Raw genomic sequence first — 457282 nt, 5'->3', positions numbered from 1 at the left:
TCCCGTGAGCTTCACCGGCTGGTCGTTCGACGACGACAGCGCCGACCCGGGCACGGTTCCGCTCGACAGCCTCGGCACGCTCGCGGTCGGCGAGTCGGCGATCATCACCGAGTCGACGGATGCCGCGTTCCGCGCCGAGTGGGCGCTGGATGCCTCGGTGAAGATCCTCGCCGGCAACACGGTGAACCTCGGCCGCGCCGACGAGATCAACATCTTCGACGGACCCGACGAGGTCGCGAACCTCGTCGACCGGCTCACCTACGACGACGACGGCACCGGTGCGGTCAAGGGCCCCCGCACGGTCGGCGTCTCGGGCGTGCCGAACGACGCGGCGGCGCTCGGCGCGAACAACGCGTCGCAGTGGAAGTTCTCGGCCGTCGGCGACGCCGAGGGCTCGTGGACGTCGACCGTCGGCGCGATCGGCTCGCCCGGCACGAGCCGGTTCGCGGGCGAGGGCACCGACCCGACCGACCCCACAGACCCGACCGACCCGGGCTCCGCCTGGCAGCACGTCAAGATCAACGAGATCTCGTCCGACAACCCGAACAACCCCGTCGGCGACGCCGTCGAGCTCGTCAACACGGGCGACGCCGACGTCGACCTGACGGGCTGGCTGCAGACCGACAGCGGCGCGGCGGCGAGTGCGACGGCGTTCGCGGCGAAGCTCGCGGGCGGCGCGGCGACGACCGTGATCCCCGCGCACGGCTACGTCTACTTCTCGTCCACGAAGGGGCTCGGCAGCGGCGGCGACGCCGTCAAGGTGTACCTTCCCGACGGCGCGAACGGCGCAGCCGGCACGCTCGTCGACTCGGTCGAGTACACGGGCGGCGAAGCCGGCACCGACGAGACCAACGGGTTCGGCGCGGGCGCCTTCGCCCGTTGCCCCGACGGCACGGGCGGGTTCGTGTCGGTCGCAGGCAAGAGCTTCGGGGCATCCAATGCCGAAGCCTGCGAGACGATCCTCGAGAACCCGGCCGACAACCCGGTGCCGACGCTGCCGTGCGAGCCCGAGGGTCCCTCGGGCTCCGGCACCCTGCCGGCCGGAGCGCTCGCGCCCGTCGCCTGGCCCGGCAGCGCGACCGTCGCCGTCGCCGACGCGCAGTGCGCGTGGACGACCGCGACCGGCCCCGAGGGCCGCGATGTCAGCGGCCTCGTCTTCGACCCGTCGAACCCGAACGTCCTCTACTCGGTCAAGAACAAGAGCTGGATCTACCGCCTCGTGAACCAGGGCGGCCTGTGGGTGCCCGACACGGCGAACGGCTGGGGCGCCGGCAAGCAGATCTTCTTCCCCGGCAGCACGGACACGCAGTCGAACCAGCCCGACACCGAGGGCCTCACGATCGGCGCCGACGGTGCGCTGTACGTCACGACCGAGCGCAACAACGCCGCGAACGACATCCCGCTCAACTCGATCCTGCGGTTCGACCCGACCCGGTCGGACACGCAGCTCGTCGCGACCGACGAGTGGAACCTCACGGCCGAGTTCCCCGAGCTCCACGCCGGGAACAGGACCGAGGCGAACCTCGGCTTCGAGGGCGTCACGTTCGTGCCCGACACCTACCTCGTCGCGAACGGCTTCGTCGACCAGTCGACCGGCAAGGCCTACCGCCCCTACGAGTACCCGCTGCACGGCACGGGCCTCTACTTCGCGGCGCTCGAGAACGACGGCAAGCTCTACGCCTACGCGCTCAACAGCGACCGCACGTTCCACCGCGTGGCCGTCGTCGACACGAAGATGGGGCACGTCATGGACGTGCAGTTCGACGCCGACACCCAGCGCATCTGGGCGCTCTGCGACAACACGTGCGGGGTGACGACGACGCTCCTGAAGGTCGGCGCGTCGGGCGCGATCGTTCCGGATGTCGCGTACGAGAAGCCCGCCGGCCTCCTGAACAACAACATCGAGGGCTTCGCGCTCGCGCCGGCCTCGACGTGCGTCGCGGGCACCCGCGCCGCGGTCTGGTCGGACGACGGCATCTACGGCGCAGGGCCGGGCAGCGCGACCGAGGGCCACGCGCTCTTCACGGGCGGCATCTCGTGCGACCTCGGCCTCGGCGGCCAGGGCGTGCCGAAGCCCGCCGCGTGGTCGAAGACGACCGTCTACAACACGGGCGACCGTGCGAGCGTCGACGGCAAGGTCTTCGAGGCGCTCTGGTACACGAAGGGCGAGAAGCCCGGTTCGAACACGTCCGGCGCGTGGGCCGAGATCGCGATCGCCGCCGACGGCCACGACCTCTGGACCGCGACGCGCATCTTCGACACCGGCGACGTCGTCGTCTTCCAGGGCCGCACCTTCAAGGCCCTCTGGTGGACGCGCGGCCAGACCCCCGGCGGGTCGGGCGGCCCGTGGAGCGAGGTCGTCGCGCCCACGACCCCCGGCGGCGTCCCCGCGTGGAGCGCCGCGACCGTCTACGTCGGCGGCGAGAAGGTCGTCTACCAGGGCGTCACCTACCAGGCGCAGTGGTGGGTGACGGGCACCGCCCCGTCGCCGACCCAGAAGTACGGCCCCTGGAAGGTCATCGGCTGAGCGGACGCCCCTGAACAGACGCCCCTGGGGGCGCGAACGACACGGAGGATGCCTCGCGCGGTGGGCGCGAGGCATCCTTCGTCGTTTCAGGATGCCTCGGGGCTCGCGCTACACCGCGAGGAGCGCGATCCCCGCGACGACGACGCCCGACGCGACGAGCCGCGCGCCCGGCCGCCCCTCGCGCAGCACGAGCGCGCCGAAGAGGCTCACGAGAACGACGCTCACCTCGCGCATCGGCGCGACGAGCGCGACCGGGGCGATCGTGACGGCGACGAGCACGAGGATGTACGAGAGCGGCGACAGGAACCCGAACACGAGCAGCCGGCGCCACTCCCGCCGCGCGAAGGGCACGACCTGCGGAAGCCTGCGCCCGAGCAGCGCGGTGAACAGCGGCACCTCGAGGGCCGTGCACCCGACCATGTAGGCGACCGGCGAGATGCTCCAGGTGCGGAGCGCGTGCGCGTCCCACAGCGTGTAGGCCGCGATCGCGACGCCCGTGAGGAGCCCGAAGACGATCGCCGGATCGACCCCGCGACGGCCGCCGATGCGCGGCGCGCGGTCGACGAACCCGATCGCGACGACTCCGGCGATGATCGCCGCCACCCCGACGAGTGCCGCCGGCGAGGGCCGCTCCCCGAGCGCGAGCACCGCGACCACCACGGTCAGCAGCGGCCCGGAGCCGCGCGCCGTCGCGTAGACGGTCGACAGGCTGCCGACGGCGTAGCCGCGCTGCAGCACGAGCATGTACCCGAGGTGCAGCACCGCCGAGACCCCGACGCCCATGAGGAACCCGCGGATGTCCCCGGCGCCGATGCCGCCCGTCAGCGGCACGAGCGGGAGCCACAGCAGGGTGCTCACGACCGAGCCGCACCAGAGGAACGGCAGCCCCGCGCGGCTGACGCCGTGGGCGACGATGTTCCACGCCGAGTGCGCGACGGCCGCGCCGAGGACGAGGAGGACGGCGGTGACGGACATCCGGGACCCTTCCGCTCGCCGCGGGCGCGACGAACCGGGTCCTCCGGGCTTTTGTCCTGTCAGATGACGACCCCGCGCGGGCGGAGGCCGTGGCGCCGCTCGGACCAGGCGAGTCGAGACTCCGGAACCCTAGGCGCTATCGAGAGTCAGGGTAGCACCAACGAAGGACGGGCCGTTTTCCAACGATGACCGCGCGGTTGCGCGCTGCGTGCCTGCGAGTGTGCCGCGATCCTGGAGAGCACCGATCTCGCGGAGGAAGCCAAGTGGATCAGATCCAGACCCTGATACTCACTTTCGTGCTGACGACGGTCATCGGCGGGTTCCTCGGCGCGTGGTTTCAACGCTGGGCGTGGAAACGCCAGGTTCGGCTTGATCAAGCGGGGCAGTCGTATGCCGACCTCAACGCGATCTTCGAGGAGCTGACCGTTCTCGTGGATTCTCGGTACTTCGCGTTGTTCAAATGGAATCAGGCGCTCGCAGAGGAGTGTCTGAGCATGAGCTCCAGGAACGAATCGACGCGCATGCCGTGATCGTCGCGAATTGGAACAACCGTATCGGACTGTTCCACAACAGACTTCGAATCCACCTTGGCGAAGACCGCTCTCGCCTTCCTGGACTACGCAGACGACTTCGATGTCGACGGAGCCAGTTCGCTTCACTACCGCTTCGTCCGGTCGACGCGCTTGATTCGGCGCGCGACCGCCGATCCGTCCGTGCTCCCTCAAGCGACCGACGAAATGCACAAGCTCAATTGGGCGCTCGCGGCGTTCGCCAACGAGTTCACCGACGAGCTTGTCGCGAGAGCCTCACAGCTCAGGCGCCTGAAGTTCGCCACGTCGTCGAGCACGGTCCAAGGCTTGCTCGTCGCTGGCCCCGAACGCCCTGCCAGGCTCGCGCCAGAGCATCCCGGCATGCGACGCGTGGCTTCGGGACAACCCGACACGTCTCACGACGGGTCGACTCGAGGGCTGCCGACGACGACACACGACGCCCATTCCTGAAGGTCTTGCCTAACTTCTGTTCCGCTCGGGTTGCTCGCCTGGCCGGATAGATGGTCAAGTCTGGTCTGGTCTGGTGCCCCTGGAATGACTCGAACACGTTTTGAGCATTCTGCATAGCAACGTCGAGCGGCAACTTCCGCGTAATTCCGCGGGTTGTCAGGACCACGACGACATCGAACGACGTCCGGAAACAGCTAGCGGCGAACAAAATGCGCCAAAATGCAGGCAAGACTTGCCAGTGCGCACCAGCGATGACCTGCGCACCCGCCGTGGCAAAGCCACCGTACCAACCGTGTCGATCGGGCACTCCTCCGGCGGCGAACTTGCTCGAAGGTCTGTCGTCACAACGACGGCGCACACCCTTTAGCGAGCCCCCGTGCACCGGAAACATTCAGGTCAGCTTAGGCTCCGCCGATCGTGCAGCACCGGCGCCCTTTATCGTTTGGGGATTGAGGCCAAGCCCTGGCCTGTATAGGTCGGCGATGCGGTATAGGTTGCGACCAGTGAGTTTGAGGAAACCGCAATACTGGAGCGCCCGAAGCTTTGAATCGATCTCCGAACTGGGCACTCCAGACTGATTCAGATGGCTCCTAAGAAAATTCCCACCGAAACCTTGTGGACCGTTGCGGAATGACTCGATGATTTCTCGCAGGCTGTTGTTTTCAGCGTAAAGCGTGTCAACTAGACGCTTGCTACTCAACTGCTGCCAAGCCCTGACGAATGACTCTTGCTTGATCGGAGGTTGAGCATTCCCGTTGAGTTCGGGATCCCTCACTTGGCATGCAGCAAGCTCAATCGTTCTGGCCGATCGAATCATCGAGATGACGTTGCGCGGATTGATCTCCAATGTCGCGTCGGAACTCTTACTGATGAGGTAAGTGAGCGGGTCAATGAGCTCCGAACTTCGGTTTCCGCGGCTCTTCCTGCCGGAACTCTCGTTAACGGTTGGCAATATTGCTCGAAGAACGCCGGCCTGATTCTTCACACCTCTGTGGTGAAGGTGCTTCAGCGCGAGGTCGCTGATGATGATTCTCTTGACGAGCATGTCCAGAAGTTGATTACGAGTCCACGAGATGCGCATCGACCGCAGGTGCGTCAGATTCACGAAGCCAGCGTCGTTCGTCACACGATCGAGGACGTCGTCTCGGAGGAACAGCTTGGTACGGAATTCTTTGCCATACGACGAGATGTTGGAGTGCGCACGCATCAGGGCACGCAGCGCCAGTCGCTCAAACTCTGGGTCGTCCTCAAAGGCTTCGTCCAGTCGGTCAAATATAATCCAGCATCTCCGTCCTGTCGAACGAAGAGCATCGATCATCGCCAGTACGACGGCATTCACGTCCAGGCTTGCGAAGGCGCTATCCTTTTGCGGCGTTGGCGTCGGGGACTCCTCTTGGTACTCCAGCCGGCCCTCAACATTAGGCATCCCGGTCCCCATACCGAGCTTCGCCTCGACGCCAATTGGTTTGGTCAATCGCGCGAAGCGATCGACCAACGCCTTCCAAATGCTCTGTGGTTTTTGCCCCGACTGGGGCAGTCCCGCAAGTTCCAGCACCTCCTTTAACTTCTCGACTGCAGGGGTGTTGTACATCTCGACGATGTGCCAGCCCGCGAATGTCAGGATGTATGCCGTCCAGACGGTCCGCAGTTGCTCTTCCGTCGGCATCCCGATCTCGCGCCGAAGATGCTGGAACATGATGTCGCCCTGAGTGTTGAAGGCCGGCAGGATGTCTACATCGTCGAGGCTGGCTATCGCAAAGTCGTCATCAGCCATCATTCGAAATATGGCCGTCTTTCCGCTGCCCTTGGGGCCCAGAATCAGGTCGGCCTCGTCATACACCATCTCGTGGAACGCGGCGATCGGCACGAATAGGTCTTGCAACTCGTCGTCACTCTCAGCGACTTCGCTGCCCAGTCTTAGCGAGGTCAACAACTCCGAAGTCTTCACGCGGCCCCCGATGATCGATCATCAACATTCGCCAGCATAGAGTAGACCGCGGGGCGGCCCCCGTTCGCATATCGCTGCTTCACTCGGCGAGGCGTTTGCCGGGTCTAGTTCTAGACCGCCCGCCATTCCGGCGCCCGCAGTGAGTTCGAATACGTCCTCGCCGCCCTGAACATCCGGCAGCAGAACGGCGCACCGAACCACCCGCAGATCCAAGGGAGGGACAGCCCCGGAAGATCGAGAGATTCCACCAAACCCTCAAACGCTGGCTCGGCGCCCGACCTCGCGCCCTTACGATCAGCGAACTGCAAGCCCAACTCGCCACGTTCCGGAGCACTACAACACCCGCCGCCCACACCGCGCCCACGGAACCACACCAGCCATCGCCTACGCCACAGCCCCGCACGCACTTCCCGCCGGGCACGCAGCCCGCACCCACTACCGAATTCGCAACGACCACGTCGGCGCCAACGGGAAGATGAGCCTGCGCCGCGCCGGCCGCATGCACCAACTCAGCATCGGCTACCAGCACCGCGGCAAACGCGTCCTCGCCCTCATCGACGAAACCACCGTCACCGTCATCCATATCGACACCGGCGAGATCCTCAGCGAGCACACCATCGACCCCGACCACAGCTACTGGCGAAACCAACTCACCACACCCGGACGATGGCCCCAGAAATGACAAATGTCCCGCGACATATGAGACACATGTCGCGGGACATCACAATGGTGCCCCTGGAGGTGTCTGAGTTCGCGACATAGGTCACAGGTGATGTGTCGCTCATGAGTCGCGTCATAGGTCACAGTCGGCGGCATGTCGAAGCACCGGGTGATCGTGTTGAAGATCGTCGCGAAGCAACTCACCGTCACCGAGGCGGCGGAGCAGTACGGACTCTCTCGGCGGCATCTGCACCGGCTCCTCGCCCGTTACCGGGAGGAGGGACTGGATGGCCTGGAGTCTCGTTCCCGAGCCCCTCGAACCTCACCGCAGAAGACGACAGACCGGGTGCGGGACCGCATCGTCGAACTGCGCCGCGCTCTGACCGACGCCGGAAGCGATGCCGGGCCGGTCACGATCGCCTGGTATCTGCGCACGGAAGGGCTGCGACCGCCGTCGACGTCCACGATCCGACGGGTCCTGCACGCCGCCGGCCTGATCATTCCCGAGCCGAGGAAGCGTCCGAGATCCTCCTACGTGCGGTTCGAAGCATCCCAGCCCAACGAGACCTGGCAATCCGACTTCACCCACTGGCGCCTTGCCGACGGCACCGATGTCGAGATCCTGAACTGGCTCGATGACCACTCCCGCCTGCTGCTGTCCTGCACCGTCCACCACCCGGTCACCGGCCAGGACGTCGTGGACACGTTTCTCGCCTGCGTCGACGACTACGGCCCGCCGGCGTCCACGCTGACCGACAACGGCCGCGTCTACACCGCCCGACATGGCGGAGGACGCAACGCGTTCGAATACGTCCTGGCCGTACTGAACATCGTGCAGAAGAACGGCGCCCCGAACCACCCGCAGACTCAGGGGAAGATCGAACGCTTCCACCAGACCCTCAAACGCTGGCTGACCGCCCGACCCCGCGCGACCACGATCCCCGAGCTGCAACATCAGCTCAATCAATTCCGGGAGCACTACAACCAGCACCGCCCGCACCGCGCTCGAGAAACGACTCCCGCGATCGCCTACGCAGCCTCACCGAAAGCCGCGCCCGCCAGCAGCCGCCCCGACACCATCCACTACCGCGTCCGCCACGACCACGTCGGCAGCAACGGCAAGATCAGCTTCCGCCGTGCCGCCCGCATGCACCACCTCGGAATCGGCGCGAACCACCGCGGCACACCCGTCATCCTCATCGCCGACGAACACACCGTCACCGTCATCGCACTCCGCACCGGCGAAATCATCGCGACCAACACCATCGACCCCAACAAGGCCTACTGGCGCAACACGATGAGAGCCCCAGGCCGATGGCCCGGGGCTCTCAAAACGTGACCTATGTCGCGACTCAGGTGAGACCTATGTCGCGACTCATCACATGGTGCCCCTGGAGGGACTCGAACCCCCAACCCTTTCCTTAGGACGGAACTGCTCTTCCATTGAGCTACAGAGGCCAGGCTTCCGATTCTAACGAGTGCGCGGGGTGCGTCGGTGCGGGGCGGGTGGCGCACAGGTGGCATCAGGGCGCGTAAACGTTATCATCGACCAGGATGCCTCGCGCCCGCGCTCGTTCGCACAGGCGGCCCGTGCGGGAGAGGCACCACCGCCCCCGACGGGTAGTCTGCTGCGGGGCGCGTCGACCCGACACGCGGAGACGCGAGCGGGATGCGTGAGCAGCAGACATGAGCCGAAGAAAGGCAGGTCCGTGGAGGTTCTGACCCTCGGCGAGGCACTCGTGTGCTTCTCCCGACCGACCGACCCCGAAGAGGCCGCCCGCGGCCGGTACGTGCGCTCGATGGGCGGCGCCGAAGCGAACACCGCGATGGGGCTCGCCCGCCTCGGCCACGACGTCGTCTGGGCGTCGATGCTCGGCGACGATCCGCTGGGCGAGTACGTGCTCGACACGCTCGCGGGCGAGGGCGTCCGCACCGACCACGTCGGCCGCAGCGCGACCCGCCCGACGGCCCTCATGCTCAAGGAGCGCCGTGGCGCCCACGACACCGCCGTCACCTACTACCGTCGCGACTCGGCGGGCACCGAGCTCGCGCCGGGCCACCTCGACGAAGCGGTCGTGGCGAGCGCGAGACGCGTGCACCTCACGGGCGTCGCGATCGCCATCGGCGAGGGCCCTCGGGCGCTCGTGCACGAGACCGCCGAGCGCGCGGCGGCAGCCGGCGTCACGGTGAGCTTCGATCCGAACTTCCGTCCGGCGATCATCTCCGAGGCCGACGCCTCGAACGAGTACCGCCGTGTGCTCGCCTCGACCGACGAACTGCTCTGCAACGAGACCGAGGCGCGCCTCATCACGGGCGAGGCCGACCTCGACGCGGCGCTCGACGCGCTCGCAGCGCTCGGCCCGTCGACCGTCATCGTGAAGCGCGGCGCCGACGGCGCGCTCGTGCTCCACCACGGCGAGCGCCGCGTCGTTCCGGCCCATCCGGCCCCGAACCCCGTCGACCCGGTCGGCGCGGGCGACGCGTTCAACGCCGGCTGGATCCACGCCCGCCTCGCGGGCCTCGGCCTCGACGACTCGCTCGCCCTCGCGGCGTTCGTCGCGGCCCAGGTCGTGCAGCACCCCGGCGACTACGAGGGCTTCCCCGACGCCGACGCCGTGGCCGCATTCGTCGCAGCACGAGACATCCAGCAGCCCCGAGACATCCGCACCCCCTCCCTGACCCCTTCGGAGACCGCATGACCGCCGCGACCGTCCTCTCCCCCGCCGAGCTGCGCACGTTCCTCGCGCGCAGCCGCGTCGTCCCCGTGCTGCGCACGTCGACGGCCGACGAACTGCGCGCGCTCGTCGAAGCGAGCCGCGTCGCGGGCTTCGGCGTCGTCGAACTGACGGCGACGGTGCCGGGCTGGCAGGGGGTCCTGCAAGACGTCGTGGATGACTCGCGCTACGCCGACCTCGCGATCGGCGTCGGCACCGTGGTCTCACCCGAGATCGCGCGCGAGGCCGCCGCGCTCGGCGCGCACTTCCTCGTGTCGCCGTTCCCCGTGCCCGAGGCCGTGCTCGAGGACGCTCCGCCGCTCGTGCAGGGCGGACTCACGCCGGGCGAGCTGCGCGCCGCGGGCGCGGCGACGGGCGTCGCGAAGCTCTTCCCGGCCGCGAGCGTCGGCACGGGGCACCTGAAGGCCGTGCGCGACGTGCTGCCCCAGCTCGAGATCATGCCGACGGGCGGCATCACGCCCGCGACGGCGCGCGACTGGCTCGACGCGGGCGCGATCGCCGTCGGCATGGGCACGGCGCTCTTCAAGCTCGACGACGCCGAGCTCGCCGCGTTCGTCGCGAGCGTCGGGATCGTCGGGTGAGCGGCTGGGGCCTGCTCGGACGCTGGGGTCGCGAGGACGAGGTTCCGATGCCGGATGCCTCGGACGAGCCGTTCCCCGAAGGGTACGCCGAACGCTTCTGGATCGGAGCCTCGACCGCGGGCGTGCTCGGCTCGGCGGCAGCAGGCATCCGGCCGTTCGAGATCGCCTACAACGGCGACCATTGGATCGGCGACCCGGTCGACGTGGGCGAGAACCCCATGTTCCTCGCGCATCGCGGCGACGGACTCGTCGCGATCGTGCACGAACTCGCCGACGGCGAGCTGACGCTGCACCGCATCGACGGCGAGACCGTGACCGCGGTCGGCGAACCGGTCGCGATCGGCGCCGACCCGTGCCACGTCGACTTCACGGCCGACGGCCGGGCCGCCCTCGCGGCCAACTACTCGGGCGGCAGCCTCGCAGTGCGCACGGTCCGCGATGGCGGTTTCGGCGACGCCGATGTCCACACGGTCGTGTTCGCCGGCCGCGGCCCGCGCGACGACCGCCAGCTCTCCCCGCACGCCCACCAGGTCGTCGTCGACGCCGACCGCGACCGCGTGCTCGTCGTCGACCTCGGCGCCGACCGCGTGCGCGTCGTGCACCTCGACGCCGACGGCGTGCCGACGCACTCCGACGACGACGACGAGATCGTCATCCACGCCGGCGCGGGCCCTCGCCACCTCGCGATCTCGGGCGAGTACGCCGTCGTCGCGAACGAACTCGACCGCACGCTGAGCGTCATCGACCTCGAACTCGACGAAGAGATCGACGTCGTTCCGCTCGGCGAGGGCGTCGAACCGCGGGGGTTCGGCGCGTCGGCGATCCGCATCACGAGCGGCGGCATCGTGCTGACGGGCGACCGCGACCTCGACGGCGTGCAGGCGCACCGGCTCGATCCCGAGACGGGCACGCTCGAGCACGTCGGGCTCGTCGTCACGGGCGGGGTGCACCCACGCGACCTCGAGCTCACGACCGACGAGCTGCATCTGCTCGTCGCCGACCAGGGCTCCGACTCGATCGCGATCGTCTCGCTCGACGCCGAGGGTGCACCCGTGAGCGTCGTCGCGACCGTGTCGACGCCCGCGCCCGCGTGCATCATGCGGTTCTGAGCGGGTCTCGATACGCGCTTCGCGCTACTCGACCACCGGAAGAGCCCGCTCAGGTGGGCGGGTACAGGTAGAGCGCCGACCCGGCGTCGATCGTGCGCACGTGGTACGAGTGGTCGCTCTGCTGGTTGTACTCCTCGATCGTGACCGTGCCGTCGCCGTTGACCGACTGCACGTACGCGACGTGGTTGTACGGGAACCAGGCGACCGCGCCCACGACGGGCTCGCTGCTCGTCTGACGGCCGCGCGAGACCCACTCGTCGGCCCATGCCCAGGCGCTGCCCGAGGCGAGGTTCGACCAGTCCCAGCGCCACGGCGCGCTCGTAACGCCCGCGTCGCGGTTCATACGCCACGCGACGAAGTCGACGCACTCGCGGTAGTAGTACCGCAGCGGCGAGAGGCCCCCACCGTAGTCGTCGGGGGTCTCGTTCCACCAGGGGTAGTCGTCGCCGGCAGCCTGCTGCGCGGGCGTGTAGTACGCGCCGGGGTTGTTCGCGATGCTCGCGGCCCACGCGGACCGCTCGTTGGCCGCGGCCTCGGCTGCCGCTTTGTCGATGTCGGCTTTCGTGGTGACGTCGTACTGGTCGCTCGCGACTGCGGCCGCGCTCGCGAGCCCCGAGACCTCGACGTCTTGGGCCTGCGAACGGGAGAGGCTGAATTTGTCGGATGTCGCGAAGCCCGCGCCGCCCGGAACGAGCGCGTAGGCCGGCAGCCCGACGGTGCCGACGATCGCGGGCACGACGAGGATCGTCGCGAAGACGCGCGCGTGCCGGCGCGTGGCGCCGCCCGCGTCGGAGACCCGCTTGGTGGCGCTCGCGGCGCCGGAAGCGGCGCGAGCCGCGGCGTTCGCGAACGTCGTCGCAACGGACGACGCCGAACCGGCCGCCGGCACGCGCCCCGAGGCATCCGCCCGACGAGGCGCCCGCGGAATGCTCGGAACGGGCGGCAGTTGCGCCTTGGAAGCCTTGGTGCGACTACGACGCGATGCTTCGGCCTGCTCGGCCGCGCGGCGTGCTGCCCTGCTCGTCGGCTGCTCGCCGCTCGTCACGTCACCGCTCACTGATTGGACCTCCGGTTCCGCGCGCACCGGTGGTGACGGCGTGCAGCGGGGGACGACTGCTTCGTCTGCGTTCGCCCCGGACCGCGCGGGTCGCGCTCCGGGCTTCACCCACCCTAAAGCACACCCGCCGCAAAGTCACGGCGACATCACGACGCGTGACGCAGCGGGCGGCGCGCGGGCGAGGCATCCGCCGGGTCACGCGGCCTGGAGGAACTCGCTCCACTGGGGCAGCGGGCGCTCGAATCCGCGCACGACCCAGTCGCGATCGACGGGCATGCGCGGCGTGAACCGCAGCTCCCAGCCCATCTCGGCGGGCGTGTGGTCGCTCTTCGCGTTGTTGCAGCGCAGGCAGCACGCGACGAGGTTCTCCCACGTGTCGCGTCCGCCGCGCGAGCGCGGCAGCACGTGGTCGATCGTCGCCGCCGACTTCCCGCAGTACGCGCAGCGGTGCTCGTCGCGACGGAGGACTCCGCGGCGGCTCACGGGCACGTGGTGCATGCGCGGCGGGCGCACGTAGCGCGTGAGGACGATGACGCTCGGCCGCTCCCACGCGCCGCTCGTGCCTCTGACCGGATTCAGCTCGTCTCTCACGATGACGGTGGCTTTGTCGTGCATGACGAGCAGCAGGGCCCGCTTGAACGAGACGATGGCGAGGGGTTCATATCCGGCGTTGAGCACGAGCGTTCGCATGGAGTGCCTTTCGATCGGTGCTGGATGGCTTCCAGCCGCGTGAACAGGTCGACGAACCGTGCGGATGCCTCGTGGCGGGCGCGCTTGGCGCACGCGAGTCGGGGCCCGGAAACGCGGAACGGGCCCTGTCCGATGGACAGTGCCCGTTCTGATGCGGTGTCTGGTGCACGAGATGCGCGTGCTGATGTGCGCGCAGTTGCACGTGCGCCAGACTGCTGCGGCGCTGGTCGAAGAGCGCGCGCGCATCCGTGGAATGGATGCCCCGCCGCTCGACCATGTGCCCGCTCCGTTTCCGGCCGTGAAGGATCGTCAATTCCTCAGGGTACGCGACGAACGGCGCGCCTGGACCCCCGGGCGCGCCGTTCGCAGATCGCGTCACGCGATGTTCACACGTCAGATACCGATGCGCACGATCGAGTACGAGCTCGTCCAGATCGGCTGCACGCGCACCGAGGCGCCCTCGTACGGCGCGTGCAGGATGTTGCCGTTGCCGGCGTAGAAGCCGTCGTGACCCGACATGATGACGAGGTCGCCGGGCACCGCGTCGGCCTGCGAGATCGGGGTGCCCATGGCGCCCTGACCCGACGAGGAGTGCGGCATGCCGACGCCGAACTGCGCGTACACGTACATGACGAAGCCCGAGCAGTCGAAGCCCGCGGGCGTCGCGCCGCCGTAGACGTACGGCACGCCGATGTACTGCGTCGCGACGCTGTAGACGCTCGCGAGGTCGAAGTTCGGGTACGGCGGGTTCGCGAGGAAGTCGCCGACGCTCGGGCCCGAGTAGCCGGCCGCGTACGACGTCATGGCCCGCTCGGCCGCGACGCGCGCGGCTTCGGCTGCGGCAGCCGCCTCGGCCGCCTGGCGGATAGACTCGCCCGTGGTGACGCTCAACTGGTCGGTGCCGACGGCTGCGGCGATGACGTCATCGCCGACGTCGACCGACTGCGCCTGCGCCTTCGTGAGCTTCGTCTGGGCCGTCTCGGAGAACTGCGGCTCGTTCGAGCCGGGAGCGATCGCGTAGGCGGGGATCGCGAGCGTGCCGACGATGCCGACTGCCATCGTCATGACGGCGACATTCGCGACGCCGCCGCGGCGCAGACGACTCGTCGACGCCAGCGTCGTCGTGGCCGAAGGCGATGCTGCGACGGGAGCGACCTCGGAACCGGGCTGCTGGGCTGCGTTCAGGGAAGCGGCGGCGGCGACGTTGCGCTTGCCGATGCGGTTCGAGAGAGACTGGGACGTTCTGGGGGATGCGCCGCTCACGCGACGCCGGGGGAAAAGAGCCAAACCGGGTTACCTCCGCGCCTGCGGTCTTCGACCACCCCACCTGGACGCGCTCGGGGGCGCTTCGCGGATTCCGGATCGAGCGGTGGGCCCCGGGGGAGACGTCCCGATCTTCGTTCCATCGACCGGCTTCTGCCGATGGACTCGACCGAGGATACGCCAGGGCTCCTGGAATGTCACATCAAGATAACGACGAGCCGGATTCGGCCTCGGATCAGGACGTGAGTTCCGCGTGAATCCGGGTGAAACCCGGGGTATCCCCCAGTTCGGGGACGCGTTCGGCGCGTCGCGTGGTCAGGCCACAGCGCCGGCGCACGCCTCAGTCGCCGATGAAGAGGTGGCCTGCGACCTCGGTCGGAAGCTCGAGCGCACCCTCGACGCCGTCGATCTCGACCAGCACGTAGGCGCCGCGAGAGGTGAAGGTCGCGGATGCCCCGGGCACGATGCCGGCCTGCTTGAACTGGCCGAGCAGCTCGGGGTCGAACTGCGCGGGCTCGGCGAGACGACGGATGACGCCCGTGACCGGGCCGCCCGTCTCGTCGAGCGCCACGACGACGTTTCGGACGCCCGCGAGGAAGGGCTTCGCCGCAGGGACGCCGAGTTCGTCGAGGCCCGGGATGGGGTTGCCGTACGGAGACTCGGTGGGCTGGCCGAGGATCTCGATGAGCCGGCGCTCGACCTGCTCGCTCATGACGTGCTCCCACCGGCAGGCCTCGTCGTGGACGTACTCCCACTCGAGGCCGATGACGTCGGCGAGGAGCCGCTCGGCGAGACGGTGCTTGCGCATGACGTGCACGGCCTTGCTGCGGCCCGACGTCGTGAGCTCGAGGTGACGGTCGCCCGACACGACGACGAGCCCGTCGCGCTCCATGCGCGCGACCGTCTGCGACACCGTCGGCCCCGAGTGCCCGAGACGCTCGGAGATCCGCGCGCGCAGGGGCACGATGCCCTCCTCCTCGAGATCGAGGATCGTGCGCAGGTACATCTCGGTCGTATCGATCAGATCGGTCACTCGGGCGCCCTCCACTCACTGCCGCGTCAAGCCTACCGGCACCTCCCGACTAGAATCCTGCGTATGCCGACGCTCGAAATCCCCAGCGCTCTCCTGCCCGCCGACGGACGTTTCGGCTGCGGCCCCTCGAAGGTCCGTCCCGAGCAGCTCGCCCACCTGCAGGCGCACGCGTCGATCCTCGGCACCTCGCACCGCCAGGCGCCCGTCAAGCAGCTCGTCGGCCGCGTGCGATCGGGGCTCTCCGACCTGTTCAGCCTGCCCGACGGCTATGAAGTCGTACTCGGCAACGGCGGCTCGACCGCCTTCTGGGACGCCGCGTCGTTCGGCCTCATCGACCGCCGCGCGCAGCTGTGCTCGTTCGGCGAGTTCGGCGCGAAGTTCGCCAAGGCCGCGGGCGCCCCCTGGCTCGAAGCCCCCGACGTGCGCACGGCCGACGCCGGCAGCCGCATCGCCCCCGAGGCCGTCGCGGGCGTCGACGTCTACGGATGGCCGCAGAACGAGACCTCGACGGGCGTCGCCGCCCCCGTGCGCCGCGTCGCGGGCGACGCGGGCGCGCTCACCGTCCTCGACGCGACGAGCGCCGCGGGCGGCATCCTCGTCGACGCGAACGAGTTCGACGTCTACTACTTCGCCCCGCAGAAGAACTTCGCCGCCGACGGCGGCCTGTGGTTCGCGCTCCTCTCCCCTGCTGCGGTCGAGCGCATCGAGCGCATCGCGGCCTCTGACCGGTACATCCCCGACTTCCTCTCGCTCAAGCAGGCGCTCGACAACTCGCGCCTCGAGCAGACGCTCAACACGCCCGCGCTGTCGACCCTCCTGCTCATGGAGAACCAGGTCGACTGGCTCAACGAGTCGGGCGGCCTCGCATGGGCCGACGCCCGCACGCGCGAGTCGTCGCAGACCCTCTACGAGTGGGCCGAGGCATCCGCCGTCGCGACGCCCTTCGTCGCCGACCCCGACCACCGTTCGCAGGTCGTCGTGACGATCGACTTCGACGACACCGTCGACGCCTCACAGGTCGCGAAGGTGCTCCGCGAGAACGGCGTCGTCGACACCGAGCCGTACCGCAAGCTCGGTCGCAACCAGCTCCGCGTCGCGACCTTCGCCGCGATCGAGCCCGCCGATGTCAAGGCCCTCACCGCGTCGATCGACTACGTGCTCGAGCGTCTCGGCTAGATTCGTCGCCATGCGCTTCTGGCTGAGCGAGGAGGAACGGCGCCCCGACCCGGCGCCGGCCCGCGCCGATGCCAGAAAAGCCCTGTTCGCGGGCACGATCCTGTGGATCGTCGCGCTCGCGGTGTTCTGGTGGTTCCGCGAACCGCTGGGCGTCGCGGGCTTCGGATGGTTCGTGCCCGCGTCGATCGTCGGCGTCGCGCTCGGCGTGGCCGGCCTCGTCGTCGTGCAGGTGCGGCGACGGGGCGCAGCCTCGGAAGCCGAGCCGGACGCCGCCGACGCGCAGGCGCGCGACGGTTACCCGTCGGACTCGGTGTGATCCTCGTCGTCGTCTGATCCGTCGTCGGACTCGTCGTCGCCCACCTCGTCGAGCGCGTCGATGTCGATCCCGTCGAACGCGTCGACGCCCACGGCGTCGTACGCGCCGTCGCCGAACTCGTCGACCTCGCCCGTGTCGAATCCGGGCTCGCCGGGCGCCGCGTCGAACGCGTCGTGGTCTTCGAACCCGTCGTCTTCGTCGTCGTCGTCGCTCTCGACGTCGTCGCCCTCGGTCTCGGCGTCGTCGTCCTCGTCGTCGAACTCGGCGTCGTCGTCGGCATCGTCGTCGGCTTCGTCTGCGAGCGCCTCGTCGTCGAGCGCGTCCTCCCCGAACTCCTCGCCCGCCGCGGCGGCCGCGGCGGCCGCGGCCTGCTGCGCGGCACGGTACTCGGCGAGGCGCTCCGACCACGGCACCCACTCGGGCGCGAGGAGCGCCTCGTCGCCGGGCATGAGCTCGGTCTCGAGCACGGTGGGCTCGGCGTCTTCGACGCGCGCGATCGTGACGCTCCAATGCCAGCCGCGGTAGCCCGCGAGATCGGCCGCGAAGAGGAGCGTGAGCACGTGCTCGCCCTCGGCGATGTGGCCGATGACGGAACCGACGGTCTCGGGCGGGGTCACCTCGAGCAGCGCGCGCTGCGCGAGCGCGGCCGACGCGAGGAGCACCTCGTCTGCGACGAACGGCTCGGCGGGCGTCTCGGCTTCGACCTCGGTCACGTCTTCGAGATCGACGGATGTCTCGGACTCGACGCCTTCGAGTTCGGGTGCGACGCCCTCGATCTCAGGCATCCAGGTCGTCCGCGACGCGTCGGAGCACGGCCGCGACCGTGCGCGTCTTGGCCTTGTCGGGATAGCGTCCGCGGCGCAGGTCGGCACCGACGCCGTCGAGCACCTTCACGAGGTCTTCGACGATGATCGCCATGTCGTCGGCGGGCTTGCGGTGCATCTTCACGAGGCTCGGCGGGGCGTCGAGCACGCGGACCGAGAGGGCCTGCGCGCCGCGCTTGCCGTCGGCGATGCCGAACTCGAGGCGCGTGCCGGCGCGGACCGTGGCGCCCGCGGGCAGGGCGGACGCGTGCAGGAAGACCTCTTGGCCGTCGTCGGCGGCGATGAAGCCGAATCCCTTGTCGTCGTCGTAGAACTTGACCTTGCCGGTGGGCATCGATGAACCTCGCTCGTGTCGTGCCGGCGCGCCGATCCGCGGCGCCCGTCCACCCCCAGTCTAGGTCGCAGGCACACGTCGGCGCGCTGTCCTAAGCTGGTCTGGTGAGCACCGATCGTCCCGCCGCCGAGTCCCGCGTCATCCGCGTGCTCGCCTACATGGTCGCGGGCATCGTCCTCGCCGCCGTCGCCGCATTCATCGCCGTCATCATCGGCACGTTCGCCAACGCGGGCACCGAGCATTGGGCCGAGCAGGGCGTCTGGCCCATCGTGCTCGTGTTCCCCCTGATCGCGCTCCCGATCGGCATCCTCCTGATCATCGCGATCATGATCCTCAGCGCCGTGCGGCGCTCCCGGCAAGCCCGCGAGAAGTCGAGCTGAGCACCGCCCATGCTCGAGCTCGCCGCGAGGCTCCGCGCGATGTCGCGCGACGAGCTCGCGAGCGCGCTCGCGACGCGTGAGTTCGACCCGGCGGGTCTGAAAGACCTCTTCGACCTCGCCGAGGCGCTCCTCACGAACGACTCGCTCGACCACGTGCTGAGCAGGCTCGATCGCCCGCATCTCGGGGTGCTCGCCGTCGCTGCGACGCTCGCCGAGAGCGAGCCCGACGTCGGCGACGACCTCCTCGACCGAGAACTCAAGCGGCTCGAGGCATCCGACCGCATCCTCGCCGATCGCGCGACGCTCGTCGCCGACCTCGAATCGAAGCTGCTCGTCGTCGGGGGCGAACGCCGCGAGGTGCCGCACGCCGTGCGGGCGCGCCTGCTGCCCCGGCTCGGCGACGACCTGCCGACGGCGGCCGAACTCGTCGCCCCGGCGCCTGCCGCGCTCGCGCCCGTCGACGAAGTCGACCGCACGATCCTCGCCCGGCTCGGCTCCGAGGCGGCGTATGCGACGGTCGCGGCGGCGACCGAGCTCGTCGCGGCGCTCGGACTGCAGCCCGCGCGCGAGCTCGCGAAGGGCGGCCTGTCGCTGCCCGACTCGAAGCGGCTCGCCGAAGCGACGGGCGTCGAACTCGACGAGGTGCCCAAGCTGTTCCGCCGCGCGCTCGAGACGGGGCTCGTCGTGCGCGACGGCGCGTATTGGCTCGAATCCGACCTGGGCGGGGCGTGGGCGCTCACGTCGGCGGCCGAGCGCTGGCGGCGGCTCGCCGAGGCCTGGCGCGACCGCGTGCCCGTCGCCCTCCGCGAACTCGTCGCGCGGCGCACCGAGACGCTCTCGGCGACGGCGTTCCGCGACGACGTGCGCTGGCTCTACCCGGCGGGCGGGCGCTGGCTCGACGAGGGCCTCGAGCGGCTCCGCGACGAAGCCGCCGCCCTCGGACTGTCGGTGGGCGGCGAGCCCGTCGAGGCCGGTCGACTCGTGCTCGCGGGCGAACTCGACCGCGCCGCCGAAGACGTCGCGTCGCGGTTCCCGACCCAGGTCGACCGCGTGTACCTCCAGCACGACCTCTCGGTCGTCTCTCCGGGGCCGCTCGAACCCGCGATCGACGCACGACTGCGGTCGTTCGCCGACCTCGAGGCGCGCGACCTCGCCTCCACCTATCGCGTCAGCGCGGCATCCGTCAATCGCGGCTTGGCCGCGGGTGAATCGGCCGAGTCGATCCGCTCGTTCCTCTCGTCGATCTCGCTCACGGGCGTGCCGCAACCGCTCGACTACCTCATCGGCGAGGCCGCGAGGCGCTTCGGCAGTGTGCGCGTCGCGCAGGCGCCCGAGTCCGAGCTGCCCGCGCGCACGACGATCCGGTCCGACGACCCGCAGCTCGTCGGCACGCTCGAGGTCGATCAGGCCCTGTCCTCGCTCGCCCTCCGCCGCGCCGACGAGCACCGGCTGCTCTCGCGCTTCGCGCCCGACGTCGTGTTCTGGGCGCTCTCCGACGCGCGCTACCCGGTCGCGGCAGAAGACGCCGACGGACGCATCGTGCGGCTCCGCCGACACCGGCTCGCAAGCGCTCCCCCGCCGCCGCCCAAGGCCGACCCGATCGTCGAGCTCCTCGACCGACTGCTCGCCGTCGCGTCGGGCCCGGCGACCGAGCAGGCCTGGCTCGCCCGCCAGCTCGAAGCCGCCGCGCGCGCGAAAGAGACGCTCACGGTCACCGTGCTCATGCCCGGCGGGCAGACCGCCGACTACCTCCTCGCGCCCGCGAGCGTCGCCAACGGCAGACTCCGCGCACGCGACCGCAAGGCCGACATCGAGCGCACGCTGCCGCTCTCGGCGATCGCAGCCGTCGGGCCCGCGCCGGCAGACCTCGGCTGAGACATCCGCCCGCTCTCCACACCACCCGGCCCCCTGGGCCGACCCTCACGGAACGGGCGTAGACTCGACGGTTATGTCAGACGGCCCCCTGATCGTGCAGAGCGACCGCACCGTGCTGCTCGAGGTCGCGAATCCCCTTGCCGAGGATGCGCGCCACGACCTCGCGGTGTTCGCCGAGCTCGAGCGCGCACCCGAACACGTCCACACGTACCGCATCACGCGCCTCGGGCTGTGGAACGCCCGCGCCGCCGGCCACACCGCAGAAGACATGCTCGGCACGCTCGAGAAGTACGCGAAGTTCCCCGTGCCGCAGACGGTGTCGGTCGACATGCGCGAGACCGTCGCTCGCTACGGGCGGCTCGTCGTCGATCGCACCGACGACGGCGCGCTGCGCCTCCGCAGCGACGACATCGCCGTGCTCACCGAGGTCGCGAACGCCAAGCGCATCGCGCCGTTCCTCGCCGAGCGCATCGACGACGAAAGCTTCCTCGTGGCGCCGTGGGCGCGCGGCGCGTTGAAGCAGGAACTCGTGAAGCTCGGCTGGCCGGCCGAGGACCTCGCGGGCTACACGCCCGGCACGCCCCACGACATCGACCTCGATCAGAGCGGCTGGCAGCTGCGCGGCTACCAGCAGCAGGCGGTCGACAACTTCTTCGACGGCGGCTCGGGCGTCGTCGTGCTGCCGTGCGGCGCGGGCAAGACCCTCGTCGGCGCGGGCGCGATGGCGACCGCGAAGACGACGACCCTCATCCTCGTGACGAATACCGTGTCGGCCCGCCAGTGGCGCGACGAGCTGCTGAAGCGCACGAGCCTCACGCCCGAGGAGATCGGCGAGTACTCGGGCCAGGTGAAAGAGATCAAGCCCGTCACGATCGCGACGTACCAGATCCTCACGGCGAAGCGGAAGGGCGAGTACGCCCACCTGTCGCTCCTCGACGCCCTCGACTGGGGCCTCATCGTCTACGACGAGGTGCACCTGCTGCCCGCGCCCGTGTTCAAGCTCACGGCCGAGCTGCAGGCGCGCCGCCGCCTCGGCCTCACGGCGACGCTCGTGCGCGAAGACGGACGCGAGGGCGACGTGTTCTCCCTCATCGGCCCCAAGCGCTTCGACGCGCCGTGGAAGGAGATCGAGGCCCAGGGCTTCATCTCCCCGGCGGCCTGCTACGAGGTGCGCATCGACCTTCCGCAGTCCGAGCGGCTGCAGTACGCGGCATCCGCCGACGACGAGCGCTACCGCCTCGCGGCGACCGCGCCCGCGAAGCTCGGCGTCGTGAAGCAGCTCGTCGAGCGGCACGCGGGCGAGCGCATCCTCGTCATCGGACAGTACCTCGACCAGATCGACGAGCTCGCCGAAGCCCTCGATGCTCCGCAGCTCACGGGCGCGACGCCCGTCGACGAGCGCGAGCGGCTCTTCCAGGAGTTCCGCGACGGCCGCACGCCCGTGCTCGTCGTCTCGAAGGTCGCGAACTTCTCGGTCGACCTCCCCGAGGCGACGGTCGCGATCCAGGTGTCGGGCTCGTTCGGCTCGCGCCAAGAAGAGGCCCAGCGTCTCGGTCGCCTGCTGCGGCCGAAGGAGTCGGGTCTCTCGGCGAACTTCTACACCCTCGTCTCGCGCGACACCGTCGACCAGGACTTCGCGCAGAACCGGCAGCGGTTCCTCGCCGAGCAGGGGTACTCGTACACGATCCTCGACGCGCACGCGCTCGAGCCGGTGGCGTAGCCGCGCCCACGCCCGCGCCCGCGCCCGCGGCGTTTGTCGGACATCAGCGCGTTTGTCGGACGTGGGCACGCTCTCATGTCCGACAAACGCGCTGATGTCCGACAAACCGCGCGGGGGCAGGTCAGGCGCGCGAGTGCATCAGGCGCGCGTAGCGCAGGAGCAGCAGGTCGCCCGCGGGGATCGCGTGGACGAGCCGCATGGCTCTGGATGCCTCGGACGCGCCCTGCACGATGCGCCCCGCCGCACCGCCCACGAGGAGCGGGCTGAGGCTCAGGCACAGTTCATCGACGAGGTCGGCCTCGAGGAGCGCGCCGAACAGGTGCGGTCCGCCCTCGCACAGCACTTGGCGCAGGCCCTGATCGGCGAGCGCGTCGAGGGCCGCCGAGAGGTCGACGAGCTGCTCGCCCGCAACGAGCACGTCGGCGACCGCTTCGAGCGAAGCGAGGCGTCCAGCGCGAGCACCGGAATCCCCCGCGTCGCCCGCGCACGTCACGAGAATCGGCCGCGTCACGGCCTCGGCGAAGAACGGATGCGCCGGATCGAGGTCGAGGTCTCGCGACACGACCGCGATGCGGGGCTGCGGCTCGAGCCCGTGCGTGACGCGCCACGCCGAGGCATCCGCCCCGACTTCCACGCCGCCGTACCCTTCGGCGCGCACCGTGCCCGCCCCGACGAGCACGACGTCGGCGAGGGTGCGGATGACGCAGAGCGCGAGCCGGTCGGCGGCGTCGCCGAGTCCGCCGCTTCGGCCGTCGATCGTGACGGCGCCATCGAGGGACGACACGAAGTTCATGCGCACGCACGGGGTCGCTCGGTCGTCGAACGCGTACGCCGCGAGCAGCGAATCCCGTGTGACGGGCGACGCGGCGGCATCGGCGGGGGTGTTCACGGGTTCACGTCCCCCTGGTTGTGCTCCAAGAACACGGGCTCGCGCCATCCCTCGATCGCTTCGACCATGCGCACGGCGTCGACCGTCTCGCGCACGTTGTGCACGCGTACGATGCGCGCGCCGCGCTGGATGCACGCGACGGCCGCGGCGAGCGAGCCTTCGACGCGTTTCGTGCGTTCGCGCTGCCCGAGGCTCTCGCCGATGAAGTCCTTGTTCGAGAGGGCGACGAGGGTCGGGTAGCCGAGCGACGTGATTTCGGCGAGGCGGCGCGTGAGCTCGAGCGAGTGCCGGGTGTTCTTGTTGAGGTCGTGGCCGGGATCGACGACGAGGCGGTCGGATGCCACGCCCGCGCCCTCGGCGAGCGCCACGCGCTCGCGGAGGTACGCGGCGACCTCGGCGACGACGTCGTCGTAGTGCGGGCGCGGGTAGACGGTCCGCGGCCGCGCGAGGCTGTGGGTGACGACGACGGTCGCGCCGGTCTCGGCGACGACGCCGGCCATGGCAGGGTCGGAGAACCCCGTCGTGTCGTTCACGACGTGGGCGCCTGCGGCGATCGCGGCGCGGGCGACCTCTCCATGGAACGTGTCGACCGAGATGACGGCGCCTGCGCTCGCGAGCCCTTCGACGACGGGCACGACGCGGGCGATCTCCTCGTCGACCGGGACCGGCGGGCCGGGCGCGAACTTCGCGCCGCCGACGTCTACCCAGTCGGCGCCCTCGGCGATCGCTCGCAGGCCGGCCTCGACGGCGAGCGCGGTCGAGTCGGTGCGGCCCCGGTCATAGAACGAGTCGGGGGTGCGGTTGACGATCGCCATGACGGCGACCTGTCGGGCGAAGTCGAAGGTGCGCGGGCCGATGCGCCGGACGAAGTCGGTGCGTGCCGCGACGCCGCCGTCGAACGGGAGCGAGCCCGTGGCATCCGTCGCTCTGTCGAGGCGCGCCACCGCCTCGCCCGTCACTCGCCCGCTCCCGCGAGCGCGGCGAGCGGGATGTCGAGGTCGGCGAGCTTCTGCGGCGGCACGACGGCGCCCGAGCGGATGAGCCGCTGCACGTCGTCGTTGACGTCCCACACGTTGACGTTCATGCCCGCGACGACGGCGCCGTCGGCGACCCAGAACGCGACGAATTCGCGCTTGGCGAGGTCGCCGCGCACGACGACGTCGACGCCGTCGGCGGCCGCGAGTTCGCCGTAGCCCGAGTACTCCATGCCGAGGTCGTACTGGTCGGTGTAGAAGTAGGGGATCTCGTCGTAGTGCACCGACTCGCCGGCGAGCGCGCGCCCGGCGGCGCGCCCGCCCGCGTCGGCGTTCGCCCAGTGGTCGACGCGCAGATGGTGCCCCAGCCGGTCGTTCCAGACCGCGGCGACGTCGCCCGCCGCGTAGACGCCGTCGGCGCTCGTCGCGAAGCCCGCGTCGGTCGCGATGCCGCCTTCCGCGAGTTCGAGACCCGCGGATGCCGCGAGCCCGACGTTCGGCGTCGCGCCGATGCCGAACAGCACGAGGTCGGCGGGCAGTTCGTCGGCGGGCTCGTTTCGGGTATCGAGGACGACGGATGCCACGCGCCCGCCCCGTCCGCGCACGGCGGTGACGCTCGCGCCCGTGACGAACCGCACCCCGTGCTCCTTGTGCATCTCGAGGAACACGCGCCCGATCTTCTCGCCGATCGCACCCGCGAGCGGCACCTGCCCGCGGATGACGACGGTCACGTCGTTGCCGTACTCGCGTGCCGCGGCGGCGACCTCGAGCCCGATCCAGCCGCCGCCCGCGACGACGACGCGGCTGCCGCCGCCGCCGAGCTCGCGCTTCAACGCGGTCGCGTCGGGAAGTCTCCGCAGGTGCCGCACACCACGGAGCCCCGCGCCCGGGCCGCCGAACCGGCGCGGCGAGGCGCCCGTCGCGATCAGGAGCCGGTCGTAGCCGAGCGGCTCGCCGCCCGCGAGGAGCGTGCGCTTCGAGACATCCAGCGCCTCGGCCGTCGTGCTCCGCCGCACCTCGACGTCGTTCGTGCGATACCAGGCGGCGTCGAGCGGATACGCCGACGACGACGGATCCTTCCCGAGCAGATACCCCTTGGAGAGCGGCGGCCGCTCGTAGGGCAGACGCGGCTCGTCGGTCACGACGACGAGCGCGCCGTCGTACCCCGAGGCCCTGGCCGACTCGACCGCGCGGGCGGCCGCGAGGCCCCCGCCGACGACGATGATCCGTTCACGGGACGACATGGCAAGAGTCTTCCACGGCACGGCCGCGGCGCGCCCGGGTTCAGCAGACCCCCAGTCGGCACCCAGTCTCGCGTCGAAGGCCTGCCCGGAGACATCCGCGACACTCGAAGAATATTCAGTGAAGTTCCAGACGATCCGCAGCAGAATGGCAACATGAGTGACGGACCTCGCATTCTCATCGTCGACGACGAACCGAACATCCGCGACCTGCTCACCACGAGCCTCAGATTCGCGGGCTTCGCCGTCCGGGCCGTCGGCAACGGCGCGCAGACCATCTCGGCCGTGCTCGAAGAAGAGCCCGACCTCATCATCCTCGACGTCATGCTCCCCGACATGAACGGGTTCAGCGTGACCAAGCGGCTCCGCACGGCCGGCTACACGGCGCCCATCCTCTTCCTCACGGCCAAAGACGACACCGAAGACAAGATCACGGGCCTCACCGTCGGCGGCGACGACTACGTCACGAAGCCGTTCAGCCTCGACGAGATCGTCGCGCGCATCAAGGCGATCCTGCGCCGCACGATGCACGCCGAGGAAGACGCCGTCATCCGCACGGGCGAGCTTACGATGGACCAGGACACGCACGAGGTGTTCGTCGGCGACGTCGCCGTCGAGCTCTCCCCGACCGAGTTCAAGCTGCTCCGCTACCTCATGCTGAACCCCAACCGGGTGCTCTCGAAGGCGCAGATCCTCGACCACGTGTGGGAGTACGACTTCAACGGCGACGCGGGCATCGTCGAGAGCTACATCTCGTACCTCCGCCGCAAGCTCGACCAGCATTCGGCCGAACCGCTCATCCAGACCAAGCGCGGCTTCGGGTACATGCTGAAGTCCTCGAAGCCCTGACCGGATGTCTCGGCGCGCGCGCCTGCGGCTCGGAGAAGCGTCCCGATTCGGGGCACAGCCTCGGCCCAGGGAGCATTCGTAGACTCGCCCAGCCATGAATCAGTCCTTGTTCGAGCGGTGGAACCGCATCTCGCTCCGCACGAAGATCACCGGCGTGACCGTGCTCATGCTGACGCTGGGCCTGCTCGTGTCGGGCATCGGCACGGCCGCGATGCTGCGCGGGTTCGCTGAAGACCAGGTCGAGTCGAAGCTCCTGGCGCTCGCGACCTCCGAGAAGCTCGGCGAGTACTGGGACTCCTCGCGCGACGTGTTCATCGCCGTGTACTCGCCCGACGGGCAGTACCAGTCCGACAACTGGTCCGACCGGCCGGCCGGCGACCGCCCGCGCATCCCGCGGACGCTCACCCAGGTCGAGGTGCTCGCGCAGAACGAGGCCGGCTACGTCGTCCAGACCCTCGACGACATCGACGGGCACGCCGTGTTCCGCGCCGTCATGACGCTGCAGTCGATCGACGACCACGGCACGAACGCGGCCGTCCTCATCGCGATCTCGACGCGCGACAACGAGCAGCTGCTCGCGGCATACCTCACGATCTTCCTCGGCTTCGGGCTCGGCGTCATCCTCGTCGGGGCGCTCCTCACGCGCATGCTCGTGACGTCGACGTTCACGCCGCTCCGCGAGGTCGAGGCGACCGCAGCGGCGATCGCCGACGGCGACTTCAGCCAGCGCCTCACGGCCGCGACGCCCAATACCGAGGTCGGCAGGCTCACGAGGTCGCTCAACACGATGCTCAACCGCATCGACCGGGCGTTCCGCGACCGCGCGCGCACGATCGACCAGATGCGCCGGTTCGTGGGCGACGCGTCGCACGAGCTCCGCACGCCGCTCGTGTCGGTGCGCGGCTACGCCGAGCTCTACCGCATGGGTGCCTTGCAGACCCCGCAAGAGGTCGCGCAGGCGATGGACCGCATCGAGAAGGAGGCGATCCGCATGGGCGGGCTCGTCGAAGACCTTCTCGCGCTCGCCCGCCTCGACGAGGCCAAGCCCCTCGAACTCGCCGAGGTCGACCTCGTCCCGCTCGCGCGCGACGCGGCCCTCGACCAGATGGCCGCGCAGCCGCTCCGCAAGATCACGGTCATCGCGCCCGAAGATCGGCCGGCGGATGCCTCGGGCACGGCGCCCGTCCTCCACGTCGAGCTCGAACCGTCCGCGGCGAAGGGCGTCCGCGGGTCGACGATCGCGTTCGCCGGCGCCACGCTCGCGCGGCTCCGCGGACGACGCGTGCGCGGCCGTACGGGCGACCCCATCCTCGCGACGCAGCCGATCGCGAAGGTCGAGCTCGACGCGGCCGGCCTCGCCGTCGGGCCGTCGGCGCCTTCGTCGGCTCCCGCGGCGAGCGCCGCCGCCGCCGGTGCCGTCGCGGCGAGCGCCGCCGCGAAGCCCGAGCCGACGAAGGTGCCCACCCGCACCGTGCGCCGCGCCGTCGTGCTCGCCGAAGAGAACAAGATCCGCCAGGTCATCACGAACCTCATGGGCAACGCCGTGCGGTTCACGGCCGACGACAGCCCCCTCGAGATCCAGGTGTCGGTCGACGACGAGGCCGAGCAGGCGACGATCGCGGTCGTCGACCACGGCGAGGGCATCCCGCCCCAGATCCGCGAGAAGATCTTCCAGCGGTTCTGGCGCGCCGACACCTCCCGCGCCCGCGAGACGGGCGGTTCGGGCCTCGGGCTCGCGATCGTGTCGTCGATCGTCGCAGCGCACAACGGCTCCGTCGACGTCGTCGAGACGCCCGGCGGCGGCGCGACGTTCCGGGTGACGCTCCCGCTCGCGGGGTCGGCGGCTGCGCCGCAGTCCGTCACGGCGGGCTGAGCGCTCCTCCACAGACGGTCCGACGGCCGGATGATTCGAGCCCGACGCCGTTCACGGCCGACGGCGCCGTCGCGCTGCCTACCTTGGGGGCTCTCAGCCCACTCGTGAAGGAGTCACACCATGTCCGCCTACAACGTCGACGCCGAACAGGTCCACGCCGCCACCCTGTCCACCCAGCACACGATCACACGGATCCAGACCGACGTGCAGACGCTGCTCTCCCAGCTCACGGGCCTGCAGTCGACGTGGTCGGGTCAGGCGTCGCTCGCGTTCCAGTCGGCCGTGACCGACTGGCGCGCCACGCAGCTCCAGGTCGAGCAGAGCCTCGCGGGCCTGAACCGCGCGCTGTCGACCGCCGGCACCCAGTACGCCGAGACCGAGGCTGCGAACGCGCGGCTGTTCCTCCGCTGAGCTGCACCGCGCCGCACACGACGAAGGGCGCCTCCCCTCTCGGGGAGACGCCCTTCGTGCGTTTCGCTGTCGCGGCGCGAGCCGCGGCGGTGCGGTCGGGACTTAGAAGTCCATGCCGCCCGTCGGGTCGCCGACCGGAGCCGCCACCTTCTCGGGCTTGTCGGCGACGACGGCCTCGGTCGTGAGGAAGAGGCCCGCGATCGACGCGGCGTTGAGCAGCGCCGAACGGGTGACCTTCACCGGGTCGTTGATGCCCGCGGCGAGCATGTCGACGTACTCGCCGGTCGCGGCGTTGAGGCCCTGGCCGACGGGGAGGTTGCGCACGCGGTCGGCCACGACGCCCGGCTCGAGGCCGGCGTTGAGGGCGATCTGCTTGAGCGGGGCGTCGATGGCGACCTTGACGATGTTGGCGCCGGTCTGCTCGTCGCCAGTGAGCTCGAGCTTCTCGAACGCCGTCTTGCCGGCCTGGATGAGCGCGACGCCGCCACCGGCGACGATGCCCTCTTCGACGGCGGCCTTCGCGTTGCGGACGGCGTCTTCGATGCGGTGCTTGCGCTCCTTGAGCTCGACCTCGGTGGCCGCGCCCGCCTTGATGACGGCGACGCCGCCGGCGAGCTTGGCGAGGCGCTCCTGGAGCTTCTCGCGGTCGTAGTCCGAGTCGGTGTTCTCGATCTCGGCGCGGATCTGCGCGACGCGGCCAGCGATCGCGGTCTCGTCGCCGGCACCCTCGACGATGGTCGTCTCGTCCTTGGTGATGATGACCTTGCGGGCCTGGCCGAGCAGGTCGAGGGTCACGTTCTCGAGCTTGAGGCCGACCTCTTCCGAGATGACCTGGCCGCCGGTGAGGATCGCGATGTCCTGGAGCTGCGCCTTGCGGCGGTCGCCGAAGCCGGGGCCTTGACGGCGACCGACTTGAAGATGCCGCGGATCTTGTTGACGATGAGCGTCGCGAGGGCCTCGCCGTCGACGTCCTCGGCGATGATGAGGAGCTGCTTGCCCGTCTGGATCACCTTGTCGACGATGGGGAGCAGGTCCTTGATGTTCGAGACCTTGCTGTTGACGATGAGGATGTACGGGTCTTCGAAGACCGCTTCCTGGCGCTCGGGGTCGGTGACGAAGTACGCCGACAGGTAGCCCTTGTCGAAGCGCATGCCCTCGGTGAGCTCGAGCTCGGTGCCGAACGTGTTCGACTCCTCGACCGTGACGACGCCTTCCTTGCCGACCTTGTCGATGGCCTCGGCGATGAGCGCGCCGATCTGCTCGTCGGCGGCCGAGATCGAAGCCGTGGCGGCGATCTCCTCCTTGGTCTCGACCTCCTTGGCGTTCGCGATGAGTTCGGCCTCGACGGCCGCGACGGCCTTCTCGATGCCGCGCTTGAGCGAGATGGGGTCGGCGCCTGCGGCGACGTTGCGGAGGCCCTCGCGGACGAGCGCCTGGGCGAGGACGACCGAGGTCGTGGTGCCGTCGCCGGCGACGTCGTCGGTCTTCTTGGCGACCTCCTTGACGAGCTCGGCGCCGATCTTCTCGTACGGGTCGTCGAGCTCGATCTCCTTGGCGATGGACACGCCGTCGTTCGTGATCGTGGGCGCACCCCACTTCTTCTCGAGCACGACGTTGCGGCCGCGCGGGCCGAGGGTCACCTTGACCGCGTCGGCGAGCGTGTTGAGGCCACGCTCGAGACCACGGCGGGCCTCCTCGTTGAAAGCGATGATCTTTGCCATGTGTGTCTCTCGTCCCTTCCGGACGTACTGGAGATTCTGGGGTTAGCACTCAGATCAGATGAGTGCTAACAGAGATTCTGGCACTCTCGACCCACGAGTGCAAGACGAGCGGATGCCTCGAAGTCACGCCGAACGAGGCATCCGGCGCCGTTCCCGACCCCTGTTCGCTCAGGGCGCGAACGCGACCGATCCGTCCTCAAGGGGCACGAGCTCGAACCACGTCGTTCCGGGCGCGAGCGGCAGCGGCGAACCGTCGTCGGCGGTCAGCGCGAGCATCGACTCGCGCCCGGCCTTCGACCACGCGCCGTGCGCCGTTCGCCCGCCGACCGACACCCACGCCTCGCCTCCGCCGTCGAGGACGGTGCGGGGAACCTCGCCGTAGCTCCAGTCGATCGAGAGGCGGATGGTCACGACGTTCGTCGCGCGCACCCGGTCGCCCGACGCCTCGAAGTCGGGATCGCCCTCTTGAGAGCGGAGCCAGACGCCGTTCGCCCCGTCCCACTCCCACGACGGGAAGCGGGCGTCGGAGAAGACCGCGTCGATGCGCGACGTCGGCTGTGCGGCGAAGCGGGGCGCCGCGAGCGGATCGGCGGCGCCGTAGGCGCCGAGCACGGGCGGAGGCGGCAGTTCGGGGTAGCGGGCGACCGCCTCGGCCGCCTTGAGGATGACGTCGTGCGGCCCCGGCCGCTCGTCGGCCCGGTAGAAGAGTCCGGTGTCGTCGTAGTCGAAGACGAGGTTCGGCAGCGGAGTCGACATCATCATGTCGACGAACTGCTCCTGCCCGCCCGAATAGGCGATGAGCCCGCCGAACGGCGTGATGATGTCGGGGTCCATCGGCCGGATCGACCGAACGGGGCCGATCTCGTCGGGGACATCCGACTGCCAGATCGAGAGGTACCTCGTGATGCCGCCCTCGACCAGTTCTTCGAAGACGACATCGGCACGGTTGAGGGCGACCTGCGGGCGCGCGTCGACGTGGTTGTCGATCTTGACGCCGAGCGAGGGATGCGCCGCGGCCCCCGGCTCGACGAGCGTGCCCCGGATGGGCGCGAAGGCGATCGGAGCGGGCGCGGCGACCGCTGCCGGCACGGCACGCGTGGGCTCGGTGGGTTCGGGCGTCTCGGTCGGCCTCGGCGGCCCGTCCGTTGTGCACCCCGCGAGCAGGAGCGCCGTGATCCCGAGCACGGCGAAGGCCGCAGTCCGCCCGACGGCCCGAGCCGCATGCCCCGCCATGGCGGCATGCTAGCGAGCGGGGCGGGCCGTCGGGCGGCGGCACGCGGGCGGACACGCCGCACGATTCGAGACATCCGGAACTGCGAGACATCCACCGATTCGAGACATCCGCCGATTCGAGACATCCGCCGATTCGAGACATCCGCCGATTCGAGACATCCGCCGATTCGAGACACCCGGATGTCGCGACGCGCGCCCCGCACGCACGGAACGCGCCGCCCGGCGAACCGGACGGCGCGTTCGCGTCTGAGATCAGGCGGGGCGGACCGATTCGGCCTGCGGCCCCTTCGAGCCGGTGCCGACCTCGAAGACGACCTGCTGGCCCTCTTCGAGCACCTTGTAGCCGGCCATGTCGATCGCGGAGTAGTGGACGAACACGTCCTGACCCCCGCCGTCGACGGTGATGAACCCGTAACCCTTTTCAGCGTTGAACCACTTGACGGTTCCGTTCGCCATTCTTGCTCCAATGCGTTGTTGCAGTGTGTCGTCAGCACGTGCCTGTTGCCTGTACCGGGCCTCCGTTCGTGCTGACGTTGCGGCGTTCCACACGGGTTCGAGCGACCGTTTCCAGATTGGAGGGCGCCGGGCAGGGTGCACAAGAGTCTGCAGCGCGCGAATTGTCGCAGAATGGCAACGATTCGGGCGAATCCGCCCGCTTTCTTGCGGGATGGGCCCATCCGAGCGGGAATCCGAGGCATTTCGCCCCGAGTCGCCCGATGACGCTCCGTTCAGCCCGCGGCGCCCACCGCGGTCGCGAAGTCGGAGGCGACGACGAGGACGAGCGGCGTGCCGATCTCGGCGAACTTCGGGTCGAGTCGCACTTCGGCCTCGGGGATGAACTGGGCGACTCCGCGGGCGGCGCCCTCGAGCTCGGGCGTCGCGTAGTAGACGTAGGTCTCGGTGAGGTCGCTCTCGCTCGCGTTCGCCGTGGTGCCGATCGGCACCCCGTTCGCCGTGAGCAGTTCCGCGGCCTGGCCGGCGAGCCCCGTGACCTCGGTGCCGTTCAGCACCGTGACCGGCTGGTTCGGGTCGACGACGGGCTCGGCCGTCTGGGTCGGCTCGGGCGTCTGGGTCTGGACGGGCTGCTGCGCGTCGCCGAAGTCGAGGCGGTCGTTGAAGAGCGAGATCGCGACGATGCCGCCCACGACGAGCACGACGGTCGCGAGGGCGGCCCACCCGAACGCGACCCAGCCCGCACCGCGGCGCCTCGGGGCACGGTGGGCGCCGATGCGGTCGATGCCGGCGGGGATTCGGTCGAACCGGTCGCTGGGGAACTTCTGAGCCATGGAGTCCAGTCGGGTCGGGGTCGTCGGGGTCAGTCGAGACGACCGACAGACAGGATACGACGGCGCGCTCGGGCTTCAGCCCTCGCGTCGCGCATCCGCTGCAGTCGCTTGACGAGCATGGGGTCGTGGCGGAGGGCCGCCGGCGAGTCGATGAGTTCGGCGAGGATCCGGTGGTAGCGCGCGCTCGAGAGGTCGAACGCGGCCCTGATCGCCTCGGCCTTCGCCGCCGGATTGGCGTCGGCGGTCGCCTCGAACTCGAGGATGCGCCGTGCGCGCTCGTCGAGTGAGGAACCGGGGGACGGTTCGGGTGAGCGCTCCGACGCCGGTTCGCCCATCTCCGCCTCCTCCGCGCACTTCCGCGCTCTTCCGCGCTCTCACGCGCGGCAGCATCCGCGCACGTCCACATCCTAGGCAGGCCTTCCCTGTGAGGCGGCCGCCGCGCTCGGCGCGCCCCGTGCCGCGGGCCTCGTGGGAACACATCGTCACGCACGCCGGTTGCCCATGATGCGCGGCTAGGCTGTCAGCGCTCAGCGAGGCGCCGGACCGAAACCGGCAGAGGGAGAATCATGGGGTACCGCGTCCAGAAGTCCGACGACGAGTGGCGCGCCGAGCTCGGCGCCGACCAGTACGCCGTGCTCCGCGAAGCCGCGACCGAGCGCGCCTGGACGGGCGAGCTCCTCGACGAGCACCGCGCGGGCGTCTACACCTGTGCGGCGTGCAACGCCGAACTCTTCAAGAGCGGCACGAAGTTCGACTCGGGCTGCGGATGGCCGAGCTTCTACGAGTCGGTGCGCCCCGAGGCGGTCGAGCTCATCGAGGACGACTCGCTCGGCATGGTCCGCACCGAAGTGCGCTGCGCCGCGTGCGGCTCGCACCTCGGCCACGTCTTCCCCGACGGGTTCGGCACGCCGACGGGCGACCGCTACTGCATGAACTCGATCGCGCTCGGCTTCACGCCCGAGGCGTGAGCGAGCGGGCATGAACGAGAAGGCGGCCGGCGGCGCGCCGGTCCGCGAGGCTGCGCTCGCGAGACGTTCGGCGCCCAAGGTGACGGATGTCTCGCCCGACGACGCCGAACTGCGCTCGCTCATCGCCGCCGCGGGGCGGGTCGCCGATCACGCGTCGCTCGAGCCGTGGCGGCTCGTCGCGCTCCGCGGCGACGCGCGGGCGCGCCTCGGGGACGCCCTCGTCGAGGCAGCCGGGCTCGAGGGCCCCGACGCCGAGAAGCTCCGCGGGAAGCCCCTCAGGGCACCCCTGCTCGTCGCCGTCGTCGCACGCACGCAGGAGGGACATCCGAAAGTCCCCGTGTGGGAGCAGGACGCGATGGCCGCGGGCGTCGCCCACCTCTTGAGCCTCCTCCTCGACGAAGCCGGCTGGGGCGTCATGTGGCGCACCGGGCCGCACGTGCGCCATGACGCCGTCGCCGCCGTGCACGGGCTCGCGCCCGGCGAGCACCTGCTCGGCTGGCTCTACGTCGGCGGCGTCCCCGCCGACGCGAGCCGCGACCGGCACCGGCCGGTCGACGCGTCGCGGTTCCTCACGACGCTCGACTGAGCCTCGCTCACTGCTCGCCGCGCGCTCGCCTCGCGAGTCGAGCGAGCGGGGCGAGCCGTCCGCTCGCGACCGCGACGGCGACGAACGCGAGCACGGTGCCGCCGATCGTCGCTGCGTCGGCGTGCCGACCCGCCGCGGGCAGCAGCAGGTCGAGCGCGAGCGCCGCCGAGAGCTGGCCCGCGATCGTCGCGAGGCTGAGGAGCAGCACGCCAGTGCGCCGGACGATGATCGCCGTGCCCGCGATGAAGACGCACCCGATCGCGCCGCCCAGGTAGAGCCACGCCTCGGTCGGAAGCGGCTCGGGCAGCCCGACCGCGGCGAGGTGCACGCCCCACGCGATGACGAGCACGGCCGTGCCGACGAGGAAGTTCAGGAACGTCGAGGTCAGCGCGCTATCGGCCGCGACGCGCACACGGCCGTTGACGGCCTGCTGCCAGCCGATGCCGAGGCCCGCCGCGAGCGGCATGACGACGAGCCAGATCGAGGACCCGCCCGCGAGCTGCGACGACACCGACCACGCGACCGCGACGAGGGCGAGGACGGCACCCGTCACGCGGGCGGCGGTGAGCGGATGCTTCCCGCCGGGCCCGAGGCCGATGACGTCGATCACGAGGCTCGACGTCGTCTGCCCGGCGACGATCGCGACCGTGAAGAGCGCGACGCCGAGGATCGCGGCCGTGAGGCCCTGGCTCAGCACGAGGAACGCGCCTGCGGCGCCGCCCACGAGCATCCACCACTTGAGCGCCCCGCCTCGCAGCGCCGCCCGGATGCCCGCGAACCCCGCCCGACCGCGCTTCGAGAACGCGAGCGCGACCGCGAGGATCACGAGGCCCGACCCGAACGAGATGACGGCCGCCGAGAACCCGTCGTCGAGGCGGCGGCCGAGCTCGCCGTTGATGCGGGACTGCACCGACATGAGCGCGCCGCACACGACGGCTGCGACGAGCGCGACCCACATGGGGAACTGCCGAGGCGGGCGCGAGACATCCGGATGATTCGACGGATTCGTCACTGGGCGGCCTCCTGGCTCTGGATCGGCCGCATCGCCGTCGGGATTGTCGGAAGAGAGCCGGCTGCGGGACTCGAACCCGCAACCACCGCTTTACAAGAGCGGTGCGCTACCAATTGCGCCAAGCCGGCAAGACACCCCATGCTACCCGGAGACGGGGGGCGTGCAGAGGGCCGGGGCGTACTCGCCCCGGCCCTCCGGTCTCATCGCACGCGACCGCTACGGGGTCGGCGTGGGGGTCGGGGTGGGCGTCGCCTCGGCGTCGGTGTCGAGCGAGGACTCGCTCGCCGCCTGCGTCACGAACGCCTGGAACTCCTCGGGGTCTTCGAGGGAGCCGCCGTACGACTTGCCGTTCACGAGGACGGTGGGGGTGCCCTGCACGTTCGGGATGTCCGAGTTCGGGATGGGGCCGCCGAGCGCGCGCGCCGTCGAGGCCTGCACCCACGCCTTGAACTGCTTCGAGCCGATGCAGCGCTCGACCTCCGACAGGTTCGAGACGCCCGCCTGCCCGGCGAGCGACTTGAGCTCGTCGTCGGTGAGGCCCGTCGAACCCTCTTCGGGCTGGTTCGCGAAGAGGATCTGGTTGAAGTCGAAGAACGAGTTCGGGGAGTTGTCGGCGACGCAGGCCGCGGCGTTCGCCGCACGCAGCGAGTACTGGGTGCCCGCCGATCGGTTCGTCAGGATCGCGATGGGGTGCACCTCGAGGGTCGCCGCGCCCGACTCGACGAGGGTGCGGATGTTCTCGCCGTTCGTGGTCTCGAACTGGCCGCAGAACGGGCACAGGTAGTCGACGTACATGACGATGTTGGCGACGTCGCCCGAGTCGTCTTGCACAGTGGGAATGGGGTCGTCGTCGGGCTGGAGCGCCTTCGTCTCGGCGGCGGTGATCGTGCCGTCGACGCCCGAGAGCACGATGCCGTCGCTCGCCATGTTGCGGGGGCCGGGGCCGGCGGGCTGCGTGTTCTGGATCACGATGCCCACGATGAGCGCGGCGACCGCGATCACGGCGACGACGACGCCGCCCTGGATGAGGAGCTTCTTGCGGCGGTCGCGCTTCTTCTGCTCTTCACGGAGGATCCGGGCCTTCTCCCTGGCCGCGTCCCTCCGCTCGTTACGGGTCGGGCGTGGCTGGTTGGATCCGCCGATGCTCATCGATGATCACTCCGGGTCTGCTGTGGGGGCACGCGCGCGTCGGTGCTCGCGAACGCAACCACGATAGTAGGAACGGAGCCTGGGAATCGGCCAAACCCGTCCAACGACGGGTCATCCGGGGCTCGGGTTGCACGTGCCCGCGCGCATGCGATACTGAGTGGGCGTCGCTGACGACGCACTCATCCATTCACTACGGATCGTCCGGCACGTACCTGCCGGTGAAGGAGAAGAACAACCATGGCATCCGTCACGTTCGACAAGGCCACGCGCCTCTACCCGGGCGGCACCCGCCCCGCCGTCGACAAGCTCGACCTCGAGATCGCCGACGGCGAGTTCCTGGTCCTCGTCGGCCCCTCGGGCTGCGGCAAGTCGACCTCGCTCCGCATGCTCGCCGGCCTCGAAGAGGTCAACGACGGCAACATCTTCATCGGCGACCGCAACGTCACCGACGTGCCGCCGAAGGACCGCGACATCGCGATGGTCTTCCAGAACTACGCGCTCTACCCGCACATGACCGTCGCCGAGAACATGGGCTTCGCGCTCAAGATCGCGGGCGTCGGCAAGGAGGAGCGCGCCGCGCGCGTCCTCGAGGCGGCCAAGCTCCTCGACCTCGAGCCCTACCTCAACCGCAAGCCCAAGGCCCTCTCGGGCGGTCAGCGTCAGCGCGTCGCCATGGGCCGCGCGATCGTGCGCCAGCCCCAGGTGTTCCTCATGGACGAGCCGCTGTCGAACCTCGACGCGAAGCTCCGCGTGCAGACCCGCACCCAGATCGCGTCGCTCCAGCGCCGCCTCGGCGTCACCACGGTCTACGTCACGCACGACCAGACCGAGGCGCTCACGATGGGCGACCGCATCGCCGTGCTGAAGGACGGCCTGCTCCAGCAGGTCGGCTCCCCGCGCGACCTCTACGAGAAGCCGCAGAACGTGTTCGTCGCCGGCTTCATCGGCTCCCCCGCGATGAACCTGTTCACGACCGACATCGCCGACGGCGGCGTCAAGTTCGGCTCCTCGGTCATCCCCGTCGAGCGCGACACCCTCGCGGCCGCGAGCGGCACGCAGGTCACGGTCGGCGTCCGCCCTGAAGACATCGTCGTGTCGACGACCGAGGGCGAAGGCCTCAAGGTCGCCGTCGACCTCGTCGAGGAGCTCGGCGCCGACGGCTACCTCTACGGCCACTCCGACATCGAGGGCAAGCGCACCGACATCGTCGCGCGCGTCGACGGCCGTTCGCACCCGTTCGCGGGCGACACGGTCTACCTGACGGCGACGCCGGGCCACGTGCACACGTTCGACGCCGAGTCGGGCGAGCGCCTCGGCGGCCGCGTCATCGCCGGCTGAGCGACCCCGTTTACGCAGAACGCCGGTCGGGCTTCGGCCCGGCCGGCGTTCTGCATGTCCGGGCGCGCTGCGGAATCGAACGGGCACGAGACATCCGGATGCCTCCGACGCCGCCCATCTGCGAGGATCGACCCATGAGCGGCTCCCTCTCGATCACCTCGGCGTTCCCCGACCCGGCGCTCCTCGACCTGCCGTGGGACCTCCCCCTCGAGTCGTGGCCCACCGACACGATCGCCGCGCTCCCGAAGGGCATCTCACGCCACCTCGTGCGCTTCGCGCACCTCGGCGGGTTCGTCGTCGCCATCAAGGAGACGACCGACGAAATGGCGAGCGGCGAATACGACCTGCTGCGCGCGCTGCAGCGGCTCGAGATCCCGTGCGTCGACCCCGTCGCCGTCATCTCGAATCGCAGCGACGACGAGGGCAACCCGCTGAAGCCCGTCCTCGTGACGCGGCATCTGCGGTTCTCGCTCCCCTATCGGGCGCTGTTCTCCCAGACGCTGCGGCCCGACACGGCGACCCGGCTCGTCGACGCCCTCGCCGTGCTCCTCGTGCGCCTGCACATCGTGGGGTTCTTCTGGGGCGACGTGTCGCTTTCGAACACCCTCTTCCGGCGCGACGCCGGCGCGTTCGCGGCCTACCTCGTCGACGCCGAGACGGGCAAGCTCTACGACGGCGGCCTCTCGAACGGGCAGCGCGAGAACGACCTCGAGATCGCTCGCGTCAACATCGCGGGCGAGCTCCTCGACCTCGAGGCGGGCGGGCGGGTCTCCGACGGTCTCGACCCCATCGGCATCTCGAACGGCATCGTCGACGCGTATCGCAACCTGTGGCAAGAGCTCACAGGCTCCGAGTCGTTCTCCACGACCGAGCGGTGGCGCATCAACGAGCGCGTCAATCGGCTCAACGATCTCGGCTTCGACATCGAGGAGCTCGCGATCAAGACCGACGAGTCGGGCACGACGGTACGCATCCAGCCGAAGGTCGTCGACGCCGGACACCACCAGCGGCGGCTCCTCCGGCTCACGGGCCTCGACACGGGCGAGAACCAAGCGCGGCGGCTCCTGAACGACCTCGACTCGTACCGCGCGGCCTACGACAAGGCCGACCTCGACGAAGAAATGGTCGCCCACGAGTGGCTCATGCGCGTGTTCGAGCCCGTCGTCAGGGCGATCCCGGTCGACCTGCGCGGCAAGCTCGAACCGGCCGAGGTGTTCCACCAGTTGCTCGAGCACCGGTGGTTCATGGCGCAGCAGGCGGGACACGACGTGCCGCTCGCCGAGGCCGTCGCGAGCTACGTCGCCAACGTGTTGCGCCACCGCCGCGACGAGGCGACGATGATCGACCCGCCCACGGGTGCGATCACAGCGGCGATGCCCGTCATCGAGACGTCGGCGATCGCCGTCGTCGATCCCGACGACGAGGGCGACTGGCGGCTCAAGGTCTGAGCGCGTGAAGCGCTACTCGGCGAGCGCCGCCCGACTGCGCGCGATCTCGTAGAGCGTGACCGACGCGGCGATGCCGGCGTTCAGCGACTCGGTGGCAGCCGAGATCGGGATCGACACGATCGCGTCGCACGTCTCGGTGACGAGCCGCGAGAGGCCCTTGCCCTCGCTGCCGACGACGATCGCGACGGGACGGTCGGCGAAGTCGAGGTCGGGCAGCGACACGTCGCCGTCGCCGTCGAGTCCGAGGACGAAGACGCCGCGCTCCTTCAGGCTCTTGAGGGTCTGCGTGAGGTTCGGTGCCATCGCGACGGGGATGCGCGCGGCGGCGCCCGCCGACGTCTTCCACGCCGCTGCCGTGACGCCGACCGAGCGGCGCTGGGGCACGATGACGCCGTGTCCGCCGAAGGCGGCCGTCGAGCGGATGATCGCACCGAGGTTGCGAGGGTCGGTGATGCCGTCGAGCGCGACGAAGAGCGGGGTCTCGTCGCCCGAGAGCACCTCGTCGAGGAGCTCGATGGGGTGGGCGTACTCGTAGGGCGGCACCTTGAGCCCGAGGCCCTGGTGCACGCCGCCGTCGCCCGCGAGCCGGTCGAGCTCGGGCCGCGTGACCTCGAGGATCGGGATGCCGCGGTTGGTCGCGACCTTCATGGCCTCGCGCACGCGGTCGTCCATCTCGACGCGCTGGGCGACGTACAGGGTCGTCGCGGGGATGCGCGTGCGGAGCGCCTCGACGACCGAGTTGCGGCCCGTCACGATCTCGGACTCGTCGCCCGACTTCGAGCGACGCTGGGCTCCGGATGCCCCGCGGGGCGCGCCGGGGCGCTGTGCGCGTTGCCCGGGCACGCCCTTGCCGCCTGCGGCGGCGTACCGCTCGCGTGCGGCCTTGGCTTTGCCGGCGGGGTGCCAGGCGCGATCTTCGGCCTTGGGCGTCGGGCCCTTGCCCTCGAGCGACTTGCGCCCGTGGCCGCCCGTGCCGACCTGCTTGCCGTGTCCGCCCTTGCGGACGGCGCCGCTGCGCGGCTTTCCGCTGCTGCCCTTCATGAGGTCAAGCTCCAATGCGTTCCGGAAGACGAATCTTCGATGGTGATGCCCGCGTCCGCCAGTTCCGCTCTGAGGCGGTCGGCTGCGGCGTAGTCTTTGTCGGCGCGCGCGATGCGCCGGTCTTCGATGAGGCGTTCGACGAGGGCGCCGAGCGCGCGGGTCGCAGGACCCGAGTCCGCGTGCGCCCAGTGCGGGTCGCGCGGGTCGATGCCGAGCACGCCGACCATCGCGACGACCTGCCCGTGGGCGACGGCGGCTTCGTCGAGCTCCTCCGCGTCGAGCGCCTGGTTGCCGGCCCGCACGGTGTCGTGCAGCACGGCGAGCGCCTGCGGCACCCCGAGGTCGTCGTCCATGGCGTCGGCGAATGCGTCGGGCACGACGGGAGCGCCCGTCCCCGCGAAGCGGGTGCCCGCGAGTCGGCGCTCGACGCGCACGAGGAAGGTGCGGATGCGGTCGACGGCGGCCTCGGCGTCGGCGAGCGAGCCCGGAGTGTAGTCGAGCGTCGACCGGTAGTGCGCCTGCCCCAGGAGGTATCTGACGGCGAGTGGAGACGCGAGCCCCAACAGTTCGGACGCGTAGACCGAGTTGCCGAGCGACTTCGACATCTTCTGGCCGCCGACGTTCACGAGCCCGTTGTGCACCCAGTAGCGCGCGAAGGCGTCGCCCGCCGCGGTCGACTGGGCGAGCTCGTTCTCGTGGTGCGGGAAGCGCAGGTCGAGCCCGCCGCCGTGGATGTCGAACTCGGGACCGAGGTACCGGGCCGACATCGCCGAGCACTCGATGTGCCAGCCGGGCCGGCCTGCGCCCCACGGGGACTCCCAGCTGGCGGAGGCGGGCTCGCCGGGCTTGGAGCCCTTCCACAGTGCGAAATCGCGCGGGTCGCGCTTGCCGCGCGGGTCGGCGTCGGGCGCCGCCTCCATATTGTCGCGGGTCTGGCGCGTGAGCTCGCCGTAGGCGGGCCAGCTCGCGGTGTCGAAGTAGACGTCGCCCGAGCCATCCGGAGCGGGGTACGCGTGCCCCGCCTCGATGAGCCGCGCGATGAGCTCTTGCATCTGCATGACGCTCGCGGTCGCGCGCGGCTCGTACGTCGGCGGCAGGATGCCGAGCGCCCGGTAGCCCGCCGTGAACTCGAGCTCGACTCGGTAGGCGAGCGCCCACCACTCCTCGCCCGTGACGGCCTCGAGGATCTTGTCGTCGATGTCGGTGACGTTGCGCACGAACGTGACGTCGTTGCCGCGGTACGCGAACCAGCGGCGCAGGATGTCGTAGACGAGCGCGCTCCGCAGGTGCCCGATGTGCGGGCTCGACTGCACGGTCGGGCCGCAGACGTACATGCCGACATGCCCCTCGCGGAGAGGCGTGAAGTCGCGCAGCGCCTGGGCCTTGGTGTCGTAGAGACGGATCGTCACGTCCTCAAGCGTACCGGCGCGCCCTCGACGGGCGCTGACGGCGACGGCCAGGATGTCTCGGGCCGGTCAGACCGGGAAGACGACCGCCGTCGCGATCGCCGCGACGCCCTCACCGCGGCCCGTGAGTCCGAGTCCGTCGGTCGTCGTCGCCGACACGCTGACGGGCGCGCCGAGTGCGGCCGCGAGGGTCGCCTCGGCCTCGGCTCTGCGGGGTGCGAGCTTCGGCCGGTTGCCGACGAGCTGCACGCTCACGTTGCCGATTCGGAAGCCCGCCTGCTCGACGCGCGCTCGCGCCTCGGCGAGGAACACTGTGCCGTGCGCGCCTGCGAAGCGCGGGTCGGCGGTGCCGAACATGCCGCCGATGTCGCCGAGCCCCGCCGCAGCGAGGAGCGCGTCGACGATCGCGTGGCTCGCGACGTCGCCGTCGCTGTGGCCCGAGAGCCCGCGCTCGCCGGGCCACTCGAGGCCCGCGATCCAGAGCGGCACGTTCGGGTCTTCGTCGAAGGCATGGACGTCGATGCCCGTGCCGATTCGCGGCGCGGGGAAGCGGGCACCGGGTGCCTCGGGCGCAGCGGATGTCGCGAGCGCACCGGATGTCGCGGGCGCAGCGCCGCTTTCGACGATGCGCTCCGCCCGCGCGAGGTCGGCCGGCACGGTGATCTTGAACGCGCGCGCGTCGCCGGGGACGACGTCGACGGGGAGCCCGGCCGCCGCCGCGAGCGCGGCGTCGTCGGTGAACTCCTCGCTCGCCGCCGCGTAGGCGTCGTCGAGCGCGTCTCGCGGGAAGCCCTGCGGCGTCTGGACGGCCGCGAGTTCCGAACGGTCGACGGTCTCGATGGCGCGCCGGTCGGCGTCGATGCGCTTGATGGTGTCGACGACGGGCAGCGCGGGCACGATGCCGTGGCCGCGGGCGCGCACCGCTTCGACCACCTCGTCGAAGACGAGCGCGGGCGTGAGCGCGCGGGCGGCGTCGTGGACGAGCACGGTGTCGACGAGATGGCCGAGCACCGAAAGACCCGCGGCGACCGACCCTTGGCGGGTCGAACCGCCCGCGACGACGTCGAACGAGGCGCCCTTCGAGGCGAGCACCTCTGCGAACTCGCTGTGAACCTGCTGGACGCGAGAGGCCGGAACGACGAGCACGACGTGCGGCTTCTCGCGCATTCCGAGCACTCCGTCGAGTGCCACGGCGAGCATGGCGCGGCCGCCGACGGGCACGAACGCCTTCGGTTCGGCGTGCCCGAGCCGGGTGCCGCTGCCCGCGGCGACGACGATGACGGCAACGGTCGATTCGCTCACGTCACGAGCGTATCCCCCGGTGCTGAGCGCGCAGGGCGCGTTCTGACGGCGTGCGGCGCTCTCCGCGGGCACAGCAACGGCGCCCGCCGCACTCGAGGTGCAGCGGGCGCCGGCTGCGTGCGCTTAGGAAGCGAGGACCTCGTCGAGGACGACCGAAGCCTGCTCCTCGTCGGTCTTCTCGGCGAGCGCGAGCTCGGAGATGAGGATCTGGCGCGCCTTGGCCAGCATCCGCTTCTCGCCCGCGGACAGGCCTCGGTCTTGATCGCGGCGCCACAGGTCGCGCACGACTTCGGAGACCTTGATCACGTCGCCCGAGGCGAGCTTCTCGAGGTTCGCCTTGTAGCGGCGCGACCAGTTGGTCGGTTCTTCGGTGAAGGGAGCGCGCAGCACCTCGAAGACCTTGTCGAGGCCTTCCTTGCCGATGACGTCTCGCACGCCGACGAGGTCGACGTTCTCGGCGGGAACCTCGATGACGAGGTCGCCCTGCGTGACGTTCAGCTTGAGGTACAGCTTCTCTTCGCCCTTGATGATGCGTTTCTTGACTTCGACGATCGTTGCGGCGCCGTGGTGCGGGTAAACGACGGTCTCGCCAACCTCAAAAAGCATGAATCGGTGTCCTTTCGGCAACTTTCAGGATATCACACCAAGGTGGTGCTAAGGTTTGCGCGGCCAGGCCTGGACAGCCCCGTAGAGTATGCTCGACACGATCGAAGCGCACGGCCCGGCGGCCGCATGCGCACCCGCACTTGGAGGTTCTGTGAAGGCGCGTCTCGTGGCATCCGCCGCTCTGGCACTCGGCATCGTCATCGGCGGCAGCGGCTGCGCGTTGATCACGTACCAGGCGACGACCGAGCACTACGACGCGAGCGACGGCGTCTCGGCGAACGTCGGCGACCTCGACCTGCGCAACATCCTCATCATCGCCGAAGAGGGCGCCGACGACGCGAGCCTCGTCTTCACCGTCTCGAACGGCGGCGACTCCGACGCAGAGCTCACGATCGAACCCGTGACGGGCGGCTCGCCGGTCGAACTCGAGGTCGAGGCCGGCCAGCAGATCGTCCTCGGCGGCGCCGACGAAGACCCGCTCCTCCTCGAGGGCCTCGGCGCGGCCCCCGGCTCGAACGTCGAGCTCGCCTTCAAGACGCCGGGCGCTGAGATCGTCGAGATCTCCGTCCCCGTGCTCGACGGCCGACTGCCCGAGTACGGCGCGCTGCTTCCCTGAATCCCGCCTCGAAGCTGAGTTCCGCCTCGAAGCCGAGCTACGCCTCGAAGCGATACCCGAGGCCGCGCACGGTGACGAGCTGCACCGGATCCGACGGCACGCGCTCGATCTTCGAGCGGATGCGCTTGATGTGCACGTCGAGCGTCTTCGTGTCGCCGAAGTAGTCGGAGCCCCACACGCGGTCGATGAGCTGGCCTCGGGTGAGCACGCGGCCGGGGTTCCGCATGAGCAGTTCGAGCAGCTCGAATTCCTTGAGCGGCATCTGCACGCTCGAGCCGTCGACCTCGACCGTGTGCCGGTCGACGTCCATCTTCACGCGCCCGCCCTCGAGCACCGACTCGTCGTAGTCGAGCGCCTCGACGCGACGCCGCAGCACGGCGCGGATGCGCGCGAGCAGTTCGCGCGTGGAATACGGCTTCGTCACGTAGTCGTCGGCGCCGAGCTCGAGGCCCACGACGATGTCGATCTCGGAATCCTTCGCCGTCAGCATGATGATCGGCACGGTCGAGCGCGTGCGCAGCTCACGGCACACCTCGGTGCCGGGGATGCCCGGGAGCATGAGATCGAGGAGTACGAGATCGGCGTTCTCCCGATCGAACGCCGCGATGGCGTCGCGGCCGTCGGCGGCGACCTCGACGTCGTACCCCTCGCGCTCCAGCAGGAACGCGAGCGGCTCGCTCAGCGCGGCCTCGTCTTCGACGAGCAGGATGCGGGTCACTCGGTGGCTCCTTCGGTGGCCGCGGCGGCGGTCGCCGCGGGGCGGGGGGTCTTTCGGGGGGACGGGTGGGCATGGGATCGGGCGGATGCCCCGCGGCCGGCGTCTGCGGTCGCGGCATAGGTCTTCGCGGCGTCCGCCTTCGCGGCGTCGGTCTTCGGCGAACCGCTCTTGGACGAGCTGCTCTTGGACGAGCTGCTCTTGGACGAACTGCTCTTGGACGAGCTGCTCTTGGACGAACTGCGCTCGGGCACCGCTTCGGCGCGCGGCAGCCGGATCGTGAAGGTCGACCCCTTGCCGGGCTGCGACCACACGCGCACCTCGCCGCCGAGGTTCTGCACGGTGTGCTTCACGATCGAGAGGCCGAGGCCCGAGCCGCCCGTGTTGCGGCTGCGCGCCTGGTCGACGCGATAGAACCGCTCGAACACGCGGTCGAGCTCGTCTTTGCCGATGCCGATGCCCTGATCCGTCACCGAGATCTCGACGATGTCGCCGTCGACCCGCGTGCCGACGCCCACGCGTCCGCCGGAGTTCGAATATGCGATCGCGTTCGAGACGAGGTTGTGCACCGCGACCACCATGAGGGCCGCGTCGCCCCACACCTTCGCCCCGCTCTTGGCCCGCACCGCGACATCCACGCCCTTCGCGACCGCGACGACGCGAGTCTGATCGATCGCCGCCCGGCACGCCTCGTCGACGTCGACGAGTTCGTCGGGCTCGAGGGCGTCGTCGGCCTGCAGCCGCGAGAGCTCGATGACCTCGGTCGTGATGTGCGCGAGCCTCGTCGACTCGACGCTCAGCCGGTTCGCGAACCGGCGCACGCGCTCGGGCTCGTCGGCGGCCGTGTCGATCGCCTCGGCGAGCAGGCTCACCGACGCGATCGGCGTCTTGAGCTCGTGGCTGATGTTGGCGACGAAGTCGCGGCGCACCTCGTCGAGGCGGTGGGCCTCGGTGCGGTCGTCGGCGAGGAGGAGCACGAACCGGGTGCCGAGCCGCGCCGCCCGCAGGTGCAGATGGAACTGCGAGCCGCCGAACGGACCGCGCGGCAGCGTGAGCTCTGCCTCGACGGGCTCGCCCGTGCGGCGCACCGCCGCGACGAGCTCGACGACCTCGGCGTGCACGAGCGCCTGCCCTCGCACGAGCCCCAGTGAGAGCGCGCCTGGCGAGGCCCGGAGGACGTTGTTCGACGGATCGACGACGACGCCCGCGGACTCGAGGACCTCGAGCACCTGATCGACGCCGTCGGGGACGGTCGGCGCCACGACCTTCGCCGCCGCGTTGCCGCGCCGCTCGGCCATGCTGAAGAGGATCATGAACCCCGCTCCGATGAACGCACCGAACGCGAGGGCGGCGAGCACGACCCAGGTGGACTGCTCCATGTGCACCACGATAACGAGCCGTGAAGGTTCGGGACGCCCATCGGCCGGCAGACGGCGCTAGGTTGGCAAGTGTTCAGTTGCCCGGAACCTCTTGTTCACTTTCGGTCGGGAGGATTGCCGAGGTCCGGAAAGGCCCATCCCGTCCGCGCGCCGCGCGCGGAGCTACGAGCAGATGTGAGGGAAGTCGCGCATGCGTGAGGTGTTCCAGCAGGAGATGCGTGAGGTCCAGGAGCGTCTGGTCGAGATCGCCGGCCTCGTCGCCGACTCCATCGAGAAGGCGACGAAGGCGTTCAACGAGTCCGATGTGACGCTCGCCGAAGAGGTCATCGCCGAAGATCCGAAGATCGACGCCGCGACGGTCGAGCTCGACGAGCTCGCGATCACGATCCTCGCCCGCCAGCAGCCCGTCGCGCGCGACCTGCGCATCGTCGTGAGCGCATTGCGCATCAGCGCCTCGCTCGAGCGCATGGGCGACCTCGCGACGCACATCGCCCAGCTCGCGCGCTACCGCTTCCCCGACAAGGTCGTGCCGAAGGCGCTTCGCCCGACGTTCGCCGAGATGGGCCGCCTCGATGTCGAGATCGCGCGCAAGCTCGCCGACCTCCTCCAGGACACCTCGAACGTGAAGCTCGCCGAAGAGATCCACGACGAAGACGACAAGGTCGACGCCCTGCACCTCGAGGTCTTCGACAAGGTCCTCGGCGAGACGTGGAAGGGCGAGACCGTCGACACCGTCGACGCGACCCTCGCGAGCCGCTACCACGAGCGCTTCGCCGACCACGCGGTCCTCATCGCGAAGAAGGTGCTCTACCTCGCGACGGGCGACTGGGTGCCCGAGAGCGTCTGAGTTCCCACGAGCGCCTGAGCTCCCGCGCAGCGGGAGTCATGCGAAAGGCCGGCGGATGAGTCATCCGCCGGCCTTTCGCATCGGCCACCTCGCTCGAGGCGACCTGGTGCTTACTTCTTGCCCTGCGCTGCGACGGCCGCGGCACCCGCGGCGGCAGCCTCAGGGTCGAGGTACTCGGCGGGCTTCGTCGGACGGAACTCGTCGTCGAGCTCGTAGACGAGCGGGATGCCCGTCGGGATGTTGAGGTCGGCGATGTCGTCGTCGCTGATGCCGTCGAGGTGCTTCACGAGCGCACGCAGCGAGTTGCCGTGCGCGGTCACGAGCACGGTCTTACCGGCCTTGAGGTCGGGGATGATGTCGGACTCCCAGTACGGCAGCATGCGCGCGATGACGTCTTTCAGGCACTCGGTGCGCGGCATCTGGTCGTCGTAGAGGTTCGCGTAGCGGTCGTCGCCGACCTGCGACCACTCGGCGTCGTCGTCGAGCGGCGGCGGCGGCACGTCGAACGAACGACGCCAGAGCTGGAACTGCTCGGGGCCGTACTTCTCGAGCGTCTCGGCCTTGTCGAGGCCCTGCAGGGCACCGTAGTGACGCTCGTTGAGGCGCCACGAACGCCGCACGTCGATCCACGCGCGGTCGGCGACGTCGAGGGCGATGTTCGCGGTCTGGATGGCGCGCGTGAGCACCGATGTGTGCAGCACGTCGGGGAGCACCCCCGACTCGAGCAGCAGTTGCCCGGCGCGCGCGGCCTCGGAGGTGCCGAGCTCGCTGAGCCGCACATCGACCCATCCGGTGAAGAGGTTCTTCTGATTCCATTCGCTGTTGCCGTGGCGCAGCAGCACGAGCGTGTGAGGCATGGTGCCAGCCTAGCGAAGGCGCATCGTCTCGGACGTGTCGGATGTCTCGCATGCACGCCTGCGAGACTTGGAGCATGCCCGTCGGCTCCATCACCCGCGGCACGACCAACACGAACCGGTTGCGCCGCGTCGACCGTTGGATCGCGGAGCACCCGGCGCTCCGCCGGGCGGCGCCCGATCCGCTCGTCGTCGACCTCGGATTCGGGGCGAGCGGCGTCACGGCGTTCGAGCTCGCGACCCGCCTGCGTCGGGCTCGCCCCGATGTCGTCGTGCTCGGACTCGAGATCGACCCCGCACGCGTGGCGACGGCGAACGGGCAGCTCGAGGCCGTTCGCCGCGGCGCGACGACGTTCGCGCCCGACCTCGCGGTGTCGTTCGCGCTCGGCGGGTTCGAGGTGCCGTCGACCCGCCCGCCCGCGATCATCCGCGCGTTCAATGTGCTGCGGCAGTACGACGAGGCCGACGTCGCGGCGGCGTGGGGGCGCATGCAGGCCCGGCTCGCCCCCGGCGGCCTCCTCGTCGAGGGGACGTGCGACGAGCTCGGCCGCATCTCGAGCTGGGTCGGCCTCTCCCCCGCAGGCCCCGAGAGCTTCTCGGTGAGCCTCCGGCTCGCCGATCTCGACGTGCCGTCGATCGTCGCCGAGCGGCTGCCGAAGGCGCTCATCCACCGGAACGTCCCGGGCGAGCGCGTGCACGAGTTCCTCACGGCGCTCGATCGCGCCTGGCGTGTGCACGCGCCGCTCTCGGTCTACGGGCCGAGTCAGCGGTTCATCCGCGTCGCCGAGACGCTGAAGGGCGAAGGATGGCCCGTGCGCGGCGGCGTGCGGCGGTGGCGGCTCGGCGAACTGACCGTCGACTGGGCGTCGGTCGCGCCGGGGACCGCAGGCGCCACGCCGATCGGGTAACGACGAAACCCTGCGCCGCCGAAGCACCGCGGCACGCCGCTGCGGATGGTCCTTCTGTGAGCCCGCGCACCTCTCACTCTCCCCCGGAAGAAGGCCCTCCCGCCGAGCCGCCGGTGCCGAAGTGCCGGGGATGCGAAGGAACTGCGAGAACATCACGCTCGCGTGGCAGCTCCTGAGGCATCCGGTGCCGAAGTGCCGCCGCGCGCGCGTCGCACCAACGCCCCGAAGGAGGCTCCGCTGGTCGAGGAGTGCGAGAGGGGGAGTACGAGGAACTCCTCGACCACCGAGAGGCTAGTGCCGCACGCCGAGGCGCGGCAGCCGCGGCACCTCGATCGCAGCTGCCGCGTCGGCGGGCACGATCTCGACCTGTGCCGCGGCGACGTCGATGCCGTGGCTCTCGACGATGAGCGGCAGATCGCCCGGCACCGCGCGCTTGACGACCGCGAGGGCGATGGGACCCATCTCGTAGTGCATGGCGCTCGAGGTGATCTGCCCGACGACCTTGCGCTCGGGCGCTTCGCCCGGCGCGGGCTCGGGGCGGGCCTTCTCGCCGACGACCTCTTCGCCGGGCGCGGGCAGCACGGTGTCGCTGCCGTCGAGGTGCAGCAGCACGAGCCGGCGCGGCGGACGGCCGAGGTTCAGCACCTTCGCCACCGTCTCTTGCCCCTTGTAGCAGCCCTTGCCGAGGTCGACCGCGCTCCGCAGCCAGTCGAACTCGTGCGGGATCGCCTTCTCGTCGACCTCGGTCGCGAAACGCGGACGCCACGCGGCGATGCGGAGCGCCTCGGCCGCAAGCGCGCCCGCCGCTTCGACGCGGCCCGCCTCGACGGCCGCCGCCGCGTCTGCGAGCGCGTCGCGCGGCACGACGCGCTCGATGAAGCGCCAGAGCGCCGCCGGGTGGTCGGTCTCGTGCGAGTACTGGTACCCGGATGCCTCGCGCCACGGGTCGACCCAGTCGAGGCCGACGCCGTTCGGGGCCGCCGCGGGCACGGCGGCGTCGAGCGCGTCGGTCGACATCGCGCCGACGACGGCGTACTCGCCCGTGACATCCTCGACCTCGACGCGCAGCATGAACCGCATGCGGTCGAGATAGGCGCGCAGCGGCTCGGCCTCGGACGCCTCGACCACGAGCCACGTCGTCTCGCCGTCGTCGAGGACGTGCGCGACGTGCTCGATGCGGCCGCTCGCGTCGAGGAAGAGCGCCTCGGCGCTGCCTCCGGCGGGCAGCCGGTCGAGCGACTGGCTCGCCATCGAGTGCAGCCAGGTGAGGCGGTCGGGACCCGTCACGGTCAGGATGCCTCGGCCCGACAGGTCGACGATCGCGCGGCCCTGCTCGAGCCGGCGCTGCTCGACGACGGGGTTGCCGTAGTGGGCGGGAACGCCCTCATCGACCCCCTCGGAGGCGACGGCACGGGGCAGGGAGAGGAACGGAGAGGTCATTCAGTCGACTTTCGCGAGGCGCGCCGACGCATGGGTGCGCAGGTCTTGGCCGAGGGCGGCGATGTCCCACGCCCACAGCAGGTGCGCATCGACGAGCCCGTAGAGGCGGGTCGCCGCGGCGTAGTCCTTCGCGCCGCTCGCGCGCATGACGGCGTCGGTCGCGAGGTCGATGCGAGGGCCCTTGACCTGGCCCAGGTACAGCTCTTGGACGCCGTCGGGGTGGACGAGCGCGACCTGCAGGTCGAATCCGCCGTCGTCGTTGCGCAGCGCCTCGACGGAGTCGGCGTCGGGGAAGCGGTCGTCGCCCTCGGCGGGCAGCAGCGCGGGGCCCGGGTCTCCTTCGCCGAACGGCCGCGCGAGGCGCCAGTAGCCCGTCTCGTTCGCGAGCGGGATGGGCTCGCCGCCTTCGTCGTCGGGCAGCAGCCACGTCGACGACGTGTAGTTGAGGTAGGGCAGGCCGTCGTGGCTGAAGCTCACGCGCTGACCGAACTCGCGGCTCACGCGATCTTCGCCGATCGCGTAGTCGACGACCCCCGAGCCCTCCCAGATGCCGATGAGCCAGGAGAGCGGCACGAGCTCGGCGGGCAGGCCGACGGGGAGCTCGATCATGAGGTCAGCGCTGACCCTTGAAGAGCTTGTAGACGACCACGCCGCTGACGAACGCGATCGCGAGGCTCGCGAGGCCGAGCAGGCCGATGAAGAGGAACTCGAGCGCGAGCAGTTCAGACATGCTCCGAGTCTACCCGGCCGTCAGCCGAGCAGGGCGACGACGCCCGCGGCGAGCGCGACGACGACCGCGGCGCCGCCCACCGATGCGCTCGCGCGCCCGACGAAGCCTTCGGGTCGCCGGGTCGCGAGCTGCACGAGCAGGGCGCCGAGCACGGATGCCGCGAACACGACGCCGAGGGCGGCGAAGCCCGCGAGGGGGACATCCGACCACCGTGCGCCCGTCGCGATCGCGACGATCACGATGACCGATCCCGCGACCGCGATCGCCCACGCGATCGCGATGCCCGCGAACCCGCGATCCGTCTGGGATTCCGTGCCGGATTCCATCGTTCCCCGTTCTGCCGCCGGTGAATGCCGGGCGTCCCGTAGTATTGACCGCACCTTACTACTGGAGGGTGTGCGTGGCGCAGCTGCTGATCCTGTCGCCGGCGGCTGACGATGACGTCCTCCCGGCTCTCGCTCTATTGACGCATCGCGTTCGGGTGATCCCCGCGACGCCCGATCAGCTCGTGCGCGCCCCCGAGTCCGACGCCGTCTTCCTCGACGCCCGCACGAACCTCGCGGGCGCGAAGGCGCTCAGCCAGATCCTCCGAACCACGGGCCTCTCCTCGCCGCTCCTCCTCATCGTGACCGAGGGCGGCCTTGCGGCGGTCACGCCCGACTGGGGCGTCGACGACGTCGTGCTCGACGGTGCCGGCCCCGCCGAGCTCGACGCGCGCATCCGCCTCGCGATCGGCCGCGCGCAGTCGAACCGCCCGTCCGAGCGGATCCAGACGTCGGGCGTCGTCATCGACGAGGCGAGCTATTCGGCCAAGGTGCACGGCAAGCCGCTCGACCTCACCTATAAGGAGTTCGAGCTCCTGCGCTTCCTCGCCGCGCACCCGTCGCGCGTGTTCACCCGCGAGCAGCTCCTGAGCGAAGTGTGGGGCTACGACTACTTCGGCGGCACGCGCACGGTCGACGTGCACGTGCGGCGCCTGCGCGCGAAACTCGGCGATCTCGACGGGCTCATCGGCACCGTCCGCAACGTCGGCTACCGCTTCAACGTCCACGAAGAAGACGCGGGCGAGGCATCCGTCACGTCCCGTTGACCCGTTCGTCATGTTCCGGCCACGTGCCCGGTGACATGATGGGTGAATGACCGACACCCTCGACGACGACCGGACGGCGAGCGACTTCGACGACGACTTCGAACCGTTCGACCTCGAGGGCGCGCCCGAATTGCCCGCCGAGCGGTACCTCGACCGCGAGCTCAGCTGGCTGGCGTTCAATCAGAGGGTGCTCGAACTCGCCGAGGACGAGCGGTTGCCGGTGCTCGAGCGGGCGAACTTCCTCGCGATCTTCGCGTCGAACCTCGACGAGTTCTTCATGGTGCGAGTCGCGGGCCTGAAGCGCCGCATCGTCACCGGGCTCGCGGTGCCGACGAACGTCGGCCGCGCCCCGATGGACGTCCTCGAAGACATCTCGCGGGCCGCGCACGACCTGCAGGAGCGGCACGCGCGCGTGTATCAAGAGCTCGTGAAACCCGCCCTCGCCGAAGCGGGCATCCGCATCGTGAAGTGGGACGACCTCGGCGCCGCCGAACGCGATCACCTCCGCGAGTACTTCTCGCTGCAGATGTTCCCCGTGCTCATGCCGCTCGCGGTCGACCCGGCGCATCCGTTCCCCTACATCTCGGGCCTCTCGCTCAACCTCTCGGTGCGCGTGCGCAACAGCCGCACGGGCCGACAGGAGTTCGCGCGCGTCAAGGTGCCGCAGATGCTCCCGCGCTTCGTGCGCGTCGACCCGACCGAGTCGATCGAAGACGCGCGCTACGTGACCCTCGAGGACCTCATCGCCAACCACCTCGGCGACCTCTTCCCCGGCATGGAGATCATGGCGCACCACGTCTTCCGGGTGACGCGCAACGAAGACGTCGAGATCGAGGAAGACGAGACCGAGAACCTCATCAAGGCGCTCGAGAAAGAGCTGCTGCGCCGCCGGTTCGGCCCGCCCATCCGCCTCGAGGTCACCGACGACATGGACGACGTGACCCTCGGCCTCCTCGTGCGAGAGCTCGACATCTCCGAGCGCGAGGTCTATCGCCTGCCCGCGCCGCTCGACCTCGGCGGACTCTTCGACCTCTCCAAGCTCGACCGGCCCGAGCTGCACTACTCGACGAACGTGCCCGCGACGAACTGGCAGCTCCAGCCGAGCGAGCCCAACCGTCCGGCCGACATCTTCGAGGCCGTGTCGCGCAAGGACGTGCTGCTCCACCACCCGTACGAGTCGTTCGCGACGAGCGTGCAGGCGTTCCTCGAGCAGGCCGCCGCCGACCCGCACGTGCTCGCCATCAAGCAGACGCTGTACCGCACGTCGGGCGACAGCCCCATCGTCGAGGCGCTCATCGACGCGGCCGAGGCCGGCAAGCAGGTGCTCGCGCTCGTCGAGATCAAGGCCCGCTTCGACGAGCAGGCGAACATCTCGTGGGCGCGGAAGCTCGAGAAGGCGGGCGTGCACGTCGTGTACGGGCTCGTGGGCCTGAAGACCCACTGCAAGCTCGCCCTCGTGATCCGCGAAGAGCAGGGCGTGCTCCGCCACTACAGTCACATCGGCACGGGCAACTACAACCCGAAGACGAGCCGCATCTACGAAGACCTCGGCCTCCTCACGGCCGACGACCAGGTCGGCAAAGACCTGACGAGGCTCTTCAACGAGTTGTCAGGGTACGCGATCGAGAAGAAGTTCAAGCGCCTCCTCGTCGCGCCGCTGCACCTCCGCAAGGGTCTGCTCAAGCTCATCGCGAACGAGGCGCGCAACGCCGAGGCGGGCAAGCCGAGCGGCATCCGCATCAAGGTCAACTCGATGGTCGACGAGGCGATCATCGACGCGCTGTACCGGGCGTCGAACGCGGGCGTGCCCGTCGAGGTGTGGGTGCGGGGCATCTGCAGCCTGCGGCCGGGCATCGAGGGCCTCAGCGAGAACATCGAGGTGCGTTCGATCCTCGGCAGGTACCTCGAGCACTCGCGCGTCTTCTCTTTCGAGAACGACGGCGACCGCCAGATCTACATCGGCTCGGCCGACATGATGCACCGCAACCTCGACCGTCGCGTCGAGGCGCTGGTGCGTCTCGTCGACCCCGACCACATCGCAGAGATCACCGAGATCTTCGACACCGCGATGGATCCGCGCACGAGCTCGTGGCACCTCGGCGGCGACGGGACGTGGACGAGGCGTTCGGCCGACGACGCCGGACATCCGCTCGTCGACCTGCAGAAGCTGCTCGCGCAGCAGACCGCCCAGCGTACGCGAGCGGGGAAGCGCCGGTGACGCGCGCGGTCGAGACGGCGGTGTACGCCGCCGGCGCGGTGTGCTGGCGCATCCTCGACGGCCGCATGCACGTGCTCGTCGTGCACCGCACCGCCTACGGCGACGTCACGATCCCGAAGGGCAAGGTCGACCCGGGCGAGTCGCTCCCCGAGACGGCCGTCCGCGAGATCCAAGAAGAGACGGGTCTCGCGATCGCCCTCGGCGTTCCGCTCGGCGAGTCGCGCTACGCGATGCCGAGCGGTCGCGAGAAGGTCGTGCACTACTGGGCGGCCGAGGTGAGCGAGCAGGCCGTGCAGCGTTCGACGTTCCGCCCGAACGCCGAGATCGCGGCGCTCGAGTGGGTGACGATCAAACGCGCCCGCAGCTACCTCAGCTACGAGCCCGACGTGCGCATCCTCGACGCGTTCGCGACGCTGTGCGAGCAGGGTGTGACCTCGACGTTCCCCCTCCTCGTCGTCCGCCACGGCAAGGCCGTCGACCGCTCCGACTGGAAAGGCGAGGACGCCGCGCGCCCGCTCGCCGCGCGCGGCGTGCGGCAGGCCGCGGCGCTCGCGAGCGTGCTCGCCGCGTGGTCGCCGCAGAAGATCGTGTCGAGCCCCGCGGTGCGGTGCGTGACGACCGTCACGCCCCTCGCCGCCGCCCACGGCATCAGCGTCAAGCGAGACGACGGCATCAGCCAAGACGCGTGGGAGGCGGGCAAGGGCGACGTCCGACGCGTCGTCGGCAAGCGCGTGCGCGTCGGCAAGCCCGCGGTCATCTGCAGCCACGGCCCCGTGCTGCCCGAGATCATGCGCGAGATCTCCCTCGCGACGGCCACCCCGTTCGGCACGTACGTCGACGAGTCGGCGGCGCTCGACACGGGCGGCTTCAGCGTCGTCCACCTCTCGGCCACGAACCCGGCCTCCGGCATCGTCGCCGTCGAGACCCATCCTCCGCGCGCTTAGGCGAGCCGCCGGGTCGCGCAGGGCGCGGCACGAGCGCGATCACGACACGAGACGGATGTCTCCACGAGGCATCCGTCTCGCGGTCTCCCCCACCCTGTGCGTTGCCGCACGTTCACCTTCCGTTCACCGCCGCAACGGATGCTCGTCATCACGGCCGCTTAGCGTCACGAGCAACGGATCGGGCACCGGTCCGCAATCCTGCAATCGAATCCCCTGGAAGGGAACACCCCAGTGAACTTCTCACGTCTCGGCCGCGCCGCGGTCGTTGCGGCCATCGCCGCCGTCGCGCTCAGCTCGTGCGCTGCGAACGAGGGCGGCACGTCCGCCCCGACCGAATCCGACGCCCCGAGCCTCTCCGGCACGATCAACGCCGCCGGCGCTTCGTCGCAGGGCTCGGCGCAGGAAGCCTGGATCGCGTCGTTCCAGACCGCGAACCCCGACGTCACCATCAACTACGACCCGTCGGGCTCGGGTGCAGGCCGCGAGACCTTCATCGCGGGCGGCTCCGACTTCGCCGGCTCCGACTCGTTCCTGAGCGACGAGGAGCTCGCGGGCGAGTTCGGTTCGTGCGCTCCCGACACGAAGGCGATCGACCTCCCGGTCTACATCTCGCCGATCGCCGTCATCTTCAACATCGACGGCGTCGACGAGCTCAACCTCGACGCCACGACCCTCGCCAAGATCTTCAAGGGCGACATCACCACGTGGAACGACCCGGCGATCGCCGCGCTCAACTCCGGCGTGACGCTCCCCGCCGCGAACATCACCGCGGTGCACCGCTCCGACGACTCGGGCACGACGAAGAACTTCGCCGACTACCTGTTCCAGAACGCCCCCGACGTGTGGGACCAGAAGCCGGCCGACCCGTTCCCCTACCAGACCGGTGAGGGCGCGCAGGGCACGTCGGGCGTCGTCGACGCCGTGACCAACGGCACCAACACGATCGGCTACGCCGACGCGTCGAAGGCGGGCGACCTCGGTGTCGCCAACATCAAGGTCGGCGACGAGTTCGTCGGCTTCACGCCCGAGGCCGCTGCCGCAGTCGTCGCCGAGTCGCCGCTCGTCGAGGGCCGCGACGCGAACGACCTCGCGATCCAGATCAACCGCACGACGACCGACCCGACGCACTACCCGCTCGTGCTGGTCTCGTACGCGATCGTCTGCCAGGAGTACGCCGACGCCGCGCAGGGCGAGCTCGTGAAGAGCTACGTCGGCTACATGGCGAGCGAGGAAGGCCAGGCGGTCGCCGCCGAGCAGGCCGGCTCCGCGCCGCTCAACGCCGACCTGTCGGCCAAGGTCGCCGCGGCGATCGAGACCATCAAGTAATCCCCTTCTGCCCGGCCCGGGAACCCGTTGCGACGGGTGCCCGGGTCGGGCAGGCTGGGCACGGGGGCCACTGTCCCCTTGCCCGAGTCCGCATCCGTTTCCTTCAGGAAGACCCCGGTCATGACGACAGCCCCCGCGGAATCGAAGATCGCCTCCACGATCACCGCCAAGCAGCGCCCAGGCGACCGGGTGTTCTCGACCGCCACGGTGGTCTCCGGCAGCCTCATCCTCGCCACCCTCGCGGCCGTCGCGATCTTCCTCGTCGTCCAGTCGCTGCCGGCCTTCACGGCCGAGCCGGGCGAGTTCAAGGGCGACGCGACGAACTTCTGGCAGTACGTCGGCCCCCTCGTCTTCGGCACGATCTGGGCTGCGGCGCTCGCGCTCATCATGGCCGTGCCCGTCGCGATCGGCATCGCGCTCTTCATCTCGCACTTCGCGCCCCGCAAGCTCGCACAAGGCCTCGGCTACGTCGTCGACCTCCTCGCCGCGGTGCCGTCGGTGGTCTTCGGCCTCTGGGGCATCTCGGTGCTCGCCCCCGCGGTGCAGCCGTTCTACTCCCAGCTCACCGAGTGGTTCAGCTGGTTCCCGCTCTTCGCGGGCCCGGTCTCGGGCACGGGCCGCACGATCCTCACCGTCGCCGTCGTGCTCGCCGTCATGGTGCTGCCGATCATCACGGCCATCAGCCGCGAGGTATTCCTCCAGACGCCCGTCCTCCACGAAGAGGCCGCGCTCGCCCTCGGTGCGACCCGCTGGGAGATGATCAAGCTCGCGGTGCTGCCGTTCGGCCGCCCCGGCATCGTCTCGGCCTCGATGCTCGGCCTCGGCCGCGCCCTCGGCGAGACGATGGTCGTGGCGATGGTGCTCTCGCCCGCGCCGGGCCTCATCACCTTCGCGCTCCTGCAGTCGCAGAACTCGAACACGATCGCCGCGAACATCGCCCTCAACTTCCCCGAGGCGCACGACGTCGGGGTCAACATCCTCATCGCGACCGGCCTGATCCTCTTCGTGATCACCCTCGCGGTCAACATGCTCGCGCGGTACATCGTCGACCGCCGCAAGGAATTCTCGGGAGCGAACTGATGAGCCTCACGACCACTCCCCCGAAGCCCGCGACCGGGCACCAGAACGCCCTCGCGATCGAGAACTCGCTCACCGCCGGCCAGCTCCCTCGGTTCGCCCCGCTCTTCATCCTCCTCGGATCGTTCGCCGTCACGAGCGCGCTGTTCGCGATCATCGCCGCGGCCGGCGAGACGCCGTTCAACATCGCGGGCGCCGTGTTCTTCGGCATCGTGCTCTACGGCGTGCTGATCTGGGTGATCTCACGCATCGTCGAAGGGACCCGCAAGGCGAAGGACCGCCTGGTCACGGCGCTCGTCGCGACGGCGTTCACGATCGCCCTCCTGCCGCTCATCTCGGTCGCGTTCACGACCCTCGTGAACGGTCTGCCCCGCTTCGACATCCAGTTCCTCTCCGAGTCGATGCGCAACGTCGTCGGCCCCGGCGGCGGCGCGCTGCACGCCATCGTGGGCACGCTCCTCATCACCGGCGCCGCCACGGTCATCTCGGTGCCGGTCGGCCTCCTCACGGCGATCTACCTCGTCGAGTACGGGCAGGGTCGCCTCAAGCGCGGCATCACCTTCTTCGTCGACGTCATGACCGGCATCCCGTCGATCGTCGCGGGCCTCTTCGCGTTCGCGTTCTTCTCGCTCGTCACGGGCGATCCGGGCATCCGCTTCGGCATCGGCGGCGCCGTCGCCCTGTCGGTGCTCATGATCCCCGTGGTCGTGCGGTCGAGCGAAGAGATGCTCCGGCTCGTGCCGAACGAGCTCCGCGAGGCGTCGTACGCACTCGGCGTGCCGAAGTGGCTGACGATCCTGAAGGTCGTGCTGCCGACCTCGATCGCCGGCATCGTCACGGGCATCATGCTCGCGATCGCCCGCGTCATCGGCGAGACCGCGCCGCTCCTCATCATCGCCGGCTTCACGACGAGCATGAACTACGACCTCTTCTCCGAGCGCATGATGACGCTGCCGGTGTTCGTGTACACGCAGTATGCGAACCAGGGCACCGATACGCAGGCCTACATCGACCGCGCCTGGGCCGGAGCGCTCACGCTCATCCTCATCGTCGCCCTCCTCAACATCATCGCCCGCGTCATCGCCAAGGTCTTCTCGCCGAAGACCGGACGCTGAGCCCACCGACCACCGCACCCTGGAGAACCGAAGACACCGTGTCCAAGCGCATCGAAGTCAACGACCTCAACGTCTACTACTCGAAGTTCCTCGCGGTCGAGGGCATCACGCTCGAGATCGAGCCCCGCACGGTGACGGCCTTCATCGGCCCGTCGGGCTGCGGCAAGTCGACCTTCCTCCGTACCCTCAACCGCATGCACGAGGTCATCCCGGGCGCGCGCGTCGAGGGCCAGGTGCTCGTCGACGGCAATGACCTCTACGGTCCCGGCGTCGACCCCGTGCTCGTGCGCCGTCAGGTGGGCATGGTCTTCCAGCGGCCGAACCCGTTCCCCACGATGTCGATCAAAGAGAACGTGCTCGCGGGCGTGCGGCTGAACAACCAGCGGATGTCGAAGTCCGACGCCGACGCCCTCGTCGAGAAGTCGCTCCAGGGCGCGAACCTCTGGAACGAGGTCAAGGACCGCCTCGACCGCCCGGGCTCCGGCCTCTCGGGCGGCCAGCAGCAGCGCCTGTGCATCGCGCGCGCGATCGCGGTCGAGCCCGAGGTGATTCTCATGGACGAGCCGTGCTCGGCCCTCGACCCCATCTCGACGCTCGCGATCGAGGACCTCATCGAAGAGCTCAAGCAGGAGTACACGATCGTGATCGTGACCCACAACATGCAGCAGGCGTCGCGCGTGTCCGACAAGACGGCGTTCTTCAACATCGCCGGCACGGGCAAGCCCGGCCACCTCATCGAGTACGACGACACCATGACGATCTTCTCGAACCCGTCGGTGCAGGCCACGGAAGACTACGTCTCGGGCCGCTTCGGATGATCGGCGCGCGCTCGGCGTGAGCGCGAGGACAGCATGACGGATGCCCCGGGGTCGCCCCGGGGCATCCGTCGTCTGTGCAGGCGCCCTGCGAGACATCCGCGAGACATCGCACTCATGCCGAGACCGGACCTCGGAGACGCGAAGATGCCCCGGGGTCTGAACTGCCCCCGGGAGTTGGACTGAGGAATTCAGTTTGACTCCTGGGGGTTGTTCGTTTGGATCCGAGAAGTTCGCTGACTGAGGCGCAGCGGTTGTGGGCGGTAGCGTCGTTCGAGGAGGGCCTCGCTGATACGGCGGTGTCGACGTTGCTGGGCGTGCCGCGTGGCCCGGTCAGGCATCTCTATCAGCGTTGGCGGATTCGCGGTCGAGGAGCGTTGGTGTCGAGAACTGGGAGGCCGTCGTACTCGTTCGAGTTCAAGCTCGCCCTCGTGAAGCGGTTCCTGGCGGGTGAGGAAGCGGTCGCGTTGGCTGAGGAAGCGGGCCTCTCTTCGCCGGTGCTGCTGAAGACGTGGGCGCGGAAGTATCGCAACGAGGGCGAGGAAGCGTTGCGTCCGAAACCGAAGGGCCGACCACCGGGGTCGACCTCGTCGAAGCTGGTCGAGGAGTCCGAGCTGGAGCGGTTACGACGTGAGAACGAGTATCTGCGGGCGCAAAACGCGTACCTGGGAAAATTGCGGGCCTTGATGGATCAGAAACGACGGACAAGGTGAACGCCGTCGTTGCTCTCAAGGCCGAACACCCCCTCACCGCTCTGCTGTGGGCCGCTGGGCTTGCCCGGTCGACGTTCTTCTACCACCAGGCCCGCCTCGATCATCCGGACGAGCACGCGGCGTTGAAGGACGCGATTCGCCGGATCTTCGACCGCTTCAACGCCGCTACGGGCACCGTCGCGTTCAGCGCGAGCTTCGCGCAGCGGGCTGGGTGGTGTCGAAGAAGACCGTGCTCAAGCTCATGCGCCGACTCGGGCTGCGCTGCCAGATCCGCCGCCGCAAACGGTACAACTCGTACAAGGGCCAGTCCGGCAAGGTTGCCCCGAACCTCCTGCAACGCGACTTCACGACGACGGGGCCGAACCAGAAGTGGGTCACCGACGTAACCGAGTTCCACGTCGCCGACCGGAAGGTCTACCTGTCGACAGTGATGGACCTGTTCGACCGACAGATCATCGGCCACACGGTCGGGCTGTCGCCGAACCTCGAGCTGGCCAACAGTTCGCTGCGGCAGGCGATGACCAGGCGGCAACGTGGCCAGAAGCCGATCGTCCACTCGGACCAGGGGTTCCAGTACCAGCACTCGTCCTGGCGCAAGCTCCTCAAGAACCGCGCGGTCCAGTCAATGTCCCGCAAGGGCAACTGCCTCGACAACGCGGTCATGGAGAGCTTCTTCGGACACCTCAAAGACGAGCTCTACTGCAACACCACGTTCCTCACCATTGACGCGCTGACCACGGCGATCGACGCCTACATCGCCTGGTACAACACCGACCGAACCCACTCCACGCTCAAGGGCCTGAGCCCGGTGCAATACCGGACCCAGGCCCTTGCCGCTTAGCCCCTAAGCTCTCACTTGGCCAGTCCAACAAACGGGGACCAGTTCAAACCCCGGGGCATCCTTCGATCGGTCAGATCAGCAGGCGTCTAGTTCAGGCGCACGTGCCGGTCTGCTCCCACGGACCCCACTGCTCGGTGCCCGGGATGTTGTTCAGCGTCCACCACTTGGCCTTGTATGTCTTGCCGTTGTAGGTGATCGTCTCACCGCCGACGTAGACCGTCTTCGACGACCAGGCTGCGGGGCAGTTGTTGGTCGGCGGGGTGGTCGTGGTCGGGGGCGTCGTGGTGACCGGCGGCGTCGTCACGGGCGGCTTCGTCGTGGGAGGCGTCGTCGTGGTGGGCGGGGTCGTGGTCGTGGGAGGCGTCGTGGTCGTGGGAGGCGTCGTGGTGCCGCCGCACGGGCCGACGAGGCTCCAAGGACCGCCGGCGGTGGGCACGTTGTTCTGCGTCCACCAAGCCGCCTTGTACTCGTTGCCCTGGTACTCGACGGTCGCGCCGCCGAGGTAGATTGCGGTCTTCGACCACGGGATGTCGCAGCCCTTGGGCGCCGGAGGCGTCGTGATGGGGTAGCCGGTGCCCTGGGGTCGGTGGCCGGGCCCTTCTTCGCAGCCTTGAGCTTCGTCGAGAGCGCGCCGATCAGCTCACCGCTGCGGTCGCCGTCGAGGCTCCACCACATGCCGCCGCCGAGGCCCTTGTCGACGATGTACTGCGACTTCTGCTCGATGGTCTGCTTGTTGTCGAGGCTCCACCAGTTGGTGCCGTCGTAGCGCCACGCGGCGCCGATGGTCGCGTCGTAGTACTCGGTGCCCTGCGTCTTCAGGACGTAGTAGTCCTCGATGCCGGTCTCGTACTTGCCCTTGGCGCCCGCGGTCGCGGAGCTCCACGGGGTCGACGACTTCACGCCGGTCCAGCCGCGGCCGTAGGCCGCGAGACCGATGCCGAGCTGCTTGGGGGCGATGCCCGTCTTCAGGTACTCCTTGACGGCCTTGTCGACGCTGAACTGACGAGCGGCTGCGCGCGTGTCCTTCGGGTCGTCGTACAGGTTCGCCTGGTGGCCCGTGAGCGTCGGGTCCCACGCGCCGTGGAGGTCGTAGCCCTGGATGTTGCCGAAGTCGAGGTACTTGAAGTTCTCGGGGTTGTTCCAGCCGCCGGACGCGATGTCGGCGGGGTTGGCCGGGAGGAAGGCCGAGAGCTGGTACTTCTTGCCGGTCGTGACCGTCAGCGCGTCGAGCTGCGTGCGGAACTCCTTGAGCAGCGCCGTGAGGTTCTTCGCGTCGTTCGCGGTGTCGACGTAGTTGCCCACCTCGCCGTTCAGCGAACCCGGCCACTCCCAGTCGATGTCGATGCCGTCGAAGATGCCGGCCGCGACGCCCTGGCCGCCGCGGTTGTCGGCGACGGGCAGGTTGCCCTTGATGTAGATGTCGAGGCAGCTCTCGACGAACGCCTTGCGGGTCGCGTCGGTCGCAGCGGCCTTCGAGAAGTTCTTCGACCAGGTCCAGCCGCCGATCGACAGCATGACCTTGAGCTTCGGGTACTTCTCCTTCAGCTGCTTGAGCTGGTTGAACGAGCCCGCGAGCGGCTGCTCCCACAGGTCGGCCTTGCCCGAGACCGACTTGTCGGCGCCGTATCCCGCCTGGTAGTCGGCCCACGAGTCACCGGCGCCGTCGGAGCCGTTGGGGCCCGTGCCCTGCGCCTTGTTCGCCTCGAAGCACTTGAGGGTGACGTTGTTGATGTTGCCGAACGAGTAGTTGATGTGGGTCAGGCTGGCGGCGGCACCCGAGGTGTCGATCTGCTTGACCTGGTAGCCGCGGTCGTAGACGCCCCACTGGGCGAAGTAGCCGACGTTCCGGTAGCCGTTGAGGGCGCTCGACTCGATGGTCGATTCGGCCGCCTGCGCGCTCGTCGCGCCGAAGCCGGCGAGACCGGCGACGAGCGCTCCGGTCGCGACAGCCGCGAGCGCCGAGCGGAGGCGCCGCTTCGGACTCTTGTTCTCCATGCACATGCCTTCGTTGGTATGGGGGTGGTGCGGATGCACCGGTGGACGAGAACAAAACTATGAACTCTCTTTCCGGTTCGGCGTCCGCGTGATCCACATGATCGAACACGTACCCCCCGGAGTGAGTACGGGGAAATACGTACGGGCGGGAGCTTCTCTCGAAGCCCCCGCCCGTCGTGTCGGTGCGGATGAGTGCGGTTCAGGCGCGCATCACGCGCCGTTCAGGTGCCGATCAGCAGGCGACGGCATCGCCCCAGACCTGCGCCGCACCCGGCGTCTCGCCCGTGGTCCACCACTTGGCGGTGAAGTGCGCACCGTTGTAGGTGACCTTGTCGCCGCCCACGTAGATCTTCGACGCGCTGTACGCCGGAGCCGTGCACGCGCCCGGGTTCGTGGGGTTGGTGGGGTTCGTGGGGTTGGTGGTCGGGTTCGTCGTGCCGGCCGTCGGTTCGACGAGCGTCACGTTCCGCGGGTAGTCGTACAGCGTCGCGTACGTCTCGGTGCCGATCTTGACCCGGAGGTTCGAGATCTGCGCCATCGGCAGCCTCCACGACAGCTTCGTGTAGGCGGTTCCGCCGGCCGGGATGCCGCCCGACGGAACCTTGATCTGGTAGGTGTGGAAGTCGCCCTTGAGTCCGCCGACGTTCGACCCGGTGTGGTCGCTCGAGAGCTTCACACCGCCCCAGCCGTTCTGCTCGCTCAGCGCACCCGTGTCGCTCGTCGCGGTGTCGAACGTGATCGTCGCACCCGCGGGGATCGCCGTCTTCGAGTTGTTCTTGAACGTCACCTTGGGGTTGATCGGGTAGTTGTTGTCACCGAGCGCGAACTCCGAGAACGTGACCTGCAGGTCGATCGCCTTCGTCGGCATCGCGACGTCGGCCTTCGTCGCCCCGTACGGCGTCGACGCGGCCAGACGGTCGTGGATCTTCGTGATGAGCGTGTCGCCCATCTCGTACTGACCCTTCGCCTGGTTGTAGTCGTAGTCGCCCGAGAGCTCCCAGATCATGATGCCGCCGAGGCCCTTCTGCGCGACGTAGTCGGCCTTGGCCGCGATGGCCTGGTCGCTGTCCCCCGACAGGTAGGTCTTCGTCGTCGCGTTCCACCACCACTCGTTCTTGGTGACCGAGTCGAAGTTGTGGACGTAGGCGCCCGTGATCGTCGTCGGGGAGCCGTAGCTCGCCGTGTAGTCGCCGACCTTGCCCTTCTCGAGGTTCAGCACGTGCCAGATCGGGTTGACGCCCGACGGCACCTCGGAACCCTGCGGGTCGGAGTCGTGCCACAGGTTGTCGATGCCGACCGCGCCGTTGCCGCACTTGTTGGTCGAGCCGATCGTCGGGCCGGTGCCGGGCGGACACTTGGTCTGGTCGGCGAGCTGCGCGCTGCCGCCGTTGCCGTTCGTGCCGCCCGTGACGTTCGTCCACCCGCGGGTGTAGAACGGCACGCCGAGGTTGATGCGGCCGGCGGGGAGCGCACCGCGGAAGTAGTGGTACGCCCAGTCGCCGTTCAGGTACCCGATGCCGCTGTAGGCGGAGTACACGCCGCCCGCCGACAGCTCGGGGTCGCGGCCGTCGTCGTAGAGCGGCGCGTTGCCGCCGACGAAGTTGTTCCACGCGCCGTGCAGGTCGTAGCTCATCATGTTGACGTAGTCGAGGTACTGCACGACCTGGTGCACTTCCTGGCCGCGGAGGAGCCAGCCCGAGGCGGGAGCGGCGACGGTGAGCATGTAGTACTTGCCGTCGGCCGCGCTCGCCTTGTCGAGCTTCTCGCGGAGCGTCTTCATGAGCGCCGTGTAGTTCTTCCACAGCGTCCCTCGACGCGAGTCGGAGAACTGGAAGTCGTCGGGGTTGCCGGCCTTCGAGTTACTCGTGGCGTACTCGTAGTCGATGTCGACGCCGTCGAAGCCGTACTGGCGGATGAACGCCACGGCCGAGTCGGCGAACGTGTCGATCTTGGCCTGCGTCTCCGTGAGCGTGTAGAAGCCGCCCGAGGCGACGCGCGAACCGTCGGCGTCGAAGAAGCCGCCGGTCTCGGCCCAGCCGCCGACCGAGATGAGGGTCTTCACGCCCGGGTTCTGCTTCTTGTACTTCGTCAGCAGGTTGAAGTGGCCCTTGTAGGCGAGCGACGAGTCCATCTCGGCGCCGGCGACGCCGGGCCAGGTGAGCTCGGTCGCCGCGTCGCCCGCGGCCTCCGCGCCCACCGAAACCTTGCCCTGGCCGTCGATGTGGCCGAAGGCGTAGTTGATGTGGCTGAGCTGCTTCCAGGGGATGTCGCTCGCGAGATAGCGCGGTTGGCCGTTCTGGCCGGTGCGCCAGCTCGTGAAGTAGCCGATGACGCGGTTCTCGAGGCCGTTGGGGAGCTTCTCGCGGCCCGCGGTGTCGTAGACCTTGCAGTACGGCACGTCGACGCCGGGGGTCTGGTAGAGACCGTCGGGGCGGCACTTCTCGTCGGGGTTCGAAGTCCAGACGTTGCCGACGGGCGGAGTCGTGACGGGCGGAGTCGTGACGGGCGGGGTCGTCACCGGAGGGGTCGTGACCGGAGGCGTGGTCACGGGCGGCGTCGTGACGGGCGGGGTCGTCACCGGGGGCGTCGTGGCCGGAGGCGTCGTCGTGGGCGTGCCGCCATCGCACGCACCCTTGTCCTCCCACGGACCCCACTGCTCGGTGCCGGGGATGTTGTTCAGCGTCCACCACTTGGCGGTGTAGTTCTTGCCGTTGTACGAGGCGCTGTCGCCGCCCACGTAGGTCGTCTTCGAGCTCCACGCGGTGGTGCACGCGGTCGCCGCCGTAGCGGGAGCGAGCGGGGCCATCGCGGTCGCGAGGAGGCCGATGCCCACGGCGACGGCGCCGACGCGAAGTCGGTGTCGCAGGCTGCCTATCGGTCGCATGTCGTTCCTGTCGTCGTTTCCGTGCGCGCGCGATCGCGCGCGGCAGGATGACGGTATTGGCGACGGGGCGTCGTGCGCGTCCGCACATCCACGCATACGGAGGACTACGTAGCAGGGCGGATGCGGATGTCTCGGCGAGACGGATGCCCCGGAGCGGCGGATGCCTCCCCCGCGACCGTGCGGCGCGGAAACGCTCAGCGCCCCCCGGCGCGCGTCAGCGGGCGACCGAGGTCGCGGTGCGCGAGCACGGCGAGTTCGACCCTCGAGTGCACCCCGAGCTTCGTGAACACGCGGCCGACGTGCACCTCGACCGTGCGAACGGAGACGTACAGCTCTCCGGCGACGTCGCGGTTGGACGCCCCGCGGGCGACGAGCATGGCGACCTCGAGCTCGCGGTCGGTGAGCACTTCGGCCCAGCGCTCGCGGCACGCGGCGAGCGGGTCGTCGCCGAGCACTCGGTCACCCCTGATCACCCGCATCTCGCCGGTGGTCGGCACGGCGTCATCGAACACTGGGGCGCCCTGGGCGCCGGGGAACTCGACCTCGGCGAGCACGGGGCTCTGCCGTTCGGAGGGCAGCGCCGCCACCTGCCGCTCGGCGACCTGGCGCCACGCGCCGGCTCCCGCCTCGCGGAAGAGCGTCTCGGACGTCACGAAGTGCTGCCGGGCCTCGGCGAGCGCACCCTGCGTCGCCCGTGCTCGCCCGAGCAGGAGTTCGGCCTGTCCGCGCTCGTAGATCGAGTCGATCGTGTTCGAGCGTTCGGCGGCCGCGGCGATCGCGCCGGGGTCTTCGCTTCGGATGAGCTGGCGCACCTGGCGCGCGACCGCCGCGCCCCGAGGCATCCGCTCGGACGCCGCGACGACGCTCTCGTCGGCCGAGAGCGCGTCGATGCCGGGAACGTGCAGGAAGACGCATCCGGTGCCGCGTCGACGATCGCTCGAGAGCGAGATGAGCGTGCGCGCCTCGATCGGGCGCCCGCCGACGTAGGCCGAGACGGCGCGGTCGACGAGTTCGCCGACGCGCACGGGGGCCGACCCCGAGATGGGGTGCGCCGCTTCGATCGCCTGCGCGACGACGCCGATCTCGCCGTGCTCGAGTACCGCGATGCGGCGAGCGACGACGACGCCGAGGCCTGCGAACGGCAGCGCCAGCGGCAGGTCGGCGGCTGCGCCCTCGAACGCGCGCCGCGCGCGTTCGACGTCGCCGGCCCACAGGTGCATGAGCGACGAGACGAGCGCCCGGCAGGTGCGTGCGAGCGGTGAGCGCTCGTCGCCGTCGGCGTCGTCGGTGCGCGGTTCGCGGAGCCGGCGGAGGGCGGCGTCGGTGTCGCCCGCGAGGCCGAGCTCGACGGCCGCGGCGAGCGCCCGCACCTCGGCCAACTCGGAGCCGCCGTCGGCCGTCGGCCCGAGGTCGTGGTCGGGAGACGGGAGCACGCCGAACACGGCGCACCACGCGCGGGCCGCGGCCCACGCCCCTGCCGGGGTGCCGTGCAAGCGGACGACCCGGGCGGCATCGTCGAGGCGGTGCCTGGCCGACTCGGCGTTGCCCGCCTCGACGTGGAGGCAGGCGGCGATCGAAAGCGCGCGCACGAGCCCGTGAGCGGCGGCGTCGCGTGCCCGGAAGTCGCCCAGGGTCGCCTCGGCGAGACGCTCGTCGAGGGCGGCGTCGGGCACGAGACCGGTCGCGAGGGCGGACGCGTGGACGAACACCGAGAGCGCCTGCGTCGAGATCTCGGCGCTCGGGCTCTCGACCGCGGGGCCGAGCCAGTCGACGGCGTCTTCGACGAATCCGCCGTGGAGCGCCGCACGGCCTGCGACGAGGGCGGCCTCGTCGCGCGCGACGCCGCGCGCGTGGCTCGCGGCTTCTCGGGCGACGGCGTGCGCCCATTCGGCGTCGCCTGCCGAGTCGGCGCGCCGTGCGATCTGGAGCAGCGGCGGCACGAGGGTCGAGTCGCCTTCGAGGGTCGAGAGCGCCCGGTGCCAGATGGCGAGGGCGTCGTCGCCGAAGTCGTGGTGGGCGACGACGAGCGAGACGTGCACGTCGGTGCGTTCGGCGATCGTCGCGTTGCCGTGGACCCAGACGCGCATGCGCGGGTCGGCGAAGGTGAAGTGCCCGGCGACGAGGAGGAGGTGGCGGCTGACACGGCCGTCGAGGAGGTCGGCCATGGAGCAGTCGGATGCTTCGAGCAGCACGTCGATGCGGTCGCCGACGCACACCGCGGCGGTCAGGAGCACCCGGCGCTCCCAGTCCTCGAGTTCGGCGCCGACCTCGTCGAACGCCGCGGAGACGGCGGGGACGAGCGGGAGCGGGTCGGGTAGCGACGCGTGGCCGAGTCGCTGCGCGCGGCGCAACGCGCGAGCGACCTCGAGGATGGCGTCGGCGTCTCCGGCGAGCACGAGACCGAGTCGGGCGGCCACGTGCGGGGCGACGGCGAGGTCGTGCGACGCGAGGAGTTCGAGGACCTCGAGGGTCGACTCGAACAGCTCGGGATCGTCGGAACGGCGCGGTGGGCGACTGGAGGTGGAACGTGTTTCTGAGGTGCCCATACGGCCTCCGCTCGCCTCGTCGCCATCGCGTGCGGTTATGTTAGCAACATTTACAAAGTCGTTGCGACCCATGTGCATAAAGATGACGCAACACCCCGTTCGGGGGAGATGTCATGTGACGTCACCGCGTCCCGCGCGGTGTGATGTGACACATTACCGACAGAACCGAACGACACCCGGTTTTGGGGGTGCGAGTTGTGGAAACGTCGCCGCGCGCGCAGAGGCCGGGGGTTGCCCCGGCTGACGCGGCCTTCAGTCGCGCGGCGTCAGCAGATACGCGTTGAATGCCGCCGTCTCGTCGGCGTCGAACGGGAACGGAACGCCGTCGATCGCCGTGATCCCGGCGGCGAGACGCACGCTCGACACGAGCCACGCGGCATCCGCCGAACGAAGTTCGTCGATCGGGACATCCCGATACTCCACCCGCTCACCGCGCGCCTCGAGGTACTCGAAGAGGCTCAACTGCGTCGTCCCGTGCAGGATCGCACCCGTCGGCGCGGGCGTCGAATAGACGCCGTCGCGACGCAGGATGACGCTCGACGTCGGACCCTCCATGACGTACCCGTCGCTCGAGACGAACACCGTGTCGTCGGCGCCGCGGCGCTTCGCCTCGCGGATCGCCGCCATGTTGACCGCGTACGACAGCGTCTTCGCCCCGAGGAGCAGCCACGGCGCACGCTCGGCCGCGCCGCGGTCGTACCCGCGATCGAGGGTGACGACCCGAACGCCGTGCTCGCGCGCGGCACGCTGGTCGGCGGCGGGGTTCGCCGTGAGCCACGCCGTCGGCGTCGGCCCATGCTCGATGCCGCGGCTGAGGACGAGCTTGATGCCGTACTCCCCCGTCGTCGGCAGCGCCGCCGACGCCCTCGCGATCGCGGCCTCCCACTGCGCGAGATTCGGCTCGGGCAGCTCGCAGATGCGCGCCGAATTGCGCAGCCGTTCGAGGTGCGGACGCACCTCTTGCGCGTGCCCGTCGACGAACCCGATGGTCTCGAAGATGCCGTCGCCGCGCTGCGTCGAGAGCTCCCCGACCCGCAAGGCCGGCTCCGAGGCATCCACCTCTCGGAACGTCGCCTCGAGGTCGACGACCTCCTCGTCGGCGGCGATGGGCGTGATGAGGAGCGTGACGTTCTCGGGCATGCAACGATGCTACGCGCGGATGTCGGCGGGCTCGGCTAGCGTCGTCGCATGCGCGCGCTCGGGACCGGTGAGATGAGCCGTGCGTCCGGGCTCTCGCAGAAGGCACTTCGGCTCTACGCCGCCAACGGCCTGCTCGTGCCAGCCGAGGTCGATCCCGCGACCGGCTACCGGCGCTACTCGCCCGCGCAGATCGCCCGCGGGAGGGCGATCGGGCTCCTCCGCCGACTCGACATGCCGCTCGCGACCGTCGCCGAAGTGCTCGACGGGCCGCCCGAGACGGTTCGCGAGCGGTTGCTCGCATGGTGGGCGGGCGAGCACGCGCGATTCCGCGCGAAGACCGAATCGGTCGAGCGCGTCTGGGCAGGTCTCGAGAACGGCGGCAGCGCGGTTCCGGATGCCTCGTCCGCGCCGTCTGCGACCCCGCCGTCTGCGGTGGCCGCACGGGTGCGCATCGAGCACCGCGAAGCGCAGACGGTCGCGACGATCACGCGTGTCGTCGACCAGGCATCGCTCGTGCCGACCTTCATCGCCGACGTGCTCGAACTGCGCGCCAGGATCGCCGACTCCGGCGCCGAGCCGCTTCCCGGGCACACCGTGATCTACCACGGCCACGTGGGCCGCGACCTCGCCGGTCGCATCGAGACGTGCGTCGCGTTCACCGGCCCGGCACTGCCGTCCGGGCCGATGGTGCTGCGTGTCGAACCCGCGGCTGAGTTCGCCGTCGTCGACGTCACGGCACGCGAGGTCGTGTTCCCCGACCTGCTCGACTTCTTCGTCGCCGTCGAACGCGCGGCGGGGTCGGGCCCGCTCGCGTCGTCGCGCGAGTGGTACCCCGGGCCGTGGCCCGACGACCCCGACGCCGTCGCGATGCTCGTCGCGACGCCGTTCGCGCGACCGACGCCGGCCGGTGTTGACCCCGCCCCAGGGGCAGGGCCGAGGGTGAGCGCATGATCGACTCGCACGCCCCCACCGGCTCCGCCGCACCCGCTGCCGCCGCCTTCGCCGCCCAGTCGCCCTACTCCGACCCGGGCCGGCACGCCGCACTCGTGGCAGCCGTCGCGCCCGAGCCCCGCGACATCCATCGCGCCGTCACCGCGACGATCGCCCACTACCGCGGCGACCCGGTTCCGCCGACCCCCGATCAGCTCGCCGACATCGACCGCCGCTGGGTCGCCGCGATCCTCGATGCGGCCGCCTCGCGCTGCGACGGCCCGCTCGACCGGCCACGCGCGTCAGCCGAACGCGTCGGCGGATGCTGCCGCGACCACAGCCTCCTCGCCGTGTCGATCCTGCGCGCTCACGGCGTGCCCGCCCGCACCAGGCTCGGCTTCGCCGACTACTTCTCCCCGGATTCCGGCACGACCACGTCGTCGTCGAATACGTCGAGCGGGGCGGTGAGGGCAACGGCAGGTGGCGCTGGCGCCGGTTCGACCCCGAGCTCGCGGCCGACTTCACGTCCGAGTTCGGCGACCCGTTCGACCCGCACGACCTCGCCTCCGGCGAGGGGGCGCCGTTCGAAACCGCCGCCGAGGGGTGGCTCGCCCACCGCGCCGGGCGCACCGACCTCTCGGGATACGGGGTTCACCCGGGATCGCCGTACGCCGGGCCCTGGTTCGTGCACGGCTACGTGCTCGGCGACCTCGCCCACCGCATGCGCACCGAACTGCTGCTGTGGGACGGCTGGGGGGCGATGGCGGAGCCGAACGAACCGATCCCCGAGGCATCCGTCGCCCTCGCCGACCGCATCGCGCAGCTCACGGTCGACGCCGATCGCGGCGACGCCGACGCCGATGCGGCGCTCGCCGCGCTCTGGGCGACCGACGACCGTGTGCGGCCCGGACGGATGATCGCCACGCACTCGCCGAGCGGACGAGAAGGCATCACCGACCTCGCGACGCACACGACAGCGTGGGCCGCGGCCGAGGCGTAGGCGGAAACAGCCGCCCGGGCAAGAGAATACCGGGCCGCAGAAACGCCTCTCGGCGCGAGGCCGCTCGCAGCGGCGAATATTGGAGCCCGGGGTTACTGCGGCCCGGCTAGAAGATTCTAACGGAGCCGAGCGGTCGCGTATTCCGCGGGCGCCGAACGTTCACGCATCCGAAACAGGGTGCGCCGCCCCGTTCGCGTCGCCGCACCGCGGCCGGCCGATGCACCGCTCAGTCGAGCGAATCGTGCCGCCAGAGACGCGCGCACGCCGTGAACTCGTCCGCGAGCTCGGTGAGGCGGAGCGCCCGCCGGGTGTACTCGGTCGGCCGGTCGGGGTGCACGGCGTCCGAGACATCCGCGTCGTCCGCGAGGTCGGCGAAGCCGGCCGACGTCACCCGGCAGAACGCCGACGCGCGCTCGAGCGCGACGGCGAAGTCGCCCGCGAACACGCCGTGCAGGATCGTGTCGGCGAGCTCGCGCACCTCGTCGGGGCCGGTCGGGATCGCCGCTCCCGCGACGACCTGGTCGATCGTGTGCGAAACCTCGCTGCCCCGCTGGAACGCGAGGGCGATGCCGCGCGGATCCTGCCGGATGAGCGTGCGCAGAAGGTAGAGCCGCCAGAGCGCTCCCGGCAGGCTCTTGGGCGACGCCTGCGCCCACAACTCGGCGATCGTGTCGATGCCGTGGCTATCGGTGTACGACACGAGCCGCTCGACGATCTCGGGGTCGGGGTTCTCACGGACGCGCGCGAGGAGCGCCGCGGCGGTGTCGTGCGCGACCCGGCTCACCTGGGCCGGATCGGCCGCGCCCTGATACGCCTCGAACATGCCGGGCGGGAACCTCGTAGGGCGGTGGTAGTCGGCGGCCATTCGCGACAGACTACTCCGGCCGGATGGATGGCGGTCGGGTGCGAGGCTCGACGCACATTGAACTCAGCGTGGGACAAGAGCCGCTGACATCCTGAACAGCGCTTCATCGCAGATAAGTTACGCTTACCATGCGACATTGCACCCCTGTAGCTCAGTTGGCAGAGCAGCGTCCTTTTAAGTCGCGGGTCGTGGGTTCGAGCCCCACCGGGGGTACTTCATCGGGTTCGGGTTTCCATGCCGTCCCAGGGCGACATCGTCGTCGGTGATAAACGCCCGAGCATCGGGCACCGCCCGACGGGAGCGCGAGCCGCTGTGGTCCGGCGGGTCACCCCGCCGCCGGTCACACGGTCGGCTCGATCGCTCCCGTCACGGCGGCTCCTCCCCAGGATTCCCCTTCCGCACAACCGCGTGCGGTGAATACAAGGTAGCCCTCCGGGCACGGTCGCACCAGACCCTTTTTCGAGTCTTTTCTGAGAGAATCCTGATTCTCTCTCATGAATCGACAATGGGACGAACGGCCCGGAGAGGCAGCCACTGCGGGACGAACGGCACGAAACGCGAGCCTCAGCCCGCGATCTGCTTCAGCCCTCCGAGGAGCGCCACGCGCTCGGCCGATGTCCGACCGAGCGGCGTGACCGTGAGGGTCGTGACGCCCGCCTGCTTGAACGCCGCGACGCGCTCGGCGACGTACGAGACCGGGCCGATGAGGTTGATCGCGCGCACGAGGTCGTCAGGCACCGCCGCGATCGCCTCGGCCTTGCGACCCTCGAGATAGAGGTCCTGAATGACCCGGGCCTCGTCCGCGAAGCCGTAGCTCGACACGAGGTCGTTGTAGAAGTTCTTGCCGCGGGCACCCATGCCGCCGATGTACAGCGCGAGGTTGGGCTTCACCGCGGCGAGCGCGGCTTCGATGAGCGCGGGATCCTCGGTGATCGCGAGCGCGGGGCTCGCGAACACGTCGAGCGGGGCGAGGTCGGGCGAACGGCGCGCAGCGCCCGCGGCGAGCGCATCGCCCCACACGGCGGCCGCGCGCTCGGGGTGGAAGAACATGGGCAGCCAGCCGTCGGCGATCTCGGCGGTCTGCTCGACCGACTTCGCCCGAGCGCGGCGATCGTGATCGGGATGCGGTCGCGCACGGGATGGTTGATGAGCTTGAGCGGTTTGCCGAGGCCCGTACCCCGGTCGGCGGGCAGCGGGATCGAGTAGTTCTTGCCCTCGTGCACGACGGGCTCGCGCCGCCACACCTGGCGGCAGATGTCGACGAGTTCGCGCGTGCGGCCGAGGGGCGCGTCGTAGCGCACGCCGTGGAAGCCCTCGATGACCTGCGGCCCCGAGGCCCCGATGCCGAGCTCGAAACGCCCGCCCGACACGTAGTCGAGACCGGCGGCGGTCATGGCGGTGAGGGTGGGCGTGCGCGTGTAGAGCTGCAGGATGCCGCTCATGAGCGTCATCCGTTCGGTGCGCGCCGCGAGGAATCCGAGCTGGCTCACGGCGTCGAAGGAGTACGCCTCGGGGACGGCGACGAGATCGACACCGGATGCCTCGAGCTCGGCCACTTCGTCGGCCGCTTCGCGGAACCCGCCCGCATAGTTCAGGAACATCCCGACGCGCATCCGTCACTCCTCGTCGTGCAACGACCGCGCCTGGCGCGCGGGCACCTCACCCTAACCGAACGGCCCCGACCGGCGGCGGCTCGTTGTCGGACTCCCACAAGTGCGCCTCGCTTCGCACGTGCGCGCCTTCGGCGACATCACAGGCGAGACCGACAGGCTGGGGGCATGTCCGGTTGGAGCGTCCTGCTCGACGTCGGCCTCGTGGTCGTCCTGGTCGGCGCGCTCGCCTACGGCTGGCATTCGGGACTGCTCCGTACAGCCGCGGGACTCGCGGGCCTCGCCGCGGGCGGCGTCGCCGCGTTCTTCGCGATGCCGTGGGTCGGCGGAATCGTCGATCGTCCGATGTGGCGCGCGGCTGCCGTCGTGCTCACCGCGGCGCTCCTGCTCTCGGTCGGAGCGGTCGTCGGCACTGCGCTCGGGCGGCTTCTGAACCGGGGCGCTCGGGCGATCAGGCTCGGATGGCTCGACCGCACGCTCGGCGCGATCGGCAACCTCGTCGCCGCGGCCTTCGCGATCGCGCTCGTGGCGTCGGGCGTCGCGTCCATGGGCGTCCCCGCCCTCACACCCGTCGTCGCGGGATCCTGGGTCGTGCGCGGCATCGACGCCGTGACGCCGACGCCCGCGCGCGCGGCGCTCGCCGAGATCCGTGCGGCGACGTTCGGCGGGGCGATCCCCTGGCTCGGCGAGGTCATCGGCGGGCCGACCGAGGCCCCTGCCCCGCCCACAGGCGAACTCGACGATGCCGACCTCGTCGCGGCCGGGGCATCCGTCGTCCGCATCAGCGGACTGGCGTTCCGCTGCGGAGTGAGCATGTCGGGCTCGGGCTTCGTCATCGCGCCCGACCGTGTCGTGACGAACGCGCACGTCGTCGCGGGCGTGCCCGAGCCCGTCGTCGAGGCGCCCGGGCGCATCCCGCTGCCGGGCCGCGTGGTCGCGATCGACCGCGACGCCGACCTCGCGCTCATCGCCGTCGACGGGTTGGGGGTCGAACCGCTCGACCTCGCCGCGAACCCGCCGACCGGCACCGACGCGGCGATCGGCGGCTACCCGTTCGGCGGACCCTACGAACTGCGCGCCGCACGCTTCCTCGAAACCGGGCCGCTCGCGATCGACGAGGACGGCGTGCGGTCGACGCGCGACGTCACGACGCTCGCCGCGAAGGTCGACCACGGCAACTCGGGCGGCCCTGTGCTGACACTCGACGGTGACGTGGGCGCGATCGTGTTCGCGAAGAGCGAGACCGTCCCGGACGTCGGGTACGCGATCCCGGCTTCGACGTTGGCGCCGCTCGCGGCGCGGGCATCCGCCCTCGTCGACGCCGTCGACGTCGGGTCGTGCGTGCGCTGACGCACGCGCCGGCAGGCGTGCCTCGACGAACTCAGCGCGCGGTCACTCGGCGGCCGTGAATCCGCGGAAGCGGATGCCCCACGTGAGACGCAACTGCTCGCCCGGGTCGAGCCAACGCAGTCCGCGACCCGAGTTGAACGCCTCGGCGGGCGCCGTCATCGGCTCGATCGCGATCGCGACGTCGCCGCCCTCTCCGGGGAACTCGCGCGTCGTGAACACCTGCACGTAGTCGAACTCCTCCTCGGCCCAGACCGCGACCTGGCGGCCGTCGGGTGCGGTGAGGGTGTGCTCGACGAACCCGTCGACCGCGGCGACCTCGCCGAACGCGTCGTCGAGCGACACGTCTCCGACGCGGCGGCCCTCGCGGAAGTCCCACTCGGTGCCGTCGACGGGGACTTCGCCCGTCGGAAGCAGCCGCTCGTCGACCTCGATGTGGCTGCCCGCGTCGAGACGGAGCACGAGGTCTTCGGTCGGCACGCCGCTGATCTTGAGGAACGGGTGCGTGCCGACGGCGACGGGCGCGGGCTCCCCGCCGAGGTTCTCGATGTAGTGCGTGACCTTGAGCCCGTCTGCCACGAGCTCGTAGTGCACGCCCGTCTCGAGGAGAAACGGGTAGCCGAGCTGGGGGTAGATCGTCGCGCCGAGGGTCACCGAGTCGCGTTCGCGTGCGACCTCGCGGTACTCGGTGTAGCGGAGGAGGCCGTGGATGGCGTTGTCGAGCTTGGGCTCGGTGATCGCGAGTCGGTGCTCGACGCCGTCGTGGGTCCACTTGCCGTCGCGGATGCGGTTCGGCCACGGCACGAGCACGATGCCGGCTGCCGACGGCGGCGTCTGGTCTTCGCCGTAGGGCGGCACGAGGTCGACGCCGTCGATGCTGAGCGTGCGGAGGGAAGCCGCGACCCCGGTGATGGTCGCACGGAGTTCGCCGCTCGAGGTGGAGGTCTCGAGCACGTACTGTTCACCGGTGGGCAAGGTCATGCGACCCACTCTACGGCGTTGCGCTCCTGCCCCGACGTCGAGCGGAATCGCGGTGCAGGTCGCGACCCGCGCGGTGCTCGTACCACGCACGTCGGAGCGGAATGTCGTGCTGGACGCGCTGCAGCGCGAACCACGGGATGTCGGGGAAGTATCGCACGTCGAGGTGCGCGGGGAACCTCCGCCCGCCGCGGTCGCGCACCTCGGGGTCGCCGTCGAGCTCCACAGGCCGGTCCTCGGAATCCACGACCGCGAGGCGCATCCCCGCGATCGCCAGCACCCGCTCGAGCTCCTCGATCGTGAGACGACGTCGCCCGGCCTCCACTCGCGCCACCTGCGAGCGGTCGAGGCCAAGCCTCGCCGCGAGCTCGCGCTGACTCAGATCGGCTCGACGCCGCACGGATCGGAGGAGGAAAGCGGGATCGGCCAGCCATCCGCAGCCGCGGCCCGGCGCGTCGTCGTTCGGCTTCATAGTGAGAGCAAGTCTCGCGGCGCCCACCGACATCGGCGCGCGAGACGGGGCCGACTCACCCGCAGGGGCGCCTCCCCTCCCGGACGCTTGCAAATTGCTGCTGTTTCGTCAGCAATTTGCAAGCGTCCGGGCCCGATACGCGAAGACCCACACCCCGTCACTCGAAGCGAGCCGCGAACCGGCTCCCTCCGTCAGGCGGCGGGCTCGACCGCGTGCGGCGTGCCGCCCGTGATGCGGACGAGCTCGTCGAACGTCGTGGGGAACACGGTCTTCGCGTGCCCGGCCGCGGCCCACACCTCGGGGTAGGTCGAGAGGTGGGTGTCGACGATCGTGCGAACCGGTGCGGGGTGCCCGACCGGGGCGACGCCGCCGATGACCTGACCGGTCGCAGTCTTCACGTCGTCTTTCGACGCCCGGCGGATGTCTCCCCCGAGCTGTGCGCCGAGCCACTCCGTGTCGACGCGGTGGGCGCCGCTCGTGAGCACGAGGATGGGCTCGTCGTCGATGAGGAACACGAGCGAGTTCGCGATCTGGCCGACCTCGACGCCGAGCGCGTCGGCGGCGAGCTGGGCGGTCGTCACGGCGTCCTCGAACCAGGTGATGCGCGGCTCGACGCCCTGCGCTGCGAGGGCCTCGGAGACTCGGTCGACGGCGGGATGGGTGGGGGCGGTCATCCTTCGATCGTAGGCGTCCGCGATCGTCCGCGTCCGCGTCACCCGGGTGCCGTAGGGTTCGCTGCGTGAGCGACCCTTCACCGGCCTCCGGGCCCGCCCTCGACCGTCGCCTGCACCTCGGCGGCGCGGTCGCGATCGGCCTCGCGTCGATGATCGGCGCGGGCGTGTTCGCCGTGTGGGCGCCGGCCGCGGCAGCGGCGGGCGGGCTGCTCCTCGTCGGGCTTCTCGTCGCGGCGTTCGTCGCGTTCGCCAACGCGGGCTCGACCGCGCAGCTCGCGGCCCGATACCCCGAGTCGGGCGGCGCCTACCGGTACGGCCGCGAGCGGCTCGGCGCCTGGTCCGGGTTCTTCGCCGGCTGGGGGTTCGTCGTGGGCAAGACCGCGAGCTGCGCGGCCATGGCGATGACGGCTGCGGCGTACCTCGCCCCCGCCGAGTGGATGCGACCGGTCGCGGTCGCGGCGGTCGTCGCGGTCGCCGCGATCGACCTCGCGGGCGTCACGCGCACGGCGCGAGCCGCAACGGCCATCGTCGCGATCGTGCTCGCGGTGCTCGCGATCGTCTTCGCGGCCGGGGTCGTCGCGTCGGTCGTCTCGCCGGTCGCGATTCCGGATGCCCCGGCGCCCGGCCCCGAGGCATCCGGCGCGTTCTTCTCCCGGCCCGGAACGCTCGGCGCCTACGGCGTCCTGCAGTCGGCGGGTCTGCTGTTCTTCGCGTTCGCGGGGTACGCGCGCGTCGCGACGCTCGGCGAAGAGGTCGTCGAGCCCGCGCGCACGATCCCGCGGGCGATCGCGATCTCGTTCGGCATCGCCCTCGCGGTGTACGCCGCGCTCGCGGTCGTCCTCCTCGCAGGGCTCGGCGCGGAGCGCCTCGCGGCATCCGACGCCCCGCTCGCCGACCTCGTCGCGACCGCGGGATGGGGCTGGGCCGCACCCGTCGTGCAGGTCGCCGCGGGGCTCGCGTCGCTCGGCGCGCTCCTCGCCCTCCTCGCAGGCATCGGCCGCACGTCGCTCGCCATGGGCCGCGACCGCGAGCTGCCCGCCGCGCTCGCGCGCATCTCGTCGCGCACGCATGTGCCGCACGTCGCCGTGATCGTCGTGTCGGTCGCGGTCGTCGCGCTCGTCGTCGTCGCCGACCTCCGGGGCGCGATCGGCTTCTCGAGCTTCGGCGTGCTCGTCTACTATTTCGTCGCGAACTCCGCCGCCCTGACCCAGCCGCGTGCGGAACGGCGCATCCCGCGCTGGCTCTCGGCGGTCGGGGCGATCGGATGCCTCGTGCTCGTCGCCGCGCTCCCGTGGCCGTCGGTCGTGGCGGGGCTCGCGGTCTTCGCCGTCGGGGCGCTCGTGCGCGCGGTCGCGCTCGCCCGCCGCCGTAGGCTTTCGGCATGACGATCGACGCCGCCGCCCGAATCATCCCGCTCGCCGGAATCCCGGCCCCGCAGGTCGACGAGACCGCCTTCGTCGCGGCGGGCGCGATCGTCGTCGGCAACGTGACCCTCGAGGCCGGATCGAGCGTCTGGTACAACGCGGTGCTCCGCGCCGAAGCCGAGCCCATCGTGCTCGGTGAGCATGCGAACCTCCAAGACACCGTCGTGTGCCACGTCGACGCGGGCTACCCGCTCACGGTCGGCGCGGGCGTCTCCGTCGGGCACGGCGCCGTGCTCCACGGCTGCACCATCGAGCGCGACTCGCTCATCGGCATGTCGGCGACCGTGCTGAACGGCGCCGTCATCGGCGAAGGCTCGCTCGTCGCGGCCGGCGCCGTCGTGCTCGAGGGCACGATCGTGCCCCCCGGATCACTCGTCGCGGGCGTGCCCGCGAAGGTGCGCCGCGAGCTCACTGCTTCCGAACGCGCGGCCCTGCAGCACAATGCGCAGGCCTACCTCGCGCACGTCGTCGAGCACACGACACCCGTCGAGTAGCCGCGGCGAACGCGATGCGCACTCAGGCGGCGATCGCGGAAGCCTCACCCCGCAACCGCCTGCGCGCCTTGCGCGCCGCGCGGAGCGCCGCCCGAGACGGCACGGCGACGAGCACCGACACCGTGCCGAGGAGCGACCGGTCGTGCGCGCCGAGCATGCGGCGCCGCTCGAACGCGCGGCGCAGCGCTCCGCCCGCGAGGTTGTGGTGGCGCGGCAGCGCCGGCAGCGGAGTCGCATCGCGTGAAGCGACGAGCGCTTCGAGCCCGGCGAGCCAGTCGTCGGCGCCCCGCTCGTGGAAGTAGTTGTCGGCGAGCCAGTCGGCGTCGGGCACGCGCCAGTCCCCTGCCGCGAGCGCCTCGGCGTCGCCGAAGAGCCCAGACCCCTCGAACACGAGGTTCAACTGCGGCGCACCGACGCCGAACTCGTCGAGGAGCAGCGCCGGAACCCCCGCAGCGATCGCCTCGAGCACGGCCGTCGAGCTCACCGTGACGAGCGCCTCGGCCTGTGCGAGGTGCTCGGCCATGGGCCCGTCGGCGACGACGAGGTTCGCGGGCATCGTCGCGCCGAGCTCACGCGTCACCGCGGGATCGGCGATGAGGTCGGCGAGGTCGAACTGCTCGTCGTGGGTCTGCGCCTCGCCCTTGCGGGCTCGCACCTTGACGACGAAACGCTTCCGCGGCTGCCGACGGGCGGCGGCGGCGAGCATGCCGACGAGCGCTACGCGCTCCTCGCGCGTCGCGGGCACCTTCGCCTGCACGGCGAAGACGACGTCGGATGCCTCGGGGTCGCGCGCTTCCCCGCCCGCGCCGTCGACGACCGCGCTCCCAGCCGCCCGCGCCGCGAGGAACGGCAACGTCGCGAGCCCGAACGCAGGCGCCGCCGGAAGGTCTTCGGCGAGCGCCGCGAACTCGCGCACCTCGCGACGGCTGTGGAGCACCACGAGGTCGGTCTGCTCGCGGTACACGACGGCCTTCGGCACCGCCGGGATCGTGAGGCCCGGGAACCCCGACACGAGCACGGGCCGGTCCGGCAGCACCTGCAGCATGGGCGCGATGACGCGCACGAGCGGCCCGCGGAGCGCGAGCAGCACGGCGTCGGGGCGCAGGTCGCCGACGAGCGGCGCGAGCTCGTCGAGGTGCGCGCTGCGCGGGACATCCGTCTGCCACCTCGTTCCCGCGAGCGCGACCCGCAACTGCCGATCGCTCGGCAGCACGGTCGAGCCGACGACGACGAGGTCGGCCTCCCACGACGGCGGGAGGGTCGACGCGAGCGCCGCGCCCCACTTCGTGTACGAGTCGGAGTCGGAGACGACGAGGAGCCTGCGCTGCACGCTCACTGCACGAGCACCCGCCGCAGCTTCGCCTTGGGGGCGAGCTCGCCCGGGAAGACGCGCTTGACGCCGTCGCCCATCGCCTGCTCGAGGATGCGGATGTCGCGCACGAGGTGCTCGAGCCCCTGAGGCTCGAGCGAGGCCGAATGGTCGCTGCCCCACATCGTGCGGTCGAGCGTGATGTGGCGCTCGACGGCGACGGCGCCGAGGGCGACGGCCGCGATCGAGATCTGGAGCCCCCGCTCGTGCCCCGAGTAGCCGATCGGCACGCCCTCGTAACGCCCCCGGAGGGTGTCGATCGTGCGGAGGTTCGCCTCTTCGGGCGGCATGGGGTAGCTCGACGTGGCGTGCATGATGACGAGGTCGCCCGCCCCCGCGCGGCGGAGCGTCACGACGGCTTCGTCGATCTCGGCGAGCGTCGACATGCCCGTCGAGAGGATGACCGGGCGCCCCGTCGCCGCGATGCGGCGGAGGAGCGGCAGGTCGGTCACCGATGCCGACGCGACCTTGTACGCGACGACGTCGAGCTCGTCGAGGAAGTCGACCGACGGCTCGTCCCAGGGCGACGCGAACCAGTCGAGCCCGGCGAGGTCGGCGTGGCGAGCGACCTCGAGGTACTCGTCGCGGCCGAACTCGACGCGATGCCGGTATTCGAGGTAGCTCATCGTGCCCCACGGCGTCTCGCGCGGGACATCCTTCATGTGCTCGGGCGTCGCGAGCTCGGGCGTGCGCTTCTGAAACTTGACCGCCTGCGCGCCCGCCGCGGCCGCGACGTCGATGAGCCGCTTCGCGAGCTCGACGTCGCCGTTGTGGTTGAGGCCGATCTCGGCGATGACGTACACGGGCAGGCCGTCGCCGATCTCGTGGCGTCCGATGCGAACGGGCATGGTCAGGCTCCTTCAGCGGTGGGGGTCGAGGGGTGACGGCCGGGCGCGGCGTCTCGGGCTGCGCTCGCACGTGCGCCTTCACGCATTCCCTCGCGTGCCGCGAGCACGGCGTCGGCGAGTTCGCGCACGGCGCCCGCGCCGCCGCGGCGGTCGAGGACGACGCGAGCGACGCGACGCACCTCGGGGATCGCGTCGGCGACCGCGACGGGCCAGCCGACGAGCGCGAGGGCGGGCAGGTCGCCGAGGTCGTTGCCGAGGTAGGCGACGCGGTCGAGCGGGATGCCCCGTGCCGCGGCCCATTCGGCGAGCGCGGCGCCCTTGTCGCCGACGCCCTGGAGCACCTCGACGCCGAGCTTCGCGGCCCGCGCGGACACGACGGGGTGCTGCTCGGCCGACAGGATGAGCACAGGGATGCCGGCGCCCCGGAGGCGTGCGACGCCGTGCCCGTCGGCGCGGCTGACGCGCACGAACTCGACGCCGGCTTCGCCGACGATCGCGGTGTCGTCGGTGTGGACGCCGTCGAAGTCGGTCACGACGGCGTCGACGTCGATCGTGTGCGCGGGCGCGTCGACGAGGTTCGCGAGGGCCTGCGCGACGACGAGGTCCGCGGCCGTGTCGATCTCGATGCCGTGCAGTTCGGGCACGGGCTGCATCGCCACCCGGCCGAAGAAGCGGTGGCCGGCCGTGCGGAAGCCCGCCGTGCGCATCGCGTAGAACGCGCCCGTCTCGCGGAACTCGGGCACCCGGTCCTGCCGGCGCGGGCGGGTCGAGGCGTCGTGGTTGACGCCTGCGGCGCTGGCGCCGAACCCGTGCTCGTCGCTGCCCGCCGTCGCCCGCCACAGGAATGCGTGGCTCGGCACCGCCGAGAAGACGCTGTCGGCGGCGCCTGTCGCGACTTGCGCGACCGCGCGGTCGAGGTCGGACGGGTCGATGAACGGCGACGTCGCCTGGATGAAGAGCACGACGGATGCCTCGGGCGCACCCTCTGCGCGAAGTGCGTCGAGTGCGTGCAGCAGCGCCGACTCGCTCGACGCCTCGTCGCCCGCGAGTTCCGCGGGCCGCTCGACCACGTGCGCGCCCGCTGCGCGGGCGACCCGCGCGATCTCGTCGTCGTCGGTCGTGACGACGACCGCACCGACGGTGGCGGCGGCTTTCGCCGCCGCGACCGCTCTCCCCACGAGCGGCACCCCGCCGATGCGCATGACGTTCTTGCCGGGCAGCCCCTTCGACCCTCCACGGGCGGGGATGATCGCCACGGCGACCCCTCGCACCTCCGGCTCGACACTCGTCATGCGCTGGACGCTACGACCCGGCACTGAATCCCGTGTGAAGTGGAGGTGAACTCGGGACGTTCGGCACATGGCGGGGTGGGCGCGTCTCGAGCGCGGATGTCCCGTGCGAACCACGTTCGCACGGGACATCCGTCCGCTTCGACGCGCGAGCCGCTCAGCTCGCGAGCGCGCCGACCGAGACGTCGCCGCGGAAGCGGCCCTCGGGGTCGATCGCCGCGCGGATCCGCTCGACGCGCGCCCGCACCTCGGCGGGGTAGTTGCGCTGCGGGCGGTCGCGGTCGGCCGCGAAGGTCGGAACGGTGTACTCCGTGACCCACTCGGCGAAGGCGGCACGGGCTGCGGTGAACGCGACCGCGGCGTCCTCTGCGGAGCGCTTCTTGCCGAGCACGACCCCGCCGAACCACGCGAAGTCGGCGTCGAAGTGTCCGACCGCGCCGGCATCCGCGGGCCGCTGCCCGAGCGCCCCGCCGAGCTGTCGCAGCTCGGCCATGAGGAACGGCGCTGTGTCGGCCGTGACGACGTCGAGGAACGCGTCGACGATCGCCCGGCTGCGAGCCGCGCCGCGACCCTCGGCCGCTCCGAGGAGTGCCGTGTCGGTGCGGTGGGCGAGGCCGCCGAAGTCGGGGTCCATGTGGGTGATGGCGACCTCGGCGATGTCGGTCGCACGCCACGAGTCGAAGACGGGCTCGGCGACGCGGCGGAGCGTCGCGAGGAGAGTCTTCGCCGACTGCGTCGCCGTGCGGCCGTCGCGGTCGATCGCGGTGCCGTCGATGACGAGGAGCGGGCGGCGCGTGACCTTGAACGGGAAGCCCGGGATGGGCGGGAGGGTCATGACGCGGAGCGACGTCGTGATGTTGCCCGGGGCGTCCGCCGTCCATTCGGCCCACGCCGCGGCGACCTCGCGCGCGTCGGACATCTCCCACATCGCGGTGCCCGTGACGACCTCCCCGGGTCGAACGCGCGGACGGTCACGGCCGTGATGACGCCGAACCCGCCGCCTCCGCCGCGGACCGCGTAGAACAGGTCGGGCTCGACCTCGCGACTCGCGGTCACGACCTGCCCGTCGGCGGTCACGAGCTCGACCGACTCGAGATGGTTCGCGGCGACGCCCGTCGTGCGGCCGTAGGCCGAGAGTCCGCCGCGCGAGATGTAGCCGACGACGCCGACGTGGCCCGACGAGCCGTGCGGCACGGCGAGCCCGTGCGGGGCGGCCGCGGCGACGACGTCGCGCCACTGCGTGCCCGCGGGGATGCGGACGAGCTTGCGCTCGACGTCGACCGTGACGCCGCCGTCGAGGCGGACCTTCACGAGGAGTTCCTGCGACATGTCCGACGAGCTCGCCGACGCGTGCCCCGTCGTGTGCATGCGCACCCCGATGCCCAGCGCGTCCGCCTCGCGGACCGCCGCGGCGACCTCGTCGGCGGTCGTCGCGACGACGGCGCGGGCGGGGCGGAGCTTCTCGGTCGGGTCGAAGGCACGAGTGGCGGCTTTGTGCGCGCGGGTGCCGGGCCGGGCGAGGACGACGCGAGCCGACGTGGCCGCGCCCGCGGCCGCTCGACGACGCGACACCTCGGCACCTGCCTGCACCGCCACGGCGACCACGGCGAACGCGACGCCGACGGCGACGACACCGGCGCCGACCGCGGCGGGCGCGAGCGGCAGGAATGCGAACGGGGCGACGACCGCGACGAGGGCGATGACTGCGACCGACGCGCCGCGACCGCGCAGGTCGGGCTTCGCGGGGAACCCCCATGTCGGCGTCTGCGGCCCCGGGACGGTCTCGGGGGCGACGACCGCGAACAGCGCGGCCGCGAGCACGAGCACGACGACCGAAGGCCACGGTGCGAAGACGCCCGCGGCGGCGCCCGCCGCCACGGAGACGAGCGACAGTGCCGACACGGCGGAACGGGGCATCCGGATGTCTCGAAGCCACGCCGGCGCCGCCATGGCCACCGCGACGACGCCGACGCCCGCGAGGAGTCCGCCGACGGCGACGAATCCGACGAGGCTCGAGACGAGCACTGCTGCGGCGATGAACCCGAGGCCGAGCGCGGTGCCGCGGCGGCGTCCGCTGCGGTCGGAGGAGCGTGTGCCCACGACGAGCGCGACTGCGATGCCGACCCCGAAGAGGCCGAGCGCGACGGCGGGTGCGGCTCCTGCGCCGACCACGCCGGCCGAGGTCGGCGAGACGCCTGCGGCGACGTCGAAGGCGGCTCCGCCGCCGACGGCGACGGCGCCGGCTGCGGCGGCCGCGGTCGCGACGGGAGCGGCGAGTCCGACGGCGACCGAGCGGACGCCCGCGACGACCGGGGTCGCGACGAGTCGGTCGCGCGCAGCGGGGCGGGCGGTTCGGACGGGCCGGGCGTGTCCGGCGGCCGGGGTGAAGCTGGTCATGGCAGTTCGTTCGCTTTCAGATCCGGGAGCCTCGCACGTTGCGAGGATGACTCACGGAAGACGAGCCTCCCGCCGACGAACACCCGAGACACCCGGGTGCTCACCGGATCGCGGTCGGGGACGTCCCCGGATCACGATCGGGGTCAGCCCTGAGCGTTCGTCCACGACGAGTGTCCGCTCCATGCGCCCCGCACACGGGCATCCCCGCGTGTTGTGGACGTTGGCCGTGCGCGCCGCGACACGGCCACCTTGACGATGCGCACCCTTGATCCCGCGGTCATCTCCAGTTCATCCCCCGAACTGGGGACACGTTGGCGCTGGATATCCAACTATCCGGCTGAGCGCTCCCCGATGAGGTCGCCACATCCCCGAACTGCAAGAGGAGCAACGGTGCACTTTTCCGATTCCCTGAACGCGCTCTCTCAGAAGGTTCGCAATCAGCGCGATGCGATCCAGACTGAAGAAGCCACGAAGAACGCGTTCGTCATGCCATTCATCTCAAGCGTCCTCGGTTATGACGTCTTCGATCCGCTCGAAGTCGTCCCCGAGTACACCGCTGATGTCGGCATCAAGCGTGGTGAGAAGATCGACTACGCGATCGTTCGTGACGGTGAAGTCCAGATGCTGATCGAATGCAAGAGCGACACGAACGCGCTGCGCATCGAACACGCTTCGCAGCTGTACCGATACTTCGCCGTTACCAACGCGCGTGTCGCCGTACTGACGAACGGCCAGGTCTACCACTTCTTCACGGATCTCGACGCCCCGAACCGCATGGATGAGAAGCCCTTCCTCGTCCTCGACCTTCTCGACATCGACGAGTCGCTGATCGGCGAACTCAAGAAGCTGACGAAGGAGGCATTCGATCTCGATTCGGTTATCAACGCCGCTGGGGAACTCAAGTACATCGGCCAGATCAAGCGCGCGATTGCGGAAGAGTTCAAGTCACCATCCGATGACTGGACGCGGTTCTTCATCGGTCGGGTCTATGACGGGGCGATCACCCAAAAGGTGCGAGAGCAGTTCTCGCCGTTGATCCGAAAGGCTTCGGCGCAATACCTCAACGACCAGGTGAACGATCGACTCAAGACTGCACTGCGGGGTTCCGGCGAAGGTGAGACGAGCGACGACACTGTCACGAGCCCAGAAGCATCCGACACAGATCTTGACCGGGACACGGAAATCGAGACGACGCTCGAGGAACTCGAGGCGTACCAAATCGTGAAGGCCATCGCATGCAGCGAAGTGAAGCCCTCCCGTGTCTCGCAGCGAGACTCGAAGTCGTACTTGCGATCTTGCTCGACGACAACAACCGCAAACCTATCGCCCGGCTGCACTTCAACTCGCGGAAGCAGAAGTACCTGGGAATCCTCGACGAGTCAAAGGCTGAAACACGGCACCCGATCGATGGGCTGGACGACATCTACAAGTACGCCGACGAGATCAGAGCGTCGGTGGTCCGCTACAAGTAGCCCCGACGACGGATGCCCCGTGCGAATCGCGTTCGCACGGGGCATCCGGTGATCTGAACGAGCGCTCAGCGCAGCTGCAGCTCCGCCGCCTTGACGACGTTCGCGAGCAGCATGGCGCGCGTCATGGGGCCGACGCCGCCGGGGTTCGGCGACAGGAAGCCCGCGACCTCGGCGACTCCGGGGTCGACATCGCCCGTCAGCTTCCCGCGACCGGTCGCCTCGTCGTCGACGCGCGTGATGCCGACGTCGAGCACGGCCGCGCCGGGCTTCACCCAGTCGGCCTTCACGAGGTGCGGTACGCCGACGGCGGCGACGACGATGTCGGCGCGGCGGACTTCGGCGGCGAGGTCGACCGTGCGCGAGTGCGTGAGCGTCACGGTCGCGTCGAGCCCCTTGCGCGTGAACAGCAACCCGAGCGGGCGGCCCACGGTGAGGCCGCGGCCGATGACGGTCACGTGCTTGCCCCGGATCGGCACGTCGTAGCGCTGCAGCATCTCGACGATGCCCGCGGGCGTGCACGGCAGCGGCGACTGCAGTTCGCCCTCGATGCCGAGGACGAGCCGGCCGAGGTTCGTCGGGTGGAGGCCGTCGGCGTCTTTCGACGGGTCGATGGCCTCGAGCGCGGCGTGCTCGTCGAGGCCCTTCGGCAGCGGCAGCTGCACGATGTAGCCGGTCACTTCGGGCGCCGCGTTCAGATCGGCGATCGCCGCCAGCACATCGGCCTGCGACGCGGTCGCGGGCAGGTCGATGCGGATCGACTCGATGCCGACCTCGGCGCAGTCGCGGTGCTTGCCCGCGACGTACGAGCGCGAGCCCGGGTCGTCGCCGACGAGGAGCGTGCCGAGGCCCGGCACGACGCCCTGCGCGCGCAGGCCCTCGATGCGGGAGGCGAGTTCGGACTTGACGGCCGACGCCGTGGCGACGCCGTCGAGCTTCACTGCGGTCATGCGGGCGCCCTTACTGCTGCAGGCCCGGGTACAGCGGGAACGCCGCCGTGAGGGCTTCGACGCGGGCACGGAGGGCCGGGACATCCGCCCCGCCCTTCAACACCTCGGCGATGACGTCCGCGACCTCGGTGAACTCGGCGTCTCCGAAGCCGCGCGTCGCGAGCGCGGGCGTGCCGATCCGCAGGCCCGACGTGACCATCGGCGGACGCGGGTCGAACGGCACCGAGTTGCGGTTGACCGTGATGAGCGCGTCGTGGAGGAGGTCTTCGGCCTGCTGGCCGTCGATCTGCGAGTTGCGGAGGTCGGCGAGCACGAGGTGCACGTCGGTGCCGCCCGTGAGCACGTCGACACCGGCTGCGCGGGTGTCGTCGGCCGTGAGACGCTCGGCGAGGATGCGGGCGCCGGCGAGGGTGCGGACCTGGCGGTCCTTGAACTCCTCGGACGCCGCGATCTTGAACGCCGTGGCCTTCGCCGCGATGACGTGCATGAGCGGGCCGCCCTGCTGGCCCGGGAAAACGTTCGAGTTGAGCTTCTTCGCGAGCTCGAGGTCGCGCGAGAGGATGAAGCCCGAGCGCGGGCCGCCGATCGTCTTGTGCACGGTCGACGACACGACGTCGGCGTAGGGCACGGGCGACGGGTGCAGGCCCGCCGCGACGAGACCGGCGAAGTGCGCCATGTCGACCCACAGCTTCGCGCCGACCTCGTCGGCGATCGCCCGGAACGCCGCGAAGTCGAGGTGGCGGGGGTACGCCGACCAGCCCGCGATGATGACCTGCGGCTTGTGCTCGAGGGCCTTGTCGCGCACGACGTCCATGTCGACGAGGAACGTCTCGGGGTCGACGCCGTACGAGACGGCGTTGTAGAGCTTGCCCGAGAAGTTGAGCTTCATGCCGTGCGTGAGGTGGCCGCCGTGCGCGAGCTCGAGGCCGAGGATCGTGTCGCCCGGGGTCGCGATCGCCGACAGGACGGCCGCGTTCGCGGTCGCGCCCGAGTGCGGCTGGACGTTCGCGTACTCGGCGCCGAAGAGCGACTTCGCGCGCTCGATCGCGAGGTTCTCGGCGATGTCGACGAACTCGCAGCCGCCGTAGTACCGGCGACCCGGGTAGCCCTCGGCGTACTTGTTCGTGAGCACCGAGCCCTGCGACTGCAGCACCGAGACGGGGACGAAGTTCTCGCTCGCGATCATCTCGAGATAGTCGCGCTGACGCCCGAGCTCGAGCTCGAGGACTTCGGCAATCTCGGGATCGACGACGGACAGCGGCTGGTTGAAGACGGATTCGGCCAAGACTGGCTCCTTCAGAAGGGGTTGGACGGACCAAAGAGGTTGCTGCCTCGGCGACTCGCGCAAAGAGGCCCGCGTACCGGCCCAGGCGTGCGGTCGGTCCGTACCAGTCGCTCCCCGATGGTGCCCATCTCAACGCCAGTCGCGACGGTCACGAGCATAGCGGATGCCTCGTGCCGAACCCTGATCGAACGCCCGGGCCGATCCGCCCGCGCGACCCCCGTGCGGGGGTCGCGCGCGCGGGTGTACCGTTCGTAAAGATTCCTCCCTCAGCCCGCGCGCCTGAACCGCGCCGACCAACTGGATGGCCCATGCGACGACGCATCCGCACCGCGACGAGCGCCCTCGTCCTCACGACCGTCCTCGCGACCCTGCTCGCGGGCTGCGCGCCCGGCGACGTCGCGAACGCGGACTCCGTGCCGGGGATCATCCCGCTTCCGGACTCGTACGAACCGCACACCGGTGACGAGCCGTTCAGGCTCACCGAATCGACTCGGATCGTCGTCGAGGGCGACGCCGGGTCGCCCGCGGTCGCAGATGTCGCCGAACTCCTCGCCGCACGGCTCCGCATCGCCACGGGGTACGAGATCCCCGTCTTGCAGGGCGAGCCCGAAACATCCCTTCGACAGGCTCAGGGCACCGCCGACATCGCCCTCGCCCTCGGCGACGGCGGCGACCCTTCGAGCGAGGCGTACGCGCTCGAGGTCGGCGACGACGGCGTGCGGATCACGGCGGATGCCCCGGCCGGGCTCTTCTGGGGCGTGCAATCGCTTCGGCAACTGCTTCCGGCCGAGATCGACGGCGCCGGAGCCGCCCAGCCCGACGGCGGTTGGGTCGCGCCCGCCGTCTCGATCGAGGACTCACCGCGCTTCTCGTATCGCGCCGCCTCGCTCGACGTCGCCCGCCACTTCTTCCCGGTCGACGACGTGAAGCGCTACATCGACGAGATCGCCGCGCTCAAACTCAACGTGCTGCAGCTGCACCTCACCGACGACCAAGGCTGGCGCATCCGGATCGACTCCTGGCCGAAGCTCACCGAGGTCGGCGGGCAGACCTCGGTCGAGCTGAACGGGTCGCGACCCGGGTTCTACACGAAGGACGACTACCGCGAGATCGTCGAGTACGCGGCGGCGCGGTTCGTCACGATCGTGCCCGAGATCGACCTGCCCGGCCACACGAACGCGGCGCTGCACGCCTACCCCGAGCTCACGTGCGACGGGGTCGACCCAGGGTCGTACGCAGGCATTGACGTCGGGTTCTCGTCGCTCTGCGCTGCGCCCGAACGCGCCGAGGTCACCGACCGATTCCTCGCCGACGTGCTCGGCGAACTCGCCGCGATGACCCCCGGGCCGTGGATCCACGTCGGCGGCGACGAAGCGCACAACACCCCGAAGGCCGACTACGTCGACCTCGTGAACCGGATCACCTCGATCGCCGCGGCGACCGGCAAGACCGTCGTCGGCTGGCACGAGATGGGTGCCTCGACGTCGCTGCCCGACGGCATGATCGGCGGCTACTGGGGCTTCACACGGCCCGAGGGCGACTCGGCCGACCTCGCGAAATCGTTCGTCGACCAGGGCGGCAAGCTCCTCATGATGCCCGCCGACGTCGCCTACATGGACATGGTCTACCCCGACCGCCCGCAGAACGCACTCGGCCACAGCCTCGGCCTCGAGTGGGCCCAGGGCGCGACGACGATCGAAGAGGCCTACGGCTGGGAGCCGACCGCGATCGTCCCCGGCGTCGACGAGGACGACATCCTGGGCGTCGTCGCGGCGCTCTGGACCGAGACGATCACCTCGATCGACGACGCCGAGTTCATGGTCTTCCCGCGCGCCGCGGGCATCGCCGAGATCGGCTGGTCGCCCAAGCCCCCGGAGCCGGATCAGACGGCGGTACCGGCGTCGCCGCCGGCCTCAAGGCCGCGTCGGGCGGCGACCGCGACGTGCCCGGCTACCTCGAGCGGCTCGTCAACCTCGGCACGCATTGGGACGCCGCAGACGTCGACTTCTTCCGGGTGCGCGGAGTGGACTGGCGCGAGTAGCGCGTCGCACACCGCACCGACCCGCTCGAACCCGACAGGATAGGCATGCATCGACGCATTCGAAGCGCCACGACCGCCCTCGTCGCGGCCGCCGTCGCCGCGACCCTGCTCGCGGGATGCGCGGCGCGCGACGCCGAGAACGGAGCCCCGCCTGTGCCCGGGATCATCCCCCTTCCCGCCTCCTTCGAGTTGCACGAGGACGATGCGCCCTTCACGATCACGCCCGAGACCCGTGTCGTGACCCTGGGTGAGGAGGCCACGGCAGACTCCGCGGTCGCGGGCGTCGCATCCCTCCTCGCAGATCGGCTGCGCACCGCCACGGGCTACGACATCCCCGTCGAAGCCGGCGTGTCCGAGGCATCCGTTCGACCGGCCGAGAGCACCGCCGACATCACGCTCGCGCTGCGCGACGGCGGCGACCCCGCGAGCGAGGCGTACACGCTCGCGATCGCCGAGAACGGCGTGCAGATCACGGCGGATGCCCCGGCCGGCCTTTTCTGGGGCGTGCAATCACTTCGGCAACTGCTGCCGGCCGCGATCGACGGGGTCGGCGTCGGGGCGGGCGCGAGCGCACCCCCGGGCGGATGGATCGCCCCGGCGATCACCGTCGCGGACGCTCCGCGATTCGCGTTCCGGGGCGCATCGCTCGACGTCGCCCGTCATTTCTTCTCGGTCGACGAGGTCGAGCGATTCATCGACGACATCGCCGCCCTCAAGTTCAACGTGCTCCAGCTCCACCTCACCGACGATCAGGGCTGGCGTATCCGGATCGACTCGTGGCCGAACCTCACCGAACTCGGCGGCCGGACTTCGGCGTACGGCGAAAGCGGCGGCTACTACTCGAAGGACGACTATCGCGAGATCGTCGAATACGCGGCCGCGCGGTTCGTCACGATCGTGCCCGAGATCGACCTGCCGGGTCACACGAATGCGGCGCTCAACGCCTACCCCGAACTGAACTGCGACGGCGTCGCGCCCGAGCCGTATCAGGGCATCGAGGTCGGCTTCTCGTCGCTGTGCGCGTCGCCCGAGCGGGCCGAGGTCACGAACCGATTCCTCGCAGACGTGCTCGGCGAGGTCGCCGCGATGACCCCGGGCCCCTGGATCCACGTCGGCGGCGACGAATCGCTCTCGACGCCCGAAGCCGACTACCTCGACCTCGTGAACCGCATCACCGCGGCTGCCGCCGCGACCGGAAAGACCGTCATCGGCTGGCACGAGATCGGCGTCTCGAAAACCCTTCCTGCCGGGACGATCGGCGGGTACTGGGGTTTCACGAAGCCCGAGGGCGACTCGGCCGCCCTTGCCAAGTCCTTCGTCGACCAGGGCGGCAAGGTTCTCCTGATGCCCGCCGACGCGGCCTACATGGACATGGTCTACACCGACGAGCCTCAGAGTCCCACCGGCCGCGGCATCGGCGCCGATTGGGCGAAGGGTCCGACGAACTCGCAGGAGGCGCTGCGGTGGGAGCCGACGGCGATCCTGCCGGGCGTCGGCGAGTCCGACATCCTCGGCGTCGTCGCACCGCTCTGGACCGAGACGATCCGGACGATCGGCGACATCGAGTTCATGTTCTTCCCGCGCGCCGCGGGCATCGCCGAGATCGGCTGGTCGCCGTCCGCCGGCGCCGAGTCGGGGTCGCGAGACTTCACCGAGTACACCGGGCGGCTCGTCCAGCTCGCGACGCACTGGGATGCCGCGGGCGTCGGGTTCTACCGCGAGCGCGACATCCCGTGGCTGTAGCCCCCGTCGCCGCATCCGTCGCCGTCCGAACCATCCGCCCAATACTGTTTCAGGAGATCGCGCGCTATTCAGGAGCAGATCGACGAAACGGTCCTGAACAGCGCGCGATCACCTGAAACCCGAAGCGAGGCGGCAGCCGCGCAGCCGCGCAGCCTGCTACTTGACGCTGCCCGCCGTGAGCCCGCCGACGAGGCGCTTCTCGATGAGCATGAAGAGCACGACGACGGGCACGATCGCGACGATCGAGACGCCGAACACGTACTGCCAGCTCGTCTCGTACTGGCCGACGAACTTCGTGAGCGCGACCGACAGCGGCTGGTTGCCCGCCGTCGAGAGGATGACGAGCGACGCGGCGAACTCGTTCCAGCACGCGACGAACGTGAACACGATGGCGGTCACGATGCCGGGCCAGACGAGCGGCAGGTTGATGCGGAAGAGCACCGTGAGGCGACCTGCGCCGTCGATCTGGGCGGCCTCGTCGATCTCCTTCGGGATGCCCGCGAAGAACGAGTGCATGATCCATACCGCGAACGAGAGGTTGAACGCGGCGTTGATGAAGATCATCGCGGCCCACGTGTCCATGAGGCCGAGCGCGAGGAACTGGCGGAAGAGGCCCGACGTGAGCACGGCGGGCTGGAGCATTTGCGTCACGATGACGAGGAAGAGGAACACGAGCCGCCCCGGGAACCGGAACCGCGCGGTGTAGTACGCGGCCGGCAGCGACACGGCGAGCACGAGCAGCGTCGCGAACACCGAGATGACGATCGTCGAGACGAGGTTCTGCACGAGCGGCGTCTCGGGCGTCGACCACATCGTGAGGTAGTTCTCCCAGTGCCACTCCGTCGGGAAGTAGGTTGGGTCGACCGAGCGGATCTGCGCCTTCGTCTTCACCGAGCCGAAGAACATGATGAGATACGGCAGCATGAAGACGACGAGCACGATGAGCCCGGCGAGCATGCGGAGGAGCACGCGCGGCAGGGTCACCTGGTCTTCGGTGTAGCGCCTGCGGCGTCCGGATGCCCCGGAGCCGGCGCTCTTCGACGCTGCGTCGCCCTGGGTGGTGAGGGTTCGGGTGGCGGTGACGGTCATCGCTCAGACCTCCTGCATGGGCTTGACGACCTTCACGTACGCCGCGACGATCACGATGACGATGAGGAACGCGACGACCGAGAGCGCGCTCGCGACGTCGATCTTGTGCTGGTTCTGGATGTATTTGAAGATCATCGTCATGATCGTGTCGGCGTCGTAGCCGGGGATCGATCCGGTCATGACCTTCAGGATCGGCAGCGAGTTGAACACGTTGATGATGTTGATGAGGACGGCCACGCTGAGCGCCCCGCGGAGCTGGGGCAACACGACCGAGAAGTAGGTGCGGGCGGGGCCGGCGCCGTCCATCTTGGCGGCTTCGACGACGTCGCCGGGGACGGTCGCGAGGCCCGCGAGGATCGTGTACGTCGTGAACGGGAGCGACACGAAGACCGCGACGACGATCGACCACGCGAACGCCGTGCCGGGGTTTCTCGTCCAGCCGTAGCCCTCGGGGGTGTCGATGAGGCCGACGTCGACCAAGAACGTGTTGATGATGCCGAAGTACGGCTCGAGGCCGTAGAAGACGACCATCGTCGTCATGACGACCGAGGCGGCCCACGGGATGATGACCGCGAGGCGCACGATCTTCCGGCCGGGGAAGGCCTTGTCGAGGATCTGCGCGAGGCCGAGCGAGAGCAGCACGGTCACGCCCACGACGACCACGACCCACACGATCGTGCGGAAGAAGATCGGCCAGAAGTAGGGGAACGCGAACACCTCGGCGAAGTTGTCGAAGCCCGCTGAGCCCTTGTCGAGGCCCGAGAGCGAGATGTCCCGCGTGGAGTTGAAGAACATGACGCCGGCGGGGTAGACCACGACGCCGAAGATGAGGAGGAGCGCGGGGGCGATCCAGGGGAGCGCGCGCAGCAGGTCGCGTGCCGACCCGCCGGGGCGGGGGCGGCCCGAAGAGGCCGCCCCCGCGATGATCGATGAGGTCTCGGTCGAGGTGCTCATTGGTCGAGAGTCACCGATCCTTCCGTTCGTGCGTGCGAGGTGGGTTCGGGGATCAGCCCGCGTCGACCTGCGCCTGGATCTCCGTGAGGACATCCTGTGCGGGCTTCGTCTGGATCTGGCCGAAGAGCGACTTGAACGCGCCGTCGGCGGCGGCCCACTGCGTGTTGGTGCTCGGGTAGAACTGCGCGCCAGGGAGCACGTCGAGGAAGGGCTTGAGGGCCTCTTCGCCCGAGAGCGCCTCGGCGCCCGACTTCGTGACGGGGAGGAAGCCTTCGGTCTGCACCCACGGCACGTACACGTCGGCCGAGTAGTAGTAGTCGAAGAACTTCGTGATGGCGTCCTGCTTGTCCTCGTCGTTCTTGAATGCCATGAGCTGGTCCATGACGCCGAGGGTGAAGGCCGAGCCGTCCTTCGTGGGGATCGGGACGATCGAGTAGTCGAGGTCGGGGTTGCCCTCGGCGATCTGGCCGACCGTCGGCGGGAGGCCGACCTGCATGCCGATCTTGCCCTGGATGAAGATGTCCATGAGCGGCGAGCGGTCGGTCGAGCCCGGGTCGGCCTGCGTGGCGCCCGCGTCGATCATCTTCTTGATCTGCTCGGCACCGGGGAGGTTCGACGGGTCGTCGATCGTGATCGCGTCCGCGTCGCCGAACGTGCCGCCGCCGCCCCAGAGCCACACGGCCGCTTCGGCCTGCGCCTCTTCGGAGCCGAGCGGCATGCCGTAGCCGGCGATGCCGTTGCCGAGCGCCGAGACCTTCGTCGCAGCGTCGAGGAGTTCGTCCCACGTGGTGGGCGCTTCGGCGACGCCTGCCTGCTCGAGGAGGGCGTTGTTGACGAAGAGCGCGCGCGCCGAGGCGATGAGGGGCAGCGCGTAGGCGGTGCCGTCGACCTCGGCGTTGGCGAGGAACGAGTCCTGGAAGTCGCTCAGCGTGTCGGGCGAGACGACGTCGGCGGCCGGGTAGAGGAGGTCGTCGGCGACGTAGCCGGCGAAGGGGCCGCCGTTGAAGATGTCGGGGGCTTCGCCGCCCGAGATCTTGGTCGTGATGACGGAGTCGAGGTTGTCCCACGACTGCACCTCGAGGTTGACGGTGATGTCGGGGTTCGCGGCTTCGAACCCGTCGATGACGTCTTCCCAGAGGCCCTGGGTGTTGTCGGAGTAGCTCGGCACGAGCAGGTCGAGCGTGGTCTTGCCGCTCGCCGCGTCGTCGCCGCCGGCGTCGCCGCCGAAACCGCAGGACGCGAGCGTGAGCGTCGCGGTGGCCGCGAGCGCGATCGCCGCGGAGAACCGCAGTGACTTCTTCATCGATGTCTTCCTCACTCTGGTGGGTGGTCGCGCGGCACGTGTGGAGTCCGTGTCGACGCCGGGATCAGGTCTTCGCACGTGCTGTGTGATGTTTCCTGAACGTTTCGCGCCCGAATCAATCAACTTCGAGCACCGTGAGGGCGAATCTATGACGCAATGCGTCGGTCGTCAACACTATTGCCAATTTCGTTATCGGAACTTTCCTGCGGCGATTCCCATCCGCGCATGGCAGACTTTCAATCGTTGCGATGATCGTTCACTCTATGATTCGATCAGATGCAATCATGGATTCGTCACGCTTTCGACCGGAGGAGACCCCTGTGACCGACCCCACCGCCGCCCACGCCTCGCACATGGCGACGGAGCTCGCGAGCCAGCCCGACCTGTGGGCCCGGGCCGCCGGTCTCACCGACCTCCAGGCGCTCCTTCCCGCTCGCGGCGAGCGCATCGCCGTCGTCGGCTGCGGCACCTCGTGGTTCATGGCACAGTCCTACGCGATCCTCCGCGAGCGGGCCGGCCACGGCGAGACCGACGCGTTCGCGGCATCCGAAGCCCCCGACGCCCGCGACTACGACGCGATCGTCGCCCTCACGCGCTCGGGCACGACGACCGAGGTCCTGCAGTACGTCGAGCGGGCGCGCGGGCGCGTCAAGACGATCGGCGTCATCGGCGACGCATCCTCGCCGCTCGTCCCCCTCGTCGACGAGGCCGTCACGCTGCCCTTCGCCGACGAGGAGTCGGTCGTGCAGACGCGCTTCGCGACGACCGCGCTCGCGCTCTTCCGCGCGAGCCTCGGCGAAGACCTCGAGCAGGCCGTCGCCGACGCGCGCACGGCCGTCGCAGAAGACCTGCCGCCCGTCCTCATCGACGCCGACCAGTACTCCTTCCTCGGCCTCGGCTGGTCGTACGGGCTCGCGCAAGAGGCCGCGCTCAAGATGCGCGAGGCGTCGCAGTCGTGGACCGAGGCCTACCCGTCGATGGAGTACCGCCACGGCCCGCTCGCGATCGCGGCCCCGGGCCGCGTGACGTGGCAGTTCGGCGACGCCCCCGAAGGACTCGCGGGCGAGGTCGCCGCGACCGGCGCGCACTTCGAACAGGGTCGCCTCGACCCGCTCGCCGAGCTCGTCCGCGCGCAGCGCGTCGCGCTCGCGCGCGCGGTCGATCGCGGCCTCGACCCCGACCGCCCCCGCAACCTCACCCGGTCGGTCATCCTTGACGCATGATGTCTGACACCCCCGCCGCGGCCCCCGCTTCCGACGACCCGCGCGACCCGCTCCTCGGGACCGGCGCGGCGGTGCTCGCGTTCGACGTCGGCGGCACCGACACGAAGTCGGCGATCGTCGACGAGTCGGGCCGCGTGCTCGGCGTGCGCCGAACGCCGACGCCGCACGACGAGGCCGACCCGGCGGGCGCGATCGTCGCTCACATCACATCGCTCGCGGCCGAGTACCGCGAGGACTTCCCGGATGTCTCGCCCGTCGCCGCTGGCCTCAGCGTGCCGGGGCTCGTCGACGAAGCACGCGGCATCGGCCTGTTCGCATCGAACCTGGGCTGGCACGACGCGCCCTTGCGCGATCTCGCCGAGCACGCGCTGGGGCTCCCCGTGGCCTTCGGGCACGACGTGCGCTCGGCGGGCGACGCCGAGCATCGGCTGGGCGCGGCGCGCGGGGCCGACGACGTCGTCGTCCTCGCGATCGGCACGGGCATCGCGAGCGCGATCATCGCGGGCGGCAGGCCGATCACGGCGGGCGGGTACGCCGGCGAGCTCGGCCACGCGCTCATCTGGCCCGAGGGCGAGCTCTGCGCGTGCGGAGCGGTGGGATGTCTCGAGACGATCGCGTCGGCAGGGGCGATCGCGCGCCGATACTCCGAGCGCTCGGGGCGCAAGACGCCCGGCGCGCGCGAGGTGCTCGACGCGTCGAAGGCCGGAGACATCGTCGCCGAGCGGGTGTGGGACGACGCCGTCGAGGCGCTCGCCCGCGCGCTCGCGCCGCTCGTCGCGATCCTCGGTCCCGAGCTCGTCGTCATCGGCGGCGGGCTCGCCGAAGCCGGGCGCGACCTCTTCGAGCCCGTGCAGCACCGGCTCGACGCGCTCCTTTCCTTCCACCGCCGCCCGCGGCTCGTGAAGGCCGCCCTCGGCGACGACGCGGGCGTGCTCGGCACGGCACTCCGAGCGCGCGACCTCGCGGCGGGCAGGCTCGACCGCGCGCACGGCGCCGACGTCCACGCTGTCGAGAGCGACCCCGCCTCATGATCCTCACCGTCACCCCGAATCCCGCCCTCGATCTCACGTGGCATGTCGACCGGCTCGCCCCCGGCGAGACCCATCGCGTCGACACCGGGCACGGGCGCGCCGGCGGCAAGGGACTCAACGTCGCACGCGTCCTCCACGCCGAGGGCCGCGAGGTGACCGCACTCGCGACGGTCGGCGGCGCGTCGGGCCATGAGTTCGCGGCCGAGGCGGCGGCGAGCGGCATCCCGACCCGGCTCCTGCCCGTCGCGGGGTCGACCAGGCGGAGCATCGCGATCGTCGACCGTCGCTCGGGCGAGGCGACCGTGCTCAACGAGCGCGGCGCCGCACTCGCGGCCCACGAGGCATCCGCCCTGCTCGCCGAAGCGGCGACGCTCGGCGGCCGCGCACGGGCCGTCGCGATCTCGGGCAGCCTGCCGCCGGGTCTCCACGCCGACGCGATCGGCGAGCTCGTCGCGACGCTCACGGCGCACGGCGTGCCGGTCGTGGCGGATGTCCCGGGCGCGGCGCTCCTCGCGGCGGCGCGCGCCGGGGCGGCCGCCGTGAAGCCCAATCGCGACGAACTGGTCGAGGCGACGGGCGAGCACGACCCGCTCGCGGGCGCCCGCCGTCTGCAGGCGCTCGGGGCCCGCATCGTCGTCGCGTCGCTCGGCGCCGACGGCATGCTCGTGCTCGACCCCGAAGGGCGCGCCCTCCGGGCGCGGCTCGGCCGCACCCTCCACGGCAACGCGACAGGTGCGGGCGATGCCGCCGTCGCGGCGATCGCGCTCGCGCTCGCGGAAGCCTCGGACGCGTCCGAAGCCCCCGACCTCGAAAGCCTCGCCCGCCGTGCCGCGGCCTGGTCGGCCTCAGCGGTGCTCATGCCGCTCGCGGGCGAACTGCACCCCGACCACGCCGCGCTCGCGCGCGAGATCGCCATCGATGACGACATCGACACCGACGCCACGGAGCCCGAATGACCCTGACCCCGACCCGCACCCTGCTCGACGACGCCGCCGCGCGCGGCTCGGGGGTCGGTGCGTTCAACGTGCTGCACATCGAGACGGCAGAGGCCCTCGTCGCCGCCGCCGAGTCGACGGGACTGCCCGTCATCCTGCAGCTCTCCGAGAACTGCGTCGGCTATCACGGCGCGCTCGACCCGATCGCGCTCGCGACCCTCGCGATCGCCGACGCGTCGACCGCCGACGTCGCCGTCCACCTCGACCACGCCGAAGACGCCGCCCTCGCGCTCCGCGCGATCGACCTCGGGTTCGGGTCGGTCATGTTCGACGGGTCGAAGCTGCCGTTCGCCGAGAACGTCGCGGTCACGCGGCAGGTCGTCGCAGCGGCGCACGCCGCGGGCGTCGCGGTCGAGGCCGAACTGGGCGAGATCGGCGGGAAGGACGGCGCGCACGCGCCCGGCGTCCGCACCGATCCCGCCGAGGCATCCCGCTTCGTGGCTGACACGGGCGTCGACGCCCTCGCCGTCGCCGTCGGGTCGTCGCACGCCATGACCGAGCGGACGGCCGCCCTCGACCTCGACCTCGTCGCGCGCCTGCGCGACGGGGTGCCCGTGCCGCTCGTGCTGCACGGCTCGTCGGGCGTCGCCGACGACGTCATCGCGGCCGGCATCCGCGCCGGGCTCGTGAAGATCAACGTCTCGACGCACCTGAACGTGCAGTTCACGAACGCGATCCGCGAGTACCTCGCGGAGCATCCGACGACGGTCGACTCGCGCAAGTACCTCGCAGTGGGGCGTTCCGCGGTCGCCGCCGAAGCCGCCAGACTGCTCGTGTTGTTCGCCGGAGAACGGAGCGTGGTCGTATGAATCGTGCAGAACGCCTGTCGGCCGTGCTCGACCTCCTCGCCGAGGACGGTCAGGTCGAGGTCGACCAGGTCGTCGAGCGGCTCGGCGTCTCCCCCGCGACCGCGCGTCGCGACCTCGACGCGCTCGCCCAGCAGCAGCTGCTCACCCGCACGCGCGGCGGCGCGGTCGCGCACTCGGTCGCCTACGACCTGCCGATCCGGTACAAGCATCAGCAGAATCCCGACGCGAAGGCCGCGATCGCGCGTGCCGCGAGCGACCTCGTTCCGCGCGGCGGCATCATCGGCCTGTGCGGCGGGACGACGGCGACCGCCATCGCCGACGCCCTGATGTCGCGTGCCGACATCATGGAGCCCGCGCCCGACCCCGGTCTCACCGTCGTCACCAACGCGATCAACATCGCCATGCAGCTCGCGATGCGCCCGCAGATCAAGACCGTCGTGACGGGCGGCATCGTGCACGCACGCTCGTACGAGCTCGTGGGCTCCTACACCGACGGCGTGCTCGGCAACATCAGCCTCGATCTCGCGTTCATCGGCGTGAACGGGCTCGACGCGGTCGTGGGGCCGACGTCGCACGACGAGCGCGAGGCCGCCGTCAACGCGCTCATGGCCTCGCGCGCCGCGCGCGCGGTCATCGTGGCGGATGCGTCGAAGCTCGACCGGCGCGCGTTCGCGGCGATCGGCGCACCGCTCTTCGACACGCTCATCACCGACGGCGGGGCGACGGAGGACCAGCGCGTGCGCTTCCGTGAGGCGGGCTACGAGGTCATCGTCGCCTCGTGAGCGTTATCGTTCTCGAGTGAGCGCTTCGACCGTCATCCACTCCGCCCGCCTCGTCACCGGCGGTGACACGATCACCGACGCGTGGGTGCGCTTCGAGGGCGACCGGGTCGCGGCGCGCGGCATCGGCGACGAGTGGCGTGAGCAGGTCGCAGCAGGCGCTCAGGATGTCTCCGTCGACGTCGTCGACGCGGCGGGCCGCTGGCTCGTGCCGGGCTTCATCGACCTCCACACGCACGGCGCCGGCGGGGCGTCGGTCGAAGACGGCGAGACGGGCATCGAGACCCTGCTCGACGTGCACACGGCGCACGGCACGACGCGGGCGGTGTGCTCGCTCGTCTCGGCGCCCGTCGAGGTGCTCGCCGAACGCCTCCGCGCGATCGCCGCGGTCGCCGCGCGCGACCCGCGCGTGCTCGGCGCGCACCTCGAGGGCCCCTTCCTCGACCACGACTTCCGGGGCGCGCACGACCCCGAGGTGCTCCGCACGGCCGACGCCGACGCGGTCGACCTGCTCCTGGCCGCAGCGGACGGCACGCTCGTGCAGATCACGATGGCGCCCGAGCACGAGGGTGCGCTCGACGCGATCCGCCGGTTCGCCGATGCGGGCGTCCGCGTCGCGGTCGGGCACACGGGCGCCGACTACGAGACCTCGCTCGCCGCGTTCGGCGCGGGCGCGACGATCCTGACCCATGCCTTCAACGGCATGCGCGGCATCCACCACCGGGCGCCGGGCCCGGTCGTGGCGGCGATGCACGCCGACCACGTCACGCTCGAGATCGTGAACGACGGCGTGCACGTGCACCCCGACGTCGTGAAGCTCGCCTTCCAGGGCGCGCCCGGCCGGGTCGCGATGATCACCGACGCGATGGCCGCCACGGGTGCCGCCGACGGCGACTACATCCTCGGCTCGCTCGCCGTGGTCGTGAACGACGGCGTCGCCCGCCTCCGCGACACGGGGTCGATCGCAGGTTCGACGCTCACGCTCGACGTCGCGCTCCGCAACGCCGTCGTCGAGAGCGGCATCCCGTTCGTCGAGGCCGTCGGCGCGCTCACGGTGACGCCCGCCGCAGCCATCGGCCGCGCGCACGATCTCGGCCGGCTCGACGCGGGCTACGCGGCCGACGCCGTACTCCTCTCCGACGAGCTGGCGGTCGAGGCCGTGTGGGGCGCCGGGGCGCGTCTCGTCTGAGGGCTCCGCGCGCTCGCCCGACACCCCACACGGGTTCGTGAGGCCGACGGCGCGGCCGAGGCATCCGGTCTTCGCGATCCGAACGCCCAGCGAGGCGGTCGGGCCTCGCTCGCGTGTTCCCCCATCGCGATCGAGACCCGACCGTCCTCGGGCCGCGCCTGCTGCGTGCGCGACCCGAGCGTCGGTGTGCCACCGACGCCCCGTTCCGATTCGGGTGCGGGTCCGGAACGGAGGTCCTCACCTGGAGAGATGGGCCGTACCCGGTTCTATGACGCGGGTTCGGAAGAATCTCGCCGAACGCCGGCGGACGCGACCGCGACCGCGACCGCGACGCCGGCTTCCGGCATCCGCTCGCCGTTTCCCAGCCTGATCTGATGGAATAGGGAAGACCCGAACCACAGACCCGAATGCCGGCCACACCCAGGCCGCGCCCTCGGATCCGACGCGTCATGATCCCCGTCTGCGCGCGTCTCTTCATCGGATCGCGCGATCGAGAGGAGCTGCCGCGTGCCCGACACCACCGCCTCCCCCGATACCGCGCTCGTCGCGCTCACGCGCGGCGGCGACGACCGCGCCTACGCCGAGCTGTGGCGTCGGCATTCGGCGGCCGGCCGCACGGTCGCCCGGTCGTTCTCGACCCTCGACCCCGATGACCTGGTCGCAGAGTCGTTCACGAAGATCTACGAGACGATCAAGAAGGGCGGCGGTCCGACGGGCGCGTTCCGTCCGTATCTCTTCACGACGATCCGCAACACCGCTGCGGGCTGGGGGCGCAAGTCGCACGAGACGACGCTCGACACCCTCGAGGCGTTCGAAGACCCCGACACGAACGAGCAGGCGACGCTCGACGCCCTCGATCGCAGCCTGACCGCGCAGGCGTTCCGGTCGCTGCCGACCCGCTGGCAAGAGGTGCTCTGGTACAGCGAGGTCGAGCAGATGACCCCGCAGCAGATCGCCCCGCTCGTCGGCATGAGCGCGAACAGCACGGCTGCGCTCGCGTACCGCGCCCGCGAGGGGCTCCGGCAGGCGTGGATCAGCGCGCACTTGAAGGGCGCCGAAGACCCCGAGTGCCGGTGGACGATCGACCGGCTCGGCACGTACACGCGCGGCAAGCTCGGCGCGCGCGACACGGGCAAGCTCGAGGCGCACCTCGACGAGTGCGCGAAGTGCACGATCGTCGCCGCCGAGGCGCGCGAGGTCGGCTCGCGCATCGCGCTCGTGCTCCTGCCGCTCGCGGCGGGCATCGCGGGCGCGGCCGGGTACACGGCGTGGCTGCAGCAGGGCGCGCCCGTGACGAACCTCGCGATGGGCGCCGCCGGTGCGGCGATGCCCGCGACGATCACGGGCGGTGCGGGCGCAGGCGGTTCGGGCGCGGCTGTCGGCGCCGGTGCCGGGAGCGCCGGGTCGTCCGGCGCGAGCGCAGGCGCGGGCGCCGGCGGAACAGCCGGTAGCGCCGGCGCTGCGGCCGGTGTCGGCGCGAGCGTCGGCACGATCGCCGCCGTGAGCGGCATCGGTGTGCTCGTCGCCGCGGCCGCGATCGCCGCCGCGGTCGTGCTCCCGTCGGTACTGTCGCCGGCGCCCGAAGAGCAGGCGTCGGCCGCGGAGGTCGTCGAAGCTCCGGATGTCTCGGCCGACGCCGACGATCCGATCGCGCTGCCCGAGTCACCTGTTGCTCCTGGCGACGTCCCGACCTTCGACGGCCCGACGCCCGACCCGGCCGAGCCCGGCGTCCCGCCTGCCGCGGATGCGCCGGTGCGACCCGACCCCGCGCCCGCTCCGAATCCGAGCCCGTCGCCCGAGCCTGCCCCAACGCCGACGCCCGAACCCGAACCCGAGCCCGAACCCGAGCCCGAACCCGAAGACACGGCCGCCGACGCACCCGTCTTCGCCGCCGACTCGGCGGGCGGCCTCGTCGACCCGCTCGTGACGGGCACGGCCGAGCCCGAGGCATCCGTCGTCGTCTCGGCCGCGGGCCGCACCTGGTCCGCGACCGCCGACGCGGCGGGCGCGTGGTCGGTCGTCCTCGACGGGCTTCCCGCGGGCACGACGAACGTGCAGGCGACGCAGACCGATGCGGCCGGCAACACGTCGCCCGCGAGCGAACCGGTCGCGGTGACGCTCACGCCGCCGACGGCGATCCTGCATCTGCTCCCGGGCCGGCTCGAACTCGAGGGCGCCGCCGGCGCGACCGTGCAGGTGCTCCGCAACGGCACTGCCGAGGTCGAGTTCACGATCGGCCCCGACGGAACGTTGCTCACGTACGGATTCGACTTCGCCGACTGGTTCGTCGACGATCTCGAGGTTCGGTATGTCGTCGACGGACGCACCGGTCCGTCGTCCGCCGTCGCCGCCGCGTTCTTCTGACGGGCCTCGTCCGGCCCGCTACCGTCCGCGCACGCCTGCAGCCCGCCCGCGCGCCGCGAGCACCGCGAGCGCGACCGTCGCAACAGCCGCGAACGCGACGAACGCCCACGGCAGCCCCGCGACGCCCGCGCTCCCGTACACGACCGCGCCGACGAGCGCGCCGCCGCCGATGCCGACGTTGAAGCCCGACGTGTAGAGGGCGCTCGCGGCGTCTCGGTGCGAGGGCGGCGCGGCGTGCAGCAGCCGCAATTGCAGGAGCGGCGGGATCGCCCCGAACGCGAGCCCCCACACGACGAACGCGGCGACGGCGAGCGCCGTGCCGGGCGCGAGGGCGAGTGCGACGAGCGCGGCGATCGTCAGCGCGAGCGAGGTGAGGAGCGCCGCGTCGGCATGACGTGCGAGCGGCGATCCCGCGACGACGAGCCCGACGGCACCCGCCGCGCCGTAGACGAACAGGAGGGGGCCGACGGCCGCGGCGGGCACGCCGACGAGGCCCGTGAGCACGGGCGCGACGTACGTGAACACGGCGTACTGCCCGAGCATGACGACCGCCGTGACGGCGCAGACGACGAGCACGGCGCCGTAGCCCGCGTCGCCGCGGCGGAACCGCGAGGCCGTCGGCGCGTCGGTCGGCGAGGCCGCCGGCAGCGCGAACCGCACGACGACCGCGCCGACGAGCGCGACCGCCGCGACGAGGCCGAACGCGAGCTGCCACCCGAACGCCTGCCCGAGCGAGGTCGCGAGCGGCACGCCGAGCACGAGCGCGAGGGTGCCTCCGCCCAGCACGATCGCGATCGCGCGGCCGATGAGCCGGTCGGGCACGAGGCGAGCGGCGGCGGCCGCGACGATCGCCCAGAACACGCCGTGCGCGAGCCCGCCGACGACACGGGCGACGACGAGCACCCAGTAGGCGGGCGCGAGCGCCGACGCCGCCGTCGAGAGCGCGAGCACGACGAGGACGCCCACGAGGAGTCCGCGCCGCGGCAGCCGGCTCGTGGCCGCGACGAGCGGCGCCGACGTCAGCACGACGACGAACGCGAACACCGACACGGTGAGGCCGATGAGCGGCTCGGGCACGCCGAGCCCCGCGCTCATCTCGGGGAGGAGCCCGGTCGGCAGCATCTCGATGGTGATCGAGAGGAAGACCGACGCGGCGAGCGCGAGGAGGGCGGGCCACGGCAGCTTCGCGCGCGGAACGGCCGACGGTGGAAGAGCGGAAGCGGATGATTCGGAAGCAGGATCGGCAAAGGACATTGAGGATGTCTCTCCGACGGCGTTCCCCGCCCGCGGGAACGCTCACCGCGGCGGGTCGACTACGCGCTCGTGTGCGCGCCCAGGGCCGTGCGGGATCCGCCGACCGTCCCCGAGTCTACCGCCCGAGACATCCGCCCGTCCCCGGCTGCCGCCCCTGCGCCGGTACGCTAGCCGAATGACCACCCCGCACCGCGACGGCCCGCTCAACCACTGGGTCTTCACGCTCAGCTGCGTCGACTCGCCGGGCATCGTGCACGCCGTGAGCGGCGCGATCGTCGAGTCGCGCGGCAACATCACCGAGAGCCAGCAGTTCCAGAGCGCCGACACGGGCCGGTTCTTCATGCGCGTGCAGGTCGAGTCGCCCGCGGGGCGCGAGGAGTTCGAGTCGGCGCTTCGGCCCGTCGTCGAGCGGTGGGACATGACGTGGCACCTCGACGCGGTGGGCCGCCCGCTCCGCACGCTCGTGCTCGCGTCGACGGCGGGGCACTGCGTCAACGATCTCCTGTTCCGCCAGCGCGCCGGCCAGCTGCCCGTCGAGATCCCGCTCGTGCTGTCGAACCACGGGGGCCTGCGCGACCTCGTCGATTTCTACGGCGTGCCGTTCGAGGCATCCGCCGTCACGAACGCCGACGAGAAGGCGGCCTTCGAGCAGCGCGTCCTCGACGCCGTCGACGAGCACGACATCGAGCTCGTCGTCCTCGCGCGCTACATGCAGATCCTCTCCCCCGAGCTGTGCGACGCCCTCGCGGGCCGCTGCATCAACATCCACCACTCGTTCCTGCCCGGGTTCAAGGGCGCGAACCCCTACCGTCAGGCGCACGCGCGCGGCGTCAAGCTCATCGGCGCGACGGCGCACTTCGTGACGAGCGATCTCGACGAGGGCCCGATCATCGAGCAGAACGTCGTGCGCGTCGACCACTCGCGCTCGGTCGCCGAGCTCGTCGCGATCGGCCAAGACGAGGAGAGCCGAACGCTCACCCAGGCCGTGAAATGGTTCGCCGAGCGGCGTGTGCTCCTCGACGGGGCCCGGACGATCATCTTCCGGTGATGCCATGACCGCGGAACCCGCCTTCCGGAGCCTCGCGCTCGAGGGGATTCCGCGGCCCGACTACGTCGACGTCCGGGCCGTCGCGGTGCCCGAGCGGATCGCGGTCGACCCCGAGATGTGGGCGCGCGAGCTCTTCACCCTCCGGTCGATGCCGGGGTGGGTGCGCGCCGCGATGGGCGTCCGCGCGGCGCTCGTGCCGCTCATCGGGGTCGACCCGTCGCAGCGGGGCGTGTTCGACGTGCGCGAGGTGCGCGGTGAGGAGGCGCTCGTCGCCTACGACGACCGCCACCTGTACTTCCGCTGCGGCATCGGCGTCGGCCGCGATCCGGGTCTCGTCCGGGTCACGACGGTCGTGAAGCTCCACGGGCGGCGCGGGCGCCTCTACTTCGCGTTCATCCGGATCGGGCACCCGTTCGTCGTCGAGGCGATGCTCGCGAAGACGGCGCGCAGGTTGGCACGCGCATAGGCGGTTAGGCTTGAACCCCGTGAACGACCGCACTCCCGAATCCCTGCCGAAGATCGGCGTGAACGACGTCCTCCGGTTCCTCCTCGAGCTCTTCGCGTTCGTGACGCTCGCCGTGTGGGGCTTCGTCGCGTTCCCGCTGCCGTGGCCGGGCATCGCGATCGGCATCGGCGCGCCGCTTGTCGCGATCGTCCTGTGGGCGCTGTTCGTGTCGCCCAGGGCCGTGTTCACGGTCGACGCGTTCGGCAAGGCCCTCGTCGAGATCGCCGTGTTCACGGCGACCGCGATCGCCTGGTGGACGATGGGTCAGCCGATCGTCGCGGTCATCACGGCCGTCGTCGCCGCGGTGAGCGGCATCTTGAACGGCCGCAAGGAGCTCGCGGACTGACGCGCGGCGCGCGGTCGAGGCATCCGGATGTCTCGCGCCCGCCCTCTTCTCGCAAACGCACCCCCTCCTTCCCTCCCTGCCTTCCCTCCCCGGCCTCCCCGGTTTGTCGGACATTCGCGTGTTTGTCGGACGTGAGCACGCGCTCACGTCCGACAAACCGACCGATGTCCGACAACCGCGTCAGGCGCGTGCCGCCGCGAGCTCGGGCTCGGGGTCGTCCTCGTGCGCGGCGACCGCGTCGGGCTCGGCGCCGCCGGCGGTGCGGAAGTGGCCGACGCCCGAGAGCAGGATGCCTGCCGCCGTCCACACCGCGAGGACGAGCCACGGGAACAGTGCGTCGGCCTGCGGGAAGTAGTTCACGTCGCGGAGGAGCGTGCTCGCAGCACCCGGCGGGAACCACTGGCCGATCGCACCCCAGCCGCCCGGCAGGAACTCGCGCGGGAACGCCGCCGCCGAGATCGGGTTCGCGACGAGCATCATCGTGATCGCGCCGACGGCGATGCCCGCCCGACCGATGAGGGCGACGAAGCCCGTGATGGGCGCGGCGATCGCTGAGAGGGCGAGGGCGATGACACCCGCGTTCGTCCAGTAGTCGCCCGGGAGCGCGCCGAGCCACGGGCCGAGCACGCCCGCGAGCGCGAGTCCGCCGACGACGGAGTAGACGACGACCGCGCCGACGCGGCGCATGGCGCCGATGATCGCGAACGAGATCGCGATGCCGCCGACCATGCCGCCGAGCACGAGCGGGAACATCGCCGCGGTGAGCGCCTGGCCGCGCGGGTCGGTGTCGGCGAGCGGCACGACGTCGGTGACCTCGACCGCGATGTGCGGCGGAGCCGCGGGTGCGCCCGCCGCTGCCGCGGCCGCCGCCGCCTGCGCGTTGACGCCCGCCTCGAGCTGCGCGGCGACGCCCGTGAGGAGTTGGTGCACGACGAGACTCGCCGCCGACGAGGTCAGCACCTCGGGCTGCTCGCCGAGGACGATCGCACCGTAGACCTCACGGCTCTCGATGGCCTCGACGGCTGCTGCGCGGTCGTCGAGCGCCGTGAAGGCGATCGCGCCCGGCTGGGCCTCGTCGACCACGGCTTCTGCGGCGGCGACGGCCTGGTCGGGGCCCGTGATGCCGATGGGCAGGTCGTGGGGGTCGCTCGTGACCGCGGGCCACGCGAACGCGAGCACGATGATCGAGACGACGGCGGCGAGCGCGAGGCCGACTGCGACGACGCGGCCGATCGGCGTGCGGGGCGATGCGCCTTGCTGGCGAGACATCCGTACCTCCGAAAATAAAAAACGAATACTCGTTCTTTATAATGAACCTCGGACGTAAGCTTGTCAATGCGCGCCCCTCGCGCGCGGAAGGAGCCCCGATGCCGAAGGTCAGCGACGCCCACCGCGCCGCCCGCCGCGCCGAGATCGTCGACGCCGCCGTTCGCTGCTTCGCCGAACGCGGCGGCTACGCGCGCACCTCGATCGCCGACCTCATCCAGAGCTCCGGGCTGTCCGCCGGTGCCATCTACGGCCACTTCCCCGGCGGCAAGAAAGAACTGTTCGCGGCCGCCGCGACCCGTGTGCTCGACGCCCGCGCCATCGAACTCGACGCCCGCCGCGGCGACGCCGGCCCCCTCGACCCCGGCCGTATCGTCGCGACCCTCGTCGACGGCATCCGCCGCGAACCCTTCAGCGGCGTCATCGTGCAACTCTGGGCCGAGGCCGCCACCGACGACGAGATCCGCGGCCTCGTCCGAGCCGTCTTCAGCCGTCTCCGCGACACCGTCGAAGCCCATCTCGCCGAATGGGGCACGCTCCACCCCGACCGCATCGACGGCGACGTGCGCACGTGGGCGGCGCGCATCGCACCCGTCGTGCTCGGCGCCGCCCCGGGTTCCTCATCCAGCGCACCGTCCTCGACGACTTCGACGAACAGGCCTACCTCGACGCGCTCCCCCTCGCGTTCGTGCACTGATTCTCGTTCGCGCACCGAACGCGGGCGTGTCGGCGCGCTCGCAGGCTCGCACGAAACGCATCGAGCGGATGTCCCGTGGGACACCCGCTCGATGGAGGCGGCCCGCGCCGAGCCGCCGGGATCAACCGGTCGGGCTCAGATACCCTGCCACACGGGCTTGTTCGCCCACGCGTACCGGTAGTAGTCGATGTTCTGCAGCTTCGACGCCGCCGCCTCGTCGACGAGGACCGTCGTGTGCGGGTGCAGCTGGATCGCCGAGCCCGGCTGGTTCGCCGACACCGGGCCCTCGACCGCGGCCGCGATGGCGTCGGCCTTCGCCTCGCCGAACGCGAGGAGCGTCAGGTGACGGGCCCGCAGGATCGTGCCGATGCCCTGCGTCATGCAGTGCATGGGAACCTGGTCGATCGAGTCGAAGAATCGCGCGTTGTCGATGCGCGTCGGCTCGGTGAGGGTCTTCACGCGCGTGAGCGACGCGAGCGACGAGCCCGGCTCGTTGAAGCCGATGTGGCCCGTGCGGCCGATTCCGAGGATCTGGATGTCGACGCCGCCCGCAGCCGTGATCGCCGCCTCGTAGTCGGCGCCCGCGTGCTCGATGCCGTCGGGATCGCCGTTCGGCACCCGGATGAGCTCGGGCGTGAGCCCCAGCGGCTCGACGACCTCGCGCGTGATGACCGCGCGGTAGCTCTCGGGGTGGCCCGCCGGGAGGCCGACGTACTCGTCGAGCGCGAACCCTCGCACGCCCCGCACGTCGACGCCGTCGGCCGCGATGCGATTCGCAAGCGCCCGATACGTCGCGAGCGGCGTCGAGCCGGTCGCGAGACCGAGCACGGCGTCGGGCTTGCGCGTGATCAGATCGACGATGGCGCCGGCGACGAGCGCCCCCGCCTCTTCCTGGTCGCGGACGATGACGACTTCGGCCATTAGAGCTCTCCTACCAGGGCGGCGCCGACGGCGGCCGCCGGGAAACCGACGGGGATGACCTTGACGCGCTGCGCCAGATCGATGGATGCGAGGAAGGCCGACTCTGCGGCCCAACTCTCGAGGATACGGCGCGTGCCTTCCAGAAGCTCGTCACCGAGCGCGGAGAGCCCGCCGCCGATTACGACGATGTCCACGTCGACCGTGAGGACGAGCAACCGCACCGCCGTCGCGACGCCCGTCAGGAAGCGCTCGCGCACCTCGACCGCATGGGGTTCGCCTGCGGCCGCTCGATCGAACAGGTCGCGGGCGGGCAGCGGATGCTCCGTCGGCCAAGTGCGAGCGATGGCGAGTCCCGACGCGAACGTCTCGAGACATCCGCGTTGCCCGCACCCGCACACGATTCCGGCAGGGTCGACCGGGATGTGCCCGATCTCGCCCGCGACGCCGTAGGCACCGCGCAGGAGCTCGCCGTGCTGCACGATGCCCGCGGCGAGACCGGTGCCGAAGTTCACGTAGGCCATGCTGTCCGCGCGCACGCCGTCGGCGACGCCGAGCAGGTGGTGCGCGCCGAGCGCGGCGGCCTTCACGTCGTTCTCCACCCGCACCGAGACGCCGAGCCGGTCCTCGAGCCGAGGACCGAGATCGAGCCCCTTGAGTCCGAGGTTCACCGCGTGCGCGACCCGACCGGTCGACGCGTCGACCGCCCCGGGGATCCCGATCCCGATCGAGACGAACTCGCTCGCTTCGACTCCGGCGATCTCGCTCATCCGCTCGACCGTCCGGAACGCCGTCGCGAGCACCTCGTCGGCGCCGAAGCCCGTGGGCATCTTGACCTGATCGCTCAGTTCGCCGTCGGCGCCGATCGCGACCGCCGCCGTCTTCGTTCCTCCGATGTCGATCCCGAGCTTCACGCCACGACCACCTGGTCGGCGGCAAGCGCGTCGGCCACGAGGTCGATGACGGACTCGCCGACGAGGCGTGAGGCGCCGAACGTCGCGATGTCGGCGTACGCGCGATCGTCGCTCGGCCAGCCGAGGTCGATCGTCGCGACATCGCTGCGGGCCGCGCGGAGCGCGTCGATCGCCGAGACGGCGAACGGATGGCGGTGCAGATCTTTGCCGATCACGAGTACCGGACCCGCGAGGGCGGCCGGATCGCCGAGCGATCCGTCTTCAGCGAGCCCGACGATGGTGGCCCGGGACAGCCAGCTCGGCGTGGCCGAGACGGTCTCGGCCGCGAACGGCCCCCAGGGCGCGACGCCGATCGCGATGTTCGCGACGGTGTCGATGCGGATGACGGTGCCGACGGACGCGGCGCCCTCCAAGGCGGCGAGCGTCCCGTCGCGCACCTCGAAGGCGCGTGCGATGTCGGCGCTGGAAAGCACCGGTGCGGCTTCGAAGCCGTCGGGGGAAGCGTCGCCCTGGACCTCGGCGCGCAGCGCCGGAGCCGTGGCGGCGAGCGCGCGCACGTGTGCGGCAGCCTCTGCGACGCGCGCCTCGTCGAGGCGGCCCGAGGCGACTGCTGCCTCGACCGCGAGCACGATCGCCTCGACGGTCGATTCGGCGACGTCTGCGCCGATGCACAGCAGGTCGCAGCCGGCGGCGAGGGCGAGCACGGCAGCCTCGGGGATGCCGCGCCCGCCGCTCGCCCCCTGCATGTCGAGGGCGTCGGTCACGATGACGCCCTCGAACCCCAACTCCCCGCGGAGCAGGCCGTGCAGAATATGCGGGGAGAGGGTGGCCGGGAGCTCCCGATCGAGGTGCGGGAGCAGGATGTGGCTCGTCATGATCGTGCGCGTGCCGGCCGCGACCGCGGCACGGAACGGCACGAGCTCGCGCGAACGGAGCGTGGCGAGCGGAACGTCGACGACCGGGAGCGCGAGGTGCGAGTCGGTGTTGGTGTCGCCGTGTCCGGGGAAGTGCTTGGCACTCGCGCCGACGCCCGTCGACTGCACGCCGCGCACCCACGCCGCCGTGTGGCGCGCGACGAGTTCGGGGTCGGCGCCGAAGCTGCGGACGCCGATCACGGGGTTGTCGGCGTTGCTGTTGGCGTCGGCGTCGGGCGCGAATGTGAGCGTCACACCCGCATCCGCCAGCGCCTCGCCGACCGTGCGCGCGACTCGCTCGGTGACGTCGACGTCGTCGATCCGACCGAGCACCGCGTTGCCGGGATACGGTGCGCCACGGTCGTAGTAGAGCCGCGTGACGTCGCCGCCCTCCTCGTCGATCGCGACGACCGACTCGGGGCCCGCCTCGCGAAGCGAAGCCGTGAGCGCGCGGAGCTGGGCCGCATCGACGACGTTCGAGCCGAAGAGGCACACGCCGCCGAGCCCTTGGCCCAAGAGGCGCAGGACCCACTCGGGCGCGACCGGGCCGTCGAAGGCCGGAAGCAAGGTCGTCAGGATGTCCCGCCGCAGACCGGTGTCCGCGGCGGCCGATGTCTCGTCGCTCATCCCTTGACGGCTCCGCTGACGAGGCCGCTCGTCATCCGTCCCTGCACGATGAGGAAGAAGATGATGACGGGGATCGCCATCAGTGTCGAGCCCGCCATGACACCGCCCCAGTTGGTCGTCCCGTTCGCGACGAGGAAGGTGCGCAGCCACACCGGCAGCGTCATCATCTCGGGGCGGGCGTTGAGCACGAGCGCCATGAGGAACTCGTTCCACGCCTGGATGAACCCGAACACACCCGTCGCGACGAGGCCCGGGGCGAGCAGCGGGAACGTGACCCGCCAGAAGGCGCCCGCCCTGGAGCATCCGTCGATCATGGCGGCCTCTTCGAGGTCGACCGGAACGCCGTTGACGAACCCGCGGAGCGTCCAGATCGTGAAGGGCAGCACACCGGCGACGTAGACGATCGTGAGGCCGATGATCGTGTTGAGGAGGTGCCAGCCGTCGATGACGCGGAAGACCGAGACGATCGTCGCCTCGCCGGGGATCATCTGGATCACGAGGATCGTGATGATGAACCAGCGTCGGCTCTTGAACCGGAACCGGGTGACCGCGACGGCTGCGAGGAAGGAGAAGAGGAGGGCGATGGCGACCGTCAGCAGCGTCACCATGAGCGAGTTGCCGAGTGCCGGGAAGAACGGCGTACGACCGGGTTCGAACAACACGCGCTGGTAGTTGCGGAGCGTGAAGTTGTCGGGCCAGAAGTGCGGGTTCGAGCTGATGATGTCGCCCGTGGGCTGGAAGGAGGTGTTGATCATCCAGTAGACGGGGAAGACGAAGATGACGAAGAGGATCACGGCGACGATCGAGAGGACGACCGACACGATGCGCCGACGGTGGCTGGCGCCGCCGCGCGCGGCACGCGGAGCACCGCCGGTGAACGCGCGGGTCTCGTCTCCGACGGGGGCGGGTACGTTCTGGCCGGGTGCGATGGTGGCGCTCACAGCTCTTCCTCCTTCACGACCTGGCGGACGTAGTAGAGCGAGATGGTCATGAGGATGAGGGTGAAGATCACCGCGATGGCGCCGCCCACCCCGAAGTTTCCGCCGGCGATCGAGACCTGGTAGATGTACACGCCGAGCGTGTTGGTCTTCTCGCGGACGCCGCCGATGTCTTGCAGGGCGAAGATCTGGGTGAAGACCTTCATGTCCCAGATCACCTGGAGGATCGTCGTGATGAGGAAGATCGGCTTGAGGTACGGGAAGACGATGAGCCGGAACCGGGCGAAGCTGCCCGCGCCATCGAGCTGCGCGGCCTCGAGCACTTCGTCGGGGACCTGCGTGAGCCCGGCGTAGATCGTGAAGGCCACGAACGGCACGGCGCCCCAGACGATGATGATGCCCGCGACGAAGAAGAAGCTCAGGGGGTCGATGAGCCACTGATGGCGCGCGAAGTCGAGGCCGAACACGTTGGTGAGGACGGCGTTGACGACGCCGTAGCTCGTGTCGAACATCCAGCCCCACACGATGGTCGCCGTGAGGGCGGGCATGGCCCACGCGAGGAGGAGACCGATCGAGAGGAACAGGCGGAAGAACTTGTTGAGTCGGTTCATCATCAGGGCGACGAGGGTGCCGAGCACCATCGTGATGACGACGCAGAATGCCGCGAAGACGACGGTACGAAGGAGCACCGCGTAGAACGCGGGGTCGGTGAGGACGCCGACGTAGTTGTCGAACCAGACCCAGGCCGGAGGCTTGCCGAAGACCTGCTCGCGACCGAATTGCTGGAACGAGGTGATGATGAGCTGGAGGAGCGGCCAGCCGACGATGACGAGCAGCAGTGCGCTTGCCGGGATGAGCAGCGCGTAGGGGGTGAACCCGCCGGCTCGGCGGGAGAACTTGGGGCGCTTGGGTGTGCGCGGCTCGGGAGCGACGAGGCGCTCACCGTCGAAGGCACTGGGAGCAGTCTCCCTGCCGCTGTCGACCGTGGTCATGGTGGTGCGTCTCCTGGGGTGGAAGTCGAGGGGTGCGGGCGGGCGTCGTGTGTGGTCGACGCCCGCCCGGCTAGTGGTGCGGTGCGGCGGCGGTAGGGGGGTGCCGCCGCACCGCCAGTCGGATCACTGATCCGACTGTGGCATCAGCCGTTGAGGATGTCCTCGATCTTCTCGTCGGCCGCCTCGGCGAGCGCCTGGACGTCGCCGCCCTGAGCGATCTGCACGAAGAGGTCCTGGAGAACACCGGCCGCCTCGACGTCGGCCCACTTGGGCGAAGCCGGGGTGAGCTTGGCGTTGCCGGCAGCGGCGGCGATGGCCTTGGCCACGTCGTCCTCACCGAGGGTCGAGCCGAGCGAGACACGGGCCGGGACGAGGCCGCCCTTGCCGTAGATCGTCTGGAACTCGTCACCGAGGATGATCTTCAGCGCGTCGACGGCGAGGTCGGGGTGAGCCGACTTGGCCGAGACGCCGATGTTCGAGCCGCCGGCGAAGACCTGCGCCGCGCCACCCGACTTGCCGGGGAGGGCGTAGACGCCGAGGTTCTCTTCCTGGTCGGGGCAGCCGGGAGCCTCGGCGTCGGCCGGAGCGAGGATCGACCACTTGACCCAGCTCGGAGCCGAGAGCTGCAGCGTCGTGCCGTCGCAGAAGCCGACCTGCGGGTTGCTCTCGTTCGCGTCCTTCGGCGCGAGCGAGGCCTTGGTCATGACTTCCTGGACCTGCTTGAGGCCGGCGACCGAGTCGGCCGAGCTCAGCTGAGCGTCCCACTTGCCGTCCTTGGGAACCGCGACCTCGCCGCCGTTCTCCCAGATGAAGGGGAGCGCGTTGTACCAGTCCTGGCCGGGCCACCAGATGCCCGACTTGCCGGGGTTGGCCGTCGCGAGCGCCTCGCCGTTGGCGATGTACTCGTCGAGCGTGGTGGGGACCGAGAGGCCGGCGCCCGCGAGGGCGTCCTTCTTGTAGAACACGAGGCGAGCGCCCGAGTAGAGCGGAGCCGCGTAGAACTTGCCGTCGTACGAACCCGCCTCGACGAAGCCGGGGAGCAGGTCGTCGCCGTGGAGCTCGTCGAACTTGTCGGTGAGGTCGAGGAACGCGCCGGCCGACGTGAACGCCGAAGCCTGCGTGTTGCCGACCTCGACGACGTCGGGGCTGTCCGAGCCGGAGAGGCTCGTGGTCAGCTTGTCGACGAGGCCGTCCCACGACTGCTCCTCGATGACCAGCTTCGAGCCCGGGTGCTCTTCTTCGAACGTCGAGACGAGCAGCTCGCGCGCCTCGTCGGGCGTGTCGGTGCCGACGAGCCAGACGCGGATCGTCGCGTTCTCGTCGGCGGCAGGGGCGTCGGTGCCGCCCGTCGCACAACCAGCGAGGGAAAGAGCAGCGACGGCGCCGAGCGCAACGATGCCGAGTTTCCGCATTTCGTTGTTTCCTTTCATGGGGTTGAAGTGGCAGCGGGGGCTGTCACCCTTGGTGCGTTTTGGGAGCTCTACGAGACCCCGAGTTGTCCAGACAGGACCATGACGGCCGCGCCGCGCAAGACGATGTCCTGCCCATGCGTGGTCATCCGCAGCCGGAGATCGCGGTGCTGTTCCACCATCGTCCGGCCACGGAGCGTTTCGACGACTGCGCTGTGGAACGCGCCGTCGAGCAGTTCGGCGGGGCCGCTGAGCACGACCTCCGCCAGGTTGAGGGCGCCCACGACGGGCGCGAGCACGATGCCGAGACGACGCCCGGCCTCGCGCAGGATCGCTTCACGGGCGGATGCCTCGTCGCCCTCGGACGCCGCAGCCTCGAGCCGGGCGACGAGACGGGGGACGGCGAGCCAGACCTCGAGGCAGCCGTGCTTGCCGCACGCGCAACGCGGGCCGCCGTCGGTGCCGACGACGACGTGACCGATCTCGCCCGCCGCGAAGTCGCTGCCGATGACGGGACGGTCGCCGATGATGAGGCCGGCGCCGACGCCGTGCCCGATCTTGACGAGGAGGAGGTCTTGGCCTTCGGATGCGCCGTGCTCGGCGAGCACCGCGACGTTGGCGTCGTTCGCGACGTGCACGGGGACGCCGAGAGCGGATGCGGCGCGAGAGCGGAGCGGCTCGTCGACCCAGCCGAGGTTCGGCGCGGAGCGCACGACGCCCGAGGGGTCGACGACGCCGGGGGTGCCGATGCCGACGCCGAGAAGGGGCGCGGTCGAGAGGTCGGCGAGCCGACGGGCGAGGTCGATGACGAGCTCGGTCGCGCTGTCGCCGAGGGCGCCGTCGAGGGCGACCTCGGCCCGGGCGACGATCGCGCCGTCGAGGCCGATGACGGCGCCGCGCAGGAGGTCGTGCTCGGAGAGGTCGAGCCCGAGGATCTGGTACGCCGCACGGTCGACGTCGATGAGCGTCGCGGGCTTGCCGGGCCGGGCGTCTTCGCGTTGGCCGAGCTCGATGACGAGTCCTTCGCCGATGAGCTCGGCGACGAGGTCGGAGACGGTGACGCGCGTGAGGCCTGTTTCGCGGGCGAGGTCGGCGCGGCTGCGTGCGCCCGCGCTGTAGAGCGTCTGCAGCACGACCGAACGGTTGTGGCTGCGGGCGTGCTCGGGCAGGACTTTGCCCGTCGGGCGAAGCGTGCGGCCATGGGCCGGAATGCCGCCGTACGGCGGCGTGAGCAGCTCGGACACGGCGCCGGGGGTCGGCGTCGAGTTCGTCGGGGACACGAGGCCTGAGGCCGTCACCCGAGTTGCTTCCGTAGCAGTCACGTTTGTTAGTAAAGCTTACGAACAAACACCTGGCAAGCTTTCGCCAGAAGTTTTTTCGCACGTTACCGAGTCGTGACCGAATGGACGGATGAGCGGCGCGGAGACGCCGAAGGGCCGGACACCACGAGGCATCCGGCCCTTCGACCTGGTGAGCGCGCGATTACGCGAGACGCGCCTTGAGGTTCGCGTCGATCGCGTCGAGGAACTCCTCAGTGGTGAGGTAGGACTGCTCGGGACCGACGAGGAGCGCGAGGTCCTTCGTCATCGCGCCGCCCTCGACCGTCTTGATGACGACGTCTTCGAGGGTGTCGGCGAAGTCGATGAGCTCCTGGTTGCCGTCGAGCTTGCCGCGGTGCGCGAGGCCGCGCGTCCACGCGTAGATCGACGCGATCGGGTTCGTCGAGGTGGGCTTGCCCTGCTGCCACTGGCGGTAGTGGCGCGTGACCGTGCCGTGCGCCGCCTCGGCCTCGACGACCTTGCCGTCGGGCGTCGCGAGGACGCTCGTCATGAGGCCGAGCGAGCCGAAGCCCTGCGCGACGGTGTCGGACTGGACGTCGCCGTCGTAGTTCTTGCACGCCCACACGTAGCCGCCCTCCCACTTGAGCGAGGAGGCGACCATGTCGTCGATGAGGCGGTGCTCGTAGGTGAGGCCGGCGGCGTCGAACTGCGCCTTGAACTCGGTGTCGAAGACCTCCTGGAAGAGGTCCTTGAAGCGGCCGTCGTAGGCCTTCAGGATCGTGTTCTTCGTCGAGAGGTAGACGGGGTAGTTGCGGTTGAGGCCGTAGTTGAGCGAAGCGCGCGCGAAGTCGCGGATCGACTCGTCGAGGTTGTACATGCCCATCGCGACGCCGGCGCCCGGGGCCTGGAAGACCTCGAACGACTGCGGCTCCGAGCCGTCCTTCGGGGTGAAGGTCATCGTGAGCGTGCCCTCGCCCTCGAAGCGGAAGTCGGTCGCGCGGTACTGGTCGCCGAACGCGTGACGGCCGACGACGATCGGCTTGTTCCAGCCGGGGACGAGCCGCGGGATGTTCGAAATGATGATGGGCTCGCGGAAGATGACGCCGCCGAGGATGTTGCGGATCGTGCCGTTCGGCGACTTCCACATCTTCTTCAGGCCGAACTCCTCGACGCGCGCCTCGTCGGGCGTGATCGTCGCGCACTTGACGCCGACGCCGTGCTTCTTGATGGCGTTGGCGGCGTCGATCGTGATCTGGTCGTCGGTCTCGTCGCGCTTCTGGATCGAGAGGTCGTAGTACTCGAGGTTGACGTCGAGGTACGGGTGGATGAGCTGATCCTTGATGGCCTGCCAGATGATGCGCGTCATCTCGTCGCCGTCGAGCTCGACGACCGTGCCTTCGACCTTGATCTTGGACAAGGAGATTCTCCTTCGGAATTGCGAACGGGGAGTGTGAGGAAGTCTCGTGAGGTGCCGTTTCGCACCGTCTTCCAGCTTAGCGCGTCACGCTGATATCTCGACATCGAGAGATTCGCTGCGGACTGGGGATGGCCGGATGTCCCCCGGTCGGGTTAGCCTGACGTGCATGGCTGACCTCCGACTCGAAGACCTGTCCGCGTCCACGATCGTCGCTGCCAACCAGTTGTCGCTCAAGCCCGGCCAAGAGGCGTTCATCGCCCCGGTGACCTATTCGGCCGAGTCGTCGGTCGTGAACCCCATCACCGCGTGGCAGCGCGTCGCCCTGCTCGACGACCGCGTCGTCGGCTTCATCCACGGCAATTTCGACCCCGAGAACGAGCACGACTTCTTCCGCGCGTGCATCTGGCGCATCAATGTCGACGCGGAGATCCAGGGCCAGGGCGTCGGCCGCTTCCTCGCGACCGCCCTCGCCGAAGAGGCCAAGCGCCGCGGCTTCGACCGCATCACGGTGCTGTGGGAGCCGGGCGACGAAGGCCCCGGCGAGTTCTTCCATCGCATCGGCTTCAAAGATGTCGGCGAGACCGCCTACGGCGACGTCATCGGCGCACTCGAACTCTGAGAACGGGCGGATGACTCCCGCCGACGCCGAACGCAGCGCCGACCGCGGCCGCGGCGATGAGTTCGTCGGCGGTTTCGTCGAGGCCGTGCTCGCGGTCGTCGCCGACATCCCGCCGGGTCGGGTTGCGACCTACGGCGACGTCGCGACGCTCCTCGGGTCGCGCGGAGCGCGCGCGGTCGGGCAGACGATGGCGCGGTACGGGGCGGATGTCCCGTGGTGGCGTGTCGTCCGCGCGGGCGGCCGGCCGCCTGCGGGCCACGCCGAGCGCGCACGCGCGCACTACGAGCGCGAGGGCACTCCCCTGCTCGCGGCCGACAACGACGACGGATACCGCATCGATCTCGCGGCGTGCCGCTGGCGTCCCTGACCGCGCCGCCCCCTCCGCCGCACCGGGGTCGGGCAAACGCGGGTTCGTCGGACATACGCGGGTTTGTCGGACATACGCGGGTTTGTCGGACATACGCGGGTTTGTCGGACAAGTTTCGACAGCCACGTCCGACAAAGCGCCCAATGTCCGACAAACCCGGGGTGGCTGGTGGGCGGGGTTCACTGGTGGGCGGGGTGGCTGGTGGGAGAGGTGCGCTCGTGAGCAGGGGGCGGGGTGCAGGATGGCGCGGAGCTCACACGTGCTGCTGCTCGCGCTCGGACGCCGTGATCGGCACCCGAACGACCACGGTCGTGCCCGCGCCCGGCGGACTCTCGAGCTCGATCGTGCCGTCGACGGCGTCGACGCGGTCGACGAGGCCGACCATGCCCGACCCGCCCTCGAGCGACACCCCGCCCGACCCGTTGTCGCGCACGCTGAACTCGAACCGCCCGTCGTCGACGTGCGCGCGCACCCACGCCCGCGTCGCGCCCGAGTGCTTGGCGATGTTCGCGAGGAGTTCGGCGATCACGAAGTACGACGTCGACTCGACGATCTCGGGCAGGCGCCCTTCGGCCTGCACGTCGACCTCGACCGGCACGGGGCAGCGACCCGCGAGCTCGGGGACGGCGAGCGCGAGCCCGCCCTGCGAGAGCAGGCTCGGGTGGATGCCGTGGGCGAGCTCGCGGAGCTCTTTGAGGCCCGCCGAGAGTTGCACGATCGCGCCCTCGAGCTCGGCCGCGAGGTCGGCGTCGCCGAGGGCGGCGGCCCGGTCGGCGGCGAGCCGCAGATGCATCCCGAGCGCGACGAACCGCTGCTGCGCGCCGTCGTGGAGGTTCCGCTCGATGCGGCGGCGCGCCTCGATGCCCGCCTCGAGGATGCGCTGGCGCGACTGGCGGACGTGCTCGAGCGTCCGTTCGACCTCTGAGCGGAGCCGCCCGTTGTCCACCGAGAGCCGGAGGGCGCTCGAGACGCCGTCGAGGAGGCGCATGTTGTCGGTCAGCACGCGGTCGTGGCGGATGAGTGCGATGGGCGCCCCCGACGGCGCTGTGACGGGCAGCATGCTGTGGCTGCCGCGCGGGTCTGCGTGGCCCGCGTCGACGGGCTCGCCCGCCGCGTCGTAGTACCGGCCGCGCTCGTCGTCCCACCAGTAGACGCTCACGGAGTCGTCGCGGAGGGTCTCGGCGAGCGAGGCCGCCCACACCGCCCGGTCGGCGCCCTCACGCGTGATCTTCATGAGGTCGGCGACGCGGGCGCGGAGCGCGCGGGTGTGCGAGATGCCCGCGACGAAGCTGACGGGGATCGATGCGATGCCGAGGAGGGAGACCGTGCGGATGACGAGGTCGCTCGTCGTGTCGGCCGCGTAGCTCAGGGTCTCGGCGGCGGCGGCGAGCGCCCACGCGAGGATCGCCACGGGCATCGTGAACGCGACGGCACGGGCGGGCACGCTCCCCCGCACCCACCGCACGAGCAGCCGGACCGCGAAGATCAGGAGCAGGGTCACGCCCACGAACCGGTAGAGATTGTCGATGAGGTCGAACAGCCACGGCAGGTCGGCGATCCGGTAGGGGTTCGCGACGCAGTCGCACGTGTTCTCTCCGGGTCCGGCGAGGAGCAGCACGGCGACGAGGTTCACGAACGTCGCGACGTAGGCGATCCGGACGAAGATGCGGTCGGCCCGGTCGGCGAGCCACCCGCGCGGGTAGACGAGCACGAGGATGCCTGCGGCGACTGCCCACCAGAGGTCGATGCCGCGCACGATGGGCCAGAGCCATCCGATATCGCCGATGACGGCGTAGATCGGCTGCGGGATCCACAGCACGACGATCGCGGCCATGAGCCGCGCCGGCAGCGGCGTCGGCCCGATCGCCCACGCGACGGCCGCGCACACGGCGAACACGATGGGCACGATCGCGTGGATCGTCGTGTACGACACCTCTTCGCGCTCGGCGGCGGGCGTCGCGATGAACCCCGAGATCTCCATCGTGAGGCTGATCGCGACCAGGACGGCGAGGATGATCGCGCGCCGTGCGATCCGGCCGGTCCGGCCGGGCGTGGCGATCGCGGAGTCGGTCACCGCTCGCCGAGGAGCATGAGCACCGCGAGCACCCGGCGGTGGTGTTCGGGCGACTCCTCGAGGTCGAGTTTCTGCAGGATGCTCCGCACGTGCGTCTCGACGGTCTTGAGGCCGAGGAAGAGGGTCTGGGCGATGCCGCCGTTCGAGTAGCCCTGGGCCATGAGTTCGAGCACGGAGCGCTCGCGGTCGGTGAGGCGGGCGAGCGGGTCGTCGGCGCGCGTTCGGTGGACGAGTTGCTCGACGACCTCGGGGTCGACGACCGAGCCGCCCGATGCGACCGTCTGCACGGCGCGCACGAGGGTCTGCGGTTCGGAGACGCGTTCTTTCAGGAGGTAGCCCGTGCCGCTGCCGGCCCCCATGACGCGCACGGCGTACTCGGGCGTCGCGTACATCGAGAGGAGGAGGATGCCGATCGTCGAGCCCGACGCGCGCAGCTGTTCGAGCGCGACGACGCCTTCGTCGGTGTGGCTCGGGGGCATCCGGATGTCGAGGACCGCCGCGTCGAGCCCGCCCTGCTTGACGACCTCGATGAGTTCGACGCCCGTGCCGACGGCCGCGACGACCTCGATGCCGCCGCCTTCGAGCACCTTCTGGATGCCTTCGCGGAGCAGGAGCGCGTCGTCGGCGACCGCGACCCGGAGCGGGGCCTCGCCGGTCTCCTGCATCGCCCCTCCGTCTCCGCGCCTGGCGGCGCGCGTGGGCTTTCGAGACGGAAGCCCGCCTCACGGTGAACGTACCGCCGCCGGTCGCGCGCCCGTCGTCCCCAATTCGGGGGACAAACCCGCAATCTGCGACCGTTCGCCGGGTGGGGGCGTTCGGCGGCGCGTTCAGTGACTCCCCCGACTCCGTCGGGGTGGCGGCACCGACGCGGGCGAACCCCGCCCCCACGAGGATCGTGGCCATGTCGACGATCGTGCGGGCGAAGATGCTGGGCTGGGCGGCGCGCTACCTGCCGCTCGAGGTGCTCGGCACGGTCGCGGCCGTCACGGCCGCATGGGTCGCGTACGAGGCATCCGGATCGCTCGCCGTCGCGGCGATCGCGGGAGCGCTCGGCGAGAGCGTCGGCTACTACTCGGTCGTCGTCGCGCGGGCGGCGCGCGGCCACGCGACATCCGCCCGCGTCCGCGCGATCATCGGGCGTGACGGGCGCGACGGGCACGGCGCCCGCGCCCGGCGCGCGTGGGCGACGACGTGGCTCACGGCGCGCTCGGTCGCCGCCGAGTTCGGCGCCGCCGAGATCGTCGACACCGTCGTCGTACGGCCCCTCGCGCTGTGGGGCGCGTCGATGCTGTGGGGCCCGACGCCGCTCGCGTGGATCGCCGGCAAACTCGCCGCCGACGCCGTGTTCTACACCGTCGCGATCGTGTCGCTCGAGATCGGACGTCGCGTCATCCTGCCCGACGGTAGGGCGGATGTCCCGGCCCGCGACATCGCCGCCGGGAGCACCGCCGAGCGCGTCCGGAAGCCGCACTTCAGGGAGAGGGCAGTCCGATGAGCACCACGATCGCCGAACGGGCGCGCCGAGTCATCCATCGCGCAGCCCCGCGACCGAACGCCGCCTCCCGCTTCGACCCCGACGCAGCGGTCGACCGGATGCATCGCGAGGAGGTGCGCCGCGACCTCGCCGAGTACGCCGCGCGCATCCGCCTCGCGCGCCTCGTGCGCGAGCACGGCAGCCCGCTCCTCGTGCTCGACGTCGACCGCGTCACGACGCAACTCCTCGCGCTCCGGCGCGAGTTGCCGGGCGCGCAGATCCACTTCGCGACGAAGTCGCTCCCCCACCCCGCCGTCATCCGCGCGGTCGACGCCTTCGGCGCGAGCTTCGAGGTCGCCTCGCGCGGCGAGATCGACCTCCTCGAACGCGAGGGCGTCGCGATCGAGCGGTGCATCCACACCCACCCCGTGAAGACCGTCGCCGAGATCACGGGCGCGTACCTGCGCGGCATCCGCACATTCGTCGTCGACAGCCACAGCGAGATCGACAAGTTCCGCGGGCTTGCGGCGGACGTCTCGGTGCTCGTGCGGCTGTCGTTCCCGAACCCGGATGTCACGGTCGACCTGTCGTCGAAGTTCGGCGTCTCCCCGGAGACCGCGGGCGACCTCGTCGGGCACTGCGTGCGCGTCGGCCTCCGCGTCGCGGGGTTCAGCTTCCACGTCGGCAGCCAGACCGTCTCGGCCGACCCGTTCGCGCGCGCGATCCGCCGCACCCTCTCGCTCATGCGCCGGCTCGAGCGCGAGCACGGGATCCGCTTCGACACGCTCGACCTCGGCGGCGGGTTCCCCGTCGCGTACGACGAACGCGTCCCGGCGTTCGAGGATCTCGCCCGAGGCATCCGCGACGCCCTCGATGGCGCGCCAGCCCGCTACCGCATCCTTCTCGAGCCCGGCCGGTTCGTCGCCGCCCCTTCGATGCTCGCCGTCACGCGCGTCGTCGGCACGACGGAGCGCGCCGACGGGCCGTGGGCGTATCTCGACGACGGCGTCTACGGGTCGTACTCGAACATCCCGAGCGAGCAGACGCATCCGCTCGTCTTCGCCCTCGCCGAACTCGACGCGCAGCCCGCACCCGAGCCCGAACGGGCGCGGGTCGAGCGGCGGCTGCGGGCGCGGCTCCGCCGCCCGGTGACGCTCGCGGGGCCGACGTGCGACAGCCTCGACGTCGTCGCCCGCGGCGTCGTGCTGCCCGAGCTCCGCATCGGCGACGTGCTCGTGAGCCCGATGATGGGCGCGTACACGTGGGCGACGGCGACGGGGTTCAACGGGATCGCGCCGACGCCGGTGGTCGTCGTGCCGGGCTGAGCTGTCGCTAGGTTTCCGCTTCCCCCGTCTCTGCGCCAGGTACGCAGCGCTGCGCCCGGTGAACGGGCGCAGTCCTGCGGAAGCGGCGCAAGGGCGTGGGGCAGGCGAGAACAGGCGGGCGTGCGCTCGCGCGCTCGCTACACGAGCGAATCGCGCCACGCCGCGTGGAGCGACGCGAAGCGGCCCGTGCCCGCGATGAGCGAGGCGGGCGAGCCGTCTTCGACGACGCGGCCGTGCTCCATGACGAGCACGCGGTCGGCGATCGCGACCGTCGAGAGGCGGTGCGCGATGATGACGGCCGTGCGGCCCGCGAGGAGCGACTGCAGCCCCTCTTGCACGGCGCGCTCGCTCGGGATGTCGAGCGACGACGTGGCTTCGTCGAGGATCAGCACCGCGGGGTTCGCGAGGAACGCGCGCGCGAACGAGATCAACTGCCGTTGCCCCGCGCTCACGCGCCCGCCGCGCTTGTTCACGTCGGTGTCGTACCCGTTCGGGAGCCCCTCGATGAACTCGTGCGCGCCGACCGCCTTCGCGGCCCGCACGATCTCGTCCATCGGCGCGTCGGGCCGGCCGAGCGCGATGTTGTCGGCGACCGACCCCGAGAAGAGGTACGCCTCCTGCGTGACCATGACGATCGCGCGCCGAAGGTCTTTCGGGTGCAGGTCTCGCAGGTCGACGCCGTCGAGCGTCACGCGCCCGCCTGTCGGGTCGTAGAAGCGCGCGATGAGCTTCGCGAGGGTCGATTTGCCGGCGCCCGTCGAGCCCACGAGCGCGACCGTCTGCCCCGCGGGCAGGTCGAGGTCGAAGTGCGGCAGGATCGGCCGGTCGGCCGTGTACGAGAACTCGACGCCCTCGAACCGCACGTTCCCGTCGGCCGTCCACAGGTCGACGGGGCGCTTCGGGTCGGGCACGCTCGGCTCCTCCTCGAGCACGCCCGAGATCTTCTCGAGCGCGCTCGCGGCCGACTGGTACGAGTTGTAGAACATCGCGAGCTCTTCCATGGGGTCGAAGAACCGCTTCGTGTACAGCACGGCCGCGAGCAGCACGCCGACCTCGAGGCCGCCGTCGACGACCCGGAACCCGCCGATGAGCAGCACGACCGCGACGGCCGTGTTGCCGATGAGCGCGAGCGCGGGGTTGTAGACCGCGAAGAGGCCGAGCACGCGCGCGTTGACGTCGCGGTAGTCCTCGACGAGGTCGCCGAACTCGCGCTCGTTGCGCCGCTCCTTGCGGAACGCCTGCACCGCACGGATGCCCGTCATCGTCTCGACGAAGTGCACGATGAGCTTCGCGCTCGCGACCCTCGACCGGCGGAACAGCTGCTGCGAACGCACCTGGAACCAGCGCGTGAGGAGCGCGAGCGGCACGAGCGTCGCGACGAGCACGAGCCCCGACACCCAGTCGAGCCACACGAGCGCGGCCGCCGTGAACACCATGTAGAGCACGCCCCGGACGAGCTGGTTGATGCCCTCGTCGAGGAGTTCGCGGATCGAGTCGAGGTCGCTCGTCTGGCGCGAGATGATACGGCCCGACGTGTACGACTCATGGAACTCGAGCGAGAGCTTCTGCGTGTGGAGGAACACGCGCGTGCGGAGGTCGATGAGCACGGCCTGGCTGATGCGCGCCGCGAGACGGATGTACCCCGCGACGAGGAACGCGCCCGCGAGTCCCGTGACGAGGTACGCGAGCCCCGCGAACGCGACCGGGAACCAGTTCTGGTCGAGGAGCGCGGGCAGGCCCTGGTCGATGCCGTACGCGATGAGCGCCGGGCCCGCGACCTGCGCCGCGGTCGAGATGACGATGATCGCGAGCGTCGTCCAGAGCAGGCGCCGCACGGGAGTGAGCAGCGACCCCAGCAGGCGCAGGCTCCGCGCGCGGAGCGCACGCGACTCGGCCTTCGAGTAGTCATGGCGTTCTTCGCCCTGCACACCGGTGACGGTCGTCATCGCAGCGCCTCCTTCCGGTCGTCGAACTGCGGTCTGTCGATGGATGCCTCGGAATCGATGGATGCCTCGGGGTCGATGGATGCCTCGGCCCCGCCTGCCTGCGCTCTTCGTCTTCGAGGCTCGAGATGACGAACCGGTAGTGCTCCGATTCGTGGAGGAGCTCGGAGTGCGTGCCGACGGCCGTGATGCGTCCGTCTTCGAGCAGCGCGACCCGGTCGGCGAGCGTGACGGTCGAGGGTCGGTGCGCGACGATGAGAGCGGTCGTGTCGGCGAGCACCGTGCGGAGCTCGGCCTCGACGCGCGCCTCGGTGTCGACGTCGAGCGCCGACAGCGGGTCGTCGAGCACGAGCACGGCGGGCTTGGCCGCGACGGCGCGCGCGAGCGCGAGCCGCTGGCGTTGCCCGCCCGAAAGGCTCATGCCCTCTTCACCGACCTTCGTGTCGACGCCGTCGGGGAGGTCGTGCACGAACCCGGCCTGCGCGATGCGGAGCGCCTCGTCGAGCACACGCTCGGCCTCGGCCGCGACGGCGGGGTCGGCGTCGGCGAACTCGCGCCCGAGCTCGGGGCGTCCGAGCAGCACGTTCTCGCGCACCGACGCCGAGAACAGCGTCGCGTCTTCGAACGCCATGGCGATGTGCCGCCGCAGCTCTTCGCGCGTGAGCGCGCGGACATCCACCCCGTCGAGCGTCACGGCACCGGCCGTGACGTCGTAGAGCCGCGTCGCGAGCGCGGTCATGGTCGTCTTGCCGCTGCCCGTGAGACCGACGAGCGCCATCGACTCCCCTGGACGCACGACGAGGTCGACGCCGTCGAGGAGGTCGCCGAAGCGGTCGGGCGAGTCTTGATACCGGAAGTGCACGCCCGTGAACGCGAGCTCGCCCGTCGGACGGTCGAGTTCGCGGGGGCGCCCGGGTCGGTGACGGCGTTCTCCTCGTCGAGGATGTCGAAGAAGCGGTCGGTCGCGTTGCGCGCGTCGAGCGAGAACGCGAGCAAGAACCCGATCGACTCGACCGGCCACGCGAGCACCGTCGCCGTCGCGAAGAACGCGACGAGCTGCCCGACGCTCAACTGCCCCTGCGAGGCGAGCCACACGCCCAGCACGAGGCAGATCGCGAGCGCGACGGCGGGCACGACGAGGATCCACACCCAGATGTTCGCGTCGAGGCGTGCCTTCTCGATCTCGGTCGAGCGCAGCGACTCGGCCTGCGCGCGGAACGTGCCGAGCGCGTGCTTGCCGCGCCCGAACGCCTTCAGCACGCGGATGCCGTGCACCGACTCCTCGACCGCCGTCGCGAGGTCGCCCGACTGGTCCTGGCTGCGGCGCGACACCTCGGAGTAGCGCCCCTCGAAGCGGTAGCCCACGATCCACAGCGGGATCGCGCACGCGAGGTAGACGAGCCCGAGCTGCCAGCTCATCGAGATGAGGATGACTGCGCCGATGACGATGACGACGAGGTTCACGACGAGCAGCACGAACCCGAACGCGAGCCACCGGCGGATGAGGCCGAGATCGCTCACGGCGCGCGAGAGCAGCTGGCCGCTCGGCCAGCGGTCGTGGAAGCTCACGGGCAGGTCTTGCAGCTTCGCGTAGAGCGCGTTGCGCATGCGCGCCTCGACGCGGGTCGTCGGCCCGAAGACGAGCGAGCGGCGCACCGCGAACATCGCCGCCTCGGCCGCGCCGAGCCCGAACACGAGGAGCGCGAGCGGCACGATCGCCTCGCGGTCGCCGTGCGCGAGCGGCCCGTCGACGATCGACTGCAGCACCTGCGGGATCGTGAGCGAGATGAGCTGCGCGACGAGCGCCGCGACCATGCTCGCGACGATGAGCGGCAGCGCGCGGCCGACGTACGGCTTCAAACGCCAGAGCGTGCGCACGGCGCCGAGGCGTTCGGATGTCTCGGTGTCGAGGGCTGCTGCGGGCACGGCGGATGCCTCGGTGCCGGTCGCATGCGGCGGGTGCTGGTGGTCTGGGGTGGCGGCGGTCACGCCTGGTCCTTCCGGAAGGGTCGTCCGCGGGCGCACGTCGGAGTGCGTCGATCGGACGGGAGCTGAAGAAGCGGTCCGCGCGGAAGCGCGGCGCGCGATCGGTCGGTCGGGATCTCGATCGCGGAGCGTCGCCGGGACGGAGCCGGCGTCGGGAACGGACGGTGCGGGCAGGCCCCGCGCTACTCGGGCTTCGTCGGGTGAACGACGAACGCGGGCACGGAGCGAGCAGTGCCGACCAGCACAGTGCCGAGCACCGCCGAGGGGCGGGTGTCGATATCGGCTGTCTGCATGGTGTCCTCCTGCGTCTTCGTCAGTTCGACCGCAAGCGGATCGCGCCGCGGCCAGCCTTCAAACTTACTGATCCGCGGCAACCGGGCGCAAGTGCCGATTTCCGGGTTAGTCTGGCCGAACCCCTCGCCGCCACTCCCTTCGCTTCGGCGGCCCGAACGCGAGGAGCCTCCCCTGTGAGCACCCTTCGGTCGACCCTGGCACGCTCGCGTGTGCGCGCCGGAGTGCTCGCGGGGCTCGCCGCGACGGCCGCGCTCGCCGCCGCACTCACGGGCGGCCTCGTCGACGTCGGGGTCGCGAGCCCGCCCGAAGCACTCGCCCATCGGATCGGCGAACTGCGCGGGCAGGCGGGTGCGATGCGGTGGGAGACGCGGATCGCGACCGACGCCGCGGCGCAGTCGCAAGCAGCCGATCACACGCTCGCACGGTTCCTCTCGCCCGTCGGCGCCGGATGGGCGCGGTCGGTCGTGTCGGAGCCGGTCCCCGTCTCCGTCGGCGCATCCGGGGCATCCGGAACATCCGGAACATCCGGGGCATCCGGGACCTCCGAGGCATCCGACGCCGTCGTCCTCGTCGCCGATCCGGGCCTGCCCGCGCGATCGTCGCTCGTCGAGGGCGCGTGGCCCGACGACCCGGCCGCCGCAGCCGACGCCCGAGCCGCGGGCGCGACGGCGGGCGCCGTGCAAGCCGCCGCCGCGGCTCGGCTCGGCATCGCCGTGGGAGACGTCGTCCGCGTCGGCGACGATCGCGTGGCGGTGCTCGTGACGGGAACCTGGCGTGCCGACCGGCCGACCGACCCCGCCTGGTTCGGCGACCCGCTCGTCGCCGCAGGCGCCGACGGCGAGGCATCCGGGCCGATCCTCGTCGACGAAGCCCTCGTCGCGACCCTCCCCGCAGCCGTCTCGGTGCGGTGGACCACGACGGCGCCGCGCGGCCCGATCGCTGCGGAACGGCTCGCGGACTACCGGACGGCGCTCGGCAAAGTGCTCCCCGCGCTCCGGAGCACCGACGACCTGGGCGACACGGGCGTCGAGGCCGCGGGGGCCCTCGCGCCCTCGCTCGACCGCCTGCTCGCCGCCGAGAGCGCGGGGCGCGCCGTCACACCCCTCGCGCTCGTGCTCGTCGTCGTCACGGCGCTCGCGACCGTCCTGCGGTTGTCGAGCCTGCTCGCCGAGACCCGCCGACGCGAGACGCTCCTGCTTCGGGCCCGAGGCGCGTCGGCAGGCCGACTCGCGGCGCGCACGGCGGTCGAGGTGTTCGTCGTCGCCGCACCCGCGGCCGCGCTCGGCGTCGCCCTCGCCGAACTCGCCCTCACGGCGCTCCGCCCCGGCGAGACCCGCGCCGCCGGACTCGCGTGGATCGCGACATCCGCCGTCGTCGTCGCGACCGCCTTCGTCGCCGCCGCAGTCGCTTGGCGCGCCGTGACGCGGCCCATCGTGCGCGGCGCCGGCGAAGCCGACGGGCGGCGCACCGCGGCCGTCGCGAGTGGAAGCATCCTCGTCATCGCCGTCGCCGCGGTCGCGGTGTGGCAGTTCGTGTCGCACGGGTCCCCGCTCGTCGCCGACGGCGACGGCACCGTGCGCGTGGATCCCGTCGCGCAGTTCGCGCCCGTCGCCGTCGTGGTCGCGCTCGGCCTGCTCGCCGTCGCCGCCATCACGGCCCTCCTCGGCGTCGCCGAACGCGTCGCCTCGCGCGCCGTCGGCCTCCTGCCGGCGCTCCCCTCCGCCGTCTCTCCCGCCGTGCGGCGCTCTCCTCCTCGACCGCCCTCCTCGTCGTGCTCGCGACCGCCGCGATCACGTTCGCCGCGGGATTCGGCGGCACCTGGCAGGCGACCGACCGCGCCGCGACGGCGGCCCGAACGGGCGGCGACGTCGATGTGCACCTGGCCGGGCGCGGACTCGTCGAGGGAAGCGACCCGCTCGCCCTCGCCGCGCCGTTCGCCGAACGGGAGGGCGTCGACTTGGACGTTCCGGCGTTCGTCGGCGAGGTGCGCGTGGGCTCCGACCCGCGCACGCTCGTCGGGCTCGGGCTCGGGCTCGGGCTCACGGCGGCGGCGCGCGACCTCCTCGCGGACGGGCCGACGGGTCTCCCCCTTCCCGACGGCGCCGAGCGGCTCACCGCGGACCTCGCGATCGACGCGCCCCCGGGATCGCCCGGAAGCGTCTCGGCACGGATCTGGCTGCTCGGCCCGCAGGGCGCTGCGACGGCGATCGATGCGGGGTCGTGGCCGGTCGATGCGGCCTCCTCGACAGCCGGCCCCGGCGGCGCATCCGGATCGCCTCGCACGCTCGATGTCTCACTGCCGTCCGTCCGAGATCTCCGCCTCCTCGGCATCGACTTCCGGCTGACGGGTGCGCAGGGCGCCGCCGAGCCCGCCGTCGCGCTGGCCGCGGCCGCGGTCGACGGCGCCCCCGTCGACCTCGCCGGCGAAGCGAGGCTGACCTCGAAGAAGCCCTCGGTCCGCCTCGCCGTCGCCGGGGCGTCCGGCCGGGTGCCCGTCGCCGTGAGCGCGGCGTTCGGCCGGAGCATCCGCGCCGAACCGGGCGACGAGTTCACGTTCCGCGTCATAGACGGCGGCGCCGAGATCGGGGCGACCGTCGGCGCCGTGCTCGATCACGTGCCGGGCGGCGGAGACCTCCTCGCCGACCTCGGCGCACTGGGCGCCGCCGCGTTCGCCGACGACGCCGGAGTCCCGCAGCACGCGGAACGCCGACTCGCCGTGGCCGACGGCGTCGACCCCGAGACGGTCGCCGCCTCGCTCGAGACCGATCAACCGCTGCCGTTGTCGGCGACGACCCGTGCGCGCCAATCCGACGCCGCCGTCGTGGCGACCGCGGGCGCCGCCCTCTGGTTCGGCGCCGCGGGAGCCGCCGCGTTCGCCCTCGTCGCGCTGGGTGCGCTCGCCGCCGCGCTCGCGCGCTCCGGCGCCGCCGAGACGGGGGTGCTGCGCGCACTCGGCATGACCGCGTCGGACCAGGGTCGTGCGCGGTTCGCCGAGTTCGCGACGCTCGTCGTCGGTGCCGTCGTCGCAGGCACCGCGGTCGGACTCGTCGCGGTCGCCGTCACGGCCCCGGGGCTCGCTCGGGCCGCCGTGCCGGGCGCCTCCGGAGCCGCGGGGTTCGCGGTCGACTGGGGGCGTGGCTCCTCGCGGTCGCCGTCACGGTGCTCGCCGCGCTCGCCGTCGCGGCGATCGCCGCCTCTCGCGTGACCCGCCGCGGACGGCACGCCATCGTCGAGGAGGACGCCGGATGACCCGCCCCGCCCCAGCCGGGCTCTCGTCCTTCGCGCTCCGCACGCGCGCGTTCGCCGACGCGCCCGTCGCCTCGCTCCTCGTCGCCCTGCTCGTGGCGGTCGCGGCGTTCCTCGCGGTCGTCGCACCCCGCGTCGTCGAAGCGCTCCACACCGAGGCCCTGCGAACGCGCCTCGACACCACGAGCCCCATCGAGACCGACCTCGTCGCGACCTCGGGCGGTCAGCCCCAGCTCGGCCCGCCCGTGACGACGACGACCCTCGACCCTCGCATCGACGCGGTCTTCGGCGCCCAGGAAGAGCACCTCCGGGCGATCCGCGACGCGCTCCCCGAGCCGCTTCGCCGGGCGACGGACGACCCGCTCGCGATCGTCCGGGCCGACCCGCTCGTCGCCGACGTGCCCGACTCGCCGCCGTCCTCGCCCATCTACCGGGTGCAGCTGACGGCCGACCCTCGGCAGGGCGAGCACTTCACGCTGCGCGACGGCGCGTGGCCGGTGCCGCTGCCGGCGCCCCCGATGCCCGAAGCGCCCGACCCGAACGACCCGTCGACCTGGTCGGGGTTCCAGCAGGCCGAGCCGATCGCGGCGCCGCTCGAGATCGCGCTCGCCGCCGACGTCGCCGACGCGATGGACTGGTCGATCGGCGAGTCCCGGCTCGTCTCGCTCACCAACGGGACGCTCGAGGTGCGCCTGACGGGCACCCTCGACGCCGTCGATGCCGCCGACCGCATGTGGAAGCACCAGCCGACCGCGCTCCAGGCGTCCGTCCTCGACGACGGGCTCGGCCCCATCCGGTACTGGGGTCAGGCGTTCGTCGATCCGGGGTCGTGGGCGGCGCTCGCGCCGCAGCCCATCCCCATCGAGTTGCGCGCATGGCTGCCGATCGACGTCGACGCAGTCCGCGCCGCCGACTCCGCGGCGCTCGTCGAGCAGATCGGCGAGGTCGAGAGCACCTTCTACCCGCTCGACGACAGCGAGTCGGGCTACGGCACGAGCTTTGGGCGCTGGATGACCGTCGGCTCGGTGTCGTTCTCGAGCGGGCTCGCGACGATCCTGGACGAGCAGGCCGCCGAGTCCGCGGCGGTCGACGCCGTGCTGGCGACCGTGGCGTCCGGCCCCATCGGCGTCATGGTCGCGGTGCTCGTGCTCGGATCCCGCGTCGTCTTCGAGCGTCGCCGCGGCGGCCTCGAGCTCGCCGAGGCGCGCGGGGCGGGCGGCGGATGGCTCACCTCGTCGCTCCTCGGCGAGGGGCTCGCGATCGGTCTGCCCGCGGGTCTCGCGGGCGGTGCGGTCGCGGTCGCCCTCACGGCGGACGAGCAGACATCGGGCGGATGGCTCGTCGCCGCGGTGTTCGCGCTGACCCCCGCCGTCCTCCTCACGGCGAGCGTGTCGCGCCTCTCTCCCCTCCGTCGGAGCCGCACAGATCTCGGCGCGAACGCGGGGCGGTTCCGGTGGGTGTGGGAGTCGCTCGTCGTCATCGTCGCCGCGGCGAGCGTCGCGCTCCTCGTCGGGCGCGGACCGACGGCCGCGGCGGGCGTCGACGTGCTGCTCGCCGCGGTGCCGCTCCTCCTCGCGCTCGTGGGCTGCATCGTGGTGCTCCGCGTCTACCCCCTGCCGTTGCGCGCGCTCACCCGTGCGGCCGAGCGGGGGCGTGGGCTCGTCGCGTTCCTCGGGGCGGCGCGGGCGCTCCGCGATCCGTCGGCGGGCCTCCTGCCCGTGCTCGCCGTGGTCGTGGGCGTGACGGTCGCCGTCTTCTCGTCGGTCGCGCTCGCCACCGTGCACGACGGCGCCATCGCCGCCGCCGAGACCGAGATCGGCGCAGACGCGAGCCTGGCGAGCGCGCCGCTCACGCGCGATCAGCTCGCCGGCCTCGCGTCCGTGCCGGGAGTCGAGGCGATCGGCCCCGTGTACTCGACCGCGCCGACGACGGTCGAGATCGACGGTCAGCGGCGCACCGCGACCCTCATCGTCGTCGACGTCGCCGAGATGCGCGAAGTGCAGGCGGGGCGAACGGGCGTCCCCGACCTGCCCGACGTCCTCGCGCGCGAGGCGTCCGAGGGCGCGCCCGTGCCCGTGGTCGTCTCCGACTCGGTCGCCGAGAGCATCGCGGGCGGCGGCGAGGTCGCGATGAACGGGTCGCCGATCGACGTCGTCGGCACGTTCCCCGGCGCATCGCCGTTCGCCCCGCGCACGAACTGGATCCTGATCGACCTCGCGAACGCCCGCCCGTTCGCCGACGTCCTCGTCCCGCGACAGGCGCTCGTGCGCTTCACGCCCGGCGCCGACACCGGGGCTGCGGCCGCCGAGCTCTTGAGGATCGCCCGCGGCTCGTTCGGGGTGTGGAAGTCGGTCGTCCCCGAACTCCGCACACCCGCGGACGCGGCATCCGAGTTGCTCGACCGGCCGAATGCACGCGGACTCGCCGCGGGCCTCATGATCGCGATCTCCCTCACGACCGGGCTCGCGACGCTCGCGCTCGTCCTCGCGCTCGTCGTCGGCAGGCCCGCGCGCGCCCGTCTGCTGCCGCTCCTCGCGGTGCTCGGACTCGGGCGGCGCGGGGAGCGAGCGCTCGTCGCGTGGGAGCTCGCGCCGATCGTCGCCGTCGCCGTCGCCGTCGGCGTCGGGCTCGGCGTCCTGATGCCGTACGCCGTGCTCCCGGGCATCGATCTGACGGGATTCACGGGCGGGGCCGTGCAACCGGCGATCGTCGTCGACTGGCCGTTCGTCGCGGCGGTCGCCGTCGGCGCGATCCTCGTCGCGGGCGCCGCCGTCGCGCTCGCCTCGACCGGACGACGCTCGTCCGCCGCACGCGGCGGCCGAGCAGAGGAGGAAGGATGACCGCAATGACCCTCATGACCGGTGACACCGCCCCCCACATCGAGTGCGTCGACCTCGTGCGCATCTTCAGCGCCGACGGGGTCGAGGTGCAGGCGCTGCAGGGCCTCAACCTGCGCGTCGACCCCGGAGAGCTCGTCGCCGTCGTCGGCGCATCGGGCTCGGGCAAGTCGACGCTCCTGACGATCCTGTCGGGTCTCGACACCGCCACCGCGGGCGTGGCGCGCGTCGCTTCGCACGACCTCCTCGCGATGGGCGCGCGCGAGCGCACCCGGTTCCGCCGCCACACGGTCGGCTTCATCTGGCAGCAGACCGCTCGGAACGTCCTCCCCTACCTCACGGCCGCCGAGAACGTCGCCCTCGCGATCGACGTCGCCCGCACCGCGCGCGGACGCGAACGGGCCGCCCGCGTCGACGAGATGCTCGACCTGCTCGGCGTCGGCGCCCTCGCCGACCGACGACCGGCCGAGCTCTCGGGCGGTCAGCAGCAGCGCGTCGCCCTCGCCGTCGCCCTCGCGAACCGGCCGCTCGTGCTCCTCGCCGACGAGCCCACGGGCGAGCTCGACGAGTCGACGAGCGCCGAGGTCCTCGACGCCATGCGGAGCGTCAACGAAGAGCTCGGCGTCACGACCCTCATCGTCACCCACGACCCCACGGTGTCCGACCATGTGCGCCGCACCGTCCAGATCCGCGACGGGCGCACCTCGACCGAGGTGCTCCGCTCGACGCGCCTCGACGAGCACGGGCAGACCCACACGACCGCCGAGGAGTTCGCCGTCCTCGACCGCGTGGGCCGGCTCCAGCTTCCGCACGACTTCGTCGAGTCACTGCGCCTCCGCGACCGCGTGCGGCTCACGCTCGAGGACGACCACGTCGAGGTGTTCCAGGGGCACGGGGAGCGCCCCGAGTCATCCGCTCGCCCTGCCCGTCCTGAGGAGGACCCCAGATGACGACCCTCCGCGCCGACTCCCTCACGCGAGTCTTCTCCGGGCGCGCGGGCGACGTGCGCGCCGTCGAAGACGTGAGCCTCGAGGTCGCGCCGGGCGAACTGCTCGTCGTGACCGGGCCCTCGGGAGCCGGCAAGACGACCCTCTTGAACCTCCTCGGCGGGCTCGACCGGCCGACGTCGGGGCGGATCGTCCTCGGCGACGATGAACTCTCCGCACTCTCCGAGGACGACCTCGCGACGGTGCGGCGCGACCGCCTCGGCATCGTGTTCCAGTCGTTCGGGCTCATCCCCGTGCTGTCGGCCACCGAGAACGTCGAGGTGCCGCTGCGCCTGCAGCGCGTCGCCCCCGCCGAACGCGACGCGCGCGTCGCCGAGGCGCTCGCGAGCGTCGGGCTCGAGGGGCACGCCGAGCAGCGCCCGTACGAGCTCTCGGGCGGGCAGCAGCAGCGGGTCGGCATCGCGCGGGCACTCGTCGCCCGGCCGTCGCTCCTCCTCGCCGACGAACCGACCGGTCAGCTCGACAGCGGCACGGCCGCGACCGTCATGGACCTCATCGTCGACCTCGTGCACGCGCACGGCGTCGCCGCCGTCGTCACGACCCACGACCCCGCGTTCGTCGGACGTGCCGACCGCGTGCTGCACCTGCACGACGGGCGGGTCGTCGAGCCCGAGCTCAGCGCACGCGCACCGACAGGCACGTGACGCAGCCCTCGAGCTTCTCGAACTCCGAGATGTCGACCGTCACGACCCGGTAGCCGAAGCCCGCGAGCATCTCGGCCGTGCGCGGCGCCGACGCCGACATGAGGAGCGTGTCGGGCCCGAGTTCGACGACGGCGACGCCCTCGTGCTCGAGCACGGGCAGGAACCGCGGGAAGAGCGCGGGGTCGTCGACGAGGTCGGGATGCCCGATGACCGTGCCGTCGGGGAGCGCCGTCACGGCGCTCTTCAAGTGCAGGGCCTTCGTCATCGGCACGGCGACGACCTGGAACCCGTGCGGCGTGAGGAGCGCCCGCAACTGCCGGATGCCCTCGGCGTTCGTGCGGCTCGACGCACCGACGTAGACCGTCGAGCCGACCTTCAGCACGTCGCCTCCGTCGAGCGTGCCCGGCAGTGAGATGCGGTCGACCGTGATGCCGGGGATCGAGCGCACGGCGCGCTCGACGGCCTCGATCTCGCCGCGGCGCGACTCGGCGCCGGGGCTCGTGATGACCGCGAGGTCGCCGAACATGACGACGGCGTCCTCGACGAACACCGAGTCGGCCATCTCGGGCGCCGCGTCGACCTCGACGGTCTCCCACCCTTCGGCGACGAGCGCCGCGCAGTAGTTGTCCCACTGCTCGTCGGCCTTCGCCTGGTCGACGGGCACCCGCTCGAGGTGCGTGAGCTCTCCGTCGGCGAGGTTCGACGCGGGGATGCGCACGAGCGCGTACCGGCGCGGCGCGCGGCGCGGCACGAAGTCGCGGATGCCCCTGAGCACGCGCCGGGCGAGGAACACCTGTGCGAGCACGGCCGCGAGGATGAAGACGAGGTTGAGGCTCACGAGCGAGCCGAGGACGAACACGAAGAGCTCGGGGCGCACGCTCGACGTGCTCGCGAGCACCGTCCACGTCGTCGCGAGGAGCGCGGCGAGCACGGCCGACGCGAGCCCCGCGAGGAGCGCGAGGAACCAGCGCCGCGTCGCCCCCGCCGCATCGGCGACCGCGAGCAGCGCCGTGAGCGTGACGCCCGCGAGCGCGAAGTGCGGCGCGAACCGGGCGAAGACCTCGGGCGACTGCCCGTTCGCGATGAAGAGCGCGAGGAGCGCGGCGGCGAACGCGATGAACCCGACCGTCGCCGCCGCGCCGAAGACTGCGAGGGAGCGCCGGCCTGGCGTCGCCGCGGGCACGAAGCGGGCGGATGGTCGGGCTGGAGCGGGAGCGAGAGCGGGCGCGGGCTTCGCGCGGGGCGCCTCGGGCGCGGGGGGCGTCGTCACGGTGCCAGCCTATCGACGGCGCGGAGGCGCCGACGCCGAACGACGAAGAGCGGATGCCCCGGGGCATCCGCTCTTCCGCCTCTCCCCCAATTCAGGAGGAACCCGCGCTGTCGCAGCGTGTCGCGGCGCGCCACGCCGGGGTCGTGCGGATTCTTCCTGAATTGCGGTGACGAGTCAGGACGGGGACGTCGTCGAGGTGCCGCGCAGTGGAGGAAGTGGGCTCAGTGGAAGAAGTGCCGCTCTCCCGTGAAGTACATCGTGACGCCCGCCGCGGCGGCGGCCGCGATCACCTCGTCGTCGCGGATCGATCCGCCGGGCTGCACGATCGCCTTGACGCCCGCGTCGAGCAGGATCTGCGGGCCGTCGGCGAAGGGGAAGAACGCGTCTGAGGCCGCGACCGACCCCGCCGCGCGCTCGCCCGCGCGCTCGACCGCGAGCTTGCACGAGTCGACGCGGTTGACCTGGCCCATGCCGACGCCGACCGACGCCCCGCCCGAGGCGAGGAGGATCGCGTTCGACTTGACCGCGCGGCACGCCGTCCACGCGAACGCGAGGTCGGCGAGGGTCTCGGCGTCGGCGGGCTCGCCCGCGGCGAGGGTCCACGTCGACGGGTCGGCGAAGTGGCGGTCGGCCTGCTGCAGGAGCATGCCCCCCGAGACCTGCTTGAGCTCGACCGCGGTCGGTGCGAAGCCCTCGGGGAGGGTCAGCAGGCGGATGTTCTTCTTCTGCGTGAGGATCTCGACCGCCTCGGCCTCGAACGCGGGCGCGACGAGCACCTCGGTGAAGATGTCGGCGACGGTCTCGGCCATGGCCTTCGTGACCGTGCGGTTCGCGGCAATGACGCCGCCGAACGCCGACACGGGGTCGCACTCGTGGGCGCGGCGGTGGGCGTCGGCGATGGGGTCCTCGGCGTCGGCCGCGGCGACGGCGATGCCGCACGGGTTCGCGTGCTTGATGATCGCGACGGCGGGCTCGGCGAAGTCGAACGCGGCGCGCACCGCCGCATCGGCGTCGACGTAGTTGTTGTACGACATCTCTTTGCCGTGCAGCTGCACTGCCTGCGCGATGCCCGGGCGCCCGCCCGTCGACTGGTAGATCGCGGCCTGCTGGTGCGAGTTCTCGCCGTACCGCAGGTCGTTCTGCTTCGTCCACGTGCCGCCGACCCACGCGGGGAACGGCGAGACATCCGCCGGCTGGTCGGGCGCGACGACGCTCCCGATCCACGACGCGACCGCGACGTCGTACGACGCCGTGTGGCGGAACGCCTCACGCGCGAGCACGCGGCGCTCGTCGAGCGTCGTGCCGCCCGCGCGGACCGACTCGATGAGCGACTCGTAGCGGTCGGGCGACACGACGACCGCGACGTTCGCGTGGTTCTTCGCCGACGCGCGCACCATGGCGGGGCCGCCGATGTCGATCTGCTCGACGACGGCGTCGGGCGCGGCGCCCGAGGCGACGGTCTCGACGAACGGGTAGAGGTTCACGACGACGAGCTCGTACGGCGCGATCGCGAGCTCGGCCAGCTCGCGCTCGTGCGACTCGAGCCGGAGGTCTGCGAGGAGGCCCGAGTGCACGGCCGGGTGGAGGGTGCGCACGCGCCCGTCGAGGTGCTCGGGGTAGCCCGTGACCTCGGCGATCTGCGTGACCGGGATGCCCGCGTCGGCGATGGCCTTCGAGGTGCCGCCCGTCGAGATGATCTCGACGCCCGCGTCGACGAGCGCCTGCGCGAGCTCGACGAGCCCCCGCTTGTCGCTCACGGCGATGAGGGCGCGCTTGACCGGAACGCGGTCGCGCTCACGGTAGAGGGCCGGGTCGATCGATGCTCCGCTCATCGGGCGGTCAACTCCTTCAGGTCGAGGTGGGAGGTCGCGATGTCGTGCACGGCCTCGATGAGGAGGCGGCGTTCGACGGGCTTGATGCGGTCGTGGAGGGATGCCTCGGTGTCGCCCGGCAGCACCGGCACGCGCTCTTGCGCGACGATCGGGCCGCCGTCGACCGACGTGTCGACGACGATGAGGCTCGCACCCGTCTGCGTCGCGCCCGCGGCGAGCGCGTCGCGCACCCCGTGGGCGCCCGGGAACTCGGGCAGGTAGGCGGGGTGGGTGTTGAGCAGGAACGGCGAGAACGCCTCGACGACGGCGGGCGGTACGAGCCGCATGAGGCCCGAGAGGATGACGAGGTCGGGCTCCCAACGGCGCACCTCGTCGATGAGGGCGTCGCCCCATGCCTCGCGCGACTCGTACGCCGTGTACGGCACTGAGAACGCGGGGATGCCGAACTCCTCGCCGAGCACGAGCCCGTCGGCGTCGCGGTCGGCGCCGATCGCGACGACCCTCGCGGGATACTCGGGGTCTTCAGCGGCTTCGAGGAGGGCGCGGAGGTTCGAACCGCCGCCCGAGATCAGCACGACGAGCTTGAGCACCTGTCAAGGGTATCCGAGGGGATGTCCCGCCGAAGACACGGCGGTCGAGGCATCCGGATGTCTCGTGGCGCGCCCGTGCGCAGCTCTCGCGCGCGGCTCGCCGCACCCGGTAGATTGTCTCCGATTCGCTTCCCGCTCCATCCGCGCACCGCCGCACCCCGGAGACGACCATGACGGATGCCCCGCAATCGAAGCCCGCGCGTTCGCGCCCCCGCGGTGTGCACCCGGCCGCCGTCCTGACGGCCGCCGTCGCGATCGTCGCCGCCGCCCTCGCCTCGTTCGTCTTCTTCCCTCCGCAGCCGGCGGAGCGCGCCGAGGCCGTCGCGCCCGTGTTCTCGGCTCACGAGCCCGGCGCCACAGCCCTCGCGGGGGCCCACCGCGGTGCGCTCGCGGCATCGGCGGGACTGCGGGCGGCGACGGTCGACCTCGCCGGCTTCGCCGACCAGGCGATCCTCGACGACACCGCGACGGTGCTCGCCGCGCTCGACGAGGCCGCGACGAGCGGCGACCCGACCGCACTCCTCGAGGCGACCGCCCTGTTCGAGTCGATCGCGCCCGCGCTCGTCGAACGGTTCGCGGCCGACGCCGAAGGGCGCCTGACGGGCTATCCCCTTGCCGACGGGGCGACGGCGCAAGCCGTGCGCGACGCGGCTGCGGCACTGCGTTCGGCCGAGGCATCCGACCTCGCCGGGCGCTTCGCGCCCCTCCGCGCCGCCGTCGAGGCCGCCGCCGCGAACCACGCGCAGGCCGAGGCCGCTGCGGCCGAAGCGGCCGCGCGCGCGTCGGGCGGGTCGGGCTCCGGCGGCAGCGGCCGAACGGGCGGCGGAGCCGGGGGCTCGCCGGACGCGTCATCGACCCCGAACTGCGCGCTCTTCCCGCGCTTCACGACGTGCGGGCCGCCGCCCGTCGTCACGGCGCTCGGGAGCTATGTCGCGAGCTGCCCGCCTCAGACCCTCGCCCACGTGTTCCAGGGCCGATCCGAGACGGGTCCGGTCACCCTCGACTTCTCGTTCACGTACACCTACCGGATCGACGGCCACTTCGTCGCCGTCATGCATTGCGACCCCGAGCCGAGCAGCAACGAACCGCACGGTCCCGGCCCGCTCCCGGAGCCGTACTCCTACTGAGCCCCTCGGAGTCGACCATGACGGAATCACCGAACTCGAAGCCGACGCCTTCCCGCGCTCGCGGCGTCCACCCGGCGGCGGTGCTGACGGCCGCCGTCGCGATCGTCGCCGCAGCCGTCGCCGCGTTCGTCTTCTTCCCTCCGCAGGAGCCCGAGCGCGCCGAGGCCGTGACGCCCGTGTTCTCGGCGCACGATCCCGGCGCCACAGCCCTCGCGGGGGCCCACCGCGGTGCGCTCGCGGCATCGGCGGGACTGCGGGCGGCGACGGTCGACCTCGCCGGCTTCACCGACCCGGCGATCCTCGACGATGCCGCCGTCGTGCTCGCGTCGCTCGACCGGGCCTCGGGCAACGACGACGCGGCGGCGCTCATCGACGCGACGGCGCTCTTCGCATCGGTGGCGCCCGCACTCGTCGAACGACTCGTCGTCGACGGCGAGGCACGCATCGCGAACTCGCCTCGCGCCGACGCCGCCCTGCTGCAAGCGGCCTCCGACGCCGCCGCCGCGACGAGAGGCGCGGCCGCATCTCCGAACGAGCTGACCGGGCTCTTCGTCGCGTTCCGCGCGAGCGTCGAGGCGGCCGAGGCCGGGCACGCTCAGGCCGTCGCGGCCGAGGAGGCCGCAGCCCGGAGCGGGTACTCCGGCGGCGGATCGTCGAGCGGCGGGTCGTCGAACGGATTCATCGGCATCGCGCAGCCCGATGCGGACGGCTGCGATCCGCGGTTGTACTCGCCGCGCTGCAACCCTCCGAGAATCACGGCACTCGGGCAGCACGTCGAGCATTGCCCCGAGGGGTCGGACCCCCACTCTCGCCCCGGCCCCTCGGGGATGTGGGGCGCCGCCGTGACGCTCGACTACCCCGTCCCGTACTACTACCGCGTCGACGGGCCGTTCATCACGGTCTACCTCTGCGAGCCGAGCACCGACCCCGGCCCGACCCCGACTCCCTACCCGTACTGATTCGAGACCCGTACTGATTCGAGACCCGTACTGATTCGAGCAGCCCGCGGCCGAGGCATCCGGATGTCGCGAACCGCGCTGGTGCAGAGCGCACCCGCGATGCGCGCCCCTCACACCCCGCCGTCGACCGACCGGATGATCACCTGCTCGTCTTCGGGCACGAGCACCTCGGTGTCGCGGTTGAGCGATTCGCCGCGGAAGAACGGCTTCGAGCGCGGGAAGAACGAGTACACCACCATGAGCACGGCGCCGAGGACGAGCGATCCGACGCCGACGACGAACACGCCGCCGACGCCGAAGAGGACCGTGTAGCCGTATTCGGGGTCGAGCATGTCGATCGCCGAGTACACGAACGCGAACGTGAGGAGCACGGCGCCGACGAGCGGGAACACGAGCCGGTTCCAGAAGTTCGCCCAGGACTGGAAGAGGGTCTTGCGGAAGTACCAGACGCACGCGAACCCCGTGATGGCGTAGTAGAACGCGATCGCGAGGCCGAGCGAGAGCACGGTGTCTTGGAGGATGTTGTCGCTGATGAGCGTCATGCCGACGTAGAAGACGATCGCGACGAACCCCATGAGCAGGGTCGAGAACGACGGGGTGTGGTAGCGCGGGTGCACGGTCGCGAACTTCTTCGGGAGCGCCTTGTAGACCGCCATCGCGAGCGTGCCGCGCGCGGTCGGGAGGATCGTCGTCTGCGTCGACGAGACGGCCGAGATCATGACGGCGACGACGAGGAGCCACGCCCACGGCCCGAAGAGCGCGTCTTTCAAGGCGAAGAACACGTCGTCGGCGTTTCCCTCGTTGCCGAGCCCCATGCCGGTGTCGCCGAGGCCCGCGTACGACATCGCGGCGACCGTCACGCCGACGTAGGTGATGAGCAGGATGAGCGTCGTGAGCACCGCCGCCCGGCCGGGGATGCGCTTGGGGTCCTTCGTCTCCTCGTTGAGCGCGAGGCACGTGTCCCACCCCCAGTAGATGAAGAGCGCGAGGAGCACGGCCTCGACGAACCCGTCGAACGACTCGAATCCGAGCGGATTGAACCAGCTCCAGTCGGGCGTCGTCGACCCCTCGGGCGCGGTGCCCGTGAAGACGGCGATGCTCGCGAAGATCACGAAGAGCGCGAGCGCGAGGTACTGCACGCCGAGCAGGATGTTCTGCAGACGCTCGCCGACCTCGAGGCCGCGGTAGCTGATCCAGCTCATGAGGGCGATGAAGATGACGCCCGTGAGGGTCACGACGAAGACGTTCTCGGCGAGGTCGGGCGCGACGAGCAGCCAGAAGTAGATGCCGCCGATCTGGGCGAGGTTCGCGAGCACGATCGTGCCGGCGACCGCGACGCCCCAGCCGCCGAGCCAGCCCACCCACGGGCCGAACGCCTTCGTCGCCCACGTGAACGTCGTGCCGCAGTCGGGCACGTCGCGGTTGAGCTCGCGGTAGGCGAACGCGATGAGCAGCATCGGCACGAACGCGATGACGAACGCGATGGGCGCTTGCGCGCCGACCGTGATGACGACGAACCCGAGCGTCGCGGCGAGCGAATAGACGGGCGCGGTCGAGGCGAGCCCGATGACCGTCGACCCCCAGAGGCCGAGCGTTCCCGTCGCGAGGCCCTTGCCCTCGCCCGTACCCTGTGTCTGCGTCGACATCGTCCCCCCTCGGGTCGGGATGAGCGCAGATTAGCACTCGGCGAATAGCCGGGTGAAGAGCGACGGATGTCTCGTGCGCGCCGGGTGCGCACCGGTCAGAAGTGAATGGATGCCTCGGGGTAGGGCTCTTCGGAATGCTCGACTCGACCGTCGCCGCGCACGCCGCCGTCCGCGCCTCTCGGCATCGCGCGAGCGGTGAACGCGCCGGCGATCGCGCCGAAGCCCACGGTCGCCGCGGCGATCGCGCCGACGGCGATGGGGTCGGGGCCGACGACGGCGAGCCGACCGGGGCCGACGGCACCGCCCGACCACCACGCGAGGAGGCCGAGCACGACGCCCGCGACGACGCCTGCGCCGAGCGCCTGGACGACGGGCGTGTACCACGCGTGCGCGCGGGAACCCGTCTGCGCCTCGAACCGCGGCCAGGCGAACGTCGCTCCCACGAACCCGAACACGATCGGCACGATGAGCCACACGATGCCGAGTGCGGCGCCTCCCGTCGGCAGGATGCCGAGGAGCGGGAGTCCGGGAACCGGGCCCGCGAGGGTGCCCATGGGCGAGAAGGTCGTGCCGTCGCCGATCGCGAAGCCCGGCCCGAGGATCCACGACGCCGCCCACACGATCGCGTTGGGCACGAGGGCGAGCTCTGCGAGGGTGATCGCGAGCCCGCCGTCGGCGCCCGCGCCGAGGCTCTGCGAGAGACCCACGATCGTCGCGTAGTCGGCCGCGAGGAGCCCGGCGAGGAGGACGGCCGCGACGGCGATCACGCCGAACGCGGCGCCCGCGCCGACCCGGATCGAGGCGAGCGCGCCGGCGAGGGGCGGGACGGGAAGTTCGCGCCAGCGCGCGAGGAGCGGACCGGGCGCGTCGTCGCCGCCGTCGGCCTCGGAGGCGAGGGTCTCGTAGATCGCCCCGATCACCGCCCCGAGCGCCGCGACGAGCGCGGGAAGGAGGGCGGCCTGCCAGTGCGAGGTGGTCGCCGCCGGCACGCTCGCGACGAAGGAGAGCGCGAGACCGATGCCGCCCGTCACGGCGGCGGCGGAGAGGCATCCGGTGATCGCGAACCCGGCCGCCTGCGAACGCCGGCCGATGCGACGCGCGAAGAGCACCGTCACGAGCGCGAATCCGAGGAACGCGATCGTGATCGGGAACGGGTCGCCTGCGCCCGCGACGCCCGTGCGTGCGGCCGTCACGGGGTCGAGCTGGGCGACGAGGTCGACCCCGTGCCCGACGAGCCACACGTCGGCGCCCGCGCGCAGGAAGACCGCGAGGTCGATCTCGAGCCCGAAGTGCACCGACCACAGCAGGATGAGCGGCACGAGCGCGATGCCGAGTCCGACGAGTGCCGCCACGACCGCTTCGAGCGCGGCGAGCAGGGCGGTGATCAGACGAGACATGGCTCGCAGAGCCTATCCCGCGGGGACCTCTTCCCGACGGGACGGCCCCGGCGTGCCCGCCGGTCGGCGGAGCAGTTGCACGACGAGGAGCGCGAGAAGCACCCAGAACACGGTCCACCCGACGAGCGAGCCCGTGAGCGGGCGGACGAAGAGCAGCACGGATGCCGCGACCACGGCGATCACGGCGTAGACGCCCGCGATCCATCGCTCGAGCGCGTCGCCGAACGCGCCCGTCGTGACCCCATGACGCGCCGCCGCGGCGCGCACCGCCGCGAACCCCGATTCGGCGAATCCCCGCAGCGCGACCGCGGGCCGCCACGGACCCGAAAGCCACGCGAAGAGGGCGACGAACACGCCGACGAGGGCGAGTGCGGCGCTCACGGCCCGCATGATCTCGCTCAGGCCGTCGAAGAGCACGCCCGCCGCGTCGGCCGGGATGATCGACGGGCTCACGGCGCCGAGGAAGTACAGCCGCCCGACCCCGAGCCCGGCCGCGAGCAGCAGCATCGACGCCGCGAACGCGCCGCCCGCCCACACGAGGGCCTTCCGCCGGTCGCGCGCGACGAGCACGCCTCCGGCGAAGAGCGCGAGCACGACCCACGGCAGCCAGATGCCGACGCCCACGGCGAGCGCGTACACCGTCTGCACGAGCACGAGCGAGTCGGCCTGCGCGACGACGATGCCGAGCTGCACCTCGGGGATGAGCGATGCGAACCCGACGCCCTGCTCACCGAGCACGCGCTTGACCTCGTCGAGCACGGGACCGAGCTGCACCGTGAGCTCGCCCTGCCCCGAGATCTCGAGCGCCGATCCGGCCCGGCCCTGCACGGCCGCGACGAACTGGCGGTGCGTGAACCGGAGGGCCGTCGCCCACGTGTCGGCGAACGCGTCGGATTGCACGACGCGCGTCACGGTCTGCGTGATGAGGGCCTCGAGGCCTTGGGCGGCCGGGGCCTCGAGGAGCCCGAGCGCGTTCTCGGCGCGCGGCGGGAGGTCGAGGCCCCGGATGCCGTCGAAGAGGTCGGCGGTGAGCTGCGGCAGATCGGCCTGCTCGATGATCGCGTCGCTCACCTCGGCGGCGACGAAGTCCTGCACGGCGGGGTCCTCGGCGAGCGGTGCGAAGGTCTGCACGAACCGGTCGGTGTCGACGAGTTCGATGCGCGCCCACGCCGAGATCACGGCGACCGGGGCGAGGAGCGCGCCGAGCGTGATGAGCACGATCGCGAGGGCCGCGCGGCCGCGGCCGCGGCCCTTCCGCGTGCCGCCCGCGTCGCCGTTCCCCGCCTCGCCGCCGCGCGCCGCGCGCAACTCCGCGTTCTCCGCCTCGAGCGCGGCGATGCGCGCCTCGAGCTCCTCTGCTGACGTCGCCATCTCGTCCCCCTGCGGGCAACACTAGCGAGCGGCATCCGTCGCACTTCGGAACGCTCACCCGAGATGGATGATTCGCGGCGCGGCGCGGCGCGGCCTGGCGGGGCGCGGCGCGGCGTGCGCCGACGTCAGCGCCAGCGCCGGAGCCGCCAGCCCTGCCGGGTCACGAGGTTCGGGGTCGAGGAGAACGCCTGGAGCGGGTCGGCGCCGGGCGGCACGAGACGCTCGTCGCGATAGCGCGACGTGCGCGAGAGGAGCTTCGGGCCCACGACGCCGACGACGCGGAACAGCCGCTCCCACGTCTCGGGTGCGAGCGGTCGGAAGTGCCCCTCGCCGAAGAGGAACACCCACTCGTCGACGACCTCGACGTTCCACCCCGGCACCTCGCGCATGAGGAGCTCCATGAGGTCGGGCGTGAAGACGTAGAGGGCGTCGCGTTCGTACCCCTCGGGGCAGTACAGGGTGAACACGCGATCGAAGTCGCCCTCGAGGGAGAGCACCTGGTTCTTCCCGAATCCGGCCGGAAGGTTCGAGCCGATCAGGTCGTCGGCCTTCGCGTCGAGCACGAAGTGCGGCATCCGGCGATCGAGCCGCAGCGCCAGGTAGTGCCACGGGTGCGCGACCGACTGTTTGCCGTTCGAGGTGACGAAGGTGTAGTTGCCGATGTCGAAGAACCGGCCGTCGAGCGCGAAGACCCGGTCGCCGACCGTGCGGCCGCTCCCGACGTCGAACAGCAGCCCGGGGTAGGAGGGGCCCGGCACGAGCGGCTGCGACCCGAGCCCGTTCGCGCGAGCGAACCGGTCGAGCGCCGCCCGAGGCCGCCACCTCGCGAGGCCCCTGCGCAGGATGGCCACGACGATCACCGCGACGACCGCCGCGACGAGAAGCACGATGACGATCGACGCCCCCGGAAACTGCGGGAATGCGAACCCGGCCAGCACGAACAGGGGCACCACGGCGAACGGCACGAGCAGGCCGAACATGATCCACCGCTTCGCGGACTCGTCCCGCACCGCTTCGGCGGGCCCGAACGCCCCGCTCAGCCACGCACGACGGAACGCGGATGCCTCGGAGTCGGCCACGGGCGCGAGCAGCGGGCGGTAGTCGGCCTGCCTCGGAGCATTCGTCACCCGCACGAGTGTACGGTCGCCCGGCCCTCCGACCCGCCACGAGGCATCCGTCAGTGGATGAACCGTCAGTGGATGAACGCCTTCGCGAGGATCATGAACACGCCGAACGACGCCGTCACGAGCGAGCCCAGCACCCGCCCCCACCACGGCGCTCCGCGCCGCGTGAACGCGATCCAGCCGAGCACCGCGAGCTCGGCGACGCCCACCCACAGCGCCGCCCAGATCGCGTACTTGTCGTCGATCGCGCGGAGCGCGCCCGCGAGCAGGATGAGCGACGGGATGAGCGACGACGCGAGCAACCCCCATGACCGCCGAACGGCATGCCGGAACGACTCGCCGAGCCCCACCAGCCGATCGTCGTCGAGCCCGTAACCCGCGACCGTGCCCGCGTAGACGTGCGCCGCCCAGAACACGACGACCGTGACGAACACCGTCCAGAACACGCTCAGCGACCCGCCGCCGTGCAACCCCGCGACGACGATCATGCCCGAGACGAGCAGCACCCCGTAGACGGCCTGCTCGGTCGCGAAGCTCGCGTGCACGATGCGCCGCACGCTCTCGGCGGCGTCCGTCGGCGGCGGTCCCGCCGGTTCCTGCGAACGCTGCGTCGTCTGCTCCCCCACGCCACCAGGGTACGACGACGGCCCCGCAGGCGAACCTGCGGGGCCGTCGTGAAATGCGAAGCGAATGCCTCGAGCGGAACTTACTCGCCCAGCGCGGCGTAGACCTCGCGCAGCAGGCGCGCCGTCTCGCTCGGGGTCTTGCCGACCTTGACGCCGGCGGCCTCGAGGGCCTCCTTCTTGGCCTGCGCGGTGCCCGCCGAGCCCGACACGATCGCGCCGGCGTGACCCATCGTCTTGCCCTCGGGAGCCGTGAAGCCCGCGACGTAGCCGACGACCGGCTTCGTCACGTTGGCCTTGATGAAGTCGGCCGCGCGCTCTTCGGCGTCGCCGCCGATCTCGCCGATCATGACGATCGCCTTCGTCTCGGGATCGGCCTCGAACGCCGCGAGGGCGTCGATGTGCGTCGTGCCGATGATGGGGTCGCCGCCGATGCCGATCGCGGTCGAGAAGCCGAGGTCGCGGAGCTCGTACATCATCTGGTAGGTCAGCGTGCCCGACTTCGACACGAGACCGATCGGGCCCTTGCCCGTGATGTTCGCAGGCGTGATGCCGACGAGCGACTCACCGGGGCTGATGATGCCGGGGCAGTTCGGGCCGATGATGCGGGTCTTGCCGCCCTGCTCCTTGGCGTACGCCCAGAACTCGGCGGAGTCTTGCACGGGCACGCCCTCGGTGATGATGACGAGGAGGGGGATCTCGGCGTCGATGGCCTCGATCACGGCGTCCTTCGTGAAGGCCGGGGGAACGAACGCGATGGAGACATCCGCCCCGGTCGCCTCGATCGCCTCGGTGACCGACGCGAACACGGGCAGCTCGACGTCGGAGCCGTCGGCCGCCTTGTGGAGCACCGTCGTGCCGGCCTTGCGCGCGTTGACGCCGCCGACCACCTGGGTGCCGGCCGCGAGCATGCGCGCCGTGTGCTTCGAGCCCTCGCCGCCGGTGATGCCCTGGACGATGACCTTGGAGTCCTTGTTCAGGAAGATCGTCATTTCTGTCTGTCCTCTTCTTACGCGGCGTTCGCCAGCTCGGCGGCCTTGTCGGCGCCCTGGTCCATGTTCTCGGCGAGGGTCACGAGCGGGTGCGCGGCCTCGGCGAGGATCGCGCGACCCTCGACGACGTTGTTGCCGTCGAGACGCACGACGATCGGCTTGTTCGCCGACGAGCCGAGCTCGGCGAGCGCGCCGACGATGCCCTTCGCGACCTGGTCGCACGCCGTGATGCCGCCGAAGACGTTCACGAACACGGCCTTGACCTGCGGGTCGCCGAGGATGATGCCGAGGCCGTTGGCCATGACCTCGGCCGACGCGCCGCCGCCGATGTCGAGGAAGTTCGCGGGCTTCACGCCGCCGTGGTTCTCGCCCGCGTAGGCGACGACGTCGAGCGTCGACATGACGAGGCCCGCGCCGTTGCCGATGATGCCGACCTCGCCGTCGAGCTTGACGTAGTTGAGGTCGAGCTCCTTGGCGGCCGCCTCGAGCGGGTCGGCCGCGGCCTTGTCTTCGAGGAGCGCGTGGCCCGCGTGACGGAACTCGGCGTTCTCGTCGAGCGAGACCTTGCCGTCGAGGGCGATGACCTCGCCGTCCTCCGACAGGATGAGCGGGTTGACCTCGACGAGGGTCGCGTCTTCGCCCGTGTAGACGTCGTAGAGCTTCACGAAGACGTCGGCGACCTTGTCGACGAGCTCGGCCGGGAAGTTCGCGGCGACGGCGATCTCGCGGGCCTTCGTGGGCGTGATGCCCGTGCCGGGGTCGACCTCGACGCGCGCGAGCGCCTCGGGCTTCTCGACGGCGAGCTGCTCGATCTCCATGCCGCCCTCGACGCTCGTGAGCGAGAGGTAGGAGCGGTTGGCGCGGTCGAGGAGCACCGAGAAGTAGAACTCCTGGGCGATGCGGGCGCCGCCCGCGACCATGACGCGCTTGACGATGTGGCCCTTGATGTCGAGGCCGAGGATGGCCTTGGCCGCCTCGTACGCCTCGTCGGCGTTCTTCGCGACCTTGACGCCGCCGGCCTTGCCGCGGCCTCCCGTCTTCACCTGGGCCTTGACGACGACGACGCCGCCGAGCTTCTCGGCTGCGGCGCGCACTTCTTCGGGGGTGTCGGCGACGATGCCCGGGAGCACCGGGACTCCGTACTTCTCGAAGAGGTCTCTGGCCTGGTACTCGTAAAGATCCACGCTCTGCTTCCTATCGGTCCGCGCTCATGGCGCGCAGGGGTTGTGGTGTGATCGGCCACGCAGAGAAAGTGTCTCGACATCGAGATACCGCACGGGCCGTGACCATGCTACTCCGGTTGTCGGAAGCGGCAGAATCGAGGGCTCGGATGTCTCGTGCGATGTCGGATGCCGCAGCCGCAGGCGGGCCCCTTCGGCCGCACGCCGACCGTCAGCGGGCCGCGGCGCGCGAGCGCGGCTTCGGGTTCGGCAACGCGCGCGCGACGAGGACGACGAGGATCGCGGCGAGGCATCCGATCGCCGTCTCGACGAAACGGTCGACCAGCAGGCCCTCGACGGGCACGGGGCTCGCGAGATGCGCGACGACGAGCGCGAGCGGCGTGATGAAGACGAGGGCGGTCGCGTAGTGGCGGCCGACGAAGATCTCGGCACCGAACTGGGCCAGGGCGATGACGGCGACGAGCAGCCACGCGGGAGGCTCGGGCCACAGCACGAGCCCCGTGACGACGACGCCCGCCGCGGTGCCGACGACGCGGTGGAGGGCGCGCGAGATCGACCGCGCGGCGCCCGCGGGCGGGATCGCCGCCGCCGCGCCGACGACGGCCCAATACGGGTGACCGAGCCCGAGCCCGAGTGCCGCCAAGCCCGCGAGCAGCGTCGCGACGACGTATTGGCCGATCGTCCACCAGATGACGGGCGAGCGGAGCACGCCCCACCGGACGGGCCCGTTCTCGCGGAGCGGCTTGAGCGGGATCACCGGTTTCTGCGGGCCCCGCCGGACGAGCCAGCCCGAGAGGCTCAACGCCCATGCGAACGCCGCGGACGCGACCCCGACGCCGAGCCGCACCCACCCCTCGCCCGCCGGAATCGGGATCGCCCCGCACACGAGCACCGCGAACACGAAGAACAGCGGCGTCGGCGGATGCGCGCGGACGAGGTTGACGGCGAGCACACCGCCGACGAGCACGACGACGAGCGCCGTGGCCGTCCACCAGAGCACCCCGCCCGCCGCCGCTCCGACGATCGACACGGCCATGCCGAGCCCGATGCTCGCGACGAGCCCGACGGCCGCGACCGACACCGTGCGGATGCGCGTGCGGTACGCCTCGCTGCGGCCGAAGATCGCCGTCATTCCGCCGAACGCGGCGTACGGAGCCCACTCGATGCGTCCCGTCGCGAGCAGGAGCACGAGCGGCACGGCCGCAGCGATCGCCGCTCGGAAGGCCACTTCGACGTCGAGCGAGTGCACGTCGCGCCACCACGGAAGGCGCGGGCGCGAGGCATCCGTCATCTCGGGCGCACTCCCCTACGCAATCCGACCGAGCGCGGCCGCCGCGTAGAACAGCGCCGCGACCGTCTCACCGTCGGAGATCTCGCCCGACACCGCCATGCGCAGCGTCTCGGCCCACGGCACCGCGCGCACGGCGCCGATGCCTTCTTCGACCTGCGAGCCGGTCGCGTCGTGCGCGGCACGGCGCAGTCCCGTCGCGAGGAAGACCGTCTCGTCGGCGCGGCAGATGCCGTTGAGCGCCTGCATGCGACCGATCTCGCGCCACTCGGCCGCCTCGTACCCGGTCTCCTCGAGGAGCTCGCGCTCGGCGGCGACGCGCAGGTCTTCGCCGTCACTGCCACCGGCCGGCACCTCGATCGACGATCCGACCGTGTGGCGGTCGATCGTCACGAGGAGCACCTCGTCGGCGTCGGTCACGGCGACGACGAAGACCGCGGGGTTCCGCACCTCGACGACGCCGTAGACGCCCGTCTCACCGTCGGGTCGCACGACCTCGTCTTCGACGACTCTGATCCAGCGGTTCTCGTAGGCGACGCGACTCGCGCGCACGGGCCAGCTCACGCGTGCCTCACAGTTTCTCGATGGGGGCGATCTTGATGAGGAGCTTCTTCGCCCCCGCGGTGTCGAAGTTCACGTGCGCGATCTTCTTCGTGCCTTCGCCCGTGACCTGGGTGACGCGGCCCTCGCCGAAGTCGGTGTGACGGATCCGGTCGCCCGCTTCGAGCGCGAGGTCGCCGTTGTCGCGCACGGCACCCGTGACGCGGTTGGCCCACTCGGTCTTCGCGCCCGCGTTCTTCGTGACGCTGAACCGCTCGAGATCGCGGCCGCGCGTGCCCCACACGCCGCCGTCGGAGCCTCTCGCGCCGCCGTACCCGGCCCCGCGCCCGTTGAGCGCGCGCCCCTGCGTGCCGCCGCGGCTCGTCGCCATGCCGGGCGACTGCTTCCAGTCGATGAGCCCGTCGGGGATCTCTTGCAGGTACCGCGACGGCAGCGCGACCGACACCTCGCCGAACTGGGCGCGGCTCATCGCGAGCGACAGGTAGAGGCGCTTGCGAGCGCGTGTGATGCCGACGTAGAACAGCCGCCGCTCTTCGGCGGGCCCGCCCGGCTCGGACGCCGACATCTGGTGCGGCAGGAGCCCCTCTTCGAGCCCTGTGAGGAACACCGCGTGGTACTCGAGGCCCTTGGCCGTGTGGAGGGTCATGAGCGAAACGGTGCCCGACGCGTCGTCGAGGTCGTCGGCCGCCGCGACGAGCGACACCTGCGTCAAGAAGTCGACGAGGGATGCCCCGGGGTTCTCGCGATCGAAGTCGCGCGTCTGCGCGACGAGCTCTTCGACGTTCTCGGCGCGCGTCTCGTCTTGCGGGTCGCGGCTGTTGCGGAGCGTGGTGAGCAGCCCCGACTTCTCGACGAGGGCGAGCAGCACGTCGGAGACCTTCGCAGCGCCCTCGTTCGTGCCTGCGTCGAGCCCGGCCTGAGAGGGCACGAGCATGAGGGCCGCCTCGTCGAGGAGGTCGGCGAGCGCCGTGATCGCACCCGTGACCTTCGGCCCGAGCCCGAGCTCGCCCGCCGAGCGCATGGCCTGGCGGAACGAGATGTCGTTCTGCTCGGCGAACTGGGCGATCGCCGTCTCGGTCGCGGGGCCGATGCCGCGCTTGGGCGTGTTGAGGATGCGCCGCAGGGCGAGCTCGTCGAGCGGGTTCGCGACCGCGATGAGGTACGCCATGGCGTCTTTGATCTCGGCGCGCTCGTAGAACTTCGTGCCGCCGACGACCCGGTAGGGCACCGCCGATCGCACGAAGATCTCTTCGAGCGCACGCGTCTGCGCGTTGGTGCGGTAGAAGACCGCCATCTCGCGGTAGTCGACGCCGGCCCGACGCAGCGCCTCGATCTCGTCGACGACGAACTGCGCCTCGTCGTGCGCCGTGTACCCCGTGTAGCCCGTGATCTGCTCGCCGTCGCCGTCGGCCGTCCACAGCTTCTTGTCTTTGCGGTCGAAGTTGTTCGAGATGACGGCGTTCGCCGCCGAGAGGATGTTCTGCGTCGAGCGGTAGTTCTGCTCGAGGAGGACGACCTTCGCGCCCGGGAAGTCGCGCTCGAACTCGGAGATGTTGCGGATGTCGGCGCCGCGGAACGCGTAGATCGACTGGTCGCTGTCGCCGACGACGGTGAGCGACGCCCCGGGGATCTGCCCCGACGCATCGGTCAACCCCCGGACGAGCACGCCGTGCTCGTCGAGTTCGTCGACGATCTCGCGCGCGACCGGCAGCGTGAGCTCGCGGATGAGCGAGTACTGGGCGTGGTTCGTGTCTTGGTACTCGTCGACGAGGAGGTGGCGGAACCGGCGCTGGTAGAGGGCCGCGACCTTCGGGAACGCGCGGAAGAGGTAGACCGTCTCGCCGATCAGGTCGTCGAAGTCGAGCGCGCTCGCGGCCCGCAGCCGACGCGTGTACTCGCGGAAGATCGCGAGGAACATGACCTCTTGCGGGTCGTTCGTGTTCGCGTTGCGCGCGTACGCCTCGACGTCGGTCAGCTCGTTCTTGAGCTTGGAGATCTTGGCCTGCGCGCTCGCGGGCGTGAACCCCATCGTGTCGGCGTCGAGCTCTTTGATGATGCGCTTCAGCACCGTGCGCGTGTCGGCCGAGTCGTAGATCGTGAACGTCGACGAAAGCCCGAGCGACTCGGCCTCGCGGCGCAGGATGCGCACGCAGGCCGAGTGGAACGTCGAGATCCACATGCCCGACGCGCTGTCGCCCAGGAGCGCCTGCACGCGCTCGCGCATCTCGGCCGCGGCCTTGTTGGTGAAGGTGATCGCGAGGATCTGGCTCGGCCACGCCTCGCGCGTCTCGATGAGGTGCGCGATGCGGTGCGTGAGCACGCGCGTCTTGCCCGAGCCGGCGCCCGCGACGATGAGGAGCGCGGGGCCGCGGTACTCGACGGCCTCTTTCTGCTGCGGGTTGAGGCCCGCGACGAGGTGCGAATCGGATGACTCGTGGCCGCCGCCTGCGGCGGTGCGTGCAGGTGCGTCGGCCTCGCGCCAGCCGGCCGGGTCGTCGGGGTCGAGGATCAGCGTCATATCGCCTTCAAGTGTAGGCGGGGCATCCGACATCGCAGTCGGCGCGAACGCCGACGCGAGCCGTCCGCCGCTCCGAAACCGTGCGCGCTACCTGACCGCGCGCCGGATCAGGATCGACGCCGTCTCGACGACGACCACGAGCGCGATGATGACGAACACGAACGCGATGACCTGGTCGAAGTGCCGCCCTTGCAACGCGTTCAGGAGCAGGAAGCCGATGCCGCCCGCGCCCACGATGCCGAGGAGGGTCGCCGAGCGCACGTTCTGCTCGAGCAGGTACATGAGGTGGCCGACGAGGGCCGGGATCGAGAACGGCACCGTCGACGAGAAGAACACCTGTGACCGGCTGCCGCCCGCCGCCGCGACCGCCCGCTCGGGGCCGTTCGGCACCTCCTCCATCGAGTCGCCGATGAGCTTCGCGAGGAGGCCCACGCCGCCGATGCCGAGCGCGAGCGCGCCCGCCTGCGGACCGAAGCCCGTCGCGATGATGAAGAGGATCGCGACGACGAGATCGGGGATCGCGCGGAGGAACAGCGCGATGCCGCGGAAGGTGTTGCGGACGACGCCGTTCGCCGCGACGTTCCTCGCCGAGAGCGGGCCGACGACGGCCGAGATGATCGCCGCCATGAGCGTCGCCGCGAACGCGACCTGCACGGTCGTGAGGACCGCCGCGAGCACGTCGGCCCAGTCGCGGCTCCCGAAGTTCGGCGGCCACACGGCCCGGTCGAGGTCGGGGTTCGAGACCTGGTCCCAGCGCCAGCCCTCGGGCGTGAAGAGGCGCAGGATGTCGGGCTGCGCGTAGACGAACGCCGCGACGACGACCGCGATGCCGAGCCAGATCCAGGTGGTCGTCGCGACCCGGTCGCGATCCCACGGCCTGTGCAGGGCAGCCTCGATGCGCGCGTTGCGGTCGCGGGTCGCCTGCTGCGCGGGCGTCTGCGCCGCAGTCTTGGGGCCGGATGCCCCGGACCGGCGCGTCATCGCCCGGACGACCGTGTCGCCGATGCCCTTGCCCGTCGGCCGCACGTCGAGCAGGCGCGCGCGGATCGACGACGAGATGATCTCGAACACGACGCACAGGGCGATGATGATGAGGACGATGGGGATGACGCGGCGCATGCCCGCCGGGCCTGCGTGCAGCGCGTCGTCGAGGTCGTAGCCGAGGCCCGCGACGCCCACGACGCCGAGGATGACGGTGCCTCGGAGGTTGATGTCGGCGCGGTGGAGCGCGATGGCGATCCACGCCGGGAGCGCCTGCGGCACGACGCCCGACCAGAACTCCTGCGCCTTCGAGCCGCCCGCCGCGCGGATCGCGAGCCGCGGCCCCTCGTCGATCTGCTCGACGGCGTCGGCGAACATCTTGGAGATCATGCCGATCGAGTGCAGGCCGATCGCGACGATCGCGGGCAGCGTGCCCGAGTTGAACCACAGGAACGCGAGGAAGACGACGAAGACGACGTCGGGGATCGCGCGCATGACGACGCCGATGCCGCGCGAGATCGCGAGGACCGCGCCGTTCGGCGTCGTGTTGCGCGCGGCGCCGTACGCGACGGGGATCGAGAGGAGTGCCGCGAGGGCTGTTCCCGCGATGACGAGCGCGAGCGTGATCGCGACGCTCTGCAGGGTCTCGAAGACGGGCTCCCACCCGACCCATTCGGTCGTGAACGTCGTGCCCGCCGCCGTGCGCGTGCCGGTGACCTCCCAGCCGGGCCACTGCATGGGCGTCGCGAGGCCGATGAACCGGGAGATATTGCCCGAGGTCGTCTCGAGGCTCTTGAAGCTGTAGTCGAGGCCGATGAACGACCAGACCCCGAGCACGATGATCGCGAGGATGACCCCGCCCGAGACGACGCTCGCGAGCCGCGGGCGCGGACGCTTGACGGACAGCAGCCGCGATTCGGCCGCGATCGCGGTCACGCGGGCTCCTCGTCGGCGAAGTTCCGGTCGAGGTCGTCGCGCGCGTTCTTGCGGAGCTCCTCGGTGAGGAGCTGCTCGCGCACCTCGGCGAGCTCGGTCTCGATCGCCGCGAGCTCGCCCGTCGACGTCGCGACGCGGCCGTAGATCTCCATGACCTGCTCGCGCGAGAGCCCGTCGGTGGACGTGTCGAGGACGACCTCGCCCGCGCGGAGGCCGACGATGCGGTCGCCCCACCCGAGGGCGAGGTCGACCTGGTGGAGGCTGCAGACGACCGTGAGGCCGCGCTCGGCGGCGATCTCGCGGATGAGCGCCATCACCTGGCTGGACGACTCGGGGTCGAGCGAGGCGACAGGCTCGTCGGCGAGGAGGATCTCGGGGTCCTGCATGAGGGCGCGTGCGATCGCGACGCGCTGCTGCTGACCGCCCGAGAGGGTGTCGGCGCGCTGGTAGGCCCGCTCGAGGAGCCCGACGCGGTCGAGGTGCTCGAGCGCCCGCAGGCGCTTCGCCTTCGGGTAGGTCCAGATGCCCACCCGCGGGCCGCCGAGGGTCGAGAGCGTGCCGGTGAGGACGTTCTCGAGCACCGTCAGCGGCCCGACGAGTTCGAACTGCTGGAAGATGAAGCCGATGTCGCCGCGGAGGTCCCGCAGCGCCCGGCCCTTCAGTTCGGGGACGTTCTGCCCGAGCGCGACGACGGTGCCCGACGTCGGCGTCTCGAGGCCGTTGATGTGGCGGAGGAGGGTCGACTTGCCCGAGCCCGAGAGGCCGAGCAGGACGACGATCTCGCCACGGGCGACGTCCAGCGACACCCCCGACAGGGCCGGTCCGGGCTGGCCGGGGTAGGTCTTGTCGAGTGCCTCGATGTGCACCGCGGGGGTGTCGCCGGTCGTCATGGTGTGGATGCTCCGGTGGCTTAGGCCGCGCAGGCCTCGACGATGTCGGCGACCTCGTCGCAGACCGTGCGGATGTTGTCGTAGTACGAGTCGTCGACCTTGCCGAAGCCGAACCAGTTCTCGGTGAGGAACTCGTTGAGCTCGACGCCGGCGTCGGTGAGCGAGGACTGCGTGCTGTCCGCGATCGCCTCGATGAGCTGGTCCTGGAGGGCCTGCGGGAGGCCGGCCTGCATGACGATCGGCGCGGCCGGGACGAGGTAGCGGTCGATCTCCTCGAGCGCGCCCGACTCGATGAGCGGGTCGGCGTCGACGTCCTGGGCGAAGCCGACCTGGCAGTCGACGCCCTCGGCGATCTTGGCGGCCGTGAGGTCGTGCTCCTCGCCGAAGACCGTGTTCTCTTCGGAGACCGTGACGCCGGCCGACTTGAGCTGACCCGCGGGGATCGCGCGGCCCGACGTCGAGGTCGGGTTGACGAAGCAGACGGGGCGGTCGGCGAAGTCGGCGAGCGAGGTGACGTCGGTCGCGGCCGGGTTCTTGAGCGCGACCGAGTAGTAGCCGGGCTCGGCGCCTTCGGACGTGATCTGCGCACCGATCGGGACGATGTCGGCGCCCGCGTTCTGCGCCTGGTAGTAGGTGAACGCCGAGATCTGCGCGATGTCGATCTGGCCGGCGGCGAGGCCCTGGACGACGGCCGTGTAGTCGGTCGCCTCGAAGAACTCGACATCCTTGCCCGTGATCGCGGCGATCCAGTCGGCGATGGGCTGGGCGTCCTGGTCGGCGCCCTCGTGGTCGGGGAGCGTCGCGAAGACGAGGGTGTTCTCGTCGCCCGAGGCGAACGTGCCCGCGGCGGTGTCGTCGCTCGCGGTGTCCTCGGCGCTGGACGGGGTCGAACATGCCGCGAGGCCGAAGGCGAGCGTGAGGCCGGCGAGTGCCGCCGCGCCGCGCACGATGGAGGAGTGCATCAGAAGAGACCTTCCGGGTCTAGGGGAATGTGATGTCAGGCAGGCGGCACCGGGGTGCAGTCGGCGCCGACGACGCCACGCTAGGAACCCGTGGTTGCGCGCGGGGGGTGCATGAGTGGCCGCACCGTGAACGGCCACGGAACGGGAGCCGTCCCTCCGCCTGATGCGCACGGCGGGCACGCAGGATCAGACGGCGCGCGAAGGCCCCAGCACGAGTTCGCGGTAGCCGGGGATGAGCACGCCGCGTGCGACGCGGCGGCGTTCGACGACGAGCGGAGCGGCGGATGCCTCGAACGCGCCCCTGCTCGCGGCCGCGTCGAGCACCGCGCCGACCGTGCCCCTGATCTGCGCCATCGCGAGCGGCGCCCCGAGGCAGAAGTGCGAGCCCGCCCCGAACCACAGTTGCCGGAGGTTCGCCGCGGGGTTGCCGACGGGGTCGAATCCGGGCGCGACGCGGTTCGCGAGGAACGTCGCGAGCACGACCCGGTCGCCGGGCCGGACGCCGACGCCGCCGCCGTCGTCGCTGCCGATGCGGCCCGCCGCCACGGTGCTCCGCAGCATGACGGGCGAGGGCGTCGTGACCCGGAGCCCCTCGGCGACCGCCGCATCGAGGTGGGTGCGATCCGCGGCGAGGCGGCCGAGCCATCCGGTGTCGTGAAGCAGCGCGACGAGCCGAGGCAGATACGCGACGAGCGTCTCGGTGCCGGTCAGCACGAAGGCGCCGACGGCGCCGAGCGACTCCTCCTCGCCGAGCCCGAGCTCGCGCATGCGCCCCGGGACGGTCGCGGGGTCGCCCGCCCGCCACGCGGCGCGCGCGTGCCCTGTGAGGTCGGCCATGACGGCCTTCGCGTGTGCGATCTGGGCGTCGGTCATGCGCGGCCGCGAGAGCCGCACGGCCCCCGTGACCGACGCGATCCGGCGGAACAGCCGATCGTCGACGACGTCTTCGTCGAGCCCCACGAGGGCCCCGATCGCCGCGCTCGCCCCGCGCCGCGCCTCGGCGACGAGGTCGACCGACTCGCCCGCCGCGAGACGATCGCGAAGCCGCGTGTACGACGGCCCGAGCATGCGGTCGACGAGTTCGCCGACGGCCGCGGGCGTGAAGAGCGGCGCGAGCCGCCGCCGCAGTTCGAGATGCTCGGCGCCCTCCATGTTGAGGAGCACGCGATCGCCGAGGACGGGCGTCCACAGGTCGCTCGGGGCCCCCGGGCCGTGCTTCGAGAAGGTCTGCGTGTCCATGAGGACGGCGCGCAGCAGCGAGGCATCCGTCACGACGACGCCCAGGCCGGGCACGCGCACGACCGGACGGCGCACGCTCGCGAGCAGCGGGTAGGCGACGGGGTGGGCGGCGCGCATGACGCGCTCCTCCCACGCGAGGGCGACGGATGACTCGCGGCGCACGGGTGCCGCGGGTGATCGCCGCGCGACCGGGCCGGTGCTCACCATCGCACGACCGTCGTCCCGAGGCTGATGCCGCCCGCGAGCCCGACGAGCGCGACGAGGCTGCCCGGCCGGATCGCGCCGCGGTCGACGCCCGCCGCGAGCTGCACGGGCAGCGACACGCTCGCGAGGTTGCCGTGCCCGTCGATGAGCCGGTGGGTGCGTGCGGGGTCGACGCCGAGGAGCTCGACGATGCGCTCGTGCATCGACAGGGCGACCTGGTGCACGGCGACGAAGTCGACGTCGGCCGCCGTGTAGCCCGCCTCGGCGAGCGTTGCGTGGAAGATGCCGAGCCCGACCTCGGCGAACGCGCGCTCGAGCGCCCGCCCGTCCATGTCGAAGTAGCTGCCGCCCACGGCGTGCGGGTTCACCGAACCGCCCGTCGGCAGGGTCCCCACGCTCCAGAACCGCGAGTGCGCCTCGAACCGGCTCGCGAGGATCCCCGCACCCGACCCGTCGGCCCGTTCGAGCACGACCGCCGCGCCGCCGTCGCTCATCGTGTACCCCGCGAACGACCGCAGGAACTGCGCCGACGAGTCGAGCCGCCAACGCACGGCGTGCGACGGCATCTCACCGCTCACGACGAGCGCGCGCCGCGCCTGCCCCGTCGCGATGAGCGCCTCGGCGACCTGCAGCCCGTTGACGAGCGAGTTGCACGCGTTCTTGACATCCATGACGGCGGGCGCGATGCCGAGCTTCGCGGCGACGATGTGCGAGGTCGCCGGCTCGATGAGGTCCTGGCTCGCCGACGCGAACACGAGCAGGTCGATCTCGCCGGGCGACTGCGCGAGCGCGTCGCGCGCGGCCGCGACCGCGAGGTCGGAGGTCTGCCACCCGGCGGGACGCACGTGCACGCCCGTGACGCCCGTCAGTCGCTCGATGAGCCCGCGCGGGAAGCGCAGGCGCGGGTTCTCGGCGACGAGCCGCGCCTCGGTCTCCTCGGTCGTCCGTCGTTCGGCGGGGAGGTGCACGGCGACGGCCGAGAGACGCGCGGCGACCGTGCGGCGGCGCGGCTCGAGGGTCACGCGCGACGGGGCTTCGGCGGGTCGTTCGTCGAGAAGGGTCATGCGGGGCTCCGAGGGGTGGGGCGGATGTCGCGTGGAACTGGGACGGGGTCTACAGGATGCCTGCGGCGGGCCGCCCGACGGCTTCGCGCCACGCCGCCTCGATGAGGTCGGCCGACGCGGCAGCGCCGTCGCGGCGTGCGATCGGAGCGAAACGGGCGAGGGCGGCGACGCGCTCGGGCGACGGATCGGCTTCGGCGCGGATCGTGCACGCGAGCACCTCACCCGCGTCGGGGCGGCGGAGGAGCTTCGGGTCGACCCTTCGGCCGAGCCCGTGGTGCACGAGCCGCGCGGCGACGTCGGGCTGGTCGTAGTCGCGGGGCACGACGATCGACGGCTTCCCGGCGGCGACCGCGGCGAGCGCGATGCCCGTGCCGCCGTGGTGGACGATGACGTCGTAGTCGTCGAGTGTTCCGTAGTCGACGTAGTCGTGCACCCGGATGCCGCGCGGCAGCGGGTCGGGTCGCGCACTGCCGCCGAGGGTCACGTGGAGGTCGAGCTCGGGCGCGATGCGCGCCGCGGCGGCGGCCGCCTCGACGAGTTCGGCGGTCTCGGCTCCGAGGTGCGTGCCGCATGACACGAGCACGCGCACCGTGCGGGCGCCGGTGCGGGCAGCGGGCGCGCCCGAGACATCCGTCGAGCCCGAGACATCCTCCTCTTCGACCGCGTCGCTCCCCCACCGGCCGGGCCTTCCGGGCGGCGCGTAGCGCACGCCGCCCGTGAACCGGAACGCCGCAGGCCACGTGCGCGGCAGCTCGAGCTCTTCGGGCGCGAGGACGAGCACCGTGTCGGGCGAGTACACCTGCTCGCTGCCGTCGGGCCGGAACGCGCCGGTGAACCCGAGACGCCGGAGGGTCTTCGCCTCGAGCGCGAACACAAGGCGCTTGAACCCGCGGACCGCGGCCCGGGCGACGGCGTCGCGCACCCGGTCGAGCGGACCCCTCGGCGGCAGCAGTCCCCGCAGTAGCCGGGTGTGCCGTCGTTCGCGCCGACCGCCGCGGGCGACGGGTGCGTCGTGAACCACCGCGCTCCGCGCTCGCGCGCGGCGAGCCCCGCAACGGGCAGCGTGAAGTCGGCCACGACGATCGCGGGCGCGCCGGCGGCGTAGCGCGCGTCGAGTTCGGCGCGGAGGTCGGCGAGGATCCCGAGCGTGCCGCGGAACTGGGCGAGGAGCTTCCGCGGGTCGATCCCGACGCGTTCGGGCGGGTCGGCGACGGCGGCGATGCGCGCGTCGTCGGCCGCGTCGACGACCGCGGCGTCGAGTCCCGCGGCCTCGATCGCCGCTCGCGCGCCGGCGCTGCTCACGACGCGCACGGGCACGCCGCGGCGCCGCAGCTCGACGGCGATGCCGAGGATCGGGTGCAGGTGGCCCGCGAACGGCGGGGAGACGAACTCGACGGTCATGCGAGGCGCTCCGCCGGGGAAGGGACCGGCGCGGATGCTTCGGACGACGCCGCCTCCGCCCGCAGCCGCCCGATCGCCGCGACGACGATCTCGCGGAACACGGGCGACGCGAGGTAGTCGAGATGCCCGGCCGCGATGCGGTGGTCGGGCTCGCCGAGCCGGCGGCGCGAGGCGATGCCGTCGCGATCGCCCACGACGGTCTCGAGCGACACGGGCGGGCGGCGGCGCGCGACCGGGCCGTAGGCGACGACGTGCACGCGCGCGAGCGTCTCGTCGTCGAGCCGCAGCCCGCCGAGGAGCTCGAGCCCGCAGCTTCCCGCGAGCACGAGCTGGCGGTCGGCGCCCGCGAGGGCGGCGCGCACGTCGGCGGTGTGGCGGGTCGCGAAGGCGCGGCGCCGTGCGCCGAGGTAGTCGCGGGCGTTCCGGACGGATGCCACGGGGAGCGGCACCTTCCGCCACGGCCCTGCCGCCGGGGCGTACGGGAAGTTCACGCGCACGCGCTCGGCCTCGTCGAGCGGCAGCGCGTCGAGGAACGCGTGCTGCGCGGGCGAGAGCGCCGTCGTCGAACGGTCGCTGCGCCCGGTCAGGAAGCGCACCTGCAGGGTCGATTCGGGTGTCGGCGTCGTCATCGCACCTCCCGGTAGCGGTCGTTGGCATCGACGAGGTACCGGCGCTTGCGCCACACGATGCGGCGGTCGACGACCGCCCACGCGAACTGGGCGGGCATGAGCGCCTCGGCGACGAGGGAGAGCGCCGGACGGTGGGCGGATGCCCCGCCGAGCCTCCGATGCGCCGCGCTGACGATCGCCGCCCGCACGGCGAGGAATCCCGCGAGCACGCTGAGCCGCCGCGCGTCGCGCCGCGCGAGCAGCGCGACCGCCCCCGTGAGGAGGAGCCCCGGAAGCGCCCCCGCCACGGCGATGGCCGCCCGCCAGGCGGGCGGCTCCTCGCGGAGCACGAGCACGGCGAACCGCATCCACCGGTGCATGATGCGCCGGTACGGCCCGAACCCCTCGACCGTCGTCGACACGGTCTGCACGACGTCGGTCTGGTCGATGCGGCCGCCCGCGGCCTTGAGCCTCGTCGCGACCGCGAGATCGTCGGCGATGCGGTCGGCGAGCGGCGCGAACCCGCCGAGGCCGCGGAGCGTCGCCGTGCGCATCGCCCATGTCATGCCGTTGACCGTGCGCGCGGGAGCGAGCGCCGCGGCCGGCAGGTAGGTGAAGGCGGACTGGTCGTTGACGAACTGGGCGACGAGCTCCGACCACACGCCCGGTGCCGCCGCGTACCGCGGGAGGCCGGTGCTCGCCTCGGCGATCTCGAGCCCTTCGGCGAGCGCCCGGAGCCCCTCCTCGCTCACGCGCGTGTCGTCGTCGACGATCGCGAACGCCTCGGTGCGGAGCTCCGCCTCGGCGAGCGCGAGCTTGAACGTCTTGGGGCTCGCATGCTCGGGAGCGGGCGGGCAGTCGACGATCCGCACGTCGGCGTGCGGCACGAGCGCGGCGGCCTCCTCGGCGGCGGCGCGGCCCGCGGGGTCGTCGACGTCGACGAGCCACACGACGGTCGAGCGCGGCGCGACGCGCAGGGTGTGGGCGAGGGTGTCTGCCAGTCGCGGGTCGCCGCCGAGCACGGGCTGCACGATCGTGAACGCCTCGGGCGGCAGCGGCGGGCGAGCGGATGCCTCGATGCGGGCGCGCCTGCGGCGGACGGCGACGGCCGAGAGGACGGCCTTCGCGACGAGCACGGCGAGGTACACGACCGCGAACGCGGCGCCCGTGCGGCCGCCTCGGCCGAGCGCGCGCGGGACGCGCCCGCGGTCGGAACGCCCGCCCCGGGTCATCCGGCGCCCTCGATCGCGAACTCAGCACGGAATGCCGAGACCGTCCGCGAGATGCCCTCGTCGATCGACACCGCGGGCGCGCCGACGAGGCGTCGCGAGTGCGCGTCGTCGAATGTCTTCGACGACGTGAGCAGGTGCACCGCGTAGCGCGTGAGCGGCGGCTCGTCGCGTCGGCGGGCGAGGCGCCACGCCGTCTCGGCTGCGAGCGCGAGCGCGAGCGCGGCGCCGCGCGGCAGGTGCCGGGTCGGCACGGGCACGTCGAGGGCGGCGAGAATGCGCGCGATCGTCGGCATGAGGGGAACGGCCTCGCCGTTCGTGAGGTTGACGGTCTCGCGCGAGAGCCCCGGCCGCAGGGCGAGCCGCGCGAGCTGGTCGACGAGGGTGTCGATGTAGACGAGATCGCCCATCGCGGGGCGCGCGGGGTCGCCGAGGAACGGCAGGCGACCCGCGCGCGCGGCCTCGACGATGCGGGGCAGGAGGGTCGTGTCGCCGGGCCCGAACACGGCGCGGGGCCGCGCAATCACCCACTCGCCGGGGTGCTCGCGCACGACGAGCTCGCCCGCGTGCTTCGTGCGCGCGTACTCGTTCAGGAACCTCGGGCCCGCCGGGCTCTCCTCGGTGAGCCCGAACTGGTCGGCAGGGGTGTAGAGCACCGACGTCGACGAGACGTAGACGATGCGCGGCATCCGGCCGCTTCGCTGCGCGCTGCGCACCGCGAAGTCGAGCACGTTCCGCGTCGCCGTCACGTTCTGCGCCTCGAACTCGGCACGCGTGCCCCACTGGCTCGCGCGCGCGGCGGCGTGCACGATGACGTCGGGCGCGAAGTCGTCGGGCCCGAAGTCCAGGCCGAGCGGCCGCGTCAGGTCGCGGCTCACGGTGTCGGGCGTCTCGCGACGGCCGAGCCCGACGACTTCGAGCCCGTCGCGCGCGCGGAGCGCGCGGAAGAGCGCGCCGCCGACGAACCCCGTGGCGCCGGTCACGAGGACGCGGGTCGGGCGAGTGGCGCGCGGCTCAGACATCCGCCCGCTCCTTCCGCCTGATGCGCACCGTCTTCGCGCCCGCCTCGGGCGCCCGCCATGCAGCCGCGACGATCTCGGGGACCGGCAACCGCAACGTCTCGAACAGCCGCTCGAGCGCCCACTCGGCCGCCGTGCGCGTCTCGCGGCGGTCGTCGCGGAGCGCGAGCTCGAGCGCCCCGTCGCCCCAGCGGATCGACCAATCGGAGGCCCCGGCGACCGCGAGCGCCCGACGCACGGCGTCAGGGAACACGGATGCCTCGCCCCCGCGCCCGTCGGCGACGACGATCGTCTCGTCGGCCCGCCCCTCGACGGCCTCGAGCACGAGCGACGGGTCGCCGCACGGGCATTCGACGGGCTCTGCGGGCACCCGCAGCACGTCGTCGAGCCGGTAGCGTACGACGAGCTGCGTGGTGCGGGTCAGGTCGGTCACGATGGGCGAGAACCGGCGCTCGTCGAGGTCGAGCCACTCGGGCTCGACGTGCACGTGCCGTTCGTTGAGGTGCAGATTGCCGTGCGCACAGTCGAGCGCGAGGAGCCCCTCGGTCGCCTGGTACACGCGGCGCGGGCGCACGCCCCACGCGCGCAGCACGAGCGCCGCAGTGTCGTCGTCGAGCACCTCGGCCACCGCGATCACGAGCCGCGGGGTGATGTGGAGCGCGCCTGGCTCGGCCGTCTCGAGCGCCGCCTTCGCAAGCGCGCCGAGCACGGTCGACGGCGCGACGAGCACGTCGGGATCGACGCGCTGCACGGCCGCCCGCACCTCGTCGAACGGCGCAACGAGGTCGACGAACCCGAACCGCAGGCGCCGGCTCGTGACCGCCTCGTAGAGCGTGCTGTTGGCACGCAGCGCGAACGCGATGCGCACGGGCCGCGCCCACGGCGTCACGAGCTGCCGCACGCTCACCGAATCGAGGAGCCGCCCGAGCACCGTGCCCGCCCACAGCATGCGCTCCCGCTCCGAGACGAGGAACACGCCCGGCCGTCCCGACGTGCCGCTCGAGAGGCCGACCGTGATGCCGCCGGGCAGCTCGTCTCGGAAATCGCGCCGCTCCTCGGCGTCGGTCGCGTGCGCGAGCGCCTGCTCGAGCGTCACACGCGGCACGTTGAAGTCGACGAAGCGCTCGCGCACGGTCGCCTTGTCGACGATCGGCAGCGCGTCGAGCGTGCGTGCGCGGCCGTCGTAGAACGCGACGGTCGCGAGGCGCGTGTCGAGCAGTCGGCGGATGCCTCGACGCGTGCGCCGTTCGAGACCACGCGCTCCCCCGAGCCGAACCCCCACCGCGCACCCGCGAAGGCTCCGAGCGCGATGAGCGGCGCCGGGACGCGTCGAGAGTGCATCGCTGCAGGATAGCGGCGGCCGAGCGGCACGCCCGCGAGCTGTCCACACGGCACGCCGAAAGCGGTGCCGACCGGGACATCCGGCACTCGGTCAGTCGTGTCCCGCGAACTCCCGCGCCGCGACCCCGAGGTCGGGCTGGTCGACGAAGATGCCGTCGACGCCCGTGCCGATGACCTCGCCGAACTCGCCCGCCCAGTCGCCGACGCCCGCGCGCGCGGTGCCGTGCCGGTACGGCGCCGTGAGGAAGCGGTTCTCGGCGCGGAGCGTCCACGTGTAGACCGCGAGCCCCGCCGAGTGTGCGGCATCCACCAGCTCGGCGCCGCGCAGGATCGTGGCATCCGCCTTCTGCGCGGCCGTCGGCTCGCCGACGAGGCGCGCCTTGTCGACGCTCACCCCGTCGAACCGGCCCGCGAGGCCGAGGAGGCCCGCCTCGGTCGCGTAGTCGTCGTATCGCACCGCCGCACGCCCGTTCGCGAGCACCTGGTCGTAGGGCGCCCCGACGGCCTCGATGAGGAAGACGCGCTTGCCGGCGATGCCGCGCGCCCCGAGCCGGTCGAGCAGGGTCGGCTCGAACGACTCCATGACGAGACGGTCGTCTCCGCGCCCCCACCCGGCCGCCTCGAGCTCGGCGATGAACAGCTCGTCGAGCGGGAGCCCGAGCGAATCGAAGTGGCTCGCGTGCTTGAACTCGGCGACCATGCGGAGCATCCGCCCCTGCTCGTCGGCCGCGCGATCGACGATCTGGAACAGATCGCGCAACCGGATGACGGGGTAGCGCCCGTCGAAGCTGCGCGACAGCGGCCGCGTCTCGGGGATGCGCTCGCGCGAGCGCAGCGTCGACAACTCGGCCCACGTGAAGTCCTCGGTGAACCAGCCGTCGAGCGGCTTGCCGTCGATCTCGCGCACCGTGCGACGGCTCGCGAACTCGGAGCGCTCGGCGACGTCGGTCGTGCCGCCGATCTCGTTCTCGTGCCGCAGCACGAGCACGCCGTCGCGCGTCGCGACGAGGTCGGGCTCGACGGCGTCGGCGCCGAGCGCGAACGCGAGCTCGTACCCCTCGGCGGTGTGCTCGGGACGGTACCCGGGTGCGCCGCGGTGTCCGATGACGATCGGATGTCCCGCGCGGTCTGCCAGCATGCGTGAAAGCGTAACCCGGGGCCCGCGCCGACAAGCGCATGCCGACGCCGGAATGCGGTCTGCAAGTCGTCCGGATTCACGGCCGAGTCACGGACAACTCCCGGTAGATTGGGTGCACGCGGAACCCCGCGCACGATTCCCCTCCACCCGACAACGATCGCCGAACGCAGAGGAACCACACAGCAATGGCTCTCAACAACCCCGCCTTCTCGCAGAACAAGGCGTTCTCCTCCGAGGGAGCGGGTGCCGTCGCCGCCGCGCAAGACGCATCCGCCCAAGACCTGAAAGAGATGTTCGACCGCCCGTCGACGCTCCCCGACCGCGAGGTCATGACCTACGACGACGCCGTCCTGAAGTCGGCGATCTCGTTCGGCGTGCTCCTCGTCGGCGCGGCGATCGGCTGGTTCACGGCCGCACCCATGCCGTTCCTCTGGATCGGCGCGGCCATCGTCGGCTTCGTGCTCGCCCTCGTCAACGTGTTCAAGAAGGAGCCGTCCCCGCCCTCATCCTCGCGTACGCGGGCGCGCAGGGCATCTTCCTCGGCGCCATCTCTGCGTTCTACGAGTCGCAGTGGGACGGCATCGTCGGCCAGGCCGTCATCGCGACCCTCGTCGTCGTGGGCGTCACCCTGGCGCTCTTCGCCTCGGGCAAGGTGCGCGCGTCGAAGCGCGCGACGAAGATCTTCCTCGTCGCGATGGTCGGCTACCTCGTCTTCTCGCTCGTGAACGTCGGCCTCATGCTCTTCGGCGTGAACGACGACCCGTGGGGCCTCCGCGGCTCGGTCGAGATCGCGGGCATCCCGCTCGGACTCATCATCGGCGTCTTCGTCGTCCTCCTCGGCGCGTACTCGCTCGTGCTCGACTTCGACTTCATCCAGCAGGGCGTGCGCAACCGAGCCCCCAAGAAGTACTCGTGGACGGGCGCGTTCGGCATCATGGTCACGGTCATCTGGCTGTACCTCGAGATCCTGCGGATGATCGCGATCTCGCGCGACTAGCGCTCGCCGCCACCTGAACGGCGGAACGGTGGGTTCTGCCGCCGGCGGTGACGCCGAAGCCACCGCTGAGTGAAGCAGACACCGTTCGGCACCCTTCGGAGGCGGCCCGCACCTCAGCGGCGCGCGGCGGCCTTCGCGAGGAGCACGGCGCGCTCGCGCGCGTTCTGCGCGAGTGCGGCCGCGCGCTCGAACTCGGCGCGGGCCTCGGCGTCGCGGCCGAGCCGTGCGAGGAGCTCTCCTCGCGCGCTCGGCACGAGGTGCGAGAGGGCGAGCCGCTTGTCTCCGGCGAGCGCGTCGACGAGGTCGAGGGCGGCCTCGGGGCCGAACCCTTCACCGCTCGCCATCGACACGGCGACGGCCCGGTTGAGCTCCACGACGGGCGACGGCGCGAGCGCGGCGAGGGCGTCATAGGTCGCGACGATCGCGCGCCAGTCGGTCTCCTCGACGGATGCCGCGACCGCGTGCTGCTCGGCGATCGCCGCCTGCAGGGCGTAGGACCCGACTCCGCGGCCGGCCCCAGTCGCGAGCGCCCGAGCCCGCCCGAGCGCCGCGCGTCCGCGCGCGATCGCGGAGCGATCCCACCGGCACCGGTCTTGATCCGCGAGGAGGACGGGCGACCCCGAGGAATCCACTCGCGCCGGGAACCTTGCCGCCGTGAGCTCCATGAGCGCGACGAGCCCGTGCGCCTCTGCCTCGCGCGGCACGAGCGCGACGAGCACGCGCGCGAGCCGGAGCGCCTCGAGCGAGAGTTCGGGGCGCATCCAGTCCTCGCCCGTCGTCGCCGTATGCCCCTCGGTGAAGATCAGGTACAGCACGCCGAGCACGGTGCCGAGCCGGTCGCCGAACTCGTCGCGCGCGGGCACCTCGAACGGCACGCCCGCGTCGCCGAGCGCCTGCTTCGCGCGCACGATCCGCTGCTGCACGGTCGGCACGGGCACGAGGAAGAGCCGCGCGATCTCCTCGGTGGTCAGCCCCCCGACGACCCGCAGCGTCAGCGCGACACGCGCTTCACGCGAGAGCACCGGATGGCACGCGACGAACACGAGCCGGAGCACCTCGTCGTCGATCCGATCGGGGTCCCACGGGTCGGCTGCGGAGGCATCCGGAGTCTGCTGCGAGAGGTCGTGCGCGATCTCCGCGAGCCGTTCGTCGTACCGCTCGCGCCGCCGCCACCCGTCGATCGCCTTCCGCTTCGCGACCGCCGTGAGCCACGCGCCCGGGTTCTTCGGCACGCCGGCCTGCGGCCACTGCGCGAGCGCGTCGGCGAGGGCGTCCTGCGCGAGATCCTCGGCGAGCGCGAAATCGCCCACCGCGCGCGTCAGGGTCGCGACGATGCGCGCGGACTCGATGCGCCACACGGCCTCGACGGCGCGGCGGGCGGATGCCTCGGCGCGCGCGGATGCCTCGGGCTCGCCCCCGTCGACCCGCTCAGGGGCAGGCGGCGACCCCGAGGCATCCGTCATGTCAGTCGTGCGCCGCGCTCAGCCCTGCGCCGCGCGCTGCTCCTGCTCCTCGCGCCAGCCGGCCTGCTTCTGGATCCACTCGTTGTCCTGCGGGAAGTCCTCGACGCCGTTCACGCGCCGCACCTCGATGAAGTTGCCCGTCGTGAGCGGGGCGCGCTTGGCCCACTCGATCGCCTCTTCCTTCGTGGCGGTCTCGATCATCCAGAACCCGTTGAAGAGTTCGCGGAGCTCGCCGTAGGGGCCGTCGGTCACGAGCGGGGTCTCGCCCTCGAAGTCGACGACGGCGCCCTCGCTCGCGTCGGAGAGCCCGTCGCCCGTGAGGAGCACCCCCGCGTTCATCATCGATTCGTTGTAGCGGCCCATCGCGGCGATGACCTCTTCGAACGGCATGGTCGCGTAGGCGGCCGCGGCGCGCTCGTCGGCGCGCATGATGAGCATGTACTTGGTCATGGGAGTCTCCTCGTCCGGGGTCGCGTCTCGACCCTCTCACTCAGAACGTCGAACGGGAAGCCGCGGGATCGACACGGCGCGCGGATTTCTTCGAAGCAATCCGGATGTCTCTGCCGCGCGCCCGCCGTCGGCCTCGGCCGACCGGCGCGCGACGGACTCAGATGCCGACCGAGTCGGCGACCTCGCGGATCGCGGCGCCCGACGCCTGCAGCAGCCCGAGCTCCTCGTCGGAGAACGGCGTCTCGGGGAGCGCGACCGCGCCGTCGGCGCCGACGATGCTCGGAACCGAGAGGGCGACGTCGTTGAGGCCGTACATGCCCGAGAACACCGTGCTGACCGGCAGCACCGCACGCTCGTCGTTGACGACCGCCTCGACGATGCGCGCCGCCGAGATGCCGATCGCGTAGTTCGTGGCGCCCTTGCCCTCGATGACCTTGTACGCGGCCGTGCGCACCTCGTGCGCGATGTCGTCGAACTCGTCGTGGCTGAAGACGTCGCCGCCGCCCCACTCCTCGATCGGGATCGCGCCGATGCGCGCGTTCGACCACAGGGGGAACTCGGTGTCGCCGTGCTCGCCCACAATGTCGGCGTGCACGCTCGACGTCGAGACCCCCGCACGCTTGGCGAGGAGCCACCGGAACCGCGACGTGTCGAGCACGGTGCCCGACCCGAACACGCGGTTCGTCGGCAGACCCGTGATCTTCTGCGCCGCGAGCGTGAGCACGTCGACGGGGTTCGAGACGAGGATGATCGTCGCGTCGGGCGCCCGCTCGAGGAGCACGGGCAGCATGCCCTCGAGGATCTTGACGTTCGTGCCGACGAGGTCCATGCGCGTCTGGCCGGGTTGCTGCTTCGCACCCGCCGTGATGACGATGATGTTCGACCCCTCGATGACCGCCGGATCGTCTCCTCCGATGATCGACGACTGGGTGAACTGCGTGCCGTGCGCGAGGTCGAGCACTTCGGCCTCGACCTTCGCCTTCGCGATGTCGTAGAGCGCGACTTCGTTCGCCGATCCGCGGATGAGTGCCGCGAAGGCGAGGCTGGTGCCGACGCCCCGGCGCCGACGACGGTCAGTTTCGAATTCTGAACAGCCACCATGTCGCCATCCTGCCAGGTGGGGGGCGCGAGCGGCAGGGGGAATTCGAGCGCTCGGCGGCCGGCCTCCGCGAACGCCGAAGGGCGCGGACCTTGCGGCCCGCGCCCTTCGTCACGTGAGCGACGCGCTCACTCCCACTCGATCGTCCCCGGCGGCTTCGAGGTGACGTCGAGCACGACGCGGTTGACCTCGCGCACCTCGTTCGTGATCCGGTTCGAGATCTTCGCGAGGACGTCGTAGGGCAGGCGCGTCCAGTCGGCCGTCATGGCGTCCTCCGACGAAACGGGACGCAGCACGATGGGGTGGCCGTAGGTGCGGCCGTCGCCCTGCACGCCCACCGAGCGCACGTCGGCGAGGAGCACGACGGGGCACTGCCAGATGTCGTCGTCGAGGCCCGCCGCGGTCAGCTCTTCGCGCGCGATGGCATCGGCTTCGCGGAGCAGATCGAGACGATCACGGGTGACCTCGCCCACGATGCGGATGCCGAGGCCCGGCCCCGGAAACGGCTGGCGCCCGACGATCTCGTGCGGGAGGCCGAGCTCGCGGCCGATCGCGCGCACCTCGTCTTTGAAGAGGGTGCGGAGCGGCTCGACGAGCTCGAACTGCAGGTCTTCGGGAAGGCCGCCGACGTTGTGGTGGCTCTTGATGTTGGCCGTGCCCGTGCCGCCGCCCGACTCGACGACGTCGGGGTACAGCGTGCCCTGCACGAGGAACTTGATCGGCTCGCCGTCGGCCGCGGCCTCGGCGATGAGGTCGCGCTCGGCCTGCTCGAACGCGCGGATGAACTCGCGGCCGATGATCTTGCGCTTCGTCTCGGGGTCGCTGACCCCGGCGAGCGCGTCGAGGAACGTGTCGGCCGCGTCGACCGTGACGAGCCGGATGCCGGTCGCCGCGACGTAGTCGGTCTCGACCTGCTCGCGCTCGCCCTTGCGGAGGAGGCCGTGGTCGACGAACACGCACACGAGCTGGTCGCCGACCGCCTTGTGCACGAGCGCCGCCGCGACGGCCGAGTCGACGCCGCCCGAGAGCCCCGCGATGACCCGCGCGGAGCCGACCTGCGCGCGGATGCGCTCGACCTGCTCGGCGATGACGTTGCCCGGGTTCCAGTCGGCGGGGATGCCCGCGGCCCGGTGCAGGAAGTTCTCGAGCACGCTCTGGCCGTACTCGGAGTGCTTCACCTCGGGGTGCCACTGCACGCCGTAGAACTTCTTCTCGTCGTTGCCGAACGCCGCGACGGGCGTGCCCTCGGTCGAGGCGAGCACCTCGAAGCCCTCGGGCGCACGCGACACCGAGTCGCCGTGGCTCATCCACACCGTCTGCGCGGCGGGCTGGTCGGCGAGAAGGGGGTTGCCCGAGACATCCACGACCTTCGCATCGGTCGCGCCGTACTCGCGCGCGCCCGTGTGCGCGACCTCGCCGCCGAGCTGCTGCGCCATGACCTGGAAGCCGTAGCAGATGCCGAGCGTCGGCACGCCGAGCTCGAGGATGCCCGGGTCGAGCGACGGGGCGCCCTCTTCGTAGACCGAGCTCGGGCCGCCCGACAGCACGATGCCGATCGGGTCGAGCGCACGCACCTCGTCGGCCGTGATCGTGTGCGGCACGATCTCGGAGTAGACGGATGCCTCGCGCACGCGCCGCGCGATGAGCTGCGCGTACTGTGCGCCGAAGTCGACGACGAGGACGGGACGGTGCTCGGTCTGGCTGGTCGCGGTCTCGGCGTTCACGGGCTCTGCACTCACTGGGCGGCCTCCACGGTGGGCTGGTCGGGGTGGTCTGGTCGGGGCCGGTCGACACCGAGGCATCCACCTCGCGCTTCGCGAGGTACGCGCGCACCTCGCGGCCGATGCGCGCCTCGAGGAAGAACGACAGGAACGGCACGACGCCGCCCGCGGCGAGGAGCAGCAGTCGGAGCGCCTGCCAGCGCATGAGGCTCCACAGGCGGAAGCAGCTGAAGAGGTAGAGCACGTAGAACCAGCCGTGGGCGATGAGGATGCCCGTCGACAGGTTGACGCCGACGCCCGAGGACTCGAGCCCCTCGGGGCCCTGGACGACCGGGGCGAAGGTCAGGAAGCCCGCCGGCCCGAAGCCGAAGAGCTCGTACCCGAGGCCGTACTTGACGATCATCTCGGCGCACAGGAGCAGCAGCATGACGCCCGTGATGGTCGAGCAGACGACATAGAACTTGAGCGCCCCGCGGATGCGCGGCAGATCGGCGAGTTTCGGCTCGAGGGGCATGGGTACGAGTCTACCGGGCCGTTGCTGAGCGCTCGGATGCCTCGAGCTCGGCCTCTTCGCGCTCGCGCTCGACGGCGTCCTTCACGAGCCGCCACCACAGGAAGATCGCGAAGCCCGCGAACACGACCCACTCGATCGCGTAGAACACGTTGAGCCAGTTCAGCTCGGTCTGCTGCTCGGGCGGCGGCGACGAGATCGCGTCGAGGCCGTCGACCAGCGGCTGCTGGCTCGTGACGTATCCGAAGTACGCGGGGCGGTCGTCGAAGTCGGCCCACAGGTTGACGAGCTGGGCCACCGCGACGGTCTGCATCGCGTACGGGTCGCCGCCCTCGTCGGGAAGGATCGGCGCCTCGCTCGGAAGGAAGCGGCCCGTGACCGTCACCTCGGCGGCGTCCGCATCGGCAGCCGCGGCGACCTCCGCGTCGAACGCGTCGCGCGCCCGCTCGGCGTCGGCGCGGTCCGCCGCCCACCCGAGCGCGACCGGCAGACCCCCGGGCGAGGCATCCGTGACATCCAGGTGCGCGACCACCCACGTGCCCGCGACGCCGTCGTTCAGCCGACCGTCGACGAGCACCGTGTCGCCCGCGACGAACCGCCCGCGCACCTCGACCATCTGACCGGTCGCATCCTGCTCCGTGGGCGCGTCGGGCTCGGCCACGACATCGGCGAAGGGGCGGACCTCCTCGGTCGGCCGGTCGTCGACGACGGCCTGCTCGACCGCGCGGTCGACCTGCCACTGGCTGAGCAGCGCGAACCCGCCGGCCACGGCGAGCGCGGCGATGAGCGCGAGCACCCAGCGCGGGCGCAGCATCATGCGGAGCATGGGTCCTCAGGGGGTCGGCAGACGGAGCGCGTCCAGCCTATCCGGCCGTTCCTGAGTGCCGGATGCCCCTCAGTCGACCTTCACGATGTCGGGTGCCTCGAGGCGAACGCGGTCGGCCGACTCGTCGTCGGGTTGCAGCTGCGACGCGCGCTCCGCCTCGACGCGCTGGAGGTAGCGTTCGACCTCGAGCTGCTCGCGCGAGGCGTCCCACCCGAGCACGCGGCCCATGAGCTTCGCGGCGACGGGCGCCGCCGAGACGCCTCTGTCCCACGCCTCGATCGAGATGCGCGTGCGCCGGGCGAGCACGTCGTCGAGGTGCAGTGCCCCCTCGTGCGAGGCCGCGTACACGACCTCGGCGCCGAGGTAGTCGTCGGCGCCGGGCAGCGGTTCGCCGAGCGACGGATCGTTGCGGATGAGGTCGAGGAGGTCGTCGGTGAGCGTGCCGAACCGGTTGAGCAGGTGTTCGATGCGCACCTTGTGCACGTCGAACGCGCGCGCGATCTTCGCCCGCTTGTTCCACGCGGCGAGGTAGCCCTCGGCGCCGAGGAGCGGGATGTTCTCGGTCACCGACGCCGGCACGCGACCGTCGAGCGCGTCGGCGGCGGCGTCGATCGCGTCTTTCGCCATCACCCGATAGGTCGTGAACTTGCCGCCCGCGACGACGACGAGCCCCGGCACCGTGTGGGCGACGAGGTGCTCACGAGAGAGCTTCGACGTCTGGTCGCTCTCGCCCGCGAGGAGCGGGCGGAGGCCCGCGTACACGCCCTCGACGTCTTCGCGCGTGAGCGGCACGGCGAGCACCTGGTTGACGTGCTCGAGGATGTAGTCGATGTCGGCGGCCGTCGCGGCGGGGTGCGCCTTGTCGAGGTTCCAGTCGGTGTCGGTCGTGCCGATGAGCCAGTGGCGGCCCCACGGGATGACGAACAGCACGCTCTTCTCGGTGCGGAGGAGAAGCCCGAGTTCGACTGGAAGCGGTCGCGCGGCACCACGAGGTGCACGCCCTTCGACGCGCGCACCTTGAAGGTGCCGCGTTCGCCGACCATGCGCTGCGTGTCGTCGGTCCACACACCGGTCGCGTTGACGACCTGCTTGGCCCTCACCTCGAACCGCTCGCCCGTCTCGAGGTCGTGCGCGCGCACGCCCACGACCCGCTCGCCGACCTTGATGAATCCCTCGACGTTGACGCGGCTCGCGACGTGCGCGCCGTACGACGACGCCGTGCGTGCGAGGGTCGAGACGTAGCGCGCGTCGTCCATCTGCGCGTCGTAGTAGGTGAGGCCGCCGACGAGGAAGTTCGACGAGATCGACGGCGACGCCCGCAGCACCTGCCGCTTCGAGAGATGCCGGTGGTGCGGCACGCCCGGACGCAGCGGACCCGTGTAGCTGAAGATGTCGTAGAGCATCATGCCCGCGCCGACGTAGAACCGCTCGGTCACGCGCTTCTTCAGCGGGTAGAGGAACCGCACGGGCTTCACGAGGTGCGGCGCGATGCGCTGCAGCAGGAGGCCGCGTTCGATGAGGGCCTCGCGCACGAGGTGGAAGTCGAGCTGTTCGAGATAGCGGATGCCGCCGTGGATGAGCTTCGACGACCGGCTCGACGTGCCCGACGCGAAGTCGCGCGCTTCGAGCAGCCCCGTCGAGAGTCCGCGGGTCACGGCGTCGAGGGCCGCGCCGGCGCCGACGATGCCGGCTCCGACGACGAGGATGTCGAGCTCTTTCTCTTTGAGCCTCGAAATCGCCGCCGCCCGCTCTTCGGGCCCGAGCTTCGTGGAACGCGCGACCGACTTCTGCCGGGCCTTCGCGGCGGCATTCGGTTCGGCATTCGCCGCCGCCTTCGGCGTGCGCTTCGGTGCGGTGTTCTGCGTGGCCATCTCGCCCCCGTCCCCCGACGTCGCACGGGCTGCGGCGCCTCCTCCAACGCTACCGGAGGCAGCGCGGGTTGTGCCCGGAATACGACGGTCGAGTCGGCGTTCGCGGCGCGGCGGATGCCTCGCCTACACCCCTTGGTACGGCGCGACGACGACCTCGACGCGCTGGAACTCCTTGAGGTCGGAGTACCCCGTCGTCGCCATCGACTTGCGGAGCGCGCCCACGAGGTTCGCGGTGCCGTCGGCGCCGGGCGCCGGCCCGTAGAGGATCTCTTCGAGGGGCGCGACCTGCCCGACCTGCACGCGTTGGCCGCGCGGCAGCTTGGGGTGGTGCGCTTCGGCGCCCCAGTGCCAGCCGCCGCCGGGCGCGTCGGTCGCGCGCGCGAGCGCGGCGCCGAGCATGACGGCGTCGGCACCGCAGGCGATCGCCTTGACGATGTCTCCGGATGCCCCGAGCCCGCCGTCTGCGATGACGTGCACGTAGCGGCCGCCCGACTCGTCGAGGTAGTCGCGGCGTGCGCCGGCGACATCGGCAACTGCCGTGGCCATGGGCGCGTGGATGCCGAGAGCGGCGCGCGTCGTCGAGGCGGCGCCGCCGCCGAAGCCGACGAGGACGCCGGCCGCGCCCGTGCGCATGAGGTGGAGGGCGGCCGTGTAGGTCGCGGCCCCGCCGACGATGACGGGCACGTCGAGTTCGTAGATGAACTTCTTGAGGTTGAGCGGCTCGTGCTGCTTCGAGACGTGCTCGGCCGACACGGTCGTGCCGCGGATGACGAAGAGGTCGACGCCCGCGGCGACGACGGTCTCGTAGAGCTCTTGCGTGCGCTGCGGCGAGAGGGCGCCGGCCACGGTGACGCCCGCGGCGCGGATCTCGGCGAGGCGCTGCGTGACGAGCTCGGGCTTGATGGGCTCGCTGTAGAGCTCTTGCATGCGCGCGGTCGCGTTCTCGGGCCAGAGCTCGCGGATCTCGGCGAGGACGGGCTCGGGGTCTTCGTACCGCGTCCAGAGGCCTTCGAGGTCGAGCACGCCGAGGCCGCCGAGCTGGCCGATCATGATCGCCGTCTGCGGCGAGACGACGGAGTCCATGGGGGCGGCGAGGAACGGGATGTCGAACTGGTACGCGTCGATCGACCAGCTCACCGACACGTCCTCGGGGTCGCGCGTGCGCCTGCTCGGAACGATGGCGATGTCGTCGAACGCGTAAACGCGACGGCCCCGCTTGGAGCGGCCGATCTCGATCTCCATACTCACGATGCCAGCCTACCCGGCCGGGTCGACGGCGAGCGGATGCCTCGGCCGCGCGCTCGTCCGGAGACGCGCGGCACGAGGCATCCGCCCCGCTATCTGGCGCGCACGACGCGCGATTCGTCCCACACCGGGGCATCCGTCTCGACGACCTCGCCGTCGGAGCGGAACACGAGGAACCGGTCGAACCCCCGCGCGAACCACCGGTCGTGCGTGACGGCGAAGACCGTGCCGTCGAAGCGCGAGAGCGCGTCTTCGAGCGCTTCGGCCGAGACGAGGTCGAGGTTGTCGGTCGGCTCGTCGAGGAGGAGCGCCGTCGCGCCGGACAGTTCGAGGAGGAGGATCTGGAACCTCGCCTGCTGACCGCCTGAGAGGGTGTCGAACACCTGCTGGGCGGCGCCCGCGAGCCCGTACCGGTCGAGCGCCGAGCTCGCCTGCTCGCGCGGCAGGCCGTCTCGGCCCGAGTCGCCCCGGTGCAGGATGTCGAGAAGCATCCTCCCCGCAGTTCGGGCAGCTCGTGGCCCTGCGCGAACCACCCCGGCACGACGCGCGCGCCGAGCCGTACGACGCCCGTGTGGGCCGTGGGCGCTTCGCGCGCGAGCCGCGCGCCCTGATCGGTGACGTGCCCCTGCATGGGGTCGGGGTCGGTGCCGCCCGCGGCGAGCAGCCGGAGGAAGTGCGACTTGCCCGACCCGTTCGAGCCGAGCACGGCGACGCGGTCGCCGTACCAGACCTCGAGGTCGAAGGGCTTCATGAGGCCGGTCAGTTCGAGGCCCGAAGCGACGACCGAGCGCTTGCCCGTGCGCGCTCCGCGGAGCCGCATCGACACCGCCTGAGCCGGTGGCCTCGCCTCGGGCGGCCCCGCCTCCTCGAACTTCCGCAGCCGCGTCTGAGCGGCCTGGTATCGCGAGGCCATGCCGTCGTTGTACGTCGCCTTCTGCTTGAGCGTCGCGACGAGGGTCTTCAACTGCTGGTGCTGCTCATCCCAGCGCCGGCGCAGCTCGTCGAGCCGTTCGAAGCGCGCGTCGCGCGCGGCGTGGTAGCCCGCGAAGCTCCCGCCGTGCACCCACGCCGTCGAACCCGCGGACGACGCCTCGAGCGTCACGATGCGGTCGGCGGCGCGCGCGAGCAGCTCGCGGTCGTGCGAGACGAGCAGGACGGTCTTGTTCGTCTCGCGCAAGCGGTCTTCGAGCCAGCGCTTGCCGGGCACGTCGAGCGAGTTGTCGGGCTCGTCGAGGAGGAGCACCTGCTCAGGTCCGCGCAGGAGCGCCTCGAGCGCGAGCCGCTTCTGCTCGCCGCCCGAGAGCTTCGCGAGGTCGCGCAGCTTCGCGCGCTCCCACGGGATGCCGAGCGCGGCCGTCGTGCAGTGATCCCACACGACCTCCTGGTCGTACCCGCCCGCTTCGGCGTACTCGGCGAGGGCCGAGGCATAGCGCAGTTGCGTGTCGGTGTCGTCGCGTTCGATGAGAGCGTTCTCGGATGCCTCGAGCTCGATCGCCGCGGCACGCACGCGCGCCGGCGCGACCGTCACGAGCAGCCCGCCGACGGTCGGCTCGGTGCCCTCCGCCGTGCGGCCGCTGCCGACGAACTGGTCCATGACGGCGAGCCCGCCGTCGACCTGCACACTGCCCTCGTCGGCGCGGAGGTCGCCGCGGACGATGCGCAGCAGGGTCGTCTTGCCGGCGCCGTTCGCGCCGATGAGCGCCGTCGTCCTGCCCTCGGTCGCGCGGAACGCGACATCCGAGAGCAGGGGCCTGCCGTCGGGCAGCGAATAGGAGACGCCGTTGACGTCGAGGAATCCCATGGGAGCATCCGTTCACGAGGCGGTCGCGCGATCGCGCGCCGCGCCGCCACGCGGGCAGCCGATCAGACTATCGGGGTCGGATGCCTCCCGCCAGCGCCGCTCGAATCGGTGACAGGATGAACCCATGCAGCGCGTTCCGGCGGACCCCATCGACCTGCTTCGCACCCGCACGAGCGCGAAGTGGCGCGGCTACCCCGAGGACGTGCTGCCGCTCCCCGTCGCCGAGATGGACTACCCGCTCGCAGAGCCCATCGCGGATGCGCTGCACCGTGCGATCGACCGCTCCGACACGGGGTACGCCTTCGGCTCGACGGGCATCGCCGAAGCGTTCGCGCCCTTCGCGGCCGCTCGGCTCGGCTGGGAGGTCGACCCCGCACGCGTCACCGCGACGGGCGACGTCAGCATGGGCATCGTCGAGATCCTGCGGGTCGCGGTCTCCCCCGGCGACGGCGTCATCGTCACGCCGCCCATCTACCCGCCGTTCTTCGACCTCGTGACCGAGGCGGGCGCGGCCGTCGTCGAGGTGCCCATGCTCGGCGGCATCGACGAGGGCTGGTCGCTCGACCTCGACGGCATCGACGCCGCGTTCGCGGCGGGCGCCCGAGGCATCCTGCTCTGCAATCCGCACAACCCGCTCGGGCACGTGCCGTCCCGCGAGACCCTCTCGGCGCTCGCCGAGATCGCCGAGCGTCACGGCGCGATCGTCGTCGCCGACGAGGTGCACGGCGCGCTCGTGCAGCCCGGCGTCGCATACACGCCCTTCCTCACCGTCTCGGATGCCGCACGTGAGGCCGGGGTCGCCGTGACCGCCGCGAGCAAGGCCTTCAATCTCGCGGGACTCAAGGCCGCCCTCATCGTGACGGGCTCCGACCGCGGCGACGCGCTCCGCGCGAAACTGCCCTACGAGGTGTCGTATCGGATGAGCCAGTTCGGCGCGATCGCGTCGATCGCCGCGTTCGAGCACGGCGCGCAGTGGCTCGACGGCGTGCTCGCGAGCCTCGACGACTCGCGGCGCCTCCTCGCCGACCTGATCGCCGACGAACTCCCGGGCGTCCGCTATCGCCTGCCCGATGCGACCTACCTCGCCTGGCTCGACCTCGCCGCCCTCGGCTGGGGCGACGACCCCGCGGCCGTCGCGCTCGAGCGCGCACGCGTCGCACTCGGCCACGGCGTGCAGTTCGGGGCATCCGTCGGGCGCGGCCACGCGCGCCTCAACTTCGCGTGCTCTCCCGAAGTGCTGAGCGAAGCGATCACACGGCTGTCGGACGCCGCCGCCCTCACCGATCGCTGAGGCTCGACCCCGAGGCATCCGCCGCCGCATTCGCGGCCTTCGCCGCCGATCGCGCCTCGATGCGCTTGCGCGTCCCAGCGCCCACCCCGCCTTCACGAGCGCGTCGGCGATGACGACGCCGAGCCACGCACCGAGCAGGCCGCTCACGGTCGGCACGAGGATCGTGACGGGCAGCGTCCACGGCTGGAGCGACGCGACGTCGAGTGCAAGCGCGACCGTGACGCCCCAGATCGCCCCGCCGGCGGCGCCCGCGACGAGGAACAGCCACAGCGCGCGGATGCGATACAGCGTCACCGCGAAGAAGACCTCGAAGAAGAACGCGTACCAGAGGTTGACGTAGATCGCCCGGAACCCGTCGGGCTGGAACGGCGCCATGACGACGCCCGCGAAGAGCGCCACGAGGAGCGTCGTGCCCGGGAGCGGCAGCAGCCTCAACGCGAGCGCGAACGGCAGGATCCAGAGCCCGAGCGTCACGCCGTTGAGCCACGGCACCGCCGCCGTCGCGTACGCGATCCAGTTGCCGGCGACGAGCAGGATCGCCGTCGCCGCGGCGATCGCCGCGACGGTCAGCAAATACGACGTCGAGTACGGGTTGGGCGTGCGTGCGGGCGCGGGGGCGTCGGTGGTCACCGGGCCATCATGCCGGATGCCGCGTGGCTCGAGTCATCCGTCACCGGAATCTGTCGGGTACGCGACATTCGTACCGTCACCGAGTGTAATTCGGGGCTTCCACCACGATCTGCACGTCGTGCGGGTGCGACTCCTTGAGCCCGGCCGGCGTGATGCGGACGAACTTGCCCTTCGCCTTGAGCTCGTCGACCGTGCGCGCGCCGACGTAGAACATCGACTGACGGAGGCCCCCGATGAGCTGGTACGCGACCGCCGAGAGCGGGCCGCGGTAGGGCACCTGCCCCTCGATGCCCTCGGGGATGAGCTTGTCGTCGGAGGGGACGTCGGCCTGGAAGTACCGGTCCTTCGAGTACGAGGTCTTCTTGCCGCGCGTCTGCAGCGCGCCGAGCGAGCCCATACCGCGGTAGGTCTTGAACTGCTTGCCGTTCTGGAAGACGAGCTCGCCGGGGCTCTCGGCCGTGCCCGCGAGGAGCGAACCGAGCATGACGGTGTCTGCGCCCGCGACGAGCGCCTTCGCGATGTCGCCCGAGTACTGCAGGCCGCCGTCGGCGATGAGCGGAACGCCCGCCGGGCGGGTGGCCTTGGATGCCTCGTACACGGCCGTGATCTGGGGCACGCCGACGCCCGCGACGACACGCGTCGTGCAGATCGAGCCCGGGCCGACACCCACCTTGACGGCGTCGGCGCCCGCGTCGACGAGCGCCTTCGCGCCCTCGTACGTCGCGACGTTGCCGCCGATGACGTCGATGTGCGCGAACGTCGGGTCGGCCTTCAGCCGGCGGATGATGTCGAGCACGCCCGCCGACTCGCCGTTGGCGGTGTCGACGACGAGCACGTCGACACCCGCGTCGCGAAGCGCCTCGGCGCGCTCCCACGCGTCGCCGAAGAAGCCCATCGCGGCGCCGACGCGGAGACGGCCCTCGCTGTCTTTCGTGGCGTTCGGGTACTGCTCGCTCTTGTCGAAGTCCTTGACGGTGATGAGGCCCGTGAGCTTGCCCGCGTCGTCGACGAGGGGCAGCTTCTCGACCTTGTGCTTCGCGAAGATCGCGAGCGCCTCGTCGGGGTTCATGCCGACGTGGCCCGTGATGAGCGGCATCTTCGTCATGACGTCTTCGACCTTGGTCGTCGCCTTCTCGAAGTCGGCGACGAAGCGCATGTCACGGTTCGAGATGATGCCGACGAGCACGCCCTCGTCGTCGACGACGGGGAGGCCGCTCACACGGTACGTCGCGCACAGCGCGTCGACGTCGGCGACGGATGCGTCGGGCGTCGTCGTGACCGGATTGGTGACCATGCCCGACTCCGAGCGCTTCACCCGGTCGACCATGTCGGCCTGCTCGGCGATCGAGAGGTTGCGGTGCAGGATGCCGATGCCGCCCTGGCGGGCCATGGCGATCGCCATGCGCGCCTCGGTGACGGTGTCCATCGCGGCGGACAGCAGCGGCGTCGCGACCTGGATGCGGCGGGTCAGGCGCGAGCTCGTATCGGCCTCGCTCGGGATCACGTCGGTGTGTCCCGGCAGCAGCAGGACGTCGTCGTAGGTGAGCCCCGTGAAACCGAACGGGTCGTGCTGGTCCATTTCGCCTCTTCTCCGCGGTGGCGCGCCCGAGGGTGGGGCGGCCGAAAAGTCGTCCCCGTCGGGCGGTCGGCCGTTCGGGGGATGTACCGAGTCTAATCGGCGAGACTGGGCGTTTTATTCCCGCGTGCGCGGCGCCCGAGCGGCGCCCGCGCGGGCGACGCGCGCCCCCGCACGCGCGCCCGATAGCACATGGCGCATTCGCAGCATCCGTCACGATTCGGCTGCGGATCGCAGAAGCACCGCCTACGAAACACGGCCGACACACTACGCTCATAGCGTCTCCTTCACGGTCGACGGGACACTCCGTCGTGCCGTGGTGTCCCGACTGGAGGTTCCGTGAGATCCCCATCCCCTGTCGTCGCTGCCCCACCTGGCGGCCTGACCAGAATCGTCGCCCTCGTGCTCGCCACGATGGCCGCGGTCGCAGCCCTCATCGGGCTCACCGCCGGCCCGGCGTCCGCCGCCGAGGGCGACCCGTACCGCATCAGCGGCAACGTCCAACTCGACGGTGAGCCGCTGCAGGGCGTCCGCCTCGTGATCGACGGGCCCGGCGGTTCGCAAGAGGTCGAAACCGACGAGAACGGCCAATGGCACGTCAGCGTTCCCGAACGGAACGCCGACTACACCGTCACGCTCGACGAAGAGACGCTGCCCGAGGGCATCGCCGTCGTCGACCCCGAAGACGACAGCCCCAACGAGAAGGAGGTCACGGTCGGCCCCGGCGGCCGCGTGACGGCGAACTTCTTCATCGGCGAGGGCGAGCGCAACACGACGAGCGTGTGGGATCAGTTCATCCAACGCCTCGTGCAGGGCCTCAACTTCGGGCTCATGCTGGGGCTCGCAGCGGTCGGCCTCTCGCTCGTGTTCGGCACGACGGGCATCTCCAACTTCGCCCACGGCGAGATGGTGACCTTCGGCGCGGTCGCGGCATCCTTCCTCGTCAACGCGGGCGCGCTCGCGCTGCCGCTCTGGATCGGCCTGCCGATCGCGGTGGTGCTGAGCGCCGTGCTCGGGCTCCTCCTCGACGTGATCCTCTGGAGACCGCTCCGGCGCAAGCGCGTCGGCGTCGTCCAGCTCATGATCGTGTCGATCGGCCTCTCGCTCGCGATGCGATACATCTTCCAGTTCTTCATCGGCGGCGGCACGACGCAGCTCCCGCTCGCGGCCGAACCGAAGATGACGTTCGGGCCCGTCCAGCTCAGCTGGATCGACATCGTCTCGATCATCATCTCGATCGTCGTCATCGTCGGGTTCGCGCTCTGGCTCACCCGGTCGCGGCTCGGCAAGGCGACGCGCGCGATCAGCGACAACCCGTCGCTCGCCGCCGCCTCGGGCATCGACGTCGACCACGTCGTGCGCATCGTGTGGATCGTCGCGGGCGGCCTCGCCGGCCTCGCCGGCATCCTGTACGCGTACTACCGACCGGGCATCAAGTGGGACATGGGCGCGGGCATCCTGCTCCTCATGTTCGCCGCGGTGACCCTCGGCGGTCTCGGCACCGCGTACGGCGCCCTCATCGGTTCGCTCATCGTGGGCGTCCTCGTCGAGGTGTCGGGCCTGTGGATCCCCGACGACCTCAAGTACGCGGGCGCACTCGTCATCCTCATCGTCATCCTGCTGTTCCGGCCGCAGGGCATCCTCGGACGTCGCGAGAGAATCGGGTAGGCGCGCACCATGGACTGGCTTCAGATTCTCAACAACTCGGCGTCCTCGATCCTGAGCCCGGCGACGATCGGCTACGCCCTCGCGGCCCTCGGCCTCGCGGTGCACTTCGGCTACGCCGGCCTGCTCAACATGGGCATAGCGGGCTTCATGGCGATCGGCGCCTACGGCTACGCGATCTCGACCCTCACGTTCGGATTCCCGTGGTGGCTCGCCGCCCTCACGGGCCTCGTGGCCGCGGCGATCTTCGCGCTCATCCTCGGTGTGCCGACACTGCGCCTGCGCGGCGACTACCTCGCGATCGTCACGATCGCGGCCGCCGAAGTCGTGCGGCTCCTGTTCCTGACGACCGCGTTCGAGGATGTCACCGGCTCCGCCGACGGCCTCTCGGGCTACCAGCGGGACTTCCGCGACGCGAACCCGATCCCGGCCGGCCGGTTCGGCTTCGGACCGTGGATCTACAACGAGAACGAGTGGTGGACGCGCATCCTCGGCCTCGTGACCCTCGCGATCGCCGTCCTCGTCGTCTGGATGCTCATGCGCAGCCCCTGGGGCCGCGTGCTCAAGGGCATCCGCGAAGACGAAGACGCCGTGCGCGCCCTCGGCAAGAACGCCTTCTCGTACAAGCTGCAGGCGCTCGTGCTGGGCGGTGTGCTCGCCGCGTCGGGCGGCATCGTCTACGCCCTCGACCGGGCGGCCAGCCCCGGCGTGTACGTGACCTCGCTCACGTTCTTCGTCTGGACGGCGCTCCTCCTCGGCGGCGCCGCGACCGTGTTCGGCCCGCTCCTCGGCTCGCTCATCTTCTGGGTGCTGCAGACGTTCCTCTCGAACTTCCTGCCGGCGCTCGTGCAGGCGGGCTTCCTCCCCTTCATGACGCAGATCCAGGCGGGCACGCTCCGGTTCATCCTCGTGGGTGTCGCCCTCATGCTGCTCGTGATCTTCATGCCGCAGGGCATCCTCGGCAACAAGAAGGAGCTGACCTTTGTCAAGTGAGTTCCCGGCTCCCGAAGAGCCCACGACGACGGGTCTCGTCGCCCGTCCCAAGTCGACCGGCCTCCACAAGGGCGACGCGAAGCCCGGTGTCGAAAAGGTCGACCCGATCATCGTCGTCGACGGCGTGCGCCGCACGTTCGGCGGCCTCACGGCCGTCGACGTCGACCACCTCGAGATCCCGCGCAACGCGATCACGGCCCTCATCGGCCCGAACGGCGCCGGCAAGACGACGCTGTTCAACCTGCTGACCGGCTTCGACAAGCCCAACGAGGGCACGTGGACGTTCGACGGCAAGTCCCTCTCGGGCGTGCCGGCATACCAGGTCGCCCGCATGGGCCAGGTGCGCACGTTCCAGCTCACGAAGGCGCTCGGCCTGCTCACCGTGCTCGACAACATGAAGCTCGGTGCGAAGGGCCAGCGCGGCGAGCGCTTCTGGTCGAGCCTGATCCCGGCCGCCTGGCGCGGACAGGATGCGGCGATCGAGACGCGCGCCCGCGATCTGCTCACGAAGTTCAAGCTCGACGCGAAGGCGAACGACTTCGCGGCGAGCCTGTCGGGCGGTCAGCGGAAGCTCCTCGAGATGGCGCGAGCCCTCATGAGCGAGCCCAAGCTCGTCATGCTCGACGAGCCCATGGCCGGCGTGAACCCCGCGCTCACCGAGTCGCTCCTCGATCACATCCTCGACCTGAAGGACCAGGGCATGACCGTGCTGTTCGTCGAGCACGACATGCACATGGTGCGCCACATCGCCGACTGGGTCGTCGTCATGGCCGAGGGCCGCGTCGTCGCCGAAGGCGACCCGCACTCGGTCATGCAGGATCCCGCCGTCATCGACGCCTACCTGGGCGCTCACCAAGAGCTCGATCTCGGCGTCGTCACCGGCCGGTTCACGGCAGACGAGGCCGACCCCACGACGGATGCCGAGGCATCCACCGAGGTCGAAGCCGAGTCGCTCGCCGACGAAGGCCTCGCAGAACTCGAGGAGGAGGACAAGTGACCCAGACCGCCACCGCCACCCCCGTCGTCTTCGTCGACGACGTGCACGCCGGCTACCTGCCGGGCGTGAACATCCTGAACGGATGCTCCCTCGTCGCCCACCAGGGCGAGCTCATCGGAATCATCGGCCCGAACGGCGCCGGCAAGTCGACGCTCCTGAAGGCGATCTTCGGCCAGGTGAACATCCGCGAGGGCAAGGTCACGCTCGAAGGCGAAGACATCACTGGGCTGAAGGCGAACAAGCTCGTCTCCCGCGGCGTCGGGTTCATCCCGCAGACGAACAACGTGTTCCCCTCGCTCACGATCGAGGAGAACCTGCAGATGGGGCTCTTCCAGCGCCCTGCCGTCTACAAGGAGCGCCTCGAGTTCGTCACGGGCATCTTCGCCGAACTCGGCAAGCGCCTGAAGCAGCGCGCAGGGTCGCTCTCGGGCGGTGAGCGCCAGATGGTCGCCATGAGCCGCGCGCTCATGATGGACCCCAAGGTGCTGCTGCTCGACGAGCCGTCGGCGGGCCTCTCGCCGGTCCGGCAGGACGAGGCGTTCATCCGCGTCTCCGAGATCAACAAGGCCGGCGTCACGTGCATCATGGTCGAGCAGAACGCCAGGCGCTGTCTGCAGATCTGCGACCGCGGGTACGTGCTCGACCAGGGCCGCGACGCCTACACGGGCTCGGGCCGTGAGCTGCTCAACGACCCCAAGGTCACCGAGCTCTACCTCGGGTCGCTCGGCAAGTAGCGCGCGTCACGCGTCACGCGTCTTCCGCGCCGGACGGGGCGGGCTCCTTCGGGAGCCCGCCCCGTTCGGCGTTCCGGGGCGGTGTCGCACGTCGCGCTTCGCGCGCACTCGGCGCGGCCCGCACACCCGCACACCCGCCACGCCCGCGACACTCGGCCCCTCATGCAATTCAGGAAGAACTGAGCAACACGCCGGTGCGGAGCCTCCGCCACGCCGCCTGGCGGCGGATCGTTCCTGAGTTGCTGTGAGGATGGCCGAAACGGTGGCGCCGTCGAGCAGAGCCACAGGACATCCGGATGCCTCGACCATGCCCCGCGCGCGGGCACGTCCTTGCTGCGCGGTCTCCCGACTCGGCGAGTGTCCACACTCTGCGCCATGCCGACGGGGGCCGCCGCGTGTCGTGGACACTCGATGCCCGGGGAGGGCGGGGACGGGCAGGTCGGGCAGGTCGGGCGACCCCACACCCCCATCGCGCACACCCGGGCACGCGAAGGGGCCCCGGTCGAAGACCGGGGCCCCTTGCTGTTCGGGTCGAACCGACTCAGCCTTCGTAGGCCTTGTAGTTGTTGTCCTCGCCGTACTGGTAGATGCCGATCGACGCCTCGGTCGGGTCGCCGACCTCGTCGAACGTGATCGGGCCGGAGATGCCGTCGTAGTCGGCAACGCCGCCGCCGAGGATGATGTCGGCGCACTCTTCGTACGTCGAGCACTTCTCGCCGTCGCCCGAGCCGCCCGAGACCTCGATGAGCTTCGCAGCGATGTCGGCCGGGTCGGTCGAGTTCGCGGCGAGCGAAGCGAGGGCGAGCAGGACGGTCGCGTCGAAGGACTCAGCCGCGTAGCTGTAGTCCTCGAGCGCCGGGGTGCCCTCGGACTCGAGGAACGCGTCGAGCTCGCCCGTGAAGGCCGAGATCGAGTCGATCGTGAGACCGGGGAGCGTGCCCTTGGCGTTCGTGAGCGAACCGGCCGGGAAGGCGTCGCCGAAGTTCTTCAGGTTGCCGTCGACGAAGTAGAGCTTGTCGGCGGGGAACTGCCCGAAAAGGCTGGGGAGGATGGTCGAGACCTCATCGAACGTGATCAGCGCGATCGCGTCGGGAGCGGCCGCGAGGACCTCGCCGATCTGCGAGTCGAACGTCGTGTCACCCGTGTTGTAGGTGGACTCCGCGACGACCTCGCCGCCGGCGGCCTCGAAGGCCTCCGAGACGTACTTCGCGAGACCGGTGCCGTACGAGTCGTTCAGCACGATGAGGCCGAGCGTCTGGTTGCCGTCTTCGGCGATCAGGTTGCCGAGGACCTCGCCCTGGAGCACGTCGGACGGAGCGGTACGGAAGTACAGGCCGTTGTCGTCGTACGTCGTGAACGCGTCGGACGTGTTGGCCGGCGAGAACTGGATGACGCCTGCGCCGGTCACCTGGTCGATGAACTGGAGCGAGGTGCCCGAAGACGCAGCGCCGATGATGGCCGAGACGTCTTCGCCGAGGAGGCGGGGGATCTCGGTCTCGTAGGCCTTGTTGTCGGTGTCGCCGGAGTCGCCGTAGACGACGTCGAGCGTGAGGCCGGTCTTGTCGGACACGGCGTTGATCTGCGAGGTCGCGTAGGCGACACCCGCCTCTTCGGGCGGGCCGAGGAAGGCGAGGTTGCCGGTCTGCGGAAGGGCCGTGCCGATCGTGAGCGCCAGCTCGTCGCGGGGGCCCGCGCCTTCCTGGGACTCGGTCTCGCCGCTCGCACAAGCGGAGAGGAGGAGGGCGCTCGTCGCGGCGACCGCGACTCCCGTCCAGACCTTGCCGCGCGAACGAGCAGGCACGGACTTGCCGAAAACGCTCATGTTGCTCCTTGGGACTGAAGGATGTTTCGTTGGGAGCGGGCCTTGGGGGCACGCCGGTTCTGTCACAGTAGTTGGGGCATTGTCACGGAACCAACAAATCCCGATTACAACCCGGTAACACCGGCGAAGCGTTATGCATCCGTCACCTTCGACGGCGGAGAGCGCGATCCCTCGTAGGATTCCGTCGCGCGACGCAACGATCATGCGCGTTCTGAGACGCGGGATGACGCGAGCGCTCAGGTGAGCTCGGCGACGTCGTCGACGACCCGGCGCGAAGCGCGTGCGCTGCGCACGGCGTCGAACGTGAGGACGACGAGCGCGACCCAGACGAGCGCGAACCCGATCCAGCGCTCGAACGGCATGGGCTCGTGGAGCACGAAGACGCCGACGAGGAACTGAATGAACGGCGCGAAGTACTGGATGAACCCCATTTGGATGAGGGGCAGCCGGCGCGACGCCGCCGCGAAGAGGAGGAGCGGGATGGCCGTGATCGCGCCGGCGAGAAGAAGCAGGGTCGTGTGGCCGGCGCCCGCCGTGCCCATCGTCAGCCCGCTCGTCATCGCGACGAACACGAGTTGGGCGCCCGCGAGCGGCGCGAGCCAGACGGTTTCGAGCGTGAGCCCCGAAACGGCGTCGACGCGCGGCCCGACGCGCTTCTTGATGAGCCCGTAGAAGCCGAACGAGAAGGCGAGGACGAGCGCGATCCACGGCAGCTGCCCGTACCCGAAGGCGAGCACGACGACGGCGAGGATCGAGATGCCGACCGCCGTCCACTGCACGGCGTTGAGCCGCTCGCGCAGCACGATGACGCCGAGGAACACCGTGACGATGGGGTTGATGAAGTACCCGAGCGCGGCCTCGACGACCTGGTCGGTCACGGTCGCGTAGACGTAGGTCTGCCAGTTGATGAAGATGAGCACGCCCGCGAGGCCCATCGTGAGCACGACGCGACGGTCGCGCAGCAGCGCGATGAACGGTCGCCACGTACGCGTCACCGAGAGGAGGAGCGCGCAGAAGACGAGCGAGAGCAGGATGCGCCACGCGACGATCTCGATCGGCCCCGACGGCGCGAGCGCGATGAAGTAGACGGGGAGGAAGCCCCACAGCACATAGGCGCCCACCGCGTAGGCGAGGCCCGCGCGGTTCACCCCCGAAGCAGGTGTCGCGGTCGACTGGAGCGGGGCTTCGGGGCTGGGCACCGGTTCAGCCTACGCCCGGCCTCGGACATGGAAGGACGAGCGGATGCCTCGCCCGCGCGCCGCACGGAACGCGGGGCCCCGACCCGGGCCCCGAGACATCCGCCCGAATCATCCGCAGACGCGACGAAGCCCGGCCGCCTCGAAAGGCGACCGGGCTTCGGAGCGTGGGTGCGTCGACTCAGCGGACGACGACCGCGAGCACGTCGCGGGCCGACAGGACGAGGAAGTCCTCGCCGCCGAACTTGACCTCGGTGCCGCCGTACTTCGAGTAGATGACCTTGTCGCCGACGGCGACGTCGAGGGGCACGCGGTTGCCGTTGTCGTCGATGCGGCCAGGGCCGACAGCGATGACTTCGCCCTCCTGCGGCTTCTCCTTCGCGGTGTCGGGGATCACGAGACCCGACGCCGTGGTCTGCTCGGCCTCGACCTGCTTGATGACGATGCGATCTTCGAGCGGCTTGATGGAAACCGACACGGTTGACCCCTTTTCTCGGTGGTGGGTGCTGTCTTGCACGAAGACTGTGGTTAGCAGCCTCGGACTGAGAGTGCTAACAGGGAGTCTATGCGGGTTCTGGCACTCGTGCAACGTGAGTGCCAGCGTTGTGACGGATGTCTCGCGGCCGCCCTTCGCCCGCCTGCTACCGTGACGGGGTGGACCGCGCCGAGCTCGTCGAACTGCTTTCGCCCGAGGGCCTGCGGCTCCTCGACTCGCTCCCCCCGTGGGACACGAAGGCCGACGTCGTGCGCACCGTCGCCGACCTCCGCAAGCAGGGCCACTCCCCCGCACTCGTCGCCGCCGTGCTCAGTCAGGCGAAGCTGCGCGACAAGGCGCGCGCCAAGTTCGGCGAGTTCGCGAGCCGCATGCTCTTCACCGAGGCCGGCCTCGAGCAGGCGACCCGACTGCGCGTCGCCGCCCTCCATGCCGGCCGCTTCTCGCGCGCGGGCATCCGTCACGTCGCCGACCTCGGCTGCGGCATCGGCGGCGACGCCCTCGCCCTCGCCGCAGTCGACCTCGAGGTCACCGCGGCCGACGCCGACGAGGTCACGGCCGCGATCGCAGCGTTCAACCTCAGCCCGTTCCCGCACGCGCGCGTGCTGCACTCGCGCGCCGAGGACGTCGCGCTCGGCGGCATCGGCGGCGCATGGCTCGACCCCGCTCGGCGCACGACCGCGGGCGGTCGCACGACGAGAATCGCGGATGCCTCGCAGTACACGCCGTCCCTCGACTTCGCGTTCGGCCTCGCCGACGTCGTCACGGCGGGGGCCGTCGGCGTGAAGCTCGGCCCCGGCACCGACCGCGACCTCGTGCCGGCCGGCGCCGAGGCGCAGTGGGTGTCGGTCGACGGCGACGTCGTCGAACTGGGCGTGTGGTTCGGGCCGCTCGCCCGGCCCGGCGTCGGCCGTGCGGCGCTCGTCGTCCGCGGCGACCAGGCGTCGGAGCTCACGGCACCCGCCGACAGCGAGGACGCGCCGGTCGGCCCCCTCGGCGACTACGTGTACGAGCCCGACGGGTCGGTCATCCGCGCGCGGCTCATCGGCGACCTCGCACGCGCGAACGGCGGGTGGATGCTGTCCGACGGCATCGCCTACATCACGGCCGACCGGGCGTTCGAGTCGCCGTTCGCGCGCGGGTTCCGCGTCGTCGAGCGGCTGCCGAACGACGAGCGGCAGTTGCGCCAGGCGCTCGCGGCACGCGGAATCGGCACGCTCGAGATCAAGAAGCGCGGCGTCGACATCGACCCCGCCGCGCTGCGCACCCGACTGAAGCTCAAGGGCGACGCGTCGGCGACGATCGTCGTCACGCGCGAGGAGGGACGTCGCGTGACGCTCCTCGTCGAACGGCTCGACGGCTGACGACCGACCGGCCCCGTGCCGATCCACACCGCGCGTCAACTCGGGAGGGCTCCGTAGACGATGAGGTAGTAGCCGATCCACACCGCGGAGAACACGAGGCCCGTGATGCCCGTGCCGATGGCGACGAATGCGAGCGAGCGCCCGTGTTCTTCGCGGCGGAGGCCGAGGACGCCGAACACGATGGCCGCGACGGCGAGCGGAAGCATCCAGCCGACGAAGAGCGAGGCGACGGCGCCGATGGAACCGAGGACAGCGCCGACCCAGCTGTAGACGCGCCGTTGCACGTCGACGTCTTCGGCCGCATCTCCGGCCGAGGGCGGAACGCCGGGGCGGTGGACGATGAGCAGTTGCCCGGTCGGCAGCTGATGGAGCACCCCGGTGTCGAACGTCTCGTCGAACTCGCGGATCGGCGGGATGGCCTGGTGGGTGGTGCCGCCCGGGTGGTACTCGGCGAGCGGGTCGATCGCCGGGGCATCCGGGTCGCTGTCATGTGCTGCGGGCCGGCGCGTCGTTTCGCCGAGGGGCGGAGCCTCGGTTCGGGGAAACGGATCGGGGGTCCCGCTGATCGGCGGGACCCCCTCACGCTCGCTCATGCAGCAGAGCCTAGTAGGTCGAGTACGAGGCCGCCGAGATGATGAAGATGAGCAGGAACAGCCCGAATACGAGCGAGATCGCGATCCCGACGAATCCGGTGATGAGACCGGTGAGCCAGAACCCCTTCGCCGCCGGCTCCTTCTTGCGTCCGAGGAAGCCGAGCACGACTGCGGCCGCGGAGAAGATGAATCCGAAGCCCACCCCGAAGACGCTCACGAGGATGCCGAAGATGCCGGCGATCATCGAGATGATGCTGAGCACCTGGGCCTTCTGCTGCACGGGCGCGTACGCCGGTGAACCGTAGGCGGGAGCCGGGACACCGTAGGCGGGCTGCGCGGGCGCACCGTACGCGGGCTGCGCCGGAGCGCCGTACGCGGGCGGGACCGGAGCGCCGTAGGCAGGCGGCTCGGGTGCGGCCGGAGCACCGTACGCGGGCGGGACCGGAGCGCCGTAGGCAGGCGGCTCGGGTGCGGCCGGAGCGCCGTAGGCGGGCGGAACCGGAGCGCCGTAGACCGGCGGCTCAGGCGCCGCGGGCGCCCCGTACGCGGGCGCGGCCGGAGCCGCAGGCGCGCTCGAGGGCACCTCGGTCGGCGTCCAGTACCCGGGCGGGGCCGGCGGAGCCGGCGGCTCGGGCACCGACGGCACCTCGGGCACGGACGGCGCTTCAGGCGCCGCGGGCGGCTCGGGAGCGGCCGGGGGTTCGGGCGTGCTCGCGGCGCCGGTCACCACGGCTGCCTGGTCGGCGCCGGGGAGCGACTCGCGGAGCACGGTCTCTTCGGCGACCTCTTCGGCTGCCGAGGCGCCCTCGGCGGGCGCGGCCCACGCCGAGTCGGGCGCGGCCGGGGCCCCGCCGAAGTCGACGGCGGGTACTGCGTCGTCGGGGGTGTTGTCTTTCGGATCGGTCATCGTGCGGTCTCCTCCTCGAGAGGGATCAGTACGTCGAGTAGGTGACGCCGCCGCTCGCGAGCGCGATGACCACGATGATGATCCAGATGAGCCCGAATGCGAGGCCGAGGTAGCCGAGCACGAGGCCGGCGATCGCGAGACCGCGGCCGCTCTCACCCGTCTTCTTGATCTGGTTGAGGGCGATGTGGCCCGTGATGACGGCGGCGAGCGAGACGAAGAACGCCGTCACGAGCGACACGATCGCGAGCACGTTGGTCTTCTGCGCGGCGGGCGCGGGGGCGCCGTAGGCGGGCGCTCCGTAGGCGGGAGCGGCCGGTGCGCCGTAGGCGGGAGCGGCCGGTGCGCCGTAGGCGGGAGCCGCGGGCGCCGCAGGGGGCGCGCCGTACGCGGGCGCCGCAGGCGGCGTCACGGGCGGAACGCCGGCGGGCTGCTCGGGAAGGTTCGGATCGGTCACTGTGTCGGTCCCCTCGGGTGCGTGGATGCCGGTCGTCGCATCGCGGTGATCCGCGACGCGGGCCGGAATGGCGCGCGGCATCGCTCGATTCGGTTCACCCTAGCGCGCGGCGCGCGCGACGGCGAGGGGTTGTGGACTGAGTGTCGGAACGCGACGCGGAGCGGCGCCGAGGCGCTCAGACGCGGATGTCGGTGACGGGGAGCGTCGAGTCGGCGCCGAAGCCGAGATCCGACGGCGGATGTCCCGCCGCGATCAATCGCGCACCGAGGGCGGCGATCATCGCGCCGTTGTCGGTGCAGAGCGACAGCGGCGGAATCCGCAGAGCGACGCCCGAGGCATCCGCCCGCTCTTGCGCGACCTGACGGAGCCGCGCGTTCGCGACGACGCCGCCGCCGAGCAGGAGCCGCGGCACGCCGAGGTCGGCGCACGCGGCGAGCGCCTTGCCGACGAGGACGTCGACGACGGCCTCGCGGAAGCTCGCGGCGACATCCGCCATGGGCACCGGCTCGTCGAGCGCCTCGCGCTGCTCGACCCACCGCGCGACCGCGGTCTTCAACCCCGAGAAGCTGAAATCGTAGCGGTGGCGTTCGAGGTCTTTCGGCTTCGTGAGTCCGCGCGGGAACCGGATGGCGGTCGGATCGCCGCCGATCGCGGCACGGTCGATCTCGGGGCCGCCGGGGTAGGGCAGTCCCAGCAGGCGCGCGACCTTGTCGAAGGCCTCGCCGGCGGCGTCGTCGATCGTCTCGCCGAGCAGTTCGACGTCGCTCACGAGGTCGCGGACGAGGAGGAGCGACGTGTGCCCGCCCGAGACGAGGAGGGCGACGGTCGGCGTCTCGAGAGGCTCGACGTCGCCGAGGAGGTCGGCGCCCACGTGGCCGACGAGGTGGTTGACGGCGTAGATCGGCTTGCCGATGGCGAGCGAGAGCGCCTTGGCCGCGCCGACGCCGACCATGAGCGCGCCCGCGAGGCCGGGTCCGCTCGTGACGGCGACGGCGTCGATCTCGCCGAGCGAGACGGATGCCTCGTCGAGCGCCGCACGGATCGTGGGGCCGAGCGCCTCGAGGTGTGCGCGTGCCGCGACCTCGGGCACGACGCCGCCGTACCGGGCGTGCTCCTCCATCGAGGAGGCGATCGTGTTGGCGAGGAGCTCGGTGCCGCGCACGATGCCGACGCCCGTCTCGTCACAGCTCGTCTCGATGCCGAGGACGAGGGGGGCTTCGCGGGTCATCCGTTCTCCTCCTGCTCGGGGGACCCGACCTCGATGGGCGACATGTCGAGCGGCGCCGGCGCCGCCTGAGCGGCGGGCACGTCGAGGCGCATGAGCACGGCGTCGACGCCGTCGCGGTAGTACCCCGGCCGCACGCCGATCTCGGCGAAGCCGAGCGACGTGTAGAGGCCGCGGGCGACGGGGTTGTCGGCGCGCACCTCGAGGAAGAGGCGCTCGGCGCCGCGGGCGCGGGCCTCGGCGATGAGCGCGTTCATGAGCGCGCGGCCGACGCCGCCGCCCCGCTGCGCGGGTTCGACGGCGATCGTCTGGATGTCCCCTTCGCCCGAGCCGCGGCCCGCGAGGAGACCCGCGTACCCGAGCACGGTGTCGGGTGCGGCATCGTCGACGACGACGAGGTAGTGGCTGTGCTCGCCCTCGAGCTCGGCGCGCATGGCGTGCTCGGGCCACGCGTCGCCCTCGAAGACGGCGCGTTCGAGCGCCATGATCCCGTCGAGGTCGGTCGTCTTCGCCCGGCGCAGCATGAGGCTCATCGCGTCACCCGCTTGATGCCCGCCGAGGGCGTCACATCGGGTGCGCGCAGGTAGAGGGGCTCGTCGGCCGTGAGCGGCAGGCGGCCGGCCGCGTAGGCGGTCTCGGCGATCAGTCCGAGCGCGCCGGCCGGGACGACGGATGCCTCGAGCCGGATGCCTCGGGGTGCGGGCACCTCGTCACGCGGGAACAGCGCGGGGCCCGCGCCTCGCACGGGTAGGCCGTCATCGTCGAGCCCGTCGTAGTCGGACACCGCCGACTCGCGCCGACGCGCGTCGGTCACGACCTGCAGCGGACCCGACCCGCCGTCGCGGTACCACGCGAAGGCGACCGCATCGTGGCTCACGACCGGCACGAACGGCCTGCCGATGCCGAGCGCGAACGCGTGCGCGGCGGCGATCCCGACCCGCAGCCCCGTGAACGGCCCGGGACCCATGCCGCCCGCGACGCCCGAGAGCTCACGGGGCAAGACGCCCGCCGCGGCGAGCGCGTCGCGGATGAAGTCGCCGACGACCTCGGCGTGCCGCATGGGGTCGTCGGTGCCGACCTCGGCGAGCACGCCGCCGTCGCGGTCGACGACGGCGACGGAGGTGCCGGTCGACGTGTCGATGGCGAGGAGCATGCCTCCAGCCTATGCGCCCCGGCTGACGCCGGAGCCGGCCGCGGCACCTCCCCCGGCTCTTCGGTGTCGGACAAACCCGGGTTTGTCGGACAACACCGGGTTTGACGGACAACGCCGGGTTTGTCGGACAACGCCGGGCTTGTCGGACAACACCGGGTTTGACGGACAACGCCGGGTTTGTCGGACAACACCGGGTTTGTCGGACGGAATCTCCCCGATGTGTCCGACATTCGGCCGATTGTCCGACAAACCCGGTGGGGCGGGGTGGGGTGGGGCGGGGTGGCGGGTGGGGCGAGGTGGGTGGTCAGGCCGAGTAGCGCGTACCGGCCCAGCGCGGGCCGTGAGCGGTGACCGTCACGGTGCGCGGTTCGTCGGCGTCGAGATCGAGGTCGGCGGATGCCTCGGGGGCGCCGCCGTCCGAGGCATCCGGCTCGCTCGCCGCATCAGCCCCGCCGACGCGCCGCTCGATCACGATCTCGAGCCACGACTCGCTCACGTCGTCGAGGAGCCCGGCGCCCCACTCGGCGACGACGACCGACCGGTCGAAGTCGAGGTCGAGATCGTCGAGCTCGGCGGCCGTGCCGAGCCGGTATGCGTCGACGTGCACGAGCGGCGCGCCGCCCGTGAGGCTCGGGTGCGTGCGCGCGAGCACGAACGTGGGCGACTGCACGGGTCCGCGCACGCCGAGCCCCTCGCCGATGCCGCGCGTGAGCGTCGTCTTGCCCGCGCCGAGCGGGCCCGTCAGCACGACGAGATCGCCGGCGCGGAGTTCCGCGCCGAGTGCACGGCCGAACTCCTCCATGGCGTCGGCGTCGGCGATCGCGAGGCGGAGGCTCACTCCTCCTCCTCATCGACGTCGCCGTAGCCCTCGGCGTCGGGCCAGGGCGTCGCCTTCGGCCCGCCGACATGCACGCGCGCGACGCGCGGGCCGATGCGGGTCACGATCTCGTACCCGATGGTGCCGGATGCCTCGGCGAGCTCGTCGGCCGTCGGGGCACCGGTCGCGGGGGCGCCGAACACGACGACCTCATCGCCCTCGCGGATGTCGTCGTCGCCGACGTCGACCACGAACTGGTCCATCGCGATCCGCCCGACGATCGGGCGGCGCTTGCCGCCGAGGAGCACTTCCGCCCCGCCGCCCGTCGCATGCCGCGGAATGCCGTCGGCGTAGCCGAGCGGCACGAGCGCGAGCGTCGTCGGGTGCTCGGCACGCCACAGGTGCCCGTACGAGACGCCGGCACCCGCCTGGGCGCGGTGCGTGCCTGCGACGCGCGTCACGAGGGTCATCGCGGGCGTGAGCCCGAGGTCGGCCGAGGTCGTGCCGTCGCCGAACGGCGTGAGCCCGTACATCCCGATGCCGACGCGCACGGCGTCGTAGCGCGCGTGCGGGTCGCGGAGCGCGGCCTCGGAGGAGGCGATATGGCGGATGCCGGGGCGGAGCCCCGCGTCGGATGCCACGGCGAGCGCCCGTTCGAAGGCGGCGAGCTGCGAGGCATCCGCTTCGCGTGACGTGTTCGCGAGGTGGCTGAAGACGCCCGCGACCGTGATCTGCTCGAGCCGTTCGAGTTCGGCGGCGCGCGCGACGACCGCCGCCCACTCGGTTTCGGGGACGCCGTTGCGGTTGAGTCCGGTGTCGATCTTCAGGTGGACGCGGGCCGCTTCGGAGGTGAGCGTCGCCGCCGCGACGCGTTCGAGCTGCGCGAGGCTCGAGACGCCGAGCTCGATGCGCAGCCCGATCGCCCGCCGGAAGTCGGCGAACGGGTCGTGCAGCCACGCCACGACGGGCCCGTGGATGCCGCCGGCGCGGAGTTCGTACGCCTCGTCGAGATCGGCGACGCCGAGGAGCGCCGCCCCTCCGGCGAGCGCAGCCCGCGCGACCGGAACGGCGCCGTGGCCGTAGGCGTTTGCCTTGACGACGGCGACGATCTTCGCGGGAGCGACGCGCGCGGCGAGCGTCTCGACGTTGCGTGCGACGGCGTCGAGGTCGATGACCGCCGCACGGAGGGGGCGTCGCCCAGGCGTGCCGCTCGAGACATCCGTCATGCGATCCGCCCGCCGTCCGCCGCCCGCTCGACGATCACGAACGCGCTCGCGATGCCCGCGTCGTGGCTCATCGAGAGGTGCACCCGGTCGATGCCGAGGGCGCGCACGTGTTCGGCGAGCGCGCCCTCGAGCACGAAATCGGGGTTTCCTTCGGTGTCTTGCACGACGCGCATGTCGTGCCAGCGTATGACGGCATGGCCGCCGAGCGCCTTGATGAGGGCCTCTTTCGCGGCGAATCGGGCCGCGAGCGAGCGGGCCGGGTGATCGCGTTCGCTCTCAGCGAACAGCCGTTCGACGAGCCGCGGGGTCCGAACGAGCGACCGCTCGAACCGCGCGATGTCGACGACGTCGATCCCGATGCCCGCGATCACCCGCTACTCCACCGTCACCGACTTCGCGAGGTTCCGCGGCTGGTCGACGTCGAGGCCCTTCGCCTCGGCGAGCTCCATCGCGAAGACCTGCAGCGGCACGACCGCGAGGAGCGGCTCGAACAAGGGAGCTGCGAGCGGAATGCGCACGACCTCGTCGGCGAACGGCAGCACCGCCGCGTCGCCCTCCTCGGCGATCGCGATGACGCGCGCACCGCGCGCCCGGATCTCCTGGATGTTCGAGACGACCTTCGGGTGCAGGTTCTGCGACCCGCGCGGGCTCGGCACGACGACGAACACCGGCTGACCCGGCTCGATGAGCGCGATCGGCCCGTGCTTGAGCTCGCCCGCGGCGAAGCCCTCGGCGTGGATGTACGCGAGCTCCTTGAGCTTGAGCGCGCCCTCGAGCGCGATGGGGTAGCCCACGTGCCGGCCGAGGAAGAGCACCGAACGCGTGTCGGCCATCCAGTGCGCGAGCTGCGCGACGCCGTCGGACTCGCCGAGCACCGCCTCGAGCTTCTCGGGGATCGCCTGCAGCTCGGCGAGGTTCTCCGCGAGCGCCGCGTCGTCGAGCGTGCCGCGCACGCGCGCGAGGTGCAGGCCGAACAGGTAGAGCGCCGTGATCTGCGCGACGAACGCCTTGGTCGACGCGACCGCGACCTCGGGGCCTGCGTGCGTGTAGACGACGGCGTCGGACTCGCGCGGGATCGTCGCGCCCTGCGTGTTGCAGATCGAGATCGCCTTGGCGCCCTGCTCGCGCGCGTACTTGACGGCCATGAGGGTGTCCATCGTCTCGCCCGACTGGCTGATCGACACGACGAGCGTGTGCTCGTCGAGCACGGGCTCGCGGTAGCGGAACTCGTGGCTGAGCTCGACCTCGACGGGAATGCGCGCCCACTGCTCGATCGCGTACTTCGCGACGAGGCCCGCGTACGACGCGGTGCCGCACGCGACGACGGTGATGCGATGGATGTCTCGGAGCCGGTCGTCTCCGAACGCCTCGAGCTCGGGGATCACGACCTTGCCGTCGACCGCGCGGCCGAGGATCGTCTTCTGCACGGCCTCGGGCTGCTCGGCGACCTCCTTGCGCATGAACGACGACCAACCGCCCTTCTCGGCGGCCGAAGCATCCCACGCGACCTCGAACGGCTCGACGTCGACGTGCGCGCCGTCGAAGTCGGTGACCTCGACGCCGTCGGCCGTGATCGAGACGATCTGGTCCTGGCCGATCGCCACGGCGCGATTCGTGTACTCGACGAACGCCGCGACGTCGGAGCCGAGGAAGTTCTCGCCCTCGCCGAGCCCGATGACGAGGGGCGAGTTGCGGCGCGCGCCGACCACGAGGCCCGGCTGGTCGCGGTGCACGGCGAGGAGCGTGAACGCGCCCTCGAGCCGCCCGACCGTCCGGCGGAACGCCTCGCGGAGTTCCCCGACCTCGTGGAACTCGCGGCCGAGGAGGACGGCGGCGACCTCGGTGTCGGTCTCGCTCTCGAATGCGAAGCCCTCGGCGAGGAGTTCGGCCTTCAGCTCGGAGAAGTTCTCGATGATGCCGTTGTGGATGAGCGCGAGCCGGCCGTCGTCGCCGAGGTGCGGGTGCGCGTTGCGGTCGGTCGGACCGCCGTGCGTCGCCCACCGGGTGTGCCCGATGCCCGTGCCGCCTTCGGCGAGCGGGTGGCGCTCGAGCTCGTCGGCGAGGACTTGCAGCTTGCCCGCGCGTTTTGCGGTCTCGAGGCTGCCCCCCTCATCGATGACGGCGACGCCCGCCGAGTCGTACCCGCGATATTCCAGACGGCGCAAGCCGCCCATGAGGACGTCGAGCGAGCTGCGCTCCCCGACGTATCCGACAATTCCACACATGCGCTCGATTCTAGGCTGGCCTTCCTGGGCGACCGGCATTCCCGGGAACGGACGGAAGGCTCCGCGGTCGACGCGCCGGTAGACTGTCGAGGTGCTGGATCGCCAGAGCCCGTCGGCCGCGCAGCTCTCGCCGTTCATCGAACTCGACCGCGCGGACTGGGCGGCACTCGCCCCCTCAATCCCCGCGCCGCTCACCGAGACCGAGATCGTGCAGCTGCGCGGACTCGGCGAACCCCTCGACATGCGCGAGGTCTCCGAGGTGTACCTTCCCCTCTCCCGGCTGCTCAACCTGTACGTCGGCGGCACGAAGGCGCTCCACCGCGTCACGAGCGAGTTCCTCCGCGAGCAGACCGAGTCCACGCCGTTCGTCATCGGCGTCGCCGGCTCCGTCGCGGTCGGCAAGTCGACCATCGCGCGCCTGCTCCGCGAACTCCTCGCCCGTTGGGAGCACACCCCGCGCGTCGAGCTCATCACGACCGACGGCTTCCTCTTCCCGAACGCCGAACTCGAGCGCCGCGGGCTCATGACCCGCAAGGGCTTCCCCGAGTCGTACGACCGGCGCGCACTGCTCCGCTTCGTGAGCGAGATCAAGGCGGGCGCCGCATCCGTGCGCGCGCCCTTCTACTCGCACCTCGCGTACGACATCGTGCCCGACGCGCAGATCACCGTCCGCCGCCCCGACGTCCTCATCGTCGAGGGCCTCAACGTGCTGCAGCCGCCGTCACCCGGCCACCGGCTCGCCGTGAGCGACCTCTTCGACTTCACGATCTACGTCGACGCGCGCACGCAAGACATCGCGCGCTGGTACGAAGAGCGCTTCCTGAAGCTCCAGCGCGGCGCGTTCGCGAACCCGAAGTCGTACTTCCACCGCTACGCGTCGCTGTCCGAAGACGAGGCCCGGGCTCGCGCGCGCGAGATCTGGGGCTCGATCAACGAACCCAACCTCCTGCAGAACATCCGGCCGACGCGCTCGCGCGCGAGTCTCGTGCTGCGCAAGAGCGCCGACCACACGGTGCAGAACGTGCTGCTCCGCAAGCTCTGAGCCGACCGCACGCGCCGCTCCGCGGCATCCGTTCGCTCCGCGGGATCCGTCGACACATCGCCGTTTCAGGAGATCGCAAGCGATTCAGGATGCTTCGAGCCATCCGGTCCTGAACAGCGTTCGATCTCCTGAATGCGTGCCGTCGCACCCGCACAGTGCCGCCGCTGCCGCTTCGCAAGGCGCGCGCCGGTGCCGAAGAAGCAGGCCTTAGCGCGAGAGCCGCGCGCGCACGACCTCGGCGAGCGTGTTCGCGTGCCGGTCTGCGCTCGCCTGGTCGGCGGCCTCGACCATGACCCGCACCATGGGCTCGGTGCCCGACGGACGCAGCAGCACCCGACCCGAGTCGCCGAGCGCGACCTCGGCCGCCTGCACGGCCGCCGCGATCTCCTCGTCGCCGCCGAGCGCGTGGTGGTCGACCCCGCGCACGTTGACGAGCACCTGCGGGTACACCGTCATGACGTCGGCCAGCTCCTTGAGGGACTTGCCCGTGCGCGCCATCTCGGCCACGAGGTGGAGCCCCGTGAGCACGCCGTCGCCCGTCGTCGCGAACTCCGTCATGATGACGTGGCCCGACTGCTCGCCGCCGAGGGCGAGCCCGTGCTCGCTCAACGCTTCGAGGACGTACCGGTCGCCGACCTTCGTCTCGATGAGCTTCACGCCGTGCTCGGCCATGGCCCGCTTGAGTCCGAGGTTCGACATGACCGTGACGACCAGGGTGTCGTCGGTGAGCTTGCCGCGCTCCTTCATGGCGACCGCGAGGATCGCCATGATGCGGTCGCCGTCGACGATGTTGCCCTCGGCATCGACCGCGAGGCAGCGGTCGGCGTCGCCGTCGTGCGCGATGCCGATGTCTGCGCCGTGCTCGAGGACGGCCGCCTGCAGCGGGCCGAGATGGGTCGAGCCGACGCCGTCGTTGATGTTGATGCCGTCGGGGTCGGCGCCGATGACGACGACCTCGGCGCCCGCGTCTTTGAAGGTCTCGGGCGAGACGCCCGACGCCGCGCCGTGGGCGCAGTCCAGCACGACCTTGATGCCGTCGAGTCGGTTCGGCAGGCTGCCGATGAGGTGGAGGACGTAGCGGTCCTCGGCGTCGGCGAAGCGACGGATGCGTCCGACGCCGCCGCCCGTGGGCGCGAGCTGCTGACCCTTGGCGAGGGTCGCTTCGATGCGATCCTCGACCTCGTCGGGGAGCTTCGTGCCGCCGAAGGAGAAGAACTTGATCCCGTTGTCGGGAGCGGGGTTGTGCGACGCCGAGATCATCACGCCGAAGTCGGCCTTGATGGACTCGATGAGGAACGCCGTCGCGGGCGTCGGGAGCACCCCGGCATCGAGCACGTCGATGCCGGAGCTCGCGAGCCCCGCGGCGACGGCCGACGCGAGGAACTCGCCCGAGACCCTGGGGTCTCGAGCGAGCACCGCGACCGGCCGTCGACCGACGGAGCGGAGATAATCGGCGTGCCGGCCCTGCGTGAGCACGAAGGCAGCCGCCTGAGCGAGGTTCAGGGCGAGGTCGGCCGTGAGTTCACGGTTCGCCAGGCCCCGAACCCCGTCGGTTCCGAAGAGCCGAGGCATCCGATACTCCTGCGCTTAGCGCTTCGAGAACTGCGGAGCCTTACGGGCCTTCTTGAGACCGGCCTTCTTGCGCTCGATGACGCGGGCGTCACGCGTGAGGAAGCCGGCCTTCTTGAGGGCCGGACGGTTGTTCTCGCGGTCGATCTCGTTGAGCGCACGCGCGATCGCGAGGCGCAGCGCGCCGGCCTGGCCCGAGGGGCCGCCGCCGGTGATGCGGGCGATCACGTCGTACGAGCCCGCGAGCTCGAGGACGGTGAACGGGTCGGTGATGAGCTGCTGGTGGAGCTTGTTCGGGAAGTAGTCCGCGAACTCGCGGCCGTTCACCTTGATGGTGCCCGAGCCGGGGATGACGCGCACGCGCGCGATGGCCTCCTTGCGGCGGCCGACGGCCGCGCCCGAGACGTTGAGAACGGGGCGGGGGGCGGCGGGCGCCTCCGAAGCCGGGGTCTCGGTCGTGTAGCTCTCAGGAGCCTGGTCGATCTGGTCTGCGATCTTCGCCATGGTGGTTTCGAATCCTTATTTCGCGTCTGGCCGGGCCGGGCTTACTGGGCGACCTGGGTGAGGGTGTACGGCTTCGGCTGCTGCGCCTGGTGCGGGTGCTCCGGGCCGGCGTAGACCTTCAGCTTCTTGAGCTGAGCGCGCCCGAGCGAGTTCTTCGGGAGCATGCCGCGAATCGCCTTCTCGACGGCGCGGACGGGGTTCTTCTCGAGGAGCTCGGCGTAGCCGACGGCCTTGAGGCCGCCCGGGTAGCCCGAGTGGCGGTAGGCCTTCTTCTGCTCGAGCTTCTGGCCGGTGAGGGCCACCTTCTCGGCGTTGACGATGATGACGAAGTCGCCGGTGTCGACGTGGTTCGCGAAGATCGCCTTGTGCTTGCCGCGCAGGAGCGCGGCGGCGTGGCTCGCGAGGCGGCCGAGCACGATGTCGTTGGCGTCGATGACGACCCAATCGTGCGTGATCTCGCCCTGCTTGGGGGTGTAAGTGCGCGTCACAGTAGTGCTGCTTTCTGATCGAGTGAGGGGTTCGTGAATCCCACTCCGGCGGGTGTTCTGGCACGATGTGCTCGAACGCCCATGGTGGAGGGCTCAACATCGGATGCCGCGCAGTGACGGCACCAAAGGGAAATCTTACCCGACGACTCCATCGACGTGCAATTCGCGCCGCGCCCGCGTCTGCGCGGCCCGCGCCGCGAGCTCGTCGTCGGCCGGGTACCCGACCTCCGTGAGCACGAGTCCTTTGGCGGGCATCACCTTGAACGCGCTCGTGCGTTCGCGAGCGGCGAGCAGCAGAGCGGGGTCGGATGCCTCGAGCCGGCCTTCTCCGACGGCGGCGCACGCCCCGACGAGCGCCCGAACCATCGAGTGGCAGAACGCATCGGCCTGAAGCGACGCGACGAGGACGCCGTCGTCGTCGCGACGGCGCCAGGTGAACGCCTGCAGGGTGCGGATCGTCGTCGCCTCGTCTCGCGGCTTGCAGAACGACGCGAAGTCGTGGAGGCCCGTGAGCGATCGCGCCGCGGCATCCATCGCCGCGACGTCGAACGCGCGCGGCACCCACACCGTGCGGTGCCGATCGAGCGGGTCGCGCGTCGCGGACGCGTCGGCGATGCGGTATTCGTACCGGCGCCACACCGCCGAGAATCGCGCGTCGAACCCGTCGGGCGCGAGCGATGCGCCCGTCACGACGACATCGGCCTCGGACGCCCCGAGGATGCCCGTCAGCCGCCGCGCGAGCACGCCCGCGACATCCGTCGGCAATCCCCTCTCTGCGTCGGCCCGCCGCGCGCGCGCGACCTGATCGAGCGCGCTCCGCGGCACGTCGAAATGCGCGACCTGGCCGAGCGCGTGCACGCCCGCGTCGGTGCGGCCCGCGACCGTCAGCCGCGGCGCCTCGCCCGTGCGCCGGAACAGCGTGCCGAGCGCCTGCTCGAGCACGCCCTGCACGGTGCGCAGGCCCGGCTGACGGCTCCAGCCGTTGAAGTCGGTGCCGTCGTACGCGATGCCGAGGCGGATGCGCGCGGTGTCGTTCACGCCTCCAGCCTAGATTCCGCGGGGCTCCCCCGACGTCTGCACGGCCGTGGTCGCAGCCGAGACCGCGCCTGCGCCTGCACGGCCCGCGGCCGGGACATCCGGTTCGCGCTTCCCGGGCCCGCCCACGATGAGCCCCACGACGCCGACCGCCACGAGCGCCCAGCCGAGCACCCCGTGCTGCCACGGCAGGTACCCCTGCGTCAGGATGACGCCGACGCCGACGATCGTCGCGAGCCCCCAGACGACGACCGCCGCGAGTGGCGTGCGCCGCTCCCGGGCCTTCGGCCAGAGTGCCTCGAGCCGCGGCACGACGAGGCAGCACCCTGCCACGACGACCGCGATCGCGACGATCCACAGCGGCCGCGTCGCCCACCACGACGGCGACAGCACGGGCGGGAACGGCAACCCGAGCGCGAGCTCGCCCGCCGTCACGACCGCCATCGCGAACGTATGCCACAGGTAGATCGTCATGCCGTACACACCGAACACGAACACCGTGCCGAGCACCGCCCGCCGCGTCGCGAAGCGGCGGATCGCGGGCTGCGCGAGCGAGAAGAGCGCGACCTGGCCGAGCGACAGCGCGAGGATCGCGAGCGTCGGCGGGTTGAGGTTGTCGAGCATGTCGTGCGAGTACTCGAACCACGTCACGAGCACCGCGATGACGCCGTACGCACCCACCGCCATCCCGACGAGCGCGAGCCTCGCGCGCCGCGCGAACCACCCGTCGCGCAGCCCGAACCCGAGCTGCTGCGCGAAGAGCCACACGAAGAGCCAGTTGAGCGCGCCGAGCGGCACGCCCAGCCCGCGCGTGAACGCGTCGACCACGACGACCCCGCCCGCGAGCCCCAGATACGTCGCCCACGGGGCATGACGGTGCAGCCACGACATCGCCGGCACGAGCGCCGTGCAGATCGCGTACACGGGGATGAACCACAGCGGCTCGGCGAGGCGGAACGCGAACGTGCGCGCGAACTCGGGGTCGACGCCCGCCGCGAGCATGCCCGCGAGCACCGCTCCCACGGCGAGGACGACGAGCACGACCGGTTGCGCGAGCCGGATGAACCGGATCCTCACGTAGTGCGCCACCGTCTCGCCGTGCCCCCGGAGCCGCCGCCACTGCGTGATCGACGCGAAGCCGCCGCAGATGAAGAACACCGGCATGATCATGAGCGGCCACGTCGCCCACGCGAGCGGCTCGAAGCCCGCGAGCGCGTTGAACGCCCGCAGCGGATCGCCGCCGATGCCCATCTGCAGGGCGTGCAGGAGCACGACGACGGGGAGGCAGAGCGCGCGTGCGAAATCGATCGACAGATCGCGGTCTTCGGGGATGCGCTGGGCGGGTCGGGCCACGGTGTCCTCTCGGCGACGGTGCTGGGTCGGGCAGCGCTCCATCCTGCCAGATCGTGCGCACGGGACATCCGGCCCTGTGGATGCCTCGCGGTGCCTCCTCCTCCTCCTCCCCCTCCTCCCCCCCCCCCCCCCCCCCCCCGGGGCCATCACCCCGACCCAGCCAGACCACCCAGTGAGGGGACGCGTAAGCACGGAGTCACCAGGGCTTGCACCGTGTCGGCGCGTCCCCTCACAGGGGTGGTCGGGGGCCGCGGGCGGTCGGGCGCGCGAGAGTGGCACCAGCACCGAACCGGAAACGACGAAGGGGCCGCACCGCTTGCGCGGCACGGCCCCTTCGGGCGTTGGTGCGAGGGCCTTACTTGGCCTCGGCCTCGACGGCCTCCTCGGCGACCTCTGCGGTCTCCTCGGCGGCAGCCTCGACGACCTCGGTCTCCTCGACGGGAGCCTCGGCGGCCTCGGTCTCGACGACCTCTTCCTCGACGACCTCGGCCGGAGCGGCGGGCGCTTCGGCAGCGGCCGGCTTGGCGGCGCGGGTCTTCTTCACGACCGGCTCGAGCACGAGCTCGATGACCGCCATGGGCGCGTTGTCGCCCTTGCGGTTGCCGATCTTCGTGATGCGGGTGTAGCCGCCCTCACGGTCGGCGACCTGGGGGGCGATGACCGTGAACAGCTCGTGGACGACGGCCTTGTCGCCGATGACCGCGAGCACCCGACGGCGAGCGTGGAGGTCGCCGCGCTTGGCGAACGTCACGAGACGCTCGGCGAGCGGACGGAGGCGCTTGGCCTTCGTCTCGGTCGTCGTGATGGACTTGTGGGTGAACAGCGCGGCGGCGAGGTTCGCGAGCAGCAGCCGCTCGTGCGCGGGTCCGCCTCCGAGGCGGGGGCCCTTGGTGGGCTTCGGCATGGTTCGTATCTCCAGGTGGTGGGGGTTGGTGCGGCGCTACCGCTTAGTTCTCGTCGTCGAAGCCCGTGTAGAAGTGGGCGCCGTCGAAGCCGGGGACCGAGTCCTTCAGCGACAGACCCATCTCGGTGAGCTTGTCCTTGACCTCGTCGACCGACTTCTGACCGAAGTTGCGGATGTTCATGAGCTGCGACTCGGAGAGAGCCACGAGCTCGGACACCGTGTTGATGCCCTCGCGCTTCAGGCAGTTGTACGAGCGGACCGAGAGGTCGAGGTCTTCGATGGGGATCGAGAGCTCGCTCGAGAGCACGGCGTCGACCGGGGCGGGCCCGATCTCGATGCCCTCGGCCGCGGTGTTGAGTTCACGGGCGAGGCCGAAGAGCTCGACGAGGGTGCGACCGGCCGACGCGATGGCGTCGCGCGGCGTGACCGCCGGCTTCGTCTCGACATCGACGATGAGCTTGTCGAAGTCGGTGCGCTCGCCGGCACGGGTGGCCTCGACGCGGTAGGTGACCTTGAGCACCGGCGAGTAGATCGAGTCGACCGGGATCTGGCCGGCCTCGGAGTACTCGTTGCGGTTCTGCGAAGCCGAGACGTAGCCGCGGCCGCGCTCGATCGTGAGCTCGAGCTCGAACTTCGCCGAGTCGTTGAGCGTCGCGATGACGAGCTCGGGGTTGTGCACCTCGACACCCGCGGGAGCGGAGATGTCGGCGGCGGTGACCTCACCGGCGCCCTGCTTGCGCAGGTAGGCCGTGATCGGCTCGTCGTGCTCGCTGGAGACGACCAGGTTCTTGATGTTCAGGATGATCTCCGTCACATCCTCCTTGACACCCGGGACGGTCGAGAACTCGTGGAGCACGCCGTCGATGCGGATGCTCGTCACGGCTGCGCCGGGGATCGAGGACAGGAGGGTGCGGCGGAGCGAGTTGCCCAGGGTGTAACCGAAGCCCGGCTCGAGGGGCTCGATCACGAACCGCGAACGGAACTCCGAGATGTTCTCTTCGGTGAGCGTCGGGCGCTGTGCGATCAGCACTGTTGGATTCCTTTCGGCAGGGTGTCCGCTATATGACACCTAGCGATGCTGAGGATCTTGAGTTGTGAGAGAACGGATGTCTCGGTGAGCGGGCGGCCCGGACGGGCACTGCTCGAAACGGATCCCGGGCGGGGCACGCGGCCCGCCCGATCACCGAGACCGGAGGAATCTCAGACGCGGCGACGCTTCGGCGGACGAACGCCGTTGTGCGCCTGCGGCGTGACATCCGTGATGCTGCCGACCTCGAGGCCCGCCGCCTGGAGCGAACGGATCGCGGTCTCGCGGCCCGAACCCGGGCCCTTCACGAAGACGTCGACCTTCTTCATGCCGTGCTCCTGCGCCTGACGCGCAGCCGACTCGGCCGCGAGCTGCGCGGCGAACGGCGTCGACTTGCGCGAGCCCTTGAAGCCCACGCCGCCCGACGAAGCCCAGCTGATCACGGCACCGGTGGTGTCGGTGATCGAGACGATCGTGTTGTTGAACGTCGACTTGATGTGGGCCTGGCCCACGGCGATGTTCTTCTTTTCCTTCTTGCGCGGCTTGCGAGTAGCCGCCTTGGGTGCTGCCATTTTCGAAATCTCCTAGATCTGGCGACGAGCGGTTACTTGCGGCCGGGCTTCTTCTTGCCGGCGACGGTGCGCTTCGGGCCCTTGCGGGTGCGAGCGTTGGTCTTCGTGCGCTGACCGCGGACGGGGAGGCCGCGACGGTGGCGCAGGCCCTCGTACGAGCCGATCTCGACCTTGCGGCGGATGTCGGCGGCCACCTCGCGGCGGAGGTCGCCCTCGACCTTGTAGGTGCCTTCGATGTGGTCGCGGAGCGCGACGAGCTGGTCGTCGCTGAGGTCCTTGACGCGGATGTCGCCGCTGATGCCGGTGGCCTTCAGCGTCTCGAGGGCGCGGGTGCGGCCCACGCCGTAGATGTAGGTCAGTGCGATCTCCACGCGCTTCTCGCGCGGGATGTCGACTCCTGCCAGACGTGCCATGGTGGCTTCTCCTGTGAGTGAGTGGAGGTGTGGAGCAACGCCGGTGCCCGGGCCTCCGACCCGAGGTGTCCTCCGCGAACGGATTCTGACGTTGCCTTCTTCAGTTCCTCGACCGGGGTCGAGAGCCGGCCGGAGCCGATGCGCGGATGCGCGAAGAGCGGATGCCTCGGGAGGCATCCGCTGCTGCGACTAGCCCTGGCGCTGCTTGTGGCGAGGGTTCGACTTGCAGATCACCATGACGCGGCCGTGGCGGCGGATGATCTTGCAGTGGTCGCAGATGCGCTTGACGCTGGGGTTGACCTTCACAGTCGGGGTTCCTTACTTCGCTGTCCTCGTACTCGCGGGATGCCGCGAGTCGTTACTTTCCGGTCAGCCGTTTACTTGTAGCGGTAGACGATCCGGCCACGGGTCAGGTCGTACGGGCTCAGCTCGACGATCACGCGGTCCTCGGGGAGGATGCGGATGTAGTGCTGGCGCATTTTTCCTGAGATGTGGGCGAGCACCTTGTGCCCGTTGGTCAACTCCACGCGGAACATGGCGTTCGGGAGCGCTTCGATGACCGATCCCTCGATCTCGATGACACCGTCTTTCTTGGCCATAGCCTCACTGTCGCTTGGGTTTCGGTTGATTCGGTCGTGCGATGATGGTGCCGCGATCGGCATGCCCGTCGGGCATGCCGAAGCCGGCGTGCAACACACCAAGGGTCAACTATAGGCGATCAGGGCTCGTTTCGCCAGTCGGATGCCGCGGCGCCGGCGCCTGCCAGCGCCTTCCCAGCCTTCACTCGAGCCTGGAGCCTCGACGTGCCCGGCTGTGCAACGAGAGACCCGTGCCCGCGGCGATCAGGACGAGACCAGCGAGCAGGCTCGCCCCGCCGAGGCTCGTGAGGCCGCCGCCGCCCGTCTCGGCGAGCGTCGAGGTGGGCGCCGTGGCGGTGGCCGTCGTCGGCTCGGTCGTGTCGGGCGCCGTCGTGGTCGGCTCGGTCGTGTCGGGCACCGTCGTGGTCGGCTCGGTCGTGGTCGGCTCGGTCGGCTCGGTCGTCGTCGGCTCGGTCGTGGGGGTGGTCGCACACTCGACGACGGTGCCGTTGAACGGGTAGGCGTGGAACTCGAGCCCCGACGTGTTCACGGAGGATTGCTGGACGAGGTTGCCCGCGACCTCGATGCGGCCGTTCGTTCCGGGCTCCTCGATCGTCGTCGTGCTCGCCGGATTGCCGACGAGGATCGACCCGGGCAGTTGGATCGTGCCGGTGAAGAGCGCCGAGCTCGCGGTCGGAACGTTCCACAGGATGCGCTGTGTGAGGTCGGCATCGAGCCCGACGCCGGCCCACGAGTTCGCATTCACGAGCGCCGCGTCGCCGACGAGGTTGATGACGATCGTGGCGCCGTCGGGGATGCCGGTCGCATTGAGCGTCACCTGACCGCCGCCGGTGCCCTGCACCGGGACATCCACATTGAAGACCTGGAGCGTCGCCGAGCCGTTGCCCTGCAAGGTGAAGCTCGTCGCGTCGACGGCGAACGAACCCGTCGCGGGTTGCTCGGCGTAGCACTGGGAGAGCGCCGTGATGTTGCCGACGCGAGGCGCGAACGCGGCCACGGCGTCGGGATCCTGCGTGATCGTCCCGACCTGGCCCGGCTGGTCGATGAGCGTCGGCTGCCCGGCCCTCGCGTTGAGCGTTCCGCCGTAGCGGACGTTGCCGGCGATGAAGATGAGCGGCGCCGGGGGGCTGCTGAACCCGCCGACCTGCAGATCGGTCGTGTCGGCGATCGTCAGGTCGCCGCCGACGAGCAGCATGTCGGACCCGGGCGGCGGCGGCACGCGCGAGCCGACGCCCACGACGCCGAGGTTGTACGTGCCCTGGATGCCGCGGTTGAACTCCGCCGACCCCATCACGACGAGGTTGCCCTCGGCCTCAGCCGAGGAGCCGAGCACCTGGAAGTCCCCGCCGACGAACACGCTGACCGCGTCGTCGAATCCGAGGAACGCGCCGTTGTGCGGCGGGATCCACTCGGTGGGGCACGCGGGTCCGAGGCACGGGTCGAGCGGCGTGTTCCCGTCGGGCAGGACCGCGAATGCCGCGGGCGTCGCCCCGACGACGAGCGCGACGCCCAGCGCCGCGACCGTGATACCGCTCCAACGTTCGACCCGTTTGCCCACGTCGCCTCCCCCGCGATCCGATTTCCCTCGGCACATCTTACGCACGGTCTCCCCGCGAACGCGGGACTCGTGCTCCGACGCCGCGCGGTCAGGAACGTTGTGCGGCGGTGACGACCTCCACGAGACGGGGATGGAGCGGATGTCCCGGCTCGATGCCCGTGACCTCGTGCACGAACCCCGGGGCATCCAGCTCGCGCAGCAGGCGCTGGAGCTCGACGCTCTCCTCGTCGCTCGGCACGTCGAACCGGAGCGCCGCCGCTATCGCCGCGACCAGTCCGTCGACCGATGCCCCGCGCGCTGCGAGGCGCGCGGCGGGCTCGATGAACCGCTCCTTGCGCGAGAGCTTGCGAAGCGGCTGCCGCCCGACCCGCTCGACCGTGTCGGGCAGCTCCGGATTCCGGAACCGGTCGAGGATGCGCGCCCGGTACGCGGCCTGCTCGTCGGCTGTGAACCCGTGGTCGGCGACGATGAGCGCACTCGTCTCCTCGAGCACGCGCGCGACGGCCGCCTCGACCGACGGGTCGGCGAGGGCGTCGCTGATCCGCTGCCGGCCGGCGAGGAACCCGAAGTACGCCGTCGACGCGTGCCCCGTGTTGACCGTGAAGAGCTTCCGCTCGATGTACGGCGCGAGCTCGTCGACGAAATGCGCCCCGGGATGTCGGGTGCTGCCTCGCCGAACGGCGGCCGCTCGATCGCCCACTCGAAGAACGTCTCGACCGTGACGTCCAGCGTCTCGGTCGACGGCTGTCCTGGCACGATCCGGTCGACCGCGGTGTTCGCGAACACCGCGCGATGCGACAGCTCCGCCCACTCATAGGGCGTCGTGAGGGCGGCCGTCTCGTCGCGCAGGATGTCGGTGCCGCCGATCGCGTTCTCGCACGCCATGACGGCGAGCGGCGGAAGCCCCTCAGGCCGGGCCCGGAGCGCCGCGAGCACATGCGGTGCGATGAACCGCAGGATGCGCGGCCCGACGGCCGTCGTCACGATGTCGGCCGTCGCGAGTTCGTCGACGAGCCCCGAGGCATCCGCCCCGCTGTCGATCGCGCGGAAGCCCGTGACCACCTGATCGCGCGCGCCCGCGCCCACCTCGTGCACGGTATACGAATCGGCGGCCGCGAGGCGAGCGATGAGCGCGCTGTCGACGTCGGCGAACACGACCTCGTACCCGGCCTCGTGCAGCAGCAGCCCCACGAACCCCCGCCCGATGTTGCCCGCACCGAAGTGCACGGCCTTCATCAGTCGTTGACCTCTCCCAAGAGGGCCGCGAGCGCAGCCGCGTCGGGCGCGTCGAGGAGTTTCTGCACTTCGTCTTCGTCGGAGAAGATGATCGCGATCTTCGACAGGATGTCGAGATGCTCGTCGCCGATGCCCGCGATGCCGACGACGAACCGCGCCTCCTCGCCGCCCCAGTCGATCGGCTCGTCGTAGCGCACGAACGACAGCGCCGAGCGGATGATCGCGTCCTTCGCCTCGTTCGTGCCGTGCGGGATCGCGAGCCCGTTGCCCATGAACGTCGAGACGGACGCCTCGCGCTCGAGCATCGAGGCGACGTACTCGGGGCGCACCGCGCCCGCGGCGACGAGGATCTCCCCCGCTTCGCGGATCGCGTGCTCCTTCGAGGCTGCGCGTGCGATGGTGCGGACGTCGCCGGGTGCGAGGATCTGGTCGGTCATGCGTTGGTCCTTCGGTTCGGTGAACGGTGGCGGTGTTCGGATGCCTCGGGCCGCTGCGCGTCGGCCGTGCGACTCAGCGCACGCCCTCGGCTTCGAGCAGGTGCACGATCTCGTCGTAGCGCGGCGAGTTCATGAAGTTGTCGACCGAGATGTGCAGGGCGCTCGGCGACTTCAGCTTGGCGCGGTCGGTCAGATCCTGGTGGGTGACGACGAGGTCGATGTCGTCCTTCAGGTTCGCGATCGCCGCGTTCGTGACGGTCACCGAGTCGATGCCCGCCTTCTTGATCTTGTTCCGGAGCACCGTCGCGCCCATCGCCGACGACCCCATGCCCGCGTCGCACGCGAACACGATCGTGTGGATGGGCTTGTGCTCGAACGCGGCCTGCTCGCCTTCGTCGACGAGGTCGGCTCCCGACGCCGCGCCGGCGGCGGCGAGGTTGCCGAGCACCGTGGACTCCTTGCCCTTGTTCGCCTGGGTCTGCGCGATCGCCGCAGACAGATCGCCCGCGGCATCCCCCTTCTCGAGGTCGCGCTTGCGGCCCGCCCGCAGGATGATGCCGGCGATCAGGAACGTCACCGTCGCCGCGAGCGCGACCGACAGGTAGACGATCAGGAGGTTGCCGACGCCGCCCGCCGCCGGGCTCACCGCGGCCGCCGTGACGGCGATGATGCTCCCCGGCGCGGCCGGGAAGGCCAGACCGCCGTTCAGGATCATGTTGGTCGTGACACCGGTCGCGCCGCCCGCGATGAGGGCGAGGATCGTCATCGGCTTGCTGAGCGCGTACGGGAAGTAGATCTCGTGGATGCCGCCGAGGAACTGGATGATCGCCGCGCCGGGCGCCGACGCCTTCGCGGCGCCGACGCCGAAGAACGTGAACGCGAGGAGGAGCCCGAGGCCCGGGCCCGGGTTCGCCTCGATCAGGAACAGGATCGACTTGCCCACCTCGGTCGCCTGCTCGATGCCGAGCGGGGTGAACACGCCGTGGTTGATCGCGTTGTTCAGGAACAGCACTTTCGCGGGCTCGACGATGACCGACACGATCGGCAGCAGATTGGCCGAGACCAACCAGCCCACCGCGGTGCCGAGCACGGTGCTGACGAAGAGGATCACCGGCCCGAAGACGAAGAACCCGAGGATCGCGAGCAGCATGCCGAGGATGCCCGCCGAGAAGTTGTTCACGAGCATCTCGAAGCCGGCCTTGACCTTGCCCTCCCAGATGCGGTCCATCCACTTCGTCACGATGCCCGCGAACGGTCCCATGATCATCGCGCCGAGGAACATCGGGATGTCGGTGCCCACGATGACGCCCATCGTCGCGATCGTGGCGACCACGCCGCCGCGCTCCCCGTACACCATGCGGCCCGCGGTGTTGGCGATGAGCAGCGGCAGCAGGTACAGCACCATGGGACTCACGAGGCCGACGTACTGCGGGAAGGTCGTGCCGTCCTCGGCCTGCGCCAACTGGGTCATCGCCCCCTGCCAGCCGATCTCGTCGGCGTTGCCGAACCCGCCGAGCAGATCCGAGACGGGATGCCACTGGCCGAGCCATCCGACCGCGATGAAGAGCATCGTGATGAAGCCCCACGCGATGAACGCGGCGATGTTCGGCATGATCATGCCGCTCAGGAACGTGCCGAACTTCTGCACGGCGACGCGCGCGCCCCCCGGCTTCTTCGCGTCTGCGGATGTCGTGGTCATCTCGACCGCCTTTCGTAGGGACGGGTCACGACGCGACGACGCGCGTCTCGACAGCGGACTCTGCGGCGGCGAGTGCCGCCTGTTTGGCCCCGGCCGAGTCTTCGGCGGCGAGGGCCGCCCGGGCGAGCGCCTTCGCGTCGTCCAGGGTGAATCGTGCGAGCGATGCGCGCACGTCGGCGAGCGCCGACGGCGACATCGACAGCGTCGTCGCGCCGAGCCCGACGAGCACGACCGCGAGGAGCGGATCGGCGGCGGCCTCGCCGCAGATCCCGACCGGCTTGCCCTCGCGCGCGCCCGCCTCGCCCACGAACTCGATGAGCTTCAGGACGGCCGGATGCCACGGGCTCTGCAGGTTCGCAACGGTGCCGAGCAGTCGGTCGGCCGCCATGGCGTACTGGGTCAGGTCGTTCGTGCCGATCGAGGCGAAGTCGGTCTCGGCGAGCACCTTGTCGGCGAGGAGCGCCGCCGACGGCACCTCGACCATCACGCCGGCCGTCTTGATGCCGAGCTCGCGCGCGAGCCCGGTGAAGTACCGCGTCTCCTCGACGGTCGCCACCATGGGCGCCATCACCCAGAGGTCGGCGTCGGTCGAGGCATCCGCCGCCGCGAGCGCCGTGAGCTGCTCACGCAGGATCGTCTCGGAATGCCGGAGCGCCCGGATGCCTCTGAGCCCGAGTGCCGGGTTCTCTTCATCGGCGTCGTTCAAGAACGCGAGCGGCTTGTCGGCGCCCGCGTCGAGGGCGCGCACGACGACTTTCTTGCCCGCGAACGCCGTCAGGAGCCGCGTGTACTGCTCCTGCTGCTCGGCGATCGAGGGCGCCCGCTCGGCGTCGAGGAAGAGGAACTCGGTGCGGAAGAGGCCGACCCCTTCGGCCCCCTTCTCGAGCGCCTCGGCCGAGCCGTCGGCCGAGCCGAGGTTCGCGAGGAGCGGCACGGCTGTGCCGTCGGCGAGGGCACCCGGCGTCACAGGGGCGGATGCCGCGCGCTCGCGCTCCGCGATCCGCTCGCGTGCCTCGCCCACCTGGACCGCCGTCGGGTTCTGGACGACGACGTCGCGCTCGGCGTCGACGATGACCGAGTCGCCGTCGGCGAGATCCGTCGCGCCCGCCGCGCCCACGATCGCGACGATCGACTTCTCGCGGGCGAGGATCGCCGTGTGGCTCGTCGGCCCGCCGTCGATCGTCACGAGGGCGAGCACCTGCGACAGGTCGAGGGTCGCCGTGTCGGCCGGCGCCAGATCGCGCGCGACGAGCACGAACGGATGTCCCGGATCGGGCACGCCCGGAGCCGGCACCTTCAAGAGATTCGCGACCACCCTCTGCGAGACGTCGTCGAGATCGGTGGCGCGCTCCCCATGTACCCGCCCATGCCGACGAGCAGGTCGCGGAACGCCGCGAACGCCTCGAACACGGCGCGCTCGGCCGTCTTGCCCGAGGCGAGCCGCTGCACGACGTCGTCCATGAGCGTCGGGTCCTCGGCCATGAGCGCCTGCGCCTCGAGCACGTCCTTCGCCGCGCCGCCCGCAGCCGCCCCGCGGTGCTGCAGGTCGGCCGCGACGACCGAGACCGACGCTCGGGCGCGCTCCTCCTCGCGTTGCGGATCGAGGTGGCTCGGCCGGTCGACCGGCTCGGGCAACCGCTCCGCCATCCGCACCACGGAGCCCACGGCCACCCCTTGACCGATCCCCGTGCCCTGGATTTCGTTCACACTGCACTCCCGTCTGCGTCGACGGAAGACGGATGCTTAACCTACTCGTCGTGGTCGGTGGTGAGCAGTTCGACCAGTTCGTCGAGCACGCGCTCTTCGTCGCCGCCCTCGACGGCGAGGGTGACCTCGTCGTCGTGGTTGATCCCCTGCGAGATCACCGCGAGGATGCTGGCCGCGTTCACCGGGGCGCCGTCGCCCTTCGCGATCGTGACCTTGGCGCCCGACGCTGCAGCCGCCTGGGTGAAGAGCTTCGCCGGCCGTGCGTGCAGGCCGTGCGACGAGCCGATTCGAACAGTGCGCTCCACGATTCCCCCGGTTCCAGGTAGCTAGGGTCCGTCCCCCGTTGTGGTTTCACCCTAGCCCGCGTGCCGCCCTCAGGGAATGTCATCGCGCCGCCGCGTCGCGACCCTCGCCGGTCGAGGAGCGACGCAGGAGCGTATCGAGACCGAGGCGAACGCCTACGGAATCGGAACCGGCACGACGCCGTACGGCTCGAGCGCGGCGGCGCCGCCGTCTTCGGCCGTCAGCACCCAGATGCCGCCCTCGTGCACGGCGACGGAGTGCTCGACGTGCGCGGCGTCTGCGCCGTCGACCGTCACGACCGTCCAGTCGTCGTCGAGCACGTCGGTCTCGATGGATCCCGCGACGATCATCGGCTCGATCGCGACGACGAGGCCCGGCTTGACGGCCGGGCCGCGGCGGTCGACGCGGTAGTTGAACACGGGCGGCTCTTCGTGCATGGTGCGGCCGATGCCGTGGCCGACGTAGTCGGTCAGGATGCCGTAGCGGCGCCCCTCGCGCTCTTCGGCGCGCACTGCGTCTTCGATCGCGGCGCCGACCTCGTTGAGGTGGCTCGCGCTCGCGAGCGCCGCGACGCCCGTCCACAGCGCGTGGTCGGTCACGCGGGCGAGCTCTTCGCGGGCCGCGACGAGCGCGGGCCGCGCCGGGTCGGGCAGGACGAGCGTGAACGCCGAGTCGCCGTTCCAGCCGTCGACCTCGGCGCCGCCGTCGACCGACACGATGTCGCCGGGCCCGAACGGGCGATCGCCCGGGATGCCGTGGACGACCTCGTGGTCGACCGACACGCACAGCGTGTGGCGGTACCCCGGCACGAGCTGGAAATTCGAGCGGCCGCCGAGCTCGGTGATCACCCGGTTCGCGGCCGCGTCGAGCTCGAGCGGCGTCGCCCCGACACGCAGCAGCCGCCGCGCCTCGGCGAGTGCGGCGGCTGTGGCCAGGCCGGCTGCGCGCATGGCGCGCAGCTCGGCCGGGGACTTGTAGATCGACTTGCGGAACACGCGGATTCGAGGCTCAGGCCGCGCCGGAGCGCCGAGGGCGGAGGCCGCGCGTAGCGAGCCCCGCGAAGATGCGCTCCGTGACCTCGTCGAGCGTGCCGACGCCGTCGACCGCGAGCACGAGCCCGCGGGCGCGGTAGCCGTCGAGGATCGGAGCCGTCTCGCGCTCGTAGATCGAGAGACGGTTCGCGATGACCTCTTCGGTGTCGTCGGTGCGGCCCTGCTCGATCGCGCGGCGGCTGATGCGCGCGATCGACTCGTCGCGCGGCACCTCGAGTTCGATGACGGCGTCGAGCGACTCGCCACGCCCATCGAGGAACGCGTCGAGGTCGGCGACCTGACCGAGGTTGCGCGGGTAGCCGTCGAGAAGGAAGCCCTCGGCTGCGTCGCTCTGCGCGAGGCGGTCGCGCACGAGCTCGCTCGTGAGCTCGTCGGGAACGAGGTCGCCCGCTTCGATGATCGCCTGGACGCGCTTGCCGAGCTCGGTGCCGCCGGCGACGTTCGCGCGGAAGATGTCGCCGGTGGCGACCTGGGGCACACCGAACGCGCTCGCGACGATGACGCCCTGGGTGCCCTTGCCCGAGCCCTGCGGGCCGACGATGAGGAGACGTGCGGTCATCGGAGGAGCCCTTCGTAGTGGCGCTGCTGAAGCTGCGCGTCGATCTGCTTCACGGTCTCGAGGCCGACGCCCACGATGATGAGGATCGACGCACCGCCGAACGGGAAGTTCTGATTCGCCCCCACCAACGCGAACGCGATGAGCGGGATGAGCGCGATGAGACCGAGGTAGAGCGCGCCCGGGAGCGTGATGCGGGTGAGCACGTAGTCGAGGTACTCGGCCGTCGGACGACCCGCGCGGATGCCGGGGATGAAGCCGCCGTACTTCTTCATGTTCTCGGCGACCTCGTCGGGGTTGAACGTGATCGCGACGTAGAAGTACGTGAAGCCCACGATCAGCACCAGGTACAGGAGCATGTAGAGCGGGTGATCGCCCTTGGTGAGGTAGTTCTGGATCCAGACGACCCACGCCTGCGGCTCCTGGCCCGGCGCCGGCTGGTTGAACTGCGCGATGAGCGCGGGCAGGTACAGCAGCGACGACGCGAAGATGACCGGCACGACGCCCGCCATGTTCACCTTGATCGGGATGTAGGTGTTGTTGCCGCCGTACGTGCGACGGCCGACCATGCGCTTGGCGTACTGCACCGGGATACGGCGCTGCGACTGCTCGACGAAGACGACCGCGACGACGATCACGAGGCCCACGAGGAGCACGATCGCGAACGTGTCCCAACCGCGCGCCGTGGCGATGGCCGCGAGCGACGTCGGGAAGCTCGCCGCGATCGACGTGAAGATGAGCAGCGACATGCCGTTGCCGATGCCGCGCTCGGTGACGAGCTCGCCGAGCCACATGATGAGACCCGTGCCGGCGGTCATCGTGACGACCATGAGCAGGATCGCGTACCACGCGTCGTTCGTGATGAGCTGCGAGCACTCGGGGGCCGAGGCGCCGCTGAAGAGCGCACCGCTGCGGGCGACCGTGATGAGCGTCGTCGACTGGAGGACGCCGAGCGCGATCGTGAGGTAGCGGGTGTACTGCGTGAGACGCGACTGGCCCGCCTGGCCCTCCTTGTAGAGGGTCTCGAAGTGGGGGATGACCACGCGCAGCAGCTGCACGATGATCGACGCGGTGATGTACGGCATGATGCCGAGCGCGAAGATCGAGAGCTGCAGGAGCGCGCCGCCCGAGAACACGTTCACGAGCTCGTAGAGCCCGGACGCGTCACCGGAGGTCGAGGCGAGACACGCCTGCACGTTGCCGAAGTCCACGAACGGGGCGGGGATGAACGAGCCCAGGCGGAACAGGGCGACAATGCCCAAGGTGAAGCCGATCTTCCTTCGAAGATCGGGGGTGCGGAAGATGCGCCCGATGGCGTTGAACACTCGTCCTCCTGTAGCTCCGTCGTGGAGTCAGTCTTGAAATGGCTCGAGCCTGTCGAGACACCCGTGAATCATACGCGAGGTCTCGACAGGCTCGAACCAGAGCCGGGGCTCGGTCTTACTTGACCGAGCCGCCGGCGGCCACGATCTTCTGCTCGGCGGAACCCGAGACCTTGTCGACCGTGACGTTGAGCTTCACCTGGATGTCGCCGTTGCCGAGCACCTTGACGCGCTCGTTCTTGCGCACAGCGCCCTTGGCGACGAGGTCGGCGGTGGTGACATCGCCGCCCTTCGGGTAGAGCTCCGCGAGCTTGTCCAGGTTGACCACCTGGTACTCGACGCGGAACGGGTTCTTGAAGCCGCGGAGCTTCGGCGCACGCATGTGGTACGGAAGCTGTCCACCCTCGAAGCCGACGCGCACCGTGTTGCGGGCCTTGGTGCCCTTGGTGCCGCGACCGGCGGTCTTGCCCTTCGAACCCTCACCGCGACCGACGCGGGTCTTGTCCTTCTTGGCGCCGGGCGCCGGACGGAGGTGGTGCACCTTGAGCACGGGCTCGCGCTGCTCCACGACGTCCTTCTTCTCGGCGGCCTTCTTGGCGGGGGCTTTCTTCGCCGGAGCCTTCTCAGCTGCGGCCTTGGCCGGAGCCTTCTTCGCCGGGGCCTTCTTGGGGCCTCGACGGTCTCCTCGGCGACGTTCTTCTCGTCAGCCATTAGTCAATCTCCTCAACCTTCACGAGGTGGGCGACGGTCCGGACGTAGCCGCGGTTCTGCGGCGTGTCCTCGCGCACGACCGAGTCGCCGATGCGCTTGAGACCGAGGCTGCGCAGCGTGTCGCGCTGGTACTGCTTCTCGCTCACCTTGGACTTGATCTGGGTCACCTTGAGCTGCTTGGCCATCAGGCACCTGCCTTCGCTGCTGCGGCGGCCTCGGCCGCCTGTGCCTCGGCACGCAGGATGCGGGCCGGCGCGACCTCGTCGTAGTCGAGACCACGGCGGGCGGCGACGGCACGGGGCTCTTCGAGCTGCTTGAGCGCCTCGACGGTCGCGTGCACGATGTTGATCGTGTTCGACGAACCGAGCGACTTGCTCAGCACGTCGTGGACGCCCGCGCACTCGAGGACGGCGCGCACCGGACCACCGGCGATGACACCGGTACCGGGAGCGGCCGGACGGAGCAGGACGACACCTGCCGCAGCCTCGCCCTGGACGGGGTGGGGGATCGACGAACCGACGCGAGGCACGCGGAAGAAGTTCTTCTTCGCCTCCTCGACGCCCTTCGAGATCGCGGTCGGAACCTCGCGCGCCTTGCCGTAGCCGACGCCGACGAGTCCGTTGCCGTCACCCACGACGACGAGCGCCGTGAAGCTGAAGCGACGGCCGCCCTTGACGACCTTCGACACGCGGTTGATGGTGACGACGCGCTCGAGGAACTGGCTCTTCTCGGCGTCGCGGGCACCGCGGTCGCGGCCCTGGCCGCGGTCGCCGCGGCCGCCGCCACGACGGCCCTCGCGCTCGTTGCGCTGGGGCTCGCTCGATGCGGCCGTCTCGACGGGTGCCTCTGCGGTGGTCACCTCGGTCTCCTTCACAATGTTGTCGCTCACAGGTTCAGCCCTGCCTCTCGTGCGCCTTCGGCGATCGCTGCGACACGACCGGCGAACTTGTTGCCGCCACGGTCGAACACGACCTCTTCGATGCCGGCCTGCTTGGCGCGCTCAGCGACCAGTTCGCCGACCTTCTTGGCCTTGGCGGTCTTGTCGCCGTCGAACGCGCGGAGGTCGGCCTCCATGGTCGAGGCGGATGCCACGGTGATGCCCTTGCTGTCGTCGACGACCTGCACGAAGACGTGGCGGGCCGAACGGTTCACGACGAGACGGGGGCGCACCTCGGTGCCGACGATCTTCTTGCGAAGGCGTGCGTGGCGGCGCGAACGCTGTGCCGACTTGCTCTTCACAGCCATGATTACTTACCAGCCTTTCCGGCCTTGCGACGCACGACCTCGCCGGCGTAGCGGATGCCCTTGCCCTTGTACGGCTCGGGCTTCTTGATCTTGCGGATGTTGGCGGCGGTCTCGCCGACGGCCTGCTTCGAGATGCCGGCGACCGTGAGCTTGTTGTTGCCTTCGACGGTCAACGTGATGCCCTCGGGAGCGTCGACCGTGACCGGGTGCGAGAAGCCGAGGGCGAACTCGACCGAGGTGCCCTTCTGGGCGACGCGGTAACCGGTGCCGACGATCTCGAGGCCCTTGCTGTATCCCTCGGTCACGCCGAGGATGTCGTTGGCGATGAGCGTGCGGGTGAGGCCGTGGAGCGAACGCGAAGCGCGCTCGTCGTCGGGACGGGTCACGACGACCTGGTTGTCCTCGACCTTGACCTCGATGGGGCTCGCGACAGTGAGCGAGAGCTCGCCCTTCGGGCCCTTGACGGTGACGGCTGCGCCGTCGATCTTCACGTCGACACCGGCGGGGATGTCGATGGGGAGTCGTCCGATTCGTGACATGGAGGGATCACCAAACGTAGGCGAGGACTTCCCCACCCACGCCCTTCTTCTCGGCCTGGCGGTCGGTGAGCAGACCGCTGGAAGTGGACAGGATCGCGACGCCGAGGCCGCCGAGCACCTTGGGCAGCTCGGTCGACTTCGCGTAGACGCGGAGACCGGGCTTGGAGACCCGCTTGATGCCGGCGATGGAACGCTCGCGGTTGGGGCCGAACTTGAGGGTCATCGTGAGGGTCTTGCCGACACGTGCATCGGTCACCTCGAAGTCCGCGATGTAGCCTTCGCCCTTGAGGATCTCGGCGATGTGGCCCTTGAGCTTCGAGTGGGGCATCGACACGGTGTCGTGGTGCGCCGAGTTCGCGTTGCGAAGGCGCGTCAGCATGTCAGCGACCGGATCGGTCATCGTCATGACGGTGTTTCCTATCGTTCACCAGGTTTCAGGACCCGTTACACGGGGACTGACCTGTGGTGGTGGCGGAACGCGGTTGCGTCCGCCGAATGCCCGCGCCCGCCGGTTCCCCGAGGGGAACCGGCCGGCGCAAAGCACAAACTCGTAGAGTCTACTACGCGTTGTCGGCCGTCTTGAACGGGAAGCCGAGCGCCTTGAGCAGCGCGCGACCCTCGTCATCGCTCTTGGCAGTGGTCACCACGGTGATGTCCATGCCGCGAACTCGGTCGATCTTGTCCTGGTTGATCTCGTGGAAGACGCTCTGCTCCGTGAGACCGAAGGTGTAGTTGCCGTTGCCGTCGAACTGACGGTCGCTCAGACCGCGGAAGTCCCGGATACGGGGCAGCGCGAGCGAGAGCAGGCGGTCGAGGAACTCCCACATGCGGTCGCCGCGAAGCGTCACGTGGGTGCCGATGGGCTGGCCCTCGCGGAGCTTGAACTGGGCGATCGACTTGCGGGCCTTGGTGACCTGCGGCTTCTGACCCGTGATCAGGGTGAGGTCGGCGATCGCACCGTCGATGATCTTGCCATCGCGCGCGGCCTCGCCGACACCCATGTTCACGACGATCTTCACGAGGCCCGGCACCTGGTGCGGGTTCGTGTAGCCGTTGTCCTCCGTGAGCGCCTTGACGATCTCGGTCTTGTACTTCTGCTTGAGGCGCGGCTGGATCTTGCCAGCGGGCGCGGCAGTTGCGGTGTCGCTCATTACAGGTCCTTACCTGACTTCTTGGCGTACCGGACGCGAACCGTCTTGGTGACGCCGTCCTTCGTGACGGTCTCGTTGCGGAAACCGACGCGGGTCGGCTTCTTCGACTCGGGGTCGACGATCGCGACGTTCGACACGTGGATCGGAGCCTCGTGCGTCTCGATGCCGCCCGTCTTCGAGCCGCGCTGGGTCTGGCCGACCTTCACGTGCTTGGTGACGTAGTTGACGCCCTCGACGACGACGCGGTTCTGCTCGGGGATGACCTCGATGACGCGACCCTGCTTGCCGCGGTCTCCGCCGCGGGCCTGGGTGCGACCCGAGATGACCTGGACCAGGTCGCCCTTCTTGATGTTCGCCATGATTTAGATGACCTCCGGCGCCAGCGAGACGATCTTCATGAACTTCTTGTCGCGGAGCTCGCGACCGACCGGACCGAAGATGCGGGTGCCGCGGGGGTCGCCATCGTTCTTGAGGATGACTGCGGCGTTCTCGTCGAACTTGATGTAGGAGCCGTCGGGACGACGGGTCTCCTTGACGGTGCGGACGATGACGGCCTTGACGACGTCGCCCTTCTTGACGTTGCCACCGGGGATCGCGTCCTTGACCGTGGCGACGATGACGTCACCGAGGCCGGCGTAGCGACGCTTCGAGCCGCCGAGAACGCGAATGGTGAGCAGCTCCTTGGCGCCGGTGTTGTCGGCGACCTTGACTCGTGATTCCTGCTGAAGCACTGTGCACTCCTTCTTTCAAGCAAGCCGTGAGGCTTACTTGGCCTTCTCGACGATTTCGACGAGGCGCCAGCGCTTGGTGGCGCTCAGCGGACGGGTCTCGGAGATGACGACGAGGTCGCCGATGCCGGCGGTGTTCTGCTCGTCGTGCGCCTTGATCTTCGAGCTACGGCGGATGACCTTGCCGTAGAGGGGGTGCTTCACGCGGTCCTCGACCTCGACGACGATGGTCTTCTCCATCTTGTCGCTGACGACGTAGCCGCGGCGCACCTTGCGGTAGCCACGAGCCTCGGTGGCCTCGACGGCGACCTCGGCTGCAGCAGCCTTCTTGGTCTCAGCCATGATCAGGCCTCCTTGGTCTCTGCGGTCTCAGCCGGGGCTTCTGCCTCGGCCTTGGCCTTCTTGGTCTTCTTCGCGGCGGCCGGAGCTGCCTCGACGGGAGCCGGCGTCGCACGGATCCCGAGCTCGCGCTCACGGATCACGGTGTAGATGCGGGCGATGTCCTTCTTGACCGCGCGGAGGCGGCCGTGGCTCTCGAGCTGACCGGTGGCGGCCTGGAAGCGCAGGTTGAACAGCTCTTCCTTGGCCTTCTTCAGCTCGTCGACGAGACGCTCGTCTTCGAAGGTGTCGAGCTCGAGCGACTCGAGCCCCTTGGTTCCGACGGCCATTATGCGTCGCCCTCCTCGCGCTTGATGATGCGTGCCTTGAGGGGCAGCTTGTGGATGGCACGGGTCATGGCCTCGCGAGCGAGCTGCTCGGAGACGCCCGAGACCTCGAAGAGGACTCGACCCGGCTTGACGTTGGCGACCCACCACTCGGGCGAACCCTTACCGGAACCCATTCGGGTTTCGGCCGGCTTCTTCGTGAGCGGACGGTCGGGGTAGATGTTGATCCACACCTTGCCGCCACGCTTGATGTGACGCGTCATGGCGATACGAGCGGACTCGATCTGACGGTTGGTCACGTACGCGGGGGTCAGGGCCTGGATGCCGAACTCGCCGAAGGAAACCTTCGTGCCGCCGGTGGCCTGGCCCGAACGGCCGGGGTGGTGCTGCTTGCGGTACTTGACTCGACGGGGAATCAACATGGTTATGCCTCAACTCCTGCGGTCGCCGGCTGCTCGGCCTTGGGGGCGCGGTCGCGGCGGGGACGGTCGTTGCGCTCACGCGACGGCTTCTGCGAAGCCTGCTCGCGAGCGAGTTCCTTGTTGGTGATGTCGCCCTTGTAGATCCAGACCTTCACGCCGATGCGGCCGAAGGTGGTCTTGGCCTCGTAGAAGCCGTAGTCGATGTTCGCGCGGAGCGTGTGCAGGGGCACACGGCCTTCGCGGTAGAACTCCGACCGGCTCATCTCGGCGCCGCCGAGGCGGCCCGACACCTGGATCCGGATGCCCTTGGCGCCGGCGCGCTGGGCGCCCTGCAGGCCCTTGCGCATCGCGCGGCGGAACGCCACACGAGCGGAGAGCTGCTCGGCGATGCCCTGGGCGACGAGCTGGGCGTCGGCCTCGGGGTTCTTGACCTCGAGGATGTTGAGCTGGATCTGCTTGCCGGTGAGCTTCTCGAGGTCGGCGCGGATGCGCTCGGCCTCGGCGCCGCGGCGGCCGATCACGATGCCGGGACGGGCCGTGTGGATGTCCACGCGGACGCGGTCGCGGGTGCGCTCGATCTCGATGCGGCTGACGCCGGCGCGGTCGAGCGACGTCTGGAGCAGACGACGGATCTTGACATCCTCGGCGAGGTAGTCGGCGTAGCGCTGACCGGGCTTCGTCGAGTCGGAGAACCAACGCGACACATGGTCGGTGGTGATGCCGAGACGGAAGCCGTACGGGTTGACCTTCTGGCCCATTACTTCGTACCCTCCTCGGGCGTGGCGAGGACCACGGTGATGTGGCTCGTGCGCTTGTTGATGCGGAAGGCACGACCCTGCGCACGCGGCTGGAAACGCTTGAGGGTGGTGCCCTCATCGACGAATGCACGCGCGACGTAGAGGTCCTGCTCGTCCAGGTAGGTGTTCGTGGCATCGGCCTTGACGCGAGCGTTCGCGATGGCCGAAGCGACGAGCTTGTACACGGGCTCGCTCGCACCCTGCGGGGCGAACTTCAGGATGGCGAGCGCCTCCTGAGCCTGCTTGCCGCGGATCAGGTTGACGACGCGGCGAGCCTTCATGGGGGTGACGCGGATGTGTCGCACGCGGGCGATCGACTCCACCATTTCTTCCTCCTTCACACCACCGCGTTAGCGGCGGCGGCCCTTCTTGTCGTCCTTCACGTGTCCACGGAAGGTGCGAGTGGGGGCGAACTCGCCGAGCTTGTGGCCCACCATGGTCTCGGTGACGAACACCGGGATGTGCTTGCGGCCGTCGTGCACGGCGATCGTGTGGCCGAGCATGGCCGGAATGATCATCGAGCGACGCGACCACGTCTTGATGACGTTCTTCGTGCCGGCTTCGTTCTGGACGACGACCTTGCGAAGCAGGTGCTCGTCGACGAAGGGGCCCTTCTTGAGACTGCGAGGCATCTTCTCTTACTCCTACTTGCGCTTCTTGCCGGCGGTGCGACGACGGACGATGAGCTTGTCGCTTTCCTTGTTGGGGCGACGGGTGCGGCCCTCGGGCTGGCCCCAGGGGCTCACCGGGTGACGACCACCGGAGGTCTTGCCCTCACCACCACCGTGCGGGTGGTCGATCGGGTTCATCGCGACACCGCGGACGGTCGGGCGGACGCCCTTCCAGCGCTTGCGGCCGGCCTTGCCCCAGTTGATGTTCGACTGCTCGGCGTTGCCGACCTCGCCGATCGTGGCGCGGCAGCGCGCGTCGACGTTGCGGATCTCGCCCGACGGCAGGCGGAGCTGCGCGTAGGGGCCGTCCTTGGCGACGAGGCGGACCGACGCACCGGCCGAACGGGCCAGCTTCGCGCCGCCGCCGGGGCGGAGCTCGATCGCGTGGATCACGGTACCGGTGGGGATGTTGCGCAGCGGCAGGTTGTTGCCCGGCTTGATGTCGGCGTTGGGGCCCGACTCGATGGGGTCGCCCTGCTGGAGCTTGTTCGGCGCGAGGATGTAGCGCTTCGTGCCGTCGATGAAGTGCAGGAGCGCGATGCGAGCCGTCCGGTTGGGGTCGTACTCGATGTGCGCGACCTTGGCGGGCACGCCGTCCTTGTCGTTGCGACGGAAGTCGATGACGCGGTACTGGCGCTTGTGGCCACCGCCGATGTGGCGGGTGGTGATGCGGCCCTGGTTGTTGCGTCCACCGGTCTTGGAGAGCGGGCGGAGCAGCGACTTCTCAGGCGTCGAGCGGGTGATCTCGGCGAAGTCGGCGACCGACGAGCCGCGGCGGCCCGGGGTCGTGGGCTTGTACTTGCGAATAGCCATTGTTTTCTATGCTCCTCAGCCGACAGCCGTGAAGATGTCGATGGAACCGGACTTCAGGGTCACGATCGCGCGCTTGGTGTCCTTGCGCTTGCCGATGCCGAAGCGGGTCCGACGGGTCTTGCCCTGACGGTTCAGGGTGTTGATCGACGCCACCTGGACGTTGAAGATCTTCTCGATCGCGAGCTTGATCTCGGTCTTGTTCGAGCGGGGGTCCACGATGAACGTGTACTTGCCCTCGTCGATCAGGCCGTAGCTCTTCTCGGAGACGACCGGCGCGATGATGATGTCGCGGGGGTCCTTGTTGTGCGCGGCGCTCATGCCGAGACCTCTTCCTTTTTGGCCGACTTCGAGGCGATGAACGACTCGAGCGCTGCCTTGGTGAAGACGACGTCGTCGGAGACGACCACGTCGTATGCGTTCAGCTGGTCGGCCGCGAGCACGTGGACCGACTCGATGTTGCGGACGGCGCGCTGCGAGAGCTCGTCTTCGCGGCCGATGACCACGAGGAAGCGCTTGGCCGGGGCCACCTTGCCGAGGAGCGCGACGGCGTCCTTGGTCTTGGGGGTTTCGGACGCGGCGAACGTCTCGACGGCGTGGATGCGGCCCGCGCGGGCGCGGTCGCTCAGCGTGCCGAGGAGCGCGGCGGCGATCATCTTCTTGGGGGTGCGCTGCGAGTAGTCACGCGGCTGCGGGCCGTGGACCGTGCCGCCGCCCTTGTGCTCGGGAGCACGGACGGAGCCCTGACGCGAACGGCCGGTGCCCTTCTGCTTGAAGGGCTTGCGGCCCGAACCCGACACCTCGCCGCGGTTCTTGGTCTTGTGGGTGCCCTGGCGCGCGGCGGCGAGCTGCGCCGTCACGACCTGGTGGATGAGCGGGACGTTGGTCTGCACGTCGAAGATGTCGGCGGGCAGCTCGATCGAGCCGGACTTCTTGCCGGTCACGTCGAGGACGTCGATGGTGTTGGCGGTAGCCATGGACTACGCCCCCTTCACAGCGTTGCGGACGAACACGAGACGGCCGCGCGCACCGGGGACGGCGCCCTTGACGAGCAGCAGGCCCTTCTCGGCGTCGACCGCGTGCACGCGGAGGTTGAGGACGGTCACTCGCTCGCCGCCCATACGGCCGGCCATGCGCATGCCCTTGAAGACGCGGCTGGGCGTCGAGGACGCGCCGATCGAGCCGGGCTTGCGGTGGTTGCGGTGCGAACCGTGCGATGCCGAGACGCCCTTGAAGTTGTGGCGCTTCATGACACCGGCGAAGCCCTTGCCCTTCGAGGTGCCGACGACGTCGACCAGCTGGCCGGCTTCGAAGGTGCCCTCGACGGTGAGCTCCTGGCCGTTCGAGTACGACGCGGCGTCAGCCGTGCGGACCTCGGTCACGTGGCGGCGCGGCGTGACGCCGGCGGCCTCGTAGTGGCCCTGGAGGGGCTGCGTGACCTTGCGGGGGTCGATCGCACCGGCGGCGATCTGGACGGCGTTGTAGCCGTCCTTCTCGGGCGTGCGGATCTGCGTGACCACATTGGGGGCGATCTCGATGACGGTCACGGGGACGAGCTTGTTGTTCTCGTCCCAGACCTGGGTCATGCCGAGCTTGGTGCCGAGCAGACCCTTCACGTTCTTGGTAGCGGTGGACATCAGATACCTCAGAGCTTGATCTCGATGTTGACGTCGGCCGGAAGGTCGAGTCGCATGAGCGAGTCGACGGCCTTGGGCGTCGGGTCGACGATGTCGATCAGACGCTTGTGCGTGCGCATCTCGAAGTGCTCGCGGCTGTCCTTGTACTTGTGGGGCGAACGGATGACTGCGATCACGTTCTTCTCCGTCGGAAGCGGCACCGGGCCGACGACCGTGGCGCCCGCGCGGGTCACCGTGTCGACGATCTTGCGTGCCGAGCTGTCGATGACCTCGTGGTCATACGACTTCAGTCGAATGCGGATCTTCTGTCCCGCCATGTCGAACTCTCTCTCTGTCAAGGCGTCATACCCCTTCCGAGGGCATCGGACGCCGCGTAGTACTGATGAAGCACCACTGTTCTGCTGTCAACGACCGTTGATCGAGCCTGTCGAAGGCACCCCGCTCACGCGCAATAGCACAGTTGCGATGGCCTCGACACACTCGACCTTCGAGTCTCCGACTCCCCGTGCGTGCTCGCGCCCGCGCGTGACGCACGGATTTCTCCGTGCGTCGTGGTGTCGGTTGTCGTGTTCTGCTGCCCGCGGCCTAACCTGACCCTGTCGCTCCCCGCGGAATACTCCGTGCGGAACCGGTGGTTATGCACTGCCTGGCAGTGATCCGAACGGCGCGCGGCAAGGCACACCGAATGGAATGTTGAACTCAACGAGTTTGCCACATTCGGGGCATCCGTGCAACCCGGGCGTGTCGCGCTCCGAAGACCCCCGGCTGACTCACAGCCCCGGCGTCACAGGGCGCCGCCGCGTCCGTCGAGAGCGCATGATTGAACCAGCACCCTGCACACACGAAAGGCAACGACATGACGGATGTCTCGCACGAGCCCAGCACGATCGCCGGCACCGGGAGCGTCTCGGCGACCCGCGTCGCACCTCGCATCTACGAGGCGCGCAACGAGCGGGGTGCGAGCGTCGTCGTGGGCGGCTCCGAACTCGACGGCACGCACTTCACGCCCGGCGAGCTCCTGAAGCTCGCGCTCATCACGTGCGCGGGCCTCTCGACCGACCGCGTGATCTCGCGCCGGCTTGGCGACGACTACCGCGTGACCCTGTGGGCGCACGGGCTCTCGGACCCCGACTCGAACGCGTACGAGCGCATCGGCGAAGAGATGCTCCTCGACCTGTCGTCGCTCTCTGCCGACGACCGCTCGAAGCTCATCGGCATCATCGGGCGCGCGATCGACCAGGGCTGCACCGTCAAGCGTTCGGTCGACGAGCAGATCGAGGTCGGCCTCGTCGTCGACGGCGAGACGGTGCACTGACCCGGGAGACGACGAACGGGGCCGCGCCCGAAGGCGCGACCCCGTTCGAGATCGAGTAAGCGGACTTACTTGACGATCTTGGTGACCGTACCGGCACCGACCGTGCGACCACCCTCACGGATGGCGAAGCCGAGGCCCTCCTCCATGGCGATGGGCTGGATGAGCTCGACCGTCATGTCGGTGGTGTCGCCGGGCATGACCATCTCGGTGCCCTCGGGCAGCGTGATGACGCCGGTGACGTCCGTGGTGCGGAAGTAGAACTGCGGACGGTAGTTCGCGTAGAACGGGTTGTGACGCCCGCCTTCCTCCTTGGAGAGGATGTACGCGGTGCCCTCGAAGTTCGTGTGCGGGGTGACCGAGCCGGGGGCCACGACGACCTGGCCGCGCTCGACGTCCTCGCGCTTGGTGCCGCGGAGCAGGAGACCGCAGTTCTCGCCGGCCCAGGCCTCGTCGAGCTGCTTGTGGAACATCTCGATACCCGTGACCGTGGTCTTCTGCGTCGGGCGGATGCCGACGATCTCGACCTCGGAGTTGATCTTCAGCGTGCCGCGCTCGGCGCGACCCGTGACGACCGTGCCACGACCGGTGATGGTGAAGACGTCCTCGACGGGCATGAGGAACGGCTTGTCCTTGTCACGCACGGGGTCGGGGATGAAGTCGTCGACGGCCGTCATGAGGTCGAGGATGGACTGCGTCCACTTCTCGTCGCCCTCGAGCGCCTTGAGGCCCGAGACGCGCACGACGGGGGCGTCCTCGGCGAAGCCCTGGCTGGCGAGGAGCTCGGAGACCTCGAGCTCGACGAGCTCCAGGATCTCCTCGTCGTCGACCATGTCGGCCTTGTTGAGCGCGACGAGCAGGTACGGCACGCCGACCTGCTTGGCGAGCAGGACGTGCTCGCGCGTCTGCGCCATGGGGCCGTCGGTCGCCGCGACCACGAGGATCGCGCCGTCCATCTGAGCCGCACCGGTGATCATGTTCTTGATGTAGTCGGCGTGACCAGGGGCGTCGACGTGCGCGTAGTGGCGCTTCGGCGTCTCGTACTCGACGTGCGAGATGTTGATCGTGATGCCGCGCTGGCGCTCCTCGGGAGCCGAGTCGATCGACGCGAAGTCGCGCTGCACGTTGGTGGCCGACGGGTACTTGTCGGCGAGCACCTTCGAGATGGCGGCGGTGAGCGTCGTCTTGCCGTGGTCGACGTGACCGATCGTGCCGATGTTGACGTGCGGCTTGGTCCGCTCGAACTTGGCCTTAGCCACTGTGGGTCCTCCTCAGGACTCATGCAGCCGTGCCGGGCGCCGGATTGCGCTCGGTCGACTACGGGGTTGTGTTGATATGTTACGCGACCCGGCTGGGTCGTGCGGGCGGGGCCGGAAATGCCCCTGGTGAGGGGGCTATTCGCCCTTGTTCTTCTGGACGATCTCGTCGGCGACAGCCTTCGGGACCTCCGCGTAGCTCTCGAACTCCATCGAGTACACGGCGCGGCCCGAGGTCTTCGACCGCAGGTCGCCGATGTACCCGAACATCTCCGAGAGCGGGACGTGCGCACGCACGACCTTCACACCGGCGGCGTCCTCCATGGACTGGATCTGGCCGCGGCGCGAGTTCAGGTCGCCGATGACGTCGCCCATGTACTCCTCGGGAGTACGGACCTCGACGGCCATCAGCGGTTCGAGCAGGACAGGGTTCGCCTTGCGAGCGGCCTCCTTGAAGCCCATCGAGCCGGCGATCTTGAACGCCATCTCCGACGAGTCGACGTCGTGGGCGGCACCGTCGGTGAGGGTCGCCTTGACGCCCACCATCGGGTAGCCCGCGAGGATGCCGTACTGCATGGCGTCCTGGAAGCCGGCGTCGACCGAGGGGATGTACTCGCGGGGCACGCGACCGCCGGTGACGGCGTTCACGAACTCGTACGTCTTGTCGCCCTCGACCTCGAGCGGCTCGAGCGCGAACTGGATCTTCGCGAACTGACCCGAACCACCGGTCTGCTTCTTGTGGGTGTAGTCGTGACGCTCGACGGCGCGCTTGATCGTCTCGCGGTAGGCCACCTGGGGCTTGCCGACGTTCGCCTCGACCTTGAACTCGCGCTTCATGCGGTCGACGAGGATGTCGAGGTGGAGCTCGCCCATGCCCTTGATGACGGTCTGGCCGGTCTCGGGGTTGAGCTCGGTGCGGAACGTCGGGTCTTCTTCGGCGAGCTTCTGGATGGCCGTGCCGAGCTTCTCCTGGTCGGCCTTGGTCTTGGGCTCGATCGCGACCTCGATGACCGGGTTCGGGAACGTCATCGACTCGAGGACGACCTGGTTGTCGGGGTCGCACAGCGTGTCGCCCGTGGTCGTGTCCTTGAGGCCGATCACGGCGTAGATGTTGCCCGCGGTGACCGAGTCGACCGGGTTCTCCTTGTTGGCGTGCATCTGGAAGATCTTCCCGATGCGCTCCTTCTTGCCCTTGGTCGAGTTGACGACCTGGCCGCCCGAGTCGAGCGAGCCCGAGTACACGCGGATGTAGGTGAGCCGACCGAAGAACGGGTGCACCGCGACCTTGAACGCGAGCGCGGCGAAAGGGTCGTTGGCGTCGGGGTGACGCTCGATGATCTCTTCCTCGTTGCGCGGGTTGCGGCCCTCGACGGCCGGCACGTCGAGCGGCGACGGCAGGTAGTCGATGACGGCGTCGAGCATGGGCTGGACGCCGCGGTTCTTGAACGCCGAGCCGCACAGGACGGGGTAGATCTCGGAGTTGACGGTGAGCTTGCGGATCGCGCCCTTGATCTCGGCGACCGTGAGCTCTTCACCGCCGAAGAACTTCTCGAGGAGTGCGTCGTCGGTCTCGGCGACGGTCTCGAGGAGGGCCTGACGGTACTCCTCGGCCTTCTCCTGGAGGTCGGCGGGGATCTCCTGGACCTCGTACTTGGCGCCCATGGTCACGTCGCCCTTGGCGTCGCCGGGCCACACGAGTGCGCGCATCTCGATGAGGTCGATGACGCCGATGAAGTCGTTCTCGGCACCGATCGGGAGCTGGAGCACGAGCGGCTTCGCGCCGAGGCGCTTGATGATCGTGTCGACCGTGAAGTAGAAGTCCGCGCCGAGCTTGTCCATCTTGTTGACGAAGCAGATGCGGGGGACGTTGTACTTGTCGGCCTGACGCCACACCGTCTCGGACTGGGGCTCGACGCCCTCCTTGCCGTCGAAGACGGCGACCGCGCCGTCGAGCACGCGGAGCGAGCGCTCGACCTCGACCGTGAAGTCGACGTGGCCGGGGGTGTCGATGATGTTGATCTGGTTCTTGTTCCAGAAGCAGGTCACGGCGGCGGACGTGATCGTGATGCCGCGCTCCTTCTCCTGCTCCATCCAGTCGGTCGTCGAGGCGCCGTCGTGGGTCTCGCCGATCTTGTGGTTCACGCCCGTGTAGAACAGGATGCGCTCGGTGGTGGTGGTCTTGCCGGCATCGATGTGGGCCATGATGCCGATGTTGCGGACCTTGCTGAGGTCGGTGAGCACGTCTTGTGCCACGGGGTTCCTCCGGGTGGTTCAGGAACGAACGGTTTGGGGTGAGCGGATGCCTCGCAGGCGACGCCGCGAGGCATCCGCTCGGCCGACTACCAGCGGTAGTGGGCGAAGGCGCGGTTCGACTCAGCCATCTTGTGCGTGTCTTCGCGGCGCTTGACCGCGGCACCGAGGCTGTTCGACGCGTCGAGGATCTCGTTGGTGAGACGCTCGGTCATGGTCTTCTCGCGGCGGGCCTTGGCGTAGCTGGTGAGCCAGCGGAGCGCCAGGGTGTTCGCACGGTGCGGCTTGACCTCGACGGGGACCTGGTAGGTCGAGCCGCCGACGCGACGCGACCGGACCTCGAGGGTCGGGCGCACGTTGTCGAGGGCCTTCTTCAGAACGACCACGGCGTCCTGGCCGGACTTGTTGGCGACGTTCTCGAGCGCTTCGTAGACGATGCGCTGCGCGAGGTCCTTCTTGCCGTCGACGAGGATCTTGTTGACGAGCTGGCTGACGACGGGCGAACCGTAGACCGGGTCGGCGACGACGGGACGCTTGGGAGCGGGACCCTTGCGAGGCATTACTTCTTCTCCATCTTCGCGCCGTAGCGGCTACGAGCCTGCTTGCGGTTCTTCACGGCCTGCGTGTCGAGGGCGCCGCGGATGATCTTGTAGCGAACACCGGGGAGGTCCTTCACACGACCGCCGCGCACGAGCACCATCGAGTGCTCCTGCAGGTTGTGGCCCTCACCGGGGATGTAGGCCGTGACCTCGGTGCCGTTGGAGAGCTTCACACGGGCGACCTTGCGGAGCGCCGAGTTCGGCTTCTTGGGGGTGGTGGTGTACACACGCGTGCACACGCCTCGCTGCTGAGGGTTGGCCTTCAGGGCGGGCGCCTTGGTCTTGGTGACCTTGGGCGTGCGACCCTTGCGGACCAACTGCTGAATGGTTGGCACTGCTTCTCCTAATTGCGCTGCACGGTGACAGCTTTGATGGATTTCACATCACGACCCACCGGAGCCGCCGAGTGACGGAACCTGTGATTGGTGGGTATGCCGTGGGGGCGACGTGCGCCCTGAGTGTGCGATTCTTTGAGAACTCGCGCCGCGCTCGGACCGAGCACAGCACAAGCGCGCGCCAACGCGCACACTCGATCAAGTGTAATGCCGCGTAACGTCGCGGTCAAATGAGGTCGGATGCCCCGGGGCCGTGTTCGCGGGCGGCGGAACACCGTGGCATCCGGCCCGTCAACCCGGCCATCCGGGCGCGTCGAGCTCGCGGTCGAGATCGGCGAGGAGCTCGGCCACCTGCGGCTCGACGAGCCGCTCGACCGCGTTGCCGATGCGGCGCCGGTGCTGCACGAGCTCGACGCAGATGCGCCGGCCCAGCTGCTTCGCGAACTCGTCGGCGAGGCGCACCTCCTCGCGGAGCGCCTCCTTCTCCTGCGGAGTGAACGGCCGCGGCGCGGGCTCCGCGGCCTGTGCGGCGACGTCGGCCTCGAGGCCCGACAGCGTGAACAGGAACGGCTGGTCGGGCACGGGCTCGGGGTCGAGCTCGAGCCCCCGGAACTCGGGGTCGAGCCCCTCGGCGGCACGATAGCCGCGGCGCGCCTTGCGATCCTCCGCGAGACGGATCTCGCGGTGCAGGAGCGGGAGGTTCCGCGCCGTGTAGTCGTCGACCGCCGTGTCGATGATGCCCTTCATGCGCATCGAGAACGCGTGCTGCACGGGATGCGGCACGTCGACGTCGAGCCCCGCCGCCTGCAAGATGGGCGAGCCGAAGCACTTCTGACAGAGCCGCACGCGCGCGCGGTGCGTGCCCGGCCGCCACCGCGGCAGCCACTGGAGCCACCGGTCGACCTCGTGGCTCACGCGCGCTTCGATCGAGCCCTCCACGGGAGTTCACGATACTGCGATGCCGACCCGCTCCCCCGTTTCCGGGGGTCGAATGGCGTGGCGGTGCGCCCAACGGCGGCCCCGGGGCATCCGCTCACTCGTCGTCGCGCTCCCACGGCCAGCGCGGCCTGGCCATCCCGCCGCGCCGCCCGCGCGCGACGAGCACGGCCGCGACGGCGACGATAGCCCCGGAGGCCGCGACCGCGAGCCCGACCCATCCGCCGCCGAGTCCGAGGCCGAACAGGACGCTCTCGAGCACGTTGCCCGTCGTCCGCAGGATGTGCCCGACCGTCGCGACGACCGCGAACGCGAGCCATGCGCCCGCCGCGCTGAGCGCGACGGTCGCCGCCATACGGTCGGGGCGGCGAAGCCGCAGTCCCAGCACGACGAGCACCGCGAGAGTGGATGCCCCGACCGCGACGGGTGCCACGAGGACGCCCACGGCGGGGTCGGTCACGACGTCGGTCTCGGAGAGAAGGCTCACGAAGCCGAAGACGGCGACGACGAGCGCGAGATGCAGGGCGGCCGCGAACCCCGCGACGATCCACGACGTGCGGTCGGGCGCGGGCGGAAGGTCGTCTGGATGTCGCGGCTCGCTCACCCTTCGAGGCTACGCCCGCGAGTTCGCCCCGGCGCTGGTCACGCGGTCAGGCCGTCGCCCACCCCACGAACCCGGCGCACCCGATGGTCAGCTGGAAGAAGCCGTCGGTCTTGTCGGTGAGGATCGCGTAGGACTTGGCCGCGTCGCCCGCGTCGAGCGCCTCGTCCATACGGTCGAGGTTGCGGAGCCCCGTCGGCAGCCACGCGCGCAGCGCGCCTTCGGGAAGCTCGGACGGATCTTCCGCGAGGATCTCCCGCACGGCCGCGATCGCCGTGCGCAGGGTCGGCAGGTCTTGCGGGCGATACGCCGCACCGAGGCTCGTCGCGACGAGCTCGGTGACCGGCTGCCGCAACCGATTGCAGCGATCTTCGAGCGCGGCGGCGCTCACCCGTTGCCGCCGCGCGAAATCGTGAACTTCTCGAGCGGCGTGCGCACCCCGTCGCGGAACGCCCCCAGACCCGCCTCGAAATCGACCGCCGACCCGACGAAGAGCGCCGACTCATCGGGCGCGACGTAGATCTTGCCGCCGCCGCGCACCGCATGCACGAGACACACCCCGAGGCCGTCGGGCAACTCGATCACGTTGAGCGTCGGGTTCTCGGTGAGCTTCGCGAACAGGGCACGACCCACGTCGACCAGGCGGTCGAGGGTCGACGCCGAGGCATCCGCTTCGGATGCTCCGGCCGCGGAATCGCCGAGAGCGACCTCGACGACCGTGTGCCGCACCTCGGTGAGGCTCGCCTCGGGCACCGTCGCCTCGTAGACGCCCGCCTCGAGCTTCTGCAGCCTCAGGGCCTCGGCCAGGTCGGCGTCGTGCCCCAGGTACGCCACCCGGTTCATCGTCTGCCCGTCCTGCGACCAGGACCCGACCACGCGAACATCGAGACCGTTCCACACGGCGAGCACCTCGAGCTCGAAGAACTGCTCGATCTCGCTCGGCGCCGGTACGAGCGGAGCCCCCGTCGACGGGTCCAACACGACGACCCGACCGCCGACCAGATCAGCGAGCCGCGAAGCCCCGCCGACCTTCGCATAGCCGCCGACGTACGCCGACGGCGATGCGGGCAGCCGCCCTGCGACGTTCCCCAGGACCCTCCACCCGGTCGCAACATCCGCATACTCGGCGAGCACGCGCGGTTCTCGCCCGTTCTCGAACCGAACGAGCTGCGTGCCCGGCGCCATTCGCGCCGGCCGAAGCCACCACACCGGCACCGCCCGCTCGAACGGCGCGAACCCCGTGCCGGTGAACGGCGCGCGGTCGAGGAACACCCCGCCGGTGCGCTCGAGGTCTTCACGCGTCGTGCCGCCGATCGCGTCGTCGAACCGCATCGTCGGCGACACCTCGAAGACGAGCACGTCGATCGGTCCATCGGGCGTGAACGGCGTGCCGGGGAAGCCGAGCGCGTGGACGCGGTAGAGGTCGCCTGGAGTCGTCAGGTCTTGCACATCGGCACGGCGCACCACGAACCCCGATAACCGATCGAAGCCGTGCTCGAGGATCGCCGCCGACATCGCGGGGGTCACCGCCTTCTGCAGTGTGGTCATGCGTTTCCTTCATCCCATTCCCGGTCGAGCAGACCGACCGCCTCCAAGTATGTCGGTCCAATGTGTTGACTCATCGCGCGATCGAGCTCTCCTTCGACGACCGTGAACCTGAACTCCGAGATCTCGTCGAACGGGAGCAGGCAGCGCTTGGGTGGCCACACCCCTTTCGTCCACAGTCCTCCTCGACCTCCCACGACCACTGATTGATGACGACAACGGTCCGCCATCCCGCCGGAAGCTCCGCCTCGGTCACGATCCGAGCCAGTCCGGCCAACCCTGCGACCGGCATCACTCGCAACCACTCCACCGTCGAGGCCGACCAGCGGGAGCTCGCGTAGATCTGCATGCCGAGGTCGGGAATCTCCAGCACTGACGAGACGACCCAATCGAGCGGGCGAGCGCTGTCTTGGTAGTCCGCCAGCTCGAGGACACGCTCGCTGACGATCGAGGGCCACACGGGCAACCACACCCCCTCCGACCTCGGTAACCGAATCCGGGAAGCACACGGGAGGAAGCGGCGACCTGCGACTGTGCAACCGGCCGCCGCCGAGCCTGGTCCGCGAGACCGTTGCGGACCACGGTGCCCCGGGCGCATCGGTGGCGTGCAGCCCTTCGATGCAGGCCGAAGGGACGGGTCCGCCGACGTAGCCGCGGAAACGCAACTCGAGTGCTTTCACGACGAAGTGGCAGTTGAATGCGAAACGCTTCTCGAACGCATACCGTTCTCGTTGACCGCCTTGACGGACGACTCGATTTCCGGCGGGGCGTGGTCAGCTCGACGCTGCGACCGGCGTCATCCTCCTGATCTTCGCGAAGTTCGGGGTGTGGAAGTCTTTGCGGACCTCGCCGGTCCGCTTGTCTACGAAGATCGCGAGGTTGTCCCAGCGGGCGAACGCCTCGAGGCCGTCGACGTAGAACTGACGAGACCCCCACACGGGCAAGTAGTCCTGATCGTCCTCGAACCACTCGTCGCCGATGTACAGATCGCCCGAGATCGCGGGCGGGTGCTCGGCAAAATACCGCTCGAGCGATCGACGTGCTTCCTGGATCGTCACCATAACCCCTAGTCTCGCTCCCCGTCCTGGACATACCCTCCCCGACCGTTCGTCACGAGGCGCTTCGCCCCGCGCCGGGCGCCGCTCCGGCGGCCGAGGGCGCAGCCGCCGGAGCGGCCGTAGGGGGCGCGATCTCGAGCTTGAACTGCACGGCGCCGGCTTCCAGGCGGAGGTTCTGGTCGCGAAGCGCCTGAATCTCGCCCTGGAGGCGAACCGCCTCGACCATGCTTGTCGCGGGATCGCGCAAGATCGCGATCCGCTCGTCGATGAGCTCGTCGTTGCGCGCCCGCCACCGCTCGTTGGCTGCAACCTCACGGTCGATCATCTGTTGCGGACGGGCTGAGGGAGCGGCCGCATCGCGCCAGTCGAGCATCAGCTGGTACTCAGACTGCGTCCACGGCTTCGAGGTCTTCACCACCTCACTCGTGGGCAGTAGATCGTCCACCCGCATGACCATGATGTCCCTCCACGGCGCGATCGAGGTCTCGTTGAAGTGCATCTCGTCGAGATACCCGGAAGCGTCGGTGTCGTTCACCTGACCGTCGTACAGCTTCACGCCATCGGCTTCCTTCACCACGGTGAAGATGTGACCGCCACCGGTCTTCCAGTACCCGGCGATGAACCCGCGGCCGCCCTCGGGCCACGAGTCCGTCAGGGCTTCCAGGGCCTCCATGGGTGTCGATCCCTGGGAGTCGCCGAGGTTCTCGAAGTCACGTCGACTACCGTCGGCTTTCACCCAATCGGCGGCGATGCTGTGGGTGAAGCGGCCCTCGTAGGAGAGATCGACCGCTCCTGTGGAAGAGTCCGCCTGCGCGCCGACCACGGTAGGGCTCGCGACCACGTCGTAACCGCGGAACCGGAGCTCGAGCGCGTTGACGACGTAGTGGCAGTTGTTCAGGAAGCGCCCCCGGTCGACGGTAACGCCGAGCCCGTTGACGACGTGGATCGCCGTGGCGCGAGCCTCCGGTGTCTGCAGGTGCTGGAACGCCTCGTCGAGCACCGGGTGGTAGAGGACCTCGGCAACCGGCGACTGGACGGGCCCGTCGGCGATCGGATCGTCGACAGCGGAGTCGCTGTCGACCCCGGTGGCGGCCTCCGTCGCAGCGTCGGAGGACTTCTCGAGCGTGTCCGGCTCTGTAGAGTCGGTGTCGACCGACTCGGCCGGGGCCGACGACTCCGGCCCCGAGGAGTTCGAAGTTGTGAATTCCGAGATCGTGCCGGTTCGCACGTCGGCGTGGGTCGGCGGCACCGTCGCCTGGCTGTTCCAGCCGGGGCCGCGGGCACCGCGGTCGGCGCCCTGGGCGTCGACGTCGGCGTGGGCCTGGGCGCCGACCGCCGACAGCGCGTGCGGCTTCGTCCCGTCGGCGTTCACGATGTGCTCGGGTCGGATCGAGACATCCCAGTTCGTCGCGTCGGGCTCGTGCGGCGGCCACGGCGTGCGGGTACCCGACTGCGCGTCGAGCGCCCATACCGTGTCGCCGTCGAAGTACGCGTTGAACCAGTGCCCATCGCCGGTCGACCGGTCGATGCCGACGACGCAATGCGACCCCGGCCCCATCGCGGTGAGCGTCGACGCGATCTGGTCGGGTGTGGCGGCGGTCTGCGGGTTGCCGGTTCGCGCTTCCATCTGCGCGACGTCGAGGGTGCCGGTGGATGCCTCGGAGCTCGACGCGCCGTTCAAGAAGTCGTTGAGGTTCGCCGACGTCTTGCCGCAGTTCGTCGCGTAGCCGTTCGCCGGGTCGGACGGGTCGTAGTGCGGGTTGATCTTCGCAAGCGCCGAGTCGATGTCGTCGATCGTGCGGGTCGTCGTGTTGTGTGCGGCGGACTCGGGCGTCGATGCGGTGTCGGCCGGGTGCGCTCCGGGGCTGTCGGCGCCGGGCGCCGCCGGGGTCGCCGGCGTCGTCTGCGAGGCGTCGGCGGAACCGTGGCCCGGCGTGCCCGTTGCAGGGGCGGCGCCGTGCGGAGCGGGCGCGGCGGGCGCCGAACCCCCGGGGGTGTGCGTCGGGAGGAACGTCTGGACGATCCGCGGACGGAACCCGAGCGCCGCCGCGCCGGCGGCCAGGCCGCCTCCGGCCGCCGCCGCCGCCTCGGGCTCGAGCACGAGCGACTCCGAGTGGCCGGTCGCCTCGTCGAGGTCAGTCGCCTGGGGGTCTCCGGATGTCTCGGGCTCTCCGGATGCCTCGGGCTCACCGGATGCCTCAGACGCCGCGGTCGCGTCGTCGAGTCGGGCAGGCGTGTCGGCCTGGGCCGGAGCCTCGGCATGCACGGGAGCATCCGCGTGCACCGGAGCGTCGACGTGCGCGGGAGCGTCCGCATGCGGCGGGGCATCGACATGACTCGGCGCATCCACGTCCACCGAGGCATCCGCGTGCACCGGCGCATCGACATGACTCGGCGCATCCACGGGCGCGTCAGCATGAACCGGAGCATCCACATGCACCGGAGCATCCATATGAACCGGCCCATCAACATGACTCGGCGCATCCACGTGCGTCGGCGCATCCACGTGCACCGGGCCATCCACATGCACGGGAGCATCCACGTGAGCCGGAGCATCCGCATACGCAGGTGATGGCGCATCCACGTGCGCAGGCGCATCCGAAGGCGACCCGTTGCCGAGATCGACGCTGCCGGCGTCGACCGCGTTCGGCACATCGACGCCGCCGGCCGCGCCGCCGCTCGCGCTGCCGTCGGCGCTTCCGCCGCCGACGGTGGGGGCGTCCGAGCTCACGTCGACCGAGCCGCCGCCGCCCGACTGGCTCGACGCTCCGCCCGAACCCGGCGTCGGGGCGTCAGACGAGATGTCGATGCCGCCGCCGCTCGGGCCCGTGACCTTCGCATCGCCCGCTGCCGCACCCGGGATCGAGCTCGTGTCGATGTCGGGCGCGCCGCCGCCCTTGCCGCCGTGACCCGCCGAGGAAGGCGCACCGTGCCCGCCGCCCGGTCGTCCGGCCAGGACGCCTCCGAGCAGGGCGCCGCCCGCCATCGCCGAGAGCGGCTCGAAGGGCTGCCCGGACAGGCCCGACTGCGCCAGCCCTTCGCCGAGACCGTCGACTGCGCCGCCCGCGGCCTCGACCGCGAGGTGGATGCCGCGCTTCGCGCCGGCGTGCGTGACGGCTCCTGTGACGAGCCCGCCTGCGCGCGAGAAGGCGCCGCCCCCGGCACCGCCCGCCGCCGAGGCGAGGGCGGCGTTGAGGACGTTCTGCGGCTGGTACTTCGGGTCGAGCGCACCGCGCACGGTGTTGAACCCTGCGGTCGTGATCCCGCTTGCAAGCCCCGCCGCGAGCGTCTCGCGCGCGACGTGGACGCCGCCGCGGATCGCGAGGCGTGCGACGCGGAGCGCGGCCTGGATGAGGGTCCTGAGCTTCTTGCAGAGCGCCGCGATCTTGAGCGCCCACCGCAGCACGGTGAACCCGATCTTCGCGGCCATGGCTGCGGCACCCGCGCCGAACGTCACCGAGCCGAGCAGCGCACCGATGCCGATCTCGAGCGCGATCTCGATCGCCATCTGCGCGATGAACCAGCCGATCTCCTGCCAGGCCTTGTCGATCTCGTCCATCATGCCCCGCGCGAAACCGGCCATCGAGTCGGCGGAATCGGCGAGTTTGCCGAACGAGACGCCGAGCGAGCGCTGGCAGGAGAGGATGGTGCTCTTCTGCGGGAACGTCATCGACGCGACGCTCGTGAAAGAGCCGCCGACTCTGGTCTGAGCGCTCGTGAGCGCGTTCGAGAGCTCGGTCCAGGCGGACTCGGCGTTCGAGAGCTTGCCTCGGTCTGCCGAGGGCAGGACGACGCCGATCGTCGCGAGCGCGTCTTGCAGGAAGTTGCCGAACTCGCCCAACGGTCCCTCGGGTCCCTTGCCGAGTGAGGTCGGCACCGACGCCGAAGGCGGGGTGAGCGTCGGGGACTCCTCGGGGATCCGCGACGACGAGGCCGATTGGAACGCACCGATCAGCTGGGCTCCGTCGTACGCGCGGCCCGTGTTCCCGAGTGCTGCATCGATGACCCGAACGGTGTTCGCCATCGCGAGCGCCGACTTCATGACGTCGACGGCGTACGAGTCGTAGCCGGGCTCGCCGTCTTGTCCGTGCGCGAAGACCTCGGCCGACTCGTCGTCGCCGGCCATGCCGCCGGTGCCCGCGAGGGCCGATTCGCATGCGCGCACTGCGCGCGAGACGGACTCGGCGATCGAGTACAGGGCTGCGCCGTCCGCGGCGAGCCGCGCTGCGTCGAGCTGGACTTGCGACATGGAGGGTCTCCTGGATGTCGGGATCGGAGGAGGGTCGAGGAGGGAACGAGGGTCAGCCGAGACCGGCCGAGATCTTGCTCCAGGAGGCGTCGAGGGATTCGATCGTCTGGGTGTACGCCTGATGCGCGCCCTCGACCTGGTCTTGCAGGCCTTCGGCCGCCTGAGTCATCGCCTCGGCGCCGAGCTGCCACTTCTCGAACATGCCGAGGAAGTTGGCCATCGCCGGCCCCTGCCACTCGTTCGGAAGCATGTACGCGAAGCCGCTCGCGCCCTGCTTGAGCGCCGTGCAGTACGTGACGAGTTCGCCGAGCATGTCGGCGAGCGCTTTCAGGTCGGTCGTGTCGGCTTGTTGCTCAGTCACCGTTCACCTCCGACGCAGGCAGGGCCGCGGATGCCGTGTGCATCTCGATCTTCGGAACCATCGGCTCGCCGTCTTCGCCGAGGCGGAAGACGCCCTCGCCGATCGAGTCGTCGTCTCCGTCGCCGTCGGAGTCGCCGGCGCCGCCACCGGTCGCTCGCCCGGTGCCCTTGCGCGCGCCGAGCGCACCGCCGCCGAACTGCTCGACCTCGTCGTCGCCCGCGTAGTCGCGGCCGAAGAACTCGGCCATGTCCTCGGCCCGCTCCTCGCCGCGCTCGACACGGGTGCCGAGCTTGCCCGAGTTCGCCCGGACCGCCGAGACCGCGCCGACCCGCCCGTCGAACGACCGCTGCACCCCCGATTCGTTCTGCGTGTACGAGCCGTCGGCGGCCATGAGGCCCGACTGCAGGGCCGCGAGCGACTGGCGGACGAACCCGGCCGTGGTCACGAACGTCGCCCAGCCCTCGGCGAAGCTCTCTGCGTCGTCGCCCTTCCAGGTCACGTCGACCGTGCGCTTCACTTGGGCGTCGACCGTCGAGAGGTTCGCGTCGAACGTCGACAGCACCGTGCCGAGCAGCGCGGCGACCTCGCTCAGCGCATCGGCGCGGACTCTGAATGCGACCACAGGGTTCCCTTCCGAACGACCGGGCGCCGAGGCGGTGGGGCCCCGGCGCCGTCTTCAGCGACGATCAGCCGTTGAACGTGCTCGCGATCGCGTTCTCGCTGTCTTCGTACGAGAGGGCGGCCTGGTTCAGCAGGTCGCTGATGCCCTGGAGGGACTCCTTGAGCTGCAGGCCCGCCTGATCCCACTGCGAGTAGAGCTCGTTGAAGCTCTGCGATGCCGTGCCCGACCAGTCGCCCGAGATGAGCCCCTCGACAAGCGACTTCAGGTTCGAAAGCTGCGACTCGATCGACTGCGAGCCGCTCGAGAGCTGGCCCGCGACGCCGGCGAGCGAGTCGGAAGTGACGCGGATCTCCGCCATGATTTTCCTCCGTAGGGTGGATGCCTCGTGTGAGCGTTGTTCCGGAGCGCTCGCTCCGGAACCAGACGTTCGAACACGATACCTGTTCTGCGCGCGATACCACGATGGGGAGTGCTCCCCTGTGCATCGGGCGCGTCTCCAGTCCGAGTTGGGTAAGGTCGAGTGACTTCCGCCCTCACCGAAAGGTCGCCCGTGCGCCCCAACGACGCGACGCTCGCCGCTCGCCCCGAACAGTTCCGGTATCGCCGCTCGATGCCGCGCACGATCCTGCTCGGCGTCGCAGCCGTCGCGGCGTTCATCGCGCTGGCCCTCGTGCTCGTGAACTTCGAGTCGATCCGCGAGAACGCGAGCGACATGACCGGTCGGCGCTCGGGACTCAAGGGCATCGTCGCGCCCGGCCTCGTGCTGCTCACCGCCTTCTTCGGCGTCCTGTTCGCCTGGCTCGCCATCGCTGTGTCGCATGTGTGGGAGCGAGTCGAAACGGGCGTGCGCCTCAAGCCCATGTACTTCACGGTCGACGGCGACGTCGCCGTCGGCAACGCCCTCTACGAGCGGTTCCTGACGGGCGACCCCGCGAAGTACCGGCCCATTCCTAATCACAAGAAGGGCGCGCTCACCGTCGGCGTGTATCGCGCCGACGCCGATCGACTGGCGTTCGTGACGATCGAGATCCGCGGCGGCAAGCAGGTTCACCCGTGGCCGCTCATCACGATGAGCGACCGCGCCTACGGCCTGATCAGGCGCTTGAACCACGGCGACCTCGTGCGCAGCCCCGGCGCGCTCGACGCGGTCCTCGACAGCTGATGTCCGACCCGTCGCCCGTGGCGCCGGCCGCCTTCCGGGCATTCGTCGATCGTGCGAAGGCCGACACGGCACGCAGGTGGAACACCGGACTCATCACCGTCGGCGGCCTCGCGGTCGTCATCGCGATCGCCGGCATCGTCGCGCTGGCAGTGACCGGCTTCGGCTCCTGGCTGACGCTCGCGCTCGTCGCCGTGTTCGGCGTCGTCGGCGCCGGACTCCTCGTGACGAGCGTCCTCCGCGGCCGCATCCTCCGCATCCTCGCTGGCGACGTCGACCAGGCCGTCGCCTGTGCGGTCGACGACCACGGCGTCGCCCTCGCGAACTCCCCCGTGATCCCGTGGGATCAGGTCGTCTTCGTCGGCGTGCTCAACGACCGTCCCCGCACCGACCGCCTCCGAGGCATCCCGATCTTCAACTGGGGCGGACGCGCCGCGCTCAAGGCCGGCAACGGCACCATCCTGTGCGAGATCGCGGTCCGCGACGGAGAGGCGTTCCGTGCCGCCTTCACCGACCGCTCGGCCGCGAAACGCGTCGGCCTCTACCCGCGCTGGCCCGACGGCGTCCGCCACGGTCTCCTCCCGCTCCTCCTCGACTCGGTGCTGTCGGAGGAGACCACGCAGGCGGTCGTCCGCGTACTGTTCGAGCAGGCCCGGGCACGAGGCATCCCCCATGCGCTCTTCGAATCGAGCTTCGCCTTCCTGAAATGGAAAGGCCCGCTGCTCGACCACGACTGGCCCGAGCTCGGCTGAACCTCAGGCCGCCGCCTGGATGACGAACGAGAGATCGCCGAGCCACACGCGGTCGCCGATCGCCGCGGCGACCCGCGTGCCGGCGCCCTCGAGCGGCAGTTGACGGCCCCCGCGCTCGAGGCGGGCGCCGTTGGCAGAGCCCGCGTCGCCGAGCGTGATCGTGCCGTCGGCGACCTCGAGGAAGAGGTGCACGCGCGACACCGACCGGGTGTCGTCGAGGACCTCGACCGAGCGGATGCCCATCGCGAGCGCCGTGTCGGCGGGCTTCCGGCCGAGGACGACGCTGCCCGACACGACCGCGCGCTGCCCGGTCGAGAAGACGAGCTCGACCCGGTCGAACGCGGGCCGCGGAGCGGCTGCGGGCGCTGGAGCGGCGGGAACCTCGGCACGGGCTCCGGGAACCTGCCACGGCAGCGACTGCGGCAGCGGGACCGGCTGCACAGGTGCCGCGGGCACTGCGGGCACGGGCACAGGCGCCGCGCCCGAGGCATCCGGTCGCGCCTGCGGCGCCTCGCGAGGCGCCTGGAACTGCGCGGGCACGGGCGGCCGCGCGGGTTGCCGGGGGATCAGCTGACCGCACGACACGCAGTAGCTGCTGTTCGGCTGCAGCGTCGCGTCGCAGAAGACGCAGCGGGCGGATGCCACGGAGATCGTTCCTTCCTCGGCGGGCGTAGGGGCGCCCGGCTCAGTCTATGACGCGGACCGGAGGGTCACTGCCGGATGGTCACTGCCGGATGTCGGGGACGCGCACGGGCAGCCAGCCCGCGGGGGTCGTGAAGACGGCCGAGCCGGGCGTGCCGCGTCCGAGCATGAACTTCGGGATCGGCGAGCCGACCGCCTGGGTGCCCATGATCGCCGACTCGGGTCGGAGGACGAGCGCACGCCGCGACCGCTTCGCCTCGACGATCGGCCCGCCGAAGAGGGTCGAGATCGACTCGGAGTCGGCGGCGACGATGAACGCGGCACGGTGCTTCACGCCGGTGAGCGCGTGCTCGATCGGCGCGTTCTTGTACTGCTCGGCGTCGTCGACGACGATCGTCGCCGAACCGCCGACCCCCGCGATGCCGTCGAGGACCTCCCCGAGCTTCACGGGGTCGGTGTCGCCCGCCGACACGACCGTGATGCCGTGGCCGGCCGCGACCTCGGTGAGGATCGACTGACGGCCCGACACGACGAGGATGGGCGTCTGACGCCACGCGAGCTGGTGCACGATCGCCGCGAGCGCCGACGAACGACCCGACTTCCGGCCGCCCGTCACGACGAGTCCGCCCTCGGCGGGCCAGTCGATCGTGAACCGCGAGAGCAGGTCTCCGCCGACCGCGACGACCGGTCCGTCGGCGGGCCCCGAGTCGCCGAGCGGCAGGTCGTACGCGGCGGTGAGGGCGAAGTGCCCCGGCAGCGGGTCGACGCGGAACGGGTTCGGCAGCGCCTCGAGCTGCGGGAACTGGTCGTAGTGGTCGCGCACCTGCTCGACGATGCGGCGGAGTGCCGTGGTCTGCGCCTCGCCGCTCGTGTCGCGGACGAGCACCGCGAGCTGCGCCTCGGCGCCGGCGGCGCCGAACAGCACGCGTCCGGGTGCGAGATCGAGCGGGATGTCTCGGGCGAGGATGCCGGCCGTACGGTAGTCGGAGATGTCGCGGAGCGGCAGCACATATTGCTCGTCGATGAACGACACGATCTTGTCGCCCGCGATGTTGCGGTCGCCCGTCACGAGCACGCGGACGCCGACCGCGGGGCCCTCGCGGAGCACCCGCATGAACTGGTCGCGGAACGTCACGAGCTGGTCGGGGTTCATCGTCGACTGCATGCGCTCCCAGCCGTCGACGACGACGCCCATGTAGGGCAGCCGGGTCTCGGGGGCGGCCTGAGCGCGCTGCTCGGAGATGTGCCCGACGCCCGCGGCCGACAGCACGGCCTGGCGACGCCCGAGCTCTTCGAGAAGGCGCTGCACGAGCCGCGGCTGACGGTCGGCGTCGAGCTGCGTGACGACGGCGCCCGTGTGGGGCGCGTCGACGAGTGGAAGGAGTGCGCCGTTGCCGAAGTCGAAGACGTAGAGGTGCAGGTCGGCGGGTGAGAAGACCTGCACGAGCTGGCCGAGCATCGTGCGGAGGGCGGTCGTGCGACCCGACATCGACCCGCCGAGGAAGAGCACGTGCGAACCCGTCTCGACGTTCCAAGTCAGGCTCCGCTGGGACTGTTCGCCCGGCACGTCTTCGAGACCGAGCACGATCGAGCGCTCGGGGATCGCCTGATCATGGAACTTCTCGAGCGGCAGGACGTTCGGCAGCGGCATGAGCCACGGCGACGGGTTCTTCGGGATGCCGAGTTCGTGGGTCGCGGCCGAGATGAGGTTGACGAGCGCGCGGAGGTCGGTGTCGTCGTGGTCGGTGTTCTGCGCGTGCGACGAGGCGGACTTCGGGTAGCGCACGGGGTAGCCGAGGGCGTCCCACGCGAGCGCCGCCTTGCGCGGCAGCAGCTTGACGGCGCGCTGGACTCCGGGGCGGATGCCCGCGACGCGCGCCGTCTGGAACGGCGACGGCGCCGCGCCCGCGGCTGCGCGCACGTATCCGCGACCGGGGTTGGCAGCGCTGATGAGCGCCGCCTCGCCCGAGCCCAGGATGTCGGAGGAGTCGCTGCGGTCGGTGACGCGCAGCGCGATGCGAAGGTTGATGTTCGACTGCATCTCGGCCGTCACGACGCCCGACGGACGCTGCGTCGCGAGCACGAGGTTGACGCCCAGCGACCGTCCGACCCTCGCGATGCGGACGAGCCCGTCGATGAACTCGGGGAGCTCGGTCTTCAGCTCGGCGAACTCGTCGATGACGATCATGAGTCGGGCGAGCCCCCGCGCGGCCGACGTGTCGGGATCCTTCGACCACGCGGCATCCACGTCTTTCGCGCCCATGTCGCGCAGGACCTTCTCGCGCCGCTTGAGCTCGGCGTCGAGCGACGCGAGTGCGCGCTCGGTCTCGCGCGCGTCGAGGTTCGTGACCATGCCGACCGTGTGCGGGAGTCGCTCGCAGTCGGCGAACGCCGACCCGCCCTTGTAGTCGACGAGTACGAAGTTGAGCGCGTCGGGGCGGTTCGCCATCGCGAGCGACACGACGAGCGCCTGCAGGAACTCCGACTTGCCGGAGCCCGTCGTGCCCGCGACGAGCGCGTGCGGACCGTCGCGGGAGATGTCGATCGCGAACTCGCCGTCGGCCGACGCCCCCACGACGACGAAGGTGTTGCGCGGCTGCGTCGACCACCGCCGCACGATCGGCTCGGGGTCGTCGAGGTCGACCTTCAGGAGGTCGACGAAGCGCACGCTCGTCGGGAGCATCGCGTCGTCGCCGACGCCGCTCACGTGACGGATCGAGCACAGGCTGCGCGCGACCCGCTCGCACTGCGGCACGGAGAGCCCGTCGAGGAGGACGACCGGGAAGTAGTCGGACGCGGTCTCGACGCGGGCCACGGCGGGGTCGGAGGCATCCACCTCGACGACGCTCTTCGCCTCTTCGGGAAGCCGGGCGCGCTCGGAGTCGAGGGCGAGGATGTGGATGCCGTGGGCGCTGCCGTGCTCGAGGAGCTGCACCATGCCGGGCAGGAGACGGTAGTCGCGCGCGCCGTCGACGACGACGAGGATGTCGGGCAGCGGCTCGGCTCCGCGCTGTCCGGCGATGCGCGTGCGGTGCTCGAGGGCGACGCCGAGTTCGCGCACGCGCTCGCGGCGCGTGTCGTCGGTGTTGCCGATCGTCGCCGCGGGGCCTCCGGGCGCGTGCAGGTGCGGCAGCCACTGGGTCCACGACCACTCGTCGGCTGCCGCGTCGGGGCAGATCACGACGATCTCGGCATCGCGCGGCGAGCGCAGCGTCGCGAAGCCCGCGAGCATCGAACGGGCGACGTTGCGCACGGTGGCTTCGGGGCCGGCGATGCCGACGGGTCCGTTCGCGAGGTCTGCTGCGACGGGGGCCGGCGAGACGCCGACCCGGCGCGGCGACGTGCGGTCCTTGCCGCCGCCCTCGAAGCGCACGTCGAGGTCGGTCTCGGTCACCCCGACCCGGAGCGCGAGCGCGTCGGGGTCGGTGCGGCGCCGCTCCCACAGCCGCGACAGCGGGCGGGTCGCGATGTCGGCGATCGTGACGGGGTCGGGCATCCCGTGCCACGCCGCGAGACGCTGGAGGCGGGCGAGCTCGGCGATGCGCCCCTCGGCGGTGCGCACCTCGTCGATCCACTCCTGCTCGCTCTTCACGCCCTTCTTCTTCGCGAGGCGGCGGTTGGTGAGGAAGGATCCGACGACCATGATGGGGCTCGCGGCGGCCATGAGGAGCATGATGGGCCGCTGGAAGACGGCCGCCATCGTGATGCCGAGGACGACGGGCATGATGGCCGACAGCCACGGCATGGGCGACTGGTCGGAGTCGTCGGGCTTGTCGCCCGGGAGGGCGACGACGGGCTGCGCGGCGGCGGGGCGGATGCGCGAGGGACGGTTGAACGCCCGGTCGCCGAGGGCGTCGCGCGTGAGGTCGGCGTCGGGGTAGGGCGCCATTCCGAGGCGCAGGATGCTGCTGCCGACCTGGACGAGGTCGGCGGGTGCGATGCGGGTCGGGCCCGAGATGCGTTCGCCGTTGACCCAGACCTCGGCGCCGGGAGCTGCCTCGACGGTCGCGGTGAGCGGCGCCGGACGGCCGTCGGCGCTCGCGTCTCCGCCGATCGCGATCGACGCATGGTGCGGGTGCAGGGCGCCGTCGGCGATGACGAGCGAGCAGGTCGCGCCCGAGCCGACGGTCGCGATCGCGCCGCGCGACGCGGCGATCGATTCGCCCGCGAACGGACCGCCGACGATCTCGAGACGCACCGCTCCGGCCGCGGACTCGGCGCGCGGCGCCGTTGGGACGGTCGCCCCCGACACGAGCGCGCTCTCGGCGAGCGGCGTCGCGGGCACCGCGGCCGGGTCGAGCGCGTCGGCGGGCACGCCGAGGGAGTCGGCGACCTCGCCGACGGTCGTGGCCTCGTCGGTGTCGAGGAGCCACGTGCCTGCGGCTTCTCCTCCGCGGGGGTCGATCGTGACACGCAGACTCATGCGCCTCGCCTTCCGTCGCCGGTCATCTCGCTCCCACCCGGTCGAGCACGGCCACGAGCGCGCGGAGCGCGCCGTCGGGTCGGCCTTCGTCGTCGACGGGTGCGAGGGGCGGCACAGCGGCCGCCGCTCCATCGGTCTGGGGGCCCGGCGCGGCGGGCGCGGGGCCGGGAGTCAATGCTCCGGATGCCTCGGGGGCGAACGTCACCGAACCGAAGGCGTGCTCGCCCGAGGGCGTCGCGACGTGGAATCCGAACTGGTCGGCGGCGGCGCCGCCGAGGACCGCGGGCGTGTAGGTCGCCCTGCCGTCGGGCGCGCACGAGACCGTCCCCCGCAGGGCGGCGCCGCACGCGACGACGACGAACCCGTCGGCGTCGGCGCCGAAGACGAGGTCGGCGAGGTCGAGCTCGGCGGGGCCGTCGCCGGGAGCGGGGACGACGAGGTCGAGCGCGAGGAGCGGCGAGCCGACGGGCGGGACGACCGAGACCGGCAAGGCGGCGACGGGCGAGGAGCCGCCGAAGTCGTCGCGGTAGCGGAACGAGACCTCGGCGGCGCCCCGGTACCCGCTCGAGGCGCGGAACACGAGGTGGGTCGGCGTCGCCCACACCTCGCCCGCCGATGTCGGCTCGACCCCTCCCGCGACGAGTCGTCCGCCGTCGGCGCACGCCGTGCACGCGATGCCGAGGTCGGCGAGCGGAACCCGCAGGAGCGAGCCCGCGACGACGGGTCGCACCGCGGCCGCGGGGGCCGCCGCAGGCGGGGTGGGCGGTTCGAGGGTCACGCGGTACCGCACGGTCGTGGAGACGTGCTCGTGCACGAGCGGCACGGGGATCACGACGACGCCCGCCTCGGGGTCGTAGGCGTCGGCGGCGAGGTCGATCTTCGACTCGTCGCAGGCGACGACGAGCGGCGACGCCGCGAGCGGCACCGAGCAGTCGGCGATGCGCCACGGCCGGCCCGGTTCGATCGTCGCGGCGCCGAGGTACGGGACGGCGACCTCGCCCGGTCCGAGCGGCGCCGGCTGCGAGGCATCCGGTTCGCCCGAGGCATCCGGACCGCCCGAGGCATCCGGACCGACCGACGCACCCGAGCCGGCGGCGAACGCCGGCGAGTCGAACCCGCCTGCGCCGCCGAACCCCCCGATGGCCGACGCGACGAGCACGGCGAGCGCCGTCCACCGCAGCGCGAGCCGCTGCCGTCGGTGCACCACGTCGTCCTCCCCTGGGCGCCGCAGGGGTCGCGCGCGCACCGATATAGCATGGTACGCGGTCGGCGGACGCCGGCCTGACCCGTCAGGAGTCCGCCCCCTATGACCGACCCCGTTTCGCAGGCCCCCGCCGGCCGAGCGGTCGTCGGCCGCGCCCCCGGCCAGCCCGACCTCGCAGGGCACGCCGGCGCCCGCGCGCTCGGCAACGGCTCGTCGGTGCTCCCCGAACTCGCCGAAGCCCCGTCGAAGGCGCGGCATTGGTGGCGTCATCCGGCCTTCCTGGTCTCGTCGATCCTGACCGTGCTCGCACTCGGCGCCGCGGTCGCGTGGTGGATCGTCTCGGTGCTGAACGACGACAGCGTGAAGGTCGACGCGCTCACGATCTCGGTCGAAGGCGGCATGGCGCACCTCGACTGGTCGGGCCCCGACGCCGCGTACGCGCTCTTCGCCGTCACGGGCGACGGCTCCGCAACAGACCTCACGCAGTGGGTGCGCGGCACCGAGGCGTTCGTGCCGCAGGCGGCGGGCGTCTTCGACGATGCGACGTGCTTCGTCGTGCGTCCTGCGCACGAGCAGGGCGCGGTGTCGCTCCAGGCATCCGACCTGTCTGGTCAGCGCGGCGCGAGCGCATGCGTCGCCGACGCGGGGTCATGAGGCGCCGTCGGGTCGCCGCAGGCGTCGCGGTCGCGATCCTCGCAGGAATGACCGGATGCTCCGCGGCCGCGCCGCAGCCGACCGCACCGCCCGTCGACTTCTCGGCGGTCGAACCGGGCGACGGCAACGGGCTCTGGCTCATGCGCGACGACGCGCTCCTCGCCGAGGTCGTCGCGGCCGTGCGCCGGGGCGGTCCCGTCGCCATGACGGGCACCGTCACCGAACTCGTCGTCCCCGAGTCCGACGACCCGTCGGGCGCCGCCGACCCCGTGCCGGGGCGCACGCTGTCGCTCGACTACGCGGGTCGACCCGACGCATTCGCGGCGACCCTCGGCGGCGGCGACGTCTCGGCAGAGATCCTCGTCGACGGCGGAACGACCCGCCTTCGACCCAACGCCGCCTACGCCGCCCGGCTCGGCCGCGACGTCGACACGGTCGTGTGCACGGTCGGCGCGGACGCGGCCGTCTCGGCGTGGGCGCCGCTCACCGACCCCGCCGCGCTCCTCGAAGCGCTCCTCGCGGGCGGCGCGCTCAGCGCCTCGCGTCCGGTCGATCAGGGCGACGACACGGTCGAGGTCGCGATCGGGTCGGGCGAAACCGTCGTCGGCGTGCTCGAGGTCGACCGGTTCGGCCCGCCGCTCCCGCGCCGGCTCACGCTCGCCGATCTCTCGGGCGACGCCGATCTCGCGTTCGCGTGGGGCGAGACCGTCGACCTCGCCGCGCGGGCGGCCGCGCTCCCCTGTCCGTAGCGACGTCGAACACGCCGGCGGCTCAGCCCCGGGGAACGGCAGCTCAGCCGCGGAACTGCGGCCCCGCCGCGAGCTCGCGGTCGTACGCTTCGAGCGCCTCCCGGTTCGCGGCCGTCACCTTCTTGCCGCGGGCGGCGACCCAGCCGCCGAGCCAGATCGGGATCTCGCGCGCGATGACGCCCGCGATGATCGCGAGCGGGTCGAGCCAGCGCTGCGCGATGAAGGCGTTGGCGTCGTCGAGCGTGAGCGTCCACGCGGGCACTGTGAGGAGCGCGCCTCCGACGTACGCGAAGTAGACGAGCACGCCGACGAGGAGGCCGAAGACGGCGTACGTCCAGTAGGAGCCGCGGTTGACGATCGCGGCGAGCAGCGCGAACCCGACGAACGCCGCGACGACCGGCACCCAGTACGCGGGTGTGACGAGGAACTCGAGGAGCGGCGAAGCCGGGTCGGCGTCGCCGCGGAGGAGGAACACGAGATAGGACGCGCCCGCGTAGAGCGCCGCGAACGCGACCGCGCCGATGAGCGCGACGAGCACGCCGAACCCGCGGTTGCCCTTCGCCGCGGGCGGCGTCGGCGCCTGCACGTACACGGTCTGCGGCTGATAGCTCGGGGCCGGAGGCTCGGGTGCGAGGGTCGCGGCGCCGGCCGCGACGGCGGTCGCCGCCGGCGGCACGTAGGTCTCGCGGCGGACGGAGTCGGCCGGGATCGGCTCGGGGAGCACTTCGGTCGCCTCGACGGACTCGATGACCTCGGCGGCTTCGGCTGCGGCGGCGGCGTTCGCGCGCGAGACGGCGGCGTCGAGTTCGGATGACTCGGCTACGAGGGAGGCTTCGGCCGCGGCGGTCTCGGATGCCTCCGCCGCATCGTCTGCGGCGGCGACGGCCTGTTCGACCTCGTCGGCGATGGGCTCGTCGGCGATGGGCTCGTCGGCGATGGGCGCGTCGGCACCGGGAACGTACTCGGCGACCTCTTCTTCGGCCGCGTCGGCGGCGTCGGCCGCCGCCTCGGCAACGGCGTCGGGGGTCGTCTCGGGCTCGCGCCCGTCGTTCGAAGTGCTCATGTCGCGCTCCTCACCGGGGCACCCTCGTCCCCGCGGTCGGCCAATGCTAGCAACGGGGCGGCGCCGAATCGCGGATCCGACCCGGCTATTCGCGCGGGACGCTCAGGTTTCGAACCGATCGATCGCCGCGATCCATCCGTTGAGTACCTCGATCGCCTCGGCGAGGCTCCGGTCGACGCCGCCGTCGATGGCTGGGGCGAACCACTCGGACTCCCAAAGCTCGTTCGTCACGATCGTCGGCGGCCAGGTTCGCTTCTCAACGCCCGCGGCCTCGGCAACCAGCGCCCGAGATTCGAAGACGTCGACCGCGGCCGCCCTCACATCGGCGAGATCCGCTGCCGTCGGGTACAACGCGTCTTTGATCAAGACCAGGTCCACGAGATCTCGCACCCTGAGATTCGCCTGGGTCGGCGGTCGATGGGGGTCCGAGCAGGCGTGGAGCTTCTGCGCCACTTGATCTCGAGGACGCCCCACGGCTCGGCGAGGGCGGAGTCGACAGTCCGCTCGAACTCTGCGACCGCGCCCCGGAAGAGCGTGTCGAGGTCCTTCGTGGCCCGCGCCCGAAGATCGAGGGCACGCTCGATGAAGACTCCGCCCTTGACCACGAAGAGTGGGGTCCCGTCGTGCATGTGCGCCCGCTGCAGCGCAGCGGCGACGATCGTCGAGGCGAGCACCCAGCGGGTCCGCTCTCCGCGTGCGCCGATGAGCCGCTGCGCCTGGGTCACCCATTGATCGAGGATGCCTGTGCTCGACGGCGTCCGAGACTTGACGGGAAGCATGGCGAACGGGTCTTTCATCGTGCGCGGCTCACCAACTGCTCGAGGACGGCCTGTTGATCCCGGGTGATTTCGCCTCTGCTTCGCGCTTCGACGATCGCCTGCTCGATCAGCTGGGCTGGCACATGCGTGTCGATCGCCTGTCGAATCGCAGTGAACGGCTTAACGCAGCGGATCCCTTCCCACCATCCGAGTTCGCTCTCGTCGAGATCCTCGTGATGGACGACGACTCCCTGCCCGCCCGCTCTGCGGATCCGCTCGCCGACCGGAACCGTGACGTGGATGTCGGGCGGATTGATGTCCGATAGCTCGAGCAGGCTCAGCGCTGTGTCATGCGACAACACGGCTGCAGGTCTTCCGGTCCAGAGAACTGCGAATCGGTAGTCGGCAGCTCGACTGTGCGGAAACTCCTCGAACCGGTAGACCCCGAATGCCTCTCGACTCAGTTTGCCGCGATGCGCGAGTTCGGCGAGCGTGTTCTTATCGAGCCCGAGGACTTTGAGGTCGTGCGCGGTCACGTAGCCGTCTTGCTCGACGGCGACGTTCCAGAGCTCCTGGCGTTCGGTCATATCGCTTCCATCCTGGCAAATGTCTATCGAAAAAGATAGACAATTGACCCAGAACTGGCGGCAGCCGCCGCACACGAAACCGCCCCGGGGCAGGTCGCCGGGGCGGTTCCGTCTGTGCCCGCAGGGGGGTGCGGGTCACTCGGCGGGGGTCAGTTCTCCCCCGCTGCTTCTTGCGCGCCGGTGTCGGTCGCGGTCGAGCCGACCGCTCCCGCATCGACGAGCGAGTAGATGAGTCCCGAGATGCTCGCGCTGTACTTCTGCGGCCCGGCCTCGACGGGGATCTCGACGCCATCCTCGTTCACCTGCGTTTCGGCCTGCACGCTGCTCGCCTCGACGGCGTTCACGAGCATGAGCCGCTCGCCCGTCTGGAGGCCGTGCACGAACGCGAGCACGTTGGCGTATTCGCCCTCGATCTCGATGCCGATGCCGAGGTAGGCGAAGTTCGCGGGCGTGAGCGGCCCGAGGCCGACGGGTTGCGCCGACCCCGAGACATCCGCCGCCGTTTCGGCCGACCCGTCGGACGAGGCGTCGCCCGAGGCATCCGCCGTGTTCTCGTCCTCGATGGGGGCGCTCTCGGCGGGCGCCGCGACCTCGAACGCCGCCGCGTCGCTCACCGTGATGCGCGTGAGCGTGACGCCCGTCTGGGCGGCGAGCGCGTTGAGCTGGTCGATGTAACGGGGCACACCCGTGCCGGCGGGCACCGAGCGCGACGCGAGGTCGTACTCGGCACGGAGCTGCTTCTCGTCCTTCTTGTCGCGCTCGAGCTGGTCGAGCACGGCCTGCTGGGCGGCGTTCTGCGCGTCGACGGTCTGCCGTTCGGCGTTGATCGACGCGATCGAGGACAGTTGCGGCTGGATTCCGATGAACCACGCGAGGAGCGCGATCACGATCATCGCGGCGACGGAGCCCACGACCCAGAGTCGGTTCTGCGCCATCTCACTCACCTCCGTTCTCGGTCGATGCGGGTTCGCCGTCGCCTTCGGCCTCGGGCGGTGCGAAGCGGTCGGTGAAGACGGCGTCGCCGACGTGCATCGTGATGTTGACCGTCCACGTGCCGTCCTCGTTCGCGGTCGTCTCGCCCGGCAGTGCGTCGGCGTAGCCGGGGAGGGTCGCGAGGTTGTCGAGCCAGCGCGGCACGTCGGGGAGCGTCGTGCTCGTCGCGGTGAACGCGATCGTCGCGATGCGCTCGCCCTGGAGCGGCGCGGTCGACTGGGCGTACTCGGCGAGCGGGCTCGCGGAGTCGAGCTTCAGCTGGGTGATGACGACGCCCGCGGGGAGGGTCGCCTGCACCTGCTGCAGGTAGTCCTGCCAGTCGATCTCGGTCGAGACGCCGATGCGCTGCGCGGCCTGCACCATCGTGACATCCGACCGGAGCTGGCGGATCTCGCCGTACTCGGTCTGCGCCTGCAGCAGGTCGGTCGTATGGTTCCGGGCGGCCTCGAGCTGGAGCGCGGTCTGCATCTGCCAGAAGAAGACGCCCACGGTCGCGGCGCCCGCGACGACGACGGTCGCCGCGACGCCGAGGAGGAGCCCCGTGCGGACGCTCTTCGCGGCCCGTTCTTCTCGGATCTCGGCGGGGAGGAGGCTCGCGCGCGGCTCGCCGCCCACGAAGCCGCGGCCGCCGGCCCTGCTTTTGTCGCTCATGCTGCGCTCCCCAGTGCGAGGCCGACGGCGACGGCCATGTGGCGGGGGTCTCCGAGGAGGCCCTTGCGTTCGAGCCGCCGCCCGAGGGCGACGCCCGCGAGCGGGTCGACGTGCTCGACGGGGAGGCGGGCGAGGTCGCTCAGCGCTCCCGCGAGCCCCTTGAGCTGCGCGCCGCCGCCCGAGAGCAGCACGCGCGTGACGGGCTCGTCGGGGCGGGTCGACTGATAGTAGGCGATCGTGTTGCGGACGCTCGCGAGCTGCTCGCGCACGACGCTCGCGATCAGTCCGACCGCCTCGCGCCCGTCGGGGGTCTCGGCGTCGACGAGTCGCAGGCCGAGGTCGCGCTTGAGCGCTTCGGCGGCGGGCGGGTCGGCGTCGAGACCGCTCAGAAGTTCGGCCGTCACGCGGTTGCCGCCCGTCGGGACGATGCGGATGAACTGCGGCACGCCCTCGCGCACGACGACCGTCGTGGTCGTCTCGGCGCCGATGTCGACGACGGCGACGGTGCCGGTGATGCCGGGCCGCGTGACGATCGCACGCGTGAGCGCGAACGGGATGAGGTCGACGTCGGTCGCCTTGAGGCCGGCGCCCTGCACGGTGCGGACGTTGCCGAGCACGGCGTCCTTCGGGGCCGCGATGAGCAGGCCCTTCAGCACGGGCCCGTGCTCGCTCATCGCCTCGGCCGTCGGCGAGAAGTCGAGGACGGCGTCGGTGACCGCCATCGGCAGCACGTCCCGTGCCTCGAACGGAAGCGAGTCGCGGATCTGCGCCATCGTCGCCTTGCGAACGGTGAAGTCGCGCGCGAGGACCTTCTCGTTGCCGACGCCGAGCACGACGTCTCGCGTCGTGAAGCCGCCGCGCTGCCACAGGGTGCGAACGGCCGTCGCGACCGTGTTCGATTCCTTCACCTCGCCGCCCACGACGGCGCCCTCGGGCAGCAGCACCTCGGCGTAGTGCGTGAGGACCGGTTTGCCCTTCTGCGTGCCGCCGATCTCGGCGGCGCGCACGGAGCTGTTGCCGATGTCGATACCGACGATGCTCTTGGCCATGGGTTCGTCCTTCGTTCGGGTTTCAGGTGCGGTGTTCGGGTGGGTGTTCGGGTAGTCGGGTAACGGGTGGGTGATCGGGGCGGATGTCTCGGGCTGCTGATTTCGGATGTCTCGGTGGGTGATCCGGATGCCTCGGGGCCGACTCGTCGGGACCGGCCCGCCCCGGGGCATCCGGACGCTTTATGGGAGCCCTGCGACCGCGACCCCCGAGAGCGACAGGTACCAGCCGGCGACCGCGGTGCCGACGATGAGGCCGGTCCACGCGCCGAGGAGCATGGCGGGGCCGAACGGCACGCCCGTCTTGCGGTCGGCGCGGCCGAGCGCGAGGAGGACGATCGCGACGACGCCGCCGTAGAGGAACGCCGCGAACGCGCCGACGACGAGCTCGGGCCAGCCGAAGTAGCCGAGGACGATGCCGATGACGCCCGCGAGCTTGACGTCGCCGAGGCCCATGCCGCCGCGCGACACGTACGCGAGCAGCAGGTAGGCGGCGAAAAGCGCCGCGCCGCCCGCCGCCGAGCGCCAGATCGCATCGGGGTGGCCGCTCACGAGCGACGTGACGACGACGAGCCCGCCGAGGCCGATCGCCGCAGGCCCGACGATCGCATTGGGCAGCCGGTGGGTGTCGAGGTCGATGAGCGTGAGCGAGATCGAGACGCCCGCGAACACGAGCAGGATGACCAGTTCGAGGATGCGGTGCACGAGCATGCCCGGCGACGCGTTCGCGATCGCGCCCGCGGGCCCTGTGAAGATCCAGCCCGCGATGGCCGCGAACGCGGCGCCCGTCGTCAGCTCGACGAGCGGGTAACGCGCAGAGATGGATGTCCCGCAGTCGCGGCACTTCCCCCGCAGCGCGAGCCACGACAGCACCGGCACGTTGTCGTACGCGCGGATCTGCGACCCGCACTGCGGACACGTGCTCGGGGGCGAGACGAGCGAGCGCCCCGCCGGCACCCGGTGCACGACGACGTTCAGGAAGGAGCCGATCGCAAGGCCCAGGACCCCTGCGACGGTGATCGTGAAGGCGGGGATGAACTCAGCGGTCGTGGGGGTCATCTCGGGGCCCCGTTCGCCGAGAACGCGGGGTTCGTCGAGGCGTATTGGGTGACGCCGTACGTGGTGGACGTCGGGGTCAGGAACTTGGGGGGGCGATCGTCTTGAACCGCTCGTCGTAGTTGTAGTTCTTGGCGTACCCGTTCGAGCGGGTATTGCCGCTGAACGTCGACACGGTGCCTCGGAACTTCTGCGCGATCGAGCCGCGGACCGTGAGCGTGCCCCGAAGGTCGACATCGTAGTTCTGCACCATGAACGTGTGCGCGACCGAGAGGATCGCGGCGTCGATCTGACGGTTCGCCGACCCGGTGCGAACACTGCAGTTGTCACGACCTGGCCTCTGGACACCGTCGCGAGTTTCGACGTCGCACGTGTACGGATCCCACACCCAGACCGAGTTCTGACCGATGAGCCCAAGCATGTCGACCTCGCTGTTGCCGTACCTGATCGAGTCGGTGACGTACACGAAGTTCGCGGCGGCGATAGTGATCGCGCCGGTCATGGTCCCCTCGACGTAGACATCGCCGTTCGCGCATCCGTAAGGCGTGGCCGTCGAACTGGACGTGGTCGGCTTCCGTTCGTTCGCAAGCGGATATCTGATGAGCGACGTTCCGCTTCCGAACGACCATCCATCGGGCTGGTCGTTCGTCGCCGGCCGGTTGTTACCGGTACCTTGGTTCTGCCCCGTGTACGCCGCGAGGCACTTGAAGGTGCCCGGTAAGCCGGTGCTCGTCGAGGTCGGCGTCGCTCGGTAGTTCGGATCACTGGTATTCGTCGGCACGCCCTGAACCCAAATGAGGTTGTGATCGAGTGGCGACCCAAGCGTCGAAACGGTTGCGCCGCCATTCGATGCGAGACCCCCTGGGCCGGTCCCCGGAGTACCGCAGCCGGTGGGGTTCCGACTCGCCCCGGCCGTCGCGCCCGGTTGAGTCCAGATCGTCAGCGGCGACTTGATCGTCACCGTCTGGTTCGCGTTGAAAACGATGCGGGTCGGCCCGGTGTACATGCAGCCCGGCCTCGGGACGGTATCGGGCATGTCTGCCCGCGCCTCGTTCGCCAACGCGGTATTAGTGGGCGGCATCGGAAGCGGCGCGACGGAGACAGGATCACCTGCCTGGAAGTCCGGGTTTCCCGTGCAACTCGTGTCGTCGTACCAGTTCGAGTTCCGCGGATCACCGGTGGAGACCGCACCCTCGAAGGTCGGCCTGCCGCACATCGAGATGGTGTCATTCGAGTGCACCGGACCATGGAGTGTGTCGGATGGGATGAACCTGATCCTGCAGTCGTTCGAGTGCGACTGGATGTAGTCGTAGATCAGGTTGCATGCGGGCCGGATGTCCGGATCGATCGTCTCGAGGTCGGTGAAGTACAGGTAATCGATGAAGCCGCGCTGCTTGATGCTCACGATGATGCTGCGCGTCTCGTTGCCGACCTTGCCGGTCGATCGCACCCGGATGACCCCAGTGCGGTCGTAGTCGGCGTTGTCGATCTCGTAGCGGTAGCTCGCCCGGCCGCCCGACCCGTCGACCGCTCCCCACGACCCGCCGGAGTTGACCTGGAAGGCGGGGTTCGAGTCCGTCCCCGTCGGAAGTGTGACTTTGCCCGCACTTCCGGTTGCGATCGTGAACGGAGACGCCGGGTTGCCGAACCTCGAATAGCGCGCGTCGTTAGAGAGCCGACTCGTGTACTCGTCGGCGCCCGCGTAGGCAGCGGCAAGCGCGCCGGACCCGTCGGCGTCGGTCGCCGTCTTGCGCATCCCCGAAATCGAGTAACTTGCACCGATCGCGATGAGGATGAGCAGCACGATCGAGACGCCGAGCACGGTCGCGAGCGCCGCGCCTCGCTCGTCGTCACGGAGACGACGCAGCATGCCGATGGGATGCGGATCGCGTAGACGGATCATGACGGCTCCCGAAGTCCGAGATTGGTGAGCGGGATGCGGCGCTCGATGACCACCGGGTTCGCGGTCGGTTCGTCGGGCGGCACGACCGACAACCGGATGCCGATCGCAGCGACCTTGGCCCGGTTGGTCGCATCGAGTTGACCGGTGCCGGGATTGAGTAGGGCGCCGTTGATGTCGAAGTAGGTGAACACCGCACCTCCTGTGCTGAGCCGCCCACCGAGACTGCGGATAGAAGCCGGTGTCTGGGTTGTCGGGTCGCTCCCGCCGAACACCCAGTTGGAGTTAGAACCGGTCGGGTTCCACCGACGTTCTTGGAGCTCACGCCCGGCTCCTACGATCGAGTACTCGACGAGCGTCGGCCGCGGAGGCCGGCCCTGCGGCTCGACGGTCGCGGACACCTGGACAACGGCCATGAGCACAAGCTCGTTGGCTCGGGCCTCGACTATCGCCGGATCGGGAATCGTCGAGCCGCTCTTCGGATTCGTGGTCGCGAAGCGGATGACGCCGTTCATGGCGTTCGCCATGTTCGAGACATTGCCCGTCGCCTCGTGCACTTCACCGCTTTGCGCGGTCGACCTCGTGGTCGTCACGAAGAGACTCGCGACGATCGTGAGGATGATGCCCATGAGGATGACCGCGACGAGGAGTTCGACGAGGGTCAGACCCGCCTCTTCACGGCGGAGACGGGCGGCCACAGACGCGATGCCCCGACGTGCGCGGGCGCTCACGGCGTGATCCCACGGGGGTCGATGGTGATGATTCCCGTCGCATCGGCGTTCGCACGGCCGGGAATCACATTGCTGAGCACCGTGACATGCTGAGGCTGAACCATCACGGTCGCGTCGCTGCCTGGCACGCTCGTAGTGCTCTGGCGCGTCGCATAAAGTCTCCAACTCCCGAATGGGAGCGCAATGCGGATCGCGTTGTTGTTGGTGAAGACTGCGCCGAATCGGATTGTGAGCGGGCTCGTTGCACAAGTCGGCTCGCCGTCGACCTGGGGCGCGGTCACCTGCACCGCCACCAGGTTGTTCCGATTACTCGACGCCGTTCGCGCGACCTGCACGATACCCATCGGCACGTTGATCGGCGATGCAGTGGCGCCCGGAGCCGCGAACTGGCCTTGCGAACGCTGACCGATGAGGTCGACGCCCGTGGAGTTGTCGAGGCCCCAAGCGGCGGGGTCGGCGACTTCGCAACCGGCCTGTTCGGGAGTCGTCGCACGGTAGTCGCCCGCGAAGGCCTGGTAGCCGCTCTGCACCGGGAAGAGCTTGGTCGACGTCGACAAGGTCGCGACACGTGGATTGCTACCCGACTCGGTCGGCGACTCCGTTCGCGGATAGACGCCCAGCGTGCTGACGAAGTTCGTCTTCAGGTTCGGCGGGAAGGTGATCGCCATGTTCGGAGTTGTGGCGAGCGCCGCCCTGTTCGTCGCGTAGCGCGTCGGGAACAGGCCTGCCCGGTCGTACTGGAACTGGAACGAGGTCGATGCCCCGGCCACGACTGCGAGAGTACCCGTCGCGACCGGCACTCGGGAGTTCTGAGTGTGGGTCGTGTCGACGTAGTTCGGCAGGTTGAGCGACACGCTGTAGTTGCCGGGCGTGACGCCCAGGACGAAGCTGCACCCCTCGATGTCGGTCGGCTCGACGGGCGGCGAACTCGTGCCCGACACCGTCGGTGTCACGCCTGCCAGTCCGAGGCCGTTAGCCCCGAGCACCGAAATGAAGATCGTGCCCTTCGCCGGATCGTTGATGCGGCTCGTCGGCGCCATAAGCGTGTCGGCCCGCGCGGCGATTCCCGTCGGGCCCATCCCAGTCCACGTCACCGTGACGTTCACGCGCTTGTATCGGAGGGTGCCGCCCGAGGCCGAGCACGTGGCATCTGCGCCCGCGGCACTCACCCATGACGCCACGCGCTGGATCGTGTAGGTCTCGCCCTGGGTGACCGTCGACGTCGCAGAGAAGACGTCGAACGGGTCGCCGATCGCGCGTACCGAATCGATCTCGGCGGAGGCGAGATTCAGCGCGATCTCGCGGGCCTTCGAATCCTTGGTCGTCGTGAGTGTGAGCGTCACTGAGTAGGCAACGCTCACGGCCACGATCGCGAAGACGAGCATCGCCACGAGCACTTCGACGAGCCCGAAGCCGGCGTCGTCGCCGGCCGCTTCGGGCTTGTTGAGGGGCTTGGGGTGCTGCACGGGGCATTCCTCTTGGTTCAGTCGTATGGAGAGAACCGCGGGGCGGTCGCTTCCGGCGATCGCCCCGCGTCGCGGGCTACTCGTCCTCAGGGTCGACCGCCGGTGGAGTCCAGGTGTTGCCGGAGCAGGTTCCCTTCGCCGGGGCATGAGCGGCGCTCACCGCGAAGGTGTCACCCGCCTCGCTCACGGTCGAGATGCAGAACGCGGTCGAGGAACTTGTGGTCGGCGCGCTGATGGTCGGCCCGTTGGCGTTAGAACTGCTGTCGACCCATCCGTAGGAGGTCAGGTCCGCCGTGCCGATGTTCGCCGCGGTTCCACCTTCCGTGTAGTAGGCGATGACGGCGATCTTCGCGTTCGTGAGGTCCGACTGCGCGGCCGCATCCTTCGCCCCGTTCTGCAGCCCGATGTACACCGGGATGGCGATCGCGACGAGGATGCCGATGATGATGACGACGACGAGCAGCTCGATGAGCGTGAAGCCGCGGTCGTCTTCCTTGAGTTCGGAGCGTCGCTCTTCGAGGCGCTCGAGGATCCGCTTGATCACGGTGATATCCATTCTTTCGGGTTGAGATGGGGCACCGGGTCCGACGACGTCGTCGGCTTCGGTGTGATGAACATACGCCGGCATGAACAATGCTCGATATCCCTAATCCGGGGGACGTTTTTCCTGATCAGAAGGTATTTCGTGACGCATGGCGGCACCGCCGCCCGGCCTCCCCCTCGAGGCCGGCGACGGTGCCGAGACATCCCCCCGCTAGCTGCCCTGCACCGCCGTGGCGATCGTGAAGATCGGCATGTAGAGCGCGATGACCATGCCACCGACGACGACGCCGAGGATCGCGATGAGCAGCGGCTCGATCGTCGCCGTGAGCTGCGCAGAGGCCGTCTCGACCTCGTCCTCGTAGAAGTCGGCGACCTTGTCGAGCATGGGCTCGAGCGCCCCCGAGTCTTCGCCGACGGCGATCATCTGCACGACCATGGGCGGGAACGCCGACTCGGTCGCGAGCGGCCCCGCGATCGACTGGCCCTGCCTGACCGACTCGGCGACGCGGTCGAGCGCGTTCTCGATGACCCAGTTGCCCGACGTGTCGCCCACGATCTTGAGCGACTGGAGGATGGGCACGCCCGCGCCCGTCATGTCGCTAAGCCCCCGCGCGAAGCGCGCGATCGCGATCTTGCGCGCGAGCGACCCGAACACGGGCACCTTGAGCTTGATGGGGTCGACGAACTTCCGCACCGACGGGGTGTTCTTGTTGCGCGACCACCAGATCGCGAAGATGATCGCGAGGATCGCGAGAGCCGGGATGACCCACACCGCCGCCTGCGACGCCACGACGAGCACCTGCGTCGGCCACGGCAGCTCGGCGCCGAGCCCCGCGAACATGTCGGCGAAGATCGGCACGATGAACAGCAGCATCGCGATGACCGCGAGCACGGCCATGATGAGCACGATGACGGGGTAGGTCATCGCCGCCCTGATCGCGGCGCGCAGCTTCACCTCTTTCTCGAAGTTGTCGGCGACCGACGAGAGCGCCCGGTCGAGGAAGCCGCCCGTCTCGCCCGCGCGCACCATGTTGACCATGAGCGGCGGGAAGGTCTTGGGATGCTTCGCCATCGCGTCCGAGACCGAAGAGCCGCCCTCGACGTCGCTGCGCACCTTGCCGAGGATCTCTTTCAGCGGCTTCGACGCCGTCTGCTCCTCGAGCACCGAGAGCGTGCGGGTGATCGAGAGGCCCGCACCGACCATCGTCGCGAACTGCCTGCTCGACACCGCGAGGTCTTTGAGCTTGACCCTCGCAGGCCCGCCGATGTTGATCTCGCGGTTCAGGCCCGTGCCTGCAGGCGCCTCCTCGATCGAGACGGGCGAGAGCCCCATGGTCGCAAGGCGCCCCATGACGGATGCCTCGGACGGAGCATCCATTCTGCCCTTGACGAGCTTGCCCGCGCCGTCGCGACCGACGTACGCATATGCCGCGGTAGCCACCTATCGCCTCCCCATCTGCGCCGAGAACGAATCGCCGAAGTCGATCTCGCCGAGCGCCCGCGCGTTCGACTTGTCGACGTCGCCGCCTCGCCGCACGAGATGCTCGAACGCGTCGGGGTCGTGCGCCTTCTCGAGCGCCGACCGCTTCGTGATGACGCCGTGGTCGACGAGGTGCGCGAGCGACTGGTCGAGGGTCTGCATGCCGAGCTCACGGCCCGCCTGCATCGCCGACGTCACCTGGTACGTCTTGCCCTCGCGGATGAGGTTCGCGATCGCGGGCGTCATGATGAGCACCTCGGCCGCGATCGTGCGCCCCTGACCCGTCGCGCGCCGCACGAGCGTCTGGCACACGATGCCCTGCAGCGTCGCCGCGAGCTGCTGGCGGATCTGCCCCTGCGCGTGCGGCGGGAACACGTCGATGATGCGGTCGATCGTCTGCGGGGCATCCTGCGTGTGCAGCGTCGCGAAGACGAGGTGACCGGTCTCGGCCGCCGTCAGCGCCGCCGAGATCGTCTCGAGGTCGCGCAGTTCGCCGATGAGGATGACGTCGGGGTCCTGCCGCAGCACGTACTTGAGCGCCGTCGCGAAGCTGTGCGTGTCGGGGCCGACCTCGCGCTGATGCACGATCGAGCGCTTGTGCGTGTGGAGGAACTCGATCGGATCCTCGACCGTCACGATGTGGTCGGCGCGCGTGCGGTTCACGAGGTCGATGAGGGCCGCAAGCGTCGTCGACTTGCCCGAGCCCGTGGGGCCTGTCACGAGCACGAGCCCGCGCGGGAGCCCCGCGAAGCGGGCGACCTGCTTCGGCACGCCCAGTTCGTCGAGGCCCTTGATCTCGGCGGGAATGATGCGGAAGGCGCCCGCGAGCGACCCCCGCTGGAACGAGTAGTTCACGCGGAAGCGCCGCTCGGGCGACACCGCGAACGAGAAGTCGAGCTCGAGCTCGTCCTCGAAGCGCTCGAGCTGCTCGGGCGTCAGGATGCTCATGAGCGCCGCGCGCACGCGCACGTCGTCCCACGCCGGCACCTCCGCCTGCTGCAGCGCGCCGTCGACGCGGAACGTCGGCGCCGCCCCCACCGCGATGTGGAGGTCGGACACCTTCGGCAGCTCGACCTGCTCGAGTGCGCTCACGAGCACCGGGTCGGCGCCCGCGAGCGCCGCCTCCTCGGCGGGCGTCAGCGGCACGACCGACGCGCTCGCGCCGCTCGCGTCGAACACCGCCGGCACCGCGCGCCGGCCCTCGGGCACGATCGGCAGCACACGGTCGATGTCGGGCTCGACGCCCTCGGGCCACACGTGCTTGGCGCCGTCGAGCTCCTCGTCGGCCGTCCAGGGGATGTTGCGGTCGTCCATCGGCATCCTCACTCGTCGCTCGCGCCGCTACGCGGCCACCCGCAGAATCTCTTCGATCGAGGTCACGCCCGCGCGCACCTTCGCCCAACCGTCGTCGCGCAGCGACCGCATGCCGTGCGACTGCGCGCTCCGACGGATCTCGCTCGCCGCCGCACGGTCGACCGCGAGGCGCTCGACGTCCTCGTCGACCTCCATGACCTCGTGCAGCGCGATGCGGCCCGAGTATCCGGTCTTGGCGCACGCGTGACATCCGACCGGTCCGTAGATCGTCGGAACCGGCGCTTTCGGATCGAGCGTGAAACGCACCGCCTCGAGCTCCTGCGCCGTGACCTCCACGGGCTCCTTGCACCGCTCGCACAGCCGCCGCGCGAGCCGCTGCGCGACCACGCAATCGACCGCCGACCCCACGAGGAACGGCTCGACGCCCATCTCGGTGAGGCGCGTCACGGCGCTCGGCGCGTCGTTCGTGTGCAGCGTCGACAGCACGAGGTGGCCGGTGAGGGATGCCTCGATCGCGATCTGTGCGGTCTCGCGGTCGCGGATCTCGCCGACGAGCACGATGTCGGGGTCGGCACGAAGGATGCTCCGCAGCGCGCTCGCGAACGTCAGGCCCGCCTTCGGGTTCACCTGCACCTGGTTGATGCCCGCCATGCGGTACTCCACGGGGTCTTCGACCGTGATGACGTTGACCTGCGGCCGCGCGACCGCCGTGAGCGTCGCGTACAGCGTCGTCGACTTGCCCGACCCCGTCGGCCCCGTCACGAGGATCATGCCGTGCGGCTTCTTGAACGACTTCTCGTACACCCGGAAGTTCGAGTCGCTGAGCCCCAACTCCTGCAGGTCGAGCGCCGCCTGCGAATTGTCGAGGATGCGCATGACGACCTTCTCGCCCCACACCGTCGGCAGCGTCGCCACGCGCAAGTCGATCTTGCGGCCGCCGACCGTCGCCGACATGCGGCCGTCCTGCGGCTTCCGCCGCTCGGCGATGTCGATGTCGGCCATGATCTTCAGCCGCGACACGACGCCCGCCTGCACCGACTTCGGCGCCTGCTGCATCTCGTGCAGCACGCCGTCGATGCGGTACCTGACCCGCAGCGAGTGCTCCTGCGGCTCGATGTGGATGTCGGACGCGTGGTCGGCGATCGCCTGCGACACGAGCAGGTTCACGAGACGCACGATCGGGGCGTCGTCCTCGACGTCGGCGACCGCGAACGCATCGGCCGAGAGCTCGTCGTTCTCGTCGTCGATCGTCGACGTCAGGTCATTGAGCTCTTCGTCGGCACGGTGCGTGCGGGCGATCATCGCGAGCACGTCGGTCGCCGTCGCGACGACCGGGTGCACCTCCCGGCCCGACTCGACCCGCACGTCGTCGAGCGCGAACACGTCGCCCGGGTCGACCATCGCGATCGCGATGCGACCCTCCTCGTCGAACCCGACCGGCAGCACCGTGTGCCGCCGGCACGTCGCCGCGCTCACGAGGTCCACGGCGGTCGGGTCGAGCTGCACGTCGAGGAGGTCGGGCACGTACTCGGTGTTCGCCTGCACCGCGCGTGCGCGCGCGAGTTGCCGCTCGGAGATGATGCCGCGGTCGAGGAACCGCTGGACAGCGCGCAGATCGGTGTCGTCGAGGGCGCCGATCTCGTCGAGGTGCTCGATCGGCAGATCGCCGTGCAGGATGAGGATTTCGCCTAGAGCAGGCACACGCGACCTCCTCGTCGGGGTGCGTCACGGAGGCGAGCGGGTACTCGGCTCCGCATTCGGGTAATGGGGCACGAGAAACATAAGCCTTTGCATGAACGCGCTCCCATCCCCACTAGGGGGAACCCCCATAGGGGGTACGCGAGGATGTCTCACGCCCGCGCCTGCGTACGCGAAAGGGGCCCCGGGCGATTGCCCGGAGCCCCTTTCTTGCGATTCGCGCCTTAGCTGTAATTGCCCGGCGTGAAGTCGTCGCTCGAGAACGCGTCGAAGTCGACGAAGCTGAGGTCGCCCTCGCTGAACGCCGCGTCGTCGGCGAAGATGCGGTTCGGGTAGCGCTCCGCCTTCGCCTCCTCGGTCGCCTCGACCGCCACGTTCCGGTACTTCGCGAGACCGGTGCCGGCGGGGATGAGCTTGCCGATGATGACGTTCTCCTTGAGGCCGACCAGCGGGTCGCTCTTGCCCTCCATGGCGGCCTGCGTGAGCACACGGGTCGTCTCCTGGAAGGACGCGGCCGACAGCCACGACTCGGTCGCAAGCGAAGCCTTGGTGATACCCATGACCTCCTGGCGCGCCGACGCCGTCTTCTTGCCCTCGGTGAGCGCCGCACGGTTGATCTCGTTGTACTTCGAACGGTCGACGAGCTCGCCCGGGAGCAGGTCGGTGTCGCCGTGGTCGACGACCGTGACCTTGCGGAGCATCTGACGCACGATGACCTCGATGTGCTTGTCGTGGATCGGCACGCCCTGCGAACGGTAGACGTCCTGGACGCCGTTCACGAGGTGCTTCTGCACGTCGCGCACACCCTTGACCCGGAGGACTTCCTTCGGGTCGACGGCGCCGACGATGATCTGCTGACCGAGCTCGACGTGCTGACCGTCCTCGACGAGCAGCGTCGAACGACGCAGCACGTTGTAGACGACCGGCTCGTCGCCGTTGTCGGGCGTCAGGATGACCTTGCGCTGCTTGTCGTTCTCGTCGATCGTGATGCGACCGGCGGCCTCGGCGATGGGCGACGCGCCCTTCGGGGTGCGAGCCTCGAAGAGCTCCTGCACGCGGGGAAGACCCTGCGTGATGTCGTCGGCCGAAGCCGAACCACCCGTGTGGAACGTACGCATCGTGAGCTGGGTGCCCGGCTCGCCGATGGACTGCGCCGCGATGATGCCCACGGCCTCGCCCAGGTCGACGAGCTTGCCCGTCGCGAGCGAACGGCCGTAGCACGCCGCGCACACGCCGACGGCCGACTCGCACGTGAGCACCGAGCGCACGCGGATCGTCTCGACACCCGCCGCGACGAGCTTGTCGATGAGCACGTCGCCGACGTCGGCACCCGCCTCGGCGATGACCTCGCCCTTGGCGTCGACCGCGTCAGCGGCCAGGCTGCGCGCGAACACCGAGTTCTCGACGTTCGGGTCGCGGACGAGCTCGCCGGCCGCGTTGAGCGCGGCGATCGGGAGCTCGAGGCCCTTGGTCGTGCCGCAGTCGTCCTCACGGATGATGACGTCCTGCGAGACATCCACCAGACGACGCGTCAGGTAGCCCGAGTCGGCGGTACGCAGAGCGGTGTCGGCGAGACCCTTGCGGGCACCGTGCGTGGCGATGAAGTACTCCGCCACCGACAGGCCCTCGCGGTACGACGAGATGATCGGGCGAGGGATGATCTCACCCTTCGGGTTGTTCACGAGGCCTCGCATGCCGGCGATGTTGCGCACCTGCAGCCAGTTACCACGAGCACCCGACGTGACCATGCGGTTGATGGTGTTCGACGGCTGCGCCGCGAACTCCTCCTGCATCGCCTTCGCGACCTCGTCGGTCGCCTTCGTCCAGATCTGGATGAGCTCCTGACGACGCTCGAGGTCGGTCGTGAGACCCTTCTCGAACTGCGCCTGGACCTTCGCGGCCTGCTTCTCGTACTTCGACACGATCTCGCGCTTCTGCGGAAGCTCGACGATGTCGGAGAGCGCGACGGTCACGCCCGAACGGGTCGCCCAGCGGAAGCCGGCGTCCTTGATGCGGTCGAGGGTCGCGGCGACCTCGGTCTTCGGGTAGCGCTCGGCCAGGTCGTTGACGATCTGGGAGATCTGACCCTTGCCGGCCTGCTCGTTGAAGTACGGGTAGTCCACCGGGAGCGCCTCGTTGAAGATCGCGCGGCCCAGGGTCGTCGACATCAGGTACGGCTTGCCCTCGACGAAGTCTTCCGGCTCCTCGCCCTCGGCGAAGTGCACGCCGTCGAGACGGATGCGCACGTTCGCGTTGAGGTCGAGCGCGATCTCGCCCGGACGGTTCTGGTCGAACGCGAGGATCGCCTCGGCGATCGACGAGAACGCACGGCCCTCGCCGGCAGCGCCCGGCTTCTCGGTCGTCAGGTGGTGCAGACCGATGATCATGTCCTGCGACGGCAGGGTCACCGGGCGGCCGTCCGACGGCTTCAGGATGTTGTTCGACGCGAGCATGAGCACGCGCGCCTCAGCCTGAGCCTCGACCGACAGCGGAAGGTGCACGGCCATCTGGTCGCCGTCGAAGTCGGCGTTGAACGCCGCACACACGAGCGGGTGGAGCTGGATGGCCTTGCCCTCGACGAGCTGCGGCTCGAACGCCTGGATGCCGAGACGGTGCAGCGTGGGCGCACGGTTCAGCAGCACGGGGCGCTCGCGGATGATCTCTTCGAGGACGTCCCACACCTGCGGGCGCGAACGCTCGACCATGCGCTTGGCGGCCTTGATGTTCTGCGCGTGGCTCAGGTCGATGAGGCGCTTGATCACGAACGGCTTGAAGAGCTCGAGCGCCATCTGCTTGGGCAGACCGCACTGGTGCAGCTTCAGCTGCGGGCCGACGACGATGACCGAACGGCCCGAGTAGTCGACGCGCTTGCCGAGGAGGTTCTGGCGGAAGCGACCCTGCTTGCCCTTGAGCATGTCGCTCAGGGACTTGAGGGCGCGGTTGCCGGTACCCGTGACCGGGCGGCCGCGGCGGCCGTTGTCGAACAGCGCGTCGACGGCCTCCTGGAGCATCCGCTTCTCGTTGTTGACGATGATCTCGGGCGCGCCGAGGTCGAGGAGACGACGAAGACGGTTGTTCCGGTTGATGACGCGGCGGTACAGGTCGTTCAGGTCGGAGGTCGCGAAGCGGCCGCCGTCGAGCTGGACCATCGGACGCAGCTCGGGCGGGATGACCGGAACCACGTCGAGCACCATCGCCGCCGGCGAAGCACCCGTCTGGAGGAACGAGTTGACGACCTTGAGGCGCTTGATGGCGCGGATCTTCTTCTGACCCTTGCCCTCGGCGATCTGCAGGTGCAGGTCTTCGGCCTCGGCCGCGAGGTCGAAGCTCAGCAGACGCTTCTTGATGGCCTCGGCGCCCATGTAGGCCTCGAAGTACATGCCGAAGCGGTCCTGCAGCTCCTGGAAGTCGGAGTCTTCGGGCTTGAGGTCGCCGACCTTGAGGGTGCGGAAGGCCTCCCACACGCGCTCGAGGTGCGCGATCTGCTCGTCGCCCGACTTGCGGACGCCGGCCATCTCCTTGTCGGCGGCGGCCTCGGCGCGCTTCTTGACGTCGGACTTGGCGCCCTCGGCCTCGAGCGCGGCGAGCTCGTCTTCCTTGCGCTTCATGAGGTCGGCGATGCGCGCGTCGCGCTGGTCGCCGATCGTCTTGATCTCGAGGCGGAGCTCGTTCTCAAGGCCCGGGAGGTCGGCGTGACGACCCTCGTCGTCGACGTCGATCACCATGTAGGCGGCGAAGTAGATGACCTTCTCGAGGTCCTTCGGCGCCATGTCGAGCAGGTAGCCGAGGCGGCTGGGCACACCCTTGAAGTACCAGATGTGCGTGACCGGGGCGGCCAGCTCGATGTGGCCCATGCGCTCACGGCGCACGGAGGACTTGGTGACCTCCACGCCGCATCGCTCACAGACGATGCCCTTGAAGCGCACGCGCTTGTACTTGCCGCACGCGCACTCCCAGTCGCGGCTCGGGCCGAAGATCTGCTCGCCGAAGAGCCCGTCCTTCTCGGGCTTCAGCGTGCGGTAGTTGATGGTCTCGGGCTTCTTGACCTCGCCGTAGGACCACTTGCGGATGTCCTCTGCGGTGGCCAGGCCGATACGGAGCTCATCGAACGTCGTTGCGTCGAGCAATTTCTCTCCTAGATTCCTGAAGTCGTTCGTGTTCGTGCCTGGCTCAGATTTCGTCGATGTTCGACGACTCGAAGCGCGCGGAGATGTTGATGCCGAGCTCTTCCGCAGCGCGGAAGGCCTCGTCGTCGGTGTCGCGGAGCGACACGGCGGTGCCGTCGGCCGAGAGGACCTCGACGTTCAGGCACAGGGACTGCATCTCCTTCATGAGCACCTTGAAGGACTCGGGGATGCCGGGCTCCTGGATGTTCTCGCCCTTGACGATCGCCTCGTAGACCTTGACGCGGCCGAGGATGTCGTCGGACTTGATCGTGAGGAGCTCCTGCAGCGCGTATGCCGCGCCGTAGGCCTCGAGGGCCCACACCTCCATCTCGCCGAAGCGCTGGCCGCCGAACTGCGCCTTCCCACCGAGCGGCTGCTGGGTGATCATCGAGTACGGGCCCGTCGAACGCGCGTGGATCTTGTCGTCGACGAGGTGGTGCAGCTTCAGGATGTACATGTAGCCGACCGACACGGGGTACGGGAACGGCTCACCCGAGCGGCCGTCGAACAGCTGGGTCTTGCCCGACGATCCGATGAGACGCTCGCCGTCGCGGTTGGGGAGCGTCGAGTCGAGCAGACCCGCGATCTCCTCCTCGAAGGCGCCGTCGAACACGGGGGTCGCGACCTTGGTGCCGGGCGCGGCCTCGTGCGCGGCCTCGGGCAGGCGCTTGGCCCACGCCGGCTTGCCGTCGACCTTCCAGCCCTGCTTGGCGACCCAGCCGAGGTGGGTCTCGAGCACCTGGCCGAAGTTCATTCGACCGGGGATGCCGAGCGGGTTCAGGATGACGTCGACGGGCGTGCCGTCCGCGAGGAACGGCATGTCCTCGACCGGCAGGATCTTCGAGATGACGCCCTTGTTGCCGTGGCGGCCGGCGAGCTTGTCGCCCTCGGTGATCTTGCGCTTCTGGGCGATGTAGACGACGACGCGACGGTTGACGCCCGAGCCGAGCTCGTCGTCGCCCTCTTCGGCGTTGAACTCCTTGACCGCGATGATCGTGCCCTGCTCGCCGTGAGGCACCTTGAGGGACGTGTCGCGGACCTCGCGGCTCTTCTCGTTGAAGATCGCGCGGAGGAGGCGCTCTTCGGCCGACAGCTCGGTCTCGCCCTTCGGCGTGACCTTGCCGACGAGGATGTCGCCGGGGCGGACCTCGGCGCCGATGCGGATGATGCCGCGCTCGTCGAGGTCGGCGAGCAGGTCGGGGCTCACGTTGGGGAGGTCACGGGTGATCTCCTCCTTGCCGAGCTTCGTGTCGCGCGCGTCGACCTCGTACTCCTCGATGTGGATCGACGAGAGCACGTCGTCCTTCACGAGGTTCTGGCTGAGGATGATCGCGTCCTCGAAGTTGTGACCCTCCCACGGCATGAACGCCACGAGGAGGTTCTTGCCGAGCGCGAGCTCGCCGTTGTCGGTCGCAGGACCGTCGGCGATGACCTCGCCCGCCTCGATGCGGTCGCCCGCCGAGACGATGACGCGGTTGTTGTACGACGTGCCCTGGTTCGAGCGGTCGAACTTGCGCAGGAAGTAGGTCTGCGTGCCGCCCTCGTCGAGCTGGATCGTGACGGCCTCGGCCGAGACCTCTGCGACGACACCCGGCTTGTCGGCGGTGACGACGTCACCGGCGTCGATCGCGGCGTAGCCCTCCATACCGGTGCCCACGAGCGGCGAGTCGCTGCGGAGCAGCGGCACGGCCTGGCGCTGCATGTTCGCACCCATGAGGGCGCGGTTCGCGTCGTCGTGCTCGAGGAAGGGGATGAGCGACGTGCCGACCGACACCATCTGGCGCGGCGAGACATCCATGTAGCCGATCTGGTCGGCAGGGAAGAGGTCGACCTCGCCGCCCTTCTTGCGGGCGAGGACGCGCTCCTCCTGGAAATGGCCGTCGGCCTTCAGCGGGGCGTTGGCCTGCGCGACGATGAAGTCGTTCTCCTCCATGGCCGTGAGGTAGTCGATCTGGTCGATGACCCGACCGTCGACGACCTTGCGGTACGGCGTCTCGATGAAGCCGAAGGAGTTGATGCGCGCGAACGACGCGAGCGAGCCGATGAGGCCGATGTTCGGGCCTTCCGGCGTCTCGATCGGGCACATGCGGCCGTAGTGCGAGGGGTGGACGTCGCGGACCTCGACGCCCGCGCGGTCACGCGAGAGACCGCCGGGGCCGAGCGCCGACAGACGACGCTTGTGCGTCAGGCCGGCGAGCGGGTTGTTCTGGTCCATGAACTGCGACAGCTGCGACGTGCCGAAGAACTCCTTGATCGCGGCGACGACGGGTCGCACGTTGATCAGGGTCTGCGGCGTGATCGCCTCGATGTCTTGCGTCGTCATGCGCTCGCGGACCACGCGCTCCATGCGCGAGAGGCCCGTGCGGACCTGGTTCTGGATGAGCTCGCCGACGGCGCGGATGCGACGGTTGCCGAAGTTGTCGATGTCGTCGGTGTCGAGGCGCAGCTCGACGTCCTGACCGTTGCGGCGGCCGGGGAGCGTCGGGCGCTCCTCGTGCAGCGCGACGAGGTACTTGATCGTGGCGACGATGTCTTGCACCGTGAGCACCGAGTCGGTGAGGGGAGCCTCGAGGCCGAGCTTCTGGTTGATCTTGTACCGGCCGACCTTCGCGAGGTCGTAGCGCTTCGGGTTGAAGTAGAAGTTGTCGAGGAGCGCACGCGCGGCCTCGGCGGCGACCTGCTCGCCCGGACGGAGCTTGCGGTAGATGTCCTTGAGCGCCTCTTCCTTCGTGAGGATGTTGTCCTTCTCGAGGGTGAGGGCGATCGACTCGTAGCCGGCGAACTCCTCGAGGATCTCCTCGGAGGTGAGGCCGAGGGCCTTCAGGAACACCGTGACCGACTGCTTGCGCTTGCGGTCGATGCGGACGCCGACCTGGTCGCGCTTGTCGATCTCGAACTCGAGCCACGCACCGCGGCTCGGGATGACGCGCGCCGAGTAGATGTCCTTGTCGGAGGTCTTGTCGGGAGTGCGCTCGAAGTAGACGCCGGGCGAACGGACGAGCTGCGAGACGACGACGCGCTCGGTGCCGTTGATGACGAACGTGCCCTTGGGGGTCATGAGCGGGAAGTCGCCCATGAAGACGGTCTGCGTCTTGATCTCACCCGTGAGGTGGTTCATGAACTCCGCATTGACGTACAGCGGAGCGGAGTAGGTCTTGCCCTTCTCCTTGCACTCCTCGATCGTGTACTTCTCGGGCTCGAGCTCGGGGTTCGTGAACGAGAGCTGCATCGTCTCGCCGAGGTCTTCGATCGGGGAGATCTCCTCGAAGATCTCTTCAAGACCGGTGGCCTCGGGAAGGTCTTGACGACCCTCGGCGATGGCCTGCTCGACGCGTGCCTTCCACGCGTCGTTGCCGACGAGCCAGTCGAAGGACTCGGTCTGCAGGGCGAGCAGGTCGGGTACGGTAAGGGTGTCGGTGACCTTTGCGAACGAGAGGCGGCTTGCACCGCGTCCGTTCTTCGGGGTGGGCGTGGTTGCGTTGCGCGCAGCAGCCAAGGAAATGACCTCCGTGAGCCCCATGAGGGCTGGTTCACTGTCGATGGTGGTGGAGAGAACCCCGCAGACATGTGCACACTGGAACCGAGTGGCTCAGCACGCACGTGGCCGACCGCAATATGAGGGCACGTTGGGTCTGGGAGCGCAAACCTCAACTATAGGTGAAACGGCGCGCCGTGTCCAGTCGAATTCTTGATTTGTCCGCGGATGTCCGGTATAACCCTCGCGCAGGGCGCGGAATTCCAGACTCCGGATGCCTCGGCGGGGCGTACTTCGCATGTCGGCGGCCGTCCGTAGTGTGAGCCGCGGAGGCCTCATGACACCGCAGCACCCGGCAGCGCTCGACTCCCCCTCGAGCGCCGGCGCACCGCCGTCGGGCCTTCGCGGCGCGCGCCGTGCGGCGATCATCGCGCTCGTCGCGTCGGTGTCGATCGCGGCGATCGTCGGCATCGTCGTGCTCTTGAGCGGCGCGTACGGGCAGACGCAGGGCCAGGTGCTCCTGACGACGCTGCTCGTCGCGGCGGCGAGCGCGATCGCCCTCTGCCACCTCGCGGTCGCGGGGCGGCCGGTGCGGCTCGTCGGCTTCGTGGGCCTCGCGGTCACGGCCGTCGCCGTCGGCATCGGGCTCTTCGGCATCTGGGGTTCGAACTTCGACGGCTACGACGTCTTCCTCTGGTTCGGCATGGCGTCGATCGCGGCCGCGAGCCTCGCGCACGCGAACCTCCTGCTGCTCCTCGCCGGCCGACGGCATCCGGCCGTGCGGATCCTCCTCGGCGTCACGCTCGCGGCGATCGCGGGCGTGGCCGTGCTCCTCATCGCGAACCTCGCGACGAAGGGCGAGTTCCCGGGCGTCGAGTTGAGCAACGTCTACTGGCGCACGGTCGGCGTGCTCGCGATCGTCGACGCGGTCGGCACGATCGTGCTCCCGATCGTCGCGCTCCTGCTGCGCGGGCGCGATGCGCAAGCGCAGCCGGCGGATGTCTCGGTGGCCGATGTCTCGGCCCCGCCGTTCGCCGCAGAGGGCGAGCCCGCGGCATCCGCGGCGGCCGAGACATCCGGCCTCGTCGACGCGACCGGTGCGTCCGAGACAGCCGCAGCCCCGCTCGCACCCGCGCTCGACGCGCGCCTCGCCGCGCTCGAAGCGGCCACCGGGCTCGACCGCGACGCCGTGCTCGCGGCCGCGCTCGATGCCCTCGAAGCGCGACTCGGCGGCGGCGGGCGCGCCTGACGGCCGCGCGTGGGACGATGCCTGCATGGGGTCGATCGAGTTCGAGACCGACGGCATCGCGCGCGGCGTGACGCTGCTCGTCGACGGGCAGGCGCAGTCGCACGTCGACCCGTCCGACCCGACCCGGCTCTTCTTCGAGTACGTGCGCCGCATCGGACACGCGATCGACGCCGCGGCCGCGCCCGGGGCGCCGATCAGCGCCCTGCACCTCGGCGGCGGCGCGCTCACCCTCCCCCGCTACATCGCGGCGACCCGCCCCGGGTCGGTGCAGGTCGTCGTCGACCACGACCCCGCCCTCGTCGCAGCCGTGCTCGACCGCCTGCCGGCGCCGCCCGGCGTCGAGTTCGTCGTCGACGACGCGCAGACCGTCATCGCCGCGCATGGCGCCGCCGACCTCGTGCCGGGGCCCTTCGACCTCGTCGTGCTCGACCTCTACACAGGGCTCGAGGCGCCCGCGTTCGTCGACGAGCCCGGCTTCCTCGCGGCTGCCCTCGGACGGCTCGGGCCTACCGGCATCCTCGTCGTCAACGTCGCCGACGCCGCCGGACTCGCGCGCCTCCGCGCACTCGGGCGCGCGCTCTCGCGGGCCGCGCCGTCGGCCGAGGTGCTCGTCGCGGGCGACCCGTCGGTCCTGTCGGGCGCCGAAGAAGGGAACGCCGTCGTCGTCGCGGCGCCGCACGGGTTTCCGCGCGGACTCGAGCGGCGGCTCGCGTCGGGCGGGCCGTTCCCCGCCGAGATCCTCACGGGCGCGCGACTCGACTTCGCGCTGTGGGGGGCGTGCTGACCGCAGGCGCCGACTCCGCGGCATCCGTCGCCTTCATCCTGCGGGGGTACCGTTGTCGCGTGCCCGACGCTCCCGCGAACCCTCTCGAACGCCGCCTCTCGAACGGCCACCTCGCGCGCCTCGAGGAGTCGCGGGCGCAGCCCGGATCGTGGACGCTCCTCGTCGACGGCACGCCGCAGTCGCACGTCGAACTCGATCGGCCCGAGTGGCTCGGATTCGAGTACGTGCGCCGCATCGGGCACGCGGCCGACCTGGTCGCGCCCGAGGGCGAGGCGATCACGGCCCTGCACCTCGGCGCGGGCGCCCTGACGCTGCCGCGGTACGTCGCGGCGACCCGTCCGGGCTCGCGCCAGCAGGTGGTCGAGCTCGAACCGGCGCTCGTCGAACTCGTCCGCGAGCACCTGCCGCTCCCGCGCGGCGCGCAGATCCGCGTGCGCACGGGCGACGCGCGCGAGGTGCTGGCGAAGCTGCCCGCAGGCCTCGACGGCGCCGTCGACCTCGCGATCGTCGACATCTTCTCGGGCGCGCGCACGCCCGCGCACGTCACGAGCGCCGAGTTCTACTCCCTGCTCGTGCGGCGCATGGCGCGCGGCGGCATCGTCGCCGTCAACGTCGCCGACGGCGCGGGACTCGGCTTCGCGCGCTCGCAGGCCGCGACCCTCGCGCACGTGTTCGCCCACGTCGCGCTCGCGGCCGACGCGAACATGCTGAAGGGCCGCCGGTTCGGCAACGTCGTCATGTATGCGTCGGATGCCGAGCTGCCGTTCGGGTCGCTGCCGCGCCGGCTCGCAAGCGACCCGGCACCCGCGAAGCTCGTCGAGGGCGAGGAGTTCCGCAGGTTCGCGGCGGCCGGCAAAGTCGTGACGGATGCCACGGCGGTGCCGAGTCCGCCGCCCGCGCGGTCGGTGTTCTTGTCGAAGGGCTGAGCGCCGCCCCGCCGGCACCCGCCACCTGAACCCGAGCTACGCGTGGCGGAAGCGCATGCCCTGCCCCGGCCGCACTTGCGCGAGCGCGTCGAGCGATGACGGCGCGACGACCGCGATCACGGGGTAACCGCCCGTGACGGGCCGGTCGGCGAGGAGGATCGTCGGCAGCCCCGACGGCGGCAACTGCACGGCTCCCGGCACGGTCGCCTCGCTCGGCACCTCGCCGTCGCGGCGCGCGACCGGCGTGCCCGCGAGCCGCGCGCCGACGCGGTCGGAGTCGGGAGCGAGCCGCCACACCCGCTCGAAGAGCGGCGCGAGCGACGGGTCGTCGCACCAATCGGCGCGGGGGCCGGGGAGCAGCACGAGCGTCACGTCGTCCGCGGGCGGCGGGTAGGCGGCCTCACGGTCGAGCACGGGCACGGATGCCTCGGGCTCGCCCCCGATCGGCAGCGCCTCGCCTGCCGCGACCGGTGCGGGGCCGAACCCCGCGAGGGTGTCGCGCGAGCGCGAGCCGAGCACGGCGGGGACGTCGAGACCGCCGCGCACGGCGAGCACGAACCGGATGCCTCGGTCGGCCGCGCCGATCTCGAGCACGCCGCCTGCGGTCGCGCGGACCGCCGTGTAGGGCGCGAAGCGCCGGCCGTCGAGGCGGAGATCGCCCCATGCGCCGGCGACGGCGAACCACGTGGTGCCGGTGAAGCGGGCACGGAATCCGCCGCCGACGAGTTCGAGGCCTGCGGCGCCGTCGGGGTTGCCGACGAGCCGGTTCGCGAGCGCGAGCGCGCCGCGGTCGAGCGCGCCCGACGACGTCACCCCGAGGTGCCCGAGCCCCGGACGGCCGAGGTCTTGCACGAGCGCGAGCGCGCCGGGCCGTTCGACGACGAGGCGGCCCCCTCCTGCTCGCGAGTGGGCGGTTCGGCACGGTCGGAGTCGCCTCGGACCGTGCCGGACCGCCCACTCGCGGTCGCCGCCGCGGATGCCACCGCGCGCACGGCCTCGAACCGCACGGCCCGCCCGGGCGCGAGCAGCGCGGGCGGGTCGGCGTCGAGGTTCCAGAGCGGGGCGTCGGTGCGACCGATGAGCTGCCAGCCGCCGGGGCTCTCGCGCGGATACGCGCCACTGAAACCGCCAGCGAGGCCGACCGATCCGGCGGGCACGCGCGTGCGGGGCGACGAGAGTCGCGGCACGTCGAAATGCCAGTCGTCGCTCACCAGGTAGGCGAACCCGGGCGCGAAGCCGATGAACGCGACACGCCATCCCGCCCCGGTGTGGGCGGCGACGAGCGCCTCGGGCGAGACGTCGAGCGAGGCCGCGAGTGCGAGGAGGTCATCGCCGTCGTAGGCGACGGGCACGACGACGGGCTGCGTCGGCGGCGGGGTCGAGCCGACGCCGACGGGCTCGCGCGCACCCGAGACATCCGTCGCACGCGAGACATCCGCCGCACGCGAGACATCCGCCCGCCTCACCCACGCCGCCGCCGACTCGAGCGGCAGCCGCGCGGGGTCGACGACGACGAGCACCGTGCGCGCGGCGGGCACGAGCTCGACGAGCCCGGCGGGCGCCGTCGCGGCGAGCGCATCGTGCAGCGCGAGCACCTCTTCGAGCGAGTCGCATTCGACGAGGAGGGCGGCGGGACCGCTCGGCAGGATGCGCCGGGTCACACGAACGACCGGATCTCGACCCCGTCGGCTTCGAGCGCGGCGCGCACGGCGCGGGCGAGGTCGGCCGCGCCGGGGGTGTCGCCGTGGAGGCAGATCGAGTCGACGCCGCCCGCGTGTGCGAGTTCGACGGCTCGCGCGGCGACCGCGCCCGGATCGTGGAGCACCGCGCCGGGCTCGCCGCGCGGGATGAGGGAGCCGTCGGGCCGTGCGCCGCGGTCGGCGAATCCTTCACGCGCGAAGCGCAGTCCGGCCGCGGCAGCGGCGCGTTCGAGTGCAGAGCCCGCGAGTCCGAGGAGGGCGAGCGGCGAGGCATCCAGCGCCCCCGACGCTGCCGAAGACGCAACCGCCCCGTACCCCGCGACCGCCTCGGCGAAGAGGTTCGCCGCCCGCTCGTCGCGCCCGAGCCGGTGGTAGAGCGCGCCGTGCGCCTTCACGTACCGCACGCGGATGCCCGCGCCGTGCGCGAGCGCGTCGAGGGCGCCGAGCTGCTCGAGGAGCTCGGCGGCGATGACGTCGGCGGGCACGTCGAGGTCGCGGCGCCCGAAACCCTCGGGGTCGCGGTACCCCGGGTGCGCGCCGAGCACGACCCCGTGCGACACCGCCTGCGCGACGCTCGCCCGCATCGACGCGGCGTCACCCGCGTGGAACCCGCACGCGACGTTCGCGCTCGCGACGACGGCGAAGATCGCGGCGTCGTCGCCCACGGTCTGGCGCACGCTCCACTCGCCGAGGTCGCTGTTGAGGTCGATGGCCGCCACCCTCCCATTCTGTCGCCGCAGCGGCGACACTGGACAGAGGGGGTTCGAGGGCGGCGAACGGAGGCGAGCGGATGTCTCGAAGCGCGCGGATGCCCCGGGACGAGCGGATGCCTCGGAGTGCTGCCGAGACTCGACCTGCTCGACCTGCTCGACCTGCTCGACTCGACCTCCGACTGCTGGCGGCCTCGGCGGAAGGCTTTTTCTCCTGGGGGCGGCGGCACTTCGGCACCGCTTGTCGCAGACCGTTCGACGCACGCCCTTGGACCTCGCAGCTTCTTGAACCCGTCCGGCACTTCGGCACCGCGTCGCGAGAACCATACGTTTCTCCGGAAGGAAGTCGTCGATGGGCGAGCCCGGCCCGAGGCGCCGGGGACACCGCGGCCGAGCGGGCGAGCAGGACCACGGTGGCGAGCAGGACCACGGTGGCGAGCAGGACCACGGCGGCGACCGGCGTGCTCGCGCTGACGCTCACCTGTGCAGCCTGCACGTCGGCGGGACCGGTGCCGACGCCCACCGTCACGGCGGGCCCCGAGACATCCCCGCCGACGACCGCGACCGCCCCGCCGACCCAGCCAGCGCCCGTCCCGCCGCCCGTGCTCCTGCCGACAGGGCCGGTGACCGAGCTCGCGGCGAACCTCGACGCGCCGTGGTCGGTCGTGCGCCTGCCCGACGGGGGCGTGCTCGTGAGCGAGCGCGACACGGCGCGCGTCGTCGAGATCGGCGCCGACGGCGGCGTGCGCACGGTCACCGAGATCCCGGGCGTCGTGCCGGCGGGCGAAGGCGGGCTGCTGGGCCTCGCTTTCCGAGCGGGCGACGGCGCAGACGCATCCGACCTCGTCTACGCCTACTTCACCGCCGACGCCGACAACCGCATCGTGCGCATGCCCCTCTCGGGCGGCCCGGGTTCGTACGCGCTCGGCGCGCCCCAGGTCGTGCTCTCCGGCATCCCGAAGGCGTCGAACCACGACGGCGGGCGCATCGCGTTCGGGCCCGACGGATTCCTCTACGCGACGGCCGGCGACGCGGGCGTGCGCGAGGCGGCGCAGGATCCGGCGTCGCTCTCGGGGAAGATCCTGCGGATGACGCCCGACGGGCAGCCCGCGCCGGGCAACCCGTTCGGTGGATACGCGTGGTCGATCGGGCACCGCAACCCGCAAGGGCTCGCTTGGGATGCGACCGGGCGGCTGTGGGCGGCCGAGTTCGGGCAGAACACGTGGGACGAGCTCAACCTCATCACGCGCGGGGCGAACTACGGGTGGCCGATCGTCGAGGGGCAGGCGGGCGACGCGCGCTTCACCGATCCGATCGCACAGTGGGCGACGTCGGAAGCGAGCCCGTCGGGCCTTGCGATCGTGGGCGACACGCTCGTGCTCGCGGCGCTCCGCGGCGAACGGCTCTGGACGGTGCATCCGGCGTCGCGCATCGCCACGGGCGACCCCGCAGTCGACACCGCGCCCGTCGTGCAGCCGTGGTTCGTCGGCGAGTTCGGGCGCGTGCGCGCCGTACTACCCGGCCCCAACGGCGACCTCTGGTTCGTCACCAACAACACCGACGGGCGCGGGTCGCCGCGAGACGGCGACGACCGATTGCGATCGGTGGGGATGCAACCGGGCGGATGAGCCGGGCGGATGTCTCGCCGACGACCCGCGCTCGGGGCCTGCCGGGCGTCGGCGCCCCGCGTTATCCTCATGCCATGGCGGATCTCGAACGCGTGCGACGGTGGGCCGAGGCCCTCATCGCCATGCACCTCGACCCCGCCGTGTGGACGTTCGAGTTCGACCATGCGAAGAAGCGCGCGGGGCTCTGCAACTACACGTCGAAGCGCATCTCCGTGTCGCGCTACCTCGCGGTGAAGTACGCCGACGACGAGATCCACCAGGTGCTCCTGCACGAGGTGGCGCACGCGATGGCGGGCCCACGGGCGGGCCACGGCCCGAAGTGGAAGCATCTCGCGGCCGAGATCGGCTACGTGGGTCGGCGCACGCACGACGGCGAGGTTGCCGACGAACTCGCGTCGTGGGTGGGGCGGTGTCCGTCGGGGCACGTGCATTACCGCTATCGTGAGCCCGTCCGGCCGCTCAGTTGCGGGCTGTGTCGGCGCGGGTTCGACCAGGCGAACCTCATCGTCTGGCGTCGGCGCGAGATCACGTCGGCGATGCGCAGGCGGGCGGCGAGCGCGACGGGTGCGGCCGAGGCATCCGGCCCGGCGGTCGACTAGCGAGACCCCACCCTTCTGAACGCGTCCTGAACGTTTCCTGAAACCTACTAGCATGGTTACGTGACCGTCTCGACCGTCTCCATCCCCGTCGGCCAATGGTTCACGTCGCAGGGCGACGTGCGCTGGTGGTTCGACTCCGGAGCCCTCGCCCTCGACTTCGCCTACACGGGCCCCATCGGGCGCGTCCGCGCCGACGGCGAGCGCCTGAGAGCCCCCGACGACCTCACCGCGTGGCTCTCCGAACGCTTCCCCGTGGCCGTCGGCGCTGCGCGCTCGCGCGACCTGTTCGACGCCGTCGCCCTCCGCGACGCCATCACCCGCATCGCCCTCGCGGCGAGCCGCGGCGACGCCCTCCCCACGAACGACATCGACGTCGTCAACCTCTACGCCGCGACCCCCGACGTGCCGCCCGCGCTCGGCGGCGGCTCACGACAGGCCGGCCGCTCGATCCAGACCGTGGGCCAGGCGCTCTCCACGATCGCGCGCGACGCCGTCGACACCTTCTCCCCCGCGAACCTCGGCCGCATCCACGAGTGCAGCGCCGACGACTGCGACCTCGTCTACCTCGACACGTCCCGTGCCGGCACGCGGCGCTGGTGCTCGATGCAACGCTGCGGCAACCGCGCGAAGGTGCGCGCCCACCGGGCGCGCAAGAGCGCGTCGAAGACCGCGGCGAACGAGTCGGCCGTAGCCGCCTGAGCGGACGAGTCGGCCGCACGCGGTCGACCCCGAGGCATCCGCTCGCTCAGACCCCCGCGCGGAGCACCCGCACGTCGCCGACCTCGGTGATCGAGCCGAGCGTCGCGAGTTCGTTCAGCCGCTCGGCCGTGGCACCGTCGACGGCCGCCTGACGGCCCTGCGCCGACGCCGACGTCAAGTGGCGCACCGCGCGCTTGAGCCCCGCGAACCCCGACGACACGAACGCCGCCTCGGGCGACGTGTCGTCGATGCCGAGGTCGATGAGGGCGTCGATGAGCGCACCCGCCGCGAGCAGGTCGGGCACGGGGAAGCCGCCTCCGTCGCGCGCCGCGACGATCGCGAGGTAGGCGCGGCGGCCGAGCCGCTCTTGTTCGGCGAGGATCCAGCGCGCCACGACCGAGGCATCCGTGAGCGATGCGGCGACGACCGCGGCCCCCTCGGGCACGGCGAACACGGGCGGGGCGACCTGGTCGGAGCCCGACGCCTCTTCGAGCGCGTCGACCCACACGACGATGTCGGCGCCGCCCGCGATGCGCGCGAGCCCCGCGTCGCCCTGGTCGAAGCGGACCTGGTACTTGCCCTGCGAATACGGCGCGTGCGTGGTCATGGCCTCAGGCTACCCACCGGGGCGCGCGCGGCGTCGGCGCGTGTCGGCGTGCGACGCGCGGAGCGCCCCGGAGATCACGCCCCCGTGTACCGCGCGAGCGCCTCGGCGTCGGCGGCGCACGCGGCAGCGCGACGGGCGGCGTCGAGTGCGGCGACGGGGTCGGGCTCCTGGCGGGCGATGACGAGTTGGCGCTCGGCCTCGGCGAGGCGCGTGCGGGCGTCGGCGCCGACCGATCCGCGGCCGCGGTCGACGAGCCCCGATGCCACCCGGATCTGCCCCTCGGCGATCGCGAGCGCACCCGACAAGGCCTGACGGGCGCCGTCGAGCCTCCCCGACGCGCGGCGGGCGTCGGCACGGGCGACCTCGAGGCGGTCTTGCGCGGCGCGCAGCCGGTCGCGGCGGAGGGCAGGGTCGTCGAGGGCGGGCTGCGCCTGGGCGAGCAGGGCGGAGGCCTCGGCCGCGACCTGCCCGAGGGCGACCGCCGCGGCGGCGACCCCAGGCTCGGCGGCGTCGGTGCCGGCCGTGAGTGCGTCGCGCTCGCCGCGCGCCGACGCGAGGTCGGCCTCGAGCGTCGCGGCCGCCTGCCGCGCCTCGTCGACGACCCCTGCGAGGTCGGGTTCGACGCGTTCGGCGGCTGACGCGAACCGCTCGGCCTCCTCGGCGAGCGCGCCGGCACGGGCGAGCTTGTCGGCGACGGGTGCTGCGCCCGAGCGGGCGAGGTCGGATGCCTCGTCGAGCACGCCCTTCGCGGCGTCGACCGCGGCGCGGGCGCGCGCGGCATCCGATCGGGCGGCTGCGAGGGACTCTGGGGCGAACTTCTCGCCCAGCCGGTCGATCGTCGCGTCGACCGCGTCGCACCGGCGGCCGAGCCCGTCGAGCTGAGCGGCGAGCACGGGCAGTTCGGACGGCACCGCGCGCTCGGCGCCGCGCGCCGCGGCCACCTGGGCGAGGGCGTCCTCGACGAGCGAGATCGCGCTGCGGCACCCGTCGCTGATGCGTGTGCTCCACGCGCGTCGCTCGGCCGCCGTGTCTGGCATGGCGTCGTCGAGCCGCTGCTGCAGGATGAACGCGTCCTTCAAGAGCGCCTCGGCCCGGTCGACCGCTTCGCGGAGCGGTGCCGAACGCGCCGTGCCGAACTGCGCGTCGGCGTACGCGACCTCGCGGCGCGCGTCGCGGACGGCTTCGTCGGCCCGCACGATGAGTCCCTTCGCCGACACCTCGAGGGCCCGGCCCGCGTCGAGTTCGCGGCGCTCGCGGCGTGCGCCCGCGCGGAGCGCGGCCCGCACGAGGAACCCGAGACCGACCGCGGCAGCGGCGAACACGACGAGCGAGGGGAGCCACCACAGGCCATCGGACATGCCGGGGAGTCTAGCCGCCCGCCCTCGTCGCGAGCGGGGCGCGCGACACGCGGCGGGCCGCAGACGCTTGGCCGAGGCATCCTCGCGATCTACGCTCGCAACATGCGGGTGCTCCTCAAGCTCACGCTCGATTGCGACCCGGATGCCGCGTGGCGAGCCGTCCGGTCGCCCGCCGTGCTGCGCGAGATCGTCGCACCGTGGCTCGACTTCGCCTCGCTCGAACCCGGCGGGCTTCCCACCGTCTGGCCCGAAGGGCCGCATCGGGTGCGCGCGCTCGCGTTCCGGCAGTGGCCGGCTGGCGAGGAGATCGTCGACGTCGACTACCCGAGCGGGTTGCCCGAGGGCGTCCGGATGCTCCGCGACGGCGGCGGGGCCCTCACGGGCCCGTTCGCAGCGTTCGACCGCTGGGACCACCGGATGGCCGTCTCGGCCCTCCCCGACGGGCGCACCCTCTATCGCGACCGGCTCCTCTTCTCGACGGGCAACCCTGTGGCCGACGCGGCCGCGTGGTATCCGACGTGGGCGTTCTGGCAGTGGCGCGGCGCGCGGATCAAGGCGCTCGCGCCGACGTGGGCGTTCGATCCGCCCGGCACGGCCGACGAAGCGCTGACGGCGGCGCGCGCGGCGGCACGGGCGGCCGCCTCGTGAGCGCGAGTCTCGCGGCACTCCAGCTCGCCGACTGGCGTCGCCGGGTCTTCGGCCTCTACGCGGGCGTGCGGCACTTGAGCGTGCGCGATCCCGCGGCCGGCCACGAGCTCTGGAAATCGGGCCGCGACGAGCTCTTCGCGGGACATCCGCAATCGCCGCTCCTGCCCGACGACCGCTACACGTTCTCGGGCCTCACGGTCGCCCGCTACGACCCCGACTGGCGGTTCGAGCTCGAGGTCACGCGCGCCGAGGAGCCCGAGAAGCTCGTCGTCGATTCGGCGACCGACGGCAAGATCCACCTCTCGCTCGTCGGCGCGGTGCGTGTGCCGTACCTCGGCTCGCTCGACGTGTGGCGCATCACGGGGTATGCGGGCGGCCTGTTCCTGCCCGTGAAAGACGGGCTCGCGGGCGTCCCCGGCGGCACGTACGGCGGCGGACGCTACCTGCTCGACACCATGAAGGGCGCCGACCTCGGGCCCGCGGCCGACGATGACGCGCTCATCGTCGACTTCAACTTCGCCTACAACCCGTCGTGCGCGTACGACCCGTCGTGGTCGTGCCCGCTCGCGCAGGCGGGCAACACGGTCGCGTCCGAGATCCCCGTCGGCGAGCGGATGCATCGCTGACGCGGCAACCCGCCCGCGCCCGCCCGCCGATCCGGCGCAGATCGCCCTTCATCGCCTGCGAAAGAGGCGATCTGCGCCGGATCGGCGAGTTCGGGTAGACTGCTCGACGGCCCGCGCTCGCGGAGCCTGCGTCGTAGATACGCTTCCGGGCGGTTCGAACGAGAACCACCCGTCGACTTCATACGGCGAACGGATGCGCACACCTGCGCCTTCGCCACCTCCCACCGCCGGGTCCCCGACCGTCGCACGCGCGCGTCGTCGGGACATCCGTGCGGTCGTGCCCTGAAAGGCCCTCGATCCTCGTGACCGAAACCACCACCTTCGCCACGCTCGGCGTTCCCGCGCCGCTCGTGGCCGTCCTCGCCGCCGACGGCAAGACGACCCCCTTCCCCATCCAGACCGACACCCTCCCCGACACGCTCGCGGGCCGCGACGTGCTCGGCCGCGGCAAGACCGGCTCGGGCAAGACGATCGCGTTCGCGCTGCCCATGGTCGCCCGGCTCGGCACGCAGCTCGCGGGCACCCGCCGTGCGGGCCGCCCCACCGGGCTCGTGCTCGCGCCGACGCGCGAGCTCGCGACGCAGATCACGAACACGATCGCCCCGCTCGCCGAGGCGTACGACCTTCGCGTGACGACGATCTTCGGCGGCATCAACCAGAAGCGTCAGGTCGAGGCGCTCAAGGCGGGCGTCGACATCGTCGTCGCCACGCCGGGCCGCCTCGAAGACCTCATCAGCCAGGGCTTCTGCAAGCTCGACGCCGTCGAGATCACGGTGCTCGACGAGGCCGACCACATGGCCGACCTGGGCTTCCTGCCCGTCGTCACGCGGCTCCTCGACAAGACCCCGCAGGGCGGGCAGCGGATGCTGTTCTCGGCGACGCTCGACAACGGCGTCGACCGGCTCGTGAAGCGCTACCTGCAGAACGAGATCCTCCACTCGGTCGACGAGGCGCACTCCCCCGTCGCGGCGATGACGCACCACGTGTTCACGACGGAAGACGCCGACACCAAGCACGAGCTCGTCCGCACGCTCGCGAGCGGCACGGGGCGGCGCATCCTGTTCATGCGCACGAAGCACCACGCGAAGAAGCTCGCGAAGAAGCTCACCGAGCAGGGCATCCCCGCGGTCGACCTGCACGGCAACCTGTCGCAGCCGCAGCGCGACCGCAACCTCGCGGCGTTCGGCGACGGCTCGGTCAAGGTCATGGTCGCGACGGATGTCGCGGCGCGCGGCGTGCACGTCGACGACATCGAGCTCGTGGTCCACGTCGACCCGCCGATGGAGCACAAGGCGTACCTGCACCGCTCGGGCCGCACGGCCCGCGCCGGTAGCGAGGGCGACGTCGTGACGATCGCGCTTCCGGGCCAGCTCGACGACCTCAAGAAGCTCCTCCGCAAGGCGGCCATCACGGCGCAGCCGCAACGTGTGGTGCCGTCGAGCCCCGAAGTGACGGCGCTCGTCGGCGAAGTCGCCGCCTACGTCAAGCCCGCGCCGCGCGCGGCCGCGCAGCCCCAGGGCGGCGGACGTTCGCAGGGCGCCAACGCGCAGCGCAAGCGCGCGGCGCGCGACGCGCGCGGCCAGGGTCAGGGCGGGGCGGATGCTCCGGCGCGCCCTCGTCGCGACCGTTCGGGCCGTCCGGCCGAAGAGCGGGCGAACCCGTCGAAGCGCGGGTCGGGCCACAGCCGCGGCGCGCAGACGACGGGCGCGCAGCGCGAGCGCACGGGCCGTCCGGCGCAGGGTTCGGGCGGTGCGGGCCAGGGCGGCGGCGGTCAGCGGGGCGGCCTCCGCGTCGGCAGCGTCGTGGGCGGCGCCCGCAACTCCCGCACGAACCGCCGCGCGCAGGGCTGACCCGAGACTCTTCGCCCCCGCTTCCCGCTCGCCCCCTTCCGCAATTCAGGAAGAACCCCGCGGCACGCCGCGGCCAGCGCAGCGACGCGCCGCACGTCCGCCGGTTCTTCCTGAATTGCGTGGGGCGGGTGGGCTGAAGAGGGCGGATGCCTCGACTGCAACGATTCGGACACGACCGGCCCGGGGCATCCTCTCGATTTCGTCTCGCGCGAGGGCTCGCCTAGCCTGTCGGACATGAGCACCGATGTCGTTGCCGCCACCGTCCGCCCCATCCGCGACTCAGATGTCGAGGCCCTCGGCCGCGTCCACGCGACGTGCTGGCACGAGACCTACGACCACCTCATCAGCGCCGCCGCGCTCGAGAACCTCTCGCCCCGCCGCATGGCCGACCTCTGGACCCACATGGCCGCCCGCGGCCCCGAGTACCGCCAGTTCGCGGCGCTCGTCGACGGCGAGATCGTCGGCTTCGTCGGGTCTGGTCCGGCCCGAGACGACGACGCCCCGCACGAGCGCGAGCTGTACTTCATCTATGTGCTCGACGCCTTCCACGGCACGGGCATCGGCAAGCAGCTCTTCGACGCCGCCGTCGGCGACGACCTCGTGTACCTGTGGGTCGCGAACGACAACCCGCGCGCGCACCGCTTCTACGAGCGCAATGGATTCGCGCTCGACGGCGCCGAGCAGATCCAACCGTTCCTCGGCGAGGAGCTCCACGAGGTGCGCTTCACGCGCTGAGCGCGCACTCCACCGCGATTCCGGATGTCCCTCCCGCCCTCCCGCTCGGTCCCCACCCCACTCGCCCCCGCTTCGACCGTTGACAGGCACTTTCGCGTTCGCGGCGCGGTGCCGAAGTGCCGAAGCGTCGAAGGTTCTTTCGCATCCAGGCGCCCGCACCCGCAGACCGTTCGAACCACGGTGCCGAAGTGCCGGGACGCCCGGGCCGGAAAGCCGCTCCCCAGCCGGCCGAGTGCGATCGGTCCGCCCGATGGGCGACGGGCGACGGGCGACGGGTGACGGGTCACTGGTGACCGTTGACGCGTCATCGACGACAAGAGACGTGGGGTGCGAAATCAGTGCCGAGGCACCGCCGGTACCGAAGTACCGCGGTCACGGAGAGAGCCGGCACTCGGGTACGACGGCGCTCGGCGTACAACGGCACCGGAGTCCGTTGACCGGGAACGGGCGTGCGAGGAGGGTGGGGGCATGTCCGAGAACAGCCCGAGTGTGCCGCCGCGATGGTTCGTGCGAACGGCGTGGGTCGTGCACCGCATCCTCAACCGACTGTTCGGCGGGCGCGTGCTGCGCAAGCCCGTGGAGGGCAAATGGGGCATGCTCGTGCTCCGCACGACGGGGCGGAAGTCGGGGGAGACGCGGCAGGCGATCCTCGCCTACTTCGACGACGGCCCCGACCTCGTCCTCATGGCCATGAACGGCTGGGCGAACCCCGAGCCGGCGTGGTGGCTCAACCTGCAGGCGCACCCCGAGGCATCCGTCACGCTGCCCGACGGCACCACGCGCGACGTCCGCGCGCGCACGAGCGAAGGCGCCGAACACGACCGGCTCTGGCGGCGCTGGAACACCTTCAACGACGCCGATCTCGACGGCTACGAGACGATCCGCGGCCGACAGACGGCCGTCGTCGTGCTCGAACCGCGCTGATCGCTGAAGCTACCCGAGCGCGCCGACCGCGGCGAGCGCGCGCTTGACGAGCACGCCCCGCCCGCCCTCGAGTTCGTCGCCGATCGACGGAGTGACGACCTCGGCGGGAGACATCCACGTCACCTCGAGCGCGTCTTGGCGCGGCTCGCACGTGCCCGTCACGGGCACGACGTAGACGAGCGACACCGCGTGCTGGCGCTCGTCGGTGAAGGGCGAGATGCCCGGCAGCGGGAAGTACTCGGCGACCGCCGCCGGAACGGGGCTCGCCGGCAGGAGCGGGAACGCCATCGGCCCGAGGTCTTTCTCGAGGTGGCGGAAGAGCGCGTCACGCACCGTCTCGCCGTACATGACCCTGCCCGACACGAGCGTGCGCGTCATCTCGCCGACGGCGTTCGCCCGCAGCAGCAGCCCGACCTCGGTGACCTGCCCGAGTCCGTCGACCCGCACGGGCACGGCCTCGACGTAGAGCAGCGGCAGCCGGCCGCGGATCTCGGCGAGCTCGAGGTCGCTGAGCCAGCCCGGGTTGGCGTTCGACCGCGGCTCGGGTTCTTCGCCGGCGGGCCAGTCGGGATCCGGAGTGCGCACGCTCATGGGTCGATTCTGCCCCAGGCGGCAGGGCATCCGCACGGGATACGATGCCCGGATGCGCATCGACGACGACGCCGTCATCTGGTCGGCCTCCGAAGCCGACCGGGCCGGCCGCCCCCTCCTCGTGCTCCTGCACGGGTACAACTCGAACGAATCCGACCTGTTCGGGCTCGCGCCCTACCTGCCGCTCCGACCCGCGATCGCGTCGCTCCGCGCACCCGTCCGCGCCGACTTCGGCTACGCCTGGTTCCCGCTCATGGCGGCCGGCATCGAGGAGTCGCTCGAAGGGGCGGATGCCTCGACGACGGCGATCCTCGACTGGCTCGACCGTGCCGCCCCCGACGTCCCGTCGGTCGGACTCATCGGGTTCTCGCAGGGGGGCGCCATGGCGCTCGAGCTCGTGCGACGCGACGCCGACCGGTTCGCGTTCGCCGCGAGCCTCGCGGGCTTCGCCCTCCCCGGCGAGCGCGACGGCGACGCGCACCTCGCCGAAGTCCGCCCGCCGGTGTTCTGGGGCCGCGGCAGCGCCGACACGGTCATCGCGCCCGACGCGATCGCCCGCACGGCCGAGTGGCTGCCCGAGCACAGCGATCTCGACCGCCGCACCTACGAGGGCCTCGGGCACTCGCTCGACGAGCGCGAACTCGGCGATCTCGTGGCCTGGCTCGGGGCGCGCTACACCGCCTAGGCCGGTTTCTCGGTTACGATGCCCGCGTGCTCATCGATGACGACGCCGTCCTGTGGTCCGCCCCCGCCGCCGAACGTGCCGGTCGGCCGCTCCTCGTGCTCCTGCACGGCTACGACCTCGACGAGCACCAACTGTTCGACCGTGCGGTGTCGCTCACGTCCGAGCCGGTGATCGCGGCGCTCCGCGCCCCGCTCGTCGCCGATACGGGCTACGCCTGGTACGAGATCGGCACGACCCGCACGTGGGCGCAGATGTCGGAGGACGCCCAGCGCGTCGCGGCAGAGGTCGTCGAGTGGATCGACCGGGTCGCGCCCGAGGCATCCTCGGTCGCCCTCGCGGGGTTCTCGCAAGGCGGCGCGATCACGATGGAGGCGATGCGCCGGGCGCCCGACCGGTTCGCGTTCGCCGTCCTCCTCTCGAGCACCGTCATGCAGTTCCCGCGCCCGGGCGACGCGCGCCTCGCCGAACGGCGCCCGCCCGTGCTCTGGGCGCGCGGCACCGCCGACACGGTGCTCGCAGCCATCCGGATCCGCACCACGACGGCGTTCCTCGACGAGCACACCGACGTCGACGCACGGCTCTACGAGGGGCTCGACCACTCCGTCAGCGACGAGGAGATGGCCGACCTCGGGGTGTGGCTGCGGGCGCGGTACGCCGACGGTCGCTGAGCGCGTCGAAGCGCTTTCAGCCCTGCTCGGCCCGCTTCGCCCGCCGCGCGGCGTCGCGCTCGGCGACGCGCTGCTTCTCGGCGCGCACGGCGGCCTGGGTCGCGCGCTCTGCGACGAGCCACTCGGGCGGCGACACGAGCAGCGCCTTGATCTCGGCGGTCGTGAGGGGCTCCTCGATGCCGGCACGCACAAGGCCCGAGTTCGAGATGCCGAGCTTCTCGGCGACGACCCGCTTGGGGTGCGGGCCTTCGCGACGGAGGGTCTCGAGCCACTCGGGCGGGCTCGTGCGGAGGGCGTCGAACTCGGCGCGGGTGACCTCGCCCGAACGGAACTCCTCGGGCGCGGCCTCGAGGAGGATGCCGAGTTTCTTCGCCGCGGTTTCGGGCTTCATGGTCTGACTCACCCTGCAACGTTAGCCGATGACCCCGATAGCCTGACTGTGTGGTGCTGCGTCTCGGGTACGTCGCGGGGGTGAGCCCCGGTCGCTGGGTGCGCACGTGGGCCGATCGGCGTCCTGATCAGCCCCTCGAGGCGACGCGCGTCGACGAATCGGTGCAGCTCGACGGGCTCGTCGCAGGGGAGCACGATCTGGCGTTCGTTCGTCTGCCGGTCGAGGTCGACGGCGACCTCCACGCGATCCCCCTGTGGGAAGAGGTGCCCGTCGTCGTCCTCCCCGCGACCACGCGTTCGCCGACGCCGAGTCGCTCGACCTCGCCGACCTCGACGGCGAGCCGCTCGCGCCCGTGCAGGCCGATGCCGCGATGACGATCGAGCTCGTCGCGGCGGGCACCGGCTACGCGGTCGTGCCGCACGGCGTCGCCCGCCTGCACCACCGCAAAGACGTCGTCGCGATCCCGTTGGCCGATGCTCCCCCGACGCGCATCGCGCTCGTGTGGTTCGCCGCGCGCGACGATGCCGACATCCAGGAGTTCGTCGGCGTCGTGCGCGGGCGGTCGGCGCGCAGTTCGCGCGGCGACGGGGCGGATGCCTCGGCAGCGGCCGATGCGGGCAAGAAGCCCGTCAAAGCGGGCAAGCCTGCCGCGAAGTCCGGGGCCGGCCGCGGGGCATCCGGTCGCTCCTCGTCCCAACCCGGCCGAGGCAAGACCGGCAGCGGCAAGTCCGGCGGCGGCCGCCGCCCCGGCGGAAAGGGCAAGCGCCGATGACCGCGCGACCGTTCCTGTTCCTCTCGGCCCGTCCCGAGGTCGAGGCGGTCGGGCCCGAGTACACGAGCGTGCTGCGCGCGTCGGGGCTCGACGAGGCCCAGCTCGAGCACGTGCGGCTCGACGTCGACCCGCTCTCGACGGTCGACCTCGACGACTACGCGGGCGTCGTCGTCGGCGGCAGCCCGTTCAACGTCACGACGCCCGAGGAACGCAAGTCGCCTGTGCAGCAGCGCGTCGAGTCCGACCTCGCGCGCCTCGGCGAGTGGGCGGTCGCGGGCGATCGGCCGACGCTCTTCACCTGCTATGGCATCGGCGTGTTCGCGCGCGTCCTCGGCGGCGAGGTCGACACGACGTACGGCGAAGACGCCGACGCCGTCGAGATCGCGCTCACGTCCGAGGGGCTCGACGACCCCCTGCTCGACGGCCTGCCCGACCGGTTCCTCGCGCTCCTCGGGCACAAGGAGGCGGTCGCGAAGCTCCCGACGGCGCCGTCGGGCTCGCGTCGAGCGCCGGATGCCCCGTGCAGATCTTCCGGGTCGGCGAGAACGTGTACGCGACGCAGTTCCACCCCGAGCTCACGACGGGCGACTTCATCGCCCGCGCGGGCGTGTACCGCCACCACGGCTACTTCCCGGCGCACGAGTACCGTGCCCTGGCAGCGCGCGTGTCCGCGACATCCGTCGACGAACCCCAGCGCATCCTGCGCCGCTTCGTGGAACTCGCGACCTACGAGACGCCGTAGCGCTCACGCCGCGACTGGTTCGGGCATCGGGAACCGCCGCTGCAGGATGATGCGCTGCACGAGCGTCCACGTGACCGTCGTGAAAAGGTAGAGCCCCGCCGCGAGCGGCACGAAGCACGCGAAGACCGCCGTGATGAACTGCAGGAAGCCGAGCATCTTGAGCACGGTCGGCGACTGGAGGGCAGCGGCGGGGTTGGGGGCGGCATCCGTCTTCGCGACGTTCTTCGACGCGGCCGAGGCATCCGCCGTCGCCGGCACCTTCGGCCGGAAGACGCGCCGGGTGATCTCGCCGACCGCCGCGATCGCGACGACGATCCCGCCGAACACGAGCGCCGTCGGCCACGTGAGCGTGCCCGCCGCGATCTCGCCCGCGAGGCTCGACCCGAGCGGCACGCCCGCGAACGTGTGCGTGAGCAGGTCGTTCGCGTGTCCGTTGATCTGCGGGTGGATGAAGAGGGCGTAGATGATGCCCACGACGGGCGCCTGCACGAGCATCGGCAGGCAGCCGGCGAACGGCGACGTGCCCTCGTCGGAGTAGAGCTGCATCATCTCGCGCTGCAGCCGTTCGGGGTTGTTCTTGTGCTTCTTCTGGAGTTCTTGCATCTTGGGCGCGAGTCGCGCGCGCGACTGCATGCCGCGCTGCATCGAGATCGCCGTCGGGATGAGCGCGGCGCGCACGACGAGCGTGATGAGGATGATCGCGGCGGCGGCGCTCGTCGCGCCGAGGAACGGGGCGAGGATGTCGGCGAGGCCCATGAGGAGCCCGTAGGCGCCGTCGAACAGCCACGAGGTGAGCGGGAGTGAAGTGAGGTCCATGAGAGGTCGAAGTCTTTCGGTCGCGTCGGATGCGGGGTCCGTCTGACCGCGTGCGCGCGCACGAATGCGATGGGTCGCCGAGAACCGGCGAGCGGATGCCTCGTGCCGCGACTACGCGGTCGCGAGACCGCGTCCGGGGGCCCGCGGGCGGGCTCGACCGGCGGCGTCGGGGTCGCTCTGCGAGAGCAGGAGCCCGGGGTCGGCGGTCTGCCGGAGGCGTGACGACGCGCCGCTCGCGTCGGCCGCGACGAGGCCGGGCATGGCCCGCACCGTCATGACGACGACCACGACGGCCGCGGCGCCCATGACGCCGACGACCATGACCGAGAGGCTCGCGTTCGTCGAGCCGGCGAGCTCGAAGTACGCCTGGAGCGCACGCACGAGTGCGATGACGAACTCGCTCATGTGCACTCCTTCCGCCCGCGGCTCCGCCGCGCGGAGCGCGACGCTTCCCTCACGGTAGCACCGGGGTTGCTGAGAGCGCGCTCAGGATTGCTCGGCGCCCGCCCCGAGGCATCCGGAACCTCGCGGGACCGTCACCGACCGCGCCCGCCGCCGCCTCCGCCGCCGCCGCCCGAGAACCCGCCGCCGCTCGATCCGCCCGAGAAGCTCGACCCGCCGCTCGACGACCACCCGCCGGTGCCGCCCGACGAGCCGCCCCAGCGGCTGTTCGAGTTCGCGGCGGCGTTCGCGAGCGCGACCTGCCTCGTGCCGACCGAGCGCATGCCGTCGATCGCGCCCCACGAGGTCCCGCGCGCCCACACGCCCGCACCGACGCCCGCCACCGCAGCGGGCACGTGCTCGAAGGCGTAGAGCTCGAGCACCTCGCGCCATTCTTTCTCGACGCCCCAGATGACGGCGTACGGGAGGAGCTTCTCGTAGAGGTCGAGCACGGCGCGGCCGTCGGTCGTGTCGACGCGTTCGGCGGTCGTCGGGCTCTGGAGCAGCCGGATGCGGTCGGTCTCGGCGAGCTTCAGGTAGTCGCGGAGGCCCGTGAGCGCGGTGACGGCCTGCGTGCCGGCGGGCGTCGGTGCCGGGAACTTCGGCCGGGCGGCGAACACGGAGAACGCGGCGAACACCGCGATGATCGCCGGAATCCCGAAGAAGACGGTGTCGAGGCCGCCGAGGCCGAACCGCCCGCCGCCGATCAGCCCCATGACGAAGAGCACGGCGGGGATCGCCGCGATCGCGAATGCGATCCCGATGACGACCCACGCGCCCGGCGGCGTGCGCTTGTCCTTCAGGAGCCCGCGCGTGACGAGGTCCTTCTCGAGGCGCTTCGCGAGCGGGCCGAGCCGGGGGGCGATCGAGTCGGCGTATCGGCTGATGTCGACACGGGTGCCGGGCTGCGCCTGGTCGCCGAAGACCGCCTTCACGAACGTCTGCTCGTTCGCGTCGAGGCCGTCGAGGGTCACGAGGTCGACCTCGTCGGGGTTCTCGGCGTCGCCCCCGATCCGAACGATGCCTCGAACGGCGAAGTCGAGGAGTTGCGCCGCCCACGCGCGGTCGCCGCGGCCGAGGAGGAACGCCGCTGGCATGACGCCGAGTCCCTTCGGTGCGGAGTACTCGGGGATGACGATGGGCCCCGGCTTGGGCTTCGGACGCCCGAACAGCCGCACCGCGAACCGGCCGATGGCGGAGAAGAAGACGGCGCCGAACGTGCCGAAGATGAGCCAGCCGAACGTGTCCGCGCCGTCGTCGGACCCGTCGGTGGAAGCGTCGGGTGCCGTGTACGGGATCGGCGTGCCCTCGACGAACGTGCCGGGCGCGAACCCGACCGCGAACGTGAGCGTCTCGTACGGGCCGAGCCCGACGTCGCTCGACGTGAAGACCGCCGCTCCGCCGTCGACCTCGTCGGTGCGCACGATGCCGCCCGTACAGGGCGTCGACTCCCCGACGCCCCGGTAGCACGCGGCCTCGCCCGTCAGCGCGTCGACGAGTGCGGGCGCGACGATGAGCCGCGCGGACACCTGCGGGAAGCTCTGCGACCAGCCCGTGCCGTTGACGTCCCAGTAGAACTCCTGCGCGCCCGTGTCGGCGAAGCCGCGGATCGTGTCGCGCTGCCGGTAGTCGATGACGTAGGTCTTGCGGCCGTGCACGAACGAGTCGTCGCCGAGCGCGATGCTCATGAAGTTCTCGTACGGCTCGGCCGTGAACGGCACGGGCGCACCGTTCTCGTCGACGACCGAGATCACCTCGGTGCCGAGCGGCACGTCGCCGTACCAGTCGGGGATGTCACGGTAGAAGCCGCGGTTGACGTCATCGTCGGAGAAGACCGCGACGATCGTCTCGCGCACCTCGAGCATCGCGTGGCCGTCGGGCGCGCGGTCGAGCCGGTACTCGGCGTCGAAGCTCTCGAACGTGAACTGGTTCAGGTCGTCGGCGGCAGCCGACTGCGCGGCGAAGCCCGGCATGCCGACGGTCGGCAGCGCGACCGGCAGCGCCGGCAGGACGACGGCGAGGATGACTCCGGCGAGCGCGAGCAGCGATGCGACCTTCGGGCGGGGTGCGCGCGAGGCATCCGCCGTCGCCGTCTTCGTGCGCGTCATGCGCGCGAACGCCCGACGTGCGCGGCAGCCGTCGTCGCGGCGATCGCGCGCAGCGACTCGACGACCGTCGCGACCTGGGCGGGCGTGAGCCCGTCGAGCATGCGCGCCTCGGCGGCGACGAGTTCGCGCATGGCGTCCTCGACGCGCGTGCGGCCTTCGGGCAGAAGCTCGATCAGGCGGCTGCGGAGGTCGTCGGGGTGTCCGTGGCGCGCGATGAGGCCGCGCGCCGTGAGGCGGTCGAGGCGGTAGGTGATCGTGCCCGTCGCGGTGCGCGTCGAGGCCGAGAGCTGCGAGGGCGTCATGGTGCCGTCGCCCGGCGCCTTGCGGAGGAGCGAGAGGATGTCGAACTCCCACGCCCGGAGCCCCGCGGCCGAGAACGCGCGCTCGCGCGCCCGCTGAAGGTCGCCCGCGACGCGGCGGAGCCGCGACATGACGTCGAGCGGCGTCAGGTCGACGTCGGGCAGGATCTCTGACCAGGCGTCGATGATGGCATCGACGTCGTCCTCGTCGGGTCGGCTCATGCTCCGACAGTAGCGCGCAAGGGCGGGCGCGCCGCGGGCTACACGCGCGCCGTGCGCCCGTCGGCGAAGCGCGCCCTCGCGCGGTCGTGGTTGCTTGCGACCGGCACGAGCGTCGTGGCCTTCGGAAGACCGAGCGGCTTCGTCGAGACGTACATGCTCTCGGCGCGATCGACGAGGAACGTCTCGTGCCAGATGCCGATGGCGCCGGGCGCCTTGCGCGCCGCCCGGTTGAAGCGCGTCCAGGCGGGCCGGTGCGCTTGCGACGGGTTCGCGGCGTAGTCGTAGAGCTTGTCGACCGACGACCAGTACTGCACGACGTACGGGCCGCCTGGACCGAAGAGGAGTTCGAAGCCGAGGAGGCCCGAGTCGGGGTCGGCGCCGAGCTCTTTCAGCATGGGCGGCATGGCGAGGAACGCGGGAAGCCACAGGTCGGGCCGCCACCAGCGGTTGATCTGCATGCCGATGTGGAAGACGACGAGTTCGCCTTCGTACCGGTGGGTCATCCGCCCTTCGACGACTCGACTCATGATTCCATCCCCTAGATAGTTGCACTATCCATATTGGAGAGTTGTACTATCCAAGTCAAGAGGGGGCGCATGAGAATCTCGGAGCTTTCGACCGCCGCCGGCCTGCCGGTCGCGACGATCAAGTACTACCTGCGCGAGGGCCTGCTGCCCGAAGGCGTCCGCACCTCCCCCACGCAAGCGACCTACGACGAGGTTCACCTTCGGCGTCTCCGAGTCATCCGCGCCCTCATCGAGTCGGGTGTCAGCATCGCCGAGACCCGCAAGGTGCTCGCCGCGATCGACGACCCACCGCAGAGCCCGCACCTGCTCCTCGGCGCCGCCCACGCCGCCGTGCTCCCGGCCGCCGACGACACGATCGACACCGCTGAGGCCGAGCGGCTCGCCGAGCGGCTCGGCTGGCAGCCCGGCATGTGCGACGAGCACGTCTTGTCGGGCCTCGCCCGCACCCTGCAGTCGATCTCCCGCACCGGCTTCGCCGTGCCCGACGACGTCATGGACGTCTACCTCGCGGCCATGCGCGACCTCGCCCGCGCCGAGATCGCGGGCGTTCCGACCGACTCCCCCGAGGCCGCCGTCCGCTACGTCGTGCTCGGGTCGGTGCTCGCAGAGCCCCTGCTCCTCGCCCTCCGTCGCGTCGCCGAGCAGATCGCCTCGGCCGAGCGGTTCGCGGCGGCGCAAAGCGCGGCGGGCGGATCCACCGCCGCGCCCGACCCCACCGCCGCGCCCGCGCCCACCGCCGCGCCCGACTGAGTCTGGACATACCCTCGGGGTGCGGTGCTTGAGTGGCGTCATGAGCGATCGAGCCAAGGCGGCACCCCGCAGCCACCCCGACGAGCCGCACGCCGGAAGCCTCGCCCAACGCCTCAACTGGCTCCGCGCCGGAGTGCTCGGCGCGAACGACGGCATCGTCTCGGTCGCCGCGATCGTCGTCGGCGTCGCAGCGGCCACGACCGACCTCGGGCCGACCCTCACTGCGGGCGCCGCGGGCCTCATCGGCGGCGCGATCTCGATGGCGCTCGGCGAGTACGTCTCGGTCTCGAGCCAGAGCGACAGCGAGAAGGCGCTCATCGCGAAGGAGCAGCGCGAACTCGCCGAGACCCCCGAGCAGGAGTTCGAAGAACTCGTCGGCCTCTACGAAGCGCAGGGCCTCGCCCCCGCGACCGCCCGACAGGTCGCCCTCGAACTCACCGAGCACGATGTGCTCGCCGCGCACCTCTCGGCCGAGCTCAACATCGACCCGAACGACGTCGTGAGCCCCTGGCATGCGGCCGTGGCATCCGCCATCGCCTTCACGATCGGCGCAGTCCTGCCCATGCTCGCGATCCTCCTGCCGCCCGAGCCGTGGCGCATCCCCGTGACGTTCGCCGCCGTGCTCCTCGCCCTCGCCATCACCGGGTTCACGGCCGCGACGATCGGCGGCAGCTCGCGCCCCCGCGCGATCGCCCGCGTGGTCATCGGCGGCGCGCTCGCGCTCGGCGCGACGTTCCTCATCGGGAATCTGCTGGGGACGACGGGGGTGGCGTAGATCACCGCGCCTGCGGCGAATCAGTCGCCGAAACGGACATCCTCGATCTTCACCGTCGTCGAAGCCTCGAACCGCACCGCCGAACGCCCGACTGCGAGCTCGTACTCGCCACCGCGGATATGCCACGAACCGGACTCGAGATCGAAGTCGGCAAGCAGCCTCGGATCGGCCGTGAGGACGATCGACGCCGACTCGCCGGGATCGAGCTCGACCCGCTCGTAGTCGAGCAGGCGCGCGCGCGGCTCGCCGTCTCTCGCGATGGCGTAGAACTGGGCGACCTCGGCGCCCCGGCGCCCGCCCGTGTTCACCACCGTGAGCGTCGCCTGCACTCCGCCATCGCCCGCTGTGATGACGACGTCGTCGTAGGAGAATTCGGTGTAGCTGAGACCGTGCCCGAAGGCGAAAGCCGGCGGGAGCGCGTGCTTCGCGTGGTGACGGTACCCGACGTCGGAGCCCTCGGCGTATTCGATCGTCGCCGCGGTGCCCCAGGTCTCACCGTAGTTCGGGGTCACCGGGAAGACGAGCTGGTCGTCGGAGGCGGGGAAGGTGACCGGCAGGCGTCCGCTCGGGTTGACGACGCCGGTGAGCATCTCTGCGATGGCCTCCCCGCCGTTCTGCCCGCTGTACCAGGCCTCGACGACTGCGGGCACCGAGTCGAGCCACGGCATCGACGGCGGGTTGCCGGTCTCGAGCACGACGATCGTCGACGGGTTCGCTTCGGCGACGGCGGCGATGACCTCGTCTTGGCCGCGGGGCAGCGAACGGTCGGCGCTGTCGAAGCCCTCCCCTTCCCAGGCCACCGCGAAGACGATCGCGATGTCCGCGCGCTTCGCGAGCGCGGCGGCCGCCGCGGGCGTGAGGGCCGGGTCGTAGATGAATGTCGCGTCGGGGTGGAGCCTGCGCAGGTGTTCGAGCGGTGCCGAGGGATGCACGACCTCGCGGCGCAGGCGCCAGAGCGGACCGTCGCCGCCGAGGGCGGTGTTGAGCGGCCAGCCGCCCTCGGCCAGGGTGAGACTCGAGCCGGAGCCCGCCGGCACCCCGAGGTGGGCGTGACCTCCGATCACGGCGATCGTCTTCTCACCCGGGGACAGCGGCAGCAGGTCGCCCTCGTTCTTGAGCAGCACGATGCCCTGTCGGGCGGCCTCCAGCGCGATCCGCGCATGGGCGGCACGATCGACCGCCGGACCAGGCTCGCCGGTCACTCCGACGTCGAACAGGCTGCGGAGGATGCGGCGCACCATGTCGGAGAGACGTGCGCGCGAGAACTCGCCCGCCTCGAGTGCCGCTCGCAGGGGACCTGCGAACCATTCCTCCTCGTCGAGCTGGGCTCCGGAGTGCTGGTCGAGTCCGTACTCCGCGAACCGCCAGGAGTAGACCGCCCGCCAGTCGGACATGATCCAGCCTCGGTAGCCGAACGCTCCCTTGACGATGTCGTCGAGCAGCGTCGCGTTGCCGCCCGAGTATTCGCCGTTCACCTTGTTGTAGCCGGCCATGATCGTGCCCGGCTCGGCGATCTCGATGCCGATCTGGAAGGCGAGGAGGTCTGACTCGCGGTGCGCGGCGGGCTCGATCACCGCGTCGAGCCAGAACTTGTTCGTCTCCGACGCGTTGAGCGACAGGTGCTTGAGGAGCGAGACGACGCCCTCGGACTGCGTTCCGGCGACGGTCTCTCCCGCGATCTCGCCGCTCAGCAGCGGATCTTCGGAGACATACTCGAAGTTGCGGCCGTTGTGGAGGTCGCGGATGAGGTTCATGCTGCCGCCGCACAGCACGTTGAACCCCCGCTCCCTCGCCTCGCGTCCGAGGAGAGCGCCGACCTCGCGGGCCAGCGCCCGGTTGAACGTGGCGCCGAGCGCGATCCCCGCGGGCAGCGCCGTTGCGGTGTCGCCCTCGCGACCGCCGCCCGGGTTCGTGATCCCGAGCGCGGCGTCCGTGATGAGCAGGTCGGGCACGCCGAATCTCGGAACGCCCCGAACCCACCCCGCGATCTGCGGCACGTGCTCGGGGACGCGTTCGTCGCGGATGTCGCCGTCGGCCGTGAAGACCTTCACCATGAGGCTGGATATCAGCCCGAATCGCTCGTCGTCGGTGAGCTGCTGCTCCACCTGCCGGGCGCGCTCGTCGGGATCCGACGAAAGAGCGCTCAGATCATCATGCAAGGCCGGGCCCCCGCCCCTTCGAGGTTCGAATCCGGCCTACTGGCCGTTGCCGTCACTGTATCCGGGCGGAGTCCGCGTACTCCACCCCCGAGTGCGGGTCACGATCTCACGGCATCACCGGACCGCCTCCTCCCGAGACGGACCGACCCGGGCTCTGCGCGCCGCTCGGGGCACCGAGCAAAGAAGAACGCCCCGGATCTCATCGAGACCCGGGGCGTTCAGCCGGCGGTACCGGTGGGATTTGAACCCACGGTGGGCGTTAACCCACACAACTTTTCGAGAGTTGCACCTTCGGCCGCTCGGACACGGTACCGGGATCGAGTGTAGGCGAGACATCCAAAAGATCCAAAACGAGCGGATGCCTCGTCCCGCAGCCCGCTCGTGACCGACTCGTGATCGCCCTCCCAGCGCGCATACAGCGCACGCGAAGCGCACTGTCGGCGGTCGCTTCTAGCGTGAGCGCGTGACCCTCGATCTCGCCTCCGCCGCCCGCGTCGGCAGCGGCCTACGCCTCGCGACCGCGACCGTGCTCGGTCACGCCGGGGTACCGAAGTACCGCGAGCTCGTGCGCGAGAACGCTGCGACCCTCAACGAGACGCTGCCTGTGCACTCGAAGTGGTGGCGCGAGCGCGCCGCGGCGGGCGGCGACCTCGTGTACGTCGCGATCGGCGACTCGGCGGCGCAGGGCATCGGCGCGAGCCGTCCCGACCGCAGTTACGTGGGACTCCTCGCGGCGTACGCGGGCGCACGGGTCGGGCGAGACATCCGAGCCGTCAATTTGAGCGTCTCGGGAGCGACGACCGCGCTCGCGGTGCGCGACCAACTGCCGAAGCTCGCTCGTCTCGACGTCGAGCCCGACCTCGTAACGGTCTCGATCGGCGCGAACGACATCGCGGCGTGGAGCGCTCGCGAGTTCGACCGGAACATCCGCGCGATCCTCGACGCCGTGCCGTCGCACGCGATCGTCGCCGATCTGCCGTGCTTCCATCTTCCGAAGGGCGAGCGCAAGGTCGCCGAGGCGAACCGGATGCTCCGTGCCGCCGCCCGCTCGCGCGGGCTCGTCGTCGTGCCGCTGCACGCAGCGACGAAGCGGCAGGGCGTGCGGGGCATCCTCACGCAGTTCGCGCGCGACATGTTCCACCCGAACGACGACGGGTACGAGGTGTGGGCCGGGGCGTTCCGGCCGGCCGTCGAGGCGCGGCTCGCGGCGCTCGCGACGGGTGTCGCGTCGGGCGGTGTCGGAGGCCGCGGCTAGTCTTCGAGACATGGCCAGACCCGCGTCGAGTTTCCGTTGCAGCGAGTGCGGATGGTCGACGGTCAAATGGGTCGGCCGGTGCGGCGAGTGCCAGCAGTGGGGCACCGTGGCGGATGTCTCCGAGCCCGCCTCGCTCGCTCGCGCGCTCAAGCCCGTGGCTCCCATCGGCGAGCGCCGCGCGCGCCCGATCGCCGAGATCGACGTCGAAGACTCGGCGGCGCACCGCCCGTCCGGCATCTCCGAGTTCGACCGTGTGCTCGGCGGCGGCATCGTGGCGGGCGCCGCGATCCTCCTCTCGGGCGAGCCGGGGGTCGGCAAGTCGACGCTCCTGCTCGAGGTCGCACAGCGCGTCGCGGGTACCGGGCGACGTGTGCTCTACGTGAGCGCCGAGGAGTCGGCCGCACAGGTGCGGCTCCGCGCGGGCCGCACGGGTGCGCTGTCGCCCGAGCTCTATCTCGCCGCAGAGACCGACCTCGCGACCGTCCTCGGCCAGGTCGACGCCGTCGACCCCGACCTGCTCATCGTCGACTCGGTGCAGACGGTATCGAGCTCGCAGTCCGACGGTCTGCCGGGGCAGCCGAGCCAGGTGCGCGAGGTCGCGTCGACACTCATCCGGCTCGCCAAAGAGCGGCAGTTGCCCGTGCTCATCGTCGGCCACGTCACGAAAGACGGCACGATCGCGGGTCCCCGCCTGCTCGAACACCTCGTCGACGTCGTGTGCCAGTTCGGGGGCGACCGGCAGACGTCGCTGCGGTTCGTGCGCGCGCTCAAGAACCGGTTCGGCCCGACCGACGAGGTCGGCTGCTTCGAGATGACGGGCGACGGCATCGCCGAGGTGCCCGACCCGTCGGGGCTCTTCCTCTCGAAGAACCGGGCTGCCGTGAGCGGCACGTGCGTGACCGTCGCGCTCGAGGGCCGTCGAGCGCTCCCCGTCGAGGTGCAGGCGCTCGTCGTCGAGTCGAAGGCACCCCAGCCCAGGCGAGTCGTGAACGGCGTCGAGCCGTCGCGCGTCGCCATGATCCTCGCCGTCCTCGAACGGCGTGCGGGCCTCCGAAAGCTCGCCGAGCACGATGTCTACGTGTCGACCGTCGGCGGTATGCGCCTCATCGAACCCGCCGCCGACCTCGCAATCGCCGTCGCGATCGCCTCAGCCGTGCGCGACCGTGCCGTGCCGCACGAGTTCGCCGCCTTCGGCGAGATCAGCCTCGCCGGAGAAGTACGGCCCGTGACCGCCGCGCGCCAGCGCGCCGCCGAGGCCGGGCGGCTCGGATACTCGACCATCCTCGATGAAGGGGCCGGGAGCGTGCGCGCGGCGGTCGAGCGGGCGATGCTCGCGTCGACGAGCGCGCGTGAACGCGAACTCGACGCGGCGTTCTGAGTTCTTACGCTTCGAGCGCCTTGAGCAGTTCGGTCGGCGACGCCTGCATGGGGTGCGGCCCAGCGATGTCGAGGAAGACCGTCGTGATGGTCGACTCGTACCGCTTCAAGAAAGTCTTGAGCCAAGCCGGGCTCTGCAGCCCCACCGCGGGCGGCAGGTTCGCGGGCTTGTTGAGCGCATCGCTGAAGAGCAGCAGTGCGATCTCCCCCGTGTTGGGGTCGCGGTACGTCCACACCTCGCCGCCGTCGAGCGGCTTGTCGCGCGGACCCGGCTTGATGAGCGGCACCACGGTGTTGCCGTAGCGGAGCGCGAGGGCGACGGCCGCGACATCCTGCTTCTCGAGCGCCTCGGCGAGCGCCTGCGAGCGGAACTCGACCGTGGGTTGCGTCTTCTTCCGCGCCTTGCCTGCCATGCCGCCAGCCTACCGAGCGCCCCCACACAGTCGCCGAACGGGCGACGTGCGAGTCAGTACAGCAGGAACTGCTTCGTCTCGGCCGACTCGATGCCCGAGACCGTCACCGACAGGTGGTACGACGCGCCGCCCGCGGGCACCGCTTCGCGGGCGCCCTCGCACGTGTCGGGCGCGGAGCGCGTGCGGTCCCAGATGATCGGCACGCTCGAGCTCACCGGGGTGTTCGGCGCGAGCGCGACCTCTGCGTCGACGGGGTCGACGGCGCAGTCGGTCGAGGTCCAGTACTGCTCGTCGCCGCTCTTGATCGTGAACACCTGCGCCGCGCTCCCGGCGTTCAGCACGCACGTGTTCTTGCCCGTGTTCGTGATCGTGACCGACAGGTTCGGGTTCTCACCGGCCGCGTACTCGGTCTTGTCGGTGACGGCCTCGACCGTCACCTGCGCGGGCTTGCACGCGTCGCCGTCGACGGCGACCGCCTCGGTCGGAATGACGGTCGGCGGAGCCGACGGGTCGGATGTCTCGGGTGCGTCCTTCGAGTCGGATGCGCTCGCGGCATCCTTCGGCTGCTCTTCGCCGCTGCTCGCGCCGGGGCGCACGATGATGAGCACGATCGCGACGATGACGGCGATGAGCCCCAGCAGCACGACCAGTCGTCGCCGCCGGTAGACCGCGGGCGAGAGCCGCCCGTCAGGAGTGCGGTTGGTCGACATGTGCACAGGGTACGTCCGCGATCGCCCGGCGCCCGGCACCGGCCCGGCGTGCCGGGCGAGTCTCAGGTTCGGGGCGAATGCGCAGGGGCCTCAGAGGAGCTTCAGCATGCGCGTGTTGCCGAGGGTGTTCTGCTTGACGCGCGCGATGTCGAGGAACTCTGCGACGCCCTCGTCGTGCGAGCGCACGAGCTCGGCGTAGACCTCGGGGTCGACGGTCTCGGCGCCCATGTCCTCGAAGCCGTGGCGCCCGAAGAAGTCGACCTCGAACGTGAGGCAGAACAGACGGGTGAGGCCGATCTCGCGGGCGTCGTGCTCGAGCGTGTCGAGCAGGGCGTGCCCGACGCCCTTCGACAGCCACTCGTCGGAGACGGCGAGCGTGCGCACCTCGCCGAGGTCCTCCCACATGACGTGGAGGGCGCCGCAGCCGATCAGGTCGCCGTCGTCGGTCTCGGCGACGCGGAACTCCTGCAGCGACCCGTACAGGTCGACACGCTCCTTGCCGAGCAGGATGCGTCGCTGAACGAGGGGCTCCACGAGCTCGACGATTCTCGGCACATCGCTCGTGCGCGCCCGGCGCACCTGGAAACGGGTCATCCGTCCATCGTAAAACCGGTGGCATGCGGGTCCGCGCATCGCCCCGTGCACGCGTGCGCGCCCCGAGACATCCGGTCATCACCCTCGACAGGCGAGGAGGTTTGCCGCTCCCCCGTGCCCGTGCGACCGTCGAAGACGGCAACCGGATGTCCGAGAGGAACGCCATGGGTCTGAAGTCCGCCGACCAGAAGCTCACCGAACGCTACGCCGCCGAGGTCGGCCGCGCGGCGTACCTGTGGGGCTGGCCGCTCGTGAACATCCACAACCGGCTCTCCGTCATGGAGCAGATCCCCGAGCCCGGGCTGCTCGGCGGCATCGTCCCCGCGGCCCCGCCGAATCGGTTCGCGATGCTCCGCGACTACGTCCGCCCCGAGGAGCGCGTCGTCGCTTGTCCGAACCAGGACGTCGTCTACGGGTTCGGCATGCTCGACGCCGAGCGCGGCCCCGCGGTCGTGCAGGTGCCGGATTTCGGCGATCGGTTCTGGGTGTACCAGGTCGTGAACCAGCGCACCGACGCGTTCGTCGAGCTCGGCAAGATGTACGGCACCCCGCCCGGCCACTACCTGCTCGCACACCAGGCCTGGACGGGCGAGGTGCCCGACGGGATCACGGGCGTGTTCCGGCTCGACACGCGCCTCGGGGTCGTGATCCCTCGCGTGTTCCTCGACGACACCGCCGAGGACCGCGCTGCCGTCGCCCCGCTCGTCGACCAGATCACGATGTACCCGCTCGACGAGTTCGACGGCACGATGAAGACGGTGGACTGGTGCGCGGTCCCGAGCTTCGGCGCGGGCAGTTCGACCTCGGGGCAGGCCGAGACGCAGTGGGTCGACCCCGCGAGCTTCTTCGCCCTGCTTCCAACCGTGCTCGACGAGGTGCCGCCCCTCCCCAGAGAAGAAGCCCTGTACGACTGGTTCCGTGCGGTCCTTGCAGGCGCCGCGCACGACCCCGCGATCGCCGCCGCACTCGATCGGGCGGCCGCCGAAGCGAACGAGATCGTCCAAGAGCTGTTCGAGTTCCGCAACTACGGCCTGCCCGTCGCACACCACTGGACGACGCAGCGCTCGGGCGCGCAGTTCGGCACCGACTACCTCATGCGGACGGCCGTCGGGAAGTCGAACATCTTCGTCAACACGCCGAACGAGACGAGCTACTACTACCAGGATCTCGACGCTGAGGGCCGGCGGCTCGACGGCCGCAATACGTACTCGGTCAGGTTCGAGGCCGACGCCATCCCGCCCGTCCGCGGGTTCTGGTCGCTCACGGTCTACGACCGGCATCACTTCTTCCACCCGAACGATCTCGACCGGTTCTCGCTCGGCACGAAGAACCAGACGCTGACCTTCGGTGACGACGGGTCGCTCACCCTCACGGCGGGCGGCCCCGAGCCCGCCGACCCCGCGCTCCGCGCGAACTGGCTGCCCGCGCCCGCCGAGGAGTTCACGCTCTACCTGCGGGCGTACTGGCCCGACGAGCGCATCCTCGACGGGACGTGGGAGCCACCCGCGGTCGTGCGAGCGCCCTGAGCGGGAGAAGGACGACGAAGGGCGGATGTCAGTGACATCCGCCCTTCGAATCGTGACGCGCTACTCGCCCGACGCAGCCGCGAGGTCGGGGCTCACGGGCCCCGTGCCGATCGCGGCACCGGCGTTCACGCCGACGCCGACGGGGAGCGCCCGCTGGGTCGTCGTGAAGAGGAACTCGCCGTCCTTGAAGTCGACGTGCACGTGGTCGCCCGAGTTGAGCTCGCCGTGCAGGATCTTCTCGGAGAGCCGGTCTTCGACCTCGTGCTGCACCGCGCGGCGGAGCGGGCGGGCGCCGAGAGCGGGGTCGAACCCGACCTCGATGAGCCGCTCCTTCGCCGCCTGCGTGAGCTCGACGGTCATGTCGCGGTCGAGCATGCGGTCGGCGAGGCGCTTGATGAAGAGATCGACGATCTGCAGCAGCTCGTCCTTCGTGAGCTGCGGGAAGACGATGATCTCGTCGACGCGGTTCAGGAACTCGGGCTTGAAGTGCTTCTTGAGCTCTTCGTTGACCTTCGCGCGCATGAGGTCGTACCCGGTGCGGGTGTCGCCCTCGACCTGGAAGCCGACGGGGCCGCCCGAGATGTCTTTCGTGCCGAGGTTCGTCGTCATGATGATGACGGTGTTCTTGAAGTCGACCACGCGACCCTGACCGTCGGTCAGACGGCCCTCCTCCAGGATCTGGAGGAGCGAGTTGAAGATGTCGGGGTGCGCCTTCTCGATCTCATCGAACAGCACGACGCTGAAGGGCTTCCGGCGGACCTTCTCAGTGAGCTGGCCGCCCTCTTCGAAACCGACGAACCCGGGAGGGGCGCCGAAGAGACGAGAGACGGTGTGCTTCTCGCCGTACTCCGACATGTCGAGCGAGATCATCGCGGCCTCGTCGTCGAAGAGGAACTCGGCGAGCGCCTTGGCGAGCTCGGTCTTGCCGACGCCCGTGGGGCCGGCGAAGATGAACGACCCCGAGGGGCGCTTGGGGTCCTTGAGACCGGCACGCGTGCGGCGGATGGTCTTCGAGAGCGCCGAGATGGCCTCTTCTTGACCGATGACGCGCTCGTGCAGCGCCTTCTCCATGAACACCAGTCGCGAGCTCTCCTCTTCGGTGAGCTTGAAGACGGGGATGCCCGTGGCCTGTGCGAGCACCTCGGCGATCAGGCCCTCGTCGACGACCGCGGTCGTCTTGACGTCGCCCGACTTCCACTGCTTCTCGAGGCGCAGACGCTCGCCGAGGAGGTTCTTCTCCTCGTCGCGGAGCGACGCGGCCTTCTCGAAGTCCTGCTCTTCGATCGCGGTCTCTTTCGCAGCCCGCACGACGGCGATCTTCTCGTCGAACTCGCGCAGCTCGGGCGGCGACGACAGGATCGAGAGGCGCAGGCGTGCGCCGGCCTCGTCGATCAGGTCGATGGCCTTGTCAGGCAGGAACCGGTCGCTGATGTAGCGGTCGGCGAGGTTCGCGGCGGCGACGATCGCGCCGTCGGTGATCGAGACCTTGTGGTGCGCCTCGTACCGGTCGCGCAGGCCCTTCAGGATGTTGATCGCGTGGGGCAGCGACGGCTCGGCGACCTGGATCGGCTGGAAGCGGCGCTCGAGCGCGGCATCCTTCTCGAAGTGCTTGCGGTACTCGTCGAGCGTCGTGGCGCCGATCGTCTGCAGCTCGCCGCGGGCGAGCAGCGGCTTCAAGATGGAGGCCGCGTCGATCGCGCCCTCGGCCGCACCGGCACCCACGAGGGTGTGGATCTCGTCGATGAAGACGATGATGTCGCCGCGCGTGCGGATCTCTTTCGTGACCTTCTTGAGACGCTCTTCGAAGTCACCGCGGTAGCGGCTGCCCGCGATGAGCGAGCCGAGGTCGAGCGAGTAGAGCTGCTTGTCTTTGAGGGTCTCGGGCACTTCGCCCTTGACGATCGCCTGCGCGAGGCCCTCGACGACGGCGGTCTTGCCGACGCCGGGCTCGCCGATGAGGACCGGGTTGTTCTTGGAGCGACGCGAGAGGATCTGCATGACCCGCTCGATCTCCTTCTCGCGCCCGATCACGGGGTCGAGCTTCGACTCGCGTGCGGCCTGCGTGAGGTTGCGGCCGAACTGGTCGAGGATCTGCGAGCCGCCCGCGGGCTGGACCTGGTCGTTCGCGCCGACCTGGACCTGCTCCTTGCCCTGGTAGCCCGAGAGCAGCTGGATGACCTGCTGGCGCACGCGGTTGAGGTCGGCGCCGAGCTTCACGAGCACCTGGGCTGCGACGCCCTCGCCCTCGCGGATGAGGCCGAGGAGGATGTGCTCGGTGCCGATGTAGTTGTGGCCGAGCTGCAGCGCTTCGCGCAGCGACAGCTCGAGCACCTTCTTGGCGCGCGGCGTGAAGGGGATGTGCCCCGTCGGCGGCTGCTGACCCTGCCCGATGATGTCTTGAACCTGCTCGCGGACGGCGTCGAGCGAGATTCCCAACGATTCGAGCGCCTTGGCGGCGACGCCCTCACCCTCGTGGATGAGACCGAGCAGGATGTGCTCGGTGCCGATGTAGTTGTGGTTCAGCATCTTGGCCTCTTCTTGGGCCAAGACGACGACACGACGGGCTCGGTCGGTGAATCTCTCGAACATGCTCACTCCTCACGACCCCGGTGCGGACGGGGCGCTGATACATCGAGCGTAAACAAGGCGGATGCCTCGTGGGGGGCTGTTCGCCGTAGGCATACGCGCATGACGCCGATCTGGCGAGACTCCCTTGACACTCCCAGATTCGAGGCCCTACCGTATCGATCATCGTTATTATCGTTTGTCGATACGTGCTTGGGATCCGAGCACCTGATGAAGGAGCAGACGGATGTCTCTCACAGCGGTTTCCCCCTCGAGACGTGCCGTCGGCCTTCTCGAGAAGGCGGTGCTCGGATTCATCGCCGGCGCCGCCGGCGCGATCGGCATCGTGAGCCTCGTCTTCCTCGTGCTCCGCATCGTCGAACTCGCGACGGGCGCCGAGACGACGCTCGTCGGCGCGTTCCTCAACCAGCCCGTCACGACGGCGTTCGACTCCCCGAGCGTCGTCTCGGCATCGACGAACACCATGGATGTCACGCTTCGCGACGCGCCCGACTCGGTGCGCGCGTGGCTCATCGGCGCCGACATGGCCCGCTCCCTCTCGTCGATCGGCATCTGCGCGGTCGTCGCGTGGCTGTGCCTGCGTCTCTTCGTCGGCAAGCCGTTCGTGCGCACGGTGACGTGGGGCATCGGCATCGTCGCGATCCTCGTGCTGCTGTCGGGCATGGCCGCGCCGCTCTTCGACGGCATCGCGAAGGCTCAGGCCGCGATCGCCCTCGACCTCGATGAGCTCGCACCGTTCCTCGTCGCGATCGACCCCGCCCCGATCGGCTGGGCGTTCGCGCTCATCGTCGTCGCGGGCGCGTTCGAGATCGGCGGGCGCCTCCAACACGACTCCGAGGGCCTCGTCTGATGGTGCCCGCGGAACCCGACGACGGCCACGACGTCCACTGCCGCCTCGACGAGCTCCTCGACGCGCGCGGCATGACGCTCACGCGCCTGTCGGAGCTCGTCGGCGTGACGGTCGTGAATCTCTCGATCTTGAAGAACGACCGCGCACGAGCCATCCGGTTCTCGACCCTGCAAGCGATCTGCGAGGCGCTCGATTGCGAGATCGGCGACCTCCTGGTGCGCCGCAGAAGGCGAGCGGATGCCCCGCCCCCGCCGTGACTCGACGGGCGGCCCTACTTCGCCGGAACGGTGACCTCTTGGCCCTCGACGAGCACCGTCAGGTCTTCGTAGGTGGCGATGTTCATGGGCGTCCAGAAGACGGTCGTGTGCGGCACGAGATCCATCGTGCAGACGCCGTCCCACTTGCGCACCGACATCTCGATCGTGTTGCCGACGCCTCGGGGTTCGACGACCTCGATGCCCGTGCCGTACGCCGGGCAGGTCGAGGACCCGAACGTCGTGACGGCGATCTTGCCGCCCTGCTCGAGCCACTGCGCGATGGGCGCGGCTTGGTCGGTTCCGGGCGTCTCGGGGGCGTCCGCGTCTTCGGAAGCGGGCGGCAGCCCCGCGAAGTGCTCGACGGGGGTCTTGCCCGGCGCGCAGGCCGACAGCACGAACACGGATGCGAGCGCGACGGCCGCGAGGCCCGCCCGACGGAACGTCACCTGAGACATACTCGGATGCTATCGGCTCCCGCCCGCCGGGTGAATGGGCGCGCGTAGGATGCCTCGCATGAGCAACCTCGAACGCCATCCGGTCGAGTTGACCCTCGATCCCGAGCCCGCGGCGCGGCCCGCGATCGAGGTGCTCCCCTACCGTGAGGTGCCGCTCGGCGGTGCCCGCGCCATGCCCGTCCGGCGTACTCTCCCGCAGCGCGGTCGCACGACGATCGGCGCGTGGTGCTTCGCCGACCACTACGGCCCCGACGACGTCGCCAAGACGGGCGGCATGCTCGTGCCGCCGCACCCGCACACGGGCCTCCAGACCGTGAGCTGGCTCTTCGAGGGCGAGATCGAGCACCGCGACTCCACGGGGGTCCACGCGCTCGTGCAGCCGGGCGCCGTCAACCTCATGACCGCCGGCCGCGGCATCTCGCACTCCGAAGTGTCGACCCCGAGCACGACGACCCTCCACGGCGTGCAACTCTGGGTCGCGCTCCCCGACGCATCGCGCGGCGTCGTGCCGTTCTTCGAGCACGCCGACACGGTCCCGTTCGAGGTCGACGACGCGACCGTGCGCGTGTTCGCGGGCACGCTCGCGAACGAGGTCGGCCCCGAGGCATCCGCCGTCTCGCTCTTCTCGCCGCTCGTCGGCGCGCAGATCGAACTGCCCGCGGGCGGCGAAGCGTGGATCGAACTCGACCCGCCTTCGAGCACGGTGTGCTCGTCGACCGGGGGCCCGTGCGCGTCACGATCGCGGCGCTCGAAGACGAACCGGATGACTCGCCGGCGGACGCCGACCCCCTCGCCCTCACGGGCCACACCGCGACCCTCGAATGGTCCGAGCTCGGCTACCTGCCCACGGGCCACGAGGGCGTGCGGCTCCGCGCCCTCGGCGGGCCCGCGCGCGTCATCCTCCTCGGCGGCGTGCCGTTCGGCGAGGAACTCGTCATGTGGTGGAACTTCATCGGGCGAACCCACGACGAGATCGTCGAGTTCCGCCGCCAGTGGCAGGCCGACGTCATCGGGCACGACAACCCCGACGGGCGCTTCGGCACCGTCTCGGGCTACGACGGCAGTGCACTGCCCGCGCCCGAACTGCCGACCGTGCGGCTCAGGCCCAGACGCTGAGCGCGGCGCGAGACATCCGCCTGCCGCTACTGCAGCGCCGACGTGAGCCGCGCGAGATTGTCGAGCACCGTCGACAGCAGCGGTTGATCGTCCCACTCCTCGAGCGTGAGCTCGCGACTGTCGGCCCGGTAGCCCGCCTCGACCTCGCGCATCGACTTCACGAACGACGCGCCGCGCACGAGGAGCGAGACCTCCATGTTGAGCTCGAACGAGCGGATGTCCATGTTGCTCGACCCGATGACGGCGACGTCCTCGTCGATCGAGAAGTGCTTCGAGTGCAGGATGTACGGCGCCTTGTAGAGATAGATCTTGACGCCCGCGCGCAGCAGCGCCTCGTAGTACGAGCGCTGGGCGTGATACACGAGCGCCTGGTCGCCGATCTCCGACACGAAGAGTTCGACGTGCACGCCTCGCTGCACCGCACCGCTGATCGCATAGAGCATCGACTCGTCGGGCACGAAGTACGGGCTCGTGATGATGATCTGCTGCTTCGCCGCGTACAGCAGCGACAGGAAGAGCTTGAGGTTGTTCTCGTTCGAGAACCCCGGACCCGACGGCACGACCTGGCAGTCGAGGTTCTGCTCCGAACCCGCCTGCTCGAACGGCGCCGGCAGCAGCTCGCGCCGCGGCGGCTCACCCGTCTCGAGGAACCAGTCGGTCGCGAAGATCGCGTCGAGACCCGACACGATCGGGCCCTCGAGCTTCACGACGAGCTCTTTCCACTTGAGACCCCGCTTGAGGTTCGACTTCTTGTTGTAGCTGCGGTCGATGATGTTCTGCGACCCCATGAACGCGACCTCGCCGTCGACGACGAGGATCTTGCGGTGATTGCGCAGGTCGGGCCGCTGATACTTGCCCTTGAACGGCTGCACGGGAAGCATGAGGTGCCACGCGGCGCCCATCTTCGTGAGCCGCCTGATCGTCTTCTTGTACCCCTTCACGCGCACCGACGCGATGTGGTCGAGGAGCACCCGCACCTTCACTCCGCGCGCGACGGCCGCTTCGAGCGCGTCGAAGAACGGCGCCGTCGTGCGATCGAGGGCGAAGATGTAGAACTCGACGTGCACGTACCGCTGCGCCGAGGAGATCGCCTCGGTCATCGCATCGAGCGAGCCCTGGTAGTCGCCGATCAGGCGCCCGCTGTTCGACCCGATGAGCGGCATCGCCCCGAGGTTCCGGTTCATCCGCACGACGCCCGCGAACCAGCTCGGCCACGCCGAACTGTCGCTCACCCGTTCGACACCGTGCGTCGAGTCCTTGATGTAGGCGTTCACCTCGGCCTGCTTCGTGCGCCTGGCCTTCGGAAGCTTCGGGCTGCCGATGAGGAGGAAGAAGAGGATGCCGAGGAAGGGCACGAAGAAGATCGCGAGCAGCCACGCCATGCCCGCCGTCGGGCGTCGGTTCCGCGGCACGACGATCACGGCGACGATGCGCACCACGAGGTCGATGATCAGAATGACCGCAGCGACGATGATCGTCCACTGCTCCCCCGTGAGCCTCATCTACCGGTGCTCGCCCCTCGCTCCGTCGTGCTCTCGCCTGGTCGGCCCGGCTCGCCTTGCGCGCCTAGCTCGCCGGACGCTCGCGGCCGAGCTTCGCGCGCTCCTCGGCCTCGATGCGGGCGTACGCGTCGCGCTCGGTGCGGTCGGCCCGCAGGATCGAGCGCATCACGAACCAGAAGATCAGTCCGATGAGCAGCGTCGGCGCGATCGACCAGATCGCGTTCGCCCAGAAGTCGTCCATAGTGCGACCAGCCTACGCTGCGGATGCTCCGAATGCGCCGGATGCCTCACCCGGATGCCTCACCCGCCGTTCGTGAGCAGACCCCACACCCCCGTGCCGATGAGGTACAGGCCGATGGCGCCCACGACGATCCAGATCGTGATGCGCGCCTTCGACGGCGCTTTGGGATCGCGGTCGGGGTCGGGCTTGGGAGAGAGATCGCTCATGCGAGACATCCGTTCGATTGCTACTTCACCAACGGGAACAGGATCGTCTCGCGAATGCCGAGGCCCGTGATCGCCATGAGCAGCCGGTCGATGCCCATGCCCATGCCGCCCGACGGCGGCATGCCGAACTCGAGCGCCCGCAGGAACTCCTCGTCGAGCCGCATCGCCTCGGGGTCGCCGCCCGCGGCGAGCTTCGCCTGCTCGACGAACCGGTCGCGCTGCACGACGGGATCGACGAGCTCGGAGTAGCCCGTCGCGAGCTCGAAGCCGCGGATGTAGAGGTCCCACTTCTCGACGACGCTAGGGATCGACCGGTGCCACCGCACGAGGGGCGACGTGTCGAGCGGGAAGTCCATGACGAACGTCGGCCGCACGAGGTGCGACTTGATGTGGTGCTCCCACAGCTCTTCGACGTACTTGCCGGGCAGCGGGTGGTCGATCTCGATGCCGGCGTCGTCGGCGAGCGCCTTGAGCCGCTCGATGGGCGTCTCGGCCGTGATCGTCTCGCCGACCGCCTCGGAGAGCGAGTCGTACATCGAGATGCGGTCCCACTCGCCGCCGAGGTCGTACTCGGTGCCGTCGGCCCACGTCACGACGTGCGAGCCCGACACCGCGAGCGCGGCGTCTTGAATCAGCTTCTGGGTGAGGTCGGCCATCGTGTGGTAGTCGCCGTACGCCTCGTACGCCTCGAGCATCGCGAACTCGGGCGAGTGCGTCGAGTCGGCGCCCTCGTTGCGGAAGTTGCGGTTGATCTCGAAGACGCGCTCGATGCCGCCGACGACGGCGCGCTTGAGGTAGAGCTCGGGCGCGATGCGCAGGTAGAGGTCGGTGTCGAACGCGTTCGAGTGCGTCACGAACGGGCGGGCGGATGCCCCGCCGTGCATCACCTGCAGCATGGGCGTCTCGACCTCGACGAACCCGATGCCGTCGAAGGTGTCGCGGAGGCTCTTGTTGACCTTCGCACGGTCGAGGACGTTGCGGCGTGCCTGCTCGCGCGCGATCAGGTCGAGGTAGCGGCTGCGCACGCGCGTCTCTTCGGAGAGCTCGTTGTGCAGGTTCGGCAGCGGCAGCACGGCCTTCGCCGCGATCTGCCAGCTCTTCACGAGCACCGACAGCTCGCCGCGGCGGCTCGTGATGACCTCGCCCTCGACGAAGACGTGGTCGCCCAGGTCGACGAGCTCCTTCCAGAGCTGGAGCGACTCCTCGCCGACCTCGGCGAGCGACACCATCGCCTGGATGCGGCTGCCGTCACCCGACTGCAGCGTCGCGAAGCACAGCTTGCCCGTGTTGCGGGAGAACACGACGCGGCCCGCGAGGCCCACGATGTCGCCCGTCGCGACGTCGATCTCGAGGTCGGCGTAGTCGCGGCGCACGGCCGGGATCGTCGTCGTGATCGGCAGGCGCACGGGGTACGCGCCGCCGGCGGCGTCGGTCGCGAGCGCGTTCAGCCGGTCGCGCTTCTGGAGACGCACCTGCTTCTGCTCGGAGATCTCCTCAGCAGTGGGTTCGGGTGCGGCATCCGTCAGGTTCTCGGCCATCGTTCTCTTTCGTCGGTTCGCCCGCGCATCGCACGGGCACATGCAGGGTCAAGCCTACCCAGCGGCGCTGGGCCTTCGATGAGCGGATGCCTCGGGGCGGATGTCTCTGGCGCGCCGCCTGTCTCGCCTCAGCCGAGCGTGATCGGCCGGTTGTCGATGAGTCGCGTCGTGCCGACCCTCGCTGCGACGAGTGCCACGGCGGGGCCGGTCGCATCGGCGGCGACGGGCAGGAACGTCTCGGGGTCGACGATCACGAGGTAGTCGAGCTCGACGCCGTCGTGGTCGCCGAACGCGGCCGTCGCCTCGGCGAGCGCTTCGTCGACACCCTCGGACGCCGCGTCGGCGGCGGCGCGGAGCGCCTCGGAGAGCACGAGCGCGGTCTTGCGCTCCGTCTCGTCGAGGTAGCGGTTGCGGCTCGACATGGCGAGACCGTCGTCTTCGCGGACGGTCGTGACGACGTCGATCGAGAGCGGCATGTCGAGGTCTGAGACCATGCGCTTCACGAGGAACACCTGCTGGGCGTCCTTCTGGCCGAACACCGCGACGTCGGGCATGACGATGTGGAACAGCTTCGAGACGACGGTCAGCATGCCGTCGAAGTGGCCGGGGCGCGACGCGCCCTCGTAGAGCGACGCGACCTCGCCCGCTGCGACGCGCGTCGAACTCGGACCGTCGGGGTACATCTCCTCGACCGACGGCGCGAACACGAACTGCGCGCCGAGCGCGTCGAGCGCGGCGATGTCGGCGTCGAACGTGCGCGGGTAGCGATCGAGGTCTTCGCCCGCGCCGAACTGCAGCGGGTTGACGAAGATCGAGACGACCGCGACATCCGCCACTTCCCGCGCGCGGCGCGCGAGCGCGAGGTGGCCGTCGTGCAGCGCTCCCATGGTCGGGACGAGGGCGACGGATGCCCCGACCGCCCGCCGCTCGGCGAGGAGCCCACGCAGTTCGGCGATCGTGCGGACGACTCGAAGGCCGCCCGCCGTCTCGGACCGTGCGTCGGACGTCGTCTCGGACTTGGCCTTCGTCACGATCGGGGTACCTCCTGGCCGCCGGTCGAAGTCGGCCTCGTCGATCGTACCGGCCTACTCTGGGCCGTCGCTGTCCGCGAACCCCTCGACGCCCGGCCCGGCGTCGTGCCGTGCGAGCGCGTTCTCGACGGCGCTCCGCACGAGCGGCGCGAGCACCGCACCGGGACGCCCGACGCCGATGCCGCCGAGGAGCCCGCTCGCCTGGTCGACGATCGCCGTCGAGAACGACACCGCGGTGTCGATCGCCTCGGCGTAGGCGGGCCGGTCGGCCTCGGCGACGACGAACGGCTCGCCGCCCATCTCGACGACCAGAGCCTGCGCGATGGGCAGCACGGGCGCGGGCGAGGTCACGGCGAACCACGTGCCCGCGAGGCGCGCGAGGTCGATCGAGGTGCCCGTGAAGCTCATGACGGGGTGCACGGCGAGCGGGATCGCACCCGCCCGGCGCGCCGGGTCGAGCACGTCGGTGCCGTACCGCGCGGCGGTGTGGAGCACGAGCTGCCCCGGCTGCCAGACGCCCGTCGCGGCGAGCCCCGCGACGAGCGGCTCGAGCTCGTCGGCCGGGATGGCGAGGAGCACGAGTTCGCTGCGCTCGACGACCTCGGGGATCGGCAGCACGGGCACGCCCGGCAGCATGGCGTCGGCTCGCGTGAGGCTCGCCTCCGAGACGGCGGCGACGCCCGTGATCGCGTGGCCCGCCCCGCCGAGGGCCGAGGCGAGCACGGCGCCGACCTTGCCCGCGCCGATGAGTCCGACGCCGAGGCGTCCTGCACGGTCAGCCATGCGCAACTCCCGGGTCGACCGCGGCGGGCGAGTCAGCAGGCGCAGCCGCAGCCCCCAGTGGTGCGTCGTGTCACTCGCGGCGCGTTCGACCGCCTCGCGCGCGACCTCGTCGAAGATCCGTCGCGCCTCGGCGGCGTCGAGGCCGCCGATCGTCGCGGTGACAGGACCTGTCACGGTGTGGAGCCGCAGGGTCGCGAGGCGGAGCATCCGTCTGATCGGCCCGACCTGGAGCGCCACCGACTGCAGGCGCGCGAGCGGCACGAGCACGAGGCTGCGGAGCAGCGCCCCGCTCCGGAGCGCCGCGACGCCGCCGCGCGACGCCCACCCGATGCGGCGCCACTGGAACGGGTGCAGCCATGCCGCGCGCCGCGGCGCGGCGAGGAACCCGGCCACGTCGCCCTTGCCCGTGAGCCCCGCCTCGAGCGCCTCGCCGAGAGCCGCCTCGGCCCCGGGCAGCAGGAGTTCGACGACCCGCCGCACGTCGTCGGCGGTGCCGACCGGCAGCACGAGCGTGCGCTGCTGCGCCTCGCTGCCCGCCGAGAGCGACTGCCCCGCGAGGTTCACGCGCACGCTCCACCAGCCGAACGGCCGCCAGAGCAGCCACTGCGTGATGCCGACGGCGTGCACGCGCCCCGGCGGGATCGTGTGGTTCGCCGTCGACAGCAGGCCGTGCCCGATCCGCACGCCGTCGGGCGTCGGCGCGATCGAGTACCGCAGGGACTTGGTGATGCGCGACCACGCGTAGCTCACGGCGCCGATCGTCGCGGGGATGAACGTGAAGAGGATCCACCACTGGTGCGACACGATGCCAAAGACGAGCACTCCGACGAGGATCAGCACCCACACGATCGTGCCGCCGAGCAGGGTCGAGCCGATCACGCGCCCGAGCGTCAGATGCACGACCGACTCGGGCGGCGCGAGGTCGGGGTCGAGCTCGGGCGCGAGGAACTCCTCGACGCGCCGGTTGACGATCGCGCCGACGGCGGCGCGGGTGCCGTCGGTTCCGTTGGCCGCGATGCCGGATGCCTCGCCCGCCGCGATTTCGGATGCCTCGCCCGAGACATCCGGCCCCGAGACATCCGCCGCCTTCGCTGCCTTCTCGGCGCGCACGCCCGACGCGAGCCGCAGGATGTCGGCCCGGAGCCCGTCGGCGAGCGCCGACTTCAAGTACGCGAGCCGCACGTCGCCCGACTGCCCGGCGACCGAGACCTCGAGCTTCGCGGCGCCGAACAGGCGTGCGAAGAGCGGACGCGACACGTTGATGCCCTGGATGCGGTCGAGCCGGGCGCTGCGATGCGAGCGGAAGAGGATGCCGCTGCGCACCTCGACGGCGTCGGGCGTCACACGGAACGAGTTCATTCGCCACGACAGCCAGAACCCGAAGATGATCGCGAGCACCACGACGACGACGCCCGCGAACGCCCAGCCGACGAGCCCGTTCTGCACGATGCCGCCGATGGGGTCGTTCGCCCAGTCGCCCTGCCACCGCCGTGCGGCGTCGTCGAACCCGCCGAGCTCGTCGGGCGCGAAGATCGGGATGACGAGTTCGACGAGCCGCTCGCGCAGGTTCGCGATGACGAAACCGATGATCGCGACGAGGGCTAAGCCGCCGCGCAGGAGCGGGCTCGCGGGGTGCAGCCGGTGCCACTCGCCGTCGGCGAGGCCCGTCGTCGTGCGCGGCGGCGTGGGCGCGGGGGCCGTGCCGTTCGCTGCCGGGCCCGGCTCGCTCACAGTCCCGCCCGGCGGGTCTCGGCGAGGGCGACGAGCTCGTCGCGCAGACGGTCGGCCTCGGCCTCGGGGAGGCCCGGCACCGTCACCGCCGTCGCGGCCGCGGCGGTCACGAACTTGAGGTCGGCGAGCCCGAGCCATCGCGCGATCGGCCCGCGCGTGATGTCGACGAGCTGCATGCGCCCGTACGGCACCGCGACCTGCCGCTGGAACATGATGCCGCGTTTGAACACGAGGTCGTCTTCGCGCAGACGGTAGGCGATCGACCGCACGCGGCGCGGCTCGAACGCGAGCGACGCGAGCGAGATCGCGCCTGCGCCGATCGCGACCCACAGCGCCCACGGCTGGTGCCAGATGAAATGCACGGCGAGGAACGCGCCGACGAGCACCGCCGTGCCGATGAGGCCGCCGACGACCTCGACGACGAGGTACTTCGGCGAGACGCGGCGCCAGTCGGCGTCGACGTGGGCGAGCGGGGCGGATGCCTCGGGCTGCGCCCCTGCCGCGACCTCGGGCTGCTCGGGCTGCTCGAACTCGTCAGGCGTGGACACGGTGCTCCTTCTCGGCTTCGGGATCGTCGGGCGGCAGGGTGCAGAACCATTCGGCGACGAGCCCGCCCGCGAGCAGCAGTGCGGCGCCGATCGCCGTCGCGAGCGCGAGCCACACCTTGTCGGGGCTCGCGACGACGGCGCGCGTCACGAGGAAGAGCGCGATGCCGAGCCCGAGCCCGAGCACGAGCGCCCCGGCGAGGCTCGACGCCTTGGCGAGCACCGCGACCCGCATCGCGCGGAACGGGTCGATCTGCCGCTTGACCTCGCTCTTCACGGCCCGCCGGATGGGCCACGCGAGCGCGACGACGAGCACGCCGACGCCGACGAGGGTGATAGGCAGCGAGAGCGGCGGCACGATGGCCGCGGACCCGGACGCGACGAGCAGCAGTTCGCCGAGGTAGCCGATCACGGCGCCCGCGAGCGCCCACAGCACGACCGAGGAGGGTGCGGTGCGCTTCATCGCCGCGTCACCTCGTCGGCGGCCTTCGCGCGGAGCGCGGCGATGGGCCCGAACCCGGCGAGCTCTGCGGCCGGCTCGAGGTCGAGCCAGGGCTGCAGCACGAACGCGCGCTCGTGCGCTCGCGGGTGCGGCAGCACGAGGCGCTCGTCGGCGACGACGCGCCCGTCGTAGTCGATGAGGTCGAGGTCGAGGGTGCGGTCGCCCCAGTGCTCGGTGCGCACGCGCCCGTGTGCGGCCTCGAGGTCGAGCAGCAGGTCGAGGAGTGCGAGCGGCTCGAGCACGGTCTCGACGGCGAGGACGCCGTTGAGGTAGCCGGGCGCGTCGGGATCGGCGCCGTCGACCTTGATCGCGACGGATTCGTAGACGGGAGAGACGGCCGTGAGCCGCACGCCCACGGCGTCGGCGAGCGCACGCGCGGCCGACGCGATCGTCTGCTCGCGGTCGCCGAGGTTCGCCCCGAAGGCGATGATCGCGCGGCTCACTCGCGACCCCGCACGATCGTGACGGCGACGTCTGCGAACGGCACCGTGATGGGCGCGTCGGGCTTGTGCACGGTGACTTCGACCTCGGATGCCGCGGCGAACCCGAGCGCGGTCTGCGCGACCCGCTCGGCGACGGTCTCGATGAGGTCGACGGGGTCGCGCTCGACGGCGACGACGACGGCCTCGGCGAGTTCGCCGTAGTGGACGGTCTGCGCGAGGTCGTCACCCGAGGCTGCGGCGTGCGCGTCGAGGAACACGGTCACATCGACGACGAAGACCTGGCCCTGCTCGCGCTCGAACTCGAACACGCCGTGGTGCGCGAACACGCGCAGCCCAGTGAGGGTGATGCGATCGCGCCGGTCAGCCACGGCTTCCACTCTGCCATGCACCGACGACGTCGAGCGCGAGCCGCGTCGAGACGACGTCGTGCACGCGCACGGCCCATGCGCCGGCCTGCGCCGACAGGGCGCTCACGACGGCCGTGGGCAGATCGCGCGCCTCGACCGGAGCGCCGTCGGACAGGAGCGCGCCGATGAAGCGCTTGCGCGAAGCCCCCACGAGCACGGGGAAGCCCAGTTCGTGCAGCACGTCGAGTCGGCGCAGCAACTCCCAGTTCTGCGCCCCGCGCTTGGCGAACCCGAGCCCCGGGTCGAGGATGACCTGCTCGGGCGCGACCCCAGCCGCGACAAGCGCGTCGACGCGGGCCGCGAGCTCGTCGCGCACCTCGCGCGCGACGTCGGCGTACTCGGCGAGCGAGTCCATGGCGTCGGAGTGTCCGCGCCAGTGCATCGCGACGTAGCGCGCGCCCGTCGCCGCGACGATCTCGGCCATCGCCGCGTCGGCGAGGCCCGCCGACACGTCGTTGACGATCTCGGCGCCGGCCTCGACGGCGGCTTCGGCGGTCGCCGCGCGCATGGTGTCGACGCTCACCCGGATGCCTTGTGCCGCGAGCTCTCGGATGACGGGCACGACCCTCCGCAGCTCTTCGTCGGGCTCGACGCGCGCCGCGCCCGGCCGGGTCGACTCGCCGCCGACGTCGACGAGGTCGGCGCCCTGCGCGACGAGTTCGACGCCGTGCGCGATCGCCTGGTCGGCGTCGAACCACTTGCCGCCGTCGCTGAACGAGTCGGGCGTGACGTTCACGACGCCCATGACGAGCGGCCGAGAACCGTCAGCCATTCGAGACATCCGCCGTGCCCGAGACATCCCCGACGCCCGCGACATCCGGCAGCGCGGCGGCGCGCGCCGCCGCGACGGGCGCCTGCGAGCCCTCGCCCGCGCGCTCGGCCGGCACCGCGCCGATGAGGGCGATGATCTCGGCGCGCGCGGCGGGCTCGGCGAGCGCGCCGCGGCTCGAGATCGTGATCGTCGAACTGCGGTCTTGCCGCGACCCGCGCGTCGTGACGCAGCGGTGCTGGGCGTCGAGCACGACGAGGACACCCCGCGGATCGAGCCCGGCGACGAGCGCGTCGGCGATCTCCTCGGTCAGGCGCTCTTGCAGTTGGGGACGCCGTGAGAGCGTCTCGACGACGGCCGGGATGCGCCCGAGTCCCACGACCCGGTCGCCCGGGAGATAGGCGACGTGCGCCGTGCCGACGAACGGCAGCAGGTGGTGCTCGCACACCGACCGGAACGCGAGGTCTCGCAGCACGACCGCGTCGCTCGTCGCGGGCGCGCCGTCTTCGTTCTCGCCGATCGGCACCGCGTCGCGGAGGTGGCTCAGGGGGTCGACCGCGAGCCCGCCGAAGAAGTCGGCGTACGCCTCGGCGACGCGCTGCGGCGTACGCTGCAGCCCCTCGCGGTCGGGATCCTCGCCGATGGCGAGGAGGATCTCGTGCACGGCCCGCTCGATGCGGGCGACATCCACGTCGGCCACAGGGCCCCCTTCGGGTCGGTCGATCGGACTAGGCGGTCGCGGGCCTCGGGGGCTGCCACGGCTTCGCCGCGGCGGGCTTCTCCTCGACGGGGGTGTCGCCTGAGTCGACGCCGCCGTCGACGGCGCCCTGGTCGATCGGCATCTTCTCGTGCGGGAAGCTGATCGGCGGCAGGTCGCTCACGGGGCGCTTGTCGCTCGAGAGCCACAGCGGGCGCTCGGGGAGCTTCTTCACGTCCTTGAAGATCTCGGCGATCTGGTTGTGGTCGAGCGTCTCGTGCTCGAGCAGTTCGGCCGCGAGCTTGTCGAGGATGTCGCGGTTGTCGTTGAGCACCTGCCACGCCTCGTCGTGCGCCTGCTCGATGAGCGTGCGCACCTCGGCGTCGACCTTCTCGGCGATCTCTTCGGAATAGTCGCGCTGGTGGCCCATGTCGCGGCCGAGGAAGACCTCTCCCTGGCTCTGACCGAGCTTGACGGCGCCGACGTTGGCCGACATGCCGTACTCGGTGACCATCTTGCGGGCCGTCGAGGTGGCCTTCTCGATGTCGTTCGACGCGCCCGTCGACGGGTCGTGGAACACGATCTCTTCGGCGACACGGCCGCCCATCGCGTACGTGAGCTGGTCGAGCAGCTCGTTGCGCGTGACCGAGTACTTGTCTTCGAGCGGGAGCACCATCGTGTAGCCGAGGGCGCGACCGCGCGGGAGGATCGTGATCTTCGTCACGGGGTCGGTGTAGTTCATCGCCGCCGCAGCGAGGGCGTGGCCGCCCTCGTGGTACGCGGTGATGAGCTTCTCCTTGTCTTTCATGACGCGCGAGCGGCGCTGCGGGCCCGCGATCACGCGGTCGACGGCCTCGTCGAGGGCGCGATTGTCGATGAGCTGCGCGTTCGAGCGCGCCGTGAGGAGCGCGGCCTCGTTGAGGACGTTCGCGAGGTCGGCGCCCGTGAAGCCGGGCGTCTTGCGGGCGAGCACCTCGAGGTCGACGCCCTTCGCGAGCGGCTTGCCCTTCGAGTGGACCTCGAGGATCTTCTGACGGCCCTTGAGGTCGGGCGCGTCGACGCCGATCTGGCGGTCGAAGCGGCCGGGGCGCAGGAGCGCGGGGTCGAGGATGTCGGGGCGGTTCGTCGCCGCGATGAGGATGACGTTGGTCTTCGGGTCGAAGCCGTCCATCTCGACGAGGAGCTGGTTGAGCGTCTGCTCGCGCTCGTCGTGCCCGCCGCCGAGGCCCGCGCCGCGGTGACGGCCGACGGCGTCGATCTCGTCGACGAAGATGATCGCCGGCGCGTTCTGCTTGGCCTGGTCGAAGAGGTCGCGCACGCGGCTCGCGCCGACACCGACGAACATCTCGACGAAGTCGGAGCCCGAGATCGAGTAGAACGGCACGCCCGCCTCGCCCGCGACGGCGCGCGCGAGGAGCGTCTTGCCCGTGCCGGGAGGGCCGTAGAGCAGCACACCCTTGGGGATGCGCGCGCCGACGGCCTGGAACTTGGCGGGATCCTTCAGGAAGTCCTTGATCTCGTGGAGTTCTTCGATGGCCTCGTCGGCGCCGGCGACGTCGTCGAAGGTGACCTTGGGACTTTCTTTCGAGACGAGCTTCGCGCGCGACTTGCCGAACTGCATGACACGGTTGCCGCCGCCCTGCATGCCCGAGAGCATGATCCAGAAGAAGACGCCGATGAGCAGGAGCGGCAGGAGGATGCCGAGCATCGAGAGGAACCAGTTGGGCTGGGGCACCTCGTCGTTGAAGCCGTCGGCGGGCTTGGCGTCGTTGACGGCCGCGATGACGTCGGCCCCGCGCGGGGTGATGTAGTAGAACTGCACGCGGTCGCCGAGCTTCTCGTCGGGCTTCGCGAGCGTCAGGTCGACCCGGTTCTCGCCGTCGACGATCTTCACGGCGGCGACCTTGCCGTCGTTCAGGAGATCGAGACCCTCCTGCGTGGAGACCTGCTTGAAGCCCGACGCCGTGATCAGGCTCGACCCGATCCAGACGGCCACGATGGCGAGCAGGATGTAGATGACCGGCCCGCGCAGGATCTTCTTCATGTTCATGATTGTGCAAGGCTACCGTCGCGCACCCGGGCGGCGGCTGTCTGTTCGCTGTGGGCTGTGCAGGGAGTTCAGCTGTACACGTGCGGCGCGAGCACCGCGACATCCCTGAGGTTCCGGTACTTCTCGGCGTAGTCGAGGCCGTACCCGACGACGAACTGGTTCGGGATCTCGAACCCGACGTACTTGACGTCGACCTCGACCTTGGCCGCGTCGGGCTTGCGGAGGAGCGCGCAGATCTCGACCGACGCTGCGCCGCGTGTCTCGAGGTTCTCGCGCAGCCAGCTGAGCGTGAGGCCGGAGTCGATGATGTCCTCGGCGATGAGCACGTGTCGACCCGTGACGTCGGTGTCGAGGTCTTTCAGGATGCGCACGACACCCGTCGACTTCGTGCCTGCGCCGTAGCTCGAGACGGCCATCCAGTCCATCTCGATGTGGGCGCGAAGTTCGCGGGCAAGGTCGGCCATGACCATGACGGCGCCCTTGAGCACGCCGACGAGGAGGATCGGCCGGCCTTCGTAGTCGGCTTCGATCTGTCTCGCGAGTTCGGCGAGCTTCGCGTGGATCTCGGCTTCGGTGATGAGCACTTCGGTGAGGTCTGCCTCGATCTCGCGCGCGTCCATCCCTGCTCCTTCTCTCCAAGGCGATCGGATGTCCCGAGCCTACGCGGTGGGCACGTCGCTCCGACAGCGCCGGCGGTCGGCGGAACTCAGTGATCGTGCGGCAGCACCTCGGTCGACCCCGTCGTCGAGAGGACGATGTGCGCTCCGGCCCGCGTGGCGCGGATGCCCCGGGGCAGGTCGATCGGCCCCTGCCCGTGCCAGTCCGTGACGAGCCGGGCGACCTCGAGGGTCTGCACGCGGCTGAGCGACACCCCGAACTCGCTCAGGACGACGTGCCGGATCACCCGCTGCCGGATCGCCGCGGGGTTGGCGGCGAGCCATCCGGCGCTCACGGCGATGCCCGCCTCGGCGGGCGCGCACACCTCCTCGATGAACTCGTCGATCTGGTCGTCGAACGCCTGCTCGTCTTCGCGGAGCTGCTCGGCGGTGCGCGCGAGCGCCTCGGCGATGCCGGGGCCGAGTTCTTGCTCGAGCACGGGCAGCACGCGGTCGCGCACGCGCACGCGCGTGTATGCGGGGTCGACGTTGTGCGGGTCGTCCCACGGGTCGAGGCCCGCGTCGAGGCACGCCTGGCGGGTCGTGGCGCGGCGGATGCCGAGGAGCGGGCGGGCATACCGGCCGCTCAGCGGGGCCATGCCCGCGAGACTCGCGGCACCCGATCCGCGCGCGAGCCCGAGCAGCACGGTCTCGGCCTGGTCGTCGAGCGTGTGGCCGAGGAGCACGAGGGCGGCTCCGGTCTCGTCGGCGGCCGCGTCGAGCGCGGCGTAGCGCGCAGCGCGGGCGGATGACTCGGGGCCGCCGTCTCCCCCGTCTGCGGCGTTCACGACCGAGACCCGACGCACGAGCACGGGGTCGAGCCCGAGCTCGCGCGCGGCGCCCGCCGCACGTTCGGCGACCTCGGCCGATGCATCCTGCAGTCCGTGGTCGACGACCACCGCACCCGCCCGGATGCCCGCCCGGGGCGCCTCGAACGCCGTCGCCGCGGCGAGCGCGAGCGAGTCGGGGCCGCCCGACAGGGCGACGAGCACGACCGCGCCCGATGGGGTGTCGGCGAGCGCCCCGCGCACGGCGCGGCGGACGTCGGCGATCGGCGGAGTCAGCCGCGGGCGGCGTGCACTCGTGGCATCCGCCGAAGCATCCGAATCGTCTGAAAGCGCGCGAGGAGGCATCAAGTAAGGTTATTGCGCCGATGGCGCGCTCGTTCCGGGCGGCCGGCAAGACTTCCGATTCATCCGATTAGGAGCACCGACATGGGCGAGTACGCCGCCATCATCGAGATCCCCAAGGGGAGCCGCAACAAGTACGAGGTCGACCACGAGACCGGTCGGGTCTTCCTCGACCGCGTGCTCTACACGGGCTTCGTCTACCCGACCGACTACGGCTTCTTCGAGAACACCCTCGGCGACGACGGCGACCCGCTCGACGTGCTCGTGCTGCTCGAGTACCCGCTGTTCCCGGGCGTGGGCGTGAAGGTGCGCCCCGTGGGCGTCTTCCACATGACCGACGACGGCGGCGGCGACGCCAAGGTCCTCGCGGTGCCCGCGGGCGACCCCCGCTGGAACTGGATCCAGGACGTCGACGACATCCCCGAGTTCACGCGCAAGGAGATCGAGCACTTCTTCGAGCACTACAAAGACCTCGAGCCCGGCAAGTGGGTCAAGACCGAAGGTTGGGCGAACGCAGCCGAGGCCGAGGCGCTCATCGCGAAGGCGATCGAGGCGTACGTGCCCGCCGGTCACTGACCGCAGCATCCGCTCTCGTGCGAAGGGCGTCTCCCGTGGGGAGGCGCCCTTCGTCGTTCCCGCCCGCGACCTCCCGCCCCTCCCCTCGCTTCCTCGCCCTGGCCCGCCCCGGCGCCACCCGACCATCGACTCCGCTCGGACCCTGCGGCGATGTCGCGCAAATGGTCGTTTCGGCAGCGGAATGACGACCATTTGCGCGACTTCACGGCCCGGGGTGGGCGGGAGGGAGGGCGAGACCGTGGCAGCCGCGTCAGGACGCCGGGCGCGCGGCGGCCGAAGGCGAGCCCCAGATCGGCCAGATGCGCACGGGCTTGCCGTAGTCGGGCGCCTCGAGGATCTGCCCGCCGCCGAGGTAGATCGCGACGTGGTAGTAGTCGCCGCCCCCGCCCCAGAAGAGCAGGTCGCCGCGTTGGATGTCTCGGAGCGACACCGCTTTTCCGCGGTTCGCGAGCGTGCGGTACTGGTTCGTCGCCGAGTGGGTGCCGATCGAGATGCCCGCGTAGCCGTACGCCTTGAGGGTGAGGCCCGAGCAGTCCCACACGTCGGGGCCGGCGCCGCCGAGCGAGTAGGGCTTTCCGAGCTGCTGACTCGCGTACCAGATGGCGGTCTCGACGGCGCCCGCATCGGGCGGGGCGGGCGCGGGATTCGGCGAGGCGCCGCCGCCGCTCCCGCCGCCGTTGCCGTTGCCGCCGTTGTTCGCGTGGCTCGCCGCCTCTTCGGCCGCGAGGCGATCGGCTTCGGCCTTGCGCGCCGCCGCCTCGGCGGCCTCTTGCGCGATCCCGGCGTCGCGCTCGCGCTCGAGCTCGGCGGTCGTGTCTTTGAGTGCGGCGAGCTGCGCGTAGAGCTCTTGCGACCGCTGCTCCTGCTCGGACACCGCGGCGAGTGCCGCGTCTGCGGCCTGGCGCGCGACATCCGCCTGCTCTTCGGCCGCCTTCGCGAGCCGCTCGCGCTCGGCCTTCGCCCGCTCCGCCTGCGCGCGCAGCGACTCGGCGGTGTTGCGGTCGGCGGTCGCGCGGTCGGCGATCGACTTCGACTGCTCGCCGATCTTCGACGCCAGGCCGAGCTGCTTCAGCAGGCCGTCGGCGTCGCCCGAGAACGCAAGTTCGGCGCCGAGGTCGGTCCCGGCGGTCTTCGCGAGGTGCGCCGCGATGAGGCCCGCACGCATGCGCGACAGCTCGGCGACGGCGTCGGCCTCGTCGGCTTTCTTCGCGAGCCGCTCTTCGCGGTCGGCGGCCTCGTCGCGGGCGATGACGGTGTTGCGGTACTTCTCGGCGGCGATGGCGGATGTCTCGACCGCGGCATCCGCCGTCTGTCGCAACTGTGCGAGCAGGTCGCCGAGCTTCGCGATCTCGGCCTGCTTGGTCTGCTCGTTCTGCTTGGCCTGCTCGATGTCGGACCACGACGGGTAGTCGGCGGCGAGCGCCGGGCCGCCGACGACCGTGACCGATGCCGTGACGGCGCCGATCGCGACCGTGGAGAAGACCGTCGCGGGCTTCACCCGTGAGACGGGACGCGTGCGGTTCTCAGCCATGGTCGGTACTTCCTTGCTTTCGGAACGGTTGCTTTCGAAGCGTTCGGAACGCTCAGAACTGGATGCCTCGGTCGGCCATGAACGTGATCGGGTTGATGCGGCCGCCGCCCGACCACACCTCGAAGTGCAGGTGGCAGCCCGTCGAGACGCCCGTCGTGCCCGACGAGGCGATGTTCTGCCCCGCGTCGACCCACTGGCCGACGCCGACGAAGGTGCCGCCGTCGCGGATGTGGGCGTAGCCCGTCCAGATGCCGCCGCCGTGGTCGATCTGCACGTAGTTGCCGTAGGTGCCCGAGCGGCCCGCGAAGCGGACGATGCCGCTGTTGGCCGCATAGATGGGCGCGGAGCATCCGGTGCCGAGGTCGACCGCGTAGTGGAACGTGTTGGAGCAGCCGCCGCCCGTGCAGATCGCGCCGCGCGCGCCGTATCCGCCCGTGATCCGGCCGGCGGCCGGGCGTGCCCACCCCGACGGCATGACCGCGCCGGGTGAACCCGACCGCATGGCCTCTTCCATGCGCTTGCGCTCTTCCTCCTTGCGGATGCGCTCGCCCTCTTCGTAAGCCGCCGCCGTCTTCGCCTCGGTGTCGCGCAGGAACGCCAGCTGCTGATCGAGCTCGATCTTCTTCGCCTGCGACTCGGCGAGCGCGGCCTCGGCCGCCGCCTGCGCCTCGAGGGCGGCTTGCAGGGCGTCTTCGGCGGCGATCTTCAGCCGGTCGCGCTCGCCGCGCGCGAGCTCGGCCTGCTGCCCGAGCGACTTGGCCGTGTTGAGGTCTTGGTTCGCGCGCTGGTAGATCGCCGACGTGCGCTCGACCATCTTGTCCATGCTGCCGAGCTTCGCGAGGAACGCGTCGGTCTTCGTCGCGTCGCCCGAGTCGAACATGAGGTTCACGCCGAGGTTGTTCGTGCCCTGGCGGAAGAGCTGCGCGGCCACCTGCCCCGCGTTGCGCTTCGCCGAATCGGCCTCGGAGGCCGCCGCGTCGGCCTTCGCCTGGATCGCGTCGGCCTTGCGCACCGCGTCGTCGTAGCGCTGTTGCGCCTCCATGAGCAGGTCGGTGCGACGCTCGGCCTCGGCCTGCGCCGCCTGCACCTCGGCCTCGAGCTGTGCGAGGAGCGCGATGATCTGGTCGACGGCCTTCGCCGCCGCGGCCGTGTTCGCCTTCGCCGCCTGCAGCTCGTCCCACGTCGGATACGTCGCCGCGAACGCCGGCGACACCGGCTGCGCGATCGGCAGCGCGAACGCGAGGGCCGCGATCGCGACGGCGGCCATGGCACGACGGATGCCCCGGGGTCTCACCCGTCGGTCTCTGCTGGTTCGGTCCATGGTTCCCCGTCCACGCAGGGTGCACCCCCGCGCCGTCGTCTGTCGGGCGATCAGTTGCCACGATAGGCACGGTGCGCGGCGGATTCGGGCATTCGTTCCGCGCGTGGCGCGAACCGGGCGGATGCCTCGGAGCCGGTGTTCTTCGCGGGCACTTCCGCGTGTTTCCGCGCCGCAGCGGCCCGCCGCGAGGCATCCGTCACGCCCGTTTTGGAATCTTGCGTCAGACCACGTATGCTTTCTTCTCGGCGGTCATGCCCCAGGCAAGACCCCCGGCCCCATCGTTTAGTGGCCTAGGACACCGCCCTTTCACGGCGGCAGCACGGGTTCGAATCCCGTTGGGGTCACCACGAAGGTCCACTACAATTGAATAGCTTCACCAGTGCGAAAGCACTTTCGAGGCCCTGTAGCGCAGTTGGTTAGCGTGCCGCCCTGTCACGGCGGAGGTCGCGGGTTCAAGTCCCGTCAGGGTCGCTCAGGCGACAAGCCCTTTCCCTTTCGAGAGAAGGGGCTTTCGCCTTATCGAGGCTCCTTTTCGGATGCTTCGAGGCTCTGTAGCTCAGTTGGTAGAGCGTTCGACTGAAAATCGAAAGGTCACCGGATCGATGCCGGTCGGAGCCACCTTTCAAAAGTCCCGATAATCCGCGGTTTTTGCGGGGGACTCACCCCCTCGAAGTCGACCATTCGATTGGCCATAGTACGCAGTGAGCGCCGCTCCCCCGCGGCGAGCGGAATCGCGACGCGTGTCGGCGTAGCGTTGCGTTGTGGCGAGGTCGGAGTGACCCATGATCGCCTGAACGTCGGTCGCCGGGACGTTGGCGAAGAACAGGTTCGTTGCCGCCGTGTGTCGCAGGTCGTGCCAGTGCAGCGCCGGTTCACCGGGTGGGAAGGTCTTCACCCGCTCGCGGACCCGAGGCCAGTCGAGCGCGCGCGAGAGGTTGCCCGACGAGAGGAAGCCCCCGCGCGGCCCGGTGAATAGGTAGTCGTGCTCCCCCTTGCCCTCCATCGCCGCGAGCAGTTCGGGCACGAACGGTTCCGGGATCGGCACGTCCCGCACGCGACGGCCCTTCGTCGGCCCGACGACGATTTCTCCACGGCTCCCCGGTGAGGCGGTGCGCTGCACACGGATCGTCAGGCCCTCGAGGTCGACGTCGCCGACGCGCAAGCCCGCGACCTCGCCGAACCGGCAGCCGGTGTAAAGCAAGGCAATCACGAACCGCCGGTAGCAGCCCTCGCGCGGAAGCACTTCGAACAGTCGGTCGACCTCGCGCCGGCTCAGCGCACGCGAGGTGGGATCGTGGGCCTGCCGGCGACGGTACTCGACCCCGACGCACGGGTTCGCAGCGATTAGCCGCGCCTTCATCGCTGCACGGCAGAGCGCCGAGAGCATCGCCACGGCATCTTTCCGCGTCGATACGGAACCCGACCATGACGCGAACGCGAGTTCCACGTCGAATGCGGTGACCTCCGCCAGCTCACGCACGCCGAACGTCGGCGCGACCCGCAGCCGCCATGCGACGAGATACCCGCGCGAGGTGCCGTCCGACAGCAGCGACGCGACCGCAGGCCACAATCGCTCGAACGCCTCGTTGACCGTTACCACGGACAGCCCAACACTTGAGGCATATTTAGTCTCATATCGCGAGACTAATCGCTACCTCCGACTAGTCGCAAGAGTTGAGACTAATCCTTCTGTGCGTTCTTCACTTTCTCGGCGAGACCGACCGCGAACTCGGCCGGATCGATGGTGACACCCGGAAACTCCGACACGTCCGGATGCTCACCGAACGCTTGGCGGAAGAGCGCGATTCGCTTGTACATCTGCGCCCTGCTGATACCGAGCGCCCGTTGAGTGCCCTCGAAGCCCCCGCAGGCCTGCCACATGAACCAGAAGCCCATGAGGTCGAGCACGCGCGCACCCGTTTGCCCGCGCAGCATCTCCCGCAGTTCAGGGAACGCCCCGAAGATGCGCTTGTTGATGGCCTTGTTCGCCTTGAAGTAAGCAGTCCAAGCCGCTTCGAGCGCATTCTTCGCACGCCCTTCGCCCTCAGGCGACGGCATGCGCTCCCCACGAAAGTCCGCCACAACAACACCGTCCGCTAGTCCGACACTTTGCGACTACAGCCTAGGGCGGAGTACCGACGAAACGGCCTCCCGAAATCTTCTACACAGGATCAAGCGCGCGCTGCGCGCGCGATGAGGACACGTTGCGCAACGAATTGCAGAACGTTGATGTCGGCGCTCAAGGCGTCGGCCTCCCGAGTCCCTGGAAGCAGCACTTCGTCATACCCGCCCCCATCCTGCTTGGAGTGAACGATGCGACACCGAATCGCATAGATCCTGTCGGCGAGCTGATCTCGAATATCGTCCGCGCCGTTCTCGAATCGAACCGACTTGACCCCGCGTATCGACTGCTTCTTCGCCGTCAGTGCCTCTAGCCGATCCTGATCGGCTTCGACATACTCTCGTAGGTCGGCCTCGCCGACACAACTTCGAATCGTTGTGCGAAGCTGCTCTCGCTCGGACTGTTGCCCTCTACCTTGCGCTGCCAGGCTGATGAGCTTCCCGACTTGCTTGTCATCATTCGGGTTGAACCTCGGGTGTTTCAACGTCGAGCGCACGTCGTTCATCGTTTGCTCCCTCGCAAAGAACGGGAAGAAGTACTCCACCGCTTGGTAATAGGCCAAGAACTCGAGCAACGGTAGCCCGTCCGCTTCGCGCCCATAGTGATAGAGCCGTAGTGGTTCGAGAGCGTAGTCGTTTCGAGGGAACGCAACGGAGTCATGGGCTGACACCTCCCGCGCCTCGCGTCGCAGTCTCCGCCGACGCGGAATGCGAAACCGGGCGCCGAAGACCACATCGAGGTCGAACGCTAGGCGGTTGGCATACTTCTCAAGCGCCTCAAGGGATTCGTCATGGGAAGCGGAGGGGACACCTCGAATCTGGAGGGTCTCTCGAGCCGGTAGAAGCGCTTGACCCAGGTCGGATGGCGTGCCGAAGGCCAGAACAACCGTCGAGCTGGGGTCAGGGATCTCTAGGTGCCACGGAGCGTCTCTTCTACCAAAGAGCAGCTCTTCTTCGTCCGAGGTCGGCTCACCGTCTTCTCGAATAACCCCCGGTAGCGAACTAAGTCGAACCACAGACGCCCGCGTCGGCGGAATGGCCGCCTCGATCGTCCCCGCCGCGTCAATGAACGCGGCGTACTCGTCAAGAAATCGGACCTTCTCGAAGGCATGGGCGAGGAGCGCAGGAAAGTAGCGTTCTTCTACGCCTACGGCCCGTGTGCCTCGCCCCGCCGGGAACTCAATAATCGCGAGAAACTCCTCGTACGGTTCACCTTCGTACCGACGTCGAAACGTAACGTCGAGACCGGCATCGATGCAGCGAGTCTGAAGCTCAGTTGCTTCCTCGCTGAGACCATCGTCGGGCGTTCGCGCCGCAATTTCTTCATCCGTCACGAAGCTGACCATATCGACGAACTGTCCTCGCCCGTGTGGAACGCCGCGCGGCAGACCTGCCGCCCTCCGCGCTCCGCGCTCCGGTTGCCATCGACAAGACGCCGACCAGAGCCGCGCAAGACGCCAGCGCAGTCGGCTCAGGGCCGGAAGTTGCCACGCCGGGGTGCTCGCCGTCCTCCGTCCGGCTCCGCACCCCCGCCGTGTCGGCTCCCCGCATCCCTCAACCGACACCGCAGGTCACCGGCGAGGATACGCGCAGGCCGAGCACAGCTCGCGCCCGAACGCATCACGAACGAGAGTCGCCACGTTGCCCCATTCATCCGCCTCCCAGATCGGGCAGCCGCACACGTCGCACGCCCGATGCCCCAGCGCGGCGCACGTCTCACAATCAGGTGCCGCCATCACACTCACCCCCTTTCACACCTACGGCACCGCAGCGCCGCGGGCGACCATCTCGCCGCGCGCCCGCTCCGCGATGCCGTCCAACGCCTCCGGCACCGTCGTGACCGGTTCAGACGGCATCGGTGACGTCTCCGCCGCGTGAGCCTCGAACCACTCGCGCCGGAGCCGCCGCTGAACCGTCCGCGTCAAGCCGGTGAACGACCACCCTGAGCGACGCGACGTGCGCCGCGAGGCGCTCACCACATGTGAGCGCGCACCGAGCCGGTCATGAACGCGGCTCCGACAGCCCGGCTTGCAGTCGCGCGAGCACCGCATCTCGCGCGCCGCCCGGTCGAGGCGGGCGATGTGTGCCCACACCGCAGGGTGTGCGCTCTCGCCGTCCTCAACCACGTCCTTCATCACGTAGTTGAGCGCCTTCGAGAGGTACCAGATCGTGCGCGCGCCGTCCCCGTTCGCACGGAACGCCTCGCAATCCGCCTGCTGACCCCACTCGACCACGGCACCATCGACCTTCGACCACGCGACCGCCGAGCGCGCCGCCTCGCGCAGCACGTCGGCATCTGGTGCCTCAGCCCGCGCGATCCTCACGAGCGCGTGCAGGTGCAACACGCCGCGATCCTGCCACTCCCGGACGACGAAGTACTCCGCCGACTCCCAGCGGTCACGCACCCGCCGTCGAGTGCGATCCCACAGCAGCCCCGTATCCCGATTCCACGCCACTTGCGCCGCGTAGTCGTACGTCGACGGTTCGAGCGGCACGCCACGCAACCCGGCATCGTCCGCTGAGTGGGTCACGCCGCACCCGCAACGCTGAACGCGCGCACCGTGCTCACGCGGCACGCGATGCACGCGCCCGAACGACGGAGCCGTCAGCGTCAAGAGATAGAACCGGTACTCCTCAACCGGGCCATCGAACACGCCCGAGCGCGCAATCGCTGCCCAGTCTCCTCGGTACAACTCGGCGCAGGACTCGCACCGGCTCTTGACGCGGGAGCCGCACCGCACCCACACGCCCGAGACCGTCTTGATGGGTCGGGCGCAGCCACGCGCGACCACTTCGGCACGGTCGGAATCGGTTGCCGCCATAGGCCAGCCGCAACCGCGAAATCAGGACTGAAAATCGAAAGGTCACCGGATCGATGCCGGTCGGAGCCACCAGTGAAACCCCCGGGAGACCGGGGGTTTTTTCGCTTCTGCGGGTCATTCCGCGGGGGCAGCCCTCCCCTAGAATCTGCGTATGTCGCCGACCGCGATGCTCATCGCCGGGATCCTCCAGATCGGGATTGGCCTGGTCATCGTCGTCATTCGGCGCCCCGTCGCCGACTGGCTGGCGACGAGTGTCCCATCACTCGATGTCGCTTGGTTCCGTGTTCGCGGAGAGCTCTTGTTGGGATTCGCCGGACTCTGCGGCTGCGTCTCAGGGGTGGCGTTCGTCGTACTGGCAGCGCTCACGCTCTCATCGGGATAGTCAGGCAAACACCCGCCATCGGGACCGTCAGCAGCAGGGCACTCCCCTGCTCGCCCCGCGCTGCCGCCTCGGCGAATGGACGCAGGGTGTCGATCAGCGGAAGATCCCTCGACTTGTGGCTCTTCGGCATCTGCTCGACCAGCTCGCCGCGCATGCCCGGGCGCAGCGACCGGTTGACACGGATGACGCCGCGCCCGAAGTCGATGTCGCCGACGCGTAGCGCGGTCGCCTCCCCCGCGCTCATGCCTGTGTAGACGAGGGCGGCGAAGTAGCGACGGTAGACGCCGTCGGGAATGAGGCCGAGAAGCGTGCCGATCTGCTCGAGTGTGAGCGCGCGCGACACCGGCGAGATCGACTCGCGCATGCTCGGCTGCTTCACCTCAAGTCGATGAACCGCGAATGCCGGGCGCCGTCGAGCGGCCGCGAGAGCACCGCGAGCGCGTCGTTTGCTCACCGAACGCCTGGCGGAAGAGCACGATTCGCTTGTACATCTGTGCGCTGCTGATGCAGAGCGCCTGCTGAGTGCCATCAAAGCCTCCGCAGGCCTGCCACATGAACCAGAAGCCCATGAGGTCGAGCACGCGCGCGCTCGTTTGCCCGCGCAGTTCAGGAAATGCCCCGAAAGATGCGCTTGTTGATAGCCTTGTTCGCCTTGAAGTAGGTAGTCCAAGCCGCCTCAAGCGCACTCTTCGCACGCCATTCGCCCTCAGGCGACGGCATGCGCTCCCCACGAAAGCCCGCCACAACGACACCGTCCGCTAGTCCGACACTTTGCGACTACAACCTTTGACCGAGTACCGTCACCGCCCCAGGTGGTAGCCTCCGATCCAAGACCAGATTCGGGAGTTACGGCATCACCGCTCCCGCGATCCAATCGCTGTGCATGAGGTCTCTTGTATCCATGCCTGCGATTGGGACCCTGTGGCCTGCACGAAGATCCGCTATCCCTCCCCCTCTGCGGCGTACGCGGCGATGTGCCGTATTCAAAGGAACCGACGTGACGGAGCAAAGCACGAGCGAGCCGTCTACCCGTGCGCGGAGTGTGGGTCGTTCCATCTCACATCGAGGAAGCCCAGCAAGAGCAATCGATGGACTCCGAACGGGGCAGGATCACACTCCGCGAGGTGAATGCGATACGGTCGCGGAGGCCCGCGTCCGGCACAGCCAGCACTCGGTTCGGTGCGTCGAATCGGCAAGCGATCAGGCAGGAGAAATGGCGTATCGAATTCCGTCGGGTAGTCGCACAGGACCATCGTCGTCGACTACAGCCCCTTTCAGATCGATGGTTCCTTCCTCAATTCTCGCTTGAAGAGTGATCGCGTCGCGGTGGTAGGCATCGGCCCACGTGCTGGCAAGGATGTAGGCCTTTCCGTTCCCCACGACCGACATTCCTTCGCAGTTCGCTTCGGTGGATGGCCCGACGAAAGCCATCAGACCGACGAACCCCTCGATGCTGACCCCGAATGCATCCAACCTGGCACTGTCGTTCAGTCTTGTGTTGAGGACCATCGAGCCGCCACTACGGACGCTCACTCCGCCCAGGAACAGTAGTGACTCGTTGTCCAATGTCGCGCTGAGGTCAAGTCTTCCGCCGGCGGCGATCGTGGCTGTCACGAGGTTGAGCATTCCGCCGCCGTGGAGGACTGCATTCGGAATGTCCACCCAGAAGTCGATGTACGCGCTCTCAAGGTCGATCAGGAAGTTGCCCCATGGGCTGGCGTAGCCGTCGCCGGAGGCCTTCAGATGCCGCGCGATTACGCTATAGCCGACCTTACGTACTTCGATCTCGTTTGGCGGGGTTCGCTCCGCACCGTCAGAAAGAGGAGCGCGGAGGTAACTGCAGATGACGTTAATGCAGACTTGCACCTCGTCTCGACGACGACGACCTGCCCAATCATCGGCTAGCGCTCCCAAGCTATAGAGAGCAGCGGAACGCTTGATAGGTTCGGTCGCGCTTAGAAGGTCAACGGCGGTCACAAACCGCGACCGCAACTCTCGATCAGTATCGAGAATTCGTTGTAGTTCTGCTTCGTCGCGTCTTGCGCGTTCCTTCTCCTTCTCGTGGTCAAGCCGAGCACGGTCGCGCTCAGCTCCCTCCAGCTCTTCACGATGACGCAGGATGCTCAAGGTCACCCCGACAGAGGCGATGATTCCGCCCAAGCCAAGAAGGACCACTTGGGCGGCTCCCCCGAGCGCAGCGTTTCGCTCCTCCGTACTGCTACTCGGCAGCCAATTCTGCAGGAGCAGCGAAGGCGCAAACAGGAGAAGGATGCCACCCACAACGATGAAGCAAGACGCGGACGCAACAACTACCACGGAAGAGCGTCGCCAACGCCCCGCCATTTTGACCCGGCTCGGCTCGTCGGACGGAATCATGGTTCGGAGCCTAGTGACGAGCAGCCATGCTGCACGGCATTTCACGCACCATGTTCTCGACCTCGGAGGTGTTCCGAGACTCTCAGAATTCGATTGCCCGCTGGAGTACCAACCCCTCGCCCATGCGCGCGTCGAGCGGGCCCCTGAGTCCGCTGATGGATTTCTACCCACGCCACACAACCGGATCGCGAACCGCTCGTTGACATCGTGGGGAGAGCGGCGCGACCGATAGCGAGCCCCTCTCGGAAGCAAACGCAAGCCGCAGACAAGCCCCGCTCATCCGAACGCTCTTGGATTCAGTGATCTCGACTCCCCGACCCACGAGCGCGAACCGGTCAGGCCACCCGCGGGAATCTCGGAGCAGACGCCTGCTCCCGCACCCCCTGCGTGATCCCCCGCACGACCATGCAGGCCAACGCCGCAGCCCCCGCAACCAGCGCCTCGCCCACGATGGTGACGATCATCGCGGCGCGGAGCTGCTCGAGGTCGACGGCGTTCAGGGCGATCCTGTTCGAGATCTGCATGACGAAGTTGGAGACGAGCCAGAGCAGCCACCAGGCGACGAGCGAGGGCGGCTGAACGCGTCCGAGCGCCTTCCAGAGGTCGGAGATGTTCTGGTACGGGAACCAGAGGTTGACCACCGGCACGAACCAGGCTCCGGCGTGCCAGCCGGGTGAGCGTCGTGTGCGTCCGACGACCTGTTTGGCGACCTGGTACTGCCAGATCGCCCACACGATGCCCGCGGCGATCACGGAGACGGCCGACACGATCAACACGATCAACGAGGCCTGGTCGTAGACGCCGATCAGGTCGAGGGCGGCGCTCTTCCCCTCGAGGAAGCTCGTGACGGCGGCGATGCCGAAGGCCTCGGTGGCGAGGTTGGCGACGGCGACGACACCGCACACGATGAGCAGTACTTGCGTCGCGACGGCGAGCTTGGCGATGGCGCCGGCTTTCGTGGCCGATGCCCCGGGAAGCAGGGCGTGGGGCGGAACCCATTTCGCACCGTCCCACCACCACGATTCCTGCGATCCGTGCGGAGCGGGGTACCAGCCGGCGGGTGGCTGCGTGGGGGTTTCGGTCATCGGCCGGCTTCCTCGGTCATCGTCGGTGAAACCTCGTGCGATCGCAACGGGGTGCCGCGATCGCGAGCCACTCTAGTGAGCCGACGGCCGCAGGGGCGTCAACGACACCACCACAGCGGCGCACTCACCTAGTGACCCCACCGGTAGGCATACGGATGCCTCGCACCCACCCCGCCCGCAAGGCTGGCCACGACGCATCCGACCTTGACAGAAGGAGCCCGCCATGACCGACCCCCAGAAGCCGACCGCCGTCCTCGTGCACGGCGCGTTCGCCGAGTCATCCAGTTGGGACGACGTCATCGTCGGCCTGCAGGCCGAGGGCTACCGGGTGATCGCCGTCGCGAATCCGCTGCGGAGCGTGGCATCCGACTCCGCCTACTTGAAGCGTGTCGTCGACAGCATTCCCGGCCCCGTGGTCCTCGTCGGCCATTCGTGGGGCGGCATGCTCATCTCGCAGGCCGCTGTCGGCAGCCCGAACGTGACGGGGCTCGTCTACGTCGCGGCGTTCGCGCCCGAGGCGGGCGAGAGCGCCGCCGACCTGTCGGAGGGCGGGTCGCTCGGCCCGACGCTCACGGCGATCGCGCTCGAAGACGGCTCGAACGACGTCTACGTCGACCCCGCGAAGTACCACCACCAGTTCTGCGCCGACGTTCCCGATGCGCAGGCGGCGATCCTCGCGGCGACGCAGCGCCCGATCCGCGACGCCGGGCTCGGCGAGCCCGCCTCGCAGGACGAGCCCGCGTGGAAGCACCTGCCGTCGTGGTTCCTCTTCGGCGATCAGGACCTCAACATCCCCGTCTCGTCGCACCGCTCGATGGCCGCTCGCGCGGGCGCGGTTCGCACCGAGGAGGTGCCGGGCGCGTCGCACGTCGTCGGCGTCTCGCACCCCGACAAGGCGATCGCGATCGTCCTGGAGGCGCTGCGGGCGGGGTAGCGGAGCACGATGAGCGAGACGGATGCCACGGGGTCGCACGTGCCGGTCGAGCCCACGGGCTCGACCGCCGCGCTCTCGCCTGGGCGCTCCGCGCTCGTCTTGGCGATCTGCTGCAGCAGCCTGTTCCTCGTCTCGCTCGACGCAACGATCGTCAACGTCGCGCTGCCGTCGATCGCGCGCGAGCTGCATTCGTCGGTGTCGGCGTTGCAGTGGACGGTCGACGCGTACGTGCTCGTGCTCGCGTCGCTTCTCCTCCTGTCGGGCTCGCTCGCCGACCGGTTCGGGCGCCGCCGCGTCTTCGCCGCGGGGCTCGCGATCTTCACGACGGGGTCGCTCCTCTGCAGCACGGCGAGCTCCGACGTCGAACTCATCCTGTTCCGCATGCTGCAGGCGGTGGGCGGCTCGGCGATGACGCCCGTCGCGCTCGCGATCGTGACGAACGTGTTCACCGCGCCCGCCGCGCGAGCCCGCGCGATCGGCTGGTGGGCGGCGGTGAGCGGCATTGGCATCGCCGCAGGCCCCCTCCTCGGCGGACTGCTCATCGACACCATCGGGTGGCGTTCGATCTTCTGGATCAACGTGCCCACGGGCATCGCAGCGCTCGTGCTCGCGCTGATCTTCGTGCCCGAGTCGAAGGCGGCGGAGCCGCGCCGGTTCGACCCCGTCGGCCAGGTCGTCGTGATCGTGTTCCTCGGCACCCTCATCTTCACGATCATCGAGGCCCCGAACCTGGGGTGGACCTCGCCGTGGATCATCGCGGGCGCGGCCGCCGCACTGCTCGCAGGGGCGAAGCTCGTCCTGTACGAGTCGCGCCGCCCGGCGGCCCTCGTACCGGTCGCGATGTTCCGGCTCCCGTCGTTCGCGACGTCGTTCGCGATCGCGGTGCTCGGCTTCTTCGCGTTCTCGGGGCTGCTGTTCGCGAACACCCTCTACCTGCAGGAGGTGCGCGGCCTTCCGGCCTCGCTCGCCGGGCTCCTGACCGTTCCGCTCGCGCTCGGCACGATCGTCGCAGCGCCCGCGTCGGGCGCGATCCTCGCGAAGGTCGGACCGCGTCGCCCGCTCCTCATCGCCGGCTCGGCGATGGCGGTCGGCGCCGGGTTCCTCCCCTTCTTCGACATGGCCGGCATGCCGGTCGGATGGCTCGCACTGCCCTTCGCCCTCTTCGGCGCCGGCTTCGGGATGCTCAACGCTCCCGTGAACGACACCGCCGTCTCCGACCTCCCCGACGACCGGGCGGGCGTCGCCGCGAGCCTCATCTCGACGGCCAAGCAAGTCGGGTCGGCCCTCGGCGTCGCCGTCGTCGGCTCGCTCATCGCCGTCACGATGGGCGGCACGCTCGCCCAGGCATTCGACATGCGCAGCTGGATCGCGTGGACGGTCGTCGCCGGTTGCGGCCTCGGCATCACCGCGCTCGCGGCGATCTGGGCGAAGCCCGCGGGGCAGCCCGTCCGCGCCAGAATGGCGGCATGAGCCCCGAGCAGACCGCCGCGTCGGCACGCGCCGCGCTCGAGGCATCCGCCGACCCTGCCGAACGCGCGAAGATCCGCAAGCGCATGACCGACCCGGCCATGGCGGTCATCGGCGTACGCATGGGCACGGTGTTCGAGATCGCGAAGCAGCACAGCCGGATGTCTCTCGCCGAGGTCGAACGTCTGCTCGACGACGACGCCTACGAGGCGCGCATGGTCGCGGCGAGCGTGCTCGACTTCACGGCGCGGGCGCGCGGGGTTGCGAAGGATGACCGCAGGGCGATGTTCGAGCTCTGGATGCGACGCATCGACCGGTTCGACACGTGGGACTTCATCGACCGGGCCGCACCCCGCGTGATCGGCTGGTACCTGCTCGACGACCCGCGAGACATCCTCTTCGCCCTCGCGAAGGAGCCCGAGTGGTGGAAGCGGCGCACGGCGATCACGGCTGCGTTCTGGATCATCCGGGCCCGCGACCTCGACGACCCGCTCGCCATGTGCGACCTGCTCGCGGCCGCCCCCGAGCATCTCGTGCAGACCAATGTCGGCGTCGCGCTCCGCGAGATCGGGCGCGTCGATCGGGCGCGGCTCGAGGAGTTCCTCGCCCGGCGCGGCGACGACCTGTCGGCGCACGCGCGCCGCACGGCGCGGACGGCGCTCGGGCAGTAGCGGCGTCCTCGGGTGGGTTTCGCCCGGCCCGAGACATCCGGTCACCCGCCCTTCCTGTGCGCGCTCGCGACCGCCATCGCGAGGATCGCGAGCCCCGCGAGCGACGGAACGAGCGGCAGCGCCGCGCCGAGGGCCGGGTGCACGCCGACCAGGAGCGCACCGCACAGGGCACCTGCGACGAGCGCGAGGATGACCGAGACGCGCACGCCCGCGGCCTGGGGCTTGCGGTCGGCGAAGTCGGCCATGAGGTTCGTGAGGGTGCCCGTGACGAACGTCGTCGTGACCCCGGAGCGCGGCTCGATGCGGCGCGCGACGCCCGTCTGGCCGGCCATCGCGAGCGCCGAGAGCGCGATCATGGCGACTTGCATCATCACCGGCAGCGGGTGCGGCGAGACCAGCCAGCCCACGAGCACGGCCGCCTGCAGCGCGGACGTGATCGCGAGCACGACCACGAGCCGCGACGACGGCACGGCCGACGGCTTCGCGATGCGGATCGCCCCGTAGACCCCGACGGCGAACGCGACGATGGCGACGGATGCCCCGACGACGACCATCGGGTATCCGGCGCGTTCGACGAGCCCTGCGAGCACGAGGTTGCCCGTCATGTTGGCCGTGAAGATGCCGCCGAGCAAGAGGAACGCGAAGGCGTCGGTCGCCCCCGCGGCGAACGACAGCACGACGGCGACCGCGCTGAACCGATGCTCGACGCCGACGGGGATCGCGTAACCCGGTGAAGCGGTGGCGGCAGACATCCGCAGCCCCTACTCGACCGGGTCGCGCGGGTTCTTCCGCGCGACGATGAGCGGGTCGACGGGCGTGAACGGGAACTGCGGCAGCTTCGCCTCTGGCACCCCGAACGCCGCCGAGAGCACCTCGCGCGAGAACGCCGACGCCGTCGCCCGGTACCCGATGTCGCCCGGCGTCGGCTGGTCGAAGAAGATCAAGAAGTTGATCCCCTCGTCGCCGAGCGACTCGATGTGGTGCGGGTACGCGCGCGGGATGAAGTACGCGTTGCCCGGCTCGAGCTCGTACGTGTCGAGCGACCCGTCGGGGTCGAGCACGGTCATGCGCGCGTGCCCGCTCGCGACGTAGCCCAGCTCGGCCGTCACGGGGTGCCAGTGCGGCTCGCGCATGCCCGTGCCCTCGATGCGCAGCGAGTACATCGAGAGGTCGTCGAGCGCCGCCCAGAACTGCTTGCGCGCGAGCTTCGCGTGCCCGTACGCGTACGACAGCGGCGCGTGCTGCCCCTCGACATCGAACAGGCGGGCGTTCGGCAGCCCCGCGCCGTCGGGGATGCGCGCACGCCCGTCGCGCCGCACGATCTCGGTCGCGTGGTGCCGGTCGAACGCCGCGAACGCATCGGCCGGCAGATCGTACGTGTTGCCGAGCACCGCGTCGGTCATGGCGTTGAAGCTGTTCTGCAGCGAGAAGTGCGCCGGCCGGTCGCTCCGCAGTGCCGCGATGATCTCGGCGGGCCCGTCGCCGACGTTCTCGATGTGATAGATCGCGCCCGACTCGACGTGGTACATCTGCCCCGCCTGCACGACGAACGTCGAGAACGAGTCGGCGTTGCCGAGCGTCGAGACGAGCACGGTGCCCGACACGACGTACGCGATCTGGTTGGCGTTGACGTTCCACTGCGGCTCGCGCATCGCGCCCGGCGCGAGCCGGATGCGCTTCAGCGAAAGCCCCGACAAGATCGGGAACGAGTTCGCGGTGAGCTCGGCGACGCTGCCGTCGTCGCTCTCGAAGAGGGTTTCGCCGGTCGCGAAGGACGCCACGTGGCGGGAGGTGTCGGTCATGTCGGTCTCCTTGGGTTTCGGTGGGTGGGTGACGGATGTCTCGGGCGGATGTCTCGGGCCTCACAAGTTGGGCAGCAGCACGATGACGGCGGCGAGGGTCGCGATCGACCCGACGCTCGAGACGAGCAGGGTCGACCCCGCGACATCCGGCTGCTTGCCGTAACCGAGGCCGAGCAGGATGCCGAAGAATCCCGACGGCACCGCGAGGAGCAGCACCGTCTCTTGCGCGACCGCGCCGCTCACGCCGACCGCGAGCACGATGCCGATCGCGATCGCGGGCCGCACGACGATGCTGAGCAGGCTTCCGACGAGCACCTCACCGGTGACGCGGATCCGCTGTGCAGACAGCACGAGCCCCGTGAGGAAGAGCGCGAGCCCGCCCGTTACGGCGCCGATCTCGTCGAGCGTCGCGTCGACGAGGGCCGGGAACGGCAGGCCTGCGAGCGTCCACGCGAGGCCCGCGAGCGGGCCGATCACGATGGGCTTCCGGAGCGACACGGCGATCGCGTGGCGGAGGACGTGGTTCGGCCCCGAAGCATCCGAAGCGCCCTTCGCCTTCTCGCGCTCGAGGAGGACGATCGTGATCGGTGAGAGCACGATCGAGCCGACCGCGAGCGAGACGGCGACGGCGAGCCCGCCCGTCTGACCGAGCACCGAGTCTGCGAGCGGCAGACCCACCGCGGCCGTGTTCGGGAACGCGACCGTGATCGCCTGGATTGCGGCGTCGCCCCGGCCCATGCGGTACACCCGCCGCTGCAGCACGTAGACCCCCGCGTAGACGACCGTCATGACGACGAGCACGATCAGCGCCATCGACCAGTGCGAGAGCACATCGCTGCGCTTGCTCGAGGCGAGGATCGCGAAGAGCGAGATCGGCAGGGCGATCTGCATGACGAGCGTGTTGAGGCCGCCGATGTCGCGGTTGTCGATGAGCTTCGTGCGTCCGCTCGCGTAGCCGAGCGCCATCACGAAGAAGACCGGGAGCAGCGCCATGGCGATCTCCTGCACCATCGGCCCCACCCCGGATGCCGCGGTCGGCCGCCCGCGCAGCGCGGATCGGGGGCGGCGACGGCTGGTCTCACGCTAGGGTTGGCCGCTCGAAGCGTCAACACTAGGATTCCTCATGTTCTACTTCCTCGGGTTCGGAGGACGTCGCCATGTCGACCAGTGATGACACCGCTTCGACCGGTTCCGCGCCGCCGCCCGCGCGCAACGTCGTGCTCGTGCACGGCGCGTACGCCGACGGCTCGTCGTGGGCCGACGTCATCCCGCTCCTGCAAGACGCCGGGCTCCACGTCACCGCCGTGCAGAACTCGCTCGTCTCGCTCGCCGAAGACGCCGCGGCCACGACCCGCGCGCTCGACGCGCAGAACGGACCGACCGTGCTCGCCGGGCACTCGTGGGCCGGGACGGTCATCTCCGAGGCGGGCGTGCACCCGAACGTGACCGCGCTCGTGTACGTCGCCGCCCGCGCGCCCGACGCCGGTGAGGACTACGGCGCCCTCGCAGGATCGTTCCCCGCGCCGCCCGCCGCGACCGGGTTCGTGCACGCCGACGGGTACGTGCAGTTCGGCGACGACGCGTTCCTCGCCGACTTCGCGAACGGCGTCGACCCCGCGCGGGCGAAGGTGCTGCTCGCCGTACAGGGCCCGATCTCGGACACGCTCTTCGCCGGCCGCACGACGCGCGCCGCGTGGCACGACAAGCCCACGTTCTACGCGATCTCGAAGAACGACCGCACGACGAACCCCGACCTCGAGCGCTTCCTCGCGAACCGCATGGGCGCGACGCAGATCGAGCTCGAGAGCGGGCACCTGTCGCTCGTCACGCATCCGCGCGAGATCGCCGATCTGATCCTGCAGGCGGCGGGCGCGGCTGGCTGACGTCACCGGGCCCGGCCGATCCCGGCGCCGGCCCGAACCGTCGCGCCTCCCCCGCTCGCGCCTTCCCGCCCGCACCGAGGCACCGTGAGGACGATAAATGCCGGTATCGAGTGCCTGATACCGCCTATTACCGTCCTCATGCGGTGATTCAGGCAGCGGCTCGTGGGCACAACGCGAAGGGCCGGGCGCGGCGGCGAGTCACCGCTGGCACGCAAACACCGCGAGGCATCCTGCGGTGTGAGCGGCAGGATGCCTCGCGGCGGGTGTCTGCGGAACGGCGCCCGGTTACTGCGGCGGCACGACCGGCGGCACAGGCGGAACCGGAGGGACCGGCGGCTGCACAGGAGCCTGGGCGGGAGGCTGCGACGGCTGCGACGGAACCTGGACGGGAGGCTGCGCCGGAGGCTGAGCCGCAGGCGCGGGCGGCTGAGACGCGGTCGGCTGCACGGGCGCAGCAACCGGCGCCTGCGGGTATCCCTGCGGCACCGGCGGCTGCTGCGGATACCCCGGCGGGACCGGCTGCTGCGGGTAGCCCGGCGCGACCGGCTGCTGCGCGTACCATCCCTGCGGCGGTTGCTGACCCGGTGCCGGGGCGACCGGCGGGTACGCGGCGGGCGGCGCATAGGCGGCGGGCTTCGGCGTCTTGGGTTCGAACGCGCGGATGACGAGCGGGATGACGGCCGACACGACCGCGACGAGCGCCGCAGCTGCGGCGGTACGCCACCACCAGTCGGGCCAGTCGGGCTCGGGGAAGGCCGCGGGGATCGCGAGCACGAGCGCGGTGATCCAGATGAGCGTGACCGTGATGACCGTCGTGACCTTGGTCGCGGTCGTCTTGGCGCGCGTGAAGAAGTAGAGCCAGTAGACCTGCGTGAGGATGAGCGCGACGCGGAGCAGCAGGATGACGGCGATGAGCCGCCCGAGTTGTGCGGCCCAGACTCCGGCGTCGGCGGTGTCGTCGCCCTGGAGCCATCCGTTCCAGAGCTTCAACAGGCCGACTGCGACGATGACGACGTTGACGATCGTCGAGGCCGCGAGGTACCACTTGTTGGGCCCGTCGGACACGTTGGCGTCGAGCACGACGGCGGCCGCGAAGAGCGCGACGAGCAGGAGCGTGAGCCACGCGCGGCCGGCGATGTTGGCCTGGTCGCCGATGATGATGAAGTACCCGCCGAGGATGGCCGCGGCGAGCAGCGTGCCGATCGTCAGGTAGAGCGCAGTGCTCGCGGTGCGGGTGCGCTTCTGGGGCGGGGCAGCCGGGTTCGTCATGGGACTCCTCGTCGTCGCGGTGGTGCGATTCTTGCAGAACACGGGCCGACGCCGACGGAGATTTCCCCAGATGCCGCGTGCCGCCGCGCCGCGGCACGCGTCGGCCGTCAGGCTGCGGTCGTGGCGGCGCCGTCGGGCGAGGCGCCTGTGGCGACGGGACGGTCAGGATGGTTCGACCACGCTGACCACGAGCCCGGGTAGAGGACTGGTTGGTAGCCCGCGAGCGTGAGGGCGATGGCCTGCGCCGCGGCGGTGACGCCCGAGCCGCAGTACGCTCCGACGGGCGCGTCGGCGTTCACCCCGAGCGCTTCGAACCGCTCTCGCAGCACGTCGCCGTGCAGGAACCGCCCGTCGTCGCCGAGGGAGTCGGCGACGGGCGCGCTGATCGCGCCGGGGATGTGTCCGGCGCGGGGGTCGATGGGCTCGACCTCGCCGCGGTAGCGCTCGCCCGCGCGGGCGTCGAGCAGCGTGCCGACGACGGCGGGGTAGTCGGCGGCTTCGTCGATCGTGAGCACGGGCAGGCGCCCCGACGTGAGCACGACGTCGCCGGGTTCGCGAGCCGCGGCGGCCTCAGCCGCGTCACCCGTCTCGAGCGCGCGTCCGCTCTCGGTCCACGCGCGGAGCCCGCCGTCGAGCACCCGAACCGACTCGACGCCCGCGTCGCGCAGCAGCCACCACGCGCGAGCCGCCGAGAGCCCGTTGAGCGCGTCGGCCACGACGACGGCCCGCCCGTCGCGGAGCCCCCAGCCGCGAGCCGCGGCCTGCAGCGCCTCGGCGGTCGGCACGGGATGCCTGCCCTCTTCGGGCGCGCCGTGCCGCGAGAGTTCGCCCTCGAGGTCGACGTAGACCGCCCCGGGATGTGCCCCGCCGCGAAGTCGGCGCGCCCGTCGGGCTGGTCGAGCCGCCACCGCACGTCGAGCACGAGCGGCGGCTCGCTCGACGCGAGCAGGTCGGCGAGTTCGTCGGCGTCGACGAGCAGGTCGCGGCGATCGGTCATCGGGGTCCTTCCGGGCTGGGCGCGACGATCGGCGGATGCCTCGTCAGAGCGCTTTTCCGGGATTCAGGATGCCGTTCGGGTCGAACGCGGCCTGCACCCGGCGCTGCAATTCCACCACGGAATCGCCGAGCTCGATGCGCGCCCATCGCCGCTTGAGGGCGCCGACGCCGTGCTCGGCGCTCACCGTGCCGCCGAGGCGGAGGGCGAGTTCGAGGATCGCGTCGATCGTGCGTGCGGCGTCGAGCTGCGAGGCGGGACCGTCGTCGTCGAGCCGGAGGACGGGGTGGATGCCGCCGTCGCCCGCGTGGGCGAGCACGTGCACGTCGACGCCGAGCGATTCGCTGATCTCGTCGATGCCGCGAATCGCTTCCGCGAGCCGCGAGCGCGGCACCGCGACATCCTCGATGATCGCCGGCCCTCGCGCCTCGATGGCGGCGAGCGCGTCGCGGCGCACCGACGCGAGTTCGCGGGCGCGCTCGTCGTCGCCGGTCGTCTCGACCTCGATGGCGGTCTGCGCGAGCACCGCGGCGACCTCGGCGATCTCGGCTTCGGCGCCGCGCCCTTCGGCGCGCACGAGCAGGTACGCGCCGGCGCCCTGCGAGAGCGCGCTGCCCCGCAGCGCGTCGATCGCTTCGAGGGTGCGGCCGTCGATGAGTTCGATGGAGACGGGGCGGAGCCCCGCGAGGGCGAGCGCGGCGGATGCCTCGGCGCCGGCCTCGGCGTCGGCGAAGGTCGCAGCGGCCACCGCGGAGCCGACGGGGCGCGGCGTGAGCCGAAGCGTCGCGCCGACGACCGCGCCGAGGGTGCCCTCGGAGCCGACGACGAGCGAGACGAGGTCGAGACCCACGACGCCGCGAACGGTCTCGCGGCCGAGCTGCACAAGCGAGCCGTCGGCGAGCACGACGTCGAGGGCGAGCACGGCGTCGCGCGTCGAGCCGGTCGTCGCGGCGCGGTTGCCGCCCGCGTTCGTCGCGATGTTGCCGCCGATCGTCGACGTCGAGAAACTGCCGGGGTCGGGCGCGTAGCGCAGGCCGTACTCGGCGGCGGCCGCGTCGAGCGCTGCCGCGCTCACCCCGGGCTGCACGTGGGCGACGGCGTCGACGGGATCGATCGAGACGATGCGGTCGAGGCGGCTGAGGTCGAGCACGATGGCGCCCTCGCCGGCGCTCGCACCGCCTGCGAGGCCCGAGCCGGCGCCGCGGGTGACGACGGGGAACCCGTGCTCCGACGCGAACGCGAGCGTCTGCTGCACTTCGGCGATGTCGTGCGCGACGACGACGCCCCGCGGGGTGCCGTCGGGAGCCCACCCCGAGCGGTCGCTGCGCGCCGCGAGCCGGGATGCGCCCGACTCGTCGATGACCGGCGCGGCCGCCGAGAACGTCCAAGTCATGCGCTCGACGCTAGCCCGGGCCCGACGCCGTTTTCCGAGCATGTCGGTTCATTTCGCCGGGCCCGCGGCGCATTCGGTCACACTTCGACACCCCGCGTCATGTTCGACGGCGCAACACCCGAGCCCGGGCCTTCAGTGCGCGTCGTCGTTGCCCATGACGTGCACGGCGTAGCCCCAGCATCCGGCCTCGCTCCAGTCGTAGTCGGCGCCGAGTCCGCGGTCGGGTGCGCCGTCGAGCGCCTCGCGCCACTCGGGAGACGCTGCGGGTCGGGGTGTCGTCAAGTACTCCACGGTTGCCAGCCAGAAGGGCGTGAAGGTGTAGTCGAACCCCTTGTCGGCCATGCAGTCGGCGGTGATGCCCTGGGTCGAGAGCCACTCCTCGGCGTTGGCGGCCTCGCTCGGGTCCTGATCGGCATCGCGCGGAATCGCCGCGAGGTCGGTCGTCGCATCGTAGAGCGGCACGAACGTGCCGTCGTCGGCGTACTCGAATCGGCTCGTGCCGAACTGGGCGATGAGCGCCGTGTTCACAGGGTCTGCCGGGTCGCTCGGCTGCGCGGTCGGCAGCGGCGAAGGCTCGGATGCCTCGGCCGGCGCCGCGGCCACGGGCGACGCCGTCACGCTCGGAACCGCCGCTGCCGCGGCATCCTGTTCCTGCGACTCGGAGGCCGCGAGACCGACCTCGGCGATGCTTCCGGCCGCGGATGCTGCGAGAACCGCGCCCGAACCGACCGCGATCGCGAGACCCGTGACGGCGAGGACGAGGGCGACGCGACCGCCGCGCGGCGGAGCCGCGTCATCCCGGCGGAGTTCGTCGAGGATGCGGACGGGTTCGGCCACGGCGCGTTCGCGGCCGGGCTGTTCGGGCTGTTCCGGCTCAGACATTCGAGAGGGCCTTTCGTTCGGTGAGGGCGACACGGGCAAGGCGGGCGGTGCGACGCTGCCGCGTCCACCAGTGGGCGGCCGCCGCGAGGCAGCACACGGCGAGGCCGACGGAGGCGATCGCCGCGGCCGTCGTCCACCACGGGGCGAAGAAGAACACGACGACCGTCGACGCGCTCACCCGCCAGAGGAGATCGCCGGCAGGCTGGAGCAGGAGCACCACCGGCACGATGAGCACGAGTGCTCCGGCGATGCGACTCCTGCGTCGAAGGAGCAGCACGGTCGCCGCGAGGGCGAGCGCGGTGAGCACGGCGACGGGCACGACGGCGGACGGCAGGTCGCCGATGTCCTCGCGGACGACGGCGCGCACGGCGCGCACGAGCACGAACCCGCCGAGCGCGGTGAACGCGACCGCGATGACGAGGAGGAACGCTGTGAGCGCCGCGTCGGCGCGAAGCTCGAACCGCACGACCGGATCGGCGGCGCGTACCCGCGCGGCACGCCACGCGAGGTCGGCGGGTGCGCCGCGAAGCGCGCGGAACCGGATCTCGCGGGCGAGACGCGCGCCCGAGACGCCGCGCTCTGCGGCCCACTCGGCGTGCTCGTGGAGGTCGCTCGCCAGCTCGTCCTGCCGGTCGGCGGCGACGTCGGCGGGCAGACCGCGCGTATACCAGAAGCACCAGCGGAGCACACCGCGGGCGGCGCGGCGGTAGGGGGCGCTGCGGGCGGCGCTCACGCGCCCACCGGCTTGATCTTGGCCGCGATCGGCAGGAGTGCGGCGCGCTCGGCCTCGATCGCGCGGTGCGCGGCGAGCACCGTCGCGCCTTCGGCCGTCACTCGGTACAGCCGTCGGCGCGGCCTCCCTTCGCCTTCGGCGATCTCGGGCGCCTCCCACGAGGACTCGAGGAGTCCCTGGTCGGCCATGCGCCCGAGCGCCTTGTAGAGGGTGCCGTGGGCGGTGAGGGCGGTCCGGCCGGTGTCGCCGGAACCGGAGCCGTCGCCGGCGGCATCGGCGAGCGCGCGCGCCACTCCGAAGCCGTAGAAGGAGCCGCCGGTGGTCTGGAGGCGCATCCCCGCGTCGAGGATGCCCGCTTCGAGCGGGAGGAGGACGCCTGGTCGTCTGCGTGGCATGGCGCCACTATAGGAAGATAGGTTCCGATAGCGCAAGGGTCGCACGAGACATCCGGATGCCTCGACCGACGCACACACACGACGACCCCCCGCCCGATGGACGCGCCCACGAAACGCAGGCGCCCACCCGACGAGGGGTCGTGAAGCGCAGAAGCCTTAGAGGACGCGGATGTTCGCGGCCTGGAGCCCCTTCTGTCCCTGCTCGACGTCGAACTCGACGCGCTGGTTCTCTTCGAGGCTACGGAAGCCTCCGCCCTGGATCGCGCTGAAGTGCGCGAACACGTCGCTCTGGCCGTCGTCGGGCGTGATGAATCCGAAGCCCTTTTCGGCGTTGAACCACTTGACGATTCCGGTGGTCATGTTGATGTTGTTCCTTTGTTCGATGCGGTCCGCTATCGCGGACTCGCGGGTGTCGGGCATGCGCCCGACGGTCTCTCCGACTGAATGCGCCGGAGAAGCCTTGGCCTGAGTATGTCAGGTTCGGCGGAATCGGTCGACCATCGGGCAGTCGAAAGGATCCCGCGCGGCCAGACCGACCCGGTTGAGATAGCGGATGACGATGCCGTACGAGCGTACGAGCGTCGTCTCGGAATAGGGGGTGCCGGTCGTCGCGCAGTGCTCGCGGACGATCTGTCGGGCACGCCCGAGATATGGGCGCGCCATGCTCGGGAAGAGGTGGTGCTCGACCTGGTAGTTGAGCCCGCCCATGAGCGCGTTCGCCCAGATTCCGCCCGAGATGTTGCGCGAAGTGAGCACCTGCTTGCTGAAGAAGTCGAGCTTCGCATCGGCCGGAACAATGGGCATTCCCTTGTGATTCGGCGCGAAGGAGGCCCCCATGTAGACGCCGAACACGGCGAGCTGCACCCCGAGGAACGCCATCGCCATGCCGAACGGCATGAGCCAGAACACGAGTGTCAGATAGACCGCGAAGCGAGCCCCGATGACCGAGAGCTCCAGCCCGCGGCCCTCGATGCGCCGCTTCGCCAGAAGGGTGCGGAGCGAGATGACGTGCAGGTTCACGCCCTCGAGCAGGAGCAGCGGGAAGAACAGGTAGCCCTGCCTGCGCGTGATCCACGCGATGACCCCGCGCTGCGCCGCCGCCGACTCCTCGGTGAACGAAATCGTGTCGAATTCGATATCTGGATCTTTGCCGACGCGGTTCGGATTCGCGTGGTGGCGCGTGTGCTTCGACATCCACCACGCGTAGCTCATGCCGACGAAGCCAGCGGCGAGCATGCGCCCGGCACGGTCGTTCGCGGGGCCCGATGTGAACACGGCGCGGTGCGACGCCTCATGCGCGAGGAACGCGAACTGCGTGAAGATGATGCCGAGGGCGCCTGCCATGAGCAGCTGGAACCAGCTGTCGCCGAAGAGCACCATGCCCGCGAGGGTGCCGGCGAGGGCGAGCACGAGCACGGCGAAGAGCGAGAGGTAGAACCACCGCGCGCGGCGGAGGAGGCCGCTCTCGCGCACGACGCGGGAGAGGGCCGTGTAGCTCTGGACCGGGTTCGGCCGCTCGGTGCGCGGCTTGGTCGAACGAACGGATCCGAGAACGGGGACGACGGAGTCGTATGCGCCGGCGGGGCCGGCTGCGGAGATCGTGATGAGGGGACGTCCGGCCTGTCTGCGACTTCCCAGCCGGCGGGGTGCGGGCGAGCGCCCGCGTAGATAGTGCAAGGGTATCCGGCGACGTATGCCGGAAGGCTGTGAGTTCGCGGCGGATGTCTCGCGACAGATGCTCGAGTGCGGATGCCTCTCGCCGGACGCTAGAGGAGCTCGACGACCGTCATGCCCGACCCGCCGCCGCCCGCGCCCATCGCCGCGAGCGCCGCAGGCACGTCGTCGAGCCGGATCGTGCGCCCCACGAGCTCGATCGGCCGGAACGCGCCCGACGCGACGGCGCCGAGCATGTCGGGGTACTCGTGCGCGGCCATGCCGTGGCTGCCGAGGAGTTCGAGCTCGCCCGCGATGACGGCGTCCATGGGCATGGCCGCGAGCGCGGCGTCGCCCGTCATGAGACCGATCTGCACGTGCCTCCCGCGCTTGCGCAGGCTCCGGACCGAGGCGAGCGAGGTCTCGAGGCTGCCGAACGCGTCGACCGAGACATCCACCCCGCCCTCGCTGATCTCGCGCACGCGCTCGGCCGCGCCCTCGCCGCCCTTGACGGGGATCGCGCCGAGCTTCTCGACGGCCGCAAGGGCGGCGTCCGAGACATCCACGCCGTACGTCTCGACGCCCGCCGCGACGGCGATCATGATCGCCGAAAGGCCGACGCCGCCGCAGCCGTGCACGGCGATGCGTTCGCCGGGCTGGAGGCGGCCGCGCGTGACGACCGCGCGGTAGGCGGTCGCGAAGCGGCAGCCGAGCGACGCCGCCTCGACGAAGCCGAGCGCGTCGGGCAGGCGGATGAGGTTGAGCTCGGCCTCGTGCACGACGACCTCTTCGGCGAACGAGCCCCAGTAGGTGAAGCCCGGTTGCTCTTGCGCGTCGCACACCTGCTCGTTGCCCGAGCGGCACTCGGCGCACCGCCCGCACGCGCAGATGAAGGGCGCGGTCACGCGGTCGCCGGGCTGCCAGCCGGATGTCTCGGACACCTCGGAGCCGAGCTCGACGATCTCGCCCGCGAATTCGTGCCCCGGCACGTGCGGCAGCGAGACGGTGTCGTCGTGGCCCATCCAGGCGTGCCAGTCGCTGCGGCACAGCCCGGTCGCGCGCACGCGCACGATCGCGCCGCGCGGCGGGCAGACGGGACGATCGACCTCGACGATCTCAGGCTCGGCGCCGAACCCGGCGTAGCGCACCGCGCGCATGCTCCTCCTCGCTCACGCCCCCGGTTCCAGTCCCCGAGTTAGAAAGTATGCCGGATGCCGCGCCCGCGCGCCGCGGGAAGCTACGACGTCGGCCGGGTCCTCCGGCCGTCGTGCCCGGGAACCTCGTGCTGCTCGCGCCCTTCGAGCCGTCGCTGCTCCGCCGCAGTCAGCGAGGTCGCACTTCCGAAACGTCGCCGGTGCCAGAACCCGATCCCTTCGATCAGGATGCAGCCTGCGACGACGGCGATCGCGATGTCGATGAGGGTGTCTTGGCCGGGCATCGCGAGTTCGAGGAACTCGACGACGATCGGGATGGTGAGCGAGAGCGCGAGCCCGATGTACATCGCGACGACGACGCCGGCCTTGATCCACGTGAAGGGACGCGAGAGCACGACGAGGATCCAGAGCCCGAGCAGGCCGAGCGTGACCATGCTCGCCGTTCGCACCGCTTGGTCTTGCTCGCCGAGGAAGCGCGCGTGCCCCGACACGTAGGCGAGCGCGATCGCGACGACGATGCCCGTCGGGATCGCGAACGACAGCGACCGCCTGAGGAATCCCGGCACGTATCGCCGCGAGTTCGGCAGCAGGGCGAGGAGGAACGCGGGGATGCCGATCGTGAGGCCGTCGGTCACCGACAGTTGCCGCGGCAGGAGCGGGAACTCCCACAGCAGCACGCCGAACAGGAGCGCGAGCGAGATCGCGTACGACGTCTTCGACAGGAACAGCATCGAGACCCGCTCGATGTTCGCGATGATGCGACGGCCCTCGGCGACGACGCCCGGCAGGTGCGAGAACCTGCCGTCGAGGAGCACGATGCGCGCGACCGCCTTCGTCGCCGTCGCACCCGACTCCATGGCGATGCCGAGGTCTGCGTCTTTGATCGCGAGCGCGTCGTTGACGCCGTCGCCCGTCATCGCGACCGTGTGCCCCGAGAGCTTGAGCGCCTGCACCATCTCGCGCTTCTGCGTGGGCGTCACGCGCCCGAACACGTGGTGCTCCTCGAGCACCTGGGCGAGCTCGTTCAGGTCGATCGGCAGGTCGCGCGCGTCGAAGCCCTCGCCCGCGTCGAGCCCGACCTCGCGGGCCACGGCGGCGACAGTGAGGGGGTTGTCGCCCGAGATGACGCGCACCTGCACGCCCTCGTGCGCGAAGTAGCGGAGCGTGTCGGCGGCGTCGTCGCGAACGGCCTCGCGGAAGGTGAGCAGCACGACGGGCTCGAGGTCGGCGGGCAGCACGGCGTCGTCTGCGGCGCCGGCGTCGAGCACGGCCTTCGAGTGGGCGAGGAGGAGGGTGCGCCGGCCGGTCGCGGCCAGTTCCGCGGCGCGCGCGAGCGCGCGGGCTTCGGATGCCTCCTGCTGCGGGTCGTCCGAGAGGTGCGGCCGCCCGGCGAGTACGAACTCGGGGGCGCCGAGCACCCACGTGCCGACCGGCGCGCCGTCGCCGCCCGCTCCGCCGCCCGCGCCATCGAACGCGATCGCGCTCCACTTGCGCACCGACGAGAACTCGATGCGGGCGACGGGTTCGGGCGCGGCGTCGGGGTACTCCTCGGCAAGGCACTTCGCCGTCGCATTGGCCGACGGATCGGCCCCGTACCAGGCGAGCGCCTGCCGCACGCCCGCTGGCGGGGCATCCGTCAGCTCGTGCGCGCCGTCGAAGCGGATCTCGCCCGTCGTGAGCGTGCCCGTCTTGTCGAGGCAGATGACGTCGACCCGAGCGAGTCCCTCGACCGCGGCGAGTTCTTGGATGAGCACATGGTGGGCGCCGAGCTTCACGGCTCCGATCGCGAACGCGATGCTCGTCATGAGTACGAGCCCGAGCGGGATCATCGCGATGACGGCGGCGACCGACGACACGGCGGCTTCGCGCCACTCGCCCGACGCGATCGCGGCCCGCCAGCCGCCGTACGCCTGGATATTGGCGTTGATGACGATGAGCATGATGGGGAAGATCGCCCAGGTGATCCATCTCAGGATCCGGTTGATCGACGAGCGCAGTTCGCTCGACACGAGCGAGAACCGCTTCGCCTCGGCCGTGAGCTTCGCGGCGAACGCCTCGTCTCCGACGGCGACCACGCGCGCCTCGCCCTCGCCGCCGACGACGAGCGACCCCGACAGGAGGCGGTCGCCCGGGTCTTTGTCGACGGGGTCTGACTCGCCCGTGAGGAGGGACTCGTCGGCTTCGAGCCGCGTCGCTTCGAGCACCTGGGCGTCGGCGACGACCTGGTCGCCGCTCCGCACGATGAGGAGGTCGTCGAGCACCACCTCGGACACGGCGATCTCGGTCTCGACCCCGTCGCGCACGACGCGCGCCTTCGGCGCGTACATGAGGGCGAGCTTGTCGAGGGCGCGTTTCGCGCGGTACTCCTGCACGACGCCGATGATCGCGTTCGAGATGGCCGCGAGGCCGAACAGGGCGTCCTGCCAGCGGCCGAGCGCGAACAGCAGGAGGAAGCCCGTGATGACGATGCCGTTGAAGAGGGTGAAGACGTTCGCCCGGAGGATCGACCACAGGCTGCGGCTCGAGGCATCCGTCGACACGTTGGCCTCGCCGCGCGCGACGCGCTCGGCGACCTCGGCCGACGTCAGGCCGCGCAGATCGGTCTCGACTTCGTCCACGCTCCCCCTCGGGACGAGTGTGGCAGATGGGTCAGCGCGCGCGCAGCCCGTCGACCGCGATGCCGACGACGCGATCGCGCTGGTCGGGCTCGGGGTATGCGACTCCGGCGACGCCCGCGACCATGCGCACGACGTCCTCGATGCCGACGTCGGTGCGCACGGCGCCCGCGGTCTGCGCGCGTTCGAGGAGCGGACGCCCGGCCTCGTACATGACGACGCGGCACGCGTCGAGCACGCCCGATTCGCGGTTGAGCCCGTCGATGAGGGCCTTCTTGGTGCCGACGTAGGCGACGAAGCGGTCGAGCCAGGTCGTGAACGACTCCCACGGTTCGAGGTCGGATGCCTCGCGCGCGACCCGCACGAGCGCCTCGATCTCGTTGACGTAGACGGCTTCGAGAAGCTGGTCGCGGGTGGGGAAGTTGCGGTAGAGCGTGCCGATGCCGACGCCCGCGCGTCGGGCGATCTCTTCGAGGGAGGCGTCGAACCCGCGCTCGGCGAAGACATCGCGAGCGGCCTCGAGGAGGGCGTCGAAGTTCCGTCGCGCGTCGGCGCGGGCGGGTCTGCGCACGCCCGTCCACTCGGGGATGACGACGTCGGACACGACGGATTCCGCCCTTTCGCTTGCAAACGGAGGCACCCTCCGGTACAGTCGCTTGAGCGCCGTAACCGGAGGCATCCTCCTATCGGAGTCTCCCTCCAGTATACGACGGCCATCCGCCGTTTCGCCTGTGAAAGGGACCGATCGTTCCCATGACCACCTCCACCGCCCCTCGCACCGTCGCCGCGCCGCGGCGCGCGCCCGAGGCATCCTTCTTCCCGCCCCGACGCCCAGGCGTCGCCTTCGCGGGCATCGCGCTCGCGTTCCTCTCGTTCGCCCTCCTCCAGAACCTCCTCATCCCCGTCCTCCCCGTCATGCAGACCGAACTCCGCACCGACGCGGCCGGCATCACGTGGGCCCTCACCGCGTGGCTCATCACCGCAGCCGTCGCGACGCCGCTCCTCGGCAAGGTCGGCGACCTCGTCGGCAAACGCCGCACGGTGCTCGTCTCGCTCGTCGCGATCGGCCTCGGCAGCATCGTCGCCGCGCTCGCGCAAGACCTGACCGTGCTCGTGGTGGGCCGCGTGCTGCAGGGCCTCGGCGGCGCCGTGTTCCCCCTCGGCTTCGGACTCGTGCGCGACCTGTTCCCGCGCGAGCGGGTCGCGGGCCGCATCGGCGCGCTCTCGGCGATCATGGGCATCGGCGCCGGTGTCGGCACGGTGCTCGCAGGCCCCCTCTCGGAGCTCGTCGGCTGGCGCGGACTGTTCCTCATCCCGCTCGCGGGAGTCCTCGTCGCCGGGGCGCTGCTCGTCCGCGACCGCACCCTCGAGTCGCGCGCGACCGGTCGGGTCAACGCCCTGTCGGCCCTGCTCCTCTCGGGCTGGCTCGTCGCGCTCCTGACCCCGCTCAGCACGGGCTCGCAGCTCGGGTGGGGTTCGCCGTTCGTGCTCGGGCTGCTCGGCCTCGCCGCGGTGCTGTTCGTCGGCTGGCTCGCCGTCGAACTGCGCTCGCGCGAACCGCTCATCGACCTCCGGGTCATGAGCCTGCCCGGCGTGTGGAACGCCAACCTCGCCTCCCTCCTCATCGGCGCGGCCATGTTCGGCGTCTTCGCCTACTTCGCACGGTTCGTACAGACGCCGACTTCGACGGGGTACGGCCTCGGCGCGAGCGTGGCCGAGTCGGGCCTGCTCATGCTGCCGATGCTCGTGACGATGTCGGGCGTCGGCTTCCTCGTCGGCGCGATCAACCGCGTCGTCGGGCTCCGCGTACAGCTCGCCGTCGCGGCCGCGCTCATCGCGATCTCGACCGCGAGCCTCGCGCTCGAGCACGGCGCGGCGTGGGAGCTCGCGGCCGCCGCGGGCGTGTTCGGCATCGGCCTCGGCCTCGCGATCGCGGCGACCACCTCGATCGTCGTGCAGAACGTGCCCGCGTCGCAGACGGGCGTCGCGACGGGCGCGAACGCCAACATCCGCACGATCGGCAGCGCGCTCGGCACGGCGCTCATGACCGCGATCGTCACGGGGTCGGCGGATGCCGCGGGGCTGCCCACCGAGGTCGCCTACCAGACCGGGTTCCTCGTGCTCGCGGGGCTCGCCCTGCTCGCGAGCGTCGTCGCGCTGCTGCCGAGCAGGCGCCGGGCGGGTGCGACTTCCGCGGGCGCCGATGCCGCCGAACCCACCGAGCGCGCCGACGAAACCGCGCTCGAGGAGGCCGACGAGCTCGCGCTCGCGAGCGCGGTCGCGGAGGCCTGACCGGGTCGCGTCCCAGCGCGATCTCGTTCCGCTCCGAAGGACCACTCCACGGGCGCGAACAGCGGCACTTCGGCACCGTCGACTGCAAGTCCTCCAGCCCACACCCCCGATCCACGCAGAAGCTTCGACCTCCGCGGCACTTCGGCACCGTCACCGCGCTCGGATGCCCTCACGCCGGCCCGGCAGCTCCCGCGAGGTGGGCGGGTTGCGTGCTCCGCGCCTCGGGAACCCGCCGCCCAGTGCGGCGACTCGCGGATTGTGGAACAATCCACCCATGCGCTTCGTCGTCGCCGTGCTCCTCGCGTCCGTGTGCTTCGGCACGACGGGCACGGCCCAGGCGCTCGGTCCGAGCGCCGACCCCCTCTCGATCGGGGCTGCGCGCATCCTCATCGGCGGCGGAGCGCTCGGGCTCGTCGCCGTCGTCCTGCACGTCGCCGGGCGGCGGCGCGGCGCGGTCGGGACACCCGCCGCTCCGTCGCCCGGCGGCCCCTCCGGCGGCACCCGGCGCCTTCCGACGTGGGCGGTCGTCGCCCTCGGCGCGGCGGGCGTCGTGTGCTACCAGCCCGCGTTCTTCGCGGGCACCGCGGCCAACGGCGTCGCGGTCGGCACGGTCGTCGCGCTCGGCTCGGCGCCCGTCTTGACGGGCGCGCTCGACTGGGCGCTCACGCGTCGCTACCCCGGCGGGCGGTGGCTCGTCGCGACGGCGATCGCGACGGCGGGCGTCGCGATCCTCGCGGTCGCGTCGGGCGGCGCTTCGGGCGCGGCGGATGTCTCAGGCGGCCCGGATGCCTCGGGCTCGCCGGTGCTCGGCCTCCTCGCGTCGCTCGGCGCGGGCGCGTCGTACGCCGTGTACACGCTCGCCGCGAAGGCGCTCCTCGATCGCGGGTGGACGTCGACGGGCAGCGTCGGCGGCATCTTCGGCATCGCGGCGGTCGCGAGCCTGCCGATCCTGCTGCTGACGGATGCCTCGTGGCTCGCGTCGCCCGAGGGCATCGCCATGGCGGCGTGGCTCGGGCTCGTCACGACGACCCTCGCGTACGTCCTCTTCGGCGCGGGCCTTGCGGGCCTCGCGCCCGCGACCGTCTCGACGCTCACCCTTGCCGAACCCCTCACGGCGGGGCTCCTCGGAGTGCTGCTCCTCGGCGAGCACCTCTCGCCGGGGTCGGCCGTCGGGCTCGGGGTGCTCGCCGTCGGCATCGTCGTGCTCGTCGTCGGAACCCGCGCTCCACGCGCGGGGCGCCACAGCCCCGAACGGGCCGCCCCCGAGCCATCCGCCGCCCGTTGAACCCCACTGTCGGAGGGCCGCGCTAGCGTCGGGCCATGGACGTCATCCTCATCCCAGGCTTCTGGCTCGACGCGTCATCGTGGGCGCGCGTGACCCCCGTGCTCGACGAGACCGGCCACCACATCCGCCCGATCACCCTGCCCGGGCTCGAGTCGCGCGACGCCGACCGGTCGGGCATCGGGCTCGCCGACTGGATCCGGGCGGTCGTCGACCTCGTCGACGAGAGCGAGGGGCCGGTCGTGCTCGTCGGGCACTCGGGCGGCGGCACCGTCGCGCACGGCGTCGTCGATGCGCGGCCCGACCGCATCGCGAAGGTCGTCTACGTCGACGCCGGTCCGAGCGGCGACGGCGAGCCGATCAACGCCGAACTTCCCGTGGTGGGCGACGAGGTGCCGCTGCCCGACTGGTCGGTCTTCGAAGACGCCGACCTCGTCGACCTCGACCCGGCGCTCCGCGCCGAGTTCGAGCGCGTCGCGATCCCGATCCCGGCGGCCGTGGCATCCGACCCGCTGAAGCTCGCCGACGAGCGCCGCTACGCGGTGCCGGTCACGATCATCGCGTGCGAGTTCCCGAGCCAGGTGCTCGTCGAGGCGATCGCGGCCGGCCAGCCGTGGATCGGCGAGCTCGCCCGCATCGAGCACGTCGACTACGTCGACCTGCCGACCGGGCACTGGCCGCAATTCACGAAGCCGACCCAGCTCGGGCAGGCGATCGCGGCGGCGCTGCCGGTCGTGTGAGCCCCGGGGCGGGCCGTGCGCGCGAGCGCGGCGGCTGCCTCAGACGAGCGGATGCCTCAGAGCTGCGACCCGCTGATGCTGAACGTGTCGCACGCGCCCGCGCCGCCCTGGTAGCCCGTCGCGAACCAGTTCTGCCGCTGCGCGCTCGTGCCGTGCGTGAACGTGTGCGGGTTCACCTGGCCCTGCATGGTCTGCTGGATGCGGTCGTCGCCGACCGCGCCTGCAGCGTCGAGGGCCTCGTTGATCTGCTCGCGCGTGGGCGGCAGCAGGAACGTGTTGCCCTTCGGATCCGTCGTGTTCGCGGCGTCGGCGACCCACGCGCCCGCGAAGCAGTCGGCCTGGAGTTCGACGCGCACGGCATTCGAGGTGGGGCCGGTCTGGCCGTCTTGCGTGCGCTCGAGGACGCCCGCGAGATTCTGGATGTGGTGACCCCACTCGTGGGCGACGACGTACATCTCGGCGAGCGGGCCGCCGTGCGCGCCGAAGCGCTGCTCGAGCTCGTCGAAGAACGTGACGTCGACGTAGATCGTCTGGTCGGGCGGGCAGTAGAACGGGCCGGTCGCACTCGTCGCTGCGCCGCAGCCCGTGTTCGTCTGCTGGTCGAAGAGAACGAAGTCCGCCGGCGGCGAGTACTGCACGCCGATCGACGGCGCCTCGGCCTGCCAGAACGCCTCGAGCGATGCAGACGCCCCTTGCATGCGGCACTCGACGCGTTCGTTGGCGTCTTGGCCCGTCGCGCACTCGAGCGCGACGCCCGACTCCTCCTGCGGCTGTCCGCCGCCGAGGATCCCCGAGAGGTCGACGCCGAGGAACTGGGAGATGAGGAAGATCGCGACGGCGCCGATGCCGACGCCGCCCGCCGCGATCGCCGTGTTGCGTCCGCGCTTGCTCGCCTTGCCGCCCCTGATGTCGGCGTTCGGATTGAACGTCATACCGAGAAACTACCGCCCGCGCGTACGCGCGCGTTACTCGTCGTCTTCGAGGTCGGCGTCGAGATCGTCGTCGAGTGCGTCGTTGATCGCATCTTCTGCGGGGCTCGCGAGGCGCACGTCTTCTGCGTCTTCGCCGATGATGTCGTTCGCGTTCTCGGGCTCGGGCTCGAACTCGGCCGCAGCCGCGAGGTTCGGGCTGCGGAGCGCATCGGTCGAGCCCGAGTCATCCGCCTGCCCCGAGTCATCCGCCGCGCTCTCGTACTCGCGCGACGCGAACTTGTCGGTCGCCTCGATGAGCGCGTCGAGGATGCCGGGCTCGTCGAACGCGTGCCCGGCGTCGCCGATGATGCGCAGTTCGGCCTCGGGCCACGCCTTGTGCAGGTCCCACGCGGTCATGACGGGCGTGCAGATGTCGTAGCGGCCCTGCACGATGACGGCGGGGATGTGTCGGAGGCGCGACGAGTCGCGGATGAGCTGCCCCTCCTCCCACCAGCCGCCGTGGCGGAAGTAGTGGTTCTCGATGCGTGCGAACGCCGTCGCGTACTCGGGCGACGTGAAGCGCGCGATCGTCTCGACCTGGGGGAGCAGCGTGATCGTCGACGACTCCCACCGCGACCACGCGATCGCGGCGGTCTGGTGCACGTCGGGATTCGGGTCTTGCAGGAGCCGCCCGTAGGCCTCGATCAGGTGCGCGCGCTCGAGCAAGGGGACGGGCGCGACGAAGTCCTCCCACAGGTCGGGGAAGAGCGCCGACGCGCCGCCCTCGTAGAACCAGTCGAGCTCCGACCGGCGCAGGGTGAAGATGCCGCGCAGCACGATCTCGGTCACCCGCTCGGGGTGCGTCTCGGAGTACGCGAGCGCGAGCGCGCTCCCCCACGAGCCGCCGAACACCTGCCACCGGTCGATGCCGAGGTGCTCGCGCAGCCGCTCCATGTCGGCGACCAGGTGCCACGTCGTGTTCGCCGAGAGGTCGGCGTTCGGCTCGGACGCGTGCGGGATCGACAGCCCGCACCCGCGCTGGTCGAACAGTACGATGCGGTACCGCTCGGGGTCGAACAGGCGTCGGTGGGCGGGAGACGTGCCACCCCCGGGGCCGCCGTGCAGGAAGACGACGGGCTTGCCGTCCCTCGCGCCCGACACCTCCCAGTAGATGTGCTGTCCGTCCCCCACGTCGAGCATGCCGGTTTCCAGCGGCTCGATCTCCGGATAGAGCTCTCGCATGACTGAACGTTACCGGGAGGTGACGCGCGACCGGCGTAGGCTCGGCCCATGGCGGCTACGAAACCGGTCACGATCACCATCACGGGCGCGGGCGGCCAGATCGGCTATGCGCTCCTGTTCCGCATCGCGGCGGGCGACCTGCTCGGCCCCGACACGCGCGTGCGGCTGCGCCTGCTCGAGATCCCGCAGGGTCTCAAGGCGGCCGAGGGCGCGGCGCTCGAGCTGCAGGACGGCGCGTTCGCGCTTCTCGACGCGGTCGACGTGACGGATGACCCGGGGCGCGCCTTCGACGGCGCGAACCACGCACTCCTCGTGGGCGCCCGCCCGCGCACGGCGGGCATGGAGCGCGCCGATCTCCTCAGCGCCAACGGCGGCATTTTCGGTCCGCAGGGCCGGGCCATCAACGATCACGCGGCCGAGGACATCCGGGTCGTCGTGGTCGGCAACCCCGCGAACACGAACGCGCTCATCGCGAAGGAGCATGCTCCGGATGTCCCGGCCGAGCGCTTCTCGGCACTCACCCGCCTCGACCACAACCGCGCCCTCGGGCAGCTCGCAGCCGCGCTCGACGCGCCCGTCGGAGACATCCGGAACGTCGCGGTGTGGGGCAACCACTCGGCGACCCAGTTCCCGGATGTCTCGCACGCGACCGTCGCGGGCATCCCGGTGCCGAACCTGCTCACCACCCGCCTCGAGGGCGCCGACGAGGCGCTGCAGTGGCTCGCCGAGACGTTCATCCCGCGCGTCGCGAACCGCGGCGCCGAGATCATCGAGGTCAAGGGGTCGTCGTCAGTCGCCTCGGCGGCGTCGGCGACGATCGACCACGTGCACGACCTCGTGCTCGGCACGGGCGACCGCGGGTGGACGAGCGCGGGCGTCGTCTCGCACGGCGAGTACGGCGTGCCCGAGGGGCTCGTGTTCTCGTTCCCCGTGACGAGCGCCGGCGACGGCGCCGACTGGGCGATCGCCGAGGGCATCGAGCTCGACGGGTTCGCGCGAAGCCGCATCGACGCGTCGGTCGCCGAACTCGTCGGCGAGCGCGACGCCGTGCGGGCGCTCGGGCTGGTCGGCTAAGGCATCCGCAGCGCGCTGCGCCACCTCCGCAACCCTGCGCCCGCTCAACGGGTGCACCCGCGCGCACGTGGCGCACAGCGAGTGCCCCGAGACATCCGCGTAGGCTTCTCGCATGGCCGAACCGAATCCCGCCGCACGTCGTAAGCAGCTCATCCTCGGGCTCATCGTGGGGCTCGTCGTCGGCATCGGCGTGAGCCTCTGGACGGGGTTCTGGCTGTGGCTGCCCGCGGGCCTCGTCGTGGGCTTCGCGTCGGGCATGCTCCTCAAGCCGCCGGCGCAGTAGGGCTCGGCTGAAACGCCGAAGCGCACCGAGACCTCGTGACCTGGTCTCGATGCGCTTCAGACGGCACCGCCGCGACGACTACTTCTTCTTGCCCTTCTTGGCGAGCGACTTCTCGTGCACGGGCTCCTTGCCCGACGCGCGGAGGTCGGCGTAGTAGGCGCGCGCCTCCTCTTGGCGCTCGAGCTCGATGCCCGTCGCGATCGTCGAGCGGAGGTGCTCGGGCGTGTAGCCGAACGCGTCGACGAGGTCTTGTGCGTGGGGGCGCAGGCGCTCGATGAGGCGGTCGATGTACGCCGTCACGGCCTGTGCGCGCTGCGGCGAGAGGCGGCCGTGGATGAGGTACCACTCGAGGTGCTTCTCGATGAGGCCGAGGCCGAACAGGTCGCGCACCCACGTGACGACCTGCTTGGTGCCCTCGTCTTCGATCTGCTCGAGGCCTCGCGTGAAGGCCTCCCACTGCAGGAGCTCGGCGTGTGCCCGGGCCGCCTCGATGAGGGCGTTCTGGTTGCGGTTGAACACCGCGGCGGCCTCCGCCTTGGGGAGCTTGCGCGCGCTGTTCAGACGGCCGGCGATCTCGGCGATCATCGCCTCGACGCGGTCGGTCAGCATCTCGTGCTGGGTCTCGGTCTCGCGGAGCTCGCTCACCGAGCGGGCCGTCGAGCCGAAGTCGGCGATCGTCTGGCCGAGACGGCGCAGGCCCGTGCCGTGGTAGGCGCGGTCGGCGGTCGACGACACGACGTAGCGGGCCATGGCGCCCGGGCCGGCCTTCGCGAACTGCCGCGAGTAGTCGGTGAGGAGTCGCTTTGCGACGAGCTGGAGGAGCACGTTGTTGTCGCCCTCGAACGTCACGTAGATGTCGAGGTCCTGACGGAGGCCGACGAGGCGGTTCTCGGCGATGAAGCCCGCGCCGCCGCACGCCTCGCGCGCTTCCTGCAGGATGTCGAGCGCGGCCCACGTCGAGAGCGGCTTCAGCGCGGCCGCCATCGTCTCGAGGTCTTCGCGCTCCTGCTCGGTGTCCTTCGTGCCCGAGAACACGCCGTCGAACTTCACGAGGAACTCGTCGTGCGCGAACGTCTGCGCGTACACCGTCGCGAGGCGGGGCAGCAGTCGGCGCTGGTGGCGCCCGTAGTCGAGCAGCACCTCTTCGTCGGTGTCGCTGCCTGCCGTGAACTGGCGGCGCTGGTTGCCGTACGTGATCGCGATCGTGAGGGCCATGGCCGCGGCGGCGGTCGAGGCGCCGTCGAGCGACACGCGGCCCTGCACGAGGGCGCCGAGCATCGTGAAGAAGCGGCGGCCGGGCGAGGAGATCTCGCTCGTGTAGGAGCCGTCGACCGCGACGTCGCCGTAGCGGTTGAGCAGGTTCGTGCGGGGGATGCGCACGTTCGTGAAGTGCAGACGCCCGTTGTCGATGCCGTTGAGCCCGCCCTTGAGGCCGTCGTCGACGCCGCCGACGCCCGGCAGGAACTCGCCGTTCTCGTCGCGGATCGGCACGTAGAAGCAGTGCACGCCGTGGTTGACGCCGTTGGTGATGAGCTGCGCGAAGACGGTCGCGGCCTTGCCGTGGAGGCCCGCGTTGCCGAGGAACTCCTTCCACGCGCCGCGGAACGGCGTGTGGATGACGAACTCCTCGGTCTCGGGGTCGTAGGTCGCGGTCGTGCCGATCGAGGCGACGTCGGAGCCGTGGCCGATCTCGGTCATGGCGAACGCGCCGGGCACCTCGAGCGAAAGGATGCCGGGGAGGAACTCGTCGTGGTTGCGCTTCGTGCCGAGCTGGAGCACGGCCGAGCCGAAGAGCCCCCACTGCACGCCCGCCTTGATCTGGAGGCTCGGGTCGGCGACGACGAGCTCTTCGAACGCCGTGATGTTGCCGCCCTGGTCTTCGGATCCGCCGAACTCCTTCGGGTAGGCGCGCTGCACAGCGCCCTCGCCGACGAGGATGTGGAGCTGCCCGAGGACCCGCTCGCGGTGCTCGGCCATCGAGAGACCCTCGACGCGCTGGAGCTCGGGGCGCGCGGCGCGCGCTCGCGCCGCGAGGCGGATGTCGGCCCACGTGCCGAGGAGCTGCCGGCCGAGCTTGGCGGTGTCGATCTTCGGCGCAGCGGGGGCGCCGGTCGATCGAGCGGCGCCGGGCGTCGAGGCGGCGGGGCGCCCCTCTGCACCGGGCGTGGTCGCCTCGGGCTTCGCAGTCTTCTCGGTGCGGGGTGCGGTGTCCACCATGTCGTCCTCCTCGAGCGGTCGTGGCCGTCTTCCAACGTACGACGCACGGCGTCGGGCCGGAAACGGTCGGTCAGGACCCGACAAACCGGCGGCGTCGGGCCTCGACCGGAGTTGCGTGATCCTACAAAGTCGGGTCGTCGGGTTTTACGACAGTCAACAAGGGCGGATGCCTCGCGCCCGGCGCGCGGCACGAACCATCCGGATGCCTCGCGGCCGCCCTACGACCGGAAGAACTCGTTCGCCCGACGCGACCAGAGGAAGATCAGCACGATCACCGAGATGAGGATGCCGAACCACTCCCCGACCGCCGTCGGGCTCGACGCGTAGGCGATCGCGAGGAAGAGCGAGCCGAGGATCGAGAGCACCTGCAGGATCGTCACGATCATGCGCGCCGCGGCGTTGCCGCGCAGCAGGCCGCCCGCGACGATGACGGTCAACAGGCCGATGATGATCGACCCGATGCCCGCCGCGATGAGTGTGCCGAGATTGCCGTACTCGTCGACGATCGCTTTGACGGGCGAGAACACGAGCATGAGCGTGCCCGCGAGGATGTCGAGCGCTCCCGAGATCCACGCGAAGACCGCGACGATCGTGACGCCGGCGGGGCGCGGGGCGGCCATCAGACGTCCTTCCGGGCGTCGGGCGTCTCGGGGACATCGGGCAGATCAGTGATGTCGGGCACGTCGGGACTCCTCGAAAGGTCGGGTTGGTCGGGCGCGAGGCCCCTGAAGAATCGCGAGGCGTCGGGCGTCCAGATGAGCCAGATGATCGCGATCGCGATGAGCGCGCTGATCGCCTCGTTCCAGATGTTCGCCCCCAGGAAGACGAGCAGGATCGAGAGCGCGAGGCCGACGACCTCGACGACCGTCACGGCGATGCGTGCGATCGGGTTGCCGACCCACAGGCCGACACCGACGATCGCCGCGATGACGCCGAGCAGGAGCGAGCCGACCCCGAACGTCACCACGAGGGCCGTTCCGCCCAGGGCTTCGACGACGTCGGGGTCTTGCGGGACGATGAGCAGCAGGAGCCCCGCGAGCACGTCGAACAAGGCGCCGAGCCAGACGAGCACCGCCACGAGCGTGACGCCCGGCGGACGTCGGAGATCGAAGTCGTGCGCCATGAGCCCCCCTCGCTCGGTCGCATGCGGTTCTCGGTCGCATTCGGCGCTCGGCGCGGTGGTTCGGCGCCGCTTCCGGATGCCTCGCTGAGGTCAGCGTATCGGCGCGCGGTGCGCGAGCGCACCTGTCGCGCGAGTCTCAGTGCGCGGCGACGACCCGCAGCACTGCCTCGCCGTACGCCTCGCGCTTCTTCGCCCCGATGCCCGTGATGGCGTCGAGGTCGGCGAGGCTCGCGGGCTTCGCCGTCGCGACCGCCCGCAGGGTCGCGTCGCCGAAGACGATGTAGGCGGGCACGCCCTGCTCTTTCGCCTCGCCCGCGCGCCACGCGCGGAGCGCCTCGAAGAGCTCGGCCTGCGCGTGCTCGAGGTCGGCTGCGGCGGGTGCCGCCGCGCGACGCGACGAGCCGCGCACGGGTCGGTCGGGCTCGGTGCGGAACGCGACCGTGTGCTCGCCCGCGAGGACGGCACCGGATGCCTCGGTGAGCGCGAGCACGCCGTACTCGCCGACCGACTGCAGCAGGCCCTGCGCGAGCAGCTGCCGTACGACGCCCCGCCACTGCGGGTCGGAGAGGTCGTCGCCGATCCCGAACGTCGCGAGCGAGTCGTGCCCGTACTGCTCGACGCGCGGCGTCCGCTTGCCGCGCAGGATGTCGACGAGGTGCCCCGCGCCGTACCGCTGACCGCGCTCGCGCTGGAGGCGCACGATCGTCGACAGGAGCTTCTGGCTCGCGACCGTGCCGTCCCATGAGGCGGGCGGCTCGAGGCACGTGTCGCAGTTGCCGCACGGCGCGCTCTGCTGCCCGAAGTAGGCGAGGAGGTTCTGGCGGCGGCACGAGACCGTCTCGCACAGCGCGAGCATGGCGTCGAGGTGCGCGGTGAGCCGCCGCTTGAACGCGAGGTCGCCCGGGCTCTCGTCGATCATGCGGCGCTGCTGCACGACGTCTTGCAGGCCGTAGGCGAGCCACGCCGTCGCCGGCTGCCCGTCGCGGCCGGCACGCCCCGTCTCTTGGTAGTACCCCTCGACCGACTTCGGCAGGTCGACGTGGGCGACGAAGCGCACGTCGGGCTTGTCGATGCCCATGCCGAACGCGATCGTCGCGACGACCACCACGCCGTCTTCGCGCAGGAACCGCTCTTGCGTGCGCCGCCGCACGCCCGCGTCGAGGCCCGCGTGGTACGGCATCGCGTCGACGCCGTGCTGGCGGAGGTAGTCGGCGAGCTTCTCGGTGCTCGCGCGCGACAGCGCGTAGACGATGCCCGCGACCGCGTTGCCGTCGGCGTCGCGCCCCTCGCTCTTCACGAAGTCGAGCAACTGCTTGCGCACCTCGATCTTCGGCGCGATGCGGTACTGGATGTTCGGCCGGTCGAAGCTCGCGACGAAGTGCTCAGCCCGTTCGAGCGAGAGCCGCTCGGTGATCTCTTTGTGGGTCGCCTCGGTCGCCGTCGCCGTGAGCGCGATGCGCGGCACGTCGGGCCAGCGCTCGGCGAGGCCCGAGAGCGCGAGGTAGTCGGGCCGGAAGTCGTGCCCCCACTGCGACACGCAGTGCGCCTCGTCGATCGCGAAGAGCGCGATGCGCCCGCGTTCGAGGAGGCGCAGCGTCGGCTCGGTATTGAGCCGCTCGGGGGCGACATACAGGAGGTCGAGCTCGCCCGCGAGATACGCCCGCTCGACCTCGGCGCGCTCGAACGACTGCTGGCTCGAGTTGAGGTAGGCGGCGCGCACGCCGTTGCGCACGAGCGCGTCGACCTGGTCGTGCATGAGCGCGATGAGGGGCGACACGACGATGCCCGTGCCCTCGCGGAGGAGCGCGGGAATCTGGTAGCAGAGGCTCTTGCCGCCGCCCGTCGGCATGAGCACGACGGCGTCGCCGCCGCCAGCGACCTGGTCGATGATCGCAGCCTGCTCGCCGCGGAACGCGTCGTACCCGAACACGTCGCGGAGCGCGTCGAGCGCCGTCGCGTACCGCGCGGGCGCGACGCCGAGACGAGCGGCGGATGCCACGGCAGCACCGGATGCTGCGCCCGCACGCCGCACCGGCGACGACGCGCCGGCGGGAGGCATCCACTCGTCCGGCGGCGGAGCCGCCCACTCGTCGTCGGGAGGCACGAGCGCGTCGACGTCCCACGGGACCTCGTCGAAGTCGTGGAAGGGGGCGGGCTCGTCGGTCATCCCGTCGAGTGTAACGACGGTCGGCGACATGCCGACCGGGCGCGGACGCTACAGCCGCACGACCTCGGTGACCCGCACGACCGCTTCGCCCTCCTCGGCCGAGGCGACGAGGTCGACCTCGGCGCGGATGCGCCAGTCGTGGTCGTGGGCAGGGTCGTCGATCGTCTGCTCGACGACCCAGCGGCCGGCCGAGGCATCCGTCTCGTCGATCGACACCAGCCTCGGCGAGCGCGCCGCCGCGTCGACGCCGATCGAGTCGTGCTCGTCGTAGTAGCGGTCGAGCACATCGGGCCAGCCCACGTCGGGGTCGAGTTCGGCGAGTTCGTCGTCGCGTTCGAGGGCGGCCAGTTGCACCCGGCGGAACAGCTCGTTGCGCACGAGCACCGTGAACGCGCGGCGGTTGGTCACGACCGACGGCGGCGCGGGCGGCACGACGGCCGCCTCTTCGCCGTCGTGGTGGAGGGTCGGATCGACGAGTTCGGCCCACTCGTCGACGAGCGACGAGTCGACCTGGCGCACGAGCTCGCCGAGCCACTCGATGAGGTCGTGGAGCTCGTCGTCCTTCGCCTCGTCGGGCACGGTCTGGCGGATGGCACGGAACGCGTCGGACAGGTAGCGCAGCACGAGCCCTTCGCTGCGGGCCAGCTGGTAGAGCGACACGTACTCGCCGAACGTCATCGCCCGCTCGAACATGTCGCGCACGACCGACTTCGGCCGCAGCTCGAAGTCGCGCACCCACGGCTGGCTCGACGCGAACGTCTCGAACGCGTGCGCGAGGAGGTCGCCGAGCGGCTTCGGGTAGGTGACCTCTTCGAGGAGGGCCATCCGCTCCTCGTACTCGATGCCGTCTTGCTTCATGGCGGCCACAGCGTCGCCGCGCGCACGGAACTCCTGCTGCGAGAGGATCGGCCGCGGGTCGTCGAGGGTCGACTCGATGATCGAGACGACGTCGAGCGCGTACTGACCCGTCCCCTGCTCGCTCGTCTCGGGGTCGAGCAGTTCGATCGCGGCGAGCGCGAACGGCGAGAGCGGCTGGTTGAGGGCGAAGTTCGGCTGCAGGTCGACCGTGAGCGAGAGCCTCACTCCCAGGGGTCCGGCCGTGGCATCCGGTTCGAGGACGACGACCTGCGCGTCGCGCAGCGTGCGCAGGATCTCGAGCGCGCGACGCGCGAGCGCGAAGCGACGGGCGCGCGGTTCGTGGTTGTCGAAGACGAGCGAGCGGATGTCTCCTGCGACGTCTCCTCCGCGGGCGATGACGTTGATGAGCATCGCCGCCGACAGCTTCAACTGCGGCACGAGCGCTTCGGGCTCGGCCGCGATGAGCCGATCGAACGAGCCCTCGCCCCAGGTCACGAACCCTGCGGGCGCCTTCTTGCGCACGATCTTCTTGAGCTTCTTGGGGTCGTCGCCCGCCTTGCGCACGGCCTGCTCGTTCTCGATCTCGTGCTCGGGCGCGAGCACGACGACCGTGCCCGCCGTGTCATAGCCGGCCCTCCCGGCACGCCCCGCGATCTGGTGGAACTCGCGCGCACTGAGCTGGCGCATCTTCTGTCCGTCGAACTTCGTGAGCGCCGTCACGAGCACCGTGCGGATCGGTACGTTGATGCCGACGCCGAGGGTGTCGGTGCCGCAGATGACCTTGAGGAGTCCGCGCTGGGCGAGGGTCTCGACGAGCCGGCGGTAGCGCGGAAGCATCCCCGCATGGTGCACGCCGATACCCGCCCGCACGAGCCGCGAAAGCGTCTTGCCGAAGGCCGTCGTGAACCGGAACCCGCCGATCGCGTCGGCGATCTCGTCGCGCTGCTCGCGCGTGACGACACGGATCGACGAGAGCGCTTGCGCGCGCTCCATGGCCGCCGCCTGCGAGAAGTGCACGATGTAGACGGGCGCCTGCTTCGTGTCGAGGAGCTCTTCGACCGTCTCTTGCACGGGCGTCTTCGCGTAGTGGTAGCTCAGCGGCACGGGCCGTTCGACTCCCGTGACCTCGGCGACCTCGCGTCCCGTGCGGCGCTCGAGGTCTGCCACGATCGTCGACACATCGCCGAGGGTCGCCGACATGAGCAGGAATTGCGCGCGCTTCAGCACGAGGAGCGGCACCTGCCACGCCCAGCCGCGGTCGGGGTCGCCGTAGTAATGGAACTCGTCCATGACGACCTGGTCGACGGGGGCATCGGGGCCCTGTCGCAACGCGAGGTTCGCGAGGATCTCGGCCGTGCAGCACACGATCGGCGCATCGGCGTTGACCGAGGAGTCGCCCGTCACCATGCCGACGTTCGCGGCGCCGAAGATCTCGACGAGCTGGAAAAACTTCTCGGACACGAGCGCCTTGATGGGCGCCGTGTAATAGGTGCGCCCGCCGCGCGCGACGGCGGTCGCGTGGGCTGCGACGGCGACGAGCGACTTGCCCGTGCCCGTCGGCGTCGACAGGATGACGTGCTGCCCCGACACGAGCTCGATGACGGCCTCGTCTTGCGCGGGGTAGAGCGAGAGCCCGCGGTCTTCGGCCCACGAGACGAACCCGTCGTAGAGGGCGTCGGGGTCGGCGTCGCGCCCCTCGGGGAGGCGGGACAGGAGCGGCTCGGTCACAGGGTCGAGTCTGCCGCACGCACGATGCCTGCGCGCTCGACGGCGGCACGCTCGATCGCCGCGCGCGCGAGGAGCGTGACGGCGTCGACGATGACGGTGCGCCGCTCGGCGATGCGATCGGGCCCGTCGCCGACCATCTGGCGGTCGAGCTGCGGCAGCACAGGGAACGCGTTCACGAGCGAGACGATGGTGAGGAGGAGTTCGCCCGCCGCGCGGCGGTCGACGCCCGGGAGCATCGATTGCAGCACGCCGACCTTGGTCTCGTTGTATTCGAACCTCGACGCGGGCGACTCGTCGCGCCCGACCTCGAGCCCCTCCCAGAAGATGAGGCGCGGGATGGTCTGGTCGGCCAGGTGGTGGTCGTAGAGTCGCCCCGCGTAGTCGGCGACGGCGTCGGCCCCGACGGATGCCTCGGGGTCGGCGCCGGGGTCGCCGGCGTCGAGGCGCATCGGCACTTCGTCGACGAGGCTTGTGAGCCGGGTCTCGAGGACGGCGCGGAGGAGCGCGGCCTTGTTGCCGAAGTACTGGTAGATGCGTTCTTTGTTGACCCCGGCCGAGGCTGCGATGCGGTCGACACGGGCGCCGGCGAGCCCGTGCTCGCTGAACTCGGCGGTCGCGGCGTCGAGCAGGAGCCGCTTGGTGCGCTCGGTGTCCCAGGCCATGCCCCGATCTTAGCCAATTCCAACTGAGTAGTTGCGGAATATCCGAGCGCGTGATTCAATTACAACCATTCAGTTGCAACTATTCAGTTGGATACTGGGCGATCGCCCGACGCACTCTTCGAAAGGACGCTCCCATGAGCGACATCACCACCGCCCCGACCGCGCCGCCCTCGGTGCACGTGCGCGCCGTCATCACGTGGCTCGCGATCTTCCCGCTCGTCTCGATCGGCATGATCCTGCTCGCGCCCGTGTCGGAGTCGTGGCATCCGATCCTCCGCGCGCTCCTCCTGACCGCTCTCGTGGTCCCGACCGCCGTCTACCTCGTCGTCCCGCAGCTCATGCGCGCCTACGGCGCGACCAGGCGCGCCGCGGCGAAGCGCCGCACGGCACGCGTCTGACCCCTGGCCGACACGCTGAGAGCCGGCGTCCGCCCGACATACGGGTACAGGCGGAGCCGGCTCTCTGAATCGCTTCTCCGTCGACAGTTCCCCCCGGCAGCGGCGGCGATCGCGATGCATCCGAAGCTACCCGCGTGCGCAAGCCGCGGGGATCAGGGACAACCCTGAACCTCGGCCGCCGGTCGATCGCGGAGCTCGTCGGCCCCGCTCAGCCGAGCGAGCCGCCGAGCAGCAGCGCGATGACGAACAGCACGGGCAGCGACCCCGCCGTCGTCAGGAACACCGTGTCGCGCGCGACCGTCTCTGCGGTCTCATACCGCTGCGAGAACACGAACACGTTCTGCGCGGTCGGCAGCGCCGCGAGCACGGTGACGGCGTAGAGGTCGTGCCCCGAGAGCCCGAATACGAACGAGCCGATCGCCCACGCGGCCGCCGGCATCGCGAGGAGCTTCAGGGTCGTCGCGAGCAGGATGTCTCGCCGCGTGCCCCTCGCCGACAGGATCCGCTGCCCGTACAGCGACATTCCGAACGAGATGAGCATGATCGGCACGGCCGCGTGGCCGATGAGCGCGACGGGCTCCGACACGAGCGGCGGCAGGTCGAGCCCCGACACCGCCACGATCACGCCGAGGAGCGACCCGAGGATGATCGGGTTCAGGAGCGTCGAGCGCACGATCGCGGCGAACGACGTGCGCCCCTCGACCGTCGCGCCGAGCACCGCGAGCCCGACGGGCGCGAAGAGCAGCAACTGCAGCAGCACGATGGGCGCCGAGTAGGCGGCGTCGCCCAGCATGTACACGGCGATCGGGATGCCGAAGTTGTTCCCGTTGACGTACCCCGACGAGAGCGACCCGATGACCGTGTGCGCGAGCGTGCGCCGCCACACGAGCAGGGCGACGAGCGCGAAGATCGCCATCATCGACAGCGCCGCGAGCGCCGACACGGGCAGGAGCGCCGAGAACAGCGACGCGACGTCGGCCTCGGACAGCACCGAGAACAGCAGGAACGGCGCGAGGATGTTGAACGTCAGGCTCGCGAGCACCGTGCGGGCCTCGCCGCGCAGCACACCCGTGCGCGCGCCGATCCAGCCGACGAACACGGCGAGCACGATGACGGCGAAGCCCGTGAGGATGTCGATCACAGGCGACCGCAGACGGTACCGGGGCGGGGGCTGCGAGACATCCGTTCCAGCGTACGCCCGCGAACGCGCCCACCCTGTGGATGAGCGCCCGAGCGGGCTTCGCAACCGCTGCTAGGCTCGCGCGGATGCCTCCCGCCGACCTCGCCCGCACACTCGAACGGGCGCGGTGGTCGCTCATGGCGCAGTTCGCGATCTTCGGCCTGTTCATGGCCTCGTGGACGAGCCGGATGCCCTCCATCAAGGAAGCGCTCGGGGTCTCCGCCCTGCAGCTCGGGTCGCTCCTCATCGTCGGCGGACTCGGGTCGCTCCTCGGGGCAGTCACGATCGGCGCCGTCGTGGCCCGGTTCGGCACGCGCGTGTCGCTCGCGGCCGGGGCCGTCGGCAACGTCGTCGGGTTCGGCCTTCTCGCGCTCTCGACCGAACTCGGCTCGGTGCCGCTCTTCCTCGTCGGCGCGTTCCTCAACGGCTGCTGCGGCGCCCTCGTCAACGTGCCCATCAACGTCAACGCCGCAGCCGTCGAGCAGCGGCTCGAGCGGTCGGTGCTCGCGCAGTTCCACGCCGCGTTCTCGATCGGGGCCGCGGCGGGCGCGGCCGTCGCCGCCGGATTCTCGGCCCTCGGCGTGCACGTCGCCGTGCAGGTCGCCGTCGTGACCCTCGTGCTCACCGCACTCAGGTTCCGGCTGCTGCGCCCCTCGACGGTCTTCACGACGGAGCTCGCGGCGGGTGAGACATCCGGGGCCTCCACGAAACCGAAGCGCGGCGACCGCGCCGCCGTGCGCGCCGCCCTCGCGGCGTGGCTCGAGCCGCGCACGCTCCTCCTCGGGGTGGTGCTGCTCGCCGCCTCGCTCGCCGAAGGCTCGGCGACGACCTGGCTCTCGCTCGCGGTGGTCGACGGCTACGGAACGACCGAGTCGGTCGCGGCGATGGCCTACGCGACGTTCGTCGGCGCGATGACCGTGTTCCGGTTCTTCGGCGGGCGGCTCATCGACCGCTTCGGCCGCGTCCTCGTGCTGCGAGCGTCGGGCGTCTCGGCCCTCGTCGGCATCGCCTGCTTCGTCTTCGGTCCGAACCTCGTCGTCGCGTGGCTCGGCATCCTGCTCTGGGGCTGCGGCGCCGCGCTCGGCAACCCCATCGCGATCACCGCCGCGAGCGACGACCCTGAGAAGGCGGGCCCGCGCGTCTCGGTCGTCACGTCGTTCTCGACGATCTCCTCGCTCGCGGCTCCGCCGCTCCTCGGCCTGCTCGCCGACGCCGTCGGCCCCCACCGCGCGCTCCTCGCGATCGCCGCGGTCGTCGTCGTGAGCCTGTCGGTCGCGGGGCAGGTGCGTCGGCGCCCGCCGGCCGCGATCGCGGAGGCCGAGGCATCCGCTTCCTCGCACGACCGCTCACGCGTCGAGGAGAAGTCGCTGCTACCAGCGCGGGTGGATGGCCGCCCGCAGCTCGCGGTCGTACAGTTCGCGCACACCCTCGAAGAACGACTCGGGCAGGTCGAGCGACCCGGCGGCGGCGTTCGCGCGCGCCTGCTCGGGGTTGCGCGCGCCCGGAATGACGGTCGAGACGCCGTGCTGCGCGGCGATCCACGCGAGTGCGACCTGTGCCGTCGAGGCTTGCGGCGCCGCATCGCGCGCAAGCGCCGCGAACTCGGCGGCCGCGCGCACGCCCGTCGCATAGTCGACGCCCGAGAACGTCTCGCCGACGTCGAACGCCTCGCCGTGGCGGTTGTAGGTGCGGTGGTCGTTCGCCGCGAACGTCGTCTCGAGCGTGTAGCGGCCCGTCAGCAGACCGCTCGCGAGCGGCACGCGCGCGATGATGCCGACGCCTGCCGCGGCAGCGGCGGGCAGCACCTCGTCGAGCGGCTTCAGGCGGAAGGCGTTGAGGATGATCTGCACGGTCGCGACGTTCGGCCGGGCGATCGCGAGGAGCGCCTCCTCGACGGTCTCGACGCTCACGCCGTAGTTCGCGATCGCGCCGTCCGCGACGAGGGTGTCGAGCGCGTCGAACACGACGTCGTCGCGGTAGACGGCCGTCGGCGGGCAGTGCAGCTGCACGAGGTCGAGCGTGGTGACGCCGAGGTTCTTCCGCGAGCGGTCGGTCCACGCGCGGAAGTGCTCGAGGACGTAGTTCTCGGGTACCTGCGGCACCCGCCTCCCCATCTTGGTCGCGACCGTCACGCCCGAGTCGGGGTTCGCGGCGAGCCAGCGGCCGATGATCGCCTCGCTGCGGCCGTCGCCGTAGACGTCGGCCGTGTCGAACACCGTGACGCCCGCGGCGTGCGCCGCGTCGAGCACCGCGAGCGCGTCGGCTTCGTCGACATCGCCCCAGTCGGCGCCGAGCTGCCACGTGCCGAGACCGATCACTGAAACCGTGCGGCCGGTGCGGCCGAGGGTGCGCGTCTGCATGGAGTCGAGCCTAGGCGTCAGGCGAATCGCGGCGGCGCCGCCTGCACGGCCTGCCACCCGTATGAGACCGCGCATGCGCGGAGCGCGGTGAATCCCGCGTCGCGCAATGCGTCTCGGACGGCCTCGTCGCCGGGGGTTCCGGCGAGCCCACCGCCGTAGACGACCCACGTGGGCGCGCTCACGCCGCACTCGAGGAGCCACGCCGAGAGTCCGTCGAGCTGGTCGTAGGTCTGCACGACCGTGACGACGACCCCGGCATCCCACGGGAGCGCGCGGTCGAGGCCGTCGAGCGCGTCGGCGAGTTCGGGGATCGCGAGGTCGCCGCGGACGGCGACCGCGACGTCGGGGCTGAGACCCATCCGCTCGGCGAGGCGCGACTCGCGCACCGATCTCGATTGGACTGCGATGCCCGGCGTCTTCGATTCCCCCATCAGAACCCCCCGGGTCATCTTCGCCCGATCGCGGCCCCGTCGCAATGGAGAATCGACGAATGGACGTCATATCTCGCGATCCGGGGGTGCTGCCCTCCGGATCGGCACGGGATTCGATGGAGATCAGGTCGAAATCGGCACGGCTCTCCCGCCCACGGTGATGCCGCCCACGGGCGGGATCGAGACCTCGAGCACGCCCGGTCGGCCGACGTGGCGCCCCTGGTGGATGCGGATGCGCGCGGGCGGCGCGACCGCGCCGATCGCGCGCAGGTATCCGCCGGTTGCGGCAGCCGCCGACCCGGTCGCGGGGTCTTCGGCGATGCGGCCGACCGGGAAGATGTTGCGCGCCTCGAACTCGACCGTGCCGTCGGCACCCGCGCCGTCGGCGCCCTCTCCCAGCTCGCGCAGCACAGTGATCGTCGCAGGCCAGCCTTCGGCATCCATCAGCGCGCGGGCCGCGACGGGGTCGAACGAGAGTCCGTCGAAGTCGACGGCGTCTGCGACGACGACCACGGGATGCGGGTTCCCCGCGAACGCGAGCCGCGGCGGATAGCGCGGATCGAGCGCGGACGCCGGCAGCCCGATGAGGTCGAGCACGCGCGCGAGCACGTCGTCGTCGAGTTCGGACACGCTCGGCTCGACGCTCGTGAACGCGGCTTCGACCCCGTCGGGCGTCGCCTCGGTCTCGATGACGACCTCGCCCACGGGTGTCGCGAACCGCAGCCGCCCGGCGCCCTCGCGCTCGGCGAGGACGACGGCCGTCGCGATCGTCGCGTGCCCGCAGAACGGCACCTCGGCGATGGGCGAGAAGTACCGGATGCTCCGTGCGCCGTCGGCCGTCTCGCCCGTCACGAACGCGGTCTCGGCGTAGTCGACCTCGGCCGCGATGCGCTGCATCGCGGCGGCGTCGAGGGCGGCCGCCTCGAGCACGATGCCCGCGGGGTTGCCGCCCTCGGGGTCGTTCGTGAACGCCGCGTAGCGGAGGATCTCGGGGTCCATGCGGCGATCCTGTCACGGACCGCCGACACGCGGCGCCGCGCCCGAGACATCCGGCCCCGGGACATCCTGGCCCCGAGACATCCGCTTCGCTCAGGCGGCGACCGCGACCAGCCCGTCGAGCCGCTCGTACCCCTCGCTGAGCCCGCGGTCCATGCCCGACGCGACCATCGCGTCGCGCGCCTCGACGCTCGGATAGGTCGAGTGGCCGACGAGCCGCGTGCGGCCGTCGCCCAGGTCTTCGAAGCGCATCGTCTCGATCGCGACGAGGTCGGGCGCGCCCTCGAACTCGAACGTCTGCACGGCGAACTCGTTCTCGCGCACGGTGTGGAAGGTGCCGTGGAAGCCCCACTCGGCGCCCTCGGGTTCGCGGTGGGTGTAGCGGTAGCCGCCGTGGGTCGTGAAGTCCCACTCGTCGATGCGCATCTCATAGCCGTTCGGCCCGAGCCACTGCCGCACGAGCTCGGGCTCGGCGTGCGCGCGGAAGACGGCCTCGACGGGCGCATCGAACTCGCGCGTGAAGAAGATGAACGGAACGCCCTCGGGCGCTTCGATCGTGACGGGGTTCGTCATCGTTCCTGCTCCTGATCTGAATCGGTGGCGGTGCCGAGCAGCGCGTCGAGCGTGCGGTACCGCTGTTCGTGGACGAGCCGGTAGCGGTCGATCCACGAGGTGAGCGCTTCGAGCGCTGCGGGGTCGAGGTGCACGGGCCGGCGCTGGGCGTCGCGCGTGCGCGTGACGAGGCCGGCGTGTTCGAGCACCTGGATGTGCTTCGAGACCGCCTGTTTGGTGATCTCGAAGGGCTCGGCGAGGTCGTTGACGGTGGCCGGGCCGCGGCTCAGGCGGGCGATGATGCGGCGTCGCACGGGGTCGGCGAGCGCTTGGAAGGCGCGGTCGAGCCGTTCGTCGGCGTTCGGTTCCGCATTCATCAACCTGGTCCTTTATCAACTGTTTGATTGATTACAAGCTACGCCCGCACGGAAGCGCAGTCAAGGGTTCACGAGCATTTCTCACGGACTGGCGCGGATGTCTCGCCTGCACCTTTCGGATGCCTCCACGCGCGACGAGAATCACCCTCGTGCGCGCCGCGGCGCACCCCGCGCCGCCGCGCACCGATCGGAGGAGCACTCACATGTCGGTCCTGCTCAACCCCTACCTCAACTTCGACACGAACGCCCGCGAGGCGCTCGAGTTCTACTACGGCGTCTTCGGCGGCGAGCTCTCGATCATGACGTTCGCCGAGGGCGGCCAGAGCCAAGGCCCCGACGACGCCGATCTCGTCATGCACGGCCAGCTCACGACGGCGACGGGTCAGACGCTCATGGCGTCCGACGCCCCGCCCGGGATGCCCGTCGAGGCGTACGGCGGCTTCTCGGTCTCGCTCTCGGGCGACGACGACGCGACGCTGCGCGGGTACTGGGCGGGCCTCCTCGAGGGCGGCACTGCGGTGCTTCCGCTCGAGGTCGCGCCGTGGGGCGACGCGTTCGGCATGGTCGCCGACAAGTACGGCGTCACGTGGATGGTGAACATCACGGGCGCCGCGGGCTGACGCGCCCGAGGCATCCTGAATGCGCTCTCGAAGTCGCGCGAATCGTCGCCACCGCGACGCAATGCCGACCATTCGCGCGACTTCGAAAGTGGAGGCGCGACGTGCGCGCCTACGCGACCGGCGCGGGCGCCTCGTGGAGCGCGCGCACCACGGGCGCGAGCTCGGGCTGCTCGCACGCCTCGTCGAGCACACGCTCGAGCGCTTCGTCGTGCACGGGCCTGGCGCGTTCGTAGAGTTCGCGCCCTGACGGCGTGAGCTCGGTGTAGATGCCGCGGCGGTCGTCTGCGCACAGCACCCGGGTCAGGAGCCCGCGGTCTTCGAGTCGGTTGACGAGCCGGGTGGTCGCGCTCGGACTGAGGGCGGCGGCACGCGCGAGCTGCTGCATGCGCATGTGCCAGCCGTCCTGGCGGTCGAGGGCGTCGAGCACGGTGTACTCGACGACGGAGAGGTCGGCGGATGCCGCGAGCGCTCGTTCGAGTTCGGACTCGATGAGTCCGTGCAAGGCGGCGAGCGTGCGCCAGCCCTGCGCGCGCACTTCGACGGCGTCGTCGGCGATGCCCATGTCGTCCTCCTGTCGTGCCGGTCGAGCGGTCACGTCGAGCGCGACGGACGCCGCGCGGCAACTAGTTGCTTGCGCTTTCTATTTGCGTGTGCAACTATTAGTCCCGCACCCGCAATAGTCGGCGTCTGCAACTATCCCACCCAGTGTAACGCAGGAGCGCACTCTCATGCCTCTCGGTCTCATCGCCCTCGCCATCGGCGGGTTCGGCATCGGACTCACCGAATTCGTCATCATGGGCCTTCTGCCCCAAGTCGCCGCGAGCTTCGGGGTCACCGAAGCCGCCGCAGGCTGGCTCATCTCGGGCTACGCCCTCGCCGTCGTCGTGGGCGCCCTCGGCCTCACGGCCGCCACCACGCGCCTCCCCCGCAAGCCCGTGCTCATGGGCCTCCTCGTCCTCTTCATCGCGGGCAACGCGATCTCGGCGCTCGCGCCGACCTACGAGGTCATGCTCTCGGGCCGCATCCTCGCCGCCCTCTGCCACGGCGCGTTCTTCGGCATCGGCTCGGTCGTCGCCGCCTCCCTCGTCGCGAAGGAGAAGCAGGCCGCCGCGATCGCCGTCATGTTCACGGGTCTCACGGCCGCCAACGTCCTCGGCGTGCCCTTCGGCACCTTCCTCGGCCAGCAGTTCGGCTGGCAGTCGACGTTCTGGGCGATCTCGGGCATCGGCGTCGTCGCCCTCGCGGGGCTCTGGCTGCTCGTGCCGAAGGCGCCCGCGGCGAGCGGCAGCGGCCCCGAGGCATCCGCCCCCGCCCCGAGCCTCCGCCTCGAGCTCGGCGCCTTCAGGTCGGGACAGGTGTGGCTCTCGCTCGTCGTGACCGTCCTCGGCTTCGGCGGCATGTTCGGCGCGTTCACCTACATCGCCTACACCCTCACCGAGGTCGGCGGCTTCGCCGCGGGCGCGGTGCCGTGGCTCCTCGTGCTCTTCGGCGGCGGCCTCTTCGTCGGCAACTGGGTGGGCGGCAAGCTCGCCGACCGGTCGATCGACGGCACCCTCGTCGGCTTCATCGCCGCCCTCGTCGTCGTGCTCGCCCTGTTCGGCGCGCTCGCGTCGTCGCAGCCCGCGACGATCGTGCTCCTCGCCCTCATGGGCGGGTTCGGGTTCGGCACGGTGCCGGGCCTCCAGAGCCGCATCATGCGCTACGCGTCGGGCGCGCCGACCCTCGCCTCGGGCGCCAACATCGCGGCGTTCAACCTCGGCAACGCGCTCGGCGCGTGGGCCGGCGGCGTCGCGATCGCCGCGGACCTCGGCTACACCTCGCCGATCTGGGTCGGCGCCGCGATCACGGCCGCTGCGCTCATCGTCATGATCGCGGCCGCGGTCGCGGCGCGACGCGCGTCGGCCGGTTCGTCGAGCGCTTCGGATGCCCCGGGCGCCACGCCTGCCGCCGTGACCGGCGCGGTCGCGGCATCCGCCCACTGAGCTTCAACCCCACCCCACGAAAGGAACCATCCATGACCGAACTCGTCACCGTCCCCGAGATCGAACTGCACACGGGCATCCGGATGCCCCAGCTCGGCTTCGGCGTCTTCCAGGTGCCGAACGACGAGACCGAGGCCGCCGTCGCGACCGCGATCGCCGCGGGCTACCGCAGCATCGACACGGCCGCGATCTACGGCAACGAAGAAGGCGTCGGTCGCGCGATCGCGAAGGCGGATGTCTCGCGCGACGACCTGTTCGTCACGAGCAAGGTGTGGAACAGCGACCAGGGCTACGACGAGACGCTCCGCGCATTCGACGTCTCGCTCGGCAAGCTCGGGCTCGACGTGCTCGACCTCTACCTCATCCACTGGCCGACCGCGCGGAACGACCGCTACGTCGACACCTGGCGAGCCCTCGAGCGACTCCGCGCCGACGGCAGGGTGCGCGCGATCGGCGTCTCGAACTTCGAGCCCGCGCACCTCGACCGCATCGTTCAGGAGACGGGCGTCGTGCCCGTCGTCAACCAGGTCGAACTCCACCCCGCCTTGCAGAACCGCGCCGTGATCGCCGCCAACGACGCCCTCGGTATCGTGACCGAGGCGTGGAGCCCGCTCGCGCAGGGCGCCGTGCTCGGCGAGGCATCCATCGTCAGGGTCGCCGAGCGCCACGGCCAGACGCCCGCGCAGGTCGTGCTGCGCTGGCACCTGCAGCAGGGCCGCGTCGTCATCCCCAAGTCGGTGACGCCCGCACGCATCGCCGAGAACCTCGACGTGTTCGGCTTCGATCTCGACGCCGACGAGCTCGCCGCGATCGACGCGCTCGACCGCGACGGCCGCACGGGTCCGCACCCCGACGCGTTCCACGGCTGACCCTTCGGGCGGCCTCGCGGGCGCGTCTCCGGCTCACGCCGGGGCGCGCCCGCTTCCGGTTGTGGACAGTCGGGAGCCCTCTCCTCCCCCGATGCGGCAGAATCCCTCTTTATGACCCTGCCTCCTGCACCCGGACAGTTCCCCGCGCCCGACGCGCAGATCCCCCCGGCTCCGTCGGCCCCCGCCGCGTACCCCGTCGCACCGCCGCCCGCGGCGCCCGCCGCGCCCGCTCCGGTCTTCGAAGCTCCCGGCGCCACCCCCGCGTACGCGCCCGCGCCCGGCGCGGCCCCTGCGTACGCGCCCGCCTACGCTCCGGCCCCCGAGCAGGCCGGCCCGGCGTACGCGGCCCCCACCGGCCAGGGCGGAAAGGTCCCCGGCAAGGTCCTCGGCATCGTCGGCCTCGTGGTGTCGTTCCTCGGGGCGTTCTCGGTCATCGGTCTCGTGCTCTCGATCGTCGGGTTCGTGCAGTCGCGCAAGGCCGGGGCACGGAACATCCCGGCTCTCATCGGCATCATCGTCGGCGCACTCGGCGTCGTCCTTACGATCGTCGCCCTCGCGTTCCTCATCCCGACGCTGCTGACCGTCGCCGCGAACTGCGACATCCTCGGCCCGGGCGAGCACGTCGTCGACGGCTTCACGTACTCCTGCTGACCTCCCCCTCGGCTCCCCTGGCGGCCCGCGGGTCGCCGCATTCCCCGCGGGTCTTCGGCGGGTTCGCAGGATCGCGGTGGATGCTGGCATCATGCTCCGCCGGATCCCGCTCCTCGTCGCCGCCGCGGGGTACCTCGCCCTCGTCGCGTGGGCGACCCTCGGGCCGGTGTCGTGGCATGCGATCGGCTGGGAGGCTCGGTACGGGGTGCTGACCCCGTCGATCTGGTTCGACCGGTCGACGTGGACGACCGGATCGCCGACCGAGTTCGCCCTGAACATCGCGATGTTCCTGCCGCTCGGGGCGCTCTTCGCACTCCTCGCCGGTCGTCGGCGCATCGTCGCGGCGTTCGCCGCGGCCGTCGCCGTGAGCATCGCGATCGAGGTCGCGCAGATCCCCATGGAAGACCGCATCTCCGATCCCCGAGACCTGCTCGCGAACGCGGCGGGCGCGGCGATCGGCATCGTCGGCGTCACGATCGTGTGGGCCATCGGAGCGATCGCGCGGCGGCTGTCGCGTGCGCCGTTCGCCTCCGAGTTCGACCGTGTCCTGCGCGCCGACGCCGCGACGACTGCCGAGCCCGCGCTCAGCCGTACCGTCCACTGAGCGCCTCGTCGGGGTACCGCCCCGGCCCTGTGGAGAACTCGACCCGGTGTTCCGCCCGGATGGTGCACAATCCACCGATGACCCTCGAAGACACCGCCGAACCCGTATCGGCGGCCCCCGTTCCCGCGGCGCCCGACGCGCTCACTCCGCCGACCGTTCCCACACCCCCGACGGGCGCGCCCGCGGCGGCGCCGTCTCCCCCGCTCATCCCGTTCACGAAGGATCGCGGCAAGGTGCTCGGCATCGTCGGCCTCGTCCTCGCGTTCTGCGGCCCCGGCGCCGTCGTCGGCCTCGTGCTCTCGATCGTCGCGCTCGTGCAGTCGCGCAATCCGAAGTGGCACAACGGGTTCGCTCTCGCAGGGGTGATCGTCTCGAGCATCGTGCTCCTCGTCGTGGCGGCCATCATCGTGGCCGCGATCCCCGCGATGCAGACGTGCGCCGAGCTCGGCGACGGCGTCCATGTCGTCGGCGACGTGACGTACACGTGCGGGAGCACCGCTTCCTGACCGATGAGTAGCCCGTTCCGCCTGGGTTCGACGAGACTGGCGGTATGCGCATCATCGTCACCGGCGGATCGGGCAAGCTCGGCCGCACCGTCGTCCGCACCCTCCGAGCCGAAGGCCACGAGGTCGTGAACCTCGACCGCGTCGGCGAGCGCGGCACCGTCGTGCTCGTCGACCTGACCGACGCCGGCCAGGTGCTCGACGCCGTGGCGGGCATCGACGAGCACCACTCGGGCGTCGACGCGATCGTGCACCTCGCGGCGATTCCGGCGCCGGGCCTCGCGAGCGACGCCGAGACGTTCCGCAACAACATGCTGACGACGTACAACGTGCTGCAGGCGGCGCGACGCGCGGGCGTCAAGCGCATCGTGACGGCGTCGAGCGAGACCGTGCTGGGGCTGCCGTTCGAGACGCCGCCGCCGTACATCCCCGTCGACGAGGACGTCACGAGCCCCGAGTCGACCTACTCGCTCGTGAAGCACCTCGAAGAGATGCTCGCGGCGCAGCTCGTCCGCTGGGATCCCGAGCTCTCTATCACGGCGTTCCGGTTCTCGAACGTCATGGACCCCGCCGACTACGCGGTCTTCCCCGAGTACGACGCCGACCCGCGGCGGCGCAAGTGGAACCTGTGGGGCTACATCGACGCGCGCGACGGCGCGCAGGCAGTGAGCCTCGCGCTCGCGAAGGCGAAGCCGGGGTTCGAGCGGTACGTGATCGCGGCCGCCGACACGGTCATGTCGCGGCCCAACGCGGAGCTCGTCGCCGAGGTGTTCCCCGGCGTCGAGATCCGCGGCGACCTCGGCGTCAACGACACGCTCCTCTCGATCGACAAGGCCCGCCGTGAGCTCGGCTTCGCGCCGAAGCATTCGTGGCGCGACGAGGTCGGCGGGTGAGCGAGAGCGATCCGGATGCTTCGGGCGCCGCGTCCGAGGCATCCGACCCCCGCGCGACCGCGCCTGACGCAGCCGCTTCGGCCGCGCCGCCCGCGCCGCCCGCGCCGGCCGCGCCCGCGCCCGGCTGGGTGCGCCTGGCCGTCATCGGTGCGATCGGAGGGCTGCTCTCGGGTGCGTTCGGCGTCGGCGGCGGGATCGTCATGGTGCCGCTCCTCATGTGGCTCGCCCGCATGGATCAGCGACGCGCGACGGCGACCTCGCTCGCGGCGATCGTGCCGGCGTCGATCGGAGGTGCGATCGGGTATCTCGCGGGCGGGCAGGTCGACCTGCTCGCGGCGCTCTTCGTCGCGATCGGGGGCGTCGTCGGGTCGTGGATCGGTGCGCGCATCCTGCGGCGCATCCCGCTGACGTGGCTGCGGTGGGGCTTCATCGCACTGCTCGTCGTCATCACCGTGCGGCTGCTGCTCGCGGTGCCCGACCGCGAGTCGGGCCACCTCGAGATCACGGTGTGGATCGCGCTCGCGCTCGTCGGCATCGGCGTCGCGGTCGGAATCGCGTCGGGGCTGTTCGGCATCGGCGGCGGCACGCTCATGGTGCCCGTCTTCATCGTGCTCCTCGGCATGGGCGACCTCATGGCGAAGGGCACGTCGCTCGTCGTCATGATCCCGACCGCGGTGAGCGGCACGATCACGAACGTGCGCGGCGGCCTCGTCGACCTGAAGCAGGGGCTGACGGTCGGCCTCGCGGCGACGATCGCGTCGTTCGGCGGCGTCGCGATCGCGTTCCTCATCCCCCGGCGCTCGCGACGTGGCTGTTCGCGGCGCTCCTCGTCGCCGTCATCGTGCAGCTCTCCGTCCGCGCGCTCCGCGCGCAGCGCGCCGCGCGGGCGGAGCGCGTCGGCGGCTCCGGGTAGCGTCGAGCCCATGGAGTTCCGGTTCATCGCCGAGTTGTGGGAGTGGCGGGCACGTGCCGAGTGGTTCTTCGTGACCGTGCCCGACGAGGCATCCGCCGCCATCCGCGAGGTGCCGCTGCCGCCGCGCGGATTCGGCTCGGTCCGCGTGCGCGCCCGGGTCGGGCGCACCGTCTGGACGACGTCGGTGTTCCCCGACTCGGCAGCGGGCGCCTACGTCCTGCCGATCAAGAAGGCCGTGCGGGTCGCCGAGGAACTCGAAGCGGGCGGCCCGGTCGAGGTCGAGCTGCATCTCGTCGACTTCTGAGGCCGATCCCGCCGATCCCGCCGGGCCCGCCGCTCACGGCGCGAGCGAGGGTGCCGCCGTGATGCCGAACTCGTGCCGGAGCGCGCTCCGCGCCGCGTGCCACCCGCCGAGGCCGTGCACGCCGGGGCCGGGTGGCGTCGAGGCCGAGCACAGGTAGATTCCGCGTGCGGGCGTCCGCCACGGGTCGGGCGAGAGCACGGGCCGACGCAGGAGCTGCGCGAAGTCGGGCTCGCCCGCCGAGATGTCGCCGAGCACGTAGTTGGGGTTGTGGGCCTCGACGTCGATGGCCGTGCGCGACGCCGACGCGAGCACGAGGTCGCGGAACCCGGGCGCGAAGCGCTCGATCTGGCGGGTGACGACCTCGGTGCGGTCGAGGTTCGAGCCGCGTGGCACGTGCGTGTACGCCCACAGCACGTGCTTGCCCTCGGGCGCGCGCGCCGGGTCGAGCACGGTCGGTTGCGACACGAGCACGTAGGGGGAGTCGGGGTGGATGCCTCGTGCGACCGCGTTCTCGGCGACGGCGAGTTCTTCGCGCGTCCCGCCGAGGTGCAGGGTTCCGGTGCGGGCGAGGTCGGGGTTCGTCCACGGCACCGGCCCCGAGAGCGCGAAGTCGACCTTCGCGACGGCGTTGCCGTACCGGAACCGTTCGAGGGTCTCGAGGTAGCGCCGGGGCATCCGCTCGCCTGCGATGCTCGCGAGCGCGCGCGGCGTCGTGTCGAACAGCACGGCGCGTGCGGCGGGGAGTTCGTCGAGGCGTTCCACCGAACGCCCGGTCTCGATCGTTCCGCCGTGCGCCGTGAGGTCTGCGACGAGCGCGTCGACGATCGCCTGGCTGCCGCCGACCGGCACGGGCCAGCCGACGGTGTGCGCCCACGTGACGAGCGAGAGCCCGACGGCCGCCGCGGCGACGCTCGGGAGCGGCAGGATGGCGTGCGCGGCGGCGCCCGTGAGCATGGCGGGCGCCGGGACATCCGTGAATCTGCCGCTCCAGGCGCGTGTGCCCTGCTCGAGCGCGTTGAGGCCGAAGCGCACCGCGGTCACGGGATCGGCGGGGATGCGCACGATCGACCCGCCCGTGAACGACGCGACCGCGCCGGGGTGCGCGACGAACCGTGCGAGGAGCGACCGGTAGGCGGCGCCGTCGGCGCCGAGCCCGTCGACCGTGCGGTCGAAGTCGCGCCACGCGATGCCAGCGCGGCCGCCGTCGAGCGGGTGCCCGAACGACACCTCGGGCACGACGAGTTCGATGCGGCGGTCGAGGCCGAACTCACGGAAAAAGCGCGATGCGAGCGCGAGCGGGTGCACGGCCGAGCACACGTCGTGGCGGAAGCCCGGCAGGGTCAGCTCCTCGGTGCGTGCGCCGCCGCCGATCGTCGCCTCGCGTTCGACGACGTGCACCGAGAGCCCGGCGCGCGCGAGCGTGACGGCCGTCGCGAGCCCGTTCGGGCCCGACCCGACGACGATCGCGTCGACTTCGACGCGCGGTGCCCCTGTCACCATGAACGCCTCCTGAGCGCACCGAACGGGCGCCTCCTCGATGCTATCGGCGCGCCCCTCGAGCCGCGGGCGTCAGCTCGCTCCCGTCTCCCCCGCGCCGCGCCGCCTGGGCGGCACACGATGGCTCGCCGTCACTTCGCGCGTGCGACGGAGCGGCTCCTCGACGTCGAGGTGACGGCGCTGCGCGAGTCGGACGAACAGGATGTCGACGAGCGCGAGCTGCGCGATGCGGCTCGACATGGCCCCGAGGCGGAAGCTCGACTCGCGCGCACGGGTCGCGAGGACGGCGTCGGCGATCTCGGCCAGGGGGGACGCGGGCGAGTTCGTGATCGCGACCGTGAACGCCCCGGCCGAAGCGGCGACGTCGAGCGCGTGAAGCGTCTCGGTCGTCTCGCCGGAGTGCGAGATCGCGATGGCCACGTCGCCGGGGCCGCGGAGCGCGGCCGACACGAGTGCGAGATGGATGTCGACCGAGCACGTCGCGACCATGCCGACGCGGACGAGCTTCTGCTGGAGGTCCTGCGCGGTGAGCCCCGACGCGCCGAAGCCGTACAGGTCGACCTGGCGCGCGTCGACGAGGCGGTCGACGACGATGTCGAGCGCCGCGACATCCAGCCCGTGCGCCGTCTGCTCGATCGCGAGGATCTCCTGGAAGGCGATCTTGGCGACGACCTCGTCGACGCCGTCGTCGGGGTCGATGTCGGTCGCCGCGAGCCCGAACCTCGCCCGCTCGGCCTCCTCACGGCTCACCGCGCTCGCGACCGCCATGCGGAACTCGCGGTAGCCCGTGTAGCCGAGGGTCTGGCAGAACCGCGCGACCGTCGAGAGCGACGTGCCGCACGCCCCCGCGAGCTCGGTGATCGTGAGGTCGACGACGATCGCCGGATCCTGGAGGATCGCGACGGCCACACGCGACTCGGACGAGCTCAACCGCGGGAGCGCCTCCCGCACGGCCGACAGCACATCAGGGGACATGGGACTCCTCGGGTCGGTCGGCGCTCGCGAGCCGCTCGAGCGCACCGCGTAACACCCCATCCTCCCGATCGAGCGCCCTCACTGCGACCTCGGCATCGACCCCAGTGAGGGTGACGAGGATCGCGGGCTTGACGGCGCCGCCGGTCGAGGCGAGCGCGGCGGCGGCCTCGGCCGACTCGCAGCCCGTCGCCGCCATCACGATCCGCTCCGCCCGCGCCCGCAGTTTCGCGTTCGTCGCCCGCACGTCGACCATGAGATTCCCGTGGACCTTGCCGAGATGCACCATCGCGAGCGTCGAGATGGCGTTGAGCACGAGCTTCTGGGCGGTGCCCGCCTTGAGTCGCGTGGATCCCGCGACGACCTCGGGGCCGACGGCCGTCTCGATCGCGAGGTCGGCTGCGGCGCCGATCTCGGAACCCCGGTTGCTCGCGAGGGCGACGGTGAGCGCGCCGGCCGCTCGGGCGTGCGCGAGCGCACCGAGCACGTACGGCGTGCGACCCGATGCCGAGATGCCGACGAGCGCGTCGAGCGGGCCGATCCCGATCGCCGCGACGTCGGCGGCGCCCTGCTCGGCGTCGTCCTCGGCGTTCTCGACGGCGTGTCTGATGGCCGTCTCGCCGCCCGCGATGAGTCCTACGACGAGCGACGGGTCGGTGCCGAACGTCGGGGGGATCTCGCTCGCGTCGAGCACGCCGAGGCGCCCCGCGGTGCCCGCGCCGAGGTACACGAGACGGCCGCCTGCGCGCAGGCGCGCGACGATCGCGTCGACGGCGGCGGCGATCTGCGGCGTCGCGTCGCGCACGGCCTCGACCGCGACGGCGCTCTCGTCGACCATGGTCGCGAGCTGCGCCTCGGTCGAGCGGAGGTCGAAGTCGGCGAGGCCGTCGGCGACCTGCTCGGTCGCGAGGCCCGCGAGCACGTCGTGCAGGCGTGCGCGGTCCTCGGCCGCGGGCTCGCTCGCGGCGGGGTGGTTCGTCGTCGTCATCGGTGGTTCTCCTGGTGGATGGTGAGGGACGTCGCGCCGGCGATCGGCTCGGGGAGTCTGAGGGGTGAGGGGCCGGGGCTGATGCGCCCGGCGACGCGCATCGCCGGGCCGGCGATGCGGACGGGCACGCCGTGCCACGACAGGAAGCCGAGGAGCGCGAACATGAGCGACTCCTTGAAGGCGGGGTCGAGCCCGCGTTCGGCGCTCGAGGCGACGCGGATGCCTCGGGCACGCGCGTGGGCCGCGAGGCGGTCGAGCAGCACGGGGTTGAGCGCGCCGCCGCCCGACACGACGAGCTCGGCCGGCGCGGCTTCGGGCGCGAACGCGCCCACGACGGTGATCGCCGTGAGCTCGGTGAGCGTCGCCGCGAGGTCGTCGACGCCGACCGCGTCAGCGCCGACGGCCCGCGCGGCCTCGCCGACCACGCCCAGGTGGAAGGTCTCGCGACCGGTCGTCTTGGGGGCGGCGGCGGCGAAGTAGGGGTGGGCGAGGAGCCTCGCGAGAAGCACGTCGTGGACGTGCCCGGCGCCGGCGTGCCGGCCGTCGCGATCGAAGGCCTCGGCGCCTGCGGTCGCCTCCGAGACGGCCTCGTCGACGAGCGCATTGGCGGGTCCGCTGTCGAATGCGCACACCTCGCCGGATGGAGCGACGATCTGCACGTTCGCGATCCCGCCGAGGTTGACCGTGGCGAGTGCCCGGCCCGCTGCGCGTGCCTCCTCGCCGAGCCAGAGCCGGTCGAACACGGCCATGAGCGGGGCGCCTTCGCCGCCCGCGGCGATGTCGGCGGCGCGCACGTGCGAGAGCACGGGGGCGCCGGCGCGCTCGGCGATCCATGACGGGTCTCCGAGCTGGAGGGTGCCTCGGGCGCGGCCGCCCTCGACCCAGTGGTGCAGGGTCTGACCGTGCGAGACGATGAGGTCGGCCGGGCCGGCCTCGGCGACGACGTCGGCTGCGGCGTCCGCGAACGCCTGGCCGAGCGCGGTGTCGAGTCGGCACCATGCGCCGGCGTCGAGCACGTCGCCGAGGGCCGCCCCGAGGATCCGCGCGCGCAGCGCCCGCTCCCAGTCGACCGTGCGCGTCAGCACCGGCGTGAGCGCGAGGCGCGAACCGCCCGCCACCGATGACACGTCGGCAGGCGCGCCGCCCGGGTCATCCGCGACCTCGACGTCGACGACCGCCACGTCGATGCCGTCGGCCGAGGTCCCGGACTGGAGCGACACGATTCTCATGTGCGCGCTCCCGAGAGCAGGTCGGCGACGACCTCGGCGGTCACCCGGCTCGCGCCCCGCGTCTCGATGACGGGGAGCGCGAGCCCGGCGGATGCCTCGCTCGGAACGCCGACGTGCACGACGACCGCGTCGGGGCGCTGCGCTGCGACCCGGTCGACGAGCCGCCGTTGTCCGGCCGACGCGGCGAGCGCGTCGAGGAGCACGACGAGGCCCCGGCCGTCGAGCCGGGACGCGGCGATCGCCTCATAGACGGCTGCGTCGGCGTCGGCGTCGGCGTCGGCGTCGGCGAGCGACGTCGTGCGATCAGCCGAGTCGAGGTGCACGCGCCGCACGGCGCCGCCGCGCGCGATGCCCGCGGCGACGTAGTCGGCCCCGGAGTCCATGGCGATCGTCGAGCGTCGCCGCGCGTCGAGCACGAGGCATCCGTGGTCGAAGGCCGGGAGCGCGCCCGCGACCGTCACCGCCCGACGCACGACGACCGACGCGTCGACGGCGGACGCCTCGCCCGCGGCGTCGTCGACGCCGAACGCCTCGCCCCCGGCAAGCGGAGCCGACCGCACCTTCGCCGCGAGCGCTGCGACGCGCGCGGCGGCCCGCTCGAGCACGCCGCGATCGAGCTCGCCCGACGCGACGGCGGCGACGAGGGCGTGCTGCACCTCGAAGAAGTCGCGTTCGTCCTGGTCGGGTGCCGCCGCGACACCCGGGTTCGCGGGGTTGCCGATGCACAGCAGATCGGCGCCCGCGAGGAGCGAGAGCACGGCGCCGCGACCCGACCCGACGGTCGCGCGCACGGCCGCCATGTCGAGCGCGTCGGTCACGATGACGCCCTCGAACCCCCCTTCGCGCAGGCGCCCGAGGATGGCGGGGTTGAGCGTCGCGGGCAGCTCGCCCCACGCAGGCACGACGAGGTGTGCCGTCATGATCGCGTCGACGCCCGCCGCGATCGCCGCGTCGAAGGGCGGCAGGTGCAGCCGTTCGATCTCGTCGGGGCCGATCGCAAGCTTCGGCAGGTCGTGGTGCGAATCGACGCTCGTGTCGCCATGACCCGGATAGTGCTTGACGCACGCGGCGGCACCGCGCGCCTGGATGCCGCGGACCTCGGCCGCGACGTGCCTCGAGACCAAGGTGGGGTCGGCGCCGAAGCTCCGCGTGCCGATGACGGGGTTCGCCGGGTCGACGTTCACGTCGGCGATGGGGCCGAGCACGACGTTCGCGCCGGCCGCGAGCGACCGGTCGGCGAGGGTCCGGCCGACGGCCTCCGTCACGACCACGTCGTCGACCGCGCCCAGCTGCCATGCGCCCGGCAGCGTCGAGCCCGACCGGGCTTCGAGCCGCGTGATGATGCCGCCCTCCTCGTCGATGCCGACGAGGACGTCGTCGCGCCCCGCGTGCAGGGCCGCCGCGAGGGCGTCGCGCTCCACCTCGTCGCCGAGGTTCTGCGCGAACAGCACGACGCCGGCGAGGCCGTGGTCGAGCTCGTCGCGGAGCCAGCCGGGCACGGTGCGCCCGATGAAGCCCGGCCACAGCACGGCGTTGACGAGGCTGCGCAGCGACCGGTCGACGGTTCGAGACATCCGGCTCACCCCTTGACCGCGCCCGCGACGAGCCCGCTCGACAGGCGCCGCTGCACGATGACGAAGAAGACCATGACGGGCAGCGTGATGATCGTCGAGGCGGCCATGATGGCGCCCCACTCGTTCGAGTGCTCGCCGAAGAACTGCTTGAGGCCGATCGCGACCGTGTAGTTCTCGGTCGCGCCGCCGAGGAGGGTCATCGCGAAGATGAACTCGTTCCACGCCGTGATGAAGCTGAACACGCTCGTCGCGACGAGACCCGGCATGACGAGGGGCAGCAGGACGCTCCGGAACATCCGCCCCCAGCTCGCGCCGTCGATGTAGGCGGCCTCTTCGAGCTCGACGGGCACGGCCGCGACGAAGCCGCGCAGCATCCAGATGCCGAACGGCAGCGAGAGCGCGACGTAGACGACCATGAGGCCGAGGAGGGTGTTCAGCAGGCCCAGGTCGCGCACCTGCACGAAGAGCGGGATGACGAGCGCTTCGAGGGGCACCATCTGCACCACGAGCACCATGAGCAGGAGCGCCGTGCGGAGCTTGAATCGGAAGCGCGCGACGGCGACCGAGGCGAGCAGCGCGAGCACCGCGCTCGCGAGCACGGTCACGAGCGCGACGATCGCCGAGTTCCGGAGGAAGACGTCGAAGCCGCCCTCGGTGAGCACGTAGCGGAAGTTCTCGAGCGACCACTCGCGCGGCAGGATGGAGGCCGCGCCGATGCCGGCCTTCGCGTCGAACGCGCTCGAGAGCATCCACAGCACCGGGAAGAGCGTGAAGGCGAGCAGCAGCACGACGAGCACGGCTTTGAGCGCCGCCGCTCGCGTCTTGCGAGCGCTGCGTCGAGCGGGGCGGCGGATGTCTCTCGCCGCGCGCGGCTCGCGCGACGCGCCGCGAGCGCGCCGCGCGTCCTGCTCGGGGACGACGGTGTCCGCGGTCGTGGCGCTCACAGCTCTTCCTCTTTCAGCATGGTGCGGACGTAGACGACCGTGATCGCGAGCAGCACGAGGGTCAGGAGCACGGCGATCGCCGAGCCGAAGCCGTACCGGTTCTGCCCGAACGACTCGACGTACGACCAGACGCCGAGGTTCAGCACCTCGCGATTGGAGCCCGAGCCTCCCGGCATGAGGTAGACCTGTGCGAAGACCTTGAAGTCCCAGATGGTCGACAGGATGATGACGACGGTGAAGACCTGGCGGAGGTTCGGCACGATCACCTGGAAGAAGCGGCGGAACGGCCCGGCGCCGTCCATCTCGGCGGCCTCGAGCATCTCCTTCGAGACGCCGAGGAGGCCCGCGAGCACCGTGACGGCGACGAACGGGAAGCCGTGGTGGATGACGTTCAGCAGCACGATCGCGAAGAAGCTGTAGCGGTTGGTGAACCAGTTGACGGGGTCGTCCTGCAGGCCGAGCGCCTGCAGGGCCTGGTTGAAGACGCCGCGGTCGGCGTCGAAGATCCACACCCACACGTAGGTTCCCGTGACGGCGGGCATCGCCCACGCGACCATGATCGCGCTGCCGACGATCGTGCGCCAGAACGGGCCGAGGCTCGCCATGAGCACGGCGACGGCGGTGCCGAACGCGACGGTGCCGGCGACCGAGAGCACGGCGAACACGACGGTGTTCGGCAGCACGACGCCCCAGAGCGAGGGGTCGGCGAGGATCTCGGCGTAGTTGTCGAGGCCGATCCAGTTCGGCTCGCCCGAGACGATCTCGCGGAGGCCGTAGTCCTGCAGCGAGAAGAGCACGACACGGACGAGCGGCCACAGCAGCAGCACGGCGAGCACGATGAGGGCGGGGGCGAACAGGAGCCACGGCCGGAGCCTCGTGATGCGGCTCGGCCTGCGGCCGGCGCCGCCGGCCGCGCGCGAGGCGGGAGCCCCGGGCGCGACCGGCGGTGCCTGGATGGTGCTGGTCACGAGATCAGTCGCCGTTCATGATCTGGTCCATCTCGGCGGCGGCGTCCTCGGTCGCCTGCTGGACCGACTTCTGCCCCGAGAGGATCGCCTGGATGGCGGTGTTCGTGGTCTTCTTGGCCTGCACGGCGCCGAACTTCGGCGTGACGGGCACCGAGGCGCCGCCGTCGACGAGCTGCGTCGCGAAGGGTGCGACGAGCGGGTCGGCGTTCTCGAGCGTTGCGTCGAGGAGCGAGGCCTGGCCGGGGAAGTAGCCGGTCTGGTCGGCCCATTCGGCGGCGAACTCACCGGTCGTCATGAGCTTGATGAACGCCCACGCGAGATCCTTGTCGTCGGCGGTCTCGAACATCGAGAGGTGCGAGCCGCCGAGCACCGAGGGGGCGATGCCGCCGTCTTTGCCGGGGATGGGCGTCGCGGCGAACTTGCCCTCGAGGTCGGGGTTCTTCTCCACGATCGTGGCGGGAGTCCAGGAGCCCATGAGCGCCATGGCGACGTTGCCCTGGACGAAGTTGTCGAGCACGTCGGTCTCCTTCCAGGTCGTCGCGCCGGCCGACGAGAAGCCGTGCTCGGTCGCGAGTCCCGTGTAGAAGCCGATGCCGTCCTGCGATTCGGGGCTCGCGAGTCCCGAGACCCACTGGTCGCCCTTCTTGACCGAGACCTCGCCGCCGGCGCCCCAGACCCAGGGGTAGACGCCGAACTCGGCGTCGCCGGGCACGGCGAACGCGAGCATCTCGGGGTGCGCGGCCTTGATGGCGTCGCCCGCCGCGACGATGTCGTCCCAGCTGGCGGGTGCCGCGAGACCGAGCTCGTCGAAGAGGTCGGAGCGGTAGACGAGCGAGCGGACGCCCGCGTACCACGGCATGCCGTAGAGCGTGTCGTCGTAGGTGCCCGACTCGACGAGGCCTTCGACGAGGTCGTCGCCGAGTCCGTCGGCGTCGACGTAGTCGCCGATGGGGGCGAGCGCGCCGGCGTCGGCGAACTCGGCGGTCCAGGTCGTGCCGGTCTCCGCGACGTCGGGAGTCGTGCCGCCCGCGATCGACGTCACGAACCGGTCGTGGGCGTCGGCCCACTGCACGTACTCGACGTTGAGCTCGGCGCCCGTCTCCTCGGTGAAGGCGTCGCCGACCTTGTCGAAGAAGGCTTCGGAGTCGGGGTTCGTGCCCTGCATGATCCAGACGTCGAGGGTCTTGCCCTCGCCCGAGGCGGCGTCGCCGCCGCCGTTGCCGCCGCCGGAGCACGCCGTGAGTGCGAGCGCGGCCGTGAGGCCGAGCGCCGCAATCGGAAGGATGCGATTGCGCATGATGGTAGGGACCCTTCTTGGGGATTCTCGATGGTGCGATGCGGCCCGAGCCGCCTCGCTGCGAACGTGATTGGAAGTAGTATTCGCGAATGGAGCATGAACTGCAAGTTATTTCCGAGCATCGGTATCTCCTCGGTATCGACCTCGGCGGGACCGGCAGTCGCGCCGCGCTCACGCCGTTCGCGCACACGCTCCCCGATGCATCCGCGCTCACCGAGGCCTCGACCGTGCGCCGCCTCGACGGCGGGCGCATCTCGGTGACCGCGGGCGGCTCGACCGTCATCGACGTCGCCGAGGCGCTCATCGGCGACGCGCGCCGAGCCTGGCCCGACGCGCGCATCGCCGCGGTCGGCGTCGGCGCCGCCGGCGTGGCCTCGCTCGTCGACGATCCCGATGCCGCCGCGACACGTCTCGCACGCGCCGCGGACGCCCCCGCGGCCCTCGCGGCCGACGCCGTGACGGCGAACCTCGGCGCGCTCGCGGGCGCGCCGGGTGCGGTCGTCGCCGTCGGCACGGGCGCGATCGCCCTCGGCACCGACCTCGATCGCGTGTGGCGACGCGTCGGCGGATGGGGGCATCTCTACGACGACCGCGGATCGGGCGCGTGGATCGGCATCCGCGCGCTCCAGGCTGCGATCGAGACGCACGACGGCATCCGGCAGGACGCCGTGGCGCTCCTCGCGCTCGCGACCGAGCGATTCGGCCCGGTCGGCGCATGGCCGGCCCATCTCTACCCTCGCGCCGACCGGGCCGGGGTGCTCGCGGGCCTCGCGGCCGACGTCGCACGCCTCGCCGACTCCGGCGACGCCGTCGCGACCGCGATCCTCGACGAAGCGGGGGCGCGCATCGCGGCGACGCTCGCCGCCGCCCTCGACCCCGGGCTCCCGCGCGTCGCGTCGTTCACGGGCGGAGTGTTCGCCTCACCCGTCGTCGACGCGGCATTCCGCCGCGAGTTCGCGCGCCTCGCCCCCGACGCCGACCTGCGGGCGGCCGCCGGCACGCCGCTCGACGGCGCCCTGCATCTCGCGCGCCGACTCGCGACCGGCGCGCTGCCGAGGGACCGTCCCCCGTACCTCTGGCTCGCCGACTGACCGGCGCACGCCGACGCCTCACGCCCGCGCGAGGATCGCCCCGAGGTCGGCGCCCGCGGGCAGCGCGCCGTACTGCGAGAAGCCGCGTCCGCCGAGGCGGGAGTCGCAGAACACGGCGGATGCCTCGCCCGGCGCGTGCTCGAGCATGAGCGACGCCTGCAGGACGAGCCCGAGGCGTTCGGCGAGCTCCCGCGCGCGGAGCGCGGCGGTGGCCCCGGACGGGTCGTCGGCGAGCGAGCGGGCGAGTTCGCGCACGAGCGCCTTGGCCTCGGCGAGCGCGGCGTCGAACGCGGCGTGCCGCCCCTCGGCCGCGCCGACGACGGCGAAGAACGCCTCGTACGCCTCGGGCTCGCGGCCGAGCACCCGCAGGAGGTCGAGGGCGATGACGTTGCCCGATCCCTCCCAGATCGCGAGGAGCGGCTGCTCGCGGTAGCGGCGCGCGAGCGGCCACGCCTCGGTGTACCCGTTGCCGCCGAGGCATTCGAGGGCTTCATACGCGTGCTGGGGGCCGCGCTTGCAGACCCAGTACTTCGCGACGGCGGTCGCGAGCCGCCGGAACGCCTGCTCCGATGCATCCTCATCGTCATACGCCCGCGCGAGCCGCATCGCCGTCCACGTCGCCGCCTCGGACTCGAGGGCGAGATCGGCGACGACGGCCCGCATCGCGGGCTGGTCGACGAGGAGCGACCCGAACGCCGCCCGGTGCCGCACGTGCCACGCGGCCTCGGCGACGGCCTGGCGCATCCCTGCCGCCGACCCCAGCACGCAGTCGAGGCGCGTGTGCGTGACCATCTGCACGATCGTCGCGACGCCGCGTCCTTCTTCGCCGACGATCCACCCGGTCGTGCCGTCGAGTTCGATCTCGCTCGACGCGTTCGAGCGGTTGCCGAGCTTGTCCTTCAGCCGTTGGATGCGGAACTCGTTGCGCGTCCCGTCGGGGAGCACCCGTGGCACGAACACGCAGCTGAGCCCCGCGGGCGTCTGCGCGAGCACGAGGAACGCGTCGCTCATGGGCGCGCTGCAGAACCACTTGTGACCCGTGATCGACACGCGCCGCCCCCACCGGTCGTCGTCGCCCGTGACCTCGGCGACCGTCGTGTTGGCGCGCACGTCGGAGCCGCCCTGCTTCTCGGTCATCGCCATGCCGAGGAGCGCGGAGCGCTTGGGAGACGCGGATGTCCCGAGCGCGGGCTCGTACTCGCGCGAGAGCAGCCGGGGCATCCAGTCGTCGACGAGCCCCTGCGCGCCGAGCCGCAGCGTCGGCACGGCGGCGTGGGTCATCGAGACCGGGCATGCGTGCCCGGGCTCGATCTGGGCGAACAGCATGAACGCCGCGGCCCGGTCGACGTTCGCGCCGGGCGCGGGCTCGGCCCACGCCGACGTGTGCGCGCCCGCCGCGACGGCCGCGCCGATGATGCGGTGGTACGAGTCGTCGTACTCGACCTCGTCGATCCGTCGGCCCCACCGGTCGTGCGAGTGCAGCACTGGCGGGCGGGTGTTCGCGTGCTCGGCGTCGCGCTGGAAGGCGGCCGAGCCGACGAGACGACCCGCCGCCCCGAGGCGTGCGGACGAGGCATCCGTGCCCCATTTCGCGACCGCCTCGACAAGGGGCGCGTTCACGGCGAACTCGTCGAGCCCCTCCCTCGCGGGAACCTGGTTCGACACCTCGTGCGTTCGGATCATCGTCGACCTCCGCGAGCCATTCTCGCCGAAGCGGGCCGGGCTCGGGCACGACGAAGGGGACCGCCCGCACGGTCCCCCCGGGTGTGCCTCGCCGGATCCTCAGCGCGGGTCCGGGTTCAGCGGCGACAGGTCGTCGTCGACGACGTCGTCCGCGTCGATCTCGTCGTCGCAGAGGCCCTCGGGGGCGCGCTCCTTGATGTAGTCGGGTGCGCTGCAGACCGACGTCGACCCGAGGCGGACCACGGCGCCGGCTTTGCCGATGTCGCCGCCCTCCGTCAGGCCGCATCCGGCGAGGACGCCGATCGCGACGACGGCCGGGAGCGCCGCGAGCAGTCGAGCGTTCATGTCCCGACCTCCTCTCTTGCTTGCCTTGCCTCGGCGCACTCGGGCGAGTGTCGCCAGGCGACACGCTAGGCAGCCCGCGCCCGCGCGACATGACCCGGACCGCCCATCTTCGGCGCCCCGCCGACCCGCGCCGTCTAGTGATTTCGCGTCATCGACCGCTCGCCCGCCCGGGCGTATCGTGAGCCTCATGCGGGAATGGCCCGCACCGCCGCTCCCGGCGGGTTGGACCGCCTCCGGCCAGCCGCCGTTCGTCGGTCGACGCGAAGAGGTCGCGGCGCTCGACGAGGCGTGGGACGACGCCCGGCGCGGCGTCGGCCGTGCCGTGTTCGTCGGCGGCGAGCCCGGCTCGGGCAAGTCGCGCCTCGTGAGCGAGGCGTGCGCGCGCATCGCGAGCGACGGCGGGGCGGTGCTGTTCGGCTCGTGCGTGCAGGAGATCGGGCGGGCGTTCGAGCCGTTCGATCAGGCGCTCAGGTCGCTGCTCGCGATCGAGGGGGCGGATGTCTCGTCGCCGGCCGAGCTCGCGACGGTCGAGGCCGCGCGGCGGCTGCTGGCGGGCGTCGCCGAGGAGGGTCGGGATGTCACGGGGTCGGCCGGTCCCGACTCGAGGACCGCCGGCGCGAATGCCGCGCCGGACTCCGGTCGCGAGCCGCTCTTCGACGCCGTCGTCGACCTGGTCGTCGCGGCGGCCGACGCGCGCCCGTTCGTCCTGGTGCTCGACGACCTGCAGTGGGCGGGGCCCGACGCGATCCAACTCCTGGTGCGGCTCGTCGAGCGGACCGCCGAGCGACGGGTGCTCGTCGTGGGCGCACTGCGGAACGCTCCGCCCGACCGCTCCGGTCCGCTCGCGGACGCCCTCGCCCGCCTCGGCCGGCTGAACGGGCTCGCCCGCCTCGACCTCGCGCCGCTCTCGGCGGAGGACATCGCGGCCTACGTGTCGATCCGCGGGGAATCGCGCCTGCGGAGGCGAGGCTGCCGGCGGCGGTCCTCGGCGAGCTCACGGGCGGCAACCCGTTCCTCCTGCGGGCGATGTGGCGGCCCGTGCTCGACGCCGACCTCCACGAGGGCGGGGGCATGGTCGAGCTGCCCGACTCGGTGGGCGATCTCGTGCGGGCTCGGCTCGTGCGCCTCGACCCCGCATATCGCCCGGTGCTGGAGCTCGCGGCGGTCCTCGGCCAGGAGGTCGATCTCGTCGAGGTCCTCGGCATCAGCGCGGCCCCCGTCGACGTCACGTTGGCGGCGATGGACGCGATCGTCGAGACCGGCCTCCTCGAGCCGCCGCGCGCGGACGGCGACCGGTACCGCTTCCCGCACGCGATCGCACGCCAGGCGATCCTCGACCTCGTGCCGACGACCGGTGCGCTCCGCATCCACGCTCGCATCGCCGAGACCCTCGAGGCCGACTTCCCCGCCGCTCCGCGGCTCGTGCAACGGCTCGCCCACCACTATTCGGCGGCGCGCGCCCTCGGGTACGGCGACCGGGCGGTCACCTACCTCGCGCGTGCCGCGGAGCTCGCCGTCGAGGGGTTCGCGTACGAGGACGCCGGTCGGCTCTCGGAGCGCGCGGCGGAGATCTCGTCCGACGCCGACGAGCGCGCCGAGCTCCTCGTACTCGCGGCCGATCGCTGGACGCTCGCCTCCAACACCCCGCGCGCACGCGACCTCTACGAACGGGTCGCCGCGACGGGAAGTCCCCGGCTTCGGGTGCGGGCGGCGATCGGCTACGAGGACGCCTCGTGGCGTCCGGGACTGCTCGGCCATCGGGCCGTCGAGTTGCTCATGACCGCACTCGAGTCGATCCCGACCGACGGCGGCGATCCGCTGTGCATCGAGGGGCAGGCCTCGCTCGCGCGCGCGACGGCGATGACGGGCGACGTGGACGGGGCCGAGCGGCTCGCCGATCGGGCGATCGCGCTCGCGCGACGCCACGGAGACCCGATCGTGCTGGCCTTCGCGCTCCGCGCGGCGTGCTCGCTCACGTTCCGCCCGAAGGGGATCGCCGAGCGGCTCGAGCGGCTCGCCGAGTTCCGGGCGCTCACGTCTCCGCGCGGGGAGTGGCGGGGCGCCGCGGTGCTGCATCAGACCGCGAACGCGTACATCGTGGGCGACCGGGCGCTGTTGGAGCGGTCCGAGCGCGACCTCGTCGACGTCGCCCGCGCGTGGGGTCGGCATTGGTCGTACTGGCTCGAGTGCGTGCGGTTCGGGCGCGCACTCTCGGGCGGTCGCCTCGCCGAGGCGGAGCAGGCGCTCCGGCGGGCGCAATCAGGCGAGCGCCAGTTCCGCGACGACGCGGACCCGGGCGTCGGCGCGCTGCAGGACTATCTCGTACGCCGCGAGACGGGCGGGCTCGAACGCATCCGCAGGCTCGTGACGGGCGACGAGTCGCCGACCGAGCGCTGGGCGCCGGGACTGCTCGCGCTGTACACGCAGCTCGGGCTGCGTGAGCCCGCGCGGCGCGTCCTCGATTGGATGCTCGCGCACGGCCTGGACCAGCAGGAGTCGAGCGACTGGCCTGTTCGGCTCGCGTTCCTCGCGGAGGCGGCCGTGTTCCTGGACGATGCCGAGACGGCCGCGCGCCTTCGGCCGTGGCTCGAGGAGTTCTCGGGCCTGAACCTCATGTCGGGGTTCTTCGTCGCGCCGCTCGGCGCGGCCGACCGGCACCTCGGCGACCTCGAGTCGCTCTGCGGCGAGGGCGATCCGCTCGGGCGCTACGACGCGGCGTTCGGTCTGGCAGAACGCACGGATGCCTCGCTCGACGCCGCACTCGCGCTCGCGTCGGCGGCGCGACACCTGGAGCGCATCGCTCCGGGCTCGCCCGATGCGCGCCGCTTCGCGGAGCGGGCCCGCGCGATCGCCGAGCCCGCCGGGCTCGCGCGGGTCCTGCGCATGCTCGACGACGCGAGGGCGACGAGCGAGGGGCATCCGGATGGCGGTGCGCTCACGCCGCGCGAGGTCGAAGTCATCGTCCTCGTCGCCGAGGGGCTCAGCAACCGCGACATCGCCGCCCGGCTCGTCATCAGCGAGCACACGGCGGCGAACCACGTGCGCGCGATCCTCACGAAGACCGGTGCGACCAACCGCACGCAGGCCGCGCGCTTCGCACACGAACGCGGGCTCGCGGACCGCTCCGGCGAGCGCGAGGCATCCGTCGATCGCGATCGCGCGTGAGCGCGCCCGCGCTGCCGCTCACCCGATCGGTTCGAGCGTTCCCGTCGGCAGGATCCGCCGGTCGACCTCGGTGATGACGTCGGCGGGCAGGCCCGCACGGTGCGCGGCGATCCGGATCGCCTCGATCGACGGCGCTTCGTACAGGCAGTACGTGCGCCTGCCGTCGACGGAGAGGAACGAGAAGAGCCAGCGCACGTCGACGTCCTCGTTGACGAGGTTGACGCCGGCGGCGGCCTCGGGCGTCGGAAGCAGCTCCTCCGCGTAATTGCGCTCGATGACAAAGTACGGCATCGGTCCCCCTGACGAATCCGTCGACCACATCCGTTCGGCGGTCAGCGTACGCCTCGCGCGCGGATGCGGCATCCGTGCCCGCCCTGACGCGCCTCTTCCCACGGGCGCGATTCCGCCGATACTCTGACCGCATCGGGCACGGTGCGACCTCGGGGGAGGGTTCCATGTGGGAACAGACGATCGATCCGCTCGGTCAGCTGTGGCTATCGGCGGTCATCGCCGCGATTCCCATCTTCGTCTTCCTCATCTGTCTGACGGTCTTCAAGATGAAGGGCCTCACCGCCGGTGTCATCGCCGTCGTGCTCGAGATCTGCGTGGCGATCTTCCCGTTCGGGATGCCGCTCGGCTCGATCGCCGGCGCCGGGCTCGCGGGGATCCTGACGGCGATCTGGCCGATCGCGTACATCATCGTGATGGCGGTCTGGCTGTACAAGCTCACCGTGAAGAGCGGGCACTTCGACACCATCCGCGAATCGATCTCCGGCATCTCGCCCGACCAGCGCATCCAGGTGCTCCTCATCTCGTTCGCCTTCGGCGCGTTCCTCGAGGGCGCGGCGGGCTTCGGCGTGCCGATCGCTATCTGCGCGGCCCTCCTCGTGCAGCTCGGCTTCGGGCCGGTGAAGGCCTCGGTGCTCTCGCTCGTCGCGAACGTCGCGGCGGGCGCCTATGGCGCGATCGGCATCCCGGTCATCGTGGGCGCACAGGTCGGCGGGGTCGACGTCCTCGACCTGAGCTTCTTCATGGTGCTCGTGCTGCAGCTCTTGTCGCTCGCGACGCCGTTCCTCCTCGTGCTCATGCTCGACGGGTGGCGGGGCATCCGCGAGACGTGGCCCATGACCCTCGTGGTCGCGCTCACGTTCAGCATCGTGCAGGCGGGGATCCTGCTCACCCTCGGGCCGGAGCTCGCCGACATCCTGCCGGGCCTCGCGACGATGGTCGCGGTCTTCATGTTCGGGCGGGTCTGGAAGCCGAAGCGCGTCTTCCGCGAAGACGGCGGCGCGGTGCCCGAGCCGAAGTCGCTCGAGTTCAACGAGGTGCTCATCGCGTGGAGCCCCTTCTACATCCTGACCGCGGTGATCTTCGTGTGGTCGATCCCGTGGTTCAAGAACCTCTTCGTCGCTCCCGACGGCCGGCTGTCGGGGCTCGTCTTCAACGTGCCGATCCCCGGCGTCAACGGGGTCGTCGTGCCGTACGGCGCGGATGCCCCGTCGGCGGCCGCATGGGCGTTCACGCCCGTCAACGCGACGGGAACGGCCATCCTCATCGCCGTGCTCATCAGCTTCTTCGTGACGCCGAAGCTCAAACGGCACGACCTGTGGGAGCAGTTCGTCGCGACGCTGCACGACCTGTGGCGGCCGATCATCCTCATCGCGCTCATCCTCGTCGTCGCGAACATCGCGAACTTCTCGGGCGGGTCGGCGTCGATCGGCAACGCGCTCGCGGCGGTCGGCATCATCTTCCCGCTGTTCGCGCCCATCATCGGATGGTTCGGCGTGTTCATCACGGGCTCGGTCGTCAACAACAACACGCTGTTCGCGGGATTGCAGACGGTCACGGCGAACCAGATCGGCGTCGACCCGACCCTCCTCGTGGCCGCGAACACGGCGGGCGGCACGGTCGCGAAGCTCGTGTCTCCGCAGTCGATCGCGATCGCGGCGGGCGCCGTGGGGCTCATCGGCCGCGAGGGCGAGATCCTGCGCGGGGTCATCAAGTACAGCCTGTGGATGCTGCTGTACGTGTGCGTCTGGGTGTTCCTCCTGTCGCTCGTGTCGCACACGGGCGGGTGATCCTCCGCCGCGCAGTACGTGCTTCCGCGAACCTCGAACGGGGGTTGCGGCTCTGAGGATGCCTCGCGTACTGTGACCCGGGTCAGGAGCGCCCCCGGGTTCCTACCCTCGGGGCGCCACCGCCGAACACAACGGACCGATGCGTATGCGGCGCGCGGCCCGGGGGGATCCGCATGAGCCACACCCGTTCCGACTCGACCCGACTGACCGAACCCGAACAGCTCATCGGACGACGAGGATGGCGCGGCAGCGTGCGCGCCCTCATCGCCTCCGCAGCCGTCTTCGGCCTCGCCGCGACGGGCGGCACCGGGTTCCTCGCGCAATCGAGCTTCGCCGAGAAGCAGCAGCGCATCGCCGAGACCGCCGCCCTCACGTCGGCCGCGGACCTCGAGCACGATCAGCTTTCGGTCGGCCCCGACATCCTGAAATCGCGCGCCGAGGGCGCGGCGGAAGACGCGCTCGAAGCCGCGCGCGCGGTCGTCGACGCGGCCGCCGGGAAGACGGATGCCTCGGCGCTCGCCGCGACCGTCGCGCAGCTCGACGCGCGCGACCTCATCGCCCCCGAACGTCTCTACGCGCTCGTGCGCGTCGCGGCCGCGCAGTCGGCCGACGTCACCGCGGCCGTCGCCGAGTTCGACCGGCTCGAGGCCGAACGGAAGGCAGCCGAGGAGGCCGCGCGGATCGCCGCCGAGCAGGCCGCAGCAGAGCGCGCCGCGGCCGAGCAGGCCGAGCGCTCGAACAGCGGAGGCGGAGGCGGCGGCGGCGGCGGGAACCCGGCGCCGCCTGCGAGCCCGAGCGAGTCGCAGGCGATCGCTCGCGACATGATCGCGTCGCGCTACGGCTGGGGCGACGACCAGTTCGGATGCCTCGTGGCGGTGTGGAACTACGAATCGCACTGGAATCCCCTCGCCGGGAATCCGAGCACCGGCGCCTACGGCATCCCGCAGGCGCTCCCGGGCTCGAAGATGGCCTCGCACGGCGCCGATTGGCAGACGAACCCCGCGACGCAGATCTCGTGGGGCATCGACTACATCGCGGGCCGCTACGGCAATCCGTGCGGAGCGTGGGCGCAGATCCAGTCGGCGGGGTGGTACTGACAGGCATCCGGATGTCTCGTCGCCGCGCGATTCCGGACGATTCCTGCCGCTTCCGGGCTGTTCGCCCTCCGCGTAGCACGCGGTCGGTCGCTGTCGGCGGGTGCCGCCAGAATGGAAACCGCGCACGACCTGCGCCACGAACCGTTCGGAGAAGCACGTGCTCGGAAAACTCCTCTTCCGCTATCTGAAACCGTATTGGCCGTTGCTCATCGGGGTCCTGGTCTTCCAGTTCCTGTCGGCGCTCGCGAGCCTCTACCTGCCACGCCTCAACGCCGACATCATCGACAAGGGCGTCTCGCAGGGCGACGTCGGCTACATCTGGTCGAACGGCGGGTTCATGCTCGCCATCTCGCTCGGCCAGATCATCGCGTCGATCATCGCCACGTACTTCGCAGCGCGGGCCGCGATGCAGCTCGGCCGAGACCTCCGCAACGACATCTACCAGCGCGTGTCGGGCTTCTCCGAGCGCGAGGTGTCACGGTTCGGCCCCGGCTCCCTCATCACCCGCAACACGAACGACGTGCAGCAGGTCCAGATGCTCGCGATGATGGCGGCGACGTTCCTCATCACGGCGCCGCTCCTCGCGATCGGCGGCATCATCATGGCGCTGCAGCAAGACGTCGGCCTCAGCTGGATCATCGGCGTCTCCGTCCCCGTCCTCCTCGTCATCGCCGGGCTCATCATCAGCCGGATGGTGCCGCTGTTCCGCAGCTACCAGCAGAAGCTCGACGGCGTGAACCGCATCATGCGCGAGCAGCTCACGGGCATCCGGGTCGTCCGCGCGTTCGTGCGCGAACCCATCGAAGAAGAGCGCTTCCGCGCGGCGAACACCGACATCATGGTCGTCGGCCGCAAGGTCGGGTCGCTCTTCGTGCTGCTGTTCCCGCTCTTCATGCTCATCCTCAACGTCACGACGATCGCCGTCATCTGGTTCGGCGCGGTCGAGGTCGACAAGGGCACCGTCCAGATCGGCACGCTGCTCGCCTTCATGCAGTACATCGGGCTCATCCTCGGCGGCGTGCTCATGGCGAGCTTCATGATGATGATGATCCCGAGGGCCGCGGTCTCCGCCGACCGCATCGGCGAGGTGCTCGACGTCGAGACGACGCTCGCCCGCCCCGAGAACCCGGTCGCCTCGTTCCCGGCGCCCGGCGCGGTGGAGTTCCGCAACGCGTCGTTCACCTACCCGGGCGCCGAGCAGCCCGTGCTCTCCGGCATCACGTTCCGCGCCGAGCCGGGCGAGACCGTCGCGATCGTCGGATCGACGGGCGCCGGCAAGACGACGCTCGTCTCGTTCATCCCCCGCCTCTTCGATGTCACCTCGGGCGAGGTCCTCGTCGGCGGCGTCGACGTGCGGCACGCCGACCTCGACGTGCTGTGGAAGTCGATCGGCCTCGTCCCGCAGCGCCCGTTCCTGTTCGCCGGCACGGTCGCGTCCAACCTCCGGTTCGGGCGCGAAGACGCGACCGACGAAGAGCTCTGGCACGCGCTCGAGATCGCCCAGGGGCGCGAGTTCGTCGCCGAGATGGAGGGCGGGCTCTCCGCCCGCATCGCCCAGGGCGGCACCAACGTCTCGGGCGGCCAGCGCCAGCGCCTCGCGATCGCGCGTGCGATCGTGCACAACCCCGGCGTCCTCGTCTTCGACGACTCGTTCTCGGCGCTCGACCTCACGACCGACGCCAACCTCAGGCACGCCCTCTGGAGAGAGCTCCCAGAGGTGACCAAGATCGTCGTCGCCCAGCGCGTCTCGACGATCACCGACGCCGACCGCATCGTCGTGCTCGACGACGGCGGCATGGTCGGGCTCGGCACCCACGAAGAACTGCTCGAGGCGAGCCAGACCTACCGCGAGATCGTCGAATCCCAGCTCGGAGCGGAGGCCGCACGATGACCGACCAGAACCGCACCGACCTCGCCGGCGGCGACAAGAAACGCGGGGCGAAGAGGGCCCCGGTCGAGCAGGCCCCCCTGACCGAAGAAGAGCGCCTCGAGCAAGAGCTCGCCGACAAGGCCCGCATCGCCGCCGACGACTGGAGCGGCGGCGGCCTCGCGCCCGGCAAGGCGCAGAACTTCTGGCCGAGCTTCAAGCGGCTCCTCGGGCTGCTCGCCCCCCACAAGTGGGCGTTCGCGTTCGTCTCCGTGCTCGGTGCCCTCGGCGTCGTCCTCACGGTGCTCGGGCCGCGAGTGCTCGGCGAGGCGACCAATCTCATCTTCGCGGGCGTCATCAGCAAGCAGATCCCCGAGGGCACGACGACCGAGCAGGCCGTCGAAGGGCTCCGCGCCGCGGGCCAGGGCGAGCTCGCGAACATCGTCGAGAAAGCGGGCGTCGTCGCCGGCGAGGGCATCGACTTCGTGCGCCTCAGCCAGGTCATCATCCTCGTGCTCGCGCTGTACTTCGCGGCGTCGCTGCTGTCGTGGATCCAGGGCTACGTCATCAACGTCATCATGGTCCGCACGATGTGGCGCCTGCGCGAGCAGGTCGAGGCGAAGATCAACCGCCTGCCCCTCAGCTACTTCGACAAGGTCCAGCGCGGGGAACTCATCTCCCGCGTCACGAACGACATCGACAACATCACGCAGATGATGCAGCAATCCCTGTCGGGCGCCCTCACGGCCGTCCTCACGGTCGCGGGCGTCCTCATCATGATGTTCTCGATCTCGTGGCAGCTCTCGCTCGTCGCACTCGTCGCGCTCCCGCTCATGGGCGTGATCTTCGGCGTCATCGGGCCCAAGTCGCAGCAGGCGTTCGGCATCCAGTGGCGCAAGGTCGGCCGCCTCAACGCGCGCGTCGAAGAGTCCTTCTCGGGCCACGCGCTCGTCAAGGTCTTCGGCCGCGAGCAGGCGAGCCTCGAGGCGTTCAAGGCCGAGAACGAAGAGCTCTACCAGGCGTCGTTCAAGGCCCAGTTCCTCTCGAACATCATCATGCCCGGCATGATGTTCATCGGAAACCTGACCTACGTCGGCATCGCCGTCCTCGGCGGGCTCATGATCGCGGGCGGCCAGCTCCGCCTCGGCGACGTGCAGGCGTTCATCCAGTACTCGCAACAGTTCACGCAGCCGCTGTCCGAGCTCGGCGGCATGGCCGCGGTCGTCCAGTCGGGCACGGCGTCGGCCGAGCGCGTGTTCGAACTCCTCGACCAAGACGAGCAGGAGCCCGACGCCGCCGACGCGCCTGCGGCGGTCGACGGCGACGGCACGATCGTGTTCGACCGGGTCTCGTTCGCCTACACGCCCGAGCGTCCGCTCATCCGCGATCTCTCGTTCCGGGTCGAACCCGGGCAGACCGTCGCGATCGTCGGGCCGACCGGTGCCGGCAAGACGACGCTCGTGAACCTCATCATGCGGTTCTACGAGCTCAACGGCGGGCGCATCCTCGTGAGCGGACAAGACATCGCCGAGCTCACGCGACACGACGTCCGCGCCCGCACGGGCATGGTACTGCAAGACCCGTGGCTGTTCGCCGGCACGATCCGCGAGAACATCCGGTACGGCCGTGAGTCCGCCACCGACGACGAGATCGTGGCGGCCGCCAAGGCGACCTACGTCGACCGGTTCGTGCACTCGCTGCCCGACGGGTACGACACGGTCCTCGACGAAGACGCGGCGAACGTCTCGGCGGGCGAGCGGCAGCTCATCACGATCGCGCGCGCGTTCGTGTCGCAGCCGTCGGTGCTCATCCTCGACGAGGCGACGAGTTCGGTCGACACCCGCACCGAGCTGCTCCTGCAGCACGCCATGGCGGCGCTCCGCGAGGGGCGCACCTCGTTCGTCATCGCCCACCGGCTCTCGACGATCCGCGACGCCGACCTCATCCTCGTGATGGAGCACGGCGACATCGTCGAGCAGGGCGGTCACGACGAGCTCATCGCTGCGAAGGGCGCGTACTACCGGCTCTACAACTCGCAGTTCGAGCAGGCCGCGACCGACCTCGACGCCGAGCTCGCGCTCGCGCAGGGCGCGCCCCTCACGACCGCGTCCGAAGACGCGGCGGCGGCCGTCGAACGGATCGAGGAGTCGTTCGAGGCAGAGGCCGAGCGCGCGATCGACTGACGACTCACGAGCCGCAGCGAGCGGATGTCCCGCCCCGGGGCATCCGCTCGCTGCGTCTCCCCCGAGACGTCCGATCCGCCGGTCGGCCGAATCCAGTCGTCCTCCGGACGGAAAGCGCCTGCGTCGCGGGCCCACCCGGCACCCGACGGCCTAACGTGAGCCCATGACGATCCCGCTGCGACTCCTCGGGCACCTGCTCCTTCCACTCACCGGCGTCGCCTACACGGTGCTCTGGCTCATCGCCGAGGCGGGTCGGCTCGGAAACGCGCCGCATATGGGCATGGCACTTCAGGGCACGGCGCTCGCGCTCGTCGCGGCCGTGCCGTTCGTCGCGTTCGGCGTCGCGATCGGGCTTTCGCGGCTCGTGCCGACCGCATCGCTCACCCTGATCGCCGTGACCGTCGCAGCCCAACTGGGCGTCGAGGTGTTCCGCTTCCAGTCCACGAGCTGGGCCGCCTACCTCCCCGTGCTGCTCGCAGTCGGCGCGATCAGCGCGTCCGGCACGCGTCGCGTCCGTCTGGTCGCGCTGCCGGTCGCCGCGGTCGCGGCTGCGGGCGCAGCGATGACGCTCATCGTGCCGTTCTTCGGCTGGGGCGGGCACCCCGCGCTCGGCTCGTATGCCGACCCGAACGAAGACCTCCGGAGCATGCTGACGGTCATCGGTGCCGCCGCCCTCCTCGCGGCCGCGGCCTGGGCTGCCGGGGCCGGCCTCGCGGCACTCCGCGAATCCGCCCGAGCACGCGGCGAACTCGCGTCGCTCGAACGCGAACTGTCGGTGGCCGAAGCCGAACTCACCGTCGCGAGCGAGCGCGAACGCCTCGCTCGAGACGTGCACGACATCATGGCGCACTCGCTCGCGATCGTCGCGGCGCAGGCCGACGGCGCTCGATTGTCCGACGACGACCTGCCCGAGCGCACGTCGAGCACACTCACGACGATCGCCGAAACGGCACGATCGTCGCTCGGCGAACTGCGGCTGCTCCTCGAATCGGGCGGTGACCGGCTCGAGACGTCGACGAGTCGTCTCGAAGGCGTCGGCGCGCTCGCGGAGCGCATCCGACGTGCCGGACACCGAGTCGACCTGTCGGTACTCGGCGAGCCGCGCCCGCTCTCACCGACGCAAGACACGATGCTCTATCGCATCGTGCAGGAGTCGCTCACGAACGCACTCAAGCACGCCGGCAGCGACGCCTCCACACGCTGCTCGCTCGATTGGCGGGGGCCGGGCGTCGCGCTCCTCGTCGAGACCACCACGCCGTCTGGCGCCCGCGAATCCGGTGGCGTGCCCTTGCCCGCACCGCCGATCACTCGCGGCCTCGGCATCCGTGGAATGGAGGAGCGAGCCCGACTCGCAGGCGGCTGGCTCACAGCCGGGGCCGACCCCGACGAAGCCGACCGGTTCGTGGTGCAGGCGTTCGTCCCGGTCTCCGAGCCTGCGGCGGTCGAGGCATCCGCATGAACGAGCCGATCGCCGTCGCGATCGTCGACGACCACGCCCTCTTCTGCGCGGGCATCCGCATGATCGTCGAGTCGCAGCCCGACCTCGCCGTGGCGTGGTCGGCGACCGACGGACTCCGCGCGGTCGAACTCGCCGCGGCAGACCCGCCCGACGTCATCCTCATGGACATCCGCATGCCGGGCACCGACGGGATCACCGCGACGCGCCTCATCCTGGCGAGCGCGCGCGGGGCGACATCCGCCGCCCCGCGCGTCATCGTCCTCACGACGCATCGCTCCGACTCGGCCGTCGTCCAGGCGATCGACGCGGGAGCCGCGGGCTTCATCATGAAGGACGCCGAGCCGGAACTGCTGCTCGCCGCGATCCGCACGGTGCACGCCGGGACCTCCGTCTTCGCACCCGCGACCTCCGTCCGACTCGTGCACGACCTCGCACCGCACACCGGGCGGCCCGACCGGTCTGCGATCGAGCCGCTCAGCCGTCGCGAGCGCGAGGTGTACCTGCTCGCGGCGCGCGGGCTCTCGAACGCGGAGATCGCCGAGGCGGTCTTCCTCGGCGAGTCGACGGTCAAGTCGCACGTCTCGAGCATTCTCGCGAAGCTCGGGCTCGCGTCACGGCTCCAGGTCATCGCCCACGCGTACGACCACGGACTGGTGCAGTGATCGAGGCGTAGGCTTGAACTCGTTGTGACCGTCTCGCCCCTGCCCCCCGCCCCGACGTGGCGCATGTGGCTCGTGTGGAGTGTCGCGGTCGTGGGCTACATCGTCTCGGTGACGAACCGCACGTCGCTGTCATCGGTCGGCGCCGACGCGGCGATCCGGTTCGACGCGGATGCCTCGACGCTGTCGCTCTTCGCCGTCATCCAGCTGTTCGTGTACGGCGCGATGCAGATCCCCGTCGGCCTCCTGCTCGACCGCTTCGGCGCCCGCCCGATCATGGCCGTGGGCATGGTCCTCATGGCGGTGGGGCAGACGGTGATGGCGCTCTCGACCGACGTCGCCACGGCGATCGCGGCACGAGTCCTCATCGGGGCGGGCGATGCGGCGGTGTTTCCGAGCGTCCTCCGTCTCGTCGCGACGTGGTTCCCGCAGCAGCGCGCACCGCTGCTCGTGCAGCTCACGGGGATCGTGGGTCAGGCGGGCCAACTCCTCGCGCTGCTGCCGCTCGCGGCGCTGCTGCACGCGACTTCCTGGTCGGTCGCGTTCGGCTCGCTCGCGGGGCTCGGCGTGCTGTTCGCGATCCTGACCGTCGCGATCATCCGCAATCACCCTCCGACGAGTTCCGCGGATGTTTCGGTCAACACCGAAACCGGAGCGATCCAGGTCGTCCGGTCCTCCGCCGACCTCCGCCAAGGGTTCCGCGAGTCGTGGGCGCACCCGGGCACGCGGCTCGCGTTCTGGTCGCACTTCACGACTCCGTTCGCGGGCACGGCGTTCGTCATGCTGTGGGGGTTCCCGTTCCTCACTGCGGGCGAGGGGTTGTCGAAGCCGACGGCATCGCTCGTGCTGAGCACGTTCGTCGTGTTCGGCATGCTCGTCGGCCCGGTCATGGGGGCCTTGTCGAGCCGGCATCCGTTCCGGCGTTCGCGTCTGCTCGTACTGCCGACGATCGGCCTGCAGGCGATCGCCTGGATCGCCGTCGTCGCGTGGCCGGGCCCGGCGCCGCTGTGGTTGCTCTTCGCCCTCGCCCTCGCCCTCGCGACGGGCGGGCCCGCGTCGATGATCGCGTTCGACCACGCGCGTGCGCACAACCCGAGCCACCGGCTGAGCACGGCGACGGGCATCGTGAACGGCGGTGGCTTCATCGCGGGTCTCGTCGCGATCTTCCTCATCGGCGTCGCGATGGACGCGCAGGGCGCCGGCACTCCCGCGACGTACTCGCTCGAGGCGTTCCGGATCGCGTTCCTCACCCAACTGCCGCTCTGGGCGATCGGCAGCCTCATGATCGTCATCGAGCGACATCGGACACGGGTTCGCATCGGTTTGGACGCGCCCTGGGGAAAAGCGGCGCGAGACACCCCCGAAACGTGATAGTTAAGAGTCCTGACATACTTGAGGTAAAGAACCCTCACAACTTGCGTCATAAAGCGAGGGTTCGTCCATCTCTGATGTGAAGGTCGTATACCCGCCACCGAGGTTGCACCTTCACGGAGCGCCGCGGTGCTCCGAACGCGATGCCCCTATCGCGCGACGGCGAGGCCCGAACTCGCCGCGCAGGTACCTCCTGGCCTGCGGCACCAACGCCCGAATGATCACCCGAACGGAGTTCCCCACCGTGCGTACCCCTACCACGAGCGCTCGCACGCGCCTCAAGGCGTTCGCGGCCAGCGGCATCGCCGCCGCCGGCGTCGTCGCCATCGCCGCCCTCGGCCCGATGTCCCCGCGGCCGCGGCCCAGGCCGCGACATGCCCGACTCCCGGCTCGATGCCGAACATGGTCGCGACTCCTCAGTACACCGATTCCAGCGTCGCCGTCTTCGCCGAGGGAAACTACACCGCGGTCGGCGAGTCCGCGGAGTCCGAGGGGCTCCTCGTCGTCGTCGGCAACGCGACGTTCGACAAGCAGTACGGCGGCACGTTCAACGTCGGCACGGTCGGCCGCGGGTCGGGTATCGCTCCGGGCGCGAACTCGCAGATGCTCGCCGTCGGCGGCAACCTCGTCGTGGCTTCCGACACGCGTCTCGACGTCGGCTTCGGCACGGCCGCAAAGGTCACGGTCGGTGGCACGAGCACCGGCACGGTCGACGTCAACGGCGGCACGCTGAGCACGAAGCTCGGCAAGGCTGCCGCACTCGCGCCGAACGCGGGCTTCGGCTCCGTCCTCGACGACACCTCCGCCGAGCTCGCGTCGCAGTCGGCGAACGGCGAGGCGACTCGTGCGGGCGACCACCTGACGTTGACGGGCAAGTCGTCCGCCTCGCTCCAGGTCTTCAGCGTTCCTGCCTCGACGCTCGCCCTGGTCGGCCAGGTCACGTTCGCGTCGATCCCTGCCGATGCTGCGATCCTCGTCAACGTCACCGGCGGCGCGGTGAGCTTCGCGCCGTACCAGTTCGATGCCAACGGCGCTCGCGTCGACAGCCCCACGGGGACGTCGATCGGCAACTGGTCGTCGCGCGTGCTCTGGAACTTCCAGGATGCTTCGGCGGTGAGCATCGGCGGATCGAGCCAGTTCATCGGCTCGATCCTCGCGCCCGACGCGAGCACGACCCTCGTCACGGCGTCGACGAACGGTCGTCTCCACGTGGGCGGCAACCTCACCGTGCAAGGCAGCGGCATCGAGCACCACAACTACCCGTGGGTCGGGCGCGCCTCGCTCAGCTGCACGCCGGTGACGCCGACCACGCCGCCTACGACCACACCGCCCGTCACGACGACGCCCCCGGCGACCACCACGCCGCCCGTCACGACCACTCCGCCTGCCGACGACAAGGAGAAGCCCGCGCCGACCGAGACGACCGAGCCGCCGCTCACCGGCCTGAACGTCCCCGACCCGTCGACGCCGTCGACGACGACGCCCGCTGGCACCGGGGCGGCCGCGGTCGCCGCCGTTCCCGAGGGTGAGGGCAACGGTCTCGCCTCGACCGGCTTCGAGTACGCGGGTGTCGCCGTCGGCGCCGTGGTGATGCTGACCGTTGCCGGAGCACTGCTCTTCGCCGCACGCCGTCGCCGCGCCTGAGCCTCAGAGCCGCCTCCGACTGCCTATCGACGGATGCCCCAGGCCCCGGCCTGGGGCATCCGTCGTTTCGTCCCAGGTCTCACCGCATGTTCACCCGTCGAGCAGCCCCCGCAGGTCGTCGAGGAGGAGCGTGGCCTCCGCGCCGCTCGCACCGCCCGAAGCATCCGTCTCGTCGCTGCGCGCGATCAGCTTCGCGACGAGTTCTCCCTTCTTCGCCTTGAGCGCCATGACCTTCTCCTCCACCGTGCCGCTCGCGACGAGTCGGTAGACGTTCACGGGCTTGTCCTGCCCGATGCGGTGCGCGCGGTCGACCGCCTGCTCTTCGCTCGCGGGGTTCCACCATGGGTCGAGGAGGAACACGTAGTCGGCTTCAGTGAGGTTGAGCCCGAACCCGCCGGCTTTGAGACTGATGCAGAAGACGGATGCCTCGCCCGATCGGAACCTGGCGATCGCGGCATCTCGCGCTCGGGCCGACGTCGAGCCGTCGAGCCACGCAAACGCAATGCCCCGTTCCTCCAATCGTTCGCCGACCTTGCCGAGGAAGCTCGTGAACTGGCTGAACACGAGCGCCCCGTGGCCTTCGGCGATGAGGTCGTCGAGGTGCTCGAACAGCACGTCGAGCTTCGCCGAGGGGATACCCGCACGCACGTTCTCGCCCGTCTCGGTGCCGATGAGCGAAGCGTCGAGCGCGAGCATCCTGAGCAGGGTGAGCGAGCGGTACACGATGAACCGTTGTCGGTCGAGGTCGTCGACGAGTCCGAGGAGCTTCTGGCGCTCGCGCTGGAGTGTCGCGTCGTAGAGGCGTCTGTGGGCGGGCGCGAGCTCGACGGAGAGCACCTGCTCCTGCTTGGCCGGGAGTTCGGGGGCGACCTGGTCTTTCGTCCGTCTGAGCATGAGGGGACGGACGCGCGTCCGCAGCCGTTCGAGCCGCTCGGTGTTCCCGTCCTGCTCGATCGGCCGGCGGTACCGTTCATCGAAGGCTCGACGTGACGGGAAGAGTCCGGGCGCGACGAGGCGCATGATCGCCCAGAGCTCCGAGAGGTCGTTCTCGACGGGCGTGCCGGTGACGGCGAGGCGGAACGGCGCCCGGATGTCTCGTGCGGCCGCGTGCGCTTTGGTCGCGGCATTCTTCACGAACTGCGCTTCGTCGAGCACGAGCCCGCCCCACTCGACGGCTGCGAACGCCGCGGCCTCGAGCCGGAGCACGGCGTAGGTCGTGACGACGATGTCGGATCGGGCTGCGGTCTCGGCGATCGTCTCGCGACGTGTGCGACCCGTCGCTGTGACGGATGCCGCCCGAAGCCCCGGCGTGAACCGGGCGGCTTCCGCGATCCAGTTCGATGCGACCGAGGTCGGGGCGACGACGAGGAACGGCGCACCGGAGACATCCGCCCCGCCTCGCGCCTCGACCGCGTGCGCGACGAGCGCGAGCGTCTGCGCCGTCTTCCCGAGTCCCATGTCGTCGGCGAGTACACCGCCGAGTCCGTGGCGATGGAGGAAGGCGAGCCATCGGAACCCGTCGAGCTGATACGGCCGGAGCGGAAGCGCGAGCCCGGCCGGCGCATCGAGCGGCTCGACCGCGCCGTGCTCGAGACCTGCGACGAGCGCGCGCCACTCCACCGCAGGCCCCTCGAACTCGGCGAGGTCCTCGAACGCGGCCATGACGTTCGCACGCGTGCGATGCACCCGCACGCCGGTCTCCCACTCCTCGATGCCGTCCGCTTCCTCGAGGAGGTCGCGCAGCGGGTCGAATGCCGGATGCCTGAGGTCGAGGTAGCTGCGGTCGACGAGCCGCAGCCGCCGTTCGCCCTTCGCGAGCGCACGGAACAGCGGCATGAACGGGATCGTGCGCCCGGCGACCCGGATCATGACCCCGAGGTCGAACCAGTCGGGCTTCGTCGACTCGACCGTGCGGATCGTGAAGGTCGTCTCGCCGACGAGCTCCTCGGCCCCCGGCGGCTCGCCCTCGACGTCGAGGCGCACCCGCTCGAGTCGCCGCAGCCCGGGCAGCACCCGGTCGGCGAGCCAGAGCGCGTCCGCGCCGCGCAGGATGATCGGCGCGATTGGCAGCTCGACGAGCTCGTCGAGCACACGCGCCAGCACGTCGAGGTCGCCGGGATCCCCTGCGGCGTTCGGATCGAACGAGGCGAGTGAATCGGGTGTCTCGACCGGTGTCGAACGCCCGTCGCCGTGTTCCCACCGCCAATCGAGTCGGGCGACCTCGCCCGGCTCGAACCGCACCCGAGCGACGAGGGTCGCGGGCGGCAGCGGCGGCGGCTCGAACGAGCCGTCGAAGCTCGTGACCGGTATCCGCCGGGCGAGTGAGTGGAACGATCGCGCGAGGAAGTCGGGGATCTCGGGCGACGGCACGCGCACCGATTCGGGGGAGCCGATCGCTGCCAGTTGCCCCGAGGTGAGCGCGCCGTCCGTCGGCGCGAGCTCGAGGCGACCGGCCCTGAAGTCGTAACGGTAGAGTCCGTGCACGCCGACCGGGCGCACATCGACTGCGGTGCGAGGATCGCCGTCGAAGACGACGGTCGGGGTGAGTCGGAACCCATCGAGATCGTCGGTCGCGTCGAGCACGACCTCGGCAAGGCTGCGGAGCCGGATGTCGGGAGTGACAGGCGAGCCGACGAGCGCGATGCCGAGCCGCTCGGCATCGGCGAGCATCGCCCAGACGAGCGGCCCGTCGTACTCGTCGAACGTGATCCACTCCGAACCGTAGCTCGTATACACCGAGGGGCTCCGCCCCTTGATGAGCGCGAGCTGGGCGAACCACCGGGCTTGCTCGGGGTCGAACCCCTGCGATGCGCCCTGGAACCCGATGTTCTGCCAGGTGAGTCCCGACTTCACCCAGGCGCCGCGGGCTCCAGCCGCAACCGGGCGGATGCCGAGCCGATCGACCGCACCACCGGCTCGCGCCGGCTCGTCTTTCGGACCCTGCCAGTCGTGCTCGCGGCGACTGCGCCTCCGGCGCAACTCGAACTGGAGTGCCAGCGCGCGCACCTTTGCGCCGTCGCCGGAATCGCGCATCGCGGGCGGATCTCCGCCGCCGCTCAGCGCCTCGAGTGCCGCCCGCCAATCGTCCGCAGCAGCAGACGGTTCGACGGCTTCGGGCATGCGCCCATCCTCACATGAACCGCCCACACCGATTCACGAGCGGGCAGGTTGTGGTGGTTAAACCAAGAAGAGCCGCCCAATGGTTGGGCGGCTCTTCTGGAATGTGTGTCCGGCGGTGTCCTACTCTCCCACAGGGTCGCCCCTGCAGTACCATCGGCGCTGCGAGTCTTAGCTTCCGGGTTCGGAATGTGTCCGGGCGTTTCCCTCGCGCTATGGCCGCCGAAACTCTAGAACCAACACGTCCCACAGGGTGGGGGTTGGTGGTCTCGGTGCACACACCCCCCGGTTCTTGTGTTTTGGGGTGTGTGGTTTCTGCTGTGCAGTTGTATGTGTGTTTCCGTCTGAAGGGAACCACAGAGTGGACGCGAGAAATCTTGGCCACCTACACACGCCTTACGAAAACTGTGTGGGTGTAGTGATTGTCAAGTTATCGGCGTATTAGTACCAGTCAGCTGCACACCTTGCGGTGCTTCCACATCTGGCCTATCAACCCAGTCGTCTACTGGGAGCCTTCACCCCGAAGGGATGGAAATCTCATCTTGAGGCCGGCTTCCCGCTTAGATGCTTTCAGCGGTTATCCATTCCGAACGTAGCTAACCAGCGGTGCTCCTGGCGGAACAACTGGCACACCAGAGGTTCGTCCAACCCGGTCCTCTCGTACTAGGGTCAGATCCTCTCAAATTTCCTGCGCGCGCAGAGGATAGGGACCGAACTGTCTCACGACGTTCTAAACCCAGCTCGCGTACCGCTTTAATGGGCGAACAGCCCAACCCTTGGGACCTACTCCAGCCCCAGGATGCGACGAGCCGACATCGAGGTGCCAAACCATGCCGTCGATATGGACTCTTGGGCAAGATCAGCCTGTTATCCCCGAGGTACCTTTTATCCGTTGAGCGACAGCGCTTCCACAAGCCACTGCCGGATCACTAGTCCCGACTTTCGTCCCTGCTCGACCTGTCAGTCTCACAGTCAAGCTCCCTTGTGCACTTACACTCGACACCTGATTGCCAACCAGGTTGAGGGAACCTTTGGGCGCCTCCGTTACTTTTTGGGAGGCAACCGCCCCAGTTAAACTACCCACCAGGCACTGTCCCTGAACCGGATCACGGTTCGAAGTTAGATATCCAGAGTGACCAGAGTGGTATTTCAACAACGACTCCACGAACACTAGCGTGCCCGCTTCAAAGTCTCCCACCTATCCTACACAAGCCACACCGAACACCAATACCAAGCTGTAGTAAAGGTCACGGGGTCTTTCCGTCCTTCTGCGCGTAACGAGCATCTTTACTCGTACTGCAATTTCGCCGAGTTCGCGGTTGAGACAGCTGGGAAGTCGTTACGCCATTCGTGCAGGTCGGAACTTACCCGACAAGGAATTTCGCTACCTTAGGATGGTTATAGTTACCACCGCCGTTTACTGGGGCTTAACTTCTCAGCTTCGCAACCGAAGTCGCTAACCGTTCCGCTTAACCTTCCAGCACCGGGCAGGCGTCAGTCCGTATACATCGTCTTGCGACTTGGCACGGACCTGTGTTTTTAGTAAACAGTCGCTTCCCACTGGTCTCTGCGGCCACCACACCCTTTCCGGAGCACGTCCGTATAAGTGGATGGCCCCCCTTCTCCCGAAGTTACGGGGGCATTTTGCCGAGTTCCTTAACCACGATTCTCTCGATCTCCTCGGTATTCTCTACCTGACCACCTGAGTCGGTTTGGGGTACGGGCGGCTAGAACCTCGCGTCGATGCTTTTCTCGGCAGCATAGGATCACCCACTTTTCATCCGCGTCACGTCTCAGCCTGTATGAGCGACGGATTTGCCTATCGCTCGGCCTACACGCTTGCCCCGGGACAACCATCGCCCGGGCTGGGCTACCTTCCTGCGTCACACCTGTTAATACGCTCACCGCACCAGACCGGGTCCCACGCTCCACCACCCGGCGCCTCCCGAAGGAGACTATGAGTGGTATCGGATGGTTAGCATTACTGGATTGGTGTGGGCGGTTCTTCGCCGGTACGGGAATATCAACCCGTTGTCCATCGACTACGCCTGTCGGCCTCGCCTTAGGTCCCGACTTACCCAGGGCAGATTAGCTTGACCCTGGAACCCTTGGTCTTTCGGAGGACGGGTTTCTCACCCGTCTTTCGCTACTCATGCCTGCATTCTCACTCGTGTACCGTCCACGGCTGGTTTCCACCGCCGCTTCACCCGGCACACGACGCTCTCCTACCCATCCACACGACTGGACCACGAAGGCCTATCGAATTGTGCGAATGCCACGACTTCGGTGGCGTGCTTGAGCCCCGTTACATTGTCGGCGCGGAATCACTTGACCAGTGAGCTATTACGCACTCTTTCAAGGGTGGCTGCTTCTAAGCCAACCTCCTGGTTGTCTGTGCAACTCCACATCCTTTCCCACTTAGCACGCGCTTAGGGACCTTAGTCGGTGGTCTGGGTTGTTTCCCTCTCGACGATGAAGCTTATCCCCCACCGTCTCACTGCTGCGCTCTCACTTACCGGCATTCGGAGTTTGGCTGACGTCAGTAACCTGTTGGGGCCCATCGGCCATCCAGTAGCTCTACCTCCGGCAAGAAACACGCAACGCTGCACCTAAATGCATTTCGGAGAGAACCAGCTATCACGAAGTTTGATTGGCCTTTCACCCCTATCCACAGCTCATCCCCTCCATTTTCAACTGAAGTGGGTTCGGTCCTCCACGACGTCTTACCGTCGCTTCAACCTGGCCATGGATAGATCACTTCGCTTCGGGTCTAGGACCTGCGACTGAATCGCCCTATTCAGACTCGCTTTCGCTACGGCTCCCCCACACGGGTTAACCTCGCCACAGATCACTAACTCGCAGGCTCATTCTTCAAAAGGCACGCTGTCACCAGAATCACACTGGCTCCAACGGTTTGTAAGCAAACGGTTTCAGGTACTATTTCACTCCCCTCCCGGGGTACTTTTCACCTTTCCCTCACGGTACTTGTCCGCTATCGGTCATCTGGGAGTATTTAGGCTTACCAGGTGGTCCTGGCAGATTCACACGGGATTTCTCGGGCCCCGTGCTACTTGGGATCCCTCTCCGGGCCGCACACGATTTCGACTACGGGACTCACACCCACTCCGGTCCGGCTTTCAATCCGGTTCGTCTATCGCATACGCGTCACCGTGACTGCACGGCAGTACAGTCCGAAAGGTCCCACAACCCCGACCATGCAACCCCTGCCGGGTATCACACATGACCGGTTTGGCCTGATCCGCGTTCGCTCGCCACTACTTACGGAATCACGGTTGTTTTCTCTTCCTGTGGGTACTGAGATGTTTCACTTCCCCACGTTCCCTCTACCCGCCCTATACATTCAGGCGGGAGTCACCAGGTCACCCAAAGGGCCTGGCGGGGTTTCCCCATTCGGAAATCCTCGGATCACAGCTCGTTTATCAACTCCCCGAGGCTTATCGCAGATTACGACGTCCTTCTTCGGCTCCAGATGCCAAGGCATCCACCGTTTGCTCTTAGAAACTTGAAATCACATGAGTTCAGAAACCACCAACCCCGAAGGGCCGGCGGTGACCAATGATAAGTCGGACACAACCCCGAAGAGTCGCGTCCTACAAATCTTGTGATCGATGTCCCCGAAGGAACATCAATCTAAGATGCTCGCGTCCACTATGTAGTTCTCAACAGACGGCCAGAACCCCCACCCCACCAGCATGAAGCCGGCTTTCGTGAAGGCCTGCGAAGTCCAAACCCACCACCCGCAGGAATCTTCATCCCCACCCGGTGGCGGCGCCCGGTCCCTCAGGACCCAACAGCGTGCACGCACCCAACCCGCCGGCCCCCACCGTTCCAACCGGCGAACCGGCGTACTAGACGAAAACCCTTGGCTTGGATGCCTATGTCAATGTTCCACCCATGAGCACCCAGCGAAACACGAACGGTTTCGATCTGGGACTCCTGGAACCAGCAAACCTGGTCCAGTGCTCCTTAGAAAGGAGGTGATCCAGCCGCACCTTCCGGTACGGCTACCTTGTTACGACTTAGTCCTAATCACCGATCCCACCTTCGACGGCTCCCTCCACAAGGGTTAGGCCACCGGCTTCGGGTGTTACCGACTTTCATGACTTGACGGGCGGTGTGTACAAGGCCCGGGAACGTATTCACCGCAGCGTTGCTGATCTGCGATTACTAGCGACTCCGACTTCATGAGGTCGAGTTGCAGACCTCAATCCGAACTGAGACCGGCTTTTTGGGATTCGCTCCGCCTTACGACATCGCAGCCCTTTGTACCGGCCATTGTAGCATGCGTGAAGCCCAAGACATAAGGGGCATGATGATTTGACGTCATCCCCACCTTCCTCCGAGTTGACCCCGGCAGTCTCACATGAGTCCCCACCATAACGTGCTGGCAACATGCGACGAGGGTTGCGCTCGTTGCGGGACTTAACCCAACATCTCACGACACGAGCTGACGACAACCATGCACCACCTGTAACCGAGTGTCCAAAGAGTTGACCATTTCTGGCCCGTTCTCGGTCATGTCAAGCCTTGGTAAGGTTCTTCGCGTTGCATCGAATTAATCCGCATGCTCCGCCGCTTGTGCGGGCCCCCGTCAATTCCTTTGAGTTTTAGCCTTGCGGCCGTACTCCCCAGGCGGGGCGCTTAATGCGTTAGCTACGACACGGAAACCGTGGAAAGGTCCCCACATCTAGCGCCCAACGTTTACGGCGTGGACTACCAGGGTATCTAATCCTGTTCGCTCCCCACGCTTTCGCTCCTCAGCGTCAGTAAGTGCCCAGAGACCTGCCTTCGCCATCGGTGTTCCTCCTGATATCTGCGCATTCCACCGCTACACCAGGAATTCCAGTCTCCCCTACACCACTCAAGTCTGCCCGTACCCACTGCAGGCTAGAGGTTGAGCCTCTAGATTTCACAGCAGACGCGACAAACCGCCTACGAGCTCTTTACGCCCAATAATTCCGGACAACGCTCGGACCCTACGTATTACCGCGGCTGCTGGCACGTAGTTAGCCGGTCCTTTTTCTGCAAGTACCGTCACCCCAAAGGGCTTCTTCCTTACTAAAAGCGGTTTACAACCCGAAGGCCGTCATCCCGCACGCGGCGTTGCTGCATCAGGCTTTCGCCCATTGTGCAATATTCCCCACTGCTGCCTCCCGTAGGAGTCTGGGCCGTGTCTCAGTCCCAGTGTGGCCGGTCACCCTCTCAGGCCGGCTACCCGTCGACGCCTTGGTGAGCCATTACCTCACCAACAAGCTGATAGGCCGCGAGTCCATCCCAAACCGAAAAACTTTCCACCAAGAATCATGCGATCCAAGGTCCTATCCGGTATTAGCTCCGATTTCTCGGGGTTATCCCAGAGTCCAGGGCAGGTTACTCACGTGTTACTCACCCGTTCGCCACTAATCCCCAGGAGCAAGCTCCCAGTTCATCGTTCGACTTGCATGTGTTAAGCACGCCGCCAGCGTTCGTCCTGAGCCAGGATCAAACTCTCCAAAAAAAAAGATTCCCAACCAACCCAAAAAAGCCGGCCGAGGAGTTTGATCTCTGACAGAAAAAACAACTGACTCCAAAGAATCAAAATTGTCCATCAATCAAAGGAATCCCACCCGGCAAAACCGGGTCGGGGTTCAAAAAATTGGCATTGAACATAGTGCACGCTGTTGAGTTCTCAAGAAACGGACGCCCCCGCCTCCACACCAGAAAAACCAGCGCTTCACAACAGGGAACCAAACATTTCCACCACCCGGCCATCCCAACCAAGGGACGCATCCGGACGCTTCAAACACCCGAGCAAAACACCACTCGACATGTTCGGAACCATCACCACTTGAGAACCAAGCAACGGAGAAGAGAAGAACCTCTCTCAACGCTCCCGGCCCTGTGGGGCAACAGATGAATACTTTACGCACACCCCCACCACCACGCAAACCCACCCCACACCCCGGGCGTGTCGCACCACCACCACACCACAAAACCCCAGAACACACCTCAAAAGAGACGGATCAACGCCTCTGGCCGCAGCCGGGGCCGTTCGGGTACTGATTGCAGTCGCCCTTGACCAATACCGTGTCGATCCGCCCGATCACGACGGATCGCGGGGTACCCGGAACCTGCAACGTGCCCGCGATCGGCACCCACCCCGAGCCGTCGAACCGATACCACGCCCGATACGTCACACTCGGGGCCACGTCATACGTGCCGCGATCCTCGTACACGTGGCTCGTCGGCGTCTCGGAGAACTCGCGAAGCCCGAGCGCCGCCCACGACGCACCCGGCTCTGTGAACATCTCGGCATCGCCATCACCGAACGACCACTCGAACCCGACCGGCACGAACCGCACATCCGCCGGCCTGCCCAGCAACGTGCCCGCCACCACCTGATCGGTCGCCCCCGACACGAAGTTCACCGGGCGGCCCATCAACCCCCACGCGCCCGGCTCCAACACATCCACCGGCACCGCCGGACGAAACGACGCGATATCACGCAACGTCACCACCGGACCACCACGCGGAGCCGCCTCCGCACCCGCGCTACAAGGATCAGTCGGATCGTTCGGGAAGCAGTCATCGACTGACTCATGCAGATTCACGACCGGGTCCGGTTCCGTCTGCGACGGGTCCGTCAGGGCCGTCCCGACGGTGCCATCGGGGGCACGGTCGTTCTTGCCAACAGCCTCAAGCTCAGCAGCATTGGCGGATAGGAAGCCAGTGATGTTATCCAGTTCGTCGGCGCTGGCGAGGGCAACTCCAAATGGGTGAGCCAATAGGACGCATGCGAGCGCGCCCGCGCTCAGCAGAAATCGTGACCGCGCCATGTCTCGGACTCGTTCGGTCGAGGCACACGTGGATTCGTGCGGTCAGAGAGCAAACCGACCACGAGTGGCGTCCGCGCTGCTCGGTCTGTCGGCGTGACATCGTTCCCGGATGCGTCGAGAACTCGCGTTCCGCTGGAGTCCAGACAAACGTAGACCGTGAGACTCGCCGCGCCAGCGGACTCATGCCAGCTCTCAAGTCGCATCGAGTCGTAAGACGTTGTTCCTTGGATGCGCAGCCCGCGTGCTGCGAGCGTTGCGAGCGAGTCTTTCACCTGCGAGTCGGTCACGAACTCATCTATGCCGCTCGAGTTGCCCGCCGCATCTGATGCAGCCTGGTCCAGAGCCTGCAGGTAGGCCTCGTAGGCTTCCTCGGCTGCGGCGAGCGCCTCTTCGTCCGAGGCGAAGATCGGCTCGGCCGCAGGCGCCTCCGTTGCCGCAGGCGTCGGAGCAGGCGCCTGCGAGTCGGTGCATCCGGTCAGGGCGCCGCCGAGGAGAACCGCGAGGCCGACGACCGCGAGTGGGAGCGTACGGTTCAAGCGGGGTCTGGGCATGACACCACACGCTAGGGCAGTGTCGGCCGTGCACCGCCGGAGTTCTCCACAACCCGGTCGGCGCGGAGCGCCGGGTCAGTGCGAGAGCGCCGCGGCCTTGGCCTCGAGGTAGCGGCGTTCGGCCGCGTTGAGGGCGAGCGAAGCGGCGGTCGCGAACGAGGTGCGGGCGTCGTCGGGCCGTTCGGCGCGTTCGAGAAGGTGGCCGCGCACGGCGTGCACGCGGAAGTGGCCCGCGAGAGCGGGCTCGAGCGCCACGGATTCGAGCGCGTGCAGGCCGGCGTCGGGTCCGTGCACCATGGCGACGGCGACCACGCGTCCGAGTTCGACCATCGGACCGGGCCCGACCACGCGGAGCAGGTCGTAGAGGGCGAGGATCTCGCGCCAGTCCGTGGCATCCGTCGACTGCGCCTCGTCGTGGACGGCCGCGATCGCGGCCTGAAGCTGGAACGGCCCCGGATGTCCCGTGCCGAGCGCGCCCTCGACGAGTGCGACTCCCTCGGCGACGAGCGAGGCGTCCCAGAGCGAACGGTCCTGCTCGGCGAGCGGCACCAGTTCGGGCATCGGGAACGCGCCTGTGCCGGCGCCGGCGCGAAGGCGCGCGGGCCGCCGGGCTTCGGTGAGAAGCATGAGGGCGAGGAGTCCGTCGACCTCGGCGCGCCACGAGGCATCCACCGGCGTCGCCTGACGAAGCATCCTCGTCAGCCGGATCGCCTCGCTCGACAGGTCGACGCGCACGAGCGACTCGCCCGAGCTCGCGGTGTGCCCCTCCGTGTAGATGACCGCGAGCACCGTGAACACGGTCGCGAGGCGATCGGCGAGCTCGGCCCGGTCGGCGGGCGGATCGAAGGTCGCGCCGGCCGCGCGGATGCGCGCCTTCGCGCGTGAGATCCGCTGTCCGATGGTCTTCTCGGGGACGAACAGCGCGCGGGCGATCTCGGCGGTCGTGAGCCCGCCGACGGCGCGCAACGTGAGCGCGACCTGCGACGGCCGCGCCACAGCCGGGTGCGCGCACAGCACGAGGAGCGCGAGCGAGTCGTCGACGTCGGATGCTTCGGAGAGCGTGTCGGATGCCTCGAGCCCGCGCCCGCCTGGAGGCTCCAACCCGAACGCCCGCTCCTCGCGCCTCCGGCGCGCGACGTCGGCCCGCACCTGCTCGACGTACCGGCGCCGCGCGACGGCGACGAGCCACGCGCGCGGGTTCTGCGGCGGGTCATCCGGCCACTGCGTCGCTGCCGCGACGAGCGCGTCCTGCATCGCGTCCTCGCTGCCGTCGAAGTCGCCCGTCGTCCGCACGAGGATCGCGAGCGCCGCAGGCGCGGCAGCGCGGAGCATCCGTTCGGTCTCATCGTCGACCGAGTCGGACGCCCCGCGCTCCGCGCTCACGAGCGGTCCGTCAGTAGTCGCCCGAAGCCATCGTCATGTTCTGCAGGATCGGCAGGACCTCGACGAGCCCCTCGCCCGCTTCGGGGAAGCGCCCCGCGATCTCGACCGCGCGGTCGAACGACTCGACGTCGACGAGGTAATAGCCGCCCAGGAACTCCTTGAGTTCGGTGTACGGTCCGTCGCTCGCGACCGGGCCCGACTCGGTCGCGCGCACCGTCTTCACGGTCTCGGGGCCGGCGAGCTGCTCGGCGTCGACGAGCTCGCCCGACTCCCCAGCTCGCGGAACACCGACTCGTAGAGGGCCATGCCCTCGGCCTGCTGCTCGGGCGTGAACGACGCGAACGCGGCCGCCCACTCGGGATTCGACTTCAAGAGGATGAGGTACTTCACGGCACTGCGCTCCTTCGTCGGAGTTCTAGCCTCACCGGGCCTTTCGTCCCGGGTGAGCAGGAGGCCGGTCGGCTTCCTGCCAGTATGTCGAGGCTGCCTCGCCGATTTCGACACGGACGAGACATCCGGATGTCTCTGCGCGCGCCTTCTTCAGAACAGGCGGCTCTGCGCGACGACCTCCGCGCCCTCGAGTTCGAGCAGCACGCGCTTGCGCTCGAGGCCGCCCGCATATCCCGTGAGCGAGCCGTCGGCGCCGACGACCCGATGGCACGGGATGAGGATGCTCACGGGATTCCGCCCGACCGCCTGCCCAACGCGGCGCGCGAGCGCCCGGTCGCCGAGCGCTTCGGCGAGCGCGCCGTAGGTCGTCGTCGCGCCGAATGTGATCGCCCGAAGCATCCGCCACACCTGCTCTTGGAACGCATCGCCGCTCGTCGCGATCACGACCTCGAAATGCGTGCGCCGACCGGCGAAGTACTCGTCGAGTTCGCGCTCCACCTGAGTGAAGACGGGGTCGGATGCCTCGGCGCCCGCGTTCTCGATCGCAAGCGCCGTGCCGATGCGATCGGATGCCGGCGGGTACCAGTGCCCGGGGAAGTACACGCCCGTCACCGCATCGCCGTCGGCGACGACGAGAAGGTCGCCGACCGCGGTGCCGATCGTCGTGTGGCGGAGGGTCATGCTTCCATGTTCTCCCGTCTCGTTCGCCGTCGGGGCGGATCGGATCGCGGGAATCGGACTCGTTGATCCTCACCCGCGCAACTCGTCGTGGCGCAAGTCGAGGGCCTCGATGCGCTTGCGCAGCGTCACGAGGAGCGCCGCGACCCGCTGCCGCTCGCCGGGCGCGAGGCATCCGGCCCGTTCGAGCTGCGCCGCACGCGACGCGAGCCGCTGCGCGCGACCGAGCGTGTCGCCGCGCCAGATGCCGTATGCCTCGCCGGCACGCCGCGCGAGCGCCTCGAACCGATCGTCGATGACGGCCAGACGCAGTTCGAGCTCGCCGATCTCGGAGAGGAAGCGGCGCCGCTCCGCGGCGGGAGGGCGCGACGCCGTGATCGTGCGAGTGGCGGGGGCGGGCTGCGGATCCATGCGGACTCCTGGGGTGACTCCGGTCTCCCGAAGATTCCGACCCTATGAGGAGCCGCCGACAACGAGCCTGCGACTACTGCTTGTCCATGAGCATGACGGCGACGTGCGACCACGCTTGATGTCGAATCGGCTCCAGATCGGTGATGCCCGCGGGGCAGAGAGCGGACACGACGACGACCTGTTCGAGTTCGGCGAAGACCCGCGCCTTCACGAACCCTTGGCGTTCGCCGCTCGCCACCCGAAGCCAGTACGCGCTCGCGTACTGCTCGCTCTCGGGCACCTCGGTCTCGGCGTCCTCCGGGAATGCCGTGAAGACATCCTCTTCGACGTCGGCCGGGAGCACCTCACTGTGCGAGATCCACCCCAGGTACGCGAGCGTCGCCTCGCGGTCGTCGGCGATGCCCTTGACCTCGTCGGGCAGTTCGCCCTGCTGCACCCACAGTCGACAACCGCTCTCGGCCTCCTCCTGTCCCTGAACGCCGAGGACGACCTCGTCGACGATCGCCCATCCCGGCGGGGAGAACACCTTGACCGTGTACGCGTCGGCCGGGCGGCCGATCTCGACGTCCCAGTCGAGGGTGACCGGCAGCTCGGCCGGTGCCACGGGCCTCTCCCCGCGCTCGGAGCGGTCAGTCGACTCGGGCGCGGCCGTGGGCGCCGAACGGTCAGAGGCACCTGCGGCGAGCGCCGGTGCGGACACCGCCGTGATCACACTCAGGGTCGCCGAGGCGGCGACGATCGAGAGTGCGATCCCGCCAGCGGAAGCACCGGCGATGATCCATCCGAACCGGCGGCGGTGCCCGCTACGCGCCTTCGCAGCCCGAGGATCCGCGGCGGGCTCGACGGCCCGGGCGTGCGGCGGGTGTTCGTGGTCGGTCATGTCGATCGCCTCCTCCGCGCGGTGGTCGGCAGCGCGGAGCCCCGAGATTAGCGATCGAGGCAGGTCGGCGTGAGGCATCCTGTGGATAACCGGGCCGCGATCAAATACCTGGTCATCTCTTCTTTGTGAAGCACATCTCCTCCACATTCGAAGCGGGTGCCGAACCATCCACAGACCCGCCGTTCGCCACACGCCCGGCGCCGGCGTGGGCCTAGGGTCGGGCGCATGAGACCCGTGACATCCGCCGCTCTCGCGTCGCGGCGACTACCGCTCGCTACTGCTCGCCGAGGAGCATCCCGCGCTGGGCCGTCTCGTGGCGGAGCGCAGCGAGGAACTCCTCGTACGCGTTCTTGCTCTTCGCGTACCCGATCGCGCCGCCCTTGACCGCGCCGAGCGCGCCGTCCTGGTCGAAGCGCAACCACGTGTTGCCGTAGCCGTCGACGGCGTACGAGAAGGTGAAGGAGATGTGGAACCCCTTGCCCGCCATCGCGCCGAGCCAGACCGTCTTGTTCAGGCTGCCTCGTTCGAGCTTGATCTGACCGGGCCCGGGCGTCGTCGCCTCGTAGCCGAGACCCTTCGCGATCGCGATGACGACGGGGACGGTCACCGGGTCGGGGCCGGCGAGGATCAGTTCGGGCATGGTGTGGACTCTAGCGGCCGGCCGCCGCGTACACCCACACGTCGCCGCCCGACGCGAGCTCGGCACGCACGCGCGCGTAGTCGTCGACCTCGTAGTCGTCGGCGGCCGCAAGCTGCGCCGGCGTGAGATGGAGCACGGCACCCTCGACTCGGTCGGTGCGGTCGCCGGTGTGCTCGAGGATCGGATGCTCGGCTTCACCGCTCAGCGCGACGACTGCGGGGTCGGCGATCCGAAGCATCCCGAGCCGCCAGCCGACGAGCGCGTCGGGCGCCGTCGGAATCTCGGCGCCGAAGAGCTCGCGCTGCACGTGCGCGAGGCGGAGGGTGCCGTAGCTGAAGAGGCGCTCGGTGGCGGGCATGTGTCGAGGCTACTGTTCCGGATGTCTCATGGTCACCGTCGGCCGTCGGGCGTAGCCTCGCGACCATGAGTGAGATCGCGGATGTCACCGCTGCGGGTGTGCCGTTCGTCGCCCGCCGCGCGGCTCGCGCCAAAGCGCCCGTCGTCGTGGCGTGGCATCTGCTCGACCCGCCTTCGACGCCCGCGGGAATGGCGACCGCGCTGCCGCTCGCGGGGTTCGACGCACACCTCATCTATCTCGGTCTGCCGCGGAGCGGCGCGCGGACCGAGTACGAGGGATTCGAGGCGCTGCTCGAGAGCGGTGTCGACATGGTCGCCGACTTCTTCGGGCCGCTGCACGACGAGGCGGTGGTCGAGTTTCCGGCGGCGCTTGCGGAGGTGCGGGAGCGGCTCGGGCTGGATGTCTCGGATGCTTCGCCCGTCATCGTGCTCGGCGGCTCTGCCGGAGCATCCGTCGCCGCCGATGTGCTCGCGACGCACGGCGCCGCGCATGACATCCGCGCCGCCGTGCTCGTGAACCCCATGTTGCGATTGCGGCCGATGATCGACGCCATGGCGGGATTCCTGCCAGCGCCGTATGCGTGGTCGACCGTGTCGGACGCGATCGCCGACAGGCTCGACTTCGTCGCGCGTGCGCCCGAGCTCGTCGCCGGCGGGGCGCGCGTGCTCATCGTCGAAGGGGATGCCGATGAGCCGGCGTTCCTCGATGCGGTCGGTGCTGTCGAGGAGCTCGGTCTCGCCGGCGTGGACGTGCAGTACGTCGAAGGGGCCGAGCATGCTCTCGCGGATTGGCCCGAGGAGGTCGGCGTGCCGCAGAACGACATCGCGCGGAAGTACGACGCGATCGCGGTGGAGTGGTTGCGCGGGGTGTTCGCCGTGTAGCGCTCGCATCCCGTCCTCCACCTGTGGACAACCGCGACCGGTGTTCCGCGCGCCTCCAATACCGTGAACGCATGCTCTCCCGATCGACTGCACGTCGCCCCCGTGTTCTTGTGGCGCTCGGGCTCGCCGTGCTCGTCGCAGGCGGTGTCGCCGGGTGCAGCGAAGCTGCGGCGCTCGACCCCGAACCTTCTGCCTCCGCGACCGAGGCGCCTGAAGTCGAGCCGATCTTCGCGTCAGATGAGGAGGCGCTCGCGGCTGCGGTGGAGGCGTATGACGCGTACCTGGCCGTGAGCAATCAGATCCTCAACGACGGTGGGCGAGAGCCTGAGCGTATTCGCGGACATGCAACCCCGGAGTACGCGGAGAAACTCATCGAGGGTTACAACTCCTACTTGGAAAACGATGTCTCCACTGAGGGTTCGAACACTTTCGACACGGTGACCTTGTCGAACTGGGATGTCACCGAGGGTCGCGCCGATGTCCAGATCTATCTCTGTCTCGACGTCTCGTCGACCAGCGTCTTCAAGCACGGGGTCGATGTCACTCCTGTCGACCGCCAACTCCGCACTGCACTCATCATCACTCTTGAAGGAACAGACGCACTCCAACTCTCAGGGAGCGACCGGTGGTCGGGACACGACTTCTGCTCCTAGGTCTACTCGTCGCGGGATACGCACTGTCCACGACGGCCGGCAGCTCGCCGGACTGTGCCGATCTTGGCGTGACCGTTGGTGCTTGCAAGCCGCCGATCAATGCCGACCTCGGCGATGACGAGGCAGTGATCAGCTACAACGACACACTCGCCGGCCTGCAGCCTCCCGACCGCGACGACACCGGAAGCGCACGCACTGCCGTCGAACCGGTCGCAGACGAGCCACCGGCGATCCCGTGGACCGACATCTGCGGCCCGACCAACCCGAACGATCTCTGCGAGCCAGGCACTCCGATCGTCATCACGCTCAACGACATCGCCTCGTTCCGGCCTGTGACTCCGGTCGACCTCACGGAACCCGGTGCATGGGGGCTGATGAACCGCCCCGTCAACTTCGTGTCAGGCGCGACGACCCAGATCATCGCCGGAAGCCTGGTCGATCACCCGGCAGACGTCCGCTTCACACCGGTCGGGTACGGCTGGGACTTCGGCGACGGCACGAGCGACACCTTCACCACCCCGGGCGCAACGTGGGAACAACTCGGCGTCGCCGAGTTCGGTGAGACCGACACGAGTCACGTGTACGACTCCCGCGGAACCTTCACCGTCACGCCGAGCGTCGTCTACCGCGCCGAATACCGGTTCAACGGGTCATCTTGGGCGCCGATCGCCGGCACTCTCACGCTCCGAGGCACCCCACGAGACATCCTGATCGGACGCATCGACACCGTGCTCGTCAAAGGCGACTGCAACCAATACCCCGGCGGCCCCGGCTGCTGAGGCAGCCCCTAGCGAGGCGTCCGGAACCCGCCGCCTGTGTCGAGATCGTCGCCACCCTCGATATCCGGTCCGCCGTACGGGTCGGTGATGTCAGCGCCCTCGAAGAACGGGTCGACCCCGAGCTCTTCGTCATGCTCGCGCTTCAACTCCGCCTGCACAGCGTCGTCATCGGCGAACTCGCGGTCGTCGGGCAGATCGGTGTCGCTCATGTCGCCCTCCTCGGGGTGGGCCAGATCGGTGCGCCCCAGGCTAGTCGGCTGGGCGCACCGCCGCACGGTCGAGCGAATGAAGAGGCGCACCGCACGGAGCATCCGTCGTCGGTGCCGCCGCTGCCACATCCTCGCAGGGCCGCCCCCAGTTTGTGGCGTGTCAGCCGGTCGGCGAGTCACCGAGGCGAGGCATCCGGAAGTCTCGACCGAAGGAAGGTGCGCAATGCGACCGCTTCGCCTCAGGACGTTCAATGTGCAGTTATTGCGGGTCATCGCCGGCATCGCCGAGGGCACGGTGAGCGTGGCCTGGCTCATCGCGTCGATCCTCCGGGGACGGCGGGCGACTCGATCGCGCGTGCGAAGGCCGTCGCGAAGGACTTGCTCGCGGTCCCCACGCGGTCGGGTGCTGAGTCCGGAGAGATGGGTGAATGGGTCACGTTCGACTCACGGCATCTTGTTGACGATTGCCTCCACGGCCGAAAGATCCGCTGGCGCCCACTCAAGTTGCTGAAGCCGGCGCGGATGCAACCATCGCACCTCCGCATGCTCGAGCGCGTAAGGTTCGCCATGTTTGAGCGTGCACCAGTATGTCGAGAGTTGCACCTCGCCGAACTCGTACTCATGGGCGTCGGTCAGCACGAGCTCACCGACCTTCACTTCGCACGCAAGCTCTTCCCGAATCTCACGCGCAAGCGCATTCGAGTGCACTTCATCGGGCTCGACCTTGCCGCCAGGGAACTCCCAAAGACCGCTCAGACTCTGGCGCGCGGATCGCCGCGCACCCAGAACAAGCCCATCACGAACGATGACTGCCGCGACAACCTCGATTTGCCGAAGAGTCATGGCTGAAGGTGCCTCAACGTGGATGGCTCAATCCGGAAGCCGCTTGACTCCCGGTAGGCGACGCCGAGTCCCGCGCTCTGTATCAAGTCACGCAGGTCGTTGGAGGGTCGCTCAGGCAGCAGAACAGAGCACTGCAGTCCGTCGACTGCGACATGACGTTTGTAGTCGTACAGCTGACCAACCGCCATCCGAACGTCGCTTCTGCCAGACAATGCTTTCGCCTCATACAACGTGCGATCGCCTTCGTCATAGATGTCGGTGAGCAACCTCGTGTGTTCAGAAGGCAAGGTGATCGCCCATCGAGAGAACACGTGGTCGGGCTGACTTGAAACAAAGTCATCGACAAGCTGAGACTCCTTGCGAACCGCGAGAGCACCTTTGGAGCCAGCGGTCTCAAAGAACTGCGTCGAGTTGATCTCGATTGGGACCTGTTGTGAGCGCGGATCTGACGGCATTTGCGCGCGACCCACGATGTCGGCAATCCACGCCGGGACCACGCTAACCGGCAGCAGGCGAAAGACAAGCACCGTTCGCAGCGCACCCTTCTTGTCCAGCGCCGGCATCCGCTCGTAGGGCAACGCTGGATCGAGGACGAACTCTCCGACGTAGCGCTGACGCTTGGTCGCTGTGCCCGGAACCCTTCCCGCGGCCACGAACGCGTGAAGGGTGCGACCTTTCGACGCGTGCGTAAGAATCGGGGAGTTGCTTCCCGACTCCTTCTGGTCGCCATCACTTCCAGCACCGGTGTAGTAGAGCACTGAGGTGTCACTCGAGAATCCGTCGTAAACGTAACCGAACTGGGTTCCTTCAGACGGGTCGGTGAAGAGGAACACCGATCTGGAGGCTTCGCTTGGGACGATGCCACCCGAGTACGGACTGCCTCCGTACTGGATGGCGATGTCGGAACGCGTGACGATATCGCCGGGGCTCAGGCGAATTCCAGTCGTCACGAGCTCACACTAGCGGGAGCACCTAGAGCCCAACAGCAGTTGCCCCGCGGCGTAGGCCGCGTTGCAGGCGAGCTACGCCGGTGCGGGAAACCCGCCGCAAGAACTCACGCAATCCTGGATGGCACTCGTCGTCGAAAGCACTGATGGACCGAGGCTCACACCCCTCGCCCCGTATGGTGTGCGGTCGGGGTCAGCCCCGGTAGTTCGGGTCGGCGACCCAGCGGCCGTCGACGAGGATGTAGCCCGGGTACGGCGAGGGCTCGGCAGCGGGCGCCTGCACGGGTTGCGGGGCCGGCGGGACGGGCGCTGCATACTGCGGCGCGGGCTGCGCGTACGGCGGGGCGGGCGGTGCCGCGTACTCAGGTGCGGCGGGAGCAGGTGCGGCATACTGCGGGGCCGCCGGTGCTGCGAACTGCGGGGCGACGGCTGCGGGTGCGGGGGCTGCGAATACCGGTGCCACAGGCACCGCAGGCGCGACAGGCGCGACAGGCACGTCGGGAACCACCGCCTGCGGAGCGGCAGGCGCAGGGTACGCGGGCGCGTACCCGCCGACGGCCGGCGGCACGGCCGGGTAACCGGCGGGCGCGTATGCGCCGGCCCCGTAGCCCACGGCAGCGGCGAAGTCGGACCCGCCACCGGCACCGGCCGGCAGCGCGAGGGCGGGGTTCCACTTCGGGGTGTCGCCGAAGGCGAGGATGACCTGCCAGACGAGTCCGAGGAGGGCGCCGAGCACGGTGAAGCCGGTGCCCTTGCCGAAGCCGCGGCTGAAGCGGTGGATCGCCATGATCGTGTAGACGAGCACCACGAAGCTGCCGAACGGCACGAAGATGAGGAACGCGATCCAGCCGGGCAGACCCACGATCTTGAGCATCTGGAAGGTGTTGTAGACGGGCACCCACGCGGGCCAGCCTTCGTTGCCCGTCTTCTGGAAGATACGGGAGAGCGAGAGGCCGCTCAGCACGTACATGCCGATGGCGCCGGCGAACATCACGCCGTAGCCGACGAAGATCCAGACGAGGTACGGGGTGGGGTCGAAGTCCATGGTCGGTCCCTCTCAGTCGGTCCCGGCGACGAGGCCGATTCGGTAGAACGCGGGCAGGTCCTCGGCGATCAGCGTGTCGACCGACGTCTGGTCGGGGCAGAAGCCCATGACCATGGCGCCCTCGGCGAGGTCGGCGAACACCCGGGCCTGGAAGAACCCGCTCAGGCCCTCGGAGTCCGTGTAGACGAGCACCGCATCGGCGATGTCCTGGTCTTCCGTGTACATCGTCAGGTCGGCGGTCGCGAACGGCACATCGACGAACGATGCGGGATCGATCGGCGACCCGAGCGACTTCTCGATGAACGAGATCGACGCCGCACGGTCGCCCGCCGTCAGGTCGGCCTGGTCGGGCGTGAGCGATCCGTTCGTCACTTGCACCCAGCATCCGGTCGCGGAGTTCTCCCAGCCGCCCGGCGTGCCCGACTTGGGCGACCAATCGGACGAACTCATGAAGCTCGCGAGCGCGGCGACGTTCGCGCCGCCGTCGACCGAGACGTCCCACGGCAGGTAGAGGGGAATGCACTCTCGAGCCCGTCGAGCCCCGAGGCATCCGAATCGAGGTCGTACTCTTCTTCGAGGCCGGAGAAGCTCGTCGAGAGCGCCTGCGCCTGGGCGACCGACATCGCGATCCCTGCGCTGAAGGCGACGAGCCAACCGCCGAACGCGAGCACCATGACGCCGATCGCCGCGACGATCCAGCCGACGGGCGCGCCCGACTTCGGCGCACCCGGGAGCGATCCACCCAGCTGCGCGGAAGGCGCGTAGGACGCGTACGACGGGTACTCAGCGCCCGGCTGAGGCGGCGAGTACTGCGGCGGCTCGAAACTCACGAAACGACCTCTCTTGGATGCGCGCTCCTCGATGCGCGCGCGAAGTCCCGAGCCTACCGGAGGCGAACCTTCGGATCGGAGGACGGCTCGTGGCTGTGGATGACGCATCCGCAGGATCGGCGAGAATCGAGCAATGCGCATGACCCCGCGCCGGCTCGCCGTCGGCATGTCCCTGTGGATCCCGAACCTCTTCAGCGGCATCCGCGTGCGCCGCTTCGCCGATGACTGGACGAGCGCGACCGTCGAGCTCCACGTCAACGTCTTCACGCGCAACTACGTGAAGACCGCGTTCGGCGGGTCGATGCAGGCGATGACCGACCCGTACTACTTCATGCTCGTCATGCACCAGCTCGGGCGCGACTACCTCGTCTGGGACACGCGCGGCGAGATCGAGTTCGTGAAACCGGGCAAGGGGGTGCTGACGGCGCACTTCGAAGTTCCCAAGGCGAAGGCCGACGAACTCCGCGCACGGGCGCAGAACGGCGCCAAGGTGCTCGAATGGTTCGAGACCGAGATCACGGATGCCTCGGGCGACGTCGTCGCTCGCGTGCGACGCGAGGTGTACGTGCGCGAGAAGCAGCGCGGGTGAACGAACGACGGCGGCACGGCCCTTCCCGGAGCCGTGCCGCCGTCGTGGTTCGGGTCGCGCGTCAGCGACGCGTGATGGTGTACTGCCCGACGCTTCCGTAGTCGGAGTACCCGCCGGAGGCGGCGCTGCCCTGACCGACGCCGTCGATGCGGACGTAGTAGGTGCCCGCGGCGAGCGAGGCCGTGACCGAAGCATCCAGCCCGCTCGCGACGCTCGAGTTGACCTGAGCCGACGCCGGGTTCGCGGTCGCGACCACGGTGCCGCTCGCGTTCAGGATGTCGAGCTTGATGTCGAGGTCGGGCGACTGCGCCGCCGGAGCCGCGTCGAACGTCACCTGGCCGCCCGTCGTCGTGAAGGAGTACACGTCGACGTCGGTGCGGGTCGTGATGAGCCCCTTGACGGAGCTCGCCGAACCGAACGCCTTCGCAGCGGACGTGGTGTCGCCGGCCTCGTCGGCGACAGCGACGCCGCCGTTCGCCCCCATCACGGCGAAGTCGTCCTGGGTGTTGTTCGCACCCGAGTACTCGCCCTCGCTCCAGTGCGTGATCGGACGCGTGTACGACGTGCCCATGATGGGCGCCCACGCGCCGTGGCCGGGGAAGTAGGTCACGCCCGCCGTCGTGCCGTCGTGCGAGAGTCCGAAGTTGTGGCCGGCCTCGTGCGCGATGACCTCGGCGAGGTTCTTCACGCCTGTGCCGACGCCCTTCGTGTAGGCCCAAGCGGGCTGGTACTGGAGGTTGTTGACGTTGTCGATCGTTCCGACGTACGCGAGTCCGCCGCACGAGCACGAGATGCTGTAGAAGTTCGTGTCGCTCACGACGACGGTCGTGCCGTAGACGTTGTCGCTCGTGCTCGTGCGTTCAAGGGTCGCGCGAGCGGGCTCCTCGGTCGTGACGTCGACGTCCATCCACGCGTAGTCTTCGGCCACGCGCGCCCAGATGTCGCGGATGTTCTGCAGTTCAGCGGCCGAGAAGGACGACTTGTTCGAGTCGACGCTGTACGCGTCGGCCGTGATCGTGGGCGTCGAGTACGACGTGTTCCATTGCGTGCCCGTGACGATCGCACCGGTGAAGTCGATGTACAGGGTGCGGTTCGAGCCGGCACGGCTGTGGAGCTTGAAAGCGTCGGTCGTCGACGGCGGGGCGGTGGTCGTCGGAGGAGTCGTCGTCGTGGGGGGCGTCGTCGTTGTGGGGGGCGTCGTCGTCGGGGGCTTCGTGGTCGCGGGCGGCGTGGTCGTCGTCGGGGGCGTGGCCGTCGTCGGCGGCGTCGTGGTGCTGCACTCGCCCTGGTCGGTCCACGGCTTGCCCGTGCCGATCACTCCGTTGTAGGTGAGCGGGTCTTGGCCTTTGGTCCACCAGTTCGCGAGGTAGAGGTGCCCCGAGCGGACGGCCTTGTCGCCGCCGACGTAGGTCGCGGTCGCGCTCCACTCGGCGACGGTGCACGTCACGGACGCGGCCTCGACCGCGGTGGACTCGGTCGAGCCGGCAGCGACGGGCGCCGCCGAGTCATCCGTCGCCTCGTCGGCGGGCGTCGCGACGGACGCGTCGCCGGCTTCGACGGATGCCTCGGAGTCGCCCGCGACCTCGTCGGGCGCCGAAGGCTCGGCGTAGAACAGGCGGTCCTCGTCGTCGATGCGCGACGTCTCGTCGGCAGCGATCTCGGCGAGGTGCTCGACGGTGATGTCGTTCGCGGCGGCGACGCGGGCGAGCTCGCCGTCGTCGGCGCCTTCGAGCGCCGACGCGAGGCTGTACTTCGCGTCGATCGGCACCTGGGTCTCGGGCAGGGGGTCGGCGCCTTCGGGGCGGACGCTCGGCGTCGGCCGCGAAGTCGCCTCGGAGTCGGCGGATGCCTGCGCCGCACGCGGCGAAGCACTGTCGGCGTGGTCGGCACCCGGTTGGGCGGCGAACGCGATGCCGCCGGCGAGGAGGGCGCCGGACAGCGTGCATGCTGCGAAGATCTTCATCGAACGGGTCACGAGGGCCGAAAGTACACGATCCTTACAAACCCCGCATACGCGTTATCCACATAACGCGACCGACGGTCGGGATTCGCAGAAGAGGCCTCGTCGACTGGAGCCCTGGAACCCGAAGGGGGCGGGTTCGCCGGTGCGGCCGGCGAACCCGCCCTGGGGGCCGCCGCGAGTCACGGGTCGTAGGGGGTCGACCTCGTCGCGGCGAGTCTTGGGACGTGACGGACAGACTAGGTCACCTCGTCGCGCCGGGTCGGGACTTCTCCACAGGGAGCAGCAGCGCGAACTCGCACACGAACTCCGATGACTCGCCGCGGAAGTCGAGCGAAGCGGGTCCGATCGGAGATCGTGGGCGCGGAGCGCCGGGACAGAGCGGGCGCGGGCTACGGGGCGACGGCGGCGACCACGAGCGCCTCGAGGTCGGCGGCGCGGAGGCCCGGCCAGCCGTGCAGCTCCCGCCTCCACGCGGCGGGCACGGCCGAGGCTCCGTACGCGGCGCCGGCGAGGGAACCGGCGATCGCGGCGACCGTGTCGGTGTCGTTGCCGCAGCGCACCGCGCGTTCGAGCACGCCCCGCAGCGTGTCGGCTCCGACGATCGCCGCCCACGCGGCCTGCAGCGCGGCGACGACCCAGCCGTTCGACCCGGGGATGTCTCGCGGGTGCAGTCGCTCCGCGACATCCGCAAGTTCATGCCACCGCGCGCGACGCTCGACCGGCAGCCGGTCTATCGGGCCGCGGATATCGATCCGGCCCGTCAGGACGGCGTGCCGGATCGCGAGCGACCAGATCACCGAGGCATCCGCGGCGTCCGTCTCGTAGTGCGTGAGGTCGGAGACGAGACGGGCGGATGTCTCGAGCGCGTCCTCTTCGCCGGCGGCGAGGTGCCCGAGCGCGACCGGTCCGGTGCGCATGAGCGAGCCGTTGCCGCCCGAGCGCCCGGTGCGCTCGTGGACCGCCCGGGCGGCGGCGCGGGCGGCCGCGGCAGCGGTCGCGACGCCGCCGTGCTGCGCCTCGGCGAGCACCTGGCGGGTCTGGATGCCGACGTCCGGCGCGGAGACCGCCCACCCCTGCCACTCGACGACGATCCGCCCGAGCACGGCCTCGTCGTCGAGGGACTCGCCGCGCGCGAGCGCTTGCAGCACGGGGATCGACATGCTCGTGTCGTCGGTCCACTCGCCGAGTTCCCACATGCCGCCCGCGTGCATCGTGATCGCGATGTCGTCGGCGACCGACGGCTGGAACTCGTACGGCGCGCCGAGCGAGTCGCCTGCCGCCGAGCCGAGGACGGCGCCGATCGCGCGATCGAGCTGCGCGGCGTCGAGTGCAGGCGTTGGGGTGCGAGGCATCCGGATGCTCCTTGGTCGAGGTTGCACGTGACGATACCTGCCGCCCGCGACATCCGCTGCGCTCATCGATCTCGCGGTGCAGCGCAAGATGCGCGTCCTCGCCGAAGATGCGCCCCCGCGCCCGGGGGTCGACCGCGACGCGCTCGCGCGCTACCGTGGCACCCGTCGAGGTGAGGAACGCTCGCATCCGGGAGCGCGCGGCCGCGACATCCGGAAGGGGGCTCCCATGTCCGATCTCGAAACGCAGGCCGCCGTCGCCAAGGCCCGCGAGGCCGCGAGCCTCGCCGCCTACGACATCCAGAAACTCAGCGAGGACTCGATCGAACGGCAGGCGCTCCACAACCTGCTGACCGCGGTCGAATCGCTCATCAACGCGGTCGACGCGGACGACTGAGCCGCATCGGCGACTCAGGCCTCGCCGAGCGCCTCGCGCGCCTTCGCGTACTTCTCCGCCAACCGCTCGCGGGTCTCGGGGTCGAGGCGGCGCGCGCGCCACGGCGCCGTGTTGTCGGCGATGTCCGCGAGCTTCACGCGGCGCGCGACCTCGTGCTCGCGGATGCGCGCGTAGTAGTCGGCGGCGGAGACGTCGTCGGTGCGCGTGAGCAGCACGACGGCATCGACGATCGCAGGGGCGACGCCCGCGAGCAGCAGGTCTTCGGCGTCGAGCTCCGTGTCTTCGACGACGTCGTGCAGCCACGCGACCGCGGCCTCGACGGGCTCGGTCTCCGCGTCGAACCGCTCGGCGACGCGGGCCGGGTGGTCGATGTAGTCGCCGCCGACCTTGTCGCGCTGGCCGCGGTGGGCGACGAACGCGATGCCCTGGGCGAGTCCCACCTGGGCGGCCGCGTCGAAGTCGGCGGTCTCGGCGTGCGCCCGGGCATCGGCGGGAGCGGCGGCCGCAGCGCGCAAGGCCGCGCGCGAGGCATCCGGCACCGCGACGGGCGCTGCCACAGGCGCAGCCTGCACGATCGGCGTCACCGTCGCGACCGCGTCCTCGTTCGCGGTCGCCACCGCCGCCTCGAACTGCTCGAACATCCACTCCGCATCGGATTCGATCGCCACCCCGTCGCCCTCCTCAGGTCGTGCGTCCCGGTCGGCCGCGCGGCGGAAGTTCGTCCATTCGGAACTCCCCGACGGCGCCGGCGTCGGCGCACGGTGCCTCGGCACCGGTGCGTCGGCGGGTGTCGTCACGGGGGGCTCCAGACGTGCTCGCGGGCAGGGTCGCGAGACCGATCCTACGAGAGCGGTGCGCGCGGCGGGAGAGGAGACCGCCGGTGTCGCGAGCCTGCGCCGCGGTTCGGCTAGGCTCTCCCGCAGTGACACGGGGTGCCGCCCCGCTTCCGCCGCATGACGGCGCGAGGCATCCGCGGCTGAGATCACACCCGTCGAACCTGATCTAGTTCGGACTAGCGAAGGGATGTCGCGATGAGCGATCGTCTGTCCATCGACCCTGCCCACCTGTCGGCCGAAGCCGAGGCGCTCGCCTCGACCGCGGCGAACCTGCTCGAACGGTTGCGCGAGGCGCCGCCGCTCGTGCACTGCATCACGAACAGCGTCGTGACGAACTTCACGGCGAACGCGCTCCTTGCGATCGGCGCGGCGCCCGCGATGGTCGACATCACCGAGGAGTCGGGGATGTTCGCGGGCGTCGCCTCGGGCCTGCTGGTGAACCTCGGCACGCCGACGCCCGAGCAGCGGGCGGCCGCGCGCGAGGCCGTCGCGGGCGCGAGCGCAGCGGCCACGCCGTGGGTCCTCGACCCCGTCGCGATCGGTGCGCTGCCCGTGCGCACGGCGCTCGCGCACGAACTCGTCGCGGGCCGCCCGACGGCGATCCGCGGGAATGCGTCGGAGGTGCTCGCCCTCGCGGGCACCGGCGCGGGCGGTCGCGGCGTCGACGCCGCGGATTCGACGGATGCCGCGGCTGACGCGGCCGCGCACCTCGCGGCGACGTTCGGCTCGGTCGTCGCCGTCTCAGGGCCGGTCGACCTCATCACCGACGGCGTGCGCACAGCGCGCATCGCGAACGGCGACTCACTGCTCACGCGCGTGACTGGCGGCGGATGCGCACTCGGCGCGGTGACCGCGGCGTTCCTCGGGGCTACGCGCGGCACCGGCATCGATGCCTTCGGAGCAACGGTCGCCGCGACACTCGTCTATACGGTTGCCGCCGAGCTCGGGGCGGCAGGCGCGCCCGGCCCCGGCACGTTCGCGGTGCGTTTCCTCGATGCGCTCGACTCGGTCACGGCGGCTGACATCGTCTCTCGCGCACGGCTCGAGCTTTCGGATGCCTCGAGCGGCGCGCCGCTCGCGAGCAACATGCAGGCCGAGGCATCCGGAGCCTTCGCATGACCGCCCCGACCGAGCGCACTGCCCTCGACCTCTCCCTCTATCTCGTCACCGACGCCGCCCTGTGCGGCGAGCGCGGGGTGGCGGCCGTCGTCGAGGCGGCCGTCGCGGGCGGTGTGAGCATCGTGCAACTGCGAGACAAGCACGCGTCGGCCGACGAACAGCTCCACACGCTCGAGGCGCTCGCCTCCGCAATCGACGGGCGCGCGCTCCTCGTCGTCAACGACCGGCTCGACGTCGCCCTCGCCGCACGCGAGCGCGGGCTCCCCGTCGACGGCGTGCACGTCGGCCAAGCCGACGCCGCGTCCGAACGCGCACGCGACGCGCTCGGACCCGACGCGATCGTCGGCCTCACGGCGAACTCGGCCGAGCACCTCGCGGCGGTCGCGCGGATGCCCCGGGGCACGGTCGACTACCTCGGCGTCGGCGTCATCCGCCCCACCTCGACGAAGCCCGACCATCCGCCGGCCCTGGGCATCGACGGGTTCGCGCGCTTCGCGCGCGAGTCCGAGCTGCCCTGCGTCGCGATCGGCGGCGTGACCCTCGGCGACGTGGCGGCGCTCCGCGCCGCGGGCGCGGCGGGCGTCGCGGTCGTGTCGGCGCTGTGCGCGGCGGCGGACCCTCGGGCTGTGGCAGGCGAGTTCGTCGGCGCGTGGCAGGCGGCGGCCGCTGCGGCGGGAGGCATCCGATGAGCGCGCCGGCACCTCGCGTTCCCCGCGTCCTCAGCATCGCGGGCAGCGACCCGTCGGGCGGGGCGGGCATCCAGGCCGACCTCAAGTCGATCTCGGCGAACGGCGGCTACGGCATGGCCGCGATCACGGCGATCACGGCGCAGAACACGCGCGGCGTGCACGGCGTGCACGTGCCGCCCGCGGCGTTCCTCGCCGAGCAGCTCGACGCGATCTCGGACGACATCGCGATCGACGCCGTGAAGATCGGGATGCTCGCGAACGCGGACGTCATCCGCACGGTCGCGGCGTGGCTCGGCCGCGTGCGGCCGCCCGTCGTCGTGCTCGACCCCGTCATGGTCGCGACGAGCGGCGACCGACTCCTCGACGCCGACTCCGAGGCCGCGCTCCGCGACCTCCTCCCCCTCGCCGACCTCCTCACGCCGAACGTCGCGGAACTCGCCGTGCTCACGGGCGCAGAGCCGGCAACCGGCTGGGCCGGTGTTCTCGCTCAGGCGGAAACCCTCTCGACCGGTTCGGGCACGCTCGTGCTCGCGAAGGGCGGGCATCTGGCGGGCGATCTCGCCCCCGACGCACTCGTGGATGCCTCAGGTCGCGGACGCTTGACAACTGCTGCGCTTTTCGCAGCAGTTGTCAAGGAGGCCGAAGGAAACCCTCGCTTCGTCGAGTTCGGCGGTGCCCGCATCGAGACCACCGCGACCCATGGCACTGGCTGCTCGCTCTCGTCGGCGATCGCGACCCTGCGGGTGTCGCGCGGCGAATGGGTGCCCGCCGTGCGTGAAGCGCGCCGGTGGCTGCGCGAAGCGCTGCGACACGGCGAGTCGCTCGAGGTCGGCGGGCTCGGGGCAGGACCCGGACGAGCCGGCCACGGCCCCGTCCACCACTTCGCAGGCCTGTGGTCGCGCGGCGGGCTCGAGACCGCGCCGACCGCGGCCGAAGTCGAAGCCGACTGGTGGGGCGGAATCGCCGACGTGCGTGCAGGCATCGACGATCTGCCGTTCATCAGGTCGCTCGCGGACGGCACGCTCGACCGCGGCGCGTTCCTCGGGTACCTCGCGCAAGACGCGCTCTACCTTCGCGACTACGCGCGCGTGCTCGCCGAGGCTTCGCGCCTCGCACCGGATGCCTCGGCGCAGGCATTCTGGGCCGAGTCGGCCCGCGGGGCGATCGAGGGCGAGCTCGAACTGCACACGGGCGAGCTCGCAGCATCCGACTCCCCCGCGACATCCGGCGTCCGCGACCTGGAAGCCGACCGCGCGACGACCGCCTACCTCGACCATCTGCTCGCGACCGCCGCACGCGGCGAATACTCCGTGCTCGTCGCCGCCCTGCTGCCGTGCTTCTGGATCTACACCGACCTCGGTGCGCGCCTCGGAGCCGGCGGGTTCGGCGATGCGCCGCTCCGCGCCGACCATCCGTACGCGGCGTGGCTCGCGACCTACCGCGACCCGGCGTTCGCGATCGCGACACGGCGGGCGATCGAGATCGCGACGGATGCCTCGAGCCGGGCGACGCCCGAGGTGCGCGCGCGTGCCGCGCAGGCGTTCCGCCGTTCGGCGGAGCACGAGCTCGCGTTCTTCGCGGCGCCGCTCGCGGAGGCGGCGCCGCTCACGGAGGGTGTGCTCCTCAGCTCATGACGGCGTGCGGCGGCGCGAGCACCTCGCCCGCGACGGCCGCGTGAGCCTCGGCGGGATCGGCGCCGACGCTCACGATGCCGTTCGCCCGATCGACGTGCACGATGCGCGGCGCGAACTCCGAGGCATCCGCCGATTCGACCGACGCCCATGAGATGACGATCACGAGGTCGCCGACCGCGACCAACCGCGCCGCGGCGCCGTTCACCCCGATGACGCCCGAGCCTCGCTCGCCCGCGATCGTGTACGTGTCGAATCGCGCGCCGTTCGCGATGTTCACGACGGAGACGAGCTCGCCCGGCAGGATGTCGGCGGCCTCGAGGAGGTCGTGGTCGATCGTGATCGAGCCGACGTAGTGGAGGTCGGCGTGGGTCACGGTCGCGCGGTGGATCTTCGACTTGAGCATGGTCCGGCGAAACGTTGGCACCAGACCATCCTGCCGCCTCTCGAGGACTACGCGTCCTCGGGCTCGGGGTCGGGGATCTCGTCGGGTCGGTACTTCGGCAGGCGGCTCGCCGGCAGGATCGCGAGTGCGCTGACGCCCGCGAGGATCAGCAGCCCGAGCCGCAGCGTGTGCAAGCGCGCGTCGGTGTTGACGTTGACGAACTCGTCGACCTGCGCGGGCGTCGCACTCGTCCCCTCGAGGGCATCGCGCAACTGGTCGTTCGAGAGGAAGTTCTCGTCCTGCAGGCTCACCTCGTCGGCGAGCTCCTCGGGGATGTACGCGTTCTCGGTGACCGCGCGCCCGATGCTGAGCGAGAGGATCGTCACGAGCAGGGCGCCCGCGATGGCCGTGCCGACCGCCGACGCGAGGTTCTGCGTCGTGCCGCGGATCGACCCGACGTCGCCCGCGAGGTCCTTCGGCGACGCCGTCACGAGCACGTTGAACACGAGCGTCACGAGCGCGCCCTGGCCGACGCCGAAGACGAAGAGGCCGAGGATCGTCGGGAACGTCTCCCAGTTGTTGTTGACGACGATCGAGAGCCACACGAGACCGACCGTCGTGAGGATGAACCCCCACACGCCGATCACGCGCGTGCCGAGGCGGCTGTACAGCCGCACGACGAGGATCGCCGCGAAGAACACCGTGAGGTTGAACGGCACCATCGCGAGCGCCGTGTCGAACGGCGTGCGCCCCTGCACGATCTGGATGTACAGCGGCACCGTGAAGTTGAGGGCCGCCTCGAGGGCGACGACGATGAACATCGCGTACACCGCGGCGCGCTCCGACGGGCGCCGGAGCACCGACAGTTGTACGAGCGGCACCTTGCCGAGCCTCGTCCGGCGACGGGTCCAGAAGAAGAAGACCTGGCCGAGCACGATGCCGAGCACGATGAGCATGGGGGCGGGCGAGATGCCCGCGATGTCGAACGGCGCCGACTCGCTCGCCTCGAGGATGCCCCACGCGTTGAGGTTGTTGAAGCCGAGCGTGAGCGACACGATCGCGAGGCCGATGAGGATCGCGGCCACCAGGTCGATCTTGATGTCGGAGTTGCCGTGGTCCTTGCGCAACCGGAAGCTCAGGATGAGCACGACGACGGCGATCGCGAAGACGACCCAGAAGACCGGTCGCCAGCTTCCGACGAGGGTGCCGAGCGCGCCGCCGATGAAGAACGCGAGGAAGCCCGAGATCGCGCGCGCCGAGCCGAGCGAACCGATCGCGGTCGCCTGCTGGCGCCCGTGGTAGTTCTCGGCGATGAGGGCGACGAGCGAGGGCACGATGATGGCGGCGGATGCCCCGGCGAGCGCCTGCGCCCCGATCACCCACCACACCGACGGGCCGAAGATCATGAGCAGCGACGAGATGCCGAACGTCGCGACGACGACGCGGAAGATGCGCGCCCAGCCGACCTTCTGCCCGAGCTTCGCGCCGACCATGACGAGCGCCGCGACGAAGAGGCCGTAGGCGACGATCGTCGTCGACGCGAGCGTCGCGGGCACGCCGAACTCGTCGACGATGCCGCCGAGCGAGACCGGCAACGACGAGACGTTGTACGACATGAGCATCTGGCCGAGGAAGAGCGCTGCGAGCGGCGCCCACGAGGCCCTCTCCTCAGTCGGCTGCGTCGTCGTGCTCGACACGTTGGAGTCAGTCGACACCGCGGTCTCCTTCATTGTGGGGTCGGTACTGGGGCGTTCGGTGCGAGGTCGTTTCGGCGCGCCGCGGCTCGGGTCGCGGTGGTGCGCCTCGGAGGCGAAGACGTCGAGGCCGAGCGCGCGCGAGAGGTACTGCGTCGCGATCTGGCCGCGGACGCTGTTGCCGGCCGAGTCGAGCCGCGGCGAGAACACGCCGATGCCGCCCTTGCCGGGCGAGATCGTCACGATGCCGCCCGCGACACCCGACTTGCCGGGCAGCCCGACCTCGAAGAGCCACTCGCCCGAGCGCTCGTAGAGTCCGGTCGACGCGAGCACCGCGAGCGTGTCGCGGCAGACCGACGCCGACACGACGCGCTCGCCCGTGACGGGGTTGACTCCACCGTCGGCGAGGGTCGCGCCCATGACCGCGAGGTCGCGCGCGTTGACCCGCAGCGAGCACTGCTTCGTGTATACGTCGACCGCTTCGAGCGGATCGATGTCGATGCGGCCGTAGCTCTGCAGGAGCTTCGCGATCGCGCGGTTGCGGTAGTTCGTCCCGGACTCGGAGCGATAGACCTCGCCGTCGAGTTCGAGGGGGCGGCCCGCGAACGCCGAGAGGCCGAGCCGCACGTTCTCCCACTGCTCGGCAGGCGTCACGCCCGGCATGAGCGCCGTCGTCGCGATGGCGCCCGCGTTCACCATGGGGTTCATGGGGTGCCCGTCGTTGAGCTCGATCGCCACGACCGAGTTGAACGCGAGGCCGGTGTTGTTGACGCCGACCCGCTCGCGCACGGGCTCGTGCCCGAGCTCTTCGCACACGAGCGCGTAGACGAACGCCTTCGAGATCGACTGGATCGAGAACTCGACCTCGGCGTCGCCCGCCGCGTGGAGCCCCCCGTCGACCTCGGCGACGCTCACGCCGAACAGCTCGGGGTCGGCTGCGGCGAGGATCGGGATGTAGTCGGCGACGGTGCCGTCGCTCTCCCGGCGGGCGTACTCGAACGCGGCGACGACGAGTTCGTCGACCTGCCCCCACCCGGGCAGATGCCCCGTGGAGACCCGCTGTTCGATCCCGGTGAGCCCAACGATCAACGACCCCGACCTCCCCCTGGCCTCTCGGACGGCATGTGCGTCCTGCGGTCACTGTAGCGGTCGATGCGCTCGCGGCGACACTGGCCCGAGCGGTATGCGTCTTCGGATCACTCGTCGAGCGCCGAGAGCACGACCTCGACCTCTGGCTCTGCGAGCAGCGCCCGCTCGACGACGTACCCGAGCACGACCGCCCCGAGGGCGGCCGCATAGGCCTCTGCCCTCGCGGGCGACAGGCCCCAGCCCTGCGCGACCGACGCCCAGTGCGCGAGGATGCTCCCGTAGCGCTCGGCGATCGCAGCCTGTGTCGCCGCGTCGGTCTGCGCATGCGACCATCCCTGCACGGCGAGTGCGAAGAGGTTCACCCCGTCGGGCGTCCGCTCGGCGGCCGCGACCGTCGTGAGCACGGCGCGCCGATAGCGGCGCGGAGCGTCGGACGCAGCGCCATCCGCCGGAATCGCCTCGATGAGCGCCCCGATGCGATCGACCGACGCCTCGATCGCGGCACGGATCACCGCGTCCTTGCTCGCGAAGTAGAGGTAGATCGACCCGGCGGCGGTGCCCGCCTCAGCCGTGATCTGCTCGAGCTTCGGCTCAGTTTACTGGAGGTCATCGTGAACGGACTCAAGGTCCACCACCTCAACTGCGCGTCGATCGGCGGACTGTCGGTGCTCGGACAGCATCTCGTCTGCCACGTGCTGCTCATCGAAACGCCGGCATCGGGGCTCGTCCTCGTCGACACGGGCCTCGGCACCGCCGACTACGCCCGCATCACCTCACGGCTCGGCTTCGAGTTCGCCCACCTCTACGCGAGGCCGCGCATCGACCCCGAGCTCGCGGCAATCCACCAGGTGCGCCGCCTGGGGTTCGACCCACGCGATGTGCGCCACATCATCCAGACCCATCTCGATCTCGATCACGTCGGCGGGCTGAGCGACTTCCCCGAGGCGACCGTGCACGTGCACGAGATCGAGCTCGCCGCGGCGATCCGCCGCAAGGGGGTGAGGGCGCGCGGGCGGTACCGCCCCAAGATGTGGGCGCACACGCCCAAGTGGTCGACCTTCGGCGCGACGGGCGAGCCGTGGCTCGGCTTCGAGGCGGTGCGGTCGCTGCCCGGGCTCCCGGCGGAGATCCTCGCGGTGCCGCTCTTCGGCCACACCCATGGCCACGTCGGCTACGTCGTCGAGACCGACGCCGGAACGCTCCTCGCCGCGGGCGACGCTTACTTCGACGCGCGCGAGGTCAAGCAGCCCGACCGCGAGTGCGGCCGCGGCGTCGGCCTCTTCCAGTTCGTCGTCACGACCGAGTACGACGCGCGCCGCGCGAACCAGGACCGGTTGCGCGCGCTTCACGCCGATCATCCCGAGATCGCCATGTACTGCGCCCACAACCCGTTCGAGTACCGAGAGCTCGCGGATGCCTCGGGCGACGCGCTCCACGGATACTACGCGTCGAGCCGCGCGGGCCTGACCGTCGCGTGAGGTCGGCGGATCCGCCCCGGGCAGATCGGCCGTGCGCGGAAACGCTCGCCCCGAGGCATCCGCCCGGCGCACGCTCGGAGGCATGAGCGAAGACACGGCAGCCCCGCTGCATCCCATCGACGTCGACCTGCAGTCCCGACTCTTCCGCGAGCGCGTCGTCGTGCTCGGCGACGAGCTCGACCAGAACCTCGGCAACCGCCTGACGAGCCAGCTCCTCATGCTGTCGGCCGACGACCCAGAGCGCGACATCGCGTTCTGGATCAACTCCCCCGGCGGCAGCGTGCCCGCGATGCTCGCGATCATGGACGTCATGCATGCGATCCCGAACGACGTCGTGACGGTCGCGCTCGGGATGGCGGCGAGCGCCGGCCAGTTCCTGCTGTCGGCAGGGACGCCGGGCAAGCGGCTCGCGTTGCCCCACGCGCGCATCCTCATGCACCAGGGCTCGGCGGGCATCGGCGGCACGGCCGTCGACATCGAGCTGCAGGCAGAAGACCTGCGGCATACGCGCGACACCGTGCTCGGCCTCCTCGCCGCCCACACGGGTCAATCCATCGAGCGCATCACGGCCGATTCGCTGCGGGACCGGTGGATCACGGCCGACGAGGCGGTGGAGTACGGCTTCATCGACCGGGTGGTGACGGATGCCTCGGGCATCTACCCCGGGGCGTCCGGTCGCCTGCTCGGGCCGGGATTCAGAGCGGCGGATGTCTCGGAGCGGGCGTTCTCGGGCACCGGCGCCCATGCGGGAGCGCTCGCATGAGCACCTACTCGATCCCGTATGTCGTCGAACGTCGCGGAGGCACCGAGCGGACGCTCGACGTGTACAGCCGTCTCCTCGGCGAGCGCATCGTGACCCTCGGCACCGAGATCGACGACGGCGTCGCGAACGTGCTCATCGCCCAGCTCCTGCACCTCGAGGCGGATGCCCCCGACTCGCCCGTGCAGCTCTACATCAACTCGCCCGGCGGCTCGCCGCAGGCGGCGCTCGCGGTGTACGACACGATGCAGCATGTGCGGCCGCCCGTGGCGACGACCGTCGTCGGGCAGGCGCGGGGCGCCGCCGCCGTGCTGCTCGCGGGCGGCGCGCCCGGCATGCGGAGCGTCCTGCGGCACTCCCGCGTCGTGTTGCACCAGCCCGCGACGCAGGGACGCGGATCGATTCCCGACCTCATCATCGAAGCCGAAGAGGTGCTGCGCGTCCGCGCCGAACTCGAGGAGGTGCTCGCGCACGACACCGGGCGCACGCTCGCGGAGGTGCGGCGCGACACCGACCGCGAGCTCATCCTGCCCGCGGCCGCGGCGGTCGAGTACGGGCTCGCCGACCACGTGGTCGCGATGCAGCGCACGGGGTGAGCGGCGCAGACGGCGCCGCGTCGCTGCTCCCCGCCCGGCCACTCCGCCGATTGCTACGCGGCGAGCAGGATGCTTCGAGGCTGCCCCGCCCCGGATGCGCCGGAGCTCGCACCCTGTGGGGACCCGCCGGCGCGCGAGCGCGCGACCGTGAGGTCGAGCACGGGCGCCCGGCGGACGGCGTGGGCGGAGGCATCCGATCGCGCACCCGACGGCACGGCGCCGAGCTCCGACGCGACGCCCGCGGCGACGTCGAGCAGGCTGAGTCCGAGCGCGTCGGCGACCGAGCCGAGGATCTCGCTCGACGGCTCCTTGCGCCCGCGTTCGATCTCGGAGAGGTATTGCGTCGAGACATCCGCCTCGCCCGCGACATCCGAGAGGATGCGGCCCTGTGCAAGCCGCTCGCGCCGCAGGAACGCGCCGAGCGCGTCGCGCCAGAGCGGCGCCCGAGACATCCGCTCGCCTGCAGGAATCGCCGTCGCACCCATGTCGCGAGGCTACCGAGCAGACCGCCAGATGTGTCGCCGCTCCGCTCACAGCAGAACGCGACGCTGCGCAGACGGCAATCGCGTCGGCGCGAGCTCCACACTCGCGCCGACGCGATGGTCGGTCAGGCTCGCGGCGTTCAGGCCGCGAGCAGGCCCAGCGTGTCGATCACGCGGTTCGAGAAGCCCCACTCGTTGTCGTACCAGGCGACGACCTTCACGTGCTTGCCCTCGACGCGCGTGAGCGTCGAGTCGAAGATCGACGAGTGCGGGTTCCCGACGATATCGCTCGACACGAGCGGCTCGTCGGAGAACTCGAGCACGCCCTTGAGCGGACCCTCGGCGGCGGCCTTATAGGCGGCCACGACCTCTTCGACGGTCACGTCTTTCGAGACGGTCGCGTTGAGTTCGACGATCGAGCCGACGGGGATCGGCACGCGCATGGCGTCGCCCGAGAGCTTGCCGTCGAGGCCCGGGAGCACAAGACCGATGGCCTTGGCGGCACCCGTCGAGGCCGGAATGATGTTCTCGGCGGCGGCGCGCGCGCGGCGGGGGTCGCTGTGCGGCGCATCCTGCAGATTCTGGTCCTGCGTGTACGCGTGGATGGTGGTCATGAATCCGTGCTCGATGCCGGCGAGGTCGTCGAGGACCTTGGCGAGCGGAGCGAGGGCGTTCGTCGTGCACGACGCGTTCGAGACGATGACGTCGGTCTCGGCGTTGTACGCGTCGGTGTTGACGCCGTAGGCGAGGGTGACGTCGGCGCCCTTCGCGGGGGCGCTCACGAGCACCTTCTTGGCACCTGCGGCGAGGTGCGCGGCTGCGGCCTCGCGGTCGGTGAAGCGACCGGTCGACTCGAGCACGAGCTCGACGTCGAGCTCGCCCCAGGGGAGCTTCGCGGGGTCGCGCTCGGCGAGGACCTTGATGCGGCGGCCGTCGACGACGAGCACGTCGCCGTCGACCTCGACGGGGAAGCCGAACTTGCCGCCGGCGGTGTCGTACTTGAGGAGCCGGCCGAGAGCGGCCGGGTCGGTCAGGTCGTTGACGGCGACGACCTCGAAGTCGGAGCCGCGCTCGACGATGGCGCGGAGGACGTTGCGGCCGATGCGGCCGAAGCCGTTGATCGCGATGCGAGTCATGGGAGAGGAGGTTCCTTTCGTTCTCTCGTTCGCCTCCACTTTCCCGGCTTCGGCGGGCGCGCGGCAGTGGCCTGAACGACGAGATCCGAAAGGATCGCGCCAATGCGACTCCGGGGGCCTCGAGCTCACCCGTCGCGGCGCACGAACGTGTGCCGGTACTCGCTCGGCGACGTGCCCAGGATGCGCCCGAAGTGCAGGCGGAGGTTCGCGCCCGTGCCGAGCCCCGCGACATCCGCGATCTGCTCGACGCCGAGCTCGCTCGCCTCGAGAAGCTCGCGCGCGAGGTCTACGCGCGCCCGCAGCACCCACTGCATGGGCGTGTAGCCCGTGTCCTCGACGAAGCGGCGCGAGAACGTGCGCGCCGAGACGTTGGCGTTCCTGGCGAGGTCCTCGAGGGTGAGCGGCTCTCCGAGGTGCGCGAGCGCCCACTCGCGCGTCGCGGCGAACCGAACGCCGATCGGTTCGGGAACACTCCGCGGCACGTATTGCGCCTGCCCGCCGCTGCGGTACGGCGCCGCGACGAGCCGCCGTGCGACGTGGTTCGACAACGCGACGCCGTGGTCGCGGCGCACGAGATGCAGGCACAGGTCGATGCCCGAGGCTGCGCCCGCCGACGTGAGGACGTCGCCTTCGTCGACGAACAGCACGTTCTCGTCGACGTTGACGAGCGGATGCTTCGCCCGCAACTGCTTCGTATAGTGCC

415 protein-coding genes, 7 tRNA genes, 3 rRNA genes, 23 pseudogenes and 2 riboswitches (2 of these 450 only partly in view) are annotated in these 457282 nt (G+C 70.5%); of the genes and pseudogenes, 147 read left to right on the top strand and 301 right to left on the bottom strand.

Annotated elements, in window-relative coordinates; genetic code table 11:
- Positions 1-2527: the 3' portion of a lamin tail domain-containing protein gene (locus ET445_RS08245; RefSeq protein WP_129190482.1), read on the top strand. It extends 185 nt beyond the left edge of the window; the window shows 2527 of its 2712 coding nt (coding positions 186-2712); its start codon lies off the left edge, out of view; the stop codon is at positions 2525-2527.
- Between the two features lie 108 nt (positions 2528-2635).
- Here the strand turns inward: ET445_RS08245 and ET445_RS08240 are convergent, their stop codons facing one another.
- On the bottom strand, positions 2636-3502 hold the full coding sequence (locus tag ET445_RS08240; RefSeq protein WP_129190480.1) for an EamA family transporter: 867 nt from the start codon (positions 3500-3502) through the stop codon (positions 2636-2638).
- Between the two features lie 263 nt (positions 3503-3765).
- Here ET445_RS08240 and ET445_RS08235 point away from each other — a divergent pair, with 263 nt between their 5' ends.
- Both ET445_RS08235 and ET445_RS08230 read left to right on the top strand, forming a co-directional pair.
- Positions 3766-4032 (top strand): hypothetical protein, encoded by a 267-nt coding sequence (locus ET445_RS08235; protein WP_129190478.1) that lies wholly within the window; start codon positions 3766-3768, stop codon positions 4030-4032.
- Between the two features lie 57 nt (positions 4033-4089).
- Positions 4090-4503 (top strand): hypothetical protein, encoded by a 414-nt coding sequence (locus ET445_RS08230; protein ID WP_129190476.1) that lies wholly within the window; start codon positions 4090-4092, stop codon positions 4501-4503.
- 391 nt (positions 4504-4894) lie between these two features.
- On the opposite strand, the gene ET445_RS08225 is transcribed toward ET445_RS08230, so the two are convergent.
- On the bottom strand, positions 4895-6451 hold the full coding sequence (locus ET445_RS08225) for a P-loop ATPase, Sll1717 family (RefSeq protein ID WP_129190474.1): 1557 nt from the start codon (positions 6449-6451) through the stop codon (positions 4895-4897).
- Between the two features lie 475 nt (positions 6452-6926).
- Between ET445_RS08225 and ET445_RS08220 the strand changes: the two genes are divergently transcribed.
- Both ET445_RS08220 and ET445_RS08215 read left to right on the top strand, forming a co-directional pair.
- Entirely contained in the window at positions 6927-7133 is a 207-nt protein-coding gene (locus ET445_RS08220; RefSeq protein WP_129190472.1) for a hypothetical protein, read from the top strand.
- Between the two features lie 132 nt (positions 7134-7265).
- Positions 7266-8450, top strand: coding sequence for an IS481 family transposase (locus tag ET445_RS08215; RefSeq protein ID WP_129190470.1), 1185 nt, complete (start codon positions 7266-7268; stop codon positions 8448-8450).
- Between the two features lie 44 nt (positions 8451-8494).
- Here ET445_RS08215 and ET445_RS08210 read toward each other — a convergent pair.
- Positions 8495-8569, bottom strand: a tRNA-Arg gene (locus tag ET445_RS08210).
- Between the two features lie 251 nt (positions 8570-8820).
- Here ET445_RS08210 and ET445_RS08205 point away from each other — a divergent pair.
- Genes ET445_RS08205 through ET445_RS08195 form a run of 3 tightly spaced genes read left to right on the top strand, consistent with a single transcriptional unit; the run spans position 8821 to position 11536 of the window.
- Positions 8821-9810 carry a sugar kinase gene (locus ET445_RS08205; protein ID WP_165314339.1) on the top strand — a complete coding sequence of 330 codons (990 nt, stop codon included), beginning with the start codon at positions 8821-8823 and terminating at the stop codon, positions 9808-9810.
- The gene (locus ET445_RS08200; RefSeq protein ID WP_129190466.1) at positions 9807-10427 is read left to right on the top strand and encodes a bifunctional 4-hydroxy-2-oxoglutarate aldolase/2-dehydro-3-deoxy-phosphogluconate aldolase; all 621 of its coding nucleotides are present in this window, start codon (positions 9807-9809) and stop codon (positions 10425-10427) included. The genes ET445_RS08205 and ET445_RS08200 overlap by 4 nt, the downstream gene beginning before the upstream one ends.
- Positions 10424-11536, top strand: coding sequence for a lactonase family protein (locus tag ET445_RS08195; protein WP_129190464.1), 1113 nt, complete (start codon positions 10424-10426; stop codon positions 11534-11536). Before ET445_RS08200 ends, ET445_RS08195 begins: the two co-directional genes overlap by 4 nt.
- Before the next feature lie 49 nt (positions 11537-11585).
- Here the strand turns inward: ET445_RS08195 and ET445_RS08190 are convergent, their stop codons facing one another.
- The 4 genes from ET445_RS08190 to ET445_RS08175 all read right to left on the bottom strand — a co-directional run bounded on the left by ET445_RS08190 (position 11586) and on the right by ET445_RS08175 (position 15579).
- Positions 11586-12593: a CHAP domain-containing protein gene (locus tag ET445_RS08190; RefSeq protein ID WP_129190462.1), complete on the bottom strand. Its 1008-nt coding sequence runs from the start codon at positions 12591-12593 to the stop codon at positions 11586-11588.
- Between the two features lie 195 nt (positions 12594-12788).
- The gene (locus tag ET445_RS08185) at positions 12789-13283 is read right to left on the bottom strand and encodes an HNH endonuclease (RefSeq protein ID WP_129190460.1); all 495 of its coding nucleotides are present in this window, start codon (positions 13281-13283) and stop codon (positions 12789-12791) included.
- Positions 13284-13676: 393 nt separating this feature from the next.
- The gene (locus tag ET445_RS08180) at positions 13677-14546 is read right to left on the bottom strand and encodes a C40 family peptidase (RefSeq protein ID WP_243695374.1); all 870 of its coding nucleotides are present in this window, start codon (positions 14544-14546) and stop codon (positions 13677-13679) included.
- Between the two features lie 340 nt (positions 14547-14886).
- Positions 14887-15579, bottom strand: a complete 693-nt coding sequence (locus ET445_RS08175) for an iron-dependent transcriptional repressor DtxR (protein WP_129190458.1) — start codon at positions 15577-15579, stop codon at positions 14887-14889.
- A 63-nt stretch (positions 15580-15642) separates the two neighbouring features.
- Here ET445_RS08175 and serC point away from each other — a divergent pair, with 63 nt between their 5' ends.
- Together serC and ET445_RS08165 are read left to right on the top strand one after the other, a co-directional pair.
- Complete coding sequence (serC, locus tag ET445_RS08170) at positions 15643-16755, top strand: phosphoserine transaminase (protein WP_129190456.1); 1113 nt, start codon at positions 15643-15645, stop codon at positions 16753-16755.
- A gap of 10 nt (positions 16756-16765) precedes the next feature.
- Positions 16766-17071 (top strand): DUF2530 domain-containing protein, encoded by a 306-nt coding sequence (locus ET445_RS08165; protein WP_129190454.1) that lies wholly within the window; start codon positions 16766-16768, stop codon positions 17069-17071.
- Here the strand turns inward: ET445_RS08165 and ET445_RS08160 are convergent.
- Both ET445_RS08160 and ET445_RS08155 read right to left on the bottom strand, forming a co-directional pair.
- Complete coding sequence (locus tag ET445_RS08160) at positions 17050-17856, bottom strand: DUF3027 domain-containing protein (RefSeq protein WP_129190452.1); 807 nt, start codon at positions 17854-17856, stop codon at positions 17050-17052. The two genes, ET445_RS08165 and ET445_RS08160, sit on opposite strands and share 22 nt — an antisense overlap.
- A complete protein-coding gene (locus tag ET445_RS08155; RefSeq protein WP_129190450.1) occupies positions 17849-18229 on the bottom strand; it encodes a cold-shock protein in 381 nt (126 codons plus the stop codon). Before ET445_RS08155 ends, ET445_RS08160 begins: the two co-directional genes overlap by 8 nt.
- A gap of 104 nt (positions 18230-18333) precedes the next feature.
- On the opposite strand from ET445_RS08155, the gene ET445_RS08150 reads away from it, so the two are divergent.
- From ET445_RS08150 to ET445_RS08140, 3 genes are all read left to right on the top strand, one after another.
- Positions 18334-18609: a hypothetical protein gene (locus tag ET445_RS08150; RefSeq protein ID WP_129190448.1), complete on the top strand. Its 276-nt coding sequence runs from the start codon at positions 18334-18336 to the stop codon at positions 18607-18609.
- 9 nt (positions 18610-18618) lie between these two features.
- The gene (locus tag ET445_RS08145; RefSeq protein ID WP_129190446.1) at positions 18619-20484 is read left to right on the top strand and encodes a helicase-associated domain-containing protein; all 1866 of its coding nucleotides are present in this window, start codon (positions 18619-18621) and stop codon (positions 20482-20484) included.
- A 73-nt stretch (positions 20485-20557) separates the two neighbouring features.
- Entirely contained in the window at positions 20558-22204 is a 1647-nt protein-coding gene (locus ET445_RS08140; protein WP_129190444.1) for a DNA repair helicase XPB, read from the top strand.
- A gap of 121 nt (positions 22205-22325) precedes the next feature.
- Here ET445_RS08140 and ET445_RS08135 read toward each other — a convergent pair whose 3' ends face one another.
- The 3 genes from ET445_RS08135 to ET445_RS08125 all read right to left on the bottom strand — a co-directional run bounded on the left by ET445_RS08135 (position 22326) and on the right by ET445_RS08125 (position 25311).
- Positions 22326-23093 carry a pyrimidine reductase family protein gene (locus ET445_RS08135; RefSeq protein ID WP_165314338.1) on the bottom strand — a complete coding sequence of 256 codons (768 nt, stop codon included), beginning with the start codon at positions 23091-23093 and terminating at the stop codon, positions 22326-22328.
- The gene (gene folP / locus ET445_RS08130) at positions 23090-23908 is read right to left on the bottom strand and encodes a dihydropteroate synthase (protein ID WP_129192466.1); all 819 of its coding nucleotides are present in this window, start codon (positions 23906-23908) and stop codon (positions 23090-23092) included. Before folP (ET445_RS08130) ends, ET445_RS08135 begins: the two co-directional genes overlap by 4 nt.
- A 140-nt stretch (positions 23909-24048) precedes the next feature.
- Complete coding sequence (locus tag ET445_RS08125; protein WP_129190440.1) at positions 24049-25311, bottom strand: NAD(P)/FAD-dependent oxidoreductase; 1263 nt, start codon at positions 25309-25311, stop codon at positions 24049-24051.
- A 153-nt stretch (positions 25312-25464) separates the two neighbouring features.
- Here ET445_RS08125 and ET445_RS08120 point away from each other — a divergent pair, with 153 nt between their 5' ends.
- The 3 genes from ET445_RS08120 (at position 25465) to ET445_RS08110 (ending at position 28441) form a co-directional block, all read left to right on the top strand.
- Positions 25465-26157, top strand: coding sequence for a response regulator transcription factor (locus tag ET445_RS08120; RefSeq protein ID WP_129190438.1), 693 nt, complete (start codon positions 25465-25467; stop codon positions 26155-26157).
- 94 nt (positions 26158-26251) lie between these two features.
- Entirely contained in the window at positions 26252-28030 is a 1779-nt protein-coding gene (locus ET445_RS08115) for a sensor histidine kinase (RefSeq protein ID WP_129190436.1), read from the top strand.
- Between the two features lie 120 nt (positions 28031-28150).
- Complete coding sequence (locus ET445_RS08110; RefSeq protein ID WP_129190434.1) at positions 28151-28441, top strand: WXG100 family type VII secretion target; 291 nt, start codon at positions 28151-28153, stop codon at positions 28439-28441.
- A gap of 102 nt (positions 28442-28543) precedes the next feature.
- Here ET445_RS08110 and groL read toward each other — a convergent pair.
- The 5 genes and pseudogenes from groL to ET445_RS08085 all read right to left on the bottom strand — a co-directional run bounded on the left by groL (position 28544) and on the right by ET445_RS08085 (position 33016).
- A pseudogene (groL, locus tag ET445_RS08105) lies at positions 28544-30162 on the bottom strand (chaperonin GroEL).
- A 168-nt stretch (positions 30163-30330) separates the two neighbouring features.
- Complete coding sequence (locus tag ET445_RS08100; RefSeq protein WP_129190432.1) at positions 30331-31395, bottom strand: DUF3048 domain-containing protein; 1065 nt, start codon at positions 31393-31395, stop codon at positions 30331-30333.
- Positions 31396-31647: 252 nt separating this feature from the next.
- Positions 31648-31851, bottom strand: a complete 204-nt coding sequence (locus tag ET445_RS08095; RefSeq protein ID WP_129190430.1) for a cold-shock protein — start codon at positions 31849-31851, stop codon at positions 31648-31650.
- A 272-nt stretch (positions 31852-32123) separates the two neighbouring features.
- On the bottom strand, positions 32124-32681 hold the full coding sequence (locus tag ET445_RS08090; RefSeq protein WP_129190428.1) for a LytR C-terminal domain-containing protein: 558 nt from the start codon (positions 32679-32681) through the stop codon (positions 32124-32126).
- A gap of 29 nt (positions 32682-32710) precedes the next feature.
- Positions 32711-33016 carry a DUF3263 domain-containing protein gene (locus tag ET445_RS08085; RefSeq protein WP_129190426.1) on the bottom strand — a complete coding sequence of 102 codons (306 nt, stop codon included), beginning with the start codon at positions 33014-33016 and terminating at the stop codon, positions 32711-32713.
- A gap of 231 nt (positions 33017-33247) precedes the next feature.
- On the opposite strand from ET445_RS08085, the gene msrB reads away from it, so the two are divergent.
- Positions 33248-33649 carry a peptide-methionine (R)-S-oxide reductase MsrB gene (msrB, locus tag ET445_RS08080; protein WP_129190424.1) on the top strand — a complete coding sequence of 134 codons (402 nt, stop codon included), beginning with the start codon at positions 33248-33250 and terminating at the stop codon, positions 33647-33649.
- A gap of 10 nt (positions 33650-33659) precedes the next feature.
- Positions 33660-34235: a nitroreductase family protein gene (locus ET445_RS08075; protein ID WP_129190422.1), complete on the top strand. Its 576-nt coding sequence runs from the start codon at positions 33660-33662 to the stop codon at positions 34233-34235.
- Between the two features lie 7 nt (positions 34236-34242).
- Here ET445_RS08075 and ET445_RS08070 read toward each other — a convergent pair whose 3' ends face one another.
- The 3 genes from ET445_RS08070 to ET445_RS08060 form a co-directional block, all read right to left on the bottom strand.
- The gene (locus ET445_RS08070) at positions 34243-35247 is read right to left on the bottom strand and encodes a DMT family transporter (protein ID WP_243695373.1); all 1005 of its coding nucleotides are present in this window, start codon (positions 35245-35247) and stop codon (positions 34243-34245) included.
- A gap of 55 nt (positions 35248-35302) precedes the next feature.
- A tRNA-Thr gene (locus ET445_RS08065) sits at positions 35303-35375 on the bottom strand.
- A gap of 88 nt (positions 35376-35463) precedes the next feature.
- Positions 35464-36396 carry a DsbA family protein gene (locus ET445_RS08060; RefSeq protein ID WP_129190420.1) on the bottom strand — a complete coding sequence of 311 codons (933 nt, stop codon included), beginning with the start codon at positions 36394-36396 and terminating at the stop codon, positions 35464-35466.
- A gap of 237 nt (positions 36397-36633) precedes the next feature.
- On the opposite strand from ET445_RS08060, the gene ET445_RS08055 reads away from it, so the two are divergent.
- Together ET445_RS08055 and ET445_RS08050 are read left to right on the top strand one after the other, a co-directional pair.
- Positions 36634-37734, top strand: a complete 1101-nt coding sequence (locus ET445_RS08055) for an ABC transporter ATP-binding protein (RefSeq protein WP_129190418.1) — start codon at positions 36634-36636, stop codon at positions 37732-37734.
- A gap of 134 nt (positions 37735-37868) precedes the next feature.
- On the top strand, positions 37869-39182 hold the full coding sequence (locus tag ET445_RS08050) for a DUF4032 domain-containing protein (protein WP_129190416.1): 1314 nt from the start codon (positions 37869-37871) through the stop codon (positions 39180-39182).
- Between the two features lie 12 nt (positions 39183-39194).
- Here the strand turns inward: ET445_RS08050 and rlmB are convergent, their stop codons facing one another.
- From rlmB to ET445_RS08030, 4 genes are all read right to left on the bottom strand, one after another.
- Positions 39195-40223 carry a 23S rRNA (guanosine(2251)-2'-O)-methyltransferase RlmB gene (gene rlmB / locus ET445_RS08045; protein WP_129190414.1) on the bottom strand — a complete coding sequence of 343 codons (1029 nt, stop codon included), beginning with the start codon at positions 40221-40223 and terminating at the stop codon, positions 39195-39197.
- On the bottom strand, positions 40220-41632 hold the full coding sequence (gene cysS, locus ET445_RS08040; RefSeq protein WP_129190412.1) for a cysteine--tRNA ligase: 1413 nt from the start codon (positions 41630-41632) through the stop codon (positions 40220-40222). The genes rlmB and cysS overlap by 4 nt, the downstream gene beginning before the upstream one ends.
- A 66-nt stretch (positions 41633-41698) precedes the next feature.
- Complete coding sequence (gene ispD / locus ET445_RS08035; protein ID WP_129190410.1) at positions 41699-42931, bottom strand: 2-C-methyl-D-erythritol 4-phosphate cytidylyltransferase; 1233 nt, start codon at positions 42929-42931, stop codon at positions 41699-41701.
- Between the two features lie 123 nt (positions 42932-43054).
- On the bottom strand, positions 43055-43537 hold the full coding sequence (locus ET445_RS08030; protein ID WP_129190408.1) for a CarD family transcriptional regulator: 483 nt from the start codon (positions 43535-43537) through the stop codon (positions 43055-43057).
- A 166-nt stretch (positions 43538-43703) separates the two neighbouring features.
- Between ET445_RS08030 and ET445_RS08025 the strand changes: the two genes are divergently transcribed.
- A complete protein-coding gene (locus ET445_RS08025) occupies positions 43704-44153 on the top strand; it encodes a DNA modification methylase (RefSeq protein WP_129190406.1) in 450 nt (149 codons plus the stop codon).
- A gap of 37 nt (positions 44154-44190) precedes the next feature.
- Here the strand turns inward: ET445_RS08025 and ET445_RS08020 are convergent, their stop codons facing one another.
- A complete protein-coding gene (locus ET445_RS08020; protein ID WP_129190404.1) occupies positions 44191-44871 on the bottom strand; it encodes a response regulator transcription factor in 681 nt (226 codons plus the stop codon).
- Complete coding sequence (locus ET445_RS08015) at positions 44868-46247, bottom strand: sensor histidine kinase (protein ID WP_208008594.1); 1380 nt, start codon at positions 46245-46247, stop codon at positions 44868-44870. Before ET445_RS08015 ends, ET445_RS08020 begins: the two co-directional genes overlap by 4 nt.
- A 190-nt stretch (positions 46248-46437) precedes the next feature.
- Here ET445_RS08015 and phoU point away from each other — a divergent pair, with 190 nt between their 5' ends.
- The gene (gene phoU, locus ET445_RS08010) at positions 46438-47094 is read left to right on the top strand and encodes a phosphate signaling complex protein PhoU (protein WP_129190402.1); all 657 of its coding nucleotides are present in this window, start codon (positions 46438-46440) and stop codon (positions 47092-47094) included.
- Positions 47095-47204: 110 nt separating this feature from the next.
- On the opposite strand, the gene ET445_RS08005 is transcribed toward phoU, so the two are convergent.
- Complete coding sequence (locus ET445_RS08005; RefSeq protein ID WP_129190400.1) at positions 47205-47951, bottom strand: phosphoglyceromutase; 747 nt, start codon at positions 47949-47951, stop codon at positions 47205-47207.
- Between the two features lie 74 nt (positions 47952-48025).
- Here ET445_RS08005 and ET445_RS08000 point away from each other — a divergent pair, with 74 nt between their 5' ends.
- Entirely contained in the window at positions 48026-48856 is an 831-nt protein-coding gene (locus ET445_RS08000; RefSeq protein WP_129190398.1) for a class I SAM-dependent methyltransferase, read from the top strand.
- Between the two features lie 291 nt (positions 48857-49147).
- Here ET445_RS08000 and ygfZ read toward each other — a convergent pair whose 3' ends face one another.
- The 3 genes from ygfZ to ET445_RS07985 form a co-directional block, all read right to left on the bottom strand.
- A complete protein-coding gene (gene ygfZ, locus ET445_RS07995) occupies positions 49148-50296 on the bottom strand; it encodes a CAF17-like 4Fe-4S cluster assembly/insertion protein YgfZ (RefSeq protein ID WP_129190396.1) in 1149 nt (382 codons plus the stop codon).
- Positions 50297-50905 carry a nitrobindin family protein gene (locus ET445_RS07990; protein ID WP_129190394.1) on the bottom strand — a complete coding sequence of 203 codons (609 nt, stop codon included), beginning with the start codon at positions 50903-50905 and terminating at the stop codon, positions 50297-50299.
- Between the two features lie 141 nt (positions 50906-51046).
- A complete protein-coding gene (locus tag ET445_RS07985) occupies positions 51047-51352 on the bottom strand; it encodes a hypothetical protein (RefSeq protein ID WP_129190392.1) in 306 nt (101 codons plus the stop codon).
- Between the two features lie 74 nt (positions 51353-51426).
- On the opposite strand from ET445_RS07985, the gene ET445_RS07980 reads away from it, so the two are divergent.
- From ET445_RS07980 to ET445_RS17605, 9 genes are all read left to right on the top strand, one after another.
- Positions 51427-52116 (top strand): winged helix-turn-helix transcriptional regulator, encoded by a 690-nt coding sequence (locus tag ET445_RS07980; RefSeq protein ID WP_129190390.1) that lies wholly within the window; start codon positions 51427-51429, stop codon positions 52114-52116.
- A gap of 46 nt (positions 52117-52162) precedes the next feature.
- Positions 52163-54334 (top strand): RNA degradosome polyphosphate kinase, encoded by a 2172-nt coding sequence (locus ET445_RS07975; RefSeq protein WP_129190388.1) that lies wholly within the window; start codon positions 52163-52165, stop codon positions 54332-54334.
- Positions 54331-55278 carry an NUDIX hydrolase gene (locus ET445_RS07970; protein WP_279433498.1) on the top strand — a complete coding sequence of 316 codons (948 nt, stop codon included), beginning with the start codon at positions 54331-54333 and terminating at the stop codon, positions 55276-55278. Before ET445_RS07975 ends, ET445_RS07970 begins: the two co-directional genes overlap by 4 nt.
- Before the next feature lie 231 nt (positions 55279-55509).
- A complete protein-coding gene (gene pstS / locus ET445_RS07965; RefSeq protein ID WP_129190386.1) occupies positions 55510-56604 on the top strand; it encodes a phosphate ABC transporter substrate-binding protein PstS in 1095 nt (364 codons plus the stop codon).
- A gap of 120 nt (positions 56605-56724) precedes the next feature.
- The gene (gene pstC, locus ET445_RS07960; RefSeq protein ID WP_129190384.1) at positions 56725-57684 is read left to right on the top strand and encodes a phosphate ABC transporter permease subunit PstC; all 960 of its coding nucleotides are present in this window, start codon (positions 56725-56727) and stop codon (positions 57682-57684) included.
- Positions 57684-58796 carry a phosphate ABC transporter permease PstA gene (pstA, locus tag ET445_RS07955; RefSeq protein WP_129190382.1) on the top strand — a complete coding sequence of 371 codons (1113 nt, stop codon included), beginning with the start codon at positions 57684-57686 and terminating at the stop codon, positions 58794-58796. The genes pstC and pstA overlap by 1 nt, the downstream gene beginning before the upstream one ends.
- A gap of 38 nt (positions 58797-58834) precedes the next feature.
- Entirely contained in the window at positions 58835-59614 is a 780-nt protein-coding gene (gene pstB, locus ET445_RS07950) for a phosphate ABC transporter ATP-binding protein PstB (protein WP_129190380.1), read from the top strand.
- Positions 59615-59865: 251 nt separating this feature from the next.
- Positions 59866-60324: a helix-turn-helix domain-containing protein gene (locus ET445_RS17610; RefSeq protein WP_208008592.1), complete on the top strand. Its 459-nt coding sequence runs from the start codon at positions 59866-59868 to the stop codon at positions 60322-60324.
- A gap of 214 nt (positions 60325-60538) precedes the next feature.
- The gene (locus tag ET445_RS17605; protein ID WP_243695372.1) at positions 60539-61165 is read left to right on the top strand and encodes an IS3 family transposase; all 627 of its coding nucleotides are present in this window, start codon (positions 60539-60541) and stop codon (positions 61163-61165) included.
- A gap of 91 nt (positions 61166-61256) precedes the next feature.
- On the opposite strand, the gene ET445_RS17210 is transcribed toward ET445_RS17605, so the two are convergent.
- The 6 genes and pseudogenes from ET445_RS17210 to ET445_RS07915 form a co-directional block, all read right to left on the bottom strand.
- On the bottom strand, positions 61257-61469 hold the full coding sequence (locus tag ET445_RS17210; RefSeq protein WP_165314451.1) for a carbohydrate-binding protein: 213 nt from the start codon (positions 61467-61469) through the stop codon (positions 61257-61259).
- Positions 61470-61628: 159 nt separating this feature from the next.
- A pseudogene (locus tag ET445_RS18625) lies at positions 61629-61673 on the bottom strand (hypothetical protein); the annotation flags it as partial.
- Between the two features lie 203 nt (positions 61674-61876).
- Positions 61877-63160, bottom strand: a pseudogene (locus ET445_RS07935) (glycoside hydrolase family 18 protein); the annotation flags it as partial.
- A gap of 232 nt (positions 63161-63392) precedes the next feature.
- The gene (locus tag ET445_RS07930; RefSeq protein ID WP_208008590.1) at positions 63393-66044 is read right to left on the bottom strand and encodes a glycosyl hydrolase family 18 protein; all 2652 of its coding nucleotides are present in this window, start codon (positions 66042-66044) and stop codon (positions 63393-63395) included.
- Positions 66045-66238: 194 nt separating this feature from the next.
- Complete coding sequence (locus ET445_RS17955) at positions 66239-68590, bottom strand: helix-turn-helix domain-containing protein (protein ID WP_129190376.1); 2352 nt, start codon at positions 68588-68590, stop codon at positions 66239-66241.
- 252 nt (positions 68591-68842) lie between these two features.
- The gene (locus tag ET445_RS07915) at positions 68843-69730 is read right to left on the bottom strand and encodes an aminodeoxychorismate lyase (RefSeq protein WP_129190374.1); all 888 of its coding nucleotides are present in this window, start codon (positions 69728-69730) and stop codon (positions 68843-68845) included.
- 48 nt (positions 69731-69778) lie between these two features.
- Here ET445_RS07915 and ET445_RS07910 point away from each other — a divergent pair, with 48 nt between their 5' ends.
- Together ET445_RS07910 and ET445_RS07905 are read left to right on the top strand one after the other, a co-directional pair.
- Positions 69779-70681, top strand: coding sequence for a MerR family transcriptional regulator (locus ET445_RS07910; protein WP_129190372.1), 903 nt, complete (start codon positions 69779-69781; stop codon positions 70679-70681).
- Positions 70678-71577, top strand: a complete 900-nt coding sequence (locus ET445_RS07905) for a transglutaminase domain-containing protein (protein WP_129190370.1) — start codon at positions 70678-70680, stop codon at positions 71575-71577. Before ET445_RS07910 ends, ET445_RS07905 begins: the two co-directional genes overlap by 4 nt.
- 309 nt (positions 71578-71886) lie before the next feature.
- Here ET445_RS07905 and ET445_RS07900 read toward each other — a convergent pair whose 3' ends face one another.
- On the bottom strand, positions 71887-72525 hold the full coding sequence (locus ET445_RS07900) for a DNA-directed RNA polymerase subunit beta (RefSeq protein ID WP_129190368.1): 639 nt from the start codon (positions 72523-72525) through the stop codon (positions 71887-71889).
- A 140-nt stretch (positions 72526-72665) separates the two neighbouring features.
- On the opposite strand from ET445_RS07900, the gene ET445_RS07895 reads away from it, so the two are divergent.
- Positions 72666-72738, top strand: a tRNA-Lys gene (locus tag ET445_RS07895).
- Positions 72739-73089: 351 nt separating this feature from the next.
- On the opposite strand, the pseudogene ET445_RS07890 reads toward ET445_RS07895, so the two are convergent.
- Positions 73090-74126, bottom strand: a pseudogene (locus ET445_RS07890) (LLM class F420-dependent oxidoreductase).
- A gap of 177 nt (positions 74127-74303) precedes the next feature.
- On the opposite strand from ET445_RS07890, the gene ET445_RS07885 reads away from it, so the two are divergent.
- The gene (locus ET445_RS07885) at positions 74304-75485 is read left to right on the top strand and encodes a MarP family serine protease (RefSeq protein WP_129190366.1); all 1182 of its coding nucleotides are present in this window, start codon (positions 74304-74306) and stop codon (positions 75483-75485) included.
- Between the two features lie 42 nt (positions 75486-75527).
- Here the strand turns inward: ET445_RS07885 and ET445_RS07880 are convergent, their stop codons facing one another.
- The 3 genes from ET445_RS07880 to ET445_RS07870 form a co-directional block, all read right to left on the bottom strand.
- A complete protein-coding gene (locus ET445_RS07880; RefSeq protein WP_129190364.1) occupies positions 75528-76463 on the bottom strand; it encodes an aldose 1-epimerase family protein in 936 nt (311 codons plus the stop codon).
- Positions 76464-76473: 10 nt separating this feature from the next.
- Complete coding sequence (locus tag ET445_RS07875) at positions 76474-76932, bottom strand: helix-turn-helix domain-containing protein (protein ID WP_208008589.1); 459 nt, start codon at positions 76930-76932, stop codon at positions 76474-76476.
- A 191-nt stretch (positions 76933-77123) separates the two neighbouring features.
- Entirely contained in the window at positions 77124-77606 is a 483-nt protein-coding gene (locus tag ET445_RS07870; RefSeq protein ID WP_129190360.1) for a YbaK/EbsC family protein, read from the bottom strand.
- 65 nt (positions 77607-77671) lie between these two features.
- Here ET445_RS07870 and ET445_RS07865 point away from each other — a divergent pair, with 65 nt between their 5' ends.
- Positions 77672-78991: an APC family permease gene (locus ET445_RS07865; RefSeq protein ID WP_129190358.1), complete on the top strand. Its 1320-nt coding sequence runs from the start codon at positions 77672-77674 to the stop codon at positions 78989-78991.
- Complete coding sequence (locus ET445_RS07860; protein WP_129190356.1) at positions 78988-79524, top strand: gamma carbonic anhydrase family protein; 537 nt, start codon at positions 78988-78990, stop codon at positions 79522-79524. The genes ET445_RS07865 and ET445_RS07860 overlap by 4 nt, the downstream gene beginning before the upstream one ends.
- A 22-nt stretch (positions 79525-79546) precedes the next feature.
- Here ET445_RS07860 and ET445_RS07855 read toward each other — a convergent pair whose 3' ends face one another.
- The 5 genes from ET445_RS07855 to ET445_RS07835 all read right to left on the bottom strand — a co-directional run bounded on the left by ET445_RS07855 (position 79547) and on the right by ET445_RS07835 (position 85427).
- Positions 79547-80860, bottom strand: coding sequence for a DUF6716 putative glycosyltransferase (locus ET445_RS07855; RefSeq protein ID WP_165314336.1), 1314 nt, complete (start codon positions 80858-80860; stop codon positions 79547-79549).
- The gene (locus tag ET445_RS07850; protein WP_129190352.1) at positions 80857-81741 is read right to left on the bottom strand and encodes an N-acetylneuraminate synthase family protein; all 885 of its coding nucleotides are present in this window, start codon (positions 81739-81741) and stop codon (positions 80857-80859) included. The genes ET445_RS07855 and ET445_RS07850 overlap by 4 nt, the downstream gene beginning before the upstream one ends.
- Positions 81742-81743: 2 nt before the next feature.
- Positions 81744-83033 carry an acylneuraminate cytidylyltransferase gene (locus tag ET445_RS07845; protein WP_129190350.1) on the bottom strand — a complete coding sequence of 430 codons (1290 nt, stop codon included), beginning with the start codon at positions 83031-83033 and terminating at the stop codon, positions 81744-81746.
- A gap of 154 nt (positions 83034-83187) precedes the next feature.
- Positions 83188-83949 (bottom strand): hypothetical protein, encoded by a 762-nt coding sequence (locus tag ET445_RS07840; RefSeq protein WP_129190348.1) that lies wholly within the window; start codon positions 83947-83949, stop codon positions 83188-83190.
- Positions 83862-85427 carry an FAD-binding oxidoreductase gene (locus ET445_RS07835; protein WP_129190346.1) on the bottom strand — a complete coding sequence of 522 codons (1566 nt, stop codon included), beginning with the start codon at positions 85425-85427 and terminating at the stop codon, positions 83862-83864. The genes ET445_RS07840 and ET445_RS07835 overlap by 88 nt, the downstream gene beginning before the upstream one ends.
- Before the next feature lie 390 nt (positions 85428-85817).
- Between ET445_RS07835 and ET445_RS07830 the strand changes: the two are divergent.
- A pseudogene (locus tag ET445_RS07830) lies at positions 85818-86899 on the top strand (type I restriction enzyme HsdR N-terminal domain-containing protein).
- Between the two features lie 65 nt (positions 86900-86964).
- Here ET445_RS07830 and ET445_RS07825 read toward each other — a convergent pair.
- Together ET445_RS07825 and glyA are read right to left on the bottom strand one after the other, a co-directional pair.
- Positions 86965-87846: a bifunctional methylenetetrahydrofolate dehydrogenase/methenyltetrahydrofolate cyclohydrolase gene (locus tag ET445_RS07825; protein WP_129190344.1), complete on the bottom strand. Its 882-nt coding sequence runs from the start codon at positions 87844-87846 to the stop codon at positions 86965-86967.
- 10 nt (positions 87847-87856) lie between these two features.
- On the bottom strand, positions 87857-89131 hold the full coding sequence (gene glyA / locus ET445_RS07820; protein ID WP_129190342.1) for a serine hydroxymethyltransferase: 1275 nt from the start codon (positions 89129-89131) through the stop codon (positions 87857-87859).
- Positions 89132-89203: 72 nt separating this feature from the next.
- A riboswitch (ZMP/ZTP riboswitch) is annotated at positions 89204-89284 on the bottom strand.
- 155 nt (positions 89285-89439) lie between these two features.
- Here glyA and ET445_RS07815 point away from each other — a divergent pair.
- Together ET445_RS07815 and ET445_RS07810 are read left to right on the top strand one after the other, a co-directional pair.
- Positions 89440-91215, top strand: a complete 1776-nt coding sequence (locus tag ET445_RS07815; protein ID WP_129190340.1) for a beta-N-acetylhexosaminidase — start codon at positions 89440-89442, stop codon at positions 91213-91215.
- Positions 91216-91217: 2 nt separating this feature from the next.
- Positions 91218-92915 (top strand): beta-N-acetylhexosaminidase, encoded by a 1698-nt coding sequence (locus tag ET445_RS07810; RefSeq protein WP_129190338.1) that lies wholly within the window; start codon positions 91218-91220, stop codon positions 92913-92915.
- A 156-nt stretch (positions 92916-93071) separates the two neighbouring features.
- On the opposite strand, the gene ET445_RS07805 is transcribed toward ET445_RS07810, so the two are convergent.
- Genes ET445_RS07805 through ET445_RS07795 form a run of 3 tightly spaced genes read right to left on the bottom strand, consistent with a single transcriptional unit; the run spans position 93072 to position 96261 of the window.
- On the bottom strand, positions 93072-94004 hold the full coding sequence (locus tag ET445_RS07805) for a carbohydrate ABC transporter permease (protein ID WP_208008588.1): 933 nt from the start codon (positions 94002-94004) through the stop codon (positions 93072-93074).
- A 3-nt stretch (positions 94005-94007) separates the two neighbouring features.
- The gene (locus tag ET445_RS07800; protein ID WP_129190336.1) at positions 94008-94958 is read right to left on the bottom strand and encodes a carbohydrate ABC transporter permease; all 951 of its coding nucleotides are present in this window, start codon (positions 94956-94958) and stop codon (positions 94008-94010) included.
- A gap of 52 nt (positions 94959-95010) precedes the next feature.
- Positions 95011-96261, bottom strand: a complete 1251-nt coding sequence (locus ET445_RS07795; protein WP_129190335.1) for an extracellular solute-binding protein — start codon at positions 96259-96261, stop codon at positions 95011-95013.
- Positions 96262-96614: 353 nt separating this feature from the next.
- Between ET445_RS07795 and ET445_RS07790 the strand changes: the two genes are divergently transcribed.
- The 7 genes from ET445_RS07790 to ET445_RS07760 all read left to right on the top strand — a co-directional run bounded on the left by ET445_RS07790 (position 96615) and on the right by ET445_RS07760 (position 104651).
- Positions 96615-97484, top strand: a complete 870-nt coding sequence (locus ET445_RS07790) for an SIS domain-containing protein (RefSeq protein ID WP_129192462.1) — start codon at positions 96615-96617, stop codon at positions 97482-97484.
- A complete protein-coding gene (locus ET445_RS07785; protein WP_243695370.1) occupies positions 97481-98515 on the top strand; it encodes an ROK family protein in 1035 nt (344 codons plus the stop codon). The genes ET445_RS07790 and ET445_RS07785 overlap by 4 nt, the downstream gene beginning before the upstream one ends.
- On the top strand, positions 98512-99471 hold the full coding sequence (locus ET445_RS07780; protein WP_129190333.1) for a 1-phosphofructokinase family hexose kinase: 960 nt from the start codon (positions 98512-98514) through the stop codon (positions 99469-99471). The genes ET445_RS07785 and ET445_RS07780 overlap by 4 nt, the downstream gene beginning before the upstream one ends.
- Positions 99468-100319 carry a class II fructose-bisphosphate aldolase gene (locus tag ET445_RS07775; RefSeq protein ID WP_129190331.1) on the top strand — a complete coding sequence of 284 codons (852 nt, stop codon included), beginning with the start codon at positions 99468-99470 and terminating at the stop codon, positions 100317-100319. Before ET445_RS07780 ends, ET445_RS07775 begins: the two co-directional genes overlap by 4 nt.
- Positions 100316-101101: a DeoR/GlpR family DNA-binding transcription regulator gene (locus tag ET445_RS07770; protein WP_129190329.1), complete on the top strand. Its 786-nt coding sequence runs from the start codon at positions 100316-100318 to the stop codon at positions 101099-101101. The genes ET445_RS07775 and ET445_RS07770 overlap by 4 nt, the downstream gene beginning before the upstream one ends.
- A gap of 16 nt (positions 101102-101117) precedes the next feature.
- A complete protein-coding gene (gene nagA, locus ET445_RS07765; protein ID WP_129190327.1) occupies positions 101118-102287 on the top strand; it encodes an N-acetylglucosamine-6-phosphate deacetylase in 1170 nt (389 codons plus the stop codon).
- Positions 102288-102794: 507 nt separating this feature from the next.
- On the top strand, positions 102795-104651 hold the full coding sequence (locus ET445_RS07760; protein WP_129190325.1) for a sigma-70 family RNA polymerase sigma factor: 1857 nt from the start codon (positions 102795-102797) through the stop codon (positions 104649-104651).
- Positions 104652-104669: 18 nt separating this feature from the next.
- On the opposite strand, the gene ET445_RS07755 is transcribed toward ET445_RS07760, so the two are convergent.
- On the bottom strand, positions 104670-105905 hold the full coding sequence (locus ET445_RS07755) for an MFS transporter (RefSeq protein WP_129190324.1): 1236 nt from the start codon (positions 105903-105905) through the stop codon (positions 104670-104672).
- Between the two features lie 175 nt (positions 105906-106080).
- Here ET445_RS07755 and purU point away from each other — a divergent pair, with 175 nt between their 5' ends.
- The 3 genes from purU to ET445_RS07740 are packed head-to-tail and all read left to right on the top strand — an operon-like array spanning position 106081 to position 107804.
- On the top strand, positions 106081-106953 hold the full coding sequence (gene purU, locus ET445_RS07750; protein ID WP_129190322.1) for a formyltetrahydrofolate deformylase: 873 nt from the start codon (positions 106081-106083) through the stop codon (positions 106951-106953).
- 4 nt (positions 106954-106957) lie between these two features.
- Positions 106958-107419, top strand: a complete 462-nt coding sequence (locus tag ET445_RS07745; RefSeq protein WP_129190320.1) for a DUF2867 domain-containing protein — start codon at positions 106958-106960, stop codon at positions 107417-107419.
- Between the two features lie 19 nt (positions 107420-107438).
- On the top strand, positions 107439-107804 hold the full coding sequence (locus ET445_RS07740; protein WP_129190318.1) for a YrdB family protein: 366 nt from the start codon (positions 107439-107441) through the stop codon (positions 107802-107804).
- A 180-nt stretch (positions 107805-107984) separates the two neighbouring features.
- Here the strand turns inward: ET445_RS07740 and ET445_RS07735 are convergent, their stop codons facing one another.
- Positions 107985-109073 (bottom strand): hypothetical protein, encoded by a 1089-nt coding sequence (locus ET445_RS07735; protein ID WP_208008582.1) that lies wholly within the window; start codon positions 109071-109073, stop codon positions 107985-107987.
- 98 nt (positions 109074-109171) lie between these two features.
- Between ET445_RS07735 and ET445_RS07730 the strand changes: the two genes are divergently transcribed.
- Entirely contained in the window at positions 109172-109948 is a 777-nt protein-coding gene (locus ET445_RS07730; RefSeq protein WP_129190316.1) for a TetR/AcrR family transcriptional regulator, read from the top strand.
- Here the strand turns inward: ET445_RS07730 and nagB are convergent.
- From nagB to ET445_RS07690, 8 genes are all read right to left on the bottom strand, one after another.
- Positions 109903-110688, bottom strand: a complete 786-nt coding sequence (gene nagB, locus ET445_RS07725) for a glucosamine-6-phosphate deaminase (protein ID WP_129190314.1) — start codon at positions 110686-110688, stop codon at positions 109903-109905. The genes ET445_RS07730 and nagB overlap by 46 nt on opposite strands.
- Entirely contained in the window at positions 110688-111599 is a 912-nt protein-coding gene (locus ET445_RS07720; protein ID WP_129190312.1) for an ROK family protein, read from the bottom strand. The genes nagB and ET445_RS07720 overlap by 1 nt, the downstream gene beginning before the upstream one ends.
- Positions 111596-113140 carry a glycoside hydrolase family 3 protein gene (locus ET445_RS07715; RefSeq protein ID WP_129190310.1) on the bottom strand — a complete coding sequence of 515 codons (1545 nt, stop codon included), beginning with the start codon at positions 113138-113140 and terminating at the stop codon, positions 111596-111598. The genes ET445_RS07720 and ET445_RS07715 overlap by 4 nt, the downstream gene beginning before the upstream one ends.
- Positions 113137-114081, bottom strand: a complete 945-nt coding sequence (locus tag ET445_RS07710) for a carbohydrate ABC transporter permease (RefSeq protein WP_243695369.1) — start codon at positions 114079-114081, stop codon at positions 113137-113139. The genes ET445_RS07715 and ET445_RS07710 overlap by 4 nt, the downstream gene beginning before the upstream one ends.
- Positions 114078-115070, bottom strand: a complete 993-nt coding sequence (locus ET445_RS07705) for a carbohydrate ABC transporter permease (RefSeq protein ID WP_129190308.1) — start codon at positions 115068-115070, stop codon at positions 114078-114080. Before ET445_RS07705 ends, ET445_RS07710 begins: the two co-directional genes overlap by 4 nt.
- Positions 115071-115213: 143 nt before the next feature.
- Positions 115214-116482 (bottom strand): extracellular solute-binding protein, encoded by a 1269-nt coding sequence (locus tag ET445_RS07700; RefSeq protein ID WP_129190306.1) that lies wholly within the window; start codon positions 116480-116482, stop codon positions 115214-115216.
- Positions 116483-116550: 68 nt separating this feature from the next.
- Complete coding sequence (locus tag ET445_RS07695; protein ID WP_208008669.1) at positions 116551-117723, bottom strand: ROK family transcriptional regulator; 1173 nt, start codon at positions 117721-117723, stop codon at positions 116551-116553.
- 238 nt (positions 117724-117961) lie between these two features.
- On the bottom strand, positions 117962-119176 hold the full coding sequence (locus tag ET445_RS07690; protein ID WP_129190304.1) for an NADP-dependent isocitrate dehydrogenase: 1215 nt from the start codon (positions 119174-119176) through the stop codon (positions 117962-117964).
- Between the two features lie 166 nt (positions 119177-119342).
- Between ET445_RS07690 and ET445_RS07685 the strand changes: the two genes are divergently transcribed.
- Positions 119343-119795 carry a GNAT family N-acetyltransferase gene (locus tag ET445_RS07685; RefSeq protein WP_129190302.1) on the top strand — a complete coding sequence of 151 codons (453 nt, stop codon included), beginning with the start codon at positions 119343-119345 and terminating at the stop codon, positions 119793-119795.
- 10 nt (positions 119796-119805) lie between these two features.
- The gene (locus tag ET445_RS07680; protein WP_129190300.1) at positions 119806-120162 is read left to right on the top strand and encodes an MGMT family protein; all 357 of its coding nucleotides are present in this window, start codon (positions 119806-119808) and stop codon (positions 120160-120162) included.
- Positions 120163-120415: 253 nt separating this feature from the next.
- Here the strand turns inward: ET445_RS07680 and ET445_RS07675 are convergent, their stop codons facing one another.
- Positions 120416-122236, bottom strand: a complete 1821-nt coding sequence (locus ET445_RS07675; RefSeq protein WP_129190298.1) for a sensor histidine kinase — start codon at positions 122234-122236, stop codon at positions 120416-120418.
- The gene (locus tag ET445_RS07670) at positions 122233-122901 is read right to left on the bottom strand and encodes a response regulator (RefSeq protein WP_129190296.1); all 669 of its coding nucleotides are present in this window, start codon (positions 122899-122901) and stop codon (positions 122233-122235) included. The genes ET445_RS07675 and ET445_RS07670 overlap by 4 nt, the downstream gene beginning before the upstream one ends.
- A gap of 236 nt (positions 122902-123137) precedes the next feature.
- On the opposite strand from ET445_RS07670, the gene ET445_RS07665 reads away from it, so the two are divergent.
- Positions 123138-123731: a hypothetical protein gene (locus tag ET445_RS07665; RefSeq protein ID WP_129190294.1), complete on the top strand. Its 594-nt coding sequence runs from the start codon at positions 123138-123140 to the stop codon at positions 123729-123731.
- Positions 123728-125035 (top strand): type III PLP-dependent enzyme, encoded by a 1308-nt coding sequence (locus ET445_RS07660; protein ID WP_208008577.1) that lies wholly within the window; start codon positions 123728-123730, stop codon positions 125033-125035. Before ET445_RS07665 ends, ET445_RS07660 begins: the two co-directional genes overlap by 4 nt.
- A 137-nt stretch (positions 125036-125172) precedes the next feature.
- Here ET445_RS07660 and ET445_RS07655 read toward each other — a convergent pair whose 3' ends face one another.
- Both ET445_RS07655 and ET445_RS07650 read right to left on the bottom strand, forming a co-directional pair.
- Positions 125173-126981: an ABC transporter ATP-binding protein gene (locus ET445_RS07655; protein WP_129190292.1), complete on the bottom strand. Its 1809-nt coding sequence runs from the start codon at positions 126979-126981 to the stop codon at positions 125173-125175.
- A pseudogene (locus tag ET445_RS07650) lies at positions 126941-128793 on the bottom strand (ABC transporter ATP-binding protein). The gene ET445_RS07655 and the pseudogene ET445_RS07650 overlap by 41 nt, the downstream one beginning before the upstream one ends.
- Before the next feature lie 638 nt (positions 128794-129431).
- Between ET445_RS07650 and ET445_RS07645 the strand changes: the two are divergent.
- The 5 genes from ET445_RS07645 (at position 129432) to ET445_RS07630 (ending at position 136992) form a co-directional block, all read left to right on the top strand.
- Positions 129432-131603, top strand: a complete 2172-nt coding sequence (locus tag ET445_RS07645) for an FtsX-like permease family protein (RefSeq protein ID WP_129190290.1) — start codon at positions 129432-129434, stop codon at positions 131601-131603.
- A gap of 143 nt (positions 131604-131746) precedes the next feature.
- Positions 131747-132463 carry a hypothetical protein gene (locus tag ET445_RS18455; RefSeq protein WP_341769746.1) on the top strand — a complete coding sequence of 239 codons (717 nt, stop codon included), beginning with the start codon at positions 131747-131749 and terminating at the stop codon, positions 132461-132463.
- 40 nt (positions 132464-132503) lie between these two features.
- A complete protein-coding gene (locus tag ET445_RS07640) occupies positions 132504-135344 on the top strand; it encodes an FtsX-like permease family protein (RefSeq protein ID WP_129190289.1) in 2841 nt (946 codons plus the stop codon).
- A 5-nt stretch (positions 135345-135349) separates the two neighbouring features.
- Positions 135350-136291 (top strand): ABC transporter ATP-binding protein, encoded by a 942-nt coding sequence (locus ET445_RS07635; RefSeq protein WP_129192457.1) that lies wholly within the window; start codon positions 135350-135352, stop codon positions 136289-136291.
- Complete coding sequence (locus ET445_RS07630; RefSeq protein ID WP_129190287.1) at positions 136288-136992, top strand: ABC transporter ATP-binding protein; 705 nt, start codon at positions 136288-136290, stop codon at positions 136990-136992. The genes ET445_RS07635 and ET445_RS07630 overlap by 4 nt, the downstream gene beginning before the upstream one ends.
- Here ET445_RS07630 and ddaH read toward each other — a convergent pair.
- The 3 genes from ddaH to purN all read right to left on the bottom strand — a co-directional run bounded on the left by ddaH (position 136964) and on the right by purN (position 140684).
- Entirely contained in the window at positions 136964-138262 is a 1299-nt protein-coding gene (gene ddaH, locus ET445_RS18260) for a dimethylargininase (protein ID WP_279433497.1), read from the bottom strand. The genes ET445_RS07630 and ddaH overlap by 29 nt on opposite strands.
- Positions 138263-138483: 221 nt before the next feature.
- Positions 138484-140094, bottom strand: a complete 1611-nt coding sequence (gene purH / locus ET445_RS07620; RefSeq protein WP_129190285.1) for a bifunctional phosphoribosylaminoimidazolecarboxamide formyltransferase/IMP cyclohydrolase — start codon at positions 140092-140094, stop codon at positions 138484-138486.
- On the bottom strand, positions 140091-140684 hold the full coding sequence (gene purN, locus ET445_RS07615; RefSeq protein ID WP_129190283.1) for a phosphoribosylglycinamide formyltransferase: 594 nt from the start codon (positions 140682-140684) through the stop codon (positions 140091-140093). The genes purH and purN overlap by 4 nt, the downstream gene beginning before the upstream one ends.
- 170 nt (positions 140685-140854) lie before the next feature.
- Here purN and ET445_RS07610 point away from each other — a divergent pair, with 170 nt between their 5' ends.
- Together ET445_RS07610 and ET445_RS07605 are read left to right on the top strand one after the other, a co-directional pair.
- Positions 140855-141811, top strand: a complete 957-nt coding sequence (locus ET445_RS07610; RefSeq protein WP_129190280.1) for a hypothetical protein — start codon at positions 140855-140857, stop codon at positions 141809-141811.
- A gap of 17 nt (positions 141812-141828) precedes the next feature.
- A complete protein-coding gene (locus ET445_RS07605) occupies positions 141829-142770 on the top strand; it encodes a hypothetical protein (protein WP_129190278.1) in 942 nt (313 codons plus the stop codon).
- A gap of 110 nt (positions 142771-142880) precedes the next feature.
- On the opposite strand, the gene ET445_RS07600 is transcribed toward ET445_RS07605, so the two are convergent.
- The 21 genes from ET445_RS07600 to ET445_RS07505 form a co-directional block, all read right to left on the bottom strand.
- On the bottom strand, positions 142881-144416 hold the full coding sequence (locus tag ET445_RS07600) for an APC family permease (RefSeq protein ID WP_129190276.1): 1536 nt from the start codon (positions 144414-144416) through the stop codon (positions 142881-142883).
- A gap of 95 nt (positions 144417-144511) precedes the next feature.
- On the bottom strand, positions 144512-145813 hold the full coding sequence (locus ET445_RS07595; RefSeq protein ID WP_129190274.1) for a cell division protein PerM: 1302 nt from the start codon (positions 145811-145813) through the stop codon (positions 144512-144514).
- Between the two features lie 12 nt (positions 145814-145825).
- On the bottom strand, positions 145826-147184 hold the full coding sequence (locus tag ET445_RS07590) for a hypothetical protein (RefSeq protein WP_129190272.1): 1359 nt from the start codon (positions 147182-147184) through the stop codon (positions 145826-145828).
- 125 nt (positions 147185-147309) lie between these two features.
- A complete protein-coding gene (locus ET445_RS07585) occupies positions 147310-148311 on the bottom strand; it encodes a hypothetical protein (protein WP_129190270.1) in 1002 nt (333 codons plus the stop codon).
- 65 nt (positions 148312-148376) lie between these two features.
- Complete coding sequence (locus tag ET445_RS07580) at positions 148377-148934, bottom strand: hypothetical protein (protein WP_129190268.1); 558 nt, start codon at positions 148932-148934, stop codon at positions 148377-148379.
- A gap of 80 nt (positions 148935-149014) precedes the next feature.
- Positions 149015-149923 carry a succinate--CoA ligase subunit alpha gene (sucD, locus tag ET445_RS07575; protein ID WP_129190266.1) on the bottom strand — a complete coding sequence of 303 codons (909 nt, stop codon included), beginning with the start codon at positions 149921-149923 and terminating at the stop codon, positions 149015-149017.
- Between the two features lie 17 nt (positions 149924-149940).
- Entirely contained in the window at positions 149941-151107 is a 1167-nt protein-coding gene (sucC, locus tag ET445_RS07570) for an ADP-forming succinate--CoA ligase subunit beta (protein ID WP_129190264.1), read from the bottom strand.
- 208 nt (positions 151108-151315) lie between these two features.
- Complete coding sequence (locus ET445_RS07565) at positions 151316-152395, bottom strand: FUSC family protein (protein WP_129190262.1); 1080 nt, start codon at positions 152393-152395, stop codon at positions 151316-151318.
- A gap of 15 nt (positions 152396-152410) precedes the next feature.
- The gene (locus ET445_RS07560; RefSeq protein ID WP_129190260.1) at positions 152411-152956 is read right to left on the bottom strand and encodes an NUDIX domain-containing protein; all 546 of its coding nucleotides are present in this window, start codon (positions 152954-152956) and stop codon (positions 152411-152413) included.
- Between the two features lie 7 nt (positions 152957-152963).
- On the bottom strand, positions 152964-155471 hold the full coding sequence (locus ET445_RS07555; RefSeq protein WP_208008575.1) for an ATP-dependent helicase: 2508 nt from the start codon (positions 155469-155471) through the stop codon (positions 152964-152966).
- Between the two features lie 87 nt (positions 155472-155558).
- Complete coding sequence (locus tag ET445_RS07550) at positions 155559-157388, bottom strand: PhnE/PtxC family ABC transporter permease (protein WP_129190256.1); 1830 nt, start codon at positions 157386-157388, stop codon at positions 155559-155561.
- Positions 157385-158278: a phosphonate ABC transporter ATP-binding protein gene (gene phnC, locus ET445_RS07545; RefSeq protein WP_129190254.1), complete on the bottom strand. Its 894-nt coding sequence runs from the start codon at positions 158276-158278 to the stop codon at positions 157385-157387. The genes ET445_RS07550 and phnC overlap by 4 nt, the downstream gene beginning before the upstream one ends.
- Before the next feature lie 20 nt (positions 158279-158298).
- Complete coding sequence (locus ET445_RS07540; protein ID WP_129190252.1) at positions 158299-159240, bottom strand: PhnD/SsuA/transferrin family substrate-binding protein; 942 nt, start codon at positions 159238-159240, stop codon at positions 158299-158301.
- A gap of 186 nt (positions 159241-159426) precedes the next feature.
- Positions 159427-160686 carry a cytochrome P450 gene (locus ET445_RS07535; protein ID WP_243695368.1) on the bottom strand — a complete coding sequence of 420 codons (1260 nt, stop codon included), beginning with the start codon at positions 160684-160686 and terminating at the stop codon, positions 159427-159429.
- Entirely contained in the window at positions 160680-161747 is a 1068-nt protein-coding gene (locus tag ET445_RS07530) for a 3-oxoacyl-ACP synthase III family protein (protein WP_129190250.1), read from the bottom strand. Before ET445_RS07530 ends, ET445_RS07535 begins: the two co-directional genes overlap by 7 nt.
- Before the next feature lie 49 nt (positions 161748-161796).
- Entirely contained in the window at positions 161797-162669 is an 873-nt protein-coding gene (locus tag ET445_RS17205) for a glycosyltransferase (RefSeq protein ID WP_165314335.1), read from the bottom strand.
- A gap of 475 nt (positions 162670-163144) precedes the next feature.
- Positions 163145-163777 carry a hypothetical protein gene (locus ET445_RS17200; protein ID WP_165314334.1) on the bottom strand — a complete coding sequence of 211 codons (633 nt, stop codon included), beginning with the start codon at positions 163775-163777 and terminating at the stop codon, positions 163145-163147.
- Positions 163774-164988, bottom strand: coding sequence for a glycosyltransferase (locus ET445_RS07520; RefSeq protein ID WP_129190246.1), 1215 nt, complete (start codon positions 164986-164988; stop codon positions 163774-163776). Before ET445_RS07520 ends, ET445_RS17200 begins: the two co-directional genes overlap by 4 nt.
- Positions 164985-166007, bottom strand: coding sequence for an NAD-dependent epimerase/dehydratase family protein (locus ET445_RS07515; protein WP_129190244.1), 1023 nt, complete (start codon positions 166005-166007; stop codon positions 164985-164987). Before ET445_RS07515 ends, ET445_RS07520 begins: the two co-directional genes overlap by 4 nt.
- Complete coding sequence (locus ET445_RS07510) at positions 166000-167286, bottom strand: F390 synthetase-related protein (RefSeq protein ID WP_165314333.1); 1287 nt, start codon at positions 167284-167286, stop codon at positions 166000-166002. The genes ET445_RS07515 and ET445_RS07510 overlap by 8 nt, the downstream gene beginning before the upstream one ends.
- Before the next feature lie 150 nt (positions 167287-167436).
- Complete coding sequence (locus ET445_RS07505; RefSeq protein WP_129190241.1) at positions 167437-168483, bottom strand: glycerophosphodiester phosphodiesterase family protein; 1047 nt, start codon at positions 168481-168483, stop codon at positions 167437-167439.
- A 185-nt stretch (positions 168484-168668) separates the two neighbouring features.
- Between ET445_RS07505 and ET445_RS07500 the strand changes: the two are divergent.
- Positions 168669-169480 (top strand): annotated as a pseudogene (locus ET445_RS07500) (Bax inhibitor-1/YccA family protein).
- A 113-nt stretch (positions 169481-169593) separates the two neighbouring features.
- Here ET445_RS07500 and ET445_RS07495 read toward each other — a convergent pair.
- From ET445_RS07495 to ET445_RS17950, 9 genes and pseudogenes are all read right to left on the bottom strand, one after another.
- Complete coding sequence (locus ET445_RS07495; protein WP_129190239.1) at positions 169594-170943, bottom strand: RNA polymerase sigma factor; 1350 nt, start codon at positions 170941-170943, stop codon at positions 169594-169596.
- Between the two features lie 18 nt (positions 170944-170961).
- Positions 170962-171393: a YciI family protein gene (locus ET445_RS07490; RefSeq protein ID WP_129190237.1), complete on the bottom strand. Its 432-nt coding sequence runs from the start codon at positions 171391-171393 to the stop codon at positions 170962-170964.
- Positions 171394-171550: 157 nt separating this feature from the next.
- Positions 171551-172494 (bottom strand): annotated as a pseudogene (locus ET445_RS07485) (L-lactate dehydrogenase).
- A 126-nt stretch (positions 172495-172620) separates the two neighbouring features.
- Positions 172621-174294, bottom strand: a complete 1674-nt coding sequence (gene guaA, locus ET445_RS07480; RefSeq protein WP_129190235.1) for a glutamine-hydrolyzing GMP synthase — start codon at positions 174292-174294, stop codon at positions 172621-172623.
- Positions 174272-174727 (bottom strand): annotated as a pseudogene (locus ET445_RS07475) (DUF3817 domain-containing protein); the annotation flags it as partial. The gene guaA and the pseudogene ET445_RS07475, both read right to left, overlap by 23 nt.
- 10 nt (positions 174728-174737) lie before the next feature.
- The gene (locus tag ET445_RS07470; RefSeq protein WP_129190233.1) at positions 174738-175541 is read right to left on the bottom strand and encodes an SURF1 family cytochrome oxidase biogenesis protein; all 804 of its coding nucleotides are present in this window, start codon (positions 175539-175541) and stop codon (positions 174738-174740) included.
- A 78-nt stretch (positions 175542-175619) separates the two neighbouring features.
- Positions 175620-177286, bottom strand: a pseudogene (locus ET445_RS18720) (glycerol-3-phosphate dehydrogenase/oxidase).
- Positions 177287-177544: 258 nt separating this feature from the next.
- Positions 177545-178663, bottom strand: coding sequence for a GuaB3 family IMP dehydrogenase-related protein (locus ET445_RS07460; RefSeq protein WP_129192454.1), 1119 nt, complete (start codon positions 178661-178663; stop codon positions 177545-177547).
- Positions 178664-178758: 95 nt separating this feature from the next.
- Positions 178759-180467: pseudogene (locus ET445_RS17950) on the bottom strand (ABC-F family ATP-binding cassette domain-containing protein).
- A 124-nt stretch (positions 180468-180591) separates the two neighbouring features.
- Here ET445_RS17950 and ET445_RS07450 point away from each other — a divergent pair.
- Positions 180592-181758, top strand: coding sequence for a MalY/PatB family protein (locus ET445_RS07450; protein ID WP_129190231.1), 1167 nt, complete (start codon positions 180592-180594; stop codon positions 181756-181758).
- A gap of 109 nt (positions 181759-181867) precedes the next feature.
- Positions 181868-182098 carry a hypothetical protein gene (locus tag ET445_RS07445; protein ID WP_129190229.1) on the top strand — a complete coding sequence of 77 codons (231 nt, stop codon included), beginning with the start codon at positions 181868-181870 and terminating at the stop codon, positions 182096-182098.
- Here the strand turns inward: ET445_RS07445 and ET445_RS18620 are convergent.
- A pseudogene (locus ET445_RS18620) lies at positions 182053-182388 on the bottom strand (ECF transporter S component); the annotation flags it as partial. The gene ET445_RS07445 and the pseudogene ET445_RS18620 overlap by 46 nt on opposite strands.
- A 76-nt stretch (positions 182389-182464) precedes the next feature.
- The gene (guaB, locus tag ET445_RS07435) at positions 182465-183967 is read right to left on the bottom strand and encodes an IMP dehydrogenase (protein WP_129190227.1); all 1503 of its coding nucleotides are present in this window, start codon (positions 183965-183967) and stop codon (positions 182465-182467) included.
- A 411-nt stretch (positions 183968-184378) separates the two neighbouring features.
- Between guaB and ET445_RS07430 the strand changes: the two genes are divergently transcribed.
- The 4 genes from ET445_RS07430 to ET445_RS07415 are packed head-to-tail and all read left to right on the top strand — an operon-like array spanning position 184379 to position 188353.
- Positions 184379-185632, top strand: coding sequence for a branched-chain amino acid ABC transporter permease (locus tag ET445_RS07430; protein ID WP_129192453.1), 1254 nt, complete (start codon positions 184379-184381; stop codon positions 185630-185632).
- A 9-nt stretch (positions 185633-185641) separates the two neighbouring features.
- Positions 185642-186622, top strand: a complete 981-nt coding sequence (locus ET445_RS07425; RefSeq protein WP_129190225.1) for a branched-chain amino acid ABC transporter permease — start codon at positions 185642-185644, stop codon at positions 186620-186622.
- Positions 186612-187619, top strand: a complete 1008-nt coding sequence (locus ET445_RS07420; protein ID WP_129190223.1) for an ABC transporter ATP-binding protein — start codon at positions 186612-186614, stop codon at positions 187617-187619. The genes ET445_RS07425 and ET445_RS07420 overlap by 11 nt, the downstream gene beginning before the upstream one ends.
- Complete coding sequence (locus ET445_RS07415; protein WP_129190221.1) at positions 187616-188353, top strand: ABC transporter ATP-binding protein; 738 nt, start codon at positions 187616-187618, stop codon at positions 188351-188353. Before ET445_RS07420 ends, ET445_RS07415 begins: the two co-directional genes overlap by 4 nt.
- A gap of 541 nt (positions 188354-188894) precedes the next feature.
- On the opposite strand, the gene ET445_RS07410 is transcribed toward ET445_RS07415, so the two are convergent.
- From ET445_RS07410 to groES, 3 genes are all read right to left on the bottom strand, one after another.
- The gene (locus ET445_RS07410) at positions 188895-190175 is read right to left on the bottom strand and encodes an ABC transporter substrate-binding protein (protein WP_129190219.1); all 1281 of its coding nucleotides are present in this window, start codon (positions 190173-190175) and stop codon (positions 188895-188897) included.
- A gap of 236 nt (positions 190176-190411) precedes the next feature.
- Entirely contained in the window at positions 190412-191374 is a 963-nt protein-coding gene (gene rarD, locus ET445_RS07405) for an EamA family transporter RarD (protein WP_424922884.1), read from the bottom strand.
- 178 nt (positions 191375-191552) lie between these two features.
- Positions 191553-191849, bottom strand: coding sequence for a co-chaperone GroES (gene groES / locus ET445_RS07400; RefSeq protein WP_129190217.1), 297 nt, complete (start codon positions 191847-191849; stop codon positions 191553-191555).
- A 176-nt stretch (positions 191850-192025) separates the two neighbouring features.
- Between groES and ET445_RS07395 the strand changes: the two genes are divergently transcribed.
- Positions 192026-193228 (top strand): class I SAM-dependent methyltransferase, encoded by a 1203-nt coding sequence (locus ET445_RS07395; RefSeq protein WP_129190215.1) that lies wholly within the window; start codon positions 192026-192028, stop codon positions 193226-193228.
- A gap of 35 nt (positions 193229-193263) precedes the next feature.
- On the opposite strand, the gene ET445_RS07390 is transcribed toward ET445_RS07395, so the two are convergent.
- From ET445_RS07390 to glmS, 10 genes are all read right to left on the bottom strand, one after another.
- Positions 193264-193821: a DUF4190 domain-containing protein gene (locus tag ET445_RS07390; protein WP_129190213.1), complete on the bottom strand. Its 558-nt coding sequence runs from the start codon at positions 193819-193821 to the stop codon at positions 193264-193266.
- A gap of 10 nt (positions 193822-193831) precedes the next feature.
- Positions 193832-194728: a DUF4190 domain-containing protein gene (locus ET445_RS17195; protein WP_165314332.1), complete on the bottom strand. Its 897-nt coding sequence runs from the start codon at positions 194726-194728 to the stop codon at positions 193832-193834.
- A gap of 25 nt (positions 194729-194753) precedes the next feature.
- Positions 194754-195182 carry a DUF4190 domain-containing protein gene (locus ET445_RS07385; RefSeq protein ID WP_243695366.1) on the bottom strand — a complete coding sequence of 143 codons (429 nt, stop codon included), beginning with the start codon at positions 195180-195182 and terminating at the stop codon, positions 194754-194756.
- A 175-nt stretch (positions 195183-195357) separates the two neighbouring features.
- Positions 195358-196410, bottom strand: coding sequence for a tRNA (adenosine(37)-N6)-threonylcarbamoyltransferase complex transferase subunit TsaD (tsaD, locus tag ET445_RS07380; RefSeq protein WP_129190209.1), 1053 nt, complete (start codon positions 196408-196410; stop codon positions 195358-195360).
- Positions 196407-196940, bottom strand: a complete 534-nt coding sequence (gene rimI, locus ET445_RS07375) for a ribosomal protein S18-alanine N-acetyltransferase (protein WP_129190207.1) — start codon at positions 196938-196940, stop codon at positions 196407-196409. The genes tsaD and rimI overlap by 4 nt, the downstream gene beginning before the upstream one ends.
- On the bottom strand, positions 196937-197560 hold the full coding sequence (gene tsaB, locus ET445_RS07370; protein ID WP_129190206.1) for a tRNA (adenosine(37)-N6)-threonylcarbamoyltransferase complex dimerization subunit type 1 TsaB: 624 nt from the start codon (positions 197558-197560) through the stop codon (positions 196937-196939). Before tsaB ends, rimI begins: the two co-directional genes overlap by 4 nt.
- A gap of 304 nt (positions 197561-197864) precedes the next feature.
- Positions 197865-198362 carry a tRNA (adenosine(37)-N6)-threonylcarbamoyltransferase complex ATPase subunit type 1 TsaE gene (gene tsaE, locus ET445_RS07365; RefSeq protein ID WP_129192451.1) on the bottom strand — a complete coding sequence of 166 codons (498 nt, stop codon included), beginning with the start codon at positions 198360-198362 and terminating at the stop codon, positions 197865-197867.
- 32 nt (positions 198363-198394) lie between these two features.
- Positions 198395-199603, bottom strand: coding sequence for an alanine racemase (gene alr, locus ET445_RS07360; protein ID WP_129190204.1), 1209 nt, complete (start codon positions 199601-199603; stop codon positions 198395-198397).
- Positions 199600-199974 (bottom strand): holo-ACP synthase, encoded by a 375-nt coding sequence (locus tag ET445_RS07355; RefSeq protein ID WP_129190201.1) that lies wholly within the window; start codon positions 199972-199974, stop codon positions 199600-199602. The genes alr and ET445_RS07355 overlap by 4 nt, the downstream gene beginning before the upstream one ends.
- Positions 199975-199977: 3 nt before the next feature.
- Positions 199978-201828 (bottom strand): glutamine--fructose-6-phosphate transaminase (isomerizing), encoded by a 1851-nt coding sequence (glmS, locus tag ET445_RS07350; protein ID WP_129190199.1) that lies wholly within the window; start codon positions 201826-201828, stop codon positions 199978-199980.
- Positions 201829-201922: 94 nt separating this feature from the next.
- Here glmS and coaA point away from each other — a divergent pair, with 94 nt between their 5' ends.
- The gene (gene coaA, locus ET445_RS07345; protein ID WP_129192450.1) at positions 201923-202870 is read left to right on the top strand and encodes a type I pantothenate kinase; all 948 of its coding nucleotides are present in this window, start codon (positions 201923-201925) and stop codon (positions 202868-202870) included.
- Between the two features lie 207 nt (positions 202871-203077).
- On the opposite strand, the gene glmM is transcribed toward coaA, so the two are convergent.
- From glmM to rpsJ, 40 genes and pseudogenes are all read right to left on the bottom strand, one after another.
- Complete coding sequence (glmM, locus tag ET445_RS07340; protein ID WP_129190197.1) at positions 203078-204442, bottom strand: phosphoglucosamine mutase; 1365 nt, start codon at positions 204440-204442, stop codon at positions 203078-203080.
- A gap of 15 nt (positions 204443-204457) precedes the next feature.
- Positions 204458-204943 carry a 30S ribosomal protein S9 gene (gene rpsI, locus ET445_RS07335; RefSeq protein WP_129190195.1) on the bottom strand — a complete coding sequence of 162 codons (486 nt, stop codon included), beginning with the start codon at positions 204941-204943 and terminating at the stop codon, positions 204458-204460.
- Positions 204944-204984: 41 nt separating this feature from the next.
- Positions 204985-205431 carry a 50S ribosomal protein L13 gene (rplM, locus tag ET445_RS07330; protein ID WP_129190193.1) on the bottom strand — a complete coding sequence of 149 codons (447 nt, stop codon included), beginning with the start codon at positions 205429-205431 and terminating at the stop codon, positions 204985-204987.
- A 135-nt stretch (positions 205432-205566) separates the two neighbouring features.
- Entirely contained in the window at positions 205567-206469 is a 903-nt protein-coding gene (truA, locus tag ET445_RS07325; protein ID WP_129190191.1) for a tRNA pseudouridine(38-40) synthase TruA, read from the bottom strand.
- A gap of 9 nt (positions 206470-206478) precedes the next feature.
- Positions 206479-207819, bottom strand: a complete 1341-nt coding sequence (locus tag ET445_RS07320) for an acyltransferase family protein (protein ID WP_165314331.1) — start codon at positions 207817-207819, stop codon at positions 206479-206481.
- Between the two features lie 355 nt (positions 207820-208174).
- Positions 208175-208723, bottom strand: a complete 549-nt coding sequence (gene rplQ / locus ET445_RS07315) for a 50S ribosomal protein L17 (protein ID WP_129190188.1) — start codon at positions 208721-208723, stop codon at positions 208175-208177.
- Positions 208724-208766: 43 nt separating this feature from the next.
- Positions 208767-209753, bottom strand: coding sequence for a DNA-directed RNA polymerase subunit alpha (locus ET445_RS07310; RefSeq protein WP_129190186.1), 987 nt, complete (start codon positions 209751-209753; stop codon positions 208767-208769).
- 170 nt (positions 209754-209923) lie between these two features.
- Positions 209924-210322 (bottom strand): 30S ribosomal protein S11, encoded by a 399-nt coding sequence (rpsK, locus tag ET445_RS07305; RefSeq protein ID WP_127794222.1) that lies wholly within the window; start codon positions 210320-210322, stop codon positions 209924-209926.
- Between the two features lie 32 nt (positions 210323-210354).
- The gene (gene rpsM / locus ET445_RS07300) at positions 210355-210735 is read right to left on the bottom strand and encodes a 30S ribosomal protein S13 (RefSeq protein WP_129190184.1); all 381 of its coding nucleotides are present in this window, start codon (positions 210733-210735) and stop codon (positions 210355-210357) included.
- Between the two features lie 189 nt (positions 210736-210924).
- A complete protein-coding gene (rpmJ, locus tag ET445_RS07295) occupies positions 210925-211041 on the bottom strand; it encodes a 50S ribosomal protein L36 (RefSeq protein ID WP_129190182.1) in 117 nt (38 codons plus the stop codon).
- 71 nt (positions 211042-211112) lie between these two features.
- Complete coding sequence (gene infA / locus ET445_RS07290) at positions 211113-211334, bottom strand: translation initiation factor IF-1 (RefSeq protein ID WP_011186713.1); 222 nt, start codon at positions 211332-211334, stop codon at positions 211113-211115.
- A gap of 181 nt (positions 211335-211515) precedes the next feature.
- Positions 211516-212892 (bottom strand): choice-of-anchor A family protein, encoded by a 1377-nt coding sequence (locus tag ET445_RS07285; protein WP_165314330.1) that lies wholly within the window; start codon positions 212890-212892, stop codon positions 211516-211518.
- 88 nt (positions 212893-212980) lie between these two features.
- Positions 212981-214128 (bottom strand): annotated as a pseudogene (locus ET445_RS07280) (mannitol-1-phosphate 5-dehydrogenase).
- Positions 214128-214565, bottom strand: coding sequence for a PTS mannitol transporter subunit IIA (locus tag ET445_RS07275; protein WP_129190178.1), 438 nt, complete (start codon positions 214563-214565; stop codon positions 214128-214130). Before ET445_RS07275 ends, ET445_RS07280 begins: the two are co-directional and overlap by 1 nt.
- Positions 214566-214638: 73 nt before the next feature.
- A complete protein-coding gene (locus ET445_RS07270; RefSeq protein ID WP_129190176.1) occupies positions 214639-216264 on the bottom strand; it encodes a PTS mannitol transporter subunit IIBC in 1626 nt (541 codons plus the stop codon).
- A gap of 25 nt (positions 216265-216289) precedes the next feature.
- Positions 216290-217911: pseudogene (gene ptsP, locus ET445_RS07265) on the bottom strand (phosphoenolpyruvate--protein phosphotransferase).
- A gap of 101 nt (positions 217912-218012) precedes the next feature.
- A complete protein-coding gene (locus tag ET445_RS07260) occupies positions 218013-218279 on the bottom strand; it encodes an HPr family phosphocarrier protein (protein ID WP_129190174.1) in 267 nt (88 codons plus the stop codon).
- Between the two features lie 150 nt (positions 218280-218429).
- Positions 218430-219224 carry a type I methionyl aminopeptidase gene (gene map, locus ET445_RS07255; RefSeq protein WP_243695388.1) on the bottom strand — a complete coding sequence of 265 codons (795 nt, stop codon included), beginning with the start codon at positions 219222-219224 and terminating at the stop codon, positions 218430-218432.
- Between the two features lie 58 nt (positions 219225-219282).
- Entirely contained in the window at positions 219283-219885 is a 603-nt protein-coding gene (locus ET445_RS07250) for an adenylate kinase (protein ID WP_129190171.1), read from the bottom strand.
- Positions 219882-221207 carry a preprotein translocase subunit SecY gene (gene secY / locus ET445_RS07245; protein WP_129190169.1) on the bottom strand — a complete coding sequence of 442 codons (1326 nt, stop codon included), beginning with the start codon at positions 221205-221207 and terminating at the stop codon, positions 219882-219884. The genes ET445_RS07250 and secY overlap by 4 nt, the downstream gene beginning before the upstream one ends.
- A 115-nt stretch (positions 221208-221322) precedes the next feature.
- Positions 221323-221871: pseudogene (gene rplO / locus ET445_RS07240) on the bottom strand (50S ribosomal protein L15); the annotation flags it as partial.
- 43 nt (positions 221872-221914) lie between these two features.
- A complete protein-coding gene (gene rpmD / locus ET445_RS07230) occupies positions 221915-222100 on the bottom strand; it encodes a 50S ribosomal protein L30 (RefSeq protein WP_121477567.1) in 186 nt (61 codons plus the stop codon).
- Positions 222100-222774 (bottom strand): 30S ribosomal protein S5, encoded by a 675-nt coding sequence (gene rpsE / locus ET445_RS07225; RefSeq protein ID WP_129190167.1) that lies wholly within the window; start codon positions 222772-222774, stop codon positions 222100-222102. The genes rpmD and rpsE overlap by 1 nt, the downstream gene beginning before the upstream one ends.
- Positions 222775-222800: 26 nt before the next feature.
- Complete coding sequence (rplR, locus tag ET445_RS07220) at positions 222801-223160, bottom strand: 50S ribosomal protein L18 (protein ID WP_129190165.1); 360 nt, start codon at positions 223158-223160, stop codon at positions 222801-222803.
- 2 nt (positions 223161-223162) lie between these two features.
- Entirely contained in the window at positions 223163-223699 is a 537-nt protein-coding gene (rplF, locus tag ET445_RS07215; protein WP_129190163.1) for a 50S ribosomal protein L6, read from the bottom strand.
- Between the two features lie 7 nt (positions 223700-223706).
- Positions 223707-224105, bottom strand: a complete 399-nt coding sequence (gene rpsH / locus ET445_RS07210) for a 30S ribosomal protein S8 (RefSeq protein ID WP_129190161.1) — start codon at positions 224103-224105, stop codon at positions 223707-223709.
- Between the two features lie 154 nt (positions 224106-224259).
- A complete protein-coding gene (gene rplE, locus ET445_RS07205) occupies positions 224260-224850 on the bottom strand; it encodes a 50S ribosomal protein L5 (RefSeq protein WP_129190159.1) in 591 nt (196 codons plus the stop codon).
- A complete protein-coding gene (gene rplX / locus ET445_RS07200) occupies positions 224850-225209 on the bottom strand; it encodes a 50S ribosomal protein L24 (protein ID WP_129190157.1) in 360 nt (119 codons plus the stop codon). Before rplX ends, rplE begins: the two co-directional genes overlap by 1 nt.
- Before the next feature lie 3 nt (positions 225210-225212).
- The gene (rplN, locus tag ET445_RS07195) at positions 225213-225581 is read right to left on the bottom strand and encodes a 50S ribosomal protein L14 (protein WP_056734946.1); all 369 of its coding nucleotides are present in this window, start codon (positions 225579-225581) and stop codon (positions 225213-225215) included.
- Between the two features lie 33 nt (positions 225582-225614).
- Complete coding sequence (gene rpsQ, locus ET445_RS07190) at positions 225615-225920, bottom strand: 30S ribosomal protein S17 (RefSeq protein ID WP_129190153.1); 306 nt, start codon at positions 225918-225920, stop codon at positions 225615-225617.
- Between the two features lie 2 nt (positions 225921-225922).
- Positions 225923-226246, bottom strand: coding sequence for a 50S ribosomal protein L29 (gene rpmC / locus ET445_RS18255; RefSeq protein WP_129190151.1), 324 nt, complete (start codon positions 226244-226246; stop codon positions 225923-225925).
- Positions 226246-226665 carry a 50S ribosomal protein L16 gene (gene rplP, locus ET445_RS07180; protein WP_129190149.1) on the bottom strand — a complete coding sequence of 140 codons (420 nt, stop codon included), beginning with the start codon at positions 226663-226665 and terminating at the stop codon, positions 226246-226248. The genes rpmC and rplP overlap by 1 nt, the downstream gene beginning before the upstream one ends.
- Before the next feature lie 2 nt (positions 226666-226667).
- Positions 226668-227423 carry a 30S ribosomal protein S3 gene (rpsC, locus tag ET445_RS07175; RefSeq protein WP_129190147.1) on the bottom strand — a complete coding sequence of 252 codons (756 nt, stop codon included), beginning with the start codon at positions 227421-227423 and terminating at the stop codon, positions 226668-226670.
- Entirely contained in the window at positions 227423-227788 is a 366-nt protein-coding gene (gene rplV, locus ET445_RS07170; RefSeq protein WP_129190146.1) for a 50S ribosomal protein L22, read from the bottom strand. The genes rpsC and rplV overlap by 1 nt, the downstream gene beginning before the upstream one ends.
- A gap of 24 nt (positions 227789-227812) precedes the next feature.
- Positions 227813-228094 carry a 30S ribosomal protein S19 gene (gene rpsS, locus ET445_RS07165; protein WP_018171448.1) on the bottom strand — a complete coding sequence of 94 codons (282 nt, stop codon included), beginning with the start codon at positions 228092-228094 and terminating at the stop codon, positions 227813-227815.
- Positions 228095-228106: 12 nt separating this feature from the next.
- Positions 228107-228946, bottom strand: a complete 840-nt coding sequence (rplB, locus tag ET445_RS07160; protein WP_129190144.1) for a 50S ribosomal protein L2 — start codon at positions 228944-228946, stop codon at positions 228107-228109.
- Positions 228947-228961: 15 nt separating this feature from the next.
- A complete protein-coding gene (gene rplW, locus ET445_RS07155; RefSeq protein ID WP_127794248.1) occupies positions 228962-229264 on the bottom strand; it encodes a 50S ribosomal protein L23 in 303 nt (100 codons plus the stop codon).
- Entirely contained in the window at positions 229261-229920 is a 660-nt protein-coding gene (gene rplD, locus ET445_RS07150) for a 50S ribosomal protein L4 (RefSeq protein WP_129190142.1), read from the bottom strand. Before rplD ends, rplW begins: the two co-directional genes overlap by 4 nt.
- 3 nt (positions 229921-229923) lie before the next feature.
- Positions 229924-230580 (bottom strand): 50S ribosomal protein L3, encoded by a 657-nt coding sequence (gene rplC, locus ET445_RS07145; RefSeq protein ID WP_129190140.1) that lies wholly within the window; start codon positions 230578-230580, stop codon positions 229924-229926.
- 8 nt (positions 230581-230588) lie between these two features.
- A complete protein-coding gene (gene rpsJ / locus ET445_RS07140; RefSeq protein WP_106816553.1) occupies positions 230589-230897 on the bottom strand; it encodes a 30S ribosomal protein S10 in 309 nt (102 codons plus the stop codon).
- Between the two features lie 539 nt (positions 230898-231436).
- Between rpsJ and ET445_RS07135 the strand changes: the two genes are divergently transcribed.
- On the top strand, positions 231437-231895 hold the full coding sequence (locus ET445_RS07135; RefSeq protein WP_129190138.1) for an OsmC family protein: 459 nt from the start codon (positions 231437-231439) through the stop codon (positions 231893-231895).
- 65 nt (positions 231896-231960) lie between these two features.
- Here the strand turns inward: ET445_RS07135 and tuf are convergent, their stop codons facing one another.
- From tuf to ET445_RS17190, 13 genes are all read right to left on the bottom strand, one after another.
- Complete coding sequence (gene tuf, locus ET445_RS07130) at positions 231961-233151, bottom strand: elongation factor Tu (protein WP_129190136.1); 1191 nt, start codon at positions 233149-233151, stop codon at positions 231961-231963.
- Between the two features lie 135 nt (positions 233152-233286).
- Positions 233287-235401: an elongation factor G gene (gene fusA, locus ET445_RS07125; protein ID WP_129190134.1), complete on the bottom strand. Its 2115-nt coding sequence runs from the start codon at positions 235399-235401 to the stop codon at positions 233287-233289.
- A gap of 86 nt (positions 235402-235487) precedes the next feature.
- Positions 235488-235958 carry a 30S ribosomal protein S7 gene (gene rpsG, locus ET445_RS07120; RefSeq protein WP_129190132.1) on the bottom strand — a complete coding sequence of 157 codons (471 nt, stop codon included), beginning with the start codon at positions 235956-235958 and terminating at the stop codon, positions 235488-235490.
- Positions 235958-236332, bottom strand: a complete 375-nt coding sequence (rpsL, locus tag ET445_RS07115) for a 30S ribosomal protein S12 (RefSeq protein WP_056734914.1) — start codon at positions 236330-236332, stop codon at positions 235958-235960. Before rpsL ends, rpsG begins: the two co-directional genes overlap by 1 nt.
- A 291-nt stretch (positions 236333-236623) precedes the next feature.
- Positions 236624-237271: a spermidine/putrescine ABC transporter substrate-binding protein gene (locus ET445_RS07110; protein WP_129190130.1), complete on the bottom strand. Its 648-nt coding sequence runs from the start codon at positions 237269-237271 to the stop codon at positions 236624-236626.
- 94 nt (positions 237272-237365) lie between these two features.
- Positions 237366-237872: a DUF6121 family protein gene (locus ET445_RS07105; protein ID WP_129190128.1), complete on the bottom strand. Its 507-nt coding sequence runs from the start codon at positions 237870-237872 to the stop codon at positions 237366-237368.
- A gap of 46 nt (positions 237873-237918) precedes the next feature.
- Positions 237919-238260 carry a hypothetical protein gene (locus ET445_RS07100; RefSeq protein WP_129190126.1) on the bottom strand — a complete coding sequence of 114 codons (342 nt, stop codon included), beginning with the start codon at positions 238258-238260 and terminating at the stop codon, positions 237919-237921.
- Positions 238257-239417 carry a hypothetical protein gene (locus ET445_RS17585; RefSeq protein ID WP_208008568.1) on the bottom strand — a complete coding sequence of 387 codons (1161 nt, stop codon included), beginning with the start codon at positions 239415-239417 and terminating at the stop codon, positions 238257-238259. The genes ET445_RS07100 and ET445_RS17585 overlap by 4 nt, the downstream gene beginning before the upstream one ends.
- 770 nt (positions 239418-240187) lie before the next feature.
- Complete coding sequence (locus tag ET445_RS07090; protein ID WP_129190124.1) at positions 240188-240475, bottom strand: hypothetical protein; 288 nt, start codon at positions 240473-240475, stop codon at positions 240188-240190.
- A gap of 49 nt (positions 240476-240524) precedes the next feature.
- Positions 240525-244721: a toxin glutamine deamidase domain-containing protein gene (locus ET445_RS07085; RefSeq protein ID WP_129190122.1), complete on the bottom strand. Its 4197-nt coding sequence runs from the start codon at positions 244719-244721 to the stop codon at positions 240525-240527.
- 52 nt (positions 244722-244773) lie between these two features.
- Positions 244774-245082, bottom strand: coding sequence for a WXG100 family type VII secretion target (locus ET445_RS07080; RefSeq protein ID WP_129190120.1), 309 nt, complete (start codon positions 245080-245082; stop codon positions 244774-244776).
- Entirely contained in the window at positions 245075-245704 is a 630-nt protein-coding gene (locus ET445_RS07075) for a WXG100 family type VII secretion target (RefSeq protein ID WP_129190118.1), read from the bottom strand. Before ET445_RS07075 ends, ET445_RS07080 begins: the two co-directional genes overlap by 8 nt.
- Positions 245705-245768: 64 nt before the next feature.
- Entirely contained in the window at positions 245769-246062 is a 294-nt protein-coding gene (locus ET445_RS17190) for a WXG100 family type VII secretion target (RefSeq protein WP_165314328.1), read from the bottom strand.
- A 162-nt stretch (positions 246063-246224) separates the two neighbouring features.
- Here ET445_RS17190 and ET445_RS17185 point away from each other — a divergent pair, with 162 nt between their 5' ends.
- Positions 246225-246866 carry a hypothetical protein gene (locus tag ET445_RS17185; protein ID WP_165314327.1) on the top strand — a complete coding sequence of 214 codons (642 nt, stop codon included), beginning with the start codon at positions 246225-246227 and terminating at the stop codon, positions 246864-246866.
- The gene (locus ET445_RS07065; protein ID WP_165314326.1) at positions 246866-247615 is read left to right on the top strand and encodes a hypothetical protein; all 750 of its coding nucleotides are present in this window, start codon (positions 246866-246868) and stop codon (positions 247613-247615) included. Before ET445_RS17185 ends, ET445_RS07065 begins: the two co-directional genes overlap by 1 nt.
- A gap of 3 nt (positions 247616-247618) precedes the next feature.
- On the opposite strand, the gene ET445_RS07060 is transcribed toward ET445_RS07065, so the two are convergent.
- From ET445_RS07060 to ET445_RS07050, 3 genes are all read right to left on the bottom strand, one after another.
- Positions 247619-248260 (bottom strand): FHA domain-containing protein, encoded by a 642-nt coding sequence (locus ET445_RS07060; protein WP_129190112.1) that lies wholly within the window; start codon positions 248258-248260, stop codon positions 247619-247621.
- Positions 248261-248339: 79 nt separating this feature from the next.
- Positions 248340-252680, bottom strand: a complete 4341-nt coding sequence (locus ET445_RS07055) for an FtsK/SpoIIIE domain-containing protein (protein ID WP_129190110.1) — start codon at positions 252678-252680, stop codon at positions 248340-248342.
- 22 nt (positions 252681-252702) lie between these two features.
- Entirely contained in the window at positions 252703-253887 is a 1185-nt protein-coding gene (locus ET445_RS07050; RefSeq protein WP_129190108.1) for a hypothetical protein, read from the bottom strand.
- 99 nt (positions 253888-253986) lie between these two features.
- On the opposite strand from ET445_RS07050, the gene ET445_RS07045 reads away from it, so the two are divergent.
- A complete protein-coding gene (locus tag ET445_RS07045) occupies positions 253987-254538 on the top strand; it encodes a hypothetical protein (RefSeq protein WP_129190106.1) in 552 nt (183 codons plus the stop codon).
- Complete coding sequence (locus ET445_RS07040) at positions 254535-255287, top strand: hypothetical protein (protein WP_129190103.1); 753 nt, start codon at positions 254535-254537, stop codon at positions 255285-255287. The genes ET445_RS07045 and ET445_RS07040 overlap by 4 nt, the downstream gene beginning before the upstream one ends.
- Positions 255288-255330: 43 nt before the next feature.
- On the opposite strand, the gene ET445_RS07035 is transcribed toward ET445_RS07040, so the two are convergent.
- The 17 genes from ET445_RS07035 to rpoB all read right to left on the bottom strand — a co-directional run bounded on the left by ET445_RS07035 (position 255331) and on the right by rpoB (position 278235).
- Entirely contained in the window at positions 255331-256350 is a 1020-nt protein-coding gene (locus ET445_RS07035) for a hypothetical protein (protein ID WP_129190101.1), read from the bottom strand.
- 102 nt (positions 256351-256452) lie between these two features.
- Positions 256453-256803: a nucleotidyl transferase AbiEii/AbiGii toxin family protein gene (locus ET445_RS07030; protein ID WP_341769743.1), complete on the bottom strand. Its 351-nt coding sequence runs from the start codon at positions 256801-256803 to the stop codon at positions 256453-256455.
- Positions 256713-257147, bottom strand: coding sequence for a hypothetical protein (locus ET445_RS07025; RefSeq protein WP_129190097.1), 435 nt, complete (start codon positions 257145-257147; stop codon positions 256713-256715). Before ET445_RS07025 ends, ET445_RS07030 begins: the two co-directional genes overlap by 91 nt.
- Positions 257144-257695 (bottom strand): type IV toxin-antitoxin system AbiEi family antitoxin domain-containing protein, encoded by a 552-nt coding sequence (locus ET445_RS07020; protein WP_129190095.1) that lies wholly within the window; start codon positions 257693-257695, stop codon positions 257144-257146. The genes ET445_RS07025 and ET445_RS07020 overlap by 4 nt, the downstream gene beginning before the upstream one ends.
- Before the next feature lie 149 nt (positions 257696-257844).
- On the bottom strand, positions 257845-258630 hold the full coding sequence (locus tag ET445_RS07015) for a hypothetical protein (RefSeq protein ID WP_129190093.1): 786 nt from the start codon (positions 258628-258630) through the stop codon (positions 257845-257847).
- Between the two features lies 1 nt (position 258631).
- Positions 258632-259339 carry a hypothetical protein gene (locus tag ET445_RS07010; protein ID WP_129190091.1) on the bottom strand — a complete coding sequence of 236 codons (708 nt, stop codon included), beginning with the start codon at positions 259337-259339 and terminating at the stop codon, positions 258632-258634.
- Positions 259336-260388: a type IV pilus assembly protein PilM gene (gene pilM, locus ET445_RS07005; protein WP_129190089.1), complete on the bottom strand. Its 1053-nt coding sequence runs from the start codon at positions 260386-260388 to the stop codon at positions 259336-259338. The genes ET445_RS07010 and pilM overlap by 4 nt, the downstream gene beginning before the upstream one ends.
- A 180-nt stretch (positions 260389-260568) precedes the next feature.
- On the bottom strand, positions 260569-261444 hold the full coding sequence (locus tag ET445_RS07000) for a prepilin peptidase (protein WP_129190087.1): 876 nt from the start codon (positions 261442-261444) through the stop codon (positions 260569-260571).
- A 76-nt stretch (positions 261445-261520) separates the two neighbouring features.
- On the bottom strand, positions 261521-263344 hold the full coding sequence (locus tag ET445_RS06995) for a hypothetical protein (protein WP_243695364.1): 1824 nt from the start codon (positions 263342-263344) through the stop codon (positions 261521-261523).
- Entirely contained in the window at positions 263341-264072 is a 732-nt protein-coding gene (locus ET445_RS06990) for a type IV pilus modification PilV family protein (RefSeq protein WP_165314325.1), read from the bottom strand. Before ET445_RS06990 ends, ET445_RS06995 begins: the two co-directional genes overlap by 4 nt.
- Complete coding sequence (locus tag ET445_RS06985; RefSeq protein WP_165314324.1) at positions 264069-265538, bottom strand: type IV pilus modification PilV family protein; 1470 nt, start codon at positions 265536-265538, stop codon at positions 264069-264071. Before ET445_RS06985 ends, ET445_RS06990 begins: the two co-directional genes overlap by 4 nt.
- Positions 265539-265614: 76 nt before the next feature.
- Entirely contained in the window at positions 265615-266166 is a 552-nt protein-coding gene (locus ET445_RS06980) for a prepilin-type N-terminal cleavage/methylation domain-containing protein (protein WP_243695363.1), read from the bottom strand.
- Between the two features lie 126 nt (positions 266167-266292).
- A complete protein-coding gene (locus ET445_RS06975) occupies positions 266293-267522 on the bottom strand; it encodes a type II secretion system F family protein (RefSeq protein ID WP_243695362.1) in 1230 nt (409 codons plus the stop codon).
- Positions 267523-268875 (bottom strand): type IV pilus twitching motility protein PilT, encoded by a 1353-nt coding sequence (locus ET445_RS06970; RefSeq protein ID WP_129190081.1) that lies wholly within the window; start codon positions 268873-268875, stop codon positions 267523-267525.
- A gap of 27 nt (positions 268876-268902) precedes the next feature.
- On the bottom strand, positions 268903-270576 hold the full coding sequence (locus ET445_RS06965) for a GspE/PulE family protein (protein WP_129190079.1): 1674 nt from the start codon (positions 270574-270576) through the stop codon (positions 268903-268905).
- 221 nt (positions 270577-270797) lie between these two features.
- The gene (rpoC, locus tag ET445_RS06960) at positions 270798-274700 is read right to left on the bottom strand and encodes a DNA-directed RNA polymerase subunit beta' (protein ID WP_129190077.1); all 3903 of its coding nucleotides are present in this window, start codon (positions 274698-274700) and stop codon (positions 270798-270800) included.
- Positions 274701-274743: 43 nt separating this feature from the next.
- The gene (gene rpoB / locus ET445_RS06955; RefSeq protein ID WP_129190075.1) at positions 274744-278235 is read right to left on the bottom strand and encodes a DNA-directed RNA polymerase subunit beta; all 3492 of its coding nucleotides are present in this window, start codon (positions 278233-278235) and stop codon (positions 274744-274746) included.
- A 316-nt stretch (positions 278236-278551) separates the two neighbouring features.
- Here rpoB and ET445_RS06950 point away from each other — a divergent pair, with 316 nt between their 5' ends.
- From ET445_RS06950 to ET445_RS06940, 3 genes are read left to right on the top strand one after another with little or no spacing between them, the layout of a single operon-like run.
- Positions 278552-279463, top strand: coding sequence for a hypothetical protein (locus ET445_RS06950; RefSeq protein ID WP_129190072.1), 912 nt, complete (start codon positions 278552-278554; stop codon positions 279461-279463).
- A gap of 25 nt (positions 279464-279488) precedes the next feature.
- Positions 279489-280247 (top strand): spermidine synthase, encoded by a 759-nt coding sequence (locus ET445_RS06945; RefSeq protein ID WP_129190070.1) that lies wholly within the window; start codon positions 279489-279491, stop codon positions 280245-280247.
- 59 nt (positions 280248-280306) lie between these two features.
- On the top strand, positions 280307-281173 hold the full coding sequence (locus ET445_RS06940; protein WP_129192444.1) for a spermidine synthase: 867 nt from the start codon (positions 280307-280309) through the stop codon (positions 281171-281173).
- Positions 281174-281209: 36 nt separating this feature from the next.
- On the opposite strand, the gene ET445_RS17940 is transcribed toward ET445_RS06940, so the two are convergent.
- Genes ET445_RS17940 through ET445_RS06930 form a run of 3 tightly spaced genes read right to left on the bottom strand, consistent with a single transcriptional unit; the run spans position 281210 to position 283592 of the window.
- Positions 281210-282025, bottom strand: a complete 816-nt coding sequence (locus ET445_RS17940) for a 5-oxoprolinase subunit C family protein (RefSeq protein ID WP_243695361.1) — start codon at positions 282023-282025, stop codon at positions 281210-281212.
- On the bottom strand, positions 281983-282834 hold the full coding sequence (locus tag ET445_RS17935) for a 5-oxoprolinase subunit B family protein (RefSeq protein ID WP_243695360.1): 852 nt from the start codon (positions 282832-282834) through the stop codon (positions 281983-281985). Before ET445_RS17935 ends, ET445_RS17940 begins: the two co-directional genes overlap by 43 nt.
- Complete coding sequence (locus tag ET445_RS06930) at positions 282831-283592, bottom strand: LamB/YcsF family protein (RefSeq protein ID WP_243695359.1); 762 nt, start codon at positions 283590-283592, stop codon at positions 282831-282833. The genes ET445_RS17935 and ET445_RS06930 overlap by 4 nt, the downstream gene beginning before the upstream one ends.
- A 422-nt stretch (positions 283593-284014) precedes the next feature.
- Between ET445_RS06930 and ET445_RS06925 the strand changes: the two genes are divergently transcribed.
- The 3 genes from ET445_RS06925 (at position 284015) to ET445_RS06915 (ending at position 286509) form a co-directional block, all read left to right on the top strand.
- Positions 284015-285211 carry a PQQ-dependent sugar dehydrogenase gene (locus tag ET445_RS06925; RefSeq protein WP_166462024.1) on the top strand — a complete coding sequence of 399 codons (1197 nt, stop codon included), beginning with the start codon at positions 284015-284017 and terminating at the stop codon, positions 285209-285211.
- Positions 285212-285285: 74 nt separating this feature from the next.
- The gene (locus ET445_RS06920) at positions 285286-285810 is read left to right on the top strand and encodes a SprT-like domain-containing protein (RefSeq protein WP_129190064.1); all 525 of its coding nucleotides are present in this window, start codon (positions 285286-285288) and stop codon (positions 285808-285810) included.
- Between the two features lie 60 nt (positions 285811-285870).
- On the top strand, positions 285871-286509 hold the full coding sequence (locus ET445_RS06915) for a CGNR zinc finger domain-containing protein (RefSeq protein WP_165314323.1): 639 nt from the start codon (positions 285871-285873) through the stop codon (positions 286507-286509).
- A 46-nt stretch (positions 286510-286555) separates the two neighbouring features.
- Here ET445_RS06915 and ET445_RS06910 read toward each other — a convergent pair whose 3' ends face one another.
- Together ET445_RS06910 and ET445_RS06905 are read right to left on the bottom strand one after the other, a co-directional pair.
- Positions 286556-287116, bottom strand: a complete 561-nt coding sequence (locus tag ET445_RS06910) for a hypothetical protein (RefSeq protein ID WP_129190062.1) — start codon at positions 287114-287116, stop codon at positions 286556-286558.
- A gap of 74 nt (positions 287117-287190) precedes the next feature.
- Entirely contained in the window at positions 287191-288474 is a 1284-nt protein-coding gene (locus ET445_RS06905; RefSeq protein ID WP_129190060.1) for a coiled-coil domain-containing protein, read from the bottom strand.
- A 102-nt stretch (positions 288475-288576) separates the two neighbouring features.
- On the opposite strand from ET445_RS06905, the gene ET445_RS06900 reads away from it, so the two are divergent.
- From ET445_RS06900 to ET445_RS06880, 5 genes are all read left to right on the top strand, one after another.
- Positions 288577-289122: an SRPBCC family protein gene (locus ET445_RS06900; RefSeq protein WP_208008567.1), complete on the top strand. Its 546-nt coding sequence runs from the start codon at positions 288577-288579 to the stop codon at positions 289120-289122.
- Positions 289119-289748 (top strand): DUF1684 domain-containing protein, encoded by a 630-nt coding sequence (locus tag ET445_RS06895; protein WP_208008665.1) that lies wholly within the window; start codon positions 289119-289121, stop codon positions 289746-289748. Before ET445_RS06900 ends, ET445_RS06895 begins: the two co-directional genes overlap by 4 nt.
- Before the next feature lie 302 nt (positions 289749-290050).
- Positions 290051-291598 carry a DEAD/DEAH box helicase gene (locus ET445_RS06890; RefSeq protein WP_129190056.1) on the top strand — a complete coding sequence of 516 codons (1548 nt, stop codon included), beginning with the start codon at positions 290051-290053 and terminating at the stop codon, positions 291596-291598.
- Positions 291599-291832: 234 nt separating this feature from the next.
- On the top strand, positions 291833-292333 hold the full coding sequence (locus tag ET445_RS06885; protein WP_129190054.1) for a GNAT family N-acetyltransferase: 501 nt from the start codon (positions 291833-291835) through the stop codon (positions 292331-292333).
- A 468-nt stretch (positions 292334-292801) separates the two neighbouring features.
- The gene (locus tag ET445_RS06880; protein ID WP_129190052.1) at positions 292802-293257 is read left to right on the top strand and encodes a nitroreductase family deazaflavin-dependent oxidoreductase; all 456 of its coding nucleotides are present in this window, start codon (positions 292802-292804) and stop codon (positions 293255-293257) included.
- 9 nt (positions 293258-293266) lie between these two features.
- On the opposite strand, the gene ET445_RS06875 is transcribed toward ET445_RS06880, so the two are convergent.
- Complete coding sequence (locus tag ET445_RS06875) at positions 293267-293848, bottom strand: NUDIX hydrolase family protein (protein ID WP_129190050.1); 582 nt, start codon at positions 293846-293848, stop codon at positions 293267-293269.
- 52 nt (positions 293849-293900) lie between these two features.
- Here ET445_RS06875 and ET445_RS06870 point away from each other — a divergent pair, with 52 nt between their 5' ends.
- Both ET445_RS06870 and ET445_RS06865 read left to right on the top strand, forming a co-directional pair.
- A complete protein-coding gene (locus ET445_RS06870) occupies positions 293901-294533 on the top strand; it encodes an alpha/beta hydrolase (protein WP_129190048.1) in 633 nt (210 codons plus the stop codon).
- A gap of 26 nt (positions 294534-294559) precedes the next feature.
- Positions 294560-295201 (top strand): alpha/beta hydrolase, encoded by a 642-nt coding sequence (locus ET445_RS06865; RefSeq protein ID WP_129190046.1) that lies wholly within the window; start codon positions 294560-294562, stop codon positions 295199-295201.
- 16 nt (positions 295202-295217) lie between these two features.
- Here the strand turns inward: ET445_RS06865 and ET445_RS06860 are convergent, their stop codons facing one another.
- Positions 295218-295592, bottom strand: coding sequence for a DUF5997 family protein (locus tag ET445_RS06860; RefSeq protein WP_129192442.1), 375 nt, complete (start codon positions 295590-295592; stop codon positions 295218-295220).
- Between the two features lie 50 nt (positions 295593-295642).
- Here ET445_RS06860 and ET445_RS17930 point away from each other — a divergent pair, with 50 nt between their 5' ends.
- The 3 genes from ET445_RS17930 to ET445_RS06845 are packed head-to-tail and all read left to right on the top strand — an operon-like array spanning position 295643 to position 297197.
- A complete protein-coding gene (locus tag ET445_RS17930; protein WP_129190044.1) occupies positions 295643-295966 on the top strand; it encodes a LysR substrate-binding domain-containing protein in 324 nt (107 codons plus the stop codon).
- Positions 295963-296364 (top strand): LysR family transcriptional regulator substrate-binding protein, encoded by a 402-nt coding sequence (locus tag ET445_RS17925; protein WP_129190042.1) that lies wholly within the window; start codon positions 295963-295965, stop codon positions 296362-296364. Before ET445_RS17930 ends, ET445_RS17925 begins: the two co-directional genes overlap by 4 nt.
- Entirely contained in the window at positions 296361-297197 is an 837-nt protein-coding gene (locus ET445_RS06845) for a type 1 glutamine amidotransferase family protein (RefSeq protein WP_243695358.1), read from the top strand. Before ET445_RS17925 ends, ET445_RS06845 begins: the two co-directional genes overlap by 4 nt.
- On the opposite strand, the gene ET445_RS06840 is transcribed toward ET445_RS06845, so the two are convergent.
- From ET445_RS06840 to ET445_RS06820, 5 genes are all read right to left on the bottom strand, one after another.
- A complete protein-coding gene (locus ET445_RS06840; protein WP_129190040.1) occupies positions 297110-297922 on the bottom strand; it encodes a YidC/Oxa1 family membrane protein insertase in 813 nt (270 codons plus the stop codon). The genes ET445_RS06845 and ET445_RS06840 overlap by 88 nt on opposite strands.
- 111 nt (positions 297923-298033) lie before the next feature.
- Positions 298034-298327: a DUF6412 domain-containing protein gene (locus ET445_RS06835; RefSeq protein ID WP_129190038.1), complete on the bottom strand. Its 294-nt coding sequence runs from the start codon at positions 298325-298327 to the stop codon at positions 298034-298036.
- Between the two features lie 131 nt (positions 298328-298458).
- On the bottom strand, positions 298459-300471 hold the full coding sequence (locus ET445_RS06830) for a DUF2207 family protein (protein ID WP_129190036.1): 2013 nt from the start codon (positions 300469-300471) through the stop codon (positions 298459-298461).
- Positions 300468-300992 carry a MarR family winged helix-turn-helix transcriptional regulator gene (locus ET445_RS06825; protein ID WP_129190034.1) on the bottom strand — a complete coding sequence of 175 codons (525 nt, stop codon included), beginning with the start codon at positions 300990-300992 and terminating at the stop codon, positions 300468-300470. The genes ET445_RS06830 and ET445_RS06825 overlap by 4 nt, the downstream gene beginning before the upstream one ends.
- A gap of 38 nt (positions 300993-301030) precedes the next feature.
- A complete protein-coding gene (locus tag ET445_RS06820) occupies positions 301031-301519 on the bottom strand; it encodes a DUF4188 domain-containing protein (RefSeq protein ID WP_129190032.1) in 489 nt (162 codons plus the stop codon).
- A 69-nt stretch (positions 301520-301588) separates the two neighbouring features.
- Here ET445_RS06820 and ET445_RS06815 point away from each other — a divergent pair, with 69 nt between their 5' ends.
- Positions 301589-302269, top strand: a complete 681-nt coding sequence (locus tag ET445_RS06815; protein WP_129190030.1) for a MerR family transcriptional regulator — start codon at positions 301589-301591, stop codon at positions 302267-302269.
- A 40-nt stretch (positions 302270-302309) separates the two neighbouring features.
- Positions 302310-303044, top strand: coding sequence for a VIT1/CCC1 transporter family protein (locus ET445_RS06810; RefSeq protein ID WP_129190028.1), 735 nt, complete (start codon positions 302310-302312; stop codon positions 303042-303044).
- Positions 303045-303064: 20 nt separating this feature from the next.
- Here the strand turns inward: ET445_RS06810 and ET445_RS06805 are convergent, their stop codons facing one another.
- Together ET445_RS06805 and ET445_RS06800 are read right to left on the bottom strand one after the other, a co-directional pair.
- Positions 303065-305149: a beta-glucosidase gene (locus tag ET445_RS06805; RefSeq protein WP_208008566.1), complete on the bottom strand. Its 2085-nt coding sequence runs from the start codon at positions 305147-305149 to the stop codon at positions 303065-303067.
- Between the two features lie 280 nt (positions 305150-305429).
- Positions 305430-305516: transfer RNA gene (locus ET445_RS06800), tRNA-Ser, on the bottom strand.
- A 150-nt stretch (positions 305517-305666) separates the two neighbouring features.
- On the opposite strand from ET445_RS06800, the gene ET445_RS06795 reads away from it, so the two are divergent.
- Both ET445_RS06795 and radA read left to right on the top strand, forming a co-directional pair.
- A complete protein-coding gene (locus tag ET445_RS06795) occupies positions 305667-306458 on the top strand; it encodes an SGNH/GDSL hydrolase family protein (RefSeq protein ID WP_129190026.1) in 792 nt (263 codons plus the stop codon).
- Between the two features lie 10 nt (positions 306459-306468).
- Positions 306469-307836: a DNA repair protein RadA gene (gene radA / locus ET445_RS06790; protein WP_129190025.1), complete on the top strand. Its 1368-nt coding sequence runs from the start codon at positions 306469-306471 to the stop codon at positions 307834-307836.
- Positions 307837-307840: 4 nt separating this feature from the next.
- Here the strand turns inward: radA and ET445_RS06785 are convergent, their stop codons facing one another.
- The 3 genes from ET445_RS06785 to ET445_RS06775 form a co-directional block, all read right to left on the bottom strand.
- Positions 307841-308248, bottom strand: a complete 408-nt coding sequence (locus tag ET445_RS06785) for a dehydrogenase (RefSeq protein WP_129190023.1) — start codon at positions 308246-308248, stop codon at positions 307841-307843.
- 53 nt (positions 308249-308301) lie between these two features.
- Entirely contained in the window at positions 308302-308958 is a 657-nt protein-coding gene (locus tag ET445_RS06780; protein ID WP_129190021.1) for a hypothetical protein, read from the bottom strand.
- Between the two features lie 90 nt (positions 308959-309048).
- A complete protein-coding gene (locus ET445_RS06775) occupies positions 309049-309552 on the bottom strand; it encodes an amino-acid N-acetyltransferase (RefSeq protein ID WP_129190019.1) in 504 nt (167 codons plus the stop codon).
- A 164-nt stretch (positions 309553-309716) separates the two neighbouring features.
- Here ET445_RS06775 and ET445_RS06770 point away from each other — a divergent pair, with 164 nt between their 5' ends.
- Entirely contained in the window at positions 309717-311078 is a 1362-nt protein-coding gene (locus ET445_RS06770) for a DUF1254 domain-containing protein (RefSeq protein ID WP_129190017.1), read from the top strand.
- Between the two features lie 60 nt (positions 311079-311138).
- On the opposite strand, the gene ET445_RS06765 is transcribed toward ET445_RS06770, so the two are convergent.
- A complete protein-coding gene (locus ET445_RS06765; protein ID WP_129190015.1) occupies positions 311139-313667 on the bottom strand; it encodes an ATP-dependent Clp protease ATP-binding subunit in 2529 nt (842 codons plus the stop codon).
- Positions 313668-313890: 223 nt separating this feature from the next.
- On the opposite strand from ET445_RS06765, the gene ET445_RS06760 reads away from it, so the two are divergent.
- Positions 313891-314514 (top strand): hypothetical protein, encoded by a 624-nt coding sequence (locus ET445_RS06760; RefSeq protein WP_129190013.1) that lies wholly within the window; start codon positions 313891-313893, stop codon positions 314512-314514.
- Positions 314514-314771, top strand: coding sequence for a helix-turn-helix domain-containing protein (locus ET445_RS06755; protein ID WP_129190011.1), 258 nt, complete (start codon positions 314514-314516; stop codon positions 314769-314771). Before ET445_RS06760 ends, ET445_RS06755 begins: the two co-directional genes overlap by 1 nt.
- Before the next feature lie 14 nt (positions 314772-314785).
- On the opposite strand, the gene ET445_RS06750 is transcribed toward ET445_RS06755, so the two are convergent.
- Positions 314786-315226, bottom strand: a complete 441-nt coding sequence (locus tag ET445_RS06750; RefSeq protein ID WP_129190009.1) for a hypothetical protein — start codon at positions 315224-315226, stop codon at positions 314786-314788.
- A gap of 58 nt (positions 315227-315284) precedes the next feature.
- Between ET445_RS06750 and ET445_RS17580 the strand changes: the two are divergent.
- A pseudogene (locus ET445_RS17580) lies at positions 315285-316342 on the top strand (pirin family protein).
- Between the two features lie 26 nt (positions 316343-316368).
- On the opposite strand, the gene cls reads toward ET445_RS17580, so the two are convergent.
- The 16 genes and pseudogenes from cls to tilS form a co-directional block, all read right to left on the bottom strand.
- Entirely contained in the window at positions 316369-317844 is a 1476-nt protein-coding gene (gene cls, locus ET445_RS06740; RefSeq protein ID WP_129190007.1) for a cardiolipin synthase, read from the bottom strand.
- 64 nt (positions 317845-317908) lie between these two features.
- On the bottom strand, positions 317909-318085 hold the full coding sequence (locus ET445_RS17170) for a hypothetical protein (protein ID WP_165314320.1): 177 nt from the start codon (positions 318083-318085) through the stop codon (positions 317909-317911).
- A gap of 59 nt (positions 318086-318144) precedes the next feature.
- Positions 318145-318291: a hypothetical protein gene (locus ET445_RS17165; protein WP_165314319.1), complete on the bottom strand. Its 147-nt coding sequence runs from the start codon at positions 318289-318291 to the stop codon at positions 318145-318147.
- 20 nt (positions 318292-318311) lie between these two features.
- The gene (lysS, locus tag ET445_RS06735) at positions 318312-319829 is read right to left on the bottom strand and encodes a lysine--tRNA ligase (RefSeq protein ID WP_129190005.1); all 1518 of its coding nucleotides are present in this window, start codon (positions 319827-319829) and stop codon (positions 318312-318314) included.
- 128 nt (positions 319830-319957) lie between these two features.
- A complete protein-coding gene (gene panC, locus ET445_RS06730; RefSeq protein WP_129190003.1) occupies positions 319958-320860 on the bottom strand; it encodes a pantoate--beta-alanine ligase in 903 nt (300 codons plus the stop codon).
- A gap of 54 nt (positions 320861-320914) precedes the next feature.
- The gene (locus tag ET445_RS06725) at positions 320915-321643 is read right to left on the bottom strand and encodes a Rossmann-like and DUF2520 domain-containing protein (RefSeq protein ID WP_129192440.1); all 729 of its coding nucleotides are present in this window, start codon (positions 321641-321643) and stop codon (positions 320915-320917) included.
- Positions 321644-321811: 168 nt separating this feature from the next.
- Positions 321812-323002 (bottom strand): annotated as a pseudogene (locus ET445_RS06720) (PH domain-containing protein); the annotation flags it as partial.
- Between the two features lie 368 nt (positions 323003-323370).
- Complete coding sequence (locus ET445_RS06715) at positions 323371-323922, bottom strand: PH domain-containing protein (RefSeq protein WP_129190000.1); 552 nt, start codon at positions 323920-323922, stop codon at positions 323371-323373.
- Complete coding sequence (locus tag ET445_RS06710; protein ID WP_129189998.1) at positions 323909-324382, bottom strand: DUF3180 family protein; 474 nt, start codon at positions 324380-324382, stop codon at positions 323909-323911. The genes ET445_RS06715 and ET445_RS06710 overlap by 14 nt, the downstream gene beginning before the upstream one ends.
- Complete coding sequence (gene folK / locus ET445_RS06705) at positions 324379-324864, bottom strand: 2-amino-4-hydroxy-6-hydroxymethyldihydropteridine diphosphokinase (protein WP_129189996.1); 486 nt, start codon at positions 324862-324864, stop codon at positions 324379-324381. Before folK ends, ET445_RS06710 begins: the two co-directional genes overlap by 4 nt.
- On the bottom strand, positions 324861-325232 hold the full coding sequence (folB, locus tag ET445_RS06700; RefSeq protein ID WP_208008565.1) for a dihydroneopterin aldolase: 372 nt from the start codon (positions 325230-325232) through the stop codon (positions 324861-324863). Before folB ends, folK begins: the two co-directional genes overlap by 4 nt.
- Positions 325225-326043 carry a dihydropteroate synthase gene (gene folP / locus ET445_RS06695; RefSeq protein WP_129189992.1) on the bottom strand — a complete coding sequence of 273 codons (819 nt, stop codon included), beginning with the start codon at positions 326041-326043 and terminating at the stop codon, positions 325225-325227. Before folP (ET445_RS06695) ends, folB begins: the two co-directional genes overlap by 8 nt.
- Complete coding sequence (gene folE / locus ET445_RS06690; RefSeq protein WP_129189990.1) at positions 326036-326740, bottom strand: GTP cyclohydrolase I; 705 nt, start codon at positions 326738-326740, stop codon at positions 326036-326038. Before folE ends, folP (ET445_RS06695) begins: the two co-directional genes overlap by 8 nt.
- Positions 326741-326768: 28 nt before the next feature.
- Positions 326769-328787: an ATP-dependent zinc metalloprotease FtsH gene (gene ftsH / locus ET445_RS06685; RefSeq protein WP_129189988.1), complete on the bottom strand. Its 2019-nt coding sequence runs from the start codon at positions 328785-328787 to the stop codon at positions 326769-326771.
- Between the two features lie 68 nt (positions 328788-328855).
- A complete protein-coding gene (hpt, locus tag ET445_RS06680) occupies positions 328856-329407 on the bottom strand; it encodes a hypoxanthine phosphoribosyltransferase (RefSeq protein WP_129189986.1) in 552 nt (183 codons plus the stop codon).
- Positions 329408-329493: 86 nt separating this feature from the next.
- Entirely contained in the window at positions 329494-330576 is a 1083-nt protein-coding gene (gene tilS / locus ET445_RS06675; RefSeq protein WP_129189984.1) for a tRNA lysidine(34) synthetase TilS, read from the bottom strand.
- Between the two features lie 81 nt (positions 330577-330657).
- Between tilS and ppa the strand changes: the two genes are divergently transcribed.
- A complete protein-coding gene (ppa, locus tag ET445_RS06670; protein WP_129189982.1) occupies positions 330658-331149 on the top strand; it encodes an inorganic diphosphatase in 492 nt (163 codons plus the stop codon).
- Between the two features lie 250 nt (positions 331150-331399).
- Here the strand turns inward: ppa and ET445_RS06665 are convergent, their stop codons facing one another.
- Positions 331400-332680, bottom strand: coding sequence for a C40 family peptidase (locus ET445_RS06665; RefSeq protein WP_129189980.1), 1281 nt, complete (start codon positions 332678-332680; stop codon positions 331400-331402).
- A gap of 52 nt (positions 332681-332732) precedes the next feature.
- A complete protein-coding gene (locus tag ET445_RS06660; protein ID WP_129189978.1) occupies positions 332733-333947 on the bottom strand; it encodes a M23 family metallopeptidase in 1215 nt (404 codons plus the stop codon).
- A gap of 325 nt (positions 333948-334272) precedes the next feature.
- Here ET445_RS06660 and ET445_RS06655 point away from each other — a divergent pair.
- The 3 genes from ET445_RS06655 (at position 334273) to ET445_RS06645 (ending at position 334619) form a co-directional block, all read left to right on the top strand.
- Positions 334273-334348: transfer RNA gene (locus ET445_RS06655), tRNA-Glu, on the top strand.
- Between the two features lie 50 nt (positions 334349-334398).
- Positions 334399-334472 (top strand) — tRNA-Asp (locus ET445_RS06650).
- A 74-nt stretch (positions 334473-334546) separates the two neighbouring features.
- Positions 334547-334619: transfer RNA gene (locus ET445_RS06645), tRNA-Phe, on the top strand.
- 4 nt (positions 334620-334623) lie between these two features.
- Here the strand turns inward: ET445_RS06645 and ET445_RS06640 are convergent.
- The 4 genes from ET445_RS06640 to ET445_RS06625 all read right to left on the bottom strand — a co-directional run bounded on the left by ET445_RS06640 (position 334624) and on the right by ET445_RS06625 (position 338944).
- Positions 334624-335601, bottom strand: a complete 978-nt coding sequence (locus tag ET445_RS06640; RefSeq protein ID WP_129189976.1) for a tyrosine-type recombinase/integrase — start codon at positions 335599-335601, stop codon at positions 334624-334626.
- Between the two features lie 80 nt (positions 335602-335681).
- Positions 335682-336083 (bottom strand): hypothetical protein, encoded by a 402-nt coding sequence (locus tag ET445_RS06635; protein ID WP_129189974.1) that lies wholly within the window; start codon positions 336081-336083, stop codon positions 335682-335684.
- 89 nt (positions 336084-336172) lie between these two features.
- Positions 336173-337456 carry a hypothetical protein gene (locus ET445_RS06630; RefSeq protein WP_129189972.1) on the bottom strand — a complete coding sequence of 428 codons (1284 nt, stop codon included), beginning with the start codon at positions 337454-337456 and terminating at the stop codon, positions 336173-336175.
- A gap of 423 nt (positions 337457-337879) precedes the next feature.
- A complete protein-coding gene (locus ET445_RS06625) occupies positions 337880-338944 on the bottom strand; it encodes a replication initiator (protein ID WP_129189970.1) in 1065 nt (354 codons plus the stop codon).
- A 151-nt stretch (positions 338945-339095) separates the two neighbouring features.
- Here ET445_RS06625 and ET445_RS06620 point away from each other — a divergent pair, with 151 nt between their 5' ends.
- Positions 339096-339326, top strand: coding sequence for a hypothetical protein (locus tag ET445_RS06620; protein WP_129189968.1), 231 nt, complete (start codon positions 339096-339098; stop codon positions 339324-339326).
- On the opposite strand, the gene ET445_RS06615 is transcribed toward ET445_RS06620, so the two are convergent.
- The 4 genes from ET445_RS06615 to ET445_RS06605 form a co-directional block, all read right to left on the bottom strand.
- Complete coding sequence (locus ET445_RS06615; protein ID WP_165314318.1) at positions 339307-339690, bottom strand: site-specific integrase; 384 nt, start codon at positions 339688-339690, stop codon at positions 339307-339309. The two genes, ET445_RS06620 and ET445_RS06615, sit on opposite strands and share 20 nt — an antisense overlap.
- Before the next feature lie 16 nt (positions 339691-339706).
- Entirely contained in the window at positions 339707-339907 is a 201-nt protein-coding gene (locus tag ET445_RS17160) for a hypothetical protein (RefSeq protein ID WP_165314317.1), read from the bottom strand.
- A 619-nt stretch (positions 339908-340526) separates the two neighbouring features.
- Positions 340527-341702, bottom strand: coding sequence for a hypothetical protein (locus tag ET445_RS06610; protein ID WP_129189964.1), 1176 nt, complete (start codon positions 341700-341702; stop codon positions 340527-340529).
- A gap of 335 nt (positions 341703-342037) precedes the next feature.
- Positions 342038-342787 (bottom strand): DUF4328 domain-containing protein, encoded by a 750-nt coding sequence (locus ET445_RS06605; protein WP_129189962.1) that lies wholly within the window; start codon positions 342785-342787, stop codon positions 342038-342040.
- Positions 342788-343010: 223 nt separating this feature from the next.
- On the opposite strand from ET445_RS06605, the gene ET445_RS06600 reads away from it, so the two are divergent.
- The 3 genes from ET445_RS06600 to ET445_RS06590 are packed head-to-tail and all read left to right on the top strand — an operon-like array spanning position 343011 to position 345859.
- Positions 343011-343721 (top strand): alpha/beta fold hydrolase, encoded by a 711-nt coding sequence (locus tag ET445_RS06600; protein ID WP_129189960.1) that lies wholly within the window; start codon positions 343011-343013, stop codon positions 343719-343721.
- 9 nt (positions 343722-343730) lie between these two features.
- Positions 343731-345191, top strand: coding sequence for a DHA2 family efflux MFS transporter permease subunit (locus tag ET445_RS06595; RefSeq protein WP_129189958.1), 1461 nt, complete (start codon positions 343731-343733; stop codon positions 345189-345191).
- On the top strand, positions 345188-345859 hold the full coding sequence (locus ET445_RS06590) for a DNA alkylation repair protein (protein ID WP_129189956.1): 672 nt from the start codon (positions 345188-345190) through the stop codon (positions 345857-345859). Before ET445_RS06595 ends, ET445_RS06590 begins: the two co-directional genes overlap by 4 nt.
- Before the next feature lie 41 nt (positions 345860-345900).
- Here the strand turns inward: ET445_RS06590 and ET445_RS06585 are convergent, their stop codons facing one another.
- From ET445_RS06585 to ET445_RS06575, 3 genes are read right to left on the bottom strand one after another with little or no spacing between them, the layout of a single operon-like run.
- Positions 345901-346611, bottom strand: a complete 711-nt coding sequence (locus ET445_RS06585; protein ID WP_129189954.1) for a YoaK family protein — start codon at positions 346609-346611, stop codon at positions 345901-345903.
- A 9-nt stretch (positions 346612-346620) separates the two neighbouring features.
- Positions 346621-347661, bottom strand: a complete 1041-nt coding sequence (locus ET445_RS06580; protein WP_129189952.1) for a cupin domain-containing protein — start codon at positions 347659-347661, stop codon at positions 346621-346623.
- A gap of 60 nt (positions 347662-347721) precedes the next feature.
- The gene (locus tag ET445_RS06575; RefSeq protein WP_165314316.1) at positions 347722-348654 is read right to left on the bottom strand and encodes an AEC family transporter; all 933 of its coding nucleotides are present in this window, start codon (positions 348652-348654) and stop codon (positions 347722-347724) included.
- Between the two features lie 164 nt (positions 348655-348818).
- Here ET445_RS06575 and ET445_RS06570 point away from each other — a divergent pair, with 164 nt between their 5' ends.
- On the top strand, positions 348819-349544 hold the full coding sequence (locus ET445_RS06570) for an alpha/beta fold hydrolase (protein WP_129189948.1): 726 nt from the start codon (positions 348819-348821) through the stop codon (positions 349542-349544).
- 285 nt (positions 349545-349829) lie between these two features.
- On the opposite strand, the gene ET445_RS06565 is transcribed toward ET445_RS06570, so the two are convergent.
- From ET445_RS06565 to ET445_RS06515, 11 genes and pseudogenes are all read right to left on the bottom strand, one after another.
- On the bottom strand, positions 349830-350813 hold the full coding sequence (locus ET445_RS06565) for a hypothetical protein (protein WP_129189946.1): 984 nt from the start codon (positions 350811-350813) through the stop codon (positions 349830-349832).
- Between the two features lie 107 nt (positions 350814-350920).
- Positions 350921-351810: pseudogene (locus tag ET445_RS06560) on the bottom strand (sulfurtransferase).
- Between the two features lie 43 nt (positions 351811-351853).
- Positions 351854-353200 (bottom strand): FAD-binding oxidoreductase, encoded by a 1347-nt coding sequence (locus ET445_RS06555; protein ID WP_129189944.1) that lies wholly within the window; start codon positions 353198-353200, stop codon positions 351854-351856.
- A gap of 132 nt (positions 353201-353332) precedes the next feature.
- On the bottom strand, positions 353333-354082 hold the full coding sequence (locus ET445_RS06550) for a hypothetical protein (protein ID WP_129189942.1): 750 nt from the start codon (positions 354080-354082) through the stop codon (positions 353333-353335).
- The gene (locus ET445_RS06545) at positions 354075-354815 is read right to left on the bottom strand and encodes a hypothetical protein (protein WP_129189940.1); all 741 of its coding nucleotides are present in this window, start codon (positions 354813-354815) and stop codon (positions 354075-354077) included. The genes ET445_RS06550 and ET445_RS06545 overlap by 8 nt, the downstream gene beginning before the upstream one ends.
- Positions 354812-355210, bottom strand: coding sequence for a PadR family transcriptional regulator (locus tag ET445_RS06540; protein WP_129189939.1), 399 nt, complete (start codon positions 355208-355210; stop codon positions 354812-354814). The genes ET445_RS06545 and ET445_RS06540 overlap by 4 nt, the downstream gene beginning before the upstream one ends.
- Before the next feature lie 156 nt (positions 355211-355366).
- Entirely contained in the window at positions 355367-355570 is a 204-nt protein-coding gene (locus ET445_RS06535) for a cold-shock protein (protein WP_129189937.1), read from the bottom strand.
- Positions 355571-355684: 114 nt separating this feature from the next.
- Positions 355685-356809, bottom strand: a complete 1125-nt coding sequence (locus tag ET445_RS06530; RefSeq protein WP_129192439.1) for a fatty acid desaturase family protein — start codon at positions 356807-356809, stop codon at positions 355685-355687.
- A 167-nt stretch (positions 356810-356976) separates the two neighbouring features.
- Positions 356977-358020: a zinc-dependent alcohol dehydrogenase family protein gene (locus ET445_RS06525; RefSeq protein WP_129189935.1), complete on the bottom strand. Its 1044-nt coding sequence runs from the start codon at positions 358018-358020 to the stop codon at positions 356977-356979.
- Between the two features lie 80 nt (positions 358021-358100).
- Positions 358101-360635 carry an HAD-IC family P-type ATPase gene (locus ET445_RS06520; protein ID WP_129189933.1) on the bottom strand — a complete coding sequence of 845 codons (2535 nt, stop codon included), beginning with the start codon at positions 360633-360635 and terminating at the stop codon, positions 358101-358103.
- Between the two features lie 31 nt (positions 360636-360666).
- Entirely contained in the window at positions 360667-361236 is a 570-nt protein-coding gene (locus ET445_RS06515) for a TetR/AcrR family transcriptional regulator (protein ID WP_243695357.1), read from the bottom strand.
- Positions 361237-361385: 149 nt separating this feature from the next.
- Between ET445_RS06515 and ET445_RS06510 the strand changes: the two genes are divergently transcribed.
- The 3 genes from ET445_RS06510 to ET445_RS06500 all read left to right on the top strand — a co-directional run bounded on the left by ET445_RS06510 (position 361386) and on the right by ET445_RS06500 (position 364946).
- Positions 361386-362924, top strand: coding sequence for an MFS transporter (locus ET445_RS06510; protein ID WP_129189929.1), 1539 nt, complete (start codon positions 361386-361388; stop codon positions 362922-362924).
- 274 nt (positions 362925-363198) lie between these two features.
- The gene (locus ET445_RS06505; RefSeq protein WP_129189927.1) at positions 363199-364209 is read left to right on the top strand and encodes a DMT family transporter; all 1011 of its coding nucleotides are present in this window, start codon (positions 363199-363201) and stop codon (positions 364207-364209) included.
- Positions 364210-364244: 35 nt separating this feature from the next.
- Positions 364245-364946: an alpha/beta fold hydrolase gene (locus ET445_RS06500; protein ID WP_129189924.1), complete on the top strand. Its 702-nt coding sequence runs from the start codon at positions 364245-364247 to the stop codon at positions 364944-364946.
- 56 nt (positions 364947-365002) lie between these two features.
- On the opposite strand, the gene ypfJ is transcribed toward ET445_RS06500, so the two are convergent.
- Together ypfJ and pip are read right to left on the bottom strand one after the other, a co-directional pair.
- A complete protein-coding gene (ypfJ, locus tag ET445_RS06495; RefSeq protein WP_129189922.1) occupies positions 365003-365878 on the bottom strand; it encodes a KPN_02809 family neutral zinc metallopeptidase in 876 nt (291 codons plus the stop codon).
- A 264-nt stretch (positions 365879-366142) separates the two neighbouring features.
- A pseudogene (pip, locus tag ET445_RS06490) lies at positions 366143-367099 on the bottom strand (prolyl aminopeptidase); the annotation flags it as partial.
- A gap of 48 nt (positions 367100-367147) precedes the next feature.
- On the opposite strand from pip, the gene ET445_RS06485 reads away from it, so the two are divergent.
- Positions 367148-368173, top strand: coding sequence for a malate dehydrogenase (locus ET445_RS06485; protein ID WP_129189918.1), 1026 nt, complete (start codon positions 367148-367150; stop codon positions 368171-368173).
- A 112-nt stretch (positions 368174-368285) separates the two neighbouring features.
- Entirely contained in the window at positions 368286-368456 is a 171-nt protein-coding gene (locus ET445_RS06480) for an HPP family protein (RefSeq protein WP_129189915.1), read from the top strand.
- Between the two features lie 78 nt (positions 368457-368534).
- Here ET445_RS06480 and ET445_RS06475 read toward each other — a convergent pair whose 3' ends face one another.
- The 6 genes from ET445_RS06475 to ET445_RS06450 form a co-directional block, all read right to left on the bottom strand.
- Positions 368535-370673: an acyl-CoA dehydrogenase family protein gene (locus ET445_RS06475; RefSeq protein WP_129189913.1), complete on the bottom strand. Its 2139-nt coding sequence runs from the start codon at positions 370671-370673 to the stop codon at positions 368535-368537.
- A 218-nt stretch (positions 370674-370891) separates the two neighbouring features.
- Positions 370892-371293: a DUF7144 family membrane protein gene (locus tag ET445_RS06470; RefSeq protein ID WP_129189911.1), complete on the bottom strand. Its 402-nt coding sequence runs from the start codon at positions 371291-371293 to the stop codon at positions 370892-370894.
- A complete protein-coding gene (locus ET445_RS06465; protein WP_129189909.1) occupies positions 371293-371796 on the bottom strand; it encodes a hypothetical protein in 504 nt (167 codons plus the stop codon). Before ET445_RS06465 ends, ET445_RS06470 begins: the two co-directional genes overlap by 1 nt.
- A gap of 136 nt (positions 371797-371932) precedes the next feature.
- The gene (gene recQ / locus ET445_RS06460; RefSeq protein WP_129189907.1) at positions 371933-373963 is read right to left on the bottom strand and encodes a DNA helicase RecQ; all 2031 of its coding nucleotides are present in this window, start codon (positions 373961-373963) and stop codon (positions 371933-371935) included.
- A 48-nt stretch (positions 373964-374011) separates the two neighbouring features.
- Positions 374012-376549, bottom strand: a complete 2538-nt coding sequence (locus ET445_RS06455; RefSeq protein ID WP_129189905.1) for a DEAD/DEAH box helicase — start codon at positions 376547-376549, stop codon at positions 374012-374014.
- Positions 376546-377211 carry a TetR/AcrR family transcriptional regulator gene (locus ET445_RS06450; protein ID WP_129189903.1) on the bottom strand — a complete coding sequence of 222 codons (666 nt, stop codon included), beginning with the start codon at positions 377209-377211 and terminating at the stop codon, positions 376546-376548. Before ET445_RS06450 ends, ET445_RS06455 begins: the two co-directional genes overlap by 4 nt.
- Before the next feature lie 134 nt (positions 377212-377345).
- On the opposite strand from ET445_RS06450, the gene ET445_RS06445 reads away from it, so the two are divergent.
- On the top strand, positions 377346-377609 hold the full coding sequence (locus ET445_RS06445; protein WP_129189901.1) for a putative antibiotic biosynthesis monooxygenase: 264 nt from the start codon (positions 377346-377348) through the stop codon (positions 377607-377609).
- Between the two features lie 208 nt (positions 377610-377817).
- Here ET445_RS06445 and ET445_RS06440 read toward each other — a convergent pair whose 3' ends face one another.
- The gene (locus ET445_RS06440) at positions 377818-378750 is read right to left on the bottom strand and encodes an AEC family transporter (RefSeq protein ID WP_129189899.1); all 933 of its coding nucleotides are present in this window, start codon (positions 378748-378750) and stop codon (positions 377818-377820) included.
- Positions 378751-378830: 80 nt separating this feature from the next.
- On the opposite strand from ET445_RS06440, the pseudogene ET445_RS17920 reads away from it, so the two are divergent.
- A pseudogene (locus tag ET445_RS17920) lies at positions 378831-379862 on the top strand (MFS transporter); the annotation flags it as partial.
- 297 nt (positions 379863-380159) lie between these two features.
- Here ET445_RS17920 and ET445_RS17155 read toward each other — a convergent pair.
- The 5 genes from ET445_RS17155 to ET445_RS06415 all read right to left on the bottom strand — a co-directional run bounded on the left by ET445_RS17155 (position 380160) and on the right by ET445_RS06415 (position 383505).
- Positions 380160-381149 carry an aldo/keto reductase gene (locus ET445_RS17155; RefSeq protein ID WP_165314447.1) on the bottom strand — a complete coding sequence of 330 codons (990 nt, stop codon included), beginning with the start codon at positions 381147-381149 and terminating at the stop codon, positions 380160-380162.
- A gap of 17 nt (positions 381150-381166) precedes the next feature.
- The gene (locus tag ET445_RS06430; protein WP_129189895.1) at positions 381167-381580 is read right to left on the bottom strand and encodes a hypothetical protein; all 414 of its coding nucleotides are present in this window, start codon (positions 381578-381580) and stop codon (positions 381167-381169) included.
- A gap of 123 nt (positions 381581-381703) precedes the next feature.
- Complete coding sequence (locus ET445_RS06425) at positions 381704-382579, bottom strand: PhzF family phenazine biosynthesis protein (RefSeq protein WP_129189893.1); 876 nt, start codon at positions 382577-382579, stop codon at positions 381704-381706.
- Positions 382580-382669: 90 nt separating this feature from the next.
- Positions 382670-383149, bottom strand: a complete 480-nt coding sequence (locus ET445_RS06420) for an SRPBCC family protein (protein ID WP_129189891.1) — start codon at positions 383147-383149, stop codon at positions 382670-382672.
- Positions 383146-383505, bottom strand: coding sequence for an ArsR/SmtB family transcription factor (locus ET445_RS06415; RefSeq protein ID WP_129189889.1), 360 nt, complete (start codon positions 383503-383505; stop codon positions 383146-383148). The genes ET445_RS06420 and ET445_RS06415 overlap by 4 nt, the downstream gene beginning before the upstream one ends.
- A gap of 203 nt (positions 383506-383708) precedes the next feature.
- On the opposite strand from ET445_RS06415, the gene ET445_RS06410 reads away from it, so the two are divergent.
- Entirely contained in the window at positions 383709-384125 is a 417-nt protein-coding gene (locus tag ET445_RS06410; protein WP_129189887.1) for a VOC family protein, read from the top strand.
- 109 nt (positions 384126-384234) lie between these two features.
- On the opposite strand, the gene ET445_RS06405 is transcribed toward ET445_RS06410, so the two are convergent.
- A complete protein-coding gene (locus tag ET445_RS06405) occupies positions 384235-384687 on the bottom strand; it encodes a MarR family winged helix-turn-helix transcriptional regulator (RefSeq protein ID WP_129189885.1) in 453 nt (150 codons plus the stop codon).
- A 166-nt stretch (positions 384688-384853) separates the two neighbouring features.
- Here ET445_RS06405 and ET445_RS06400 point away from each other — a divergent pair, with 166 nt between their 5' ends.
- The 7 genes from ET445_RS06400 to ET445_RS18440 all read left to right on the top strand — a co-directional run bounded on the left by ET445_RS06400 (position 384854) and on the right by ET445_RS18440 (position 390844).
- Positions 384854-386107, top strand: coding sequence for an MFS transporter (locus ET445_RS06400; RefSeq protein ID WP_129189883.1), 1254 nt, complete (start codon positions 384854-384856; stop codon positions 386105-386107).
- 32 nt (positions 386108-386139) lie between these two features.
- Positions 386140-386976, top strand: coding sequence for an aldo/keto reductase (locus tag ET445_RS06395; protein WP_129189881.1), 837 nt, complete (start codon positions 386140-386142; stop codon positions 386974-386976).
- A gap of 111 nt (positions 386977-387087) precedes the next feature.
- Positions 387088-387627, top strand: a complete 540-nt coding sequence (locus tag ET445_RS06390; protein WP_129189880.1) for a hypothetical protein — start codon at positions 387088-387090, stop codon at positions 387625-387627.
- 76 nt (positions 387628-387703) lie between these two features.
- Positions 387704-388231, top strand: coding sequence for a VanZ family protein (locus ET445_RS06385; RefSeq protein WP_129189878.1), 528 nt, complete (start codon positions 387704-387706; stop codon positions 388229-388231).
- A 77-nt stretch (positions 388232-388308) separates the two neighbouring features.
- Positions 388309-388737 (top strand): DUF4190 domain-containing protein, encoded by a 429-nt coding sequence (locus ET445_RS06380; protein WP_129189876.1) that lies wholly within the window; start codon positions 388309-388311, stop codon positions 388735-388737.
- 44 nt (positions 388738-388781) lie between these two features.
- Positions 388782-389627, top strand: a complete 846-nt coding sequence (locus ET445_RS06375; RefSeq protein ID WP_129189874.1) for an NAD-dependent epimerase/dehydratase family protein — start codon at positions 388782-388784, stop codon at positions 389625-389627.
- Positions 389624-390844, top strand: a complete 1221-nt coding sequence (locus ET445_RS18440) for a TSUP family transporter (protein WP_165314315.1) — start codon at positions 389624-389626, stop codon at positions 390842-390844. The genes ET445_RS06375 and ET445_RS18440 overlap by 4 nt, the downstream gene beginning before the upstream one ends.
- Positions 390845-390877: 33 nt before the next feature.
- Here ET445_RS18440 and ET445_RS06365 read toward each other — a convergent pair whose 3' ends face one another.
- The 8 genes from ET445_RS06365 to ET445_RS06330 all read right to left on the bottom strand — a co-directional run bounded on the left by ET445_RS06365 (position 390878) and on the right by ET445_RS06330 (position 400313).
- Positions 390878-392344: a phytoene desaturase family protein gene (locus ET445_RS06365; protein ID WP_129189870.1), complete on the bottom strand. Its 1467-nt coding sequence runs from the start codon at positions 392342-392344 to the stop codon at positions 390878-390880.
- A 69-nt stretch (positions 392345-392413) separates the two neighbouring features.
- The gene (locus ET445_RS06360; RefSeq protein WP_129189868.1) at positions 392414-393316 is read right to left on the bottom strand and encodes a MurR/RpiR family transcriptional regulator; all 903 of its coding nucleotides are present in this window, start codon (positions 393314-393316) and stop codon (positions 392414-392416) included.
- Positions 393306-394301: an N-acetylmuramic acid 6-phosphate etherase gene (gene murQ, locus ET445_RS06355; RefSeq protein WP_129189866.1), complete on the bottom strand. Its 996-nt coding sequence runs from the start codon at positions 394299-394301 to the stop codon at positions 393306-393308. The genes ET445_RS06360 and murQ overlap by 11 nt, the downstream gene beginning before the upstream one ends.
- Positions 394298-395530 carry an anhydro-N-acetylmuramic acid kinase gene (locus ET445_RS06350; RefSeq protein WP_129189864.1) on the bottom strand — a complete coding sequence of 411 codons (1233 nt, stop codon included), beginning with the start codon at positions 395528-395530 and terminating at the stop codon, positions 394298-394300. The genes murQ and ET445_RS06350 overlap by 4 nt, the downstream gene beginning before the upstream one ends.
- Entirely contained in the window at positions 395527-397104 is a 1578-nt protein-coding gene (locus ET445_RS06345) for a glycoside hydrolase family 3 N-terminal domain-containing protein (RefSeq protein WP_129189862.1), read from the bottom strand. Before ET445_RS06345 ends, ET445_RS06350 begins: the two co-directional genes overlap by 4 nt.
- 5 nt (positions 397105-397109) lie before the next feature.
- Positions 397110-397901, bottom strand: a complete 792-nt coding sequence (locus ET445_RS06340) for a carbohydrate ABC transporter permease (protein WP_243695384.1) — start codon at positions 397899-397901, stop codon at positions 397110-397112.
- A 143-nt stretch (positions 397902-398044) separates the two neighbouring features.
- Positions 398045-399016, bottom strand: a complete 972-nt coding sequence (locus ET445_RS06335; RefSeq protein WP_129189860.1) for a carbohydrate ABC transporter permease — start codon at positions 399014-399016, stop codon at positions 398045-398047.
- Positions 399017-399020: 4 nt separating this feature from the next.
- On the bottom strand, positions 399021-400313 hold the full coding sequence (locus ET445_RS06330) for a sugar ABC transporter substrate-binding protein (RefSeq protein WP_129189858.1): 1293 nt from the start codon (positions 400311-400313) through the stop codon (positions 399021-399023).
- A gap of 89 nt (positions 400314-400402) precedes the next feature.
- Between ET445_RS06330 and ET445_RS06325 the strand changes: the two genes are divergently transcribed.
- Positions 400403-401404, top strand: coding sequence for an N-acetylglucosamine kinase (locus ET445_RS06325; RefSeq protein WP_129189856.1), 1002 nt, complete (start codon positions 400403-400405; stop codon positions 401402-401404).
- Positions 401405-401422: 18 nt separating this feature from the next.
- Here the strand turns inward: ET445_RS06325 and ET445_RS06320 are convergent, their stop codons facing one another.
- A complete protein-coding gene (locus ET445_RS06320) occupies positions 401423-403087 on the bottom strand; it encodes an acyl-CoA dehydrogenase family protein (RefSeq protein ID WP_129189854.1) in 1665 nt (554 codons plus the stop codon).
- Positions 403088-403186: 99 nt separating this feature from the next.
- A complete protein-coding gene (locus tag ET445_RS06315) occupies positions 403187-403432 on the bottom strand; it encodes a hypothetical protein (protein ID WP_129189852.1) in 246 nt (81 codons plus the stop codon).
- Between ET445_RS06315 and ET445_RS18615 the strand changes: the two are divergent.
- Together ET445_RS18615 and ET445_RS17565 are read left to right on the top strand one after the other, a co-directional pair.
- Positions 403347-404174, top strand: a pseudogene (locus ET445_RS18615) (ATP-binding protein); the annotation flags it as partial. The gene ET445_RS06315 and the pseudogene ET445_RS18615 sit on opposite strands and share 86 nt — an antisense overlap.
- Before the next feature lie 296 nt (positions 404175-404470).
- Complete coding sequence (locus ET445_RS17565) at positions 404471-406597, top strand: LuxR C-terminal-related transcriptional regulator (protein ID WP_129189850.1); 2127 nt, start codon at positions 404471-404473, stop codon at positions 406595-406597.
- A gap of 18 nt (positions 406598-406615) precedes the next feature.
- Here the strand turns inward: ET445_RS17565 and ET445_RS06300 are convergent, their stop codons facing one another.
- Positions 406616-406888: a DUF4242 domain-containing protein gene (locus ET445_RS06300; RefSeq protein ID WP_129189848.1), complete on the bottom strand. Its 273-nt coding sequence runs from the start codon at positions 406886-406888 to the stop codon at positions 406616-406618.
- Positions 406889-407052: 164 nt separating this feature from the next.
- On the opposite strand from ET445_RS06300, the gene ET445_RS06295 reads away from it, so the two are divergent.
- From ET445_RS06295 to ET445_RS06260, 8 genes are all read left to right on the top strand, one after another.
- The gene (locus ET445_RS06295) at positions 407053-408675 is read left to right on the top strand and encodes an L-lactate permease (protein WP_129189847.1); all 1623 of its coding nucleotides are present in this window, start codon (positions 407053-407055) and stop codon (positions 408673-408675) included.
- A 173-nt stretch (positions 408676-408848) separates the two neighbouring features.
- Positions 408849-409772, top strand: coding sequence for an aggregation-promoting factor C-terminal-like domain-containing protein (locus ET445_RS06290; RefSeq protein ID WP_129189845.1), 924 nt, complete (start codon positions 408849-408851; stop codon positions 409770-409772).
- A 157-nt stretch (positions 409773-409929) separates the two neighbouring features.
- Positions 409930-411663 (top strand): ABC transporter ATP-binding protein, encoded by a 1734-nt coding sequence (locus tag ET445_RS06285; RefSeq protein ID WP_129189842.1) that lies wholly within the window; start codon positions 409930-409932, stop codon positions 411661-411663.
- Positions 411660-413822 (top strand): ABC transporter ATP-binding protein, encoded by a 2163-nt coding sequence (locus tag ET445_RS06280; protein WP_129189840.1) that lies wholly within the window; start codon positions 411660-411662, stop codon positions 413820-413822. The genes ET445_RS06285 and ET445_RS06280 overlap by 4 nt, the downstream gene beginning before the upstream one ends.
- Positions 413823-414597: 775 nt before the next feature.
- Positions 414598-415281: a sensor histidine kinase gene (locus tag ET445_RS18610; protein WP_424922887.1), complete on the top strand. Its 684-nt coding sequence runs from the start codon at positions 414598-414600 to the stop codon at positions 415279-415281.
- Entirely contained in the window at positions 415278-415943 is a 666-nt protein-coding gene (locus tag ET445_RS06270) for a response regulator (RefSeq protein WP_129189836.1), read from the top strand. Before ET445_RS18610 ends, ET445_RS06270 begins: the two co-directional genes overlap by 4 nt.
- Positions 415944-416006: 63 nt before the next feature.
- Positions 416007-417311: an MFS transporter gene (locus tag ET445_RS06265; protein WP_129192437.1), complete on the top strand. Its 1305-nt coding sequence runs from the start codon at positions 416007-416009 to the stop codon at positions 417309-417311.
- Between the two features lie 402 nt (positions 417312-417713).
- Complete coding sequence (locus ET445_RS06260; RefSeq protein WP_165314314.1) at positions 417714-418955, top strand: choice-of-anchor A family protein; 1242 nt, start codon at positions 417714-417716, stop codon at positions 418953-418955.
- Positions 418956-419045: 90 nt separating this feature from the next.
- Here ET445_RS06260 and ET445_RS06255 read toward each other — a convergent pair whose 3' ends face one another.
- The 14 genes from ET445_RS06255 to ET445_RS06195 form a co-directional block, all read right to left on the bottom strand.
- Complete coding sequence (locus ET445_RS06255; RefSeq protein ID WP_129189832.1) at positions 419046-422075, bottom strand: DEAD/DEAH box helicase; 3030 nt, start codon at positions 422073-422075, stop codon at positions 419046-419048.
- 107 nt (positions 422076-422182) lie between these two features.
- A 5S ribosomal RNA gene (rrf, locus tag ET445_RS06250) occupies positions 422183-422299 on the bottom strand.
- Positions 422300-422493: 194 nt separating this feature from the next.
- Positions 422494-425601, bottom strand: a 23S ribosomal RNA gene (locus ET445_RS06245).
- A gap of 462 nt (positions 425602-426063) precedes the next feature.
- Positions 426064-427590 (bottom strand): 16S ribosomal RNA (locus ET445_RS06240).
- The 16S, 23S and 5S rRNA genes sit together here, the layout of an rRNA operon.
- 505 nt (positions 427591-428095) lie before the next feature.
- On the bottom strand, positions 428096-428908 hold the full coding sequence (locus ET445_RS06235) for a hypothetical protein (RefSeq protein ID WP_129189830.1): 813 nt from the start codon (positions 428906-428908) through the stop codon (positions 428096-428098).
- Positions 428884-429459 (bottom strand): hypothetical protein, encoded by a 576-nt coding sequence (locus ET445_RS06230; RefSeq protein ID WP_129189828.1) that lies wholly within the window; start codon positions 429457-429459, stop codon positions 428884-428886. Before ET445_RS06230 ends, ET445_RS06235 begins: the two co-directional genes overlap by 25 nt.
- Positions 429460-429534: 75 nt before the next feature.
- A complete protein-coding gene (locus tag ET445_RS06225; RefSeq protein ID WP_243695355.1) occupies positions 429535-430842 on the bottom strand; it encodes an RNA polymerase sigma factor in 1308 nt (435 codons plus the stop codon).
- Between the two features lie 10 nt (positions 430843-430852).
- Positions 430853-431056, bottom strand: coding sequence for a YciI family protein (locus ET445_RS06220; RefSeq protein WP_243695354.1), 204 nt, complete (start codon positions 431054-431056; stop codon positions 430853-430855).
- A 5-nt stretch (positions 431057-431061) separates the two neighbouring features.
- Positions 431062-431232, bottom strand: coding sequence for a hypothetical protein (locus ET445_RS17900; RefSeq protein ID WP_243695353.1), 171 nt, complete (start codon positions 431230-431232; stop codon positions 431062-431064).
- 150 nt (positions 431233-431382) lie between these two features.
- Entirely contained in the window at positions 431383-431913 is a 531-nt protein-coding gene (locus ET445_RS06215) for a methylated-DNA--[protein]-cysteine S-methyltransferase (protein ID WP_129189825.1), read from the bottom strand.
- 69 nt (positions 431914-431982) lie between these two features.
- Positions 431983-432321, bottom strand: a complete 339-nt coding sequence (locus ET445_RS06210; protein ID WP_129189823.1) for a hypothetical protein — start codon at positions 432319-432321, stop codon at positions 431983-431985.
- A gap of 73 nt (positions 432322-432394) precedes the next feature.
- On the bottom strand, positions 432395-433201 hold the full coding sequence (locus ET445_RS06205; RefSeq protein WP_129189822.1) for a hypothetical protein: 807 nt from the start codon (positions 433199-433201) through the stop codon (positions 432395-432397).
- Positions 433202-433475: 274 nt separating this feature from the next.
- A complete protein-coding gene (locus tag ET445_RS06200; RefSeq protein ID WP_129189820.1) occupies positions 433476-433841 on the bottom strand; it encodes a hypothetical protein in 366 nt (121 codons plus the stop codon).
- Positions 433842-433851: 10 nt separating this feature from the next.
- A complete protein-coding gene (locus ET445_RS06195; RefSeq protein ID WP_129189818.1) occupies positions 433852-434199 on the bottom strand; it encodes a gamma-glutamylcyclotransferase family protein in 348 nt (115 codons plus the stop codon).
- Between the two features lie 65 nt (positions 434200-434264).
- Here ET445_RS06195 and ET445_RS06190 point away from each other — a divergent pair, with 65 nt between their 5' ends.
- From ET445_RS06190 to ET445_RS06180, 3 genes are all read left to right on the top strand, one after another.
- The gene (locus tag ET445_RS06190; RefSeq protein WP_129189815.1) at positions 434265-435080 is read left to right on the top strand and encodes an alpha/beta fold hydrolase; all 816 of its coding nucleotides are present in this window, start codon (positions 434265-434267) and stop codon (positions 435078-435080) included.
- A gap of 71 nt (positions 435081-435151) precedes the next feature.
- Positions 435152-435733, top strand: a complete 582-nt coding sequence (locus tag ET445_RS06185) for a hypothetical protein (RefSeq protein ID WP_129189813.1) — start codon at positions 435152-435154, stop codon at positions 435731-435733.
- A 68-nt stretch (positions 435734-435801) separates the two neighbouring features.
- Positions 435802-436512, top strand: a complete 711-nt coding sequence (locus tag ET445_RS06180; protein WP_129189811.1) for a PKD domain-containing protein — start codon at positions 435802-435804, stop codon at positions 436510-436512.
- Positions 436513-436520: 8 nt separating this feature from the next.
- Here the strand turns inward: ET445_RS06180 and ET445_RS06175 are convergent, their stop codons facing one another.
- The 6 genes from ET445_RS06175 to ET445_RS06150 all read right to left on the bottom strand — a co-directional run bounded on the left by ET445_RS06175 (position 436521) and on the right by ET445_RS06150 (position 440386).
- Positions 436521-437036 (bottom strand): hypothetical protein, encoded by a 516-nt coding sequence (locus ET445_RS06175; RefSeq protein ID WP_129189809.1) that lies wholly within the window; start codon positions 437034-437036, stop codon positions 436521-436523.
- Positions 437037-437165: 129 nt separating this feature from the next.
- Entirely contained in the window at positions 437166-437564 is a 399-nt protein-coding gene (locus ET445_RS06170; protein ID WP_129189807.1) for a (deoxy)nucleoside triphosphate pyrophosphohydrolase, read from the bottom strand.
- Positions 437561-438514, bottom strand: a complete 954-nt coding sequence (locus tag ET445_RS06165) for an SRA domain-containing endonuclease (protein ID WP_129189805.1) — start codon at positions 438512-438514, stop codon at positions 437561-437563. The genes ET445_RS06170 and ET445_RS06165 overlap by 4 nt, the downstream gene beginning before the upstream one ends.
- 190 nt (positions 438515-438704) lie before the next feature.
- Positions 438705-439556 carry a DUF5684 domain-containing protein gene (locus ET445_RS06160; protein ID WP_129189803.1) on the bottom strand — a complete coding sequence of 284 codons (852 nt, stop codon included), beginning with the start codon at positions 439554-439556 and terminating at the stop codon, positions 438705-438707.
- A gap of 12 nt (positions 439557-439568) precedes the next feature.
- Positions 439569-440006 (bottom strand): hypothetical protein, encoded by a 438-nt coding sequence (locus ET445_RS06155; protein WP_129189801.1) that lies wholly within the window; start codon positions 440004-440006, stop codon positions 439569-439571.
- On the bottom strand, positions 440003-440386 hold the full coding sequence (locus ET445_RS06150; RefSeq protein WP_129189799.1) for a hypothetical protein: 384 nt from the start codon (positions 440384-440386) through the stop codon (positions 440003-440005). Before ET445_RS06150 ends, ET445_RS06155 begins: the two co-directional genes overlap by 4 nt.
- 133 nt (positions 440387-440519) lie before the next feature.
- Between ET445_RS06150 and ET445_RS06145 the strand changes: the two genes are divergently transcribed.
- Entirely contained in the window at positions 440520-440975 is a 456-nt protein-coding gene (locus tag ET445_RS06145) for a DUF4442 domain-containing protein (RefSeq protein WP_129189797.1), read from the top strand.
- A 61-nt stretch (positions 440976-441036) separates the two neighbouring features.
- Here the strand turns inward: ET445_RS06145 and ET445_RS06140 are convergent, their stop codons facing one another.
- Entirely contained in the window at positions 441037-442950 is a 1914-nt protein-coding gene (locus tag ET445_RS06140) for a zinc-dependent metalloprotease family protein (protein WP_129189795.1), read from the bottom strand.
- Positions 442951-443327: 377 nt separating this feature from the next.
- Positions 443328-444290 (bottom strand): ADP-ribosylglycohydrolase family protein, encoded by a 963-nt coding sequence (locus ET445_RS06135; RefSeq protein ID WP_129189793.1) that lies wholly within the window; start codon positions 444288-444290, stop codon positions 443328-443330.
- 226 nt (positions 444291-444516) lie between these two features.
- Between ET445_RS06135 and ET445_RS17150 the strand changes: the two genes are divergently transcribed.
- Positions 444517-444684 carry a hypothetical protein gene (locus ET445_RS17150; RefSeq protein WP_165314313.1) on the top strand — a complete coding sequence of 56 codons (168 nt, stop codon included), beginning with the start codon at positions 444517-444519 and terminating at the stop codon, positions 444682-444684.
- Positions 444685-444698: 14 nt separating this feature from the next.
- On the opposite strand, the gene ET445_RS06130 is transcribed toward ET445_RS17150, so the two are convergent.
- Positions 444699-445352 (bottom strand): hypothetical protein, encoded by a 654-nt coding sequence (locus ET445_RS06130; RefSeq protein WP_243695352.1) that lies wholly within the window; start codon positions 445350-445352, stop codon positions 444699-444701.
- A 250-nt stretch (positions 445353-445602) separates the two neighbouring features.
- Positions 445603-445725: riboswitch (TPP riboswitch) on the top strand.
- Between ET445_RS06130 and thiM the strand changes: the two genes are divergently transcribed.
- The 3 genes from thiM (at position 445716) to ET445_RS06115 (ending at position 448962) form a co-directional block, all read left to right on the top strand.
- Positions 445716-446639 carry a hydroxyethylthiazole kinase gene (gene thiM / locus ET445_RS06125; RefSeq protein WP_129189791.1) on the top strand — a complete coding sequence of 308 codons (924 nt, stop codon included), beginning with the start codon at positions 445716-445718 and terminating at the stop codon, positions 446637-446639. Its footprint overlaps the riboswitch before it by 10 nt.
- Positions 446636-447328 carry a thiamine phosphate synthase gene (thiE, locus tag ET445_RS17895; protein ID WP_129189789.1) on the top strand — a complete coding sequence of 231 codons (693 nt, stop codon included), beginning with the start codon at positions 446636-446638 and terminating at the stop codon, positions 447326-447328. Before thiM ends, thiE begins: the two co-directional genes overlap by 4 nt.
- Positions 447325-448962, top strand: coding sequence for a bifunctional hydroxymethylpyrimidine kinase/phosphomethylpyrimidine kinase (locus ET445_RS06115; protein ID WP_129189787.1), 1638 nt, complete (start codon positions 447325-447327; stop codon positions 448960-448962). Before thiE ends, ET445_RS06115 begins: the two co-directional genes overlap by 4 nt.
- Here ET445_RS06115 and panD read toward each other — a convergent pair.
- The 4 genes and pseudogenes from panD to ET445_RS06095 form a co-directional block, all read right to left on the bottom strand.
- On the bottom strand, positions 448952-449365 hold the full coding sequence (gene panD, locus ET445_RS06110; RefSeq protein WP_129192434.1) for an aspartate 1-decarboxylase: 414 nt from the start codon (positions 449363-449365) through the stop codon (positions 448952-448954). The genes ET445_RS06115 and panD overlap by 11 nt on opposite strands.
- Before the next feature lie 47 nt (positions 449366-449412).
- Positions 449413-450921: pseudogene (locus ET445_RS06105) on the bottom strand (MFS transporter); the annotation flags it as partial.
- Positions 450922-451119: 198 nt separating this feature from the next.
- Positions 451120-452106, bottom strand: a pseudogene (gene glsA / locus ET445_RS06100) (glutaminase A); the annotation flags it as partial.
- A gap of 128 nt (positions 452107-452234) precedes the next feature.
- Positions 452235-452639: a hypothetical protein gene (locus ET445_RS06095; RefSeq protein WP_243695351.1), complete on the bottom strand. Its 405-nt coding sequence runs from the start codon at positions 452637-452639 to the stop codon at positions 452235-452237.
- Positions 452640-452738: 99 nt separating this feature from the next.
- Here ET445_RS06095 and ET445_RS06090 point away from each other — a divergent pair, with 99 nt between their 5' ends.
- The 3 genes from ET445_RS06090 (at position 452739) to ET445_RS06080 (ending at position 454961) form a co-directional block, all read left to right on the top strand.
- Positions 452739-453605 carry an MBL fold metallo-hydrolase gene (locus ET445_RS06090; RefSeq protein ID WP_208008564.1) on the top strand — a complete coding sequence of 289 codons (867 nt, stop codon included), beginning with the start codon at positions 452739-452741 and terminating at the stop codon, positions 453603-453605.
- 82 nt (positions 453606-453687) lie between these two features.
- Positions 453688-454368: a ClpP family protease gene (locus tag ET445_RS06085; protein WP_129189783.1), complete on the top strand. Its 681-nt coding sequence runs from the start codon at positions 453688-453690 to the stop codon at positions 454366-454368.
- Complete coding sequence (locus tag ET445_RS06080) at positions 454365-454961, top strand: ClpP family protease (RefSeq protein ID WP_129189781.1); 597 nt, start codon at positions 454365-454367, stop codon at positions 454959-454961. Before ET445_RS06085 ends, ET445_RS06080 begins: the two co-directional genes overlap by 4 nt.
- Before the next feature lie 53 nt (positions 454962-455014).
- Here the strand turns inward: ET445_RS06080 and ET445_RS06075 are convergent, their stop codons facing one another.
- From ET445_RS06075 to ET445_RS06065, 3 genes are all read right to left on the bottom strand, one after another.
- Complete coding sequence (locus ET445_RS06075; protein ID WP_129189779.1) at positions 455015-455446, bottom strand: helix-turn-helix domain-containing protein; 432 nt, start codon at positions 455444-455446, stop codon at positions 455015-455017.
- 137 nt (positions 455447-455583) lie between these two features.
- The gene (gap, locus tag ET445_RS06070) at positions 455584-456579 is read right to left on the bottom strand and encodes a type I glyceraldehyde-3-phosphate dehydrogenase (RefSeq protein WP_129189777.1); all 996 of its coding nucleotides are present in this window, start codon (positions 456577-456579) and stop codon (positions 455584-455586) included.
- 125 nt (positions 456580-456704) lie between these two features.
- Positions 456705-457282 carry the 3' portion of a GlxA family transcriptional regulator gene (locus ET445_RS06065; protein ID WP_129189775.1) on the bottom strand. The gene runs 379 nt beyond the window's last position, so the window shows 578 of its 957 coding nt (coding positions 380-957); its start codon lies off the right edge, out of view; its stop codon occupies positions 456705-456707.

The sequence above is a fragment of the Agromyces protaetiae genome, assembly GCF_004135405.1.
Classification (GTDB): domain Bacteria; phylum Actinomycetota; class Actinomycetes; order Actinomycetales; family Microbacteriaceae; genus Agromyces; species Agromyces protaetiae.
This window is presented reverse-complemented; position numbering and strand designations above follow the sequence as displayed.

Bases quoted from the DNA above. Each gene is read 5' to 3' on its own strand.
- ET445_RS08240 (WP_129190480.1), bottom strand. From the start codon at position 3,502: ATGTCCGTCACCGCCGTCCTCCTCGTCCTCGGCGCGGCCGTCGCGCAC.
- ET445_RS08220 (WP_129190472.1), top strand. From the start codon at position 6,927: ATGAGCCTGCGCCGCGCCGGCCGCATGCACCAACTCAGCATCGGCTAC.
- ET445_RS08215 (WP_129190470.1), top strand. From the start codon at position 7,266: ATGTCGAAGCACCGGGTGATCGTGTTGAAGATCGTCGCGAAGCAACTC.
- ET445_RS08200 (WP_129190466.1), top strand. From the start codon at position 9,807: ATGACCGCCGCGACCGTCCTCTCCCCCGCCGAGCTGCGCACGTTCCTC.
- ET445_RS08185 (WP_129190460.1), bottom strand. From the start codon at position 13,283: ATGCGAACGCTCGTGCTCAACGCCGGATATGAACCCCTCGCCATCGTC.
- serC (WP_129190456.1), top strand. From the start codon at position 15,643: ATGCCGACGCTCGAAATCCCCAGCGCTCTCCTGCCCGCCGACGGACGT.
- ET445_RS08165 (WP_129190454.1), top strand. From the start codon at position 16,766: ATGCGCTTCTGGCTGAGCGAGGAGGAACGGCGCCCCGACCCGGCGCCG.
- ET445_RS08160 (WP_129190452.1), bottom strand. From the start codon at position 17,856: ATGCCTGAGATCGAGGGCGTCGCACCCGAACTCGAAGGCGTCGAGTCC.
- ET445_RS08155 (WP_129190450.1), bottom strand. From the start codon at position 18,229: ATGCCCACCGGCAAGGTCAAGTTCTACGACGACGACAAGGGATTCGGC.
- ET445_RS08145 (WP_129190446.1), top strand. From the start codon at position 18,619: ATGCTCGAGCTCGCCGCGAGGCTCCGCGCGATGTCGCGCGACGAGCTC.
- ET445_RS08140 (WP_129190444.1), top strand. From the start codon at position 20,558: ATGTCAGACGGCCCCCTGATCGTGCAGAGCGACCGCACCGTGCTGCTC.
- folP (WP_129192466.1), bottom strand. From the start codon at position 23,908: ATGGCGATCGTCAACCGCACCCCCGACTCGTTCTATGACCGGGGCCGC.
- ET445_RS08125 (WP_129190440.1), bottom strand. From the start codon at position 25,311: ATGTCGTCCCGTGAACGGATCATCGTCGTCGGCGGGGGCCTCGCGGCC.
- ET445_RS08120 (WP_129190438.1), top strand. From the start codon at position 25,465: ATGAGTGACGGACCTCGCATTCTCATCGTCGACGACGAACCGAACATC.
- ET445_RS08115 (WP_129190436.1), top strand. From the start codon at position 26,252: ATGAATCAGTCCTTGTTCGAGCGGTGGAACCGCATCTCGCTCCGCACG.
- ET445_RS08110 (WP_129190434.1), top strand. From the start codon at position 28,151: ATGTCCGCCTACAACGTCGACGCCGAACAGGTCCACGCCGCCACCCTG.
- ET445_RS08100 (WP_129190432.1), bottom strand. From the start codon at position 31,395: ATGGCGGGGCATGCGGCTCGGGCCGTCGGGCGGACTGCGGCCTTCGCC.
- ET445_RS08095 (WP_129190430.1), bottom strand. From the start codon at position 31,851: ATGGCGAACGGAACCGTCAAGTGGTTCAACGCTGAAAAGGGTTACGGG.
- ET445_RS08090 (WP_129190428.1), bottom strand. From the start codon at position 32,681: ATGGCTCAGAAGTTCCCCAGCGACCGGTTCGACCGAATCCCCGCCGGC.
- ET445_RS08085 (WP_129190426.1), bottom strand. From the start codon at position 33,016: ATGGGCGAACCGGCGTCGGAGCGCTCACCCGAACCGTCCCCCGGTTCC.
- msrB (WP_129190424.1), top strand. From the start codon at position 33,248: ATGGGGTACCGCGTCCAGAAGTCCGACGACGAGTGGCGCGCCGAGCTC.
- ET445_RS08075 (WP_129190422.1), top strand. From the start codon at position 33,660: ATGAACGAGAAGGCGGCCGGCGGCGCGCCGGTCCGCGAGGCTGCGCTC.
- ET445_RS08060 (WP_129190420.1), bottom strand. From the start codon at position 36,396: ATGAGCATCGGCGGATCCAACCAGCCACGCCCGACCCGTAACGAGCGG.
- ET445_RS08055 (WP_129190418.1), top strand. From the start codon at position 36,634: ATGGCATCCGTCACGTTCGACAAGGCCACGCGCCTCTACCCGGGCGGC.
- ET445_RS08050 (WP_129190416.1), top strand. From the start codon at position 37,869: ATGAGCGGCTCCCTCTCGATCACCTCGGCGTTCCCCGACCCGGCGCTC.
- rlmB (WP_129190414.1), bottom strand. From the start codon at position 40,223: ATGAAGGGCAGCAGCGGAAAGCCGCGCAGCGGCGCCGTCCGCAAGGGC.
- ET445_RS08030 (WP_129190408.1), bottom strand. From the start codon at position 43,537: ATGCTTTTTGAGGTTGGCGAGACCGTCGTTTACCCGCACCACGGCGCC.
- ET445_RS08015 (WP_208008594.1), bottom strand. From the start codon at position 46,247: ATGGAGCAGTCCACCTGGGTCGTGCTCGCCGCCCTCGCGTTCGGTGCG.
- phoU (WP_129190402.1), top strand. From the start codon at position 46,438: ATGCGTGAGGTGTTCCAGCAGGAGATGCGTGAGGTCCAGGAGCGTCTG.
- ET445_RS08005 (WP_129190400.1), bottom strand. From the start codon at position 47,951: ATGCCTCACACGCTCGTGCTGCTGCGCCACGGCAACAGCGAATGGAAT.
- ET445_RS08000 (WP_129190398.1), top strand. From the start codon at position 48,026: ATGCCCGTCGGCTCCATCACCCGCGGCACGACCAACACGAACCGGTTG.
- ygfZ (WP_129190396.1), bottom strand. From the start codon at position 50,296: ATGACCTCTCCGTTCCTCTCCCTGCCCCGTGCCGTCGCCTCCGAGGGG.
- ET445_RS07990 (WP_129190394.1), bottom strand. From the start codon at position 50,905: ATGATCGAGCTCCCCGTCGGCCTGCCCGCCGAGCTCGTGCCGCTCTCC.
- ET445_RS07985 (WP_129190392.1), bottom strand. From the start codon at position 51,352: ATGGAATCCGGCACGGAATCCCAGACGGATCGCGGGTTCGCGGGCATC.
- ET445_RS07975 (WP_129190388.1), top strand. From the start codon at position 52,163: ATGACCGACACCCTCGACGACGACCGGACGGCGAGCGACTTCGACGAC.
- pstC (WP_129190384.1), top strand. From the start codon at position 56,725: ATGACGACAGCCCCCGCGGAATCGAAGATCGCCTCCACGATCACCGCC.
- pstA (WP_129190382.1), top strand. From the start codon at position 57,684: ATGAGCCTCACGACCACTCCCCCGAAGCCCGCGACCGGGCACCAGAAC.
- ET445_RS07930 (WP_208008590.1), bottom strand. From the start codon at position 66,044: ATGCGACCGATAGGCAGCCTGCGACACCGACTTCGCGTCGGCGCCGTC.
- ET445_RS17955 (WP_129190376.1), bottom strand. From the start codon at position 68,590: ATGGGCACCTCAGAAACACGTTCCACCTCCAGTCGCCCACCGCGCCGT.
- ET445_RS07915 (WP_129190374.1), bottom strand. From the start codon at position 69,730: ATGCCCGAGAACGTCACGCTCCTCATCACGCCCATCGCCGCCGACGAG.
- ET445_RS07910 (WP_129190372.1), top strand. From the start codon at position 69,779: ATGCGCGCGCTCGGGACCGGTGAGATGAGCCGTGCGTCCGGGCTCTCG.
- ET445_RS07905 (WP_129190370.1), top strand. From the start codon at position 70,678: ATGATCGACTCGCACGCCCCCACCGGCTCCGCCGCACCCGCTGCCGCC.
- ET445_RS07900 (WP_129190368.1), bottom strand. From the start codon at position 72,525: ATGGCCGCCGACTACCACCGCCCTACGAGGTTCCCGCCCGGCATGTTC.
- ET445_RS07885 (WP_129190366.1), top strand. From the start codon at position 74,304: ATGTCCGGTTGGAGCGTCCTGCTCGACGTCGGCCTCGTGGTCGTCCTG.
- ET445_RS07880 (WP_129190364.1), bottom strand. From the start codon at position 76,463: ATGACCTTGCCCACCGGTGAACAGTACGTGCTCGAGACCTCCACCTCG.
- ET445_RS07875 (WP_208008589.1), bottom strand. From the start codon at position 76,932: ATGAAGCCGAACGACGACGCGCCGGGCCGCGGCTGCGGATGGCTGGCC.
- ET445_RS07870 (WP_129190360.1), bottom strand. From the start codon at position 77,606: ATGACCGCCCCCACCCATCCCGCCGTCGACCGAGTCTCCGAGGCCCTC.
- ET445_RS07860 (WP_129190356.1), top strand. From the start codon at position 78,988: ATGACGATCGACGCCGCCGCCCGAATCATCCCGCTCGCCGGAATCCCG.
- ET445_RS07850 (WP_129190352.1), bottom strand. From the start codon at position 81,741: ATGCCCGTTCGCATCGGACGCCACGAGATCGGCGACGGCCTGCCCGTG.
- ET445_RS07845 (WP_129190350.1), bottom strand. From the start codon at position 83,033: ATGACGAGTGTCGAGCCGGAGGTGCGAGGGGTCGCCGTGGCGATCATC.
- ET445_RS07840 (WP_129190348.1), bottom strand. From the start codon at position 83,949: ATGTCCGACGCGCGCGAGGTCGCCGCGGCGTGGGCCGAATGGACGGCG.
- ET445_RS07835 (WP_129190346.1), bottom strand. From the start codon at position 85,427: ATGACCAGCTTCACCCCGGCCGCCGGACACGCCCGGCCCGTCCGAACC.
- ET445_RS07825 (WP_129190344.1), bottom strand. From the start codon at position 87,846: ATGACCGCAGTGAAGCTCGACGGCGTCGCCACGGCGTCGGCCGTCAAG.
- ET445_RS07815 (WP_129190340.1), top strand. From the start codon at position 89,440: ATGCGACGACGCATCCGCACCGCGACGAGCGCCCTCGTCCTCACGACC.
- ET445_RS07810 (WP_129190338.1), top strand. From the start codon at position 91,218: ATGCATCGACGCATTCGAAGCGCCACGACCGCCCTCGTCGCGGCCGCC.
- ET445_RS07805 (WP_208008588.1), bottom strand. From the start codon at position 94,004: ATGACCGTCACCGCCACCCGAACCCTCACCACCCAGGGCGACGCAGCG.
- ET445_RS07800 (WP_129190336.1), bottom strand. From the start codon at position 94,958: ATGAGCACCTCGACCGAGACCTCATCGATCATCGCGGGGGCGGCCTCT.
- ET445_RS07795 (WP_129190335.1), bottom strand. From the start codon at position 96,261: ATGAAGAAGTCACTGCGGTTCTCCGCGGCGATCGCGCTCGCGGCCACC.
- ET445_RS07790 (WP_129192462.1), top strand. From the start codon at position 96,615: ATGGCGACGGAGCTCGCGAGCCAGCCCGACCTGTGGGCCCGGGCCGCC.
- ET445_RS07785 (WP_243695370.1), top strand. From the start codon at position 97,481: ATGATGTCTGACACCCCCGCCGCGGCCCCCGCTTCCGACGACCCGCGC.
- ET445_RS07780 (WP_129190333.1), top strand. From the start codon at position 98,512: ATGATCCTCACCGTCACCCCGAATCCCGCCCTCGATCTCACGTGGCAT.
- ET445_RS07775 (WP_129190331.1), top strand. From the start codon at position 99,468: ATGACCCTGACCCCGACCCGCACCCTGCTCGACGACGCCGCCGCGCGC.
- ET445_RS07770 (WP_129190329.1), top strand. From the start codon at position 100,316: ATGAATCGTGCAGAACGCCTGTCGGCCGTGCTCGACCTCCTCGCCGAG.
- ET445_RS07755 (WP_129190324.1), bottom strand. From the start codon at position 105,905: ATGTCCTTTGCCGATCCTGCTTCCGAATCATCCGCTTCCGCTCTTCCA.
- purU (WP_129190322.1), top strand. From the start codon at position 106,081: ATGACCACCCCGCACCGCGACGGCCCGCTCAACCACTGGGTCTTCACG.
- ET445_RS07745 (WP_129190320.1), top strand. From the start codon at position 106,958: ATGACCGCGGAACCCGCCTTCCGGAGCCTCGCGCTCGAGGGGATTCCG.
- ET445_RS07735 (WP_208008582.1), bottom strand. From the start codon at position 109,073: ATGTCTCGCCAGCAAGGCGCATCGCCCCGCACGCCGATCGGCCGCGTC.
- ET445_RS07730 (WP_129190316.1), top strand. From the start codon at position 109,172: ATGCCGAAGGTCAGCGACGCCCACCGCGCCGCCCGCCGCGCCGAGATC.
- nagB (WP_129190314.1), bottom strand. From the start codon at position 110,688: ATGGCCGAAGTCGTCATCGTCCGCGACCAGGAAGAGGCGGGGGCGCTC.
- ET445_RS07715 (WP_129190310.1), bottom strand. From the start codon at position 113,140: ATGAGCGACGAGACATCGGCCGCCGCGGACACCGGTCTGCGGCGGGAC.
- ET445_RS07705 (WP_129190308.1), bottom strand. From the start codon at position 115,070: ATGACCACGGTCGACAGCGGCAGGGAGACTGCTCCCAGTGCCTTCGAC.
- ET445_RS07700 (WP_129190306.1), bottom strand. From the start codon at position 116,482: ATGCGGAAACTCGGCATCGTTGCGCTCGGCGCCGTCGCTGCTCTTTCC.
- ET445_RS07685 (WP_129190302.1), top strand. From the start codon at position 119,343: ATGGCTGACCTCCGACTCGAAGACCTGTCCGCGTCCACGATCGTCGCT.
- ET445_RS07680 (WP_129190300.1), top strand. From the start codon at position 119,806: ATGACTCCCGCCGACGCCGAACGCAGCGCCGACCGCGGCCGCGGCGAT.
- ET445_RS07670 (WP_129190296.1), bottom strand. From the start codon at position 122,901: ATGCAGGAGACCGGCGAGGCCCCGCTCCGGGTCGCGGTCGCCGACGAC.
- ET445_RS07665 (WP_129190294.1), top strand. From the start codon at position 123,138: ATGTCGACGATCGTGCGGGCGAAGATGCTGGGCTGGGCGGCGCGCTAC.
- ET445_RS07660 (WP_208008577.1), top strand. From the start codon at position 123,728: ATGAGCACCACGATCGCCGAACGGGCGCGCCGAGTCATCCATCGCGCA.
- ET445_RS07655 (WP_129190292.1), bottom strand. From the start codon at position 126,981: ATGACGACCGTCACCGGTGTGCAGGGCGAAGAACGCCATGACTACTCG.
- ET445_RS07640 (WP_129190289.1), top strand. From the start codon at position 132,504: ATGACCCGCCCCGCCCCAGCCGGGCTCTCGTCCTTCGCGCTCCGCACG.
- ET445_RS07635 (WP_129192457.1), top strand. From the start codon at position 135,350: ATGACCCTCATGACCGGTGACACCGCCCCCCACATCGAGTGCGTCGAC.
- ET445_RS07630 (WP_129190287.1), top strand. From the start codon at position 136,288: ATGACGACCCTCCGCGCCGACTCCCTCACGCGAGTCTTCTCCGGGCGC.
- purH (WP_129190285.1), bottom strand. From the start codon at position 140,094: ATGAGCGGAGCATCGATCGACCCGGCCCTCTACCGTGAGCGCGACCGC.
- ET445_RS07610 (WP_129190280.1), top strand. From the start codon at position 140,855: ATGACGGATGCCCCGCAATCGAAGCCCGCGCGTTCGCGCCCCCGCGGT.
- ET445_RS07605 (WP_129190278.1), top strand. From the start codon at position 141,829: ATGACGGAATCACCGAACTCGAAGCCGACGCCTTCCCGCGCTCGCGGC.
- ET445_RS07600 (WP_129190276.1), bottom strand. From the start codon at position 144,416: ATGTCGACGCAGACACAGGGTACGGGCGAGGGCAAGGGCCTCGCGACG.
- ET445_RS07595 (WP_129190274.1), bottom strand. From the start codon at position 145,813: ATGTCTCGTCTGATCACCGCCCTGCTCGCCGCGCTCGAAGCGGTCGTG.
- ET445_RS07590 (WP_129190272.1), bottom strand. From the start codon at position 147,184: ATGGCGACGTCAGCAGAGGAGCTCGAGGCGCGCATCGCCGCGCTCGAG.
- sucD (WP_129190266.1), bottom strand. From the start codon at position 149,923: ATGACGATCTTCCTGAACAAGGACTCCAAGGTCATCGTCCAGGGCATC.
- ET445_RS07565 (WP_129190262.1), bottom strand. From the start codon at position 152,395: ATGACGGATGCCTCGCGCCCGCGCCTTCCGTGGTGGCGCGACGTGCAC.
- ET445_RS07555 (WP_208008575.1), bottom strand. From the start codon at position 155,471: ATGACGCTGATCCTCGACCCCGACGACCCGGCCGGCTGGCGCGAGGCC.
- phnC (WP_129190254.1), bottom strand. From the start codon at position 158,278: ATGACGACCGGCGACACCCCCGCGGTGCACATCGAGGCACTCGACAAG.
- ET445_RS07540 (WP_129190252.1), bottom strand. From the start codon at position 159,240: ATGCACTCCTCCATCGTGCGCGGCGCGGCGGCACTCGCCGGCCTCACG.
- ET445_RS07535 (WP_243695368.1), bottom strand. From the start codon at position 160,686: ATGGTGAGCACCGGCCCGGTCGCGCGGCGATCACCCGCGGCACCCGTG.
- ET445_RS07530 (WP_129190250.1), bottom strand. From the start codon at position 161,747: ATGACCCTTCTCGACGAACGACCCGCCGAAGCCCCGTCGCGCGTGACC.
- ET445_RS17200 (WP_165314334.1), bottom strand. From the start codon at position 163,777: ATGACGACGCCGACACCCGAATCGACCCTGCAGGTGCGCTTCCTGACC.
- ET445_RS07520 (WP_129190246.1), bottom strand. From the start codon at position 164,988: ATGACCCGGGGCGGGCGTTCCGACCGCGGGCGCGTCCCGCGCGCGCTC.
- ET445_RS07515 (WP_129190244.1), bottom strand. From the start codon at position 166,007: ATGTCTGAGCCGCGCGCCACTCGCCCGACCCGCGTCCTCGTGACCGGC.
- ET445_RS07505 (WP_129190241.1), bottom strand. From the start codon at position 168,483: ATGCTGGCAGACCGCGCGGGACATCCGATCGTCATCGGACACCGCGGC.
- ET445_RS07495 (WP_129190239.1), bottom strand. From the start codon at position 170,943: ATGACGGATGCCTCGGGGTCGCCGCCTGCCCCTGAGCGGGTCGACGGG.
- ET445_RS07490 (WP_129190237.1), bottom strand. From the start codon at position 171,393: ATGACCAAGTACATGCTCATCATGCGCGCCGACGAGCGCGCCGCGGCC.
- guaA (WP_129190235.1), bottom strand. From the start codon at position 174,294: ATGCCTCGGTGTCGACCGGCCCCGACCAGACCACCCCGACCAGCCCAC.
- ET445_RS07470 (WP_129190233.1), bottom strand. From the start codon at position 175,541: ATGATGCTGCGCCCGCGCTGGGTGCTCGCGCTCATCGCCGCGCTCGCC.
- ET445_RS07460 (WP_129192454.1), bottom strand. From the start codon at position 178,663: ATGGAGATCGAGATCGGCCGCTCCAAGCGGGGCCGTCGCGTTTACGCG.
- ET445_RS07450 (WP_129190231.1), top strand. From the start codon at position 180,592: ATGCAGCGCGTTCCGGCGGACCCCATCGACCTGCTTCGCACCCGCACG.
- ET445_RS07445 (WP_129190229.1), top strand. From the start codon at position 181,868: ATGACGACGCCGAGCCACGCACCGAGCAGGCCGCTCACGGTCGGCACG.
- guaB (WP_129190227.1), bottom strand. From the start codon at position 183,967: ATGGACCAGCACGACCCGTTCGGTTTCACGGGGCTCACCTACGACGAC.
- ET445_RS07430 (WP_129192453.1), top strand. From the start codon at position 184,379: ATGGCCGCGGTCGCAGCCCTCATCGGGCTCACCGCCGGCCCGGCGTCC.
- ET445_RS07425 (WP_129190225.1), top strand. From the start codon at position 185,642: ATGGACTGGCTTCAGATTCTCAACAACTCGGCGTCCTCGATCCTGAGC.
- ET445_RS07410 (WP_129190219.1), bottom strand. From the start codon at position 190,175: ATGAGCGTTTTCGGCAAGTCCGTGCCTGCTCGTTCGCGCGGCAAGGTC.
- ET445_RS07390 (WP_129190213.1), bottom strand. From the start codon at position 193,821: ATGAGCGAGCGTGAGGGGGTCCCGCCGATCAGCGGGACCCCCGATCCG.
- ET445_RS17195 (WP_165314332.1), bottom strand. From the start codon at position 194,728: ATGACCGATCCGAAAGACAACACCCCCGACGACGCAGTACCCGCCGTC.
- tsaD (WP_129190209.1), bottom strand. From the start codon at position 196,410: ATGACCCGCGAAGCCCCCCTCGTCCTCGGCATCGAGACGAGCTGTGAC.
- rimI (WP_129190207.1), bottom strand. From the start codon at position 196,940: ATGAGCCTCATGCTGCGCCGGGCGAAGACGACCGACCTCGACGGGATC.
- tsaB (WP_129190206.1), bottom strand. From the start codon at position 197,560: ATGCTCCTCGCCATCGACACGTCGACCGGCACCTCCGTCGCCGTCGTC.
- tsaE (WP_129192451.1), bottom strand. From the start codon at position 198,362: ATGGAGGAGTTCGGCCGTGCACTCGGCGCGGAACTCCGCGCCGGCGAT.
- alr (WP_129190204.1), bottom strand. From the start codon at position 199,603: ATGACGGATGTCTCGAGCGGCACGCCTGGGCGACGCCCCCTCCGTGCG.
- glmS (WP_129190199.1), bottom strand. From the start codon at position 201,828: ATGTGTGGAATTGTCGGATACGTCGGGGAGCGCAGCTCGCTCGACGTC.
- glmM (WP_129190197.1), bottom strand. From the start codon at position 204,442: ATGCCTCGGCTCTTCGGAACCGACGGGGTTCGGGGCCTGGCGAACCGT.
- rpsI (WP_129190195.1), bottom strand. From the start codon at position 204,943: ATGGCGAAGATCGCAGACCAGATCGACCAGGCTCCTGAGAGCTACACG.
- rplQ (WP_129190188.1), bottom strand. From the start codon at position 208,723: ATGCCGAAGCCCACCAAGGGCCCCCGCCTCGGAGGCGGACCCGCGCAC.
- rpsK (WP_127794222.1), bottom strand. From the start codon at position 210,322: ATGGCAGCACCCAAGGCGGCTACTCGCAAGCCGCGCAAGAAGGAAAAG.
- rpsM (WP_129190184.1), bottom strand. From the start codon at position 210,735: ATGGCACGTCTGGCAGGAGTCGACATCCCGCGCGAGAAGCGCGTGGAG.
- infA (WP_011186713.1), bottom strand. From the start codon at position 211,334: ATGGCCAAGAAAGACGGTGTCATCGAGATCGAGGGATCGGTCATCGAA.
- ET445_RS07275 (WP_129190178.1), bottom strand. From the start codon at position 214,565: ATGACCGACCAGATCCTCGCACCCGGCGACGTCCGCACCATCGCACGC.
- ET445_RS07270 (WP_129190176.1), bottom strand. From the start codon at position 216,264: ATGACCACGACATCCGCAGACGCGAAGAAGCCGGGGGGCGCGCGCGTC.
- map (WP_243695388.1), bottom strand. From the start codon at position 219,224: ATGCGCGCAGCCGGCCTGGCCACAGCCGCCGCACTCGCCGAGGCGCGG.
- ET445_RS07250 (WP_129190171.1), bottom strand. From the start codon at position 219,885: ATGACCGCACGTCTCCTCATCGTCGGCCCGCAGGGCTCGGGCAAGGGC.
- rpmD (WP_121477567.1), bottom strand. From the start codon at position 222,100: ATGGCCAAGCAGCTCAAGGTGACCCAGATCAAGTCCAAGGTGAGCGAG.
- rplR (WP_129190165.1), bottom strand. From the start codon at position 223,160: ATGGCTGTGAAGAGCAAGTCGGCACAGCGTTCGCGCCGCCACGCACGC.
- rplF (WP_129190163.1), bottom strand. From the start codon at position 223,699: ATGTCACGAATCGGACGACTCCCCATCGACATCCCCGCCGGTGTCGAC.
- rpsH (WP_129190161.1), bottom strand. From the start codon at position 224,105: ATGACGATGACCGATCCGGTCGCTGACATGCTGACGCGCCTTCGCAAC.
- rplE (WP_129190159.1), bottom strand. From the start codon at position 224,850: ATGAGCGACACCGCAACTGCCGCGCCCGCTGGCAAGATCCAGCCGCGC.
- rplX (WP_129190157.1), bottom strand. From the start codon at position 225,209: ATGGCGAACATCAAGAAGGGCGACCTGGTCCAGGTCATCTCGGGTCGC.
- rpsQ (WP_129190153.1), bottom strand. From the start codon at position 225,920: ATGGCTGAGACCAAGAAGGCTGCTGCAGCCGAGGTCGCCGTCGAGGCC.
- rpmC (WP_129190151.1), bottom strand. From the start codon at position 226,246: ATGGCCGTCGGAACCAAGGGGCTCGAGTCGCTCGAGCTCGACACCTTC.
- rplP (WP_129190149.1), bottom strand. From the start codon at position 226,665: ATGTTGATTCCCCGTCGAGTCAAGTACCGCAAGCAGCACCACCCCGGC.
- rpsC (WP_129190147.1), bottom strand. From the start codon at position 227,423: ATGGGCCAGAAGGTCAACCCGTACGGCTTCCGTCTCGGCATCACCACC.
- rplV (WP_129190146.1), bottom strand. From the start codon at position 227,788: ATGGTGGAGTCGATCGCCCGCGTGCGACACATCCGCGTCACCCCCATG.
- rpsS (WP_018171448.1), bottom strand. From the start codon at position 228,094: ATGCCTCGCAGTCTCAAGAAGGGCCCCTTCGTCGACGAGCACCTGCTT.
- rplB (WP_129190144.1), bottom strand. From the start codon at position 228,946: ATGGCTATTCGCAAGTACAAGCCCACGACCCCGGGCCGCCGCGGCTCG.
- rplW (WP_127794248.1), bottom strand. From the start codon at position 229,264: ATGAGCGCCGCGCACAACAAGGACCCCCGCGACATCATCATCGCGCCG.
- rplD (WP_129190142.1), bottom strand. From the start codon at position 229,920: ATGGCTACCGCCAACACCATCGACGTCCTCGACGTGACCGGCAAGAAG.
- rplC (WP_129190140.1), bottom strand. From the start codon at position 230,580: ATGTCCACCGCTACCAAGAACGTGAAGGGTCTGCTCGGCACCAAGCTC.
- rpsJ (WP_106816553.1), bottom strand. From the start codon at position 230,897: ATGGCGGGACAGAAGATCCGCATTCGACTGAAGTCGTATGACCACGAG.
- ET445_RS07135 (WP_129190138.1), top strand. From the start codon at position 231,437: ATGACGGATGTCTCGCACGAGCCCAGCACGATCGCCGGCACCGGGAGC.
- rpsG (WP_129190132.1), bottom strand. From the start codon at position 235,958: ATGCCTCGCAAGGGTCCCGCTCCCAAGCGTCCCGTCGTCGCCGACCCG.
- ET445_RS17585 (WP_208008568.1), bottom strand. From the start codon at position 239,417: ATGACCACACTGCAGAAGGCGGTGACCCCCGCGATGTCGGCGGCGATC.
- ET445_RS07090 (WP_129190124.1), bottom strand. From the start codon at position 240,475: ATGGTGACGATCCAGGAAGCACGTCGATCGCTCGAGCGGTATTTTGCC.
- ET445_RS07085 (WP_129190122.1), bottom strand. From the start codon at position 244,721: ATGTCGCAAGTCCAGCTCGACGCAGCGCGGCTCGCCGCGGACGGCGCA.
- ET445_RS17190 (WP_165314328.1), bottom strand. From the start codon at position 246,062: ATGGCGGAGATCCGCGTCACTTCCGACTCGCTCGCCGGCGTCGCGGGC.
- ET445_RS07065 (WP_165314326.1), top strand. From the start codon at position 246,866: ATGTCCGACCCGTCGCCCGTGGCGCCGGCCGCCTTCCGGGCATTCGTC.
- ET445_RS07055 (WP_129190110.1), bottom strand. From the start codon at position 252,680: ATGAGTCTGCGTGTCACGATCGACCCCCGCGGAGGAGAAGCCGCAGGC.
- ET445_RS07045 (WP_129190106.1), top strand. From the start codon at position 253,987: ATGACCGACCCCGTTTCGCAGGCCCCCGCCGGCCGAGCGGTCGTCGGC.
- ET445_RS07040 (WP_129190103.1), top strand. From the start codon at position 254,535: ATGAGGCGCCGTCGGGTCGCCGCAGGCGTCGCGGTCGCGATCCTCGCA.
- ET445_RS07035 (WP_129190101.1), bottom strand. From the start codon at position 256,350: ATGAGCACTTCGAACGACGGGCGCGAGCCCGAGACGACCCCCGACGCC.
- ET445_RS07025 (WP_129190097.1), bottom strand. From the start codon at position 257,147: ATGAAAGACCCGTTCGCCATGCTTCCCGTCAAGTCTCGGACGCCGTCG.
- ET445_RS07020 (WP_129190095.1), bottom strand. From the start codon at position 257,695: ATGACCGAACGCCAGGAGCTCTGGAACGTCGCCGTCGAGCAAGACGGC.
- ET445_RS07015 (WP_129190093.1), bottom strand. From the start codon at position 258,630: ATGGCGCAGAACCGACTCTGGGTCGTGGGCTCCGTCGCCGCGATGATC.
- ET445_RS07010 (WP_129190091.1), bottom strand. From the start codon at position 259,339: ATGAGCGACAAAAGCAGGGCCGGCGGCCGCGGCTTCGTGGGCGGCGAG.
- pilM (WP_129190089.1), bottom strand. From the start codon at position 260,388: ATGGCCAAGAGCATCGTCGGTATCGACATCGGCAACAGCTCCGTGCGC.
- ET445_RS07000 (WP_129190087.1), bottom strand. From the start codon at position 261,444: ATGACCCCCACGACCGCTGAGTTCATCCCCGCCTTCACGATCACCGTC.
- ET445_RS06995 (WP_243695364.1), bottom strand. From the start codon at position 263,344: ATGATCCGTCTACGCGATCCGCATCCCATCGGCATGCTGCGTCGTCTC.
- ET445_RS06980 (WP_243695363.1), bottom strand. From the start codon at position 266,166: ATGCCGGCGTATGTTCATCACACCGAAGCCGACGACGTCGTCGGACCC.
- ET445_RS06970 (WP_129190081.1), bottom strand. From the start codon at position 268,875: ATGGACGACCGCAACATCCCCTGGACGGCCGACGAGGAGCTCGACGGC.
- ET445_RS06950 (WP_129190072.1), top strand. From the start codon at position 278,552: ATGACACCGCAGCACCCGGCAGCGCTCGACTCCCCCTCGAGCGCCGGC.
- ET445_RS06945 (WP_129190070.1), top strand. From the start codon at position 279,489: ATGGGGTCGATCGAGTTCGAGACCGACGGCATCGCGCGCGGCGTGACG.
- ET445_RS06920 (WP_129190064.1), top strand. From the start codon at position 285,286: ATGGCGGATCTCGAACGCGTGCGACGGTGGGCCGAGGCCCTCATCGCC.
- ET445_RS06910 (WP_129190062.1), bottom strand. From the start codon at position 287,116: ATGACCACGCACGCGCCGTATTCGCAGGGCAAGTACCAGGTCCGCTTC.
- ET445_RS06905 (WP_129190060.1), bottom strand. From the start codon at position 288,474: ATGTCCGATGGCCTGTGGTGGCTCCCCTCGCTCGTCGTGTTCGCCGCT.
- ET445_RS06900 (WP_208008567.1), top strand. From the start codon at position 288,577: ATGCGGGTGCTCCTCAAGCTCACGCTCGATTGCGACCCGGATGCCGCG.
- ET445_RS06885 (WP_129190054.1), top strand. From the start codon at position 291,833: ATGAGCACCGATGTCGTTGCCGCCACCGTCCGCCCCATCCGCGACTCA.
- ET445_RS06880 (WP_129190052.1), top strand. From the start codon at position 292,802: ATGTCCGAGAACAGCCCGAGTGTGCCGCCGCGATGGTTCGTGCGAACG.
- ET445_RS06875 (WP_129190050.1), bottom strand. From the start codon at position 293,848: ATGAGCGTGCGCACTCCGGATCCCGACTGGCCCGCCGGCGAAGAACCC.
- ET445_RS06870 (WP_129190048.1), top strand. From the start codon at position 293,901: ATGCGCATCGACGACGACGCCGTCATCTGGTCGGCCTCCGAAGCCGAC.
- ET445_RS06860 (WP_129192442.1), bottom strand. From the start codon at position 295,592: ATGAAGCCCGAAACCGCGGCGAAGAAACTCGGCATCCTCCTCGAGGCC.
- ET445_RS17925 (WP_129190042.1), top strand. From the start codon at position 295,963: ATGACGATCGAGCTCGTCGCGGCGGGCACCGGCTACGCGGTCGTGCCG.
- ET445_RS06845 (WP_243695358.1), top strand. From the start codon at position 296,361: ATGACCGCGCGACCGTTCCTGTTCCTCTCGGCCCGTCCCGAGGTCGAG.
- ET445_RS06840 (WP_129190040.1), bottom strand. From the start codon at position 297,922: ATGGACCTCACTTCACTCCCGCTCACCTCGTGGCTGTTCGACGGCGCC.
- ET445_RS06835 (WP_129190038.1), bottom strand. From the start codon at position 298,327: ATGAGCGAGTTCGTCATCGCACTCGTGCGTGCGCTCCAGGCGTACTTC.
- ET445_RS06830 (WP_129190036.1), bottom strand. From the start codon at position 300,471: ATGACGCGCACGAAGACGGCGACGGCGGATGCCTCGCGCGCACCCCGC.
- ET445_RS06825 (WP_129190034.1), bottom strand. From the start codon at position 300,992: ATGAGCCGACCCGACGAGGACGACGTCGATGCCATCATCGACGCCTGG.
- ET445_RS06820 (WP_129190032.1), bottom strand. From the start codon at position 301,519: ATGAGTCGAGTCGTCGAAGGGCGGATGACCCACCGGTACGAAGGCGAA.
- ET445_RS06815 (WP_129190030.1), top strand. From the start codon at position 301,589: ATGAGAATCTCGGAGCTTTCGACCGCCGCCGGCCTGCCGGTCGCGACG.
- ET445_RS06810 (WP_129190028.1), top strand. From the start codon at position 302,310: ATGAGCGATCGAGCCAAGGCGGCACCCCGCAGCCACCCCGACGAGCCG.
- radA (WP_129190025.1), top strand. From the start codon at position 306,469: ATGGCCAGACCCGCGTCGAGTTTCCGTTGCAGCGAGTGCGGATGGTCG.
- ET445_RS06785 (WP_129190023.1), bottom strand. From the start codon at position 308,248: ATGGCAGGCAAGGCGCGGAAGAAGACGCAACCCACGGTCGAGTTCCGC.
- ET445_RS06780 (WP_129190021.1), bottom strand. From the start codon at position 308,958: ATGTCGACCAACCGCACTCCTGACGGGCGGCTCTCGCCCGCGGTCTAC.
- ET445_RS06775 (WP_129190019.1), bottom strand. From the start codon at position 309,552: ATGACCCGTTTCCAGGTGCGCCGGGCGCGCACGAGCGATGTGCCGAGA.
- ET445_RS06770 (WP_129190017.1), top strand. From the start codon at position 309,717: ATGGGTCTGAAGTCCGCCGACCAGAAGCTCACCGAACGCTACGCCGCC.
- ET445_RS06765 (WP_129190015.1), bottom strand. From the start codon at position 313,667: ATGTTCGAGAGATTCACCGACCGAGCCCGTCGTGTCGTCGTCTTGGCC.
- ET445_RS06760 (WP_129190013.1), top strand. From the start codon at position 313,891: ATGTCTCTCACAGCGGTTTCCCCCTCGAGACGTGCCGTCGGCCTTCTC.
- ET445_RS06755 (WP_129190011.1), top strand. From the start codon at position 314,514: ATGGTGCCCGCGGAACCCGACGACGGCCACGACGTCCACTGCCGCCTC.
- ET445_RS06750 (WP_129190009.1), bottom strand. From the start codon at position 315,226: ATGTCTCAGGTGACGTTCCGTCGGGCGGGCCTCGCGGCCGTCGCGCTC.
- cls (WP_129190007.1), bottom strand. From the start codon at position 317,844: ATGAGGCTCACGGGGGAGCAGTGGACGATCATCGTCGCTGCGGTCATT.
- ET445_RS17170 (WP_165314320.1), bottom strand. From the start codon at position 318,085: ATGGACGACTTCTGGGCGAACGCGATCTGGTCGATCGCGCCGACGCTG.
- ET445_RS17165 (WP_165314319.1), bottom strand. From the start codon at position 318,291: ATGAGCGATCTCTCTCCCAAGCCCGACCCCGACCGCGATCCCAAAGCG.
- lysS (WP_129190005.1), bottom strand. From the start codon at position 319,829: ATGGCCGAGAACCTGACGGATGCCGCACCCGAACCCACTGCTGAGGAG.
- ET445_RS06725 (WP_129192440.1), bottom strand. From the start codon at position 321,643: ATGGCTGACCGTGCAGGACGCCTCGGCGTCGGACTCATCGGCGCGGGC.
- ET445_RS06710 (WP_129189998.1), bottom strand. From the start codon at position 324,382: ATGAAGCGCACCGCACCCTCCTCGGTCGTGCTGTGGGCGCTCGCGGGC.
- folP (WP_129189992.1), bottom strand. From the start codon at position 326,043: ATGGCTGACGGTTCTCGGCCGCTCGTCATGGGCGTCGTGAACGTCACG.
- ftsH (WP_129189988.1), bottom strand. From the start codon at position 328,787: ATGAACATGAAGAAGATCCTGCGCGGGCCGGTCATCTACATCCTGCTC.
- hpt (WP_129189986.1), bottom strand. From the start codon at position 329,407: ATGGACGCGCGCGAGATCGAGGCAGACCTCACCGAAGTGCTCATCACC.
- tilS (WP_129189984.1), bottom strand. From the start codon at position 330,576: ATGCCTCCTCGCGCGCTTTCAGACGATTCGGATGCTTCGGCGGATGCC.
- ppa (WP_129189982.1), top strand. From the start codon at position 330,658: ATGGGCGAGTACGCCGCCATCATCGAGATCCCCAAGGGGAGCCGCAAC.
- ET445_RS06665 (WP_129189980.1), bottom strand. From the start codon at position 332,680: ATGGCTGAGAACCGCACGCGTCCCGTCTCACGGGTGAAGCCCGCGACG.
- ET445_RS06660 (WP_129189978.1), bottom strand. From the start codon at position 333,947: ATGGCCGCCGTCGCGATCGCGGCCCTCGCGTTCGCGCTGCCGATCGCG.
- ET445_RS06625 (WP_129189970.1), bottom strand. From the start codon at position 338,944: ATGGCGGCAACCGATTCCGACCGTGCCGAAGTGGTCGCGCGTGGCTGC.
- ET445_RS06620 (WP_129189968.1), top strand. From the start codon at position 339,096: ATGTCGCCGACCGCGATGCTCATCGCCGGGATCCTCCAGATCGGGATT.
- ET445_RS06615 (WP_165314318.1), bottom strand. From the start codon at position 339,690: ATGCGCGAGTCGATCTCGCCGGTGTCGCGCGCGCTCACACTCGAGCAG.
- ET445_RS06610 (WP_129189964.1), bottom strand. From the start codon at position 341,702: ATGATTCCGTCCGACGAGCCGAGCCGGGTCAAAATGGCGGGGCGTTGG.
- ET445_RS06605 (WP_129189962.1), bottom strand. From the start codon at position 342,787: ATGACCGAAACCCCCACGCAGCCACCCGCCGGCTGGTACCCCGCTCCG.
- ET445_RS06600 (WP_129189960.1), top strand. From the start codon at position 343,011: ATGACCGACCCCCAGAAGCCGACCGCCGTCCTCGTGCACGGCGCGTTC.
- ET445_RS06595 (WP_129189958.1), top strand. From the start codon at position 343,731: ATGAGCGAGACGGATGCCACGGGGTCGCACGTGCCGGTCGAGCCCACG.
- ET445_RS06590 (WP_129189956.1), top strand. From the start codon at position 345,188: ATGAGCCCCGAGCAGACCGCCGCGTCGGCACGCGCCGCGCTCGAGGCA.
- ET445_RS06585 (WP_129189954.1), bottom strand. From the start codon at position 346,611: ATGTCTGCCGCCACCGCTTCACCGGGTTACGCGATCCCCGTCGGCGTC.
- ET445_RS06580 (WP_129189952.1), bottom strand. From the start codon at position 347,661: ATGACCGACACCTCCCGCCACGTGGCGTCCTTCGCGACCGGCGAAACC.
- ET445_RS06575 (WP_165314316.1), bottom strand. From the start codon at position 348,654: ATGGCGCTGCTCCCGGTCTTCTTCGTGATGGCGCTCGGCTACGCGAGC.
- ET445_RS06570 (WP_129189948.1), top strand. From the start codon at position 348,819: ATGTCGACCAGTGATGACACCGCTTCGACCGGTTCCGCGCCGCCGCCC.
- ET445_RS06565 (WP_129189946.1), bottom strand. From the start codon at position 350,813: ATGACGAACCCGGCTGCCCCGCCCCAGAAGCGCACCCGCACCGCGAGC.
- ET445_RS06555 (WP_129189944.1), bottom strand. From the start codon at position 353,200: ATGACTTGGACGTTCTCGGCGGCCGCGCCGGTCATCGACGAGTCGGGC.
- ET445_RS06550 (WP_129189942.1), bottom strand. From the start codon at position 354,082: ATGTCTGAGCCGGAACAGCCCGAACAGCCCGGCCGCGAACGCGCCGTG.
- ET445_RS06540 (WP_129189939.1), bottom strand. From the start codon at position 355,210: ATGCCACGCAGACGACCAGGCGTCCTCCTCCCGCTCGAAGCGGGCATC.
- ET445_RS06535 (WP_129189937.1), bottom strand. From the start codon at position 355,570: ATGACCACCGGAATCGTCAAGTGGTTCAACGCCGAAAAGGGCTTCGGA.
- ET445_RS06525 (WP_129189935.1), bottom strand. From the start codon at position 358,020: ATGCGCGCGGTGCGCTACGCCGGGTTCGGCGCCGAGCCTGAGATCGTC.
- ET445_RS06510 (WP_129189929.1), top strand. From the start codon at position 361,386: ATGACCACCTCCACCGCCCCTCGCACCGTCGCCGCGCCGCGGCGCGCG.
- ET445_RS06505 (WP_129189927.1), top strand. From the start codon at position 363,199: ATGCGCTTCGTCGTCGCCGTGCTCCTCGCGTCCGTGTGCTTCGGCACG.
- ET445_RS06500 (WP_129189924.1), top strand. From the start codon at position 364,245: ATGGACGTCATCCTCATCCCAGGCTTCTGGCTCGACGCGTCATCGTGG.
- ypfJ (WP_129189922.1), bottom strand. From the start codon at position 365,878: ATGACGTTCAATCCGAACGCCGACATCAGGGGCGGCAAGGCGAGCAAG.
- ET445_RS06485 (WP_129189918.1), top strand. From the start codon at position 367,148: ATGGCGGCTACGAAACCGGTCACGATCACCATCACGGGCGCGGGCGGC.
- ET445_RS06480 (WP_129189915.1), top strand. From the start codon at position 368,286: ATGGCCGAACCGAATCCCGCCGCACGTCGTAAGCAGCTCATCCTCGGG.
- ET445_RS06475 (WP_129189913.1), bottom strand. From the start codon at position 370,673: ATGGTGGACACCGCACCCCGCACCGAGAAGACTGCGAAGCCCGAGGCG.
- ET445_RS06470 (WP_129189911.1), bottom strand. From the start codon at position 371,293: ATGGCCGCCCCGCGCCCCGCCGGCGTCACGATCGTCGCGGTCTTCGCG.
- ET445_RS06465 (WP_129189909.1), bottom strand. From the start codon at position 371,796: ATGGCGCACGACTTCGATCTCCGACGTCCGCCGGGCGTCACGCTCGTG.
- recQ (WP_129189907.1), bottom strand. From the start codon at position 373,963: ATGACCGACGAGCCCGCCCCCTTCCACGACTTCGACGAGGTCCCGTGG.
- ET445_RS06450 (WP_129189903.1), bottom strand. From the start codon at position 377,211: ATGGCCTGGGACACCGAGCGCACCAAGCGGCTCCTGCTCGACGCCGCG.
- ET445_RS06445 (WP_129189901.1), top strand. From the start codon at position 377,346: ATGAGCGACATCACCACCGCCCCGACCGCGCCGCCCTCGGTGCACGTG.
- ET445_RS17155 (WP_165314447.1), bottom strand. From the start codon at position 381,149: ATGCAGACGCGCACCCTCGGCCGCACCGGCCGCACGGTTTCAGTGATC.
- ET445_RS06430 (WP_129189895.1), bottom strand. From the start codon at position 381,580: ATGGGGGAATCGAAGACGCCGGGCATCGCAGTCCAATCGAGATCGGTG.
- ET445_RS06425 (WP_129189893.1), bottom strand. From the start codon at position 382,579: ATGGACCCCGAGATCCTCCGCTACGCGGCGTTCACGAACGACCCCGAG.
- ET445_RS06420 (WP_129189891.1), bottom strand. From the start codon at position 383,149: ATGACGAACCCCGTCACGATCGAAGCGCCCGAGGGCGTTCCGTTCATC.
- ET445_RS06415 (WP_129189889.1), bottom strand. From the start codon at position 383,505: ATGAATGCGGAACCGAACGCCGACGAACGGCTCGACCGCGCCTTCCAA.
- ET445_RS06410 (WP_129189887.1), top strand. From the start codon at position 383,709: ATGTCGGTCCTGCTCAACCCCTACCTCAACTTCGACACGAACGCCCGC.
- ET445_RS06405 (WP_129189885.1), bottom strand. From the start codon at position 384,687: ATGGGCATCGCCGACGACGCCGTCGAAGTGCGCGCGCAGGGCTGGCGC.
- ET445_RS06400 (WP_129189883.1), top strand. From the start codon at position 384,854: ATGCCTCTCGGTCTCATCGCCCTCGCCATCGGCGGGTTCGGCATCGGA.
- ET445_RS06395 (WP_129189881.1), top strand. From the start codon at position 386,140: ATGACCGAACTCGTCACCGTCCCCGAGATCGAACTGCACACGGGCATC.
- ET445_RS06390 (WP_129189880.1), top strand. From the start codon at position 387,088: ATGACCCTGCCTCCTGCACCCGGACAGTTCCCCGCGCCCGACGCGCAG.
- ET445_RS06380 (WP_129189876.1), top strand. From the start codon at position 388,309: ATGACCCTCGAAGACACCGCCGAACCCGTATCGGCGGCCCCCGTTCCC.
- ET445_RS06375 (WP_129189874.1), top strand. From the start codon at position 388,782: ATGCGCATCATCGTCACCGGCGGATCGGGCAAGCTCGGCCGCACCGTC.
- ET445_RS06365 (WP_129189870.1), bottom strand. From the start codon at position 392,344: ATGGTGACAGGGGCACCGCGCGTCGAAGTCGACGCGATCGTCGTCGGG.
- ET445_RS06360 (WP_129189868.1), bottom strand. From the start codon at position 393,316: ATGTCCCCTGATGTGCTGTCGGCCGTGCGGGAGGCGCTCCCGCGGTTG.
- murQ (WP_129189866.1), bottom strand. From the start codon at position 394,301: ATGACGACGACGAACCACCCCGCCGCGAGCGAGCCCGCGGCCGAGGAC.
- ET445_RS06350 (WP_129189864.1), bottom strand. From the start codon at position 395,530: ATGAGAATCGTGTCGCTCCAGTCCGGGACCTCGGCCGACGGCATCGAC.
- ET445_RS06345 (WP_129189862.1), bottom strand. From the start codon at position 397,104: ATGTCTCGAACCGTCGACCGGTCGCTGCGCAGCCTCGTCAACGCCGTG.
- ET445_RS06330 (WP_129189858.1), bottom strand. From the start codon at position 400,313: ATGCGCAATCGCATCCTTCCGATTGCGGCGCTCGGCCTCACGGCCGCG.
- ET445_RS06325 (WP_129189856.1), top strand. From the start codon at position 400,403: ATGGAGCATGAACTGCAAGTTATTTCCGAGCATCGGTATCTCCTCGGT.
- ET445_RS06320 (WP_129189854.1), bottom strand. From the start codon at position 403,087: ATGATCCGAACGCACGAGGTGTCGAACCAGGTTCCCGCGAGGGAGGGG.
- ET445_RS06315 (WP_129189852.1), bottom strand. From the start codon at position 403,432: ATGAACGCTCGACTGCTCGCGGCGCTCCCGGCCGTCGTCGCGATCGGC.
- ET445_RS06300 (WP_129189848.1), bottom strand. From the start codon at position 406,888: ATGCCGTACTTTGTCATCGAGCGCAATTACGCGGAGGAGCTGCTTCCG.
- ET445_RS06295 (WP_129189847.1), top strand. From the start codon at position 407,053: ATGTGGGAACAGACGATCGATCCGCTCGGTCAGCTGTGGCTATCGGCG.
- ET445_RS06290 (WP_129189845.1), top strand. From the start codon at position 408,849: ATGAGCCACACCCGTTCCGACTCGACCCGACTGACCGAACCCGAACAG.
- ET445_RS06280 (WP_129189840.1), top strand. From the start codon at position 411,660: ATGACCGACCAGAACCGCACCGACCTCGCCGGCGGCGACAAGAAACGC.
- ET445_RS06270 (WP_129189836.1), top strand. From the start codon at position 415,278: ATGAACGAGCCGATCGCCGTCGCGATCGTCGACGACCACGCCCTCTTC.
- ET445_RS06265 (WP_129192437.1), top strand. From the start codon at position 416,007: ATGTGGCTCGTGTGGAGTGTCGCGGTCGTGGGCTACATCGTCTCGGTG.
- ET445_RS06260 (WP_165314314.1), top strand. From the start codon at position 417,714: ATGGTCGCGACTCCTCAGTACACCGATTCCAGCGTCGCCGTCTTCGCC.
- ET445_RS06255 (WP_129189832.1), bottom strand. From the start codon at position 422,075: ATGCCCGAAGCCGTCGAACCGTCTGCTGCTGCGGACGATTGGCGGGCG.
- ET445_RS06235 (WP_129189830.1), bottom strand. From the start codon at position 428,908: ATGGCGCGGTCACGATTTCTGCTGAGCGCGGGCGCGCTCGCATGCGTC.
- ET445_RS06230 (WP_129189828.1), bottom strand. From the start codon at position 429,459: ATGCCCAGACCCCGCTTGAACCGTACGCTCCCACTCGCGGTCGTCGGC.
- ET445_RS06215 (WP_129189825.1), bottom strand. From the start codon at position 431,913: ATGACCCTCCGCCACACGACGATCGGCACCGCGGTCGGCGACCTTCTC.
- ET445_RS06210 (WP_129189823.1), bottom strand. From the start codon at position 432,321: ATGGATCCGCAGCCCGCCCCCGCCACTCGCACGATCACGGCGTCGCGC.
- ET445_RS06205 (WP_129189822.1), bottom strand. From the start codon at position 433,201: ATGACCGACCACGAACACCCGCCGCACGCCCGGGCCGTCGAGCCCGCC.
- ET445_RS06200 (WP_129189820.1), bottom strand. From the start codon at position 433,841: ATGCCCGAACTGATCCTCGCCGGCCCCGACCCGGTGACCGTCCCCGTC.
- ET445_RS06195 (WP_129189818.1), bottom strand. From the start codon at position 434,199: ATGCCCGCCACCGAGCGCCTCTTCAGCTACGGCACCCTCCGCCTCGCG.
- ET445_RS06190 (WP_129189815.1), top strand. From the start codon at position 434,265: ATGAGTGAGATCGCGGATGTCACCGCTGCGGGTGTGCCGTTCGTCGCC.
- ET445_RS06185 (WP_129189813.1), top strand. From the start codon at position 435,152: ATGCTCTCCCGATCGACTGCACGTCGCCCCCGTGTTCTTGTGGCGCTC.
- ET445_RS06175 (WP_129189809.1), bottom strand. From the start codon at position 437,036: ATGAGCCAGGCCACGCTCACCGTGCCCTCGGCGATGCCGGCGATGACC.
- ET445_RS06170 (WP_129189807.1), bottom strand. From the start codon at position 437,564: ATGACTCTTCGGCAAATCGAGGTTGTCGCGGCAGTCATCGTTCGTGAT.
- ET445_RS06160 (WP_129189803.1), bottom strand. From the start codon at position 439,556: ATGGACTTCGACCCCACCCCGTACCTCGTCTGGATCTTCGTCGGCTAC.
- ET445_RS06155 (WP_129189801.1), bottom strand. From the start codon at position 440,006: ATGAGTTCGTCCGATTGGTCGCCCAAGTCGGGCACGCCGGGCGGCTGG.
- ET445_RS06145 (WP_129189797.1), top strand. From the start codon at position 440,520: ATGCGCATGACCCCGCGCCGGCTCGCCGTCGGCATGTCCCTGTGGATC.
- ET445_RS06135 (WP_129189793.1), bottom strand. From the start codon at position 444,290: ATGCCTCGCACCCCAACGCCTGCACTCGACGCCGCGCAGCTCGATCGC.
- ET445_RS17150 (WP_165314313.1), top strand. From the start codon at position 444,517: ATGTCCGATCTCGAAACGCAGGCCGCCGTCGCCAAGGCCCGCGAGGCC.
- thiM (WP_129189791.1), top strand. From the start codon at position 445,716: ATGAGCGATCGTCTGTCCATCGACCCTGCCCACCTGTCGGCCGAAGCC.
- thiE (WP_129189789.1), top strand. From the start codon at position 446,636: ATGACCGCCCCGACCGAGCGCACTGCCCTCGACCTCTCCCTCTATCTC.
- ET445_RS06115 (WP_129189787.1), top strand. From the start codon at position 447,325: ATGAGCGCGCCGGCACCTCGCGTTCCCCGCGTCCTCAGCATCGCGGGC.
- panD (WP_129192434.1), bottom strand. From the start codon at position 449,365: ATGCTCAAGTCGAAGATCCACCGCGCGACCGTGACCCACGCCGACCTC.
- ET445_RS06085 (WP_129189783.1), top strand. From the start codon at position 453,688: ATGAGCGAAGACACGGCAGCCCCGCTGCATCCCATCGACGTCGACCTG.
- ET445_RS06080 (WP_129189781.1), top strand. From the start codon at position 454,365: ATGAGCACCTACTCGATCCCGTATGTCGTCGAACGTCGCGGAGGCACC.
- ET445_RS06075 (WP_129189779.1), bottom strand. From the start codon at position 455,446: ATGGGTGCGACGGCGATTCCTGCAGGCGAGCGGATGTCTCGGGCGCCG.
- gap (WP_129189777.1), bottom strand. From the start codon at position 456,579: ATGACTCGCATCGCGATCAACGGCTTCGGCCGCATCGGCCGCAACGTC.